The 461,373-nt window shown below is 55.7% G+C and carries 413 protein-coding genes and 6 tRNA genes (2 of these 419 cut by a window edge); 157 read left to right on the top strand and 262 right to left on the bottom strand.

From position 1 onward, the window contains the following. The 3 genes in view from BKP64_RS03470 to BKP64_RS03460 are tightly spaced (at most 24 nt apart) and all read right to left on the bottom strand, a layout consistent with a single transcriptional unit that may run on beyond the window. Positions 1–394, bottom strand: the beginning of a protein-coding gene (locus tag BKP64_RS03470; protein WP_070966077.1) for a hypothetical protein. 494 nt of this gene lie to the left of the window's left edge; 394 of the gene's 888 nt are visible here — the first part of the coding sequence; the start codon lies at positions 392–394; the stop codon falls past the left edge of the window. A 24-nt stretch (positions 395–418) separates the two neighbouring features. Continuing rightward, complete coding sequence (locus BKP64_RS03465; protein WP_198402639.1) at positions 419–1,627, bottom strand: ABC transporter permease; 1,209 nt, start codon at positions 1,625–1,627, stop codon at positions 419–421. After that, positions 1,624–2,376: an ABC transporter ATP-binding protein gene (locus BKP64_RS03460; protein ID WP_070966074.1), complete on the bottom strand. Its 753-nt coding sequence runs from the start codon at positions 2,374–2,376 to the stop codon at positions 1,624–1,626. Before BKP64_RS03460 ends, BKP64_RS03465 begins: the two co-directional genes overlap by 4 nt. A gap of 246 nt (positions 2,377–2,622) precedes the next feature. Here BKP64_RS03460 and BKP64_RS03455 point away from each other — a divergent pair, with 246 nt between their 5' ends. Further along, positions 2,623–5,616 (top strand): LVIVD repeat-containing protein, encoded by a 2,994-nt coding sequence (locus tag BKP64_RS03455; protein WP_070966072.1) that lies wholly within the window; start codon positions 2,623–2,625, stop codon positions 5,614–5,616. 82 nt (positions 5,617–5,698) lie between these two features. Here the strand turns inward: BKP64_RS03455 and BKP64_RS03450 are convergent, their stop codons facing one another. From BKP64_RS03450 to BKP64_RS03430, 5 genes are all read right to left on the bottom strand, one after another. Beyond that, complete coding sequence (locus BKP64_RS03450; RefSeq protein ID WP_070966070.1) at positions 5,699–6,361, bottom strand: OmpW/AlkL family protein; 663 nt, start codon at positions 6,359–6,361, stop codon at positions 5,699–5,701. A gap of 97 nt (positions 6,362–6,458) precedes the next feature. Then, complete coding sequence (locus tag BKP64_RS03445; RefSeq protein ID WP_070966067.1) at positions 6,459–7,700, bottom strand: efflux RND transporter periplasmic adaptor subunit; 1,242 nt, start codon at positions 7,698–7,700, stop codon at positions 6,459–6,461. Positions 7,701–7,807: 107 nt separating this feature from the next. Continuing rightward, on the bottom strand, positions 7,808–8,200 hold the full coding sequence (locus BKP64_RS03440) for an acyl-CoA thioesterase (protein WP_070966066.1): 393 nt from the start codon (positions 8,198–8,200) through the stop codon (positions 7,808–7,810). A 95-nt stretch (positions 8,201–8,295) separates the two neighbouring features. Then, on the bottom strand, positions 8,296–9,882 hold the full coding sequence (locus tag BKP64_RS03435) for a PQQ-dependent sugar dehydrogenase (protein WP_070966063.1): 1,587 nt from the start codon (positions 9,880–9,882) through the stop codon (positions 8,296–8,298). Positions 9,883–9,884: 2 nt separating this feature from the next. After that, positions 9,885–10,655: a ferredoxin--NADP reductase gene (locus BKP64_RS03430; RefSeq protein ID WP_070966060.1), complete on the bottom strand. Its 771-nt coding sequence runs from the start codon at positions 10,653–10,655 to the stop codon at positions 9,885–9,887. Positions 10,656–10,798: 143 nt separating this feature from the next. On the opposite strand from BKP64_RS03430, the gene BKP64_RS03425 reads away from it, so the two are divergent. Then, the gene (locus tag BKP64_RS03425; RefSeq protein WP_070966058.1) at positions 10,799–11,680 is read left to right on the top strand and encodes a LysR substrate-binding domain-containing protein; all 882 of its coding nucleotides are present in this window, start codon (positions 10,799–10,801) and stop codon (positions 11,678–11,680) included. A gap of 1 nt (position 11,681) precedes the next feature. Here the strand turns inward: BKP64_RS03425 and BKP64_RS03420 are convergent, their stop codons facing one another. After that, positions 11,682–12,287 carry a MiaE family protein gene (locus BKP64_RS03420; protein ID WP_070966055.1) on the bottom strand — a complete coding sequence of 202 codons (606 nt, stop codon included), beginning with the start codon at positions 12,285–12,287 and terminating at the stop codon, positions 11,682–11,684. A 200-nt stretch (positions 12,288–12,487) separates the two neighbouring features. Here BKP64_RS03420 and acnB point away from each other — a divergent pair, with 200 nt between their 5' ends. After that, on the top strand, positions 12,488–15,082 hold the full coding sequence (gene acnB / locus BKP64_RS03415) for a bifunctional aconitate hydratase 2/2-methylisocitrate dehydratase (protein ID WP_070973529.1): 2,595 nt from the start codon (positions 12,488–12,490) through the stop codon (positions 15,080–15,082). 74 nt (positions 15,083–15,156) lie between these two features. On the opposite strand, the gene BKP64_RS03410 is transcribed toward acnB, so the two are convergent. The 14 genes from BKP64_RS03410 to BKP64_RS03345 all read right to left on the bottom strand — a co-directional run bounded on the left by BKP64_RS03410 (position 15,157) and on the right by BKP64_RS03345 (position 29,933). After that, positions 15,157–15,903 (bottom strand): sulfite exporter TauE/SafE family protein, encoded by a 747-nt coding sequence (locus BKP64_RS03410; RefSeq protein WP_070966052.1) that lies wholly within the window; start codon positions 15,901–15,903, stop codon positions 15,157–15,159. A 190-nt stretch (positions 15,904–16,093) separates the two neighbouring features. Then, positions 16,094–17,587, bottom strand: a complete 1,494-nt coding sequence (putP, locus tag BKP64_RS03405; RefSeq protein WP_070966050.1) for a sodium/proline symporter PutP — start codon at positions 17,585–17,587, stop codon at positions 16,094–16,096. Between the two features lie 181 nt (positions 17,588–17,768). Beyond that, complete coding sequence (gene putA, locus BKP64_RS03400; RefSeq protein ID WP_070966047.1) at positions 17,769–20,948, bottom strand: bifunctional proline dehydrogenase/L-glutamate gamma-semialdehyde dehydrogenase PutA; 3,180 nt, start codon at positions 20,946–20,948, stop codon at positions 17,769–17,771. Between the two features lie 198 nt (positions 20,949–21,146). After that, the gene (locus tag BKP64_RS03395; protein ID WP_070966043.1) at positions 21,147–21,926 is read right to left on the bottom strand and encodes an AraC family transcriptional regulator; all 780 of its coding nucleotides are present in this window, start codon (positions 21,924–21,926) and stop codon (positions 21,147–21,149) included. A gap of 38 nt (positions 21,927–21,964) precedes the next feature. Further along, entirely contained in the window at positions 21,965–22,600 is a 636-nt protein-coding gene (gene tmk / locus BKP64_RS03390; protein WP_070966040.1) for a dTMP kinase, read from the bottom strand. Next, a complete protein-coding gene (gene mltG, locus BKP64_RS03385; RefSeq protein ID WP_070966038.1) occupies positions 22,600–23,667 on the bottom strand; it encodes an endolytic transglycosylase MltG in 1,068 nt (355 codons plus the stop codon). The genes tmk and mltG overlap by 1 nt, the downstream gene beginning before the upstream one ends. Before the next feature lie 5 nt (positions 23,668–23,672). Further along, on the bottom strand, positions 23,673–24,491 hold the full coding sequence (locus BKP64_RS03380) for an aminotransferase class IV (protein ID WP_070966035.1): 819 nt from the start codon (positions 24,489–24,491) through the stop codon (positions 23,673–23,675). 8 nt (positions 24,492–24,499) lie between these two features. Beyond that, the gene (gene fabF / locus BKP64_RS03375; protein WP_070966032.1) at positions 24,500–25,747 is read right to left on the bottom strand and encodes a beta-ketoacyl-ACP synthase II; all 1,248 of its coding nucleotides are present in this window, start codon (positions 25,745–25,747) and stop codon (positions 24,500–24,502) included. Positions 25,748–25,877: 130 nt separating this feature from the next. After that, positions 25,878–26,111, bottom strand: a complete 234-nt coding sequence (acpP, locus tag BKP64_RS03370) for an acyl carrier protein (RefSeq protein ID WP_012136033.1) — start codon at positions 26,109–26,111, stop codon at positions 25,878–25,880. A 134-nt stretch (positions 26,112–26,245) separates the two neighbouring features. Continuing rightward, positions 26,246–26,989, bottom strand: a complete 744-nt coding sequence (gene fabG / locus BKP64_RS03365; RefSeq protein ID WP_070966030.1) for a 3-oxoacyl-ACP reductase FabG — start codon at positions 26,987–26,989, stop codon at positions 26,246–26,248. 16 nt (positions 26,990–27,005) lie between these two features. After that, positions 27,006–27,944 (bottom strand): ACP S-malonyltransferase, encoded by a 939-nt coding sequence (gene fabD, locus BKP64_RS03360; RefSeq protein WP_070966027.1) that lies wholly within the window; start codon positions 27,942–27,944, stop codon positions 27,006–27,008. Positions 27,945–28,056: 112 nt separating this feature from the next. Then, the gene (gene plsX / locus BKP64_RS03355) at positions 28,057–29,058 is read right to left on the bottom strand and encodes a phosphate acyltransferase PlsX (protein WP_070973528.1); all 1,002 of its coding nucleotides are present in this window, start codon (positions 29,056–29,058) and stop codon (positions 28,057–28,059) included. A 43-nt stretch (positions 29,059–29,101) separates the two neighbouring features. After that, positions 29,102–29,281, bottom strand: coding sequence for a 50S ribosomal protein L32 (rpmF, locus tag BKP64_RS03350; protein WP_070966024.1), 180 nt, complete (start codon positions 29,279–29,281; stop codon positions 29,102–29,104). A gap of 97 nt (positions 29,282–29,378) precedes the next feature. Beyond that, complete coding sequence (locus BKP64_RS03345; protein ID WP_070966022.1) at positions 29,379–29,933, bottom strand: YceD family protein; 555 nt, start codon at positions 29,931–29,933, stop codon at positions 29,379–29,381. A gap of 138 nt (positions 29,934–30,071) precedes the next feature. Between BKP64_RS03345 and BKP64_RS03340 the strand changes: the two genes are divergently transcribed. Further along, positions 30,072–30,668: a Maf family protein gene (locus tag BKP64_RS03340; RefSeq protein ID WP_070966020.1), complete on the top strand. Its 597-nt coding sequence runs from the start codon at positions 30,072–30,074 to the stop codon at positions 30,666–30,668. A 17-nt stretch (positions 30,669–30,685) separates the two neighbouring features. On the opposite strand, the gene BKP64_RS03335 is transcribed toward BKP64_RS03340, so the two are convergent. Genes BKP64_RS03335 through rluC form a run of 3 tightly spaced genes read right to left on the bottom strand, consistent with a single transcriptional unit; the run spans position 30,686 to position 33,478 of the window. After that, entirely contained in the window at positions 30,686–31,729 is a 1,044-nt protein-coding gene (locus tag BKP64_RS03335; protein ID WP_070966017.1) for a S49 family peptidase, read from the bottom strand. Positions 31,730–31,768: 39 nt separating this feature from the next. Next, positions 31,769–32,416 carry an HAD family hydrolase gene (locus BKP64_RS03330; protein ID WP_070966015.1) on the bottom strand — a complete coding sequence of 216 codons (648 nt, stop codon included), beginning with the start codon at positions 32,414–32,416 and terminating at the stop codon, positions 31,769–31,771. Further along, a complete protein-coding gene (gene rluC / locus BKP64_RS03325) occupies positions 32,417–33,478 on the bottom strand; it encodes a 23S rRNA pseudouridine(955/2504/2580) synthase RluC (protein WP_070966012.1) in 1,062 nt (353 codons plus the stop codon). Between the two features lie 594 nt (positions 33,479–34,072). Here rluC and rne point away from each other — a divergent pair. Together rne and BKP64_RS03315 are read left to right on the top strand one after the other, a co-directional pair. Then, positions 34,073–37,159, top strand: a complete 3,087-nt coding sequence (rne, locus tag BKP64_RS03320) for a ribonuclease E (protein WP_070966009.1) — start codon at positions 34,073–34,075, stop codon at positions 37,157–37,159. A gap of 3 nt (positions 37,160–37,162) precedes the next feature. Next, complete coding sequence (locus BKP64_RS03315) at positions 37,163–37,705, top strand: YecA/YgfB family protein (protein WP_070966006.1); 543 nt, start codon at positions 37,163–37,165, stop codon at positions 37,703–37,705. Here BKP64_RS03315 and BKP64_RS03310 read toward each other — a convergent pair. Then, entirely contained in the window at positions 37,702–38,580 is an 879-nt protein-coding gene (locus BKP64_RS03310) for a PHP domain-containing protein (protein ID WP_070966003.1), read from the bottom strand. The two genes, BKP64_RS03315 and BKP64_RS03310, sit on opposite strands and share 4 nt — an antisense overlap. Before the next feature lie 127 nt (positions 38,581–38,707). Between BKP64_RS03310 and BKP64_RS03305 the strand changes: the two genes are divergently transcribed. From BKP64_RS03305 to BKP64_RS03295, 3 genes are all read left to right on the top strand, one after another. Further along, complete coding sequence (locus BKP64_RS03305) at positions 38,708–39,007, top strand: YciI family protein (RefSeq protein ID WP_070966001.1); 300 nt, start codon at positions 38,708–38,710, stop codon at positions 39,005–39,007. A gap of 125 nt (positions 39,008–39,132) precedes the next feature. Further along, complete coding sequence (locus tag BKP64_RS03300) at positions 39,133–39,804, top strand: TIGR04211 family SH3 domain-containing protein (protein ID WP_070965998.1); 672 nt, start codon at positions 39,133–39,135, stop codon at positions 39,802–39,804. Between the two features lie 4 nt (positions 39,805–39,808). Continuing rightward, positions 39,809–40,096 carry a PilZ domain-containing protein gene (locus BKP64_RS03295; RefSeq protein WP_070965995.1) on the top strand — a complete coding sequence of 96 codons (288 nt, stop codon included), beginning with the start codon at positions 39,809–39,811 and terminating at the stop codon, positions 40,094–40,096. Between the two features lie 65 nt (positions 40,097–40,161). Here the strand turns inward: BKP64_RS03295 and rraA are convergent, their stop codons facing one another. Together rraA and ppsA are read right to left on the bottom strand one after the other, a co-directional pair. After that, positions 40,162–40,641: a ribonuclease E activity regulator RraA gene (gene rraA / locus BKP64_RS03290; protein ID WP_070965992.1), complete on the bottom strand. Its 480-nt coding sequence runs from the start codon at positions 40,639–40,641 to the stop codon at positions 40,162–40,164. 27 nt (positions 40,642–40,668) lie between these two features. Beyond that, positions 40,669–43,077: a phosphoenolpyruvate synthase gene (ppsA, locus tag BKP64_RS03285; protein WP_418287585.1), complete on the bottom strand. Its 2,409-nt coding sequence runs from the start codon at positions 43,075–43,077 to the stop codon at positions 40,669–40,671. A gap of 143 nt (positions 43,078–43,220) precedes the next feature. Between ppsA and ppsR the strand changes: the two genes are divergently transcribed. Next, positions 43,221–44,036: a posphoenolpyruvate synthetase regulatory kinase/phosphorylase PpsR gene (ppsR, locus tag BKP64_RS03280; protein WP_070965986.1), complete on the top strand. Its 816-nt coding sequence runs from the start codon at positions 43,221–43,223 to the stop codon at positions 44,034–44,036. A gap of 78 nt (positions 44,037–44,114) precedes the next feature. On the opposite strand, the gene BKP64_RS03275 is transcribed toward ppsR, so the two are convergent. Further along, positions 44,115–47,039: an insulinase family protein gene (locus BKP64_RS03275; RefSeq protein WP_070965983.1), complete on the bottom strand. Its 2,925-nt coding sequence runs from the start codon at positions 47,037–47,039 to the stop codon at positions 44,115–44,117. Between the two features lie 98 nt (positions 47,040–47,137). On the opposite strand from BKP64_RS03275, the gene BKP64_RS03270 reads away from it, so the two are divergent. From BKP64_RS03270 to BKP64_RS03260, 3 genes are all read left to right on the top strand, one after another. Next, complete coding sequence (locus tag BKP64_RS03270; RefSeq protein ID WP_070965980.1) at positions 47,138–47,599, top strand: hypothetical protein; 462 nt, start codon at positions 47,138–47,140, stop codon at positions 47,597–47,599. A 114-nt stretch (positions 47,600–47,713) separates the two neighbouring features. Continuing rightward, positions 47,714–49,015, top strand: coding sequence for a PEGA domain-containing protein (locus tag BKP64_RS03265; protein ID WP_070965977.1), 1,302 nt, complete (start codon positions 47,714–47,716; stop codon positions 49,013–49,015). A gap of 53 nt (positions 49,016–49,068) precedes the next feature. Beyond that, entirely contained in the window at positions 49,069–50,166 is a 1,098-nt protein-coding gene (locus tag BKP64_RS03260) for a response regulator (protein WP_070965974.1), read from the top strand. On the opposite strand, the gene BKP64_RS03255 is transcribed toward BKP64_RS03260, so the two are convergent. Next, on the bottom strand, positions 50,126–50,860 hold the full coding sequence (locus BKP64_RS03255) for a nucleotidyltransferase family protein (RefSeq protein WP_227515488.1): 735 nt from the start codon (positions 50,858–50,860) through the stop codon (positions 50,126–50,128). The two genes, BKP64_RS03260 and BKP64_RS03255, sit on opposite strands and share 41 nt — an antisense overlap. A 21-nt stretch (positions 50,861–50,881) precedes the next feature. On the opposite strand from BKP64_RS03255, the gene BKP64_RS03250 reads away from it, so the two are divergent. Beyond that, positions 50,882–51,733 carry a 6-carboxytetrahydropterin synthase gene (locus BKP64_RS03250; protein WP_070965972.1) on the top strand — a complete coding sequence of 284 codons (852 nt, stop codon included), beginning with the start codon at positions 50,882–50,884 and terminating at the stop codon, positions 51,731–51,733. A gap of 118 nt (positions 51,734–51,851) precedes the next feature. Here the strand turns inward: BKP64_RS03250 and BKP64_RS03245 are convergent. The 3 genes from BKP64_RS03245 to gltX all read right to left on the bottom strand — a co-directional run bounded on the left by BKP64_RS03245 (position 51,852) and on the right by gltX (position 53,608). Continuing rightward, positions 51,852–51,927, bottom strand: a tRNA-Glu gene (locus BKP64_RS03245). 7 nt (positions 51,928–51,934) lie between these two features. Next, positions 51,935–52,010 (bottom strand) — tRNA-Ala (locus tag BKP64_RS03240). A gap of 116 nt (positions 52,011–52,126) precedes the next feature. Further along, positions 52,127–53,608, bottom strand: coding sequence for a glutamate--tRNA ligase (gene gltX, locus BKP64_RS03235; protein WP_070965969.1), 1,482 nt, complete (start codon positions 53,606–53,608; stop codon positions 52,127–52,129). A 185-nt stretch (positions 53,609–53,793) separates the two neighbouring features. Between gltX and BKP64_RS03230 the strand changes: the two genes are divergently transcribed. Continuing rightward, positions 53,794–54,726, top strand: a complete 933-nt coding sequence (locus BKP64_RS03230) for a zinc ABC transporter substrate-binding protein (protein WP_070965966.1) — start codon at positions 53,794–53,796, stop codon at positions 54,724–54,726. Here the strand turns inward: BKP64_RS03230 and BKP64_RS03225 are convergent. Then, on the bottom strand, positions 54,703–55,617 hold the full coding sequence (locus BKP64_RS03225; RefSeq protein ID WP_070965963.1) for an AEC family transporter: 915 nt from the start codon (positions 55,615–55,617) through the stop codon (positions 54,703–54,705). The genes BKP64_RS03230 and BKP64_RS03225 overlap by 24 nt on opposite strands. Before the next feature lie 140 nt (positions 55,618–55,757). Between BKP64_RS03225 and BKP64_RS03220 the strand changes: the two genes are divergently transcribed. The 6 genes from BKP64_RS03220 (at position 55,758) to BKP64_RS03195 (ending at position 63,612) form a co-directional block, all read left to right on the top strand. Continuing rightward, a complete protein-coding gene (locus BKP64_RS03220; RefSeq protein WP_157755397.1) occupies positions 55,758–58,937 on the top strand; it encodes a bifunctional diguanylate cyclase/phosphodiesterase in 3,180 nt (1,059 codons plus the stop codon). Positions 58,938–59,052: 115 nt separating this feature from the next. After that, positions 59,053–60,111, top strand: a complete 1,059-nt coding sequence (dusA, locus tag BKP64_RS03215; RefSeq protein WP_083329131.1) for a tRNA dihydrouridine(20/20a) synthase DusA — start codon at positions 59,053–59,055, stop codon at positions 60,109–60,111. Positions 60,112–60,228: 117 nt separating this feature from the next. Beyond that, positions 60,229–61,197: a transaldolase gene (gene tal, locus BKP64_RS03210; RefSeq protein WP_070965958.1), complete on the top strand. Its 969-nt coding sequence runs from the start codon at positions 60,229–60,231 to the stop codon at positions 61,195–61,197. Positions 61,198–61,229: 32 nt separating this feature from the next. Next, complete coding sequence (locus BKP64_RS03205) at positions 61,230–61,676, top strand: tellurite resistance TerB family protein (protein ID WP_070965954.1); 447 nt, start codon at positions 61,230–61,232, stop codon at positions 61,674–61,676. Between the two features lie 14 nt (positions 61,677–61,690). Beyond that, complete coding sequence (locus tag BKP64_RS03200; RefSeq protein ID WP_070965951.1) at positions 61,691–62,818, top strand: 3-deoxy-7-phosphoheptulonate synthase; 1,128 nt, start codon at positions 61,691–61,693, stop codon at positions 62,816–62,818. After that, positions 62,815–63,612 (top strand): glycerophosphodiester phosphodiesterase, encoded by a 798-nt coding sequence (locus BKP64_RS03195; protein ID WP_070965948.1) that lies wholly within the window; start codon positions 62,815–62,817, stop codon positions 63,610–63,612. Before BKP64_RS03200 ends, BKP64_RS03195 begins: the two co-directional genes overlap by 4 nt. A gap of 7 nt (positions 63,613–63,619) precedes the next feature. On the opposite strand, the gene sthA is transcribed toward BKP64_RS03195, so the two are convergent. The 10 genes from sthA to BKP64_RS03145 all read right to left on the bottom strand — a co-directional run bounded on the left by sthA (position 63,620) and on the right by BKP64_RS03145 (position 74,042). After that, positions 63,620–65,011, bottom strand: a complete 1,392-nt coding sequence (gene sthA / locus BKP64_RS03190; RefSeq protein WP_070965946.1) for a Si-specific NAD(P)(+) transhydrogenase — start codon at positions 65,009–65,011, stop codon at positions 63,620–63,622. A gap of 58 nt (positions 65,012–65,069) precedes the next feature. After that, a complete protein-coding gene (gene nqrM / locus BKP64_RS03185) occupies positions 65,070–65,318 on the bottom strand; it encodes a (Na+)-NQR maturation NqrM (protein WP_070965943.1) in 249 nt (82 codons plus the stop codon). Positions 65,319–65,330: 12 nt separating this feature from the next. Continuing rightward, positions 65,331–66,380, bottom strand: coding sequence for an FAD:protein FMN transferase (locus BKP64_RS03180; protein WP_070965941.1), 1,050 nt, complete (start codon positions 66,378–66,380; stop codon positions 65,331–65,333). A gap of 9 nt (positions 66,381–66,389) precedes the next feature. Beyond that, complete coding sequence (nqrF, locus tag BKP64_RS03175) at positions 66,390–67,616, bottom strand: NADH:ubiquinone reductase (Na(+)-transporting) subunit F (RefSeq protein ID WP_070965937.1); 1,227 nt, start codon at positions 67,614–67,616, stop codon at positions 66,390–66,392. 37 nt (positions 67,617–67,653) lie between these two features. Continuing rightward, positions 67,654–68,262, bottom strand: coding sequence for an NADH:ubiquinone reductase (Na(+)-transporting) subunit E (gene nqrE, locus BKP64_RS03170; RefSeq protein WP_070965935.1), 609 nt, complete (start codon positions 68,260–68,262; stop codon positions 67,654–67,656). After that, on the bottom strand, positions 68,262–68,927 hold the full coding sequence (locus BKP64_RS03165; protein ID WP_070965932.1) for an NADH:ubiquinone reductase (Na(+)-transporting) subunit D: 666 nt from the start codon (positions 68,925–68,927) through the stop codon (positions 68,262–68,264). Before BKP64_RS03165 ends, nqrE begins: the two co-directional genes overlap by 1 nt. Before the next feature lie 2 nt (positions 68,928–68,929). Beyond that, a complete protein-coding gene (locus tag BKP64_RS03160; RefSeq protein WP_070965929.1) occupies positions 68,930–69,733 on the bottom strand; it encodes a Na(+)-translocating NADH-quinone reductase subunit C in 804 nt (267 codons plus the stop codon). Further along, the gene (locus tag BKP64_RS03155) at positions 69,726–70,934 is read right to left on the bottom strand and encodes an NADH:ubiquinone reductase (Na(+)-transporting) subunit B (RefSeq protein ID WP_070965926.1); all 1,209 of its coding nucleotides are present in this window, start codon (positions 70,932–70,934) and stop codon (positions 69,726–69,728) included. The genes BKP64_RS03160 and BKP64_RS03155 overlap by 8 nt, the downstream gene beginning before the upstream one ends. 4 nt (positions 70,935–70,938) lie before the next feature. Beyond that, positions 70,939–72,285 (bottom strand): Na(+)-translocating NADH-quinone reductase subunit A, encoded by a 1,347-nt coding sequence (locus BKP64_RS03150; RefSeq protein WP_070965925.1) that lies wholly within the window; start codon positions 72,283–72,285, stop codon positions 70,939–70,941. A 353-nt stretch (positions 72,286–72,638) separates the two neighbouring features. Further along, positions 72,639–74,042: a glyceraldehyde-3-phosphate dehydrogenase gene (locus BKP64_RS03145; RefSeq protein WP_418287603.1), complete on the bottom strand. Its 1,404-nt coding sequence runs from the start codon at positions 74,040–74,042 to the stop codon at positions 72,639–72,641. A gap of 303 nt (positions 74,043–74,345) precedes the next feature. On the opposite strand from BKP64_RS03145, the gene mfd reads away from it, so the two are divergent. Together mfd and BKP64_RS03135 are read left to right on the top strand one after the other, a co-directional pair. After that, entirely contained in the window at positions 74,346–77,879 is a 3,534-nt protein-coding gene (gene mfd, locus BKP64_RS03140) for a transcription-repair coupling factor (RefSeq protein WP_070965919.1), read from the top strand. Positions 77,880–77,908: 29 nt separating this feature from the next. Further along, positions 77,909–78,715: a CsiV family protein gene (locus BKP64_RS03135; RefSeq protein ID WP_070965916.1), complete on the top strand. Its 807-nt coding sequence runs from the start codon at positions 77,909–77,911 to the stop codon at positions 78,713–78,715. Here BKP64_RS03135 and BKP64_RS03130 read toward each other — a convergent pair. The 5 genes from BKP64_RS03130 to BKP64_RS03110 form a co-directional block, all read right to left on the bottom strand. Continuing rightward, positions 78,690–79,478: an S-methyl-5'-thioinosine phosphorylase gene (locus BKP64_RS03130; RefSeq protein WP_070965914.1), complete on the bottom strand. Its 789-nt coding sequence runs from the start codon at positions 79,476–79,478 to the stop codon at positions 78,690–78,692. The two genes, BKP64_RS03135 and BKP64_RS03130, sit on opposite strands and share 26 nt — an antisense overlap. After that, entirely contained in the window at positions 79,475–80,674 is a 1,200-nt protein-coding gene (locus tag BKP64_RS03125) for a mechanosensitive ion channel family protein (protein WP_070965911.1), read from the bottom strand. Before BKP64_RS03125 ends, BKP64_RS03130 begins: the two co-directional genes overlap by 4 nt. 23 nt (positions 80,675–80,697) lie before the next feature. Further along, a complete protein-coding gene (locus BKP64_RS03120; protein ID WP_257785942.1) occupies positions 80,698–81,162 on the bottom strand; it encodes a L,D-transpeptidase in 465 nt (154 codons plus the stop codon). A 94-nt stretch (positions 81,163–81,256) separates the two neighbouring features. Then, positions 81,257–81,934 carry a TetR/AcrR family transcriptional regulator gene (locus BKP64_RS03115; protein ID WP_070965905.1) on the bottom strand — a complete coding sequence of 226 codons (678 nt, stop codon included), beginning with the start codon at positions 81,932–81,934 and terminating at the stop codon, positions 81,257–81,259. A gap of 60 nt (positions 81,935–81,994) precedes the next feature. After that, on the bottom strand, positions 81,995–82,834 hold the full coding sequence (locus BKP64_RS03110) for a hypothetical protein (RefSeq protein ID WP_070965904.1): 840 nt from the start codon (positions 82,832–82,834) through the stop codon (positions 81,995–81,997). Between the two features lie 201 nt (positions 82,835–83,035). Between BKP64_RS03110 and BKP64_RS03105 the strand changes: the two genes are divergently transcribed. Next, positions 83,036–83,656, top strand: a complete 621-nt coding sequence (locus tag BKP64_RS03105; RefSeq protein WP_070973525.1) for a riboflavin synthase — start codon at positions 83,036–83,038, stop codon at positions 83,654–83,656. Positions 83,657–83,666: 10 nt separating this feature from the next. Here BKP64_RS03105 and BKP64_RS03100 read toward each other — a convergent pair whose 3' ends face one another. The 4 genes from BKP64_RS03100 to BKP64_RS03085 all read right to left on the bottom strand — a co-directional run bounded on the left by BKP64_RS03100 (position 83,667) and on the right by BKP64_RS03085 (position 91,680). Next, entirely contained in the window at positions 83,667–84,803 is a 1,137-nt protein-coding gene (locus BKP64_RS03100) for a class I SAM-dependent methyltransferase (RefSeq protein WP_070965901.1), read from the bottom strand. Positions 84,804–84,988: 185 nt separating this feature from the next. Beyond that, positions 84,989–86,041, bottom strand: coding sequence for a class I SAM-dependent methyltransferase (locus tag BKP64_RS03095; protein ID WP_070965898.1), 1,053 nt, complete (start codon positions 86,039–86,041; stop codon positions 84,989–84,991). Further along, complete coding sequence (gene can, locus BKP64_RS03090) at positions 86,042–86,728, bottom strand: carbonate dehydratase (RefSeq protein WP_070965895.1); 687 nt, start codon at positions 86,726–86,728, stop codon at positions 86,042–86,044. It lies immediately after the preceding gene. 65 nt (positions 86,729–86,793) lie between these two features. Next, on the bottom strand, positions 86,794–91,680 hold the full coding sequence (locus tag BKP64_RS03085; RefSeq protein WP_070965892.1) for an NAD-glutamate dehydrogenase: 4,887 nt from the start codon (positions 91,678–91,680) through the stop codon (positions 86,794–86,796). A 162-nt stretch (positions 91,681–91,842) separates the two neighbouring features. Between BKP64_RS03085 and BKP64_RS03080 the strand changes: the two genes are divergently transcribed. Genes BKP64_RS03080 through BKP64_RS03055 form a run of 6 tightly spaced genes read left to right on the top strand, consistent with a single transcriptional unit; the run spans position 91,843 to position 98,788 of the window. Further along, entirely contained in the window at positions 91,843–92,805 is a 963-nt protein-coding gene (locus tag BKP64_RS03080; RefSeq protein ID WP_070965889.1) for an AAA family ATPase, read from the top strand. A gap of 36 nt (positions 92,806–92,841) precedes the next feature. Next, positions 92,842–93,786 (top strand): DUF58 domain-containing protein, encoded by a 945-nt coding sequence (locus tag BKP64_RS03075; RefSeq protein ID WP_070965886.1) that lies wholly within the window; start codon positions 92,842–92,844, stop codon positions 93,784–93,786. Further along, positions 93,783–94,253 (top strand): DUF4381 domain-containing protein, encoded by a 471-nt coding sequence (locus tag BKP64_RS03070; protein WP_070965883.1) that lies wholly within the window; start codon positions 93,783–93,785, stop codon positions 94,251–94,253. Before BKP64_RS03075 ends, BKP64_RS03070 begins: the two co-directional genes overlap by 4 nt. Beyond that, entirely contained in the window at positions 94,247–95,272 is a 1,026-nt protein-coding gene (locus tag BKP64_RS03065; RefSeq protein ID WP_070965880.1) for a vWA domain-containing protein, read from the top strand. The genes BKP64_RS03070 and BKP64_RS03065 overlap by 7 nt, the downstream gene beginning before the upstream one ends. After that, complete coding sequence (locus BKP64_RS03060) at positions 95,265–97,064, top strand: VWA domain-containing protein (RefSeq protein ID WP_070965878.1); 1,800 nt, start codon at positions 95,265–95,267, stop codon at positions 97,062–97,064. Before BKP64_RS03065 ends, BKP64_RS03060 begins: the two co-directional genes overlap by 8 nt. Then, on the top strand, positions 97,058–98,788 hold the full coding sequence (locus tag BKP64_RS03055; RefSeq protein WP_070965876.1) for a BatD family protein: 1,731 nt from the start codon (positions 97,058–97,060) through the stop codon (positions 98,786–98,788). The genes BKP64_RS03060 and BKP64_RS03055 overlap by 7 nt, the downstream gene beginning before the upstream one ends. A 33-nt stretch (positions 98,789–98,821) precedes the next feature. Here the strand turns inward: BKP64_RS03055 and ccmI are convergent, their stop codons facing one another. The 9 genes from ccmI to ccmA are packed head-to-tail and all read right to left on the bottom strand — an operon-like array spanning position 98,822 to position 106,035. After that, positions 98,822–100,087: a c-type cytochrome biogenesis protein CcmI gene (gene ccmI / locus BKP64_RS03050; protein WP_070965873.1), complete on the bottom strand. Its 1,266-nt coding sequence runs from the start codon at positions 100,085–100,087 to the stop codon at positions 98,822–98,824. A gap of 50 nt (positions 100,088–100,137) precedes the next feature. Next, positions 100,138–100,617, bottom strand: a complete 480-nt coding sequence (locus tag BKP64_RS03045) for a cytochrome c-type biogenesis protein (protein WP_070965870.1) — start codon at positions 100,615–100,617, stop codon at positions 100,138–100,140. Then, the gene (locus BKP64_RS03040) at positions 100,617–101,153 is read right to left on the bottom strand and encodes a DsbE family thiol:disulfide interchange protein (protein ID WP_070965867.1); all 537 of its coding nucleotides are present in this window, start codon (positions 101,151–101,153) and stop codon (positions 100,617–100,619) included. Before BKP64_RS03040 ends, BKP64_RS03045 begins: the two co-directional genes overlap by 1 nt. After that, positions 101,150–103,153, bottom strand: coding sequence for a heme lyase CcmF/NrfE family subunit (locus BKP64_RS03035; protein ID WP_070965864.1), 2,004 nt, complete (start codon positions 103,151–103,153; stop codon positions 101,150–101,152). Before BKP64_RS03035 ends, BKP64_RS03040 begins: the two co-directional genes overlap by 4 nt. Positions 103,154–103,188: 35 nt before the next feature. Next, positions 103,189–103,650: a cytochrome c maturation protein CcmE gene (gene ccmE, locus BKP64_RS03030; RefSeq protein ID WP_070965861.1), complete on the bottom strand. Its 462-nt coding sequence runs from the start codon at positions 103,648–103,650 to the stop codon at positions 103,189–103,191. A gap of 14 nt (positions 103,651–103,664) precedes the next feature. Next, entirely contained in the window at positions 103,665–103,901 is a 237-nt protein-coding gene (gene ccmD, locus BKP64_RS03025; protein ID WP_070965858.1) for a heme exporter protein CcmD, read from the bottom strand. Positions 103,902–103,904: 3 nt separating this feature from the next. Next, a complete protein-coding gene (ccmC, locus tag BKP64_RS03020; protein WP_070965855.1) occupies positions 103,905–104,648 on the bottom strand; it encodes a heme ABC transporter permease CcmC in 744 nt (247 codons plus the stop codon). A gap of 33 nt (positions 104,649–104,681) precedes the next feature. Then, positions 104,682–105,407 (bottom strand): heme exporter protein CcmB, encoded by a 726-nt coding sequence (gene ccmB / locus BKP64_RS03015; protein WP_070965853.1) that lies wholly within the window; start codon positions 105,405–105,407, stop codon positions 104,682–104,684. Next, a complete protein-coding gene (ccmA, locus tag BKP64_RS03010; protein ID WP_070965850.1) occupies positions 105,397–106,035 on the bottom strand; it encodes a cytochrome c biogenesis heme-transporting ATPase CcmA in 639 nt (212 codons plus the stop codon). Before ccmA ends, ccmB begins: the two co-directional genes overlap by 11 nt. A gap of 136 nt (positions 106,036–106,171) precedes the next feature. Here ccmA and fliK point away from each other — a divergent pair, with 136 nt between their 5' ends. Then, positions 106,172–107,548 carry a flagellar hook-length control protein FliK gene (gene fliK, locus BKP64_RS03005; RefSeq protein ID WP_227515487.1) on the top strand — a complete coding sequence of 459 codons (1,377 nt, stop codon included), beginning with the start codon at positions 106,172–106,174 and terminating at the stop codon, positions 107,546–107,548. Next, positions 107,545–107,868 (top strand): EscU/YscU/HrcU family type III secretion system export apparatus switch protein, encoded by a 324-nt coding sequence (locus BKP64_RS03000; RefSeq protein WP_070965844.1) that lies wholly within the window; start codon positions 107,545–107,547, stop codon positions 107,866–107,868. The genes fliK and BKP64_RS03000 overlap by 4 nt, the downstream gene beginning before the upstream one ends. Here the strand turns inward: BKP64_RS03000 and BKP64_RS02995 are convergent. The 16 genes from BKP64_RS02995 to flhA form a co-directional block, all read right to left on the bottom strand. Then, the gene (locus BKP64_RS02995) at positions 107,854–108,954 is read right to left on the bottom strand and encodes an ATP-binding protein (RefSeq protein ID WP_070965842.1); all 1,101 of its coding nucleotides are present in this window, start codon (positions 108,952–108,954) and stop codon (positions 107,854–107,856) included. The two genes, BKP64_RS03000 and BKP64_RS02995, sit on opposite strands and share 15 nt — an antisense overlap. Then, complete coding sequence (locus BKP64_RS02990) at positions 108,951–111,233, bottom strand: ATPase, T2SS/T4P/T4SS family (RefSeq protein ID WP_070965839.1); 2,283 nt, start codon at positions 111,231–111,233, stop codon at positions 108,951–108,953. The genes BKP64_RS02995 and BKP64_RS02990 overlap by 4 nt, the downstream gene beginning before the upstream one ends. A gap of 26 nt (positions 111,234–111,259) precedes the next feature. Further along, positions 111,260–111,652 carry a DUF2802 domain-containing protein gene (locus BKP64_RS02985; protein ID WP_070965837.1) on the bottom strand — a complete coding sequence of 131 codons (393 nt, stop codon included), beginning with the start codon at positions 111,650–111,652 and terminating at the stop codon, positions 111,260–111,262. 66 nt (positions 111,653–111,718) lie between these two features. After that, positions 111,719–112,207: a chemotaxis protein CheW gene (locus tag BKP64_RS02980; RefSeq protein WP_070965835.1), complete on the bottom strand. Its 489-nt coding sequence runs from the start codon at positions 112,205–112,207 to the stop codon at positions 111,719–111,721. 134 nt (positions 112,208–112,341) lie between these two features. Further along, the gene (locus tag BKP64_RS02975; protein WP_070965832.1) at positions 112,342–113,139 is read right to left on the bottom strand and encodes a chemotaxis protein CheW; all 798 of its coding nucleotides are present in this window, start codon (positions 113,137–113,139) and stop codon (positions 112,342–112,344) included. Then, entirely contained in the window at positions 113,132–113,929 is a 798-nt protein-coding gene (locus BKP64_RS02970; RefSeq protein ID WP_070965829.1) for a ParA family protein, read from the bottom strand. Before BKP64_RS02970 ends, BKP64_RS02975 begins: the two co-directional genes overlap by 8 nt. A gap of 205 nt (positions 113,930–114,134) precedes the next feature. Further along, the gene (motD, locus tag BKP64_RS02965) at positions 114,135–114,917 is read right to left on the bottom strand and encodes a flagellar motor protein MotD (protein WP_070965827.1); all 783 of its coding nucleotides are present in this window, start codon (positions 114,915–114,917) and stop codon (positions 114,135–114,137) included. 21 nt (positions 114,918–114,938) lie between these two features. Then, complete coding sequence (locus BKP64_RS02960; protein ID WP_070965825.1) at positions 114,939–115,679, bottom strand: flagellar motor protein; 741 nt, start codon at positions 115,677–115,679, stop codon at positions 114,939–114,941. Beyond that, positions 115,679–116,845, bottom strand: a complete 1,167-nt coding sequence (locus BKP64_RS02955; RefSeq protein WP_070965823.1) for a protein-glutamate methylesterase/protein-glutamine glutaminase — start codon at positions 116,843–116,845, stop codon at positions 115,679–115,681. Before BKP64_RS02955 ends, BKP64_RS02960 begins: the two co-directional genes overlap by 1 nt. A 47-nt stretch (positions 116,846–116,892) precedes the next feature. After that, complete coding sequence (locus BKP64_RS02950) at positions 116,893–119,010, bottom strand: chemotaxis protein CheA (RefSeq protein ID WP_070965820.1); 2,118 nt, start codon at positions 119,008–119,010, stop codon at positions 116,893–116,895. A 17-nt stretch (positions 119,011–119,027) separates the two neighbouring features. Then, entirely contained in the window at positions 119,028–119,813 is a 786-nt protein-coding gene (locus BKP64_RS02945) for a protein phosphatase CheZ (protein ID WP_070973524.1), read from the bottom strand. A gap of 20 nt (positions 119,814–119,833) precedes the next feature. Continuing rightward, positions 119,834–120,217 carry a chemotaxis response regulator CheY gene (gene cheY, locus BKP64_RS02940; protein WP_070965817.1) on the bottom strand — a complete coding sequence of 128 codons (384 nt, stop codon included), beginning with the start codon at positions 120,215–120,217 and terminating at the stop codon, positions 119,834–119,836. A 152-nt stretch (positions 120,218–120,369) separates the two neighbouring features. Beyond that, entirely contained in the window at positions 120,370–121,122 is a 753-nt protein-coding gene (locus BKP64_RS02935; protein WP_070965815.1) for an RNA polymerase sigma factor FliA, read from the bottom strand. A gap of 30 nt (positions 121,123–121,152) precedes the next feature. Then, positions 121,153–121,965 carry a MinD/ParA family protein gene (locus BKP64_RS02930; protein WP_070965812.1) on the bottom strand — a complete coding sequence of 271 codons (813 nt, stop codon included), beginning with the start codon at positions 121,963–121,965 and terminating at the stop codon, positions 121,153–121,155. Between the two features lie 104 nt (positions 121,966–122,069). Continuing rightward, positions 122,070–123,380: a flagellar biosynthesis protein FlhF gene (gene flhF, locus BKP64_RS02925; protein WP_070965809.1), complete on the bottom strand. Its 1,311-nt coding sequence runs from the start codon at positions 123,378–123,380 to the stop codon at positions 122,070–122,072. 59 nt (positions 123,381–123,439) lie between these two features. After that, on the bottom strand, positions 123,440–125,620 hold the full coding sequence (gene flhA, locus BKP64_RS02920) for a flagellar biosynthesis protein FlhA (protein WP_070965806.1): 2,181 nt from the start codon (positions 125,618–125,620) through the stop codon (positions 123,440–123,442). A gap of 229 nt (positions 125,621–125,849) precedes the next feature. On the opposite strand from flhA, the gene upp reads away from it, so the two are divergent. Genes upp through BKP64_RS02905 form a run of 3 tightly spaced genes read left to right on the top strand, consistent with a single transcriptional unit; the run spans position 125,850 to position 128,582 of the window. Then, entirely contained in the window at positions 125,850–126,488 is a 639-nt protein-coding gene (upp, locus tag BKP64_RS02915; protein WP_070965803.1) for a uracil phosphoribosyltransferase, read from the top strand. A 2-nt stretch (positions 126,489–126,490) separates the two neighbouring features. Next, positions 126,491–127,747: a uracil-xanthine permease family protein gene (locus tag BKP64_RS02910; RefSeq protein ID WP_070965801.1), complete on the top strand. Its 1,257-nt coding sequence runs from the start codon at positions 126,491–126,493 to the stop codon at positions 127,745–127,747. After that, positions 127,728–128,582: a class I SAM-dependent methyltransferase gene (locus BKP64_RS02905; RefSeq protein ID WP_070965798.1), complete on the top strand. Its 855-nt coding sequence runs from the start codon at positions 127,728–127,730 to the stop codon at positions 128,580–128,582. The genes BKP64_RS02910 and BKP64_RS02905 overlap by 20 nt, the downstream gene beginning before the upstream one ends. A gap of 27 nt (positions 128,583–128,609) precedes the next feature. Here BKP64_RS02905 and flhB read toward each other — a convergent pair whose 3' ends face one another. The 23 genes from flhB to BKP64_RS02790 all read right to left on the bottom strand — a co-directional run bounded on the left by flhB (position 128,610) and on the right by BKP64_RS02790 (position 150,749). Then, positions 128,610–129,746 carry a flagellar biosynthesis protein FlhB gene (gene flhB / locus BKP64_RS02900; protein ID WP_070965796.1) on the bottom strand — a complete coding sequence of 379 codons (1,137 nt, stop codon included), beginning with the start codon at positions 129,744–129,746 and terminating at the stop codon, positions 128,610–128,612. Positions 129,747–129,926: 180 nt separating this feature from the next. Then, entirely contained in the window at positions 129,927–130,712 is a 786-nt protein-coding gene (gene fliR, locus BKP64_RS02895) for a flagellar biosynthetic protein FliR (RefSeq protein ID WP_070965793.1), read from the bottom strand. Between the two features lie 3 nt (positions 130,713–130,715). Then, complete coding sequence (gene fliQ / locus BKP64_RS02890; protein ID WP_070965790.1) at positions 130,716–130,985, bottom strand: flagellar biosynthesis protein FliQ; 270 nt, start codon at positions 130,983–130,985, stop codon at positions 130,716–130,718. A gap of 11 nt (positions 130,986–130,996) precedes the next feature. Beyond that, a complete protein-coding gene (fliP, locus tag BKP64_RS02885) occupies positions 130,997–131,773 on the bottom strand; it encodes a flagellar type III secretion system pore protein FliP (protein ID WP_070965787.1) in 777 nt (258 codons plus the stop codon). A gap of 4 nt (positions 131,774–131,777) precedes the next feature. Continuing rightward, entirely contained in the window at positions 131,778–132,224 is a 447-nt protein-coding gene (gene fliO / locus BKP64_RS02880; protein ID WP_070965783.1) for a flagellar biosynthetic protein FliO, read from the bottom strand. A 1-nt stretch (position 132,225) separates the two neighbouring features. Continuing rightward, positions 132,226–132,729 (bottom strand): flagellar motor switch protein FliN, encoded by a 504-nt coding sequence (gene fliN, locus BKP64_RS02875; RefSeq protein ID WP_070965780.1) that lies wholly within the window; start codon positions 132,727–132,729, stop codon positions 132,226–132,228. Further along, positions 132,722–133,723, bottom strand: a complete 1,002-nt coding sequence (gene fliM / locus BKP64_RS02870; protein ID WP_070965772.1) for a flagellar motor switch protein FliM — start codon at positions 133,721–133,723, stop codon at positions 132,722–132,724. The genes fliN and fliM overlap by 8 nt, the downstream gene beginning before the upstream one ends. 40 nt (positions 133,724–133,763) lie before the next feature. Next, positions 133,764–134,273: a flagellar basal body-associated FliL family protein gene (locus tag BKP64_RS02865; RefSeq protein ID WP_070965769.1), complete on the bottom strand. Its 510-nt coding sequence runs from the start codon at positions 134,271–134,273 to the stop codon at positions 133,764–133,766. Positions 134,274–134,458: 185 nt separating this feature from the next. Then, complete coding sequence (locus BKP64_RS02860; RefSeq protein WP_070965766.1) at positions 134,459–135,661, bottom strand: flagellar hook-length control protein FliK; 1,203 nt, start codon at positions 135,659–135,661, stop codon at positions 134,459–134,461. A 113-nt stretch (positions 135,662–135,774) separates the two neighbouring features. Next, positions 135,775–136,122, bottom strand: a complete 348-nt coding sequence (locus tag BKP64_RS02855) for an Hpt domain-containing protein (protein ID WP_070965763.1) — start codon at positions 136,120–136,122, stop codon at positions 135,775–135,777. A gap of 23 nt (positions 136,123–136,145) precedes the next feature. Continuing rightward, positions 136,146–137,912, bottom strand: a complete 1,767-nt coding sequence (locus tag BKP64_RS02850) for a PP2C family protein-serine/threonine phosphatase (RefSeq protein ID WP_070965760.1) — start codon at positions 137,910–137,912, stop codon at positions 136,146–136,148. 25 nt (positions 137,913–137,937) lie between these two features. Next, complete coding sequence (locus tag BKP64_RS02845; RefSeq protein WP_070965756.1) at positions 137,938–138,243, bottom strand: STAS domain-containing protein; 306 nt, start codon at positions 138,241–138,243, stop codon at positions 137,938–137,940. A 124-nt stretch (positions 138,244–138,367) separates the two neighbouring features. Beyond that, entirely contained in the window at positions 138,368–138,811 is a 444-nt protein-coding gene (gene fliJ / locus BKP64_RS02840; protein WP_070965754.1) for a flagellar export protein FliJ, read from the bottom strand. Next, positions 138,811–140,208 carry a flagellar protein export ATPase FliI gene (gene fliI / locus BKP64_RS02835; protein ID WP_070965751.1) on the bottom strand — a complete coding sequence of 466 codons (1,398 nt, stop codon included), beginning with the start codon at positions 140,206–140,208 and terminating at the stop codon, positions 138,811–138,813. Before fliI ends, fliJ begins: the two co-directional genes overlap by 1 nt. Then, positions 140,189–141,088 (bottom strand): flagellar assembly protein FliH, encoded by a 900-nt coding sequence (locus BKP64_RS02830; RefSeq protein WP_070965748.1) that lies wholly within the window; start codon positions 141,086–141,088, stop codon positions 140,189–140,191. The genes fliI and BKP64_RS02830 overlap by 20 nt, the downstream gene beginning before the upstream one ends. Continuing rightward, a complete protein-coding gene (fliG, locus tag BKP64_RS02825) occupies positions 141,088–142,131 on the bottom strand; it encodes a flagellar motor switch protein FliG (protein WP_070965745.1) in 1,044 nt (347 codons plus the stop codon). The genes BKP64_RS02830 and fliG overlap by 1 nt, the downstream gene beginning before the upstream one ends. Further along, a complete protein-coding gene (gene fliF / locus BKP64_RS02820) occupies positions 142,124–143,836 on the bottom strand; it encodes a flagellar basal-body MS-ring/collar protein FliF (RefSeq protein ID WP_070965742.1) in 1,713 nt (570 codons plus the stop codon). The genes fliG and fliF overlap by 8 nt, the downstream gene beginning before the upstream one ends. Positions 143,837–143,851: 15 nt before the next feature. Further along, a complete protein-coding gene (gene fliE, locus BKP64_RS02815) occupies positions 143,852–144,220 on the bottom strand; it encodes a flagellar hook-basal body complex protein FliE (protein WP_070965740.1) in 369 nt (122 codons plus the stop codon). A 248-nt stretch (positions 144,221–144,468) separates the two neighbouring features. Next, entirely contained in the window at positions 144,469–145,929 is a 1,461-nt protein-coding gene (locus BKP64_RS02810; RefSeq protein ID WP_070965737.1) for a sigma-54-dependent transcriptional regulator, read from the bottom strand. 12 nt (positions 145,930–145,941) lie between these two features. Then, entirely contained in the window at positions 145,942–147,180 is a 1,239-nt protein-coding gene (locus BKP64_RS02805) for a sensor histidine kinase (RefSeq protein ID WP_070965734.1), read from the bottom strand. 266 nt (positions 147,181–147,446) lie between these two features. Continuing rightward, positions 147,447–148,898, bottom strand: a complete 1,452-nt coding sequence (locus BKP64_RS02800; RefSeq protein ID WP_070965731.1) for a sigma-54 dependent transcriptional regulator — start codon at positions 148,896–148,898, stop codon at positions 147,447–147,449. Positions 148,899–148,968: 70 nt separating this feature from the next. Then, positions 148,969–149,298, bottom strand: a complete 330-nt coding sequence (locus BKP64_RS02795) for an SOS cell division inhibitor (protein ID WP_070965729.1) — start codon at positions 149,296–149,298, stop codon at positions 148,969–148,971. 92 nt (positions 149,299–149,390) lie between these two features. Next, on the bottom strand, positions 149,391–150,749 hold the full coding sequence (locus tag BKP64_RS02790; RefSeq protein WP_070965726.1) for a DUF1329 domain-containing protein: 1,359 nt from the start codon (positions 150,747–150,749) through the stop codon (positions 149,391–149,393). 261 nt (positions 150,750–151,010) lie between these two features. Between BKP64_RS02790 and BKP64_RS02785 the strand changes: the two genes are divergently transcribed. Both BKP64_RS02785 and BKP64_RS02780 read left to right on the top strand, forming a co-directional pair. Continuing rightward, positions 151,011–151,526, top strand: a complete 516-nt coding sequence (locus BKP64_RS02785; RefSeq protein WP_070965723.1) for a DUF6586 family protein — start codon at positions 151,011–151,013, stop codon at positions 151,524–151,526. A 47-nt stretch (positions 151,527–151,573) separates the two neighbouring features. Then, the gene (locus tag BKP64_RS02780; protein WP_070965720.1) at positions 151,574–151,834 is read left to right on the top strand and encodes a hypothetical protein; all 261 of its coding nucleotides are present in this window, start codon (positions 151,574–151,576) and stop codon (positions 151,832–151,834) included. A 50-nt stretch (positions 151,835–151,884) separates the two neighbouring features. On the opposite strand, the gene BKP64_RS02775 is transcribed toward BKP64_RS02780, so the two are convergent. Further along, complete coding sequence (locus BKP64_RS02775) at positions 151,885–152,367, bottom strand: cell division inhibitor SulA (RefSeq protein ID WP_070965717.1); 483 nt, start codon at positions 152,365–152,367, stop codon at positions 151,885–151,887. 41 nt (positions 152,368–152,408) lie between these two features. Beyond that, on the bottom strand, positions 152,409–153,020 hold the full coding sequence (gene lexA / locus BKP64_RS02770) for a transcriptional repressor LexA (protein WP_070965715.1): 612 nt from the start codon (positions 153,018–153,020) through the stop codon (positions 152,409–152,411). Positions 153,021–153,229: 209 nt separating this feature from the next. On the opposite strand from lexA, the gene BKP64_RS02765 reads away from it, so the two are divergent. The 3 genes from BKP64_RS02765 to BKP64_RS02755 are packed head-to-tail and all read left to right on the top strand — an operon-like array spanning position 153,230 to position 155,674. Further along, positions 153,230–154,231 (top strand): amidoligase family protein, encoded by a 1,002-nt coding sequence (locus BKP64_RS02765; RefSeq protein ID WP_070965712.1) that lies wholly within the window; start codon positions 153,230–153,232, stop codon positions 154,229–154,231. After that, positions 154,224–154,943: a gamma-glutamyl-gamma-aminobutyrate hydrolase family protein gene (locus BKP64_RS02760; RefSeq protein ID WP_070965709.1), complete on the top strand. Its 720-nt coding sequence runs from the start codon at positions 154,224–154,226 to the stop codon at positions 154,941–154,943. The genes BKP64_RS02765 and BKP64_RS02760 overlap by 8 nt, the downstream gene beginning before the upstream one ends. Before the next feature lie 44 nt (positions 154,944–154,987). Beyond that, complete coding sequence (locus BKP64_RS02755; protein WP_070965707.1) at positions 154,988–155,674, top strand: SIMPL domain-containing protein; 687 nt, start codon at positions 154,988–154,990, stop codon at positions 155,672–155,674. A gap of 2 nt (positions 155,675–155,676) precedes the next feature. Here the strand turns inward: BKP64_RS02755 and BKP64_RS02750 are convergent, their stop codons facing one another. Both BKP64_RS02750 and BKP64_RS02745 read right to left on the bottom strand, forming a co-directional pair. After that, complete coding sequence (locus tag BKP64_RS02750; RefSeq protein WP_227515486.1) at positions 155,677–159,423, bottom strand: translocation/assembly module TamB domain-containing protein; 3,747 nt, start codon at positions 159,421–159,423, stop codon at positions 155,677–155,679. Next, positions 159,420–161,174 (bottom strand): autotransporter assembly complex protein TamA, encoded by a 1,755-nt coding sequence (locus BKP64_RS02745; RefSeq protein WP_070965704.1) that lies wholly within the window; start codon positions 161,172–161,174, stop codon positions 159,420–159,422. The genes BKP64_RS02750 and BKP64_RS02745 overlap by 4 nt, the downstream gene beginning before the upstream one ends. A gap of 161 nt (positions 161,175–161,335) precedes the next feature. Here BKP64_RS02745 and BKP64_RS02740 point away from each other — a divergent pair, with 161 nt between their 5' ends. The 3 genes from BKP64_RS02740 (at position 161,336) to BKP64_RS02730 (ending at position 165,124) form a co-directional block, all read left to right on the top strand. Beyond that, positions 161,336–162,343 (top strand): hypothetical protein, encoded by a 1,008-nt coding sequence (locus BKP64_RS02740; RefSeq protein ID WP_070965701.1) that lies wholly within the window; start codon positions 161,336–161,338, stop codon positions 162,341–162,343. Positions 162,344–162,394: 51 nt separating this feature from the next. Then, positions 162,395–163,870 carry an amidase family protein gene (locus BKP64_RS02735; protein WP_070965698.1) on the top strand — a complete coding sequence of 492 codons (1,476 nt, stop codon included), beginning with the start codon at positions 162,395–162,397 and terminating at the stop codon, positions 163,868–163,870. Positions 163,871–164,056: 186 nt separating this feature from the next. Next, positions 164,057–165,124 carry a helix-turn-helix domain-containing protein gene (locus tag BKP64_RS02730; protein ID WP_070965695.1) on the top strand — a complete coding sequence of 356 codons (1,068 nt, stop codon included), beginning with the start codon at positions 164,057–164,059 and terminating at the stop codon, positions 165,122–165,124. A 21-nt stretch (positions 165,125–165,145) separates the two neighbouring features. Here the strand turns inward: BKP64_RS02730 and BKP64_RS02725 are convergent, their stop codons facing one another. From BKP64_RS02725 to BKP64_RS02700, 6 genes are all read right to left on the bottom strand, one after another. Beyond that, the gene (locus BKP64_RS02725) at positions 165,146–166,399 is read right to left on the bottom strand and encodes a sensor domain-containing diguanylate cyclase (protein WP_070965692.1); all 1,254 of its coding nucleotides are present in this window, start codon (positions 166,397–166,399) and stop codon (positions 165,146–165,148) included. Beyond that, on the bottom strand, positions 166,396–167,481 hold the full coding sequence (locus BKP64_RS02720) for an HD-GYP domain-containing protein (RefSeq protein WP_070965689.1): 1,086 nt from the start codon (positions 167,479–167,481) through the stop codon (positions 166,396–166,398). The genes BKP64_RS02725 and BKP64_RS02720 overlap by 4 nt, the downstream gene beginning before the upstream one ends. Positions 167,482–167,488: 7 nt before the next feature. Further along, positions 167,489–171,064: a PAS domain-containing protein gene (locus BKP64_RS02715; RefSeq protein WP_198402638.1), complete on the bottom strand. Its 3,576-nt coding sequence runs from the start codon at positions 171,062–171,064 to the stop codon at positions 167,489–167,491. A gap of 115 nt (positions 171,065–171,179) precedes the next feature. Then, positions 171,180–172,778 carry a methyl-accepting chemotaxis protein gene (locus BKP64_RS02710; protein WP_070965684.1) on the bottom strand — a complete coding sequence of 533 codons (1,599 nt, stop codon included), beginning with the start codon at positions 172,776–172,778 and terminating at the stop codon, positions 171,180–171,182. Between the two features lie 412 nt (positions 172,779–173,190). Then, positions 173,191–173,267: transfer RNA gene (locus BKP64_RS02705), tRNA-Met, on the bottom strand. A gap of 98 nt (positions 173,268–173,365) precedes the next feature. Next, positions 173,366–174,685, bottom strand: coding sequence for an acetyl-CoA C-acetyltransferase (locus BKP64_RS02700; RefSeq protein ID WP_070965682.1), 1,320 nt, complete (start codon positions 174,683–174,685; stop codon positions 173,366–173,368). A 180-nt stretch (positions 174,686–174,865) separates the two neighbouring features. Between BKP64_RS02700 and BKP64_RS02695 the strand changes: the two genes are divergently transcribed. Then, positions 174,866–176,272 carry a 3-oxoacyl-ACP reductase gene (locus BKP64_RS02695; protein ID WP_070965680.1) on the top strand — a complete coding sequence of 469 codons (1,407 nt, stop codon included), beginning with the start codon at positions 174,866–174,868 and terminating at the stop codon, positions 176,270–176,272. 40 nt (positions 176,273–176,312) lie between these two features. On the opposite strand, the gene BKP64_RS02690 is transcribed toward BKP64_RS02695, so the two are convergent. From BKP64_RS02690 to BKP64_RS02665, 6 genes are all read right to left on the bottom strand, one after another. Further along, positions 176,313–176,388: transfer RNA gene (locus BKP64_RS02690), tRNA-Val, on the bottom strand. 8 nt (positions 176,389–176,396) lie between these two features. Then, positions 176,397–176,473 (bottom strand) — tRNA-Asp (locus BKP64_RS02685). Between the two features lie 69 nt (positions 176,474–176,542). Next, a tRNA-Val gene (locus tag BKP64_RS02680) sits at positions 176,543–176,618 on the bottom strand. 190 nt (positions 176,619–176,808) lie between these two features. Beyond that, positions 176,809–177,066, bottom strand: coding sequence for a hypothetical protein (locus BKP64_RS02675; RefSeq protein WP_070965678.1), 258 nt, complete (start codon positions 177,064–177,066; stop codon positions 176,809–176,811). A gap of 103 nt (positions 177,067–177,169) precedes the next feature. Further along, complete coding sequence (locus BKP64_RS02670; protein WP_070965675.1) at positions 177,170–178,063, bottom strand: DUF2846 domain-containing protein; 894 nt, start codon at positions 178,061–178,063, stop codon at positions 177,170–177,172. A gap of 144 nt (positions 178,064–178,207) precedes the next feature. Beyond that, positions 178,208–179,176, bottom strand: a complete 969-nt coding sequence (locus BKP64_RS02665) for a coiled-coil domain-containing protein (protein ID WP_070965672.1) — start codon at positions 179,174–179,176, stop codon at positions 178,208–178,210. A gap of 191 nt (positions 179,177–179,367) precedes the next feature. Between BKP64_RS02665 and purE the strand changes: the two genes are divergently transcribed. The 6 genes from purE (at position 179,368) to BKP64_RS02635 (ending at position 186,632) form a co-directional block, all read left to right on the top strand. Continuing rightward, positions 179,368–179,859 (top strand): 5-(carboxyamino)imidazole ribonucleotide mutase, encoded by a 492-nt coding sequence (purE, locus tag BKP64_RS02660; protein ID WP_070965669.1) that lies wholly within the window; start codon positions 179,368–179,370, stop codon positions 179,857–179,859. Positions 179,860–179,915: 56 nt separating this feature from the next. Next, positions 179,916–181,034: a 5-(carboxyamino)imidazole ribonucleotide synthase gene (locus tag BKP64_RS02655; RefSeq protein ID WP_070965666.1), complete on the top strand. Its 1,119-nt coding sequence runs from the start codon at positions 179,916–179,918 to the stop codon at positions 181,032–181,034. Between the two features lie 71 nt (positions 181,035–181,105). After that, positions 181,106–181,684: a superoxide dismutase [Fe] gene (gene sodB, locus BKP64_RS02650; RefSeq protein WP_070965663.1), complete on the top strand. Its 579-nt coding sequence runs from the start codon at positions 181,106–181,108 to the stop codon at positions 181,682–181,684. Between the two features lie 271 nt (positions 181,685–181,955). Then, complete coding sequence (locus BKP64_RS02645; protein ID WP_070965660.1) at positions 181,956–184,016, top strand: putative bifunctional diguanylate cyclase/phosphodiesterase; 2,061 nt, start codon at positions 181,956–181,958, stop codon at positions 184,014–184,016. A gap of 25 nt (positions 184,017–184,041) precedes the next feature. Continuing rightward, the gene (locus tag BKP64_RS02640) at positions 184,042–184,629 is read left to right on the top strand and encodes a LemA family protein (protein ID WP_070965657.1); all 588 of its coding nucleotides are present in this window, start codon (positions 184,042–184,044) and stop codon (positions 184,627–184,629) included. A gap of 11 nt (positions 184,630–184,640) precedes the next feature. Next, positions 184,641–186,632 carry a M48 family metallopeptidase gene (locus BKP64_RS02635; RefSeq protein ID WP_070965655.1) on the top strand — a complete coding sequence of 664 codons (1,992 nt, stop codon included), beginning with the start codon at positions 184,641–184,643 and terminating at the stop codon, positions 186,630–186,632. Between the two features lie 39 nt (positions 186,633–186,671). Here BKP64_RS02635 and gspD read toward each other — a convergent pair whose 3' ends face one another. The 9 genes from gspD to BKP64_RS02590 form a co-directional block, all read right to left on the bottom strand. Next, entirely contained in the window at positions 186,672–188,627 is a 1,956-nt protein-coding gene (gspD, locus tag BKP64_RS02630) for a type II secretion system secretin GspD (RefSeq protein ID WP_070965653.1), read from the bottom strand. A 32-nt stretch (positions 188,628–188,659) separates the two neighbouring features. Then, entirely contained in the window at positions 188,660–189,511 is an 852-nt protein-coding gene (locus BKP64_RS02625) for a type II secretion system protein N (protein ID WP_070965651.1), read from the bottom strand. Between the two features lies 1 nt (position 189,512). Next, positions 189,513–190,304 carry a type II secretion system protein N gene (gspN, locus tag BKP64_RS02620; protein ID WP_070965649.1) on the bottom strand — a complete coding sequence of 264 codons (792 nt, stop codon included), beginning with the start codon at positions 190,302–190,304 and terminating at the stop codon, positions 189,513–189,515. Between the two features lie 165 nt (positions 190,305–190,469). Then, the gene (gene groL, locus BKP64_RS02615) at positions 190,470–192,122 is read right to left on the bottom strand and encodes a chaperonin GroEL (RefSeq protein ID WP_070965645.1); all 1,653 of its coding nucleotides are present in this window, start codon (positions 192,120–192,122) and stop codon (positions 190,470–190,472) included. 78 nt (positions 192,123–192,200) lie between these two features. Further along, complete coding sequence (gene groES, locus BKP64_RS02610; RefSeq protein ID WP_070965642.1) at positions 192,201–192,488, bottom strand: co-chaperone GroES; 288 nt, start codon at positions 192,486–192,488, stop codon at positions 192,201–192,203. A 198-nt stretch (positions 192,489–192,686) separates the two neighbouring features. Next, complete coding sequence (locus BKP64_RS02605; RefSeq protein WP_070965639.1) at positions 192,687–193,229, bottom strand: FxsA family protein; 543 nt, start codon at positions 193,227–193,229, stop codon at positions 192,687–192,689. A 292-nt stretch (positions 193,230–193,521) separates the two neighbouring features. Beyond that, entirely contained in the window at positions 193,522–193,830 is a 309-nt protein-coding gene (locus BKP64_RS02600) for an MGMT family protein (RefSeq protein WP_070965637.1), read from the bottom strand. 5 nt (positions 193,831–193,835) lie between these two features. Then, positions 193,836–195,206 (bottom strand): AmpG family muropeptide MFS transporter, encoded by a 1,371-nt coding sequence (locus tag BKP64_RS02595; protein WP_418287602.1) that lies wholly within the window; start codon positions 195,204–195,206, stop codon positions 193,836–193,838. Positions 195,207–195,260: 54 nt separating this feature from the next. Continuing rightward, positions 195,261–195,743, bottom strand: a complete 483-nt coding sequence (locus BKP64_RS02590) for a YajQ family cyclic di-GMP-binding protein (RefSeq protein ID WP_070965631.1) — start codon at positions 195,741–195,743, stop codon at positions 195,261–195,263. A gap of 152 nt (positions 195,744–195,895) precedes the next feature. Here BKP64_RS02590 and BKP64_RS02585 point away from each other — a divergent pair, with 152 nt between their 5' ends. Continuing rightward, positions 195,896–196,867, top strand: a complete 972-nt coding sequence (locus BKP64_RS02585; protein WP_070965629.1) for a response regulator — start codon at positions 195,896–195,898, stop codon at positions 196,865–196,867. Positions 196,868–197,177: 310 nt separating this feature from the next. After that, positions 197,178–198,203, top strand: coding sequence for an AraC family transcriptional regulator (locus BKP64_RS02580; RefSeq protein ID WP_070965626.1), 1,026 nt, complete (start codon positions 197,178–197,180; stop codon positions 198,201–198,203). Here BKP64_RS02580 and BKP64_RS02575 read toward each other — a convergent pair. The 5 genes from BKP64_RS02575 to BKP64_RS02555 all read right to left on the bottom strand — a co-directional run bounded on the left by BKP64_RS02575 (position 198,200) and on the right by BKP64_RS02555 (position 204,143). Continuing rightward, the gene (locus BKP64_RS02575; protein WP_070965621.1) at positions 198,200–199,411 is read right to left on the bottom strand and encodes an argininosuccinate synthase; all 1,212 of its coding nucleotides are present in this window, start codon (positions 199,409–199,411) and stop codon (positions 198,200–198,202) included. The genes BKP64_RS02580 and BKP64_RS02575 overlap by 4 nt on opposite strands. Positions 199,412–199,489: 78 nt before the next feature. After that, complete coding sequence (fliS, locus tag BKP64_RS02570; protein WP_070965618.1) at positions 199,490–199,888, bottom strand: flagellar export chaperone FliS; 399 nt, start codon at positions 199,886–199,888, stop codon at positions 199,490–199,492. A 36-nt stretch (positions 199,889–199,924) separates the two neighbouring features. After that, complete coding sequence (gene fliD, locus BKP64_RS02565; RefSeq protein WP_070965615.1) at positions 199,925–201,916, bottom strand: flagellar filament capping protein FliD; 1,992 nt, start codon at positions 201,914–201,916, stop codon at positions 199,925–199,927. A gap of 202 nt (positions 201,917–202,118) precedes the next feature. Further along, complete coding sequence (locus tag BKP64_RS02560; protein ID WP_070965612.1) at positions 202,119–202,556, bottom strand: flagellar protein FlaG; 438 nt, start codon at positions 202,554–202,556, stop codon at positions 202,119–202,121. Positions 202,557–202,628: 72 nt separating this feature from the next. Beyond that, positions 202,629–204,143, bottom strand: coding sequence for a flagellin N-terminal helical domain-containing protein (locus BKP64_RS02555; RefSeq protein ID WP_070965609.1), 1,515 nt, complete (start codon positions 204,141–204,143; stop codon positions 202,629–202,631). 395 nt (positions 204,144–204,538) lie between these two features. Here BKP64_RS02555 and BKP64_RS02550 point away from each other — a divergent pair, with 395 nt between their 5' ends. Together BKP64_RS02550 and BKP64_RS02545 are read left to right on the top strand one after the other, a co-directional pair. Then, positions 204,539–206,050 carry a flagellin N-terminal helical domain-containing protein gene (locus tag BKP64_RS02550; RefSeq protein ID WP_070965606.1) on the top strand — a complete coding sequence of 504 codons (1,512 nt, stop codon included), beginning with the start codon at positions 204,539–204,541 and terminating at the stop codon, positions 206,048–206,050. 96 nt (positions 206,051–206,146) lie between these two features. After that, positions 206,147–208,147, top strand: coding sequence for a tetratricopeptide repeat protein (locus BKP64_RS02545; protein ID WP_070965604.1), 2,001 nt, complete (start codon positions 206,147–206,149; stop codon positions 208,145–208,147). A 47-nt stretch (positions 208,148–208,194) separates the two neighbouring features. Here BKP64_RS02545 and sbcB read toward each other — a convergent pair whose 3' ends face one another. Both sbcB and BKP64_RS02535 read right to left on the bottom strand, forming a co-directional pair. Beyond that, on the bottom strand, positions 208,195–209,640 hold the full coding sequence (gene sbcB / locus BKP64_RS02540) for an exodeoxyribonuclease I (RefSeq protein WP_070965601.1): 1,446 nt from the start codon (positions 209,638–209,640) through the stop codon (positions 208,195–208,197). A 47-nt stretch (positions 209,641–209,687) separates the two neighbouring features. Continuing rightward, positions 209,688–210,572 (bottom strand): hypothetical protein, encoded by an 885-nt coding sequence (locus tag BKP64_RS02535; RefSeq protein ID WP_070965599.1) that lies wholly within the window; start codon positions 210,570–210,572, stop codon positions 209,688–209,690. Between the two features lie 214 nt (positions 210,573–210,786). Here BKP64_RS02535 and BKP64_RS02530 point away from each other — a divergent pair, with 214 nt between their 5' ends. Together BKP64_RS02530 and BKP64_RS02525 are read left to right on the top strand one after the other, a co-directional pair. Continuing rightward, positions 210,787–211,821, top strand: a complete 1,035-nt coding sequence (locus BKP64_RS02530; RefSeq protein ID WP_070965596.1) for a response regulator — start codon at positions 210,787–210,789, stop codon at positions 211,819–211,821. A gap of 3 nt (positions 211,822–211,824) precedes the next feature. Next, positions 211,825–212,784, top strand: a complete 960-nt coding sequence (locus BKP64_RS02525) for a sensor domain-containing diguanylate cyclase (protein WP_070965594.1) — start codon at positions 211,825–211,827, stop codon at positions 212,782–212,784. 58 nt (positions 212,785–212,842) lie between these two features. On the opposite strand, the gene BKP64_RS02520 is transcribed toward BKP64_RS02525, so the two are convergent. The 25 genes from BKP64_RS02520 to cysQ all read right to left on the bottom strand — a co-directional run bounded on the left by BKP64_RS02520 (position 212,843) and on the right by cysQ (position 241,336). Then, positions 212,843–213,211, bottom strand: a complete 369-nt coding sequence (locus BKP64_RS02520) for a histone-like nucleoid-structuring protein, MvaT/MvaU family (RefSeq protein WP_070965586.1) — start codon at positions 213,209–213,211, stop codon at positions 212,843–212,845. Between the two features lie 145 nt (positions 213,212–213,356). After that, positions 213,357–214,760 (bottom strand): MBL fold metallo-hydrolase RNA specificity domain-containing protein, encoded by a 1,404-nt coding sequence (locus tag BKP64_RS02515; protein ID WP_070965583.1) that lies wholly within the window; start codon positions 214,758–214,760, stop codon positions 213,357–213,359. A 79-nt stretch (positions 214,761–214,839) separates the two neighbouring features. Continuing rightward, a complete protein-coding gene (locus BKP64_RS02510; RefSeq protein WP_070965581.1) occupies positions 214,840–216,783 on the bottom strand; it encodes a polysaccharide biosynthesis protein in 1,944 nt (647 codons plus the stop codon). 95 nt (positions 216,784–216,878) lie between these two features. Continuing rightward, positions 216,879–217,436, bottom strand: coding sequence for a sugar transferase (locus tag BKP64_RS02505; RefSeq protein ID WP_070973522.1), 558 nt, complete (start codon positions 217,434–217,436; stop codon positions 216,879–216,881). A 51-nt stretch (positions 217,437–217,487) separates the two neighbouring features. Next, positions 217,488–218,432: a UDP-glucose 4-epimerase family protein gene (locus tag BKP64_RS02500; RefSeq protein ID WP_070965578.1), complete on the bottom strand. Its 945-nt coding sequence runs from the start codon at positions 218,430–218,432 to the stop codon at positions 217,488–217,490. Between the two features lie 12 nt (positions 218,433–218,444). Further along, positions 218,445–219,218 carry a glycosyltransferase family 2 protein gene (locus tag BKP64_RS02495; protein WP_070973521.1) on the bottom strand — a complete coding sequence of 258 codons (774 nt, stop codon included), beginning with the start codon at positions 219,216–219,218 and terminating at the stop codon, positions 218,445–218,447. 7 nt (positions 219,219–219,225) lie between these two features. After that, complete coding sequence (locus tag BKP64_RS02490; protein WP_070965575.1) at positions 219,226–220,632, bottom strand: mannose-1-phosphate guanylyltransferase/mannose-6-phosphate isomerase; 1,407 nt, start codon at positions 220,630–220,632, stop codon at positions 219,226–219,228. A 47-nt stretch (positions 220,633–220,679) separates the two neighbouring features. After that, complete coding sequence (gene fcl / locus BKP64_RS02485; protein ID WP_070965573.1) at positions 220,680–221,651, bottom strand: GDP-L-fucose synthase; 972 nt, start codon at positions 221,649–221,651, stop codon at positions 220,680–220,682. Further along, positions 221,648–222,775 carry a GDP-mannose 4,6-dehydratase gene (gene gmd / locus BKP64_RS02480; RefSeq protein ID WP_070965571.1) on the bottom strand — a complete coding sequence of 376 codons (1,128 nt, stop codon included), beginning with the start codon at positions 222,773–222,775 and terminating at the stop codon, positions 221,648–221,650. Before gmd ends, fcl begins: the two co-directional genes overlap by 4 nt. 4 nt (positions 222,776–222,779) lie before the next feature. Further along, a complete protein-coding gene (locus tag BKP64_RS02475) occupies positions 222,780–224,054 on the bottom strand; it encodes a hypothetical protein (RefSeq protein WP_157755394.1) in 1,275 nt (424 codons plus the stop codon). Next, the gene (locus BKP64_RS02470; RefSeq protein ID WP_070965565.1) at positions 224,032–225,375 is read right to left on the bottom strand and encodes a capsular polysaccharide export protein, LipB/KpsS family; all 1,344 of its coding nucleotides are present in this window, start codon (positions 225,373–225,375) and stop codon (positions 224,032–224,034) included. Before BKP64_RS02470 ends, BKP64_RS02475 begins: the two co-directional genes overlap by 23 nt. A 95-nt stretch (positions 225,376–225,470) precedes the next feature. Then, positions 225,471–226,661: a hypothetical protein gene (locus BKP64_RS02465; protein WP_070965562.1), complete on the bottom strand. Its 1,191-nt coding sequence runs from the start codon at positions 226,659–226,661 to the stop codon at positions 225,471–225,473. A gap of 120 nt (positions 226,662–226,781) precedes the next feature. Continuing rightward, positions 226,782–227,837: a pseudaminic acid synthase gene (gene pseI, locus BKP64_RS02460; RefSeq protein WP_070965560.1), complete on the bottom strand. Its 1,056-nt coding sequence runs from the start codon at positions 227,835–227,837 to the stop codon at positions 226,782–226,784. A 10-nt stretch (positions 227,838–227,847) separates the two neighbouring features. Next, positions 227,848–228,354: a UDP-4-amino-4,6-dideoxy-N-acetyl-beta-L-altrosamine N-acetyltransferase gene (gene pseH / locus BKP64_RS02455; RefSeq protein WP_227515483.1), complete on the bottom strand. Its 507-nt coding sequence runs from the start codon at positions 228,352–228,354 to the stop codon at positions 227,848–227,850. Then, on the bottom strand, positions 228,351–229,460 hold the full coding sequence (gene pseG / locus BKP64_RS02450) for a UDP-2,4-diacetamido-2,4,6-trideoxy-beta-L-altropyranose hydrolase (protein WP_070965557.1): 1,110 nt from the start codon (positions 229,458–229,460) through the stop codon (positions 228,351–228,353). Before pseG ends, pseH begins: the two co-directional genes overlap by 4 nt. Beyond that, a complete protein-coding gene (locus BKP64_RS02445) occupies positions 229,451–230,245 on the bottom strand; it encodes an SDR family NAD(P)-dependent oxidoreductase (RefSeq protein WP_070965554.1) in 795 nt (264 codons plus the stop codon). Before BKP64_RS02445 ends, pseG begins: the two co-directional genes overlap by 10 nt. Next, complete coding sequence (locus BKP64_RS02440) at positions 230,238–231,869, bottom strand: aldo/keto reductase (protein ID WP_083329129.1); 1,632 nt, start codon at positions 231,867–231,869, stop codon at positions 230,238–230,240. Before BKP64_RS02440 ends, BKP64_RS02445 begins: the two co-directional genes overlap by 8 nt. Next, entirely contained in the window at positions 231,866–233,023 is a 1,158-nt protein-coding gene (gene pseC, locus BKP64_RS02435) for a UDP-4-amino-4,6-dideoxy-N-acetyl-beta-L-altrosamine transaminase (RefSeq protein WP_070965549.1), read from the bottom strand. Before pseC ends, BKP64_RS02440 begins: the two co-directional genes overlap by 4 nt. 2 nt (positions 233,024–233,025) lie before the next feature. Beyond that, on the bottom strand, positions 233,026–234,024 hold the full coding sequence (gene pseB / locus BKP64_RS02430; RefSeq protein WP_070965546.1) for a UDP-N-acetylglucosamine 4,6-dehydratase (inverting): 999 nt from the start codon (positions 234,022–234,024) through the stop codon (positions 233,026–233,028). Between the two features lie 28 nt (positions 234,025–234,052). Then, positions 234,053–235,015 carry a Wzz/FepE/Etk N-terminal domain-containing protein gene (locus BKP64_RS02425; protein ID WP_070965542.1) on the bottom strand — a complete coding sequence of 321 codons (963 nt, stop codon included), beginning with the start codon at positions 235,013–235,015 and terminating at the stop codon, positions 234,053–234,055. Further along, positions 235,015–237,507 (bottom strand): SLBB domain-containing protein, encoded by a 2,493-nt coding sequence (locus BKP64_RS02420; protein WP_070965539.1) that lies wholly within the window; start codon positions 237,505–237,507, stop codon positions 235,015–235,017. The genes BKP64_RS02425 and BKP64_RS02420 overlap by 1 nt, the downstream gene beginning before the upstream one ends. A gap of 34 nt (positions 237,508–237,541) precedes the next feature. Continuing rightward, positions 237,542–239,023, bottom strand: a complete 1,482-nt coding sequence (locus BKP64_RS02415; RefSeq protein WP_070965536.1) for a capsule assembly Wzi family protein — start codon at positions 239,021–239,023, stop codon at positions 237,542–237,544. Positions 239,024–239,244: 221 nt separating this feature from the next. Next, on the bottom strand, positions 239,245–240,003 hold the full coding sequence (locus BKP64_RS02410) for a Wzz/FepE/Etk N-terminal domain-containing protein (RefSeq protein ID WP_070965534.1): 759 nt from the start codon (positions 240,001–240,003) through the stop codon (positions 239,245–239,247). Between the two features lie 89 nt (positions 240,004–240,092). Continuing rightward, positions 240,093–240,572, bottom strand: coding sequence for a transcription/translation regulatory transformer protein RfaH (gene rfaH / locus BKP64_RS02405; RefSeq protein ID WP_070965531.1), 480 nt, complete (start codon positions 240,570–240,572; stop codon positions 240,093–240,095). After that, positions 240,569–241,336, bottom strand: coding sequence for a 3'(2'),5'-bisphosphate nucleotidase CysQ (gene cysQ, locus BKP64_RS02400; RefSeq protein WP_070965528.1), 768 nt, complete (start codon positions 241,334–241,336; stop codon positions 240,569–240,571). Before cysQ ends, rfaH begins: the two co-directional genes overlap by 4 nt. Before the next feature lie 90 nt (positions 241,337–241,426). Between cysQ and BKP64_RS02395 the strand changes: the two genes are divergently transcribed. Beyond that, on the top strand, positions 241,427–242,788 hold the full coding sequence (locus BKP64_RS02395) for an MBL fold metallo-hydrolase (RefSeq protein ID WP_070965525.1): 1,362 nt from the start codon (positions 241,427–241,429) through the stop codon (positions 242,786–242,788). A gap of 56 nt (positions 242,789–242,844) precedes the next feature. On the opposite strand, the gene BKP64_RS02390 is transcribed toward BKP64_RS02395, so the two are convergent. Together BKP64_RS02390 and BKP64_RS02385 are read right to left on the bottom strand one after the other, a co-directional pair. Continuing rightward, positions 242,845–243,288, bottom strand: coding sequence for a pilin (locus BKP64_RS02390; protein ID WP_070965522.1), 444 nt, complete (start codon positions 243,286–243,288; stop codon positions 242,845–242,847). A 326-nt stretch (positions 243,289–243,614) separates the two neighbouring features. Further along, positions 243,615–244,115, bottom strand: a complete 501-nt coding sequence (locus tag BKP64_RS02385) for a pilin (RefSeq protein WP_083329275.1) — start codon at positions 244,113–244,115, stop codon at positions 243,615–243,617. A gap of 396 nt (positions 244,116–244,511) precedes the next feature. On the opposite strand from BKP64_RS02385, the gene pilB reads away from it, so the two are divergent. The 12 genes from pilB (at position 244,512) to BKP64_RS02325 (ending at position 258,398) form a co-directional block, all read left to right on the top strand. Next, the gene (gene pilB, locus BKP64_RS02380; RefSeq protein WP_070965515.1) at positions 244,512–246,227 is read left to right on the top strand and encodes a type IV-A pilus assembly ATPase PilB; all 1,716 of its coding nucleotides are present in this window, start codon (positions 244,512–244,514) and stop codon (positions 246,225–246,227) included. 2 nt (positions 246,228–246,229) lie between these two features. Then, positions 246,230–247,450: a type II secretion system F family protein gene (locus BKP64_RS02375; RefSeq protein ID WP_070965513.1), complete on the top strand. Its 1,221-nt coding sequence runs from the start codon at positions 246,230–246,232 to the stop codon at positions 247,448–247,450. 76 nt (positions 247,451–247,526) lie between these two features. After that, a complete protein-coding gene (locus BKP64_RS02370; protein WP_070965509.1) occupies positions 247,527–248,402 on the top strand; it encodes a prepilin peptidase in 876 nt (291 codons plus the stop codon). 3 nt (positions 248,403–248,405) lie between these two features. Next, the gene (gene coaE / locus BKP64_RS02365) at positions 248,406–249,005 is read left to right on the top strand and encodes a dephospho-CoA kinase (RefSeq protein ID WP_070965506.1); all 600 of its coding nucleotides are present in this window, start codon (positions 248,406–248,408) and stop codon (positions 249,003–249,005) included. 43 nt (positions 249,006–249,048) lie between these two features. After that, the gene (locus tag BKP64_RS02360) at positions 249,049–250,089 is read left to right on the top strand and encodes a hypothetical protein (protein ID WP_099092572.1); all 1,041 of its coding nucleotides are present in this window, start codon (positions 249,049–249,051) and stop codon (positions 250,087–250,089) included. Between the two features lie 10 nt (positions 250,090–250,099). Further along, positions 250,100–250,843 (top strand): tRNA (N6-threonylcarbamoyladenosine(37)-N6)-methyltransferase TrmO, encoded by a 744-nt coding sequence (gene tsaA, locus BKP64_RS02355; RefSeq protein WP_070965503.1) that lies wholly within the window; start codon positions 250,100–250,102, stop codon positions 250,841–250,843. A 43-nt stretch (positions 250,844–250,886) separates the two neighbouring features. Further along, positions 250,887–253,238 (top strand): response regulator, encoded by a 2,352-nt coding sequence (locus tag BKP64_RS02350; protein ID WP_070965496.1) that lies wholly within the window; start codon positions 250,887–250,889, stop codon positions 253,236–253,238. A gap of 47 nt (positions 253,239–253,285) precedes the next feature. Then, entirely contained in the window at positions 253,286–253,474 is a 189-nt protein-coding gene (gene yacG, locus BKP64_RS02345; protein ID WP_070965493.1) for a DNA gyrase inhibitor YacG, read from the top strand. A gap of 112 nt (positions 253,475–253,586) precedes the next feature. Further along, positions 253,587–254,147 carry a YfaZ family outer membrane protein gene (locus tag BKP64_RS02340; protein ID WP_070965490.1) on the top strand — a complete coding sequence of 187 codons (561 nt, stop codon included), beginning with the start codon at positions 253,587–253,589 and terminating at the stop codon, positions 254,145–254,147. 122 nt (positions 254,148–254,269) lie between these two features. Continuing rightward, the gene (locus tag BKP64_RS02335) at positions 254,270–256,441 is read left to right on the top strand and encodes a hypothetical protein (RefSeq protein WP_070965487.1); all 2,172 of its coding nucleotides are present in this window, start codon (positions 254,270–254,272) and stop codon (positions 256,439–256,441) included. Positions 256,442–256,534: 93 nt separating this feature from the next. Then, the gene (locus tag BKP64_RS02330) at positions 256,535–257,467 is read left to right on the top strand and encodes a glucosaminidase domain-containing protein (RefSeq protein ID WP_070965484.1); all 933 of its coding nucleotides are present in this window, start codon (positions 256,535–256,537) and stop codon (positions 257,465–257,467) included. A 37-nt stretch (positions 257,468–257,504) separates the two neighbouring features. After that, positions 257,505–258,398, top strand: a complete 894-nt coding sequence (locus BKP64_RS02325) for an acyltransferase (protein WP_070965481.1) — start codon at positions 257,505–257,507, stop codon at positions 258,396–258,398. On the opposite strand, the gene BKP64_RS02320 is transcribed toward BKP64_RS02325, so the two are convergent. The 5 genes from BKP64_RS02320 to zapE form a co-directional block, all read right to left on the bottom strand. After that, complete coding sequence (locus BKP64_RS02320) at positions 258,395–261,085, bottom strand: LuxR C-terminal-related transcriptional regulator (protein ID WP_070965478.1); 2,691 nt, start codon at positions 261,083–261,085, stop codon at positions 258,395–258,397. The two genes, BKP64_RS02325 and BKP64_RS02320, sit on opposite strands and share 4 nt — an antisense overlap. Before the next feature lie 270 nt (positions 261,086–261,355). After that, entirely contained in the window at positions 261,356–262,717 is a 1,362-nt protein-coding gene (locus BKP64_RS02315; RefSeq protein WP_070965476.1) for a DUF1329 domain-containing protein, read from the bottom strand. 33 nt (positions 262,718–262,750) lie between these two features. Next, a complete protein-coding gene (locus tag BKP64_RS02310) occupies positions 262,751–264,649 on the bottom strand; it encodes a DUF1302 domain-containing protein (RefSeq protein ID WP_070965473.1) in 1,899 nt (632 codons plus the stop codon). A gap of 246 nt (positions 264,650–264,895) precedes the next feature. Further along, a complete protein-coding gene (locus tag BKP64_RS02305) occupies positions 264,896–266,080 on the bottom strand; it encodes a thiolase family protein (RefSeq protein WP_070965470.1) in 1,185 nt (394 codons plus the stop codon). A gap of 83 nt (positions 266,081–266,163) precedes the next feature. Beyond that, the gene (gene zapE, locus BKP64_RS02300; RefSeq protein ID WP_227515629.1) at positions 266,164–267,261 is read right to left on the bottom strand and encodes a cell division protein ZapE; all 1,098 of its coding nucleotides are present in this window, start codon (positions 267,259–267,261) and stop codon (positions 266,164–266,166) included. A 228-nt stretch (positions 267,262–267,489) separates the two neighbouring features. On the opposite strand from zapE, the gene BKP64_RS02295 reads away from it, so the two are divergent. Then, a complete protein-coding gene (locus tag BKP64_RS02295) occupies positions 267,490–267,930 on the top strand; it encodes a Z-ring associated ZapG family protein (RefSeq protein ID WP_070965465.1) in 441 nt (146 codons plus the stop codon). An 83-nt stretch (positions 267,931–268,013) separates the two neighbouring features. On the opposite strand, the gene BKP64_RS02290 is transcribed toward BKP64_RS02295, so the two are convergent. The 11 genes from BKP64_RS02290 to BKP64_RS02240 all read right to left on the bottom strand — a co-directional run bounded on the left by BKP64_RS02290 (position 268,014) and on the right by BKP64_RS02240 (position 276,647). Continuing rightward, positions 268,014–268,757 (bottom strand): Nif3-like dinuclear metal center hexameric protein, encoded by a 744-nt coding sequence (locus tag BKP64_RS02290; protein ID WP_070965461.1) that lies wholly within the window; start codon positions 268,755–268,757, stop codon positions 268,014–268,016. Positions 268,758–268,820: 63 nt separating this feature from the next. Next, entirely contained in the window at positions 268,821–269,873 is a 1,053-nt protein-coding gene (gene hisC, locus BKP64_RS02285) for a histidinol-phosphate transaminase (protein ID WP_070965458.1), read from the bottom strand. A 22-nt stretch (positions 269,874–269,895) separates the two neighbouring features. Continuing rightward, the gene (hisD, locus tag BKP64_RS02280) at positions 269,896–271,203 is read right to left on the bottom strand and encodes a histidinol dehydrogenase (protein WP_070965455.1); all 1,308 of its coding nucleotides are present in this window, start codon (positions 271,201–271,203) and stop codon (positions 269,896–269,898) included. A 28-nt stretch (positions 271,204–271,231) separates the two neighbouring features. Further along, positions 271,232–271,879, bottom strand: coding sequence for an ATP phosphoribosyltransferase (hisG, locus tag BKP64_RS02275; RefSeq protein ID WP_070965452.1), 648 nt, complete (start codon positions 271,877–271,879; stop codon positions 271,232–271,234). 29 nt (positions 271,880–271,908) lie between these two features. Then, positions 271,909–273,171 carry a UDP-N-acetylglucosamine 1-carboxyvinyltransferase gene (gene murA / locus BKP64_RS02270; protein WP_070965450.1) on the bottom strand — a complete coding sequence of 421 codons (1,263 nt, stop codon included), beginning with the start codon at positions 273,169–273,171 and terminating at the stop codon, positions 271,909–271,911. Between the two features lie 28 nt (positions 273,172–273,199). After that, positions 273,200–273,442: a BolA family protein gene (locus BKP64_RS02265; protein WP_070965447.1), complete on the bottom strand. Its 243-nt coding sequence runs from the start codon at positions 273,440–273,442 to the stop codon at positions 273,200–273,202. A 104-nt stretch (positions 273,443–273,546) separates the two neighbouring features. Further along, positions 273,547–273,879, bottom strand: a complete 333-nt coding sequence (locus BKP64_RS02260) for an STAS domain-containing protein (RefSeq protein ID WP_070965444.1) — start codon at positions 273,877–273,879, stop codon at positions 273,547–273,549. After that, complete coding sequence (locus BKP64_RS02255; RefSeq protein WP_070965440.1) at positions 273,876–274,529, bottom strand: MlaC/ttg2D family ABC transporter substrate-binding protein; 654 nt, start codon at positions 274,527–274,529, stop codon at positions 273,876–273,878. The genes BKP64_RS02260 and BKP64_RS02255 overlap by 4 nt, the downstream gene beginning before the upstream one ends. A gap of 40 nt (positions 274,530–274,569) precedes the next feature. After that, complete coding sequence (gene mlaD, locus BKP64_RS02250; protein WP_070965437.1) at positions 274,570–275,019, bottom strand: outer membrane lipid asymmetry maintenance protein MlaD; 450 nt, start codon at positions 275,017–275,019, stop codon at positions 274,570–274,572. Positions 275,020–275,055: 36 nt separating this feature from the next. Beyond that, positions 275,056–275,838 (bottom strand): lipid asymmetry maintenance ABC transporter permease subunit MlaE, encoded by a 783-nt coding sequence (mlaE, locus tag BKP64_RS02245; protein ID WP_070965434.1) that lies wholly within the window; start codon positions 275,836–275,838, stop codon positions 275,056–275,058. After that, positions 275,835–276,647, bottom strand: a complete 813-nt coding sequence (locus BKP64_RS02240; protein ID WP_070965432.1) for an ABC transporter ATP-binding protein — start codon at positions 276,645–276,647, stop codon at positions 275,835–275,837. Before BKP64_RS02240 ends, mlaE begins: the two co-directional genes overlap by 4 nt. Before the next feature lie 228 nt (positions 276,648–276,875). Here BKP64_RS02240 and BKP64_RS02235 point away from each other — a divergent pair, with 228 nt between their 5' ends. The 12 genes from BKP64_RS02235 to yjgA all read left to right on the top strand — a co-directional run bounded on the left by BKP64_RS02235 (position 276,876) and on the right by yjgA (position 286,177). Then, entirely contained in the window at positions 276,876–277,856 is a 981-nt protein-coding gene (locus BKP64_RS02235; protein ID WP_070965429.1) for a KpsF/GutQ family sugar-phosphate isomerase, read from the top strand. Then, positions 277,856–278,425: a 3-deoxy-manno-octulosonate-8-phosphatase KdsC gene (kdsC, locus tag BKP64_RS02230; protein ID WP_070965426.1), complete on the top strand. Its 570-nt coding sequence runs from the start codon at positions 277,856–277,858 to the stop codon at positions 278,423–278,425. The genes BKP64_RS02235 and kdsC overlap by 1 nt, the downstream gene beginning before the upstream one ends. Further along, on the top strand, positions 278,422–279,063 hold the full coding sequence (lptC, locus tag BKP64_RS02225) for an LPS export ABC transporter periplasmic protein LptC (protein WP_083329128.1): 642 nt from the start codon (positions 278,422–278,424) through the stop codon (positions 279,061–279,063). The genes kdsC and lptC overlap by 4 nt, the downstream gene beginning before the upstream one ends. After that, a complete protein-coding gene (gene lptA, locus BKP64_RS02220) occupies positions 279,047–279,595 on the top strand; it encodes a lipopolysaccharide transport periplasmic protein LptA (protein WP_070965423.1) in 549 nt (182 codons plus the stop codon). Before lptC ends, lptA begins: the two co-directional genes overlap by 17 nt. Then, complete coding sequence (gene lptB, locus BKP64_RS02215; protein WP_070965420.1) at positions 279,573–280,298, top strand: LPS export ABC transporter ATP-binding protein; 726 nt, start codon at positions 279,573–279,575, stop codon at positions 280,296–280,298. Before lptA ends, lptB begins: the two co-directional genes overlap by 23 nt. Before the next feature lie 160 nt (positions 280,299–280,458). Further along, positions 280,459–281,985: an RNA polymerase factor sigma-54 gene (locus BKP64_RS02210; RefSeq protein ID WP_070973517.1), complete on the top strand. Its 1,527-nt coding sequence runs from the start codon at positions 280,459–280,461 to the stop codon at positions 281,983–281,985. Between the two features lie 111 nt (positions 281,986–282,096). Then, the gene (gene hpf / locus BKP64_RS02205) at positions 282,097–282,405 is read left to right on the top strand and encodes a ribosome hibernation promoting factor (protein ID WP_070965417.1); all 309 of its coding nucleotides are present in this window, start codon (positions 282,097–282,099) and stop codon (positions 282,403–282,405) included. Between the two features lie 86 nt (positions 282,406–282,491). Further along, complete coding sequence (ptsN, locus tag BKP64_RS02200; RefSeq protein WP_070965414.1) at positions 282,492–282,962, top strand: PTS IIA-like nitrogen regulatory protein PtsN; 471 nt, start codon at positions 282,492–282,494, stop codon at positions 282,960–282,962. Positions 282,963–282,990: 28 nt separating this feature from the next. Further along, positions 282,991–283,875: an RNase adapter RapZ gene (gene rapZ / locus BKP64_RS02195; RefSeq protein WP_070965411.1), complete on the top strand. Its 885-nt coding sequence runs from the start codon at positions 282,991–282,993 to the stop codon at positions 283,873–283,875. Between the two features lie 6 nt (positions 283,876–283,881). Further along, the gene (locus tag BKP64_RS02190) at positions 283,882–284,151 is read left to right on the top strand and encodes an HPr family phosphocarrier protein (protein WP_070965409.1); all 270 of its coding nucleotides are present in this window, start codon (positions 283,882–283,884) and stop codon (positions 284,149–284,151) included. Between the two features lie 115 nt (positions 284,152–284,266). After that, entirely contained in the window at positions 284,267–285,628 is a 1,362-nt protein-coding gene (gene mgtE, locus BKP64_RS02185; RefSeq protein WP_070965406.1) for a magnesium transporter, read from the top strand. Between the two features lie 15 nt (positions 285,629–285,643). Then, positions 285,644–286,177, top strand: a complete 534-nt coding sequence (gene yjgA, locus BKP64_RS02180; RefSeq protein ID WP_070965403.1) for a ribosome biogenesis factor YjgA — start codon at positions 285,644–285,646, stop codon at positions 286,175–286,177. Between the two features lie 18 nt (positions 286,178–286,195). On the opposite strand, the gene BKP64_RS02175 is transcribed toward yjgA, so the two are convergent. The 7 genes from BKP64_RS02175 to BKP64_RS02145 all read right to left on the bottom strand — a co-directional run bounded on the left by BKP64_RS02175 (position 286,196) and on the right by BKP64_RS02145 (position 295,365). Beyond that, positions 286,196–287,035 (bottom strand): carbon-nitrogen hydrolase family protein, encoded by an 840-nt coding sequence (locus BKP64_RS02175; protein WP_070965400.1) that lies wholly within the window; start codon positions 287,033–287,035, stop codon positions 286,196–286,198. Between the two features lie 12 nt (positions 287,036–287,047). Further along, the gene (locus BKP64_RS02170; protein WP_070965399.1) at positions 287,048–290,806 is read right to left on the bottom strand and encodes a YhdP family phospholipid transporter; all 3,759 of its coding nucleotides are present in this window, start codon (positions 290,804–290,806) and stop codon (positions 287,048–287,050) included. Positions 290,807–290,846: 40 nt separating this feature from the next. Continuing rightward, on the bottom strand, positions 290,847–292,328 hold the full coding sequence (rng, locus tag BKP64_RS02165; protein ID WP_070965394.1) for a ribonuclease G: 1,482 nt from the start codon (positions 292,326–292,328) through the stop codon (positions 290,847–290,849). Then, the gene (locus tag BKP64_RS02160; protein ID WP_070965391.1) at positions 292,325–292,927 is read right to left on the bottom strand and encodes a Maf family protein; all 603 of its coding nucleotides are present in this window, start codon (positions 292,925–292,927) and stop codon (positions 292,325–292,327) included. The genes rng and BKP64_RS02160 overlap by 4 nt, the downstream gene beginning before the upstream one ends. A 2-nt stretch (positions 292,928–292,929) precedes the next feature. Next, the gene (gene mreD / locus BKP64_RS02155; protein WP_070965388.1) at positions 292,930–293,406 is read right to left on the bottom strand and encodes a rod shape-determining protein MreD; all 477 of its coding nucleotides are present in this window, start codon (positions 293,404–293,406) and stop codon (positions 292,930–292,932) included. 31 nt (positions 293,407–293,437) lie between these two features. After that, positions 293,438–294,259: a rod shape-determining protein MreC gene (gene mreC / locus BKP64_RS02150; RefSeq protein WP_099092546.1), complete on the bottom strand. Its 822-nt coding sequence runs from the start codon at positions 294,257–294,259 to the stop codon at positions 293,438–293,440. 65 nt (positions 294,260–294,324) lie between these two features. After that, entirely contained in the window at positions 294,325–295,365 is a 1,041-nt protein-coding gene (locus BKP64_RS02145) for a rod shape-determining protein (RefSeq protein ID WP_070973515.1), read from the bottom strand. Between the two features lie 374 nt (positions 295,366–295,739). Between BKP64_RS02145 and gatC the strand changes: the two genes are divergently transcribed. From gatC to gatB, 3 genes are read left to right on the top strand one after another with little or no spacing between them, the layout of a single operon-like run. Next, entirely contained in the window at positions 295,740–296,027 is a 288-nt protein-coding gene (gene gatC / locus BKP64_RS02140; protein WP_070965386.1) for an Asp-tRNA(Asn)/Glu-tRNA(Gln) amidotransferase subunit GatC, read from the top strand. A 32-nt stretch (positions 296,028–296,059) separates the two neighbouring features. Next, positions 296,060–297,517, top strand: coding sequence for an Asp-tRNA(Asn)/Glu-tRNA(Gln) amidotransferase subunit GatA (gene gatA, locus BKP64_RS02135; protein WP_070965383.1), 1,458 nt, complete (start codon positions 296,060–296,062; stop codon positions 297,515–297,517). Between the two features lie 22 nt (positions 297,518–297,539). Beyond that, positions 297,540–298,991, top strand: coding sequence for an Asp-tRNA(Asn)/Glu-tRNA(Gln) amidotransferase subunit GatB (gatB, locus tag BKP64_RS02130; RefSeq protein ID WP_070965380.1), 1,452 nt, complete (start codon positions 297,540–297,542; stop codon positions 298,989–298,991). Positions 298,992–299,204: 213 nt separating this feature from the next. On the opposite strand, the gene rimO is transcribed toward gatB, so the two are convergent. Then, complete coding sequence (gene rimO, locus BKP64_RS02125) at positions 299,205–300,548, bottom strand: 30S ribosomal protein S12 methylthiotransferase RimO (RefSeq protein WP_070965378.1); 1,344 nt, start codon at positions 300,546–300,548, stop codon at positions 299,205–299,207. A 308-nt stretch (positions 300,549–300,856) separates the two neighbouring features. On the opposite strand from rimO, the gene BKP64_RS02120 reads away from it, so the two are divergent. The 4 genes from BKP64_RS02120 to BKP64_RS02105 all read left to right on the top strand — a co-directional run bounded on the left by BKP64_RS02120 (position 300,857) and on the right by BKP64_RS02105 (position 305,135). After that, positions 300,857–301,267 (top strand): PilZ domain-containing protein, encoded by a 411-nt coding sequence (locus BKP64_RS02120; protein WP_070973514.1) that lies wholly within the window; start codon positions 300,857–300,859, stop codon positions 301,265–301,267. A 169-nt stretch (positions 301,268–301,436) separates the two neighbouring features. After that, the gene (cysD, locus tag BKP64_RS02115; RefSeq protein WP_070965375.1) at positions 301,437–302,345 is read left to right on the top strand and encodes a sulfate adenylyltransferase subunit CysD; all 909 of its coding nucleotides are present in this window, start codon (positions 301,437–301,439) and stop codon (positions 302,343–302,345) included. Between the two features lies 1 nt (position 302,346). Then, the gene (cysN, locus tag BKP64_RS02110; RefSeq protein WP_070965372.1) at positions 302,347–304,005 is read left to right on the top strand and encodes a sulfate adenylyltransferase subunit CysN; all 1,659 of its coding nucleotides are present in this window, start codon (positions 302,347–302,349) and stop codon (positions 304,003–304,005) included. A gap of 113 nt (positions 304,006–304,118) precedes the next feature. Beyond that, positions 304,119–305,135 carry a nucleoid-associated protein gene (locus tag BKP64_RS02105; RefSeq protein ID WP_070965369.1) on the top strand — a complete coding sequence of 339 codons (1,017 nt, stop codon included), beginning with the start codon at positions 304,119–304,121 and terminating at the stop codon, positions 305,133–305,135. A 3-nt stretch (positions 305,136–305,138) separates the two neighbouring features. Here BKP64_RS02105 and trmH read toward each other — a convergent pair whose 3' ends face one another. Next, positions 305,139–305,834, bottom strand: coding sequence for a tRNA (guanosine(18)-2'-O)-methyltransferase TrmH (gene trmH, locus BKP64_RS02100; RefSeq protein WP_070973513.1), 696 nt, complete (start codon positions 305,832–305,834; stop codon positions 305,139–305,141). A 185-nt stretch (positions 305,835–306,019) separates the two neighbouring features. Here trmH and miaB point away from each other — a divergent pair, with 185 nt between their 5' ends. The 5 genes from miaB to lnt all read left to right on the top strand — a co-directional run bounded on the left by miaB (position 306,020) and on the right by lnt (position 311,311). Continuing rightward, positions 306,020–307,366 carry a tRNA (N6-isopentenyl adenosine(37)-C2)-methylthiotransferase MiaB gene (gene miaB / locus BKP64_RS02095; protein WP_070965366.1) on the top strand — a complete coding sequence of 449 codons (1,347 nt, stop codon included), beginning with the start codon at positions 306,020–306,022 and terminating at the stop codon, positions 307,364–307,366. A 97-nt stretch (positions 307,367–307,463) separates the two neighbouring features. Then, positions 307,464–308,447: a PhoH family protein gene (locus tag BKP64_RS02090; protein ID WP_070965363.1), complete on the top strand. Its 984-nt coding sequence runs from the start codon at positions 307,464–307,466 to the stop codon at positions 308,445–308,447. Next, positions 308,444–308,917, top strand: a complete 474-nt coding sequence (gene ybeY / locus BKP64_RS02085) for an rRNA maturation RNase YbeY (RefSeq protein ID WP_070965360.1) — start codon at positions 308,444–308,446, stop codon at positions 308,915–308,917. The genes BKP64_RS02090 and ybeY overlap by 4 nt, the downstream gene beginning before the upstream one ends. Continuing rightward, complete coding sequence (locus BKP64_RS02080) at positions 308,914–309,759, top strand: HlyC/CorC family transporter (protein ID WP_070965358.1); 846 nt, start codon at positions 308,914–308,916, stop codon at positions 309,757–309,759. Before ybeY ends, BKP64_RS02080 begins: the two co-directional genes overlap by 4 nt. Continuing rightward, positions 309,749–311,311 (top strand): apolipoprotein N-acyltransferase, encoded by a 1,563-nt coding sequence (gene lnt, locus BKP64_RS02075; protein WP_070965355.1) that lies wholly within the window; start codon positions 309,749–309,751, stop codon positions 311,309–311,311. Before BKP64_RS02080 ends, lnt begins: the two co-directional genes overlap by 11 nt. Here the strand turns inward: lnt and BKP64_RS02070 are convergent. After that, the gene (locus BKP64_RS02070; RefSeq protein ID WP_070965352.1) at positions 311,280–311,828 is read right to left on the bottom strand and encodes a zinc ribbon-containing protein; all 549 of its coding nucleotides are present in this window, start codon (positions 311,826–311,828) and stop codon (positions 311,280–311,282) included. The genes lnt and BKP64_RS02070 overlap by 32 nt on opposite strands. Before the next feature lie 150 nt (positions 311,829–311,978). Here BKP64_RS02070 and leuS point away from each other — a divergent pair, with 150 nt between their 5' ends. The 5 genes from leuS to BKP64_RS02045 all read left to right on the top strand — a co-directional run bounded on the left by leuS (position 311,979) and on the right by BKP64_RS02045 (position 317,352). Next, positions 311,979–314,564, top strand: coding sequence for a leucine--tRNA ligase (leuS, locus tag BKP64_RS02065; protein WP_070973512.1), 2,586 nt, complete (start codon positions 311,979–311,981; stop codon positions 314,562–314,564). A 1-nt stretch (position 314,565) separates the two neighbouring features. Beyond that, positions 314,566–315,153 carry an LPS-assembly lipoprotein LptE gene (locus BKP64_RS02060; RefSeq protein ID WP_070965349.1) on the top strand — a complete coding sequence of 196 codons (588 nt, stop codon included), beginning with the start codon at positions 314,566–314,568 and terminating at the stop codon, positions 315,151–315,153. Beyond that, positions 315,150–316,157: a DNA polymerase III subunit delta gene (gene holA, locus BKP64_RS02055; protein ID WP_070965346.1), complete on the top strand. Its 1,008-nt coding sequence runs from the start codon at positions 315,150–315,152 to the stop codon at positions 316,155–316,157. Before BKP64_RS02060 ends, holA begins: the two co-directional genes overlap by 4 nt. Positions 316,158–316,267: 110 nt before the next feature. Further along, entirely contained in the window at positions 316,268–316,531 is a 264-nt protein-coding gene (locus BKP64_RS02050) for a hypothetical protein (protein WP_070965345.1), read from the top strand. A 185-nt stretch (positions 316,532–316,716) separates the two neighbouring features. Continuing rightward, positions 316,717–317,352 carry an endonuclease gene (locus BKP64_RS02045; RefSeq protein ID WP_070965342.1) on the top strand — a complete coding sequence of 212 codons (636 nt, stop codon included), beginning with the start codon at positions 316,717–316,719 and terminating at the stop codon, positions 317,350–317,352. A gap of 64 nt (positions 317,353–317,416) precedes the next feature. Here BKP64_RS02045 and BKP64_RS02040 read toward each other — a convergent pair whose 3' ends face one another. The 8 genes from BKP64_RS02040 to bioB form a co-directional block, all read right to left on the bottom strand. Further along, positions 317,417–319,213: an acyl-CoA dehydrogenase C-terminal domain-containing protein gene (locus BKP64_RS02040; RefSeq protein WP_070965339.1), complete on the bottom strand. Its 1,797-nt coding sequence runs from the start codon at positions 319,211–319,213 to the stop codon at positions 317,417–317,419. 210 nt (positions 319,214–319,423) lie between these two features. Continuing rightward, positions 319,424–321,223: an acyl-CoA dehydrogenase C-terminal domain-containing protein gene (locus BKP64_RS02035; protein WP_070973511.1), complete on the bottom strand. Its 1,800-nt coding sequence runs from the start codon at positions 321,221–321,223 to the stop codon at positions 319,424–319,426. Positions 321,224–321,497: 274 nt separating this feature from the next. Beyond that, the gene (locus BKP64_RS02030) at positions 321,498–322,187 is read right to left on the bottom strand and encodes a putative metalloprotease CJM1_0395 family protein (RefSeq protein WP_070965336.1); all 690 of its coding nucleotides are present in this window, start codon (positions 322,185–322,187) and stop codon (positions 321,498–321,500) included. Positions 322,188–322,196: 9 nt separating this feature from the next. Further along, on the bottom strand, positions 322,197–322,442 hold the full coding sequence (locus BKP64_RS02025; protein WP_070965333.1) for a flagellar basal body rod C-terminal domain-containing protein: 246 nt from the start codon (positions 322,440–322,442) through the stop codon (positions 322,197–322,199). Positions 322,443–322,493: 51 nt separating this feature from the next. Continuing rightward, complete coding sequence (gene bioD, locus BKP64_RS02020; protein WP_070965327.1) at positions 322,494–323,186, bottom strand: dethiobiotin synthase; 693 nt, start codon at positions 323,184–323,186, stop codon at positions 322,494–322,496. 36 nt (positions 323,187–323,222) lie between these two features. Next, positions 323,223–324,047 carry a malonyl-ACP O-methyltransferase BioC gene (gene bioC, locus BKP64_RS02015; RefSeq protein ID WP_227515480.1) on the bottom strand — a complete coding sequence of 275 codons (825 nt, stop codon included), beginning with the start codon at positions 324,045–324,047 and terminating at the stop codon, positions 323,223–323,225. A 100-nt stretch (positions 324,048–324,147) separates the two neighbouring features. Continuing rightward, positions 324,148–325,323, bottom strand: coding sequence for an 8-amino-7-oxononanoate synthase (bioF, locus tag BKP64_RS02010; protein ID WP_070965324.1), 1,176 nt, complete (start codon positions 325,321–325,323; stop codon positions 324,148–324,150). A gap of 64 nt (positions 325,324–325,387) precedes the next feature. Beyond that, the gene (gene bioB / locus BKP64_RS02005) at positions 325,388–326,458 is read right to left on the bottom strand and encodes a biotin synthase BioB (protein ID WP_070965321.1); all 1,071 of its coding nucleotides are present in this window, start codon (positions 326,456–326,458) and stop codon (positions 325,388–325,390) included. Between the two features lie 92 nt (positions 326,459–326,550). On the opposite strand from bioB, the gene BKP64_RS02000 reads away from it, so the two are divergent. Continuing rightward, positions 326,551–327,243: a ComF family protein gene (locus BKP64_RS02000; RefSeq protein WP_227515479.1), complete on the top strand. Its 693-nt coding sequence runs from the start codon at positions 326,551–326,553 to the stop codon at positions 327,241–327,243. A gap of 11 nt (positions 327,244–327,254) precedes the next feature. Here the strand turns inward: BKP64_RS02000 and BKP64_RS01995 are convergent, their stop codons facing one another. Further along, on the bottom strand, positions 327,255–328,364 hold the full coding sequence (locus tag BKP64_RS01995; protein ID WP_070965318.1) for an NAD(P)/FAD-dependent oxidoreductase: 1,110 nt from the start codon (positions 328,362–328,364) through the stop codon (positions 327,255–327,257). Positions 328,365–328,520: 156 nt separating this feature from the next. Between BKP64_RS01995 and BKP64_RS01990 the strand changes: the two genes are divergently transcribed. From BKP64_RS01990 to cmoB, 4 genes are read left to right on the top strand one after another with little or no spacing between them, the layout of a single operon-like run. Beyond that, positions 328,521–329,522 carry a serine/threonine protein kinase gene (locus BKP64_RS01990; RefSeq protein ID WP_070965316.1) on the top strand — a complete coding sequence of 334 codons (1,002 nt, stop codon included), beginning with the start codon at positions 328,521–328,523 and terminating at the stop codon, positions 329,520–329,522. Positions 329,523–329,555: 33 nt separating this feature from the next. Continuing rightward, a complete protein-coding gene (locus tag BKP64_RS01985) occupies positions 329,556–329,924 on the top strand; it encodes a kinase (protein WP_070965314.1) in 369 nt (122 codons plus the stop codon). Next, positions 329,917–330,681, top strand: a complete 765-nt coding sequence (cmoA, locus tag BKP64_RS01980) for a carboxy-S-adenosyl-L-methionine synthase CmoA (RefSeq protein ID WP_070965311.1) — start codon at positions 329,917–329,919, stop codon at positions 330,679–330,681. The genes BKP64_RS01985 and cmoA overlap by 8 nt, the downstream gene beginning before the upstream one ends. A 16-nt stretch (positions 330,682–330,697) precedes the next feature. Beyond that, positions 330,698–331,690 carry a tRNA 5-methoxyuridine(34)/uridine 5-oxyacetic acid(34) synthase CmoB gene (cmoB, locus tag BKP64_RS01975; protein WP_070965308.1) on the top strand — a complete coding sequence of 331 codons (993 nt, stop codon included), beginning with the start codon at positions 330,698–330,700 and terminating at the stop codon, positions 331,688–331,690. A 46-nt stretch (positions 331,691–331,736) separates the two neighbouring features. Here cmoB and BKP64_RS01970 read toward each other — a convergent pair whose 3' ends face one another. The 11 genes from BKP64_RS01970 to BKP64_RS01920 all read right to left on the bottom strand — a co-directional run bounded on the left by BKP64_RS01970 (position 331,737) and on the right by BKP64_RS01920 (position 344,757). Further along, entirely contained in the window at positions 331,737–333,032 is a 1,296-nt protein-coding gene (locus BKP64_RS01970) for an adenylosuccinate synthase (protein ID WP_070965306.1), read from the bottom strand. An 85-nt stretch (positions 333,033–333,117) separates the two neighbouring features. Beyond that, positions 333,118–334,299 (bottom strand): ATP phosphoribosyltransferase regulatory subunit, encoded by a 1,182-nt coding sequence (locus tag BKP64_RS01965; protein WP_070965303.1) that lies wholly within the window; start codon positions 334,297–334,299, stop codon positions 333,118–333,120. A 183-nt stretch (positions 334,300–334,482) separates the two neighbouring features. Then, positions 334,483–335,358 (bottom strand): protease modulator HflC, encoded by an 876-nt coding sequence (gene hflC, locus BKP64_RS01960; protein WP_070965300.1) that lies wholly within the window; start codon positions 335,356–335,358, stop codon positions 334,483–334,485. Between the two features lie 2 nt (positions 335,359–335,360). Then, on the bottom strand, positions 335,361–336,548 hold the full coding sequence (gene hflK / locus BKP64_RS01955; RefSeq protein ID WP_070965298.1) for an FtsH protease activity modulator HflK: 1,188 nt from the start codon (positions 336,546–336,548) through the stop codon (positions 335,361–335,363). 79 nt (positions 336,549–336,627) lie between these two features. After that, entirely contained in the window at positions 336,628–337,926 is a 1,299-nt protein-coding gene (gene hflX, locus BKP64_RS01950) for a ribosome rescue GTPase HflX (protein ID WP_070965296.1), read from the bottom strand. Positions 337,927–338,045: 119 nt separating this feature from the next. Then, positions 338,046–338,297, bottom strand: a complete 252-nt coding sequence (hfq, locus tag BKP64_RS01945; RefSeq protein WP_070965294.1) for an RNA chaperone Hfq — start codon at positions 338,295–338,297, stop codon at positions 338,046–338,048. Between the two features lie 33 nt (positions 338,298–338,330). After that, a complete protein-coding gene (gene miaA, locus BKP64_RS01940; protein ID WP_070965291.1) occupies positions 338,331–339,374 on the bottom strand; it encodes a tRNA (adenosine(37)-N6)-dimethylallyltransferase MiaA in 1,044 nt (347 codons plus the stop codon). A gap of 6 nt (positions 339,375–339,380) precedes the next feature. After that, on the bottom strand, positions 339,381–341,291 hold the full coding sequence (mutL, locus tag BKP64_RS01935; RefSeq protein WP_070965288.1) for a DNA mismatch repair endonuclease MutL: 1,911 nt from the start codon (positions 341,289–341,291) through the stop codon (positions 339,381–339,383). 20 nt (positions 341,292–341,311) lie between these two features. Further along, positions 341,312–342,664, bottom strand: a complete 1,353-nt coding sequence (locus BKP64_RS01930; RefSeq protein WP_070965285.1) for an N-acetylmuramoyl-L-alanine amidase — start codon at positions 342,662–342,664, stop codon at positions 341,312–341,314. Positions 342,665–342,703: 39 nt separating this feature from the next. Next, positions 342,704–343,201, bottom strand: a complete 498-nt coding sequence (gene tsaE / locus BKP64_RS01925) for a tRNA (adenosine(37)-N6)-threonylcarbamoyltransferase complex ATPase subunit type 1 TsaE (protein ID WP_070965283.1) — start codon at positions 343,199–343,201, stop codon at positions 342,704–342,706. Further along, entirely contained in the window at positions 343,198–344,757 is a 1,560-nt protein-coding gene (locus BKP64_RS01920) for a bifunctional ADP-dependent NAD(P)H-hydrate dehydratase/NAD(P)H-hydrate epimerase (protein ID WP_070965280.1), read from the bottom strand. Before BKP64_RS01920 ends, tsaE begins: the two co-directional genes overlap by 4 nt. 149 nt (positions 344,758–344,906) lie before the next feature. Here BKP64_RS01920 and queG point away from each other — a divergent pair, with 149 nt between their 5' ends. Continuing rightward, positions 344,907–345,986: a tRNA epoxyqueuosine(34) reductase QueG gene (queG, locus tag BKP64_RS01915; protein WP_070965277.1), complete on the top strand. Its 1,080-nt coding sequence runs from the start codon at positions 344,907–344,909 to the stop codon at positions 345,984–345,986. Here the strand turns inward: queG and orn are convergent. Next, entirely contained in the window at positions 345,981–346,523 is a 543-nt protein-coding gene (orn, locus tag BKP64_RS01910; protein ID WP_070965275.1) for an oligoribonuclease, read from the bottom strand. The genes queG and orn overlap by 6 nt on opposite strands. Positions 346,524–346,693: 170 nt before the next feature. Here orn and rsgA point away from each other — a divergent pair, with 170 nt between their 5' ends. Continuing rightward, the gene (gene rsgA / locus BKP64_RS01905) at positions 346,694–347,749 is read left to right on the top strand and encodes a small ribosomal subunit biogenesis GTPase RsgA (RefSeq protein ID WP_070965272.1); all 1,056 of its coding nucleotides are present in this window, start codon (positions 346,694–346,696) and stop codon (positions 347,747–347,749) included. 19 nt (positions 347,750–347,768) lie between these two features. On the opposite strand, the gene motB is transcribed toward rsgA, so the two are convergent. Further along, positions 347,769–348,728, bottom strand: a complete 960-nt coding sequence (gene motB, locus BKP64_RS01900) for a flagellar motor protein MotB (protein WP_070965269.1) — start codon at positions 348,726–348,728, stop codon at positions 347,769–347,771. Positions 348,729–348,759: 31 nt separating this feature from the next. Then, entirely contained in the window at positions 348,760–349,611 is an 852-nt protein-coding gene (gene motA, locus BKP64_RS01895; RefSeq protein WP_070965266.1) for a flagellar motor stator protein MotA, read from the bottom strand. 173 nt (positions 349,612–349,784) lie between these two features. Here motA and asd point away from each other — a divergent pair, with 173 nt between their 5' ends. Further along, on the top strand, positions 349,785–350,639 hold the full coding sequence (gene asd / locus BKP64_RS01890; protein ID WP_070965263.1) for an archaetidylserine decarboxylase: 855 nt from the start codon (positions 349,785–349,787) through the stop codon (positions 350,637–350,639). A gap of 3 nt (positions 350,640–350,642) precedes the next feature. Here asd and epmA read toward each other — a convergent pair whose 3' ends face one another. Both epmA and efp read right to left on the bottom strand, forming a co-directional pair. Then, a complete protein-coding gene (gene epmA / locus BKP64_RS01885; protein ID WP_070965260.1) occupies positions 350,643–351,611 on the bottom strand; it encodes an EF-P lysine aminoacylase EpmA in 969 nt (322 codons plus the stop codon). A gap of 7 nt (positions 351,612–351,618) precedes the next feature. Beyond that, positions 351,619–352,194, bottom strand: coding sequence for an elongation factor P (efp, locus tag BKP64_RS01880; protein WP_070965258.1), 576 nt, complete (start codon positions 352,192–352,194; stop codon positions 351,619–351,621). Between the two features lie 45 nt (positions 352,195–352,239). Here efp and epmB point away from each other — a divergent pair, with 45 nt between their 5' ends. From epmB to BKP64_RS01865, 3 genes are all read left to right on the top strand, one after another. Next, positions 352,240–353,277 (top strand): EF-P beta-lysylation protein EpmB, encoded by a 1,038-nt coding sequence (gene epmB / locus BKP64_RS01875; protein ID WP_070965255.1) that lies wholly within the window; start codon positions 352,240–352,242, stop codon positions 353,275–353,277. Positions 353,278–353,501: 224 nt separating this feature from the next. Next, positions 353,502–355,307, top strand: a complete 1,806-nt coding sequence (locus BKP64_RS01870; RefSeq protein WP_070965252.1) for a GTPase — start codon at positions 353,502–353,504, stop codon at positions 355,305–355,307. A 131-nt stretch (positions 355,308–355,438) separates the two neighbouring features. Then, positions 355,439–357,523, top strand: a complete 2,085-nt coding sequence (locus BKP64_RS01865; protein ID WP_070965250.1) for an EAL domain-containing response regulator — start codon at positions 355,439–355,441, stop codon at positions 357,521–357,523. 75 nt (positions 357,524–357,598) lie between these two features. Here the strand turns inward: BKP64_RS01865 and serB are convergent, their stop codons facing one another. Together serB and parC are read right to left on the bottom strand one after the other, a co-directional pair. After that, a complete protein-coding gene (gene serB / locus BKP64_RS01860) occupies positions 357,599–358,831 on the bottom strand; it encodes a phosphoserine phosphatase SerB (protein WP_070965248.1) in 1,233 nt (410 codons plus the stop codon). Beyond that, positions 358,824–361,115 carry a DNA topoisomerase IV subunit A gene (parC, locus tag BKP64_RS01855; protein ID WP_070965245.1) on the bottom strand — a complete coding sequence of 764 codons (2,292 nt, stop codon included), beginning with the start codon at positions 361,113–361,115 and terminating at the stop codon, positions 358,824–358,826. Before parC ends, serB begins: the two co-directional genes overlap by 8 nt. Positions 361,116–361,341: 226 nt before the next feature. Here parC and BKP64_RS01850 point away from each other — a divergent pair, with 226 nt between their 5' ends. Together BKP64_RS01850 and BKP64_RS01845 are read left to right on the top strand one after the other, a co-directional pair. Continuing rightward, the gene (locus BKP64_RS01850; protein WP_070965242.1) at positions 361,342–361,584 is read left to right on the top strand and encodes a PEP-CTERM sorting domain-containing protein; all 243 of its coding nucleotides are present in this window, start codon (positions 361,342–361,344) and stop codon (positions 361,582–361,584) included. Positions 361,585–361,715: 131 nt separating this feature from the next. Further along, positions 361,716–363,353, top strand: a complete 1,638-nt coding sequence (locus BKP64_RS01845; RefSeq protein WP_070965240.1) for a methyl-accepting chemotaxis protein — start codon at positions 361,716–361,718, stop codon at positions 363,351–363,353. A gap of 37 nt (positions 363,354–363,390) precedes the next feature. On the opposite strand, the gene BKP64_RS01840 is transcribed toward BKP64_RS01845, so the two are convergent. Then, the gene (locus BKP64_RS01840) at positions 363,391–363,972 is read right to left on the bottom strand and encodes a YceI family protein (RefSeq protein ID WP_070965237.1); all 582 of its coding nucleotides are present in this window, start codon (positions 363,970–363,972) and stop codon (positions 363,391–363,393) included. Between the two features lie 69 nt (positions 363,973–364,041). Then, positions 364,042–364,587 carry a cytochrome b gene (locus BKP64_RS01835; RefSeq protein ID WP_070965234.1) on the bottom strand — a complete coding sequence of 182 codons (546 nt, stop codon included), beginning with the start codon at positions 364,585–364,587 and terminating at the stop codon, positions 364,042–364,044. Positions 364,588–365,109: 522 nt separating this feature from the next. On the opposite strand from BKP64_RS01835, the gene BKP64_RS01825 reads away from it, so the two are divergent. After that, complete coding sequence (locus tag BKP64_RS01825) at positions 365,110–366,393, top strand: EAL domain-containing protein (protein ID WP_070973509.1); 1,284 nt, start codon at positions 365,110–365,112, stop codon at positions 366,391–366,393. 8 nt (positions 366,394–366,401) lie between these two features. Here BKP64_RS01825 and BKP64_RS01820 read toward each other — a convergent pair whose 3' ends face one another. The 5 genes from BKP64_RS01820 to BKP64_RS01800 all read right to left on the bottom strand — a co-directional run bounded on the left by BKP64_RS01820 (position 366,402) and on the right by BKP64_RS01800 (position 374,147). Continuing rightward, complete coding sequence (locus BKP64_RS01820; protein WP_070965228.1) at positions 366,402–368,177, bottom strand: SLC13 family permease; 1,776 nt, start codon at positions 368,175–368,177, stop codon at positions 366,402–366,404. 95 nt (positions 368,178–368,272) lie between these two features. Beyond that, positions 368,273–370,168: a DNA topoisomerase IV subunit B gene (gene parE, locus BKP64_RS01815; RefSeq protein ID WP_070965225.1), complete on the bottom strand. Its 1,896-nt coding sequence runs from the start codon at positions 370,166–370,168 to the stop codon at positions 368,273–368,275. Between the two features lie 67 nt (positions 370,169–370,235). Then, the gene (locus tag BKP64_RS01810; RefSeq protein WP_070965223.1) at positions 370,236–370,715 is read right to left on the bottom strand and encodes a protease complex subunit PrcB family protein; all 480 of its coding nucleotides are present in this window, start codon (positions 370,713–370,715) and stop codon (positions 370,236–370,238) included. Next, positions 370,712–373,381, bottom strand: coding sequence for a S8 family serine peptidase (locus BKP64_RS01805; RefSeq protein WP_070965220.1), 2,670 nt, complete (start codon positions 373,379–373,381; stop codon positions 370,712–370,714). Before BKP64_RS01805 ends, BKP64_RS01810 begins: the two co-directional genes overlap by 4 nt. 145 nt (positions 373,382–373,526) lie before the next feature. Beyond that, the gene (locus tag BKP64_RS01800; protein WP_198402637.1) at positions 373,527–374,147 is read right to left on the bottom strand and encodes a TetR/AcrR family transcriptional regulator; all 621 of its coding nucleotides are present in this window, start codon (positions 374,145–374,147) and stop codon (positions 373,527–373,529) included. Between the two features lie 153 nt (positions 374,148–374,300). Between BKP64_RS01800 and BKP64_RS01795 the strand changes: the two genes are divergently transcribed. From BKP64_RS01795 to BKP64_RS01765, 7 genes are all read left to right on the top strand, one after another. Then, the gene (locus BKP64_RS01795; protein WP_070965210.1) at positions 374,301–376,121 is read left to right on the top strand and encodes an acyclic terpene utilization AtuA family protein; all 1,821 of its coding nucleotides are present in this window, start codon (positions 374,301–374,303) and stop codon (positions 376,119–376,121) included. Then, complete coding sequence (locus BKP64_RS01790) at positions 376,118–376,984, top strand: SDR family oxidoreductase (protein ID WP_070965208.1); 867 nt, start codon at positions 376,118–376,120, stop codon at positions 376,982–376,984. Before BKP64_RS01795 ends, BKP64_RS01790 begins: the two co-directional genes overlap by 4 nt. Positions 376,985–376,994: 10 nt before the next feature. Further along, the gene (locus BKP64_RS01785) at positions 376,995–378,611 is read left to right on the top strand and encodes an acyl-CoA carboxylase subunit beta (protein ID WP_070965206.1); all 1,617 of its coding nucleotides are present in this window, start codon (positions 376,995–376,997) and stop codon (positions 378,609–378,611) included. Positions 378,612–378,677: 66 nt separating this feature from the next. After that, the gene (gene atuD, locus BKP64_RS01780; RefSeq protein WP_070965203.1) at positions 378,678–379,838 is read left to right on the top strand and encodes a citronellyl-CoA dehydrogenase; all 1,161 of its coding nucleotides are present in this window, start codon (positions 378,678–378,680) and stop codon (positions 379,836–379,838) included. A 39-nt stretch (positions 379,839–379,877) separates the two neighbouring features. Then, positions 379,878–380,699 (top strand): enoyl-CoA hydratase/isomerase family protein, encoded by an 822-nt coding sequence (locus BKP64_RS01775; RefSeq protein WP_070965201.1) that lies wholly within the window; start codon positions 379,878–379,880, stop codon positions 380,697–380,699. Positions 380,700–380,852: 153 nt separating this feature from the next. Next, positions 380,853–382,814: an acetyl-CoA carboxylase biotin carboxylase subunit gene (locus BKP64_RS01770; protein ID WP_070965199.1), complete on the top strand. Its 1,962-nt coding sequence runs from the start codon at positions 380,853–380,855 to the stop codon at positions 382,812–382,814. After that, positions 382,811–384,640: a long-chain-acyl-CoA synthetase gene (locus tag BKP64_RS01765; protein ID WP_070965196.1), complete on the top strand. Its 1,830-nt coding sequence runs from the start codon at positions 382,811–382,813 to the stop codon at positions 384,638–384,640. The genes BKP64_RS01770 and BKP64_RS01765 overlap by 4 nt, the downstream gene beginning before the upstream one ends. 69 nt (positions 384,641–384,709) lie before the next feature. Here the strand turns inward: BKP64_RS01765 and BKP64_RS01760 are convergent, their stop codons facing one another. Further along, a complete protein-coding gene (locus tag BKP64_RS01760) occupies positions 384,710–385,690 on the bottom strand; it encodes an NADPH:quinone oxidoreductase family protein (protein WP_070965193.1) in 981 nt (326 codons plus the stop codon). A gap of 153 nt (positions 385,691–385,843) precedes the next feature. Continuing rightward, positions 385,844–386,410: a BLUF domain-containing protein gene (locus BKP64_RS01755; protein ID WP_070965190.1), complete on the bottom strand. Its 567-nt coding sequence runs from the start codon at positions 386,408–386,410 to the stop codon at positions 385,844–385,846. Between the two features lie 199 nt (positions 386,411–386,609). On the opposite strand from BKP64_RS01755, the gene BKP64_RS01750 reads away from it, so the two are divergent. From BKP64_RS01750 to BKP64_RS01730, 5 genes are all read left to right on the top strand, one after another. Continuing rightward, the gene (locus tag BKP64_RS01750) at positions 386,610–387,227 is read left to right on the top strand and encodes a trimeric intracellular cation channel family protein (RefSeq protein WP_070965186.1); all 618 of its coding nucleotides are present in this window, start codon (positions 386,610–386,612) and stop codon (positions 387,225–387,227) included. A gap of 154 nt (positions 387,228–387,381) precedes the next feature. Next, on the top strand, positions 387,382–388,680 hold the full coding sequence (locus tag BKP64_RS01745) for an NCS2 family permease (RefSeq protein WP_070965183.1): 1,299 nt from the start codon (positions 387,382–387,384) through the stop codon (positions 388,678–388,680). Positions 388,681–388,710: 30 nt separating this feature from the next. Further along, the gene (locus BKP64_RS01740; protein WP_070965180.1) at positions 388,711–389,253 is read left to right on the top strand and encodes an adenine phosphoribosyltransferase; all 543 of its coding nucleotides are present in this window, start codon (positions 388,711–388,713) and stop codon (positions 389,251–389,253) included. 24 nt (positions 389,254–389,277) lie between these two features. Continuing rightward, a complete protein-coding gene (locus BKP64_RS01735) occupies positions 389,278–389,940 on the top strand; it encodes a fumarylacetoacetate hydrolase family protein (RefSeq protein ID WP_070965175.1) in 663 nt (220 codons plus the stop codon). A gap of 47 nt (positions 389,941–389,987) precedes the next feature. Next, positions 389,988–391,298: an ABC1 kinase family protein gene (locus BKP64_RS01730; protein WP_070965172.1), complete on the top strand. Its 1,311-nt coding sequence runs from the start codon at positions 389,988–389,990 to the stop codon at positions 391,296–391,298. 7 nt (positions 391,299–391,305) lie between these two features. Here the strand turns inward: BKP64_RS01730 and BKP64_RS01725 are convergent, their stop codons facing one another. The 8 genes from BKP64_RS01725 to BKP64_RS01690 all read right to left on the bottom strand — a co-directional run bounded on the left by BKP64_RS01725 (position 391,306) and on the right by BKP64_RS01690 (position 399,177). Then, entirely contained in the window at positions 391,306–391,983 is a 678-nt protein-coding gene (locus BKP64_RS01725) for an SIR2 family NAD-dependent protein deacylase (RefSeq protein ID WP_070965169.1), read from the bottom strand. 42 nt (positions 391,984–392,025) lie between these two features. Continuing rightward, positions 392,026–392,781 (bottom strand): IclR family transcriptional regulator, encoded by a 756-nt coding sequence (locus BKP64_RS01720; RefSeq protein ID WP_083329126.1) that lies wholly within the window; start codon positions 392,779–392,781, stop codon positions 392,026–392,028. A 15-nt stretch (positions 392,782–392,796) separates the two neighbouring features. After that, positions 392,797–393,570, bottom strand: coding sequence for a sulfite exporter TauE/SafE family protein (locus tag BKP64_RS01715; protein WP_070965160.1), 774 nt, complete (start codon positions 393,568–393,570; stop codon positions 392,797–392,799). Then, positions 393,567–394,844 carry an amidase gene (locus BKP64_RS01710; protein ID WP_070965157.1) on the bottom strand — a complete coding sequence of 426 codons (1,278 nt, stop codon included), beginning with the start codon at positions 394,842–394,844 and terminating at the stop codon, positions 393,567–393,569. The genes BKP64_RS01715 and BKP64_RS01710 overlap by 4 nt, the downstream gene beginning before the upstream one ends. A gap of 1 nt (position 394,845) precedes the next feature. After that, a complete protein-coding gene (locus BKP64_RS01705; RefSeq protein ID WP_070965154.1) occupies positions 394,846–395,673 on the bottom strand; it encodes an ABC transporter ATP-binding protein in 828 nt (275 codons plus the stop codon). Next, positions 395,673–396,440: an ABC transporter permease gene (locus tag BKP64_RS01700; RefSeq protein WP_070965152.1), complete on the bottom strand. Its 768-nt coding sequence runs from the start codon at positions 396,438–396,440 to the stop codon at positions 395,673–395,675. The genes BKP64_RS01705 and BKP64_RS01700 overlap by 1 nt, the downstream gene beginning before the upstream one ends. Before the next feature lie 97 nt (positions 396,441–396,537). Beyond that, positions 396,538–397,512: an ABC transporter substrate-binding protein gene (locus BKP64_RS01695; protein WP_070965149.1), complete on the bottom strand. Its 975-nt coding sequence runs from the start codon at positions 397,510–397,512 to the stop codon at positions 396,538–396,540. Positions 397,513–397,773: 261 nt separating this feature from the next. Further along, positions 397,774–399,177: an FAD-binding oxidoreductase gene (locus BKP64_RS01690; RefSeq protein WP_070965146.1), complete on the bottom strand. Its 1,404-nt coding sequence runs from the start codon at positions 399,175–399,177 to the stop codon at positions 397,774–397,776. 192 nt (positions 399,178–399,369) lie between these two features. Here BKP64_RS01690 and serA point away from each other — a divergent pair, with 192 nt between their 5' ends. Further along, a complete protein-coding gene (gene serA, locus BKP64_RS01685; protein ID WP_070965143.1) occupies positions 399,370–400,599 on the top strand; it encodes a phosphoglycerate dehydrogenase in 1,230 nt (409 codons plus the stop codon). Positions 400,600–400,658: 59 nt separating this feature from the next. Here the strand turns inward: serA and BKP64_RS01680 are convergent, their stop codons facing one another. Both BKP64_RS01680 and BKP64_RS01675 read right to left on the bottom strand, forming a co-directional pair. Then, a complete protein-coding gene (locus BKP64_RS01680) occupies positions 400,659–401,315 on the bottom strand; it encodes a YiaD family glycine zipper/OmpA-like lipoprotein (protein WP_070965141.1) in 657 nt (218 codons plus the stop codon). Positions 401,316–401,334: 19 nt separating this feature from the next. Then, entirely contained in the window at positions 401,335–402,366 is a 1,032-nt protein-coding gene (locus BKP64_RS01675) for an alpha/beta hydrolase (protein WP_070965139.1), read from the bottom strand. A 78-nt stretch (positions 402,367–402,444) separates the two neighbouring features. Between BKP64_RS01675 and BKP64_RS01670 the strand changes: the two genes are divergently transcribed. Continuing rightward, positions 402,445–403,338, top strand: coding sequence for an alpha/beta hydrolase (locus tag BKP64_RS01670; protein ID WP_070965136.1), 894 nt, complete (start codon positions 402,445–402,447; stop codon positions 403,336–403,338). On the opposite strand, the gene BKP64_RS01665 is transcribed toward BKP64_RS01670, so the two are convergent. After that, positions 403,316–403,570, bottom strand: coding sequence for a GIY-YIG nuclease family protein (locus tag BKP64_RS01665; RefSeq protein WP_070973508.1), 255 nt, complete (start codon positions 403,568–403,570; stop codon positions 403,316–403,318). The two genes, BKP64_RS01670 and BKP64_RS01665, sit on opposite strands and share 23 nt — an antisense overlap. Before the next feature lie 13 nt (positions 403,571–403,583). Further along, the gene (locus tag BKP64_RS01660) at positions 403,584–404,492 is read right to left on the bottom strand and encodes a DMT family transporter (RefSeq protein ID WP_070965133.1); all 909 of its coding nucleotides are present in this window, start codon (positions 404,490–404,492) and stop codon (positions 403,584–403,586) included. Positions 404,493–404,586: 94 nt separating this feature from the next. Between BKP64_RS01660 and BKP64_RS01655 the strand changes: the two genes are divergently transcribed. Continuing rightward, positions 404,587–405,684: a TRAP transporter substrate-binding protein gene (locus tag BKP64_RS01655; RefSeq protein ID WP_070965131.1), complete on the top strand. Its 1,098-nt coding sequence runs from the start codon at positions 404,587–404,589 to the stop codon at positions 405,682–405,684. On the opposite strand, the gene BKP64_RS01650 is transcribed toward BKP64_RS01655, so the two are convergent. From BKP64_RS01650 to BKP64_RS01640, 3 genes are read right to left on the bottom strand one after another with little or no spacing between them, the layout of a single operon-like run. Further along, positions 405,661–406,461, bottom strand: a complete 801-nt coding sequence (locus BKP64_RS01650) for a mechanosensitive ion channel family protein (protein WP_070965129.1) — start codon at positions 406,459–406,461, stop codon at positions 405,661–405,663. The two genes, BKP64_RS01655 and BKP64_RS01650, sit on opposite strands and share 24 nt — an antisense overlap. Before the next feature lie 11 nt (positions 406,462–406,472). Further along, positions 406,473–407,744, bottom strand: a complete 1,272-nt coding sequence (locus tag BKP64_RS01645; RefSeq protein ID WP_227515476.1) for a MarR family transcriptional regulator — start codon at positions 407,742–407,744, stop codon at positions 406,473–406,475. Positions 407,745–407,778: 34 nt separating this feature from the next. Further along, entirely contained in the window at positions 407,779–408,618 is an 840-nt protein-coding gene (locus BKP64_RS01640) for a 23S rRNA (adenine(2030)-N(6))-methyltransferase RlmJ (protein ID WP_070965125.1), read from the bottom strand. A gap of 225 nt (positions 408,619–408,843) precedes the next feature. Between BKP64_RS01640 and BKP64_RS01635 the strand changes: the two genes are divergently transcribed. The 5 genes from BKP64_RS01635 to BKP64_RS01615 all read left to right on the top strand — a co-directional run bounded on the left by BKP64_RS01635 (position 408,844) and on the right by BKP64_RS01615 (position 415,097). Beyond that, positions 408,844–410,139 (top strand): imelysin family protein, encoded by a 1,296-nt coding sequence (locus BKP64_RS01635; protein ID WP_070965122.1) that lies wholly within the window; start codon positions 408,844–408,846, stop codon positions 410,137–410,139. A gap of 2 nt (positions 410,140–410,141) precedes the next feature. Continuing rightward, on the top strand, positions 410,142–411,548 hold the full coding sequence (locus tag BKP64_RS01630) for a di-heme oxidoreductase family protein (protein WP_070965120.1): 1,407 nt from the start codon (positions 410,142–410,144) through the stop codon (positions 411,546–411,548). Positions 411,549–411,557: 9 nt separating this feature from the next. Then, entirely contained in the window at positions 411,558–412,592 is a 1,035-nt protein-coding gene (locus BKP64_RS01625) for an imelysin family protein (RefSeq protein WP_070965118.1), read from the top strand. A 13-nt stretch (positions 412,593–412,605) separates the two neighbouring features. Beyond that, on the top strand, positions 412,606–413,700 hold the full coding sequence (locus BKP64_RS01620; RefSeq protein ID WP_070973506.1) for a DUF1513 domain-containing protein: 1,095 nt from the start codon (positions 412,606–412,608) through the stop codon (positions 413,698–413,700). A gap of 83 nt (positions 413,701–413,783) precedes the next feature. Then, positions 413,784–415,097 (top strand): MFS transporter, encoded by a 1,314-nt coding sequence (locus tag BKP64_RS01615; RefSeq protein WP_070965115.1) that lies wholly within the window; start codon positions 413,784–413,786, stop codon positions 415,095–415,097. 25 nt (positions 415,098–415,122) lie between these two features. On the opposite strand, the gene BKP64_RS01610 is transcribed toward BKP64_RS01615, so the two are convergent. From BKP64_RS01610 to BKP64_RS01580, 7 genes are all read right to left on the bottom strand, one after another. Further along, positions 415,123–415,488 (bottom strand): DUF4870 family protein, encoded by a 366-nt coding sequence (locus BKP64_RS01610; protein WP_070965112.1) that lies wholly within the window; start codon positions 415,486–415,488, stop codon positions 415,123–415,125. A 67-nt stretch (positions 415,489–415,555) separates the two neighbouring features. Then, entirely contained in the window at positions 415,556–417,196 is a 1,641-nt protein-coding gene (locus BKP64_RS01605) for a methyl-accepting chemotaxis protein (protein ID WP_070965109.1), read from the bottom strand. Between the two features lie 223 nt (positions 417,197–417,419). Then, positions 417,420–419,054 carry a hypothetical protein gene (locus BKP64_RS01600; RefSeq protein ID WP_070965106.1) on the bottom strand — a complete coding sequence of 545 codons (1,635 nt, stop codon included), beginning with the start codon at positions 419,052–419,054 and terminating at the stop codon, positions 417,420–417,422. Positions 419,055–419,128: 74 nt separating this feature from the next. Further along, on the bottom strand, positions 419,129–420,868 hold the full coding sequence (locus tag BKP64_RS01595) for an alkaline phosphatase PhoX (RefSeq protein WP_070965103.1): 1,740 nt from the start codon (positions 420,866–420,868) through the stop codon (positions 419,129–419,131). Between the two features lie 306 nt (positions 420,869–421,174). After that, on the bottom strand, positions 421,175–421,468 hold the full coding sequence (locus tag BKP64_RS01590) for a hypothetical protein (protein ID WP_070965100.1): 294 nt from the start codon (positions 421,466–421,468) through the stop codon (positions 421,175–421,177). A gap of 91 nt (positions 421,469–421,559) precedes the next feature. Further along, the gene (locus BKP64_RS01585; protein ID WP_070965097.1) at positions 421,560–421,817 is read right to left on the bottom strand and encodes a hypothetical protein; all 258 of its coding nucleotides are present in this window, start codon (positions 421,815–421,817) and stop codon (positions 421,560–421,562) included. A gap of 168 nt (positions 421,818–421,985) precedes the next feature. Beyond that, on the bottom strand, positions 421,986–423,788 hold the full coding sequence (locus tag BKP64_RS01580) for an acyl-CoA dehydrogenase (RefSeq protein ID WP_070965094.1): 1,803 nt from the start codon (positions 423,786–423,788) through the stop codon (positions 421,986–421,988). Between the two features lie 335 nt (positions 423,789–424,123). Between BKP64_RS01580 and BKP64_RS19370 the strand changes: the two genes are divergently transcribed. Next, complete coding sequence (locus tag BKP64_RS19370) at positions 424,124–424,291, top strand: hypothetical protein (RefSeq protein ID WP_198402636.1); 168 nt, start codon at positions 424,124–424,126, stop codon at positions 424,289–424,291. A gap of 46 nt (positions 424,292–424,337) precedes the next feature. Here the strand turns inward: BKP64_RS19370 and BKP64_RS01575 are convergent, their stop codons facing one another. Next, positions 424,338–426,392, bottom strand: coding sequence for an NADPH-dependent 2,4-dienoyl-CoA reductase (locus BKP64_RS01575; RefSeq protein ID WP_070965091.1), 2,055 nt, complete (start codon positions 426,390–426,392; stop codon positions 424,338–424,340). A 361-nt stretch (positions 426,393–426,753) separates the two neighbouring features. Here BKP64_RS01575 and BKP64_RS01570 point away from each other — a divergent pair, with 361 nt between their 5' ends. The 15 genes from BKP64_RS01570 to BKP64_RS01500 all read left to right on the top strand — a co-directional run bounded on the left by BKP64_RS01570 (position 426,754) and on the right by BKP64_RS01500 (position 440,608). Beyond that, a complete protein-coding gene (locus tag BKP64_RS01570) occupies positions 426,754–429,555 on the top strand; it encodes a monovalent cation/H+ antiporter subunit A (RefSeq protein WP_070965089.1) in 2,802 nt (933 codons plus the stop codon). Beyond that, positions 429,555–429,923, top strand: a complete 369-nt coding sequence (locus BKP64_RS01565) for a Na+/H+ antiporter subunit C (protein ID WP_070965086.1) — start codon at positions 429,555–429,557, stop codon at positions 429,921–429,923. The genes BKP64_RS01570 and BKP64_RS01565 overlap by 1 nt, the downstream gene beginning before the upstream one ends. Continuing rightward, positions 429,920–431,437: a monovalent cation/H+ antiporter subunit D gene (locus BKP64_RS01560; protein ID WP_070965084.1), complete on the top strand. Its 1,518-nt coding sequence runs from the start codon at positions 429,920–429,922 to the stop codon at positions 431,435–431,437. The genes BKP64_RS01565 and BKP64_RS01560 overlap by 4 nt, the downstream gene beginning before the upstream one ends. Further along, positions 431,437–431,925 (top strand): Na+/H+ antiporter subunit E, encoded by a 489-nt coding sequence (locus BKP64_RS01555; RefSeq protein ID WP_070965081.1) that lies wholly within the window; start codon positions 431,437–431,439, stop codon positions 431,923–431,925. Before BKP64_RS01560 ends, BKP64_RS01555 begins: the two co-directional genes overlap by 1 nt. Further along, positions 431,922–432,191, top strand: a complete 270-nt coding sequence (locus BKP64_RS01550; RefSeq protein WP_070965078.1) for a K+/H+ antiporter subunit F — start codon at positions 431,922–431,924, stop codon at positions 432,189–432,191. Before BKP64_RS01555 ends, BKP64_RS01550 begins: the two co-directional genes overlap by 4 nt. Before the next feature lie 42 nt (positions 432,192–432,233). Then, entirely contained in the window at positions 432,234–432,566 is a 333-nt protein-coding gene (locus BKP64_RS01545) for a Na+/H+ antiporter subunit G (protein WP_070965075.1), read from the top strand. A gap of 115 nt (positions 432,567–432,681) precedes the next feature. Then, entirely contained in the window at positions 432,682–434,991 is a 2,310-nt protein-coding gene (locus BKP64_RS01540) for a putative monovalent cation/H+ antiporter subunit A (RefSeq protein WP_083329125.1), read from the top strand. Continuing rightward, positions 434,988–435,413 (top strand): Na+/H+ antiporter subunit B, encoded by a 426-nt coding sequence (locus tag BKP64_RS01535; RefSeq protein ID WP_070965073.1) that lies wholly within the window; start codon positions 434,988–434,990, stop codon positions 435,411–435,413. Before BKP64_RS01540 ends, BKP64_RS01535 begins: the two co-directional genes overlap by 4 nt. A gap of 34 nt (positions 435,414–435,447) precedes the next feature. Next, complete coding sequence (locus tag BKP64_RS01530; protein ID WP_070965071.1) at positions 435,448–435,795, top strand: Na+/H+ antiporter subunit C; 348 nt, start codon at positions 435,448–435,450, stop codon at positions 435,793–435,795. Continuing rightward, complete coding sequence (locus BKP64_RS01525) at positions 435,792–437,306, top strand: Na+/H+ antiporter subunit D (protein WP_070965068.1); 1,515 nt, start codon at positions 435,792–435,794, stop codon at positions 437,304–437,306. The genes BKP64_RS01530 and BKP64_RS01525 overlap by 4 nt, the downstream gene beginning before the upstream one ends. After that, a complete protein-coding gene (locus BKP64_RS01520) occupies positions 437,303–437,776 on the top strand; it encodes a Na+/H+ antiporter subunit E (RefSeq protein ID WP_070965066.1) in 474 nt (157 codons plus the stop codon). The genes BKP64_RS01525 and BKP64_RS01520 overlap by 4 nt, the downstream gene beginning before the upstream one ends. An 8-nt stretch (positions 437,777–437,784) precedes the next feature. After that, the gene (locus BKP64_RS01515; RefSeq protein ID WP_070965064.1) at positions 437,785–438,057 is read left to right on the top strand and encodes an MrpF/PhaF family protein; all 273 of its coding nucleotides are present in this window, start codon (positions 437,785–437,787) and stop codon (positions 438,055–438,057) included. Next, the gene (mnhG, locus tag BKP64_RS01510; protein ID WP_070965061.1) at positions 438,050–438,460 is read left to right on the top strand and encodes a monovalent cation/H(+) antiporter subunit G; all 411 of its coding nucleotides are present in this window, start codon (positions 438,050–438,052) and stop codon (positions 438,458–438,460) included. The genes BKP64_RS01515 and mnhG overlap by 8 nt, the downstream gene beginning before the upstream one ends. Before the next feature lie 67 nt (positions 438,461–438,527). Continuing rightward, positions 438,528–438,809, top strand: a complete 282-nt coding sequence (ppnP, locus tag BKP64_RS01505) for a pyrimidine/purine nucleoside phosphorylase (RefSeq protein WP_070965058.1) — start codon at positions 438,528–438,530, stop codon at positions 438,807–438,809. Between the two features lie 155 nt (positions 438,810–438,964). After that, positions 438,965–440,608, top strand: coding sequence for a fatty acid--CoA ligase (locus BKP64_RS01500; RefSeq protein ID WP_070965055.1), 1,644 nt, complete (start codon positions 438,965–438,967; stop codon positions 440,606–440,608). 72 nt (positions 440,609–440,680) lie between these two features. On the opposite strand, the gene BKP64_RS01495 is transcribed toward BKP64_RS01500, so the two are convergent. The 6 genes from BKP64_RS01495 to BKP64_RS01470 all read right to left on the bottom strand — a co-directional run bounded on the left by BKP64_RS01495 (position 440,681) and on the right by BKP64_RS01470 (position 445,608). Next, on the bottom strand, positions 440,681–441,934 hold the full coding sequence (locus BKP64_RS01495) for a D-amino acid dehydrogenase (protein WP_070965052.1): 1,254 nt from the start codon (positions 441,932–441,934) through the stop codon (positions 440,681–440,683). Positions 441,935–441,949: 15 nt separating this feature from the next. Continuing rightward, positions 441,950–442,306 carry a translation initiation factor Sui1 gene (locus BKP64_RS01490; protein WP_070965049.1) on the bottom strand — a complete coding sequence of 119 codons (357 nt, stop codon included), beginning with the start codon at positions 442,304–442,306 and terminating at the stop codon, positions 441,950–441,952. A 37-nt stretch (positions 442,307–442,343) separates the two neighbouring features. Continuing rightward, the gene (locus tag BKP64_RS01485) at positions 442,344–442,871 is read right to left on the bottom strand and encodes a DUF4136 domain-containing protein (protein ID WP_070973504.1); all 528 of its coding nucleotides are present in this window, start codon (positions 442,869–442,871) and stop codon (positions 442,344–442,346) included. Positions 442,872–442,949: 78 nt separating this feature from the next. Next, complete coding sequence (locus tag BKP64_RS01480; protein ID WP_070965046.1) at positions 442,950–443,555, bottom strand: IMPACT family protein; 606 nt, start codon at positions 443,553–443,555, stop codon at positions 442,950–442,952. Positions 443,556–443,605: 50 nt separating this feature from the next. Continuing rightward, positions 443,606–444,925, bottom strand: coding sequence for a sensor histidine kinase (locus BKP64_RS01475; protein ID WP_070965043.1), 1,320 nt, complete (start codon positions 444,923–444,925; stop codon positions 443,606–443,608). Continuing rightward, positions 444,922–445,608 (bottom strand): response regulator transcription factor, encoded by a 687-nt coding sequence (locus tag BKP64_RS01470; protein ID WP_070965041.1) that lies wholly within the window; start codon positions 445,606–445,608, stop codon positions 444,922–444,924. Before BKP64_RS01470 ends, BKP64_RS01475 begins: the two co-directional genes overlap by 4 nt. Positions 445,609–445,783: 175 nt before the next feature. Here BKP64_RS01470 and BKP64_RS01465 point away from each other — a divergent pair, with 175 nt between their 5' ends. From BKP64_RS01465 to BKP64_RS01455, 3 genes are read left to right on the top strand one after another with little or no spacing between them, the layout of a single operon-like run. Further along, the gene (locus BKP64_RS01465) at positions 445,784–446,143 is read left to right on the top strand and encodes a hypothetical protein (protein WP_070973503.1); all 360 of its coding nucleotides are present in this window, start codon (positions 445,784–445,786) and stop codon (positions 446,141–446,143) included. A gap of 57 nt (positions 446,144–446,200) precedes the next feature. After that, positions 446,201–447,367 carry a GNAT family N-acetyltransferase gene (locus BKP64_RS01460; RefSeq protein WP_070965038.1) on the top strand — a complete coding sequence of 389 codons (1,167 nt, stop codon included), beginning with the start codon at positions 446,201–446,203 and terminating at the stop codon, positions 447,365–447,367. Positions 447,368–447,415: 48 nt separating this feature from the next. Beyond that, positions 447,416–448,087, top strand: a complete 672-nt coding sequence (locus BKP64_RS01455) for a hypothetical protein (RefSeq protein WP_070965035.1) — start codon at positions 447,416–447,418, stop codon at positions 448,085–448,087. On the opposite strand, the gene BKP64_RS01450 is transcribed toward BKP64_RS01455, so the two are convergent. After that, the gene (locus tag BKP64_RS01450; protein ID WP_070965033.1) at positions 448,074–448,289 is read right to left on the bottom strand and encodes a dodecin; all 216 of its coding nucleotides are present in this window, start codon (positions 448,287–448,289) and stop codon (positions 448,074–448,076) included. The two genes, BKP64_RS01455 and BKP64_RS01450, sit on opposite strands and share 14 nt — an antisense overlap. A gap of 196 nt (positions 448,290–448,485) precedes the next feature. Between BKP64_RS01450 and BKP64_RS01445 the strand changes: the two genes are divergently transcribed. After that, positions 448,486–449,256: a DUF3750 domain-containing protein gene (locus BKP64_RS01445; protein WP_070965030.1), complete on the top strand. Its 771-nt coding sequence runs from the start codon at positions 448,486–448,488 to the stop codon at positions 449,254–449,256. Between the two features lie 132 nt (positions 449,257–449,388). Here BKP64_RS01445 and BKP64_RS01440 read toward each other — a convergent pair whose 3' ends face one another. The 4 genes from BKP64_RS01440 to BKP64_RS01425 all read right to left on the bottom strand — a co-directional run bounded on the left by BKP64_RS01440 (position 449,389) and on the right by BKP64_RS01425 (position 452,198). Then, the gene (locus tag BKP64_RS01440) at positions 449,389–450,705 is read right to left on the bottom strand and encodes a hypothetical protein (protein ID WP_070965023.1); all 1,317 of its coding nucleotides are present in this window, start codon (positions 450,703–450,705) and stop codon (positions 449,389–449,391) included. An 87-nt stretch (positions 450,706–450,792) separates the two neighbouring features. Then, entirely contained in the window at positions 450,793–451,104 is a 312-nt protein-coding gene (locus BKP64_RS01435; RefSeq protein WP_070965020.1) for an AzlD family protein, read from the bottom strand. Beyond that, a complete protein-coding gene (locus BKP64_RS01430) occupies positions 451,101–451,838 on the bottom strand; it encodes an AzlC family ABC transporter permease (RefSeq protein WP_070965018.1) in 738 nt (245 codons plus the stop codon). Before BKP64_RS01430 ends, BKP64_RS01435 begins: the two co-directional genes overlap by 4 nt. Before the next feature lie 42 nt (positions 451,839–451,880). After that, positions 451,881–452,198 carry a hypothetical protein gene (locus BKP64_RS01425; protein ID WP_070965015.1) on the bottom strand — a complete coding sequence of 106 codons (318 nt, stop codon included), beginning with the start codon at positions 452,196–452,198 and terminating at the stop codon, positions 451,881–451,883. Positions 452,199–452,835: 637 nt separating this feature from the next. On the opposite strand from BKP64_RS01425, the gene BKP64_RS01420 reads away from it, so the two are divergent. Continuing rightward, positions 452,836–453,936 carry a Glu/Leu/Phe/Val family dehydrogenase gene (locus tag BKP64_RS01420; RefSeq protein WP_070965012.1) on the top strand — a complete coding sequence of 367 codons (1,101 nt, stop codon included), beginning with the start codon at positions 452,836–452,838 and terminating at the stop codon, positions 453,934–453,936. An 85-nt stretch (positions 453,937–454,021) separates the two neighbouring features. Continuing rightward, entirely contained in the window at positions 454,022–455,434 is a 1,413-nt protein-coding gene (locus BKP64_RS01415; protein WP_070965010.1) for a sodium-dependent transporter, read from the top strand. Between the two features lie 11 nt (positions 455,435–455,445). On the opposite strand, the gene BKP64_RS01410 is transcribed toward BKP64_RS01415, so the two are convergent. The 4 genes from BKP64_RS01410 to BKP64_RS01395 all read right to left on the bottom strand — a co-directional run bounded on the left by BKP64_RS01410 (position 455,446) and on the right by BKP64_RS01395 (position 459,446). After that, entirely contained in the window at positions 455,446–456,345 is a 900-nt protein-coding gene (locus BKP64_RS01410) for an NAD-dependent protein deacetylase (RefSeq protein WP_070965008.1), read from the bottom strand. A 16-nt stretch (positions 456,346–456,361) separates the two neighbouring features. Then, on the bottom strand, positions 456,362–457,093 hold the full coding sequence (locus BKP64_RS01405) for a polyamine aminopropyltransferase (protein WP_070965005.1): 732 nt from the start codon (positions 457,091–457,093) through the stop codon (positions 456,362–456,364). Between the two features lie 50 nt (positions 457,094–457,143). Then, entirely contained in the window at positions 457,144–457,686 is a 543-nt protein-coding gene (locus BKP64_RS01400; RefSeq protein WP_070964999.1) for a DUF1415 domain-containing protein, read from the bottom strand. Between the two features lie 173 nt (positions 457,687–457,859). Continuing rightward, positions 457,860–459,446, bottom strand: coding sequence for an ABC-F family ATPase (locus tag BKP64_RS01395; RefSeq protein ID WP_070964996.1), 1,587 nt, complete (start codon positions 459,444–459,446; stop codon positions 457,860–457,862). 182 nt (positions 459,447–459,628) lie between these two features. Between BKP64_RS01395 and BKP64_RS01390 the strand changes: the two genes are divergently transcribed. Further along, a complete protein-coding gene (locus tag BKP64_RS01390) occupies positions 459,629–459,907 on the top strand; it encodes a peptidylprolyl isomerase (RefSeq protein WP_070964993.1) in 279 nt (92 codons plus the stop codon). 11 nt (positions 459,908–459,918) lie between these two features. Here BKP64_RS01390 and BKP64_RS01385 read toward each other — a convergent pair whose 3' ends face one another. Continuing rightward, positions 459,919–461,100, bottom strand: a complete 1,182-nt coding sequence (locus tag BKP64_RS01385) for a M24 family metallopeptidase (protein ID WP_070964989.1) — start codon at positions 461,098–461,100, stop codon at positions 459,919–459,921. 107 nt (positions 461,101–461,207) lie between these two features. On the opposite strand from BKP64_RS01385, the gene BKP64_RS01380 reads away from it, so the two are divergent. Beyond that, positions 461,208–461,373, top strand: partial view of an MBL fold metallo-hydrolase gene (locus tag BKP64_RS01380; RefSeq protein ID WP_070973502.1) — the start only. It continues 959 nt past the right edge of the window; 166 of the gene's 1,125 nt are visible here — the first part of the coding sequence; its start codon is at positions 461,208–461,210; the stop codon falls past the right edge of the window.

The raw sequence follows: 461,373 nt of genomic DNA, 5'->3' as shown, positions 1-461,373 counted from the left end.
CGTCGAACGGATCCAACTCCTGGAGCCACTGGGGGACAGAGACTTGCTGCTCGCTCATGTACTGGATCAGTGGCGGAAAACTCTCAATGAAACGACCGTCGACATCCCGCGGATACCAGATGAAATGCCCTATCCCGAGGGACGGGAATGCCTCGCCGTCATTCCAGTGCACGAGGCATCGGTACTTTCCAGCGCATTCATTACGAAAAATCCGACGCCCAACCCACTCCAGCTCATCAGCGCTCAGGGACAGTGAAACCGACTCTTTGTGATCCTGAGCCGCAGCGCCTTCTGTTGTTCCGGTGTCCCGTTCCACCGTTTCGCCCCCGGAATCACAGCCCGCAGTCAGACATACGCAAGACAACAGAATCGGAACAAGCAATCCTCTCAGCAAGTGCCCACCTCATTACGTTGACAATCATTCATGGCGAAGCGCATCTATCGGGTTAAGCCGCGCGGCTTTCCGGGCCGGGAAGAAGCCGAAAATGATGCCTACAGCCACGGAAAACGAGAATCCGAGCATCATGACGCCCGGAGATAAAACAAAGGGCATGCCCAGTTGTGATGTCACCAGCCGGGTGCCTCCGATACCCAGCAAGAGGCCAACCAGTCCGCCCAGCGTTGAGAGCGCGATGGACTCAACCAGGAACTGGGTCATCACGTCCCTCGCTCGTGCCCCAATCGCAAGACGGATGCCTATTTCCCGGGTTCGTTCAGTGACCGATACCAGCATGATATTCATGATTCCAATACCGCCAACCAGGAGGCTGACAGCAGCAATAGCTCCGAGGAGAATCGTCATGGTATTCGTGGTACTCGCCAGGGCTTGCGCGATGTCCTGGGTATCCCTGACGTAGAAGTCATCGGCTTCACCTGGTTGAATACCACGGCGCTGGCGCAGCAGGGTTTCAATGTCAGTCTGCACCCGGCCAGTGGTGCCATCGGTCAGCGCGGAGACGTAAATAGCCTGAACGTCCAGCTCACCAACGAGGCGACGTTGAACGGCTTTAAGCGGCATGACAATGACCTTGTCCCGGTCTTGCCCCATGGACTCACCTTTTTCTTCGAGTACGCCAATGACCCGACAGGCTGTGCGCCCCACACGAAGCATCGTCCCCAGAGGCTCCTCGCCAAGGTACATCTCGTCGACCAGGGTCTGCCCAATGACACAAACTGCCGCCCCGGCTTTTAGCTCGCTGTCCTCAAAGCCCCTGCCGTAGTCAACTGAGTGGTTGCGAACCGAGAAATAGGCATTATTGGTGCCCACGACGGTTATGACTTCATTGGCATTACCAATTATGACCGTTACATTGGTTGTAAGCGCCGGGGCAACCAGAATATCGGGCACGTCAAGTGCAATGGCTTCCGCATCCGCAAGATCAAATGGTTCTGCGCTTGTGCGCAATCCCCCCGGTCCCCGACGAGCCGAGCCGGGCATGACAAAAAGCAGATTCGACCCGATGCTTGAGATCTCTTGGGTGACGCTTCTGGTGGCAGACTGCCCCAGGTGTACCATCGCTACGACACTTCCAACGCCGATAATGATGCCGAGCGTGGTCAGGAATGAACGCAACTTGTTGCGCGCAATCGCCTGCAAAGCCATTAGCAGGATATCCAGCACCCTCACCCCAGAACCTCCTGCGGTGTACCGTCCTTCACCAGACTGCCATCCTTGAAGTAAAGCACCCGATCTGCATATCGGGCTATCTCCGGCTCATGGGTCACCATAATGATCGTGATGCCCCGCTCTGCGCGGATTTTGACCAACTGAGCCATGACGTCGTTGGCCATAACGGTATCCAGATTGCCGGTTGGTTCATCCGCCAGTAATACCGGTGGCCGGGTCACCAAGGCCCTGGCAATCGCGACGCGTTGCTGCTGACCTCCGGACAGCTGAGCCGGTGTCGCCGATGCGCGATCAGCCAGCCCCACGACGCTCAGAGCTTCGAGCGCGAGCGCGCGGCGCCTGGCGCGCTTCATGCCCTCGTAAATCAAAGGCAGCTCAACATTCGCCAACGCACCGACCCGAGGCAGCAGATTGAAGCTCTGGAAAATAAAGCCCATGAAGTGGCGGCGGAGCAGTGCCAGCTCGTCCCTGTCGAGCTGGCCCACATTAACGCCGCGAAACAGGTACTCCCCGGATGAGGGAACATCAAGACAGCCCATAAGGTTCATGCAGGTGGACTTTCCCGAGCCACTGGGGCCCATAACAGCCACAAACTCACCATCGCGTATGGCCAGATCGACACCATTTAACGCCCTGACTTCGGCGGACCCCGAACCGTAAATCCTGAATATACGGTTCATCTGGATAATCGCCGGGCGCCCCCGCCCCCGCGGATTCTCGATATTTTCAGACTCACAGCCGATTGTCATTCCTTCCTTCCTGTCAGTGTTCTAACCCGCTTTAGTCGACTTTCCAGAAAGCCGGAATAACCTAACGCCACAATCGGGGCAGGCACTGGGCCAACTGTTATAACCGAAAAAACTCTGCTTAGAGTGAACATACTTTGATACGTATCAAATTCAAAAGACGATAGGAGTGAATAATTAATGATCAGCGTTGTGGCAGTACGCGATTTGATTAATCAAGGCTCGAAACGCGCCCAGGAGTATACAACTATGAGTCTCAGGCCCGGAACGTTATCAAAAGCAAACATCGGCATTGGTGTTTTTATTGGATTGTTATTAAGTGGTTGTGATGGCGGAAGTTCGTTAAGCGGAACTCCCACGGGGCAGGTAATTGAAGAAGCCTTCCTTTCAGAGAAGGCGGTTCAGATCGGTGGCGCGACGACGGCAGCGGCGCGCGCCGACATGGGAGATACCGTTTGGGCGGTCTACAACATGGCCAACCGCCTGGCCATGACACCGATTCAGACTACCGCAGGCGCGGTGCATGAAATCGAGTTGGAAAGCTTTATCCAGGATATTCTGGTGGTTCCCTACGAAGGCCGCACTTACGCTTTGGCGGCCGTTCGGGAGTCAGGCATTGCGGTGGTGGACATCACCAACCCTGCTGCGATGCAGGTCCTGCACACCACCCCAATCAATTACTATCAAGACGGCATCACTTACGCCGAAGGCGGCGGAGATCTCGTGCCCGACGTCATTATCGAGGGCCACGGCTTTATCAAGTCCCTGGAAACCGACGGAACAGATCTCTGGATTGCAGACGAAAGCTTTGGCATTCACCGCACCGCTCTTTCCAATCTTCTGACAGCGACACCCGTGACAGAGGATGATGGAACCCTCAAAATCGACGCTGAGACTTATACCCTCCAGTATTCGGGAGAGCATCCCTGGGGCGCTCCCGCCGATCTGCAATTGCACAGCGATGGGCGTCTTTATGCCGCAATAGGCTTCCTTGGTCTGGGCATCTATGACCCCGACACGCTCGAACGAGTGGGCTACTACAACCTCTATACTGACGATTCCGTGACAGAGGACTGGTTCCTCGGAATGGATGTCGATAGTGAGGTACAGCCAGGGTTTATTGACCCCGATACCGGCATGCCCGATTACAACCAGGCCTCCTTCGAAATCCAGTCAGTCTGGCATGACGGTGTTGATGCCCCCACGCCGTGGGCGGACTTCGACCGTTACGGCAAGTACTACTACAAGGCCAATGCTCTGGACGTAGAAACCTACGGGCCGGAGGGCAGTGAGCGCACCACTGTTTATATGGCCTACGGCCTGGCCGGCATTGTCGCCATTGACGTAAACCCGACTGACGCAGCCACCAGCTATCTGGGATACGCTCCAGCGGTGCCCGCCCATGGTCCGGACGAGCCAACAGGGCAGCAGTCCCAAAGCCTGTTCCCCTACTTCGGGGTGGGCATGCTGAAGGAGGCAGGCGTCATTGACGTTGAGGCCGACCTGGCCAACAACCGGGTGTTTTACGCCGACCATTTTGCCGGCCTGGTTGCGCTTGATGGCGCTGATTCGCCGGAGGCCAACTGGCAGCAGGGGGGAGGCAACTTTGATAACGATGATAACCCCTTACTCCACTGGCCAGACTATGAGTTCGTGACTTCCTACGACATGGGCGCCTGGAACCCGGACGATAACGAGTCCCTGCCCATCTGGATGTACGAGGCCCCGAGCCTGTTGGTGTCCGGCGAAGTCAGCGGCCACGGCAACGCTCTATTCCTGATGCCCACGCTCAGCGCTGCTACCGATGGCGTGGACGTCGTCCAGGCGACGGGCGCAGGTGGTCTTAACTTCATGGACCTTGGCGATCTGACCACCGGCAGCACGGACATGGCCTCCAAGTTCACTGTGCCAGCCTATTTTGCCAGTACCACAGAAACCTTCGCAGACGCTGGAGGGTCGCCCACCTCGCCCCTGGCGATTGGCCACACCCAGGGCGTCGCAACCACTGGACACTACCTGTATCTGGCGGATGGGCCCCACGGCATGAGCGTTTGGAAAATTGCCGATGCCAACGGCAATGCAATGGATGAGCCCCATGTGGTCGCCAACACCGTGGTGGATGAATACGAGGTCGACAATCCCGATGGCTCGACCGTGTTCCCGACGCCCCATGCCTACAATGTTATCCTGAGTGAAGATGACAGCGTAGCCAACGTCATGTCACAGAGCCTCGGCCTTCGCCGTGTAGACATCAGCTCCGCGGAAGCCGGTCAGGGCGTGCCAGGGGCACCCATGCTGCTGACCCCACAACCGTCGGACTTTTATGAGCACAATCTCGATTCCGGCTCATACGGCGGCATCAAGCGACAGGATCACGCCTACGACGTTGATTTCCATGGCGACTATGCCGTTGTCGCAGATGGCAGCAACGGTTTGACCGTTTATGATATGACCATGAATCCGGCGGATGGCTCCGGCAATCATGTGGTCGCCAACCTGGGTGCCGCGAGCGGTAATCCGCTCCTTGGTCGCGCGTCCGGCGTCGAACTCTGGACCAACCCTGCCGATGGAAAAATCTACGCCTTCGTCGCCTCGGGGCACTCTGGTATTGCAGTCGTCGATATGACCGAGCTACTGGTTGACGGCATAGCGCCGGGAATGGAACTGGTCAAGATCTTCCAGCCGATCAAGATTGAGGAAGAACTGGACGGATCCGTCCATATAGGCAAGGCGGACAGCCGCAGCGTTGATGTGGATGTCATCGGGAACCATGCGTACTTCAGTTACGGTGGGTTTGGCCTGCTGGCATACAGCATCGACGACCTTCTGGAGCCGCTGCCTGCTGGCGTCGATCCGACCAAGATCTGGACCATGGGTGGCTCAGGCGGCGGCGGTGGTGGCTATGACTACCGCCCTGAGGCCGTCGCCCAGTACCGGCTCCAGACAGAGCCCGGGCTGGAGGATTCCGATCCGGAAGCGCTGTACATGACGCCCCAGTACTTCCCGGCCAACAAGCTGCTGATCGACGGCGAAGGTCGTTGGTTTACCCTCGACGAACCCAAGCTGCTGTTCTATGTTGCCTATGGCGAAGCAGGGGTAGCCAAACTGGATTGGAGTGATCCCGCCAACCCCATACTGATGGAACATCAGCAAACCGTCGGTGAGGCGACAGGAACTGCCATCGCTCATGGGCGGGTCTATGTAGCCGACGGCGGCGGTGGCCTGGTTATATTCCGACCTTAACCACTCTGCACTGTATAAAAAAAGGCCGGGAATATCCCGGCCTTTTCTTTGCATCCCTCAGGACTTCAAAACAACGTTTTTTTCAGAACCTGTAGCCCGCACTGAGTGTAAATATCACCGGATCAACGTCCAGTTCGATATCTTCATCGACCGCACCGTCGAAATCCGCAGTGGGGTTCAGGTCGATGTAACGCAGATCAAAACTCACCATCAGATTGCTCGGAAACGCCATTTCAACACCGGCAACCGCGGTGAGGTCCACTGAATCCTCAAAATCCACCGCGAGCCCGGTTACCTTCATGTCTTCATCATAGAACCGGGTGTAAGCCACACCAGCACCAACGTAGGGAGTCACCGCGGAGTAATCATTCAGGTAAAAGTTGATCGTCAGTGACGTGGGAATTTCCTTAACCTCGGCAAGCGTACCCAGGCCAAGGGCTTTCAATCGGCTGTTGCCCTCCAGGTCATGCTGATATGGGAAAGAACTTGTCAGTTCTATGGCCGAATAGTCACTTAGATAGTAAGCGGCGGATGCACTCAAAGTGACAGCATCATCCAACTGGACGCCACTTCTGGAAATGGAACTGAAGCTGTCACTGCCAGAATCCGTATCCATTGCGCTGATACCGGCGCGAACGACTAGATCCCCGGCCCCGGCCATTACCGGCTGACTGATAGCCCCCACACCCATAGCTGCGATTAAAACCTTGCACTGCAGGCTGCTGCCCAACGATCTCTTCTTCATGGTTCCTCTCCTATGGAGCTTCCTGAATCCGAAAAAACACCTCCTCCAGTGTAAGTATTCACGAACAGCATCCTTTGACGAGCATCAAACAAACTGATCAATCCTCGATCCTTCCGGTCACCACTTCCTGACCCTGCTTGAGTTCATCACTCAACACTTCTGTGTAGCGACCATCGGTGTATCCCGTGCGCAACAACACTCTTTGGGGCTCGCCCTCATTCAGTACCCACACTGTGTTGGACGAGCCCGAAGCACTCCCGTTACTGCCGCCGCGAGGACGACTGAACAACCCGCCCCCCTCCTCTCTCGCAGAAGGAGGCGTATAACGAAAGGCAATATTGGGTACCCGTAACGCCTGTTGCCGCACACCAGTGGTAATTGTAGCCGTTGCTGTCATGCCAGGCTGCAGGAGATGATCCCGGTTATCGACCGCCAACTCAGTGGTATAGGTAACCACGTTGTTCTCAACAGTCGCGTAGAGGTGCACTTTGGTCACCGCAGCCTCAAACTCTCTTCCTGGCCAAGCATCCACGGTAAAGGTAGCCGGCTGTCCTGCCTTGACCAAACCCACGTCGGCCTCATCCATGGAAACATGCAATTCCATTTGCCCGAGGTCTTCAGCCAGCAAAAAAAGCACGGGGGTCTGGAAGTTTGCGGCTACCGTGTTGCCCGGTTCGACACTGCGCTGAAGAACCACACCATCAATCGGCGACGTGATTACCGCCTTTTCAAGGCGTGTGCGAGCCTGGGACACTGCCGCCTCTGCCTGGTCCACCGTTGCCCGGGAATAGGCGATCCGCGCTTCGGCGCGCTTCCGGGTGGCCTCCGCCTTGTCAAGATCAGCCTGAGGCGCAGTCCCCCTGACAACCAGCGACTGAGTCCGAAGCTCATCTGTCCGGGCTTCGTCCAACGTTGCTTCGGCTTCCGCCAGGGATGCCCTGGCCAGCGCCAACCCGGCTTCCGCCTGTTGCAGGCCAACCTCAAGCTCCTCAGTGTCAAACAATGCAAGAACCTGCCCCTTCAGGACTTCGTCGTTCTCTTCAACCAGGACATCTGCAATAAGCCCGGAAATTTCGGCACCGACTGAGACTTCACTTTTGGGCTGGAGGTTGCCCGTCGCTGTGGCCGTAAGCACCATATCCGCGCGGTCCAAGGCCTGTGTCTGCCATCGGACCTCGGCCTCCGAAGGCCATAGCCACCACACCAGCGCCCCTAACAGGGTCAGGCCAACAGCAACCCATACCCCCCGGCTTAGCCGGCCACGGGTGCGTTCGGAACGAATCACGGCGTTCACCTCTTCTGCCATTTTCTGCAGAGCAGGATCGTTTTCATCTTCCATTAATCCGATTCCTCAAAACCGGTAAACCCAAAACCAATTTAGCGTTCTTCGGGCGGTTGGCAGAGCTTCAGACCGCAAAGCGCAGGTAGCTCAATCTGCAGAATACATCACGAAACCAGGTGTTCAGTGAGCTTGGCCCGAATGTCATCCGGAATGGGCAAAGCCTTCTCAGTGTCATAATCGAAATGAATCAATACAGCAACACCACGGGCAATCTGTTTTCCGTTTTGCCAGGCTTCCTGAATAACGTGAAATGACGAATTCCCAATCTTACCGACACCGGTCCGAACGGTAACCGGCATCTGCCAGTAACTCTGGGCCATGAGATCAATCTCCAGCCGGGCAATGATCAGTGGCCAGGTGTTCACATCAAGACTAGGGTGGAAAATCTGGAAAATGGGTGTGCGCCCCTGTTCAAACCATACGGGCAGTGTAGTGTTGCTGATGTGACCGAGTGCATCGGTATCACTGAAGCGGGGTTCAATTTCAAGCTCAAACATCGCGACTCTCCTGTTTTCGAAAGCGCGATACTATACACCCTCCCACGCGCCGCACCCACTGAGAAACCGGCGTGCCAGACTTGCTAAAGTAGCTCTCAGGGCTTGGGCGACACTCTCAGAATTCGCCCAGCCAGATTATCCGTCAACAGATAGAGAGCACCATCCGGGCCTGTAACCACATCCCGGATCCGCTCATCCAGGTCAGCAAACAGGGTTTCGATGTCTCGGGCCTGCCCGCCATCAAGTTCAATTCGGTGCACACTTCGATCCGCCAGCGCCCCCACCAGCAGGTTTCCCTGCCACTCGGGAAACAGATTGCCCCGGTAACGGGTCATTCCGGAAGGTGCAATGGACGGTGTCCATTGCAATACAGGTTGTTCCATCCCCTCGCTCTCAGTAAATGGCGATACCAAGGCGCCAGTGTAATCCCGCCCGAAGGTAATAACCGGCCACCCGTAGTTTTTACCCGGCTCAATAATATTGATCTCATCACCTCCCCGGGGACCATGCTCATGGGCAATCAGCAGATCCTCGACAGGATCGTATATCAGGCCTTGCACATTACGATGCCCATAACTGAAGATTTCCGGGCGGGCTTCCTCCCGATCAAGGAATGGGTTGGTTTGTGGCACCGAACCATCAGGCCGGAGACGCACAATGCTGCCGAGATGATTGGAAAGGACCTGAGCCTGTTCCCGGTAATCAAAACCGTCCCCCAGAGTGATCACCAGTGACCCATCCGGAAGAAATGCCATTCGCCCACCATAGTGTGCATTGCCCCGCTTGGCAGGTTGGGCCCTGAAAATCTCGGTCACACCAACGAGTTCCCGTTCATTCAATTTGCCACGCGCCACGCACAGATGATTGGCTGTAGCCGATCCGCAAGCATAGGAAAGAAAGACCAGGGAATCAGCGGCAAACTGCGGGGAAAGCATTACGTCAAATAAACCTGCCTGCCCCGAACTGAAAACCGTCGGCACCCCCTGTATAGCCTGAGGTTCAAGGCGACCTTCCGGCGACATGAGGCGTAAACGCCCGGAGCGCTCGGTAACCAGAGCGCCACCATCAGGCAGAAAGGCCAGGGACCAGGGGTGCTCAAGTCCCTCGGCAAGCACCTTTACCTGATAGCTCCCCGGCGACTCAGCCCGGGCTTGAGCAACGGGCCAGATCACCCCGGCGCTCAAAAGGAGAACAAGCGCCGGACCCATGGCATAGCCTCCCACTGAACGCCTGTTGCTCGCGGTCAGCCAGGCAAACAGCCAGCCTGAAAGTGCTGCGGTAAACAACATGGCGATCAATCCATCCGGGGTGCGAGTTGCGGCAATCAGTGTAGGCATGGGCGCCAACGCATTAACGGACGTGAATGTCACCCACAAACCCACCGCTGCTGCGAGCGCATAGAAAGGTGCCCTCACCCCCAGCCTCAGCAATCGGAGCAGCGCCGCCGCGACCAACACGGAAAAAAGGAAACTGACGCCAAACATCACCGCATAAAGTGGCGCAAAATGAAGCAGGTCCTGAAATGTCGCAGACAACCGGACGCCAATGCCGATACTCACACCAAGCTCTTGCAACGCAAGCAGGTTAAACTGGGTCTGCACCACGCTGCCCAGAATCACACCTGTTATAACGGCCACAACAAAGCCTGCGGCTATGCGTTTCCTTCGGCGCCCGTCGGTCATAATCACTGCTCGACAAAAGCTCGCTCAATGACAAAGTGACCCATGTCGCCACCCCGGGCTTCTTTGAAACCCATGTTATTGAGAATAGCGCAGGTATCCTTGAGCATGCTCGGGCTGCCGCAAATCATGAAACGGTCATTTTCGAGATCGAAATCCGGCAAGCCGAGATCTTTGGTGATCTTGCCACTTTCCATCGCATCCGTCAGGCGGCCCTGATTACGAAATTCTTCGCGGGTCACCGTCGGATAGTATTCCAGCTTGCCTTTAACCATCTCACCGAAGAACTCATTCTCTGGCAGGTCTTCAATTTCCTGCTGGTACGCAAGTTCAGACACATATCGCACGCCATGAGTCAGGATGACTCTATCAAAGGCCTCGTATACTTCCGGATCCTTGATGATACTCATAAACGGCGCCAGGCCAGTACCGGTGCTAATCAGCCAAAGGTTCTTGCCGGGCAGCAGGTTATCAAGAATAAGCGTTCCCGTCGGCTTTCGGCTGACAAGTATTTCGTCGCCAACCTGGATTCTCTGAAGCCGTGAAGTCAGAGGCCCGTCCTGAACCTTGATAGAGAAGAACTCAAGCTCTTCTTCGTAGTTGGCGCTGGCGATGCTATAGGCGCGCATCAGGGGCTTACCCTCGGTCTCGAGACCAATCATCACAAAATGACCGTTTTTAAAACGGAATCCCGGATCCCGACTTGTCTTGAAGCTGAACAGGGTATCGTTCCAGTGATGGACGCTGGTGACCGTTTCTTTAATCAGGTTGCTCATGTAAACCTCGTGCCCGTTCAAATCGCTTTTTACTGCGACTGTTTCGATTTGGATTGCGTTAAGTCTAACCCAGGACTAATCTATCGGGAAAATGGGATATTCTCATAACCTTATTCGGATTAATCGATTAAGAGCATTTTCAGATGAAATACAGTTTTCGCCAGCTTGAAGTTTTTCTCGCCGCAGCACATTTCCAGAACATTACTCGCGCGGCAGATTCACTTGCGATGTCCCAGTCGGCTGCCAGCAGCGCCCTGAAAGAGCTGGAAAACCAGTTTGATATCCAACTGTTCGACCGCGTGGGCAAGCGCCTTCAGCTTAACGAGCTCGGCAGGCTTTACCGGCCGAAGGTCGAGGCCGTTCTGGCTCAAGCCAACGAACTGGAACAGGCGCTGAGCGAACACACAGAAGTTGGTGCGTTAAAGGTCGGAGCCACGCTCACCATTGGGAACTATTTGGCTGTGGGCGTTATGGCCCAATACATGAATACCCCTACTCATCCGCGAGTATCTCTTGAAGTTGCCAATACGAGCACGATTGCGCGCCGGGTCAAAGATTTCGAACTCGACATCGGACTGATTGAGGGCGAACTGCAGTCCTCCGAACTGGAGGTACTGCCATGGAGAGGCGATGAACTGGTTGTCTTCTGCTCCCCTACCCATCCACTGGCCCGGAAAAAGTCATTGACCGATGAGGACCTGCGCGCAGCAACCTGGGTCATGCGGGAGCAGGGCTCCGGCACCCGGCAAAGCTTTGAGCGAGGTATGCACGGGCTGCTGCCGGATCTCAATGTACTGCTTGAGCTTGAACATACCGAAGCGATCAAACGGGCAGTGGAAGCCGACCTCGGCATCGGCTGCCTGTCTGAAGTGGTACTGGCCGATGCGTTCAAACGAGGAAGCCTTGTCCCTCTGTCTGTCCCGGAATACCGGCATTTCGACCGGCAGTTCTATTTTATCCTGCACAAGCAGAAATATCGCAGCGCGGGCATTGATGCCTGGATGCAGCTTTGCCGGCAGCTATAGATTATTGGACGGGGCCGCTGTGAAAGCGGAATTCAGTATCGGGTTCCAGAATCAAACACTGCTCAATGTCGAGGAACTGCTGAACCCGTTCGTCGACGGAGCCTCCATTCGCCTGCTCGGCCAGTTTCAGGTAATCCTGATAATGGCGGGCCTCGGATTTCAGCAGGCTGCTGTAGAAGTCTGCCAGCTTGTCATCCAGGAACGGAGCCAGAGCCGCAAACCGTTCGCAGGAACGGGCCTCGATAATAGCTCCGACAATGAGCACATCAATCAAACGACCCGGATCCTCAAGACGCACTTCCCGCCTCAAACCTGCGGCATAACGCGCGGGCGTCAGGTGGCCATATTCCACGCCGCGCTGGTTCATGATCGCCAGAACCTGCTCGAAATGGCGCAACTCTTCACGAGCCAGACGGGACATTTTGTTCAGCAGGTTGTTGTTGTCCACATAGCGGTACATCAGACTCAGTGCCGTTGACGCCGCCTTTTTCTCGCAATGGGCATGGTCGATAAGCATCAGGTCCTGATTGGCCAGGGCGTTGTCAATCCATTGCTGTGGGGTACGACAAGGCAGGAAGTCGTGAATCTCTTGGAGGGCTTCGATCATGTTGGCATCTGGGTCGTTCAAAAGTGAGACGCGATTATATCGCACTTAACAGATCTCTCCGACCTCTGTCCAACTTAACTTTGTAAGGGGTTTCCTATAGAATGCAGCGCCAGTTTAAGGCCTTTCCGCCGTAAAACTCCCGCTGGGCATTGGAGCCCTTAAAACGCGGGACATTCCAACTGAAGATGAGGGTCCATATCGTGTTAGAAGCCTATCGTGAACACGTAGCCGAACGTGAAGCTCTGGGTATTCCTCCCAAGCCTCTGAACGCCGAGCAGACTGCGGCTCTGGTTGAGCTGCTCAAGAACCCGCCTGCTGGCGAAGAAGAAACTCTCGTTTATCTTCTGGAAAACCGTATTCCGCCGGGTGTGGACGAAGCCGCCTACGTCAAGGCCGCTTTCCTGACTGCGATCGTAAAGGGTGAAGCCAGTTCTCCCCTGCTGACCAAGCAGAAAGCGGTTGAGTTGCTGGGCATGATGCAGGGCGGTTACAACATCGCCACCCTGGTAGACCTCCTGGACGATGCTGAGCTGGCAGAACTGGCCGGTGAAAAGCTCAAGCGTACTCTGCTGATGTTCGATGCCTTCAACGACGTGAAGGAAAAGATGGACGCTGGCAACGCCGTTGCCAAGGCCGTTGTTGAGTCCTGGGCCAACGCAGAATGGTTCACCAACAAGAAAAAAGTTCCGGAAAGCACCAAAATGGTGGTGTTCAAGGTTACTGGCGAAACCAACACTGACGACCTGTCTCCCGCTCCCGATGCCTGGTCCCGTCCGGACATCCCGCTGCACGCCCGCGCTGCCTATAAAATGGAACGCGACGGCCTGAAGCCGGAAGAGCCCGGTGTCACTGGCCCGATGAGCCAGATCGACGAAATCAAATCCAAGGGCCTGCCCGTTGCCTTCGTTGGTGACGTGGTCGGTACCGGCTCCTCACGTAAGTCGGCCACCAACTCCGTACTGTGGTTCTTCGGTGACGACGTTCCGGGCGTACCGAACAAGCGTGCCGGCGGCGTGTGCATCGGTAACAAGGTTGCTCCGATCTTCTTCAACACCATGGAAGACGCTGGCGCCCTGGTATTCGAAGCACCGGTTGACGATCTGAACATGGGCGACGTGATCGACATCCGCCCGTACGAAGGCAAGATCCTGAACGAAGCTGGTGAAACCATCTCCGAGTTCGGCTTCAAGTCCGACGTGATTCTGGACGAAGTTCAGGCCGGCGGCCGAATCCCGCTGATCATCGGCCGTGGTCTGACCGCCAAAGCCCGTGCCGCACTGGGCCTCGGCGCCACCGACATCTTCCGTCTGCCGAAAGACCCGGAAGCCGGAACCAAGGGCTTCACCCTGGGCCAGAAGATGGTCGGCAAGGCTTGTGGCCTGGAAGAAGGCCAAGGCGTTCGCCCTGGCACCTACTGCGAGCCGCACATGACCACCGTGGGTTCCCAGGACACAACCGGCCCGATGACCCGTGACGAGCTGAAAGACCTGGCATGTCTGGGCTTCCAGGCAGACTTGGTCATGCAGTCGTTCTGCCACACCGCGGCCTACCCGAAACCGGTCGACGTGGAAATGCAGCACACCATGCCAGACTTCATCCAGACCCGTGGCGGTGTCGCCCTGCGTCCGGGTGACGGCATCATCCACTCCTGGCTGAACCGCATGCTGCTGCCGGACACGGTCGGTACTGGTGGCGATTCTCACACCCGTTTCCCGATGGGCATCTCCTTCCCGGCCGGTTCTGGCCTGGTTGCCTTTGCCGCAGCCACTGGCGTTATGCCGCTGGACATGCCTGAATCCGTCCTGGTGCGTTTCAAGGGCGAAATGCAGCCCGGTATCACCCTGCGTGACTTGGTCCATGCCATCCCCCTTTACGGCATCAAGCAGGGCCTGCTAACCGTTGAGAAGAAAGGCAAGATCAACGAATTCTCTGGCCGCATCCTGGAAATCGAAGGCCTTGAGCACCTGACCGTTGAGCAGGCGTTCGAGCTGTCCGACGCTTCCGCTGAGCGTTCCGCTGCCGGTTGTACCATCAACCTGTCAGAAGAGTCCGTTGCCGAGTACCTGCGCTCCAACATCACCATGCTGCGCTGGATGATTGCCGAAGGTTACGGCGATCCGCGTACCCTCGAGCGTCGCGCCAAGCAGATGGAAGAGTGGATTGCTGATCCGAAGCTGATGCGTGCCGACAAGGATGCCGAGTACGCCCACGTGGTGGAAATCGACCTGGCCGAAATCAAGGAGCCGATCGTGTGCTGCCCGAACGACCCGGATGATGCCCGTACACTGTCAGAAGTGGCCGGCGACAAGGTGGACGAAGTCTTCATCGGCTCTTGCATGACCAACATTGGTCACTTCCGAGCTGCTGGCAAGCTGCTGGCGCAGAACAAAGAGCCCCTGAAAACCCGCCTGTGGATGTCTCCGCCCACCAAGATGGACCAGGCCCAGCTGATGGAAGAGGGCTACTTCAACATCTACGGCACGGCTGGTGTCCGCACCGAAATGCCAGGCTGCTCCCTGTGCATGGGCAACCAGGCGCGGGTGGCCGCCAAGAGCACCGTGCTGTCCACCTCCACCCGTAACTTCCCCAACCGCCTGGGTGACGGTGCCAACGTGTACCTGACCTCCGCGGAACTGGCGGCGGTTGGTGCGGTGCTTGGCAAACTCCCCTCCGCCGAGGAATACATGGAGTACGCCAAGGACCTGAACAGCATGTCGAAAGAGATCTACAAGTATCTCAACTTCGACCAGATGGAGAACTACACCAAGAAGGCCTCTGAAGCGAACGTTGCGTAAACTTCAAACCTTTCTGGTATAGCTTCATCAGAAACGCCAGCCCTCCGGGCTGGCTTTTTTTTTGCTATTTTTTGCTAATAGAGCACAAGCCTTATCAGAATTGCAGCTACCATCACCAGCGTAATCCACTTCACCCATTGAGCACCCTGTGCGCTCATGTTCACCCGCGCCGCAATAAAGGCTCCGGTGATGTTCCCGGCTGCCAGGGTCAACCCTACGCCCCAGCGTACATGGCCGCTGAACGCAAAAACGAGAAGCGCAGCAAAGGTGAATAGCAGGACAATGGAAACCTTGAGGACGTTCACCTGGCGTAAATCGATTTTCAGCATGTGGTACAGAACCACAATGAAGAGCACGCCCACGCCCACCTGAATGAAACCGCCATACACGCCAATGATGAACATCGCCACATAGATGGCGGGCCCGAGACGATCCGTCGTTAATGGCCTGGTATCCAGCCTCGGCTGGGGCAACAGCATAAATACGGAGGCGCCGATCATGGCTGCCACGAGCACAAACCGGAACACCGCATCCGGCACCTGGGTTGCTACCCATGCCCCCAGCAGGGAACCAAAAACCGCCGGGATCGCGAGATGCAGGCTGACCATAAGATTACCATGGCCCATACGATGGAAGCTGCTGACCGCCGTCACGCTCTGCAGTGTGATAGCAACCCGGTTTGTGCCATTGGCTACTTGCGGCGGCAGGCCGAGGAACATCAGTAAGGGCAGCGTGAGCATGGAGCCGCCGGCGGAAAGGACGTTGATAAATCCGGCGATACCGCCAATCGACAACAGTGCCAGGACCTCGGGAACTGTCATTCAACCTGCTCCCTAGCAATGGAGTACTCTCTGCTCATTCTGATCACCATGGTCTCTCGAGTCTCTGGTTTACTACTCATCCGGTTAATGCCCACGCCGCACCAATCGGGCGGATGTGCAAAAAAAAGGCTCCCCGAAGGGAGCCTTTTTCAACATGGAACCGGCGGAATACACCGCCGGCTAGCACATGTTACGGCAGGTTATGATAGCGGGCCTTAATTGCCTTATCAAAGCCTTCCAGGATCTTCGCGTGTGGCGCGTCACCAAACTTGGAGACGAGCACGATCGCAATCGTGGCAAAGATGAAGCCCGGGATAATCTCATACAGGTCGAGAAGACCACCAGACATATTGCCCCAGACTACAACCGTCACACCACCAACGATGATACCGGCGATAGCACCGTTACGGGTCATTTCACGCCAGAACAGTGACAGTATCAGAGCGGGACCAAAGGCCGCGCCGAAGCCTGCCCAGGCATAGGACACCAGTTCCAATACCTTGCTGTCTGGGTTCAAACCCAGGATACAGGCAATAACCGCGATACCAACAACCGCAAACCGACCAACCCAGACGAGTTCTTCCTGGGACGCTTCCTTGCGGAAGAGCGCCTTGTAGAAGTCTTCGGCCAGCGCAGAGGAAGACACGAGCAGCTGTGAATCGGCGGTACTCATGATGGCAGCAAGAATGGCCGCGAGCAGGATACCAGCAATAACCGGATGGAACAGTGCATCAACCAGGAGCATGAAGGCACGCTCGCCATCATCCAGAGGCGTATCAAAGTAACCGATCGCTGCAAAGCCACACAGAAGGGCGCCAAGCAGACCCAGGCCGCTCCAGATCACCGCGATGCGGCGGGCCGCCGGAACGTCGTCTTCGCTGCGAATGGCCTTGAAACGTGCCAGGATATGCGGCTGACCGAAGTAACCCAGACCCCAGCCAAGAAGGGAGAGAATGGACAGGATACCCAGAGCTTTGCCGTCGGTACCGGTGAAAGCATCAAGGAACTCAGGGTTCTTTGCCTCCATTGCGACTGTGGTCGCAGACCAGCCTCCGTCCGCATTGATAGCCATGATCGGAACCAGCAGCAATGCGGCGAACATCAGCAGACCCTGAATAACATCCGTCCAGGTTACCGTCAGGAAGCCACCGAAGAAGGTGTAAGAAACAACGGCGATGGTACCTACGATCACCGCGACGGTGTAATCAAGGCCAAACACGGTTTCAAACAGTTTTCCACCGGCAACCAGACCTGAGCTGGTGTAGAACAGGAAGAACATCAGGATAAAGAACGCACTCACCACGCGCAGGATACGACTGGTATCATGAAAGCGGTTCTCGAAGTAAGATGGCAGCGTCAGCGAGTCGCCTGCAGCCAGTGAGTATGTCCGAAGACGGCTCGCCACAAATAGCCAGTTAAGCCAGGTACCTGCCAACAGGCCAACGGCGATCCAGATGGCCTCGTAACCGGCTGCATAGGCATAACCGGGAAGCCCCAGAAGGAGCCAACCACTCATGTCGGACGCACCGGCACTGATCGCAGATGGCAGGGGGCCAAGACTACGGCCGCCCAGGATGTAATCGGAAAGGTTTGAAGTACGCTTCCAGGCAACATAGCCGATGCCAAGCATCAACAGTATGTAGGCCAGGAAAGTAATACTTATCCCTACACTGTTTCCTATCATTTTCGTTTTCTCCCCGTGCGCTATCTGGGTTGGTTGTTATTGGCTTTGGAACGGCTCTCCTTCTCCACCCTGCAAACAGGATGAGAGGGACAACCCCGGCTCAGGTGAAGGTCGCTCAAAGGTCACTTGCACCAGCATTTATGGCAACGTCCATGTCGCTTCTGTCGTTTTTTGTTAACTCCTAAACTCTTTCAATGCCCAGCGACAGAAGTGAGGCGTTGCCGCCCACTGCAGTCGTGTTGATTGTGCGTGTACGCTCTATTGCAAAACGCTGCAAGTAATGGGGTCCACCCGCTTTGGGACCGGTCCCCGACAGACCACAACCCCCGAAGGGCTGCACGCCGACAACTGCCCCGATCTGGTTCCGGTTGATATAACAGTTGCCCACCCTAACTCTCTGCTCAATGTAGGCGGCCGTAGACTCGCTACGACTGTGAATCCCGAGTGTCAGGCCAAAACCTGCCCCGTTAATATCGTCGATCACGTCGTCCAGTTCCTCGGCCTCGTATCGAATGACATGAAGAACAGGGCCAAAGTGCTCGGATTCCAGCTCCCGGATACTGTTAATCCCGTACGCTGAGGGAGCAACAAAATGGCCGACACAGCATTCTGGTGGCACCTGAGCCCGTGCAATAAATCGGGCGTTCCGCTCCAGCCCGTTAAGGTGCTCCTGAAGAGCTTGCTGCGCTTCACCATCAATCACCGGCCCGATGTCGGTACTGTGAAGCTCCGGATTACCCACTGACAGTTCCTGCATGGCACCCGCCAAAAGGGTCTCTATACGGTCTGCCACTTCTTTCTGAACATACAACACCCTGAGAGCCGAGCAGCGCTGGCCGGCGCTGGCAAATGCCGATTGCAGGACATCACGGACAACCTGTTCCGGCAGTGCGCTACTGTCCACGATCATGGCATTCTGCCCACCTGTCTCCGCAATCAGGGGCACAATGGCTCCCTCACGCTGAGCCAGGGCACGATTCAGAAGCAGGGCGACGTGAGTAGATCCGGTGAAGGCGATGCCGGCAATCCTGGGGTCCGGGGTCAGTTTGCCGCCTAATGTCGCGCCATCACCGGGTAACAGTTGAATGACATCCGGCGGGAAGCCGGCTTCCATCATCAGCTCGACACTGCGATGAGCGACGAGGCTGGTTTGTTCGGCCGGCTTGGCGATGACGGTGTTGCCAGACACCAATGCAGCCATTATCTGACCGGTGAAGATGGCCAGTGGAAAATTCCATGGACTGATGCAAAGAAAAACGCCTCTGCCTTCCATATACAATTCGTTGCTTTCTCCGGTAGGACCCGGAAGGGCAATGGCGTCACCGAAACGGGCGCGCGCCTGAATAGCGTAGTAGCGGCAGAAATCGACCGCTTCCCGCACTTCATCGATGCCATCCTGTATGGTTTTCCCGGCTTCACGGCAACACATGGAGATAAATTCTTCCATGTTCTGCTCAAGCAGGTCCGCATACAGCTCGAGAGGCCGGGCACGTTCCACCACCGGAAGCTCGTTCCATGATCTAAACCCGGCATGGGCAGCTTTCAGGGCTTCCTCGGCATGCTGTACGTTTGCCCGGATGACCGATCCGACCGCTTTAGTCGTGTCATAAGGGGAAAACACCGGAACCCGCTCGCCATCCTGGCGCCGGCTACCGGTTATGATCGGGCCGGCAGCCCAACTGTGCCTTTCCCACTCACCAAGACGACTCAGCAACGGTTCGAGGTGTGACGCCACGTGAATGTTCACGCCTCTGGAGTTAATGCGCTCTCCACCATAGATTGCCGTCGGCGGCGGAATGCGGTCGTTCGGGAGCGACTCGTGCTTCTGAAGCTCCTCCACGGGGCTCTGAACCAGTGCTTCAACAGGCGTTGCCGCATCAACCAGTCGATGCACAAAGGAGGAGTTCGCGCCATTCTCCAGCAAGCGCCGAACCAGATAGGGCAGGAGGTCCTTGTGCGCCCCTACCGGCGCATAAATGCGCACCGGTATATCATCCTCCTGAAGGATACCGTTGTAGAGCGCATTGCCCATCCCATGCAACCGCTGAACCTCGATCTTGCGCCCCTTGGTCTTTGCCATTGCCATCACGGATGCCACCGTGTGGGCATTGTGGCTCGCCAGCTGCGGATAAAGAGCGCCTTCAGTGTAGTCGCTGAGGAGATAACGCAGACACGCAAGGTAGGAAGTATCAGTCGCCTCCTTTCGGGTAAAAACCGGATAGTTATCCAGACCCAGTTGTTGACATACTTTGATCTCGGTATCCCAATAGGCCCCCTTAACCAAGCGAACCGGAATTTCGTCGCCCTGCTCTTTCGACAACTTGGTCAACCAGCAGAGTACTGGCAAGGCTCGCTTGGAATAAGCCTGGATGACCAGGCCAAAGCCGCCCCAACCTAGCGTCGCGTCAGACTTGAACACTTTCTCGAACAGCTTGAGGGACAGCTCCAGACGGTCCATTTCCTCTGCGTCGATCGTGATTGACACGTTTTTTTCCCGCGCGAATGCAACCAGATCCCGAACCGTCCGGTAGAGTTCTTTGAGAACACGGTCTTCCTGCGTGGCTTCATAGCGGGGATGGAGGGCGGATAGCTTGATGGAAATAGAAGAGCGTGACGCCCGGCTTTCAGCAAAGGCCTCGGTACCCACTGACTCAATGGCCCGCATGTAATCCTTGAGGTAACGGGCTGCATCGTCACCCGTCATGGCAGCCTCCCCCAGCATGTCGAAGGAATAGGTGTACCCCATCTCCCGATAGTCCCGGGCATTAGTCAGGGCTTCATCGATATCCCGGCCCAATACAAACTGCTTTCCCATGATGGCCATGGCTTTGTACATTGCGCTGCGGATGACCGGTTCACCGCTACGCTTGACCAGTCGCTTCCAGATACTCGAAGGGGAGCCATCCAGCCGCCGGTCCATTTTTACGACGCGGCCGGTCAGCAACAAACCCCAGGTTGAAGCATTAACCAGCGTGGATTCGCTCCGTCCTACATGCTTCTGCCAGTCAGCAACCGACATTTTGTCCTGAATAAGCGCATCGGCGGTGTATTTGTCGGGAATGCGCATTAAAGCCTCAGCAAGACACATCAGCAAGATGCCTTCCTGAGTATCGAGGCTGTATTCCTGAAGCAGCGCATCAATCATGTGAACAGAGTCGTCCTGCTCACGTACCTTTTCAATGAGTTTGGTTGCCGTTTCGGTAACCATCCGATGTTCAGCAGCATCGCTCTGGGCGAGCGGAATCAGCTCTTCCAGGAACCGGCTTTCATCCACGGCGTAACACGCAGTGATGCCCTGCCAGAAAAATGATCTTGGCTGTTCCTGAAACGCAGGTTCGAGAACCCTGCTTGCATGAAACATCGGGTTGCCTCTTGCGAATGCCTGTTCAGCTTTGGGCATTCATTGAGTGTTTACCCAGGGCCGATACCACTCTTTATTTCGGAATCACGCCCTGACAAATATCAGTAACGTGTAAGTTAGTATTACTACGGATCCCGGGCTTACAAAATCCTACGATTCTTTTTTAAATTCGTCCGAAATGACTCATTTTTTCGCAAGTCAGGCTACTTTTTCACCAAACCGTAACTTCGACGGCGTAGTACCCTTGTGTTTTCTGAGGGCATTTGTCAGGGCGCTCTGGGATGAAAAGCCTGTGCGATAGCTGACTTCCGAGATGGAAAGTGAGGTGGAGAGGAGAAGTTGCGCCGCCTGATCCAAGCGGGTCTGAAGAAGAAACCGGTGAGGTGTCACTCCGGTGATGTCACGAAAAAGATCATGAAAACGGCTCACACTCAGACAGGCCACGCCTGCCAGATCCTGAACTGTAATCTTTCTGTGCAGGTTTTCCATGATGTAACGGCGAATGGTATCCGGACTCACAGCATGACGGTTAGTGATGACTTTTCGGCTGTCATTCAGTCGTTCAGCCATGCAGTGGAGGATGCTCGCGGCAAGATGACGCTTAATGCCGTCGTTTTTTGGCGCACGGTCAAATTCCGCGGCCGCAAACTGGACCAGGCCTTGCAGCCGATTATCCATATCCAGGGTTCTCGCCCGTTCGAAGAGCGGCGCAAGACGCTCATATTCACCGTGCTCAGGAGTATTGATAGCGGGAGTGTAAGGGTCGAGGTTAATCACCAGCACGTGGTTCTGATTGTCGCCACGGTAATCATGGCGAGCCTCGGTGGGCACCAGACACGCTTTCCATGTGTCGAGGTGGGATCCGGTTCCGTCCACGCTCAAATCGGCTTCACCTTGAACGCCGACCACGATCTGATGATGCTCATGACGATGCTGATGAGACGCAATCGGAAGCTTCAGTAGTCGTGCATCCAGCATAGACGCAACCAGAACCTTTAACTGAGAATATTACTCAATTAAAGCAGATCTGAATAAAACTTGCACATAAGTTCGCTGATCCGGGCGCTTACTTGCTCCAACGGAGCAGCTGCGTCCACCACAGTATATCGAGCGGGTGCGGTTGCCGCGCGAGCCAGATAAGTGTCACGAATGCGCTGGAAAAAGGACACAGCTTCCTGCTCGAAACGATCCAGATCTCCTCGGTGCCTTGCCCGGGTCATCCCGGTTTCTACCGGGGCATCAAGCAAAATGACGTGATCAGGACGCACTTCACCCTGTACAAGATTCTCCAGTAACGCAATTCGTTCCTGCGGAACCCCACGCCCCCCACCCTGGTAGGCAAAAGTGGCATCGGTAAAGCGGTCGCACAGAACCCACTGGCCTTGCTCAAGCGCCGGGAGAATCCGTGTGTGCAGATGTTGTGCACGAGCCGCAAACATGAGCAGCAGCTCTGTCGTATCGTTGACCGGTTCTTCCCGGGGAGCCAGCAACAGCTCCCGGATGGCTTCGGCCATAGGCGTTCCGCCGGGCTCCCGGGTCACGATGAAATCGACACCCAGTGTCTCCAGTGTTTTCGCTGCATTCCCAAGTTGGGTGGACTTGCCGACGCCTTCTGTACCTTCAAAGGTAATAAACTGGCCACGCCGGCTCATCACGAATCCCCGCTGTCAGTGTTGTCATCACTCTGCGATGCCGGCGATGACCGGTAGTCATCGCGCCGGTTAAGCTGGAACTCCCGCACTGCTTTCTGATGCTCCGCCAGCGTTTGGGAAAACTTGTGCGACCCGTCACCGCGGGCAACAAAATAAAGCGCCTTACCATCGTCAGGATGTAATGACGCATGAATCGCTTCGCGACCAGGCAAAGCGATCGGTGTAGGCGGCAGCCCATTGATGCGGTAGGTATTATACGGCGTGTATGTGCGCAAATCCCGGCTGCCAATTCGTCCCTTGTACTTGTCCCCCATGCCGTAAATGACCGTTGGGTCCGTCTGCAACCTCATACCTTTTTGCAGACGACGCACGAAGACACCCGCTACCTGATCCCGCTCGTGAGGCACACCCGTTTCCCGCTCTACGATCGACGCCATGATCAGCGCTTCGTAGGCCGAATCGTAAGGCAGTCCTTCCTCTCGGCCGACCCACTCCTCTTGCAGGACAGCACTCATTTTATCGAATGCCCGCTTGAGAAGGTCGAGGTCCGATTCGCTGCTGGTAAACAGATAGGTATCCGGGAAAAACCGTCCTTCAGGGTGCTCACCCTCAGCCCCCATGGCCGCCATGATCTCGGCGTCGGTCCAGTCGGTCGTGACCTTCTCGATGCGATCTGCCTGGGCCAGTGCGGCCCGCATGTCACCAAAGGTCCAGCCTTCGATAAACTGCACCGACCAGTGCTTGGTATCACCGGACACCATCGCGCTGACCATATCCGAGGGTGTCATTCCGCTCGTGAATTCATATTCTCCGGCCTTGATTCGAGCCTGTTCCGGATAGATACGCCCATGGATGCGCAGCCAGAGGCTCTTTTCAACCAACCCCTGACGCTCGAGCTTCCGGGCTACCTGGCTGAAGGCTGTCCCACCGGGCACATTGAACAGGATAGGTTCGTCAAGTACGACGGGTGTCGCCAGAGTCTGCAGCCCTTGCCAGACCCAGAGTCCGGTCCCGGCAACAACCAGTACCACAGCACTTACAGAGGCAATCAGTAACTTCTTGAGCAAGCGAATTATTCCAGTGTTTCGAGAAGATTGCAGATTGTCGCAAGTCCGCCATCCACAGGCAAATCGTGGCCAGCCAAACTGCGAACCGGAACAACGCCAAGCACGCTGTTCAGTAGGTAAAGCCCGAGGCATTCTTGCCCGATAATATCCTCTGGCATTAGCGGCCGTTCAACAACCTGTTCACCGCGCCCCCTCAGACACTCCAGCACCCAATCCCTCATGACTCCGGAAACAGCCAATGAACTTGCGGGCGGTGTCGACCAACCCTGTGAGGTCTTAAGCAGAAGATTGGTTCGAGTGCCCTCAAGCAAATACCCCTCGCTGTTGGACATAATGACCTCAAAAAGGGAGTCATTAAGCTCCCGGGCGGCCATGACCTGTTCGAGGCGATTTAACGACTTGATTCCTGCCAAAAGGGGATTAACTGTCAGGGGAACCCGTGAAAAATCCACATCAACACCAGCCTCTGGGGCCATCTGCGGCATGGGTGCGCTAGCCACCAGGAGACTTGGCTTCATCCGCGGGTCCGGGCGGTAACCGCGACCTCCGGCGCCCCGGGTTACTGTCAGTTTCAGCACCCAGCTGTGACTGTCAAAACGCCCGGAAAATCGCGCTGACGCATCGCCAAATACAGAGTACAAGTCACTGCGAGACAAGGTAATACCAAGACGACCGGCATCTCGCACCAACCGTTCAAGATGGCGGGATAGAAGCGCCCCACGATCACCTTCCATCCGGATCGTCTCAAACAGACCATCGCCATAGGCGAGCCCCCTGTCATTGGCAGGAAGACCACCCTCGTCTGCCCAAAACAGATTGAACATCGCTCAGATCAGCCCTCGTAACGACGGAAAATCAGTGTACCGTTGGTGCCACCAAAGCCGAAGGAGTTGGATAGCGCAACACGCACATCCGCCTTTCGGCTCTTGTTTGCCACGAAATCGAGATCGCAACCTTCATCCGGATTATCCAGATTGATAGTCGGCGGCAACACACCATCACGAATGGCCAGAACCGAGAAAATACCCTCAACAGCTCCCGCCGCACCGAGTAGATGACCGGTCATGGATTTGGTACTGCTCATGGCCAGCTTCCCGGCATGGCTGCCGAAGACACTCTTGGCAGCGGACACTTCGGCAACATCCCCGACCTGCGTAGAGGTACCATGGGCGTTGATATAATCGATCTCATCCGGCTTCAGGCCGGCATCACGGAGCGCATTCTTCATTGAGCGCGCCGCGCCCTCGCCGTTCGCCGGAGGAGCCGTTATGTGATGAGCATCGTCGCTCATGCCAAAGCCAATGACCTCTCCGTAGATCGTGGCGCCGCGTTTCTTCGCATGTTCCAGGTCTTCAAGCACCATTACTCCCGCGCCGTCACTCAACACAAACCCATCGCGGTCCCTGTCCCAGGGCCGACTGGCCTTCGCTGGTTCATCGTTACGGGTCGACAGCGCGCGGGCAGCCGAAAACGCCGCTACGCCAGTGCGCGTCGTGGCCATTTCAGAACCGCCGGCCAGCATGACGTCCGCATCACCGTACGCGATCGTGCGGGCGGCATACCCAATATTGTGAGTGCCGGTGGTACAGGCGGTAACAATGGCGATGTTGGGACCACGATACCCGAACCGGATGGCTGCATTCCCGGAAATCATATTGATAACCGAGGCTGGCACAAAAAACGGCGACACCTTGCGGGGACCTGATTTGTCCATGGTAAGAACACTTTTTTCAATGTATTCAAGACCACCAATGCCCGAACCGATCGCAATGCCAACCCGCTCCCTGTCCAGAGCTGCGTAATGTTCCAGCCCGCTGTCGTCCACGGCTTGCTGCGCTGCTATCAGCCCATAATGGATAAATGCATCCAGTTTTCTGGCTTCTTTGGTTGATAGCCAGGGCTCAAGGTTCAAATCCTTGATGGCGCCACCGATACGGGTGTTATATTCAGACGCATCAAAGCGCTCAATCATACCTATCCCGCTACGCCCCTCCTGAATACCCGCCCAGGAAGTCTGAACATCGTTGCCCAAAGGAGAAAGCATCCCAATGCCCGTAATGACAACCCGACGTTTACTCATAATCCCCTACACCCGATCTTTTGCATGTAACTCTTCAGACCAATCCAACCTGATTTCCAGCCAATAAAAAAGCCGTCCCGCGTTTAATCACAAGGACGGCCTTTCGCCTGGCTTTCTAAAATGCAGAGTATCAGGTATGCGCGACGATGTAGTCGATCGCGTCCTGAACACTAGCCAGCTTTTCGGCTTCTTCGTCAGGAATTTCAGTTTCAAATTCCTCTTCCAGTGCCATGACCAGCTCAACGGTGTCCAGTGAGTCAGCGCCAAGATCCTCTACAAAAGAAGATGAGTTCTGAACCTCGGACTCTTTAACGCCCAACTGTTCACAAACGATCTTCTTAACGCGCTCTTCAACTGTACTCATAATGTCCTCACTTTATGTGTCAACCAAGCAACTCAAGTGCTGCCAGTTTAGATTAAACCCCACCTGCAGACAAGCAGGGATTCGGTCAAACATGTTGTGCTACAAGGAGTTGCGTACCCGCATCTCCCGGTCGCTTATCCCATGTACATTCCGCCGTTCACGTTAATGGTTTCACCACTCACGTATCCGGCCGCATCTGAAGCCAGGAAGGCAACCACGGCTGCAACCTCTTCCGGCTCACCCAGACGACCCGCGGGTATGATTTCCAGCATAGCCTCACGCTGCTTGTCGTCCAGTTTTTTTGTCATATCTGTGTCAATAAACCCGGGCGCAACGCAATTCGCAGTGATGCCCCGATTCGACATTTCCTTGGCCAAACTGCGCGTAAAGCCCTCCACACCGGCCTTAGCCGCACAATAGTTGCCCTGCCCCGGATTGCCCATGCCGGCCACCACAGAGCTTATATTAATTATCCTGCCCCACTTCGCTTTTGCCATTGCACGCAAAACGGCCTTGCTGGTGCGATAAACGCTGGAGAGATTCGTCTCAAGAACAGACGTCCAGTCATCGTCTTTAAGGCGCATCAACAGGTTATCCCGGGTGATGCCAGCATTATTGACCAAAATAAGGGGCGCACCGGATTTCTCGGTCAAGTCCTTAAGGCCAATCCCAATACTTTCAGGATCCGCCACATTCATGACGATACCGTATCCCTTGAGCCCGGCTGTTTTGAAATCATTGCTGATAGACTCGGCACCTTCGGCACTGGTCGCGGTACCCACAACTTCTGCACCCTGCTCCGCCAATGCCCGTGCGATAGCTCTACCAATTCCGCGCGTTGCACCGGTCACCAGTGCGGTTTTGCCTTCCAGAGACATGAATGACTCCCTTTCGTTATGACTGACCGAAAGCGTTAAGCGCTTTCGCCAGTGAATCCGGATCTTCGATGCTGTGCACAGCCAGGCTCCGGTCGATGCGCTTAATCAGGCCCGCAAGCACCTTGCCGGTGCCGCATTCAACGGCAACACTGACCCCGCTGTCCACCAGAGTCCTGACAGAGTCAGTCCACAGTACCGGTGAATAAAGCTGCTTCAGGAGATTCGCCTTGAGTGTAGCGGAATCAGTCTCTGCAGCAGCGTTAACATTTTGTATGACGGGGATGACAGCATCATTAAAACGCACGTCTTCCAAGGCCTTCCCCAGCTCCTCGGCGGCACCTTTCATCAAGGCACAATGGGAAGGCACACTGACAGGGAGGGGCATTGCCTTTCGCGCACCCTTCTCTTTACACGCCTCAATAGCGCGTTCAACAGCGGCAGCTGCCCCGGCAATAACCACTTGGCCCGGTGCATTGAAATTGACAGCAGAAACGACATCACCTTGGGCTGCACTCTCGCAAGCTGCCACAACATCCTGATCTTCCAAGCCCAGTATAGCGGCCATTTTGCCCTCACCGGCCGGCACAGCGTCCTGCATTAGCTCGCCACGCAGGCGAACAAGCTTGACGGCATCGACAAAATCCAGGCACTCGGCCGCCACCAGGGCACTGTATTCGCCCAAGCTGTGACCTGCTACAAAATCAGGAGAAGCACCTCCCGAGACAAACCACTGACGCCACAGGGCAACGCTTGCCGTCAGCAACGCCGGCTGGGTAACCGCCGTCTGATTGAGCTCTTCGGCCGGGCCTTTCTGGCAAAGATGCCACAGGTCGTACCCCAGCGCATTGGACGCTTCAGAGAAGGTTCTGTTGATGATGGGCCAAGCTTCGGCGGCTGCTGAGAGCATACCTACTGACTGAGCCCCCTGACCGGGGAAAATAAAGGCTGATTTCATAGTGCGAATCTTATCGTCATTGAAGGGGTTCCGGAGATTAGCCAATAGTACAAGTTATGCCAATTATCCGCGAATACATGACAAAAAAGGGACAGACTTTAGTCTCAGGCCCTTAAAGCATGAGGTCGTCAAGGCGCTCATTGATTCGGCGCGGAACCTCAAGCTCGACTTCCCGCACCGATTGACGAATGGCCGCAAGCATGGCTCGTTCATTTGCGTTACCGTGACTCTTGATCACGACACCCTGCAGCCCCAGCAGGCTGGCACCGTTGTGGCGGGAAGGATCCATCAACCGCAAGAGACGGCCGACAATTGGCCGCGCGAGCATACCGACGAGGCGGCCGTACAGGTTGCGCGTAAATGCCTGTTCCATCAACTCTATCAGCAGACCGGCCACGCCTTCGCCCGTCTTCAGTGCGATGTTTCCAACAAAACCATCGCAGACAACTACATCAGCCACATCACGAAAAAGATCGCTGCCTTCCACGTAACCGATGTAATTTATGGTGTCACACTGAGCAAGCATATGGGAGGCAAGGCGCACCTGCTCATTGCCCTTGATCTCTTCCTCGCCCACATTCAGAAGAGCAACACGGGGTTCTGGCTGGCGGGAGACAGCCGACGCCATCAGCGAGCCCATCAGGGCATACTGGTAAAGATTTTCCGCGGTGGAGTCGACATTCGCCCCGAGATCCAGGACATGGCAGCGGCCACGGAGTGAGGGAATCAGTTTTGAAATGGCCGGCCGTTCAATGCCCGGATACATCCGTATGATGCTGCGGCCAAACGCCATCAGCGCCCCCGTATTGCCAGCGCTGACACATCCCTGGGCCTCGCCGTCACGAACCAGACCAAGGGCAACTGCCATAGAGGAGTTTTTCTTGTGGCGAAGGGCATGAGATGGTCGCTCATTCATGCGCACAACATCTGCCGCTTCAACCACACGAATTCTGGCATGACCATCACGCAAAAAAGCCTCAAGCTCGCTCCGGATTCCCACCAGAACAATGCTCAAGGCTTCATTTTCACGCACTGCATCCAATGCCGCAGGCACCACAACAGAAGGCCCGCGATCACCGCTCATGGCGTCTATCGCGATGGTGACTTCTTTCACCGTTTCTCCATCTGACACTGGGTGGCGCCTGGTAGCACCAAAATTACTCGTCGCGCGCTTCAATTACCTGCTTGCCACGGTAGAAGCCGTCCGGCGAAACGTGGTGACGAAGATGAACTTCACCTGTCGTTGCATCGGTGCTCAAAGCGGCAGTGCTCAGAGCATCGTGTGAGCGGCGCATGCCACGCTTGGAACGGGTCTTACGGTTTTTCTGTACAGCCATGATTATGCTCCTGACTTGTTAACGTAAACTTGAATGACTTCAAAAGTAACGTGTGTTCGTAAAATCGCGCTGGCTTCCGAAAGGATACCGCGCCCGGCTAATGTTTTGTCTTCTTGAGATCCGCCAGCACGCTGAAGGGATTCTCTTTCTTTGGCTCGTCTGGTTCAACTCGGGAACCATCGGGCTCGTATGCTTCCAGATCTTCTCGGGCCGGACACTCATTCCGATCGTGAGTCGGAAATGGAGGCAGAACCAGCAATAACTCGTCCTCAACCATTGACCAGAGATCTGCACTGAAATCGTCTGTCAGGAACGGCTCAAGCTCTTTCGGCAACTGCTGCGCCTGCTCATCGCTGGTCACCAGCCCCAGAGTGAACCGGGACACAAGTGTCGTCCGCATGGCACCCAAACACCGCTGGCATTCCAGGCTCACTGGCGCCTCCAGTTCACCCGAGACAATACGTCGGCGCTCGCCATCCATGTAAAAGGACAACTTGACGCTACACTCAGCGCCCTCATCAATTCCCAGAACCGCTTCCCGGAAACGAGACAACTTGCCCAGAGGAATCACTCCCTCAAGCGTGCTGTTCTGCTCTGCCAACCGGTAAGGATCGACAGTTTTAGGTAACCCGGCGTGTGACGCATTTGACATAGGCGCGCAATTTTAGGGGCCCACCTCTCTACTGTCAAAGACTTCGTTGTCTTTTGAACAAAGCTTCCGACTCGAGTACGTGTATTCTACGATAAATACACGTGCCTGATACCGACAACACCCAAAAGGAAACCATCCATGACAGCTCCCCCCCTCGTACTGGCCTCATCCTCCCCATACCGTCGGGAGCTTCTGGAAAGACTGGGGATGCCCTTCAGCTCTGTCAGCCCTAATATCGATGAAACTCCCACCCCCGGCGAAACCGCTGACCAGCTGGCCACAAGACTGGCACAAAGCAAGGCCCTGAGCCTGAAGGACCGATATCGGGAACACTGGATCATCGGGTCGGACCAGGTGGCCTGCCTTCCTGATGGTTCACTTCTGAACAAACCGGAGAATCATGAACAGGCAGTCAATCAACTGAGAAGAAGCAGCGGCCACCGGGTCCTGTTTCTGACCGGCCTGACCGTGCTGGACTCCTGCTCCGGCAGAATACAGAACCACTGCGAGCCATTTTCAGTCCATTTCAGAACGCTAACGCTCGCCGAGATAGAGGCCTACCTTCACAAGGAGCGCCCCTATGACTGCGCCGGCAGCTTTCGGATGGAAGGACTGGGAATAACCCTGTTCAGCCGACTGGAAGGCCGCGACCCGAACAGCCTGATCGGTCTCCCCCTGATCGCACTGAACGACATGTTCAGAAACTGGGGCAGAAATCCGCTGCTTGAGCCCTGAACGCCCAATAATCCTGGTTACCGGAGCTCCAACCTGGACTCCAGCACCTGGCCCGCAAAGCCTTCACCAAAAGCGACCCCCAGCTGGTCGACAATATCCTGGAGCGGCGACTTGTGACGACTGTAATCAACCAGGTCTTCCTGGCCAATTATCTGGCGAGCAACATGGGAAGCACTGCCAAGCCCATCAATCAGACCGAGCTCCAACGCCTGCTCGCCGCTCCAGACCAAGCCACTGAAAAGCCTTTCATCGTCCGCGAGCCGCTCTCCGCGCCCTTCCTTTACTGCGGAAATAAACTGACTGTGAGTGTTCTCCAGCACGCCCTGCCAAAAGGCCACCTCTTCGGCCTGCTCGGGAGAAAACGGGTCGAGAAACGCCTTGTTTTCCCCTGAGGTATAAAGGCGACGCTCAACCCCGACTTTATCCATGATACCAGTGAACCCGAAACCACCGGCTACAACGCCAATGGAGCCAACCAGGCTCGCCCTGTTGGCATAGATTTCATCTGCAGCGGAGGCAATATAATAGGCACCGGAAGCCCCGATATCCGAGATGACCGCGTAGACCTTCTTCTCGGGATACTTCTCCCGAAGGCGTCCTATTTCATCATAGATATACCCTGACTGAACGGGACTGCCACCGGGGGTGTTGATCCTCAACAACACCGCCTTTGCGCTGACCTCCTCAAACGCAGACCTCAGGGAACCGACAATATTATCTGCGCTTGCCAGTTCATCAGCAGCAATCGGACCATTTATCTCGATCAGTGCCGTATGCTCGCCACCAGCCGAACCAACTGTGTCTCCAAACGGGAATTTGAACATAAACAGCAGCAGGAACAGGTACCCGAACGTCAGGAATTTAAAAAAGATCCCCCAGCGACGGCTCCGCCGCTGTTCTGACTGAAGAGACATCACCAGCTTTTCGATCAACTTCCAGTCTCGACCGGTTTCCGGCGGAAGGTTGGGTGATTTACGCCCGCCACGCGGCTTGCCTACACCTTCACTTTCCACAGGCTTATCGTTCCAGTCGGGTTGTTTTTCAGATTCCCAGTCAGTCATGCATACGTCCTGTCAGCAGTAATCATGTAATTGCCCAATTCAAATACCCAGAGCACGGCGAAGGTCCGGCACAGTGTCGACAATGGCAAAAGGCGAGTAATCTCCGAGCACATCACGTTTATGTACCCCCCACTCCACGCCGATTGATGGCATTCCGATTCGCTGCGCCATTTCCAGGTCATATCGCGTATCCCCCACCATAATGGCGTCGGATGGCTCAATCCCGTAGAACCGGACAATTTCCTCAAGCATTGTCGGATCCGGCTTGGAGCGGGTCTCATCTGCACAACGAGTGGTATCGAAATGCGCCCCCAGGCCACTCGATGACAGCGCGACCTCCAAACCCCGTCGACTCTTACCCGTAGCCACAGAGCACCCACGCCCGGAACCTCTGATATCGGCAACAACGTCTGCCATCCCATCGAACACATTCTGGGGCGTAGTAACTTTGGCAAAGAAATACCGTGCGTAACCCTCGCGAATAGTACTCATTTCATCGCGACTGATGCCCGGATAGAGCTTCTCGAGCGCCTCAACCATTCCCAGCCCGATGATATCCCGGTAGGCCTCACGCTGAAGTGCCGGAAAACCCAGCTCCGTCGCCGCCTGATGCAGGCTTTCAGCAATATGCTCGACAGAATCCACCAGGGTCCCGTCCCAATCAAAAATAACAACCTTAACCTTCATCTATCGATTCCTGTTGCGCGCTTCCAGCTTTTTAAGCACGTCATTAAATGCATCGTCATAGGGCGCCTCCAGACGCATGGACTCGCCAGTGACCGGCAACGCAAACTCCAGAGCCCAGGCATGAAGCATGAGCCGCTGACCACCAATGGCACGGAAGGCTTTAAGGCTCCCATCATCCATATACTTGTCATCGCCGGCAATCGGATGACCTTCCCAGGCGCTGTGAACGCGAATCTGATGGGTTCTGCCAGTGACGGGTGAGGCCTCTACGAGGCTGTAGCCCTCATAGTTCTTCAGACAACGAAACAAAGTCAGCGAGGCCTTGCCGGCCTCATCTACCTTTACCCGGCGCTCACCATTAGGCATCTCATAGCGCAGGAGAGGCACATCGACCCGGCCAACCGCCTCTGGCCAGTGCCCGGACACCAGAGCATGATAATGCTTTCGAATTCGCTTCTGACGCAGTTCTTCCTGAAGAAAACGCAGTGCGGATCGCTTCTTGGCGACCATCACCAGCCCTGACGTATCCCGGTCAAGCCGATGCACCAGCTCCAGGAAGCGGGCATCGGGCCGCGCCGAGCGCAACACTTCAATAAGCCCGAAACTGAGCCCACTGCCACCATGAACAGCGATACCGGACGGTTTGTTGACCACCAGCATCTGGTCATTCTCAAACAGGACTGCGTCCTCCATGACTCCTTGAACGCGACTCCCGGGTGCTACCTGAGCCGGCCTCTCTTTCCGCGTGATGGGCGGAATGCGGACCTGATCACCCACTCTGAGCCTGGTATCAGGTTTCACTCGACCTTTATTGACTCGAACTTCCCCCTTTCGCACCACCCGGTAGATGATACTCCTCGGCACACCGCGAAGCTGTGCAAGGAGAAAGTTGTCGACCCTCTGCCCCTCGTTATCTTCGTCAACGACAACCAACTGCACCCCCTGCCGAACCTCTTTCGGCCCATTGGTCTGCGCCCGGGGCCGGGCATTCTGAGCGGGAGGCGAGACCGCTTTCCGCAGGCGATTTCCGGCGGGTTTTCTGGGCGCGGACTTGCGGGACATGGAATTCCTCAATAACGAATAAGTGCAGGATTGAACGGCCAACCGAATACTGTTATATTCCGGCGTGCTCTGCCGTTTGTCTACGGCCTGACAGATTGGAGTCAGAAGCCGGAGCGGCAGAAGTATACCGACACTATTCGAGAGTTTGAACGCCGTATACCCAATCACTATCGGGATCGGCGCAGGAAGTGCTCCCGGAAAGCCAGGACAGACCAATGACGGCTGTGAACCTGCCTTCGGGAGAAGAAGAAAACCGTGCGGAAAACCGACGGGCGACATCGCGAAGAATCATTGCCACGCAGGGCCGGGCCGTCCAGCTTACGAATACGACGTGAGACCCAGGCACCTGAGTGAACCTGAAAACGGATAACATGCGTCAACAGACACGAACCTTACACGACCTCTTGCTGCCTGAAGGCAGCGTGACCGTCGGTGGTCTCAGACCAACAGAATCACGCCCGCCAAGGGTCTGATTCGTCTGGCTGTCGGCCTGCTCTTGATGTAGAAGAGCCCCACAGCACGCACATCCTGCTTCGCTGATGCGATCCTCCTAGGTTTTCTGTCAAAATTAAACGACAGGAACTCTTTCTTTCCATGAAAAGAATGCTTATCAATGCAACTCATCCTGAAGAGTTGCGCGTCGCTTTGGTCGACGGCCAGCGTCTGTTCGACCTTGATATCGAATCCAGCTCACGCGAGCAGAAAAAAGCCAATATTTACAAAGGCCGCATCACTCGAGTCGAGCCCAGCCTTGAGGCAGCTTTTGTCGATTTCGGTGCCGAGCGCCACGGCTTCCTGCCCCTGAAGGAAATCTCAAAGGAATACTTCAAGAAATCACCCGGCCAGATCGACGGCAAGGTCAACATCAAGGATGTGGTCTCCGAAGGCCAGGAAGTCATTATCCAGGTCGATAAAGAAGAGCGTGGCAACAAGGGCGCAGCCTTGACCACGTTTATCTCCCTTGCCGGGCGCTATTTGGTGCTGATGCCCAACAACCCCCGGGCGGGCGGAATTTCACGCCGTATTGAGGGCGATGAGCGAGCCCAGCTTAAAGAAGCCATGAACGACGTCCAGGTGCCCAAGTCTATGGGCATCATCGTACGAACCGCCGGCATCGGGCGCACCACGGAAGAGCTCCAGTGGGACCTCGACTATCTGGTGCAATTCTGGGAAGCCATTACCCAGGCTGCCGGCGAACGCAAAGCGCCGTTTCTGATTCACCAGGAAAGCAACGTCATCATTCGGGCGGTACGGGATTACCTCCGCCAGGACATTGGCGAGGTGTTGATCGACGCTAACGGCGTATACGAGGACGTGCTGAACTTTGTGCGGGCCGTAATGCCGACCTTCGAGAACAAGATCAAGCTGTACCGGGATGAAATCCCCCTGTTCAGCCGCTACCAGATTGAAGGCCAGATCGAGACCGCATTCCAGCGGGAAGTGAAGCTGCCGTCGGGCGGCTCGATCGTCATTGACCCGACCGAAGCCCTGGTATCTATCGACATCAACTCTTCTCGTGCCACCAAAGGTCACGATATTGAAGAAACAGCGCTTCAGACCAACCTGGAAGCAGCCGAAGAAATAGCGCGCCAACTGCGTCTGCGCGACATGGGCGGCCTGATCGTAATCGACTTCATCGATATGACCCCGGCCAAACACCAGCGCGAAGTCGAGCAGAAAATGCGCGAAGCTCTGGAAATCGATCGCGCCAGGGTTCAGGTAGGCAAAATCTCCCGTTTCGGACTGCTGGAAATGTCACGCCAGCGTCTGCGCCCCTCTCTTGGGGAAACGCGCAGTGAAGTATGCCCCCGTTGCGAGGGCCAGGGTACGATTCGGGGTATCGAATCGCTGGCACTGAGCATCATGCGCCTGATCTATGAGGAGTCCTCAAAGGACAAGACTGGCGAGGTCCGTGCCGTGGTTCCGGTATCAGTAGCCACCTTCCTGCTAAACGAAAAACGCAAGCAGCTGGCCGATATTGAAGCTCGCCAGGAAGTCAGCGTTGTTGTGGTCCCGGTTCCGCACATGGAGACGCCGCACTTCGAAATCCTGCGCATGCGCGAAGACGAGACCACGCCGGAGCACATTTCCAGCCATCAGGTGGCCCAGGAATACAGCGAACGCGAAGAAGAAGTTCTTGAAACACCAACGGCTGAGCGCCCTGCCCGCGAACAGGCTGCCGTAAAAGCAATTCGCCCGAGCGCACCAGCCCCGACACCTGCGGCAAAACCGGCTCAGGAATCCGAGCAGGAAGAAGGGCTCTTCCGACGCCTGGGCCGGAAGATTTCCGACTTTTTCGGCGGTGATGAAGAGCAGCCTTCAGAAGCGCGAGACAAAAGCAAAGCCGCGCGTGAAGACCGCCGCACCCAAGACCGCCAGGACCGCCGCAAGTCCCGTGTAGCGCGTGATGACCAGCGTTCCGGCACCGGCAACCGGAGTGGCAATGATCGTCGCAGGGGTAGCCAACAGAGCCGCGGCGACGACAATCGCGGACGTAACCGTACCGACGACCAGAACCGCAGCAGCCAGAACCGCCCGACTACCGATAAGAGTGCCGAGAACAAAGGCGGTGACAGTAAAGGTGGCGACAGCAAGGGTGGCCAGGGCCGCAGTCGGGGTCAAGGTCGCAGTAAACCTCAGCGCGAACAAAAAGAGGTTCGCGAGCAGAAAGATCAGCAGGATACTGCGAAAAAGCCAGCCAGCAGTGAAAAGAGTGCGGGCGCGGGTGCGGTTGAAGAAAAACGCCGCAAGCCACGCCGCCAGCGTGGCCGGGACGGCTCTCCGACGGAAGCACCCTCTTCCACTCCGGCAGACCGCAAGGCTGCGCGCAGCGACATACACCAGAAAGATACCCAGCCAGAGCAACCGCTGGACGCTGGCACACCAGAGGTTAAGGCGGCAGACGAGCAGCAGAACAGCCGTGGCAAACAGGCTTCGCCTGAGAAGCCTCAAAATGGCAAGCAGCCACAAACGTCAGAGGCCCCAGTAGCTCCGAAAACAGAAAAACCGGAACAGCCCAAGGCGCCGCAGGAAACTCCCCCCCAGGAGGAGCCGAAGCAGGCCAAGCCGACCGCAAAATCGGAGAGCCCCAAGGCCTCGCCCAAGGCGGACGAATCGCCAGAGCCGAAGGGTGCCGAAAAGGCGGAGGCGAAGGCAGAAGCCAAAGTCGACAAAGCGACGACTGCGGAAGTATCAGAGAATAAGCCTAAGCCGGCGAAACCCGAAGCCAAAGCGGAAGCCAAAGCCGACCGGAAACCGGCTGCCAAGGCAGAGCGCCCCAGCGAGCCTGCCAAGGACCAGGAGCAGGAAACTACCCAGCCAGCCGAGAAGGTTGCAGAAACCACGGCTGAAGCGGAAAAGGTGGAAACCAACGCCGGAAACGAGGCGAGGCCGGAGGCCAAAGCATCCCAACCTGAGGCTCAGGAGCAAAAGGCACCAGAACAGGAAAAGCCCAAAGCCGAGACTCCGGAACCGAAACCTGCCGCCGCACCGGCAACCGACACCCATCTCGAAAGCGAGAGGGCGGCAAAACCGGTCAGCATGGATTCGGATCAGGCCAAGCCTGAAGAGCAGCCAGGAGTCGACGTCCCGGTAACACCCGGCCGCGCCTACAACGATCCCAGAGAAGTCCGTAAGCGCCAACGCGCTGCGGAAGCGGCCAAGAAAGCCGGGAGTAACTGAAGAATGCTATCGAACTCCGACATTGAAGCACTGGAAGACATCCTTTTTGCCGAACCCTGGGGGGAGGATGCTCTCGACTTTTTCGGCCTGCACGGGGTCGTTTGCGCCAGTGTAGTCGGTCCGAGTGAGCTGCAGGCGGAAGAAATCTTTCGCCTCGCCACCGGCACTGATGCAGTGCCTGGTGGCGAGATTCCCGAAATCTTTAGCCGGTGCATCAGACAGCTGGCCGCCGATATGGCCTACTCTCTCGACATGGGGCAGGCCCTGGAATTACCCGAGCCGGAAGATGATGATCCGATGAATGCCCTGGAAAACTGGTGCGCGGGGTTCGTGGACACCTTCCTTGAACATGAGGAGGAATGGCTCGACGCCGCCAGTGAGGAAGAAACCGCAGACTTGATGGTGCCTATGCTGACCTTGTCTGGACTGTTCGACGACGAAGACTTCCAGAAAGTTCGCAACAGCGACAAGCTGTCACGGCAAATGGCCGATGCCATTCCAGACTCACTGACTGACCTCTACCTCTTGTTCCACGCACCGGATTAAACCGGCGCAGGCTCTCCAAGAGGTGTTCTGAAATGATGCCAGACCGGCTCCAGCCCGTCTGGCATTTTCATGATGCGGCCGAGTTCACACCAGGGTGCACCTGGAAAGTGGAAATCACTGCCCTGGGACGCCAGCAATTTCTCCTTACGGCAGAGTTCCGCCACAAATCCAAGATCCCCACTGGACTGACCTGAGGTGCAAACCTCAATACTCCGCCCTCCAGCGCGACGAAAATCCGCAGTCAGCTCCCTTAGCTTGGTGGCTGTCAGCTGGTACTTGCGAGGATGGGCCAGAACGGCTATCCCACCCGCTTCGTTGATCCAGCTAACCACCTCGGGCAACTCTGGCCAGTAGGCCTTTACATCTCCGGGTTTTCCGTTGCCCAGATAACGCTTGAAGGCTTGCGCCCCATTACGGACAACACCCGCCTGCACCAGCACCTCTGCAAAATGTGGACGGCCCGGCACGTCACCGCCAGATGCACCGGTAGCGCGCTGCAACAAATCGGGAACATTGAGCTTACTCAAACGCTCAGCGATCATTCGGGCCCTCGCCCACCGATTCTCGTTCTGCCGTTCCAGCGCATTAAGAAACCGCTCGTCCTGCCCGTTAAAATCCAGACCGACAATATGAATGGTTCGACTCTTCCAAAGACAGGACAACTCAATCCCCGGAATGAGGGCAAGGCCCTGCTCCCGGGCGGAAGCTTGCGCCTCTACCAGACCCGAGATTGTGTCATGGTCAGTCAGTGCCAGGTGGGTTACCCCCCGCTCAGCAGCCCGGGCAACCAACGCAGACGGCGCCAGTGCGCCGTCGGAAGCGGTACTGTGGCAGTGCAGATCGATGCACAAACCGGGGTCTTGCGGTATAGTCACGAAAAATCCTGAATCAGGTGATTGGCAATGGTGTCAGCTCAGCAGCCAGTGTACCAGTCATGCCTCGAACCTGTATTACATCCGGCTACCAGATTTTCTGGCAATCAAACGAATAACGGAGAGCAGTATGCACTATGCCATTATCAGTGAGGATGTCGCGAACAGCCTTCCTCAACGCCAAGCCGCCCGTCCCGCTCATCTTGAGCGCCTGCAGGCACTGAAAGCCGAAGGTAGATTGCTCGTTGCAGGACCACACCCTGCCATAGATACTCCCGATCCCGGAGAAGCGGGTTTCACCGGGAGCCTCGTCGTAGCAGAATTCGATTCACTGGAGGCAGCGCAGGCATGGGCGGACGCAGACCCCTATATTGAAGCCGGGGTTTATGAGAAAGTCATCGTCAAGCCTTTTAAGGCCGTGCTGCCCTGACCTGATTGTCCGGCAGCATGAGCTTATTGTAATGGTGGTCCGTTTGAACGGTCGACCAGCTGTGACAAAATTGCGCTCTAAATGACCGACAGCTTTTTACTTGTCCAACTCAGGGAACATAACCAGTGACGCCTTTTCGTCTCCTTATCAGTGTGCTCTTCGCTCTGTCCTCGGTAGCTGCAGCCCAGGCCAAGACCGCTTGGGTTGATGATCAGCTATACCTACCTGTGCGTGCCGGTGCCGGCACTCAATACCGGATTATCGAGAATGCTGTCCCCAGTGGGACGCCGCTGGAGGTGCTGGAGACCACGGACTCAGGATACACCCGCGTGCGAACGCCCAAGGGAACCGAAGGCTGGGTTTCAAGCCAATACCTGAGCGATACGCCTATCGCTGCCGATCGGCTCCAACAGGCTAACCGCCAACTGGAACAGACCCGTAATGAGTTGACTCAATTGAAAGAGCAGCTTGCCGAGGTCACAAAAGAAAGAAATTCTCTGGAAAGCTCCGAGTCATCGTTGTCTAATCGGTCAGAGGCACTGCAGGAGGAGTTGCAACGGATCAAAAGTATCGCCGCGGACTCAATTAACCTGGAACGCCGGAACCGCGAGCTTCGCGAGGAAAATCAGAAGATCCGTAACGACCTGGAAGTGCTGACTGCAGAGAATGAACGCCTGGAAGCCAGCAAAGAATCCGATTTCATGTTGCTGGGAGCTGGCCTGGTCTTGGGCGGAGTATTATTGGCACTGATCATTCCGATGCTCAAACCCACAAGAAAAACCGACAACTGGGCGTAATCTCATGAAAGATTATTCGGAAAAGAGAGACTTTCACCGAATGCAGGTGAACTCGGAAATTGAGATCACTGACAGTTCGGGCGAAACCTTCAGAGGCACCTGCCGGGACCTTAGCGCGACTGGTATGCAGCTCTTCGTGAAACGCCCAGTCTCAATAGGAGAGGAACTGACAACGGTTCTTCACTCCAACGGTGATCAGATTCCACCACTGGAAACGGTATGTGAAGTAGTGCGTTGCGACGAAGAGGGCGACGGCTACCTCCTCGGCACAACCATCAACGAGGTGACCTGACCGGTCACCCCGCAAGAGACGCCGCCGGAACGCACTCTTAACCGCGTTCCGTGGCTCCGGAGGTCTCAGACCAGAGGCTTCTCGGACACAATGATGCCATTGTTATCGGCATAAACGTAGTGCCCGGGGTGAAACGTTACCCCGTGAAACGTTACAGGAACATTCAGGTCGCCAATACCACGCTTCTCGGTTTTCCTTGGCACCGTGCCCAAGGCCTGAACACCCAGGCTGGTCTGGCCAATCTCGTCAACGTCCCGAATGCAGCCATAGATAACCAGCCCCGCCCATCCGTTTTCCGCTGCTTTTTCTGCCAGCATGTCACCCAGAAGCGCATTTCGCTTTGAGGCACCTCCATCAACAACCATGACCCGGCCGTTACCCGGCTGTCCTACCTGCTCCTTGACCACAGAATTGTCCTCAAAGCACTTCACGGTTACTATTTCGCCACCGAATGCCTTGTGACCACCATAATTGTTGAAGCCCGGCTCGACCACCTGAACGGCCGGAAATTCATCACACAGATCTGGTGTAATAATACTTGCCACGTTGTCTCTCCTTTTCCGGGGAATATCTCAGTCGATCTTTTCGTCAGCCAGGAAGAACCAGGTGTCCAGCACGGAGTCCGGGTTCAGTGACACAGAATCGATGCCCTGGTCCATCAGCCACTTCGCGAGATCCGGGTGGTCCGAAGGCCCCTGCCCGCATATACCAATGTACTTACCCGCTTTCTTGCACGCCTGTATAGCACTGGCAAGCAGAGCTTTCACGGCGTCGTTACGTTCGTCAAAGAGGTGCGCAATGATGCCGGAATCCCGGTCCAGACCCAGAGTAAGCTGGGTCAGGTCATTAGAGCCAATGGAGAAGCCGTCAAAGTGCTCCAGAAACTGATCCGCCAACAAGGCATTGGCCGGCAACTCACACATCATGATCACACGAAGACCATTCTCACCGCGCTTGAGACCATTTTCTGCCAGCAGGTTTACAACTTGCTCAGCCTCACCAACAGTCCGCACAAAGGGCACCATGACTTCCACATTTGTCAGGCCCATCTCATTGCGTACCTTTTTCAGAGCACGGCATTCCAGCTCAAAACAGTCGCGGAAGGTCTCGGAGATGTAACGGGACGCACCACGGAAACCGAGCATGGGGTTTTCTTCATCCGGCTCGTACAGGGTACCGCCGATGAGATTGGCATATTCGTTGGACTTGAAATCCGATAGCCGAACAATCACTTTCTTCGGTGCAAACGCGGCGGCCAGCGTAGATATGCCTTCCACCAGCTTATCAACATAAAAATCCACGGGTGAGCTGTAGCCGGAGATCCGCTTCTCGACCGTCTGCTTGATATCTCGGGGCAGACCGTCAAAGTTCAACAAGGCCTTGGGATGCACACCAATCATCCGGTTAATGATGAACTCCAGACGGGCCAGACCAACGCCTTCGTTTGGCAGCGCCTGGAAATCAAAGGCACGATCCGGATTGCCGACGTTCATCATGATCTTGAAGGGTATGTTGGGCATCGAATCAACAGTGTTTTCACGCAACTCAAAGTCCAGTGCGCCCTCGTAAATCAGCCCGGTATCACCCTCAGCACAGGACACTGTCACTTCCTGGCCATCCTTAAGCAGCTCCGTGGCATCGCCACAACCAACCACCGCCGGAATGCCCAGCTCCCGGGCAATAATCGCGGCATGGCAAGTCCGGCCACCGCGGTCAGTCACGATAGCGGACGCCCGCTTCATCACCGGTTCCCAGTCCGGGTCGGTCATGTCGGTAACCAGCACATCGCCAGCCTGAACACGATCCATTTCCTTGATGCTGGTGATGATCTTCACCGGACCACTGCCAATTTTGTGACCAATGCTGCGGCCTTCCACCAGAACCTTACCGGTTTCATTCAGCAGATAGCGTTCCATCACATTTGCGGAGGCACGGCTTTTGACTGTTTCCGGCCGAGCCTGAACGATATAGATCTTGCCGTCATCGCCATCCTTCGCCCACTCGATATCCATCGGGCGCTGGTAATGCTTTTCGATGATCATTGCCTGTTTGGCCAGCTCCTCCACTTCCGCATCAGTAATACAGAAACGGTTCCGCTCTTCCTGCTCGACCTTGACGGTTTCAACAAACTCGCCCTCGCCCGGGCTGGTGTGATAAACCATCTTGATCGCTTTGCTTCCGAGGTTGCGGCGCAGTACAGACGGGCGCCCCGCTTCAAGAGTGGGCTTGTGAACATAAAACTCATCCGGGTTTACCGCACCCTGTACCACCGTTTCACCGAGCCCGTATGAGGCGGTGACGAAAACCACGTCACGGAAACCGGACTCGGTATCGAGGGTAAACAACACGCCACTGGACGCTGTTTCGCTTCGCACCATTTTCTGGATACCTGCAGACAGCGCAACCAGCTTATGATCAAAGCCATGGTGAACCCGGTAAGAAATAGCCCGGTCATTGAACAACGATGCGAAAACCTCTTTCACCGACGTTCGTACCTGCTGCAGGCCGACTACGTTCAGAAAAGTCTCCTGCTGCCCTGCAAAAGAGGCATCCGGCAAATCTTCAGCAGTAGCAGACGAGCGAACGGCCACTGCCATATGCTCGTTGCCGGCCTGGAGCTTCGCATAGGACTCCTTCAAGGCGTTTTCAAGAACGTCCGGGAAGTCGGTATCGATGATCCACTGACGAATCTTGGCGCCAACCCGGGCCAGTTCGTTGACATCGTTTATATCCAGCGCATCCAGTGCATTGTCGATCTTGTCTTTCAGTCCGTCGGTGGCCAGGAATTCGCGATATGCGTGGGCTGTTGTCGCAAAACCACCGGGAACCGTAACACCTGCGTTGGCGAGATTACTGATCATTTCACCGAGAGAGGCGTTCTTGCCGCCCACCCGGTCAACATCGGACATTCCCAGGTGATCAAACCAGATAATGTAATCTTCCAAAGCACGTCTCCCTTGAGTCTGTGAAGCAAAGAGCATAACCGGGCCAGCGATATCTAGCGGTAAAAGCGGGCAATATCCACTGCGGAGTCTCGAACTTGGCGTGTATGATACTGTAACCTGCGGGAATTACCTAGGGACCTTGCCATGTCCCGGCAAAAAACGGAACCGGATAAAACACCATGAAACGTACTGCCTTCTTTATCTCCGATGGTACTGGCCTGACCGCCGAGGCACTTGGCCACAGCCTTCTGGCTCAATTTGAAAAAATAGAATTTGAACGGGTGACCGTACCCTATATCGATGATGAGGAGAAAGCCCGGGATATGGTTAAGCGGATCAACAAAGCCGCTGAAACCGACGGTGCCCGGCCATTGGTTTTCGATACGATTGTCAATGGCGATATCCGTGAGATCATCGCTGACGCGGAAGGCTTCATGGTGGATATTTTCGGAACCTTCCTCAATCCGCTGGAGCAGGAGCTGCAATCATCGTCCTCCTACACCGTTGGAAAATCCCATTCCATCAACAATGAGGGCAGTTATGAGCGGCGGATCAAAGCCGTGAATTTTGCGCTCGATAATGATGATGGCGCACGCACCCGGCACTACGACGAAGCGGACCTGATTCTGGTCGGTGCATCTCGCAGTGGCAAGACGCCTACCTGCCTCTATCTGGCACTGCAATATGGCGTGAAGGCGGCCAACTACCCGATTACAGAGGAAGATCTAGCGGACCAGCAGATACCCGGCGCGCTGAAACCCCACAAGGAGAAGATCTTCGGCCTGACAATAGACCCCGAGCGTCTGGCGACTATCCGCAACGAACGCCGTCCGAATTCGCGTTACTCCTCCATCAAACAATGCATGCATGAGATTGAAGAAATCGAACTGATGTATCGCCGCGAACGTATCCCGTACCTGAATACTACCGCCTACTCGGTGGAAGAAATCTCCACGCGAATCATGGTAACCACCGGTCTCAAACGAAATCGCTGACTCTGCCACTCCCCCCAGAGAACATAAAAAAAGAGGACCAGCAGGTCCTCTTTTTTGTGACTGACAACAAAGGAGCGATTACATCTCCTCTATCGCCAGCCCCAGCTCTTCTGCCACTTTCCGGTTGTCCGGGCTGGTTACCACTGCGGTACTCGCCTTTTCCGGGATCAACCAGGTACTGGCCACTCTTTTCAGGTCGTCCAGAGTCACGGATAGCACTCGCTCGCGGAAACGTGCCCGCTGTTCAGGGCTGCGGCCGAACAACCGGTTATGGAACGCATGACGCGCCGCTCCGGCGGGCGAGCGGGGCCGGTCCAGTTGCCCGATAACACCCAGGATCGATTCTTCCAGTTCCTGATACTCGTGATCGGTTTCCTGCAACCATACCAAGGCATTATCAAAATCATCCAGTGTCTCGGCAAGTCGGGGATCCCGGTACGAAAAGAACCGGAACGTTCCGTTCACACTATCCTGTCCGGCACCCCCGCCATAGGCACCTCCTTTCTCACGGATTGTCCGGTGCAGGTAACCATTGCGCAGGAACCCCCCAAGGACCGTCAATGCTGGCGCATCCGGATGGTCCACCGGCACGGTGCTGTAGGCCTTGGCACAGAAATTAACCTGCGTGGACGTCAGCCAGGCCTCCCGGGTGGTGTAGCTTACCGGTTCCATCTGCCAGCCTGACCGGTCTGCACCTGCCTCACCCTGCCAGCAGGATTTGAGATCATCGACCATGGCCGGAAGCTGGTCATCTTCACCAATTACAAGGAACTGACGACTCTGACTACAGATTTTTTCGTGTAACGCAGACAGTTTCTGGCAAAGTGCGTCCAGCTCTTCCGGATCTTTCAGGGCCTGATCCAGCTGTTTGGTTCCGCGGATGCCCGCCAGGCCGCCCAGGCGGAAAGACAACCAACCACCTGGACTCATACCTTGTGCTGCGGCACCCATGGCCAGGGCATGACCACTGCCTGTCACCGCCTGCTCACGACGGGTTCGGATCTGGGCAATAATTTCCCGAATGCGGTCCTTTTCGTCAAAACGAGCGCCGGTGCAAAGGTCTTTCAGAAGACGCGTGAGTGATCCTCGGTTCCTTGCCAGAGCCTTTCCATTAAAGATGATATAACCGGACAAATCCTGCACATCATCAATCCGGCCTTTGGCACTGAAAGCAGCACCAATACCACCAGACTCGGCTGAAATCCGGTCCTGCATCTGGAGGTAGTCCAGGTCGCCACAACCAACTTCTGATATCAGCGTTGTGTAGTAGGGAATCAGGAGCAGTTCTTCGTCCGACATGTCAGGTACTGGCAGCACCACCTGCTCGTAGACCAGCCCATTGGTTCCACGGGCATAAACGGTGGCAGAGATGTCCCCATAAAACCGGCCTTCCGGTTCCGGCATCTGCAACGGCACATCGGAGAGGTCCACCTTGGGAAGTATGGAGTCGTCATCCTTGCGCATCTGGCGCTCTTCAAGGGCCTTTGCCCTCTCAACAATCTGTTGCACCTCGCCGTCAGTCAATGCTGCCTTCCGGCGGGCCAGCGCTTCACGGATCGCTTCCTGGCGACGATTTTCCAGTTTCTCATCCGGACGCAGTGTCAGAGTAACCCGGTGCGGGTTATCCAGCAGCTTCTTGCGGATCAGATTCGGCACATACTGAGGATCCCTGATCTTCTCGCGGAGCGTTGCCAGCACAGGTTCAAGATCAAGGAGCTCCACGGGATCACCGCCATGCACCATAGGCGCAATTGCACTCATAATCAGTTGCAGCCCATAGGGGAACTGATCACCGGCAATCTCTCGCTGGTGCAACTCAAGCTGGTGCAGGATGGCCTCCAGGCGTTCCTCGCTGACACCGGTTTCGACCACTTTCAGCAAGGTCTCCTCAATCAGCGACTCAAACTCTTTCTGCCTTTCCGGTTCACTGCCTTCGATACCGCAGACAAAGGTCATTTCCCGGTTGGAATCCTCCAGACCGCACATAGGTGACGGCGCATGACCAAGGTCTGTGGTTTCCAGCGCGCGCATTAACGGAGAGGCGCTGTTCTCCAGCAAGACGGCAGAGAGCAGTTGGCTTTCCAGATTCTCCTGCAGCTCGAAACTGTGGCCCAGCAGCCAACCCATAACGATATGAGTCTTGTGATCCGTACCCTCACCTTCATTCACCGCGTAAGCCTGGTCCACCCGCTCCGGTGCAAACATGCGCTTTTCGTCGCGCACCGGCAACTCAATTTCAAGGCGATCAAAGCGCTTGAGCGCCAGCTCCTCGAACCGCTCGTGGTGTTCAAAGGCCGGGATGTTGCCGTACGTTGCAAAAATGGCATTGCTGGGGTGGTAATGATGGCGATAGAAGTTCACCAGGTCGTCATAACTGAGATCGACAATATGATCCGGCTCACCGCCACTGTTAAAGTGATAAGTCGTGGTCGGGAACAGATGACTACTCAGATTCTGCCACAATTGAGAGGTCGGCGAGCTCATGGCCCCCTTCATTTCGTTATAAACGACGCCTCTATATACAAGATCGGTTTTCGGATCTTCCGGCTTCTCGAATTCAAGGCGATGCCCTTCCTGAGCGAAATCCAGCGGATCCAGCTTGGAAAAGAACACAGAGTCCAGGTAGACCGACAGAAGGTTATCGAAATCCTTCCGGTTCATACTGGCGAAGGGGTACGCGGTCCAGTCGCTGCTGGTAAAGGCATTCATGAAGGTGTTCAGGGAACGGTGGATCATCATGAAGAATGGATCCCGAACAGGGTAGCGTTCGCTGCCGCACAACGCCGTATGCTCGAGAATATGAGCGACGCCCGTCGAATCCATGGGGAATGTCCGAAGCGCAACGAAAAAAACATTCTCGTCGTTGTCTGCTGCCAGGTGCAGGTGGCGGGCACCGGTCTTCTTGTGGCGATATTCCTCAACATCAAGATTGAGGGTGCTAATCCGGTGACTTCGAAGCTTCTCGAAGGCGGGATGGATTGCGTTGTCGATCACTGCAGCCATTCAAACTTTCCTGTCTTTAACGATTAGAGACTTGTAGGGTAACACGTAGTTTCGATTATCATGCACAGTCCAGCAGCGATAAGGTAGCCCTGCGATTCATGACCACCAACTCACCGCACACCAAGGTCGTTGACGCCCCGGAAGTCGCCGCTTACTGGGCAGAACGACGCAAGTACCTTGAGCGTATCCAAAAGGTACCGGAAATCAGACAGCGCTTCTGGCGCCAAGTTGCAATCTACCTTCTGCGCCGGATTCTCTGGTCTTTCGGATTCTTCCCGATCTTTATTGCCTTCTGGATTCCCTTTGTCCTGTCCAGCTTTAACCCTGTAGTCATGGCCTCCGACCTCATCCCCCTGCTGCAGGAGTTTGTGAACTCCAACCCGGAAGTTCAGGCAACTACCCTCAGCACTCTGACCATTGCGTGGGCATCCATCGGGTTTATCTTCCTGGTGTTTGACTTCGTCCTTACCCCCTTCCATTCACCCTATGAATACGAAGCCGATGTGTACATGAGATCATGGGAACAGCTCAACCATGATCAGCTTCCGGACAAAATGTGATTTGGCCTGCATTCTACGTAACTTAAGACACTTTCTGTTACATAACGTTGCAGGCACTGGTTAAGATGAGGAGATAGACAGGAATTCAGGAATGTAGAATTAAGAGGTTTTATCATGGTCGATTTCAGACCACTTCTTTTCCTCAACGCACTGGCACTGATGCTGCTCGTAACGGCCGGGTTCGCATCTGTCCGCGAAGACCAGAAGATAGCGTCTGCGGCATCCGCCCCCCTGTCCGGGCCGCAGAAGCCTGAACCTGAAACCGCTGTCACAAGAGCTGGGACTGACCCGAAACCTGAAAACGATATGCCATTGATTACCCGGGAAGCGATGCCAGTTCCCGCGCCGCAAGCCGAGCGATTTACCATTCCTCCGATGCCGGATGAACCCACAGTGCTCGCCGTTGCGGAACCGCCAGCCGCTATGCCGGCCCTCGGCAACGAGCCCTCCACTCCGGCAGCCGAAACCACCCGAGAGCCCGCACAAACGGGGTTACTCGTTCTACGCTCCAACGTGGTTGGGGATACCGTCACCGTTAACGGTGAACCTTATGGTGCAACCCGACTGGACCTGCCACTCAAACCCGGAGAGTACGAGGTCACCATCAGTAAGGAGGGCTTCAAACCCTGGAACGAGACGGTAGCACTGGAAGCCGGCAGCGAACTGACCCTTGTGGCCAGGCTTGACGCCTACACCACCGTCAATTATCAGACGGGCACGTGGGTTGGGGGCATAAAGACCGGTGACGGAACCTATGAAAATAAAGAAGGGCTGCGCTATGAAGGCCATTTCACCAATGGTGATTTTCACGGCAAAGGCACTGCCTGGTATCCGGACGGTAGTCGCTATGAAGGCGACTGGTCACAAGGGCAGCGGGAAGGCGAAGGCAGCTGGCGCGGCGCAGATGGTTCACGGTATTCGGGTGAATTCCGCGCTGATCAGTTCAACGGCAAGGGAACGCTTACCGAGGCCAACGGTGACATTCTGACCGGACAATGGAAAGACGGCCACCTCAATGGCCATGGCTCGCTGACGACAGCGGATGGCATGCTTTACGTAGGCGGTTTTCGCGATGATGAGTTTCATGGTCGAGGCTCCCTGACCTACCCGGATGGCCGACACTATGAGGGCGAGTTCTCCAACGGCGCCTTCCATGGCACCGGATCGGAAATCTTCGCAGACGGCAAAAAATACGAAGGCGAATACATCGAAGGAAAGTTCCACGGTCAGGGCCTGCTTCGCAACCCGAATGGCAGCTCCATTCAGGCAACGTTTCGACACGGCGAACCCTATGGGCAGGTTCGCCTGACCACTGCGGCTGGTGAAGTATTCACTGCCCGCACCACAGAACCCGGTGTTTGTTATCGGGACAAGAGCTACCGGGCCACCCAATGCCCGAGACTGGAAGGCTGGTAACACGGATCAGCCCGATAACACATGCGTTTGCAGTAACCGATTGAGGTAGTGACATGGCGATCAAGAACGCTCTGCTGGTGGACGACTCAAAAGTGGCACGATTTGCCCTGAGCAAGCTGCTGGAAAATCGCGACATGGAAGTAAACATGGCCAGTTCTGCAGAGGAAGCCCTGGACTTCCTGAACAGTAATGGGCGCCCGGACGTTATCTTTATGGATCACCTGATGCCGGGCATGAATGGTGTCGAAGCAACAAAGGCGATCAAAGGCAACCCCGATACTGCCGCTATCCCAATCATCATGTGCACTTCCAAGAAATCATCTTCGTTTATGCAAGAAGCGAGAAATTTCGGGGTCTATAACATCCTCACCAAGCCGCCCCACACTGACAGATTGAGCCTGGTACTGGAGCAGCTGGACAAGGATGTTATTGACGGGACACTTCCGGAAGCTCCAGCCGCCGGGATTGAGAACGACAGTGAAGCCGACCAGCCTGCAAGCCTTCCTGAAAATGCCTCAGTTGAAATGTCACTGAAATCGGATAGAGAGCCCTCAGACAATGGCAGCACCGCCGCAAATGTAGTGCCTCTGACCAGTGACCTGATTGAGCAGATTGCCCGCTCAGCGGTTAAAACCCACGTCAATAACCGCCTGCATGAGCTGCTCAGTTCCCTGTTCGACGAGCAATTTGACCACCTGAAACGAGCGCTGGATGAATCCCGCAACAAGCAGGAATCAACCATCGATGAAAAACTGACGGCCATGACCGGGCTCGTTGAAGAACGCACAGCGAATTTGCGCGATGAGGTGGCAGCCGAAGTAAACCTCAACCTGGGTCGGGAGCTGGCAGATCTGAAAAAAGAACTGAAGCGCAATTCCGGTTTCACCAGTGAGCATATGGCGGAATTGAAAGATCACATTACCAGCGTGCAGACCATCGATACCGAGTTCTGGCAAACGCTGCAATCCGAAGCAATCCAGCAGGCGCACGAAATTTCCCGGGAGACCGCTGAGGATATCGCGCAACGCACGATCGACCTATTTGTCACACAACAACGTTCGTCGGCCTCCAGGGTTTATACGATGGGGCTCGCCGTCAGCCTTGGTATTTTCAGCGTCGGGATTGCCTGGTTGGCTGGCCTGTTTGGCTAAGCCGGTACTTTATCCGATACCAGTCTTCCGGTGTGTCCACATCGTCGTGGACCCCCGGAATATCAACCCGGGTTGCCGCCACTTCAGCAAGTACACCCCCAGCGCCGCGATCGCCGGTCAGGGTCAACAGCTCCGGCCACAGCCATCGTGGCAGATAAGCAGGTACGCCCGGTCTACCGTTATAATCCGCTGCCAGTGGCTGTCCTGGCAAGAAGCGAGCAGCTTCTCCAAACGCCCTGAGTGAGGCGATGTCCAGCATCGGCTGGTCTGCCAGCAAAATAAACACGCCCTTTGCCTTGGGCCCGACACTGGCGATGCCAGCTACCAATGAAGCCGCGAGTCCTTCTTGCCAGTCCGGCGCTTTAATCCAGGCCGATGGCTGCGCGCTGCAACGAAAGCGGATGAGCGGGTAACCTGCGCCACAAACCACACGCACATCCCGACTCAGGCTACGCCCCAGGTCTATCGCCCTGTCGAGCAGTATGCCCTGCTGAAACGCAAGAGGCAGAAGTGCTTTTGATCGACCCATGCGACTGGAAGCGCCAGCGGCAAGGATGATTGTCGGAAACTCCTGATCGTCTGCAAAAGGTGAGAAGTTGATAATGAAAGTACCGATAGCAAGAAGTAATGGAGCCTGAAGCGATGCCAGACTGCTGCACTCACTGATTTTTGCTAGAATTCGCCAATCATTCAACCATACCCGCCCGGATCTTTGATGAATCACCTCTTTGTAGACAACCTGACCGTTATTGATTTCGCCTACCTGGACCCGACCAGAGGGCTGGTAGGCGAAAGCTGGATCGCGGACGTGGTACTCGGAGGAGAGCTCGACGACCAGGGCATGGTGTTCGATTTCAGCAATGTAAAACGCACCATCAAACGGGTGATCGACGAACGGGTGGATCACCGGCTTGTCATCCCCCGTGGCTATGCAGGCCTGTCCTGGAACGAGGATGAACCAGATACTTTCCACTGGGCCCTGACCGACGGCAGCAAGATAATTCATCGCTCCCCGGATGAAGCGGTGGTGTGGCTGTCTGCCGAGCGCGTGGTTCCGTCCGCGGTTGCCACCTTGCTCGAACATGAGCTCAAAGCGGTGCTTCCTTCGAATGTTATCTCGGTGGACATCCATTTGCGGGAAGAAGTCATTGAGGGCGCCTACTACCACTACGTGCACGGCCTGAAGAAGCATCTGGGCAACTGCCAGCGTATCGCCCACGGTCACCGCTCTCCTATTCGCATCGATCGTAACGGGCACCGGGATTACGACCTTGAGCGCCAGTGGGCCAGGCTGTGGCGGGACATCTATGTGGGCTCAGAGGAAGACGTGGTCAGGCGCCATGTGGGTAACGACGGAGTGCGGTATGTCACGTTCGAGTATGAAGCGAATCAGGGGGAGTTCGCCTTGACCCTCCCCGAGGAACGCGTCTATATGTTGGACACAGACACTACCGTAGAATTGATTGCCGCCCATATTGCCGAAAAACTCAAGGTGGAGTTCCCGACTGACACGATCCGGGTAAAAGCTTACGAAGGCGTTGGCAAGGGAGCTATCGCCTCCCGCTAGGGTCAGGCGAGCCCTCAGAGCTCTGAGGGCTATGCCGATGATTTCTGCAGGCACAAAAAAACCGCTCGAAGGCGGTTTTTTTGATGGCTTTCCGGTGGACTAAACCGTAAAGCCGTATTGGCGTCCCCTAGGGGGTTCGAACCCCTGTTGCCGCCGTGAAAGGGCGGAGTCCTAGGCCACTAGACGAAGGGGACTAGAAATTGGTGGAGCCAGGCGGGATCGAACCGCCGACCTCAACACTGCCAGTGTTGCGCTCTCCCAGCTGAGCTATGGCCCCTCAACGGCTGCGTATATTAAGGATCCGCCCTATGGGCGTCAACCTTTAACCCACACTTTTTTTCAGTTTTCTGAACATCCCTGCCCATGCCGTTCATTTCTTCACCAAAGCGGTTATTAAGCACCCAGAGCCACGTACTCTTTCTCCACTTTTTTGGTTTCTTTCTTGGAGAAACCACCCAATATTTCCAGAGCATGACGCAGACGGGAACGGGTCATGTCCGGCCCCAGAAGGTCCATGGAGTCCATGACCGACCAGGAATTCGGCGTACCGGCGATGGCCACGAAAATGGAAAACATAAAGTCGCCCATTTTCAGCTCCATGGCCTTGGCCAGAAATTTCACATCTGCAAAAATGTTCTCCTTGGTCCAGTGGCGTTGCGCCTCAAGCTTCCAGAGCGTGAACTGGAGCACGCGTTTAATCTGGGCCTCATCCAGTTTATTGTGCGCAAAGTCTTCCGGAGTCAACTTCAACAGGCCGGAGAACATGAACTGCGCCATGGGGGCGACGTCCGAAAACACCTCCGCCCGGCCCTTGATATGTGGCACCAGGGCCTTCAGAGCATCCTCATTGAACCACCACTGACGCATACGCTCCATGAACTGCTCTTCAGTCAGTTCATCCCGCAGCCATTGGCCGTTGAGCCAGCGAAGCTTCTCCACATCAAAGACAGGACCACCCAGAGAAACACGCTGGATGTCGAAGTTCTCAATCATCTCATCAAGCGTGAACTTCTCGCGCTCATCCGGCATAGACCAGCCCATTCGGCCCAGATAATTGGTAACCGCCTCCGGCAGGAAGCCCATCCGCTCATAGAAGTTGATGCTGGTAGGGTTCTTACGCTTTGATAACTTGCTCTTGTCCGGATTGCGCAACAGTGGCAAATGACACAATTCAGGCATATCCCAGCCGAAGTACTGGTACAGCAACTTGTGCTTGGGCGCGGAGTTAATCCACTCTTCCCCACGCAGGACGTGAGTAATAGCCATTCTATGGTCATCGACCACATTGGCCAGGTGATAGGTGGGCATGCCATCTGACTTAAGCAGTATCTGACAATCCACCTGGGCCCAGTCGATTTCAATAGTGCCTCGAAGCATATCCTGGATTTCGCAAATGCCTTCATCCGGCACTTTCATGCGAATAACGTGGGCTTCGCCGGCGTCCAGGCGACGCTTCACCTCCTCTTCCGAGAGCTCCAGATCACCCTTGATGCCCGGATTCAGGCCGTTGGCCTTTCGCTCTTCCCGGATGGCCTCCAGCTCTTCCGGCGTCCGGAAGCAATAGAACGCGTGACCGGCCGTAACCAGATCCTCGGCATACTGTTTGTAGGAATCCTTGCGTTCGGACTGCCGGTACGGCCCATGAGGGCCACCGACATCGGGACCCTCATCCCAGTTCAGGCCCAGCCAGCGCAGCGCCTGAAGGATGTCACGCTCGGACTCTGCGGTGCTGCGAGCCTGATCGGTGTCTTCAATTCGCAGAATAAACTGACCGCCATGCTGGCGGGCAAAGCAGAGATTGAAGAGGGCCACGTAGGCGGTACCAACGTGAGGGTCACCAGTGGGTGACGGAGCAATTCGGGTACGTACAGTCATGAAACCTTCCTGAAAAATCGGTGGCCGTTTGATAAAGCGGGCATTATACCGGCCATCGTCAGGTTTCGCATGATCAGGAAGTTAATGAGGGCACCACAAAACACCAGCGAAAGTTTCTTTTGTCGACACCCGACCAATTTGTTATATTATAACATTACACATTGCATCGCAGGATCTCATTTATCATGCGCGTTCCCGGAAAAGTACTTTCTTTGGCACTCGGTGCCAGCACTCTTTTGATCAGCGGCGCTCTGCAAGCCGAAACCCGCATTGTCACCTCCATCAAACCGGTTGAGCTGATTGTCAGTGCGATCGCCACGGAAGACATGCAGACAACGAGTCTGGTCCCGCCCGGCTCCAGCCCACACAACTACTCCATGAAACCGTCCCAGCGTCAGGCATTGGAAAATGCCGACGTAATTTTCTGGGTGGGGCCCGATATGGAGAGTTTTCTGAACCGTCTTCTCTCCGGCCACGAATTCAGTGGTCGAACGGTTGCCCTGATGGACACCGAGCAAGACCACAGGGAAGACGTCAATGAAGAGCAGTACCACGATGGGGGGCACGGCCACGGTCATGACCATAGTGACGGCGAAGACCCTCACATCTGGGTGGACCCGGAACTGGCCATCGAAATGGCCGAAACCATACGCGATGCCCTCGCGGCACTGGAGGGCGTTGACGCCGCCGCGCTGAACGAGAACCTTGAGCAGTTCAAAGTCAGCGTTCGAGAGACAGATGGCAACATTCGCGAACGTCTCATGCCAGCGCGCGACATCAGTCTGTTCTCCTATCATGAGGCCTTTACGCGGTTCGCAGAACACTATGAATTGAAGCTGGAAGGTGTTCTCACACTGAATCCCGAGCTGTCACCGGGGGCACGCCACATCGCTGAGATTCAGGCAAAACTGCGCAATGCCAACCACCCCTGCCTGCTCACCGAACCCCAGTTTAACCGCCAATGGTGGCGCTCGATCACTGAGGACCTGGACGTCACTTTCAGCACCTGGGATCCGCTGGCTACGGACATCGAAGTAACGCCGGACGGCTACAACAACTTTCAGCAAAGCATTGTCGACGCCGTGCTCGAGTGCCTACCAGAGAATACCGAGCACTAAAGGAATAGAGACGATGGCCAGCAAGGTCTGGCCACTGATGATGCCGGCCATCAAGGGGGCATCGCCTCCCAACTGGCGAGCAAGAATGTAAGCGGAGGTGGCCGTGGGAAGTGCAGCCAGCAGAACCGCAACCTGCACCATCATCCCCTCAAGCCCCAGCATCAATGCCAACCCTGCGGTCATCATCGGAAACCCCACCAGCTTCAGCACGGATGAAACGATGAAAGGTAAGGAAGCTCCTCTAAGGGCTTTGAGCTGCAGACCCGCACCAACCGTCATCAAACCCATCGGCAATGCCAGGTTGCTGAGAGGCTCGAGAATGCCGCCAATCAGTGGGTGAAACCCGATCTCGAAGAAACTCCAGACTACCCCGATCACCGAGCCCACGATCAACGGGTTGGTTACAATCGCCTTGAATACCGGCACCAACTTTACTGGTCCGTCGGTGGCTACCAGCGAAAACATCAGTATGCAAAGCAGATTGAGCAGCGGAACCATGATGGCGACCGCAATTGCGGTCAAAGACAGGCCCTCATCCCCCAACAGCATACCGCCGGCTGCCAGCCCCACGTAGGAATTGAAACGGATGGCACCCTGATAAACCGAAGAGAACACCGGGCCGGGCCAATGCCAGAACCACTGCGCCAGCACCAGGGCCAGCGTCATTGCGATCAGCATGGCGCAGATCAACATGGCAATGTCGCCGTAGGCAGAAGCTGGCAGCCGGGCCTGCCCCAGTTTGAACACCAGCATGGCGGGGAATAGCACGTAATAGGTAAACCGTTCTGCTCGTGGCCAGAAATCCCCCCCCGGGAAATCCCAACGACGGAAAAGATGCCCCAGCACAATCAACACAAAAACAGGCAGCAGCGCCTGAATCATAACCGGCATAGAATTACTCCAGAACAACGACTTTAATGCTTAACGACAGGCAGAGTCATAACCCGGCTGCAATCCGGTATTCTGCTTGAAGTTCCGGCCAAAAGCATGAACACTCAGACGAAAGTCCTCCAGCCAGAGTGAGCAGTGCCTTGACTACCAGTCCTGAGAACGAGGCCGAAGAAGAAAGAACAAACCGGGGCATTCCGGTCGATACGGGGACGACATCACCCGATGCACGTATTCACCGATTGACCCAGATGTACCGCGCACTCAGTGAGATCAACCAGGCCATTATTCGCATGGATGACGAGGACGCACTGTTTCCTCTTGTCTGTCGGGTTGCTGTAGATCTGGGCGGTGTCAGCATGGCCTGGATCGGCGTGCCTGACACAGCATCCGAGCAAATTGTTCCGGTAGAAAGCTTTGGCACCGGCATGGATTATCTGAAAGATATTCAGATCTCGATCCGGGAAGACATGCCGGAGGGCCGAGGACCATCGGCAACGGCTTACCGCAGTAATCGTTTGGTGATCACAAATGACTGGGCAAATAACCCGGCAACAGCACCATGGCATGAACACGCGGGCCGTTTTGGCTGGGCTAGCAGCGGATGCTTCCCCATACAGCGAGGCGGGCAACCCTATGCTGTGATGTCCGTATATCACCAGGTCGGTGACTTTTTCGACGATGAAACAACCCGGCTTCTGGACGAGATGGCCCGAGATATCACATTTGCTCTCGACAACTTCGATCGCGAACGGGAACATCGAAAAGCAGTAGCGGCGCTCAAAGCCAATGAGCAGCATTTCCGGGCGTATTTCGAGCGCTCCATGTTCGGGATGGCAGCAACTCGTCCCAATCGAACGTGGATGGAGGTAAACCAGGCGCTTTGTGACATGCTCGGCTATACAGCCGAGGAGTTTTCAGCCACAACCTGGGAAGAGCTGACTCATCCCGATGACCTGGAAGCCAATAACATTCTCTTCCAGCAATTGCTCGAAGGCTCCATTGATGAGTTTGTGATTGAAAAACGGTTTGTCCGCAAAACTCATGATTTGATCGATGCACACCTGGCAGTGAGGGCCGTTCGAAATAGTGATGGCAGCCTCGCGTATGCGGTTTCGCTGATTGAGGACATCTCACTGCGTAAACTGGCAGAACGGCGCGAGCATATGCGGCAACAGGCACTGGAAAAAGTTGCCAGAGGCACCCCTCTGAACGAGATCATGTCAGAGGTCATCCAATCGTCCGAATCGATTTACCCCGGGTCCATGTGCTCAATTCTCCTCATGGATGACGAAGGAAAGCACCTATTGAAGGGCGCAGCGCCCAGTCTGCCGGACTTTTTCAACGACGCGATTAATGGCGTCGAGATTGGGGTGGGCGTCGGGTCCTGCGGAACTGCGGCCTTTTCAGGAGAGCGCACTCTGGTCGAAGACATCGCGTCTCACCCTTACTGGAAAGACTTTAAAGAGCTAGCCGCCGAGGCCGGGCTTGCGTCCTGCTGGTCAGAGCCCATCCGCGCGGCGTCAGGCAGGATACTGGGAACCTTTGCGATTTATCGCCGGGAAGCCAGCTTGCCTGACGAACAGGAAATCGCCTTGATCGAGAGCGCGGCCAACCTGATCGGCATAGCCATTGAGAGAATCCATGCAGAAGCCGAGCTGCACCTGGCATCATCCATCTACAGCAACAGTTCGGAAGCCGTGCTGGTAACCGATGCCGATAACAGGATCGTTGCGCTCAACCCTGCCTTTACCAGAATAACCGGCTACACCCTTGAAGATATCCGCGGCAAGGATCCGGCGCTTCTCCGTTCGGGCCGCCACGATGACGATTTCTTTCAATCCATGTGGCAAGGCATAACTCACCGGGGCTTCTGGCAGGGCGAGATCTGGAACCGCCGTAAGAACGGCGAGACGTTTCCGGAATGGCTGACAATCAATGCCATTTTGAGTGATAAGGGCGACATCCAGCGTTATGTGGCCATGGGCTCGGACCTCACCAACAAAGTCCGTTCAGACGAACTGATCTGGCGCCAGGCAAACTACGATTTCCTGACTGATCTGCCGAACCGTTACATGTTTCAGGACCGCCTGGAGCAGGAACTCCGGAAATCGCACCGCCAGAACTCCCTGCTAGCATTGCTATTTATCGACCTCGATCACTTCAAGGACGTTAACGATACCCTCGGACACCCCGTTGGTGACCAACTGCTGGTAGAGGCCGCAGCCCGAATATCCAGCTGCACCAGGGGGTCTGATACCGTGGCGCGGATGGGCGGTGACGAATTCACCGTTATTCTGCCCGAACTGACGAATACCATCGATGGCGAGAAGGTCGCCGAACACATCATCACAGTGCTCGCAAAACCCTACTTCATCCAAGATGAAACCATTTATGCCTCAGCCAGTATCGGCATTACTTTCTCCCCGGAAGACGCACTGGAGGTAGATCAGTTAATCAGCAATGCGGATCAGGCCATGTATGCCTCAAAGACTGCTGGCCGGAACCGCCTCAGCTATTTCACCCGATCCCTGCATGACTCGGCCCAGCGTCGCCTTAAGCTGATAAACGATTTGCGTGTGGCGGTTCAGCACCAACAGTTCGAGCTTTATTTCCAGCCTGTCATCAATCTTGCAACCCGGCAGATCACCAAGGCGGAAGCACTGATACGCTGGAATCATCCTGAGCGCGGAATGGTTAGCCCGGCGGAATTCATACCCCTTGCCGAAGAAACCGGTTTGATTGTCGAGATTGGAGACTGGGTGTTCCGGGAAGCTGCCGCCAAGGCAAAACAATGGTGTGATTTGTTCAATACCGGATTTCAGATATCGGTAAACATATCGCCGGTTCAGTTCCAGAGCGATGCACTGGATATCACAGAGTGGTTAGCTTACCTGAAAGACCTTGGAGTAGAGGAACAACACCTCAGTATCGAAATCACAGAGGGCCTGCTACTGAACGCCAGCACTGACGTGACAGATAAATTGCTTCGGTTCCGTGATGCAGGAATCCAGGTCGCAATTGATGATTTTGGCGTCGGTTATTCCGCCCTGTCCTACCTCAAGCGCTTCGACATTGACTACCTCAAGATTGATCAGTCGTTTATTCGAAACCTGGAAACCGACCAGAACGACCTGGCGCTTTCAGAAGCCATTGTCATTATGGCCCACAAACTTGGCCTGAAAGTCATCGCAGAAGGTGTAGAAACGGAAGAACAACTCCGCCTGCTGCTGGAAATTGGCTGTGACAATGGCCAGGGGTATCTGTTCTCCCGCCCCCTGCCCGCCGCCAAATTCGAAGACTTTCTTCGCAAGCACGATTAAGAGCGCCCGGGAACTCTGCGTCAGAACGACTTCGAGAACCCCCTACGGCCAGAAAACATCGGATGGGGTACACTATGTGCAAATTAACCGTTTCCCAGATTTTATCAGGCAGTCCATGTCCCAAGACGTAAACAAACAGCCCGGTATCCGCGGCACCTCTCCCCATCCTGCATCGCCAAAAGAACCCTCCAGGCGTTTCTGCGTGGCCCCGATGATGGATTGGACCACCAGCCATTACCGCTTCCTGGCCCGACTGCTGAGCCGCAATGCGCTCCTTTATACGGAGATGGTGACAACCGGCGCCCTGATTCATGGTGATACCGAGCGCTTCCTGAGGCACGATTCGACGGAATATCCACTGGCACTACAACTCGGCGGCGGCGACCCGCAAGAGCTGGCCCATTGCTCGAAACTGGCTGAGCAGTTTGGTTTCGATGAAGTAAACCTTAACGTCGGCTGCCCCAGCGACCGGGTCCAGAACAATATGATCGGCGCCTGCCTGATGGGCCATCCGGACAAAGTGGCAGATAGCGTGCGCGCCATGATTGAGGCAACCGACCTGCCGGTTACCGTAAAACACCGGATCGGCATCGACGGTCGGGAGTCCTGGGACGATCTGTGCGAGTTCGTAGAAAAGGTATCCGAAGCGGGCTGCCGGACGTTTATTGTGCACGCCCGGATTGCAATTCTGGAGGGTCTCAGCCCCAAGGAAAACCGGGACATTCCGCCACTCAAATACGACTGGGTGTACCGGCTAAAAACGAAATATCCGCACCTCGAAATCATCATCAACGGTGGAATCAAGACCTTCGAGGAGTGTGATGAGCATCTTCGGCACACCGACGGCGTAATGCTTGGCCGGGAGGCGTATCACAATCCCTGGCTGCTGGCAGGCGTTGATCCGGCGTTTTTCGGACAGTCGGCACCGGTTGAAACTCGCCACCAGACACTTCGCGCAATGTTCCCCTTCATCCAGAGCGAGCTTGAGCGTGGCGTTTTCCTCACCCACATCTCGAGACATCTTCTGGGCCTGTTCCACGGCCAGCCGGGCGGTCGCCAGTTCCGCCGTTATATCAGCGAAAATGCCCATAAAACCGGAGCAGGGCTGGAGGTCATCCAGACAGCACTGGAAAAAGTCAGGGAACCGGAAAACCGCGCCATTGCCGAAGCTTAATCCCCGCCAGACCTTTTGTTGTCTTGTTCCTGTCAGGTCAGGCCGTTATTGTAGAGGTAAAGCCCACACCCGGGAGTCGGGTGCACCAATAACAGATCAAACGGGACGGCAGGACGAATGACCAACAAGCTTGACCAACTGAAAACCATGACCACCGTGGTTGCAGATACCGGCGATATTGACGCCATTGCAAAATGGCGGCCGGAGGATGCGACCACTAACCCTTCCCTGCTGCTCAAAGCGGCCGCATCGGAGGCCTATCGCCCCATGCTGGACAAAGCAGTGGCAGAGGCCCGGCGCCATGGTGGTTCAGACGCCGAACAGCTGACCATTGCAACGGATATGCTGGCAGTGCTTGCGGGTCGCGAAATTCTCGGATTAATTCCCGGCGTGGTCTCTACCGAAGTGGATGCCAGGCTTTCTTTCGACACTGAGAGAACCCTGGATCGCGCTCGCAGGTTGGTTGAGCTCTATGACAAACAGGGAATCGACACCAGCCGGGTGCTGATCAAGATTGCTTCTACCTGGGAAGGCATCCGTGCCGCTGAGCAACTTGAGAAGGAAGGTATCCGGTGCAACCTGACTCTCCTGTTCTCATTCATCCAGGCCGCAGCGTGCGCTCAGGCTGGCGCATTCCTGATTTCACCCTTTGTCGGTCGTATTCTGGACTGGCATATTGCTAACAGTGTCCAGGACAGCTTCCCTGCAACCGAAGACCCGGGCGTTATTTCTGTGTCCCGGATCTATAATTACTACAAGGCTAACGGCTATGACACAGTTGTTATGGGAGCCAGCTTCCGTAACACCGGTGAGATAGAAATGCTGGCGGGGTGTGATCGCCTGACCATCAGCCCGGCGCTGCTTCAGGAGCTTCAGGATGATGAAGGTAACCTGACACGCAGGCTGTCCGCTGATCGCGCCAACTCACCGGACCGTTTCGGCGACATCGACGAGAAACTGTTCCGCTGGGAATCCAACGAAGATGCCATGGCTACTGAAAAACTGGCTGACGGTATTCGCAGGTTCACCGCTGACCAGATTGAGCTGGAACACAGGGTACGGCAGCTGGCCACCAGAGCCGCCTGAATTCATCGTTAACGGAGCAAGGTTGTCCGATCATGATTGAACGCCTGAAAAAACTGTTTGCTGCTCCGGAGCCGGGAAAGACAGAACCCGATGCCCACCAGTTGGCCATTGCCGCCACGGCACTTATGGTGCAACTGTCCCGGGTCGACCACAATGAGGACGAGCGCGAGCTTCAGACCATTGTGGATTTTGCCGTCGAGTCCCATCAGGTAACCCGAGAAGAGGCTGAGGCTATCCTTAAGGATGCACTGGACCATGCAGACGACGCCACCTCGCTCTACGAGTTCACCGGACAGATCAACGAACAGCTTGATCAGAGTTCCAAGCAGGCGTTACTGGAGAGCATCTGGCGCGTAGCCTTCGCGGACGGACGCATAGACAAGTACGAAGAGCACCTTATTCGCCGCATGGCGGACCTGCTGCACCTCAATCACCGGGAATATATGCAGGCGCGGCACCGGGCGGAAAAAACCGGTTAACACAAGGAGACACCATGCTAGCCATTCTTCACCCTAATACACCGCTGGAAAGCGATGCCTACCGCCAGACTATGCACTACCTGGAAAATCTGCCGGGCGTATCGCTCCGGGTCCACGAGGTCCAGGGTACCAGCCAGCGGTTAACCGAGATCTATCTGCTCGGGGATACCAAGCCCCTCGATAAGGAAGAAATCGAAGCCTTGCCCGCGGTGGAGCGGGCCATACGCATATCCGATGACTACCGCATTCTTGGCCGCCACCGGGACGACCACCGACAGAGTGGCTTTACCTACAACGGTGTTGAATTCAGTCAGTCGAATCTGAATATATTTGCAGGCCTGTGCGCGGTTGACGTTCCCGAGCACGTGGAACTGATGATGCAAGCGCTGGAAGATAACGGCGAGGTCTGCACCCGGATGGGCGCCTATAAACCAAGGACAAATCCCTATTCCTTTCAAGGACATGGCAAGGGCTGTCTGCCTTGGGTATTTGAAAAGGCCGGCAGGCATGGCATCAAGGTAATCGCCATGGAGATTACCCACGAGAGTCACATTGAGGAAATCGATACCTGCCTGGAAAAGCTCGGTCGTCCCACCGGCGTTATGTTGCAGGTAGGTACCCGAAATACACAGAACTTTGAATTGTTGAAAGCCATAGGGCGCCAGAAAACCTACCCGGTGTTGTTGAAACGCGGTTTCGGAATCACGCTGAATGAGTCTCTCAATGCCGCCGAGTACCTGGCGAGCGAAGGCAACGCCAACGTTATTTTCTGCCTCCGGGGTATGAAAACCGAGGCCGGGCAGCCCCACCGGAATATGGTCGATTTTGCCCATGTCCCTGCGGTGAAGCGCCTGACCCGCATGCCAGTCTGTGTTGATCCTTCCCATTCCGTGGGTAGTCGCGACCGGGCCCCGGATGGCATCCTGGATGTCATGCACGCCACATCGCAAGGCGTTATTGCCGGCGCCAACATGGTACTGGTGGACTTTCACCCCAAACCGGAAAAAGCACTGGTGGACGGACCACAAGCACTACTGATGGATGAGTTACCGGCTTACCTTGAAGATATCCGGCTCTGCCATGACACCTGGAAAAAGCGCCAGGCCATTTATCAACGCCTGAAAGGTGAAGCAGCGGAATGATTGTCTATGGACACAGAGGGGCAAAGGGAGAAGCTCCTGAAAACACCCTCCCCGGTTTTATTCATGCCTATCGACATGGCGTCCGTCACTTTGAACTCGACCTGGTATTGTCGAAGGATGGAAAGCCGGTCATGGTGCACGATCTGACTGTGGACCGTACCACAGGCCAAAAAGGCAACATCTGCGACTACACGGCTGCCGAGCTGGCTCAGATGGACGCCCGTCGCAACACCAGCTCCTGGCCCAGAAAGATCGGCATCCCCAGCCTGGAAGACCTCCTCGACCAGTTTGACGACCTTGAGCACCTCCAGCTTGAGGTCAAAAAAGACAGCCGCCAACGCCTGAATATCCTGTGCAACCGGCTGACTGAGATCATTCAACGCCGCGATCTCTACCAGACGGCTGCCATTACCTCCTCGGACATTTGGTTTCTCAAGCAGATTCGTCGCAGGAACAGGCGCATTCGCATCGGATTTGTGGCCGAACGGAAATTTCCCCGGCCATTGACCCAGGCAACCCGGCTCGGGTGTGACTATCTCTGCATAAACTGGAAACTTTGCTCGAAAGGGATGGTGGAACAAGCCCACCGACGCGGTCTGCATGTCTCGACCTGGACGGTCAACCGGATCCACGACATGCTGCAACTGGAGAACGCGGGCGTGGACAGCATCATCACGGACTACCCGACCAGCACCCGCATGTTCTTCGACAACCGGGCAACAGCCCTGTTGTCGCTGCCCAATACCCAGAGGAATGCGATACCGGACAACGAAGCACTGCCCACCACTGGCTGATACCGGATCAGAAGATCCGGTTCAGGCCATTAAGTGCGGCAACCCGGTAGGCTTCCGCCATGGTCGGGTAGTTGAAGGTTGTATTGATGAAATAATTCAGAGAGTTGGCTTCACCCTCCTGATTCATGATGGCCTGACCGATGTGCACAATTTCCGCCGCCTGGTCACCGAAACAGTGAATCCCCAGAATCTGGCGGCTCTCCCGGTGAAATAGAATTTTCAGCATACCCACGGCCTCCCCGGTGATCTGGGCCCGCGCCAGATCCTTGAAGAACGCCTGGCCAACTTCATAGGGAACCTTGGCCTCAGTCAGTTCACGCTCCGTTTTGCCAACGGAACTGATTTCGGGAATCGTGTAGATTCCGGTCGGCACATCGGATACAAAGCGGAAGTATTCATCGTTCACAATGTCGGAAGAGGCAGACCGCCCTTGGTCGTATGCAGCACTGGCAAGGCTTGGCCAGCCGATGACATCCCCCGCTGCGTAAATATTCTCCACTTCAGTACGGTAATGCTCGTCAACCGCCAGCTGCCCCCGGCCATTGGGTACCAGGCCAACATTTTCCAGACCCAGACTTTCGGTATTACCGCTACGGCCGTTACACCACAAAAAGGCATCCGCACGAATCTTCTTGCCTGACTGCAAGGACAGCACGACCCCATGGTCATCACCGTCTACCGACTCATACTGCTCGTTGTGACGCACCAGTACGCCGTTGTTCCGCAGGTGGTAGCTCAGGGCATCCGAAATCTCGTCATCCAGGAAAGAAAGCAGGCGGCTGCCAGGGTTGATCAAATCCACCTTTACGCCCAATCCTGCAAAGATAGAGGCATACTCTGACCCGATGACACCGGCTCCATAGATAATCAGTGTGCGGGGAGTGTGCGACAGGTTCAGAATGGTATCCGAGTTATAGATCCGGTGATGACGGAAATCCACATCAGGCGGCAGGTACGGACGGGAACCAGTGGCAATAATCGCCTGCTTGAAGTGCAGGGTTTCTACAGATTTGTTGCCCCGGACTTCAAGGCGGTTTTTGTCGAGGAATGACGCACGGCCATTGATCAGGTCTACACGGTTACGGGAGTAAAACTGAGTCCTCAGCTTAACCTGTTTGCCAATCACCTTCTGCGCGTTCTGGAGCACCCGGGGAAATGAAAACCAACGCGGCTCACCGATATCACGAAACATCTGGTTGGTGTTGAAGGTGATGATCTGTTTGACCGAGTGACGCAGGGCCTTGGAAGGAATGGTGCCCCAATGCGTGCAGTTACCCCCAACGGTGGGCTTGTCTTCGATGATCGCGACACGTTTACCGTGTTTCGTCGCATTCATCGCCGCACCTTCACCGGAAGGCCCAGCGCCGATAACGACGACGTCGTAATGATGCTCTGCCATGCGCGCAGTAACTCCTTATCTACGTCGTGAAAATGTGATTGTAATTATCAAGTCTGTGTCAGTGCTTCTCGACATTGCTGGCATCGTAGGCAAGCGCGCCTGACTGCTTTCCAGCCTCAGCCGTGCGTTGATTCTCCTCTTCGCACTTCTGGGTGTTGCCACCACAGATATCGCAGGAGGAGTTGATACCCAAGGCACCAATACCGCCACAAGTACCGCTGATCGGCTTACGGCCAAAGATCACACCAATGGACATGCCCGCAACGAGCAGAACCACAATAAATAGAACCAAAAGAAAGGTACCCATATTGCCCTCCCCTTACTGAGTAACGTAGGACGAAAACGCGGGGGTCTGGTGCGTCTCAAACCCGTTTTCTGTCCGTATAATAAAATAGGCCGGGATGTTCTCCCTGGTAGCGAGTACATCCGCCTGCTCATAACCCATAACATTGAAACCAGTGGCCAGAGCATCCGCCGTTTTGCAATCGTCGGCAATGACCGTCACCGATGCCAGATTGTGTGAAATCGGCTTTCCGGTTGCAGGATCAATTGTATGGGAATAACGGTGTCCTTCCGATTCGTAATAGTTACGATAGTCTCCCGATGTCGCCATGGCGCGATCCTCAAGAACAACCACCCGGTTGACCTGTCTCGCTGCCGAAACAGGTTGTTCGATCGCCAGCCGCCATGCATCTCCGTCAGGTTTGTGACCACTCACACGGACTTCACCACCTATTTCAACCAGATAAGCATCCACGCCTTCACTCTCGAGGTAACGGGAAACCACGTCAACCCCGTAACCCTTTGCTATAGCCGACAGATCAACGTACTGAGGCGTATCGCTACGGACTGCAGGTGGATCTGCACGCAACTCCAGCCTGTCGTGGCCGGTTTGCTCAAGAACCCGGGCTAGCAGGTCATCAGAGGGCACCTGCTCGGGGCGCGCCTCAGGCCCGAACCCCCAAAGATTCACCACTGGCCCAATGGTCACGTCAAACGCGCCACCAGTCAGCTCCGAAATCTCCTCCGCCGTTTTCAAAACCTCATACAAGGGCTCGGAAAGAGGAAACCACTCAGACTGATCTGCTTTTGAGTTCAGCTCAGACAGCTCGGAATCCGAGCGCCAGGTAGACATTGCCGCATCCACCGTCTCAAGCTCGCCCTTAATGCCTGAGGCGAGGCTCTCCAGCCTGGACTGGTCATCCGTCAACACAACGTTGATGTGGTATGTGGTACCAAACACTGGCCCGGAAATTTCCCACACCTTTTCTTCGGGCTGAAACGAACAACCCGCCAGGGCAGCGATGATCAGCGCCCAACAGACGCTGACCAGAGCCCCCCTGACGGGTCGTGGAATGCTGGATGTCATCTGAGCGAATTACCCCCCGAAATCATCCAGCATGATGTTTTCATCTTCAACGCCGAGATCCTTGAGCATCTTGATGACAGAGGCATTCATGATTGGGGGTCCACACATATAGAACTCACAATCTTCCGGTGCCGGGTGATCCTTCAGATACTGCTCATACAGGACGTTATGGATAAATCCGGTAGGACCTTCCCAGTTGTCCTCAGGCAAAGCGTCAGAAAGAGCAACGTGCCATTCAAAGTTCTCGTTTTCTTCCTGCAGCATATCGAAGTCTTCCACGTAGAACATCTCGCGGACACTTCGGGCACCGTACCAGAAGCTGATCTTGCGCTTGGAGTTCAGGCGTTTCAGCTGGTCGAAGATGTGGGAGCGCATCGGCGCCATACCAGCACCGCCGCCAATAAACACCATTTCTGCGTCAGTCTTCTTTGCGAAGAACTCACCGAATGGCCCCATCACGGTCACCTTATCCCCCGGCTTCATGTTGAAAACGTATGTCGACATGATACCCGGCGGGTGATCCGTACCAGGAGGAGGCGTAGCTATACGGATATTGAACTTGAGAACGCCCTTCTCTTCAGGGTAGTTCGCCATGGAGTAAGCCCGTATGGTTTCCTCCTTGTTTACGCCCCGGTAACGCCAGATATCGTGCTTATCCCAGTCTTCGTGGAACTCCTTCTCAATATCAAAATCCTTGAAGCTGATATCGTATGGAGGGCATTCCAGCTGCACATAACCGCCGGCGCGGAAATCGACTTCCTCGCCTTCCGGAAGTTTTAATACCAGCTCTTTGATGAAGGTGGCCACGTTATGGTTGGAAACCACTTCGCACTCCCACTTCTTGACACCGAAGAATTCCTCCGGCACTTCCACCTTCATGTCCTGCTTTACAGGGACCTGACAGGAAAGACGCCAGCCTTCCTTCTCTTCACGGTTGGTGAAGTGAGTCTTTTCTGTCGGCAGCATGGCGCCACCGCCCTCGAACACCTTGCATTTGCACTGGGCGCAGGTACCGCCGCCGCCACAGGCTGACGACAGGAAAATCCCGTTGTTTGCCAGCGTGCCAAGCAACTTGCCACCGGCTTCAGTTTTTACCGTGTGCTCAGGATCGTCATTGATCTCAATGGTCACATCACCGGTGCTTACCAGCCTGGAGCGGGCCGCGAGAATGATCGCAACCAGCGCCAGAACGATAACGGTGAACATGACCACGCCGAGAATAATTTCTGTATTCATGGTCTCGCCTTTTCGTTAAACCGAATCACCGGATGTATTACAGAGAGATGCCGGAGAAGGACATGAAACCCAGGGACATCAGACCTACGGTAATGAAGGTAATGCCCAGGCCACGCAGACCTTCCGGAACGTCACTGTACTTGAGCTTTTCGCGGATACCGGCAAGTGCAATGATTGCCAGTGCCCAGCCAACGCCAGCACCGAAGCCATACACTACGCTTTCACCAAAGGTGTAATCCCGCTCAACCATAAACAATGAAGCACCCAGGATGGCACAGTTCACGGTAATCAACGGAAGGAACACCCCAAGGGCCGCATAAAGCGATGGGATATACTTGTCCAGAACCATTTCCATGATCTGAACAATTGCCGCGATTACACCAATGTACGTAATCAAGCCGAGAAAGCTCAGATCAACGTTGGACAAACCCGCCCATTCGAGGGCGCCTTCACGGAGGATGCTGTTGTACAGCAGGTTATTGACCGGAACGGTGACAGTGAGCACCACGACAACCGCAATACCCAGACCAGTAGCGGCCTCAATCTTCTTGGAAATAGCCAAGAAGGTGCACATACCGAGAAAGAAGGCCAACGCCATGTTTTCAACGAAAACTGCCTTCAGAATCAGACTGAGATAATGCTCCATCAGAAGGCCTCCTTGGCTGTGTGGCGAGACATCTTGTAATCCGCTTCCTCAACTTGCTCCGGCTTCCACACCCGCAGTCCCCATATTGCAAGACCAATGATGAAAAACGCGCTAGGTGGCAACAGCAGCAGGCCATTGGGAATATACCAACCGCCCTCATTCACGGTCGGCATAAGGGTCACACCAAACAGTGAGCCTGCACCCAAAAGCTCGCGGAAGAACGCGACGAACAACAACAGCACCGAGTAGCCGAGGCCGTTGCCAATGCCATCAAGGAAACTCAAATAGGGGCCGTTCTTCATCGCGAACCCCTCCGCGCGGCCCATGACGATGCAGTTGGTGATAATCAAGCCAACGAATACGGACAGCTGTTTGCTGATTTCGTATGCGTAGGCTTTAAGGACTTGGTCAACCACGATTACCAGGGAAGCAATAATGGTCATCTGTACGATGATCCTTATGCTGCCAGGAATCTGGGTGCGAACCAGCGAAACCGCCAGGTTAGAGAACGCGGTCACAGCAGTCACCGCCAGACACATCACGATAGTCACGTTCATGCTGGTAGTTACCGCAAGCGCCGAGCAGATACCAAGAATCTGCAAGGCAATCGGGTTATTACTGAAGATTGGTTCGAAGAGAACCTGTTTGGCCGTTGCATTTGCCATGATCAGACCTCCCCTTCACGGAGTTTTTTCAGGAATGGCGCATAGCCACGATCGCTCATCCAGTAATTTACCAACTGCTGAACACCGCGACTGGTCAGTGTTGCACCAGAGAGCGCGTCGACCTTGTGCTCTTTGTTAGCCGCATCAGCGCCAACGCCTCCTTTAACCAACTGGATCTGAGGGTCTGCAAGCTGGCCGCCGTATACTTCTTTTCCTACCCACTGCTTTTTCCAGCGCGGGTTGTCCACCTCGCCTCCGAGGCCCGGCGTCTCTGCATGCGCATAGAAACCCAGTCCTTCGATCGTATTCAGATCGCCTTCAAGTGATATGAAGCCGTAGAGCGTAGACCACAGACCATAGCCGTGAATCGGAAGCACCACACGGGTAACCGTACCATTCTCACTCATGGTAAATACCTTGGCGATATTTGGACGGCGCTTGATGCCAGCCTTGTCTTCCGACGCCGGGATGTTGGTGGACAGCTGCGGGTCGGACGCGGCCTTGTACATATCGTACTTCATCGGGTCTTGAACACCCACGGAGGCCGGCTCGACAAATTCACCTGAATCGAGGTTAACGAGACGAACATCAAATTGACCAAACTGCTCCTCAATCTGTTCAGCGCTGGCGCCCTGCTCCAGCAAACCGGCAGCAGACAGGATGTTGGTCTTGATATCCAGGTTCTGATTTTTGATCTGAGCTGGACGGAGCATAACCGCCGCCGTAGAAACCACGACAGAGAAGGCAATACTCAGGACCAATGCAACAATCAGAGTTCTGGAGACAGTTTCTTTAGCTTTAGCCACGAGCAAGCCTCCGTTTGATGTTGGCCTGGACCACATAGTGATCCATCAGCGGCGCGAACAGGTTGGCGAACAGAATGGCCAGCATAATGCCCTCCGGGAAGGCCGGATTGATCACACGGATCAGAATGGTCATCACGCCCACCAGGATACCGAAACACCAGCGACCGGTGTTGGTCATTGCTGCAGACACCGGATCCGTTGCCATAAACATCATGCCGAAGGCAAAACCACCCATGACCAGATGCCAATGGGCCGGAATGGCAAACATCGGGTTAGTTTCAGAACCGACGATATTGAGCAACAGAGACATACCGATCATGCCGATCAGTACGCCGCCAACAATCCGGTAACTGGCAATCTTCATAACCAGCAAGATGATGCCACCAATGAGAACCGCCAATGTAGAGGTTTCACCCATGGAACCCTGAATGGTACCCATGAACGCATTCATCCAGCCGATCTGTTCTTTGAGCGCGTCAAGGCCACCGCTAGCAGCCCAGCTCAGTGCTGTTGCGCCGCTGAAACCGTCAACTGCAGTCCAAACCGTGTCGCCGGAAATCTGTGCCGGGTACGCGAAATACAGGAACGCACGGCCGGTCAGCGCAGGATTCAGGAAGTTCTTGCCGGTACCGCCGAACACTTCCTTGCCAATAACCACACCGAAGGTAATACCCAAAGCCACCTGCCAAAGAGGAATGGTGGGGGGGCAAATCAGCGCAAACAGTACAGACGTCACGAAGAAACCTTCGTTGACCTCGTGACGACGTACGGTCGCGAACAGTACTTCCCAGAAACCACCCACGACGAAAGTGATGAAGTAGATGGGCGCGAAGTACGCCAAGCCGTAAACGAAATTATCCCATACACCCACTCCGGCCCCTGTGACCGCAAGAGCCTGGATGAAGGCAGTACGCAGACCACCATCGGCGATCATGGCATCGGGGTTTGCCGCCAGGAAACTGTTGGCCTGAAAGCCGATGTTCCACATACCGAAAAACATCGCCGGAAACGTACACATCCAGACTGTGATCATGATGCGCTTGAGATCAACGCCGTCACGCACATGAGCCGTTGTGGAAGTCACGCTGGCAGGGGTGTAGAAAATGGTATCTACGGCTTCATAGAGCGCATACCACCGCTCGTACTTGCCGCCCTTTTCAAAATGATGCTCGATTCCATCGAGAAACTGTCTGATAGCCATCGCGTTAGCCCTCGATCTCGATTCGGGTCAGGTTCTCACGGAGAATCGGACCGTATTCATATTTACCCGGGCACACAAAGGTGCACAGCGCCAGATCTTCTTCGTCCAGCTCCAGAGCACCTAGCTTCTGCGCCATTTCGGTATCGCCAACAATCAGCGAACGCAGCAGCTGGGTCGGCAGGATATCCAGGGGCATTATCTGCTCATAGGCACCCACCGGGACCATGGCGCGCTCACTGCCGTTGGTCGTTGTGGTGAAGTTGAACAGTTTGCCACCCGACAGCTTGGACAGATAAATGTTCAGGATGGAGAACTTGTTGGGCCCCGGAGAGAGCCAGCCCATGAATTCACGTTTGTTGCCTTCTTCCAGCACCGACACCTGATTGGCAAACCGGCCAAGATAGGCACAAGGGCCATCGCCACGGCGACCACCGAAGACCGAACCTGAAATCTTGCGAACCTCACAATCGGTATCAACTTCGTCTTCCAGAAGTTCGGACAGGCTTGCGCCCAGGCGCGTACGAACCAGACGAGGGTTCTTTGCCTTGGGCCCACCAATTGCGACGACACGGTCAGAGGGAACTTCGCCAGTCTCGAACAGCCTGGCAATATCGATCACATCCTGATAGTTGACAGACCATACAACCTTGCTGCCGGACACGGGATCAAGATGATGTATATGGGTACCAACATTACCTGCCGGGTGCACACCTTCAAACTGGTGAACTTCAATGTTGTCTGACGCGGGCACTGCAACATTAGAGCCTGGTTTACCCGTCACAAACACCTTGCCGGAAGTCAGCGCGGAAAGAATCGTCAGACCTTTCTCGAAAGCCTTGCTGTTCTCGCCAATGATGACAGTGGGATCCGCTGCCAACGGGTTGGTATCCATAACGGAAACAAAAATGGAGCTCGGAGCGGTGTCGATAGCGGGAACTTTGCTGTATGGGCGAGTCTTGAACGCCGTCCACAGACCGGATTCTACCAGGTTGTCCACTACCTGCTGGCGTTCCAGGCCGGCAAGATCCTCGTCGTTGTATCGTGCAAAGGTCTCAGCTTCATCGCCATCGATTTCGATAACGATCGACTGAAATACGCGACGCTCACCACGGTTTATTTCTTTCACCACGCCAGCGGCGGGTGAGGTATAACGAACGCCTTCGGTCTTCTTGTCCGTGAACAGCAGCGTGCCGCGCTTGACACGGTCCCCTTCTTTCACAGCCATCGTCGGCTTCATGCCGTTGTAGTCAAAACCGATCAACGCCACGTGGCGAACGGGTTTGCCATCAGTAATGGTCTGTTCGGGAGCGCCGCTGATGGGAAGATCCAGGCCTTTTTTGATCTTGATCATTAGCCTCATCCAATCATCAGAAACTAGTCTATGGATTTGTAACGTCCGGCCCCTGCGGCCCAGGTTTCCTCTCCGGTTTGCACCACAAGGTAGCCCAAAGTTTGCGAAAGCGGTCGCGCTGCCAGAGCACAACCCATCGTTCGACGCAGGAAAAGATGAGAAACCGGGTGCCAGACGTACCCAAAATCGCGCCAATTATAGAGTTTAAGGGATCCTATTTCCACCAGAAACCGGAACGGGTTTGTGCCCGGGCGTGAACCCTTGAGGTCATAGCTGCCCGCAACAAAAAACCCCGGCAACTCTCGTTACCGGGGTTTTCGGAGACGTTACATGCCAACTAGAGCACGTTTCAATCAGCCTCTTACACGTTCAGGGAAGATCGGGTATGTAACACCCGCCATCTGGTTCACAACACGAACGACCTGGGCACTGTAGCCAAATTCGTTGTCGTACCAGACGTACAGAATCAGACGCTTGCCGGCGGCTATGGTTGCCTGGGCATCAACCACACCTGCATGACGTGATCCCACGAAATCCGTTGAAACTACTTCCGGAGAATTCACGAAGTCTATTTGCTTCTGAAGCTCTGAGTGCAAAGCCATGTCCCGCAGATACTCGTTCACGCCTTCAACGTCCACATCCTTTTTCAGATTGAGGTTGAGGATCGCCATGGACACATTCGGAGTCGGAACGCGGATGGCATTGCCGGTCAGCTTACCTTTCAGAACTGGCAGCGCCTTGGAAACAGCCTTGGCGGCGCCGGTCTCAGTGATAACCATGTTCAGGGGGGCACTGCGGCCGCGACGGCTACCCTTGTGGTAATTATCGATCAGGTTCTGGTCGTTGGTATAAGAGTGGACCGTCTCGACATGTCCGTCTTCGATACCGTATTCATCCTCAATCGCTTTCAGCACCGGCGTGATGGCGTTGGTCGTACATGACGCCGCTGACAGTATCTTGTCATCATCCGTGATCCAGTCGTTGTTGATGCCATAGACAATATTCTTGATATCACCTTTGCCCGGCGCAGTCAGGATCACACGGCTGACACCGCGGGACTTCAGGTGCAACCCGAGGCCAGCCTCATCACGCCACTTGCCAGTGTTATCGACCACGATAGCGTTGTTAATGCCGTACTCGGTGTAGTCCACCTTGTCGGGACCGTCAGAGTAGATCACCTTGATGTAGTTGCCGTTGGCGATCAGGGCCGACTCTTCCTCGTTTACGGTGATGGTGCCATCAAAGGGACCATGGACTGAGTCACGACGCAGCAGGCTCGCACGCTTCTCCAGATCGTTTTCGGCACCGCCATTGCGAACCACAATAGCCCTTAAGCGCAAGTTGTTGCCGCCACCGGCCTTTTCGATCAGGATCCTGGCAAGCAGACGACCGATACGACCAAAGCCATAAAGCACCACGTCTTTGGTATCGTTATTGGCATCCTCTTCGGATTGAGCAGGATACTGGCCGACTATCGGGCCGATTTCGCGCTTGAGGAACTCGACCAGATCACCGCCCTCATCCTTGAACTTGACCGCCAGCTTGCCGATATCGACATGGGCACGACCCAGCTCCAGAGAATCCATGGCCTGCAGAATCGGCAGAGTGTCATGAACAGACAGCTCACTGTCTTCCACCTGGCGAACAAAGCGATGGGCACGAATGATGTCGATCACCGACTGATTAATTATGGCGCGACCATAGACAGATGTAACCACGTTATTCTTGCGATAGAGACGACCGATCAGCGGAATCATGGCTTCCGCTGTGGACTCTCTCTCCGTCCAGTTAGACAGGTGCTGATTGATCTGTTCGTGACTCACGATTGGAACCTCTGTTTAGCACTGATAATAATTTCGGGCGCACATTATCCAACTTAAACAGGCCAACAGCAAATACGGACTGCCCCTACCTTCGTAGACAGTTCGCTTCCGACAATCCCCGTAAAAGCGGCCAAGAGACACTGGTCACAGCAGGCGCCATGACACCGACTCCTTCGAGCGTTAGAATACGCGCCTCGCCGTCTCCCGGTCACCCATAGCAGGAGAGCATGACTGCCCATGAGCCAAGGTGCATCCACACCCCCGTTTTCCCACACGCTGATCGCTCCGGAGTTTCCGGAAAAGCCGGCAGACCACCGCACGTGGGGCCAACTGCATGGCAGCAGCGACGCTCTGGCCATTTGCGAGAGTGCGCGCGCTCACCAGGGGCTGACTCTGGTGATCACTCGCAGCACCAGTGATGCAATTCGCCTGGAACAGGCGATGCGATTTTTCCTGGGGCTGCCGCCGGAAGAGGACGGTGCAGCGATCACCAGCGATGGCCTCGAATTGCTGTCACTGCCGGATTGGGAAACTCTGCCCTACGACCTTTTCTCGCCGCACCAGGACATCACCTCCCGGCGCATTCGCACTCTGCACCGACTGCCTGCCACCAGTCACGGCGTGCTTGTTGTGCCGGCAAGAACCCTGATGCACCGCCTTCCGCCGGTCAATTACCTTCAGGGCAACACCCTTCTGCTTGAAATTGGCCAGTCGCTGGACATAAATTCCTGGCGCATGCAGCTTGAGTCGGCTGGTTACCGGCATTCAGAGAACGTCTATGAACACGGCGAATACGCAGTCCGCGGTGCAATCCTCGACATATTTCCAATGGGCTCCAACCTGCCCTACCGCATTGACCTGTTCGACAATGAAATTGAAACCTTGCGTACTTTTGACCCGGAGACACAGCGTTCGATCGACCGGATCGAGCGCATCGAACTGTTGCCGGCCTATGAATTCCCGTGGCACAAGGAGGCTCGCTCCGGGTTTCGCAGTCGATGGTTTGAACAGTTCCCGAATGCTGACAAGGATATCCCCATCTACCAGGATGTTACCCACAGCATCACACCGCCGGGGATCGAATATTATCTGCCGTTGTTCTTCGATGAAACGGCAACCCTTTTTGACTACCTGCCCGGGGCCACTCATGTATTCACAGCCGCAGGTCTCAACGATGCTGTCAGCCTCTTCGATACTGAAACGCGAACCCGCTATGAAGACAGGCGCCATGATCGCCTGCGGCCCATCCTGCCTCCCACCAGGCTATTTCTTCAGCAGGATGAACTGTTCCGACACCTGAAAGCCTTTCCCAGGGTAACCATCACAAACGAGACGGCGAGTGGAGCAGGTGCGGAAAACTGCCCGACTGACAGCCTTCCGGACATCGCCATGGATGGCCGGGCAGCAGACCCGGCCACCCGGCTGAAGCGTTTTCTTGACGAATTCAGTGGCCGGGTGCTGATCTGCGCAGAGTCCTCAGGCCGCAGAGAAGCCCTGATCGAAAACCTTGGCAATCATCAGCTCAAACCACAGCCCCGCGAGAACTGGCAGGTGTTCCTTGAGGACAAACAGTGCCCACTCGGTATTACCATCGCACCGATGGAGCAAGGGTTAGTGCTCAGAGATCGGCAGGTGGCGCTGATCACCGAAACAGCTCTGTTTGGCCAGCGCGTGCTGCAGCGCCGACGCAGGGAAAAGCCAACTGAAACGGACGATGCTGGCTACCGGGACTTGTCTGAGCTTCGGATTGGTGCGCCTGTGGTGCACATCGATCACGGCGTAGGCCGTTACCGGGGGCTGGAAACCATTACCCTCGATGGCGAGTCCAACGAGTTCCTCATGCTTGAGTATGCCGGGGGGTCAAAGCTCTACGTTCCGGTTTCCAGCCTGCACCTGATTTCCCGGTATGCAGGAAACGATGCCGAACACGCGCCGCTGCACAAGCTAGGCACTGAGCGCTGGAGCAACGCGAAACAAAAAGCACTGGAAAAGATTCGCGACACTGCTGCCGAGCTTCTTGATGTCTATGCGAGGCGGGAAGCCCGAAAAGGTTACAGTTTTGATGATCCGAAAGAGGCCTATCGTGCCTTTGCCGCTGGATTTCCATTCGAAGAAACGCCGGACCAGGAAGTGGCAATTCAGTCGGTTATTGAGGACATGACCAGTGAGCGCCCAATGGACCGACTGGTATGCGGCGACGTGGGCTTCGGTAAAACCGAGGTCGCCATGCGCGCAGCTTTCATAGCGACATACTCCGGTAAACAGGTGGCCGTGCTGGTACCCACAACTCTGCTTGCCCAGCAACACTATGAATCCTTCCGGGACCGGTTCTCCGATACCGCCGTCAATGTCGAGTTGCTCAGCCGTTTCCGCAGCACCGCCCAGACCCGTAAGGCAATGGAAGCGATCGAAGACGGCAGGGCCGATATTGTGATCGGAACTCACAAACTTCTTCAGGGCGATATCAGATTCAAGAACCTGGGCCTTGTCATCATCGATGAGGAACACCGCTTCGGTGTCCAGCAGAAGGAGAAGCTGAAAGCCTTGCGGGCGGAAGTGGACATGCTGACCCTGACGGCGACCCCGATTCCACGAACCCTGAACATGGCTATGGGCCACCTGCGGGATCTCTCCATCATTGCGACACCGCCGGCTCGCCGGCTATCGGTAAAGACGTTCGTCCGCCAGCGGGATGATGCCATGGTTAAAGAAGCCATCCTCCGGGAAATTCTGCGAGGTGGCCAGGTGTACTTCCTGCACAATGATGTCGCCACCATCGAAAAAACCGCTGAAGACCTGCGTCGCCTTATCCCTGAGGCCCGTGTTGGCGTCGCTCACGGGCAGATGCGCGAGCGGGAACTGGAACAGATAATGTCGGACTTTTACCACAAGCGCTTCAACGTGCTGGTGTGTTCGACCATCATCGAAACCGGGATCGACATCCCCAGCGCCAACACCATCATCATTGAGCGCGCAGACAAGTTTGGGTTGGCCCAACTTCATCAACTCCGCGGCCGGGTCGGGCGTTCGCATCACCAGGCGTACGCCTACCTGCTGACCCCTCCCCCAAAATCCATCACCACGGATGCGAAAAAGCGGCTGGATGCGATCTCCGAGTCACAGGACTTGGGAGCAGGCTTTATGCTCGCCTCCCACGACCTGGAAATCCGCGGCGCAGGTGAACTGCTCGGCGAAGAGCAGAGTGGTCAAATCGAGAGCATTGGCTTCACGCTTTATATGCAACTCCTCGACGAAGCGGTGAAAGCCATTCGCGAGGGGCGGACTCCGAACGCAGACCTGCCCCTGAGCCACGGCACCGAAATGAACCTGCGAATCCCGGCCCTTATTCCGGAGGATTACCTGCCCGATGTCCATAATCGCCTCATGCTTTACAAACGCATCGCCAGCGTACAGAGCAAAGAAGCGTTAAAAGAACTTCAGGTTGAGATGATTGATCGCTTCGGTTTATTGCCTGAACCGGCAAAAAATCTGGTCCACCAAACCGAGCTTCGCCTGCAAGCAGAGGCGCTGGGCATTGTAAAGGTAGATGCTGGCAAGGAATGGGCACGACTGGAGTTTGGCAGCTCGACTCCCGTTGACCCACTGGTCCTGGTTAAGAAAGTGCAATCCGCGCCAGACCAATACCGCCTTGAGGGCGCGAGCACCTTTCGTTTTCGGCTGAAGGACACGTCTACCAGTGGTAAACTCAACGGCGTTTCCGGAATGCTTGGCGAACTGGCACCTGCGCAAACGGCTGCGACCGCCTCATGAAAGCCCGAACCACACGTGGAGTAATACCCTTGCAGATTTATGGTAATCGTTGGTGCCGGCATACGGCACGCCTACTGGTATCAGCCCTGCTGCTGGCATTGTCACTGGCGGGCCACGCACAACAAGCGGACATGTCCGCCAAAGACGTTCCCGATGATTACTACCGGGCGGAGTTCATCATTCTGGAACGGATCATCAGCCCTGAATCGGTCAACGAGCAGATGTCGGACCGCACCGTTGAGCCAACACCGGCAGCCGAAAAGGTACTGTGGTCGGTCGGGCAAGACGGCGCAACGGAAAGCACACTGGAGCTGGTGCCGGATAATGAGATGCATCTTGATTCTGCGGCCCAGAGACTGGAACGCAGCGGTCGCTATCGGGTGTTGGTAAGCGCTGGCTGGTACGAAGCGTTTCCTCCCGACTACAAAGGGGAACCACTCAAGGTCGCCGTCGGAGACTGGCTTGACGATGCAGGAACACGCGAAATCGAGGGAACCATCACCATCGACCGCCAGCGGTATCTGCACGTGGGCGTTCACCTGAACCACTGGCGACCTTCAGACAACACTGAAATCCCGGAGCCATCAGCGCGGCCAGCGAATCAGGCCGTGGACATTCAACCAGCCGACACGGATGCCGTTGCCACACCGGAAGCCATTGACATGGGCGACATGGCCACTGGCATGGAAATGACCGAGGCAGTGCCAGCAGCCCCCCTGCAACTCCTCACCTGGATTCGCGAGACTCGGCGGATGCGAAGCGAGGAGATTCACTTCCTCGACTCCCCGACGATCGGCGTGCTTATTTTCTTCAAGAAGATTGAGGCAGCGGAGTAAGCTTCCCAAGCCCGGCCATCGAAACTGTTAGTATGCCTCTAACCCCGGACATACCCTTTTCGATGGCCTCTTCAATTTCCGCCATGGTAATGATGTGCTCGGATTTCCCGGCCGCCCAATTCACTACCAATCCCAGGCAGACATAGCGCATTCCCAGCTCGGCAGCCAGGACAGCTTCCGGCATCCCCGTCATTCCGACCAGATCACAGCCATCCCGCTCCATGCGGCGGATTTCCGCCGCAGTCTCAAGCCGCGGTCCCTGGGTTGCGCCGTAAACTCCGAAATCCGAGAAAGGTGCTCCCACATCCCGCGCGGCCTCCGCAAGAATCTGACGGGCACCGGCATCATAGGGCCAGGTAAAATCGATATGCGTGACCTCGTTCAGATCGTCTTCAAAAAAGGTGCTGGGGCGCCCCCAGGTATAATCGATAAGCTGATCCGGAATAACAACGTGAGCGGGCCCCATATCATGATGTATGCCCCCGACGGCATTCACTCCAACCACAGTTCGCACGCCGGCATCGTAGAGCGCCCGGATATTGGCCCGATAGTTCACCTGATGGGGAGGAATGCGATGAGGGTTCCCGTGGCGGGAGAGGAAGATAACGCTCTGGTCGCCAAGCCGCCCTTCAACCAACGCCGACGAAGGCACACCCCAGGAGGTTTCCACCAGTTGTTCGCCAATGATTTCCAGACCAGGCAGGGTCGTAAGTCCGGTGCCGCCGATAATACCGACGGGGTGTGTCTCCGAGGGAATGGTCACTCTGCGTCTCCGGCCCGGGTTGTTTGTTCAGATACCGGCAACCGACTGGCCCCGGCCTGAGAACTGTAGCCTTGCCGCTCCCCGGTTTGATCCGGCGCCCGCAAGCCGTCGGCCAGATGCAAAGTGCGGGTCGGGAACGCCACTTCAGCACCATGCCCTTCAATGATCTCGCTGATTTTCAAGAGCACATCCTGCTTCACCTCATGGAAGCGGACCCACTGGGTCGTTCTGGTGAAGGTGTAGACCATAATGTCCAATGACGACGAATTGAACGCGAGGAAGTTCACGATCAGCGTTTCATCACTGTCAATTTCCTCGTGACTCTCCAGCATGGCCCGGATATCCGAGACAATCGTAGCCATCTGGCTGACATCGGCATACCGTATTCCTATGGTCTCGGAAATACGCCGGTTGGTCATGCGGGACGGGTTCTCTACGGCAATTGTCGTGAACGCCGCATTCGGCACATAGAGCGGCCGTTTATCAAAGGTCCTGAGCGTGGTCAGGCGCCAGCCAATATGCTCAACGGTTCCTTCGATGTTCCTGTCCGGAGACCGGACCCAGTCTCCGACCTTGAACGGCCGGTCCAGATGGATAATAAAGCCACCAAAGAAGTTTGCCAGCAGATCCTTGGCCGCGAAACCAACAGCAATACCGCCGACACCACCAAAGGCCAGAACCCCGGAAATACTATAACCGAGTGACTGCATGGCGATCAGCACAGCGGTAATAATCACCACAGCACGGGAGAGCTTGCTCACCGCATTGACCGTGGTGTAATCCATCGGCTTTTCCATCTTCAGCGGCGAGACGAGGATTTTCTCACCTTCTTTGATGGCTCGCAGCACCGTCCACACAAAGATCCAGATAAAGCCGATCTGCAAGACGGTGTCGTTGGCCTTGAAAACCTCGGCTTTCGAGAAGTGGTGGGCCACCTCAGCGGCCCAATAAACCCCCTGCAACCAAACGAAAGCCACCAAGGGTTTGCGCGCCGCGTGGAGGACTGCGTCGTCCCAGAGATTTTGGGTGTTGCTGAATTTCCGCTCAAGGGTCCCGATAATATGGCTGGCGATATAGGCGACTGTTGCCGTCCCAAATACCAGCGCAAACACAACGATACCAGCACGCCAGCCCTGGGACAGCAGGCCAAAACCTTCAATCCAGCCGTTCAGCATGGAAACCGCGTCTCCGATCATCGAATCCCTCTGAGCACTCTCGTTTAATGAATAAAAACCGCAGTTCCGGGGTCAACCCGTTCAAACAGGTCAATAACATCGGCATTGCGCATACGGACACAGCCATGGGATTTGGGGATGCCCATGGGTTCGGTGTCCGGCGTGCCGTGAATGTATATGAAGCGACGGAAAGTATCGACCCCGGGGCCACGGTTTTTGCCGGACTCAAGACCACAAAGCCAAAGGATACGGCTAAGAATCCAGTCCCTGCCGGGATTCTGCTCACCGAGGTCGCGGCTGTAGATTTCACCGGTCGGTCGCCGGCCCCTGAGGACCGTACAGGACGGCAGCCCTTTACCGATCATGGCCCGGATATAATGCTCTCCGCGAGGTGTACAGCCGCTGCTGTCCTTCTCTCCAGCTCCGTTGAGGGCCGTGGAAACAGAATAGCGAGCGATGACTTCGCCGGACGCGCCAAGGAGGGTTAGCGTCTGTCGATGCAGGTTTATGTCAATTCGTGGGACAGAAATGGGTTCGTGACTCAAACCGGTCAAACTCCCTTCGGGCAAGTGCCAGAGGGAAGCCTAACCGAGACCGCTGAACTCAGGCAACCGAGGTTTTGCCGCCAGCGGAGGGAACCAGCATGGTGTCTTCGGCCTGCATGCCTGCAGCCAGGAAGGGGACGAGTCGAGCGGCAATTTCCTGGACTGTTGTCTCGACGCCCAATTTGTTCTGGAGAATATCTCTCAGAGCATCGCTGCTGGACATGGTGAACGCAGTTGCACCGAGCATAAACTGGATGCGCCAGTACCTGTCCACCGCCGATAACTGGGGCGTCGCCTCTTTCAGCAAGCGCATGAACCGGCTGAAAGGCTGACCATACTCCTGCTCCAGAAACTTTCTGAGGTGACCCTGTGACTGGGTGTAGGCCAACCCAAGAAGGCGCATAAAGATGGATATGCCCTGCTCATTGCGCTGCGGCATCCGGACAGCGCTCTCAGTCAGGGCCCATAGCGTCTGATTCAGCGTGGCAGGCTCGCCGTTGCACTGCTCCTCCAGCTCATCAAACGCTTTTTCGAGCGTGGCGGAAAACGGTGTGAGAAAGCGCGCGAACACAGCATGAATGAGCGCGTTCTTTGAACCAAAATGATAATTGACAGCGGCCAGATTTACTTTAGCCTTACTGGTGATCATTCTGAGTGAAGTTTCGGAAAACCCCCGGTCAGCAAACAACTCTTCAGCTGCATCAAGAATCCGGTCAACGGTATCAGACTGTGCCATTTTATTATCAGTGCCTCTAGCAAACGTCTGTTTGAAACATACGTTTGAAGCGCCATCTTGTCAAGCTCTGGCCTCAGGCTCCGCTACAGCTTCTTGCCAGCCCCGGTCAATCGCCTCCTGGTTTCCCTCAAAAAAGGCTCTCTGCACCCGGCCATAAGCCTTCTCGGCCTCAAGAAGGTAGATCAGATACAGACGTACATGTTCGCGACGGGCCAAACGACGAGGCAACACGCGGTGTTCAGACAACCTGAGCAGATCGCTGAAACGAGGGTGTTTCAGGATCGGGTTGAACTCCGCCATGCGCGCACACTGCCAGACCAGCCCATCGTCACCCTCAAGGTGCGCCGCATGGCGGCGCGCATCGCGCATCATACCGTGACGTTTGATGATGACCTCAAAGTACGAGGGTTTTGAACTGTATATGCGCCTTATAGACGGCACACCAAGCAGCAGAATAACAACGAACGCACCGAACCCCGCTCCCGCAATCCAGGCCGGTACGAACCCGCTCAGTCCACTCAGAAAAACCACAGCGGCAATCAGTGCGCTGAATACCCAGAGATCCCGGCTACGTCGCGCCAGGGCAAGGGTATAGTTATCCGGCCAGTCATTCATTGCCAGTAACTCGAAGTCCATCAACAGTACCCGGTCACACTGGCGCAGCATCAATCTCAACTTGTGCTGTCTCGACCTGGCGAGCGCCTGTTCAATCGCTGTTTCGGGCAGTTCACTGGCCCTGGATTCCCCGGAGTCTGCTTCGCCGTCTTCCTCCTCTCGAGCCAGCTCAGGCAATGCCTGCGGGGTTTCCGTTGGCACAGGATCTGCTGCCCGGCCCGGTCGTAAGACGGCTCCCTCGGCGGTTTCTGAGGCGGACTGGAGAGTCCTCTGATTTTCAGCCATGCTCAATTGTCCAGTAAAAGCATTATCTTGGCGCTTAGGGTGCGTACCTTAAAGGGTATCGACCGTTTAACCCTGTTCTTGAGTTATCCTCCGGCAACTGGCCTGCCCGCCATCAGCAACCTTGGCAATGACGCAGCTGCTCGTTATCCTTTGCCCTCCTGCCGGCCCGGCAAACGCGCATTCACCCAAAGAGGTCTGGTTATGTTCACAGGTATAGTTCAAGGCATTGCATCGGTCGATGACGTCAGCGCGTCCCCCGGGCTGAGCACCCTGGTAATCCGCTTTCCGAACGATAAGGTGGAGGGCATCACTATCGGCGCATCGGTAGCCATCAACGGGGCCTGCCTCACCGTCACCCGTCAGGAAAACAATGCTCTATATTTTGACGCCATGCAGGAAACCTTGCGGCTAACCACTCTGGGCAACCTGAAACCAGGGGATGAGGTCAACTTTGAGCGGGCTGCAAGAATCGGCGATGAAATTGGTGGGCACCTCCTCTCCGGCCATATTCACACTGCCGCCAGGATTGTTGATATCCAACGCCCGGAGAATAACGTAACCCTCTGGTTTGAAGTGCCGAAGGAGTGGACGCGGTATATTTTCCCGAAGGGCTACATTGCCATCAATGGCGCAAGCCTGACTATCGGAGAAGTAACGGGCAACAGGTTCAACGTACACCTTATACCGGAGACCCTGCGGGCAACCATTTTTGGCAAGGCCAGAGAAGGAGACCTGGTCAACATCGAAATCGACAGCCAGACGCAGACCATAGTCGATACCCTCGCGCGGCTTGGCTACGACCGGCCAACTCCGGCACTGTAATCGAACCAGGCTAGTTCAAGCCGGCCTCAAAAATGACAAACTTGGGGCTGGCATCCAGCTGACGGACCTGAGGAAAAAACCTGTGCAGGCTACGGTGATACCCCAGGTGACGGTTGCCGACCACCAGTAACCGGCCCAACGGCGCCAGGTGCCTTGAGGCCTGATCAAATAGTCGGAGGGCGATGTGATCCCCGACCGCACCACCTTCATGGAATGGCGGATTCAGGAAAATCCGCTCAAATCGAGATGATGTCCCGGGAATCCCGTCGACATGTTCAAAGACCGGCCGGACATTGGGGAGCGCCACGGAGACATTGTGTCGCGCGCTCGCGACTGCCTGGCTGGAGACGTCACTGAAAGTCAGGGCCAGGTCCGATCGCAGAAGAAGCGCACTCAGTCCAACCACACCGTTACCACAAGCCAGGTCAAGAACATTCGCTTCCGGGGCTAGCCCGGAAACGGCTTCCCGAATGTGGGGAAGCAGTAAACGGGTACCTATATCCAGTTTCTCACGGGCAAAGACAGCGGGCAGGCCCTCGACACTGAGCCCCGTCCCCTCAAGGACATAACCTTTCCACGCTCCCTGCCAAGCCGTCAGGCCAACCTCACCACGCCGGCAGATTATCACCCTCGCCTTTTTCTTGGCCGGGCATACGTCTTCGGTATGCACTGACTGGGCGAAGATGTCCACGCTTCGGTCAGGGAGGTGCTTGATCATACCTCCGGCGATAACCACCCCATCGTTAACAAGAACATCGTTGATCCAGTGCAACAGCCAGGCGAGATAATCACTCTGCCTCGGGATTCTAAGGACAACGGCATCAAAAGGGCCTTCTGGAGGGTTCAGCCAACTGTGGACGAATGAACAAACAGACGCGCGCGGATTGGTGCGAGCATTGTAAGCCAGAGCATCCCGGAACACCGCGCTGTCAGCCACGACCAACGGATCCAATGCCTGCAAGCCCAGGGTGAGTGCCCCGAATTGGTCGTCAACCACCAAGACCCGGGGGTTTTCAATTCCGTCCAGGCGCCGAAAGGCGGCATCCACCAACAGTTCATCCGCCGCATCCCAGGCCCTCAGGGATGTGGCGCCGGGCCGGGACAAGGTCAGCTGGCCATCGGGAACATCAAACACGGCAGTTGTCATTTCAGGTATCCAGCAGGAAATACTTTACGAAACCGCCATTTTAGGCTGATTACTCTAGAAATTAACCCTAAATTAGGAGTTGTTCACATCAAATCCCTTTTCCGGTTGGCTCCGTTTTTTTGGACGCGAACCTTTTGCCCCTCACCCCAGGGGCTTTTTTCGTTGAGGGGGCCGGAAAAGCCCATCTAACGCCGTACCGCCCGATAGACGCAAAACCGACGGTCTTCGTACAATCGTTCGACAGGCCCGATAAAGCGCTTAATCAAAGTTTCGTAGGGCAGAAAACTGTTAGCAACGAGGCGTAGCTCGCCCCGCGATTCAAGGTGACGGGAGACATCCCTCAGGAAATTCTCGGTCATGGAGATATCGGTTTTAACGCCACTGTGAAAGGGCGGATTGGTAACGATAGCCGGCCAGCTCCCTTCAATTTCGGCCAGGCCATCCGAGGCGATTATCGTTCCAGCGGCTGCCGCTCGCTCGTAAGTCGCACGGGCACAGATCACGGCCTGCGACTGCACGTCCACACCGTCGACAGTGGCATGCCCACCTTCTCGCTCACGCTGCCAGGATTGAAGCCAGGCACCAATCACCCCGGCTCCGCAGGCAAAATCCAGCACGCGGTCGGCCTTGAGCGGCGTCTGAACGAAAGTTTCCAGCAAGGCCTCCGTACCGCCATCAAGCTCGCCCTGACTGAAAATTCCAGGCAATCCGGCCACATCCACGGACACCCCGGCGCACTCAATCCTGTGCCACCCCATCCACGCCTCAAGATCAAACGAAGTGAGGGGCTCGATTCCGGTTGCCCTCCAAACCTGACAATGGCGGGCGCTGTCGATTTTGGTGGCCTCCGGCGCGATCGCCTTAAACTGCTTCACCGCACCGGCAATGCCTTCCTTTTTCTCGCCCAAGAGAATCAGAGTCGCTTCGGGAGCGGATAGCCAGCGGGCGAGTGCAAGCCTCAAATCCAGTTCCGCCCGGGCTTTCGGCAGAAATACCACCACCGTGTCAAACCCGGCAGGTTTCAGGCCGGGGTCGTCGTAGCCAAAGCACACCTGCCAGCTGGCATAATCCGACATTGCGTGAGCATGACCGGCATGCTCGCTCATAACCATGCCGCCCGACGGCAGTTCCGCAAGCAGGGATGAAGAACTTGCCCCCAGAAGAGCAAGCCTCCCAGTCAGTAGATGACTATTTCGGAGCAGGGCTTCATGGGAGTTGGGTAATACGTAACGCTGCATTTAACACTGCAGCTTCTTTTGGCGCCCCGAACGAACCGGGCGCAGAACCAGCTCATCCACACTGTTCTGCTTGACCAGTTCGCGCTCCTCCTCGGTGGATATGGACAACCCCATATCCCGCAAAATGCCATCGCCAAGGTCATAAACGAAACCATGTACGGTCAGTGGCTGACCACGTTTCCAGGCTTCCTGAACAATGCTGTTCTGACACACATGACCAACCTGCTCCACAACGTTCAGTTCGCAAAGACGGTCGATTCGGTCCTGCTCATTCGGGATCTCGTCCAGTACAGACTTGTGCCTGTCACGAACATCCTGAACGTGGCGCAACCAGTTACTGATCAGACCGAAACCTTCATTCAGTAATGCCGCGCGGACGCCGCCACAGCCGTAATGGCCAACCACAAGAACGTGCTTGACCTTGAGCACCTCGACCGCAAACTGCAGCACCGACAGGCAGTTGAAGTCTGTATGCACCACAACATTTGCCACGTTCCGGTGGACGAACAGCTCACCGGGCAGCAGATCCACTATCTGGTTTGCCGGTACACGGCTATCGGCACAGCCGATCCAGAGATATTCCGGAGCCTGCTGGTTCGATAACCGGTCGAAAAACTTCGGGTCCGCAGCCTTGATGCCATTGGCCCAAGCCCGATTTTTTTCCAGAAGACGGTCTAGCTGACCCATGAAAACACTCCCATCAATAATTCCGAGCCACGAATTGAACGGTAATCATTGTGATAAAGCAATACTCAGTTTGTCTGAACGTCTGCTTCAGCCTGTGGTGAGTGCATGGTGCTCTGTGCCAGATCCAACAACTCCCGGAGGGCAACCGAAAACATCGCATACTCGGGCTCACGCACACCTTTGAGCTCCGCGAGCATCGACTTCCAGCGGCCAATCATGGGCCCGTAATGCTGAAGCCATTTTTCCACACATACCGGCACATCTTCCGGCTTCTCAGCCAGCTTTAGCACACCCGTGGTCAATGCTCGCTGCTGCCAATCCAGATCCTCACGGAAGCTTTCGCGGGCCAGGGCCTGCCAATGGGAAACCGGAGTCAGCGACGCTATGGCGGCGGCGAACCAGTTCAGATCAAGTTTGTCCCCCAGCTCATAATACAGATTAGCCACGGTCTTCAGCGGCATTCCGGAGGCCTCCTGCGCTTCAATGATGCCAAGCGATGAATAGAGGTAATCGGTACCAGACAGCACCGAGGCCAACTCTTTCGGGAGCCCTGCCTCTTCCAGCGCTACGTGGCGACGCTCCCAGGACAGGCGCGCCTGCTCACCCAGATAGTCCGGCAGACCAGCGGTTATGGCCCAGACGCTATCCGCGAATCGCTCCATATGATTCTGAATACTGAGTTCCGCACGACGGTTACGCAGGAGCCAACGAACCGCGCGGCGCATCAGGCGCATGAGATCCTGCATCAGCTCCATCTGGAGTTTTGCCGGAATATGAAAATCCAGGCTTTCGATCTTGTCCCACCAGTTATCAATCCTGAATACGTCCCGGGCAATGATCCATGCCAGGGCGATGGAAGCCGCATCCGCACCTGTAGACTGACTCAGCCGCTCCACAAAGGTAATCCCCATGTGATTGACCATGTCATTGGCAATCTGGGTCGCAATGATTTCCCGCCGCAACTGGTGCTCGCCCAATTCGCCGGAAAACTTCAGCGTCAGTTCCCTCGGGAAGACCTTGTACATTTCACCCGCCAGCAACGGCTCATCCGGAAGTGTGCTGGCAATCAGGGTTTGTTTGAGATCACCCTTCACGTAGGAGATCAATACGGACAGCTCCGGCCGTGTCAGGCCTTTTTTGTTCAGCTTGCGCTCGGTCAGGGTTTCATCATCCGGCAGAAACTCCAGCGTGCGATTGAGCTTACCCTCGCTCTCCATGGTGTTCATCAGCCGCCGGTACTCCTCCAGCCGGGTTGCCGCATCGGCGCTGGCAATACTAATGGCCTGGGTCTGGCGATAATTATTTTTCAACACCAGAGCCGCCACATCGTCCGTCATCTCCTCCAGCATGACGTTTCGCTGCTTCCCGGTCAGGTCACCCAGGGCAACTGCCCGGTTGAGAAGAATTTTCATGTTCACTTCGTGGTCCGAGCAGTCGACGCCCCCGGAGTTGTCAATAAAGTCAGTATTCAGGCGACCGCCCTTGAGGGCAAACTCAATCCGGCCCAGTTGGGTAAGACCGAGATTGCCGCCCTCACCGACTACCTTGCACCTCATCTCGGATCCGTTGATCCGGAGACCATCGTTGGCCTTGTCACCGACATCGGCGTGCGACTCACTGGCGGATTTCACATAGGTGCCGATTCCACCAACCCAGAGCAGGTCAACCTCGGCCCTGAGAATGTGAGAAATCAGCATGTTGGGAGGAACCCTGTCGGACTTGATGCCGAGCAGTTTCTTCATTTCCGGACTGACCGGAATGGATTTGGCATTACGACTGAACACGCCACCGCCCTTTGAGATGAGCTTGGTGTCGTAATCGGTCCAGGCAGAACGCGGCAACTGGAAAAGGCGGTGGCGTTCCTTGAAGCTCCTCTCGGGGTCCGGAGCCGGATCCACAAAAATGTGAATGTGGTTGAACGCCGCAACAAGCCTGGTTTTTTCTGAGCACAGCATGCCATTTCCGAAGACATCGCCGCCCATATCGCCTATGCCAATGGCGGTAAACTCGTCAAGTGCGGGATTAATACTCATTTCGCGGAAGTGGCGCTCGACAGAAACCCAGGCTCCCCTGGCAGTGATCCCCATTTTTTTGTGATCGTAGCCGTTACTGCCACCAGACGCGAAGGCATCTCCCATCCAGAAACCGTATTCAGCGGCGAGGCCGTTCGCGATATCCGAGAAAGTTGCGGTGCCCTTATCCGCAGCCACAACCAGGTAATGGTCATCTGCATCGTGACGTATCACACGCTCCGGAGGCTGGATGCCCCCGTCCACGAGATTGTCCGTGATGTCCAGCAGCCCCCTGATAAACGTCTTATAGGCTGCGATACCCTCTGCCTGGAACGCCTCCCGGTCTGACGGGTCGGGCAAACGCTTGGCCACAAAGCCACCCTTGGCGCCGACGGGCACAATGACCGCGTTCTTGACCTGTTGCGCCTTCACCAGCCCCAGTATCTCTGTCCGGTAATCCTCGAACCGGTCCGACCAACGCAGGCCACCACGGGCCACCTTGCCTCCCCGCAGATGCACACCCTCGACGCGTGGCGAGTAGACAAAGATTTCAAACATGGGCAACGGCAAAGGCATGTCGGAAATCCTGGCCGGATCAAATTTGACGCTGATGTATGGCTTGTTGCCACCCTGATCATCCGGCTGGTAGTAGTTGGTCCGCAAGGTCGCCTGCATAAGTTCAAGGAAAAGTCGCAGGACCCTGTCCTCACTGAGGTTTTCCACTTCATCCAGGCCGGCATTAAACTCGATCTCAAGTTTTTGCTGGGCGGCCTTGCTCTTGCCCTCGCTCTGGTACCGCTCAGGATTGAACCGCACTTCAAAGTAATCAAGTAACACCCGGGTCAGCTCAACATGATTAACCAGTGTGTTTGAAATAAACGTCTGACTGTTTGAAAACCGTATCTGACGCATGTACCTGGCAAACGTGCGCAGCAGGGCAATCTCACGCCAGCTCATGTAGGAGGACAGCAGCAGCCGGTTAAACGCGTCATTTTCCGCATCACCGTGCCAGACCCGCCGGAACAAATCTTCAAAGATCGGGCGAATGCGATGGATATCCACAATCTGACCAGCGTGCGCCTGCAGCGTAAAATCGTGAATCCAGACCGTTTTGCTATGCCGGTCAAGCACTTCAAACGGATGTTCGCCAATTACCCGAAAGCCAAGGTTATCGAAAATCGGCATCACATCGGACAAGGGCAAAGGCTGATCAGGGTAGAACAACTTGAAATGAAGCGTATTCTCATCTTCCTCAAGCGCCCGGTAAAAGCTCATTGCCAGATCATCTTGGTTGGCAGCGGCGGCAATATGTTCGAGGTCTATAGCCGCGCGGCGGGGGGAAAACATGTCCGTGTAACTGGGGGGAAAACCGCCGGCCCAAAGCCGGTAAAGTTCATTCCCCTGCTCCTCGCCATAAGCCTCACTGAGGGAATCATAAAGTCCGTCACGCCATGACTGAGCCAGTTCAATAACCTTGTCCCGAATTTCTGCAATGGGCAACTGACGGTTTTCAACCTGCGCCAACCGAATGGTGAACTGGACCCGAGCCAGCACCGACTCGGAAAAATGTGTTACAAATTCAATGTCTTCCGCATCCAGAGCATCCAGAAGGACCTGCTCGGTCTTCAGGCGCAACTCCGTGTTATAGATATCCCTCGGAAAGAAAGCGAGGCAGGTTACAAATTGTCCGTAAACATCCTCTCGTATAAACAGCTCGATCCGTCGACGCTCCTGGATATAGAGAATGCTCTTGGCAACCTTGAGCAATTCGCCGGACTCAATCTGGAACAGCTCGTCGCGGGGGTATAGTGTCAGGATCTGCTCCAGCTCTTTCCCTGCGTAATCATCCCTGAGAAATCCGGACCGCTTCATAACGGTCTGGAACTTGCGGCGGAGCATGGGGATTTCGTCAGGGCGCTCGTTATAAACCCTTGCGGTGTAGAGCCCGAGGAACCGGCGCTCGCCCACAACCTCACCCTTGCTGTCGAACTTCTTGACCGCTATGTAATCGGGGTAAGCTGGACGGTGCACACGGGAGCGCTGAGCCGATTTGGCGAAAATGAAGATATCGTCGGTTCGGGTCATCTCATGACGGGTGCGCTGGGGTAACTCATTGAGTCGGACCCGGTCCGAACGCTCATTGTTAACGCGCAGGATTCCCAGTTCCGAGTTTTCTACCCGACGTACCACCATGCCACTCTTGTCAGTGGCGAAATCGTATTCGTCGTAGCCAAGGAAGGTAAAATGGTCGTCCACCAGCCAATGCAGGAAAGCCCTCGCCTCTTCTTTCTCGTCAGCCGTAATACCTGCTGTGGTCGTATCCAGTTCAGCCAGAGCTTCCTTGACTTTTTCCTTCACGACCGGAAAGTCGGAAACAGCAATGCGCACTTCGTGCAATACTGTCTGAAGGGCTTCTTCCAGCTCCTTGAGGTCTTCCGGAGAGCTATGACGGTCGATCTCCAGCACAATAAAAGCTTCATGGGAGGCTGCAGCGCTGGCTTTCTTGGTTGAGTGCAGTTTCTTGAGCTTGCCATCCTTGTCGCGCTCGACACGAAGGATGGAATGCTGGATGGAGTGGGTGCCGATCTCCCGCTGATTGATCGCGATACGAAGAGAGTCAATCAGAAAGGGGATATTCGGGTGCAGGATAAAAATAACCGTATGCGTAGACTGCCAGCCATCACTTTCCAGATCCGGATTGAATACCGACACGGGGGTCTCGTCCGCACTGCGCTTCTGCAGGAACTGCCAAGCAGCGAGCACCGCTCCGTAGGTATCCGAGAATCGTCGACTTACAAGCTCTTCAAGAGGAATGTGGGCATAATGTTGTTTGGCAAATTCGCTGATTTTCTTTGCTTCGGTCTTTGCGATTTTCTGTTCAAAAGCGTCAGCCAACTGCTCAAAAAACTGATCCTTGCTGGCCACTGTCAGCGCATTCATGGTCGACCTCGGTTAGTGTGAAATAAACGTAATCGTCGTATCGTCACATAAGCATAGTCAAACCCTTGATTTTTGCCGGTCAGACGCCAAAACTTCGGCAACTACTTAGTCGCGATACACGTACTTCTGATGAACCCAAGAGAATGGGAGCAGTCACTTTCAATGTCGTTACAGCATACGTTCGGTGAACTCAGATCACAGTTGGCAAAAAGGATAATCGGGCAAGAGAAGTTGGTAGACCGACTACTCATTGCTTTGCTGGCAGATGGCCACCTTCTTGTCGAGGGGGCTCCGGGCCTCGCCAAAACAACCGCAATCAAAGCCCTCGCTGATCATCTTGAAGGCGACTTCCATCGCATTCAGTTCACTCCCGACCTACTGCCGTCCGATGTCACTGGCAGCGAAATCTACCGCGCCGAAACCGGCAGTTTCGAGTTTCAACGTGGTCCCATCTTTCATAACCTGGTGCTGGCGGATGAAATTAACCGGGCACCGGCCAAAGTCCAGTCCGCCTTGCTGGAAGCTATGGGCGAGCGACAGGTCAGTGTTGGCATGCGGACATTCCCGCTGGACCAGCTATTCATGGTCATGGCTACCCAGAACCCGATCGAACAGGAAGGCACCTACCCTCTGCCCGAAGCGCAGCTTGATCGCTTCCTGATGCACGTGGTTATTGACTACCCTTCCGCGGACGCCGAAAAAGCCATATTGCACCTTGCCCGCAATGACTATCGCCAGGGGCAGCCAACGGCCACTGCGCGCCTGACAGCCGATCAGGTGTTCGAGGCGCGCGGTGAAGTCGCCGACATCTATATGGCCGAGCCGGTTGAGCACTATATGCTGGCACTGGTGCTGGCAACCCGGGACGCTGCCAGTCTCGACCCGGAGCTGGCTCGCTGGACCGCCTTTGGCGCAAGTCCGCGAGGCACCATTGCCCTCGACCGCTGTGCGAGGGCAATGGCATGGCTGAACGGGCAGGACTATGTCACGCCGGATGACGTGAGAGCCATGGCCTTTGATGTGCTCCGTCACCGCATTCTGCTGACCTTCGAAGCTGAAGCTGAGGGAGTCACCGCAGACAAGGTTATTCAACGCCTGATCGACCGGGTGCCGGTCACCGCCTGATACTGTTAACCAAGTCAGGAAACCGAAAAAGCCTCTATGGCAATCAACGAAGCTCTCACACATATTCGTCTTCCGGGCCTGATTCGCCTGCAGGCGGACGCCCGCGCCCTGAAACTGCCATCCGCCCGACCGGTCAAGACCCGGCAGGCCGGACTACAACGTTCGCCGCAAAGGGGTCGTGGAATGGCGTTCGCGGAAGTTCGCCAATACCAGCCCGGGGATGACATCCGGAGCATCGACTGGCGCGTAACCGCCCGGCGCCAGGGGCCCCATACCAAGATTTACGAGGAAGAACGGGAGCGCCCGGTCTTGCTGCTCTGCGACCTCGGCCCGACGCTGTTCTTTGCGAGTACCGGTGCCTACAAACAGGTTCGCTGTGCACAAGTGGCAGCATTGCTTGCCTGGCTGGCTCTATGGGCCGGGGACCAGGTCGGTGGCATTGTCTTCAATGGCAGAGAGCTGAGCGTTCAGCGCCCGGCACGGCGCAAGAAATCAGTACTTCGTTTACTGGATACCCTGGCGGAATATCAGCAACAACCCGGAATGGAACCTGCGGCAGCGGACTCCGCCATGGCCGGCATCCCTCTGGACAAAGCCCTCGCTGAGGCCCGGCGGGTTGCCCATACCGGCAGTCGGATTTTTGTGATCAGCGATTTCCTGAATATCTCGGACGAAACCCGGACTCTCCTGGGCGCACTCGCCCGACATAACTCGGTGAGCGCGCTAAGAATTGTTGACCCCTTGGAACTGGAGCTGCCGCACAATGGCCGATATGCAATTGCTGGCCCTGACGGTCCCGTGTGGTTTGACGCCTCCAACACCCGGTTCCAGGAAGCCTGGCACAGAAAGGTTGAGATCCATGAAGCTCGGCTTGAGGAATGCTTTCGAACCTCCGGAGTAGCGGCGGCAACCATTGCCACCGGCGATGACCCTGCCCTGGTACTGAAAGCCTTGCTGGGCCCCGGAGGGCGTATCGGATGAATCCACAGGATCCGCTCAGCCAACTCAGAGACATCCACCTGCCGCAGTCCGGGGGTTTCTGGCCGCCCGCACCCGGCTGGTGGGTTCTGGCCCTCGTGCTGCTCCTCCTGCTAGCCGTGACCGCCTGGCTGGTCCGGCGCCAACGCCGAAAGAGTCTCTGGAAACGCCTGGCAAAAGCGGAGCTGGTCAACCTGGAACGCCGTGCAGAGCGGACCGGCCAATGGTTCTCACAGCTCAACACCCTGCTCAAACGCGCTGCGCGGGAAGGCTATCCAGACCTTCATCCGGAAACCCTGTCGGGAGAGGCCTGGATCGAGTTCCTTCTGAACTACACGCCCAGTGACCGCGAGGCGTCCCGCCCGGTCGTTGAAGCCATCGTGTACAGCGCCTGGCAGCCAACTGTGACGGCAGATCCAAAGCAGGCTCTGGAGTTTGCCCATCGATGGCTGGGAGGTCAGAAATGCTGAGTCTGGCCTATCCCTGGCTGTTGTTACTTGTGCTCGTGCCGCTGCTACTGCAGTGGCGGCGCCCTACGGGGCAATCGGTCGATGCCCCGGTTCTTCCAGTCGGCCACTGGCTATCCGATTTACCGGGAGTCAGCCGTCGGGGAAACGCTGCGCCCTTGTGGCAGAAACTCGTATTGTTCGTTATCTGGGCTCTGCTGGTTGTTGCCCTTGCCCGCCCCCAGCATGTAGGCGAACAGGTTCAGCTTCCTGTCTCTGGCCGCGACCTGATGCTGCTGGTGGACATTTCACCCAGTATGGATGAGCAGGACATGATCATTCAGGGCCGCAGTATCAACCGGCTTCAGGCGGTCAAGGTGGTGCTGGACGAATTCATTAACCGCCGCAAGGGAGATCGTCTTGGTCTGATTCTGTTCGGTACCCAGCCGTATGTTCAGGCACCGCTGACCTTCGACCTGAAAACCGTACAAACCCTGTTGCAGGAATCGGGTCTGGGCATGGCCGGTCGGGCGACCGCCATCGGCGACGCGGTTGGCTTATCCGTCAAGCGCCTGCGAGACCGCCCACAGGAACAACGGGTTGTCATACTGCTGACGGATGGGGCCAACACGGCGGGAGAAATTACGCCGGATAAGGCGGCCGAGATTGCGAAGGCGGCTGGCGTGCGAATTTACACCATCGGCATTGGCGCAGAATCCATCGTACAAAACGGATTTCTGGGCTCACGCCGGATAAACCCCTCCCGGGATTTGGATGAAGGTCTGCTGACCAGAATCGCCCAACAGACAGGTGGTCGATACTTCAGAGCCCGCAGCTTGCCTGAGCTGGAGATAATCTATGAGAGTATTAACCAACTGGAGCCAATTGAAATCGAAGGCAAATTTTATCGCCCCGTGACCGAACTCTATGCCTGGCCCACCGGAGTGGCTGCATTTCTGTGGCTGATGCTTCTACTGATCCGACAGTTGAAGACCCGGCAGATTGCCCACACCTCAAGCGAAGGGAGCGGCGCGCATGACTGATTTCCATTTCCTTCGCCCGTTTTGGCTTTTGCTGATCCTGGCCTTGCCCGTCGTTTATTTAACGTTGCGACATCTCCGCCATGGCGACAGCGGGTGGTCACGCTTGATACCGGACAGCCTGCTTGAACCCGTTATCCGGCGCCATGGCCAGGCCGGCCAGAAACGGGGTTCACCGGTTTGGCCCGTGTCGGTCGCCATTGTATTGTTGACCATCGCTCTTGCCGGACCGGCCTGGCGGGAAGCTCCGACACCACTGGAGCAGCCGGCCGACAGCCTGGTGATTGCCCTGGACCTTTCCCTGTCCATGCTCGCGACGGATATGGATCCAGACCGGCTAACCCTCGCCAAACGCAAGATCCGAGACATTCTCAAGCTCCGCGAAGGCAGCCTCAATGGTCTGATTGCCTACGCCGCGGATGCCCATGTCGTCACTCCTCTTACCGACGACCGAAAAACCATCGAGGGCATGCTTGGCGTACTGGACCCGGTCATCATGCCCGCACCAGGCAATCGCGCCGATCTGGCCGTCGCCAGCGCCAAGGCCTTGCTCGAGCAGGGCGCACCGGGAACAGGAAAAATCCTGCTCATGACCGACGAGGTGTCCGAACGCTATCGCGCCGCCATTCAGGACACGCTCGAAGGAACGGGCATCACCCTCAGCACGCTGGTGGTGGGAACCCGCGAGGGTGGCCCCATACCCCTGGCCAAACGGGGATTTATCCGCGAAAACGGAGACATTGTGATTGCCCGGGCCGATCCCGAAAGTCTCGACACCATCGCCAGACAAAATGGCGGAGAAAGTCACTCCCTAACACTGGATAACGCCGACATCCAGTCTCTGGACCTCGCGCCTTCCGACAGCGATGAATGGCAGGAAACCGAGGGCGGACTCACCATCAACCGCTGGCAGGATGACGGTTACTGGCTTCTCTGGCTGGCATTACCGCTCCTGCTTGTAGGCTGGAGACGGGGCGCGTTTGCCGTTATGGCCCTGACCTTCCTGCCCCTGTTTCCGCAACCTGCCGTGGCGTTGGACTGGGGCGCTCTATGGCAAAGAGAGGATCAGCGCGGACCGGAACTCATTAAGCAGAACCCGGATCTTGCGGCGGAGCTCCTGAAACAGCCCGAATGGAGAGGATCCGCACTTTACAAGTCGGGCGAGTTTCAGGATGCGGCTGAAGCCTATGCAAAAATGGAAGGGGCGCAGGCCGATTACAACCGGGGCAACGCCCTGGCCAGGGCCGGTAAACTGCAAGAAGCAATCCAGGCCTACGACGATGCTCTGGAGCAATCGCCCACTCTGGAAGACGCGCAATATAACCGGAGCCTGGTGGAGCAACTGCTCAAACAGCAACAAAAGCAGGATTCGTCACAACAACAAAACTCCGACAATCAACAGAACAGCGAGCAGCGAAACGAGTCGGACCAGTCGTCCGATAACCAGAATCAACAGCAAGGACAGAACAGCCCGTCGGAATCGGGCGAAAACAAAGACTCAGGACAGCAGTCCCAGCCCTCGTCCAATGGCGAGCAGGACCAGGACGACAGCGCCCGGAATCAGCAGGCAGATCAGCAGCGGGACTCCGCCAAAGACGATGAGGCATCAGCCAAGACTGCGCCGGAAAGCGTGACCGAGTCACCTGCCCGGATCTCTGAGACGCCTCTTACCCAGGGTCAGGAACAATGGCTGCGCCGAATCCCGGACGACCCCGGCGGCCTGCTTAAACGCAAATTCCTGCAGCAATACCAGCAACGTCAGACACCATCCGATGAGGGCGATACACCATGGTAAAACAGCTCCTTTCCCCTTTGGTCCTGCTGCTGATGCTGATGAGCTTTGCAAACATGGCTCTGGCTGAAGAGCTCAAAGTCGAGCCGGACCGGACACAACTCTATGAAGGTGAAGTTCTGACTCTCACAGTAACCGGCACCATGAAGCTGGACATCAATTTGAGCAACCTGTTCAATTTTGATCTCTCAAATCTGCCAGCTCCGGACATTGAAAACGTGGAACCGGATTTTGAGATCCTGGCGCGAAATCAGCGGTACAGCATTCGCACCGTTGACAGCGAAATGATGGGCGAGATCACATGGACCTATCAGCTGGCACCGAAAAAGACCGGCAAACTGACCATTCCCCCGCTCACCTTCCGGGACGCCACATCCAAACCCGTTACCATTGAGGTGGTAAGGGGAAACCCACCAGGCCTCGGCAAGGCAACCCGGGACAGTTTTATTGAGCTGGCTGCAGACAAAGCCGAGGTCTATGTACAGGAACAACTGATACTCACGGTTCGCCTGTTCTTTAGTGGCAACCTTATTCGCGGCGAGCTTTCCGAACCACAGCACCCGAACGCGATCATTGAGCCTCTGGGCAAACAGCAGGAGTTTTCACGATACCGGGACGGTGTCCGTTATCGAGTGGTTGAGCGTCGATATGCCGTGTTTCCGCAAAAGCCCGGCAACCTCGCGCTACCGGCGATCCGCTTTGAGGGGCAAGCCCGTGACGCGAACGGCAAACTGATATTCCTCAGAGACAGCGAGCAGCTCTTCGACGTTCCAGTCAACGATGTGCCTGCTGAGTTCACCGGAAACACCTGGCTACCCGCCACCAGATTGTCAATCGATGAGAGTGGCCTACCTCCGAGCATGCAGGTTGAAACCGGCGAGAACCTGTCCCGAAAACTGATCCTCAGCGCCGCTGGCCTGCCCTCGGAAGCTTTGCCTCCCCTGCCCGACGACACACCCAAGGGGTTGCGCAGTTATCCGGAACAGCCCGAGCGCTCTACGCAGGTCACATCCGATGGCCTGAACTCAACGCTTAGCCAGACCACCGCGCTGGTCCCGGTTAAGCCGGGCGATATGACCCTACCGGAAATACGCATCCCCTGGTGGAATACGAAGACCGACAGCCAAGAGATTGCGGTCATTCCGGCGAGGTCTTTGCAGGTCAGTGGCCTGACAACACCCGATACGGAAGAGACTGCCCAGGCCAGCGCACCCCTCGCTCGCCCCGAAACCAATACCCGCGAACCCGATTCACCCATCGTCGAGAGCAGCAGCGCCACGTGGCAATGGCTGGCTCTGGCTGTAACAGCATTGTGGCTGTTTACCCTGGCAGGATGGTGGTGGACACGAAGAAAACCGGGCAGAGCCACACCGACTGATGACCTCTCTGGAAACGCCCGGGAAAAGGACGTATTCGAAAAGCTGATTTACGCGGCACGGGAAGGTTCGCCCTCAACGTCGGGTCTGCTGACGCAATGGATGAACCAACGGTTTCCCGGGCATCAGTTCCTCAGTGCCAACGATGCTCTGGATTTTTGCGGGGATCCGGAGCTGGAGGCCGAACTCGGAAAACTTCAGCAACGCCTGTTTTCATCTTCGGCGGGCCGAGATCAGGCCTGGGATGGCCGGGCGCTTGCAAAGGCGCTTCAGAGAATCCGGCGCCAGGAAACGGCAAAGCCCTCTGAACCGGGGCTTCCTCCGCTTTATCCGGGCAACCTTTCAGCGTGAACAACCGCGGGGCTTGCAGACCTTACTGCAGGCCTAGTCGGTGAGTTGCTGATCAATCACCAGTTCTACCGGGTCGCCGGGGTCGGCAGAGACAGCAAGAGGTGTGTCGAGACTGCCCTGCCAGTCGCCCGCCTGAGCCATGGCGCTGCCGGATCGACTAAGCCGGGCAGTAACCACCACCTCTTTCGCAGCGGAAATCTTTGCTTGCGGCGACATGGATTTACTGTCATCCAGACGCACGTCCACAGGCAGGTCTCCGGCCGTCATCCGTGCAATCGCCAAGGGTGGCCCACCAGCACCGCCGACCTGCCTTGCGAAAACAAACAATATCGTATCAGCCGGCACCTGACTGGCGAATGCGTCCGCCAACGTCACCCGGACCATGACACCCGGCCCGGAAGCCGCTGCAACGGCCTTCTCGGGAGGCTCTTCACCCAAACGACGATAGGCCTCTTCAACCCCCCCACGGATAGAGGCAATTTGAGGGTGATCCGGCGCAACCTCCCCTATTCGTTCCCAATAACGAATGGCCTCGCGATAGTCCTGCTGACTAAAGGCGTGAATACCGAGAAGGCCAAGCGCATTTACTTCATCCGGGTTCAGTGACCGGGCAGCCTCTATTGCAGCAGTCACTTCCTCGGTCATGACACCCTGACTGCGGAAAAACAGCGCCTGGGCGGCCAGCCCCAGTGCTACCGCGCGGGCACCGGTGTCCTCCGACACGCTATCCGCAAGACGCTGAAAAGCCAGAGCGGCGTCTTGATAACGCTCAAGGCGCATGTAGGTCTGGCCGAGCATGGCCCAGCCATCCGGATTATCGGGACTGGATTCAAGCTTCTCCCGAAGTTGAGCCGTAAGCTCGTTCATCTGGGCGATACGGGCAGTGTCCGTATCGCCCATCTTTTGCATGGTGATGAACTGTTCCACTTTGTCCATCGCCCCCCATTCCTGATAAAGGAAGTAAGTGGAGGCTGGCAGCAACAGGATCGATAAGAGCCCGATAACCAGTGCACTCCTCCGCCCGGCGCTGGTCCGTTCTGGCTGTGCCTGTTCCGGCACATCGTCCAGCATGGAGCCGGCAAGTTCTTCCTTTAACTGGCGGTAGTTTTCTTCATCAAGAATGCCCGCCTCATACTCCCGGTCTAGTTCCTCCATTCGGCCCCGGTAAGCCATCAGGTTCTGGTTTCTCAGGTTGGCACGCCCCCTTCCCGAAGACTGTTGAAAGAATAACGGGTACAGGACAAAAGCCAGGGCAATAATGATAAGTACCGTTGCGGCAATCCAGAATGTTTCTGTCATGAAGATATCGTCACTGGTTCAGTAATGGGTGCAGCAGAAAACAGGCTGGTTCAGGCGCTTTTGTCCTGATCGTTTTCTGCGAGAATCTTTTCGACTCGGGCTTTCTCTTCGGCCGTGAGCGCCGGCGCCTGACTGCTGCCTCGACGCGAACGGACCACCACGCCAGCAACTACCAGGAGACCGCCAATAACAGCGATGGCCGGTGTCGCCCAAAGCAGAATGGTCCGTTTCTCCACCTTCGGCTTGTATCGAATGAACTCACCGAAGCGAGCCTCAAGAGCACTCACAATCTCCTCATTGCTGGCTCCGCCCCGCATCATACGATAGACCTCAGCCCGCATGTCCTTGGAAATCGGAGCCGCGGAATCAGCGATGTTCTGGTTCTGACACTTCGGGCAACGCAACTCTTCAGCCAGATTCTGAAACCGCATCTCCTCGTCCACGGAATCAAATTCATAGACGTCCGCCACTTCAGCCATTGCTGCGCCAGAAAACAAGACGAATAACAGAGCCGGTAAGAACCTGAACATCAACCATTCTCCCGAGCGTCGTTGATAACAGGAAGCAGAGTTTCCTCCCAGACTTTCTCATTGACCACACCAACGTGGCGGTATCGAACAACGCCACTGGCATCAATCACAAAGGTCTCCGGTGCGCCATAAACGCCCATATCGAAACCGAGAGTGCCTTTCGGATCATAGATCGTCGTCTGATACGGATCACCAAGGCGGTCCAGCCAAACCAGTGCATCTGCACGATCGTCCTTATAGTTAAGGCCGATAATTGACACGCCCTTTTCACGGGCGAGCCACATCAGATCCCCATGCTCATCCCGGCAGGAGGGGCACCAGGTTCCCCAGACATTCAGCAACTGGACCTTACCCTTAAGCAGGCCCTGATCCAGTTTCACATCCGGATCGTGCAGATCCGCAAGATTAAACGCGGGCACCGGCTTGCCGATGAGCGCCGATTCCAGTTTCGTGGGATCTTTGCCGATACCGGCGAACAGTACAACGCCCAGTATCAAAGCCACCAGGAGCGGCAGAAACAGGAGGAACCGCTTCATGGCGCGGCTCCTGCGGGATCTTCAGGACCCCGCACCGGCTGTAAGCTGGCTGGTCGCCGCTCGTCGGCGCGCTCACGAATCCGGTAACGCCGATCGGCGATAGCGAGGAAGCCACCTGCGGCCATGAACAATGCCCCGAGCCAGAGCCAGCGAACCAGTGGTTTGTATTGCAGACGAATGGCCCAGGCGTCTTCAGAAATCTGCTCACCGATAGCCACGAAAATGTCACGGAAAAGTCCGGCATCAATATCCGCCTCGGTCATGACGCTCATCCCGACTGCGTACCGGCGCTTTTCCGGATGCAGCTCAGCAACTTGCTCACCGTCGAGAAGGACATCAAAACTGCCGTATTGGGCAGTAAAGTTCGGTCCACGACGGTCGCCAATATCCCGGAACACGAACTGGTAGTCCCCCACGGTGGCTACATCACCGGGAATCATGCGCACATCCCGCTCAATGCCATAGTTGGATACAACAGTCGCACCCGCCATGGTAATGGCCAGCCCAAGGTGCCCCAGAACCATGCCGTAATAACTCCGGGACTGACGCCTTAGACCATGAATACGCCCTTTGCGCGAAGAAGACTTATCCCAGAGATCCCAAATAGTCGCCAGGACCACCCAACTGGATGAGAAAACGCCGGCGAATGCCCAGGGTTTGAAACCACCATACCCTATGACAACAGCGGTGCTGACGATCAGACTGACTGCCAGTGGCCAGAGCAATTTACGCGCAAGCCAGCCACCATCGGTTTTTTTCCAGCGGGAAAAAATCCCGACACCCATCAAAAGACCGGTAGCTACCGCCAGCGGACTGAAGGTGAGGTTGAAGAACGGCTCACCAATGGAGAGCTTGCCCATATCGAGATAGTCGAGGACCAGTGGATACAGTGTACCCACACCCACCAGCAACGTCGCTGATACCAGCAGGACGTTGTTCAGCAGCAGGAAGATCTCGCGGGAAAGGGAGCCGTAACTGGACCGGACATGAACAACGGGAGCGCGAAATGCGTAGAGGGTCAGGCTGGCCAGAACGGTAACCGCCAGCAACGCCAGCAGAAAGACACCTCGCTCCGGATCGGACGCAAATGCATGCACGGAAGTCAGCACACCGGAACGTACCAGGAATGTACCCAGCAGACTCAAAGCGAAAGTCACAATAGCGAGCAACACCGTCCAGCTTTTGAAAACGCCCCGCTTCTCCGTCACCGCCAGTGAGTGCATCAATGCCGTGCCGGCGAGCCAGGGCAAAAGGGACGCATTCTCGACCGGATCCCAGAACCACCAGCCGCCCCAGCCAAGTTCGTAATAAGCCCACCAACTGCCAAGGGCAATACCAACCGACAGGAATGACCATGCTACCGTCGTCCAGGGCCTGGACCAGCGTGCCCACGCAGCATCGAGCCGACCATTGATCAGTGCGGCGATGGCAAAAGCAAAGGCGACAGAGAAACCTACATACCCCATGTAGAGCATCGGGGGATGAACGATCAGGCCAAAGTCCTGGAGCAGAGGATTCAGATCCGCACCGTCAGCAGGAACATTGGGTAGCAGGCGATCAAACGGGTTGGAGGTAATGACAATAAACAGCAGAAAACCTACCGCAACCATTCCCAGAACGGAAAGCACCTGGGAAACCATAACCGACGGAAGGCGACGGCTGAAAATGGCGACCGCCAGTGTCCAGCCCGAGAGCATCAGGATCCACAGCAACAGTGACCCTTCATGCCCGCCCCATACGGCACTGAACTTGAAGTACCATGGCAGCAGGCTGTTACTGTTATTGGCAACATAAGAAACTGAAAAATCATCAGTCAGAAAGGCATGGGTCAAAACCGCAAACGCCAGACAGATAAAGACGAACAGGCCCGAAGCAAGTGGACGCGCGAACGCCTGAAGGTTATCCCTGCCGGTAATGGATCCGGCAAGGGGCACAACGGAGAGGAGCACTGCCAGCAACAGCGCGATAATCAGTGCGAGCTGTCCGAGTTCCGGATACATCAAAGCCCTCCAGCCATCTGGCCGTTAATGTGTTTTCAGTAAACTTCGGATTCACCGGCCTTGCCCTGGCCACCCGAAGCTTTCTTCAGGGCATCCGCGACTTCCGGTGGCATATAATTCTCATCGTGCTTAGCCAGCACCTGGTCCGCAACAAAATAGCCACGGCTGTCCAGGCGACCCATCGCTACCACGCCCTGGCCCTCAGCAAACAAATCAGGAAGGATTCCCGTATATTCCACCGGAACCGAAGCGTTGAAGTCCGTTACCCGGAATTCCACTTTCAGGCTATCCGGATCCCGGAGCACGGACCCTTCTTCCACCATGCCGCCGGCACGAATCCTGACATCCGCAGGAGCCTCGCCAGCAGAAATCTGCGTTGGGTCGTAGAACAGGTTGATGTTCTGTCGCAACGCATAGGTAGTCAGACCGACCGCAATAGCGATCCCTGCCACCAGAAACAGAACGATGGTCAGCCGTTTTTTACGGGTTGGGTGCATTCGATACCTGCCATTCAGTCATGAGAAACGTTTACTCGGGTAAATGTCGCCGACGTGCGGGAAGTCAAAGCGTCACTCGTGCCCTCATCGGATTCGAAAGCACGGCGACAGGATTCAATCACGGCATTACGACGCTGAAGCGACCAGACCATCATACCGGCCATCAGGATAAAAAATACGCCATAACAAGCCCATACGTAAGGGCCGTGGCCTTCCATCGCAAGAAATGCTGCAAAGGATTCAAACGCCATCTATCAGTTCCTCCCTGCCATAACCAGATCCCTCACCCAGCGGGTGCGCTGCTCCCGCAGCATGATTTCCGTCTGCATCCGCAGGCACGCCAGCCAGCCGAACAGCAGGTAGAGCCCGAGGATGGAAAGCAACAAGGGCACCCACATTTCTGCGGGCATAGTCGGCTTCTCGGTTAGCTTGAAGGTGGCCGGCTGGTGCAGGGTGTTCCACCATTCTACGGAGTATTTGATAATCGGGATGTTCACTACACCCACAAGCACCAGAACCGCAACGGCGCGGGCTGCCGATTTTTCATCATTGATGGCTCTGTCCAGGGCAATCACGCCACCGTAGAGAAACAGTAGGATCAGCATGGACGTCAGGCGGGCATCCCAGATCCACCAGGTTCCCCAGGTTGGCTTGCCCCAGACCGCGCCGGTAAAGAGTGCTAAGAACGTGAGGACCAGCCCAACCGGCGCCACAGCCTTAACAAAAACATCAGCCAGCTTCATTCGCCAAACCAGCGTCACCACGCCGGCGACCGCCATCATGACATACGCTGACTGGGCCAGAAACGCCGTCGGGACGTGGATAAAAATAATGCGGTAACTGTTGCCCTGGAGGTAATCCTTGGGCGCAAACGCCAGCCCCCATATAACTCCGGCCATCAGCAGGGCAATACCGCCAACCAGAAGCCAGGGCATCAACCTGGTGGCAATCCCGAAGAACCATTTGGGCGACCCCAGTTTATGAAAGAACTGCCACATCAGATGGATACCCTGTAAATCATCACGTTATTCCTATGCGTTGGACAGGCTGATTCTCAAGGCCGCAGCCGAGGCGAAGGGAGCCAGTGTCGTTGCCAGCACCAGAAACGCCGCCATCAAAGCCAGATAGCCACCCACCGGAGCGCTATCAGCCGCCGCCGCTACCGTTCCCGTTCCAAAAATCAGGACTGGAATGTACAGCGGAATGATCAGCAGGGACAAGAGCACACCGGCCGATCGCAATCCCAGAGTCAACGCTGCGCCAATGGAGCCAATCAGGCTCAGCACCGGCGTGCCAATCAGCAGCGTTAGACACAAAACAGCAATAGAGTTCCCCTCCAAATGCACCATGACACCGAGAACCGGGGTCAACAGGACCAGTGGCAACCCGGTGAGCATCCAGTGTGCAAGCGTTTTTGCCAATACCAGCAGGAATAGCGGCTGGGACTGGAGCACCAGCTGTTCCAGGGTGCCGTCATCGAAGTCATGCCGAAACAGGTGGTCAAGGGACAGCAACACGGACAACAGGGCAGCCACCCACAGGATACCCGCACCGGCTTCTCGCAGGAATGACACTTCCGGACTAACCCCAAGCGGAAACAAGGTGACGACCATGACAAAAAAGAGCAAGGGGTTAAGCAAATCCTGCCGTTGCCGGAAGGCTACTTTCATATCCCGGGTGAAGACGGCCTTCATTGCATCAAGAGAGCCAACGCTGCTATCGAGGGGCTTCATTACCGGACGGGCATCAGCATTCATCGTTCTGCCCTCCCCCAAGTTCGATACTCTTCATGCCCGGGAGCCTGAGGTCGTGGTGGGTGGTTACTACCACAGCACCGCCTTCTGCTGCGCGCTGCTGCAGCAGAGCTTCAATAGCGGCGACACCGTTGGCATCTATGGCGGTGAACACTTCATCCAGCAGCCACAAGGGCTCATCAGCGATCAGTAACCGCGCCAGAGCAACCCGTCTCTGCTGCCCCGCGGACAGGTTTCGACAGGGTACATCCTGAAAGCCGGCCAACCCGGTGCCGTCAAGGGCCTCGCGAAGAACGCGATCCGGCACCGGTTGCCTTCCCGCCATCAGAGCGCGCAGATTCTCGACCGGTGTCAGCAGTGACTTGATGCCCGGCCTATGCCCCAGGTAAAGCATGTTCCGGAGGAAGTCTTCACGCTGGGTAGACCTTGAGTCGCCACACCACAGCAGGTCACCTGACCAGGCATCATTCAGACCGGCCAGGATACGTAAAAGAGTGGTTTTACCAGAGCCATTGGGGCCCTCGACACGGGTAACCGTCCCGGGCAATATGGAGAACGAAAGGTCACGGAATAAAATCCGTTTATCCCTCTCACACTGCAGATTGACAGCCTGTAGTAACGGCTCAGACATCAGGGCCCCGTAACCAGGACGATGCGCGCCTTGGCGGCATCGGGTGTATTCACGACTGACACAGCGGGTGCAGACATTATTCACGGCAGGAGTCGCCGGCGCGGCGTATTATAACGAAAGCGCTCCCGGAATACTCTTGTCTAACATCAAATCGGTAAAGATGAAATTACCCAGCAGCCAACAGCCTCCTGTGCCTCAGGGGCAAAAAACGGTATCACCCGCCCCGCCAACCGAAACAATGACGCAGGGCCGGGACCCTGTCGCCCTGTCAGCGCGGCAGCAGCTGGAACAGTTACAGCTGGCCAATCGCGAAACCACCCTGGCAAGGGTCGCAGAAGTTATTAGCCGCCAGGGTGCGGCCGGTTCGGACATATTGCTGGACGTTCGCGGTAAATCGTTACTGGTACAGGCCGCAATAGGTCGTACTGAACTTGAAACCGGGGACTGGGTCAAGGTTTTGCGCGCTGGCAATGAACTGCAACTGATGGGAAAGCTGGCGCCCGCACCGGAAGCCGGAATTGCCAGGGCTCTGGCTCAGCGGATGCCCTGGCAACAGGATCTCCAAGGTGGGCTGACCAGGCTTTTGACCAGCCTGACCCAGGGCTTGAAGCCCGACGCCCTGCCCGGCCAGCCGCCCTCCGAACGCACAGCCCGGCCAATGCCCGAAGCCGCCCGCCAGGCTTTACAGCAGGTTCTGTCCAGGCTTCCGCCGGGGACAACGATTCAACCGGGCACCGGAGCCCAGGACCAGACCCTGCAACAGATGAAACAGTGGATTTCAGAGAGCGGCCTGTTTGCCGAATCCCGGCTGGCACAGACGCCCTCAGCATCTCTGCCAGACCTCAAACTGGCCATAGGTAGGGTGATCACAGCATTGCTCGCACAACAAGGCGAGGGCCCGGAAGGATTCAACCGGCTGACGCCCCTTGCCTCTCCGGAACTGGTGCAGGCCCCGCTCCAGTTTCCCCAGGCCATGGCACTGACCCCGCCGGCGAGCGCCGATGGAGAGCCTACAACGGTCGGCCAGATGCTTCGCCTGCTGGCAGGAATGCTGAACCGGATTACGGTCAATCAGCTCCACAGTCAGGTACTGACGGCCCGTGCCGGGGGTGAGGCACCGGCGCCAGTATCCACCTTGCTGCTGGAGCTACCCTGGCTAACGCCACAGAACGAACCACGAATTGCCCAGGTTCGCATTGAACAGCACTCAGAGGAACAGCGTGGACAGAGCAGCCAGCACAAAGCGGCCAGCGAATGGAGGCTTGCGCTGGCCATGGATCTGGACGAGGCTGGCCTGATGCATTTTGACGTCTCTTTGCGCCATCAAAGCGTCAGCGCTCGCGTCTGGGCCGAAAAGCAAACGACCTTGCGCCAGATCCACGAGGAACTGCCTCTGCTCAGACAGAGCCTGACAGACCTCGGGCTGGAAGTAACGGATCTGGAGTGCCGCCGGGGCAGCCCGGAACACCCGGCAACCCGGTTAGAGCACAGACTGGTGGATACCCGCGTATGACGGACAAGCAATCGAACCCCACGCCCAATGCCGCTGTCGCGTTGAAATACGACGGAGAAAGAGCCCCCACTATCACGGCCACGGGCACCCATGAACTGGCGGACGAAATAATCCGCATTGCGCGGGACCACAATGTGCCCCTGTATGAGAATGCGGAACTGGCGAGCATTCTTGCCCGCTTATCCCTGAACGAAGAGATTCCCGAGAGCCTCTACCGGGTCATTGCCGAAATTCTGGCGTTCGCTTTCCATATCCGGGGCCGAACGCCCGACGATGCCCGAGGCGAAAACTCATCCGGGACCGAATCACTGGATCAGTGAGCGTAAATCCCAGGCCTGCCGCCAGTTCTCGCCCTTCCTCGGCGCCACGGTGGTCTCGAAGTAATGGCGCAAACGCCGGCGATCCTCCGGCTGATCCTTGAGGGCTGAGCCGATGATGTGGTGCATCAGTTGTTCCACCGACAGGCAGCCACCACCGTAATACCAGGCACTGAGACTGGCGGCGTGCGCGACAGAGACCGCTTCAGCTGTGGAGAGAGCCGACCCGGCGAGGCGGTCGGTACTGCGGCCATCGAGTGTCTGACCATTCCGCAACTCATGGAACATCGTGACCAGGATTTCGATGACCGATTCGTCCAGGTCGACGTCGATGCCGGCATATGTGTTGGCCTTTCGGACTTCCCGGAGCACAACGCCCATTTCATCCGGGAGGCTGCGGATTGGCCTGATCTCCTCAAAATCCATCCGCCGTTTCAACGCCGCGCTCATCTCGTGCACCCCGGCATCAACGCTGTTAGATGTGGCGACCACATTGAAGCCCTCACGAGCAAGAACCACGCCGTCATCCCCTGCGAGCTCGGGAATAACGACAACCCTGTCTGACAAGACCGACAACAAAGCATCCTGAAGTGCTTGCGGGCAACGGGCAATTTCTTCGAACCGGACAATTTGGCCTTCGATCATGCCGCGAAGCAACGGGCTTGGAACCAGAGCCTCCCGGCAAGGCCCCTTCGAGTGCAGGACTGACTCATTCCAGCTGTAGAGAAGCTGGCCAACATGACTCACGGCACCACCTTGAAGTGTCAGTGTGGACTTGCCGGAAATCGCCGCCGCCAGAAGTTCGGACAACCACGACTTGGCCGTGCCGGGCTCGCCCACCAGGAGACAGCCACGGCTGGTGCACAGGGAAATAATAATACGAACAACCATGGCTCGGTCGGCAACAAACTTGCGCTCGATGCCCAGGCTGTCGTCACCCATGACAAACTTTTCGACGGCACGGGGCGACAAACGCCAGCCTGGCGGCACCGGCCCTTTATCCAGCTCCACCAGTTTTGCCAGTTCGGCGGCATAAGTGATCTCCACCGGCTCACGCTGCGCTGCTTTCTGCTGTTTCTTACTGCTCATGAATGACTCCTGCGGCCACCGCGAACTTCTGGCGCCATGCGCTCCCTCGGCAGGATACGTGGCAGTTCAGACAGGGGAATAACGCCCTCGATCACGTGATCCAGTGCGCTATCGCGCATGGTCACCAAGCCTGCATCCAGGGCGCGCCAGCGCAACTCTCCGATAGGGGGCTGACTGGAAATGACATTGCGAATATCCGAGTCGACTTCCATGTACTCTACAATCGCAACCCGTCCCCGGGTGCCCCGACCATTGCACTTGTCACACCCCTCACCCTCGAAGCTGCGAAAATTGGCCGGCGGGCCGTCAGGGAACAGCTCCGCCAGAGTCACGCGGTCCGGCTTTGCCGGCTTCCGACAATGCTCGCAAATCCGCTTGGCCAGTCGCTGTGCAATCACTGCCAGCAACTCCCCGGCGATAGAGTTAGGATGAATGCCGAGATCATACAACCGCTGCAAGGAGTCCACGGCATCGTTACAGTGCAGCGTGGAGAGCACAACGTGACCAGTCTGGGAAGCTCGAATGGCCTCCAGTGCGGTTTCCTGGTCGCGAATTTCGCCCACCAGGATCACGTCCGGGTCTTCCCGAACAAAGGCCCGCATCGCATAGGCAAATCCAAAACCAATATCCGAGCGCACACGCGTCTGCTGGACATTGTCGATGGAAAACTCAATGGGGTCTTCTACGGTAATCACTTTGCGCCGGCCATCATCCGCGAGCGTCTGCAAGCCTGCGTAAAGTGTTGTGGACTTGCCTGAACCGGTCGGCCCGACGACCAGAACCAGACCCGCCGGGTTATCCAGCAGCCGCTGGTAACGAGCGCCAATCAGCCCGGACATACCCAATTCGGAAATGGTCATAGCCCGGCCGGTCTGGGGCAGCAGCCGGATAACCGCATGCTCACCATGCAAAGAAGGCTGGGTCTGGATGCGCAGGTCGTAAGCGGTGTCCCCCAGCTGTAGCCGTGAACGTCCGCCCTGGGGTAACCGATGCTCGGCAATATTCAGCTCTGCACGAAGCTTTATAACGTTGATAACGCCTTTGATTTCGCGTGGTGAGAGCTGATATTGGGGAAGGTCATGGAGGTCACCATCCACCCTCAGACGAATCCGGACCCGGTCGCCATACTGCTCAATATGAATATCGCTGGCCTTTTCGCTAACCGCATCAAGCAGGATGGCTTCATACACAGAGACAAGGTACGGGCTGACGTGCTTGTGCCCCGGCTCGCTCCCCAGGAGCTCACTGTTCTGGCCATTGATAAGCGGCTTCTCTTCAGCCCCTCCCGAGTGATCCGCCACGAAACGACTGCCTTTGACGGTAAGGTCCAGCGCCGACCAGAGCCGGCGGAAGTCCGTTGGCGTAACAAGCCGGCATTCAATAGTGTGGTTGGGGCTCAGGCGCTCCAGCTGATCCGTTCGCGCATCCGGGTCATCGGTAACAACGATGATTTTGCTGTCGTCCTCGGCCACCGGAATAACCCGGGAAAGGTCGAGAAACGTTCTCGAAAACCTTCGGAACAGCTTTGTATGGAGCTCAGGGAGCAAAGTTTCAGCATCGGTAAACCCCATACCCCGTTGCTGCGCCAGGGATCGATACAGACCGATTTCTTCGAGGTTGAGGTTGTGCCGGAGCACCTCCAATACAGGACAATTTTTCCCGGCAGCTTCAGCCTTGGCATCGGCCAGGACCTTTTCATCGACAATGCCCAGATCAATCAGGATCTGTTCGGAATTTCTGTTGAAGTCTACCCAGCCAAGGGTCCGGACACGTTCGAGCTTGCTGCCGTGTTTAACAAACATTGCCAGACTGGGCACTGGCCCTGCCTTACCCTCAAGACAAACCAGATGCCCCCCTTCCCTAAGGTGCGGTGCCACAACATTCCGTTCGCCGAGGAAGGTGGTACAAAGAATGGTGTCGCAGGGCTGGTCCAGCTCGAAGCCATCCTCAACAGCAACGGCCAGCACATCGACATTGTGCATGCCCAGATAAAAAAACCGCTTTCGGGCTGCCTCGGCTACCGCGGGGTTCTTATCAACATAGATCACCCGGTGAGCCAGCTCGGACAGAACTGCGGCAAGGTAGCCGGACCCGCCGCCCACATGCATAACGACCTGATCCGGTTCAATTTCCGGTAGCAGGTCGAGAATGTGGCTGACGGTTTCTTGGCGAGGTATGGAATGGCCGGTAATAGAGGAAACCAGGTCGGAACCGGCTACAAAATCGTGGCGGGATACAGCAAGGAGAGCCTCATGGGCCCTCGGATACACTCTTTTCATTCGGTAGCGTCCGTAACAACATGAAGTCAGGCCGCCTGGCGCTTTCTCAATGCTGACACCAGCTCGGCCTCGGGACGGGAAATTCCGCAGGTATTCATAAGATCGTCGATATCCGCGCCCAGATCAACCAGCCGGGACGCCTCATCGTAGGAAATGCGCAGTGGATCATTCTGGCGCATTTCATCAAGAGTGGTCCGAAGTTCATGGAGCTGTCGCTCGCAGGCCACAAGCCGCTGCCCTACTCCCATGCTGCCACTGGCCGTCGCATGCAACTCTCTGCCAAGAGTATCGCATCGGTCTTTAAGCGACGCTTTAAGGCGTCGGACCTGGCGAGCCTGGATCATGCCCTGAATAAAAACCAGGGATAATGCCGAAACAGTGAGTAGCCATGGAAGCCAGGAAGAAATTTCTGAAAACATGACGGACGTCTCCCGTTGTTAATGTCGACAGGCGTCCATCCCGGGTACTGTGGCCTATGCAGGCACTTACAGTGCTGAGATCTCAGCCCATTCGTTCTCTGACAGCATCTTGTCGAACTCGACCAGTATGATCAGTTCGCCATCCTTATTGCACACACCCTGGATAAACTTGGCACTTTCTTCGTTACCCACATTCGGTGCTGTTTCAATCTCACTGGACTTCAGGTAGACCACCTCAGCCACCGAGTCGACCAGAATACCCATGACCTGATTCGCCGACTCCATCACCACGATCCGGGTAGCATCTGTGACCTCTGCTTCCGCCAGTCCGAACCGGCGGCGGGTATCGATCACCGTAACCACATTGCCCCGAAGGTTGATAATGCCAAGTACATAGTCGGGAGCACCCGGCACTGGGGCGATTTCCGTGTACCTCAGCACTTCCTGAATCTGCATGACATTCAGACCGTAGGTCTCGTCATCCAGACGAAAAGTCACGTACTGCATTACCTGATCGTCGTGGGCCTGACTTTGCTGTCCGCTCGGGGATGCCATAGCGTTGTGTCTCCTCTGTGGCTGCCCGGCGGGCAACCTGATCGTCAAAAAAACATCATCAGTGCCCAATACTATAGTTAAGGGCACAAACCGTGCCAGCACGGCATGGTTTCAATCGGTAACCAACTTTATTCTCAACTCAGGTCAAGGTGGTGCTCCCGCTCTGCCCGCACCAGCAGATCGGCCATCGTGCGCACATCGATGAGTGCGCACATCTGATCAATCACCGTACCGGCCAGCCAGGGCCGCTTGCTGCGCGCAGTTCGCCAGCGCACCTCATCCGGTTTGAGCGTGAAGGACTGGGCCACGTCATCGCAGGCGAGCCCCCAGTCACTGTTATCGAGCCGAATAACAAATCGATAGTTGTCCCGGGCGTTATCCGGCACCCGTCCAGCCATGATCCACTCCGCCGTATCCACAACCCGAAGGTTCTGGTCACGGTCCGGACGGATACCCATATACCACCTGGGGCTGCCGGGAATGGGCCGAATCTCTTCTTCAACCCGGTGTATGGCTCCCAAAAGAATAAGAGGCACTGCAAGCTGAAGCCCGGCTACGGTAAAAATCAGGCACTCAAACGGCTTCTCCGACCACTCCGGCCGTGAGGGTGGCGCCACCGGCTCCCGCCCGACATCGGGCTCGCTGCTCGATTCCACCGAAGGAGTTTTGGCAACTGCCGGGGGCTCCACTGCCGGCACCGGGGATACTACCTTACGCTCCGCTGGCCTCGGTGTCGTTTTTTCGGCAACTTTCTCCGCCTCTACCCCAACCGCCGCTCTGACCTCGGACCGTAGCTTTACTTCCGGCTCAGGCGTTTCGGCAACCGATTTTTCCTGCAGCGCCTGATCCGTCGCCGTATGCAGCAGCTCGTCCAGATAACTGGCGATGGCATTTGCCGGATCCGCCAGGCTTGTCAATTTTCCGTCAGCCATGCTGACGCTCCTTCACTGACCCGGTGCGAACCAACAAGTCGTCCAGCAAATGACGGTAGGCCCGAACGCCATGGGTCTCGGCATCCAATCCTGACGGGGTGGTGCCGGCCTGGCTCGCATCGCGGAACTTGGTATCCACCGGAACGGCGAAGCGCCACAAGCTGTCTGAATACGTCTTGCGCAGAAGATTCAGACTCTTCACGGAGGCCTGGGTCCGGCGATCAAAGAGCGTCGGAACAATTGTGTATGGTAGCTCGTTCTTTTGGGACCGCATGATCATCTGAAGTGTATGAAGCATCCGCTCGAGCCCCTTGATCGCCAGAAACTCCGTCTGTACCGGGATCACGAGGTGCTGGGCTGCGGCCAGTGCGTTCACCATCAACACCCCGAGCGACGGTGTGTTATCCAGAATCACATAGTCAAAATCATCCCACAACTGAGCCAGACTGCGGGAAATAATCAGCCCCATCCCTTCCACGCCAACCATGCGGCGCTCCAGGGTGGCCAGCGCAGTACTGGCAGGCAACAGGGACAAGCCCTTGCAGCCGGTTTCCGTAATCAGCTGCGCTGGCAGTCCCTCAGGTACTTTGCCCTGATGCTGGAACAGATCAAACACACTGTGAGCAAGGGTGTCGGGATCGTACCCGAACCAGCTGGTCAGCGAGCCGTGAGGGTCAAGATCCACAACCAGTACGCGCTGACCACGCTCAGCCAGCAAGCCGCCCAACGCGACCACAGATGTGGTCTTCCCCACACCACCTTTCTGATTGGCTACTGCCCAGATTCGCACGCTTGTTTCTCCAGAGAATACGTCATAACCGAAAGTCACTATCGGCTGCATTCCAGTGTATCGGCAAATTCGCCCCCAACTTGAAGGGAAAAAGTTCCAAAGTCCATCAGGGAGCGGCAACCGATTGCCGTAACAGATTCATTACCATGGAGTAATACAGGAACCATGCCAAGGGGGATATACGCATGTGCCGAGCAAGCTTCGATTACCGCATGGCACCGCGTATGCTGGCATCCCGGGATACCAGCAGGACTACCCTGCGATTACGGCGACGGCCCTCTTCCGTATCATTGCGGGCGATCGGCTGGAACTGGCCATAACCCACAGCTGCCAGTCGCTCAGGTTCAACGCCCTCCATTGCCAACATTCGAACAACCGCCGCTGCACGAGCGGCGGATAATTCCCAGTTGGAGGGAAAGCGCTGGGTATTAATCCTCTGGTTGTCAGTAAAACCTTCTATTTTTACGGCATTATCCCTGTCCCGTAAAACCCCGGCGATCTTATCTATCACATCAAAGGCATCATAATGGGGTTCGGCATCGCCACTGCTAAACAGGAGACTGTTGGGCAGGTTAAGCTCCAGCCAGCGGTCACTGGTTTCGAGCGTGATAACACCCTGATTGATCAGTTCGTCAAACTCCATGGCCAGCTGGTCTGCCATAGCTTTCAATGCCTCGGTCCGGGCCTGAGCATCCATTTCGGGGTTACGGGGAGCTTCGGTGACTGCCGGCGGTATAACGCCTTCCGACGGCGTATTCAGCGACCGCTGGGGCCGATCGCCCACCTCAATGGGTTGAAATGATCTCTGGGGGGAATTGAATACACCTGTCAGCGTCTCGGATAACACCTTGTATTTGCCTTCATTTACAGACGAGACCGAATACATGACGACAAAAAAAGCAAAGAGTAAGGTGATGAAGTCCGCATAGGAGATCAACCAGCGCTCTTTATTATGAAGCTCTACCTGGGGTCGCCTACGACGTCGCATAATAGAATGACCTGCCTACGCTTACTGCAGGAAGCCCCGCAGCCGCAACTCGATGGATTTCGGGTTTTCACCCTCAGCGATCGCGATAATGCCGTCGATCATCATGTCTTCGTAGCGGGTGCGATCACGGACAATACCCCGCATCTTGTTGGCGATCGGGAAAAACAAAAGGTTCGCAAGGGCTACGCCATAAATCGTGGCAACAAAGGCGGTGGCAATGCCACCACCCAGGGACTGGGGGTCTTCGAGGTTGGTCATCACCTGAATCAGACCCATCACCGCACCGATGATACCAATGGTGGGTGAGTACCCCCCCATGGCCTCAAACACTCGGGCAGATTCCTGGTCACGCTGCTCCCGGGATTCAAGATCCACTTCCATAATGCTGCGAATAGTCTCGGTCTCCGCACCATCCACCAGAAGCTGCAACCCTTTACGGGCAAACAGTTCCGGCTCCCGATCGGCCAGGCCTTCCAGACCTAAAAGCCCCTGTTTCCTGGCTTTCACACTCCAGTCAATTACCTTGCCAATGCCATCTTCCAGGCTGATAAACGGGGGAATGAAGACCCAACGTACCTGGGTAAAGGCCCGCTTGAGCGTCGGCCAGGAAGTTTGCAGGATGGTCGCTGCAAAGGTTCCGCCAACCACGATAAGCGCCGCCGGGCCGTTAAACAGGGAACTTAACGCACCGCCTTCGAGCAGATTGCCGCCAAGAATAGCGGCAAACGCCAATACGATTCCCAGCAGGCTAAGAATATCCATCAACAGACACCTTCTGCCAGTCGCGGACCGATCTCTTCCAGTGACAACACCTCATCACTGAGGCCTGCCTTTGCTACGGCCATAGGCATTCCGTATATCACCGACGACTTTTCATCCTGGGACCAGATATCCGAGCCGCTCTGTTTCATCATGCGGCAGCCTTCCTTACCGTCAGACCCCATGCCCGTCAGGATGACGCCGAGAGTTTTACCTGGAAAACTGCGGGCGAGCGAGCCAAAGGTAACATCCACACAGGGCTTGTAATTCAGCCGCTCATCACCGGGAAGGATGCGTATCCTAGCCTGTCCACCCCGGCTTTCGATCATCATCTGCTTGCCACCAGGCGCCAACAGGGCGAGTCCCGGCTTCAGCACATCGCCATCCTCAGCCTGACGGACTTCAATTCTGCACAGTTTGTTCAGCCGCTCGGCAAATGCAGGGGTGAAGCTGGCAGGCATATGCTGCACCAGTACCAGCGGTGCGGGAAAGGACTGAGGCAGCGCTGTCAGCACCCGCTGCAACGCAACCGGACCGCCGGTGGAGGTTCCAATTCCGACCACGCTGTAGCGCTTGGCGGGCCCTCGTCGGGCGGCTCTTCTGGGATGCTCGGTTTCGGACGTGTGCTCCAGAGGCTTTGCGACGGGAGCCCGTCGCGAACCGGAGGAAGAGTCTGCACGCTGGCGTGATGGTGCAATGTCCTGATGCGTACGCGCGGCAGGCGCAGGCGCCACGGGCCGGGACGGAGCTGGCGTGACTCGGCCACCCGGCCTACTGCCGGCGACATCCAGAATTCGATCTATGAGTATCTTCTGGAGCTGGCTGCTATCCCGGGCAATCTCCTCGAAGTTTTTGGGCAGGAAGTCGACGGCCCCGGCTTCAAGGGCGTCCAACGTGACCCGGGCGCCCTCGTAGGTCAGTGAGGAGAACATCAGCACAGGCACAGGGTGCTTTCTCATGATTTCACGCACCGCCGAGATGCCATCCATAACCGGCATCTCGTAATCCATGGTGATAACGTCCGGCCTTAACTTCTCGGCCAGCTCAACACCCTCACGACCATTGGTTGCAGCACCCACAACCTTAATCTGACCGGAGCCGGTCAGAATTTCCGTCAGCCGTTTACGAAAAAAACCTGAATCATCAACGACCAGGACAGAAACTGTCATCCATTTCTCCTACCGAATCCTGATGTTCAATTATTTCCTGTACCGACTCAGCTGTATTGCTGTAGCAAGCTGGGAACATCAATAATGAGTGCAATACGACCGTCACCGGTAATGGTCGCGCCCGCCATGCCCGGTGTCCCCTGAAGCGCCCGGCCAAGCGGTTTGATGACCACTTCTTCCTGGCCGACAAGCTGATCCACCACAAAGCCAACCTGACGGGTACCCATGGCAACAATAACGACGTGGGCGTTGTCCGGCTCCTTCTGACCGGCAGGACTATTGACCAGCCAGCGTTTGATATGGAAAAGCGGAAAGACTTTGTCCCTGACGACGATGCACTCACGGCCATCAACAACGTTGGTTTTGGTGAGATCCAGATGAAAGATCTCAACTACATTGACCAGAGGCAACGCAAAAGACTGATCATCGAGTTTGATCATCAGCGTCGGCATGATTGCCAGGGTCAGGGGCACTTTAATAATGATGCTCGAACCCTTGCCCAGCTCGGATACGATGCTGATCTGGCCATTGAGCTGCCCGATCTTGGTCTTCACCACATCCATTCCTACGCCACGACCGGACACGTCCGAGATTTGCTCCTTGGTCGAGAAACCTGCGGCGAAGATCAGGTTGAAGCACTCATTATCGGTGAGACGATCCGCAGCATCCTGATCATAGACGCCCTTTTCGACGGCCTTACGGCGCAGTACCTCCGGGTCCATCCCCGCGCCATCATCCTGAATAGACAACAGAATGTGATCACCTTCCTGCTCCGCAGACAGTGTCACCGTACCCTGACGCGGCTTCCCTGCTTTCTCACGGACATCGGGTGCTTCAATCCCATGATCCACCGAATTGCGAACGAGGTGGACGAGGGGGTCGGACAAGGCCTCAACGAGATTCTTGTCCAGATCGGTTTCTTCCCCGTGCATGACCAGGTTCACTTCTTTTTTCAGGTTCCGCGCGAGGTCACGTACGACCCTGGGGAATCGACCAAAGACTTTCTTGATCGGCTGCATGCGGGTTTGCATAACCGCAGCCTGGAGATCAGTGGTGACCACGTCCAGGTTGGATACCGCCTTGTGCATGTGCTCGTCTTCACTTTCAGAACCCAGTCGCTGCAGGCGGTTTCGCACCAACACCAGCTCACCCACCATGTTCATGATATCGTCCAGGCGCTTGGTATCGACACGAACCGTGGTGTCGGCTGCGGGTGCTGTGTCTCTCGCAGGTGCCGCCGCTTTCTGGGCAGGCTTTGCTTCCGGCTTCGGCTTGGGCTCCTCGGCCTTGCCCTTTGAGCCAGCAGCCGCAGAGGGTTGTGGGGTTGGACGGACGGCCCCTCCTTGCTTTGACGCCTTGGCATCCGCCACGGTCGGGCTTCCGCCCTGGCCATGCAACTCATCCAGTAGTTTTTCAAACTCATCATCGGTGATCAGGTCATCACCCGGTTTGCCAGAGGCGGCCGGTTTTTCGTCTTGATCGGGCCTGGCTTCGTCGGCCGCCGGCGCACCCGCAAACTGGCCTTTACCGTGGAGCTCATCAAGCAGCTTTTCGAATTCGTCATCAGTAATTTCATCGTCACCGGACGTGGCTTTCGCGTCGCCTGAATCACTGACAGCTTTTCCCGAGGTCTCAGCAGATGATTTGCCGGGGGAACTATCGCCGTGCAGGGCATCCAGTAACTGCTCAAATTCGTCATCGGTGATATCACCGCCGTCTTGCGGCTCGCCAGAATCACTCACTGGCTCTTCGACAACAGGCTCAGGGGCACTGCCTTCAGGCTGTGCAAGGGCATCGAGTGCAGCTATCAGGCTGTTCGGCGCCGGCGTCATCTCTTCGTGATTCCGCACCTGCTCGAACATGGCATTAACGTTATCCAGAGCCTCCAGAACCACGTCCATCAACTCCGAGTCAACCTTGCGCTTATGATTACGCAGGATGTCGAACACGTTCTCGGCGGAGTGGCAGCAATTTACGAGGGCATCAAGCTGCAGGAAACCCGCGCCACCCTTTACGGTGTGAAAGCCACGGAATATGGCGTTAAGCAGGTCACTGTCGTCCGGGTGCTGCTCAAGGTCGACCAACTGCTCAGACAGCTTTTCGAGTATCTCGCCGGCCTCAACCAGGAAGTCCTGCAGGATTTCTTCATCGGCATCAAACGCCATGCGTTACCCTCATTAATTCAGAAACCGAGACTGGACAGCAGGTCATCTACCCCGTCCTGTCCCGAAACTACATCTTCGCGCTCATTGGCCTTGATCTGAGGCCCTACACCTTGCTCGGCCGACACTTCGGTCTCAGAGATCTGATGCACGGTGCCGGTCAGCTGGTCCACATGGCTTGCCATCACGACAAGGCTCAGCATCTGCTCTTCCACTTCCTTCACCAGCGTGGTGACTTTCTGAATCACCTGCCCCGTGAGGTCCTGGAAATCCTGCGCCAGCAGAATTTCGGAGAGATTGCTGTAAATGGTGTCCGCATCAGTTGTCAGGCTGGCGAAAAAGCGATCAATACGGCCATACAGTTCACGAAACTCGGAGGGCTGCATTTCCCGGCGCCGCAAGCGCTGCCATTCTTCCCGCAACGCCGATGCCTCGTCACGCACGGCATGGGCCACTGGCATGGTCTCTTCGACGAGATCCATGGTCCGGTTAGCGGCTTGCCCTGTCATCTGGACTACGTATTCCAGACGATCAGAGGCGTCGGTCATTTTCGACAGCGCTTCTTGTTGCTCCGCGTTACGGGGATCTATCTGAAAATTACGGATTGCCTCGTGAAGACTGCGGGTCAGTCTGCCAACTTCGCGGTACAGACTCTGATCCCTTACCTCACTCAGTTCATTGATCAGCGTCATGGCCTTGGCATAATCACCAGCCTCAACGCTTTCAGCCAGTTCCGCAGCCTGATGCTTGAGCTTTTCCGTCACCTCCGGTTCCAGCCCGCGGTGGTTATTGTTGCTATCGCTCATGAGAGCCATCCGACCTCTGGTTACTGAATGCGTTCAAAGATTTTTTCAATCTTTTCCTTGAGAACGGCAGCAGTAAACGGCTTAACAACGTAACCATTTACCCCTGCCTGGGCAGCCGCCACAATCTGATCCCGTTTAGCCTCTGCCGTCACCATCAGGACCGGCAGGGTCTTCAGATCTTCATCGGCGCGAACAGCCTTCAGCAGATCGAAACCAGACATGCCCGGCATGTTCCAGTCCGTCACCAGGAAGTCATACTTGCCGCTTTTCAACATCGGCAGAGCGGAATTTCCATCATCTGCCTCATCGGTATTGCTGAAGCCGAGATCGCGCAGCAAATTCTTGATGATCCGTCGCATCGTGGAAAAGTCGTCCACGATGAGGATTTTCATGTTCTTGTCCAATGGGACCTCCAGTTAGTAACACCCGGAATTCGTTTGACCTTTTTGCTCAACGTCTATCAGGCCGCTGTTTTGACCGCTTATTGTCTGATGTTTGTTCCGGTTGTAAAGCATCGGTTACCAAAAACTACAGACCGCTATGATCCGGACACATCTCATAGAAGCTGGGCATCTGACTCCTGGCGCCAGTCGGACAAGCGTCCGCGCAGCCGCAGTGCGGCCTGGCTGTGAATCTGGCTCACCCTGCTTTCACTCACTCCAAGTACAGCGCCAATTTCTTTCAGGTTCAGTTCTTCCTGGTAGTACAGGCTAAGCACCAGCTTTTCGCGCTCAGGCAAATCTTCAATGGCTTCGGCCAGGTTGCGCCGAAAAGCATCCGAGGCCAGACCATCCAGCGGATTATCACTGCTCTCTGTTTCTTCTATCGGCAGCTCTCCGGATTCATTGAGCTCATCCAGGCTAAAAAGTCGTCCGCTGTTGGCATCAGAGAGTGAGGAATGGTATTCGGAGAGGCTTACACCCAGCTCCTCCGCCACTTCGAGATCCTGGGCTTCCCGACCGAAACGGTCTTCGACAACTTTGATGGCTTGGGAAATACGGCGGGCGTTTCGATGAACCGACCGGGGCACCCAGTCACCCTTACGAATCTCGTCCACCATGGCACCACGGATTCGGATACCGGCATAGGTCTCAAAGGTGGCGCCCTTGGCGGAGCTGTAACGTTGGGCAGCCTCCAGCAGACCAATCATGCCGGCCTGCATCAGGTCCTCCAGTTGCACGGACGCTGGCAGCCTGGCCAACAGGTGCAAGGCAATTTTCTTGACCAGTGGAGCCTGCTCCTCAACGAGTTGAGAAGCACCTTTCGCCCCAGACTGCTGGTAAATACCCAGGTTTTTCGCCAATGTCATGTATCCGGTTTTTGTTGGACTGGATCAAAATCAGACTTCGACGAGCCGCTCCACAAAGAATTCGAGATGCCCGCGGGGAGAGGAAGGCAGTGGCCAGCTATCGACTTTATCAGCGAGGGCCTTGATTGCCAGTGATGCTTTTGCTCGCGGATAAGCATCCAGCACTGCACGCTGGCGCTGAACTGCTTTTTTGACAGCCTCGTCAAAAGGAACCATACCCACGTATTGTAACGCCACGTCGAGAAATCGCTCAGTGACCCGGGTCAGTTTTTCAAAAAGATGACGCCCTTCTTCCTCGTTCCGGACCTGGTTGGCCAGAATGCGGAATCGGTTGGTGCCGTAGTCACGATTCATGAGCTTGATCAGGGCATAGGCGTCAGTGATTGACGTCGGTTCGTCGCAAACCACCAGCAACAGCTCCTGGGACGCTCGGAGAAAGCTGACGACCGATTCGGAAATGCCTGCGGCCGTATCCACAATCAGAACGTCAATCTGGTCACCCAGTTCACTGAACGCATTGATCAGCCCGGCATGTTCCATCGGGCTGAGCTGGGTCATACGCTGGGTGCCCGAGGAGGCAGGCACGATTTTGATACCGCCTGGACCATTCACCAGAACATCCTTGAGATCGCACTTTCCAGCCAGTACATCCGAAATGTTCCTGCCCGCGGTTATACCCAACAGCACATCAATATTTGCAAGACCCAGATCGGCATCCAACAACACTACACGACGGCCTTTCTGGGCCAGGGCGATACCGAGGTTGACCGACACGTTGCTCTTGCCGACCCCACCCTTTCCGCCGGAAACTGCTATCACCTGAACCGGACGTGCTCTGCTCATACTGAATCGTTTCTCTTACCAGTTTTACCGGACGCTCGTTTTATCAGAATGGCGCCAGATGCAAGTGCCGAACATCCCACCATCCGATAACAGCCTTCACCACGTCAGGCGCCTTCTGCGACGGCCTGTTGTTGCTGGAGTTTTTTCAGCCGCTCCACGGCCAGGCGCACCAGCGGAATCGCTTCTGCATGGTGCAGGTCCTCAGGAATCTTCTGACCATCGGTGTAATAAGCCACCGGCAAACCGGTCTCCATAACAAACCCGAGCGATTCCCCAAGAGTAAGGGCTTCGTCAATTTTCGTCATAACGCAGCCCGCAAGATTAGCCATCTTATAGCAATGCCAGACGGATTTCATGATGCGCGGCTGACTGGTAGCCGAAACCACCAGATGCGTACGTATATTGTGATGGCTACGGGCCAGTTCGGCCAGTTGTTCCTGATACCCCTTATCGGTACTCGTCAGGCCAGCGGTGTCAATTAACACCAGATGCCGATCGGACAGTTCATCCAGAATGTCGTCCAGGGAATGACTTTCATCCACAACCCGGACAGGGACATTCAGAATACGGCCGAATACAAACAGCTGCTCGTGTGCAGCAACCCGGTATCTGTCTGTGGTCACCAAGACCAGCGAATCAGAACCATGGCGCAGAACGTGACGAGCTGCCAGCTTGCCGATGGTCGTAGTCTTGCCTGAACCAGTCGGCCCGACCAACGCATAAACACCACCCTCATCCAACCATTCATGCCGGGATGTCCGAACACCCGTCGCCAGCATCTTCAGGGACTGCTTCCAGCCCTCATCCAGACGACCACCCTTGTGGCGACGGGACAAAGACCCGGCAAGGTTGCTACTGAGGCCAAATTCCAGAAGCCGTTCAGCCAGACGCTGCTGGACCGCGTTGCTAACAGGCTTTGCCGGCTCGGCCGTGCGCCCGCTCACCATGTCACGCAGGGAACTGATCTCGGCGCGCATCTGGGCCAGTTCATCAGAATAGCCCGTGGCCCCGGAAAAGCTTTCAGGCATTGCCGGGCCTCCGACCTCGGCACCTGAAAAACCGACAGAGGCCGCCTCATTCAGGTCAGCAAAAGATGCTCCGCCATAGGATGCGCCGACCTTCGCCCGCTTCTCCCTGACGTCGCGAATGCGATCTCTGGAACGGCCCAGTTCGTCTTCGAGCCTGCGGTGCTGGTCCGCCTGCATCTCGGCCAGACGGGATCCGTTGGTCGCATCCTGGGCTTTGTCCCCCAGACTCTGCCGCGCCATATTTTCGTCGTAGTCCAGCGCCGTCACGATTTCGACGCCGCCATCTACCCGCCGGTTGGAGAGAATCACAGCGTCCGGCCCCATTTGCTCGCTGACCTGCTTCAGTGCCTCTGCCATGCTCTGAGCGAAAAACCGTTTTACTTTCATTCTGTTTCATCCTCCACCGGCAGCGCCGTGTTGCGCTGTCCGCTTTGTCGCCCGTCCGGTTACTGGCCGACGGACGCCACGATAGTGATCTGTTTGTTATCCGGTATTTCCTGGTAGGAGAGAACGTGCAAACGCTCAATTCCATAACTGGCAAATTTTGCCAGCACCGGTCGCAACGGGCCGGAAACCAGCAGGATCGCGGGTTTACCGAGCATTTCCTGACGCTGAACACTTTCCTGCAGGGACCGCTGCAACTTTTCCACCATGTTCGGCTCCAGAACCAGCCCTATGTCTTCCTGACCGCCGGATTGTTGACTCTGTTGAACAGACTTTAGCAATAACTGTTCCAGATCCGGATCCAGGGTAATAACAGGGATTTCTGATTCGTTCCCGCAGATGCTCTGGACAATCATTCGTCTCAGCGACTGGCGGGCGACAGTCGTCAGCAGTTTCGGATCCTGACTCTTGGGATGGACATTAACAACGGCCTCGGCAATGGAGCGCATATCACGGATCGGCACTTCTTCTCTCAGAAGACTCTGCAACACCTTGAGCAGCAAGCTGATGGAAATAGTGGTCGGGACGAGCTCCTCCGCCAGTCTGGGAGAGATCTTTTCCAGTTGATCGAGCCACTTCTGGACTTCTTCATGGCCAAGCAGTTCATGGGCATGCTTCTGGAGAACCTGGTTAAGATGCGTTGCCACGACCGTGCTGGCATCCACCACGGTATACCCGAGAGTCTGGGCCTGATCCTTCTTTTCTGGCTCTATCCAGCATGCATCAAGGCCAAACGCGGGGTCCTTGCCTTCGATACCTTCTACTTTGCCAAAGACCTGACCGGGATCAATCGCCAGCTCCCGATCCGGATGAATCTCCGCTTCGGCGATGGTCACCCCCATCAGAGTTATCCTGTACACATTGGGCATCAGGTCCAGATTGTCCCGGATATGCACCGAGGGCATCAGAAAGCCCAGATCCTGGGACAGCTTTTTACGTACACCCTTGATCCGGCTCAGCAACTGGCCACCCTGCGATTTATCGACCAGAGGAATCAGCCGATAACCCACTTCAAGCCCGACAACATCCACCGTCGCCACATCATCCCAACCGAGTTCTTTGGACTCGCCCGGTGCTGGCAGCTGCCGACCCTGGTCGCTCCCGGAATCGCCGCCCGGGGGCAGGTCCCGACCAGCCGGACGAGCTGCTCCGCCAGCGCCGCTGCGCCCGGGGAACACGGCGTCTTCTTCCACAGTCTGACGGTCGTGCTTCCAGATATACCAGGCCGCCGCCGCCGACAGACCGCCCAGTCCAAGAAACGCCACGTGAGGCATACCCGGTATCAGCCCCAGTATAATCAGGATGGCGGCCGCAATAGCCAGAGCCTTCGGCGCGCTGAACATCTGCTGTAGAATCTGTCCACCCATATCCTGGCTGGAGGTAACCCGGGTCACCATGATCGCGGCAGAGGTGGAGAGCAACAACGACGGAATCTGGGCCACAAGACCATCACCAATGGTCAGCAGCGCATATCGCTCCATGGCGAGCCCGAAATCGAGATCGTGCTGCAGCATTCCGATGGCCACGCCGCCAATAATATTGATCGCCAGAATCAGCAAACCGGCAACAGCATCCCCTTTCACGAACTTCGAAGCACCGTCCATGGAACCGTAGAAGTCGGCTTCCTGGGCGATTTCAGCCCGCCGATGCTTGGCCTCTTCCTGATTGATCAGTCCGGCGTTCAGGTCCGCATCAATGGCCATCTGTTTGCCGGGCATGGCATCCAGGGTAAAGCGGGCGCTGACTTCAGAAACCCGGCCGGCCCCTTTCGTGACCACAAGGAAGTTGATGATCATCAGAATGGCGAAGACCACCAGGCCGACGGCGTAGTTACCCCCAATCAATACGGCACCAAACGACTCAATCACCTTACCCGCGGCATCACCCCCCTCGTGTCCTTCCAGCAACACGATACGGGTTGAAGCCACGTTCAAGGCCAGGCGCAGCAGTGTCGCTACCAGCAGAACCGTCGGGAAAGAAGCGAACTCCATAGGCCGTAGGGCGTACACGCACACCAGCAAGATAACTATCGACAGTGTGATGTTGAAGGTAAAGAAGACGTCCAGCAGAAACGCGGGCATGGGCAGAATCATCATGCCCAACAGCCCCATCAGCATGACCGGGACACCCAGATTTCCCCGCGTCAGGGATTTGACGTTGTTAAGGACTAAAGCTCTGTCCATGCCGGAAACTTCTCCGATTGGCTGTGCCTGCAGGCGTTATCAGGGTCGAAAATCTGACGCCGGGGCGCCATCTCAGGGTGGTGTCGCAAGATCCGTACCACTCCTTACCGGATTTCCTCCGGCTTTCTCCCCGGGGCTGCCTGACTCAACCTGTTAGATACGGTATCCTTGCGCCATTTAATCGCGTTCCCAAAACCAACACTGATAATCCAGACACACAGGTGACCCCATGCCAATCCACGAGGTTAAGCACCCCCTGATCCGACACAAACTCGGCCTGATGCGCCGGGCGGACATCAGCACCAAGAATTTTCGTGAGCTGGCACAGGAAGTCGGCGCGCTGCTGACTTACGAAGCCACCAAGGATTTCAACCTGCAGGAAAAGACCATTGAAGGCTGGGCCGGTCCGGTTAATGTCGAGCAGATCCATGGCAAGAAAATAACCATTGTTCCCATTCTTCGTGCCGGGCTGGGCATGCTGGACGGCGTCCTCAGCCTGATACCGGTTGCCCGGGTCAGCGTAGTTGGCCAGATTCGAAATGAAGAGACCCTGGAGGCAAGCACCTATCTGGAGAAACTCGTGGGTGAGCTCGACCAGCGCATGGCGCTGATTGTGGACCCGATGCTTGCGACCGGCGGCTCCATGATTTCCACGATCGATCTTCTGAAAAAGGCTGGCAGCACGGAAATCCGCGCTCTGGTTCTGGTTGCAGCACCCGAGGGTATCGAGAAGGTACTGGAAAAGCACCCGGACGTATCTATATATACCGCGTCGGTTGATGACCACCTGAATGACAAGGGTTACATCCTGCCGGGTCTCGGCGATGCCGGAGACAAGATCTTCGGCACCAAGCAGAAGGACGTTTAATAATGCAGGATCATACCAACGACCCGGTCTGGAAACAGGTCATCGCCGGCTCCCAAATGCTGCTTGTTGCTTTTGGCGCTCTGGTGCTGATGCCCCTTATCACAGGGATGGACCCGAACGTCGCCCTGTTCACTGCCGGCCTCGGCACCCTTATTTTCCATATCGTTACCGGTGGCCAGATCCCGATTTTTCTGGCCTCGTCGTTCGCGTTTATCGCGCCCGTGATTGCCTCCAAAGGCAAGTTCGGTATGGAAGAGACCCTTGGCGGACTGATGGCTGCCGGTATTCTCTACATTATCCTGAGCGGACTGGTTCGCCTTCGCGGAACCGGCTTTGTACGCGGCCTCCTGCCCCCGGTCGTTATTGGCCCGGTCATCATGACCATCGGTCTCGGCCTGGCCCCGGTCGCCGTGCACATGGCCTCCGGTCGCACCGGTGACGGTGCCACCCAGCTTATCCCTTATGACACCGCCATCTGGATCGCCATGACTTCCCTGGCCGTGACTATCATCATGTCGGTGTGGGCCAAAGGCATCTTCCGCCTGATCCCGATCATGTTCGGGGTTATCACCGGTTACGTGCTCTCGGCGTTTGCCGGCATCGTGGATACCACACCTATCCAGGAAGCCGCCTGGCTGGCCATGCCCAAATTCGTAGCACCCGAGTTCAGCTGGGGTGCCATTATGTTCATGATCCCCGTCGCCATTGCGCCGGCCATTGAGCATATCGGTGACGTTCTGGCTATTGGCAACGTAACCCGCAAGAACTTCATTGAAAAGCCCGGCCTGCACCGTACATTGTTGGGCGATGGCCTCGCAACCAGCGCAGCGGCCGCGCTCGGCGGACCACCTAACACCACCTACTCGGAAGTGACCGGTGCGGTCATGCTGACCAAGAATTTCAACCCGCGCGTCATGTGGTGGGCCGCTGTGGTTGCGATTGTACTGGCATTCGTGGGCAAGTTCGGCGCTGCCCTGCAAACCATTCCGGTTCCGGTCATGGGTGGCATTCTTTGCCTGCTGTTTGGCTCTATCGCCGTGGTCGGCCTGAACACACTGATCCGCCACCAGGTAGATCTGGCAGAGTCCCGCAATCTGGTTATCGTGGGTGTAACCCTGGTATTCGGAATTGGTGGTATGGTGCTCGGGCACCTGGAAGGCATCGCTCTGTGTGCGGTGGCTGCCATCATCCTGAACCTGATCCTGCCGGGCAGTCGCGAGGCATGGGGCAAAGCCATTTATGAGCAACAAACCGACTGACAGCTCGGGAATCAGCTTTACTGCCCTCTACACCGGTGCCGTCTGGCACCGGTATGGGCTCTCCGACGATATTCTTGCTACCCGTCAGGGCCGCTGGCTCTATCACCTGATGACTCCCTTCGAGGCCGCGAGCAAGGTCGCCATCGGCGGGAATATCCGAACCTTCCTGCTGCAACGCCATCTCATCATTGATCACCTGATAGACAAAGCCATCAACGAACAGGGCATCACCCAGGTTCTTGAAATCGCCTGTGGCATGTCCCCTCGCGGCATCCGGCTAAGGGCGCGGCACCCGTTGATCCAGATGGTCGAAGCCGACCTCCCGAACATGGCGGGCCGAAAAGCAATGCGGTTATTGGCGGCGGGCAGACTTGGCGAACATCACCAGGTGACACCCATCGATATTCTGGCTGATCATGGTGAGTACCAGGTGGAAACGGTCATCGACCGGGTCTTCGATAACACCAACCCCGTTATTATCATTACCGAAGGCCTGACGAGCTACTTCACCCTGGACGTCATCAGCAATTTCTGGCGGCGTTTGTCGGCGGTCATGGCAAAACGTCCCGGCTCTGTCTACCTTTCCGAAAGCTACTATCGCCCGAAGCAACCATTACTGAAAGGCACTCTCAATACCCTCGGCCACGTTCTGGGCGCCGTCACCCGAAGCCAGGTGTCGTTCCACTTCCTTACCGATGAAGAAGCGCGGGCGCACTTCCTGTCCTGCGGGTTCACATCAGCGACGGTTCACGATCCACGGTCGTGGTATGGAAAGCTGCCGATTCCGGAGAGTCGCGGGGAGCCGATGGTTCGGGTTATTGAGGCTTGCTGCTAACGCCCGGCGGGGACCTGGGATCCCGGCCTAAATATCACGTCGAAGGTCAGAAGGGATCGGGAAATCAGGCATGCCAGGCCTGGGTCCGCGTCCTTTGCGGAATTGCCGAAGCTGGAAAACGTAAGCCAGAACCTGAGCTATCGCCATATAGAGGCCATCGGGAATCTCATCGCCAATGTCAGAGTTGTGATAGACCGCCCGGGTGAGCGGCGGCGTGCGGAGAATTTCGACTTTGTGCTCGCGGGCGATTTCCATAATCTTGAAGGCGATTTCATCGGAACCCTTGGCGACGACCACAGGCGCTGCCATTGCTTTCTGATCATATTTCAGGGCCACGGCATAATGGGTCGGGTTGGTAATGACCACATCGGCAGTCGGCACATCCTGCATCATGCGGCGCTGCGCCATTTCACGCTGGAGCTGGCGAATTTTACCTTTGACTTCCGGTTTACCCTCGGTGTCCTTGTACTCGTCCTTGACCTCTTGCTTGGTCATTTTCAGCTTTTTCTGGTGATCGTATATCTGGAACGGCACATCAATAAGAGCAATGATGATGGTGGCGCAGGAAAGCGCAAAGAAACTCCAGCCCAATGTCCAGAGAACGTGCTCCATGGCTGGTACCGCAGGCTCTTCTGCGATGCTCAGCAGATCCTCGGTGCGCAGGTTGAGGATTAGTATGGCAACCGCCAGCACCAGACCAACTTTGGCGATGGCTTTGACCAGTTCGATCAGGGAGCGCGCCGAGAACATGCGACCCAGGCCCTTGATGGGGTCCATCCGGTTAAGTTTTGGCGCAATGGCCTTGCCGCTGAACAAAAGCCCACCGATGCCGATTGAACCGAAGATGGCTGCGATCAACAACAGGATAAGTATCGGCGACAGGGCCCAGGCGGCCTCTTTGGCTGAGGCAATCAGCTGGACGCTCATGTGGCGGGTATCAAAGATCGCGGAACGTTCGAGCACAAAGCTGTCACGCATGATGGCTTCGAGCGAGGCGCCAAGGCTGGCCCCAAACATCAGCAGGCCGCCAGCACCCGCCAGAAGCACGGCCATGGTGGCGAGCTCACGGGAACGCGCGGTCTGGCCCTCCTCTTTGGCTTTCTCAAGCCTTCGGGGCGTGGCCTCTTCCGTTTTTTCCTGACTGTTGTCGTTTTCTTCGGCCATTAATGAGCTTCCGTTTTTTCGGAAGGCGGAAAGGCCTTTTCAAAACCCGCTCAAGCCCGTCCGTGGGGCTCTTGAGCTCCGCCATCCATGGCTCCGCACAGTTTTGAAAAGGCCTTACCACCTTCCTCTGCCAGCAATTATTCCGGCGTATTCAAAGCACTCAACGAGGTCACAGCGCGCCTAAGGCTGCCCCTGCAGCTGCCTCATAAAATCAAACGTTTCTCTGGTGTACTGATCAAAGTGCGGCAGAAAATTGGCGTGCAGTACCCATATGGCAAACAATCCAAAAATCAGGCCAATGGGGAAGCCCAGAGCAAAGATGTTCATCTGGGGCGCTGCACGGGTCATCACGCCAAAGGAGATGTTGACGATCAATACGGCCGTTACCGCGGGCAATGCCAGCAGCATTGCAGAGGCAAACATCCAGCTTATGCGATGAGCCAGTTCCCATAGGCCGTTCTGCCCTAACCCCTCCATGCCGATTGGCAGCGTTCTGAAGCTTTCGATGAAGACTTCAAACACGGCCAGATGACCGTTCATGGCAAGGAATAACAGGGTAATGGTGATGGTGTATATCTGGGCAAGTACCGGTACGTTAACACCGTTGGCAGGGTCAACCATGGAGGCGAAACCCAGACCCATTTGCATGGCGATCATCTGGCCGGCGACGACGAATAACTGCCAGAGAGCCGTGAGGGCAAAGCCCAGCCCGACACCGATCAGTATCTGCTGCAACGTTATGACCACGGCATCGGCACTGAGCGCTTCTACCTGTGGAACCGGCGGGATCATGGGCGCTATGAGAACCGTCATCAAGAGTGCCAGGCCCAGGCGAACCCGAGCCGGGACCAGCTGGGTACCGAAGATGGGGATCACCATCAGGAAACTTGCAAGCCTGAACAGGGGCCAGAGGTGCTGCCCCACCCACTGGCCCAGGATATCCGCGCTCAACTCCGCCGGTATCATCCGTCAGCCGATCAGGTAGGGAATACTGGAGATCAGCCGGTTGGCGTGATCCAGCAGCTGGGTTAGCATCCAGGGGCCCATCACGATAATGACAATGAGGGTCACCAGCAAACGCGGCAGGAAGCTCAGGGTCTGTTCGTTAATCTGGGTCGCGGCCTGGAAGGTACTAACGACAAGACCGATGACGAGGCCAGGCCCGATAATAACGGACGATAACAGAACGATCATCCACAGGGCTTCGCGAAGGATATCGATGACGGTTTCCGGAGTCATGACATCGTCCCCTATATTCCGTAACTGGCCGCCAGAGTCCCCATGATCAGGGCCCAGCCGTCCACCAGTACAAATAACATGATCTTGAATGGCAGCGATATGATGATCGGTGACAGCATCATCATACCCATCGCCATCAGTACGCTTGCCACCACCATGTCGATAATCAGAAACGGGATAAACAGAATAAACCCGATCTGGAATGCCGTTTTGAGCTCGCTGGTGACGAACGCCGGCATCAGCACCCAGAAAGAGACATCCTCGGGCGTCTGGTACTGTTCGTCAGCCATTCGCATGAACAGGGCAAGATCGCTTTCCCGGGTTTGTTCCATCATGAATTTCTTGAATGGCTGGCTGGCCAGCGCCACGGCTTCTAACGAGGTCACTTCTTCCTGAAGGTAGGGCTGAAGCCCGACCCTGTTGGCCTCTTCCAGTACCGGTTTCATGATAAAAATACTGAGAAACAGCGCGAGGCCCAGCAGGATCTGATTGGATGGCGTTGCCTGCAGCCCCAGCGCCTGTCGCAATATGGCAAATACCACGATGATGCGGGTAAAGGAAGTCATCATCATCAGCATGGCGGGCAGGAACGTAAGCGCTGTCATCAGCGCAAGGATCTGCAGGGTTACCGAGTATTCCTGGACGCCGTCGCCCTCACCCGGCGTTACCGTGAACGCCGGAATGCCGGGAATCCCTGTCGCATCCTGGGCCAGTGCCAGTTGGCTGAAGAGAATGCCCAGCAACAGAACCACAAGCGGGCTGAAACGTTTGAACAGTCTGGCAATCATGGGGTCATTCGTTCCTTGTCGGCGAAGTCCAGGATTTGCCAATCATGCTTTGAAGCCGGCGAGCAAAGTCGCCCGTGGCGGGGTTGCCGGCATCGACCACCGGCTCGTCAAAAACATGGAGAGTGCGTATGGCCGAGGGAGTAATGCCCAGCAGGATCTGTTGCCCGCCGACCTCAATCAGCGCGATTCGCTCCCTGGCGCCCAAAGCCATTACCGAGACGACCTTGATAGCATTGTTGTTCATGCCGGTCATTCCATTCATTCGGCGAATAATCCAGGCACAACCGTAAATGAGTGCAATGACAGCCACCAGACCAATACCGAGGCTGACAATGGTCCCAACAGTATCAGGCGTCCTTATCGGCGCTGTCTGGGCAGAGCCCGCCGTTTCTTGAGCGAGCACGGGTGCAGCCAGAGCCAGACAGGTCAGCACCGCAAGCGTCGATCTCATATTATTTCTGCAACCGCTTGATGCGCTCACCCGGGCTGATCACGTCGGTCAGGCGGATACCAAATTTTTCATTCACCATAACAACCTCGCCATGGGCGATCAGAGTGCCGTTGACAAGCACGTCCAGTGGTTCACCGGCCAATCGGTCAAGTTCGATGACGGAGCCCTGGTTGAGCTGCAGGAGGTTGCGGATCGCGATCTGCGTGTTGCCCACTTCCATGGAAATGGTTACCGGAATATCCAGAATCACATCCATATCCGGTGCCGGACCAGTACCCTGTGTTGGCTGGCTGATCTGGTCAAACTCTTCCATGGGCGCCGCCTGCACATCGTCTTTTTCGTCAGATTCACCGGCTTCTGCCATGGCAGCCGCCCATTCATCTTCTGTTGAGCCAGCGCCCTCGTCCTCTGCATCGCCTGACTCTTCCATGGCCGCTTCCCACTCGGCCGCCAGCTTTTCGTCCTCGCTGAGCTCCTGCTTGTCTTTCTTGTCGTCGTCAGCCATTGCTTCGCCCTATTTTCAGTTGTTTCTTGACCTTGGGCGCCGTTGCCCTTTCATGGATTCTCAGCGCCAGTTTTCCGTCGCGGGTGCCCATCGTGGCCTTATATACAGGAATGCCGTTTGCAGTTACCGTCAGGTGCTCCGGAATCTCAACCGGAATAATATCGCCGGCCTTCAGCCTGGCGATCTCGCGCAGGGAAATCCGGCGACGGCATACCGTCGTGTTAATCGGCACGTTCACATCCTTTACGTCCTCCTGCAGCGCATTCACCCAGCGCTCGTCCACATCGTCGATATCGCTCTGAACACCCGCATCCAGAACATCCCGGATAGGCTCAATCATGGAGTACGGCAGGGCAAAATGCAGTTCGCCACCACCGCCGTCAAGTTCGATATGGAACGTGCTGACAACCACAACCTCACTGGGGCTGACGATATTGGCCATGGCCGGATTGACCTCGGAACTGAGGTACTCGAAATCCACTTTGAGCACGGCGTGCCAGGCTTCCGCCATATCATGAAACACCTGGTCCAGCACCATCTGGACAATGCGGGTTTCGGTGGGGGTAAATTCCCTGCCTTCAATCTTGGCGTGACGGCCCTCACCACCGAAGAAGTTATCCACCAGCTTGAACACCAGCTTCGCATCCAGGACAAACAGGGAGGTGCCCCGCAGTGGTCGCACTTTGCAGAGATTCAGGCTGGTTGGAACATATAGCGTGTGGACGTATTCCCCGAACTTCATGATCTGCACGCCCCCGGTGGAAACATCGGCGTTGCGGCGCATCAGGTTGAAAAGACTGATGCGCGTGTAGCGGGCAAAGCGCTCATTGATCATCTCCAGCGTCGGCATCCGGCCGCGTACAATGCGGTCCTGGCTGGAGAGGTCGTAGGACTTTACGCCGGTATCGTCGGATTCTTCATAGGTATCGATGTCACCGTCGTCCACCCCGTGAAGGAGGGCATCGATTTCATCCTGTGACAACAAGTCCTGCATACGTAGTCCTGCCTCTGAAATGCCTTACCCGTCTCGGGTCCTATTGCACGACAAAGTTTCTGAACAAAACCCGCTTGATCGCGGGCTCGCCTTCCTCTTCCAGTACCTGGTTGACAGTCGCCAACATCCTTTCAGCCAGTCCCTGGCGCCCTTCCGGTGTTTGTAGTTCGTTAAAATCGCTGCTACCCAAAAGCAAGACCAACTGACTGCGGATCAATGGCATATGTAACTGTGCGGCCTTCAGCGCCTGTGGGTCAGTCGCTTCCAGCGACATGTATACCTGGGCATACCTCTGGCGGCCTTGTGCCTGGACAGTCGTGACCAGCGCTTTTTCGAGCCTGGCATAGGAGCTGGGCATGAAGGTCTCTTCGACAATCTCCTCTGAGCCCTCTTCCTCGCTCCCCATTCCCGGCAGGCCATCACCAAGGAACCAAAGTGTCCCGACTACAGAAAGCAAAATTGCCAGGACAACGACAATGACCAGCAGGATAATCAGCTTCAGTTTGCTTTTCTTGACCGGTGCCTCTTCAGGCGCATCATTTTCAGCCATAATGTTCGCTTTGCCAGAAATCCGTCAGACGGAGCGCTTTTCCGCGACTTTGATAGATTAAATGCAAAGGGCGGGCCAGATCGCCCGCCCTTCCAGTTCAGACCCGCAGTTTAGCGTTGCCGAAGGGGATGGGCAAAACAGTTTGGAGAGAAATACCCGAGGCCATACGGACTGGCGAGAGGCGATCAGGCGAAAATATCGACCTCACCTTTCCAACTGAGGTCCAGATTACCTGAACGAAGATCCCCTTCATCCACATCCGTGCCGGCCAGCCCGCCCGTGTTCTGGCGACTGTTACTCCCATCACCATCGCCTGCGGCCTGCTCACCGCCTTGCTGTTGCGGAGAGTCAGACACGTCAAACTGGGCAAGGGAAAGCCCCTGCTCCCCCAGCATGTCACGCAGTCGGTGGGAGTTCAGTTCGAGCTGATCCCGAACCACCGGATTGGCGGCATGCACAGTAATGTTGGCCTGGTCATGGTGAACGCGCACCTTAACCTCCATCGGCCCCATGTCCGGCGGAGTAAGATGAATTTCAGCGACCGACATGTTCCGGGCCGTCAACCAGCTCAGCTTGCCGACCATCTTGTCACCCCATTCAGCATGACCAACCGGTACATCAATGGACGTGGCGTACCCCCTGAGTGGCAGCGCGGCCTCTGAAGAGAGTTTTGTCGCGGTGTTATTGGCAACCTGTTGCGAAGCCATATCCATAGCCGACTGGAAACGTGCTGAAGTCGCAAGACTGGTAGGGTCGGATGCCCGGCTATTGTCAGCCGAAAGTGTTGCCGTCAGTGCATCGGTCAGTTGCAGGCCGGAGCTCACACCCGGTGCAACCTGCCCTTGCAGCCCCGGTTTTCCGTTGATCACTCCGCTAACCGGACCGGCATCCGGCGTCACCTGGGCAATCACACCTTGGCCAATCACGCTCTGCGCGCCCGCCTTACCGGAGGGCGCGCCCCCGGCATCGGTCCCTGACTGCCCATTTGCCGGAACCAGCAGTGCCTGCAACTCGGCAAATGTCAAAGGTGTGGTGATTGATTCCATATCCCCGGAGAGCTCCGAAGACACCGTGTCTTGCTCGGCCTTGCCTGCACCTGTTCCGGTTGCAGCGGCATCCTGCTTGCCTGAAGCACCTGGCGCAGCGTCCGCGCTTTCGTCCGAACCCTGAGCTTTTCGGTTGTTTTCAGGAGCCTGGGCGTTTTCGACAGCTTGATCTTCATTGCTGCGATCGGCTTTCTGGCGGTCAAGGCGCTTCTGTTCAGCACGTGATACGGATTCATACCGGCTTTCAGAATCACCGGTTTCCCGGCTGGCACCTGTCTTTCCGGCACCGGCATCCTTCTGCATCCCTGGAGCGGGGGTCTGGGGAAGAACCATCTGGGGCATGGCAACCTCTTGCCGCTTTTGTCGAGTTATCACCCGTTCATTGCCGGCTTTCAGCAGTTTAACGGACGGTTTCCTCTAACTTTGCAAAAGCGATGCCAGCCGGACTCCAGGGCTTAACGGACCACCAGCCCTTCCAGCATTCGGGTGACTGTCCGAAATTCGGTCTCAATGTTATCAACCATGGCGGAGGCATCCTCCAACCGGTTCTCCTTGCCAGCCACCTCAGCCATCATGCAAAGCTCCCCCAGATGCGGGGCTCCGATGTTGATACAGCTACCTTTGAAGCTGTGTGCCATCTTGGCAAATGCATCTGCGTCTTCGAGCTCTATCGCTTTTCTCAGACCGGCAATGCGCTCACGGGAGTCACCGAGGTAGGTCTGAATCAGAACCTCAAACTCATCATCCATGACGTCCTGAAGCTCGGCCAATGCTTCCTCGTCAAGGTGTGGCTTATTATTCATACCGCCCCCTGTCTCTGGTCGGATTATGACTGGACCGTTGCTCCCTGTTCTGAAGCTATACCTGAAAAATCCCAATCATAAATAATTTCAACATGATTACCCTGCCTATGGAACGTGACGGATTCCGACAATCGTTTCAATAGCAAAAGCCCTCTGCCCGCGTACCTTGCAGCCGCCCCCGGCTCTTTATCAGATACCAGAACCGGATGGTTACGGAAATCAAACCCTGGCCCACTGTCTTCACAAGTAACACGAAGGCGTCCCCCGGATGGTTTCATGGAGTGATGCAGGCTGAAACGAATAAAGTGGCCCTCGGTCCTGCCAAGCCTTCGGCGCCTCTCCTCATAATAGCGATCAAATCCGTCCGACGTGTGTTTCCATTCCGAAGGTAACTCCAATACCCCGTGCTCCAGAGCGTTGTTGTATAGCTCCGCCAGCAATGTGTATATTTCGCCGCTTTTGCGCCTTAGGCCGGGCACCTCCATACAAATATGGAGTAACAATGGCAATGGGCTGAAATCTCCCAGGGTCTGTTCACGAATCTCGTAAACACATCGCCATTCCGTGGGGCCAGCCAGTGCCGAGGGCATCGCCCGGTCCGGTACCGCTGAAAAACCCGCTTCATCCACCATTTCCAGGCTCAGAAGCGTGACATCATCACCATCTTTCTGGCTACCGGTAAAACGGTGCACAGCGTCAATTACCGCATCAAACTGATGCTGGCCCGGGTGAACCGAATCAAGAGCATGGATAACGCCAGCCTCGCCAAACACTTCACCGGCCGCATTGCCTGATTCAAGTACGCCATCTGTCATCATCAACAGGCGATTACCAGGCATCGCTCCAATCGTATCCATTCCGGCATCGAACTGGTCGGGAGGTAGTATGCCAAGCGGCAGGTGCCGGGATGGCAGCACCAGACGCTCGCCATTGGAACGAATCAGCCATCCATCCGGCAGCCCTCCACTCCAGATCTGCAGTTGATTGAGTTTGAAGTCCGCTTCAATCATCGCGCCGCAACAAAACATGCCTGTCGGCAGAATCCGTTTGAGCTTCTGGTTGATCTCTCTCAGTATATCGGCACCATCGAAGCCCTTGCTGGCCATACCATAAAAGATCTCGGCAACAGGCATGGCGCCAATCGCTGCCGGCAAACCATGCCCGGTAAAGTCACCAATAAAGACCAGCATTCCTCCAGCCGGCCGTGGTGAGGCAAACAGCACGTCGCCATTGAAAACTGATAATGGAGAGGCGTGGTACCGAATGTTGGCCGCATCAAGACACCCCGGATGAGCGACGTTATCGAACACCCGCTTGGCAACCTCCTGTTCTTCCAGCAGCTGTTGGTTACGGGCACCGATCATATCCCTCTGGTCAGAGAGCGCCTGGTGCATCAACCGCATCCGGTTGAATGCATTAATCTTGGCTTCGATAATCACACGGTTATAGGGCTTGCTGAGGAAATCATCACCGCCCGCCTCCAGGCAACGGGCAAGCGCATCGGCCTCGGAAAGGGACGTCAGAAAAATCAGCGGTACCATCCGCTGTCCGGCCCGCGTCTTGATCTGCCGGGCCGCCTCCATGCCGTCCATTCTCGGCATAAGGGCGTCCAACAACACGATATCCGGGGCGGTATCCCTGAAAAGGGCAACCGCCTCCAGACCATTAGCGGCGTCAAACACCTCGTGCCCCAGCCGTTTCAGCATGGTTTTAAGAATCAGACGATCGCTATCGCTGTCATCGGCTATGAGGATTCGGAGCAAACGGTTTTCTGCAACAGGCTCTTCCATGATGGGCCCCGGCAGCTCGCAAGGATCACCGAATGGCGAACAGTTGCTCGAAATTGGATATGGATAGAATACGGCGAACGTCGTTATTGCAGTTTTCTATAGAAATTCGGGCACTGTCTCCGCCGGCGTAGTCCCGCAACAACAACAGCATTCCCAGAGCAGAACTGTCCAGATAAGTGGTCTCGGACAGATCCACAATGTAATACCGGATACCCTGGTCACCATGTTCATAGGCGTCACGAAAAGCCTGATGGGTGCTGAAATCAAAGCGACCTTCAATGCTGATAATCAGGGTCTGACTATCTTCTCCGCGGCGCGTCTGAATCGGCATTCCAAATCCTCCGAGGGTATTCAACGAAGCAGTAAACCGTCCTGAAAATGAGCGATTTGTCCTCGGTTAAGGATAGCCCAACGCGTCGAAATTGCATCCACCCAGAATTGATGCACGGCAAGAATCAGCGATGACGCCGGCTGAATGCCCGGCCAGCGGCATCATCCGAGAGTTTCTGATCACGTAGGTCCTGGTCTTTCTGTTCCTGTTGCCGGCAGGTTTCGATGTACTTTTGCATCCCCCGCCGGCGTTCCCATGCCTTGAGCCATTCCTGTCGCCGAGCCTCAAACACCTCTTCGACCTGTCGCAACTGTGTTTGCTGCTGCTGAATGACCTGATCCAGCTGCGCAATAAACGCCTGCCAGGCCTGGAGACGACTGACCTGAACCACACCTTGCTGGCTGTTGCGAATCTGGTCACGGTATTCCTGCTGATAGCGGTTCAGGCTTTCCACCTGCTCGCGCTGCTGGTCCGCCACATTGCGAGCCTCACCCATCCGCTCCAGTGCTTCCTGCTCTTTCCTCTCTTCCAGGGAAAGAACCACTTCAAGGCGCCGGGACCTCAACATCAACCGTTACTCCCCGCATTTCCGGCCGGAGGATTGTGCACCGCCGATTTTCGACGATCAGGAGATCTGCGCTCGGGCACCACGGCCAAAAGCTGTTCAATGCTCTCGCCAAGCGGTGCGCTCTCGTTCAGGCCTTGCTGCAGAAACTGTCGCATGTTGCTGATATGGGCCATGGCAAAATCGGTCTCCGGATCGGAACCCTTGACGTAGGCACCGACACTGATGAGATCACGCGCCTGCTGATACCGGGAATAAACCTGCTTGAAACGCTGGGCCCTTGAAAAATGCTCGGTTTCGGTAACCTGAGGCATGACGCGGCTTATAGATGCCTCCACATCGATAGCCGGGTAGTGACCTTCTTCTGCCAGCCTGCGGGAAAGCACGATGTGACCATCCAGTATGGCTCTTGCTGCATCCGCAATCGGGTCCTGTTGATCATCACCTTCGGTCAGTACGGTATAAAAAGCAGTTATGGAGCCACCCCCGGGACGGCCATTACCGGTTCTCTCCACCAGTTGCGGCAGCTTGGCAAAAACCGATGGCGGATAGCCTTTGGTCGCTGGCGGCTCACCAACCGCCAGCGCTATTTCACGCTGGGCCTGGGCGTAGCGGGTCAGCGAATCCATCAGCAGCAGTACCCGCTTGCCCTGGTCACGGTAGTACTCTGCGATTCTTGTAGTCAGCATAGCGGCGCGCAGGCGCATCAGTGGCGAATCGTCTGCCGGCGAGGCCACGACCACGGAACGGGAGAGACCTTCCTCACCGAGAATGTCCTCAATAAATTCCTTGACCTCACGACCCCGCTCTCCAATCAGTCCCACAACCGTTATGTCGGCATCCGTGAAGCGGGTCATCATGCCCAACAGCATACTCTTGCCGACACCACTGCCGGCAAAGAGACCCAGGCGCTGACCCTGCCCAACGGTCAGCAGCGAGTTAATGGCCCGAATACCTACATCCATGGACTGACGAACAGGCGCGCGATTCAACGGGTTGATGATGTCTCCGGTCAGGGCAACCCGGGCTTCCGCCTGCAACGGCCCTTTGCCATCCAGTGGTTCGCCGCTGCCATCCACCACCCGGCCCAGCAGCTGCGGTCCGACCGGGACGCGGCTAGCCGCCGCAAGCGGCACCACACGGGCACCGGGCTTCAGACCTTCAATGGCGGTCAATGGCATCAGGTAGACCTTATCGTCCTCGAAGCCAACAACTTCGGCTTCGACACTGCCATTCCCCTGGCTCTGAATCACACAACGGTCACCCACAACCATTGGACAACCGACGCATTCGAGTGTCAGCCCGACCATGCGGGTCAGTCGCCCGGAAAGCTCGGGCTCCGGCTCGCCGCCCAGAAAGTCCTGAAAGCGGCTGAGTCGTTCAGCCAGGCGGGACGTCATCACTTTCACCTGCTCCGGAGTTATCGCGGGAATGGTTTTCGTTTTCGTCTTCTTCCTCGCCTGGGGAATCCAGAATCTCCCGGTGAAAATCGGTCAGGTCGTCCATCAGGGACTCCAGTTCCTCAGTTTCGCCAGCCTCGCTCTCACCCATCTGCTTATCCAGCATACTCTGGACCGCCCGCTGGAAACGCTTCTCGACGGTAAAATCCACCAGACTGTGGCGGGTTTCTATCTTGCAACCACCCGGAAGCACGTCGTCATCCTCAATCACCGAGGCGGGAGTCTCCATGCGCGCGGTCACTTCCCTCACCAGCTCGCAATCGTCCGGATGAATATGAATACGGATATTGTCGGCACTTGAGGGCAATGCCTCCAGAGCCCGCCGGACCACTTTGTGAATCTGGGAAGAGTCGATGGTAAGTTCACGAAACACCACGGCGCGGGCCAACACTGTGGTGAGATTCACCAGCGCCGTTTCAAGTTCATCCTCATGGCGACTGATCGGCAACAGCAACTCACCCAAAAGGTGTTCGAGACGATCCAGCTTGATGTCGACTTCCTTGCGGGTATCCTCGTAACCCTGTTTTTCGCCCTGTTTCAGGCCTTCAGAAAGTCCGGTCTGGCGCCCTTCCTCATGTCCCTGATCGCGCCCTTCGGAAAGTCCGGCCTGATAGCCGGCATCACGGCCCTCGTTATATCCGTCTTCACGCGCTGCCTGGCGAATTTCGTCAATATCGGCGGCCGTCAGAGGTTTGACATTGCGTTCCTCCTCCCTGGCCACTTCGTTACCCCTCGCATCCAGCAAAGGCAACTCCCAGCGCTCGTAGGCTGTCAGCTGTTCCTTGGGTATTCGATGGAGGTCTTTGGAGGAGTCTTTCATCACATCATTTCTTCGCCGGCGCCGCCGAGTGATATTTCACCCGCCTCTGCCATGCGACGCGCAACGGTAATAATATCCTTCTGGGCCGCTTCCACCTCGCTGACCTTGACCGGCCCCTTGGCCTCCAGATCGTCCTGAAGCAACTCTGCCGCCCGCTTGGACATATTCTTGAAGATCTTGTCCTGAACCGCCTCATCCGCCCCCTTCAGGGCAACAACCAGCACTTCAGAGGAGACTTCCCGCAGCAGCGCCTGGATGCCCCTGTCGTCAATGTCCTTGAGGTTGTCGAACACAAACATCAGGTCTTCGATGGTGGACGCCAGATCCGGATCCATATCCTTGATGGAGTCCATCAGGTTACCTTCGATACTGCGGTCCATGAAGTTCATGATATCCGCCGCGCGCTTGATACCACCAATGCGGCTGGTCTGGGCAGCCGAACCGCCGGAGAACTGCTTCTCAAGGATATCATTCAGCTCCTGCAGAGCCTGGGGCTGGACACTTTCCAGGGAAGCTACACGCATCATCACGTCGAGCCGGACCTTCTCATCAAGGGTTCCAAGAATTTCCGCGGCCTGATCGGGGTCGAGATAGGAAATAACGATCGCCTGAATCTGTGGGTGCTCGTAGCGGATAATATCGCCCACGGCCCGAGGCTCCATCCATTTCAGAGTATCAAGGCCGGTGGTATTGCCGCCGATCAGGATACGGTCAATCAAGCTGGCGGCCTTGTCGTCACCGAGGGCCTGGGTGAGCATGGCCCGGATGTAGTCGTCGTTACCCACACCAAGTCCAGTCTGACCGCCAACGGCGTCCACAAACTGGTTAAGCACATGGGTCACGTCGTCTTTGCTGACGTCTTTCATCTGGGCCATAGCTACGCCCACACGCTGGACCTCTTTCGGCCCCATGTGTTTCAGCACTTCAGCGGCGTCGGCCTCTCCCAATGTCATCAGGAGAATTGCGGCCTGTTCCACACGCGGAATCTTCCGCTGGGGTTTCTGAGGCGCATTAGCGCCCTGCTGGCTGGCTTGATCAGTCATCGACATTCACCCACTGGCGCATGACCTGGGCAACCCGGGCGGGGTCTTCTGCTATCAGGCCTTTCAGTGCATTCAACTGCCTATCATAACTGTCAGTAGCGCCCGGCAAAAGCAGTTCATCCTGGGACGACATGGCCGCACGCAACTCGTTAGCGCCTTCGATGTTGTCGAGCCCGCCATAGCCGCCCTCACCGAAGTCCCCGCCGCGCTCGCGTTTACCACTGCCGGACAGGCTCTTGAGGGTGGGGCGCAGAAGTCCGAGAACCAGTACCAGAATTACCAGACCAGCCAACACCTGCTTCATGAGATCCCAGAACCATGGCTGTTCCCAGAAACCCGGCGCTTCAAATTCAATACTTTCCTCCGGGGCGAAAGCCGTGTTCATAACGGTTACGCTGTCACCCCGGGCCGCGGAATAACCAACAGCATCCCGAACAAGCATGCTCAGGCGCTGAAGCTCCTGCTCGGGCCAGGGCTGATAACTGACTTCACCGGTCTGGGGATCAACGACCTTCATGTCGTCAACCGCCAGGGCAACCGTCACTCGCTTTACTCTGCCAAGTTCGTGGCGAATATAGCTGACGGTCCGATCCATTTCATAGTTTCTCGTCGATTCCTTCCGCACATCCATCGGCTCGGACTGGCCTGCCTGGGCGCCCTCAGCATTACCCCTGCTGGCCTGCTCCGGTACGGTAGCATTAGCCGGGGGCTGATTTGAGAGCGCGCCCGGAATACCCACGGGCCCGCTGCCCGCCACTCTCTGCTCGGTCAGCTCTCGCTCGCTTCGCACGGCCTGTTGTTCCGGGTTGAACAACTCCTCCGCCTGCTCAACCGATGAAAAGTCCAGATCCGCAGAAACCTCCGTGCGGTAGCGGCCCTCGCCGACTATCGGCCCAATCAGTGACGACACGCGCCGGGAAAGCCTTTCCTCAACCTTGGACGTGTATTCGTACTGGTCCTGCATGCGATCGGTTTCACCCTGCCCCTGCTTGCCTGTCAGCAGGTTACCGTTCTGATCCACCACGGTAACATTCTGCTTCTTCATCATGGGGATACTGCCAGCCACCAGGTTAACCACAGCGTTGATCTGTTCCTGTTCAGGACGGCGCCCGGCAAAGACTTCCAGGAATACCGAGGCAGACGGCTCGCGGGCATCACGGACAAACACCGAGCGTTCGGGAATCGCGAGATGAACCCGTGCTCCACGCACCCCCCTCATGGCGCCAATGGTGCGGGCCAGCTCGCCTTCCAGTCCACGGCGATAGCTGATGGTTTCCATGAACTGGGAGGTGCCCAGGCCCCGCTCCTGATCCAGCAGTTCGAAACCCATGGTTTTCTGATCGGTTACACCCTCGGCTGCCAGCTTAAGACGGGCGCTGTAGACCTGATCGGACGGGACCAGCAAGGCACCGCTGCGCGGATCCATTTTGTAATCGATGCCATTACTGTCGAGGATCGTGGTCACGTCCTGGGGATTGTAGGAAGAGAGATCACCAACCACTGGCTGGTAATTGGGCTCCTGCGCCCACAACACGACTGCGACGCCAAGCGCAACACTTGCGGCGAGGCCTATCATCAGTCCAATCTGGCGCAACAGGTTCAGGCGATTGAACCCCAGGAACATATCGCTCCCGCTCTCCGGAGCGTCTGACTCCCGGGCAACCGGAACGTTTGAGGGTGTAGTTTCTGCAGGAACGCTGGCCATGTATCTGCTCCGCTATCAGATCGGCATGTTCATAATGTCTTCGTAAGCCCGGACCACCCGATTGCGTACCTGGGTAAGTGCTTCGAAGGAGACTGAGGATTTCTGTGCGGCAATCATTACCCGGGTAATGTCGACATTGGGGTCACCCATATCGTAGGCCGTACGGAGATCACCGGCGTTTTGCTGGAGCTCATTAACGTTATTCACAGCCTTGCCCAGCATATCGCTGAAGCTCGGCGTTTCCTGTGTTTCCTGAACCTGGCGCGGGCCGTCAATACGACCACGCACCGACTGGTCCTGCTCAACGCGCTGATTCTGCATCATTTGTGAACGCAGTGAGCGGATGTCAGACAAGACGCTGTTGATGTCGGCACGCTGGACCATAACTCTCTCCCAATTCCTCAGTGAGCACTGACGGACTTACTCGTGGAACTCTCTATTACCGATACGTTAGCAACGAACAGGCCAATTAGTATTTTTATATTATTATCAGCAACTTGAAAATTTGGAGCAGAAACGAAAGGGATCATGCGACAGAGTTTTGACGGAGCGGGTATTATGCCCGGATCGGACAGGATACAAAAAGACACCCCTGAGGGTGCCTTATTCTGACCGTGTCTTATTCTTGGAAATCAGGCTGTTGCCAGTTCCGAGTCAAGATCGATACCGGCGTCGCGCATCTGGGCCAGCTTGTAACGAAGCGTCCGGGGGCTGATGCCAAGTTGTTCGGCGGCGCGGTTACGACGCCCGCGCTCTTTCTTGAGCGTCTGTATAATAATCCGGAACTCCTGTTGTCTCAGGTCATCTCCCAGTGAGCCTGCCGCAAAGGCTTCCGGATCTTCGGTGTGCTGGGTACTTTCCGGCTGCGGCTCGTATCCGATGACATCCTTGGGCTCTGAATCACGGGCCTCGTGAAACTCAGGTCCGAAAAGACGATCAGTCCGGGTATCTGGCGTGCCAGTAATACCGAGCTCCAGACATAAGTCACCGGCGTGTATGACATTGCCCTGATGCAACACCAAGGCACGCTGAATGGCATTATCCAGCTCCCGGACATTGCCGGGCCAACGGTGGTTTATCAGCGCGTGCTTTGCATCCGGTGCAAAGGCGGTGCCGGTCAACTTCATCTTTCGACAATGCTTTTTCAGCAAAGACGTTGCCAGCGGCATGATGTCCAGGGGACGCTCGCGAAGAGGCTGCCAGCGCATGGGAAACACCGTGAGCCGGTAATAAAGGTCTTCCCGGAATTTGCCCTCACGTACATACTCCGCCAAGTCCCGGTTAGTGGTCGCAATGACACGAACGTCCAGGGAGATCGTCTTGCGACCACCAACCCGCTCTACTTCTCGTTCCTGCAGAACCCGAAGCAGCTTGGACTGCAACCCCAGGTCCATCTCGGAAATCTCATCCAGCAGAATGGTTCCGCCATTAGCCTGCTCGAATTTACCCGGCGAGGAAGCCACTGCGCCCGTAAACGCGCCCTTCTCATGGCCAAACAAAATGGCTTCCAGCATATTCTCAGGGATCGCCGCGCAGTTAATCGCAATAAACGGCTGCTCTGACCGGGGCGACTGCTGGTGAATAAAGCGCGCCAACACTTCCTTGCCCGTTCCACTTTCACCTGAGACCATCACTGTGGAATCACTGCCGGCGACCTTGGTCGCAAGCTGGAACATGCGTTTACTCACCGGGTCTTCCGCAACCGGTGCATCCGACGATTTCTGGCGCGCACCGCCGACCACCTTACTGACGGCCTCCACCAGAACCTGAGGCTCAAACGGCTTCACCAGGTAATCAATTGCGCCGGCCTGCATCGCCGAAACCGCATGACTTATCTGACCGTAGGCAGTGATCAGCATCATCGGCAGGCCGGGATACAGGCTCTGCACCTCCGAGAGCAACTCATGCCCGGACATTCCCGGCATATTAACGTCGCTGACAACCATATCCACCGGAGCTTCTGCCAGACGAGCCAGTGCTTCACGGGCATTGGCCGCCTCTCTTACCCTGAACTTCGCCAGTTCCAGAGTGGTCACCAGCGCTTCCCGCAGATCGTGGTCATCCTCAACAATCAAAATCTGGGCTTTGGCCATGGTTGTCTCCGATTAATGGTTATTCTTCAGTTGCGGCAAACGCAGCGTGGCAACAGCGCCGCCCTGCTCCGGCGATTCGATGGAAAACTGCCCCTGGTGAGCCTTCACCACCGCCTGCACCACGGCAAGGCCAAGACCCGTGCCATGGGACTTCGTGGTATAGAAAGCTTCCATCAACCGAGGCGTTTCAGAGCGATCAAACCCCGGACCGTTATCGACGATCCGAATCACCAGCTCACCGCTTTCCGACGCCACCTGCACTCCAACGGAGGTTGCGCCAGCCTCAAGGCTGTTATTGACCAGGTTGGTACAGGCGCCAACCAGAGCATCCCGGTTACACATCAGCCGACACCCGTCAGACACCTCATCCCGAATCGAAACCTCCGTACCCGCTCCAAGCTTTAGTCCGTCCAGCGCAGACCCCAGAGCGGAGAGCAGCCTTGCCCCCGAAAGCTCCTCCGCGAGGCGGGTCTCGCCTCGCGCAAAAATCAACATATCCCGCACCTGCTGCTCCAGGTGCGTCAGACGGGACATAAGGCGAGAGGCGCAACGCTGGCGCATCTCCTCATCCAGGTCTGCTTCACTCAAATGCCCACCATAAAGAATTGCAGCGGAAAGCGGGGTCCGAATCTGATGGGCCAGGGAAGCCACCATCTTGCCCATGGCAGAAAGGCGCTGGGCATGGGATAACTGGGACTGCAACTGACGGGTTTCCGTCAGATCGGTCAGCAGAATCAACTGGCCGGGCTGGTTTTCCATGGTTCGGATTTCAATACTCACCCGACGACCATCTTTGAGGGACACTTCGTGGCCATCATCACGGCGTGGGGCAAAGCAACGGCGAATCACGTCTATCCAGCGCTCACCGTCGAGGGGCTCACCGAGCAACGCGATTGCAGCCGGATTGGTCTGCGTCACAACACCCTGACTGTCCAGAACAACGACACCGGCGGGGAGTGCGTTCAACAAAGTCGACAACCTGTCAGCCAGCTGCTCCTTCTCCTCAAGCTCCTGCTGACGTTGCAGCGACTCCTGAGTCAACTCACCGGACAACTGATTCACCCGGGACTCCAACGTACGGTAGGAGTCAGTAATCTGCCGAGACATCCGGTTGAACATTTCCAGGGCGGAATCCACCGCCTCGTCGTCCTGTTCCGGAAACAGCGCCGTCACCTTATCGTTAACGTCCGCAGCCGCATTAGCCTGCACCTGACCTGCCTCAGACTGAGCAACAAAGTGTACCTGACTCATAACCTCGCCCCCTGACCGGCCCAACCACCGGGCCGCACCATTCGGATGATTCGTTTAAGAGTCTTAAAGCCAGCATCGTGCCAACTCACTTTTTTTCAATGAATTCAAATAGAAAGGAAATCGAAACAAACAGAGGTGACGGTTTTACGTCGGTCAGAAATGACAACGGCGCCAAAGGTTACAAACCTTTGACGCCGTTTTGCACCATAGCTTTCGGAAGCCGGGATCACAGTTATCCACCCCAACCCCGTGACTACTCCTTGCTTTCAAGAATCTTCGGGCTCCTCCTCACGAAGCCCATACTTGCGAACCTTCTCCACAAGTGTCGTCCTACGGATCCGCAATTTCTCCGCAGCCCGGGCAACTACCCCACTGGCCTCATCCAGCGCCTGCTGAATCAATTGCTTCTCCAGGTTGGCGAGGTAATCCTTCAGATCAATCCCGTTCACCGGCAACAATGCCGGCGCATCCAGGCCGATCAAACCAGGCACCCCCGACGGCATACCGGTGTCCTCCACCGGCCGGTTCTCGTCGTAGTCATCCACGTACCGGAACTTCTTGGGTAGCTCCTGAACACCGATCACACCAAAAGGATGCATGATCGCAAGACGCTCAACCAGATTCGCCAGCTCACGAACATTTCCCGGCCACTCGTGGCGACACAGGCTCATGATCGCCGCCGAGTTCATCCGCAGGGACCCCCGTTTCTCCTTTTCCATGCGGGAGATCAGCTCATTGATCAACAGGGGTATATCTTCGACCCGCTCACGAAGAGCCGGCATCTCAATGGGAAACACGTTCAGGCGGTAATACAAATCCTCACGGAAATGTCCGTTCTCAATCATGTCCTCAAGATTCTTGTGAGTCGCCGCAATCACCCGTACATCCGCAGACTGGGTACGATTACCGCCCACACGCTCGAATGTCCGCTCCTGCAGAACACGCAGAATTTTCACCTGCATATTGAGCGGCATATCCCCGATCTCGTCAAGAAACAGGGTGCCACCCTCCGCCATCTCAAATCGACCAACTCGGGCGGTAATAGCACCAGTGAACGCGCCCTTTTCGTGACCAAAGAGTTCGCTTTCCAGCAGCTCAGCCGGAATGGCACCGCAATTTACCGGAACAAAAGGCTTGGATCGGCGGGAGGAATGGTAATGAAGGTTACGGGCCACCACTTCCTTGCCAGTCCCCGACTCCCCGGTAATCAAAACACTAACGTCTTTGTCTGCCACCTGCTCCATCAATTGGCGAACCTGCTGAACCTTACGGCTTGTCCCAACCAGGCTCCGGAACAACTGAAGACCACGTTGCTGGCCACGCTCACGGGAGCGAGTGAATTGGTCCCGGTATATCTGCGCCCGGTATAGCGAGTCCACAAACTTGGTGTAATTCAATGGCCATTCCATCCGGGCAATAATGCGGGTGGCATCACTTTCCGCAAGCCCCTTTAGCAAGGGGTCGCCGACCATCAGTATTGGAACACCTTCAATGGCTTTGCAGACGGAGTTGACCGTTTCAAGCACTCCGTCATCCTCGCCGTTTACGACGACCACTGAAACGTTTCCGAGACTTTCAGCGTCTCCCGAGTTCAACAACGCAACCGCTTCTCCTCCGGCAACAATCTGCTCTTCGCCAATGAAATCAAGAATCGTGACCACGTCACGCCGCCTCGTCTCATCCTTGCTCAGAACCAGCACGCTGTTATTTTCGGACATTCACAGAAATCTCTTGAGGGATTTGTGCGGTATTTAAGACTGTAAGGGCTTCAGAGTCAATTTTATGACGCTACTTCGGCGGATTTGATGAGACGTTCTGATAAGCCTTTGCAGCGCTTCGGTTTTGATTGACGCCTTTCAGTGCATCCTGTGCTTCCCTGCGAGCCCGCGCGGCGCCATCATTTGCCGCATCAATAAACTGCTGTAATTCCGTGAGTCGAAGACGAAGCGGTTCAGCGTCCAGCTCGCCAGCCGACAAGGCGGCCATCAGGGGTTCGATCGCCGGCTTAACTTCCCCGTTAAGACGCGTGAGTTTCTCCCAGTCCTGATCTGCCAGGGCTAGCCCCAAATCCGCCATCAGGCGGTCCAGGTTGTCAAGATCAGCCTGCATGTCGGCCATGCCATGCTCTCCTTCAGAATATTGACGTAAAACAAGCGAGACCCGAGACGGAAAAATGCCGACCAAGACCGGCCATTGGTGCTCTGCTACGATCAGCGCCGGGCAGCACGACGGGCCGCAGACGCAGTAAATTCACTGCCCCGGAATCCGGGGTTAAAGTCGTATGGCGGAAAACCGTCATCCAGACCATCAATGTAATACCGCTTTGCCCTCAGGTCATAGGTCATTTCCATGGTAGTCCAGAACACCGGTTCACTGTAATAGCTAATGTTATGGGCCTCGGAAAACCGCCATAGGTTATCGTGTTCATCGTACTCTTCAGACGCCAGAATCTGCCAGCTGTCTTCGTCCAGATAAAACACACGCCGATTGTATATGTGATTGATGCCGGTACGGCGTTTCGCCTCCACAACCCAGACCCGGTGAAGCTCATAACGGGAAAGAGCCTGGTTGATGTGTCCGGGACGAATCACATCCTCCGCCTTAACGTCCGCTCCGTGCAGCAGGTAGGCATTATAGGGAACGAACAGCTCGCGTTTACCCTTCAGCGTCCAGTCATATTGGTTTGGCGCCCCGTTATACATGTCTTTCTGATCAACTGACCTCAGTGACGACGAGTTGGGCAAGTCGGTCTCATAGGCGAGATTGGGCGAACGGCGAAGCCGACGGGAACCGGCATCGTAACGCCACGCCAGGCGCGGCGAGCGGATCTGATCCAGGGTTTCATGCACCAGTGTGATTGTGCCTGCCAGAGAAGACGGTGAAATGGTATCCGTCTTGAGATAGAAAATCTTGTTGTCGATTTCCTCAAGCTTCGCGCCTTTCTTGCTGTAGGCAAAGAAATACTCGTAATCGTTAACCACCGGGTTATAGCCACCGTCGGTTTGTGGCGTAGCCGATGCACTCCGGAAGGTAATTTCCTCACCCCGATAACGCAGAATATGGTTCCAGATTACCTCCAGGCCATTTTTCGGAACCGGGAAAGGACTTGTCATGATCGTGTCACGGACGCCGTTGCCGTTATCAAGAAGCTCTGCGGTCAGCGCGTTTTCCCGAAACTTGTTATAGACGTGCTCTGGAAACGCGGCTGTCCTGCGCGTCTGATAGACCGGCATGAAGAAATCCGGACCGTACTGTTCAAACATCCGGACGTGGCCGTCAGACAGCTTGTCGCGATAGAGGTCAAGATTGTCCGCGGTGATCACGAACAGGGCTTGATCATCCGGGAAGGGATTCACCTCCACCGTGCCCTTGCGCCAGGATTCCGGGGGTGACGTCAAACCCCCGGTCCAGGCGGGGATGCTTCCCGCCGTATTGCCTTTCCTTTCTGCGCCAACCGGGGTCAGCTTGCCATCGAGCTGTGCGGCCTCTGCTGCTGTGACCGCAGACAGCGCCTGCCCGGAAAATCCAAACAAGACAGCTGCAACAAAGGCAGCAACGTGGTTCCGCATCCCCAAGACCTCCAGACATTCATACATGTTTGGCTGGCAACCACCTCATCCGGTAAGAGCCAACGCCCGGCTGCACTGATTACTGCTCGCACAACCGAGCGCCTTTTTGCCAAATTCAAACGGTCGTTTCAAGTGAATGTTTGTATTTTCTTGTGAAGCAGATCGCCCCAGAGACAGGTAAAGAAATCATTTGCTGGAAATGTTATAATGGGCGATTAAGTTTCCGGGGCGGTGCAGCTGTCTCGTGATTAAAGGTATCCTATGGCGTCACAATGGCACTCGCTGGTTTCTCAAAAGCTATTCCTGGCTCGCGTTCTTCTGGAGCAGATTGGCTCGCTGGCCAAGACCGAAGACGACGGGCGGCCTGTTCCTGAGGGGGAGCGGACATTGAGACGGGAAGCGGCAACCCAAGGCGCCATTGAGCTGCTTTTAAGATCACGAAAGTTACTGTTGATCATGATTGTCCGTCTCTATCAGGACCGGACAGGAGAGCCGGCTTCACTGAACGAGCTTGCATCCTTGGTCGGAGAAGACCCAAACGAGGTTGTTCGCTTGCGTGAACTGGAAAACCGCGCCAATAGCTGGTGGAACCATCTGGACCAGTTAGAGATGTCACAGAGCCGGCCGGCAGCAACCCGGAAAACCGTCAGCACCGAGAATATTATTGCAGTCTCTGCCGACACCGGACCAGACCGGTCCGCAGCTGCCCTGAAAGATACTCTGGGTGCACTGAAAAATTTTACCGATGATCTGGAAGAGCAACACAGTGAGTGGTAATGAACCACTCGAGCCAACCGGGTCTCACTAACTGAAAGGTTAACCGAATGTCACCATCGTTTTTTGAAATTGTACAGCTGAGTAACGGCGACTATGCATTGCGCCGCATTGATGATGACAGCGCGCCACTGGTGAAAGTTTCGTTTTCAGAAGAAGCCCGTGAAATGATGGAAGATCGGGATATGGCCGTTGCCAAGGCCATGATTGCAGCCGGCATAGAAGCGGTGGGCAATGTTTCCCACGACATTGACTGGGAAGACGACGAACTGGAAGCTGCCGACGCCCAGCCTTCCTATACTCTTCACTGACTTCCTCGGCCGCGATCCTTGGCGCCGCAGCTCGGCGGCGCCTCTTCGGCTTATCGCTGCCGAAGAATAACACCGTGGCTATTGCCTTTGGCAGACGCAAGCTGGAGCGCCTCAAAGGATGCACGCCGGAGCTTACGGGTCCACAGGACCACGGCATGACAGGTACCGGCACTCAACGCTCTTTCAGCGAGCTCCTGAGCGGGAAAATCGGCGGTAGACCGAAGCACCAGTAACTCGCCCGCAATAATACCGTGCATTTTCTGCCACTTGCTGACCAACGCCTGGGGTGGGTCAATCCACGCAAGCCAACGCTTCTCCTGATTCAACTGGGTGAGCATGGGGAGCAACAACTGAAAGTTTTCCACTTGCCCCTCTGGCAAGATTATTTCCGTAACGTTGCCGGTAACAGCCCCATCATCGGCCTTGCCCCTGCGCCGGGCACGGATGGCAGAACGCCGCTCCGGGACAGGCACCGAATATGCCAAAGCACCTTGCTGATACGCCAGATTATGATTGAGACTCAGTTGTTCCATGATTCACCCGCTTTCCAACTTGCCGTAGCGACCCGATGTGATCAGTGAAGATCAGACCGACGGATCACACCCACGCCTAAACCTTCGATAAACAATTGCTGCTCCGTGAGATCGACCTCAATAGGGTCAAATTCCTCATTCTCGGCTATCAGGAAGACCTTCGAGCCCTCCTTGCGGAAGCGTTTCACCGTGACTTCCTCTTCCCCGACTCTCGCAACAACGACCTGACCGTTATGAACGTCCTGAGTGCGATGAACAGCAAGCAAATCCCCGTCCAGAATGCCGATATCCTTCATACTCATACCGCGCACGCGGAGTAGATAATCGGCGGACGGCGAGAAAAAGTCTGGCTGTAAGGAGACATGGTCTTCAATGTGTTCCTGGGCGAGAATGGGGCTACCTGCCGCCACCTGACCAATCACCGGCAATCCCGGGTCTTGCTCAGCCTCCGGCAGACGAATTCCACGACTGGCACCGGGTACCATCTCAATAGCGCCTTTGCGTGCCAGTGCACGAAGGTGCTCTTCGGCCGCGTTGGCTGAACGAAACCCGAGCTCTGCGGCAATTTCCGCACGCGTGGGTGGATAGCCTGTCTCATCCAAATACCGCCGGATTATTTCAAGCACCTGGGATTGTCTTGCTGTCAGCTTCATCGAGCTACTCCATTACCTGGATAATCGGGCGTTCGGACAGATTTTACTGGCGTTCCGGCCCCTGTTTTTTTATACAGTGAATTTACTATATACAGTGTTTTATCCAGTGTAAAGCCGATGCTCGTTCTTTCTGAAGACTCAGTAACAATGGCGCTCAAAACGAATGTGTTATGGTGAAAACACTTTTACTCGATGTTTCAGGGAGTTCCATGACGCAAGCCAGCAGCTGCAAAATGCCGGATGTTCTGAAAACCCAACAGGGCCAGGATCGCCGTGTCGGTGTGGAGATTGAGTTATCCGGGATGAGTTATGACGCCCTGGTGAGTCGAGTCTCCGGTTTTTTTGGCGCAAAGCCAAGACTGGTTTCCCGTTACGTCACTGAGATAGACACCGCCTTTGGCACCTTTACCATTGAGCTCGATTCAGATCCGATCAAGGAACTCGACCTGGCCGATGATCGCCTGCCGGATTCGATCCGGGATATTGGGGGGCAGGCGATGGAAGTTATTGATGCGGCGGCCGAGCGCATCGTTCCATTGGAGATCATCAGCCCACCATTAGCATTCTCCCAGGTCCATGAAATGGAACGGCTGGTGGAAGAGCTGCGGTTGGGGGGTGCGCTGGGTAGTCGTGAGGCCATCTACTATGCCTTCGGGCTCCAGCTTAATCCCGAACTGCCAGACTTGGCGCCATCAACAGTGGTTCGTTACCTTCAAGCCTTTGCCGCGCTTTATGAGTGGCTTAAGGCACGCCATCAGTTGGACATCAGCCGCAAGTTCACTACTTATATCGAGCCGTGGCACACGCGATATACAGACCGGCTGATGGAGGACGACTATGCACCGGACCAAACGCAGCTGATGCGGGATTATCTGGAGTTCAATCCCACCCGCAACCGGGCTCTTGATCTTCTGCCGCTGTTTGCCTACCTCAATGCGTCATTGCTAGGCGACTACGTTCAAGACCCCCGGATCAAGAGCCGCCCTACCCTGCATTACCGTTTGCCGGACTGCGATATTGATAACGCATCCTGGCGCTTTTCCAGTGTCTGGAACGACTGGGTGGTGCTCGAACAAATAGCCTCCAACGCCCCCGAGCTGGAAGAGCTTCGCGCCCTATACCGGGAACGGCGTAAACTCAGTATTCACAACCTGACACACAGCTGGCAGGAAACCGTCAGCCAATGGCTGCATAGTAAAGGGTATGTCTGACCAGAACCGCCCCCGGGAGGAGTTGCCCGGGCTGACGATCGGCATCAGCGGACCGGTAAGAAAAGGCACGGCGCATCGGTTAATCAGCCTCGGGCTGCGGCTGCATGGTGCTCGCACCCATTACATCCGGCCCGGTTCCCGGACCGACGTGTCGCTGCTGGACGGCCTTGTACTGTCCGGGGGAACTCACGTGCACCCTGAACGTTACGGACAACAACCTCAGGTTACCGCCCGCTATGACCGACAAAGGGATGCCACGGACTACCGGCTTCTTGAGCAGGCTGAGCAAATTGGCATACCAGTGCTTGGCATCTGCCGTGGGGCACAGCTGATTAACATATTCCACGGAGGGTCATTGTGCCAGAACGTTACACCACTGAGAGTGAATACCCGCCACCGACCGCTGCTCTTGCCCATGCAAACAGTCAGGCTGGTAACCACCAGCAGACTTGGCCAGCTGATGCAGTCACCCTCAATCGGCGCCAACCGGATTCACAGCCAGGCGATAAAACGCCTCGGGCGCGATCTCAGGGTTGTTGCGGTGGACAACGACCTGTTCGTGCAGGGCATCGAGAACACTCATGGGCAATGGCTGTTGGGTGTTCAGTGGCACCCGGAATACCTGCTATATCATGGAGGGCACCGGAGAATCTTCAGAGAGTTCGTTCAGGCGGCGATGGCATTCAAACTGTCCCGTCTTGAACCGGCTTAAGCGATAACTGATACCAACACCAGCTATTAGGGAGGACACTATTTATGAAGGGAAGGAATCGCGCGACCAGACTGTTTTTAGCTTGCGCCCTGTTGATGCCCGGGGTCGCGCTCTCCGGAGAAGTCAGCCTGAGCGGACAGGGCAGTGTCAGCTTCACGCCGGACAGTGCCCGCCTGCAGTTCACCGCCAATGCGGAGCATGATCTGCCCCAGTCGGCAACTGAAGAGGTAACATCGTTGATGAGTCAGTGGCGCGACGCCATTGAGAATTACCAGGGCGAACTGAAAGACTACACGGATGCCAACGTCAATCTATACAGCCGCGTGCTTCCTGGACATGAGCGTGGCGAGGAACCCCGAAAGCGGGCTGTGGCATCACAGACAGTCAGCTTCCGGATCACCGATCTGTCCCTGTTGAATCCGTTACTTGAAGAAGCACAGACCCTGGGCCTGGATTATCATCTTGGCCCCAATCAGTTTTTTCACTCTGACGAGCCCCGCCTTGAACGGGAAGCACTGGCGAAAGCGATCGCTGACGCGAAAGCAAAGTGTGAGTTTGTTGCCAGCCAGCTTGAGCAAACCTGCGGCGAGGTGATTAGCATCAACGTGAATGGCGGCTTCCGGCCTGCACCAATGATGAGGGCGGAAGCAAAAGGCGCAGACGATACCGTTTCAAGCATTGGCGAACGGCAGATTCAGGCGACGGTCAATGCGACTTTCGAGCTCGACTGACGTCAGAAATCCCGGGTATAAAAGATATCCAGCGAAGCGGCCAGGCCACTGGCCGCTTCCAGATAAAAATACCGTCCCAGATCATAACGCAAAGCCACAGTCGTAATCGGCTCAAAAATACCTACCCCATAACGCACGCTCAGCTCGTCCGTCAGATAGCCACTGGCAACAACCGACGTTTGCTCGCCAGATCCCTCCGCTTCAAGAGTCAGATTACGAATCCCGAACTCCTCACCGATCTGGCCGGTCACCTTATTGGCCTGTGTCAGACCCAACGACAGGGCCGCCCGCCCCATCTGCCCCTCTTCTCCCCGACTCTGCGCAGGCCGCCCCAGAATCACATAGGACAGTGCATCCGTCTGGGACATGTCCGGATTCGCAAAGACTTCTGTGGTCGGAGATTGCACCGGTCCACTCAGACGGATACCAGCCACCACCGAACCAACGGTCCGGATGGCCTCAATGTCCAGATAGGGCTGAGTCAAATTGCCCACGAACAGAATTCGCGCCCGACGCAGCTCCAGCTCCTGCCCATAGGCATCGTACTGGCCATTGACCAGCTGGAGCGTGCCTCGGGTGTCCATGTCGTTGCCGATCCTCAGTGTGCCTTCCAGATCGCCCTGCACGCCAAACGCAGAAAAAGTGACCTGATCTTCGCCTACAACCACGGTCACATCCATCGTCAGCGACCGAATCGCCGGCTCTTCCTTCTCGACACCGACGATGACCTCATCTTCAGAAACTGATACGGCCTGATCTGGCAGACCCTTGATTTCGATACTGCCCCGGGGCACGGCAACCTGCCCCGTAACACTCAGATCACCCTGCCCGAAGGCGAGAGTTATATCAGGTTCCACTTCGAGACGCGCATAAGGCTCCAGACTGAAAGGTACCCGCTTACCTCTGATCGTTAACTCACCTTCCGGCGCGCCCGTCCAGTCTACTGTGCCATCCACCGTCGTTTCACTTCGGGCATTACTCCTGACCCTGCCACTGATATCGGCAGAATAACCGTTAAGCTTCAGGCTGAGCATCACTTCATCCAGTGGCACAGGAATCCGTTGATCAACCACGCGACCGTTGACCAACGTTAGCTCACCACTGACAGCCGGCTTCATCAGAGGCCCCGAGAGCCTCCCCTGGCCATTAACCTTGCCGGACACCTGCTCAATGCCGGTAAAAATGCCAAGCAAGGCAATATCCAGACCCTGAAGATCGAATTGACCTTTGACCGCTCTCTCCGGAGAAGCCGGATCCACGGTCATATCCACTGACAGGTCCCCCAGCTCCGGCCCTGAAAAGCGAAGGCCCAGCTCAGCGTTTTCTGGCTGCAAATTCAGTGCGGTGGTGAAGGTTTCGTAGTGCAAGGACTCCCACTCGTCATCCAGAAGAACCCGGAACTCGCCCTTGCCCGCGTCCATCCGGATCTGTCCTTTGGGACCGTCAGCAGCCATGGCAATGTCAATACTTCCGTTTAGCTGAGCCCGCCAGCGCAATGCCTCCGGCATCAGCGGATCAAGGGCTGCTGCCGGAAAATTATTGAGGCGATACGCAAGCCTGGGGGTTGGCAACAGAACCTGATCTCCGGCACAAAGCGAACTTTCCTGCCAGCCCCAGCAATGGGAACCAAAGGTCAGCTCTCCGTCAGCCCCGTAAACCAGTCGTGCGGGCGCCTGAAGCTGCCAGCTCTGCTCCTGCCCCGGTATTTCGACCAGGCCACTGGTCAGGGCGCCTTCCCAGGCTGTCCATGATTCGCCAAAACCACCGTCAAGCACGAGCTTCAGGTCCGCATCCGAGTGGTTCGCCGTCAGCGTAAGCCGGTGATCAGCCCGGGTTCCGGTCGTATCCACAACAACGGTTTCCAGGCGCTGACCAGCGGCCTCTATGCCAGTAGCCTCAATGTTACTTTCGAGCCTGAAGCCTTGCTGCAAAACCGCGTTCAGATTCAGATTGCCAATCGTTACCGTGTCCTGCCAGGCAAGTTCCTGCGCACTGAGGGCAAGATCTCCCTGAGGTTCATCGCGTGTACCGGAAACATTGAGCGTTACATTCACTTGGCCGCCCAAGCCTGTCAGCAACTCATCCGGAGCCGGCAACGCCAGCATGAGGTTTCCCTCAATCATTTCTCCCCAGGTGCCGCTACCTTTGAGGACATTCTGCCCAACCTCTATGGCAAGCCCTGACAATTCCCAGGCTCCGGATGCCGTGTCCAGAGCCCCACTGGCGCTGGCTGGCTTGGACTGCCACTGGCCGGCAAGTTCCCACCGGGCCTTCATGTCCGGTATGTCCCCCGCGCGCAAGGCGCCCTGCGTCTCTACGTCACCGCTCAGACTGGCCTCCAGCATTGGCAGCCAATAGCCGGGATTGAAGTTATCGAGAGCTAAAGCCGCCTGCCATGACAGAGGCCCGGAGAACTCCAGTGACGCATCACCCGTCAGCGAACCCGCCCCCGTGGTCACCCGCAAATCTTTCAGGGTAGCCGCGCTCAGATCGCCGTCGACCACCGAAGACAATGTGGCGTCGCCCTTTGGCCCTTCAACGTCTGCCTGAAGACGGCCATTATACAGCCCGTCATCCCAACTCACGGTGCCATCCAGACGGTTCAGCTCAACCGGCGGTTCCGAGACATCGGGCAGCAACGAGAACCAGGGAAACTTCCTCAGTGCGACATCAGCATCCGCTTTCAGGCCGCCCAGCCAGCTCACCTTGCCGGCGACACTGGCTACACCTGCCTGCCCCGGCTTTTGCGTTGACAGCTCAAGCTCAATATCCCGCGCCGCTTCCGTACTCACAAGCCCGCGAAGTGACAAGCTCACCGGCCCCTCTGTACCCGGCAGGGTTGCGCGAGCGCGGGTATCAAAACCCGATTCGAGGCTGCCATTGGCTTCCAGGAACCAGTCTTGCAGAACCAAGGTCTCAGGCAGTGTTTCCATTGCCAGGAAACGCTCAGAGTTTACTCTGAGCTTCGCTGGCCATGACGGATCCAGCGGAGCAACACTGCCCGCCAGCCCGGCATCCAGATATCCGGCACTGCGCCCGGAAAGCTTAAGATCACGCACACTGCCCGACAGTTTCACATCCAGCGACCATGCATCACCGTAGGGTGGCGGCAAGGACGCCTGGACGCTGAGGTTCAATGGCCAGTCCCGGCGGGTTTCCACTCTCCCGGAGACCGTGACCCTATAGGCATCAAGCTCATAAAGCCCCCGCTCAAGCGTCCAGTCTGCCCCTGAGCCACCGGCCGCGAGTTCCAGCCGGTCCCAAACCTGACTGCCGTTCAACACGAAAGGACCCAAAGACACATCGCGGATACGCACACCCAGCGGCAAATCTATGGCCGGCAACGTGAGACCTTGGCCATTCTTCTGATCGCCTGAGGATGGCTGGACATTCACGACCAGGCGTGTGGCCTGAAGAGTATCGAGGCAGAGCTGTTTGTTGAACAGGCATGAGGGGGACCAGTCGATCTGTGGTGAATGCACCTCAACATCAACGCCATACCCACGCCACGCCGCCGTCTCCGCCTGCCAGCGACCAAAGAGTGAGCCTTGACCGCCAGTCACGTTCAGCCCGGGAACCTGGTCAATAACCCAGGCCGTGCCGGTTTCGGAACGAAGGGCAAGCAATACAACGGCAATCAATATGACTGGCAAAAAAACGAGAACAGCAAGCACCAGCAGCAGCCAGAACCGCCGGGACCTGCGTTCCGGTGCTTTATCCTGAGTGTGATTCTGGCGCTGATCGGTCACAATTCGGGCCCCATGGAAAAGTGAATTCGCCACTCGCCACCAAACTCGGGGTTCACTCCCTTGGCGATATCGAGGCGTAGCGATCCAACCGGGCTGATCCACCGAAGCCCGATACCGGCTCCGGTTGCCAAAGGGTCGAAAAGATCATTAACCGCGTTACCATGATCCACAAATAACGCCACCCGCCATTTGTCGGCAAACTGATACTGGTACTCACCGCTTCCGACGAGCAAGTACCGCCCGCCGACTGGCACACCGTCATCATTGTCCGGGGACAGGGTTTCGTATCCGTAACCCCGAACGCTTTGGTCACCGCCGGCAAAGAAACGCAGGGAGGGGGGCACATCCTCAAAATCGTTGGTGGCAACGCCTCCGAACTGCACCCGCCCCAGAAAGCGGTGTCTTCCGAAAACAGTAAACAAACCCTTGGCCAGGGCATTGACGTGCAGGATGTCCACGTCGGACAGCGCGGCCCGATGGGAACCGGTAACATCAAACTGCAGGCGATAGCCTTGTGACGGATCCAGCGCGTGGTCGACGTGCAGCTTGGAGTAGCCGGCCCCGGGTAATAGCAGGGTACTGGTCCCTTCTTCGACATTGCCAATATTGTAGCTCTCGTTCTCCAGACGGAGGGAAAGTACCTGCAACCAGCCTGTGTCAAGCTGATGCTGCCACTGTTGGCCTAGCGTGAAGCGCTCAGACTCCACATTCTCAATGTCTTCTCTCTGGTAGCCTGCAGTCAGCCGTATCAAGTCCGTCATGGGCGGATCCAGCGGCAATTCATACCAGGTCGTCAGGTTTTGCCTGGGGATAGACAGTTCCGTTTCCGCACCCCGCTTGTGGCCCATCGGGTTTATCCAGTGCTCCCGCCACGTGCCCCTCAATCGTGGCCCCACATCTGTTGAAAAACCGACACCCGCCGAAACAGAACGACGATCCCTACGGCTTACCGCGACTTGCACGGGAATAACGCCATCAACGGCGCTGGAGGGCCTGGCGTCAATGTCCACTACCGAGAAATAACCGCTATTGGATAAGTCGCGGTTTAGTTTGGCAATTTCGTCAGTATGATAGGGTGTGCCCGGCTCAAAGGTGACAAAGTCCCTGAGGAGCCCGGTTTCGAAGTAGTGCCCTTCCTCGAACGTTACCTCGCCAAGACGGTAACGATCACCGCTCTCAAACACCAGTCTTACCTCTGCGGTCCTGGCTTCCGGGTCTACCTCCAGCGTTCGGGTGATGAACGTCCCATCAAAATAGCCGCGGCGGCGCGCACGAGTCTGGATCGTATCCCGGAGGGTCGAGTACTCACCGTGATTCAGAATATTTCCCTCTGCCGGATGCGCTGGCAGATCATCGACGAAACTCGGGTCTGACGCAGCAGCGCCATGAATCTCAACTGTTCGTGATACCACCCGAACCGGCTCGCCCGGCGTAATAACCAGGATCAGGCGCGCAAGATCATCGGCATCGCCTTCCTCCACCCGCCAGTTGATCACCGGGCTGTAATACCCCAGTGCCCGCAAGGCTTTTTCAGCCTGACCAACGGCCGTTGGTGCGTATCGCCGCAGGCTGAAGGCACTTCGACCTTCAACCTCGCCGACAAAAGCCTCCGCATTGGTCTGCAGGTCCGGATACTCACCCTCAACGCGAACCTCCACCTGCTGGGCAACGCTCACCAGTGGACACCATGCGAAAAACAGTGCCAGCAGCCGGACTCGGCCTGATGTAACAACGTGGTTTATAGATAGCATCCGGCTATTTCAGCATCAGGAATTGAGACAGAACCCTCAGTTCAAGCGTGAGAGTTTAGCTGTGGGTGGTCAAGTTAATCCACGACAAGTCGTCGCAGGCGCTCAAATACGCTAACCTGCCAGCTACTTATACAGCTCTGACAGGTAACCGGAAACCCTGAATGCTCCACATTAACCGCGAAAACCTGAAGTCCAGCCATCAGCTGATCTGGTTCATCATTGATTTCCTGATGCTGGGCCTGCTGATCATCAACCTGGCCTTCATCATCTGGGACTCCATCTACAATTTTGTGGCCATACAGGAACTCCTTAAAGACCACACCCCTGCGCTGCAGGCTCTGTATCACCCGATACACGAGCGGTTCATTTTCTACGACATGATCTTCGTCAGCATTTTCCTCGGAGAGTTCTTTCTGCGTTGGGGATACTCCGTAAAAGCCAGTATCTATGACCGCTGGTATTTCTATCCATTTATTCACTGGTACGACCTGGTCGGCTGTATTCCTGTTGGCAGTCTGCGTTTCCTGCGAGTGTTGCGGGTTATATCCATCGTCTATCGCCTGCACCAGTACAAAATCATTGATGTCACCAACACCAAAACTTACCGCTTCGTCAATTTCTACTACGAAGCGTTTATGGAAGAGCTGTCCGACCGGATCGTGCTGAAGGTGCTCAGCGGGGTGCAACAGGAAGTGAAGCGTGGGTCACCACTGTTTGACAAGATCCAGCAGGACATTCTCTACCCTCGCCGGGCCATGCTGTCTGACTGGATCTCCATGCGCGTCGCAGAAGCGGCGCAGGAAGGCTATGTACCCAACCGGGGGGCCTTGCGAAGCTACCTGGAAGACCGCGTCGACAACGCGCTCAAACAGAACCTTGAACTATCCCGCCTTAAATATCTGCCGGTGGTGGGGCCTACCATTCAGGAGACTCTTGAAGAAGCAGTCGGTGACATCGTTGCACACGTCATACACCAGATCCTTGAGGATCTGGCGTCGGCTTCCAATCACGCCTTTATTGAAGACATTGTCAACGTGTTCCTGCCCACGCCCGGGGAAGTAGAGGCAGATGAAGCCCAGAACGAAGCTCTCATCAATCTCATTATCGAGATACTCGATGCGGTTAAAGAACAGGTTCGCGTAAAATACTGGCGGGAAGAGCTGCCGTGAAAATCCATCCTTTACGTACTCCCTGATTCAAAAACAACAAGAGTCGACACCATGGATTCATTGCACTACCGACCGGCATATCAGTTACTCGCCGACCTCAAAGCCGGCAAGATTTCGAGCGAAACCGTTACCCGGGCTTTCCTGGAGCGTATCCGGGAATATAACGCTGACATAAACGCCGTCATTACGCTGGATGAAAACAAGGCTCTGGAACAGGCCATCGCTGCCGACAAAAAGCTGGCCTCGGGCGAAACGCCGGGCGCCCTGCACGGTCTGCCACTCACCTTGAAGGATACGTGGGAAGTTGCTGGCATGACGACCACGGCCGGTGCTCCCCCACTGCGTCACCATATCCCCCGGGTTCACGCAGACGTGGTCCAGCGACTGACAGATGCCGGCGCCATCATCCTTGGCAAAACCAACGTGCCCATTTACGCCACCGATCTTCAGAGCTACAACAAGCTCTTCGGCATTACCAACAACCCCTACAACGAGGACTATACGCCCGGTGGTTCTTCGGGGGGTGCGGCGGCTGCCCTGGCCAGTGGCATGACACCGCTTGAGGTGGGAAGCGATCTGGCAGGATCTATTCGGACTCCAGCCCACTTCTGCGGTGTTTTCGGACATAAACCCACCCGTTCACTGGTCTCTTTCCGGGGCCATATTCCCGGACCTCCCGGTACCCAATCCCGGCCGGACCTGGTGGAAGGTGGTCCGATGGCCCGGAACAGCAAGGATCTGGAGCTGTTACTTGGCGTCATCGCCGGCCCACGCCCGGCAGACGCCCGGAGCTGGTCACTCACCATGGAGCCCTCAACGCTAGAGACTCTGGACCAGGCCCGCGTTGGCCTCTGGCTGGACGACCCCCTCTGCCCCATTGATGCCGAACTGACCACCGGTTATCAAAACCTTGCGGCGAAGCTCGGTGACAAAGGGGCTCTGGTGACGGAAGCCCGTCACGGCCTGCTGAATATGGAACACATCCTGCCCGCCTATTTTAATTTGCTGGGCAGTCTTCTGAGCACCTCCCTAAAACCGGCACAGCGCCGGCAAATGAGGTGGATTGCCCGACTCGAAAAATGGCTCAGATTCTTCGGCCCGGTCACGCCCTTTATTGGCGAGTACGGCCGCGGGGTAAATCAGACCGTCTATCAATGGGCGGCCTGGAACGAAGTGCGAGAGAAAATGCGGGTCGAGATCGAAGAGCTTTTCGGTGGACTGGATGTACTTCTGACACCGGTTTCCCCAACCACCGCCATAAAACATGACCACAGCCAGCCGGTCTTCAAACGCCGAATCATAGTGGCTGGCCAGCCCCGAGCTTATATGGACCAGTTCTGCTGGATAGCACTGGCCACCTTACTGGGGTTGCCAGCAACGTCGGTACCTGTTGGTCGCACAAAAGCGGGTTTGCCGTACAATATTCAGGTGATCGGAGCGTCCGGGAAGGACTTGACCACCATCCGCTTTGCTCAATTGCTTGAGGATTCCGGCCTGGCAGGTTTTGAGCCACCTACCGGATTCTGAGCGCAAAAAAAGCTGACTAAATAGTCGGCTAAAGTTTTCCGACCCGAAAATCCCGTTTTTTTCGCAGCCCGGGGTCGGAAGTGAAAACAAACAATTGCAGTAATTGGATACCTGAAGCATTTAACGTCATGTAGGCTCCCTCTTCCATGTAGCGATTAGCATAGGCCTTGAAAGGGGACCTTTAGCGTGCCGACCAGCACTAACCAATTCTTTTTTCTTGAGCACTACCTCCGCCTGGTGACGCGAAAACCAGAGAGCTGGTTATCTGCATTGCAGGTTTTGACAGGCAGTCCACGATTGGCTCAGGAAGTGTCAACTGATTCAGGACAAGGTGACTTCAACGCACGCCTCGCTTTTTTTTCCACCCGCAACATCAGCCTTTGTGGTGTCTACCTCGATTCAGCATCAAAATTAGTTGGGGTGAACGCCGACACTACGGCCATTTTTATGCCCCTGCAGGGAACGGCCGAGTTTGTAGTGAATGGCCAACCTTTTTTCTGCTCCCCGGGCGTTCCGTTTGTTCTGGAGCCGAATGTTGAATTTCGTGCAGATCTATCGCCTATTGCCCACCTTTTTATTATTCAAATCGCCTGTCCCGAATCCTCAGAATCCGGCGTAGCTTTTCAAAATGGTGACCGAGAGCTGGCAAAAATAGTCGAACGTTATCTGGCTGCGACGCCATTCTTTCGAGATTACGAACATGCTGTTCGGCGCGCACTCTCCCTTGAACGAGCCTTGGTTTCACACAGGAAAGGGGGAGATTCGAACGCCCCAGGCCTTGGACCTAAGCCGCTTGTTGGTGATGATGATCGCCGACTGTGCCGGGCGCTCCATATGATTAACGATGGGCTCGAGGTGGATATTGACCTCGCTTCCATTGCTCGCGATTCAGGGTTGAGTCTGAGAAACCTCTATTACCTCATGAAAAAATACACCCGCATGACGCCACATGGTTTTTGTCGGTCGCGTCGACTGATAAAGGTTCGAGAGTCGATGATCTGCAATTACGCTGAGGATCCCGTCGTGGCCAACCACGCACTCAAGTGGGGGTTTAACCATCTTGGGCGCTTTTCATCCTACTATCAGCAACACTTCGGCGAATATCCGAGCGAAACTATCAAGCACCTGAAAGATTTAATAAAATCCTCAGACGATGTGCTTTCCGTGAAACCCCATCCAATGTTACCGCAAGCGGCTTGGTATACTTCACAATATCAGCCCCCTGAAATGAAATCCTGTGCCAGTCCACAGTAAGTCCGTGTCGCACCCTGCCAGTCATTCGAGAATGCTGATTGTGTTTCGAGAATTAGCCTTGCTTTGGTATAGGGCCTCATCGGCACGCCTCAAAGAGTCCTCGTAGTTACTGTCCGAGTCCCGGAATCTGGCTATCCCAACACTGACCGTTACGCTCGCTCGGGTGTCACCAAGTTTAAAACGGACAGCCTCTATAGCCCGACGGATTCTGTCGGCGAGAGTCCAGGCATCGTCGGTACTGAACCCCCTGAGCAGAATTGCAAACTCTTCACCACCTAGCCGATAAGCACGATCGGATGGCCTTAACTGATCGCGAACCAGAGTTGCGACTTGGCTGAGCACTCGATCCCCCATGGCATGTCCGTATGAATCGTTTATGTTCTTGAAGTGATCGAAGTCGTACATGATGATTGCAGAGTTGAATCTTGATCGAACAAATTCCGAATAGTTGCTCTTGAGGTCGTGATTGAATTGCTTTCTGTTGAAGAGCCCCGTCAGTTCATCGGTAACCGATTCCGTCCGCAATTTCTCTTCGAGCACTTTCTGCCCGGTTACATCCCTCATTACACCCAGAACGGTTCCCCCGGTTTCCACGTGAACTGATTCTTCAAGCCATCGAATGTGCCCATGGCAGTTGCGGAGCCTGAAGGTTACCTTTTTACCGGAATTGCTTCTCATGTCCCGATGGAGGGAGTCGAAATGGTCTCTGTCTTCCGGAACACATAAGTCCCGGACAGCTTCAAGAGATGGAGGAGTATGGCCATTGATCCCGAGAATCCGAGGCATCGTGGTAGACCATATCATTCGGTTTGTTGTTAGATCCACCTCCCACCAAGCCAACCCTCCCGCGTCCTGAGCCTTCGCAAGTCGAACGTTGGCTGCCTCGAGTTGCTTTTTCATCACCTCCATAGCCAGCCTTTCGGAGTCATCCCGAATGACGGCAATGACATATGTTGAGGATTCCACAATGAGCCGATTCAACATGATATCGACAGGCAGGTTAGAGCCATCCGCCCTCCTGCCATGAAATCGCAATCCAGTTCCCATTGATCGACGAGCAGGCCGACTAAAAAAGTGTGCAACATGCTCCCTGTGCGCTGCGACACTCAGCTCAGGTATTAAAATATCCAGAGATGCCCCTTCAAGGTTACTTGCGTCAGTGCGAAATAGATCCGCTGCCCTGTGATTCACTGCGACGATTGTTTGGTCCGGATCAACCAGAACAGCGGCATCGGGCATTACAGTGAGCATCCCCCTGGCATTCTTCAGTTTCATTGGTTTTCTTTTTCCGGGCAGTCAAGGTAAGCGTTTTTGATTGCAACGAAGCTGTCAACATCATCCAGGAAGAGCTCGACGAGCTCCGGGTCGAAGTGAATCCCACGGTTTTCCCGTATCAACTGAATGGCGTCCGCCAGAGGCCAGGCTTTTTTATAGGGTCGCGCGGAAGTCAAGGCGTCAAACACATCCGCCAGAGCCGCAATTCTCCCGGAAATGGGGATAGTGGTGCCTTTCAATCCCTTCGGGTAGCCAGAGCCATCCCATTTTTCGTGGTGATTCAAGGCAATTTCACGGGCCATGACAAGAAGATCGCTGTCATTACCCTCAAGAAGCCTTGCGCCAATTTCCGCGTGAGCTTTCATGGTTTGCCATTCTCTATTATCCAGTTTGCCGGGTTTCAGGAGAATGGCGTCCGGAATACCAATTTTTCCGATGTCATGCATTGGGCTTGCATTCAGAATCAACTCACACTGTTGTTGAGACCAGCCCAGTTTTCTCGCCAGCAAGGCGCACATTTTGCTCATTCTTATAATGTGATTACCCGTTTCCTCGTCGCGATACTCTGCCGCGTGGCCTAGCCGGCGAATTATTTCAAGCCTGGTATCCTGAAGTTCCTGGGTGCGCTCTTGTACCAGCATTTCCAGATGGTCTTTTTGATTGTGCACCAACCGGTGTGACACATGAGCATCAAGGAAATTCTGGACGCGCATCAGCAGTTCCCGACGGTCAAACGGCTTGCTGATAAAGTCGCGGGCTCCGGCTTCCAAGGCTTTCAGCAGATATTCCTGTTGGTGCTGGGCGGTCAGAATAATAATGGGTGGCAAAAGAGAGTCTCCCAACCGTCCCAACTCTTCCATCACCTGATAGCCGTCAATCCCCGGCATATTCAGGTCCAAGAGAATCAGAGAGGGGCGATATTCCCGATAGAGAGAGAGAACCTCGCGCGGGTCACGGATCAAGACCAGATTGGTGTAACCCGCAGAGGTGAGTATTTTGTCCAACAATTTAAGATTGGCCTGTTCGTCATCTACGATAAATATCGTCTGTTCATGAAGTTTTTTGTCTGAAAAAGCGCTCATATGTTGGCTATCCGAGATATCTCTCTAATGTATTCATCAGTTCGTCGATATTAATTGGCTTGGTCAAATAATCGTCGAAACCGGCACTTCTGCCCATTTGCATATCGTTGCGCATGGCATTTGCTGTTAGCGCCAGCATTGGCCTCTCGCTTAGCTTTTCAACCGACTTCAGTTGATCAAGAAGCGCATAGCCGTCCATGTCCGGCAGGTTTATGTCTACCAGAATAAGATCCGGCGAATAATTTTTGGCCAGTCTCAGTCCGTCAGAAGCGCTGATTGCGGAAACCAGAGCAAATCGGGGCTGTCGTTTGATGATTCGCTCGACCAGCTTCAGGTTTGCTGGATTGTCCTCGATGTAGAGTATCGTCCTCTTGTTTTCTTGAAGTTTGTCCGGAATGCCATCTGATGAGGAACTTAAACAAAGCGTGGGCGAGGCGCTGGTATATGTGTCACGGCATTCAGCGGGCAAGCGTATCCAGAAGGTGGAGCCTTTTCCGACCTTGCTGGAGACACCAATACTCCCCCCCATAAGCTCGACCATTTGTTTCGTAAGAGACAGACCAATCCCGGTGCCTTCAATATGGCTAAGCTCCGCCCCCAGCCTGTTGAATGGCTGGAACAGATCGGGGATCCGGGATTCCGGAATGCCATGCCCGGTGTCTGAGACTTGAATATCTATCCAGGACTCCTGATAGAGCCTGGCCTCAATCAAAATACTTCCATCCAACCGGTTATACTTCACTGCATTTGAAAGGAGGTTCAGCAGGGCCTGCTTGAGACGCGTCCAGTCAGCAGTTACATGAAGATGTTCAATCCCGCGAGTTGTGACAGTAAGGCCTCGTTTTTCGGCAGAATGTTTAATCAATATCAAGGCATTATGAACAACTAAGCTGACCGGCACGTTTTCAAGGGATAACTCCAGCTTGCCGGATTCGATTTTGGCAAGATCAAGCACCTCATTGATCAGTGCAAGCAGATGCGTACTGGCGGAGAGAATCTCACTGATGCTGTCTTGCTGATCTTCATTTAATTTCAGGTCGCTTTGCAGCAATTGTCCAAAACCCTGAATGGCGTTCAGAGGCGTGCGCAGCTCATGGCTCATGTTGGACAGGAATTCCGATTTAGCGCGGTTAGCCTGGTCTGCCCGCAGCTTTGCCCGGACAAGGCTCTTCCGATTGACCTCCTCCATGTCCAGCATTCTCTGGGAATTGATTATGACCCCGTAAGTTGCCATGAATGGCCCTAAAAACTCGATGATTGAGGAGTCATAACCAGAAGGTCGGTTCGCAAGAGCAAAGGTTCCAACCAGCTCCGAACCGATAAAAATAGGAACACTGAGGAGCGTCCGGATCTTCGGGTGCCCGTCAGGAAGACCGGTAAAAAGTCCCTCGGACTGCGATTCATCAATGGTGATGATTTCTCGTTCGCGAATACACGCACCAAGGGCGTTGTCGAGGTCATGAAACTCGAATTTATCCGTGCCGACACGACTGTACATTTCCGCGGATTCTGGCCCCCACGAAATATCCGTAATTGACTGTATTCTGAGGAAAGGCGAATTCTCAGCCGAGAAAAGAACCTCTGCAAGGAAACCAAACTCACTGCCGGTAAGCTCAAGCAGGCTCTTTAGCATGGAGTCAAGGGTTGCACTGAACTTGCCTTCAAGAACAAATGCGGTAAGAGAGTCATGGAGCATATTCAAGAGCATGGTTTGGCGTGACAACTGCTGCTTGGTTTCGCGCATCGCGGTAATATCTTCCACCACGCCCAACATCTGCTTTGCAGTGCCATCCGTTCCACGAACGATCGCTCCGGTTTCCAGCAACCATCGCACCGTGCGATCAGGCCAGATAACCCTGTGCTCTATCTGATAAGGAGCGTCATGATCGATGGATGCCTGTATCGCAAGCTGTACCTTGGCCCTGTCGTCCGGATGTATCGCCGCAACGAAGTTCTCAAAAGAGGTTTCGAGCTCACCCTCGGGATACCCGAACAGCATAGGGACTCTCTCGGTCCAGAACAGTTCGTCGTTTTCCAGATTCCACTCCCAGGTCCCGATGTTTGCAAAAGACTGCGCCCTGCGCAGACGCTCCCGGCTGCGTTCCTGGTGGAACTCCGATATCCAGCGAACAAGGGAATGGGATATGACATTGCCAAGCACGTTAATCAGGCCCTGTTCAGAAAAAATTTCCGCGAGTCTGCCGCCTTTGGTGCAAAGGGTGAGGGAGCCCAGTTCCGTTTCATGTGCCCAGAGGGTTGTCTCAAGGCTTTGGTGATCGACTTGCAGAGGCACTGCAGCACACTCAGTTACACCTGAGATTGATATGGTCGGAGATTGACAGACATCGGATGCGACATTTTCCCACGGCGCCAGAACCTGGTCAGTTCTGTGAATTCGAATGGAGATATGGCTGATACCCAGAAACTCGCTTAGCGGTTTAAGAGCGGTCGAGAGGGTCTCATGAACATCGGCCCAGTGCCCAGAAAGAATCCCGGCGCTGACCTCGCTGACCAGGCTTGCCAGCTTGCTTTGCAGCGCTATATCCTGTTCAACTTTCTTCACATGTGTAATGTCTTTGCGAATGGCGATGTATTGATATGGGCGTTTATTGTTACCCAGGAACGGCACAATAGTTGACGACACCCAGTACAACGAACCGTCTTTTGCACGATTGCATATCTCGCCCCGCCAGACGTCGCCAGACGATATGGTTTCCCAGAGTTCCTGGTAAAACTCAGGGGAATGATGGTGAGACTTGAGTATCCGGTGGTTGTTGCCGAGTAGCTCCTGTTCCGAGTACTGACTGATATCGCAAAATCGCTGGTTTACTTCGGTTATTTGTCCCTTGTCGTTAGTCTTGCTGACAATGGCATGATGGTTTAGTGCAAGGTGTTCCTGTTCCCGTTCATGAAGGATATCGTAGATCCGGCCGCCCGGTGCTTTTCGCGACGCTTGTTGACTCCAAAGCTCCAACAGGAAACGGCTCAAATTCGGGTAGTCCACACAATATATATGTGCTTGCCCCTGGACCAGGCAACTCTTCAGCTCCGAATCGGGCACTTCTCCCGCAATGAAGATAATCGGCCGGACCGAGCCTCCCGGGAAAAACCTCAATAGGGCAGAGATATCGGTGAAATTTGTTTCACATGGGCAATGGCTTAGTAAGACCGCATCAGTATCGTGATTGATAAGCAGATCGAGGAGGGACCTGGTGTCCGTTGCACGTATTGCCTGTATTGGCTGCTCTGAAAGATCCCTTCTGAGTGTTTCATAAACGGTATCGCGATCCTCCAGAACCAGGAGGCTTCTGGTCAAGCTGGCGTTGAAAATACCCAGCTCCCTGCACGTGTCAGCCAGTATCCGTGAGGTAGCAGGTTTGGTCAGGAAGCGGCGTACCCCTGCGTCAATGGCATCCTCAGCCGCTTCCAGAGAAATCGATTTCCCCATTGCCACGACCGGGACGGCTGCATCGGACTGGGCACCCAGCAGTTCCTTTAGCGTCTCTCTCAGGGATTTCTTCTCAAAGCTATCGGCATCAACAAGCCACATGTCAGGTGCGCTGTTGCCCCTTACAGCATTCATAGCCGGCATTAACCGGCAATTCAATCCGTAAGATGAAAGAGCTCTTCCCTGTCGCTCCAACCATCGGCTTGTGTTTCCGTTGCCCAATACGTTTATAGTTATCATTTCAAAGATGTCAGGTGCTGTTTCGCTCTCGTAATCTATAAACGAGACCTGCGACCTCGCCAATCTGTCTTTTGAGTTCGTGCATGGACTCCTGGGCTTCCTTGACCACCCCCATAGCGGTGTCACCCAGGTCATTTATACTGACGATCTTCCCGGATATTTCAGAGGACGCATTATGCTGCTGCTCTGCGGCTGCTGAAGTTCCATCGCACGCCTCGGAAATCCGCTCGATAAACGTCACCAGTTCTGCGAGGGTATCTTCTGAACTGATGGCGTTTTCAACGGTTTTTTGCGCATAGTTGTCGCAACGCTGCATGGACTCGGTCGCGTTTGAAACGGTCTCGTGAAAACGTCCAAGCGTTGTGTTGATCTGTTCAGTTGTCGTTTTTGTTCTCAGTGCAAGGCTGCGAACTTCATCCGCAACTACTGCAAAGCCACGACCCGCATCGCCAGCCCTTGCTGCTTCAATGGACGCATTCAGTGCAAGCAGGTTTGTCTGTTCTGTGATATCTCCAATTACGCTAAGCGCCTCCGCGACCCCCTTACTGGCTTCCGTTAACTGGCCGACCGCTCTTGACGCCTCAGAAAGCTCCTTTGAGAGCGCATCCATACTATGCCGTGTTTCCTGAGTCAGGGCCTGACCGCTGGAAACCCGTTCATTTGCCAAGCGAACCTGGTCAAGCATCCCTGACGCGTTGCTGGCCACCTCGCGCGACGTGGCCGACATCTCTTCACTGGCAGCGGCAATGGTATCTGTAGCAGTGGACTGTTCCTGAACGGCAGAATGCGCATCGTTGCTTCTGGCAATCGTATGCTCCGCGCCGTCGTGCAGCTTGCAGATGACGTCGTCCATCCGTTTGACGATGGCGTCAAGTTCGGCGCTCTGCTGGGTAATGACCAGTTCCAGGCTACCGATGTCATCGACCCTTCCGGTAAAAATCTTTTCAGCAACACTGTCATCAATGACGTCCCGCGCTCTTCGGACGCACTTCCTCAGCGGACTGGTCAGACCGGTAATGGCTGCGGCCATAACGAGGAAGGTGACTGCCCAGATTGACGCAGCTATAACGGGAGAGTCCGTGGAATACTGGGCAACCAGGGCGATAGCAAGGATGACACCGAGAGTGAGGATTAGCTTTGTATGCAGACCAGGCCCTCTGCGAAGACTCGCGGGTTTTACGGGTCCTTTGGTGGGCTGGGTTTCACGCAGTTTGGCATACAGCTTCTCTGCCCGCGATTCAGCTTCCGGAGACAGCTCCGATCGAATGGACTGCAGTTCAACGAGTTCGCCACTTTTTCCGGTAACCGGGATGGCATAGGCTCGAACCCAGTAATGATCCCCGTTCTTGCAACGGTTTTTAACCGCGCCAAGCCAGGTCTCACCTGCTCTAAGCCGGCGCCACATCTCTTCATATGCCGCCCTGGGCATGTCCGGATGGCGAATGATGTTGTGCGGTTGCCCGATCAGCTCTTCTTTCGTGAATCCGCTGATTTCAATGAATTCATCATTGATATGGGTAATGTGGCCTTTCGGATTGGTGGTCGAGAGGATGTTTGCGCCCGAACGGACAGGCACATTTCGATTGGTAACTGGGTGGTTCGCTCGCACGGCTCGATTCTCTTTAAAGGCTTAAAGGCCAAATTACGGTTTGATGCATATACGCAAGCCAGTATGGATCAGATTTCGATGCTTTATTTGGAGAGCAGCTATTTAAATACACCTAAATATGATCCTTAAATTTACGTAAGCCCTTGTTATTACAAGAAAGTTATTTTTACGAGTCTGTATTTAACCGCTATTTCTGACTTTTATTGTGCAAAAAACGGATAGATCAGAGCCGCTTTTTGCAATATTCGGATAGGCATTTTCAATACAGGATTTTTTAAATCGGGAGAGGGCGAGGTCGAATGAAACTGGATAAGATCAATAATGCTGCTTTGGTAAATCTCTGGAGAGAGGTTTGTTGGCCCAAACGCAAAAAAGGCAGACCAGTAGTTAACTGATCTGCCTTTCTCTTATATGGTAGCGGGGGCAGGATTCGAACCTACGACCTTCGGGTTATGAGCCCGACGAGCTACCAGACTGCTCCACCCCGCATCAAACTGGTTGTTTTCTCGGGGAATCCCCGATCAACGTGGCGCGCATAATAAGGGCTGAAACCGTGTCTGTCAAAGTTAAATTCGTTTTTCTCGATACTATCGCTCAAGAATCGCAGTGACGCCCTGTCCGCCGGCGGCACAGATGGAAATCAGTCCGCGCCCGCCGCCTTTTTCTTCCAGCAGTTTTGCCAGCGTTGCCACAATGCGGCCGCCGGTGGCTGCAAACGGGTGACCTGTTGCAAGGCTACTGCCCTTGACGTTGAGTTTGCCCCTATCAAGGGACCCCAGCGGTTTGTCGAGCCCCAGGCGCTGCTCACAGAACACAGGGTCCTCCCAGGCTTTCAAAGTGGACAGAACCTGTGCAGCAAAGGCCTCATGGATTTCATAGAAATCGAAATCCTGCAGCCCCAGGCCGGCCTTTTCCAGCATCCGGGGTACAGCATAGGCAGGAGCCATAAGCAGCCCCTCTTTCTTGTCCACAAAATCCACGGCTGCCACTTCGGAGAACGTCAACCAGGCCTTTATTTCGTAGTTGTGAGCCTTGGCCCAATCTTCACTGGCCAGAAGCACGCAAGAGGCACCGTCTGTCAGAGCCGTGCTGTTTGCGGCAGTCATAGTGCCATTTTCTTTATCAAAACAGGGCTTCAGCGTAGCGAGCTTTTCCAGGGTCGTGTCGGGGCGCAGAATATTATCTTTCTCCAGTCCGGCCAGAGGTGTCATCAGGTCCGTGAAGAATCCCTCGTCGTAGGCCCTGGCCAGTTTCTGATGGCTCTCCCAGGCCAACTGGTCCTGGTCTTCCCGTGCAATGCCCCATTCATGGGCGGTTACCTGAGCATGATCCCCCATGGACATGCCGGTTCGGGGCTCACCATTTTCCGGAATTTCCGGCACCAGATGGCCAGGCCGGAACCGCCCCAGAATTTTCAGTCGCTCTTTGAGCGATCTGGCCCGATTCATGTCCAGTAAAATCTCACGCAATCCTTCACCGACACCGATCGGAGCATCTGAGGTCGTGTCGGTGCCCCCTGCAATGCCACATTCGATCTGCCCCAGTGCAATCTTGTTAGCCACAAGTATGGCGGCCTCCAGGCCGGTTCCGCAGGCCTGCTGAATGTCGTAGGCCGGCGTTTCGAGTGCCAGACCACAACTCATCACGGACTCCCGGGTCAGGTTGAAATCCCGGGAGTGCTTTATAACCGCACCGGCTGCCACCTCACCCATGCGCTGCCCCTGAAGGCCGTACCGGTCGACCAGTCCCCGGAGGGCGGATGTCAGCAACTCCTGATTACTGATTTTGCTGTAGGCAGTATTCGATTTGGCGAAGGGAATACGGTTGCCGCCAATAATCCCAACACGGCGGATACCCCGGGCGGGCGCCGCTGCTTTCTTTTGGGTGGTTTTCGGTGCCTGTGCCATCATGAAGTCCTGTTTTGAGAAAATGTCCCTATCGGGCAAGTCTAACCTTAAAGGCTAGTCGCTCATTGGCATCCCTGACAACGTGCCCCTGGTATTGAGTCAATCCAAAAACTGCCCGATTCTTTACCCTGTGGGTCATGGGCACCCAAGGCGCCACTTATCAACCACAAGGAAGAACCCATGTCTGACCTCTACCTGAAAATCGTTAACACCCCGGTCGGCAAAACCGCCGCACAATCTCTGGGCCTGCCGGCACCTGTCCCGCTGAAACGGCTGAAGCGCGTCGACCAGCCCTTCCTTGAAGGCGACGTGCTGATCGGCGCCGCAGCCGGCGGCAAAGCCATAGCCACACTGGGAGGCATTGTCGGCGCCAGTGCAGCCACATTGCATCATGCCAGCGGCGTGGACTCCCTGAAGGACTCGTCAAGGGCAGGCAATAAGGCCAAGGCCCTGGAATTGAATCAGGATCTCAGCCTTCGGCTCTCGGCGCTGGTTTTTGACGCCACCGGTATCAAGAGCCCCGATGATCTCCGGGCGCTCTACGACTTTTTCCATCCGACCATTAAAAAACTGGGGGGCAACGCCCGAGTGCTGGTCATCGGCCAGGATCCGGCAACCTGCCGGAAAGCCCCCCAGGCAGCAGCACAACGGGCACTGGAAGGTTTCGTACGGAGTGTCGGCAAGGAAATCGGGAAAAAAGGCTCTACTGCCAACCTGTTATGGATGGCTCCGGGGGCAGAGAAACAACTGAACTCGAGCGTTCGCTTTTTCCTGTCCGTCCGCTCGGCTTACGTTTCCGGCCAGGTTGTGCGCATTGCCAAGGGCACAGAGGCGCCGACCAGCAACCCGGTTGCTCCACTCACCGGCAAAGTCGCTCTGGTTACCGGCGCCTCCCGCGGGATCGGTGCCTCCATTGCCCGGACACTGGCTCGGGATGGCGCAACGGTTGTCGGACTCGACATTCCACCCGCTATGGAAGAACTGCGGAAGGTCACCGATGGAATAAAGGGAAAAGCGCTGGCCTGTGATATTACCGACAAAGCAGCACCAAAACTCATCGCCGACTATCTGGAAGAGCATTTTAAAGGTGTAGATCTGGTCATTCACAATGCCGGTATCACCCGTGATAAAACACTGGGCAATATGCCCGAACACTTCTGGGATATGACCATTGCGGTCAATCTGAGCGCCGAGGAATTGATTGACGAAGAGCTTATGAACCGCGAACTGTTACATGGGAATGGCCGCATCGTCTGCATTTCTTCCATCAGCGGCATTGCCGGTAACTTCGGACAAACCAACTACTCAACCGCCAAAAGTGGCGTGATCGGCTACGTGGAAGCGATGGCCCGGCACGCAAAGAATGGCATTACCATCAATGCCGTTGCCCCGGGTTTCATCGAAACCCAGATGACTGCAGCCATGCCCATTACCATCCGCGAAGCCGGAAGGCGGATGAACAGCCTCTCCCAGGGTGGCCAGCCGATTGATGTGGCAGAAACCATCGCCTGGTACTGCAACCCGGCGTCCAACGGCGTTAACGGAAACATCGTGCGTGTCTGTGGTCAATCATTGATCGGAAGGTAATAAAAAAGGCAGGCCCGAAGGCCTGCCTTTTTAAGAATCTTGGTGGGTGGTACTGGGATCGAACCAGTGACCCTCGCCTTGTAAGGGCGATGCTCTCCCAGCTGAGCTAACCACCCAGGAAAAATGGCGGAGCGGACGGGACTCGAACCCGCGACCCCCGGCGTGACAGGCCGGTATTCTAACCAGCTGAACTACCGCTCCGCATCAATTCTGGCCCTGAGGGCCGGAACCTGAAACCGGATAGGGTGATCCGGTGATGCACTTTGAAAGTGGTGGGTGGTACTGGGATCGAACCAGTGACCCTCGCCTTGTAAGGGCGATGCTCTCCCAGCTGAGCTAACCACCCACTTTCCAAACCGCAAAGCCTTGGAAAGGCTTCCACTTGCAACGCCTAGCGTTGATTACTGAGGCAGTCTGTCTGTCTCAATCAAGTGAGACGCGCATTTTAAGCATTTCCCTGACGGTGTCAAATATTTTCCAGTCATTTTCGGAAAAAACCTTTAACCCTTTAAAAATAGAGCATTTTCTAAACAAATTCACTTGATAGAACCCGACTTCCGGTTCCGCCTTAACGGCCGCACCTCGGCCTTTCCCTGCCCTGCCTGCTCGGCTTTGTGCTTCAGCGCCAGCTCACTGACATTTGGGCGCCTGCGCTCTGGAACTGCCCGGTGTGCCAGCGAGCAGTTCAGGTCATCCAGGCGCTTTTGAACGTCGTGCCAAGTGTCCAGCAACTGGGGCACCATCTCTTCTGCAAGCTTCTCCAACCTGCCCTGCAAAGAATCTTTCAGTGACATTGTCCAGCTTCCCGACTGCTCTCAACTGATCTCAGTGTAGTAACCCGATCACACATCGACAATTGCGAAGCTGATCTTATTTCCCCTCGTTCCGGCTATCCGTTCAGAAAATCCACCAACTGTCCCCGGACTCTGCCTCTTCGCGTCTCTCGCGTTCCAGTTCGAGCCTGGCATAATCTTTTTCGAGTTCTTCGATTTTTCGATCGGCTTCAAGCGGAACGGACGGGCCTCCACCAAAGGGCCAGAACCAGGACGCCGACTCATATTTTCCCTCTTCCTTTAATCGCTCGATTTCCAGTTCCCGCTCCTCCTCAAGCATGACCATCCGGCGCTCAAAGTCCTTGTCCTCATTGGTTTCAACAATCGACGTGGCAGCATGGTTGGGCGCCAGGAGGTCGCTGCTCAAAAAGCGTGTGGTGAGGATTTCATCAGCCTGCATGGCATAGTCACGCGTTACCAGCTGCAAGTCACCCTGCGCGAGCGGGTGCTCGGGATCCAGATCGGGGTGAGCCTGGCCGGGCTCGGTCAGCTCGTTGTATCGCAGATAATAGATGCCGCCAGCCTCAACCCGGAGCTTTGCATCAGCAATGAGGCTCAGGCTGAAGGAGTTCATGCCCTCAAGCCCCAGTAACGGCCGCCGCATGGCAATATGCCGCTCGCCCGGGCTGACTTCCAGCCAGGTATAGCTGTCGTTCCGGATATTGAAATAATGCTTGTCGTCTATGTAGACGCTCGGAGCCTCGATCTCATCTGCCGCCCACTGGGAATGGGTTCGGTAGAAATAGATGAGGGCGTTCTTGCGGTTCCACTGATCGTTGGGAATGTGGACGAAATCATGCCCGGAAACCGGATGCAGAAACGCTCCCGTGCTCTTGCCTATAGACTGGTAAACCGTGCAACCGGACCCAAGAATCAGAGCAAACAGGGCCAGCGCCCGGAACGACAAAACAAACGGGCGCTGCGCGCCCGGCACGGTATGGGGCATTCGGGTTTTCATTGTTATTCACTCTTCATCCTTTCGCGAGTTGCCTGATCATAGCAACTGCCAAACGGCAGAAATGAGAGCTACCGCAAGGGATGAATACAAACCGTTACAAACTGCTACGAGCCGCCCGCATACCCACGCCTGAAACTACCCCGCCTATTTCGCTGACAGCTGTGACCGCAGTGTATTCACTTCTTCCGACAAACGAACCAGTCGGGATGTCAGCTGCGCCCGGGAAGAATCAATCGCCTGAACCGTCTTTTTCACACTCGCCAGTTCGTTTTGCAGAGCACGCAAACGACCATCACCGGCAAGAGAATCGGTTTCTTTCTCGAGGGCGGTAATCCGTCCCTCCATACCGCTGATCCCAAGTTTTTGCTCCTGTTCAAACCGACGGATTCTGCTCTCTACAATCTGGTCCACGCCAGCAATTTCCTGGCTCAGGGCTGTCAACTGCTCTGTTGCCTGCCGGTTCGCGTCCTGCAACGACACAATCGATGTTTGCGTTTGATCTTTCAGAGCCGCCAGATCATCCGTGAAAGAGGACCTCATTTGATTCATGGAAGTTTCCATCGCGGCCAATGCCTTGCTGTCTTCCGCGAGCCCCTTTTCAACCGCGGTCAGGCGCTCCTGGTGGTCATTCAGCCGGGCCTTGTTCCGCTCGTTGGAAACAACCCACAATTTGCCGATCTCACTGTTGACGGTTTCCAGCTGCTTTGTGTTGGCGGCAATCTGGTCTGACAACGAGGCTCCCCGCTCTTGCAGACTCTCGCCGGTCTCAGACAACTCTCCCTGGAACCTGGCCAGGGCCAGCTTGCTTTGGCGCGCCCAGTAGTCTGCCTCTTCAAGCTGGCTTTCCAGTGCCTGAATCCGTTGATTCTGCGAGTACCAGCCGGCAACCGCCGCACAGGCAAGCCCGATCAGCAGCAGCCACAACAGGGAGAGGCTCCCCCGACCGCTCCCTTTGCCTCCGTCACCCTTGGCCCGCTTTGTAGGCTTCGGCGGCTTTTCCTGCCCTCCACCAGATGAAGGTTGTGGCCTGGGCTCTGCAGGCCTCTTTCGTTCCGCACTACCGATCGGCGCCTCGGCTCTCAATTCATCGTCGTCTGGACGGATGGGTTCCATTACAGCTCCTGGATATGGACGGGATTAACCTCAGGAGCTGATAATACATGCACTTATAAACTGAGTGAAATGACGGGCCGGTCAAGAACCCCTTCTTCAGACCCAAAGCCCGCCAGAAGTGGCCTTTGTTGCATGGCGAGTAGCCAAAACATACAATGGCCGGCTTTCCAATTATCACAGGACAGTTGCTTATGCAGCCGCTTGTAGGACTCATCATGGGCTCCAAATCCGACTGGCCCACCATGGAACACGCCGCTCATATGCTCGAAAAGCTCGGCGTGCCCTATGAAACCAAAGTCGTCTCTGCCCATCGCACTCCGGATCTGCTATTTGACTACGCAAAGACCGCCTCTGCCCGCGGCCTGAAGGTCATCATCGCCGGTGCCGGCGGAGCTGCTCACCTGCCAGGCATGGTTGCATCACAGACCTCCCTGCCAGTGCTGGGCGTTCCGGTGCAGTCCAAAGCGCTCAACGGTCTCGATTCCCTGCTTTCGATTGTCCAGATGCCCGGCGGTATTGCGGTAGGCACGCTGGCAATTGGCAAAGCCGGCGCGACTAACGCGGGTCTGCTGGCAGCCCAGATTATCGGCACATCCGATGATAATGTGCGCAAAGCGGTTGATGAATTCCGCGAAACACAGACGCAAACGATCCTGGACAACCCGGATCCCAGCGATCAGTGAACTCAATCCGCTCACACTGACAGTTTCGGATGCCGAACGACTGCAGGAGAACACACATGAGAATTGGTGTACTAGGCGCCGGTCAACTCGGGCGCATGCTAGCCCTCTCGGGCTATCCACTGGCCAAGACCTTCGTTTTCTATGACATGTCAGGCAGCCCAAGCGCCGGCCTGGGAGAAGTCATTATCGATCGGGAAGGCCAGTACCTGGATGACTTTCTCTCACGGGTAGACCGCGTCACCTACGAGTTCGAACACCTGCCGGTCGAAGTTGCCGAGAAGCTCGCAAAAGAAAAGCCGGTTCATCCCTGCCCCCGCGCCTTGAAGGTTTGCCAGAACCGGGAAGCAGAGAAAACCCTGTTTGGCCAACTGGGCATACCCACGCCCGACTGGAGAATTGCGGACAGCGCGGAAGCCCTGAAGAACGCAGCCGAGGAACTCGGCTGCCCGGTGGTCGCAAAATCCAACACCGAAGGCTACGACGGCAAGGGCCAGGCAGTTCTGAAAACTCCCGAAGAGGCAAAAGCCGCCTGGGATTCCATTGGTCACCCGAGACTCATTGTCGAAAAGTTCGTTGAGTTCCGGCGCGAAGTGTCCATGATCGCCGTCCGGTCGGAAGACGGGGACCTGGCGTTCTACCCAATGGCGGAGAATACGCATCACGAAGGCATTCTGCGATACTCGATCGCGCCTGCACCCGGCCTTGAGAGGCACATTCAGGACGATGCGGAACGCTACATCAGGGCACTATTGAACGAATTGGATTATGTTGGCGTATTAACTCTCGAGCTATTCGAAACTGCCGACGGGCTTGTTGCCAACGAGATGGCGCCTCGAGTTCACAACTCAGGGCACTGGACCATCGAAGGCGCAATGACCAGCCAGTTCGAGAATCACATCCGGGCGGTCAGCGGCCATCATCTTGGCAACGTTGAGCCCCGTGGGGTGAGCTGCATGATCAACATTATCGGGGAGCATGGCGACATTGAACGCATCCTTGAACTGCCCTACGCTCATCTCCACCTTTACAATAAAGGGGAGCGCCCGGGCCGCAAACTCGGCCACGTAAACATACTGGCGGACAGCTACGAGGAACTGGTATGGCGGGTCCGGAACTGTGCCCAGTTCCTGCCCGGCAGCCCCGAGTTTAAAAGCTCTTTGACAGCAAAGGGTTGATATAGCTCAAATCGCCCTTATATTGGCCAAGTGTACATCCACATAAACAGAGAGACAGGGAGAACGACCTCATGGCATTTGAACTTCCCGCACTGCCTTACGAAAAGAACGCTCTGGAACCGCACATTTCCCAGGAAACCCTTGAGTATCATTACGGCAAGCATCACAACACCTATGTAACCAAGCTGAATGGCCTGGTTGAAGGTACTGACAACGCCAGCAAGTCTCTCGAAGACATCATCAAAAGCGCCAGCGGCCCGCTGTTCAACAACGCGGCTCAGGTATGGAACCATACCTTCTACTGGCACTGCCTGAGCCCGAACGGCGGTGGCGAGCCGACAGGTGCCGCCAAAGACGCCATCGAGAAGGCGTTTGGTTCGTTTGAAGACTTCAAGAAGGAGTTCAACGACAAGGCCGCCAACAACTTCGGCTCAGGCTGGACCTGGCTTGTGAAGAAGGCGGACGGCAGTGTCGCCATTGCCAACACCAGCAACGCAGAAACCCCGCTCACCGGCGCGGACAAGCCTGTACTGACCGTCGACGTATGGGAGCACGCGTACTACATCGATTACCGCAATTCCCGTCCGAACTATCTGGAAGCGTTCTGGAACCTGGTCAACTGGGATTTCGTGAATGAGAACCTGGCCTGATCAAACAAGTTGTTTGACGGTCATACTGTAGCTGGTAACAGCTGCAGCAAAAACGCCCGCCCAATGCGGGCGTTTTTGTATCTCTGGCACACGAAATCCTTACAAATTGAAACACTCAGGCCCTGCATTACCTGAAAAAATTGCCGATACTAAATACAGTTACGTAATCCCTGAACCATAATCACAAGAAAACGCCGGGCCAACTCCATAAGCAACACTGAATATGCGAGACTATCGGCTTCCTGACAAACCGGATGACACTAAGGCCTGAATGCAAAACTCTTTCGAGGTTGAACATCGCCTAGCCTATCGTATTTTACGGTGGATCCTTGCGGTAGCGCTGATCAGCGGCGTAATCGTAAGCACCATTCAGGTCATTCTGGACGCCCGACATGTCTCCCGGGACATTGATGATCAGGCAGCACAGACCATTGCCATGGTGAGGGATGCAGCCACCCAGGCTGTTTTCAGCATCGACGGAGAGCTGGCCCAGCAGGTGGTGGACGGCCTATTTGCGCGCGAAGCCGTCAATGTGGCCCGTATCGCGCACCCCGATGGCGAACCACTGGGAAACCGCTCCCGCCCCTTGCAACAGACCGTTTTCCGCCCACTGACAGACCGGATTTTCAACGCTACGCGCATTTATCGGACACCGTTGGCTCGTCCGGGAGACCAGAATATGGTCTTCGGGTATCTCGAAGTTCACTATGACACCGCACCGATAGCCAAGACCTGGCTCGACCGGGCCACCCTCACGTTCGCTTCCGTGGTTGCAACCGCCCTCATTCTGGGACTGGTGATCTATTTTATCTTTCACCTGCTGCTTACCCGGCCGCTGCTGCGGATTGTCCATTCCGTGAAACAGGTAAATCCGGTCTACCCCGACGACCGGCTAGTGGCAATCCCGGCAGGCCATCAACGAGATGAACTGGGCCTGTGGGTCAACGCAACCAACAACCTTCTCGTGGCGATTGGCGACAGTCAGAAGCGTCACCGTGAAGCAGAAGATCGGGTCAGCCGGCTTTCCCGTTATGATCAGCTGACAGGCTTACCCAGTCGCGACACGTTCATGGAGTTGCTCGAACGGGACATTGAGGAGGCGAAAAACAGAAACAATGTTCTCTCACTCACCGTTCTGGGTATCGACGACTTCAAGTCCATTAACGAGCAGTGCGGCTTCCGCACCGGGGACCTGATTCTCCAAACTGTCGCCGACCGGTTAACCTCGAAGCTGGGCAGTACCCGATTCACCCTCGCCAGACTTGGCAGCGACCAGTTTGTGATTGTGGAAAAGGGACTCAGGGATGGCTTCCAGGCGGCAGACACCGCAGAGAGAATACTCGGTTACATCAGCACCCCGATGAAAGTGGAAGACCAGACAATCGCCATGACCGCCACCATGGGGGTTGCGTTATTTCCCTCTGACACCGGAAAAGCTGACCGCCTGCTGCAAAGCGCCGAACAAACCATGACACTGGCAAAGCAGGGTGGCCAGAATCACTTACAGTTCTATGTCGCCAGCATTGACCAGGAGATCCGGAACCGTAAACAATTGGAGCGCGATCTATCCCAGGCGCTGACCAATCATCAGTTCCACCTGGTTTACCAACCCCAGATAAACCTGGAGAGTAAACGTGTAATCGGCGCGGAGGCACTGCTTCGATGGGAACACCCGACCCGTGGGCTGGTACCACCGGATGATTTCATTCCTGTCGCGGAATCGAACGGCTCGATTGTCGAAATCGGCCAATGGGTTCTGGAGCAGGCGTGTTGGCAGGCCGCTCGCTGGGCATCGGTGGGGACACCACTGCGCATTGCGGTTAACCTTTCTGCTGTGCAGCTCCGCCAGGAAACCATCGTAGACGACATCCTGGAGACTCTCGAACGTCACAACATTCCGGCAGGCCGGCTTGAACTGGAAGTGACCGAAACCAGTTTTATGACCAACCTTGCGGAGGCCGTGGAGAAGCTTCACCAGCTGCACAGGGCGGGGATAAGTATCGCCGTGGATGATTTTGGCACCGGCTATTCCTCCCTCACGTACCTGAAGCAGATGCCGGTTCAACACCTCAAGATCGACAAGCAGTTCATCCGTGACCTGCTGGTTAACGAAGAAGACACCCGTATTGCCAACACCATCATTGATCTCGGTCGGAGTCTTAACCTATCGGTTGTCGCGGAAGGGGTCGAAACAGCAGAACAGGAATACTATCTGAGCCAACGGGGCTGCCAGTTGGCGCAGGGATATTATTTCAGCAAACCCCTTCCCCCAAGGGAATTTGAAGCTTTTATCACACACTTCCACGAGAAAATCGTCGAAAATAACGCCTGACCTACTACCCCCAAGAGGAGTTGCCATGGGAACCACCCTAATCGGCCTGATCGTGATTGCCGTCGCTGTCATTTATCTGGTGGTCATATACAACCGCCTTGTATCCCTGAGAAACCAGTTTAAAAACGGTTTCGCACAGATCGATGTTCAGCTTCAGCGCCGGCATGACCTGATCCCCAATCTCGTGGAGGCTGCCAAGGCCTACCTCAGCCATGAAAAAAGCACGCTCACCCAGGTTATGGAAGCGCGCAACAATGCGGTCAGCGCCCAGAAAGATGCCGCGAAGGATCCCGGGGACGGAACCAAAATTCAGCGCCTTGGCGGTGCCGAAAATCTCCTGACCAAGGCCTTGGCCAATTTCTATGCGGTGGCAGAAAACTACCCCGAACTGAAGGCCAACGAGACTATCCAGCAATTGATGGAAGAGCTTTCCAGCACCGAGAATCGGGTCGCCTTCGCTCGCCAGGCATACAACGACGGCGTGATGACCTACAACACCTTCCGCGAGCAGTTCCCCAACAACATTCTTGCAGGTATGTTTTCCTTCAAGGAAACCGCTCAGCTGGAACTGGAGTCTCCCGAGGCTCGTCAGGCTCCCAAAGTCGCCTTTTGAGGTCCTGAGGCATGGCGCACCCCGGTTTTTTTCAGCGCCAGGCCTCGGCCAGGCGCAACACCAGCCTGCTGGTATGTTTATTCCTGACAGCGGTGGCGCTGATCACCCTCGCCGTCTGCCTGGTGGGCTACTTTGTCACCCGCAGCGAATCATCCGCATTGGCCTTTCACCACTGGCTACTCTCCAGGCATGGCCTTTGGACCGCCGGTGCGGTGGTCGCCCTGATTGTTGCCGGCTCCCTGATTCGCTGGATTGACCTGGCTGGCGGCGGTGCGAGGGTTGCCAACATGGTGGGCGCACGCGCCATCGATCCGGATACCCGGGACAATGATGAGCGAAAGCTCCGGAACATCGTTGAAGAAATGGCCATTGCCAGCGGCGTCCCGGTGCCGGAACTCTACGTTATGGACAACGAAACCGGCATCAATGCCTTTGTCGCGGGTTATACCTCCGGCGAAGCCGTTCTTGTCGTCACCCACGGCGCTATTACCCAGCTCAGCCGGGACGAGCTCCAGGGTGTGGTCGGCCATGAGTTCAGCCATATCTTCAACGGCGACATGCGTCTGAACGTGCGCCTCATCGCTCTTCTGGCCGGCATCCTGATGATTGGCCAGATCGGCACCTTCCTGCTCCGCGCATCCTTTTTCAGCAGCCACCGGTCATTGCGCTCCTCACGGGACAGCCGGGGTCAGGCTGCAATCGGTGTAATCGGCATCGCGCTCCTCGTGATCGGCTACCTCGGCGTGTTCTTCGGACGGCTGATCCAGGCGGCGGTCTCCCGCCAGCGGGAAATGCTGGCCGATGCCTCATCGGTCCAGTTCACCCGCAATCCGGAGGGCATAGCGGGCGCACTGTTCAAAATCGGGCTCAAAGGCGGCTACCTGGACACGACCAGTCACGCCAGTGACATGAACCACATGTGCTTTGGCGAAAGCGCCCGGATGAAGTTTACCGCTCTACTTGCCTCCCATCCCCCGATTGAGGAACGCATTAACCGCATTCAGCCCGGGATGCTGGTGAGATTACGCAGTCGGCTCAGGGACACCGAACCACGGGCGAACCTCCGTGCCGCCACAGTCTCAGCCCGACCTGGCATGGCAGCTGGCTTTTCCGGGATCTCGGATGACATCTACAGCCCGGTCAGCCGGAAAAGAACCTCACCGCTGGTCTCTTCCGCATCGACGCCTCCGGCCGGTACCAAGCTGTCTGAGCGCGTAGGAACGGTGAATAGCGAGGGTGAGGATTTCGCTGTTCGTTTGCTGGCAAGGTTGCCCGCGACTTTCCGGGGCCTGCTATACACCCGTGCCGGTGCAGTCCAGCTCTGCTATGCACTGCTGATCAGCGAACTTTCACGGGAGCAGCAGCGTGAGCGGATGGAGCTGATTCCCTCCCACCCCATCCTTGGCGGTGAACCGGGGCTTCTGGAAAAGCTCGTTCCCGCCTTGAAGAGCATTGGCGAGGGCGTACGCTTTCCTGCACTGGAACTGGCTATGCCAGCTTTGCGCAAGCTGGATCCTGAGGAGCGCGAGGGGCTGATGAGCAATGTTCAGAAACTGGTTGCGGCAGATCACCGGGTGAGTCTGTTCGAGCTGGCACTGACAAGCTTTCTGTCACGGCACCTCGGCCCGGACGCCAGTCGCGCCATGCCGGTCAAATACCGGAGCTATCGGCCTGTCATGCCTGCACTCCAGCGACTCCTGAGCCTGCTTGCCCGCGCCGGGACATCATCTTCTGGCGATGCCGAGCAGCTCTACACGGAAGCCATGGCAGGTTTTAACGACACACGTAAGGGAGAGCAGCCAGTACTGGAAAAAGTCACCATGCGTCAGCTGAGGGAAGCTCTGACAGCACTTAACGGGCTCTCACCGCTGCTTAAACCGGCAATCATTGATGCCTGCGGCCATTGCATTACCCACGACGGGCGCATTGATGTGCGGGAGTATGAACTCATGAGACTGGTGGCGGACCAGATGGATTGTCCGATGCCGCCCCTGACGGCCTGAATCTCGCGGGCAACGATTGCCCGCGCATGCACCCCGAAGCTACTTGATCGATTGCCCACTGCCCGGACTGAACAGCACCTCGGTACCCGGGCGGTGCTCTGAGTCAGGCAGGCCCAGCTTTTTCCGAACATCCAGCTTTACATCCCAGAGCTTGTTAAACTTGTCGGTCGTCACCGCAACCGCCTCTTCCTTGCCCAGCATGATTTTGGGGCGCAGGAAAACCAACAGGTTCCGCTTTACCCGGCGCTCGGATTCGGAGGAAAACAGCCGGCCCAGTACCGGGATATCCCCCAGCACCGGCACCTTGCTCTTGTTGACCTGGTAATCGTCACGGGTCAAACCACCGAGCACGATGGTTTCGCCATCGTCCGCCAGCACAGTGGTCTTGATCTCGCGCTTGTTGGTCACAATGTCCGACGCATTTTCAATGCTGTCCGCCACATTTTCGGTTGTCTGCTCAACCACCAGACGCACCAGGCCATCCGCACTGATAGTCGGGGTCACCTTCAGGGTCAGGCCAATGTCGCGGCGTTCAATGGTGGTAAACGGGTTAGTGGTGCCATCCCCGGTAACGGTGGATTGTCCGGTCCGGAAAGGAACGTTCTGACCAACGATGATTTCCGACTCCTGGTTATCCAGAGTAATAATGCTGGGCGTCGACAACAGGTTCGCGGCCGCAGAAGTTGAAAGCGCCTGCAGCAACACGCCCCAGGTAATGCCGTCTTCATTCCGCTGACCCGCGCCAATGGTGATGCCCCCCGTTGTAGGTGTAATAACCGAACCGGAAAGAATGGCGGTCAGTACCTCTCCAAGACTGCGCCCGACGTTTCCGAAATTGGTTCCGGCAACCGGTGTGGACTGACCCGATTCGTCACCTACCGCCAACTGAACACCAAGATCCTCTCCCAATTCATCACTGATTTCCACAATCGCCGCTTCAATCAGGACCTGCGCCCGGCGGACATCCAGCTGGGCAACGATTTCTTCCGCTTCCTGCATCAGTGAAGGTTCGCCACGCACAACCAGGGCATTCAGCCCCTCATCCGCAAACACCGCGAAATTACTGTTCGGTTTGGCACCGCCGCCGGCCGCGCCCGACCCGCCGCCACTTTCCTTCACCAGCTCACCCATGACGCCCTTGAGAATCTCAGTCAGATTTTTGGCATCCGCGTGCTTGAGCCGGATTACTTTTGTGGCGCCACCCGTTGCCGAGGGCTGGTCCAGTTGGCGAATCAGACCTCGCATCTTGTCCCGAAAGGTCTTATCACCCCTGAGAATCAGACGATTGGAACGCTCGTCGGCGGTGACACTGTATTTCCGCGCTGCGTTTTCGCCACCGGTCCGGCCGAGTTCGTCCGGTGCCAGTTCCTGTAACAAGGTAACCATATCGCCCACCCAGGCCTCCTTAAGCTGGAGAACTTCCACTTCATATTTGGAGGGGCTGTCGAGCTCACGGACAATCTGCTCGATGCGCTGAATGTTGGACGAATGATCACTGATTATAAGCGCGTTCGCTGCTGCCACACCGGCCAAATGGCCGTATTTCGCAACCAGCGGGCGCAGGATCGGAACCAGCTCAAGAGCATTGGCGTTGTCGATCTGGATCACCCGGGTAATAAGCTGCTCGGACGGCGTTGTCGCAAACCGCGTGAGGGATTCCGCCGACTGCTTGGCATCAACCTGCTGCACGATCTTGATGACTTCCTCCCCGGGGATGGCCGTAAAGCCATGCACATTGAGGACCGCCAGAAACAAATCGTAAATCTCGTCCCTGTTCATCGGTGCGCTCGAAAGCACAGTCACCTTACCCTTCACTCTCGGGTCCACCACAAAGCTGTAACCGGTAATGTCCGCAACCTGGGTAACGAAAGCACGGATATCTGCATCTTTGAGGTTCAGTCGCCAGGTTTCATCCTGCCCGTATGCCATGGACATAAGGGGAAGCAGGATAAGCAGAGCAATTGCCCGAAACATATTGGTCTTGTGGTTATACATCTGGCGATTTCGTCCTGTATCGATGAACCCGATCAGCGCCACTGCTCGGGTATGGCATAACTTATGGTGAGGATCGATCCGTCACGTTCTATTTCAATATCCAGCTGCGGCTGGCCACGCCAGCTTTCCAGCAGGGATCTGTCCTGTTCGATGTCACCCAGCCGCTGGCCGTTGATGGCGGTAATCACGTCCCCGGCCTGAAGGTTTACGGCATTGAGCATGGCACTGGAGCCATCATAAACGTAACCGGACTGCCCGCTTGCATCCACCGGGTTCAGCCCGTAGGCATTAAGAGCGGCCACCCCTTGACTGTCCAGCTCAGCCCGGGCATTTTCCAAAAACGCCTCGGGGGAGGATTCTGCCGGTGCCTGGGGCACCTCTGCAACCAGTGCGGAGGAATCGGCCTCCTCGAACGTCAGCGATTCATATCGCCCGCCCCGGCGGATCAATATGCGTGTTGACTCCACTTCGGCCAGCTCCGCATTACCTGGCAACAGGTCTCCAACACGGTAATACGCCGTTTCCCCATTACTCCCAGCAACTATAGCACCGGAGTCCTCCGGGCGCTGTCCCACCAGAACGCCTTCAAGCCGCAAACGCAAGCCTGTTTCCGGCGCCGAACGTTTGACCACATCAGCGACACCGGCCTGTTTCGCAGGGCGTCCAAAAAAGTCATAACTGGCCATGGGGTAAGCAAGCCCTCGCTCCGAAAGCCCATTGCCAACAGCAGATACCGGCGCTTTCGGCGCTGGTTTGTCATCCCACGCAACCAGCCAGGTTACCTTCGCTGCGGCCAGTCCTAAATGCACCACCAATCCAAGCAACAGGAGGTTTGCCACGATCCGGGAAACCCTGCCTTGTGCATCGGCATTCAGGAGCGCCATATCAACCTGCTCCCGGCAGCAACGGCTGCCTGACACGGAAGACAACATCGCCGGGGCTGGCGGAATCCGACCAGGGCTGGCCAGCCAGGTCCACCATCCGTTTATATACCCGCAACTCCATCATGCCGTTCCAGAGCACAGATGCATCTGCGGCCGGCCCGTCACCACCCTGCTCCGAAACAGTAAGAGCAACCCCGCCCTGGGTAGTATCCAGATTTGCCTGCATCGGCGGGAACTGCGCCTGACCGGTCTGGCCACCCATAGGCCAGGAAACCTGCCCGCCGGCCCAGCGGCCGATACCTTCGGCCCGGGAGACACGGTTGTCCGCCCAAACAAGATGCAAACGATCAACGGTAACATCACCTTCGATCATGGCACCGCCGCTGCGACGAATCAGATCCTCAAACTCTGCAACGGCCAGCCTGCCCCGGGCGTTCACCTCGGCTCGGGCAGGCCAGCCGATCGTAACATTACCCTCTACCAGAGACTCCGAGGACGCCAACGATACGGCGATGGGCAGGGAGAGCCCAGACAGCGAAGGCCAACCCAAACGCCAGTCAAGGCGCGCCGGATAGCCGGCTACAACCAGGCCCGCCGCCCCGTCCCATAGGCGCCCGGATACCTGCTGCACCTGAACTTGTTTTGGCAGTGCCACGCGCGCAGACGCTTGCTGCCAGAGCCAGCCGGCGGGCACCCAAATAACCAATGCGGCCAGATAAACCAGTGCCGCCAGCAAAACAAGGGTAATGATCTTGCCGGGGCGGAGAAAAGATTTGGTTTCAGTGTCACTCATTCAACTTCACATAGACAATTGGCCGGAAGCCGAGTCTAGCAAAGCCATTAGGCAAGTTCATGACAAAAAAACAAAAACCCCGCGTCAGTGTGAACCGACGCGGGGTTTTCAGGGCAGATCAGGCCACATCCGGGAACAGGCGATGTGGCCGGGATCAGGCCGGCATTACATCATGCCGCCCATGCCTCCCATTCCACCCATACCGCCCATATCAGGCATACCGCCGCCAGCTTGCTCGTCTTCCGGCTCGTCAGCAATCATCGCCTCGGTGGTGATGATCAGGGACGCAACGGAAGCTGCAGCCTGCAGTGCAGAGCGGGTTACCTTGGCAGGATCCAGGATACCCATTTCCAGCATGTCGCCGTATTCTTCGGTGGAAGCGTTGTAGCCATAGCTACCTTCGCCACCGCGAATGTTGTTAACGACAACAGACGGCTCGCCGCCGGCGTTCTGAACGATCTGGCGCAGAGGCGCTTCCATCGCACGGCGCAGGATGTTCACGCCTGCCTTCTGCTCTTCGTTGATCGCGTCTACAGCGTCCAGAGCGGCAATCGCGCGAATCAGAGTGACGCCACCACCGGCAACCACACCTTCTTCAACCGCAGCGCGGGTTGAGTGCAGCGCATCTTCAACACGGGCCTTCTTCTCTTTCATTTCAACTTCGGAGCCGGCACCGATCTTGATCACAGCAACACCGCCAGCCAACTTGGCCACACGCTCCTGCAGCTTCTCCTTGTCGTAGTCCGAAGAGCTGTCTTCGATCTGCTTACGGATCTGCTCAACACGGGCTTCAATATCCGCCTGTGCACCAGCGCCATTGATCACCGTGGTGTTTTCCTTGGTGATGTTGATGCGCTTGGCAGTGCCCAGGTCGTCCAGAGTGGTGTTTTCCAGAGTCAGGCCGACTTCTTCGGAAATAACAGTACCGCCGGTCAGAATGGCGATGTCCTGCAGCATTTCCTTACGACGGTCACCGAAACCTGGTGCCTTGACAGCAGCCACTTTCACGATGCCACGCATGTTGTTCACAACCAGAGTCGCCAGCGCTTCGCCTTCGATGTCTTCAGCGATGATCATCAGCGGCTTGCCGGCCTTCGCAACAGCTTCCAGTACTGGCAGCAGTTCGCGAATGTTGGACACTTTCTTGTCTACCAGCAGGATGAACGGGTCATCAAGCTCGACGGACATGTTGTCCTGGTTGTTGATGAAGTACGGAGACAGGTAGCCGCGATCGAACTGCATACCTTCAACCACGTCCAGCTCGTCTTCCAGGCCACGGCCTTCCTCAACGGTAATAACGCCTTCTTTGCCTACGCGCTCCATCGCATCCGCGATGATCTTACCGATGCTCTCGTCGCCGTTGGCGGAGATGGTGCCAACCTGGGCGATGTTGCGATTGTCGTCGCAGGGCTTGGCCAGATCACGAATAGCCTGAACAGCAGCGATGGTCGCCTTGTCGATACCACGCTTCAGGTCCATCGGGTTCATGCCCGCTGAAACCGCCTTGATACCTTCGCGAACAATCGCCTGAGCCAGAACGGTCGCGGTGGTGGTGCCGTCACCAGCACTGTCGTTGGTCTGGGAAGCAACTTCCTTGACCATCTGAGCGCCCATGTTCTCGAACTTGTCTTTCAGCTCGATTTCCTTGGCGACAGAAACACCGTCTTTGGTGACGGTCGGCGCACCGAAGGATTTCTCCAGAACCACGTTCCGGCCTTTCGGGCCCAGGGTTACCTTAACCGCGTCCGCCAGGATGTTGACACCTGCGACCATGCGCTTGCGGGCGCTATCACCGAATTTGACTTCTTTTGCTGCCATGTCTTCTATTCCTGTTCGTTAAACCGAATTCATTGAACCAAACGGATTAATGAGAGTTCGTGCCAGTCGCCTCAGCGATCACTCAAGCACGCCATAGATGTCGTTCTCGCTCATGATGAGCAGCTCTTCACCGTCAACCTTTACGGTGTTTCCGGCGTACTGACCAAAGACAACGGTGTCACCCGCTTTGACCGCAAGAGCGCGGGTTTCGCCGTTTTCCAGGATGCGGCCGTTGCCCACAGCAACCACTTCACCCTGTGAAGGCTTCTCTTTAGCGTTGCCCGGCAGCACGATGCCACCTGCAGTTTTCTCTTCTTCTTCCTTACGGCGCACGACAACACGATCGTGGAGCGGACGAATTTTCATTGCTCGGTTTCTCCAATTGTCAGATTTAATGTGGCAATGACATTTGCTGTTTAAAAAGGACGGACTAGCAAAGCGTCATCCGACCAAATTGCCCGGCTGCTAACCTGCTGTTTTCCAGCCGTTATCAGCCTGCAGCGAACTTGTGCAACTTATGTGGGGCTGGCGTAGGGGTTTTCAACACCCCGAGCCAAAATTTTTTCACTTTTTTTCGATGCGATCGCGGTCTGATTCGGTCTCATCCCGATACTCACCTTCGATAATGTCGCCGTTTTTATTGCGATCAAAAGGACGCTGCTGCCCGAAAGGATTTTCGCGGTCACCAAACGGATCCTGACCAAACGGATTTTGGCCGCCTCCGGCACGGAAATAAAAGCCCCGGCTTTGGCCGGAAACCACCATCCGCTTCAGCGCCTGAGCTGCCAGCCAGTGCCGGGTGCCGGGTATCAGACACAGAAAGCCGATGGTATCCGTGATGAACCCGGGCGTCAGCAACAGCGCTCCACCCACAGCCAGTATCAGACCCTCAGCCACTTCTTTGGCCGGCAACTCACCACTGTTCAGGCGTTGGTTGGCTTTCAGCAATGTGGCAAGCCCTTGCTGGCGAAGCAGCCAGGCACCAACCACCGCTGTCAGCAGAACCAACCCGATGGTGTTCAACACACCGATAATGCCACCCACCTTGATGAGCACTGCCATCTCGGCGACCGGCATGACAATGAAAAGAAACAGAAATACAGACATCAGGCCCTCACGGTCTGAACAGGAATGTCAGAAGGTCTGGTATACTCGCAGCCCTCCGGTTTTTAACAAGAAGCCAGGCACATGGCTCGTCGCACCAGTGGTGCTGGTGCATGCACCCCCGTCGGAAGGCAGAGGTCAAAAAGACACACGGCAACCGTAAACCACCTGATAATAGTAGTTAGGGCAAAACATGAAACTTCAAGATTCCGTAATTGCAATTACCGGCGGCGTTTATCTTCGAAAATGACTATGTTTCAGGACGCATGATCGAGGTTGATGGTGCCCTGAAGCTTTAGGGTTGCCAGCGGAACTGGCGCATTTGTACCTTTCCGCTGATGACTTCAACCCCTTCCTGTTCCAGCAATTCTTTTTGTTTCAGGAACGTCGGTGAGCCTTCCGGGAAGGCAATCTGACCATTGCTTCTCAGCACCCGATACCAGGGCACGGAGTGCCCTGGGGGCAGCTTTCCGAGAGCGCGACCTATATATCGGGCCTGGCGACCCAGGCCCGCCATGTCGGCAACCTGGCCGTAGCTTGCCACCTTTCCGGCTGGAATCAACAACACTACCTGCCAGATCTTCTGATCCTTGGTTGGCTCCATCACTGCTACCCCTTGGCGGGCTCTCCTGCTGGCTCCTCGCGGTTACCGGAATGATCAGGCGCGAGCGCATCGAGCCTCACGCCATGACGCATCATGAACAGGGCCAGCAAGATGGCGGGCACCCCCATGATACCGGCAATCAGGAAGAACTCGGCGTAACCGTAATCCGAAACCACAATACCGGAGAAACCGCCTATAAACTTACCGGGCAGGGTCATCAGAGAGCTGAACAGGGCGTACTGGGTGGCGGTGAAGGAAGCACTGGTCATACTCGATAGCCAGGCAATAAGCGCCACGTTGGCGATGCCGCCACTCAGGTTGTCAGCACTCACTACTGCCGCCAGGGTCGCCAGATTGGGCGGGTACTGGGCGAGCACTACGAACAAAAGGTTCGTTGCCGCCGTCATCACGGCCCCCAGCAGCAGAATTCGGCGAACGCCGTAACGCACCACCATCACCCCGCCAACCAGCGAGCCGGCAATGGTCATAAAGAACCCGAACACTTTGGTCACATCGGCGACCTGGGTTTTGCTGAAGCCCATAAAGTCCAGGTAAAACGGGTTGGCCATCACACCCATGGCAATGTCTGAAATCCGGTACACCGCCACCATCAGCAAAATGGCAATGGAGAGCTCTTTGTACCGGTGGAAGAAGTCCAGGAAAGGGCCGGCAACCGCAGCGTAAAACCACCCGACGAGGCGGGCCACTCGCGGGTTGAGGTGGGTCCGTTTGGCCGCTTCCTGCTCAATTTTGTGGGCAATGTCCTGAGCCGCTGCGAAGTGGTTTATCCTGGGCTCGCGCGCCACCAGTACCGTGAGCACACCCACCCCGACGAGGCAGGCCATCACCTCATACGACACCTGCCACGACCAGAACTCGGCCAGATACAGGGCGCCCGCACCGGCAACAAGCAGAGCCAGGCGGTAACCAAAGATATAGGTTGCCGCGAGGGCCGCCTGCAGCCGCTCTTCGGCAATTTCGATCCGGTACGCGTCAATGGCCACATCCTGTGTGGCTGAGGAGAATGCCACCAGCAACCCGCACAGCGCCATCATTTCCGGTGCCGCTGTGGCGTCCACGTGGGCCATGAGGTAAAGCCCGGCGGCAATCCCCGCCTGGGCAAGAATAATCCAGCTACGGCGCTTGCCGAGGAGTCTGTCGAGCAATGGCAGCTTCAACCTGTCGACAACCGGCGCCCAGAACACCTTGATAGAATAGGTGATCCCCAGCCAGCTGAAAAAACCGATGGTCGCCGTTTCCACACCCACATCCGCAAGCCGGGCATTGAGCGTGGAAAACACCAGCAGGAATGGCAGCCCTGCCGAGAACCCCAGAAACAGCAGCGCAATAACCTGCCAACGGGTGTAGGTGTACAGCGCCTCCCGGATCAGGGCGCGGCGGTCGCTGGATATGATGGCTCGACCTCCGGATCAGTCGCGAAAGTTATTGAATTGCAGAGGAATATCCATCTCAGCCTCTTTCAGCAGGGCGATGGCCGTTTGCAGGTCATCACGCTTCTTGCCAGTGACCCGGACCTTGTCTCCCTGAATGCTGGCCTGCACTTTCAGCTTGGCATCCTTGATCATCTTCACGATCTTTTTCGCCATATCCGTTTCAATACCCTGCTTCAGCAAGAGGTGCTGTTTTACCAGCTTGCCGGCCTTGCTCTCACCATCCTCAGTCAGGGCGCGGCTGTCGATGTTCCGCTTGGCAAAAGCCATACGCAGCATGTCCATCAACTGCTCCAGCTGAAACTCTTCCTGGGCACTGATGGTGATGCCCTTGTCGTCGAGTTCGATGTCCGCTTCTACGTTCTTGAAGTCCCAGCGATTACCGAGCTCCCGCTTGGCCTGGTCCACCGCATTGGTGACTTCGTGCATCTCAATTTCAGAAACAATGTCAAAAGAAGGCATGGTCGTTATTCTCCAGCGGCCACCAGGGGGTATACTGTGGCCTCGATTAATTCCCCGATGTTCAAGGTGCCAAAGCATACCAAGACCCACGCCGGTCCGCATCCGGCAAAGGGCACCGCATCTGACAATGGACTGGTAAGAAGTAGATAACAATGCCGAACCTGGACCTACCTATTCTCGTCGTCGATGACGCCAAATTCAGCAGTATGGTGGTTGGACGCACGCTGCGAAATGCCGGCTATCGCGACGTACGTATCGTCAATAACGCCCCGGAGGCTCTCGAACTCATCGAACAGCGCCCCGTCAGCGTCCTGATCGCAGACTGGCTGATGCCAGAGATGGACGGCCTTGAGCTGACAGATCAGGTGAGACAACAGGACGAGCAGAACAACCACTACACCTATGTGATCCTGCTCACCGCGCGGGAAAGCGTGGCTGCCCTCTCGGAGGCGTTTGACCGGGGTGTGGATGACTTCATCTATAAATCGGACATGACCAAGCAGCTGATCCCCCGCATCTTCGCGGCCAACCGGATGGCTGACCGGCAGAACACTTTGTTGCGAGCCAACGCCCTGCTCATTGAAAACAACCGGGACCTCGAAGCCACCAACATCATCGATCTGGAAACCGGCCTATGCAATAACAAGTACGGTCGGGAGCGGCTCGGCAAGATGCTTCGCCACGCGGAATCCCGGGGCGGCTCATCAGCGTACGTGTTGTGCGGCATCCGCAACTGGCAGGAACTGAAACGCAAACACCCGCCCACGGTGATGAGCGAACTGGCGATCGGCATTGCCCGGCGACTGAGCACCCTGATTCGCCCTATCGATTCCCTGTGCCGGATTGGCGATAACCAGTACGCAATCATGGCCTATTTCCCGAACAGCGACCACTGCTCCACGACCGCATTCCGACGCGTATTTGATGGCATCAATCACAAGGCCCTCAAAACCACTGCGGGCTATATCTCGGTGGAGGCCGGCATGGTGTTGTGCCGGGCCGACGCCCAGAACGGCACACCCTCCCTGCGGAACATGGAGCAGGCTGCAGTTCAGGGACTGGTCGATGCCTATGAGACCAGACGCTTTACCGAAACGTCCCCCGACATCGGCGAAAAGGCCTGACCCACAACTGATCGTTTAACGAACAATTTGTAACAGTGCGACACACATCACACACAGACACGGCAGAGAGAAAGCCCTATTCTGACATTGTGGATTCAAGCAGTATCCCCCCATGGTGGAGGAGCCGAGTAGTACCTCCGCCGCCATATGGGGAAACGATCCACCGGATTAACGAATTTTTCAGGCACTTTCGTTCTTTCCTTATTTTGGGCCAGCTTTTTAGCTGGCCTTTTTATTTTCCCCTCCAGACTCTCCCGCATCAGTTCCGTTATACTTCACCGATAACGATTCCAAAAACAGTACATTAACCATGAAGACCCTCGGATCCGCATCCGTCTCTGCCCTGCGCCAATACGTTCGCGCTGCCGAATCTGAAGGGGTAGATACCCACAACCTGTTCAGCAAGGCCGGCCTGCCCCCCAACCTGCTGGACACCGACGACGGCCGCATAAACGGCGAGCAGTTTCAGCACTTTATCCGCCTGTTATGCGAACAAACCGGCAATCCGATCCTCGGGCTGGAAACGGGAGATTTCGTGCAGCCTGGCTCTTACAGTGTTCTGGGCTATATCACCATGAGCTGTGCCACGCTCGGAGAGGCTGTAGCGCGGATCGCGCCGTTTGAGAGGTTGGTTGGGGACATGGGAACAACCAGCCTCGCCATGAAAGGTAATGACATCAAGCTCTCCTGGAACTGCAATTACACAGATCCCGTTGTCCGGCCACAGCTGGTGGATAACGTATTTGCGTCCTGGGTGAACTATGCCCGCTGGCTGGCGGATGATCAGAGCGCCTCGCCCAGTTTCGTGAAACTAAGCCGCATCTCCCCCGGCCCGGAACTTGAACGTGCATACCAGAAGCGCTGGCAATGCCCTGTCACTTTCTCTGCCAACGAGGACAGCGTTACGCTGAGGAAGACCCTGCTGGAAACCCGTCTGAGGCAACCCGACCCCCTGCTCCGAAAAACTCTGGAAGCTCACGCCCTTAGCCAACTGGCGTCCCTGGACACCGACAGCGACCTGAACTCAAGGGTCCGCCACAGCATTCGGCAGCAACTGATGCACGGCATTACCCGACAGGACATGGTGGCAGAAGATCTTGGGATGACCAGCCGTACCCTGCAGCGAAAACTGAGCCAGGAAGGCGTGTCTTACCAGCGACTGCTGGATGAAGTGCGGCAAAAAATGGCCGAGAATTACCTCCGCAATAGCGAACTCGCGATTCCGGATATAGCCTTAAGGCTGGGGTACAGTGAAACCACATCGTTTCACAGGAAGTTCAAAGCGGTAACAGGGAAGACGCCCGGAGAATTCCGGGCGTCTGGAGAGCAGGCTTAAAGCTTGCGACCCTTACCAGCTGCAATCCGCAGCCGCAGAGCATTCAACTTGATAAAGCCTTCCGCATCCTTCTGATCGTAAGCACCCTGATCTTCTTCAAAGGTAGCGATCTTCTCGTCAAACAAAGAGTCGTCAGACTTACGGCCAACCACATCCACATTGCCCTTATAGAGCTTCAGACGAACAGTGCCATTCACGTAGGCCTGGGTCTGGTCGATCAGCGCCTGCAGCGCTTCACGCTCCGGGGACCACCAGTAGCCGTTGTAAATCACCTCGGCATAACGGGGCATGATGCTATCTTTCAGATGCGCCACTTCGCGGTCCAGAGTGATGGACTCAATGGCACGGTGCGCGCGCAGCATGACGGTGCCGCCCGGCGTTTCGTAACAGCCGCGGGACTTCATGCCCACATAGCGGTTCTCAACGATATCCAGACGACCGATACCGTTGGCGCCCGCCATCTTGTTCAGGGTTTCAAGAACCACATGCGGCTTCATCTCCTGACCATCGATGGCAACAATGTCGCCGCTCTTATAGGTCAGCTCAACGTAGGTCGGCTTTTCCGGCGCGGCTTCGGGAGACACACTCCAACGCCACATTTCTTCCTCGGCTTCCGCCCAGGGATCTTCCAGGTTCATGCCTTCATAGGAGATGTGCAGCAAATTCGCGTCCATGGAGTAGGGCGACTTGCCCTTCTTCATTTCCACCGGAATGTTGCGCTCTTCACAGTAAGTCAGCAGCTTCTCACGGGAGTTCAGGTCCCACTCACGCCAGGGCGCAATCACCTTCACGCCCGGCTTGAGCGCGTAGGCACCCAACTCGAAACGAACCTGATCGTTGCCTTTACCTGTCGCACCGTGAGAAATGGCATCGGCACCCGTCTCATTGGCAATATCGATCAGGCGCTTTGCAATCAGAGGACGGGCAATGGACGTACCCAGCAGGTACTCACCCTCGTAGATGGTGTTCGCACGGAACATCGGGAACACGTAATCGCGCACAAACTCCTCGCGCAGGTCCTCAATGTAGATTTCCTTAACGCCCAACGCCTCGGCTTTCGCCCGCGCCGGCTCAACTTCCTCGCCCTGGCCGATATCGGCGGTGAACGTCACCACCTCACAGTTATAGGTATCCTGTAACCACCGAACAATGACGGAAGTATCCAGGCCACCGGAATAGGCCAGCACCACCTTATTAATATCAGACATGCCCTTGCTCCAGACTGAACAGAATGGATGTATCGAAAATAAGGCGCATATTGTACGGGAGAGCGGGGGGAATGGCTATTAGCCAGCAGCCTGCTGCCCCATCGCCTCTTCCCGAATTCCATCCCAGCCTTCCTTAATGGAGCGAAGCAGGTCAGCGACTTCCTCAAGCTTGGCCACATCATTCCTGGAATTGGCCTCGAACAGCGCGCGCTCCATATAGTCATAGAGCCCTTCCAGACGCACCGCCAGATCACCGCCCTGCTCAAAATCCAGGAAACTGCGCAGGCCACCGATAATCTCGATGGCTTTGGTGATCAGCTTGCCCTTGCCTTCGTAATCTTTGGCCTGCATGCGGGCCTTCGCCATGTTGACGCGTTCAAGGGCTCCGTTATAGAGGAGCTGGATCAGCTTGTGTGGATCCGCATCGGTAATGCTGGTCTGGGTGTTTACGCGCTGGTATGCCTGTAAACCGTTCATAGAAGACCTCTTCGTTCGCTAACCGGGCCGAGCCGATCAGTTATTGTTCCGATTGTTTTGGGGCGCGAGCGCCGCGAGTTGCTGGCTAACGTAGTCCTGAGTGCTGTTGAGCTGAGAGATCAGGGAGTCTGCCGCCGTAAACTGGCGGACCAACCGTTCGCGGTATGCCGTGATTCGCTCTTCGAGACGGACCTGATTTTGCTGAATCTGCTGCAGTTCTTTGTTCAGACTCTCGGTGCGGGAATCAATGGCACCGTCCGCACCGACAAAACTGGTTACCAGATCCACCGTGCGCTCGGCCACACCTTCAATAAAGGTAATGGAACCACGACTACCCGTCTGATCGCCAAGAATACGAACCTGCAGACCTGAGGCACCACTGGTACCGCTGTCAAGAAACAGCACCTGACCGTCACCTGTGGCCGTCTGACCACCAATTGTGCCCGCAACATCCAGACCTGTGGAAGCAGTGACGGCATCCAGGCCAAACGTGGCGGCATTTTCCGCAGAGGTTAAGGCGACTGCGGACTCGCTGCCATATTTGGCCGACGTGAAACTCAGATTGCCGCTGGCGTCGAGTTCAGCTTTGACCGAAGAGCCCGAGACATTCAGCGCATTATTGCTATTGAGCTGTGATTGAATCTCGTCCACCAGGTCCTGGGCGGATGCGTAGGTTTGCTGGGTCAACTGGAGGTTTATTGAGGTTTCACCGTTCAGCTGGAGCGTCAGCTCGTCGTTACTGGCATCAATGGTGACGCCTCCAGCGAGCGCACTACCTGCCAGAAGATTACCCTGAGTCGCAGCCTGCGTAATATCGATGTCGTACGTGCCCGGTTCCGTATTAATACCGCTACGAACAAACTCCACCTGGCTGTCCGTGGCCCTACCTTGCTCGGCGAACAAGGCGGTCACATCATCGGGGTTGTTCTTGAGCTGTTCCTCGAACTTCGCCCGGTCAAACTCAAGACCACCGGTTTCGAAATTGGTGGTGATGCCCACATCGGCGAGACTGCGAACACTCGAGTTCTCAAGACCAGGCACAACACGTGTCAGCACCTGGCGCAACTGGTCCTGAATAGCCCGAACCGTTCTATCACCGGTCAGCAAGCTACCCACGCCGGCTTCAGCATTGAAGCCGGCCAGACCGTCAAGGGTAGACTGCAAGCTGTTGAACTTGTCGACAAACGCCTGCACCCGACCCGCAACCGCACCGAAGTCCTGCTTCACTTTGATCATCGAGGTGCCGGTAGCTGACACATCAAACGTCAGACCGTCGATCACATTCTCAAAATTATTGGTTGAGCGGGTGACTTCTACACCATTAATCTTCATCACTGCATCAGAAGCTGCGATCGTCTCCTGAAGACCTGAGCCCACATCCATACCACTATTGAAAGCGAAACGGGACAGACCCTGATTATCGGTATCAGTGCCGCCGGTATCCCCGGATACGGAAATGCTGACCGCGTTGGCAGTGCCCGTTTCATCCGCAGACAGAACCAGTTGGAAACCGTTACCGGTATCGATGACGCCAGCTGAAACACCGGCGTCTGAATCGTTGATCGCATTCGCCAACCCCTGAAGAGTGTCGTTGCTGCTATCAACGGTTATGTTCGTGGTCTTGTCACCCACAGAGAGGGTGAGCGTTCCCTGGCCTACACTTGTCGCATCACGATCTGCAAACACATCCCGGGAAGCCAGTGCCTGAGCACCTGCGAGACTGGTCACTTCAACGCTGTAGGTACCTCGGCTGGCCTTGGTGCTATCTACAGAGACTCCAACGTCCTCATTGGAAGAGCTCGCCGAGAATGCCTTAAGGTTGTCTGGGGCGCTCAGCTGCCGCATCGGCAAGCGCAACTCGGTGATGGCACTACGCAGCTTCCCATAGGCGGATAACAGCGCCTGGGTCTGTTCGGTTTTCCGGGCAAGCCGGTTTTCCGTGGGCGCACGCTCCGCGTTGACCAACTGATCGACCAGATCAGACGTTAAGACTCCCGAGCCAATACCCAACGATGATATATTTGCCATAACCGTGCCTCCTCAAGGGGGCAAATCGCTTCATTGTTCAAGTTATCGGCAAAATGCGGCAAAACTTTGCCTTTTTCCTTCACCGATTTGTAACAACTTGTAAAAACAGAGCTTAACCCATAACGCAGAGCACCGCCGGCCCCTCTCGGGTGCGGCGGTGCTGAAATACCGTCGTTTTCATCAGCGCAAAAGCGGCAAGCCCTTACACTTTGATGCTAAACAACGTCAGCGGCTCATCCTGCTGCAAGTTCTCTGCCAACCTCAATGCCACTTCATCCGGAATCTGGCGAATCACTTCCTGGGTTTGCTGGTCGACCACCCGGACAACCGTTGCTCCCAAATCGTTATTCACCTCAAACTGAAGATCCCGCTGGACATTCTGAACATAATCGTTCAGCTGCGAAACCGCACCCTCCAGATCTTCTCTACGGGCCTCATTGCGCTCCTGAAGCTGCTCAGCTTTAGAAACCTTCTGAGCCTGAGAGACCTGTTGATTCGGCGTAGCGCGCCCTGCTGATGAAGCAACAAGGTCGGAGGCATTCCTGCCTTCGGCCTGAGATGACGAAATTGCCCGAGTCGGTACCTGCTCGCTGGCGCGAACAAGCTTCAGATCCGAGCTGTTCAGGTTAACGTCATTCATAGCTTACCTCGTTATCCTTAAACGGCGTTAAGCCGGAACCCACGGGTTCCGGCTATTACCGCTAGCCCCTGTTTACTGCAGGAGGGACAGAACCTGCTGGGGACGAGCATTTGCCTGCGCCAGTACCGAGATGCCCGCCTGCTGCAGCACCTGTGACTTGGCTAGGTTCGCGGTTTCTGCCGCGAAGTCTGCATCCAGAATCCGGCTATTCGCGGCGGAAAGGTTTTCGGCCGTGGTTGCCAGGTTAGAAATCGTGGACTCAAACCGGTTCTGAGCGGCACCCAGATCGGCACGAATGCTACTGATCTGTTCCAGAGCGGCGTCTGCGATTGCAATTGCGCTGCTGGAGCCCGCGACAGTTCCGATATCGATGGACGACACGGAGTCAAGGTTAGAGCCTACTACAGCATTCGCCGCACCTTCGAGAATGCTACCGGCAGTCTCTGCGATATTGGAACTCACTGAGAAGGTGCCAGAAGAACTGAAGCTCACCTCACCGGATGCAATGGCGCTGTCAGCAGCACCAACGCCAGCGGTCGGGCCGGTCAGTGTTACCGCTGAGGGATCGCCATTACCTTGGAAGTTAATAGTCTCACCCGCGTCGCCGCTGCTGGCGAAATCCTCGATGCGAATGTCCTTGCCATCGGACTGGGTCAGCGTGATTTCACCGCCGTTGACCTTTGCCGAGACACCACTGGTGCCAGTGGTATCGTTAATGGCCTTGGCCAGTGCACTCAGGTCACCCGTGGTCACAGAAGCGGAGATGGTTGCCGCTTCGCTGCCACTGCCCAACTTGAAGGAAACGTTGCCATCAGCGGACAGACCAGAAAGGGTCGCAGTTGTAGAAGCTTCGGCAGTGACTCCGGTGCCGCCTGTTTGCTCATTAATAGACGCAGCAATAGCTTCAGCGGTATCTCCGCCAGTAATGGACACGGTTTCCGAACCTTCCGTACCGGAAATGGTCAAAGTCTGCGTGGCGATGGTGTTGGTCTCGCCTGTCAAACTGGCCGCGACGACAGAGACGGAACCAGTACCCTGGCTGACAGTGGTAGTGCTCAAGCCAGCCACTGTGTTGTTACCCAAGTCAGCACCACGAGCGCCAGTTACGGACACAGAAATGGTCTGGCCGGCGTTGGCGCCAACCTGAAAGTCCTGAGCTGTGAAGCTGCCGTCAAGCAGGTTAAGGCCGTTGAACTGAGTGCTTGACGCAATCCGGTCAACTTCCTGCTTGAGCTGGTTGACTTCGTTTTGCAGAGCAGAACGGTCGGAAGCAGAGTTGGTTGAGTTAGCAGACTGTACACTCAAGTCACGAATCCGCTGGAGGATATTGGTGGTTTCCTCAAGGGCACCCTCAGCCGTTTGCGCCAGGGAAATGCCGTCATTCGCGTTGCGCTGGGCAATATTAAGACCGGAAATCTGCGAGCTGAAGCGAGTAGAAATAGCCAGGCCGGCCGCGTCGTCTTTGGCTGAGTTGATGCGCAAACCGGAGGACAGACGCTCAAGCGCCTGATCATTAATTTTCTGACTGCTGCTCAGTTGGTTCTGAGCGGACAGTGAGGCAACGTTCGTATTGATACCGAGAGCCATTGTGCTTCTCCTTCGACTGGTGTCGTTTTTTCATGGAAAAGGTCTGGCGCCCGTTTTTTTGGTATGGAGCGCCGGCCTGTTATTCCACTTAACGGCTCAAGCCGACCATCCTTTAGAAAAAAAGTCATTTGATTTGTAAAGGAATGTAAAACCTGCTCGAAAGCGGCAAAGCTCTGCCAAAAAGTCACCCTCCCCCTTTTCCAACAGTCAACCACAATCGTTTTCCAGGAAAACTTATAGCCTTTATTTTCATTAGGTTACCGATTTTTTTAAGGAAGTGGCACAGCCTTCGCTTAGAGACTTTAAAAACGGCAATTTAACGAATACCTGCCGGTGATGCGTTGCCAGACGAAAAGGCAGCTAACATCCGGCACCTCTGAGCAGGGAGAAAAGAAATGCCTCAGATCATCAACACCAACATTGCGTCACTGAACGCACAGAGAAACCTGAATACCTCACAGCAAGACTCAAACGTTGCGTTACAAAGACTGTCTTCAGGCCTGAGAATTAATTCCGCCAAAGACGACGCAGCCGGCCTTGCTATCTCTGAGCGCTTCACGTCCCAGATCAGAGGCCTCAACCAGGCGATCCGAAATGCCAACGATGGTATTTCTCTGGCTCAGACCGCCGAGGGAGCTCTTGGCGAATCTGGCAACATTCTGCAGCGGATTCGTGAGCTGGCTGTTCAGTCTGCGAACGCGACCAACTCTGCTTCTGACAGAAAGGCCCTTCAATCAGAAGTAAACCAGCTCAAAGGTGAACTTGAGCGGATCGCCACTACCACTGAGTTCAACGGCCTCAAACTCCTTGACGGCACTTTCCAGGCACAGAAATTTCAAGCGGGTGCCAACGAAAACCAGAGCATCGCTGTTTCCATCGAAGGTGCGCGTACTGCAGACCTCGCCAACAACACGCTGACGGCGAGCAATGCGACCTTAAACCAAGGCACGGGCTCTACAACAGCGGCGAACGCTGCGTTGCCAGCGCAAAACACGATAGCGACCCAGAACCTGACAATTTCCAGCTCGCTGGATAGCCAGGTCGTTCCAATCACTGCTGGTGACACCGCAGAAGACATTGCAGCTGCAATCAATGACATCGGGGCAACCACCGGTGTCAATGCCACAGCTCGAACTTCAGCCACTTTGAGCAATACTGCAACAACACCTATTGCCGTCCCTCAAACTGTGTCTCTGACCATTTCCAACGGGAGCAGCTCAGCAACTATTTCGGCACAAATCACCGATGCCACTGACTTGTCGGCTATTGCCCGTGAAGTCAACGCCGCCTCAGGCAAGACCGGTATAACGGCTGAAGTTGAGAATGACGGCAGTATCACGCTGATCCAGGAACAAGGCAAAGACATTACCATCGAAAACTTTACCGCCTCCGGGGCTCAGCAGCTTGCAGTGCAGGGCAGTGGTGATCCGAGCGCCATCGAGCTGACAAGCGGCGCCGCCAACAACACGAGGATTGCGGGAGAACTGACACTCGATTCTTCGGTCAGTTTTGCCGCATCATCTGATGCCACCATTGCTGCTGGCAGTGTCCTGAACAGCGCCCAGAATATAGCAGCCGGCTCATCGCCTGAAGCAGTCGACGGGATCGACATCAGCAGCGTTGATGGAGCCACCAGCGCCCTTGCAGTCGTTGACGCCGCGCTCGAAACAATCAGTGGCATTCGGGCTGACTTGGGTGCTGCCCAGAATCGACTCGAATCAACTATCGCCAACCTCAGCACCACCTCCGAAAACCTGTCGGCAGCTCGCTCGCGCATCCGCGACGCCGACTTCGCCGCCGAATCTGCCGAGCTGGCCCGCACCCAGGTGCTCCAGCAGGCCGGGCTGTCGGTTCTGGCTCAGGCCAATGCGCGGCCGCAGCAGGTTCTGCAGTTGCTGCAGGGTTAACGAGGCAGATAGCTTGATGTCGGATTACGCCCTTGGCTAATCCGGCCTACTTTCAAGACCAGAACAACTGCCGCGGCAGGCTTTACGAGGTGTCCCATGCAAGCACAGCATCACATTCAGGAGTCCGGTTCCCAACAGGCCCAGGCGGCCCGCCTGCTTCTGCAGGCCAACCTGGCTTATGGCGAGTCCAATAGCAACGGGCTCAGCCATATCCAGCGGCTGAAAGCTCGCCAGGAGTCCCGAGGGTATCTGGAACAAGCGCTGGCGCTTGAGCCAGAGAATGCAGGTGCGCTGGGTTTGCTGGGACGGGTTGAAATGGATGATGGGCAGCTTGAGAAAGCCCATACCCTGTTTAACGCCAGCCTGAATGCGCAACCGGAGCAGGCGCAACAATACGCCAACCTCGGCTACTGGGCTTTGAAAACGGAGCGCCCGGCCCTGGCAGAGCAGTACTTCCTGCAGGCCCTGGACTGCGACCGGCAATCCGCCGCCGCTTTTTGCGGTGTCGCCCATGCCAAGCGCCTTCAGGGTCAGTTTGATGTTGCCTACCTGCATTACCGCAAATTGCTGGAGACCGGTGCCGAGTGGGATTCGGTTTATAGCGGCATGCTGAGCTGTGCCCAGCACCTTGAAGTCAACAAGGCAGACAGCGCGCTGGCTATTGATGCCATTGCTCTGCTTCAGCGCGAGGGATTACCCCATCAGGAACTGGGTCGTTTTGTCGGTGCGATCATCCACCAACAATACGACCTCGACAACCCGAATTCAGAGATCTTCCTCGATGCCGCCAGTGAAGACGAACTCCTGATTCGGGCTTTGCAGAAAACCCTGATGCCGAGCCCCGAAGTTGAAGAGCTGGTGGTGATGCTGCGCCGCGCGATTATTGCCGAAGTGGCTCAGACAGTGGAGTTGCGAGACGAATTGCAGCGGCTCGCCCTGGCCATTGGCCAGTATGCAGACCGCACCGGCTATGCCCTCTCGGCGGAAGACGACGAAGAGCGCCTGATCAGCACAATCAACGACAGCCTTCAGGCCCAGCTGGTTATGGGCGAACCTCAGGATGCACTCATCGGCTCCCTGATCATCAGCGCTATGTATGGCGCCCTCTTCCATCAGTCCTTTGCGGTTCAACTGGGGCAGTGGAATCTGACCGACTGGCCTCTGGCCATGCAACCCGTTCTGGCGGCCAGCTACTACGACCGCGCCATGGAAGAAGCCATCAAGCAGAACTTCGACGAGAAAACCGAAGAACTTTGCCTGGAGAAAACAGACGTACCCCAGGCCTGGCCAACCTGGTCACAGCTGTCCTACCGCACCGAAACCAGTCTGAAAAGCGTGATGGCCAGTGAGCTTAAGCTTCCCACGGACAATCTGCCGGACATTCTTCGCATTCTGGTGTGTGGTGCCCAGTCCGGGCAGCGTGCCATGGAGCTGGCCCGATACCTGGACGATGTGGAAGTGATCGCCGTGGACGAGTCTCTGGCCAATATTGCCAAAGCCACACGCATGGCGAGTGACATGAGCCTGGACAACATCGTGTTCTGGCCCTGGTCGATTGCCCAGCGCTTTGTGGCCGATGGCCATCAGGTACACTGGATTGAAGTGGGTCGCCTGCCCTCACCGGCCATGACGGAGCTTTCCCTTGCTGCACTGGTCAGTGACGCCACATCCGGGGGTGCGGTCGTTCACCTTCATACCGCCATTGACGAGCAAACCGCCGGAGACAAACAGATCCACAAACTGGTTGCAGAGCACAAACTCCAGCCAACTCGAACCGCTCTCCGGCAGCTTCGCCGCATGGTTCTGGCCAACCGCCAGGATGAGCTTTGGCAGGAGCTGGTAAACGACGACAGTTTCTTCAGCCTTGGCGGCTGCCGGGACCGTTGGTTCCGCCCTCAGGATGCCACACAGCTCAAGGAGCTGATGGGCATGGTGAGCAACGAGGTGGACTGGAAACTGGTCAAGGCCCGGGACGCAGACGGGCACAGCCTTGCCACCCAGCCGGTACAGAAACAGATTCAGGCAGAGGCCCTCGGCAGTGAGGTTCAAAGCCTGATGGGCCAGAATCTGAGTGTCTATTTCTTGAAGCGTCGGTAATGGAGCGTCGGATTACGGCTTTCGCCTGATCCGACGCCGCTTCTGGCTCAGATATACGGAATTAAAGATTCTCCGTACAAATGCAGATCCTCCAGAATGTGCTGCTTCTCCGGCGTCAGCTCGGGATCGGCCGCCAATCGCTGCAACTCATTGGCATAGGCCTCCAGAGACCGCCAGCCCTTCTTCGGGTGCATCAGTCTTTGCGAACGGAATTCCTCCCAACGCTCCATATCCTCGCCCGTGAGCGTGTCGGGATAATTCCGTGCGCGATACCGGAACAGCAGCACCTGTAGCCGGTCGTCGTCAAACTGAACCTCCTGCTCACCCAAAGTTTCCACCGGCTGCTGTAGCACCCAGTTCAGCTTCTCCCGGTCCGCCTTACTGATAAAGCCGCCAGCATAAAGCTGCTCATCCGGGTCGGTCAGGTCGCCCTCATGGGGATGGTCAAAGGCTTCGGCGATCCTGGCTGGCAGGTCAGGTGCTTTTCTCAGAAGCGCAAGGTTGGCTCGCAAGGTGTCACCGTCCAGCTCCAGCTCTGCCAGTCGCTCCGGCGACAGGGTTGAAAGCATAGTGGCCGGGGCCAGTACCGGGCACTTATTCAGCTGCACACCTTTCAACGGAAACCGGGTTACCCCCTCACCCAACTGCGCCTGGGAAGTAAACACCCGCTCACGAATCTGGTCAGGCGTGGCCGCGAGCAGTTCACTGGGGTCCTCACGCAAGTCATACACGATTACCAGGTTTTTGTTCGTCGGGTGATCAGCCACCGGAGCCACCAGCGCGCAGCAGCCCCGGATGGCCGGGTATTTTGCCGAAATATGAAAAACCGGCTTCATGGCCCCGGTGTCCAGCATTGCCCGGGCGGAGTGCTTGTCTTTGTTCTGCAGCACAAAATCAAATAACTTGGGCTGCTTCTCCTTGATCAGCTTAGCCACCGAAAGCGTGGCCTCGACATCCGACATGGCATCGTGAGCGCTTTCATGGGCGATGCCATTCGCCACCGTCAGCTCTTCCAACCGGAAACTCGGGCTGCCATCCTCTTTTTTCGGCCAGTTAATCCCCTCCGGTCGAAGCGCGTAGGTAAGGCGCACCATATCAATGATGTCCCATCGGGAATTACCGTTCTGCCATTCCCGCGCATAAGGATCACGCAAATTGCGATAGAGGGTATGGCGGGTCACTTCATCATCAAAACGCAGGCTGTTATAGCCCACCACACAGGTACCCGGCTGACTGAAGGCCTCATTAATCTGAGCGATAAACTCGGCCTCGGGATAGCCCTCCTCCAGCGCTTTCTGTGGAGTAATACCGGTAATCAGACAGGCTTCGGGGGACGGCAGATAGTCGTCGGCCGGTTTGCAGTAGATAACAAGGGGATCTTCGATAATATTCAGGTCCGCATCGGTTCTTACACCGGCAAACTGGGAGGGGCGGTCATGAACCGGATCGACACCGAAGGTTTCGTAGTCATGCCAGTAGAACGAGCGGATCAAGGGATAACTCCTGCCTGTTGAGTTTTGATATCGCAGGAGTTTAACACTTAAAACAACTTCTCCCCCATATCCGCCTGGTGTGTCCGCAACCGTGGCAGCCCATTAGGGCCAGCTAACTGGCTCATATCCACGGTCATACTGGTGGGCAGATTAATGAACACCCCTTTGCCGGCATGAATCACATTGGCACCATCCGGGCTCTGCCATTGCACGCCGTTTTCGTCCCGCTGGAATCCGATAAAGAAGTCGTCGGTGAACTCGGTGATGGAGCCGGTCGCCGGAGCCTCCCCTACAATCAGGGACTGCGCCTTTTCCAACGCCACACATTCGCCGCAGGTTGCAGGATCTGTTGTGGTATCTGCGATGCCGATTTGGGTCGCCCGATAGTTCGTCGCCTGGCCACTGGCATCGAACAACGTGGCATCGTGCACAGTGCCCGACGTATCCCTGAGTTTCAGCCCGATATTCCCGCTAAAACTGGTGGTATGTGAAGAAACCGAACCACGGGCCTGCTCGAAGCCCATGCGAAACCCCGCAAGCCCCTGGGCATCTTCTGCTAACTCTATGTAGGGTTTTGCAGCTTCGAATGGCACCGCCTCACCAGCGGCGTAGGTCTGCCCATTGTACTGCGCGCCTTCGCCCTCCCGGGCAATGTGACCAAGAGCTACATGGGAAGCGGCAAAGTCTGTTCCGCCATTGATTTCACCTACCCTGGCGTCATCAATATTGACACGGGTCTCCAAATCAATGCCCAGCGTCATGCGGGTAAATTGGTGGTCAGGCCCGGGAATATTCTCAACCTGCATAAAAGCCTGCCCAGTTACCTCACCCATTGTATCGTCGGAAATGGGCTTCAGTTCAGCTTGGGCAACGGGCGCCATACCCAGGCAAAACATGGCAAGGGCAGCGTATCCATACGCTTGCTGTTTCATAGGTTGTGTCTCTTTTTTATTTACCACGCTCGCACTATATCCGAGGCGCTTCGGCCAATAGAGTGAGCATCGTCACATTCACCAGCCGCGGACCGGGGTTACTGCTTCAACCATGAACAGGTTCACAAAAGATTACAAAGATGTAGCGCATGTGTATACATAGCGGCGTCCTGTTATACTTGGCCCACTTACCACACTGCCCACGGCGATTTTCATGACCACCCGCATTCTGATTTGCGACGATTCCGCTCTTGCCCGGAAACAAATGGCAAGAGCCCTTCCGGAAGGTCTGAACACCCACATCGTCTACGCCGCAAACGGGAAGGAAGCTCTGGAAATGCTTCGTGGCCATGAAGCGGAGTTGCTGTTTCTCGACCTGAACATGCCAGAGATGGACGGCTACCAGGTTCTGGAGGCCGTTCGCAAAGAAGACCTGCCCGTTCTCACCATCGTTGTCTCCGGCGACATCCAGCCTGAAGCAAGGGAGCGCGTCCGAAAGCTGGGCGCCATCGACTTCATAAAGAAACCCACTGAGCCGGGCATTGTGGTGGACCTGCTCAACGAATACGGCTTCTACCGTCCCGGAGATGTCGAAGTTGCAGCACTTAACGACAGTTCCCTGAAGAAAAACACCGCCACACAAGCAGAACCCGAAATTTCGGTATCCCTGAGTGACTATCTGCAGGAAATCGCCAATATAGCCATGGGCCGCTCTTCAGACCTCCTGGCCCGCCTGCTTCGGGCCTTCGTGAAGCAGCCGGTCCCGAAAGTGGCTTTCATCGCCAACTCGGAACTGCACATGGCCATTTCTGCGGCCCAGCATGACGACACCTACTCCGCGGTATGCCAGGGATTTACCGGCGCTGGCATCGCGGGCGAAGCACTGCTTTTGTTTGCCGATGCCAGTTTCCGGGAAATGGCGGAAATGCTGCATTACGAAACACTGGAAGGCGAGTCGGTAAACATTGAAGTACTGATGGATATGTCCAGCATCTTGTTTGGCGCCTTCCTCAAGGGCATTGGCGACCAGCTGGACCTGAAGCTTGGCCTTGGCCACCCCACGGTGCTCGGGCAGCATCGGCAAATCAACGAACTGCTTGAACATCATAGATCTAAAGAAGAGCAGCTCCTGTGCATCGAGATCAGCTACGCATTGGAAGACCGGGATATCCAGTGCGATATGCTGGTCCTGCTGACCGAAGACTCTGTACCTTTCCTGGAACAACGCCTCGAATTTCTGGTGGACTGACTTATGGCCTTTAATGATGTAGAAGCCAACTCGTTCCACTGGCTGGCAGACATGCTGGAATCCATCGAAGTGGGGCTCGTGGTCCTGGATCTGGATTTTCGTGTCCAGGCCTGGAACGGTTTTATGGAAAACCACAGCGGCATCACCGCCAGCAAAGTGCGCGATCAGGTACTCTTCGACGTTTTCCCCGACATCCCCAAAGCCTGGCTGACCCGAAAGGTAGATGCCGTGGCGCTTCTGAACACCCGGGCCTTTACATCCTGGGAGCAGCGCCCGTACCTGTTCAAATTCAGAAACACGCGCCCCATTACCGGCACCGAAGAGTACATGTTTCAGAACCTCACCATCAGCCCGCTTTCCGGAACAACCGGAGAGGTCGAGAAAGTGTGTTTGATGGTGTACGACGTAACCGACATCGCCAGTGGCAAGCGGGCGCTGGAACGGGCCAACGAACAGCTCGCCAAACTCAGTATGACCGACCGGCTTACAGGCCTGCTTAACCGGGGCACCTGGGAAAACCTGGTGGACGCCGAGTATGAACGGTACCGCCGCTATGGCCACGCAACCTCACTGGTGATGTTTGATATTGACCATTTCAAAAAAGTGAACGATACCTGCGGGCATCTGGCCGGTGATGAAGTCATCAAACACGCTGCATTGATCACCAGAAGTAACCTGCGCCAATCAGACACCCTAGGTCGATATGGCGGGGAAGAATTCGGAATTATATTGCCGGAAACCGATGCGGAAGGTGCGCGCATAATCTGTGAGCGCATACGGGAAAGCATTGAGCAGAGCCTGGTCGATACCAGTGTCGCGCCAATTCAATACACCATAAGTATGGGTATTGCTCAGTTAACCGACGCGCCTGAAAACTATATGCAATGGATGCAACAGGCGGATGAAACGTTGTATGCAGCAAAAGCCGGTGGCAGAAACAAAGTAAAGGTGTTCACAACATAAAACAAAAAGCCCGGACTGAGCCGGGCTTTTTATTTAATCAATCCTGGCAGTTCGAAAATCAGTCCTGCTGCCAGCTTTGTACTGCTTCCTTACCGTACTTCTGACGCCACTCATTCAGCGTCTTGTGATTGCCACCACGGGTTTTAACCACTTCACCGGTGTGAGGATTCTTATAAGTCTTCAGGGGACGCTTTGCGCGGCTACCGGTGCCAGACTCGGATTTTCCACCCGCCACTGACGGATCAATCGCCGACAAAATCTGCAGCACATCCTTTGGCGACTTGTCATATTCCTTCATCAAATTACGAACTTTGTTTTCAAACTCCAGTTCACCTTTCAGAGCCTGGTCCTTTTCAAGCTGTTCCAGCTCTGCAGCAAGCTTTTCCATAAGCTGTTTTTTCTGGTAGTAATCGTTAATCTTTGCCATGGCAATTAAAACCTTATTCAAAACGAGGGTTTTAAAAAACTATTCGGAGTTGACGCACTGTCGACGCTTATAATAATTAAATAACTCCGAATAGGCAAAACTAATATTTAAACTCGCAGGATAAAAAAGAAAACAACCCGACATATCATGTGGGAATATTTATATTATAGTCACCATGTGACGAAAGGCATTTCTTCAGCGCCATCTTTGCATCTGGATCACCATGAACAATCCGGATTTCGCGGGGTGCTCCAGGTATACCTGTTACAAATCGAACGAGGTCCGACTGCCCTGCATGGGCAGAATAACCGCCCACCTGATGAACCCTTGCCCGAATGTCGTATTTTTCGCCATCCAGAGCCACCCAACCACCACGGGGACCATAGAGCAAAATATCCCGCCCCGGTGTTCCCGCCGCCTGATAGCCCACAAACAACACGTCGTTGCGGGAATCACCCAGCATGGCCTTCAGATAATTAACGACGCGGCCGCCAGCACACATACCGGAGCCGGCCAGAACCACACAAGGACGATGAGACTTCGTCAGATATTCCACCGCGTTCAGGTGGTCTTCATGGGAATCGATAACGGTCAACTGTTCAAAGGACAGAGGATGTCTCCCCTCCTTAACCAATTCCGTGGCTTCTGCATCCCAGAACGGCTTAAGATCCCTGTAAATCCGGGTAAACTCAGCCGCCAGCGGCGAGTCCACAACAATCTCAAGATCCTGCCAGGCCATTCCAGGCGCGGCCGATTGACCACCAAACTCATGGATCAGACTCTCAATCTCATACAGCAACTCCTGAGTCCGCCCAATACTGAAAGCCGGAATCAAAACCGTACCACCATCCGCCAGCGCCCTCTCCAGAATGGCCTTAAGCCGAAACCGCCGAGTGGCTCTGTCCTCATGGTCTTTATCACCATAAGTGCTCTCAATCACCAGCCGGTCCGCCCGGTCAGGAGACTCAGGTGGCGGAAGCAGCGGTGCATGGGGCGCCCCAAGATCGCCACTGAAGACAATGCGCTCTTCGGAATCCCCCTCGCGGGCATCGCATTCCACATAAGCAGAACCGAGGATATGGCCAGCCGGCTGAAGCCGGATCGCAAGAGACTGATCATCTTGGTCGAACATCGGATGCCAACAGCCATAACGCACCGGCACGATACGGGCGCGGATCACATCCAGCACCCTTTCAATCAGCTCCCGGTTCCGGGTAAAGCCAATCTTCAGCGCGTCTTCCAGAATTTCCGGGAGCATGATCGCGGAAGGCTCGGAACACAGGATCGGCCCCTCAAACCCGGCGGCCAACAGATAGGGAATGCGACCCACGTGGTCAATGTGCACATGGGTAACCACCAGTGCGCGGATGTGAGAAAGGGGGAAATCGATAGACAGATCGGAAGCATTGGCCCCCCGACCTTCTTCCTGGCCCTGGAACAGGCCGCAATCAATCAGGATTCCGGAGGAATTTGAGCCGGAACCGAGGGTAAGTTCGTGGCAGGAGCCGGTGACGCCGGTTGTGGCGCCGTGGTGGGATATTTCTATCATTCTCAACATTCCTTGTTGAATAACGAAAAACGGGGGCTTATAAGCCCCCGTCGCCTAATAACTCGCGCAATAGTATAATCTAGGCCAACGGCAACCGCCGGACCTTGTCCGCATTCTTTGCCTGATTTACCCGCTCACCATTGCCATTGAGCCAGACGAGATCCTCAACACCCCCATTGGGCGCAAACCCGGTGGGCGCCTTCTTCAGGGTTTCCACCACCTCCTGGCAGTCGAAGTCGTGACTGGCCTTCATCAACCGGTTCAAGGTCTGTTCCACCTCTTCCCAGGGCATGAAGACTTCCCGTGCCATCATGATGCGTGGGTGAGCCGTGCCTTGGGGATTATCACCTATCAACAATTCCTCAAAGAGTTTTTCACCCGGCCTCAGCCCGGAGAAGACTATTTCGATATCACCATCAGGCCGCTCGTCCGTTTTCTCCATCAGCCCCATCAGATGAACCATCTTGCGGGCCAGGTCGGCAATTTTCACAGGCTCGCCCATATCCAGAACGAACACTTCACCACCCTGCCCCATACTTCCGGCCTGGAGTACAAGCTGACTGGCCTCGGGAATGGTCATAAAATAACGGATAATGTCCGGATGGGTTACCGTTACCGGCCCGCCATCGCGGATCTGATCCCGGAACAGCGGAACAACGGACCCTGAAGAACCCAGCACATTACCAAACCGAACCATAGAGAAAATGGTACCGGTCTGCCGCTGGGCGAGCCCCTGTAACACGAGCTCTGCCATGCGCTTGCTCGCCCCCATCACGTTCGTGGGGCGCACAGCCTTATCGGTAGAAATCAGAACAAAACGTTTTACACCACAGGCAATTGCAGCTTCTGCCACATGGAAGGTACCAAAGACGTTGTTTTGAACGCCTTCAATAATATTTTGCTCAACCAGAGGCACATGCTTATAAGCCGCAGCATGATAAACAGTTTCAATGTCAAAGCTGCGCATTGCAGCCTCGCAGCGCCGGCGATGAGTGACACTGCCCAACAGCGGGTGTATCTCAACCCCCAACCCTTCCATCCGGTTCAGAGCCTGAAGTTCCCGTTCAATGGCATACAGGGAGAATTCCGACTGCTCGAACAGCACCAGCCGGCTGGGCCGGTGCCGAATAATCTGGCGACATAATTCGGAGCCAATAGAGCCGCCTGCGCCGGTTACCAACACCGCCTTATCGAACAAACTCGCGGCGACTTGGGCATTATCTGGCTGAACCGGATCCCGGCCAAGCAGCTCTTCGAGCTCCAGGTCCCGAATGTCGTTTATCCGTGCCTGACCCGCCACCAGCTCTGACATAGCTGGCACCGTCTGGACAGGAATCGCCAGGGGCTCAAGCTTTTTAAGGAGGCGCTTGCGATCAATTCCGGAATCGGCATCCAGTGCCAGCAATAGCCGTTTTATCCGGTGCTCTTTCACAGCACGTTCAATATGGCTGATGTCGTAAACCGGAATGCCGTTGATCAATGCCCGGTGATTGGCTTTGCGGAGAGTAATGAACGCCGAAGGGTGGTATTCGGTGCCCTGATCCAGAGCATTGGCAAGTTGCAGGCCCGTTTCACCAGCACCCACAATGGCGACAAACTGCTTGTTACGGTGCTTGGGGCGATGAACCAGCATGCGAACGGTCATTCTTGTCCCGCTCACAAAAATAAACGCAAGTGCGCCGTAGATAATTGGGACCGAACGCGGAACCAGCACTTCGAGCCAGTAGCCCAGCAGAATGAGGGTTACCGACGAAATGAAAACGCCAGAAATGATCGTGATAAATGCCCGGTCGCTCAGGTAACGCACGACCGCCCTATATAGACCCAGCCTTATGAAAACTCCGATTGTAAAAAACACGGTCAGCCCGGAGATAACGATATGTTCCTGGCTAGGCACCCAGAGCTGCTGATCCAAGCGCAGAGAAAATGCAGCGTAGAGAGCGAAGAACAGCGCCAGGCAATCCGCAGCAACCGAAACCAGCCGCTTTTGAAATCGAGAAAGGTTCAGAAATCGTTCAAACATAGCATCCCTTCACAACAACTGCTCCTGTAATTAGCTACGATTATGTCTTCTAACCACAGACCAGTCACTATTGAAAAATAGAACTTAAAGTCATTTTAATCTCTACCCGGCACCCGATCTCCTGCCCCCTTACCAGCCACCGTCATCAAAATATACTTGAAGTAAGCGCCAACATTGAGATTTTTCAGCATTTTCTGATCTGTTTCCGCCAGCAACCTCGGCGTAGACATATCAATCTCGTTAACTTGGGCCAAACCGGTAATGCCTGGCCGGGCGCTTAATACTCCGCGGCTTTCCCGCTCCTCAATCAACTCTTCCTGATTAAACAGGCACGGCCTTGGGCCTACCAAGCTCATTTCGCCCTTCAACACATTCCACAGTTGGGGCAACTCGTCCAGCTTGGTGCGGCGCAGAAAGTGCCCAAACCGGGTGATGGACGCAGTATTTGCCAAATGGCTGGCGACGGAGGCTGTGTCTACTTTCATGGTCCGAAACTTCACCAAAGTGAACGGCTTCTTATTACGGCCTACCCGCTTCTGACTAAAAATTGGCGAACCTGTATCGAATAGACCTATCACCGTCAGTACCAACAACACCGGAAAACCAACAATCAGGCCTAACAGGGAAAAAATAAAATCAAAAAAGCGAATCACAAGCACCATCCCATAATAAATTTTGATTCTGGTTTTGCGCAGATATTTCAACTAATCAACCTGACTTCCCACCGCCTTGGCCAACCCTTCCTCCACAGATAATGGAGGCTGCCAACCCAACAGATCACGAGCTTTGGAAATATCCACCTGCAAAGAGCCCAGCAGACGCTGCGCAATCGCCTTCTTGCCCAACAAAGATGCACCGACCAGTAACAATCCTGGAGGCACTGGAACCAAGCACGGCCGCTTACCCATGGCCCGAGCAACACCGCGCAACAACTGAGTAGTGGATAGATCCTCCCCGTCGCCCGCCAGAAAAATCTGATTGGCAGCAGCGGGGTGATCGATGCAGGTAACTATCAGGTCAATCAGGTTATCCAGTGCAACCAGCGAACGCTTGTTACCAACGGCACCAAGGGGTAACGGCAACCCCTTCTCTATAAGTTTCATCATGCTGGCAAAGTTACCTTTCACACCGGGCCCGTAAACCAAAGGCGGCCGAACAATGACCACTTCCATCCCATACTCGGCCGCCAGTCGTTTCAGGCATTCCTCCGCTTCCATCTTGGAAATACCGTAAGGATCCTGGGGTGCTGGCAAATCGTCTGCATTAAAGGGCACGCCCTCAATTGTTCCTTCACCATTTACCTTGATGGAACTGATATAAACAAAGCGCTTAACGCCCGCGTCAACTGCCTGGCGGGCAAGATTCAAGGTACCGTCTACGTTAACTTTGCGATATTCCGCGAGAAGGTCAGCTGCCTCCTCTTTCATAACATGGGCACGCGCCGCCGCGTGAACCACCACTTCCTGATCCTTGAGGGCCGCAGACCAGTCAGTCTCGGAATTGAGGCCTTCAACCAAAACTTCATGACCGTAGGAGGAACTCCCTGCCCGCCTGACAGCGCAGGTCAAACCATAAACTCCTTGCCGGCCTATACGATCAACAAGGCGGCTTCCGACAAAACCTGTCGCACCAGTGACAATTATGTTCACACCCTATACACCTTACTCTACACCCCTAATCGGACGTCTCATAAGTTCTAAAAGCTTGAACGGAATCTTGGTAAGCACAAAGATTAAATTGGTGTACAAACCGTTCTCTTTGCACGCGCGAACTATTTCCTTATTCAAAATCAGGCTGCTTTTCAAACCGCCGGTACTTACCCCTCCTGCCCGCATTCTTACAATCACTCGATTCATCCAACGATAATTGAGTCGGGCATTGATCAGCCAACGAACAAACATCTCGTAATCCGCCGAAATTTTCATATCAAGCCGATACTGTCCATGCTTTTCATATACAGCTTTCTTTACAAACGTGGCCGGATGGGGCGGCATCCAGCCAAAGCGGAGCTTCCAGGGCCGGAAGTGTCCGGCGCGATAATATCGGGAAACCGTCTCAAGGTCAGGCGGCTGAACGAAGACAACATCACCAAAAACCAGATCCAGTGACGAATCGCTTCGAAAAGCTGCCGACACCGCTTCGATTACGTCATTACGTTCGTAAAAGTCATCAGAATTGAGAATTCCGATTATCTCTCCACTTGCCAGCCCGATGCCCTTGTTCATCGCATCATACAGCCCTTTATCAGGCTCACTGATCACAGGTCCAAGCGACTCACGGTACTCAGCAATAATATCCATAGTGCGATCTTTCGAACCGCCATCCACAATGATGTGTTCTATATTCCGATAACTCTGTGAAAGCACAGACTCAAGGGTGTCACGGATTGTGGACTCACTGTTAAAACACACTGTGACAACAGAAACCTTGGGCATCTCAGAATTATTTACGCCCATACTGATCCTTCAATCTAACGATATCGTCTTCGCCAAGATAAGAGCCGGACTGAACTTCAATCAATTCCAGTGGGATAACTCCCGGGTTTTCCAGACAATGCACCTGCCCAACCGGAATATAGGTAGACTGATTCTCAGTCACCAGGTAATTCTCTTCACCATTGGTGACCTTTGCTGTTCCACTCACTACAATCCAGTGTTCTGCACGGTGATGATGCATTTGAACCGAAAGCTTGGCACCGGGCTTAACCGTAATCCGTTTCACCTGATAGCGCTGCCCATTATCTACTGAATCATAGACACCCCAGGGGCGATAGACTTCCCGGTGGTTCATATGCTCATGTCGCCCATCTGACTTGATCGCCTCAACCACTTTCTTGACGTCTTGTACGCTATCCTTATGGGCCACCAACACAGCGTCCTTGGTTTCTACGACCACAAGGTCGTCTACACCAACCAAGGCAACGAGCCGATGATCCGCGCGTGCCAATGTGTTTTTGGCATCCTGCAGAATAACGTCTCCCTTCACTGCATTGCCTTGACTATCCTTGCACTCGTTTTCCCATAGTGCTGACCACGAGCCGATATCGCTCCAACCCGCATTCATTTCGACCACCACAGCGGAATCTGTTTTCTCCATCACGGCATAATCCACAGACTCCTCGGGGCATCCGCGAAAAGCAGACGCACCTATTCGGAGAAACGTGAGATCATCAGACGCTTGCTCCATAGCCGTGTTACATGCCCGAAGGATGTCAGGCCGCCACCGTTCCAGTTCTTGCAAGTAACGGTCAGCACGGAAAAGAAACATTCCGCTATTCCAGGTATAACCACCAGCATCAATATAGGCCTGCGCCATATCCACCGAGGGCTTCTCAACGAACTCTTCCAGTTCCGCAACACCTTCACCAAGATAAGAGCCAGCCCGAATATAACCGTAACCAGTCTCTGGCCCCGTAGGGGTTACACCGAACGTCACCAACTTGCCTTGTTCTGCAAACGTAACAGCAGTTGTTACCGAGGCCCGAAAGGCCGGCTCATCCTTTACAACGTGATCTGCGGCCAACACTAACAAAACGGCGTCCGGATTGGTTTTTGCCACTGACGTTGCGGCTAATGCTATTGCGGGCGCGGTGTTGCGGCCGACTGGCTCAAGAAGGATCTGGGCGCCTTCGACACCACAAGCTCTTAACTGCTCGGCAACCAGGAAACGATGTTCGTCGTTACACACCACAACTGGAGGTTCTACATCCAACCCGTTCAGGCGTGCCACAGTCCCCTGTAACATCGTACTTTCACCTGTCAGAGGAAGAAACTGCTTCGGGTTAAGCTGGCGGGACAATGGCCACAATCGTGAACCTGCCCCGCCGGCCAAAATAACGGGAAAAATCATAAATTAACTCTATGCAGCCAGAAAACATTAAAGGGACTGAAAACTACCTACGCACGCACATTGTCGGCATTGCTCTTGAACCATTCATAGGCAGATGCAAGCCCGTCCTCCAGGGAAATCGATGCCTCCCACCCCAACGCGCGCAAGCGACTTACATCCATCAGCTTACGAGGAGTTCCATCCGGCTTGGAGCTATCAAATATCAGGCGCCCCTCATAACCGGTTACACGGGCTATAGTCTCTGCAAGTTCTCGGATAGTGCAATCCACCCCCGTACCAACATTAATATGGGACAGCATGGGCTGGGTATTCGCCTGATAAGAATCGGTGTCAAGATTCATCACATGAAAACTGGCCGCAGCCATGTCATCTACATGAAGAAATTCCCTCATCGGGTTGCCGCTCCCCCAGATAACCACCTCCGAGTCACCTGCATTCACTGCGGCATGAAACCGTCGGATAAGTGCCGGGATCACATGGGAATTTTCAGGATGGAAGTTGTCATTTGGGCCGTATAAGTTGGTCGGCATTACGCTCCGATAGTCGCGCCCGTACTGCCGATTATAACTCTCGCATAGTTTAATCCCGGCAATCTTCGCAATGGCATAGGGTTCATTCGTCGGTTCAAGAACTCCCGTCAACAACGCATCTTCGCTCATGGGTTGCTCCGCGAACTTTGGATAAATGCACGAAGACCCAAGGAACAACAACTTCTGCACACCGGCCTGATGGGCTGCGTTGATGAGGTTGCATTCGATTATCAGATTTTCGTAGATAAACTCGGCAGGAAAAGTATTGTTTGCGTGAATCCCGCCAACCTTTGCCGCAGCCAGATAAACCTCATCTACCTGTTCTGACCGCATAAAAGCCTGAACTGCCTCTTGATCAAGCAGGTCCAGCTCTTTCCGGGAACGGGTAATGATCTCGTAAGCACCTTCACTTTCAAGGCGCCGAACAATAGCAGACCCGACCATTCCTTTATGGCCTGCAACGAACACCTTACGCCGACTGTCGTTCATGCGCCGTTCTCCAACGTAACCGGAACTTCCAACCCATGCTTTTTAAGCAATGCATAGCGACGAGCTGTTTTCAGGTCCTCCGCGACCATCTCCGCACACATTTCCTGCGCGGTTATTTCGGTTACCCAACCAAGTTTCTCTTTCGCCTTGGTTGGGTCACCCAAAAGCGTTTCTACTTCCGCGGGGCGAAAATACCGCGGATCAACTCTAGCAATCACATCGCCAACTTTAACTTCGGGCGCTTTGTCTCCAGCCACGGCTGAGACAATCCCACGCTCATCAACGCCCTCGCCTTGAAATTCAAGCTCAATACCAAGTTCTCTTGCCGACCACACAATAAACTCACGAACCGAATACTGAACACCCGTCGCGATCACAAAATCCTCTGGCTCATCCTGCTGAAGCATCAACCATTGCATACGAACGTAATCTTTGGCATGCCCCCAATCTCGGAGGGCGTCCATATTCCCCATGTAAAGACAGGACTCAAGACCCTGAGCGATATTCGCAAGGCCACGCGTAATCTTTCGGGTTACAAACGTCTCTCCACGCCGGGGAGATTCGTGATTGAAGAGGATCCCGTTACAGGCGTACATACCATATGCTTCACGGTAATTCACAGCAATCCAATAGGCATAGAGCTTGGCAACCGCATAAGGTGAGCGAGGATGGAAAGGCGTTGTCTCCTTCTGCGGTACTTCCTGAACAAGGCCATAAAGCTCTGAGGTAGACGCCTGATAGAACCTGGTTTTCTTCTCCAGTCCAAGCAGCCGGATTGCCTCCAGAAGTCGCAAGGTTCCCATGGCGTCGACATCAGCGGTATACTCCGGAGACTCGAAACTGACAGCAACATGGGATTGAGCCCCCAGGTTATAAACCTCATCCGGCTGGACTTCCTGGAGAATCCTCGTCAGGTTCGATGAATCGGTCAGATCACCATAGTGGAGTATGAAATTCTGATGTTCTACGTGTGGGTCCTGATAGATGTGATCAACCCGCTGTGTGTTAAACAAAGAGGCTCGCCGCTTAATCCCATGCACCTCATAACCCTTTTCGAGGAGAAATTCAGCAAGATAGGAGCCGTCTTGACCCGTAACTCCCGTAATTAATGCAACTTTTCTCATAACGCTATTCCTGACCTACGCTGTTATCAACATTTACTCGGAAATCTTTTCTTCGCCTGAGCACCCTGTACCTAGCTAGTAATAAACCTGTAGCCAAGCCCCAAACTGGATCCCAAGGAGTAAATGAAGTAAGGGAAACCAGAAAATTGAAGGCAAGCAGATTAACAAAAAATGCAAATATAACGTCGCTTTTATAGTACGACGTAAAAAACAAATAGAAAATCCAAAACGACACAAGAGCGGAAAGAATAGTTCCCAAGACGACACCATGGAGAAGCCAGAAATGGCCAAAAATTACATCGACTCCACTAGTAAGCCATTCAGCAGAGCGTCCTTCCAAAAAACCGTAGGCATCAAAAATAACACCGAACCCGGAGCCAAAAATAAATTTATACACCCCCGACAATTCATTAAATACCGCAATCATTATAGATACTCTACCGCTCGAGACGGCATCAACCGAGGAACCCGATTCCAGCGATCGAGAAATATTCGACTCAATCAATTTAGAAAAAAAAGCATCTGGGAATTGCTGATAGATCCCATATGCCAATAAGAGAACCACGAGCAAAAAAAACAATGCAAAAAATAGATTTTTAATTTTAAATTTCACTGTAAATAACCAGTGCATCATCGTCGCGAGCAACAAGCCCCGTTTTAGACTGAATATAGAAACCAAGAAAACAGTCAATATACCTGCACCATGATTTTTCCGAGACGAGATAAAGTAACTCAGAGAGAAACCAACCGAATACAAAGATGCCGATATATACAAGCCAACATCAACAAAAACAAAAAGTCCAAAAACGAATACAATATTGACAGACAATATTATGTAAGAAAACCAACGGAGGACAGCAATGATAAAATCATCATTCTGGAGGCCAATTAATGAATATCCGAAAACCAGTAAAAAAAACTGAATATAAACGCTGAGGTGTGCAACGAAAACGCCGAGATCATCATGCGCATTGAAAATAAAACCGGATATTCCAGCGGCTGTGTAGACTAAAGCAACAGCCAAGATACGTATACGAGCGACTGGTGCTTTCCGTTTATAAAAGGCCAAGGAGCAGAATAAAGCGATAGAAAGAAAAACAAGCCTGGATACGAGGACTAAACCTTCAATTAAAAATCTAGAAGAATACGGCGAGAGAACATTCTCAAGATAGAATGCAAACGCAAAGAACAGATATCCCAAAAACAGCATAAATAATACTGCAGAATCTGTTCGACTCGATACCTTACGAGAAGAATCAAGCCTCATTTTCGCAATCACTCAGGATTCCGGTTATCGAATGTGAAACTAACTTGTTAAATCGAGCATCCGAATGTGCATTATTGTTCCAGGATCCATCATTAATAAAAACACCCGGAGAAAAACCGGAAAGCAGGTACTCAACTAATCGACGGGGGTCGTTCTCTGGGGACTGGATTAGATCATCATCCAGATCCAGAAATTCTTCGATCGGCGCATAAAACGGTTCCGATGTGGACATTACCGGTTTACCCCGCAGCAACGCCTCAAAACCTACAGTACCAGTGCAAACCAAGACGGAGTCACAAATTTCAAGTAATCCGTTTGACGAAACCTCTGGATTAACCAAAATGACATTCTTATTTTCAAGCAATCTACCATAAAAATCAGGAGCTCTGAACCCGTAAACATTCGGATGCTCCTTCACAATGAATATATATCGATCCGAATATTCTTTAACAACGGAGATTATCTTATTTTCATAATCGATCCATGATTTATCGCTTGACCAATAATCAATAGTCGCTTCAGGAGACATCTGAAGCGGCAAAAATATCGACCGCCTACTATCTTCAGATATTACACTAAATACCGAATCTATATTGTCGAACTCGTTATAGAGCTTCGGAAAAAGACTTAGGTATTTTCGTGAGACAATATCAGTAGTCATATAATGAGCATTAAGAGGATCACGTTTCAACCTGGAATAAAAGAAAAACCAAGCCGGCTTAATAAGATTCCTGGCCCAAAGTCGAATGGCTTTCTTCTTGATTACCTTCCTATTGGCCGCTAACCACTGAGGTTTATATTCTTGTTTCGTGAGCATTGAGACTACTGCTTCAACTTCTTGGGGATCAACTTTTCTGTTAATGGCTTTTTCGCCACGCTCTGTGATGCGGAAGTAACCATCCACAAACGTTGGCACAAGCCCGATAAATTTTATCGCTCTTTTTTTTGCGAGCCTTGCAAGTAAATCAATAATGTAAGAATCAACTGTAACAGAAAGTATATATTTCGGTTGCACATTCTCTAAAACTCGCTCAATTGCTTGGATTGCAGAATGCACGAGCCTCTTTGCAAACTCAAAATCAAGAGCTCGCAAAAGCCTGCAACGTATGATGATGTCATCAATCTCTACATCCTTAAATGGTGCAGAACGTTCGAAATCGCAAGTTCGATCAATCCTATCGATATTTTCATAGTACTCTTTTATGTAACCGACATCATCGAAGCCTTTATGCTCACTAATTCGAAGTATATTGTAGTTTGGCCAAGTAAGTTGCGCCAAATCAAGAAGTTGATTAGAGTTCCAAGGCCGGACATAAACTAAAATATTTCCCATAAGATCCGCTATTTAAGCTTCCAGTACATGAATTTAAAACAATATTTAATGATTTAAATAATTAAAATATGGCATACAACTCACAATGAAAATTCTTACCTTTTAAACTTTCTATAGAAAATGCAGCTCACTGTAATGGAAAAAATAGCTGGCAGGAGAACCGACAATTCCAAATAAAATGCACTTCTTTGTAGATAAAAAAACAATGCGGACATCATAGAAACCAACAACAAGGAAACCAGAATATAATTTCTATTTACACTTCTTGCGGACAAATAGAAAACCATAACTTGATTTACTAGCTGAATAAAAACAAACACTCCAAATATAAGAACAATTAAAACTAACTCAAATAAAGAAATATCAAAAAAGCCTGACAATGCGTATCCTAAGAGCAATGCCATCGCCATCAAAAGAGCAACAAAAACCCATGCATAAACTATATAATTTTTTTCGACGCCAGATCCTATATAATATTTCACTCTACTATTAAAAAATAAAACCCTGAAAACCATTATAACAAAGCTGCACAGGGAGAATCCAATCACATAATATTTGGAAACCTCGTTGGAAGGTTCTGCAAAGGAAATTAAGGTTGGAGTTGAAATAAAGAAAACTAAGGATATTATTTCTACGCTAGCTTTCCTAAGTTGCCCAAGATAACTAAATATATTATTTTTTTTTCGAATATAACGAAACAATGCTTTAAAATCGTAATCCTTATACCCAGACCTGAGATGAACCAGTGAAACAAACACAAGCACTATCCAAAAATAACTGGCGGAAAAAAATAGAAAATCTTTTAAGAAGTAGAAAGTCAGTGATAAAGATGCAACCTGAAAAATTCTTGAACAAACAAGGTAGATTGCGGAACGCAACGTATCACCTGACAACAAATATCTTATCTCGCTAAACATCAAGTACGAATCAGTGATACAGAACAGAGATATCGCAGCCCAGATTTTCAAGGTTTCAGTTGCTATTGAAAATGGAAAAATAATTATTATTGCAAAAATAATTCTAGATATAACCACCGAGAAATAACGATGTGATATTCGCTGAAAAGATGCAGGAGATTTTATTAATCTTCGATATTGGACTAAGTCCGACAAGCTACACAGTTTAAAGAGCAGGGGAGACAAATAGACCATTGCAAAATAGGCTTTAGTTACTCCCGGCATATACACTATGGCTACCGAAATAGCTAGTGGCCGCGTACTTGCGCCAAAAAATCGTAAAATTAGCTCAAACAGTTTTTTCTTTCCCACCGGCAACGTTTCTTGCATTTAAAATTCATCTGTCATCGAAAGTAAGAGAAGACTGATTGACCAAGCGGCGAATTAATTGAAAATTGAAGTTTGAATTTTATTATTTTCGGCCTTTATTATGTTTTCCATCAGTTGGTTTCAATCTGTAATGTCTTCGAATCGGACCGGCGTATTCCTACATGCAGGTCTGCTCAGTCGTTTACCTATGATTTCATCAAGGTGTTTCGGTTGTAACCCGTATCCGGGCCGAACACTACGGATCGCATCGCCGGTTATCACTTCACCTTCCTGAAGGTCTTTTACGAAATAAAGTGATCTCCTGAACTGAACATTGCCTTGTTCACTAGACTTACGGCCATAATCAACGCAACCGAGGGCTTTCCAGGCAGTTTTACTGTCCCGGCATAACGCCGCCAAAGCATCGGGCTCCAGCGAGAAGCTGTCATCCGGTCCGCCTCCCTCGCGGTCGAGTGTGAAATGTTTTTCTATAATTGACGCACCTAAAACAACGCTGGCAATGGCAGTGGTATTGTCCAGAGTATGATCAGACAAGCCCGTTACCAGCCCAAAGCGCTCAATCATGTCGCTGATGGTCCGGAGGTTGTAATCCTCTGCCGGTGCAGGATAACCGCTCACGCATTGGAGGATAGCTAGTTCCCTACAGCCACCCTCCCTCGCAGCTGCAATAGCTTCCTCGATCTCTTCTTCATTGGCCATACCGGTGGAGATGATCATCGGCTTGCCTGTGCTCGCCACATAGCGGATCAGTGGCAGGTCCACGGCTTCAAAAGAGGCAATCTTGTAGGCCGGAGCGTCCAGGTCTTCCAGCAGATCGACTGCTGTTGGGTCGAAAGGGGAACTGAAGATGGTGATACCGACTTTTCTGGCATGCTCGAACAAGGGTCTGTGCCATTCCCAGGGCATGTGAGCTTCTTCGTACAATTCGTAGAGCGTACGCCCGTCCCAGAGCCCGCCCTTTATTTTAAAATCCTCAGTATTGGAATCCAGGGTAATGGTATCCGGGCGATAGGTCTGCAGCTTTACCGCATCAGCACCCGCTTTGGCGGCTTCATCTATGATCTTCAGTGCCGTTTCGAGCTTACCATTATGGTTGGCCGAAAGTTCGGCAATAATGTACGGCGGCTGGTCTCGTGAGATTTCGCGGCCGGCAATTACAATTTTTGGTTCTGTCATTACTCGATCCCTAATCTTTTGTTTGCCACTCATGCTCTAGGAGGCCAAAACACACAACATCATGAAACTCATGGCCATCAAAATGCTGGTCTCGCAGACAGCCCTCTTCGGTGAATCCAAGCGCCTTATGAAAAGCAATGGACCGCTCGTTAAAGCCAAGCGCTTGGCCACAAAGCTTGTGGAGGCCGAGTTCTTCAAATGCGTATGTTAAAGCCTGCATACCCAGAGACCGACCAGTACCTTTCGGAGCATCCGGAGCCAGGTAAAACCCCCAGTCTGCAACCTCCGGACACCTTGTTCGGGTTATATTCACAAACCCTCTGGCCTGTCCGTGGAGTTCATAAATCATAAGATCGACGGCTGGGTTACATGTGGCACTGGAAAACCACTTACTATGCTCTTCCAGCGCGATCTCATGAGTGGTGTACATAAAGCGGCGTACCCTGGGGTGATTGCGCCAATACAATACCTGCTCAAGATCGGCTTCCGTCATGGGACGAAGACTGTCCGCTGTCATGGCGTTCTCCTGCCAACAACCACCATGGATTCCACAACGATGGCGGTACCTTTTCCATCGGTTATCGCTGCGGCAGCACGACTCATGCGCTGAAGGCAGCCGGGCTCACCAATTTTGGCCAAGGCGGAAGGCAGAGCAGCCTGGACTGCTTCGGGACCAGTGACCGTTAACGCAGCGCCGGCCACTTCCAGGGCCCTGGCTCCGGGTACCTGGTTATCAGCCAAAATCACCAGCACCGCAGGGAGCCCCAAGCAACAACGCTCCCAGGATGTACCTCCCGCGGCTCCGATAGAGAGATCAGCCAGGCACATCCGCTCGGCCATATCACCAACGTTCACATTCACCGTTGCCATGGGGGACAACTGCGCAGCCTGTTGCCGAACTTCATCCAGATAAGGCGCTGAAGCGCCCATAATGATATCCAGTTGAGTCTCCCCAGGCAGCGCCGTTTCGGCTAAAGCTTCCAGAACCTGACCGGTCATATTGGTTCGATCGACACCACCAAGGGAGATCAGAATTCGTTTCAACTCCGGTTGCTCGCGCCGTTTTAAGCTGAATTCGCGACGTGGCGCGAACTCCGGTCGTAGCAGCGCGTATTCGGGACCAATCAATCTCAGGCAGTCTTCCGGCACGAGTCCATCGTAATCCGAGGCACCTCGCCCCAGATTCTGATCCAACAGAAGCGCGCATTCATGCTGTCTGTCGGCCAGATCATCAATCACCATAACCCGGCCTGCCTTCCTGGCAACTTGCTGTTCCCAGAGGGCATCCAGGGCATAGTGATCCACTACCAGCCAATCTGCTTCTATTGGCGCCAGCGCTTCGAGGGTCTCTTTTGCATCTTGTTGCCAGGGCACGCCAAGCCAATCGGCGTAAGTATTGTTCCAATTGTCTGACGATTCCACCTCAACGGCGTCAGGAGCGGGCAGCATTGTGAGCTCGTACCCTTTGCTGGCAATCAAGTCACCGAGGTGGCCTTGGTGTTTTCGGCAGATAAACTTGCATCGATGTTCCTGCCGGGTTAGCTCATCGGCCAGTGTCAGGCAACGCATGACGTGGCCCGTGCCTATATGGTCAGAAGCGTCGGCGCGGAACGCTACCAGCACGTCCAGCCCCCATCAACAACCAGATTGGAACCATTCACGAAACTGGACGCGTCCGAAATCAGGAATGACAAAGGGCCTTGAATTTCCTCTGCCTGGCCAATTCTTCCCAACGGAACTTTGCTAGCTAAAGTGGCTACAAAATCGGCGCTGGACGTCTGTACGGATCTTGAAGGAAATGGCCCGGGCGAAACTGCATTTACCCGTATCCCTTCAATTCCGAACTCACAGGCTGCATAACGTGTCCACTGCAACAACGCAGCCTTTGCAGCTCCGTAGAAAGGTGGGTTTGCGACACTCTTGCCTGCGTAAACCCTCTGATCCGGGCTCACCATTCCGTACATGGATCCGATATTCACCACTGAAGCCCCGCCACTGTCGTTGACGGCCGAGCGCAAATTAGGTAGCGCCTCACGTAGCAACCTGTTCGCAGAGACCAACGATACTTCGTAGCTGTTTTGAAAATCTGCATCCGAAGCTGTTTCTATGGAACCCGCACCACCGGAATAGGCATTGTTCACTAAGCCATGTAATGAACCCAGCTTGCTAAACCATTTACGAACAGCGTGCTCATCATTGATATCAAAAACGGCCGACTCAGCAGCAAACTGGGCTTCACGCAATTCTTCGACGAACTCTTCAACTCGAGGCCGATTGCGGCCATTTACCAGGACTCGGGCCCCTAACTCTGCAAGACCATAAACCATCGCACGGCCCAGGTACCCGGTTGCCCCAGTGACCAGCACGCTCTTGCTCTCAAGTGAAAATCTCTGCTGCAGATTACGCATCGGCTTTTATCCAGGTGGCGGGGTCAAGCGTTTTTCTGGGGACTCGAGGGCGACTTTTTTCAAGCTCAATTAATTGACCCTGAGTCAAGGGTTTCATGCCCATTATCTTGAGGTTGTCCAACAACTGTTCTTTCGTATCCAGGCCTAACACGATGCCATCAATCCAATTCTGCGAGAGCGCAAAACGCACACAAAGTTCAACGATATCCCCCCTGCAGTGGTAGTTCGCCTGTTCTCTAAGCCAGTCCAGTACTTGCTCTGCATTCGTGCACCTGGCCCTTTCCCACAACTCCCGCTGCTCTGTGGTTAACAATCCCTGCAACAGAGCGCTACGGGCATGAACAACGAGGCGGCGACGCATTCGCACGTCCGAAATTTTCGCAATGACTGATTCCCAGCGATAATCGAGTATGTTAAAGGGCAGCTGGACGACCGAAACCGCATCAAATTCCAAGGCAGTCAGGGCTTCCTCCGGCGACTGAACCGAAACCCCAAGCTCCCCAATAACATCCTTTTCTTTAAGCTGGCACACCGTAGCCCATGCAGCACCGCCCCAGGAGGTTAGGTGAGCGGCTCGGTGTAGCATCAAAACACCAAGCCGGGAAACGCCCAGCTTATGGCAGGATTGATACACACTGCGCTCTACAAATGCCCTCACTACGTCAGGGTTAGCCTCAGGAGGGCAATCATCCAATGGGGATAGCTTTGTGATTACCGTTGTTCTGGAGGACCAGCCTTCAGTCAGTGCTCTGCCCAAAACCTGTTCGCTGTCGCCATAGGCCCTTGCGGTATCCAAATACTGCACACCGTTTTTAATGGCCGTATGAACCAGATCATTCACTAACTTCTGCTGTGGGCGCCCGGTCCTGTTTGCAATTCCGTAGTTCAGACCAAACTGAGCAGTTCCCAAGACCATACGGCTTGCTGGTGTTTCCGTCACCACGTCCGTGGATTCAGTCTTCAAGGTTTTAAGTAAAACTCTCAATGACTGATTTTCCGGTTCATCCAAGCAAGCGAACAACCGGGCCACTTTTAAATAATCATCCAGCGTGTCGACAGTGCACCGGTATTGTGTCATGCCTAATGAATGGTACCGCTCGAAGTTGCTTCGGCCGTATTTGGCGATAACCCAAGGCGTGACATGTTCACGATCAAACAAAGAGTCCGTTTCCTGGTGGGCTTCTCTGAGATGACGCGCACGTATAATCTCGGCACTGACACCATAAGGCAACCCAGACGCGTCCCCGCCGCAACCGAGATAGGCCAGTTTTTTTTGCTCAAAGTCTTCGAGCATCTCATCAATAAATTCACCGTCCGGAAGAACATTGTCACCAGTTAGCCGAACAATTACATGTTGGTCGGAGAGACCCTCAAGAGCATCCACAAAACGTTTGAGGGTGTTTTCCAGCTCCCCTCTGAAATAGTTGATGCCCCACTTCGACAAGACATCGCACAAGACATCATCAGAGGGCTCACGCGAGGTTACAACCATTACTGGATGACCAGTATTTCCAGCGCGACGTGCAGCGAGGACGACCAAAGGCACCCCACCTACGGGTAGTAAAACCTTTGCCGGTAGGCGGGATGAATTGGTTCTTGCTTGCAACAAGAGCGTGGCTTTCATGTCAGCGCAAGCTCCAACGCCCTCAAAACCTGGTCCTGCTGCTCATCGGTCATCCCCTGAAACATGGGCAGGCTGATCGCTTCACGATAGTAAGCCATAGCCTCAGGAAAATCATGGGATCTAAAACCCATAGCCTCATAATAAGGCTGGGTATGAACGGGAATATAGTGCAGATTCACGCCAATACCCTGATCACGAAGAGATTCAAATACGTCTCTATGGGATTTATTTATTTTGTCCAGACGTAAACGAACAACATAGAGATGCAAGCCTGAATAGCTGTCCGGGTGTTGCCATGGCGTTGTTACCGGCAAGTTGGCTAGCAATTCATCATAGCGCCTGGCCAACTCGTGGCGGCGAGCCACAAAAACATTTAGGCGCTCCATCTGACTCACGCCCAGGGCCGCCTGCAACTCCGTCATCCGGTAATTAAAGCCCAGATCGATTTGCTGGTAATACCAGGGGCCGTCAGACTTGCGAGTCATCAGATTGGGATCCCGGGTGATTCCGTGGCTGCGAAGAAGGTCCATTCGGCTCGCAAGATCGTCGTCATTGGTGAGCGCCATGCCCCCTTCAGCGGTGGTCACAATCTTGACTGGATGAAAGCTGAAGACCGTGATATCGCTGAAGCGGCCACTGCCGATGAACTCGCCTTTATATTTGCCGCCGATGGCGTGGGAGGCATCCTCAATAATTCGAAAACCATAGCGTTGGCTTAGCTTATGTAGCTGCGACATATCGCAGGGCTGGCCACAAAGGTGAACCGCGACAACGATCTTTGGTAAACGGTCTTCCGCCTCAGCTTCTTCCAGTTTGGCAGCTAGTGCCACTGGACAGAGATTGTAGGTCTTTGGGTCGATATCAACAAAATCGACCTTGGCACCACAGTAAAGACCGCAGTTGGCGGAGGCCACAAACGTAACGGGCGATGTCCAAAGCCAGTCACCAGGCCCCAACCCTAGCGCCAGGCAAGCAATGTGTAATGCAGAGGTAGCACTGTTCACTGCCAGAGCATGCCTGGAACCCACATGGCCCGCTACCTTCGCCTCAAACTCTGGAACTTTTGGTCCCTGTGTCAGGAAGTCTGACCGCAGTACATCAAGCACCGCATCAATATCCGCTTGGCTGATGTCTTGCTTGCCGTAGGGAATCATACTCAGATTTTCCCGATTTCATTGTTGTGGCGGTCAATCCAGGCCTGAAGGTCCTCGTCTGTCATCCACTCAGTATTGTTGTCGCTCGCGTAAATAAACCCTTCTGACACCTTCTTGCCATCTTTGATCCGGCTTTCACAGCTTCCCCAATTATTGATGTTGGGCAAAATCTTGAAGTGTTCTGGATACTCATAAGTGAAATGGGAATCTTCTGCGCCAATCATCTGCTCGTGGAGCTTTTCACCGGGGCGAATACCGACGACTTCCTGTTTTGCCTCCGGTGCAACCACACGGGCCAAATCCGTCATTTTCATGGACGGAATCTTCTTCACGTATATCTCACCACCTACCATGTCCTCAAAGGCATGCCATACCAGTTCCACACCCTGCTCGAGGCTGATCATAAAACGGGTCATACGTGGGTCGGTTATTGGAAGAACACCTTTTTCTTTAATCGACATGAAAAATGGAATTACTGAGCCTCGGGACCCCATCACGTTGCCGTATCGGACCACAGAAAACTTGGTTTCATGCCCCCCGGAATAGGAATTGCCAGCCACGAACAGCTTGTCGGAGGCCAGCTTGGTGGCACCATACAAGTTTATAGGGCTACTGGCTTTATCTGTTGAAAGAGCAACCACACCTTTCACGCCCTTATCGATAGCAGCATCAATCAGATTCATGGCGCCGTGAATGTTCGTTTTCACGCATTCAAAAGGATTGTATTCAGCCGTGGGTACGATCTTTGTAGCTGCAGCATGTACCACATAGTCCACGCCATCGAGCGCCCGGTACAAGCGATCTCTGTCGCGCACGTCTCCGATAAAGAAACGAAGACGATCATCCCCTTGAAACAGTTTGGCCATTTCCCACTGCTTCATTTCGTCCCGGGAAAAAACAATTATTTTCTTGGGATTATATTTTTCCAGAGTCATGGGTATGAATTTATGACCGAAAGAGCCGGTGCCACCGGTTACGAGAATAGTAGAGTTTTTTAACATGGGATATTCGCCATATATTTTCTATAGTTTACTGAGTAGCCTTGCCTGTATTCAGAACAAGACGAATGAAAAGTATCAACGTCGCAAACATGAGACCAAGGGTAGTTGCTAAAGCAACTATCAATGCTCTCTTAGGTCCGACTTTCTCTTGAGGAACGAAAGCCGGATCTACGGTTCTAAAGATGTATTCATCTTGAGCGTTGGCAAGCATGACCGTGCGGGTTTCACTCTCTATAAGCTGATAGAACACTTGCTGCATGCCGGAGATGTTAGTTTCGCTCAGTTTGTCTTCCAGATACGTGATGCGGGCTTCTGCTTCTTGTACGTCTTGCTCACGCATGTATTCGTTGATGTCATGCACCATTTTCCCAGCCCAATATGCGGCGGCGGGGGGCGACTGGCTTTTGATGCTGAGAGTGACCATTCCGGTTTCTTTGTTACTGGACAGGCTCAGGTGACTTTCTCTGAACTTTTTCACCATGTCCCAATCGGTAGGAATTAGGCTTTCACCTTTCTCATTGGTGAGCCATTCGCGCGTCTCCGGGTTGAAGACTTGACGGTTGACCACCCACCTCTCGCTTTCCATGTCCCAGGCTTCGGTAGCCATAAGGGGGAAGGCGAGCTCGTGGCGATCAATGAAGTCTCTGAGGAAGGCGTAAGATTGCAGTACTTCTTTCGCCATAACCGTTTGGTTGTCGCCGCCATTGCCGAGGCTGATGCCCGCCAAGCTGGCCAAGCCTCCGAGTTGGCCGCTGATGCCGCGCCCCCCTCCTTCGTCTTGGGCAGGCGCAAGAAGCACACTGGCCTGGTAAATATTGGGCTTGCTGAGGGCATAGAACACGCCCGCTACAGCAAACAGGATCGTAGTAGCTATCACAACCCATTTGCCTCGCCATAAGGTGGCCAAAAGCTCGCGCAGGTCTATCTCGTCGTCTGGATATTGGGGCAGTTCCTTTGATGGCTGAGCTGAGAAGGCTTCGTATTTAGTCATCAGAGATTTCCTACTGCCGCTGCACCCAGAGCAATCTGGTAAACGATCTGGCTCACGTTGGTCCAAAGTTCAAGCTGGTTCAGGCGGTCAACATCGATTGGCATAATGATGGTATCACCTGGCTCCAACTGCTGGCTTCGGCTGCCGAACCAACGGCTTTTCTCCGGCAGCATTACGGAACCGTCTGCCTTTACAACATACACTCTGCTTTCGTCTGCCTGGCGCGTGGGCCCGCCGGAGCGTTCAAGGTAGTCATCCACGGTTAAGCCGGCCTGGTGCAGGTGGCTGGTGGGGAACTGAACTTCGCCAAATACGGTAACGGCCTGCGGAATCGCTGGAACGGTTAGCGCGTCACCATCCTGAAGGCGAATCGCCTGGTAGCCTTCGTTGTTTACCACAGCTGCCAGGTCGACGACCAAGCGGCCGATCGGTCTGCTACTCTGCACATCTTCCAGCAAACTCTGAACCTGCTGAGCTCGGTCAGCACTTTCTCCGCCCAGTCCATCACCCTCAAGTTGAACGCCAAGGAGGTCGCCCTGGAGCCGATCCTCTGCTTCCTGCAACCGCCGGGCTTCCAACTGTCGTAGTTTGGCCCGGGTAAATACGGCGCCTTTCGGAAAAGCGTTATCAGTCAGGCCGCCGGCCCTTTCAATAACTTGCCTGAGGGTTTCACCGTCCCGAAAGGTGTATTCGCCGGGGTAACGCACCTCACCTTTAAGTTCTATGGTGCTGGTCTTGGCGAAGTCCGGGATGGACTTAATCAGAATTCTGTCTCGGCTTTGGAGGGTAAGGTTGCCGTTACCAGCCATGGCATCGGCCAGGTTCACATTGAGGATATTCGTTTTGCCAATGCCGTCTTCATCGGTGGTGTAGCGCGCTACTTCGGCATTATAAAATGATGCCGAGTCCTTCAGGCCGCCCGCTACGAATATCGCATCTGCCAGCTGACGTGACTCAGGCAGGGGATATTCACCGGGGTACCGAACAGGCCCGGAGATACGAATGGTTTTTTGGGGCGATGATGGCGAGGCCTGGATTCTGAGGCGGTGGAGTACAGGCTCGAACAGGCTTTCACGGGTAAATTCACGCCCTTCTTCACCGCCCTTAACCTTACCAGCATCAGAGAAGATCAGTAGCTGGTCTTTCTCCTGCAGGGGTATGTCGAATCCGCTGCCAGGATTTTGTATCGCTTTTCTCAGCCGCAGATTCAGAACGGAAATGGTGTCCGTCACTTTATCAGTGCGAACGATAACCGCGTAACGTTTGTCGGCGACTGAGGCTAGGTCTGCGCTCAGGTTTTTGATCACCGAACTTACCCGCATACCCGGTATCCACGCAAAACGGCCGGGGCGAGTCGCAGCGCCTCTGATCTCGACGTACTGGCCAGTGATGTCCGAGATAGACGGAATGTTCACCGTATCGCCCGCCTGGACCCGCGCATTTTTCCCTTTGGCTGCAGTGTAATCCGCTTCGACAATGATGCGCAGGAAGTCTTCATTGGTCCGTTCAATGTTGATGCGCTGCGGATAGGCTTGGGAAGTAAGGCCGCCCGCCATACGAACCAGGTCCGACAGGGTGTTTTCTTTTTTCAATTCGTACAGTGCGGGTCGATATACTTCGCCCTCGATTCCGGCGCGCTTGCCGACCGGCGGAATGAAGATGACGTCGCCGGGTTGCATGCGGCTGTCGCTTGAGCTATCGCCCTTGAGTAGCAGGTCATAGAGATCCAGGGTGCCAACCAGTTTACCGTTGCGTTTAAGCTGTACGTTTCGCAGAGAGCCGGTTTGGTTGATCCCACCGGATACATAAAGGGCATTGGTGATGGTTGACAGAGAGCTTACTGAGTACGAACCGGGATTGCGGGCCTCCCCAAGCACAAACACCCGCATGCTGCGCAGCTCGCCTAGGGATACGCTGGCCTGAACGCCAATGTATTGCTCGGATACCTGCTTGCGGATCTGTTGCCTGGCTTCATCAAAGCTCAGCCCTGCAACGTTCATGGGGCCGGACTGGGGAAAGCTGACGGTCCCATCCCGGCTGATGGGCAATTCCAGGTTCTGGTTTTCCTTGCCCCAGAGTTGGATACGCAATACATCGCCCGGGCCTAGGGTGTACTCGGAAGGAATCGGGATTTCGGTTACCGGCGCGAAGGTCGTCGGGCTACCCTTGAAAAGGTTGTAGCCGAAAGGCTTGAGACCTCCGTTCTTGGCCGCGGCTTGCTGACCTTCCTCCTTCTCATCGCGCGTCTTCTCCCGTTCGTCTTCCGTAATATTCGAAACGGGTTCTACGACCTGAACATCCCGGGGACGCTGAGTTTGTTGCCCAGAAGACTGCAGACTTTCCAGATCCACCCCATACTGATTGGCCAATGCTTCCTGCTGGGACCTAGGCAGGTTTTGGAACTGTGCGATCTGTGACGGACTGATAGACTGGGCTGTGGCTGCCAAGGGGAGCAGCAGAGCTAGGGGGAGTATAAAGTTTTTCAGCTTCACAACAAATAAGTCCGGCGTCTATATTTCGATCAATTTAAAAACGGTAAGTCCAGGCAACGCCTAGAGACCAACGGTCTTTCTTACCACCCAGGTACTGAACTTTCTTGTCCGTGGCCTCGAGATTCAGGTCCAACCAGCCATTAAGCATGCGCGCTCCATACCCTACATCTAGGATGGCGACGTCCTGACCCACTTCGGGAACGGTATAAAAAATATCGGCGTTAGGAACAACGGTGCGGAAGCCGCCTGCTTTGTTAAGCCGGGCATAGGTAAACTTAGTAATTAGGCTTGAGCCATTGTCGAAAAAGTTGAAGGCACCAAGGGTAATGGCCTCGGCGTCGCCATCAAAACTGGCAGCCATGCTGCGACCGTAATAACGATAGCCGGAACGGTAACGGGAGTGATCATAGGTAATATTTGGCATGGCATCGCCCAGGAAGTCATCAGCCAGGGTATTGGTGTATTCCATAAACCACTGTTGGTCTGCCTCGAATAGCTGCGTGGTCCAGTCTGTACCTAGTAGCCAGGACTTACGGGCTGGGAAAGCGCCGGCTTCGTCTTCGCCCATCATTTGGGCGTAGATGCCCATGGATTGTTGGCCAACTGCAAAACCATAACGGACGTCGATGCTGGCAAGCTGATTGCCAGGGTCGTTTTCTTCAAGCTGGCCATTGTCGCGACCAATAAGCGCGTTCCAGAGCGTGGAAGCATTTTCCGGGCGGCCCTCACCACCAAGCATGATCGCCCTGGATAGGCCAATATCCAATCCGCTGACCGGACGAAATGTGAAGCGCATGCCGATAAGCTTGGCATCCGGCACCGCTCTGTCGCTTTCGTATTGCCCGGCGAAGGCCGTGAACTGCCAGGGACCGATCCACTGCAGCCAATCCGTTTCCGGTGGATAACTGTTATTACGATTCAGCCAGAGTGCCGGCAAGGGGCGGGCGTTATTAGAGAGGATCAGGCTAGATTGCCAGCCCGGCCCCCACCAGCGGTCAATCGCACCGGCACCAAATACCCAGTTGCCCGCCGCGGCGGCCAGATAGGAGCCATCCAGGCGCAGCTCTTCATCATCATCGAGTTTATGGGCATAAGCCGGGTTAAGCCCCAAGGCCCAGACTTCGCCTTGCCACTGTAGGTTGATCGCCGTTCCGGCTTTCGCCAGCGGATTCTGCTCAAACCCACGAATGGCGGGAATCTCGCTGCTGCCGTAAACGCTATATTCACCCCGGAAGCCCTGCTCTGCCTGCTGCTCCTTCTCAAAACGAAGATAGGCGGCGGCTGAGCCTACGGATGGTTGGTCCCTACTGACACTGGGCTGCAAACCACTAAATACGGTACTCCACATCAGGGGCCACGTACTGACTGTCCGATCAAGGTGCCCGCGATCCGACAGCTTTTGTGCGGCAAAGCGAGCCCTTGCGTCACCTGGCTCAATCCAGGGGGCTGCGGATAGCGAAAGGCTGGCCAGGCACGCTACCGCCCCACCGACCAGGGCCCAGTGTTTTGAGGTCATCAATAATCGAACGCTTTGTATGCGACGGGAGAAAACAATAATTGGGGAATAGGACAAACCCCAACGTGATCCCTGTCGGTGCATGAGTCATCTGTGTCCAGAGCGCGGAGATTCTACGGCATCCTCTATGGCACGCAAGTGACAAAAACCCTCACATCGGTGATATCAGTAGCTTGACCGAGTAAAAAATTGTTAAAGCTTCGGGAATGCAAGGAAAGTGATCACATTTCGGACATCTGGTTTTTGACCGCACCGGCGAATTCAGCAAAAAACGCCAGAAAAACACCCCCCATCAGCCCCAGAAGGCCAGCCAACATAACAATCAGGCTTCGCGCTGGCCCTTGCCTCTCTGGGCTTTGCCGGCTCACCGCGAGAACCTGCATGGGCTGGAGGGACTCCAGGATCGCTTCAAGCGACAGACGTTTTTCAATCGCTGCTGCAATCGCAGCTCCAGAGTCCTCTCTCCCTTCAAGAATATCAACGGTCGATGACAGAGAGTCAATTTGCTTCTCCATATTCTGCCTGAGACGTGACACTGTCGACGCTTGAGTCTGCTTTAGCTGATCAATCAACTGGGTATGAAGTTGCTCAACGTCACTCTTATTTGATGGAGAAGCCTCGGACATTATTCGAACCAACCCAGTGCTCTCGGGGTTCTCGAAGGTGACTTCAAATGGCAAGTTACGGCCGTGCTGCGCATGGTAGACCGACTGGTATTCTGACACCCAGCGGTTTTCGAGGATCGCAATGATTGATGCCGGATTTTCGGCGTAGCTACTCTCCCCTTTCTGGGCCAGCTTCACCAGACTCACATAATCGTATTTTTCCGGAATGAACACCGCGTAGGCGGTGCCTGCCAAGAGAACAGCCAGAAACACACCATAAAACACTCGCCGTCGTCTCAGGAATGTCGTCGCCAAATCCACAAGGCCAATTTCGTCATCGTATCGAGGCTGTGTTTGCCGCGGTCTATCTTCCATATAATAATCCGTCTTCTTTTAATTGAAACGTGCTCACAATCACCAGAGACGCCAGGAACGAAATCCAGGTTCCGCCCATAAAGCGCCATTTACTCCTTTATAGCGGACACCGGCACTTTGACGAGCTGTTGTTTTTGCATAAATTGAATAAGCACGATGGCTCGCTCTTCACCTTCATAGGCCTGAAATATTGCCTCTATACCTTCAAACGCACCTTCACTCAGATGTACCGCCTGGCCAGGCTTGATCCCACCCTGCTGGGCTACGGAGTCCAGACTATTCTTGATGTGCTGAATAATGTCGTCCGAAATTGCGGCCGGCGTATTGGAGAACGCCACAACTCTAACCACGCCACGGGTGGAGCGTAGCTTGGCCCACATGGGGTCTGTTTGATCAAGGTTTACAAAGAGGTAGCCGGGGAATAACGGCTCAAGCTTGCGGACACGCTTGCCAGCCTTCACTTTTTCGACGTTGATCTTGGGGTAAAAACAGACAATGTCCTGATTCTGCAGGTGAGCCGCCGCGCGATCACCTTGAGCAGGTTTGTGCTGAAGTGCATACCAGGTCATACGTACCAGTTACCCGCTGCTATAAAGTGAGGGTTCAGGACATTTTCCTTGCCATACCGAAGTGGCTTGCCCTCCAGGGTTTCAACCTTGCCGCCGGCCGCTGTCAATACGGCTTGAGCGGCTGCGGTATCCCATTCACTGGTTGGCCCAAGGCGCGGGTATATATCGGCATGGCCTTCGGCGATGCGGCAGAATTTCAGGGAACTGCCAGCCTGCAACAACTCGTGCTCGCCAAGCGTTTCGATAAAGGCCCTGGTTTCGTCATTGAGATGGCTCTTGCTCGCCAATACCCGCTTCGACGCTTTCGGTTCAGCCACCTGAATGCGATGAATTTTTCCAGTACGATCGCGCTTGTGAGCGCCCTCACCCACAACACCCCAAAAAGCTTCTTTCAACGCCGGCGCAATCACCACGCCCATAACCGGCTCACCGTCTTCAATCATGGCAATATTGACCGTAAATTCGCCATTTCTCTGGGTGAACTCGCGGGTTCCGTCTACCGGATCCACCAGCCAGAACCGCCGCCAATGCTTGCGCTCCTCCCAGGGAATGTCTTTGCCTTCCTCGGAAAGGACGGGAATATCCCGGGCGATGCTGCGCAGGCCTCTCAGGATAATATCGTGACTGGCCATGTCCGCAGCGGTGACCGGAGACTGGTCTTCTTTATAGTTGACCTTGAAGTCCGACTGGTAGATGTGAAGAACCTTTTCACTGGCCTCATCAGCCACCTTGATAACATCCGGAAGGATGGAGCTGTAATGCATGCGGTTCGCTTCCTGCTTCAGGTCAATTCGTTATGAGCTAAGATGGGACATAGTAACACTCCCGAAACAAAGATTCAGAAGGACGCATCTATGAAACTTCGCTTCCTCGGTGGCACAGGAACGGTCACAGGCTCTCGTTATCTGCTTTCAGATGACAAACATAGAATGCTCGTGGACTGTGGCATGTACCAGGGCGTCAAGACCCTACGCCGGCGCAACTGGGCGCAGTTTCCTGTGGAGCCCTCTACCATCAATGCTGTCGTGCTGACCCACGGCCACATTGACCACTCGGGTTACCTGCCCGCATTGGTCAAAAACGGCTTCAAGGGCAAGATCTACTGCACCAAAGCCACCCATGAGCTGTGCAAGGTTCTTCTGCCGGACGCGGGCTTCCTGCAGGAGGAGGATGCGAAGTATGCCTTCCGGAAAAAGTTCTCAAAACACGAGAAACCCGAACCTCTTTTTACGGAAAAGGACGCGTGGGAGGCGCTGAAACATTTCGAATCGCTTCACTACCATGAAAGCTTTGAGCCGGTGAAAGGCATGGAAGTCACCTTCACACCGGCCGGACACATCCTTGGCTCCTCCTGTGTGCATGTCCATCACAAGGAAACTGACCGCACTGTCGTCTTCAGTGGCGATGTAGGCCGGCAGAACGACATAATCATGCGGCCGCCGGAACCCATCCAGAAAGCCGATGTTCTGGTGTGCGAGTCCACCTATGGCGACCGGGCGCACGCAGAGACGGACCCGGAAACCGAGCTGGCCGAGATTATTACCCGCACCGCTGGCCGCGGCGGCATTGTGCTGATCCCCGCCTTTGCTGTCGGCCGGTCCCAGATGCTGCTTTATGCGATACACAAAATCATGCGGGAAGGGCGCATCCCGAAATTGCCGGTGTTCCTGAACAGCCCCATGGCCATCAAGGCCACGGAGATCTTCTGCAAGCACCACAAAGAGCACAAACTCACTGCCGCCCAGTGTGAGCTGATTGATAACAGCACAACGTTTGTTCGCAAGGTTGAGGAATCCATTGAGCTGGACGCAGTGCGCTACCCCTGCGTAATAATTTCCGCCAGCGGCATGGCTAGCGGCGGGCGGGTACTGCACCACCTGAAAACTCTGCTGCCAAATGAGCGCAACAGCATTGTGTTTGCGGGTTTCCAGGCGCCGGGTACCAGGGGGGATGCGCTGGTTAATGGCGTAGAGTCAGTGAAAATTCATGGGGAGTACTGGCCAGTGAGGGCAGATGTTTTTAATCTGGACTCGTTGTCCGCCCATGGGGATTACAAGGAGATTCTGGAGTGGCTGGAGCAGGGCTCACTTAAGCCGGAGAAAGTGTACGTCACCCATGGGGAGATGCTGGCCAGTGACGTTATGCGTAAGCGGATTTGTGAGAAGTTTGGCTGGGATGCTGAAGTGCCGGAGTTGTTTGAGGAGGTGGAGGTTTGACCTGCAAACTTCCTCACTTTAGATAGAGCCCGAAACGCCAAACTCTGGTCAGCGCACTAAACTTGGCAGCCCAAAGGCAAGTATTCCATCTTCCAACTTGCGCTGACAGCGGACTTATCAATCACACAGCTCCAAGCTCCGTCTACCGTACGCTCAAAGCGAACCAAAACACCAACCAAGTTCGGATGAGCATTGCCGCCCAAGGTCACCTGAAGGTGACCAGATCCGTCAGCATTAATATTGGCAATATCGTTACCAGGGTTGACGGTGGTGAGGCTTGAGGGTACGTATCCAACATCAGCATTAGTGACAGATGCGGAACTAAAAATGCGCTCTTCAACTGAGGCTCTGTATACTGATAATTCGCCAACAGCTCGATTTAGTTGGCTTTTTATAACGTAGCCCTGATAAGAAGGTATGGCGACCGCAGCCAATATGGCTATGATCGCCACAACAATCATCAACTCGATTAGGGTAAAGCCTCGATTTGTAGAAACCATACTACTATTTCCGTTAGCAAGTTCACTTTACTAAAAGCAAATAGAAGACCAACTTAAACTCATTTGAGGGGGTTATTCGTGATTCTATATTTTCATCCGACGACATAAGCTCTTAAGACCCGGCAGGCACCTCCATGACCGCAGGACAGTTAAGCCGCCCCTCTAGCTAGCAGCTCATTAGATATGATCTAGCGTTGCCTACCAAAAATCATGAAGAAAAGGGGATTATCAGCAGAACCATGCGCACGCATTCTTTCGCTAAAAAATTAAAAAACCCCGATTCCTCGGGGTTTTTTAATCATCCTAACAATCTGGTGTGCCTATACTTAAACTGCAGCACCTGCCAGCGTACAACTGGACGGAACATAAGAGTTCTTAAATGCAGCCGGCACAGTAGTAAGGTCGCAAGTCCAAACTCCGTCAGCAGCCCGGCTGAGCGTAATTGTCGTGTTAGCTACGGGCGCGCTGGCGTCCCCACCAAGAATAACCACCAGAGTTCCCACCCCACCATTTGCAGCGGTAAAAGTCGGCGCAAAAGTGTCTGCACCTGCACCATCTTCAGTGATATTCGATGCAGTACGACCAAGAGTAGCAGCCGTCATCGGCCCGGTAGCACTGTCTGTAAACTTACCACGAGAAAGATGCTCTTCCACTGCCGTTTTAAGAGAAGACACCTCTCCATAGGCGCGGTTAACCTGAGTCCGCGCAATATAGTCTTGGTACTGCGGAATGGCGATTGCCGCCAAAATACCGATGATCGCAACAACGATCATCAATTCAATGAGGGTGAAACCCTTCTGTGCGTGGTTGATTTTTACATTCTTCATTTTCGACCTCTGCATTTGTCGTTGATCATCTTTGTTTCGGCCCGGACCAAGGCCAGGTGGAGCTTCGCCCCGCAGCCAGCATTTTGAGCCTGAAGACCCCAATGCACAGCCCATGCCAACCGAAAAAAAACATATTTTTATCTTATTTTTCAGTAATATAAATAATTAAAATAGCGGCGTCACAACAGGTTAATTAACCATGCTTATGCCCTCTTGCGTCAATGGGTGACGAATTTTGTCACAATCTTTGCTTCCAAGGACTCGCCTTTAAATCGACCTGCCTAATCGTATACTTCTGCGCAAGACACCTTTCCAAACTCTGGCCAGCCATCTAAACTCACTGCAATTGACAAAACACCGGTTTCAGCAACTTAGGCTGCGTTTCTTATTTAAATTATGTCTACCAATAAAAGCAATATCACGCTCACAGGCCTGGCACGGCGCTTTGTGGATGACGGACTTCTGGACGAAGCAACCGCCAAGGATGCTTTCCTTCAAGCCTCCCAGAACCGAATTCCCCTGATCACTTATCTTACCCAGAACAATCTGGCAAACAGCTCCAAGCTGGCGTTTTCTGCAGCTATGGAGTTTGGCGTCTCAGTGCTTGATTTATCATCATTTATGCCCGAGATGATGCCTGAGAAGGCGGTGGACGAAAAGCTGGTTCGCAAGCACAACGCGCTTCCTCTATATAAAAGAGGCAACCGTCTGTTCATTGCAGTATCGGACCCCACCAACATCCAGGCGTTGGACGAGATCAAGTTCAACACAGGCCTGAGCACCGACGCCATTCTGGTCGACGACGCCAAGCTGCGGGAGGCTATCGATAAGTACCTTGAGTCCCAGGATACGTCCATGGGGGACCTGGACGATGCGGATCTGGAAGGTGTAGAAACGGAAGGTGGCGAACAGGAAGACGATGCTGCCATATCGGCAAGTGAAGTTGACGATGCACCTATCGTCAAATACGTGAATAAAATGTTGCTAGATGCCATTCGCGGCGGCGCATCGGATGTCCACTTTGAGCCTTATGAAAAGGTCTACCGGGTTCGTTATCGCACCGACGGCATTCTGAAAGAGGTTTCCCGCCCTTCCATAAAGCTGGCTCCCAAAATCTCAGCTCGTGTAAAAATCATGGCGCAGCTGGACATTTCCGAACGCCGGGTTCCCCAGGACGGCCGGATCAAGATGAAACTGTCCAAGACCAAAGCCATCGATTTCCGGGTCAACACCCTGCCCACGCTGTGGGGTGAGAAAATCGTTTTACGGATATTGGACCCAAGTCAGGCCAAGCTGGGCATTGATGTGCTGGGCTATGAGGAAGATCAGAAGAAATTGTATATGGATGCCCTGGAACAGCCACAAGGCATGATTCTGGTGACGGGGCCCACCGGTTCCGGTAAAACCGTTTCTCTCTATACCGGTTTGAACATTCTCAATACCCCAGGTATCAACATATCCACGGCGGAAGACCCTGCAGAAATAAACCTGGAAGGTATCAACCAGGTAAACGTGAATACGCGGGTGGGACTAGGCTTTGCCGAAGCGCTTCGTGCATTCCTACGCCAGGACCCGGATGTGATCATGGTGGGTGAGATCCGGGACCTTGAAACCGCAAACATTGCCATCAAGGCCGCCCAAACAGGCCACTTGGTTCTTTCCACCCTGCACACCAACAGCGCTGCAGAGACGCTTACCCGGATGATGAACATGGGCGTTCCCTCGTTCAACATTGCTACATCCGTAAGCCTGATTATTGCCCAGCGACTTGGTCGGCGCCTGTGCAGCAGCTGCAAACAACCGGCAGAGATTCCAAAAGACGTACTTTTGGAGGAAGGGTTCACACAGGAACAAATTGATACAGGGTTCACGTTGTTCCGCCCCAAGGGCTGTGATAAATGCAATGGAGGATATAAGGGCCGCGTCGGTATTTACGAGGTGGTCAAGATTACCGACGAGCTGGCGAATATGATTATGGAAGAAGCCAGTTCCATTAAAATTGCAAAGCAGGCTCAGGCAGAAGGCTTCCGTAATTTGCGTCAGGCAGCACTGTTAAAAGTGATGGAGGGCGTGACGAGCCTTGAGGAAGCCAACCGCGTGACGAAGGATTAAGCATGGCAGAGAAAGCGCAAAAGCTGGAATCGTACGTTTGGGAAGGAAAGGACCGGAAAGGCAATAAGTCCAAGGGCGAGCTCACAGGCTCAAACCTGGCATTGGTCAAAGCACAGCTTCGCAAGCAGGGGATTATTCCCGATAAGGTCAAGAAAAAGCCCAAGCCATTGTTCGGGGGCAGCAAGAAAATTACGCCCTTCGACATTGCGATGCTGACACGTCAGCTGGCCACCATGATGAAAGCGGGTGTTCCGCTAGTTCAGAGCTTTGACATTGTTGCGGACGGTTTAGAAAACAAAGGGCTTCAAGAGCTTGTAATGGCAATACGGAACGATATTTCTTCAGGCACCAGCTTCGCCGGGGCTCTAAGAAAACATCCGAAGCACTTCGACAATCTGTATTGCAACCTTGTCGATTCGGGTGAAAAGGCAGGTGCACTGGAAAAAATGCTCGATCGTATAGCGACTTATCTTGAAAAAACTGAATTGCTCAAGAAGAAAGTCAAAAAAGCAATGACCTACCCAATTGCCGTTGTAGTCGTAGCAATCATCGTAACCGCCATTCTTCTGGTGAAAGTCGTACCTCAGTTTGAGCAACTTTTCCAAGGATTTGGCGCGGAACTTCCAGTATTCACTCAAATGGTTGTACATCTCTCAGAATGGATGCAGACATGGTGGTTTGTTGTTCTTCTTGGAATTGTGGGAACGATTTTTCTTTTCAAGGAAGCCGTCAGACGGTCTCAAAAGTTCTCGGACATAGTAGATAAATACGTTCTTAAACTACCTGTAATCGGCGAAATTCTCGACAAATCTGCTGTTGCCAAGTTCGGTCGCGTTCTCTCCACGACCTTCGCAGCAGGCGTTCCTTTGGTAGACGCTCTCGACTCTGTTGCGGGCGCCACCGGCAATGCCGTATACCGCGATGCCATTGACCGCATCAAGAACGACGTTTCCAGCGGCACACAATTGCAGGCCTCCATGCGCGAGCAAGACGTCTTCCCTGTTATGGCAGTTCAGCTCACTGCCATCGGGGAAGAATCCGGCAACCTGGATGAAATGTTGGAGAAGGTCGCGGAACACTATGAGGCGGTTGTTGACGATATGGTCGACAACCTCACGGCCCTCATGGAACCCATGATCATGGCGGTTCTGGGTGTTCTGGTCGGTGGCTTGATCATCGCGATGTACCTGCCAATCTTCCAGATGGGTCAGGTCGTCGGCTAACGACTGGCAACGGAATCAGAAGGCTGCTGCCTTCTGATTCCAGCTCTACTTTACATTCCTGTTTTCCGGATTTCTGATGCCTACTCTTGATGTGTTTCTGGCCACGCCCTGGCTTCTGTACCTCTCCGTAATTCTTGTTTCTCTCTGCATCGGCAGTTTCCTCAACGTCGTCATCCTTCGCCTGCCAAAAATGATGCACCAGGACTGGCGTTGCCAGTGTGAGGAGTTTCTGGAGCTTCCGGAACAACAACGGAAACAGGAGGCCATCGTTACCCTTTCAAAACCCGCTTCAACCTGCCCTTCCTGTGGTCACAGCATTCGGGCCTGGGAAAATATTCCTGTAATCAGCTACCTGGTTCTTGGCGGTAAATGCTCATCCTGCAAAACCCGGATTTCGCCCCGGTACCCGATTATTGAAGCGGTAACGGCGCTCTTTTCCGTTATCACGGTTCTGCTGCTGGGCCCCACCGAAGCGGCGCTTTGGGCATTGCTGCTGGTTTGGTCGCTGGTTGCTTTAACAGTTATTGATTTCGACACCCAACTGCTGCCGGACAACATCACCCTGCCCCTGCTCTGGCTGGGCCTGGTGCTGAACTATTTCGGCGTGTTGACGGATTTCACCAGTGCCTTCTGGGGCGCCGTTGCCGGCTATCTTTCCCTCTGGTCTGTCTACTGGCTGTTCAAACTGGTGACCGGCAAGGAGGGCATGGGGCACGGCGACTTCAAGTTGCTGGCAGCTCTGGGCGCCTGGTTGGGCTGGCAGCTTTTGCCGGCGGTGATTCTCCTTTCGTCCGTGGTTGGCGCTATCGTTGGCATCAGTCTCATGATCTTCAAAAAGCACGGCCGTGAAGTTCCAATTCCTTTCGGGCCCTACCTGGCCGCAGCTGGCCTGCTGTGCTTGTGGTTTGGTCCTGAAATTCAGCGTTTCTGGTTTGGCTTTCTGGGTGTTTGAATCATGACAATCGTTGGTTTGACGGGCGGCATTGGCTCAGGCAAGTCAACAGTGGCCCGCATGTTCGGTAATCTTGGGGTGCACTGGGTGGATGCCGACGACGTTGCCCGGGAAGTAGTTGAACCCGGTACACCGGCGCTTGCCAACATAGCCGGGCATTTCGGTCAGGATATTCTGACTGCAGAGGGCGCACTTGACCGGGCTCGACTTCGCCAGATTGTTTTCGAAAACCCACAGGAACGAAGCTGGCTTGAGGCGCTTCTGCATCCGGTTATTCGTGAAGAGCTGATCCGACAGCTGAATCCGGAGCATAACCGCCACCCTTATGTGATACTGGTGTCTCCTCTGTTGCTGGAAACCGACCAGCACGAGTTGGTTGACCGGGTTCTGGTGGTGGATGTGCCTGTCGACACCCAGCTCGAGCGAACCATGAGCAGAGACACCAACTCCCGGGAACAGGTGGAACGCATCATTGCTGCCCAGATGCCCAGGGCACAGCGGCTTGCCAAAGCGGACATCGTCATCGACAACAATCGGCCGTCAGAGGAAGTGGAGCGTCAGGTTCGTGAACTGCACAACAAGTTCCTGGTGGACTTTGCCTAACCGTCCCTGCAATACCCCAAATGCCGGACTGGCAACCCTCTTTATCTGCCTCATCGCCATCAACGCCCAGGGGGCCGAGCCGGTCTTTGAGTTTGAGGAGCGATCCGTGGCTGACGTACTGGCACCGGATCAGCTTCCACCCTCTTTTTATGCCTTTGAACCGGATGAGTACTGGGCCGAGCCCCGGGATAGCTACTGGGTGAATTTCAGTAACTGGGTCCTCCGGCAGGAACGGACTCAAGGGCCAAGAATTCAGTGGCTGGGGCAATGGGCGGACCGAACCTTATCCGGCAGTGAGCAGGGCCTGCCCAACAACGCCAGTTATCTGCGGATCGGTTTTGCCACGGAGTCGGAATACGGTGATCCAGCCCAATTTGAGCCGGAAGCCCGGTTTCGTCTGGACATCCCCACCACCAAACGAAAACTCCGCCTGGTGATTGAGAGCGAGAGTGAGGAACTGATTCCTCTTGAAGAGCGACAGCGCGATCGCCAGTTAACCGAACCAGATCGCAGCGACACCCAGGCCACCGGTGCACTGCGTTATCTGACCCAGTTTGGAGACGCCATTAACTTCTCGAACGATATTGGTGTCCGGCTGCGGATTCCTGCGGATGCCTTCTGGCGTGCAACCGCGCGTAAGCAGTGGCGCCCGGATGGCAACTGGACCCTGAGCGCCCAGCAACGCATCTACTACTATCACAACGATGGCTGGGGTGAACGCAGCTGGTTCGGCGCGGGCCGGCCGGCGGGCAATGGATGGTACTTCCGTTCGTCAACGGAACTGGAGTGGGTTCACAGCAACCGTAAATTCGTGGCGGCGCAAATTCTGAGCCTCCGGAAACACCTGAGCAACCGGTCGACCGTGACGCCCCGCCTTGGTGTTTTGGGTGAAAGTCAGCCAGACTGGCGCACATCGTCCGCGTTCGCCGATCTCACGTGGCGCTACCGGCTGCACAGCGACTGGGTATTCGCGGAACTCATTCCGGCGCTGACTTTCCCCCGGGAGAAGAACTTCACCGATCAGGCCTCCGTGCTTTTCAGGATCGAACTGTACTTTTCCGGCAGCATTCAAAACCCCTATTGACCGTTTAACTATGCCCAGACACCCATCACGCCCCGCAACTGAAGCGCTTACGTTAACGCCCATTGCCTATACGCGCTCCTGTTTCCATGACAAGTTCGGCGTACCGCGCCAGCCTGGCCTCACCCGCCACGCCCGGGCGGACTTGGTGATAGAGCCGCCGTTTGATCGGGAGGATGCGTTTCGGGGGCTGGAGACCGCCAGCCACCTGTGGCTGACGTTTCAGTTCCATGAGGCGATTCGCGCCGAGTGGCGACCAGTGGTTCGACCTCCCCGCCTCGGCGGCAATAAGAAGATCGGTGTCTTCGCCAGTCGCTCGCCATTCCGTCCCAACAGCCTCGGTTTGTCTGTGGTTCGCAACGAGGGCGTGGTGCGCAAAGACGGCAGACTGGTACTGCAAATCAGCGACCATGACCTGATCGACGGCACGCCTATTCTGGATATCAAACCATACCTGCCCTTCGCCGATTCGGTGCCCGAGGCAACGCTTGGCTGGGCAGATTCGCCTCCGACAGAGCGGCTACCGGTCGTATTTCTCCCGGAAGCGGACGCGCAACTCCACAATCTTCCACCCTCGGATTACCCCGACCTGCGTTTGTTGATCGAGGATGTGGTTGGGTACGATCCGCGCCCCTCTTTCCGGCGTGGGCGGGACGAAGACCGGATCTACGGGGCGCACCTCTACGATATCAATGTGCGATTCCGGTTCGTGAACGATCATTCTCAAAAACGTGTCGAAGTGCTAACGGTCTGTTAAACTCCGATTGGTGATTTTGTAGTCGACACAGGGAAATAGTGCCTTGCCTTCACACCGTCTTTTTGAGCACTTGGGGATACGGCCACTGGCAGGCAGATTGCTGGCGTACGTGCTGTTGTTCAGTCTTGTGCTGTCCCTGGTCGCCACCGGCGTCCAGATGATCGGCGAGTTCGACCGCCGTAAAAGTGATCTCGAAAGCACCCAGTCAAAAGCCGCCGAACTCGTCTCCGGCAGCATGAGCAACAACATCTGGCTGATGAATTTCAGCGAAGTGGCCAACAGCCTGGATGACATGAAGGCTGTGCCCTCGATTCAGTATGCCCGGGTCATCACATCCACGGGAAACGAATTCACCACCGGCACCTACCCCGACGGCCGGGTTATTTCCCAGAGCTTTCCACTGGTGTTTGATCGCACCGGCATTCGCAACTCGGAAAAAGTAGGTACGCTCACCCTGACCTCCTCTGTCGAGCAGGTACACGACGAACTCAGAAATCGTGCCCTGCTCAACCTCCTGTTCCAGTCCATCGTCGTGATGCTGGGTACCTTCGGGCTCCTGATCATTGTGCGCCTGACCCTGTCAAGGCACTTGGAGGCGATGGCGGATTACGCCGCCCGGCTGAACCTGGACGCGCTGGTGGACCCCTTGAAACTCAAGCGAAAGCCAAGGAAGGCGCCGGATGAGTTGACAGAGCTCGAACAGGCCCTGAACAAAATGCGACTGCAAATTCTGGAAGACACCCAGTCTCTCCGGCAGACCACCATTCAGTCCCAGGGCGAGCGCGACGAGGCCGTTCGTGCCAACCACGCCAAGAACCAGTTTCTCGCCAACGTCAGCCACGAACTCCGGATTCCCCTGCAGTCTGTCCTGGGCTATGCCAACCTGTTAACCGATACGCCCCTGGACCAGGAACAACGCGAGTACGTTCAGACGCTCCTCAGCGCCTCGGAAAGTCTGTCCTCCATCATTAACGACTTGCTGGATATTTCCAGTATGGAGGCGGGCAAACTGGTGCTTGAGGACATTCCGTTCGATCTCCGGGAGACCCTGAATGACCTGGTCCACATGCTCGGCGCCCGTGCCCGCGAAAAGAACCTGGCACTGGAACTCCGCATCGATGAAAACCTGCCCTGGGCACTGAAGGGTGACCCTGTGCGGATTCGCCAGATTCTGCTGAACCTGACCTCAAACGCCATCAAGTTCACCGATTCCGGCCACGTTCTGATCAGCATCGAAGTTCTTGGTCGTCGTGATGACAAGGCGCGACTCCGGATTGCGGTTGAAGATACCGGTGTCGGCATAAGCCCGGAGGATATTCCGCTGGTTTACGAGCCCTACGTCCAGCTCGGGCAAAGGTTCCAGCGCCAACTCCCCGGCGCGGGGCTAGGTCTGACCATTTGCCGGCAACTGGTCAATCTGATGGATGGCTCCCTGGAGCTGGAAAGTCGCCCGGGTGAAGGGTCCACGTTCTGGATAGAGCTGACTCTGCCGGTGGCACCCGAAAGTTCGCCCCAGATTCGGCCGGATACCCGGATGGTCAAAAACAGACGTATTCTGGTGGTGGACTCCTACGAGCTGTCACGCAAGATCACCCTGGAGATGCTGTCCCGGCACGACGTCTACATTGAGGCCGTCAAGTCTGCCGGGGAAGCCCTGACCACGCTCCGCCAGGCGTTCGACAGTCAGCAACCGTTCGATGCGATCATCCTCGACGGCTTTGTGCCGGACATGGACAGCGACCTTCTCTGCCGCCAGATCCGCGGTAATCCCTCATGGGCAAGCCTGCGCCTGCTGATTCTGTCTTCCAACCCGCAGCGCGGCGACGCCGAGCATTTCCGGCAGGCGGGTGCCGATGCATTTCTCAGCAAATCACTCCGGGAATCCTGCCTGACGCCGATTCTCAATCAGTTGTTTGCCGATGCCGCCAAAGAAGAGCGACGCTTTCTCACCCGCTTTTCTTTGCAGGCGGTCAGCGATACCTCCAAGCGGCGGGAGTTGCCCTGTGGCCGCATGAAGGTTCTGCTGGTTGAAGACAACCCCGTTAACCGGACGCTCACCCGACGCCTGCTGGAAAAACTGGGCTGTGATGTAATGACGGCGAACGACGGCGAAGCCGCGGCCAGTCTCTGGCAGTGGCATCCGTTTGACCTTATCTTCATGGATTGTGTCATGCCCCGGGTGGACGGGTTTGAAGCGACCCGACGTCTCCGGGAATGGGAGAAATCCGGCAACCGGGCGCGGATTCCGGTTGTGGCCCTGACAGCCAGTGCCATGGAGGAAGACGAGGAAAAATGCCGCCACGCCGGGATGGATTCTTTCGTTGCCAAGCCTGTCAATATTGAAATGCTGCGTGCAGTACTGGAACAATACTGTAAAGCGTCCGCCCCCTCCTGAGCAGGCGGCGGATTTCCGGTACCGTAACATTACTCTCTAAGGCAGCTATGAACGTCGAATGCCCAACCTGTAAAAAGTCCGTGGAATGGACAGAAGCCAACCCTTACCGCCCATTCTGTTCCGAGCGATGCAAACTGATCGACCTTGGCGCCTGGGCCAACGAGGAGTACCGTGTACCGGCTGAAAATGCGTCACCGGAAGATCTTGACCAGGGCGGCGAAACAACGCAGCACTGAACACGTACCTGTAACCGGGTTAACCGCGGCTTACGGCCTTTTAAGTTGAGCCGTGCCAGACTGCTCGTTACCATACTGCCAATCATTTTAATTACTTATAAAAGGTGCACGAATGAAAGCGTCCCGCATTTCCCTGATGATTTTCTCTTTGGCCGCCGCGCCGGCGTTTGCCGGTGATGTGGATCTGAGCCTCACCAACGATTCCGTAAAGGGTCAGGTGAACTTCTTTGGCACCAACAATGATATCCAGCTGGGCACCGGCTATACCTACCGCGAAGGTGGCCTGGACATCCTCAATGCCGACTTTCATGCTCAGGGCCGCACCGCCATTGGCAACCTGCCCACCACTGCCGGCATTGGCATGCGCGGCATTGCCTGGGATGCAGACCGCCTTGATGGTGGCGCCATTGCCCTGGGGGGATTTGCGACAGTGAACATTCCGAAGGTTCCCGGGCTCTCCTTCACCGGCGGCCTCCACTACGCGCCCAGCATTTTGTCATTCGGCGATTCCGATGACCTGACCAGTGTTGAACTCCGTGGCAGCTATCGGGTTATCCGAAACGCGGAAGTGTTCGCCGGCTACCGTTACCTGAACACGGATCTGGATCGCCCGTACCGTGGCGACGTGGACCTTGATGAGGGCGTTATGGCAGGTATGAAGATCTTCTTCTGAACGACCGCTCTGCGTAAGGGTGCCTGCGCTCAGCAGGCACCCGTTTCGTGCCTTTCCTCACGCTTTGCCTTAACGCCCGCTGGTAGACTGACCGCCTGAACCCTCAGCAAGGACGGCCAGGCATGCGACTCACCTTCGGTTTGCTTCTCTCCACAACGATTCTGCTGACCGCAGGATGTGGCTCCGGAGACGACGCTCTCAGCGGCGCCCGTAACGACCCCAACGATTTCGCTAGCGCAAAAAACCCGGTGGATGACTTCAGTTCCGGCAGCACCGGTGATTCAAGCAATGCCAGTGGCCTGAAGGCCAATGAAGTCCGGATCACCATGGAAGTGCCTGCAAGCGCCGCACCGGATGCCGAACCGACCCGGCGAAACCTGAGGATCGTCCAGCCCGACCGACTCGACGTCTACACCACCAACACGGCCCTACAGAATCTCGGCTCTGTTTCGGTATCCACCCGCACCGACAGTCAAGGGTTCACTATTATCACCTTTGACGAGGGCCAGCCCGTCGGGCCGGATGTGGTCATCGATGCGAGTTACGGCAATACCCGCATGAGGGCATTGGCAGCAGATGCCGACCGGGACGTGAAGATCAATCCGTTCTCTGAATACCTGTTGCGCAATACAGTGGCCAGCTATACCGCCGGTGAATTTCAGGCCATTCTGGACTGCGTTGCGGATGCCAGCGGCGAGCTTTGCCTCAACAAATATGTCTGGGCGACGCTGTCGGATCAGGTCCATGACTTCGAAATTGACATACCTTCTGGCGCTACGCTGACCGATGCCCTGACCCTGCTTTCCAGCCGTGGTGACTTTACCCGCTATGTCGCCGCAATGGCTGATTACGCGGTACTCAATGAGGCGTCATCCGGGAAGATCAGCGCCAGCTCGGCAGATTATAATTCCGTGTTTTTCGGGGTTGAACTCGGCCAGACCTTTCTTGAGAGCTCGCTCCAGGGGTCCGGACAGTGGGGCGTTCGCACCGCCCAGGAAGAGGTACTGACGGACGACATTGGCACCGGGTACGTCTACCCGGCTTTAACCCTGACCAGTTTCGATGCCTTCAACATCCGCGTGACATCCCTGGCCAACGATATCCCCTATGATCGCGAGGCGCTGATCCACCAGGCCGGTAACCAGTTTTACCAGCGCGGTTCCGAGCTCTGGGAACGTAATACCCACTCCTCTTCTCCTGGTGCCGCGACGTTGCTTGATGACAGCCGCCTGTTGGCTGGGCGCGCACTGTACCAGAGCATTACCGGTCGCGGCAGCTCCAGGATCATTGGCTGGACACGAAACCCCTATTATCTGAACGCCTACACCACAGCGCCGGAATCGGAAACCACGGGGCCGGACCGTGTGATCAGCGGCTATTTCAGTGCCGGCAAGGCCATTGAGCTGGAAGCCTCTGGTGAAGAGCTGAAGCGTAAGGCGGACCTGGAAGACCATTACCTGTCAGTCATTGAAATTGACCTGCTGCGCACCCCCGGATTCAGTCTGGACACGCTGGACGGCCGCCGCTATAACATGCTCTATCTGTCTACCCGGTTCAGCGACACGGCCACTCCCGTTGTGATCGAATCCGGCCTTGGCGAATGGCAGGTCAACGGAAACACCATCAGTCAGTCCCAGGCGTTCACGACTGTTGCACGGGGAACCTCGGGCACGGTAACAACCAACACTGCCGGAACCCGTTCAGAATCCTGGACCCTGAGCCTCCGAACCTCAAGACTGAGCTCCGGAGAGGTCGAGATTGGCCGACTAAACCTCGACATCAGTACCCCATCCGGTTCCTTTGAACCACCAGATCTCGGCATTGGCGCGAGCACCCCGGATGGCAGCCTGATGGCCTTCAATCTGGATGACAGCCCTCTGGGTGACGGCGTGCTTGTCGCCGCCGAGCAAACGCCCGATGCACCGCCCGAGAGCGGCCGGTATCGGCTGCAGGGGCTTGCCATGGGGCTGGACTCCGATGCCAATCATCTCAGGCATTTTGATAATGCGGTGCTGACCATCGATTCCACCAGCCTGGCGACACTGAGCACCCGCACCCTCGAAATCACCCATACCGTAAGCGAGGAGACCGTGTCTGCCCCGTCACTTCAGGAGGGCACAAACATCAATCTCTCCTACAACCAGGCGGGCAACGGCCGTGTTTCGTTTACCAGCGGCAACTTCAACCTCAATGGCTTTTTCACCGCCGGACAGGACCAGTTCTACCTGCAACTTCGAAACACTCAGGGCAGCGAAGAACTGGCCGGACTGGTGATGGCAACGCGGATTCCCTGAGCAGCCACGGCACCGGTCCCGGTAAGCCATCTGGCAGACGGGGTCGTATAACCTGTTATAATCACTGTCATATCGATTCTGGCGAGAGGTTTTATGTCTGCAGGTAAACGGGCACTGGCGCTGTTTATTCCGTTAATCGCATTTGCTGTGAGCGGTGGCTTTTACGTTCCGCCAACCGGCATGGAGAATGGTCGCGCTGGTGACTCAGGTTCTGAACTGGCCCTCGCCTCCCTGCCTTCTTTGCCGGGCTGGGCCAACGACGACCTGCCGGATTTTTCGCAGTTCCGGGACACCACCGAGAAAAAGGCGGCGTTTTTCTCGTTCCTGTACCCGCGCATTGTTCTGGCTAACTCCCGCATCCTGATTGAGCGGGATTACCTCGACAGTCTGGCAAAGAAATCCAGCCTCACGGCTAAAGAGAAAAAATGGCTTTCCGCCCAGGCTGAACGCCTCAGGGTTGATGTACCAACCGGCAGCCCGGAGCAATTCGCTCTACTTCACAAACGCCTGGATGTCATCCCGCCGTCCCTGATTCTGTCGCAGGCGGCCAATGAATCCGCCTGGGGGACGTCCCGCTTTGCCATCAAGGGCAACAACCTTTTCGGTCAGTGGTGCTTCTCCAAGGGCTGCGGCCTTGTTCCCCGAAGCCGGGTGGAAGGTGCCGATCATGAGGTCGCTAAATTCTCTTCGCCTTATCGCTCGGTGAGAGCATACATTCAGAACCTGAACCGGCACCCAACCTACCAGGCTCTTCGTGACGTTCGCCTGAAGGACCGGCGCACAGACCAGCCGTTATCAGGACTGGATATGGCACAGGGCCTACTGGGCTATTCCGAGCGGGGTGAGGAATACGTGGAAGAAATACGGTCCATGATTCACTACAACAACCTGGAATTTTACGACGACGATTTCAGGAAGGTGATTAAGGATTCCAACCCGGCCCTGCTTGAACAGCTGGCATCTGCCGCGCCGGAATCCATACTCTTGCCGGGACAATGGGCCACTGCCTCCCCTAACGAAGGCTAACGCCCACAGACGTTCAGATACTCCGAGACATTCTCACATGTTGCACTTTCTGCCAGCGCCGCTGAAGGGAACCCTTGCGGCGGCGTTTATTCTTCTGAACACCCTGATTCTGTTCCCCATTCTGCTGGTGTTTGCGGTCATAAAACTGCTTCTTCCGATAGCTCTGATCCGCAAAGGCTGTACCATTTTGCTTAACAGAATCGCGTGGATCTGGATCGGCTTTAACAATCTGCTGGTAGATGCCCTGCACAAGGTCGAGTGGGATCTCCGTGGTGTGGAAGGCCTGGACCGGAAGCACTGGTACTTCGTGACCTGTAATCACCAGAGCTGGGCTGATATCCCAGCCATCCAGTACGCCCTGAATAGCCGCATACCGCTGCTGAAATTCTTCCTGAAAAAGGAATTGATCTGGGTGCCGTTGCTGGGCACCGCCTGGTGGGCTCTGGATTTTCCATTCATGCACCGGCACACCAAAGCCCAGATTGCCCGCCGCCCTGAACTGAAGGGCAAAGACATAGCTGCAACCCAGGCCGCCTGTGAAAAATTCCGGTACACCCCGGTGACTATATTCAATTTCATGGAGGGCACCCGGTTTACGCCTGAGAAACACGACGCCCAGAACTCCCCCTACCAGCACCTGCTGAAGCCGCGCGCAGGAGGAACCGCCTTCGTGTTTGGCGCAATGGGCGACATGATTCACACCATGCTGGATGTAACCATTGTCTACCCGAAAGGTCGCGGAGGATTCTGGAACTATCTGTGTGGGCGAATCAACCGCATTATCGTTGATATTCGGGTACGGGACATTCCGGCACAATTTTCAGGAATGGATTACGAAAACAACCGGGAAACCCGAGCGCACTTCCAGCGTTGGATCAGCGAAATCTGGGCCGAAAAGGATGCAAGGATCGAAGAGCTGAAACAGGCCTAAAGCAACCCCAGCTCACGCGCCCGGACAATTGCCTGGGTACGGGACCTCACTTCCAGCTTGGCATTGATGCGGCGGGCGTGGGTTTTTACTGTATGCAGCGAGATATGCAGTTTGTCGGCAATTTCCTGATTGGAAAGCCCTTTGGCAATGAGTTCCAGCACAGCCTGCTCACGGTCACTGATTGGCTCCGCCAGAGAGTCCGCTTTCTCAGTGGCCGGCTGCACGTCATACAAGCGGCCGAGCGCCTCTTTAAACGCACTCTCGGGGAGTTGATCAAAACCCTTTTCAACCAGACTCTGCAATTCATTCCGGAGCTCAGCAAAGGGGCTGATGAAATGCTCTCTGGATGCGTCCACGACCACTGAAGCCAGAGTTTTCTGGGCGACAGCAGGTCCTTTCTCCTCCTGAGCCAGCACGGCTTCCAGCAGTCGCATGTGCAGCTCCACGCCCCAGGGTATGGCGTCATCGTACCGTTGGCGGCTTTCCTGCAATGTTTCACGGGCCCGGATGTATTCACCCCGGGCCAGATCCACCCGAACCTGCAGGCAATCGAGCAGGCCAGGCATCATCGGAAAGAGCTCCGGAACACAGCCTGCCTCGCGGTAGGGTTCGAGCTTGGCAACCGCCTGAGAAGCGCTGTCCACCTGATTCTGCGACAACCAGCAACTTGCTTTAAGCGCTTCCAGTACCGGGACAAACAGGGACTCATCCACCTGCCAGGCGTGCATGGTCCGCTCGGCCCGGCCGATCCAGACAAACGCGTCCTCAATTCGACCCGATGAACGACACATCAGCACACGAACCGCCATGGCCAGCAACAGGCCAAGATCGCGAGTTTGTTCGGCATGGCGCCCGCAGGTCACCAGCAGCCTGTCTGCCTCGGCATTCCGCCCTTGATGCCAGAGCACCAGCACGAGGTTGAGCTGAAGGCGGGTTTCCCCGATCCGGGCCGGCCTGGCAAGCTCCTGCATGGCGGTATCCAGGCCAGTACGAAGAAGCTGTTCCGCGTGTTTCAAGGCACCCTTACCAAGTTCAATCCGAGCGTGGGCGTAGACCGCCAGCGCCTCCGACCCCGAATCCCCGGCTTCCCTCGCAAGGCGTGCTGTCGCCCGATTGGCCTCGCGGGCTTCATAAAACTGGCCGGCGGCGCACAGGGCACTGGAGCGGACCATCTGGGTAACCAGCTGTCCTTGAGTAGAAAGGCGCCCTCCAGACAGGGCCTCGTCAGCCATAGCCAGCGCAGAGGCGACGCTGCCCTCACCTCTGAGGATAAACGCTTTCAACGCTTGTATCCGCGCAGCATGCTCCTGCTGGTCCGAATCATCCAGGTCGTCGATCAGAGCCTGGGCCTGGCGGAACTGTCCGCCAATCGCATGTACCCAGCTATACACGATTCTCAGTCGGGCACTGCGCTCAAGCAGCTGAACCGGCAGGCTTTTACGCAACCGAAGCAGCGACGCCGTATCCTGCCCCAATAGCAGGGCCTCGGAACCCTCCGAGGCAATACGAACAATTTCCTCAGCGTCACCCGACAACAGAGCGTACTTCAACGCCTCCGGGAACTGATTCCGAGCACCGAACCAGCGACTTGCCCGGGACATTCGATCGGCATAACCGGTCATCACCGGCGTCTTTAACCACTGCTGCAGCAGCGGATTGAAACGAAACCAGCGGCCTCTGCCCGGCAAGGCTTTAAGGGGCAAGCCACTGTCCATTGCCTGCGAGGGCGTATAGCCACCTTCGGGAGCTGACCGCTGCAGGTCGATAAACAATTCATCGGAAAACAGTTCCAGTTCAGCCATAGCGCGAAGCGATTGCTTCTGGGCCGGGAGCAGGTTGCCCAGCACGGATTCTTTCAGAAAGCGCTCGACGCTAGCTGTTTCCTGCACCGGCTTGCGTTCGTTCTGCCCGAGAATCTCCCGACGATAAAGTGCCAATGGCGTCGCCCAGCCCTCCGTCAGGTCGTAAAGGTTGTCGACCGCGACACTGGTTAACTGGTTGCTTTCAAGGGCCTGCCTGAAATAATCGAAGGTCTCGGAGCGGCTGAACTCCAGCACATCACTGCCAAGATGGCTGAACCGGTTTTCCAGCTCCAATCCGTGGGTTTCAAAGGGCAGAACCTTGCGGGAGATCAACACCACAGACATATCCGCAGGAACATCGGTCACCAGCTGCTGCAGAAGATCAACAACGGCAGGATTGCTAAGGTTCTGCAGGTTGTCGAGGGTCAGAACGCGGCATGGCGGGTGCTGCTGGCGGCCGAGCGCAACCAGCATCATTGCCAGCGCATCGGAGAAGGTTGCCCCACCCTGCAGGCTGCTCTCCGAAGCATCGGGAAGGTCGAGAGCAATGGCGATCAGTGTAAGGAAGCGAGAAGGCGAATTATCCTGAGCATTGAGTGAGACCCAACGAAGACTCTCCGGGCTGAGTTCCTCCGCCTGAAACCCCGCGATGACCGCGTGGGACTTCCCGAAGCCGCCTGGCGCCTCGACAAACAAGACACCCTGGGGAACCAGGGCGCCGGCGACACTTTGGTTCAGCTGAGGGCGCTCAAGGGAATGAGCAGGTATGCGGGGCACCTGGACTCGCTGCCTTAGCAGGTCCCTGACCAATTCACCCCGTTGAAGACCACTGTTCGCTGACTGGAACTCATCGTTGGCTGCACAGCCATCATTGAATGGTTTCACGCACTGCCCCGTCTGAAACCGGCGGAATTTTATTCTATTGCCGGAAAAATGGTTCTCTGCTCTGACTACTGAGTAGCGACCTGCGTTGGGTACGCCTTTAGTATGAGATGAAGGTTAAACTAATATAGGGGCAGGCTGCAAAAATATGACGTAAAAGGATTTTATGGGGTGGCGGTTTTTTAACAGCAGAGGGCAATCAGCCTGACATTTTCGGACAGATACAAAAACGGCGGGCCCGGGGCCCGCCGTTTTTATCCTGCATACTGCCGCTTAGCGAGTACCGGCACGGCGAAGTGCTGCCGGAGTGTAGTCCCGGGACTGACGCTCAACACCAAACTCGTAAGGGTTGGTTTCTTCGTTGGTCAGACCCAGCGCCAGGTAGCGGCCGGACAGAAGATCGTACAATGTCTCAATAGCGTACCAGGGCACCACCTGATCGTAGAACTGCAGTGCATGGGCTTCTGCCACGCGCCAGAGCTCACCACGGCCATCATAATGATCGATGACAGACGCCTGCCAGGTGTCTTCGTCAATGTAGAAGTCGCGCTGAGCATATATGTGACGCTCGCCTTCCTTCAGGGTTGCACGCACGTGCCAGACACGGTGCAGTTCATAGCGGGTCAAGTCCTGATTGATGTGACCGGCCTTGATGATCTGGTCGTAGGACAGGCTCGGGTCCACCAGTTTGTAGGAGTTGTACGGAATGTACATTTCCTTCTTGCCCACAAGCTCCCAGTTGTAACGGTCCGGAGCACCGTTAAACATGTCGAAGTTGTCGGAGGTACGCATACCGTCAGACGCAGTACCCGGGCCGTCGTAGGCTACCTGGGGGGCGCGACGAACGCGACGCTGGCCGGCGTTGTATACCCAGGCGCGGCGGGGCTCGGCAACCTGGTCAATGGTTTCGTGAACCAGAAGTACGTTACCTGCGAGACGTGCTGGGCCAGTGATCGCCTGCTTGAAGTAAAACAGGACGTTGGGATCTTCGCCTGGCTCGTAGTCTTCAAGGTAGGTTCTCCAGGTCAGTTCGTCCTGAAACTTAACCACCGAGAAATCACCATTCGCCGTCGGAGTTACCTGCCCGACGTTGCGCTGAACCGAACCACCGCGGTAGCGGGTAATGTGGTTCCAGATTGCCTCAAGACCGTTCTGGGGAATCGGGAATGGCGTAGCCGTCTGGTAATCACCCAGTCCGTTACCATCCTTGATCAACTCGACCTTCGTGGCGTTGCCCACGGTGTCGTCCATTACGTCCTTTGGATAGGCTGCGGTACGATGGGTCTCATAGACCGGCATGAAGTAATCATCATACTGCTTGATCATCGCAACCTGGCCCGGGGACAGCTTGTCCTCATACTGCGCAACGTTGCTTTGATTAATGGTGAACTTCGGCTTTTCATCCGGGAACGGGTTCACGTAGATACCGTCACCCTTGTAATTGGCAGGCGGTGTTGTCAGCCCACCTGTCCATGCCGGAATTTCACCACCATTGCCAGCCTTCTCCGCACCCATCGGGGTCAGCGAATCGCCCAGCTTGGCTGCTTCCGCAGCAGAAACCGCACCATAAGCCTGGCCTGCAAAAAGACTTGCAGCCAGAACACCGGTGGCCAATAGTTTCTTGTTTAGTTTCATCTAAATTCCCTCGTTAAACGAATTCTTTCCGGTTCAGAATGAGTAGGAAACACTGGCACTCACAAAATCACGGTCAGTCAACTCGTTGTACGGTTTGCCGCCGAAAAAGTTTGTATAACCGATATTACCGGTAATCCTGTTCTGGTAAACCGCCTGCAGGGAAAGGCCAAGAGCCTTGCTGCCTTCGTTGAAGGCACCACCCGGCTGCGGGCTATAACCTTCAACATCATGACTCCAGGCCAACTGCGGCGAGAGGTTTACGCCAGCCAGGGCGTTCGGGTAATCCCAAACGAAGCGAGCACGGTAGCCCCAGGAGAAGTCGGTGGTAAAGCCGTCATTATTGCAGTAGTTGACGTTGATGTTTGCGCCATTGGCACAAATATCGGCGCCACCCAGGCTGTCCAGCGGAATTGTACCGATACCGAAGGTGCCGGAACGTCCGTAACGCGCCTCATCGTATGATGGAAGGTCGTGGATGTAGGTTGCACCAAACTCAGTAATAAACGACAGACGGCTGGCACCCATCACCTGGTCAAAGAATTTGATCAGGGTGAACTGGGCCTGGGACACATTGAAACGGTCGTAACCAGCAACCGGCTTGCCAGCCAGGTTTGCTCCGCCGGTTTCTTCAAGACGCTGTGCTTCAAGTTTGCTCAGGATATCGCCAGCAGGGCTACGCTGCTGGAGACCACCATAAATCAGCTCAAAGGCGTTCCACTGCAATGGCACGTTATCGCGGAAACTGTATTCAGCCCCCAGCGACCAGCCACCGGGAGTGGTGGTGTTAATGCTGATGCCATAAAGGTTGATGTTTTCCGGGTACTCAATAAAGTAACTCGGGAACGACGAGAACGGCAGTGAAGGATCGTTCACCTGCGTTGCAGTGGGGCTTGACGGGTTATTCACCAGGCCACTGACGTAAGGCAGGCGGCTGTTGTACTTGATGTAATAAAAGCCAAGCTCGGAATCGTTGAGTTCGGGAACATACCAACGTACCGCTACACCGAACTGATCCTTGGAGTCAGCCTCTTTGTCACCCAGTCTCGGGGCAATAAATCCCTGCGCATAGGCCTGGGAATCCGGAAGCTGACCCGCGAGCAAAACCGGCCCACATCCATCGGCAGCAAAGTCGTTTGTCGAGAAGAATGTTCCACAATCGTCAGGACGAACTGGCTGCCAGTCTGCCTGCACAAACGTTTCCACCGTTACATTTTCGGTGATACCGGCGGACATATAGAACATTTCGACGGGCAGCAACGCATCTTTCAGCTCTGACCCGGGAGCGCGGAATGCCGGAACGTCGACCGGGTTAATCACGTTGATGCCACCTTGGATAAAGGTGCTTTCACCCCAGCTCAATACCTGCTTGCCGTAACGGACGCTGAGCGGAACATTGCCCAGATACCAGTCAGTAAACACGTAGGCATCCAGGATCTCACCACCGGACGCATTGCCCTTGGCTTCGTCGTTCAGCTCGCGCTGTTGCCCAACGTAGTCCACTGCGCGGCTTTCATCTTTAAGCTCAAAATCGTACCAGTAACGACCGCGGAGCAGGCCACCGACGCGAGTGAGGTACTCACTGTCGACGTTGTAGTTCAGGAAGAGCTCACTGTTACCTTTAACGATCTTTGAATAGGTGTCGCCCTTTTCAAAGTTCAGGTTGCCGTCATCGTAATTGTTCGTGGAGGCACCAATGTTTTCCAGCGTACCGCCCGGTGCGTATTCCGGGCCGAGGTTGCCCTGCGCGATCAGCCGCTTGTCACGATCCTCAACACGCCAACCGACGCCCGCTGACAGTGTGGTGTTAAATTGTGCTTCCACATCCCCCATATAAAATGAATAAGCCGCTGCCTGACCCGACATTCCGGCGGCAACTGCCACGGCCAGCGGTAATTTGGTCCAACGCTGCCATTGATGTGTTTTTCTTGTCATTGGAAGGCTACTCCATTGTTGTTCTGAGTCGCTGCTCTGATTATTGGTGTTCACGATGTATTGGAGGCTTCGTGCACAGTGCTCGTGATGTTCGCACTATAGCTAACGCTGTCGAGCGCTTTGATCAGTCAAAAGTATGATTTTGCCCTCACACCCTGTCTACCGCCGGGTTTCCTCGCACTGAACTCACTATAGACAACAAAATTCGATGCAACCACCTTGGTTTTGGTGGTTTTTCTTACTCAGTCAGAGCATCTCAACAGCCATAGCCGTGGCTTCGCCCCCACCTATGCAAAGGGCCGCGATACCTTTCTTTTTGCCATACCGCTGAAGCGCATACATCAGGGTAACCAGGAGCCGGGAACCGGTAGAGCCAACAGGGTGACCTTGGGCACAGGCACCGCCGTGAACATTGACCTTTTCCGGATCCAGACCAAGCTCGCGAATTGGCATCATGGCAACCATGGCGAAGGCTTCGTTAATTTCGAACAGGTCAACGTCTTCCTTGCTCCAGCCCGTTTTGCCGAACAGTGTTTCAATCGCGCCAACGGGGGCACAGGTAAACTCCGAGGGGTGCTGGGAGTGAGTGCTGTGGCCGACAATCCGCGCCAGGGGCTTCAGGCCCCGTTTCTCGGCTTCGGATTCGCGCATCAGAACCAGCGCGGAGGCGCCGTCTGAAATTGAGGACGCATTGGCGGCGGTTACGGTGCCATCTTTGGCGAACGCCGGGCGCAGGCTCGGAATTTTTTCGATGTTGGCGTTGTGGGGTTGCTCATCATCTTCGACCACCACATCACCCTTACGGGTTTTAACGGTAACCGGGACGATTTCGCCCTTCAGGAGCCCCTCGTCTATGGCTTTTTTGGCACGAGTAAGGGATGTAATGGCGTATTCATCCATTTCCTCGCGGGTGTAGCCTTTCTTGTCCGCCATTTCCTGAGCGAAGGCACCCATCAGCCGGCCAGTTTCAGCGTCTTCGAGTCCGTCCAGGAACATGTGGTCCTGGGGCGCCTGGCCCGGGCCCATGCGGTATCCGCTACGCACACCCTGAAGAATGTAGGGCGCGTTGGACATGCTTTCCATGCCGCCGGCGACCATGATGTCGTTGCTGCCGGCTTTGATCAGGTCGTGGGCGAACATGGCAGCCTTCATACCGGAGCCGCAGAGTTTATTGATCGTGGTTGCACCCGTGTTATCCGGTAAACCGGCCTTTCGCATGGCCTGGCGGGCGGGGCCCTGCTTCAGCCCGGCAGGCAGAACGTTGCCCATGATGACTTCCTGCACGTCTGCCGGTTGCAGCCCGGCGCGTTTTACCGCCTCGGCGATGGTGGTGGCACCCAGATCAGTGGCGCTGACACCGGCCAGACTACCCTGGAATCCGCCCATGGGGGTACGGACACCGCTTACGATGACTACGCTGTCTGTGCTCATATCTGAATCTCTCTGTTGGTTGTCTGGCAGGTTTTTCGGATTACGTTTCACTCATCCGACCTACTCTGGGTGATTTTGGTAATTTATGGCTTATGGGCCGCCTCGAGGTATTCCTGGGACTGCATTTCCAGCAGGCGGGACTCGGTGCGCTCGAATTCGAAACTCAGGCGGCCGCCGGAATACAGTTCGGTAATCGGCGCCGCTGCCGAAATAATCACTTTGACATTTCGATCGTAGAATTCGTCGATCATGTTGATAAAGCGACGGGCCTGATCCTGCTTGTCACCGCCCAGGACCGGCACGTTACTGATTATGATGGCGTGAAACTGACGGGCCAGTTCGATGTAATCGTTCTGGCTCCGGGGGCCGTCGCAAACGTCTTTGAAGTCGAACCAGACAACGTCATCCGCATGCGCCTGGGCGGGAATTTTTCGGCCGTTGATTTCCATGGACTGGCTGTGTTTCGCCGCTTCCACGGCCAGGGCATCAAAACTCTTCCGAAGGCTGACATCCGCGTCTTCATCCAGCGGCGAGTGGAAGAGCTCTGCCTGCTCGAGGGTTCTAAGCCGGTAATCGACACCACCGTCGACATTGACGACATCGGTGTGCTTTTTCACAAGGGCGATCGCAGGCAGGAAGCGTGCGCGCTGGAGACCGTCTTTGTAGAGGCCATCCGGAACAATATTCGAGGTACAGACGAGCGTGACACCGCGCCCGAAAAGGCCATCCATCAGAGTTGCGAGGATCATGGCGTCACCGATGTCGGAGACAAAGAACTCGTCGAAGCAGATAACCCGCGCTTCGTCCGCAAACTTTTTGGAAACCAGCTCGAGTGGGTTTTTCTCGCCCTTAAGCAACTTGAGTTCGTTGTGCACGCGCTGCATGAAGCGATGGAAGTGGACACGCATTTTCCGTTCGAACGGCAGTGACTCATAAAAGGTGTCCATGAGGTAGGTTTTCCCCCGGCCAACGCCACCCCAGAAATAGAGGCCCTTGACGGGTTGTTCCTTACCTTTCTTCAGCTTGCGACGCAGCTTGGTAATTGCCTTGTCACGATCGCTTTCCGCCTCCACCAGTTTGTCGTACAGTGACTGCAGGCGCCGGACGGCATCTTCCTGGGCCGGGTCTCTCTGGAAGTCCGGGCGTTCAAGATCCTTCTGGTAACGTTCCAAGGGGGTCAGGCGCGCACTGGTTTCTGAGGACATGGCAACAGTCATTGAGGTATTCCCGGAAGTTGGTAAAAAATTGGGCGCAACATTGTCGCGCATTTTGCAGTTTTTCGCCACGCTGGCTGTTTGTGAAGCAATACGACGATTGGCTCAGCACACAGGCATGGGCTGATGGCGCTTCGGGCGTTATACTCGCTTTAAGGGCTTGGCTCATTTCAAGGTAAAAGGACGACACAGCATATGACAAACCTGATTCTGGCAGCGATTGCCGCATTGATTGTTGGCATTGTCATCGGGGTACTTGTTGGCCGCTCCGGGCAAGGATCCACGCTGAGACAGCGTCGGACGGAGCAGCAGATCGACGAACTGAAAAGCGAATATACCCGCTACCAGGCCCAGGTGAATGAGCATTTCATGGAATCCGCCCATTTGCTTCGCCGTTTCAACGACGCTTATCGCGATGTGAACCAGCACATGGCCAGGGGTGCCAATCGGCTCTGCAATGATGAAGAGTGGATGGAAGAGCTGGCGCAGGAAACATCCAGGAAGCGTCTGGAGGAAGTCAGCGACGACGGTGTGGAACCACCGCGGGACTATGCACCCAAGACGGACCCGAAGGATGCCGGAACGCTGGCGGAAGACTTCGGGCTCAAAAAGGGTGACAAGCCCCAACAGGCCTGATACGGCGCATTCAAGACTTCATATTTGGTGCAGGAGTGGGGTTGGATTCATCCCCACTCCGGCGGAATCCGCAGTATTCGCCGCTACACCGGGTTATCACAATCAATGAATTTTTGATTCACCCCGAACTCTTCAGCTAACGCCTTACCCAGAGCCTGTACGCCATAACGCTCAGTCGCGTGATGGCCAGCCGCGTAATAATGGATACCGCATTCTCTGGCTGTATGCGTCGTCGGCTCGGATATTTCACCGCTGATGTAGGCATCCAGGCCCGCTTCGATCGCCTTGTCGATAAACCCCTGAGCAGCGCCGGTACACCAGCCTACCCGTCTGATTTCACTCACGCCCTCTCCGACCCGAAGCGGCTCGCGGTGGAGTTTTCTGGCAATGTGCAGGCTGAACTTCTCCGGGGTCAAAGCCTCCTGAAGCTCCCCTTCCCAGACCAGCCCGCCCAACGGCCGGGGATTAAGGATTCCCAGCACGTCGGCAAGCTGGCGATTGTTGCCATACTCCGGATGATCATCCAGCGGAAGATGATAGGCCACAAGGTTGATGTCGTGGTCCAGCAGCTGCTTGAGGCGGTCGCGTTTCATGCCCTTGATTCGCTGGTCCTCGCCTTTCCAGAAATAACCGTGGTGGACCAGGATCATATCGGCGTTGGCTTCAATGGCCGCTTCAATCAGAGCTTTCGAGGCGGTTACGCCAGAAATAACGGTATTGATCTCAGACTTGCCTTCAACCTGCAGTCCGTTAGGGCAATAATCCTGAAAATCACTTGGCTGAAGCCATTCGTTGATTTTCGTCAGGACTTCGTTTCGATCTGCCATAAATTCTCCTGAGGATTATCTTTGAAGCCAGAACCCCGCCCTGCTCCTCCCCGAACTAAAAAACTAAAGAGAGCGGAGACCTGAAATCAACGCGTCGTTCTGCTCAGGCGTGCCAATGGTGATCCGCAGGAAGTCACTGATACGGGGCTTGTTGAAATGCCGGACAATGATTCCCTGCTCCCGAAGCCTCTTGGCCAAAACCTCCCCGGCGGTTTCTTTGTGGCGGGCAAAGATAAAGTTTGCCTTTGATGGCAGCACTTCAAAACCCAGCCCTTCGAGGGCCACGGTTACTCGCTTCCGCTCGCTGATCACGCCCTCGCAACACTTCCGGAACCAGGCATCGTCTTCGTAGGCCGCTTTCGCGCCGGCCAAAGCCAGCCTGTCGAGCGGGTAGCTGTTGAAGCTGTTCTTGACCCGATTAAGAGCCTCAATCAAATCCGCGTGGCCAACCGCAAACCCAACCCGCAGGCCCGCCAGTGAACGCGCCTTCGACAAGGTTTGGGACACCAGCAGATTCGGGTATCTGTCCACCAGAGTAATGGCGCTTTCGCCACCAAAATCGACATAGGCTTCATCCACAACAACAACGCGATCCGGATTCGCCTGCAGGATTTCCTCAACATGCTCTAATCCCAGATAGCGCCCGGTGGGTGCATTGGGATTCGGGAAGATGACACCGCCGTTGGGTTGCTTATAGTCTTCCGGATTGATTTCAAAGCCATCTGTCAAAGGGACTTTCTGGCCTTCAATGCGGTAGAGGCCGCAGTACACCGGATAAAAGCTGTAGGTGATGTCCGGAAACAGAATAGGCTCTCCGTGCTGGAACAGGCCATAAAATATATGGGCCAGCACTTCGTCGGAGCCATTTCCCAGAAAAACCTGTTCGGGCTTGAGGTTGTGGTAATCGGCGATGGCCTGGCACAGGCTTTCACCTTCCGGATCGGGATAAAGGCGCAGATTGTCGTTCAGCTCGGCCTGAATAGCCTCGATGACCTTCGGGGACGGGCCAAACGGGTTTTCGTTGGTGTTCAGTTTAACCAGGTTGGCCATTTTTGGCTGCTCGCCTGGCACATAGGGGACCAGGTCGTTTACCAGTGGGCTCCAAAACTTGCTCATTTTCTTGCTCCCAGCTTACCCATTAATCTTTGATTCGGTATTCAGCCGAGCGCGCATGGGCGGTGAGCCCTTCCCCCCTTGCCAGAACGGATGCCACGCGGCCCATTCGGTCTGCACCGGCCGCACTGAAACCGATGATTGAAGACCGCTTCTGGAAATCGTAAACACCAAGTGGAGAGGAGAACCGCGCTGTGCCACTGGTGGGCAAAACGTGGTTCGGGCCAGCGCAGTAATCGCCCAGTGCCTCTGCGGTGAAGCGACCCATGAAAATGGCACCGGCGTGGCGAATCTCTTCAACCAGTACTTCCGGGTTTTCGACCGACAGCTCCAGGTGCTCTGGCGCAATGCGATTGGAGACCCTGGCGGCCTCACTGAGATCTGCCACCTGAATCAGAGCCGCGCGGCTGCCCATGGACTCGGCGATGATCCCGGAGCGTTCCATTGTCGGAAGCAGTTTGTGAATACTTGCTTCGACTGCATCCAGAAACTCCGCATCCGGACTGACCAGGATGGACTGGGCCTGTTCGTCATGCTCAGCCTGGGAAAACAGGTCCATGGCGATCCAGTCAGGGTCGGTTTTACCGTCGCAGATCACCAGAATTTCGGACGGACCGGCGATCATATCGATGCCGACGGTACCAAACACTTCCCTCTTGGCGGTCGCCACGAAGATGTTGCCCGGCCCGACAATCTTGTCGACGGCCGGAATCGTTTCCGTGCCATAAGCCAATGCGCCAACAGCCTGCGCGCCGCCCACGGTAAACACCCGGTCGACGCCGGCAATGGCCGCAGATGCCAGAACCATGTCATTAACCACGCCATCGGGCGTGGGCACAACCATCACCACTTCACCCACGCCCGCAACTTTTGCTGGAATGGCATTCATCAGCACAGACGAGGGATATGCAGCCTTGCCCCCGGGGACATAAAGGCCCGCCCGGTCCAAAGGTGTCACTTTTTGCCCGAGCACCGTACCGTCTTCATCCTCGTACTGCCAGGATGCCTGGTTCTGGCGCTCATGGTAGTCCCGGATCCGTTCAGCGGCTTTTTCAAGCGCTGCGCGCTGATCCTGAGGAATAGTATCCAGAGCCGTTTGCAGGCGAGCCTGATCCATCTCCAGCTCAGCAACACTGCCAACCTTCAGACGATCGAACTTCTCGGTGAACTCAAGCACCGCCGCGTCGCCACGGGCCTTTACCTGCTGCAGGATATGACGAACCGACTCATTCACCTGATGATCAACGCTGTCATCCCAGGCAATCAGCCTGGCCAGTGCACTGTCAAAGTCACTCTGGGAAGCATTCAATCGTGTGATTTTGAAATCGGTCATCTATAAAATCCTGTCTGGGATTGTTTACTTACTCCGCTACTCGGCGCTTTTCCACCGCAGCAGACATTTTCTCGATTATGGGGTTAATCTTCTCGTGCTTCATCTTCATGGACGCACGATTCACCACCAACCGGCTACTGATATGCTCAATGAGCTCGCGAGCCTCAAGGCCATTCGCCTTCAGCGTATTTCCGGTATCCACGATGTCGACAATTTCATCCGCAAGACCAAGAATCGGCGCCAGCTCCATCGCGCCATACAGCTTGATGATATCTGCCTGTCGCCCCTGGGCCGAATAATAGCGGCGAGCCAGATTCACAAACTTGGTCGCTACCTTGATGCGGCCGGCAGGCGGCACATGCCCCTTCGGCCCCGCGGTCATCAGACGACACCGGGAAATATTGAGATCCAGAGGCTCATACAGCCCTTCCCCACCGTGCTCCATCAACACGTCCTTGCCGGTAACCCCCATATCCGCACCGCCATACTGAACATACGTCGGCACGTCCGTCGCGCGGATAATAAGCACCCGAACATCAGGATCCGTCGTGGGAAACACCAGTTTCCGGGACTTCTTGATATCGTCGACCAGTTCAATCCCGGCCTCCGCCAGCAGCGGTAATGTTTCTTCGAGGATTCGTCCCTTCGACAATGCGATGGTGATGGAATCTGTCATGCGTCCTTCCGGTTTCCCGATTGTCTCTGTCACGCTGGCAAGCGGCGGATACTTGCGCCCAGCAATTGCAGCTTCTCTTCAATACACTCATAGCCGCGATCGATGTGATAAATACGATCAACGATGGTATCCCCGTCGGCCATCAGGCCCGCAATCACCAGGCTGGCGGAGGCCCTCAGGTCGGTCGCCATCACAGGCGCACCTGTCAGGTGGTCGACGCCCTTGATGATCGCAGCATTGCCCTCGAGCGTGATGTCGGCGCCCATGCGGATCAGTTCCTGCAGGTGCATGAAGCGGTTTTCAAACACCGTTTCCACAATCGTTCCGGACCCTTCTGCAACGGCATTCATCGCAGCAAACTGGGCCTGCATATCGGTCGGAAACGCCGGGTAAGGTGCAGTACGAATACTGACGGCCTTCGGACGATTGCCTTTCATATCCAGCTCGATCCAGTCCGGGCCAGTGCTGATATGGGCGCCCGCCTCTTCAAGCTTCAGCAGCACGGCTTCCAGCAAGTCCTCTCGGGTGTCCTTGAGCTTTACCCGACCACCGGTGGCCGCCGCCGCAACCAGATAGGTTCCTGTTTCTACGCGGTCCGGCAATACGTTGTAATGGCAACCGTGCAAGCGCTCGACACCATTGATTTCAATGGTCGCTGTCCCGTGGCCCTTGATATCTGCGCCCATCGCAATCAGGCACTCGGCCAGATCCACAACTTCCGGCTCGCGCGCAGCGTTCTCCAGGATGGTCTTTCCATCGGCGAGGGCCGCCGCCATCATCAGGTTTTCAGTACCAGTGACCGTGACGGTATCAAGGAAAATGTGAGCACCCTTGAGACGACCGTTGGTCTTGGCCTTGATGTAGCCATTCTCAACCGAGATATCCGCGCCCATCATTTCCAGGCCGTGAATGTGCAGATTCACCGGCCGGCTACCAATGGCACAACCACCGGGCAGAGACACTTCCGCTTCACCAAAATGCGCCACCAGCGGACCAAGCACGAGAATGGACGCCCGCATGGTTTTCACCAGTTCATAGGGGGCATGAAAGTGCTTGATGGTATTGGCGTGAATTTCCACGCTCATCTTTTCATCAATGATCACCTCAACACCCATGCGGCCCAGCAGCTCGATCATGGTCGTTACGTCGTGCAGATGCGGCAGGTTGCCCACGGTAACCGGCTCGTCGGCCAGCAAGGTGGCAGCCAGGATCGGCAGCGCAGCATTCTTGGCACCGGAAATCCGGATTTCACCATCCAGGGGCTTTCGGCCCCTGATCAGAAGTTTATCCACAATAAGTATCCTGTCGTATGAGGGCGAATCAGCCCTGGCGCGCAGCCCATTCAGCCGGCGTGAAGGCTTTCGGATGAAGAGCGTGGATGGTGCCATCCATAACCTGCTGGAACAGCGCCTTGTTGATCAGCTGCTGCCGCTTGATGGTCGGCAGTCCTTCAAAAACATCACCCACCACAACGACCATATAATGAGTCCCATCGACCTGTACCTGGACCTCACAGCCGGGCAATGCCTCTTTGACCAGCGCGGTGACTTCGGTGGCGTCCATAGAAAATCCTCGGGTGTTTTGAAATCAGGGGCGAGATTGTAACTAATTCCGGAGCCCGGGTCAGCTTTACCATCCGGTAACAAGCTGGCCCGGAGAAGTTTTTTTCAGTGGGAGGGGTGCTGCGAGTCCGGACCAAAACCGACCAGCTGGTCGTCGAGATTGCTCAGGGCCGCAAGTGACGCCAAGCGGTCACTCACACCACGATAGGATAGCGCGATACCACGCTGGCCAGCCAGGCGCTGCCAGCAAAGCAACAGGGACAGAACAATGCTATGGGCCTCAGCGAGATTCTCAAGATCAACCACCAGATCGGCGGCCACTGTACCAATCAGTTTTTCGCCCTCTTTGCGCAGTCCCACAACGGTGTCCGCAGTCACCTCGCCGGTCACGACGAGCGCATGATCACGAAGCTGCACCTGTGAAGCCGGGGATGTCATGTGTTATTCACTTCCTTATCAAGATTGAGGGAATCCACGGCGTCTCCCCAACCATCGATGACCGCCTGAACCTGGCCTCGGTTCGCTTCCATTTCCTGGCTAAATCGGTCCCGGAACGCCAGGCCGATATTTACTCCTTCCACAATGACGTTTTCCATCATCCAGCGCCCCCCATCCGTCTTATACATGGAGTAGGTGACAGGGTAACGATTGCCGGAGGCGCTGATGACCTCCATACGAACAGACGCCCTGCCATCATCCTGCGGATTTATGACAGCCTCGCTGACCACAATTTTGAAATCATCGGCATTCACCAGCGCCTGGGCGTAACTGTCAAACAGGCTCCGCTTGAATTTCACCACAAAATCGTCACGCTGCTCCGGCGTAGTCTGACGGGCATACCGCCCCATCACCCGGGCCGCGATACGACGGAAATCGACAAAGTCGGTGAGTGCCTCATTCATGCTGGCGTAAAACGCCTCGGGGTCACTCTCATACAGACCCTTTTCCTTGTTGAGCTTCTCGACCAGGCGCTGGGTGTTTTCGTCCACATAGTCACGGAGCTCTTCTGCCGCATCCGCGCGGGCGGCTCCCACAAGCAACAAAGCCAGCGCAAGGATCAGCAAAAGGCGTTCTTTCATGACAAGCATCAGTATCTCCTGTTGAATATCTTTTACCGGTGCCCCCGGATCAGCGGCCGGACGCAAAGTTGCTGATCAGCCTCTCAAGATTCATGGCCGACTGGGTGGAGTAAAAGGTGTCACCAGCCTTGAGCGACTCCATATCCCCGCCGATCGATATATCAATGTACTGCTCTCCGAGCAGTCCGGATGTACGTATTACTGCGGAACTGTCAGCCGGAATATTGTCAACATCCGACTGGATGGCCATTTCAACTCTTGCCTGGAAGGTATCCTTGTTCAGGCTGATGGACTCAATGCTGCCCACAGTCACACCGGCCATAGAAATGCGCCCCCTTGGCGTCAAACCACCGGTATCGTTAAAGTTGGCGTAGACCGTATAGGTACTCTCGGCTGCCTTGGGAGACAGGCCACTGACTTGCAGCGCAAGAAAGAGTAGCGCGGCAAGTCCCGCAATCATGAACAGTCCGACAATGATTTCCGTTGTTCTCTGTGCCATTCCCGGCTCCCGTTTCTAATCGGTTAATCGTTTTTTTCAGAAGTCGCCGAACATGACGGCGGTCAGCACAAAATCCAGGCCCAGCACCGCCAGCGACGAGTAGACAACCGTTTTGGTGGTGGCTGAACTAATCCCTGCCGAGGTTGGCACACAATCATAGCCCTGAAACACTGCAATCCAGGCGCAGACAAAACCGAAAACCACAGTCTTGATGACACCGTTCATTACGTCGTCAACAAAATCGACAGAGGACTGCATGTTGCCCCAGAAGGAACCTTCGAACACACCAAGCCAGTCCACGCCCACCAGCATGCCGCCCCAGATACCAACCATCGAGAAGATGACCGCCAGTACCGGCATAGCAATGAATCCGGCCCACAACCTGGGCGCAATGACCCGGCGCAATGGATCCACACCCATCATTTCCATGCTGGACAACTGCTCGGTGGCCTTCATCAGGCCGATTTCCGCGGTCAGGGCCGAACCGGCCCGGCCAGCAAAAAGCAGCGCTGTTACCACCGGCCCCAGCTCTCGCACCAGAGTCAGGGCAATCATCTGACCAATGGCGGCCTCCGAGCCATAATCACTGAGGATTGTGTAGCCCTGAAGTCCGAGCACCATACCGATGAAAAGACCGGAAACCACGACGATCGCCAGCGACAAAACGCCGACAAAATAGAGCTGCTTGACCATCAGCGGAAACCCGGTCGAGGGCCTCGGCACGCCGACCAGAACACCCATCAGGAAACGTCCGGAACGCCCCAGGGAGGAGACGGTGTCGAGCCCCGCCCGACCCAGCGATGCAATCCTGTCGATCAAGAAGCACCTCCCGCAAGCCCGTAATCCTTTGCGGCCTCGGCGGCCGGATAATGAAACGGCACCGGGCCATCCGGTTGACCCAGCAAAAACTGCTGGACCTGCTCAGAAGGATGCTGGCGGAGCTCATCCGGTGTTCCTTCGCCGATTACCTTGCCATCGGCAATGATGCAGGCGTAATGACAAATACTCAGAGACTCGGGCACATCATGGGACACCAACACGCTGGTCAGGCCCATGGAACTGTTCAGATCCCGTATCAGTTTGACCAGCACACCCATGGCAATGGGATCCTGGCCGGCAAAAGGTTCGTCGTACATGATCAGCTCCGGGTCCAGAGCGATGCTGCGGGCAAGCGCCACGCGCCGTGTCATACCCCCGGACAACTCCGATGGCATCAGCGCCCTGGCGCCACGCAATCCGACGGCTTCCAGTTTCATCAGGACAATATCGTGGATCATGTCTTCCGGCAGAGACGTATGCACTCTTAGGGGAAAAGCCACGTTCTCGAACACACTCAAGTCAGTGAACAGCGCACCGCTCTGAAACAGCATGCCCATTTTTTCCCGCAAGGCATACAAAGCCTTGCGTTTCAGCTTCGGCACCTGATGTCCGTCCACCAGGATGCTGCCCGAGTCCGGCCGAAGTTGTCCGCCGATCAGACGCAGCAGAGTGGTTTTTCCGGTACCACTGGGGCCCATAATGGCCGTTATTTTGCCACGGGGAATATCCAGGGAGACACCGTCGAAGATACGGCGCCCGGAACGGGAGAACACGACGTCCTGCAATGATATGTATGCGGGTGAACCCATAAACCTTACCTTTCAGAGAGGGGCTACATTATGCCAAGGACGCTCCAAGCTCAATCCATCATGGGCAAAATGTATTGATTACTATGCTCAGTTTCACTGAAGTTTCTGTAACCGGACGGCGATTCGTGCTGAAAATGATATACTCTCGGCACTTTTCGGCGAGACTTTGCAGGACCGTTTCGCCAACAAACTTTCAGCGTTATAACAGCGAGCCAGGCCCCAAGCCCGATGACTGATCAGAATTTACAGGATTTCCGCACCCCCGCACTCCGGGCCATTCGTATCGAGCGCGATGCCATCGATGCACTGGAAGCCCGCATTGACGAACAGTTCACCAGGGCCTGTGAAGTGATCATGGCCTGCAAGGGCCGGGTAGTAGTGACCGGCATGGGCAAGTCCGGTCATATTGGCAACAAGATTGCAGCCACACTTGCCAGCACCGGTACACCGTCATTCTTCGTTCACCCGGGTGAAGCGAGCCATGGTGACCTGGGCATGATAACAAGTCAGGACGTGGTAATTGCCATCTCAAACAGTGGCAACACCAGCGAAGTGATCACCATTCTACCGCTGATCAAGCGCATGGGCGCACCGCTTATCAGCATGACGGGCAACCCACAATCCACACTGGCAAGGGAGGCTGTGGCCAATCTGGACGTCAGCGTGGAAACCGAGGCTTGCCCGCTCGGCCTGGCACCAACATCCAGCACCACAGTTACTCTGGTGATGGGCGATGCACTGGCAGTTGCACTGCTGGAAGCCCGCGGGTTCAGTACTGAGGATTTCGCGCTGTCTCACCCCGGAGGCAGCCTGGGGCGTCGGCTTCTGCTGCGCGTGTCCGACATCATGCATACCGGCGACCGGATTCCGCGCGTTGCCGAGGGCACCACTCTAAGCGGAGCCCTACTGGAGATTTCGCGCAAAGGGCTGGGCATGACAACCATCGTCGATGCGAACGGCAGGCTCACGGGCGTCTTTACCGATGGTGACCTGCGCCGCACGCTGGACAAGAACCTCGATGTGCACACCACACCGATCCAGGACGTGATGACCCACAACGGCAAAACCATTCAGGCCGACCACTTGGCCGCGGAGGCACTGAATATCATGGAAGAAATGAAGATCAATGCCTTGCCGGTAACCGATGAGTCCGGTTCCCTGGTGGGCGCTATCAACATGCACGACCTGCTGCGGGCCGGTGTCATCTGATGGCCGTCAACAGCAGTCCCCTGGCACCTCATTGGCCGGAGGCGTTGCTGGCCAGGGCCAAACGCATTCGTCTCATCGCCCTGGACGTAGACGGCATTATGAGTGATGGCCGGCTCTACTTCAGCGCCTCCGGTGATGAACTCAAGGCGTTCAATATTCTCGACGGACTCGGCCTGAAACAACTCATGGCAGCTGGCATCACTGTGGCCGTGATAACCGGCAGGCAGTCGCCCCTCACCGAAAAGCGGATGGGTGACCTGGGCATCCCCCACCTGATGCAGGGACGTGAAGACAAGAAGGTCGCACTGGAGGAACTCATCAGCAAGATGGACATCTCCCCCGAGGTCATCGCCTATATGGGAGATGATTTACCTGATTTACCAGCCATCCGCTTCGCCGGTCTCGGGATTACTGTGCCAAACGCATACTGGCTGGTTCAGGAACACGCTGACTACTGCACCCAGGCGGCAGGAGGGCATGGCGCTGTCCGTGAAGCCTGCGACCTGCTACTGACGGCCCAGGGCAAGTTGGAGGAAGCTTTGACCAGGTATCTGGAGCCGGATGCATGAACCAGGAAACACCCAGCGCCATCAAGAGCGACACCAGAGACAACCTGGTTTCGCTGATCAAACTGGAAAATCGCCCCTGGATCCGCAGCCTTGCGCTCATCGGCACCATTCTGGCCACGATATTCCTGCTCTGGCGCAGTGACGAGCCGGCCGTGGTTTCAAACGAGGCGGCAGAGCTTCGGGGCAAAGGTGAGCCTGACGGCTTTGTCGTGAATGGTAGCTACACCTCCTATGACGAGGCTGGCAACCTTAAGATACACTTCACGAGCCCGCGTATTGAGCAGTTCGAGGAAGGCAATCTCGCGACCATGGAATCGCCCCGCGCAAAGCTTTATGGCGAGCCGGGAACAGATCCCTGGGTAGTTGAAGCCGAGAACGGAAGCCTGCTGCAAAATGAAAATCTGCTATATCTCACGGGCAATGTCCGCGTCGTCCGGACGATCGGCGACCGCGAAGCAACACTGAAAACATCCAGCCTGACGCTCGATAATGACATGGGCACCGCCTACACCGATGCACCCGTCGAGATTATCGATCAGGTGGGCGTGACTCGTGCCACGGGTATGAAGGCATGGATTGATCAACGTGTTCTGGAACTAAACTCCCAGGTGGAAGGACGTTATGAAACCGTTAAATAATCACCTCCGGGCGCTGCTGACAGCCGTAATCGGCCTGGCTCTGGTAACCCCCGCAACGGCTTTTGATCTGGATTCAGACCAGCCCATCAAGGTGAGCGCCAATAACGCGCGCCTGGACGACAGCAAGGGTATCGCGACCTACACGGGCGCTGTCGAACTGATTCAGGGTAAAACCCGCCTTTCCGCAGAGCGTGTTGTGCTGTTTCGAAACGAGGCAGGTCTGAGCCGCATCGAGGCATCAGGGAATCCAGCCCATTACCGGCAGCCGTCCCGGGAGGGTAACGGTGAGACCGACGCAAGAGCCCGCAACATCACCTGGTCTGCCTCTGACAAGGAGCTGACGTTTGAGCGTGAAGCCGTCATTGAGCAAAATGGCAACCTGTTCCGTGGTGACGTCATTCATTATGATACGGTCCGCCGGGTCGTTACCGCGGAGGGCGGACAAGACACCGGCTCCGGCACCGGTCGCGTTGAAATGGTAATCCAGCCACGCAACACACAGGGATCCGATGGCAGTTCTCAGAGCCAGTAATCTGGCAAAAAGCTATAAACAGAAGAAAGTGGTGATCGACGTTTCCCTGGAAATCCGAAGCGGTGAAATTGTCGGTCTGCTTGGTCCGAATGGCGCCGGGAAGACAACGTGTTTCTACATGATTGTCGGGCTGGTGCCGGCTGACAAGGGTCGGGTCACCATCGACAGCCAAGACATTACGCCCCTACCGATGCACGGCCGCGCCCGCAAGGGAATCGGCTATCTGCCACAGGAAGCGTCGGTTTTCCGGAAACTCTCCGTGCGCGACAACATCATGGCCATTCTGGAAACCCGCAAAGGGCTCAGTCGCACCGACCGCGATGCCAAACTGCAAGAACTTCTGGAAGAGTTCCATATCACCCACATTCGCGACAGTGTCGGCATGGCGTTGTCAGGGGGGGAGCGCCGGCGGGTAGAAATCGCCAGGGCCCTCGCAATGGAGCCCGCATTTATCCTGCTGGACGAGCCTTTCGCCGGCGTGGACCCGATTTCCGTCAGCGATATCAAACATATTATCCGCCACCTTCGGGACAAAGGCATCGGTGTTCTGATTACCGATCACAATGTGCGGGAAACCCTCGATATTTGTGAAAAGGCCTACATAGTTTCCGGCGGGCACATCATTGCGTCCGGCAACTCAGAGGCGATACTGGCCAACGAACAGGTCAAGGAAGTGTATCTCGGCGATGAATTCAGGCTGTGACGTCCCTCGGCCGATTGTGTTGATGACCGCTAGCAAGTAAACTCGGCAAAGAACTTGCTTGGGCTTCTGCCTGACATGGCAAGTAACCGGCATACAACGATTTTTTATTTTACTGCCTCGATGCAGAGCGCTGATTAGCAACGGATCCTGAACCATGGTGATGAAAGCCTCCTTACAGTTAAAGCTGGGTCAAAGCCTGACCATGACGCCCCAGCTGCAACAGGCGATCCGGCTACTGCAGCTCTCCACCCTCGACCTTCAACAGGAAATCCAGCAGGCACTGGAATCCAACCCCATGCTGGAGAACTCCGAGGAGGATGACGAGCCGGAAGCCAGCTCAAACGAAGACAGCGGAAATCGTGACGAGAGCAGCACCGAAGCCAGTGCCGAGCCAGCCTCGGAGTCTGCCTCTGACTGGGATGAAACAGAAAATGGTCCGGACTGGACTTCAGAAAATGAGATTCCGGACAATATTCCCGATGATCTGCCCGTCGATACTGCCTGGGATGATATCTACCAGTCTGCCCCGGCATCGACCGCCCGGAACGATGACGAAAACGATCACGACTTCGAAACCCGCAACTCCCCCACCGAAACCCTTCAAGATCACCTTGAGTGGCAACTGAACCTGACGCCGTTAAACGAACGGGACCGGGCCATTGCCCACGCGCTGATGGATGCGGTGAATGAGCGGGGCTACCTGACCAGCCCTCTGGAAGAAATCCACGCGGGCCTGCTTGATGAGAATGAGGAAGATCCGCTGGAACTGGACGAGGTGGAGGCGGTCCTGCACCGGTTGCAGCACTTCGATCCTCCCGGCGTGTTTGCCCGGGACCTCCAGGAATGCCTGCTCATCCAACTGAATCAGTTGCCTCCAGACACACCATGGCTGGCCCAGGCCCGGTTAGTGATTACCCACTATATCAATCTCCTGGGTAATCGTGACTACGCTCAGTTACTGCGCCGAAGCCGCTTGAAAGAAGATCAGCTCCGAGAGGTTCTGGCGCTCATTACCGGCCTAAACCCTCGCCCGGGTGATGTCCTCGACCGCGCCGAACCCGACTACGTCATACCCGACGTTATTGTCCGCAAACATAATGGTCGCTGGCGCGTCGAGCTGAATCCTGAAATTGCCCCCCGCATTCGTGTCAATGCAAGCTATGCTTCTCTTATACGGCGGGCCGATAGCAGCGCGGACAACACCTACCTGCGGGATCAGCTTCAAGAGGCAAAGTGGTTTATCAAAAGCCTGCAAAGCCGAAACGAAACCCTGCTGAAGGTGGCGACACGTATCGTGGAACACCAACAGGGATTTCTGGATGAAGGTGAAGAGGCCATGAAGCCCCTGATCCTCTCGGACATTGCCCAGGCGGTAGAGATGCATGAATCGACGATCTCCCGTGTGACCACACAGAAGTACATGCATACTCCCCGGGGGATTTTTGAGCTTAAATATTTCTTCTCCAGCCATGTCAGCACCAACGAGGGGGGGGAATGCTCCTCAACAGCAATCCGCGCAATGATCAAAAAGCTGATTGCGGCAGAAACTCCCAAAAAGCCGTTGAGTGACAGTAAAATTGCAGCCATGCTAGGGGAACAGGGTATCAAGGTGGCGAGACGCACCGTGGCCAAGTATCGGGAAGCGATGCATATTCCGCCCTCGAATGAGCGGAAGCGACTGGTTTAGGCAAGCGCTGCCCGGAACAGGATTTGCCAAGGAATACTATTCGCCGGCGCGCGATGCGCCAGCACCCAGCCCGGCCCTTCGAGGCCGGCATGATGACAACAGGAGAAGCCTATGCAACTCAACATTTCAGGCCATCACGTAGAACTGACTCCCGCTTTGAAAGATTATGTTTCAGAGAAATTTGAGAAACTGGAACGCCACTTTGACCACATCAGTAATTGTCAGGTGACCCTGGAAGTGGAAAAAGTGCGTCAGATGGCGGAAGCAACCCTTCACGTGGTTGGTGGTGAGATTCACGCAAAGGCTGAGAATGAGGACATGTATGCAGCGATTGACTCGCTCATTGACAAACTGGACCGCCAGATCCTCAAGCACAAGGAAAAAAATGTAGACCGGATGCACGGAAACGGCTCTCGTTAACTACCCGTTTTCATGCGTGTCATCTCATCGCGCTGCGGCATGGCTATCCTGCCGCAGCCTTTTTTTTACGGAAATGCAGTCGATTCATGAGCGACACATCCCTGACCATTGACAACATACTTGCTCCAGAGCTGACCCTTTGCCGGGTTCAGGCCTCCAGCAAGAAACGGGTTCTGGAATTCATTGCCGAGCAGATCAACCAGCATGACGGTTCGCTCAGTGAGACCCAGATTTTCAACAACCTGGTCGCCCGCGAGCGCTTGGGCAGCACTGGCATCGGGCAAGGCATCGCCATACCCCATTGCCGCCTCGAAGGATTGGATCACGTCGTTGGTGTACTGATGACGCTGGAAGAAAGCATTGAGTTCGACGCTATCGATAACCAGCCGGTCGACCTGGTGTTTGCCCTCGTTGTTCCCAAGGAGGCCACCAGCGAGCACCTGGAGCTGCTAAGCCAACTGGCGGAGAAGTTTAATGAACGCGCATTCTGCGATCGCCTGCGCCAGTCTGACGACGCCAAAACACTGTATGAGCGTATGACTGCAGCAAACGGCTGACACTGATTTTTGTGGAGAAGGGGTAACCATGAAACTGATCATCGTCAGTGGCAGGTCCGGTTCAGGCAAGAGTACGGCACTCCATGTTCTTGAAGACCTGGGGTTTTATTGCATTGACAACCTCCCCATTGGACTGCTTTTCCCGCTCACACGGGAAGCCACTAACCAGGCAACACCCGGCCGGCTAGGCAAAATGGCCGTCAGTATTGATGCACGCAACCTGTCCGGCGAACTCGCCAATTTTGAAGAGATATACCGGCAGCTCCAGGAAACCGGAGTCACCGTCGAAGTCATATTTCTCGATGCCGACGAACAATCCCTGCTCCAGAGATTCCACGCCACTCGCCGCAAGCACCCCCTAAGCGATGATAAAACATCTCTCAGGGAAGCCATCAGTTATGAAAAGGAGTGCCTGGAACCGCTCTCCAAGCTGTCAGATCTTTATGTGAATACCACTGGCATGTCCATGTACGAACTGCGCGACATGATCAAACAGCGCGTCGTGGGCCGGAAAGACCAGGAGCTCGCCCTGTTGTTCCAGTCCTTTGGTTTCAAACACGGTGTTCCGCTGGACTCCGACTATGTGTTCGACGTGCGCTGTCTTCCAAACCCATACTGGGACAACAGTCTGCGCAAGTTCGTCGGCACCGATCAGCCAGTCATCGACTTCCTGGAGAAAGAACCTGCCAGCCGCAAGATGATTGATGATCTGACCGCTTTTCTGGACACCTGGCTACCTTCATTTGCCGACAGCAACCGCAGCTATATGACCATTTCCATTGGTTGCACCGGCGGCCAGCATCGCTCGGTCTACGTGTCGGAACAGCTCTGCGAACATTTCCGCCAGCAGTACAGCAACGTTCAGGTCCGCCATACCGAATTACCGCATCTGCAATCCCGGGAAGAGATCTGAACCAGCATGATCCGCAAGCCCATCACCATCATCAACAAACTGGGACTGCATGCCCGGGCGACTGCCAAGCTGGTCGCCACGGCATCGGAATTCGAAAGCAGTGTAAGGATCAGCGGCAAGGGTCGGGAAGTGGATGCCAAAAACATTATGCAGGTCATGATGCTGGCCGCCAGCCAGGGGACCAACGTAGAATTGATTGCGGATGGCCACGATGAGCGGGAAGCCATTGACGCCCTGGTCAAACTGATAAATGACTATTTTGGGGAAGGCGGGTAACACCAGGCTTGCCGTGGCCCGAACGGAAGCTTCTGCGGCATTCACCTACAACTCTTTCTCACCTGTGCAACCTAACTCCACTATAATAAAGGCGTTTTCTGACTGTGGGTAATTCATGACCGATATTCTGGAAAAAAGCCAGGCCCGTCAACGCCTTCGATCCCTGAGCGAAGCTCTGGACAGTGGCGCCCTGAAACAGGTTGCCCGCATCCTTAACGGCGGCCTGAGCCCCAGTGATATTGCCCACCTTCTTGAGTCCTCTCCTCCCCGCCAGCGGGCCCTGTTATGGAACCTGGTGGACAAACAGCTGGAAGGGGAAGTTCTCCAGTATCTGAGCGACGACATCCGGGGTTACTTCCTCAGCCAGCTGAATGCCCAGGAACTGGCGGATATCATCGAGGATTTCGAGTCGGACGACCTGGCCGACTTGCTGCAGCAGTTGCCGGACACGGTGATCCAGGAAGTTCTGGACACCATGGACGAACAGGACCGCCAACGGGTCGAGGAAGTACTCTCCTACCCGGAGGACACCGCTGGCGGCCTGATGAACACGGATACCATCACGGTACGTCCGGACATCAGCATCGATGTTGTACTCCGTTACCTGCGAAGACACCGCAACCTGCCCCCGATGACCGACAACCTGATTGTCGTCAGCCGGCGGGACGAGTTCATTGGTATGTTGCCGATCACCAAGATGCTGGTATCAAATCCCGCTTCCACGGTTCGGGAAGTCATGGACACGGACATAGAGCCTATTCCAGTCACACTCTCAGACACCAAGGTTGCGACCCTGTTCGAGCGTTACGATCTGATTTCGGCGCCCGTAGTGAATGAAGACGGTCGGCTGTTGGGGCGCATCACCATCGATGACGTGGTCGACGTTATCCGGGAAGATGCCGATCACTCGCTGATGAGCATGGCCGGTCTGGACGAAGATGAAGACACTTTTGCACCAGTCTGGAAAACAACACGTCGCCGTGCGGTCTGGCTGGGCATTAACCTGATTACCGCGTTTATCGCCTCTGCCGTTATCGGCCTGTTCGAGGAGACCATTACCAAGGTGGTCGCGCTTGCCGTGCTTATGCCTATTGTTGCCAGTATGGGAGGCATTGCCGGCAGCCAGACCCTGACCCTGGTCATTCGCGGTATGGCGGTTGGGCAGATAAGCGGCGCCAATGTGCGCTGGCTGTTGAACCGGGAATTCCTGTCCGGCGCCATGAACGGTATATTCTGGGCGCTGGTGGTTGCCAGCGCCGCAGCCACCTGGTTCCAGGATCTGATGATCGGTGGCATTATTGCCGCCGCACTGATCATAAACCTGGTCGCAGCCGCTCTGGCGGGCACGGTACTGCCCCTGTTCCTGAAGTCGCGCAATATTGATCCGGCTCTCGCGGGCAGCGTGATCCTGACCACTGTTACCGATGTAGTAGGCTTTATGGCCTTCCTTGGCCTGGCCACGATTTTTTACGCTTAACCGGATGTCGGATTTATGAAAGATCATCAAGACAACAACGACGCGCCGGAATACGACGGCCCCAGCAAGTCCCAGCTGAAGCGGGAAATGCACGCCCTGCAGGACATCGGCAAACGAATGCTCGAACTGAGCAACGATCAGCTCGATACCCTCTCGATCAGCGATACCCTGCGCTCTGCCATTGAGGAGTCGCGACGGATTCGCCAAAACGAAGCGAAACGCCGCCATCTCCAGTTCATCGGCAAGGTAATCAGGCAGGAAGACGATCCGGACGCCCTGAAGCGAGCCATTGATGCGTTTGATGCCGGCAGTGAAGAGCACACCCGGCGCCACCACCTGGCCGAACGTTGGCGCGACCGCATGATTGCCGAGGGCGATACCGTGGTGGGCGAATTCTTCAGCTACTGCCCGGGCGCCGACCTTCAACACCTGCGCAATCTGGCCCGTAACGCACGCAAGGATGTGGAAAAGCAAAAAAATACAGGCCAGGCCCGGAAACTGTTTCGCTATCTCCGGGAATGCATCGACGACGCTGAAGCAGCAAACTGATGGTGGTACGCCGGCAAATTACAGCCGGCGGTGCTCCCACACCGGCATCCGCTTCCGCAGCTGTATTAGCTGTTCCGCGTCCAGCTCCGCGGTCACCACTCCGGAGCCCACGGCAAGCTCCTTCACCACCTTGCCCCAGGGGTCGCAAATCAGGCTGTGGCCATAGGTTCGGCGATGCTCGCTGTTTTGCCCCCCCTGTCCAGGAGCAACAACCCAGACCTGATTTTCGATCGCCCGTGCGCGTATGAGAGCATGCCAGTGGGCATTTCCGGTCTGCCAGGTAAAGGCACTGGGTAAACACACCCAATCAACAGCCTGTTCCCGCAACGCCCGAAACAACTCCGGAAAGCGCAGATCGTAACAGATGGCAAGACCGAGTTTTCCCGCTGGTGTATCCAGTGTCACCAACTGTTCACCGGGCTCGAAGGTGTCTGACTCCCGGTATTGGCCCTGGGCATCTTCAACCATCGCATCGAACAGGTGTATCTTGTCATAGCGAGCGACTTCCCGACCCTGGTCATCAAACACCAGGCAAGAGGCTCTGACCTTCCCTTCAATGTCCGAGCCATCGGGCCTGTGTGCTAATGGCAGTGATCCGCCGACAATCCACAACCCGAGTTTTTTCGCCTGCTCTGCCAGGAATGCCCGGATGACCGGCTTCTCCGAGGACTCTACCTGTCCGCACGCGACCATCTGACTGGTTGCCAATACAGCAAAGTTTTCTGGCAAGACTGCCACGCGGGCCCCTTCACTGGCGGCTTTCTCCAGTAACTTCCGGGCCTCATCCAGGTTCGCTCGGATGTCATGGGTGCTTACCATCTGGATGGCGGCAACGCGATTGGAAATTGATGTGGTCATGAGCAGCTCCTGCTATTTGCCGTTATCAAATACCTGCTTCAGGTCTACCAGCGGATCGCTCCAGGTGCCGGTCACACTATAGCTGGCACTGGTCAGCTTGCTGAGAGGATCTCCCAGAATCTTGTCCAGAACAAATAATGCCCCACCTATGGGGGCACTGGCACCCATTAACAACGCGGCCAACGGCAGATTCTGGGTCAGCGGCAGAACGACCACCAGGCGCATATCCAGCGTTTCACCGGGGATGTCTGTCGTGCCACTGAGCTTGAACGCGCCCGATGGGCCCACGATCTGGAGTTCCGGGGCCAGTGTTACCAACCCTTCAACAATCTGTGCTTTGCCGGAAATGGCATCAAACGCAACTCCCCGCTCATAAAGGTCCGAAAAATCGAGCTTCAGGCGCCGCCACAGGGTATCGGCGTTCAACAGATTGAAAAAACGAAACAATTGAGCGGTGTTGTTCTGCTCCAGGATAATACCGTCATCCAGCCGGAGACTGACCGAACCACTGAGGTCCCGCAGCGAAAATTCATCAGGTCGGCCGGGCCAATCCAGATCCAGCTCAATATTGGTGGCTTTATTGGTCAGGGGGATCTGAGTTCCAAACAGTTTACTGAGGTCTGCCAGAGCGCCACCGGTGACCGAGCCGGCAAACCGGCTTACCTCCCGGTTATCCACAATACTCCAGGTCATATCACCAAGCAGCGTCAGGGAGCTGAGCCGGCCCTCAATACTGCTTACCTTTAACATGTATGGCTCAGGGCGCAACGTAAACGTCCATCTTCCCAGGGTTTCGTCGTTCAATTGAAGTTCGTTGATGCTTACGTCAACATCAGGCCAGCCCCCCATATCCAGAGACCTGAATGCTTCAAGCTGCTCTTCCAGGGTCAGCAATTCTGGTGCCTCGCTTCGCGCTTCGTCATTACGGACAAGTCTGACAACCTCGAAATCCGCGGCAACCCTGCCACCATCGACGGGTACGGCCATCCGCCCAACGGCACGCTCGGACCGGGTTTCAACCACCCAACGGTCACCCAGATCAAGGGCGTTGATCTGGATATCATTCAGGGTGTGACTGCCCAGGTATAGATGGCCAACCGTCAGGTCGAAGCCGGTTTCCTTCCAGAGCAGGTCAAAGGCCATGCGATTTTCCCAGTCTCCCCGAATGGAAATGCCGCCCTCCGCGCCGGGATCAACCAGGGCCTCCAACGGTGCTGACTCGGTCGCCGTCTTTGCAAGCGTCTGAGGCCAGTCAAGAACGACCCCTTTCAGGTCGGATCGCACCCTTATTCCAGAGGTACTCTCGGCACCCACATCCAGACCGGCGGTGTAGGAAAGGGATCCGCTCATGCCGAAGCTCCGGTCGGAAGCCAGACCCGCCTTTGCCAGTATCTCCGGAATAGCCAGCTGTCCGGATTGGCGAATGGCGAGCGCGTCACCCGCTTTACTGCGACTCAGGCTGATGCTCACAGGCTCGCCAAAGAACCGCGCCTGCATTGGCCCTCCGGAGAAGCCGTCAACGGTGTGATAAGTCAGATCCCCGGTGATATTACTCCAGCTCAGGTCAGCCGGCGGATAGCTGACAGTGCCGCCGGAAGCCGTGACATGGGCCTCTACCACCGGTGCTTGGTCCGAACCTAATGGCAGTTCTATCCCAAGACCCAGTTGATACTGACCATCATACTCGAGCGTCCTGGCTTCTGATCCCGCCAACTCCCCCAGGGGACTGTTGTTCATCCAGAACCCAACGGCCTCTCCCGGAACCTCGGCAGCAGCGTCTACCAACACCACCGCTCCAGCGCTGCCAGGAACAACCCGCACGGTACTGGGTGCGAGTGTAACCCCACCTGTTTCGGCTTTGTCCAGCGTCACTCGAGTATCGCCGTTGTTTACGACCACCCGTCCACTCGCGCCTGACACTTCCGGCCAGCGCTCGTCGTAGGCAACAGTGGCATTCTCGAACTCGTACCACATAGAGGACACAAAGGACCCTCTGGGTGCCCCGAAACCAACCTGACCATGGCCGTAATACATGCCTGAGGTAATTGAGGCCTCTTTGATTGCCGTTGTCAGCCAGTTATAGAGCACGGGGCTGACGGCCTTGTTCGGAACGAAATCTGCCAGCATATTGGCGCTTGCGTTCTCAAGACCGACCCGCAGCCCCAGGTTATCCTCTCCGTTTTTGTCCAGCTTCAGATCGAAACCGCCGTCAAGAATGGTGTCGCTGTTGTACACCATGCGAATATCGTCGGAATAGACTCGGGTGACAGGACCATCCAGCTGCCAGGCAACCAGAGCATCAACCTCGGAGAATGACCAGCCTGCCCGGAAGAGTTGAGGGAAACCAAGGCCCACCGGCTGCTCCCCGGCCTTCACCCGGACATAACCGGAGTCCTGATTGAGATACACCGAGCCGAACAGCCCAGACACACTTGGCGCTCCCCTGTGAGCCATCACACCCACATCGCGGAGACGCCCCGTGAACTCAAAGCCTTTAGCGGATGAATCCGGGATACTCAGTTCCATGCGGTCCAGAAATCCTCCTGGACGATAGTTTTCAAGAGCAGCTCTGGCCCGCTCGGGAAGAAGTGGCAGCAGAGAAGCAAGCCTGCGCAGTGGGCTGAGAGGCAAGGCATCTGCAATAACGGTAAGCCCCGGGCCCTCGGGTTTGAGGCGCAGACTGAATGGCGGCACATCATCGCCGTTCCATGTCCACTGAAGTTGTTGGAGGTGCCACTCACCCGGGCCGCCTGGGCGGCCCAGTGCCGACGGACCGACCTCCGACAGGGCGTCCGGGTGCCGGCGCCAGCCAAACCGCGCGCGAATGTTTTCAAGGGGTGCCAGGGATTCATTGCCGACTCCCAACTGCAGGTAGGGTGTCTTTACCGTGCCACTGACCTGTTGCAGCATGCCGTCCCGGAAGGTCAGCCAGCCCTCGCCCCCGAGGTCGAACCCCTCAACACGAATGTCCCGCCACTGATACTCGTCTATAAGGCCATCAAAAAGCCGGCCCGAGTCCACGCCCAGATAAAGCTGACCGGTAAAATCGCCCCGGAAGAAATGCTGGCCAACCAGGCTGAAGTTGGCCAGTTGCTGGGTCGTTCCGGATTGCATGGCCCGACCGGAAGCGCGAAACAGTCCCTGCCGGTACACCAGATCCAGCTGAGGGATATCCAGGTGACGCAGGTGTCCCTTGTTATCCCTTATCCCCAGGCTGAAGCGCGTGATTTTGACATAAGGTTCCGACAGAACTGTCCCCGCCAGCTCCAGCCACTCCTTCAGACGGTTGTTAACCGGCTCCGGAAGTTCAGCGCCCCGGACTTTGACCTTCCCCGCCTCGGACTGGTTGAGCGTCAGCTCAAGCCCATCCGCTTCGAAATCCTCAAACACGACCCGCTGTCGCATCAGTGACGACAGGAAATCAAACCGGATGCGCAAGTGCTCAAGGCGGGCGATTTCCATGCCTGAATCCCGGTTGGAGACGGCAATCTCGCGTGCGGTGAAAGAAGGATCCAGCCAGATCCACCGGGAGGACAGACTGCCAATGGAAACGTCATGGCCAATACGTGCTGACAGTTCCCGGGCCAGATCATCGGTGAACGCATCCACGTTACGGGTGAGCTGACGCCCTAAACCCGCGTATAACGCGAACAACAGAAGAATAACGAGAAGCATCCACCAGACGAGACTGGAGACCCGGGCTGCCAGTCTTACCGGCGAGCTCTCGGGGTAGTTATCCGGCAGGGGCGGCTCGCGATCGGCGGAAGACATCAGGCTGGCTTACTCCCATCGCCGGCAGTCAGTCCCCTCATCAGAGAAGAACGACATCATACTGCTCCTGGCTGTAGAACGGCTCCACCTGAAAGCGGATGGTCTTGCTGATGAAGGTTTCCAGGTCGGCCACGTTGTCAGACTCTTCATCCAGCAGGCGGTCGACCACGCTTTGCGACGCCATCACCAGATAGTTTTCAGCGTCATAGGCACGGTTCACCCGGAGAATTTCCCGGAAGATCTCATAACACACGGTTTCACTGGTTTTCAGGAAGCCACGCCCATCACAGATCGGACAGGGCTCACAGAGCACCTGACCGAGGCTCTCGGTGGTGCGTTTTCGGGTCATTTCGACCAGACCAAGCTCGGAAACTCCGGTGATTTTGGTTTTCGCGTGGTCCCGTTCCAGCATCTTCTCCAGCATTCGGTGCACCTGTCGCTGATGCTCCGGATCTTCCATGTCGATGAAGTCGATAATAATGATGCCGCCAAGGTTCCGCAGGCGCAGCTGACGACTGATAGCCCGGGCGGCCTCAAGGTTGGTCTTGAAAATAGTTTCTTCCAGGTTCCGGTGCCCGACAAAACCACCGGTATTGATATCGATGGTTGTCATTGCCTCGGTCTGGTCAATGATGACATACCCACCGGACTTCAACTGGACCTTGCGACTGAGCGCTTTCTGGATCTCATCTTCTACCGAGTATAGGTCGAAGATCGGCCGCTCGCCCGGGTAATATTCCACCTTGTCGGCAAACTCCGTAACGAACTCTTCAACAAACTCCATGACCCGCTGATGACTCTCACGGCTGTCAATCCTGACCTTTTCCGTCTGGGGGCGAATCAGGTCACGGATGGTCCGGATGAACAGCGGCAGATCCTGATAGATAACGGAAGGCGCCTGAACCCGGGAAATGCGCTCATGAATCGACTGGCTCAGACGGTGCAGGTAGGTCATGTCCCCGATCAGCTCCTCCGGCGACGCGGCTTCTGCAGCTGTCCGGATAATATACCCGCCCTGCACGTCGGTTTCTTTCGCCGCCGCCTCCTCAACCAGACCCTTCAAACGAGCCCGCTCGGTATCATCCTCGATTCGCTGGGATATTCCGACGTGACTGACGCCGGGCATAAAAACAAGGTAACGGGAAGGTATCGAAAGCTGGGTAGTCAACCGGGCACCCTTTGTGCCGATCGGATCCTTGGTTACCTGGACCACAAGAGACTGGCCTTCCCGCAGCAGGGTCCGGATATCCGGCACGGTTTTCGGCGCCTCGTTGACGTCATCGCCATTGGACTGACTCGGGACCACATCCGATGCATGAATGAAGGCTGCCCGCTCCAGACCGATATCGACAAACGCCGCTTCCATGCCTGGAAGCACCCGGACTACTTTCCCTTTGTAGATGTTTCCAACTATCCCCTTGCGACTGGTACGTTCAATGTAGGCTTCCTGCAGCATACCGTTTTCAACCAGCGCAACGCGGGTTTCAACCGGCGTCACATTGATCAGGATTTCTTCGCTCATGTTCCGCTCTCCAGACTGCTCGGCCAGTTTCTCCAGACCGGATACCCGGCATCTGCCAACAGGGCTGACGTTTCCTGAAGTGGCAGCCCTACGACAGCACTGTAACTGCCCCTTAGTTCCCTGACAAAAATACCACCAAGGCCCTGAATTCCATAACTTCCGGCCTTGTCCATAGGCTCACCGCTGGCCACATAGGCTGCGATCTCGTCATTCGATAACTCCCGAAAGCTGACATCGCTGATAGCCAGCCGGGATTCACATCGGGAGCCCCTGGCCATGGCGACCGCCGTCATTACCTGGTGGGTGGCGCCCGACAGTTCCCGGAGTGTCGCAATTGCGTCGTCTGCACAGGCTGGCTTGCCCAGAATGACTCCGTTGAGCACGACCGAAGTATCAGAGCCGAGAACCAGAGCCTCCGGTGCCACTGCAGCCACCGCTAGCGCCTTCTCACGGGCGAGACGCTCCACATAGTGCTCTGGCGTTTCTCCGGTTTCAGGCGTTTCGTCTACGTCTGCAGGCTGCACCCTGAAGGATACGCCGATTTGCTGCAACAATTCGGATCGCCGGGGAGAAGCCGAAGCGAGAATAATGAGTGCCATGACTAGCCCAGCTTACGGTTTATATTATCCAGCAGGATGCAGAACACCGGCCAGGCTGCCGCGCTGGTCAGGGCTGGCCACAGATAGCTGAATCCAGCGTCCTCGCCACCCAGCATCTGTTTGATGAAGTGAACAAGCATTTGATTGATACCGAGCAGCAGAAACACCATCAAGCATTGCTGCGGCATGGGGTACATGCGCAAACGCTGATGAATCGTCAGCACAAGGAAGGCGATCAATCCCATCGCCAGCGCATTCACACCGAGGGGAGTGGCTTCCAGAACGTCCAGCAGCAGGCCGAGGCACCAGGCCAGGATAATGCCGAACTGGGCGGGCGCACGGAAAGTCCAGTAAAAAACCACCAGCCCCAGCCACTCGGGACGAAACTCAAACCAGCCGACAGGGAACAGGGAAATGCTTAATACAAGGGAGACAATCACCGAAAACACAAACACCGGGTAGCTGATAACGGATAACATCAGTCAGCACCTCCCCGGTCCGGATCTGTATCTACTGCAGGAGTCTCCTCTCCCACACTGCTTTGCGGTGACGCTGCGCCTTCGGGGGGAATACCACCAGAACCAGTCGGCTCTGGTTCAACTCGGCCTTTGGAGCTGCCTGAATCGACACGAAGGGCTCGCCGGGCTCCTTACTGATACGACTGACCTCCGCCACCGGGTAACCACGGGGAAAACGCTCGCCAAGCCCCGAGCTCACCAACAGATCGCCTTCGCGAATATCAGCGGTATCAGGAACGTGAACAAGATCCAGAGTGTTGGTATCGCCTGTTCCCAGGAGTATCGCCCGTAGACCATTCCGCACTACCTCGACCGGTACTGCATGGCTGCTGTCCGAGACCAGGAGTATCCGGGAGGTAATCTGACTGGTCTGCACCACCTGCCCCATCAAACCATGGGCATCAAGGACGGCCTGTCCATTGAAAAGGCCGTCACGCTGGCCTTTATTGATGATAATTTCGTGGGAGAAAGGATCGGGCGAGACCCCGACCACTTCACCAACGATAACGCGGTCATCCAGCACTTCCGAGGAATTCATCAGCCGGCGCAGTTCGTTGTTCTCTGATGCAAGGGCCGCATATTTGAGTGCACGCCGCTCCAGAATCAGGAGCCGGGCCTTGAGGTCCTCATTTTCCTGCTGGAGGTCTTCTTTGTTGACGAACAGCCCTGCAACCCAGTCGCTGAACTGATAGGGCGCGTTACCCAGCCAGTACACAGGCGCCAGGCCGGTCGCAATAGCGCTCCGAACCTGATATAGCCTATCGAAACGCGCATCGGCAACCACCAGGGCTGCCGATACGAGAACAATAAGCATTAGTCTGAAGCCGGGAACCGGCCCCTCGACAAAGATGGTCTTAATAGCGAACCCTCCCCACAGGACTATCCCTCCTGGGAGAACATTCCAATACCACCCCGATCAATCACTTCCAGCGCCTTGCCACCGCCGCGAGCAACACAGGTCAGCGGGTCTTCCGCGATGATAACCGGAAGGCCGGTTTCTTCACTGATCAGCTTGTCCAGGCCGCGCAGCAGCGCACCGCCTCCGGTCAGCACGATACCGCGCTCGGCAATGTCAGAGGCCAGTTCAGGCGGGGACTGTTCCAGGGCACTTTTCACAGTCTGAACGATCTGCGCCAGGGACTCCTGCAATGCATCAAGGATTTCTTCACTGTTCAGGGTAAAGGCCCGGGGAACACCTTCAGCCAGGTTGCGGCCGCGCACGTCGATTTCACGAATTTCGAGACCTTCGTAGGCACAGCCGATTTCATGCTTGATACGTTCTGCGGTGGAATCACCGATCAGGCTTCCGTAGTTACGGCGCACGTAGGTCACAATGGCTTCATCGAATTTGTCGCCGCCCACTCTGACCGACTCCGCATAAACGATGCCGTTCAGGGAAATGATCGCGATTTCGGTAGTACCACCGCCGATATCCACGATCATGGAGCCGCTGGCTTCTTCCACCGGCAGGCCGGCACCAATGGCCGCTGCCATGGGCTCTTCAATCAGGAAAACTTCCCGTGCGCCGGCGCCCAGAGCGGATTCGCGAATGGCCTTACGCTCAACCTGGGTCGATTTGCTCGGCACGCAGACCAATACCCGGGGGCTCGGGGTAATGAAGCTGTTTTCGTGCACCTTATGGATAAAATGCTGAAGCATTTTTTCGGTGACGACGAAGTCTGCAATCACACCATCCTTCATGGGGCGGATGGCGGTGATGTTGCCAGGGGTACGGCCCAGCATACGTTTGGCTTCTGCGCCGACGGCGGCAACCATTTTTTGGGAACCGCTGGTGCGGATGGCCACAACGGAAGGCTCGTTCAGAACAATGCCGCGTTCACGCACATATATAAGGGTGTTTGCGGTGCCCAGGTCGATGGACAGGTCGCTGGAGAATAAGCCTCGGAGTCTTTTTATCAACATTCGTGTAGTTTCAACCTGAGAGTTGCAGTCGCAAAGAAAAGATGCGGCAACTTTAGCAGTGAGCACCCCTGCAGGCAAGGCGCGAACGGGCCTCGCGCCTTACCGTTCACACATTTACCTTATGGGCTGGGGCCTCCCGCGATTGTTCGAATCTGTTACCATACACACTTTATTTTTTGGCTTGGGTGAAGGGCCGTTCGGAGAGTTCTTTTCAAAACACGCTACGAGCACGTCCCTGTGCGCTTGTTTCGGGCCGTCCATGGCCCTCAACAGTTTTGAAAAGAACTCTCCGAACGCCCCCGTAGCTCAGAATAGCCGTCATTTATTCCTACACTTTATTAACGACATTTCATTTATCTGGGAGGCAATGCGTGACCATTTCCCGTGAGGACATTGAGAAAGTCGCTGTGCTCGCCCGCATTCGTGTGGACGATGAGCAAGTTTCGGCTCTGGAAAGCGACCTGGGCAACATTCTGGATCTGGTAGACCAGCTCAGCGCCGCCGACACCGACAACGTCGAGCCCATGGCCCATCCGCTGAATGCGGTTCAGCGCCTGCGCCCGGACGAGATAACCGAGACCAATCAACGGGAAGCTTTCCAGGCCATCGCTCCGGCCACTGAGAATGGACTCTATCTCGTACCCCGCGTTATCGAGTGATCTGACGACCAGCGACGTAAACAGGAAGTATCATGCATAACAAATCCGTAGCAGAGCTTTCCCGGGAACTGGAAAGCGGCAAGATTTCGAGCGTGGAGCTGGCGCAACAGTTCCTCGACCGCATCAAGCGCGAAGACAGCAAATACAACAGTTTTATCACGGTGACCGAAGAGCAGGCCCTGGCCGACGCCAAATCGGCCGACGAGCTTCGCGCCGCGGGCAACGCCACACCCTGGACCGGCATTCCATTCGCTCACAAGGATATTTTCTGTACCAACGGCGTCAAAACCACCTGCGGTTCGAAGATGCTTGAGAACTTTGTGCCGCCATACAACGCCACTGTCACGGAAAATTTCCGAAAGGCCGGCGCCGTCTGTCTCGGCAAGACCAACATGGATGAGTTCGCCATGGGCTCTTCTAATGAGTCCAGCCATTTCGGCCCCGTCACCAACCCGTGGGGGCTGGGTAAGGGCGAGAAACGCGTGCCCGGCGGTTCGTCCGGCGGTTCCGCGACGGCCGTTGCGGCACGGCTGGTGCCCGCGGCTACAGCAACAGATACCGGCGGCTCCATTCGCCAGCCGGCTGCGCTATGCGGCGTTACTGGTCTCAAGCCAACCTATGGTCGTGTTTCCCGCTACGGCATGATCGCCTTTGCGTCCAGCCTGGATCAGGGCGGTACCATGGCGCGCACAGCCGAAGACAACGCCCTGATGCTCAATGTAATGGCGGGCTTTGACCCAAAAGACTCAACGTCTCTGGATCGCGAAGTCCCGGACTATACCGCCACGCTGAATGAGCCATTGAAAGGCCTGCGCATCGGCTTACCAAAGGAATATTTCTCGGATGAGCTCAGCCCCGCGATGGAAGAACAGGTCCGCGCGGCGGTGAAAGAATACGAGAAGCTGGGCGCGACAGTGAAAGAAGTCTCACTGCCCAACGCCAGGCTCGCCATTGCTGCCTATTACGTGATTGCCCCGGCCGAAGCTTCCGCCAACCTGTCGCGCTTCGACGGCGTTCGTTATGGCTACCGCTGCGAGGATCCAAAAGACCTGATGGATCTTTACACCCGGACACGGGCCGAAGGCTTTGGCACTGAAGTAAAACGGCGCATTCTCGTGGGAACCTATGCCCTTTCGGCCGGCTATTTCGACGCCTACTACCTCAAGGCCCAGAAAGTCCGCCGCCTGATCCAGCAGGACTTCATCAATGCATTCAGAGACGTCGATGTTCTGATGAGCCCGACCACGCCCTCTCCGGCGTTTATCCAGGGCGAAAAGACCAGCGACCCGGTCACCATGTATCTGGAAGACGTTTTTACCATTGCCATTAATCTGGCCGGCATTCCGGCGATGTCGGTGCCGGCCGGCTTTGTGGACGGCCTGCCCGTTGGCCTGCAAATCATCGGGGATTATTTCTCCGAAGCACGCCTGCTCAATGCCGCACACCAATTCCAGCAGGTGACCGACTGGCACCAGCGTGAACCGCAATAAGCCCGATAGAGGAGAGTTACACATGCAATGGGATATTGTGATCGGGCTGGAAATTCACGTTCAGCTCGCTACCCGAACCAAGATTTTTTCAGGCTCCAGTACCGCTTACGGTGCCGAGCCCAACACCCAGGCCAATGCGGTTGACCTGGCCATGCCGGGCACCCTGCCGGTCCCCAATGAGCAAGCATTCCGTTACGCGGTGATGTTCGGCTTGGCGGTAAACGCCGAGATTGAGCGCCGCTCCGTATTCGAGCGGAAAAACTACTTCTACCCTGACCTGCCAAAAGGCTATCAGACCACCCAGCTTGAGCGCCCGATTGTTGGCCCGGGTTACGTGGACATTGACCTGGCAAAGGGCGAGACCAAACGCGTTCGCATCCACCATGCCCACCTGGAAGAGGACGCAGGCAAGTCCCTGCACGAAGACTTCCACGGCATGACCGGTGTCGACCTGAACCGGGCTGGCACTCCGCTGATCGAAGTCGTCACCGAGCCGGACATGACCAACGCCGAAGAGGCTGTCGCCTTCGCCAAGAAGCTGCACAGCCTTGTCATTTCATTGGGCATTTGTGACGGCGACATGTCTCAGGGCTCAATGCGCTTTGACGTAAACATCTCCCTCAAACCGAAAGGCTCTGACACTCTCGGCACCCGCACCGAAACCAAGAACCTGAACTCCTTCCGCTTCATGGAGCAGGCTATCGCCCATGAAGTTGAGCGGCAGATGGACATTCTGGAAGACGGCGGCACCATCACCCAGGAAACCCGCCTGTACAACGGGGACCGTGATGAATCCCGCTCCATGCGGACCAAGGAAGAAGCCAACGATTACCGTTACTTCCCCTGCCCTGACCTGCTTCCGGTGGAAATCGATGACACTTTCATCGAGGACGCCCGCAGTCGCCTCCCGGAATTGCCGGACGCTCGGAAAGCCAGGTTCACGGAGCAGTACGGCCTGAATGATTACGATGCCAGCCTGTTGAGCAGCGACGCCAGGCTGTCCGCCTTCTTTGAGGAGGCCGTAAGCCACGGCAAAGATGCCAAACTGACCGCCAACTGGATCCAGGGCGAGTTCTCTGCGCGCCTGAATGCGGAAGAGAAGTCCGTTTCCGAATCACCGATCACCGGTGCTCAACTCGGCGACCTGGTCGTTCGCATCGCGGACAATACGATTTCATCCGCGGGCGCCAAGAAAGTGTTCGAAGCGCTTTGGTCCGGCGAAAACGACAAGGTCGACGCCATCATCGATGCCAAGGGTCTGAAGCAGGTGTCTGACACCGGCGCTCTGGAAGCAATGGTGGATGAGGTTCTGGCGGGCATGCCGGATCAGGTCGCCCAATACCAGAATGAGGAAGACCCCAAGAAACGCAAGAAGATGCTTGGCGGCTTTATGGGGCCACTGATGAAGGCCTCCAAGGGCCAGGGCAATCCGAAGCTGTTTAACGAGATTCTGGTTAAAAAGCTCGGGGGTTAACCCGCGGACTTTGGGACGTGGCTTCTGGCTGCGGCCCTAGGCTTGGTTGTTGGGGGAGGCCTTGACAGGAAGGCTTCTCCCAAAAACCGCTACGAGCACGTCCATGTGCGCTTGTTTCCGGCCATCCTTGGCCTCCAACATTTTTGGGAGAAGCCTTCCTGCCAAGGCCCCCAGCTGTGCGTTAACTCCAGACCTAAAAGATCAAGAGGCCATTTACACCAAACTGGCCCAAAGATCATGCTCATCAGCATGCTCAACGACAGCCTGAACAATCTGGCCGGGCACGAGGTCAGTTTCTTCGTTCAGATAAACCATGCCGTCAATTTCCGGTGCGTCTGCCTTGGAGCGGCCGATTGCGCCTTCCTCATCGACTTCGTCAATCAAGACGTCAATAGTTGTGCCGATCTTAGCCTGCAAGCGGGCAGCTGAAATCTCAGCCTGCCTGGCCATGAAGCGCGCCAGGCGCTCTTCTTTCACGTCCTCCGGCACGGCCCCTTCGATTTCGTTGGCTTTGGCACCTTCCACCGCACTGTAGGTGAACGCCCCGACGCGGTCGAGTTGTGCCTCATCCAGCCAGTCCAGCAGGTATTGAAAGTCTTCCTCGGTTTCGCCCGGGAAACCCACAATAAATGTGGAGCGAATGGTCAGCTCGGGGCAGATCTCCCGCCACTTCCGGATGCGCTCCAGCGTTTTGCTATCGTGGGCCGGGCGCTTCATGGCCTTGAGAACTTTCGGGCTGGCGTGCTGGAACGGGATGTCCAGGTAGGGGAGGATCTTGCCTTCCGCCATCAACGGGATGATGTCGTCTACATGGGGATAAGGATACACATAGTGCAGGCGTACCCAGACGCCCATTTCACCCAAAGCCTCACACAGGGACTGCATTTTGGTCTTCAGCGGCCGGCCCTGCCAGAAGCCAGTACGGTACTTGATATCCACGCCGTACGCGGACGTGTCCTGGGAGATTACCAACAGCTCTTTTACGCCCGCATCCACCAGCCGCCTGGCCTCGTCCATGACATCGCCAATTGGCCGACTGACCAGATCCCCGCGCATGGAGGGGATGATGCAGAAAGTGCAGCGGTGGTTGCAGCCTTCCGAGATCTTCAGATAGGCATAATGCCGGGGGGTAAGCTTCACGCCCTGTGGTGGAACCAGGTCGGTAAACGGATCGTGTTGCCTTTTCGGTGGCACGAACTGATGCACGGCACCTACAACGTCTTCATAGGCATGAGGCCCGGAAACCGCAAGAACCCCCGGGTGGGTATCACGGATCTTTTCTGCTTCAACACCCATGCAGCCGGTCACGATGACTTTGCCGTTTTCACTGATTGCCTCGCCGATGGCGTCGAGAGACTCCTGCTTGGCCGCATCTATAAAGCCACAGGTATTAACAACAACAATGTCGGCGTCCTCGTACGTGGGCACGACATCGTAGCCGTCCTGGCGGAGCTGGGTGAGAATTCGCTCGGAGTCCACGAGAGCCTTGGGGCAGCCAAGGCTGATAAATCCGACTTTGCCGTTGGAGGCACTGGCGTTCTGGTTTTTTTCTGTCATAGAAACGGCACTGGCTGTCCGGAGCTCGTATTGACGCCCGCGAGTGAATGAGGCGAATGATTTTACACCAGTCGCCTGCCCACCTGCAGCAAATGCTACCCGTTCGTTGCAGGTCACAAATACTGATCCATGTCAGAAATTGTGACTCTTTGTTCAGAAAGAGCCCTAAGTACCTGACACAATGGACGACAGGCTTCTTGCTGATTAGAAAGCAACCAACTACACTTTTCGCGTTTAAGTGTTTTTTCTGGAAGGGATTTATGGGAAAGGCAGCCGCGTTTGAAACCAGCCGGGCCAGAAGAGTCAAAATGAAACCAGTTGCGATAAAGTCAAACCTACGTAACCAGCAGCGCGTTGATGTATCCACCAACATTACCATCGAGAAACCGGATGGTTGCTGCCTGACCTGTTCGGTCTCCAACATCTCCCGAACCGGAGTGATGGTCTCCTGCAATCAGGAAGCCGTCAAAACACTCATTCCAGATCTCAAAGCACCGGCTCCCGGCAACTGGATTTCGGTCAAGACCAGCTTTTCCGTACCGGTGGTCGCCACTCAGCCTGTTTCCATAATCGCCGACGGCAACATTGTCCATATGCGCCGAATTGCTCGCGATGAATTCCAGCTCGGCATCCAGTTTGCGGAATTCGAAGGCAACGGCTTTGATTATGTTGACCGCTATGTCGGGAAACTGCTTGCCGACGCCCGGAACCGGCTCTGACGACAGGAACACTACTCCTGCAACAGGGCTACCCAGGGGACAATCTGACGCTATATTATTATAACCTCAAACTCTAGCGCTGAAGCTTCTTATACCATTATCACCTCTGTTATAGTGGGTAATCCAATTCGCACAGCCATCAAGGCCCGCACGGCGGCAACGGATTACCATGACCTCATACAATCTCACGCACCTGAAACAGCTGGAAGCGGAAAGCATCCACATCATCCGGGAAGTGGCAGCCGAGTTCGATAACCCGGTCATGCTCTACTCTATTGGCAAGGACTCAGCCGTCATGCTGCACCTTGCCAGAAAGGCTTTCTATCCCGGTAAACCGCCGTTTCCGCTCATGCATGTGGATACCACCTGGAAGTTCAGGGAAATGATCGATTTCCGGGACCGCAAGGTGAAGGAATACGGTCTTGACCTTATCGTTCACAAGAATGAGGACGGGATCAGGCAGGGTATCGGGCCTTTTACCCACGGCAGTGCCAAGCACACAGACGTGATGAAAACCCAGGCACTGAAACAGGCTCTGGACAAATACAAGTTTGACGCCGCTTTCGGTGGTGCCCGCCGTGACGAAGAAAAATCCAGAGCCAAGGAACGCGTCTACTCGTTCCGGGATGAGTACCATCGCTGGGACCCCAAGAATCAGCGCCCGGAACTCTGGAACATCTATAACGGCAAAATAAACAAGGGCGAGAGCATCCGCGTGTTCCCGCTGTCCAACTGGACCGAACTGGACATCTGGCAGTACATCTACCTGGAAAACATCGAGATTGTTCCCCTGTACTACTCGGCGGTACGCCCAGTCGTTGAGCGCGACGGCACTCTGATCATGGTGGACGATGACCGCATGCCCCTCAAAGAGGGCGAGAAACCGATGATGAAGTCTATCCGCTTCCGCACCCTCGGCTGTTACCCACTGACCGGTGCCATTGAATCCGAGGCCGATACGCTGCCTGAGATTATTCAGGAAATGCTGCTGGCAACCAGCTCCGAACGCCAGGGCCGCGTGATCGATCATGACTCCGCAGGCTCCATGGAACAGAAAAAGCGCGAAGGGTACTTCTAAGATGTCACACCAGTCCGATCTGATTGCTGAAGATATTCAGGCCTACCTGAAGCAACATGAAAACAAAGAGCTGCTGCGCCTGCTCACCTGCGGCAGTGTCGATGACGGCAAGAGTACCCTTATCGGCCGCCTGCTGCACGACACCAAAATGATCTACGAAGATCACATGGCAAGCCTGAAAACCGATAGCGCCAAGGTAGGCACAACCGGTGAAAAACTGGACCTCGCACTGCTCGTGGACGGCCTGCAGGCAGAGCGGGAGCAGGGCATCACCATTGACGTAGCCTATCGCTACTTCTCTACCGACAAGCGTAAGTTCATCATTGCCGATACGCCGGGGCACGAGCAATATACACGGAATATGGCCACGGGCGCCTCAACCGCTCAGGTCGCCATCCTGATGATCGATGCCCGTCACGGCGTTCTGACACAGACTCGCCGTCACTCCTTCATTGCCTCACTGCTTGGCATTCGCCACATTGTTGTTGCCATCAACAAGATGGACCTGGTGGATTTTAGCGAAGTGCGCTTTAACGAGATCAAGGACGAATACCTTGCGTTTGCGGCCAAACTTGGCCTGAAAGACATTCGCTTCGTGCCGATTTCGGCCCTGGAAGGCGACAACGTCGTTAACAAGAGCGAGAGCACACCCTGGTTTACCGGCCAGCCGCTGATGGACATCCTGGAAACCGTCGAAGTATCCCGGGACAAGAACCTCGAACACTTCCGTTTCCCGGTCCAGTATGTCACCCGCCCCGACCTGAACTTCCGGGGTTTTTGTGGCACCATCGCTTCCGGCACGATCCGCCCCGGCGAGCAGGTGATGGCTCTGCCCTCACGTCGTACAAGTACGGTTAAAGAAGTCGTTACATTTGACGGTAACCTTGAAGAAGCCTACATCGATCAGGCTGTCACCCTGACCCTGACGGACGAGATCGATATCAGCCGCGGTGACATGCTGGTCAAGGTTGAAGACGAACCGGAAGTGGGCAACCGCTTCAATGCAAACATTGTATGGATGACCGATGCGCCCCTGGAAACCGGGCGGCTCTACGACATCAAGCTTGGCCCCACCTTTACGTCCGGCACGGTAAAAACCATCCACCACCAGACTGACGTCAACACACTGGAGCAGCAGGCAAACCCGGAAACATTGCAACTCAATGAGATCGGCCTGTGTGAACTCACCCTGAGCCAGCCAATCGCTTTTGACGCCTACCAGCGCAACCACGCGACCGGCAGCTTCATCGTGATTGACAGGCTCACGAACGTAACTATTGGTGCAGGCATGGTATCCGGCCTCGCGGATAGTGGAGAGTCTCTTGATCCGGTCTCTGTCGAAGAGCGCGAGCGCCGACTGGCCCAAAAGCCGGCAATTATTGCCTGTAACGGGCGGCAGGCACCGGCCCTCGCTCTGGCCCTGGAGCGGGCTCTGTTTGACCAGGGCAAGACCTCCGTGGTGCTCAGCGAAGAGACCGCCGGTGATGCCGATGAGCGTCGTCGCGCTGCCCAGCTGCTGTCGGCCCACGGGCTGATCGCGATTGCGGTAAACCTGGGGACGGACGTGGCGAATGCCGGGGTAACTGCAGACAATGAACAGGACATACCGTCTGCGGTGAGTGAACTGATGCAATCACTGGGTCGCACCAAGCGGGTTTAAAGTTCACGAAATCTCGCTTTGTCCGTGAATGTCTTGGTTGTCCGTGGCAAAATCTCCAGCCCTGAAGTTAACCTTCAGGGCTTTTTCGTTCTGTAACCTGGGATTTTCTGATTATGGCCATCAAACACCTACGCACAGCCTTTGCCAGCCAGTACCAGCCGGGCCAGCCTGCCCGCCTCGTCAGCGGCGAAGCCCTGCAGGAACCCGGTGGCGATTACGAAGCACTGCACAAGCAGATGAAGCGACTTTTCAACAGCAAACCCGGCAAGAAATACGGTCGGTTTTCGGAAGATATCGGCGAGTCGCCCCTCAGTAGCTGGCTCAAGGATTACCTGGAAGACAAACAGAGCTTCGACTCGATGACTGATCGTTTGTTCGGCCAGTGGCAGGAACTGCTGACCGGCTGCCAGGAAGAGTTTCAGGGACACCTCATGATGGTCCACGAAGCTCTTGCGGATGCCGACGTGGTCTACCTGCTGATTCTGGAAAGCGACAATGCATTGCGCTTTGATGGCAACCAGGCTCTGGATGCCACAGATGTGCTGAGCCTCTCCCGGCTGAACCTGGCCGTGCGCATTGAACTGGATGACTGGCGTAGTGGTAACACCGCCGAAAACTACCTGACGCTCGTTCACGGGCGAGGCACCGGTGAACCCGGCGAATTGTTCATTCGGTTGAGCGGTTTTACCAATCAGGTGGATGTCGAAAAGGAAACGACGACCTTTCTGGACGCCGTGGAAGCGTTTGCCAAGTCGTCGGAACCGGAAAAGGCCGGTGAAGTGCGCAGCAAGGCCTATGAGTTTTGCAAGGAGCAGCATGCTCTGGGTGAGCCGGTAGAAATCGAGGCGCTTTCCGGTTATCTGGACGAGAGCGAACCCCAGCGGTTCAAGGATTTCGCATCGAAAACCACAGAAATGCCGGAGAGCGGCGTGCTCCACCCGGATCACCGCAAGGTGAAGAAACTCGTCCGCATTGCCGGTTCGGGAGGCGGCATGAGTGTTTCTTTTTCCTCGGATCTGGTAAATCAGGCGGTGTATTACGACCGCGATAAAGACGCTTTGACCATCACACGACTGCCCAAGGCCTTGCGGGAGCAGTTGCAGCGGTATCTCGAGGCTCGTGAGGATTAAAACTTAGGGGTTGGCTCTGAGCTTTCGGACTTCCTGCATCCACCCCACCCCGTCGATTAACTCGCCGGTTTCCGGATCAATCGGCGGGTACGGCAGTTTACGGTCGTCGCAGTAGCGCTTTACTGTCGGCTGGCACCAGCAGAACAGCAGTCGGTTGTATTCGTCGTCTGACAGCCTGCGCTGGTCAAACATGCCAGCCAGCTGCCTCTGACGCTGGGCTTCCGTCAGGATAATCGCACAGGCAGCGGAGACGTTGAGTGACTCAACCATCCCCATCATCGGGATTACAATGTGTTCATCGGCCTGATCGGCGGCGTCGGCACTGACCCCATCCACCTCGTTGCCCAGGATCACTGTGCACGGCACCGTGAAATCCGCTTCCCGGAAATCAATCGCACGGTCAGAGAGCTGGGCAGCATAGAGCTTATGGCCCTGCTTTCTCAGGGTGTCGATGGCATCGTCCATGGTTCGATGGGTGTGTGTCGTGACCCAATTGTAACTGCCACCCGCGGTTTTCCTGAAGGCCCGGAAGCCTTCTTTTGGCCAGACGACGTGCATGTTTGCCAGCCCAAAGGCATCGCAGGAGCGGATGATGGCGGAGAGGTTCCGGGGTTTGTGGACCTGGTCGGTGAGGACGCTGAGATCGGGTTGCCTGGTGTTGAGGGTTTGTTTGATTCGGGCGAGGCGTTCGGGGGTCATGGTGTCTGAGGTTTCGTTCAAAAGTTCGGAAAGCCGGGAATAATAACATAGTCCGACTAGCAACAAGCCGAGACAAAGGTGGTTGAAGAATGAGCACCCCGTTATAATACGCAGTTCCTTTTTGCTGGCGCCCCTTTGCAACCATCCTGTTCCCGGCGCGACATCCACCAGATTACGTGAGACCCATGGCTAAAAAGCTGTACATCAAAACCCACGGCTGTCAGATGAACGAGTATGACTCCGCACGCATGGCGGACCTGCTCAAGAGCGGTGAAACCGTCGAAATGACCGATTCGCCCGATGATGCCGACATTCTGCTACTGAACACCTGCTCCATAAGGGAAAAAGCCCAGGATAAGGTGTTTCACCAGCTCGGCCGCTGGAAAAAACTGAAAAACAGCAAACCCGACCTGATCATTGGTGTCGGCGGTTGCGTTGCCTCTCAGGAAGGCCAGGCCATCATTGATCGGGCGCCCTACGTGGATATGGTGTTCGGTCCGCAGACCCTGCATCGCCTGCCGGACATGATTACCGAAGTCCGGGCCAAGGGGGACGGCGTTGGCGTTGTCGATGTCAGCTTTCCGGAAATCGAGAAGTTCGACAATCTGCCGGAGCCGGGGGCGGACGGCCCGTCGGCATTTGTATCGATCATGGAAGGATGCAGCAAATACTGCACATTCTGTGTGGTTCCGTATACCCGTGGCGAAGAAGTCAGCCGCCCGGCGGACGATGTCATTGCCGAAGTTGCCCACCTGGCCAGCCAGGGTGTGCGTGAAGTTAACCTCCTGGGCCAGAATGTAAACGCCTACCGGGGCGAAACCCACGACGGCGACACGATGGACCTGGCCGAGCTCATTACCCTGATCGCGGCCGTCGATGGCATCGACCGGATTCGTTACACCACCTCTCATCCCGTCGAGTTTACCAACGCCATGATTGAGGTGTATGAGCAGGTTCCTGAGCTGGTCAGCCACCTGCATTTGCCGGTACAAAGCGGCTCGGACCGCATTCTGGCCGCCATGAAACGCGGCCATACCGCTCTGGAATATAAGTCCAAGCTTCGCCGGTTACGCAAGATACGTCCGGAAATCAGCTTTTCGTCGGACTTCATAATCGGATTCCCGGGCGAAACCGAGAAAGATTTCGAAGACACGATGAAGCTGATCAACGACATCGGATTCGATATGTCTTTCAGCTTCGTTTACAGCGCCCGTCCCGGCACGCCAGCATCGGATTTGCCAGACGAAACGCCCATGGAAGTGAAAAAACAGCGCCTGAGCATCCTGCAGGACCGCCTCAACCAGAACGTCATGGATATCAGCCGAAAAATGGTTGGCAGCACCCAGCGGATTCTGGTCACGGGTCTCTCCAAAAAGGATCCAGGGGAATACGCGGGGCGCACCGAGAACAACCGCATTGTTAATTTCCGGCACGAGAACCCGGACGTGGTCGGGCGCTTTATCGACGTCGAAATAGTTGAGGCTTACGCCAATTCTCTTCGCGGAATGCCGGTGGATTCGGAACTGTACTAGAAGGGCGGTGCCCTCGCCGACTGCACCACCCTTCATCGCACCACACATAGAAACAGGTACTCCCGGAAATCCGGTGAGTAAACAAAACGGAGCACTTTTGAACGCCAACGATCACAGACAATTTGACCTGCACCCCGTAGACCAGCGCCGCCTGACGACGCTTTGCGGCCAGTTCGATGAAAACCTGAAAATGATTGAAAGACGCTTGCAGGTCAAAATCGGCCGGCGCGGTCATCACTTCCGCGTGGAAGGTGAAACCGAGCATGTGGCAGCGGCCGTTGAGGTGATCCGTCACCTCTACCGGGAAACCGAAGCCACTGACGATATCCCACCGGATACCGTTCACCTGTTTATCCGGGAAACCGGTTTCGAACGACTGCCTGAAGACGTGCCGTTTGACGGGGTGGTGACTGTTATCAAAACACCAAAACTGCAGGCCAAACCCCGAGGCGCAAACCAGCAGAAATATGTGCACAACATCCGTACCCACGATATCAACTTCGGGATCGGGCCGGCGGGAACCGGCAAGACCTGGCTGGCGGTGGCCTGCGCGGTGGAGGCCCTGAAAGACGAGCAGGTGAAGCGTATTCTTCTGGTCCGGCCCGCCGTGGAAGCCGGAGAGAAGCTGGGGTTCCTGCCGGGCGATCTGGCCCAGAAAGTGGACCCGTATCTGCGCCCGCTGTACGACGCGCTTTATGAAATGCTGGGATTCGATCACGTAACAAGATTGATTGAAAAAAGTGTGATCGAAATTGCACCTCTGGCGTTCATGCGAGGCCGGACACTCAACAACTCGTTCATCATTCTGGATGAAAGCCAGAACACCACACGGGAGCAGATGAAAATGTTCCTGACCCGTATTGGCTTTGGCTCCACTGCAGTGATTACCGGCGACACGACTCAGGTCGACCTGCCACGGGGGCAAAACTCCGGCCTTATTCACGCGGCCGGCGTGCTGAGCAAGGTTCCGGGAATCGGCTTTACCCGCTTTGAAGCGAAAGACGTCGTACGTCACCCTCTTGTACAACGTATTGTTGAAGCCTACGATTCCTTTGATGACGGGAGCGTATCCGGCCGATGAGCAAACTGACGGTGGATTTCCAGAATGTGTATGAGGGCGAAGGTGTGCCCGAAGAGACTCTCTTCGGGACCTGGGCACAGACCGCCTGGCAGGGCGAAAACCCTTCCGAGGTGACAATCCGTATCGTGGGAGCCCTTGAAAGCCAGACGCTGAATCATGAGTATCGGGGCAAGGACAACCCCACCAACGTGTTGTCCTTCCCATTTGAGGCGCCAGCCGGTATAACGGTTCCATTGGCAGGAGATCTCGTTATTTGCGCGCCAGTGGTTGAATGTGAGGCCCGGGAGCAGCATAAAGATACCATGGCTCACTGGGCCCATATGGTGGTGCATGGCATGTTGCATCTCCAGGGTTATGACCATATCGAAGACAGCGATGCAGAGGTCATGGAAGCCCTCGAAGTCCGGTTGCTGGCGCAACTCGGATTTGGCAATCCTTACGAAGCAGAGGAAACGGAACAAGACTCATGAGCGACGATCAGTCGAGTCGCAGTCAGGGCGGAAAGTCCTGGCTGGAACGTATATCACAGGCCTTTTCCAGCGGGCCTGAGTCCGTAGAGGACGTGCTGGAAATCCTTCGGGACGCTGAGTCCCAAGATATCATCGATACCGACGCCATGAGCCTCATTGAGGGAGCCATGCAGGTGATCGATATGCGGGTGGAAGAAATCATGATCCCGCGCTCCCAGATGGTGACCGTCAAGGCATCTCAGGAACCAAAAGAGTTCCTCGGAGAAATCATTTCCTCCGCCCACAGCCGCTTCCCTGTCATTGGCGACAACCCGGATGACGTGATCGGCGTCCTTCTCGCCAAGGATCTTCTGCCTCTGGCCCTGAACAATGACCTCAGCTGGTCAAATATCCGCGAGATTCTTCGGCCACCGACCTTCGTGCCCGAGAGCAAACGCCTCAATCAGTTGCTCAAGGAATTCAAGGAAAACCGCAACCATATGGCCATTGTGGTGGACGAATACGGCGGTACTGCTGGCTTGATCACCATTGAAGACGTGCTGGAACAGATTGTTGGTGAGATTGAGGACGAGCACGATTTCGACGAAGAGACCCACATCAAGGCGCGTGGAGACGGAACATACGCCGTCAAGGCGGTCACGCCGGTTGATGATTTTAACGAGTTCTTCAAGACAGACCTGGATGAGGAAGAGTTCGATACCATTGGCGGCCTTGTACTCAAGGAGTTCGGTCACCTGCCCAGAAGGGGTGAAACGGTTGCATTCGCTGGCTTGCGATTTACTATTGCCAACGCCGATAACCGTGTCATCCGTCTGTTGCAGGTAACCCGAAGTGACCAGTGACCCCTCTGAAATTCGGGGACTGAAGTCCCCACTGTCCACCAACCGTTGGTTGGGCTCGGCCACGCTTCTGGTAGCCGGGGCCCTGCAAACGCTGACGTTTTCTCCCTTCAATCTCTGGTGGCTGGGCCCGGTTTCAATTCTGCTTATTTTGCTGGTGACGGTTCCGCTGCATCCGGGTAAGCTTTTCAAAGCGGGCTGGCTGATCGGGCTGGGGCTGTTCGGCAGCGGTGCAAGCTGGGTTTACATCAGTATCAGCGAACACGGCAATACTTCCATTCCAGTATCGATTCTGCTGACTGTGCTGTTTGTGTCCGGCCTTGCCATCTTCCACGGCCTGGCCTTCTGGTTCTGGGGTAAGCTCGCAAAAAAGAGTCCGGTCCGCAGGCTGATCCTGTTCCCGGCTATCTGGATTCTTGGTGACTGGCTCCGTGGCTGGCTGCTCACCGGTTTCCCCTGGCTCTACCTGGGAACCGCGCATACCGACGGGCCTCTTGCAGGGCTGGCCCCACTGGTCGGGGTGCATGGCATCACGCTCTGGATCACGGTGACGGGCGCCGCCCTGTATGCCACCTGGTGGCTGGTCAGCCACCTTCACCACGCCGCTGCGGCAATCACAGCTTTGGTGGCGCTTGCCCCCTGGCTGGCGGCCCCGGCCATGAATCGCCTGGAATGGACTGAAATAAACAAGGAGCCCACCAGTTTTGCCGCCATGCAAGGCAACATTCCCCAGCAAATCAAGTGGGATCCCGACTTCCTGAAAGACCAGATTGTGACTTATCTGGGCATGACCGAAGAGTACTGGAACACCGAGCTGATTCTCTGGCCCGAGACGGCCATTCCGATTCCACAGGATCAGGCGGGAAAAATCATCGAGCACATTGATGAGCAACTGGGTGAAAACAGTACCCTGATCACAGGCATACCCTGGTACGGGTTTAGTGATCGTATCGAAGACTTCACCTTTCACAACAGCATCATGGCTATCGGTAATGGGGACGGCATCTACCACAAGCAGAAACTGGTACCTTTTGGCGAGTATGTCCCTTTGCAGGACCTGTTACGTGGACTGATCGGTTTCTTCGACCTGCCTATGAGCAGCTTCAGCCGGGGACCGGAATACCAGGCACCACTGGAAGCGAATGGCCTGAAAATCATGCCCTTCATCTGCTACGAGGTGGCCTACCCGGACTTTGTGGCATTCAACAGCCGCAACGCAGATCTTCTGCTGACGATCAGCAATGACGGCTGGTTCGGCGATTCCATCGGCCCCCTGCAGCATCTTCAGATTGCCCGTATGCGCGCCCTGGAAACAGGGCGCTACATGCTTCGGGGCACCAACAACGGCGTCACAGCGATTATCAACAACAAAGGCGCGATAACCGAAACCATCCCTCACTTTGAGCGTGCCACCTTGTCCGGCGACGTATTCACGGCGAAAGGCCGCACTCCCTACATGCAGACAGGCTCATGGCCTGTACTTACCCTGGCCATCATCCTGGTTGTTTTTGTCCGGGAACGGATTATTCCTCCTTCCTCGGCCACCGGCTCGTAACCCGCTCGTAGTAGTGCGAACCACAGGCTTCGCAGGGTTCGAGGTGGCTGGTGGCGGTCAGGCAGCGCATGTGGCTACAGTTCAGGCAGCGAAACATACCTGCCGTAGCCACTTCACCCGAGATGTAATGGCCGGCATCTTTGTTCTCCAGTTTCTGCCGCAGCTCCAGAGCATCTACCAGGGTTTTGTCGGCCACAGAGAACAGACTGTCTGCTAACTGGTGTTCCAGCAACGAGATATCCAGCTGCAACCACTCTTTCAGGCCCTCGCCCGTTTCCTCTACAAAGTGCAGCAGATGCTCGAGGTCCCGCTGAAGATAGGCTCCGAGCAAGTCCGCCTCATCCCGGGTCATCTCCTCAAACTCATACTCGAACTCAATGGCTTTTTCCACTTCCGCTTCCAATGTTTCCAGAGAAGCTTCCTGCAACTCGTTAAGACGACTTTGGACTCTCTCCAGCATACGGTCATAGGCCTCAAGGGCTTTACCGGACAAATGGTTTCGTTCTGGCTCTGACATGACGGCTCCTCGTTCAGCCTTCCTTGTTTAGCCTATAGTCTGGCACAGGATCAGAAAATTGGCAGACTACCTGTTACGCCTTCTGTGCGTTAGAATGTTCGGCCGCTCCGAACATCATTTTGATACAGGGTAACTTTGGTAATGGCAGGAATGGACGAGCAATATAATCCAGGTAACGTAGAACAGAATGCCCGCGACTTCTGGGAAGAGAACAATACCTTTACCGTCAAGGAAGAGCCGGGCAAGCCAAAATACTACTGCCTCTCCATGTTCCCCTACCCCAGCGGCAAGCTTCATATGGGGCATGTCCGAAACTATACGATCGGCGATGTCATTTCCCGGTACCAGCGCATGCAGGGCAAGAACGTCATGCAGCCCATGGGCTGGGATGCCTTTGGCCTGCCAGCAGAGAATGCTGCTATCGCCAACAAGACTGCGCCCGCGAAGTGGACCTACTCCAACATCGACTACATGAAAAACCAGCTCAAGCAACTGGGCTTCGGTTACGACTGGAATCGCGAGCTCGCCACCTGCAAACCGGATTACTACCGCTGGGAGCAATGGTTCTTTGCCCGTCTTTATGAGAAAGGCCTGGTCTACAAAAAGATGTCTACCGTTAACTGGGATCCGGTGGATCAGACGGTTCTCGCCAACGAGCAAGTCGTCGATGGCCGGGGCTGGCGCTCGGGCGCCGTCGTTGAGCAGAAAAAAATCCCCCAGTGGTTTATCCGCATTACAGACTATGCCGAAGAACTTCTGAACGATCTGGATGAGCTGGAAGACTGGCCCGAGCAGGTCAAGACCATGCAGCGCAACTGGATCGGAAAATCCGTCGGGACCGAGCTGACCTTCCCTCTTAAAGACAGCGATGACGGGCTGACAGTCTATACGACGCGCCCGGACACCCTGATGGGTGTCAGCTATATGGCGGTGGCCGCTGAACACCCGCTGGCGAAGGCTGCGGCAGAGCGCCATCGCGACGTCGCTGAATTCGTGGATGAGTGTCGCAACAGCAAGGTGGCAGAGGCCGAGCTTGCCACCATGGAAAAGAGGGGCATCGACACCGGTTTCAAGGCCATTCATCCGTTAACCCAGGAAGAGATCCCGGTCTGGATCGCCAACTTTGTTCTTACTGACTACGGCACCGGCGCCCTCATGGCCGTTCCGGGTCACGATGAACGGGATCATGAATTTGCGCTCAAATACCGCCTGCCCATCAAGCAGGTCATTGCGGCGCGGGATGGCCGGGAAATTGACGTTCAGGAAACCGCATTCACCGAGAAAGGCACGCTGGTCTCATCCGGTAAGTACAATGGCATGAGCAGTGAAGAGGCCTTCGACGAAATCGCCGAATACCTGGAAGACAACGGCATTGGCAAGCGCACGGTGAACTACCGCCTCCGCGATTGGGGCGTATCCCGCCAGCGTTACTGGGGCGCGCCGATTCCGATGATGACCCTTGAGGACGGCACCGAGATGCCGGTTCCCGATGACAGGCTACCGGTACGCCTGCCTGAAGATGTTGAAATGGACGGTGTTCAGTCGCCTATCAAGGCCGATCCGGAGTGGGCGAAAACCGAGTTTGGGGGCCAGCCTGCCACGCTGGAGACGGACACCTTCGACACGTTCATGGAATCCTCCTGGTATTACGCGCGGTTCTGCAGCCCCAATTACGACAAGGGCATGCTGGATCCCGCGGCCGCCAACTACTGGCTCCCGGTTGATCAGTACATCGGCGGCATTGAGCACGCTATTTTGCACCTCCTGTACGCCCGCTTCTTCCATAAGCTCCTGCGGGACGTAGGACTGGTAAACAGTTCCGAACCGTTCAATCGCCTGCTTTGTCAGGGAATGGTACTGGCAGAAACCTACTTCCGTACCGATGCTTCCGGAAAGACAACCTGGATTGCTCCGGCTGATGTAACGGTTGAGCGAGACAGCAAAGGCCAGGTTATCCGGGCTATCCACAAAGAAGATGGCGAGCCGGTGGAAATCGGTGGCGTCACCAAAATGTCCAAATCCAAGAACAATGGCATCGACCCCCAGGCGATTATCGATCAGCACGGCGCCGATACCGTCCGCCTGTTCATGATGTTCGCAGCGCCCCCCGAGCAATCGCTGGAGTGGTCGGACAGCGGCGTGGAGGGCGCGCACCGCTTCCTCAAGCGCCTGTGGCGCCTGGTGAGTGAGCACAGTACAGCTGGCCCGGCCCCAACCCTGAATGCGGCAGAACTCAATGACGCCCAGAAGGACCTGCGCAGGAAAACTCATGAGACCATTACCAAGGTCAGCGACGATGTCAGTCGCCGGCTGACGTTCAATACGGCGATTGCCGCCGTCATGGAACTGCTCAACGAGGTTGCCAAACTGGGAGACGACGCCCCCCAGAGCAGGGCCGTACGCCAGGAGGCCCTGAACACAGCCGTGCTGGTGCTGTCCCCCATTGTCCCCCACGTTTGCCACACTCTCTGGCAGGCACTGGGCCACGAGGGTCCCGTGGTTGATGCCCGATGGCCGGAGGCCGACAAGGCCGCCATGGTGCGCAGTCAGATTCAGGTGGTGTTGCAGGTAAATGGCAAGGTCCGCGCGAAAGAGGATGTTCCCGCCGACATCAGCAAGGCCGATCTGGAAAAGCTGGCACTGGAAAACGAGAACGTCATGCGCTTTACCGAAGGTGCCACTGTTCGAAAGGTTATCGTTGTTCCCGGCAAGCTGGTGAATGTGGTGGCTAACTGATATGAACTGTCGCTCTGGCCTGAAAGCCGCTCGCTACCCCGCACTGGGTACGGCGCTGGCAGTTCTGCTGGCCGGGTGCGGCTTTCAGCTCCGGGGTGCACCCCCGGTATCATCCGCTTTGCAGCCTCTGGCAGTGATGTGCTCGGCCCAAGTGCCCACCTCGCTCTGCCAGTCGCTACGCAACCAGCTTGATCTTGGTGGTGTTGACCTCCGGCCGCCCAGTGATGCCGCCTTTGTTCTGCGCCTGAGCGGCTTTAAGCAAGACCGGAGAGCTACTGCGATCACAGTGCAAGCCGCCGCCGCGGAATACACCTTGCTCCACACTGTCGGCATGGAGCTTGTCAGCAGCAATGGCATTCCAATGATCGCCGACACCCGTCTCACTGCCAGTGAAAGCTACCGTTACGACGAGACCAACGTGCTCGCGAAACAGCGTGAAGAGGAAGAGCTCCGGATTCAGCTGGGTGATCGCCTCGCCCAACAGATTATTTTCCGCCTCGCGCCTCTGACAGAGGCACGAATTCAGGTAATTCGCGATCAATATGAAGAAGCAAAAAACCAGGCTGAAGAACAGCCCGCTACACCATGAAGACCCAGCCGGCCCAGCTACCCCAGCTCCTGAAAAAAGGCCTTTCGCCGGTCTACCTGATTTCAGGTGATGAACCATTGCTGGTCCAGGAATGCTGCGACCAGGTGCGGAAGTCGGCCCGAGATGCGGGTTTTCATGACCGCCTGACCTTCCATGCCGACCACCAACTGGACTGGAACGCTGTCGCTGAGGAGTTCAGCGCTTTGTCCCTGTTTGCAGAGCGCCGTCGTATTGAGATCCACCTCCCCACCGGCAAACTTGGCGATGGCCGGGCGGTTCTCGAACGCGTGCTTCAGGATCCCCCTGAAGACATCATCCTCCTGCTGATCAGCGCTCGCCTTGACGCCGCGGAAACCCGTCGCAAATGGTATAAGGAACTGCAGAACAAAGGCGTGCATGTGCCCGTCTGGCCAGTTGATGCTGACAAGTTCCAGGGCTGGCTGCAGCAACGCGCCTCCAGTCGGGGCCTGAGCCTCACTCGTGGCGCCCTGGCGCTGCTGGGCGAGCGCCTGGAAGGAAACTTGCTGGCGGCCAGCCAGGAGCTTGATCGCCTTTCCCTGCTCACCAATGGAAACACCATTGACGAGGAAACGGTGGAGCAGGCCGTTCAGGACAGTTCCCGCTTCAATGGGTTCGAGCTGGTGACAGAACTGCTGGCCGGCAGGGCCTCACATGCAAGCAAAGTGATAGGCGTGCTGCAACAGGAAGGCGAAAACCCTCTGGGCTTGCTTGCAGTACTCACCCGGGACCTGAACCTGATACTGGAGCTCAAGGCAGCTGCAGGCCAGGGCGATAACACGTCAGGCTTCCTCAAGAAACGAGGCGTGTTCCAGCCGCAACGTGCCCGGGTACTGGAGCAGGCAGCACGGCGCCTGAACCGGACACAACTGTACGATGCAATTACCCTTTGCAGCACGATAGACCGATCCGCCAAAGGCTTTGACACCCTCTCCCCATGGCACCACCTGCGGGACTTGTCCACGCTCCTCGCAACCCGTTCCTGACCTGGATCAAGCGGGTCTCAGGTTGTATGGCGCAGCCCCCACGCACACTTGACAGGTTTTTGCGTTACAGCGCATTGTAAGCACACCATCAAACCAAGGAGGTGCTTGATATGAGTCTTCAAGAAGAACTCAAGAAGTTGTCAGAGAAGGTTAAACAGTATCGTGATGAGGCCCGCGTGCAACTTCACCTTGCCGGGGAAGACGTCAAAGACGAATGGGACGATCTGGAGCAGAACTGGGACCGCTTCCGCAACAAACTTGATCAGGTGCTTCACGATGCAGAAAACGCCTCTCAGGAAGCGAAGCAAACAACCCAGAAGCTGGGTGAAGACCTCAAAACCGGGTATCAGAACATTCGCAAAAAGCTCAAATAAAGTGTTAACCGGTTAACACAACACTACAAATTTCCACCCCGGAGGCGCTCTCGTGGAGCGCCTCTGTGCCATACTTCACAGCATGAGTGAACAAAGCGTCATATTTTTGACCAGGCAGTCGTGAATTCTCAAGCGAGGCCCGGTCCGATAAGGCGCTCACTGACGCGGCGAGGTATAACAGGCAAATGAAAAAACTCTTTCTGACGCTCACCACCCTGTCGTTCTTATGCACCGCAAGCATTGTTATTGGTCAGAACACCCGGTTCAGCGACCCTGACACGGTGATCAAAGAGCAATTCTGGGGCAATCTCTACGCCGAAGGCGGCAAATCATTCTTCTGCAGTACTCCGTTTACCCGCAAAGGCTTCATTTTGACAGATGGCTATGTTTATCCACTGGCGGATATCAGGAGCGCCCTAGACTGCGGAACCTCACGGCAATGCGAACGGGATAATCGTTACCGGCAGATCGCATCGGATCTGCACAACATGATTCCGGTACGAAGCAGGACAGAAATGCAGCGCCGCAGCGTCCGGTATGAAAACCTGGGGGAAACCATCAACAGGGATGACTGCGGAATTCGCGAGAGTGCCGGTTTTTTCGAGCCTCCGGAGCTGGTGAAAGGCGATATTGCACGTACTGTCGCCTATATGGTGGATACTTACGACCTGCCCTGGTTGGGATCCACGCCCGTATTCCAGGGCTGGAGCCGCCTGGATCCGCCAGACGATACAGAACTGACCAGACACCGCCGGATCGCGGAAATTCAGGGTAATGAAAATCCCTTCGTAACCAATCCCAGCCGAATGGAACAGCTCTGACAGTACCTGAAAACGAAAAAAGCAGGCCGAAGCCTGCTTTTTTCAACCTGCGTTTAACGGCGGATCAGAATTCGTCCGCAGTGAGCGCCATCATCGACTCGCTGCCACTGCGAATTCCCTCGGCGAGGGAAACCGTCTTGGGCAACAGACGATCATAATAGAAACGTGCTGTTTTAAGCTTGCCGCTGTAGAAACCTGAGCTGTCGCCTTCGGCTTGTGGCGCTGCCGCCTTAACAATTCGAGCCCACATGTAGCCGAGCGCCGTCAAACCAAACAAATCCAGATAGTCTACCGATGCCGCACCCACGGCATCAGGATTGTCAGCGGCTTGATTGACTACGTGTTCGGTGACATCAGACAGGCGCTCCAGGGCGGCTGCAAGGGGCTCCAGGAAGGGCCGCAGACTCACATCAGAAGCATTTTCCTCAATGAACGCAGCAACATCCTCGGCAAACAGCTCATAGAGTTTGCCCTGGCTACCAACAACCTTACGGCCCATCAGGTCCAGCGCCTGGATGCCGTTGGTGCCCTCATAAATCTGGGTAATACGGCAGTCGCGGACCAGCTGTTCCTGGCCCCACTCCCGTATGAATCCGTGCCCGCCAAAAACCTGCTGCCCCATAATACAGGCATCCAGCCCACGGTCAGTCAGGAATGCTTTGGCAACTGGCGTCAGCAACGCCACCATGCCTTCGGCATGCTTGCGCCGATCCTGCTCGCTGGCGTCCGCGTATTTGGAAATGTCCAGCCACTGCGCCACATAGGTAGAGAAGGCACGGCCGCCTTCGACATAGCCTTTCATGGTCAGCAGCATGCGACGCACGTCCGGATGAACCAGAATCGGGTCTGCCGCCTTTTCTGGCTGCTGGGCGCCGGTTGGCGCCCGGCTCTGAATACGGTCCAGAGCATACTCGCGAGCACTCTGCAGTGAGGCTTCGGCGGCGCCAATGCCCTGGATACCCACACCCAGTCGTTCATAGTTCATCATGGTAAACATCGCGGCGAGGCCTTTGTTCTCCTCACCAACAAGCCAACCTTTGGCGCCATCGAAGTTCATCACGCAGGTGGCGGAACCTTTGATACCCATCTTCTTTTCGATAGAGCCGCAGCTAAAGCTGTTACGCTCACCGAGAGAACCGTCGTCGTTCACCAGGAATTTGGGCACCAGCAGCAGGGAAATGCCCTTAGGACCCTTAGGCGCGTCCGGCAATTTGGCAAGAACCAGGTGAATAATGTTCTCAGCCATATCGTGCTCGCCCCAAGTGATAAAGATCTTGGTGCCGGTGACGTTGAAAGAGCCATCATCGTTCGGCTGAGCCTTGGTGCGAATGATACCCAGATCCGTCCCGGCATGAGGCTCGGTCAGGTCCATGGCACCGGACCAAACGCCCGAGTACATATTGGGCAGATACTTTTCTTTCAGTTCCTGGCTACCGTGAGCATCCAGCGCCAGACAGGCGCCGGCAGTCAGCATTGGCGCCAGACCAAACGCCATGTTGGCTCCCTGCATCATCTCTTCGAACTGGGCGACTAACGTCTTGGGCATCCCCATACCACCAAACTCAGGGTTGCCGCCAAGGCCATTCCAGCCCCCTTCAACGATAGTCTGGTAGGCTTCCCTGAAACCTTCCGGCGCGGTCACTTCGCCTTCATTCCACTTGCTGCCCTGCTCGTCACCTTCACGATTGAGCGGTGCCAGCACGCCACTACTGATTTTGCCGGCTTCCTCCAGAATTGCGTCGGCCGTTTCCGGATCTACATTCTCGGCAACTTTGGGCAGGGACGCCCACAGCGCGGGGGCATCAAAAACCTCATTCAACACGAAGCGCATGTCACGTAGGGGTGCCTGGTAATCAGCCATTTATAACTCTCCAAAATTTCAGTCAATCTATTCAGGCGGCAAAACGGCCTTGTCTCTGGCCAGGCCCACCTGCTCGGGCTATGTGTCCGCTCAAGTTTATTTTTATAGGGCTTTATTCTACCTCAAAAGCGGAACTCAACTCATGGAAAAAGCCCGCCTCCGATGAGAGCGGGCTCTGTATCCTCTGAACGTTCCTTCGGTGCCCGCGCCTTAGATCGCGAAGGCTTCCTCTGGCATGTCCATCAGACTGTCCGCACCCGCCAGCATGCTCTCAGCATGGCCCCTGGCACGAGGCAGCATACGCTTGAAGTAGAAACGTGCGGTCTGGACCTTGGCGTTGTAGAACATTTCCTCGGAAGTGCCATCTGCCATCTTGTCCAAGGCCACCTTGGCCATACGGGCCCAAAGATAGGCGAACACCGCGTAGCCGGAATACATCAGATAGTCCACAGACGCGGCACCGACTTCTTCGCGGTTCTTCATGGCGGTCATGCCGATCTTCATTGTCAGATCGCCCCACTCCTTGTTCAGCGCTGCCAATGGCTCCAGGAATTCCTTCAGCTGTTCGTTATCCGCATTTTCCTTGCAGAACACGTGCACCTGCCTGGTGAACCCCTTCAGCGACTCGCCCTGGGTCATCAGAACCTTGCGGCCCAGAAGGTCCAGCGCCTGGATGCCGGTGGTACCTTCATAGATCATACCGATCCGGGCGTCACGAACGTTCTGTTCCATGCCCCACTCGGAGATGAAACCGTGGCCACCGAATACCTGCATGCCCAGGTTGGCTGCTTCGTAGCCGATTTCCGTCAAGAACGCTTTGGCAATCGGGGTCAGGAAGCCCAGCGCCTCGTCAGCGGCCTTGCGCTCTTCTTCAGTCTTGCCACTGTGCACAATATCCGCCTGCTGCGCGGTCAGATAAATGAGGGCGCGAGCACCTTCAGCCACGGCCTTCTGGGTAAGTAGCATGCGGCGCACGTCTGGATGAACGATGATCGGATCCGCGATACCTTCCGGGTTCTTGGGTCCGCTCAGTGAACGCATGGCCAGACGCTCTTTGGCGTAGGCAAGGGAGCCCTGGAAGCCAAGCTCGGCAGCACCCAGGCCCTGGATAGCTGTGCCGATACGTGCGGTGTTCATGAACGTGAACATGCAGTTCAGGCCCCTGTTTTCCGGACCGATCAACCAGCCTTTGGCGCCGTCGAAGTTCATGACACAGGTCGCATTGCCGTGAATCCCCATCTTGTGCTCGATAGAACCGCAGGAAACAGCATTGCGCTCACCCGAGGAGCCCTCGTCGTTCGGCAGATTCTTGGGCACGATAAACAGCGAAATGCCCTTGGTACCTTCCGGCGCGCCTGGCAGGCGCGCAAGAACGATGTGCACGATGTTCTCGGCCATGTCGTGCTCACCGGCAGAGATAAAGATCTTGGTTCCGGTAATCGCATAGGTGCCATCGGCATTCGGCTCGGCCTTGGTACGCAGGGTGCCCAGGTCAGAACCGCAGTGAGGCTCGGTCAGACACATTGTGCCGGTCCACTCACCGCTAATCAGCTTGGTCAGATAGGTCTGCTTCTGCTCTTCAGTACCATGCTCCTCGATGGTATTTGTCGCACCGTGACTCAGCCCGGGGTACATACCAAAGGACCAGTTTGCTGTGCCGACCATTTCACTCATGACCAAGCCAAGAGAGTGAGGCAGCCCCTGACCACCGTAATTGGGATCGGCAGTCATGGACGGCCAGCCGCCTTCCACGTACTGCTGGTATGCTTCCTTGAAGCCTGTCGGCGTTTTCACACCGTCTTCGCTCCAGGTACAACCTTCTTTGTCACCCACCTGGTTCAGCGGAGACAAAACCTGCTCACAGAACTTCGCACCTTCCCCGATAATGGCATCCACCATATCCGGAGTGGCGTCTTCCGCTCCTTCCAGGTTGGCGTAGTGCTGCTCGCTGTCCAGCAGCTCGGTCATTACGAACTTGATGTCGCGCAGGGGCGCTTTGTAGTCAGGCATGGAATCCACCTCGGTTTTCGGTCTTGGCTGAATCAGATTTGACAGCTTCTGGCCTTGGGTTTGCTCAGACACCGCAACGCTCTGCGCTGCAGCCTTAGTTAAACACTTGTTTGAAACATACGTTTAGAGGTACAGAATTGTCAATAGGCGGGTGCAAATTTTGTGCTTCAGAAAGTCGCCGGAATGCCCGTAGCAGTGGAAATACAAGCGCTTGAGTATGAGAGAGAGATATGAGAGAAAAACGAGGGACATGCTTGCCCGGGAAGCGACCGGATCAGGCAGAAACCGAACCAAAGCCTGGTTGAGACCGACCGGATTCGGCCGTCATCGAGGAAACCGACTGATAGGTGTTGCTAGCCTGCTGACCAGAGCGAGACACCCGGAAATTATCGGGTTCAACCTGAGCTTTTGATGGAGCATCGGCTCCCCGATCCTTTTCCGCCGCCAGCTCACCCTGTGCTTGAAGAATCGCCTGCATTGCCTGAGCCGCGACCGCACGATCCTGCCCGGAGGGTTCTGCCGGGGCCATGGCAGCGGCACGAACCACCCGCATTTTTTCAATGGTCGCCTGGGGGTTCCCTTCAACGGGAGCGATATCGATGGACACCTCTCCTCCCACGGCATACTGGGCGCCATCGGGACCACGCTCATAGGTCAGCGACATAGCGCCGGCATATTGCCCACCCACAGCCTGGTGCGCGGCTTCATGAGCACGCACCTCGCGGTCCCGGGCCTTGAGCTCGGTCAGCTGTTTGAGTTCTTCGGGAACAAGGCTCTGGGCAGATTGGGCTGATCGCTGCGCTACGGGATCATCGCCAGCCGGTTTAGTCCCGCCCTGTTTAGGCGAGTGGGTTTCGGGCTGCGTGTTGCCGGATTTTACATTGCCTTGGGCACGATCATTGATCGAGCCAGCTGGGAAGCCCGGAGAAAGGGAACGCGGGGAGATTGAAGAGAGTGCGTTCAAGGCCGGGCCTCAGGCCATTATGTCCAACAGTGTACCCAATGTTTCGTCTGCAGCTTTGACCACTTGGGCCGAGGCTTCGACACTGCGCTCGTAGAGCTTGAGATCAACGATTGGCTCAACCAGACTACCGGCACCTTCAGATGATCCCTGGGGGCCATCAACGCCACCACGGGCTATCTTCCGGGCAGCGTTCTCCATGCCCATCATGCCGTCCTGGATGCCCTGAATGCCAATTCCAAGCGTGTTGTTGATCATAACTGCGACTTCCGATGACCGATTATTGGCACCAGTAAGCCACACTTTTGGTCAATTTTCAAACAAGGAATCAATATTAAGGTGAACCGCCAACGTCTCAGCGTTCACACCCTCAAGCCAGGGCAATACACCCAGACACGGAGCTCCCAGATGCGTCAGGAGATAGTTGAGAGTCTCCTGCTCACAGCTCATGACTTCTGGTTCAGGCCGGTTTGCTACCCAGCCGGCAACCACCAATCCATCGGCCCGAATTGCCTCGGCCGTCAGTAGGGCGTGATTTATGCAGCCAAGCTTCAGAGAAACGATCATGATGACCGGCAGGCCAAGCTCACGCGGCAGGGCCGCGAAAGTTTCCCGGTCATTGAGTGGGACCCGCCAGCCCCCGGCGCCCTCCACAAGCAAAAGGTCGGCCGGACGGATCTGTAGTCCCCGGCAAAAGCCAATCAGGCGTTGAGCGGAGACCGCTCTGCCTGCCAGTTGCGCCGCAACATGGGGAGCAATGGCCGGTTCAAGCGCAACGGGATTGATCACGTCGTACGCCAGGGGTTCGGTAATAGCGCGCTGCAATATCAACGCATCTTCGTTTCTAAGACCATCCGGAGTGGACTCACATCCGGAGGCAATGGGCTTCATTGCCAGGGTACGCTTGCCGCTCATCCTGGCTGCCTCAAGGATGGCAGCGGAAACCATGGTTTTTCCGACGCCGGTATCAGTGCCGGTCACAAAATAGGTTTTTTTGGCCATGAAAAATGTTCCGTGGGTGAACAGGTTACAACGCGATTATTGGGCACGTTGCCAGTAGATCCAGCCAGCCTCGTAACTGGCGGCTATCCTGCCATCTGGCCGTGTCGGGTAGTGACGGCACATAGCGCGAACGCGCCCGGGGGCTGTCATGGTCCTGCGGCGCTCCCGCCCCTTGAAGCCGGCACCCAGCTGCTTCAATTCGCCGGCCAGGGCCATGGGAGATGGATACGGCAGTTCTATGGTACGAGTCTCCACTGTTACGCCCGGCAACTCCGCACCTGCCCCGCCCCGCAACACCGAATAGGGTTGAAACCGGTTTACATGCTCCTGGCCCGGATCCGCCTCGGCCCATGCTTGCCGGAGCTCTCGCAAAGTGCCGTCCAGAAGCGTCGACATCATAAGGCGGCCGGCCGGTCTCAAAAGCCGCCGGCATTCCCGAAGCACCTGTCCCGGATCATCACACCACTGAATCATAAGATTACTGAATATGAGGTCAAAGCTGTGCTCGGGGAGAGGCAGGTTCTCGGCATCCGCAACCAGCCAGTGAATATCCGGAACACTGGCTACCTTCGCTTGCTGAATCATGCCGTGAGAAAGATCAGCCCCTGTTACCAGGCTTGTCGGATAGCATGCCTGCAGCTTTCTGGTGAACCATCCAGTGCCAGAGCCGAGATCCAGAATTCGCATTGGCGATTCGGACACCGGCAGGAGCTCAAGCCTCTGCAACAGGGTATTACCCATAAACCGCTGTAACCGGGACGCACTCTCATAGGTCGCCCTGGCCCGCCCAAATCCGCGTGCAATGTCGGATTTTTCGGCAATCACTGTATCGGCCGCTCCAGGCGCAGTCACCGCCTCCACGCAGAAAGCCTCCTCTGGCCATAACGACGACCCACCAGCCCTGATGAATAAAAAGCGTCGGTGACATCACCAGAGGTCACTGAACGACAACACTGCTTTGTCATACCGCCACATCCGTCTGTGCCACCAGATGACGGCACTGTGACAAGGCTTCCAGAAGCTGGTCAAGGTCCGCCCGACTGTGGCTGGCGCTCAGCGTTACCCGCAACCGGGCTTGCCCCTCTGGCACAGTCGGCGGCCGGATTGCAGTCACCAGCATGCCCCGCTCCTCCAGCGCCCGGCTCAGCTCAAGCGCAGCCCAGTTATCACCAATCATGATGGGCTGAATTGGCGTCCGGGAAGGCATCAGTTCATACCCCATGGAAGACGCCTCTTCGCGAAACACAGCCACAAGCTCCCGAAGATGCCGGCGGCGCTCATCATCCTGCTCAATCAGATCAATACTGGCACAGGTGGCCACGGCAATAGCGGGGGGCATAGCAGTCGTGTAAATATAGGTCCGTGCCTTCTGGATCAGGTAATCCATCAATACCGGTGAGCCCGCCACAAAGGCACCGCTGGTGCCTACCGCTTTGCCCAGGGTACCAATCAGCACGGGCACGTCTTCCTCTGACAACCCCTGCTCAACAATACTGCCACGCCCCTGGGGGCCCAACACGCCAATACCATGGGCGTCATCGACAACCAGCAACGCATCATGGGCTCTGCAAACCCGGGCCAACTCTTTTAGCGGTGCAACATCGCCATCCATGCTGAACACACCGTCCGTAACCACCAGCTTGTGACCGGAAGCCTTTGCCAGCATTGCCTCAAGCTCCGCCACATTCCCGTGAGCGTAGCGACGGATCTTGGCCCGGCTGAGAATACAGCCATCGATAATCGACGCGTGATTGAGTCGATCTGAAAAAATCGTATCCCCCCGCCCCGCCAGGGCCGAAATCACTCCCATATTGGCCATATAGCCAGTGGAAAAGAACAATGCAGAGCTGCGACCGGTAAATTCAGCGAGACGCTGCTCCAGCTGATGATGGGCATCGTGATGACCACAGATCAGGTGTGATGCGGCACCACCCAGCCCGGTTTCAGGCAGGGCGTCGCGGAGTGCCTTGATATTGGCAGGATGGCTGGCCAAACCAAGATAATCGTTACTGCAAAACGACAACAGTGGCCGGCCATCAGAAGTTAGTGCCGGCTGCTGTGGGCCTGAAATCTGGCGGCGGGTCCGATAGAGCCCGGCCTGTTTTCTCTGTTCAAGTTCTAAAGTGAAGTCCCGCACGGCAACACCTGAAGTTTGACTCGACTGTCTGGTCGATGGGTGCCCCATCACACCGCCTGTCTGCTCAGGCGGATTCCCGCGTGGCGTCATAGAACATGTGACGCGTCGCCTCATGCTGCACGGCTTCGGTAATCGCTTCTTCCTCCTGATCCTCCGACGCGCATTGCTCCCGTTGTTCCGGACGAATGCCGAGACGACGGAACAGCTCCATATCGGCATCCGCCTCCGGATTCGCCGTGGTCAATAGCTTCTCGCCATAGAAAATGGAGTTGGCCCCGGCCATGAAGCAGAGCGCCTGCATCTGTTCATTCATGTTCTCCCGACCGGCGGAGAGACGAACATGGGATGTTGGCATCATAATCCGCGCCACGGCGATGATGCGGACAAAATCAAATGGATCCAGGTCTTCCACGTTTTCCATTGGCGTGCCCTTGACCTTCACCAACATATTCACCGGCACACTCTCGGGGTGGTGTGGCAGGTTTGCCAGCTGGACCAGCAGCCCGACCCGGTCATCTTCGTCTTCGCCCATCCCCATGATGCCGCCGCAACACACCTTCATGCCGACCTTACGCACATTATCCAGCGTATCCAGGCGATCCTGATAGGTGCGGGTGGTGATGATGTGGCTGTAGTATTTCTCAGAGGTATCCAGATTATGGTTGTAATAATCCAGCCCGGCGTCTGCGAGCTCCTTTGCCTGATGCTCCTCCAGCATGCCCAGCGTCATGCAGGTTTCCAGCCCGAGGGATTTAACCTGCTGCACCATATCGAGCACATAAGGCATGTCTTTTTTCGACGGACTGCGCCACGCGGCCCCCATGCAGAAGCGGGATGCGCCTTTATCTTTAGCGGCCCGCGCTTCGGCCACAACCTTTTCAATTTCGAGCAGCTTCTCCTTCTCCAGCCCGGTATTGTAATGACCGCTCTGGGGGCAGTACTTGCAGTCTTCCGGACAGGCACCCGTCTTGATCGACAGCAGGGTGCTTACCTGGACTTCATTTGGATCGAAATGTTCACGATGCACGCTCTGTGCCCGGAACAGGAGGTCATTGAAAGGCAACTCGAAGAGTGCGCGTGCTTCCTGCAGCGTCCAGTCGTGACGGGTCGCATTGGTAAGTTCTGTGGCGGTCATGTGGAAGTCCTGTTAACCTTTTCCGGTATCTGGGTTTACGGATGAAACAGATGATAAAGGGACTGAACTTCCTGTCAACCTTAACGGAGCTTATGGTTAACAGAGAAAGCGCGGGCGGCCTGTGCGTTGCCTGCCTTTCAACAAATGCTTTCAATGGCTTATGCCTGCCTTGCCACGCCGACTTGCCCACTAACCGCTGGCATTGCCAGTCCTGTGCGTTACCGCTCCCGTACGCAGCCACCGGCCTTGTGTGTGGGGACTGCCTGGCATCACCACCACCATTTTCCCGCACTTTGATACCCTGGCGTTACCAGTTTCCGGTCGATGGCATGATTACCCGCTACAAATACAACGGGCAGCGAAAATTTGCCCGCCCTCTGGTCGCCGGCCTTGGTCAGTACCTGAGCAAAAACCTGGAGCAAAAGGACGCCATCGTTCCGGACCTACTGATTCCCGCGCCCATGCACCATCAACGTCGCAGGAAACGCGGGTTCAATCAGGCGCAGGACATTGCCGAGCAGCTTGGCAGGCAGCTCGGCATACCGGTAGCCAGCGGACTGGTTCGGAGAAAGCGCAAGGTACGGGCCCAGCGGGAACTGAACCGGGAAGAACGTCTGACCAACCTTAACGGGGTTTTCCGGATAATCGGTACGGTGCCGGAACGGGTCGCCATCGTGGATGATGTGGTGACCACCGGCGCAACTGCCCGGGTATTGGGTAAAGCACTGCGGGAGGCCGGTGCCCTGGACATCCAGGTTTGGGCTCTTGCCAGGACCCCGGGTTAGGTTAGGTCAAGTCAGGCCAGTCGGGTTTTGACAAGGTCGGCAATGGCCAAACAGGACGTCAGGCCCGGAGACTCTATCCCGAACAGGTTAACCATACCTTCAATGCCATGGTCTCCGGGGCCCTCTATTCGAAAATCAGAGAACCCGCCACCGGGACCACTCAGTTTCGGCCGGATACCCGCATAGGCAGGCTTAAGCCGGTGCGCTTCAAGTTCCGGCCACCATGCCCGGATACCTCTCGCAAAAGCCTGAACCCGATCCGGGTCAACCGAGTAGTCCTCATGGTCAATCCACTCGACATCAGGCCCAAACCTTGCCTGCCCGGCAAGATCGAGCGTGAGGTGAACACCAAGCCCCCCCGGCTCCGGAACCGGGTAAACGAGCGAGCTAAACGGGTGGCGGCCGCTGTAGCTGAAGTAAACACCCCGCGCGTACCATTGATCGGGCTTCTGATCATCCGGGAGACCGTGCCACTTCCGGGCCAGCGGAATGGCACCGAGACCCGCCGCATTTATCACGTTCTCAGCCTCCAGAATGCAGGGCATGCTGCCGCCAACCGAAAGGCGATGATGCCCACCGCTCACCTCCGCTCCGGTCACGGGAGCCCTGAGCACAAGCTGGCCGCCAGCATCTTCCATTTCCCCGAGCAGGGAGAGCATCAGACCATGACTGTCGATGATCCCGGTTTCAGGAGACCACAGCCCTGACACACTCCGGACGCCCGGGGTCGCTCCAGCCAGAGAAATGGCGTCAAACAGCTCCAGCGCCACGCCGTTTCGCGCCGCCCCAACTTTGATATTTTCAAGTTTTTCTGACTGTTCATGATTGGTGGCAACGATCCATTTTCCGCATTTTCGATGCGCCACCTTGTGACTTTTGCAGTATTCATAAAGGCGTTGACGTCCGTCGACACACAAACGGGCCTTGAGGCTGGCTTCGGGGTAATAGATTCCGGCATGAATCACTTCGCTGTTGCGGGACGATATCCCCTCACCAAAGCGGTTCCCTGCTTCAAGAACCAGAACCTCATGCCCCTCCAGCGTCAACGCCCGAGCCACTGCAAGGCCAACGACGCCAGCACCGATGACGACCGTCCGGACTCTCAGTATTTCGCTGGACATTGACTCGAACCCCGTTCCTGTTGCACATGCCGGCCTCCACACAAGATACCTCAACAACCTCTGTTGCTGCACCTCTGCAGCCTCCCCATATCGACATTACGGGGAGCAAGCTAAGCAGGTATACTTGGCCCACACTTTTGCACCGGTCTCTAAGCTATGCCCGAAGTATCAACCCACCCTTACGATTCCCTGAAGCCCGATACCATTCTGGATGCCATGGAAGACGCCGGTTTTGCGGTCAGCGGGCGCCTGTTCGCGCTGAACAGTTACGAGAACAGGGTGTACCAGGTGGGGCTGGATGAAGGTGCACCGGTCATTGCCAAGTTTTATCGCCCCGGGCGGTGGACCGAAACGCAAATCCGGGAAGAGCACGAATTCACCCTGGAATTACTGAAAGCAGACATTCCCGTGGTGGCACCACTGGCAATGCCTTCAGGAGATACCCTGGGACAGCACGGCGACTTTTTCTTTGCCGCTTTTCCCCAGCGCGGCGGACAGGCGCCGGACGTCAGTGTTCCAGACACACTCTACCGGCTTGGGCAATGGCTGGGGCAGCTGCACAACATCGGCGCGAAAAAGCCCTTTGAACACCGGCCCCGGATGTCACTACTGGAAGGCATTGAAGCCAACAATCGTCTGCTGATCGAAGATAACTGGATTCCCCGGGACTTACGCCCCGCCTGGGACAGTCTGATACCGGATCTTGTCAGCTACTGTGCTGCGCGCATTGACGATGCCGGCTCGGTTGACAGCCTGCGGCTTCACGGCGATTGCCACGCGGGAAACATTCTCTGCCGGGAGGAACAGATGCTGTTCGTGGATCTTGATGACTGCCGCTCGGGCCCTGTCATCCAGGACATGTGGCTACTCCTGAACGGTGAGGATTCGGAGCGTGGTGCCCAGCTGGGAGAGCTCCTGGAAGGCTATGAGATGTTCCGTGATTTCAACCGGCGGGAACGTCACCTGATCGAACCCTTACGCTGCTACCGGCAGATTTCGCATTGTGCGTGGCTGGCAAAACGCTGGGAAGACCCTGCATTCCCCCGCTTTTTCCCATGGTTTGCCCAACCAAGATTCTGGTCGGATCAGGTCCTGTCGCTCAGGGAACAACTCGCCGCCCTGCAGGCGCCTTCCATCTCGCTTCCAGGCCAGTACTGACCCTTTCACTGAACACTCCAACATGAGGTAGGCATGAGCCAGAATGAACGCCATTACACCGTCCGCAGTTTGATTGTCACCGCCGTGGTTGCCGTTGTCGGCACGGTAATGGCCCTGGAAATCGGCGGCAAGATTGATCATTCCGACAACAAGGATCACATGCCGGTTGGCGATTTCCAGGCGATTCATGTTACCCCGGATGAACCGTTCCGGATGTCACCAAAAGCATCCGAGCTTCACGCAGCTTGCGAGAATGGGTATCTCGCAATTGCCGCGGACGTGGACCCGTCTTTCCGGGGCATTATTGTGGACTACAAGAATCGTGGGGTACGCTGTTCCAGGCCTTCGCCCACAGCTCCTGCCGTTCCGGAGACCGCCGGGGAGCCGGGGGACAATGAGTAAGCCACGACGCCCTTCCGGGCCTCCGGCACAGCTGACGGACCGGCTCTTTGCGACTGAACGCCGGCCAGAGGACTTCCGCTTTGACGCGTCGGTCGCCCGGGTGTTTCCCGATATGATTCGCCGTTCGGTTCCCGGCTATACCACGATCATTCCGATGATTGAGGTCATTACCGAGCAATACGCTCAGGCCGCTTCGAACTGTTACGATCTGGGCTGCTCACTGGGAGCCTCGACGCTCGCTATGCGCCATGGAATTCCCTACGGAGATTGCACGCTGACTGGGGTAGATAACTCCAGCGCCATGATCGAACGTTGCGAACACTACATCGCTCTGGACGACAACCCCCTGCCGGTATCACTCCGCTGCGAAGACATTCTGGAAACAGAACTGAACAACGCCTCAGTAACAACGCTGAACTTCACGCTGCAGTTTGTTCCACCGGAAAAACGAACTGAACTACTGACGCGCATCGCCGGTGCAACGCGGCCGGGTGGCGCACTGATCCTGTCTGAAAAAATTCGCTTTGAATCGGTTGAGGAGCAGGAGGTCCAGACCCGCCTGCACCATGAATTCAAACGCGCGAATGGCTATTCCGACCTGGAAATAAGCCAGAAACGCTCAGCGATTGAACAAGTGCTGATTCCGGAAACCCTGGCTGCCCACAAGCAACGCCTGCTCTCAGCCGGGTTTGATCAGGTTCTGGTCTGGTACCAGTGCTTCAACTTTGTCTCCATGCTGGCCATCAGGGCCGACTGAAAACACTCTGGGAACCATGGCTAACTTTGACTGGCAAACACATTTTGGGCCGCTGCTGACGGAGCTTGCACAAACCGGGCAGGAAGCGTGGTCCGAACAGCTGCGCGCGCAACTCACCCATCGCTTCGATGACAGCCCCCATGGCGACATGGATCGCTGGTTGAGCGCCCTTCACAGACTCCCCGAGTTTCCTGATATTGAGGCGGACCTGAACAATTCAGCGATCGCCTTGAGGACCACGGAAAATCCGATAGAGTCCAGGCAAGCGCAGTTGGAAACCGCGCTTCGGGGCCTGATGCCCTGGCGCAAGGGGCCTTATGACTTCTTCGGCACCTACATCGACACCGAGTGGCGCTCCGACTGGAAGTGGGACCGTGTTTCTCCCTACCTTTCCGACCTGTCTGGTCGTCGTATACTGGATGTGGGCTGTGGCTCTGGCTACCACTGCTGGCGAATGCTGGGTGAAGGCGCCGGACGGGTCATTGGCATTGATCCGGGCCTGCTGTTCATGTTCCAGTTCCTGAGCGTCAAGCACTACCTCAACGACGCTCCAGCGGACCTGTTGCCCGTAAGAATGGAAGACTTGCCGGAGAACCTGGCATTTTTCGATACCACTTTCTCCATGGGTGTTCTCTACCACCGGCGTTCCCCGCTTGATCACTTGCTGGAGCTTAAAGGAACCCTGCGACGCGGTGGCCAACTGGTACTGGAGACCCTGGTGGTAGACGGTCCCGAAGGCTACAGCCTCATGCCGGAAGACAGGTACGGGCAAATGCGCAATGTCTGGTTTCTGCCCAGCTGTGACACTTTACTGCGCTGGCTGGACCGCACCGGGTTCCGCGATGCACGGGTGGTAGACGTCACCGAGACCACCATATCCGAGCAACGCAGCACCGACTGGATGCGGTTCAATTCGCTACAGGATTTCCTCGATCCGACCGATCCGGCACGAACCATCGAAGGCTACCCCGGCCCCATACGGGCAACGATTATTGCCGAGAAACCCTGAGCACAAAAAAACCGCCCTGCAGGGCGGTTTTTTTGTGCCGTACCGGTTAGTCGCCGAACGGATGACGTAATGTAATGGTCTCGATCCGGTCGGGGCCGGTGGAAATGATGTCAATCGGAGCTTCGATCTGCTCCTCAAGGAAGCGGATATAGGCCTTGGCGTTTTCCGGCAGCTGCTCAATGCTGGTGAGCCCTACCGTACTTTCACTCCAGCCAGGCAATTCGGCGTAAACCGGCTCAATATCCTTGTAAGTGTCACAGCCGATCGGCGGACGTGTAATCTCGCCATTCGGCGTTTTGTAGCCCACGCAGACTTTCACCGTGTCCATGCCGTCCAGAACATCGAGCTTGGTCAGGCAGATACCCGATACGCTGTTGATCTGGATCGCGTGGCGCAATGCAACCGCATCAAACCAGCCACAACGCCGGGAACGACCAGTCGTAGTCCCAATCTCGTTGCCTTTGACCGCGAGGTGATGCCCCATCTCATCGAACAGCTCGGTCGGGAACGGACCGGAACCCACGCGAGTGGTATAGGCTTTGGTGATACCCAGAACGTAGTCCAGGAACAGTGGACCAAAACCAGACCCTGTCGCAGTCCCGCCCGCAGTGGTGTTGGAGGAGGTGACATACGGATAGGTTCCCAGGTCAATATCAAGCAGGGAACCCTGGGCCCCTTCAAACAGAATGTTTTCGCCACGCTTGCGGAAATCATGCAGCATATCGGTAACGTCGGCTGCCATGGGGAGAATTTCCTCACCCATTTGCTTGAGTTCTTCCAGAGCCGCATCAATGTCTTCCGGCTCCTCCTTGAAGTACTCGGTCAGCACAAAGTTATGGTAGGACATAATTTCCCGCAACTTGGGCTCAAAGTCCCCGGGATTACAGAGATCCCCAAGACGAAGACCACGGCGAGACACCTTGTCTTCGTAGGCCGGACCAATCCCGCGGCCAGTGGTGCCGATCTTGTCGTTGCCACGGGCGCGTTCACGAGCCTGGTCAATGCGAACGTGGGTGCGCAGGATAAGCGGGCAAGCCAGACTGATCCGCAAACGGTCTCGGACCGCCACGCCATTACCTTCCAGTTCGCGTACTTCCTTCAACAGCGCCTCGGGAGAAAGGACAACACCGTTACCAATCAGGCAGTAGACGTGCTGACGAAGAATACCCGATGGAATCAGGTGCAGGGCCGTTTTCTTGCCATCAATTACCAGTGTGTGTCCGGCATTGTGACCACCCTGAAAACGGACAACGGCGGTCACCTTGTCGGTCAGCAGGTCAACAATTTTACCCTTGCCTTCATCACCCCATTGGGTGCCCAGCACAACAACGTTTTTACCCATGATTCTCTCTCAATGCGGCTGCCCCGGGGAGGATCAGCGCTTCGCAAGTTTACCTGTAAATGAGTTCACTGAGGCCTGGCAGGCGTCAGTCCAGCTTCTCAACGACCCACTGGCCGCCCTGTTTAACCAGTTTCCGGTCACAGCCTCGTGCTGCCGGATCAACACCGCTATCCTCTGGCAAAGCCCGGATAACCGTCTCGGTCATTCTTAGACCGGAGATTACGCCCTCCAGAGCGGGGTCAGGATCAGCCGGGGCCCATACTGCCCCTGAGAATTTCTGAGTCCGCTCACCAAGAGACACCAGCGCACGGATATCCAGGCTGAAACCTGTTGCCGGGCGAGCCCGGCCAAAATCACTGCCAATGGCGTCATAGCGGCCACCTTTGGCAACCGAATCACCATGTCCCGGCACATAGGCAGCGAACACCAGACCGGTATGGTAGTTGTAACCCCTGAGCTCGCAGAAATCGAAACCGAAACTCACTTCCGGGAAATCCCGGGCCAGCATGTCTGAAACCCGACCCAGTTTGTCCAGGGCGGCATCAAGACTTTCGGAAGCACCCTCAAGAATTCGCCGGGCCGAAACCAGAGCTTCCGGACCACCACTAACCCTTGCCAGCTCCCTTAATCGGGCACCGGCGGAGTTTTCGGGGCAGTCGCCCAGCAATTCATCCAGTTCGGGGACAGATTTACGGGCCATGGCGTCGAAAATCGAGGCTTCGGTCTCCCGGTCAAAGTTGCCGTCACCGATCAGGCTCTCATATATCGAAACATGAGCAAGGTCCAAATGGACGTGCGGCAAACCGGCGACGCGAAGTGCTTCCAGCATCAGGCTGATCACTTCCATATCTGCAGACTCGGACTCGCTGCCAAACAACTCACAACCGGCCTGAATGGGAGTCCGTCCGGTCAGCATATGGCGGGGTCGGGTATGCAGAACGTGGCCCGCATAGCACAGCCGGGTAATACCTTCCTGCCCGAGCGTGTGCGCATCAATGCGGGCTGCCTGGGGCGTCATATCGGCCCGAACCCCCATCATCCGGCCAGTCAGCTGATCGGTCAGCTTGAATGTCTGCAGCTCGAGGTCATTTCCGGTACCGGTAAACAATGACTCGAGATATTCAATCAGCGGCGGGATTACAAGCTGGTAGCCCCAGCGCTGGCAGGTATCCATTACATCCCGGCGCAGGGATTCGATCCGTCCGGCCAGAGGCGGCAGAATGTCCTCTACCCCGTCAGGCAGTAACCAGCGATCAGATACTGTCATGAGATTTCGTTGTCCGTCAGACCCGTTCCGGCAACATGTGCCGATGGGATTACACAGGATTTAGGGCGAATTCCGGAGAAGGAAAAAACCCGGAACAAAACCGCCAGAATTTTACACGGTTGGCCGGCACAAAAAAACCGGAATACCGAGGTATTCCGGTTTTTCGACTCACAGTTCCCGGTCTCAGCGAGGGCCCTGGGGATCCTTAAGGAACTTCATGAAGTCACTTTCGGAGTCAATGACCATGATGTCGTCCTTGCTGGAGAAGGTATTCCGATAAGCTTCAAGACTACGGTAGAAGCTGTAGAACTCGGCGTTCGAACCGTAGGCGTTGGCATAAATCTCCGCCGCCTGGCCGTCCCCTTCACCCCGGGTTTCCTCGGATTCCGCAAACGCCTCCGCGAGAATGACCGTGCGCTGACGATCGGCGTCAGCACGAATACCCTCAGCCAGCTCCTTGCCGCGTGAGCGGAATTCCTGGGCGAGCTTTTCACGCTCAGTAGCCATACGGCGATAAACGTTTTCACTCACCTGGCCAGGAAACTCTATCGCTTTAACCCGCACGTCCAGCACTTCGATGCCAAACTCTTTCACGGACGTTTCGTTCACCCGATCCCGCAAGGTATGCATCAACTCATCGCGCTGGCCGGAAACCACCTCGTGCATGGTACGGATACCGAACTCATCCCGCAGACCGTTATCCACGCGGGACAAGAGCAGCGACTGGGCACGGAACTCGTCACCACCGGTCGCCCGGTAGAACTGATCCACATTGAGAATCTTCCAGGCAATGTAGGAATCCACGTCCAGGGGTTTCTTCTCAACCGTCAGGTACTGGCGGGAAGGAAGATCCATGGTCAGTACCCGGATATCGAACTCCCGGACCTGATCAATCACCGGGACCTTGAAATGAATACCCGCCTGAATATCCGTTTCCACCAGCTCACCGAACCGGAGCATCACGCCCCGATGGGTTTCCGGAATGATATACACACTGGAAAGAACCAGCAGGACGACAATGAGGGCGCCTGCAAGGCCCACGACACCTTTAGGTCCCATAATTATCTGCTCCTCCGTACATTAGTGTCCTGCCTGGAGCGAAGCTCCTGGATTACCCGGTCAGTCAATGCCTGGACATCAGTCTGATCATTACCGCCGCCTGATGACTGGCCTGAAGACCGGGACACGGACCCCTGGGTCAGGCGATCCAATGGCAGGTACATCATGTTGCCGCTGCTCTCGGTATCCACGAGGATCTTGGTGCTGCTCGAGAGCACAGTCTCAAGGGTCTGTAGGTACATGCGTTCACGGGTGACCGTGGGTGCATTCTGGTAGACCGCCAGCAACTGCAGGAAACGTGATGTTTCACCGCGAGCACGTTCGATGACTTCCTGCTTGTAGGCGCTGGCTTCCTCGATCATGCGTTGGGCTTGACCGCGAGCCTCCGGAACCACCTTGTTACGGTAAGTTTCGGCTTCCTCTTTCACCTGCTGCTCATCCTCACGGGCGCGCTGGACCTCACGGAATGCGTCCTGAACGGCAGGAGGTGGCTGGGTGCTTTCCACGTTAACCCGGACAATTTCCAGGCCGGTGCCATATTCAACCAGAAAACTCTGGAGACGCTGTTCTACACGGACCGCCAGCTCTGCACGCCCCTCGGTCAACACATCGTCCAGGGACGAACTGCCGACTTCGTGCCGCAGGGCACTGTCGGTTGCAAAAGCCAGCGCCTGATTCGAATCACGAACATTCAGGACGTAAGCCTGGGCGTCGGATACACGGTACTGAACCTGCAGATCCACGGTTACCAGGTTTTCATCCTGGGTCAGCATCTGGCCACTGGACTCAGCAGTTCGGACGCTGGTGACACGCACCTTGGTGACATCATCAATCAACGGCACCTTGAAGCGCAGACCCGGGCTTTCTGTCCGGTTGTACTCACCGAAGCGAAGAACAACCGCGCGTTCCTGCTCGTTCACGGTGTAGAACGACTGAAAAATCACATAGCCGACGACAAGAATTGCGGCAATGGCAAGCACAGCGCCAAAGCTTCCGGCACTTCCGCCGGAGCTGCCCCCGCTCCCGCCAGACTTACCGCCTTTTCCGCCAAGCATCTTATTCAGCTTGTCGAGACCCTTTTTCAGCGCCTCGTCGAGGTCTGGCGGCCCCTGATCATTGCCGCGACGACCACCACCGGTTCCCCAGGGATCATTGTCGTTACGGTTTCCACCCGGTTCGTTCCAGGCCATAGTGCTCTCCGTTCCTGACTTGTAGAATGGCTGCAAATACTAGGGATTTATCAGCGCCCCGGCAATAGCCTGCCCTATTTCAGGCAGTCCGGTCATCGAGACGAACTGAATCTTCTTTCACTCCGGCACGGCTGAGCAGTTGCAGCCAATCCCGATTCTGCAATCGGACTTCCAGCACGGTATCACCGGTCTGGCGGTGCTCTTCACTCAACACCGACCCTGCCTCATGGAGCAGTGCCCGCAACTTGCCGTCTTCCGGACCAAGCAAGACAAAATGGTGTATCACATCCTCCGCGAGACGTTCAACGATGGCGTCGAACAGCCCATCCAGCCCTTCTCCGGTGACTGCGGATACCCAGGCCCTGACCGGCACACCGTCTTCATTCCGTTCAACCCGGGGCGTGAAATCTTCCAGCAGGTCAATTTTGTTAAACACCTGCAGCATCGGAACCTCGTTGGCTCCGATCTCTGCCAGCACCTCTTCCACCTGCTCAATATTTTCATCGCGACGGCTGTCATGGCAGTCAACAATATGCAGGAGCAACGTGGCTTCTGTGGTTTCCTCCAGCGTCGCCCTGAACGCCTCAACCAGTTTGTGGGGCAAATGACGAATGAAACCCACAGTGTCCGCCACTACGACTGCACCTACGTCTGGAAGTTCCAGGCGTCGCAACGTCGGATCCAGCGTTGCGAACAACTGATTCGCAGCATATACGTTGGAAGTGGTCATTCGGTTGAACAACGTCGATTTTCCGGCGTTGGTGTAACCAACAAGAGATACCGTCGGAATATCCGCACGCTTCCGGGCACGCCGTCCCTGATTACGCTGCCTTCGAACTTTCTCAAGCCGCTTATGAATGGACTTGATCCGCTCTCGCAAAAGCCGGCGGTCCGTTTCGAGCTGTGTTTCACCGGGCCCCCGGAGCCCAATACCGCCCTTTTGGCGTTCCAGGTGAGTCCAACCCCGGACCAGACGGGTAGACATATGCTCCAACTGAGCAAGCTCCACCTGAAGCTTACCTTCGTGGGTCCGTGCTCTCTGGGCAAAGATGTCCAGGATGACCCCCGTGCGATCCAGGACACGACAGCGAAGGTCACGCTCGACGTTGCGTTCCTGGCTTGGGCTCAGTGCGTGATTAAAGAGAACCACGTCCGCTTCATTGGCGGTAATGGCATCCCGGATTTCCTCAAGCTTGCCCTCGCCAACAAACAGACGGGGACTGGGTTGCTTGCGCGAACCGGTGACCACCGCCACGGGCTCAACACCTGCAGAGGTTACCAGTTCCCGGAACTCATCCGGATCTTCAGTATCATCATGGGAGGTGAAATCGATGTGGACGAGAATCGCCCTTTCACCGACATCGGGACGTTCAAACAAGTGGTATCAACTCCGAAACAGTCAGACTGTTAACCTCGTAAAAAAACAAACACCCGCGTCCTTCCGAACCTTCAGGTTCTTCAGAAGCGCGGGTGGCAATACCGGGAAAACCGGAAAGATCAGTCTTCAGACTCGCCTTCTCCTCCCGGTGCCTGCTGCGGAATGCGAACATTACGAGCTGGGACCACGGTGGAAATAGCATGCTTGTAGACCATTTGGCTGACAGTATTTTTCAGCAAAATCACGAACTGGTCAAAAGATTCAACCTGGCCCTGAAGCTTGATACCATTGACCAGAAAGATAGAAACCGGAATGCGTTCCTTGCGCAGGGCATTGAGGTAAGGGTCTTGTAACGAGTGCCCTTTTGACATGTGTGTTCTCCTGTTTTTAGTAAGTGCAGATCGTCAAATTTCAGATTTAAATGTGGTGTGTAGTCTGATTTTTTTCAAGGCCGCCTCAGCGATAAATTCATCCTCGCTATCAAGCCAGCCCACATCGGACCATTTCCGCAACCAGGTCAACTGCCGTTTGGCCAACTGGCGCGTGGCAGCGACGCCTTTGCTTACAAATGTGTCATAGTCGTATTCGCCGGCAAGATAACCCCACGCCTGGCGATAACCGACACACCGCATGGATGGGAGATCAGGGTGTAAGTCTTCCCTGATCATCAGCGCCCGTACTTCATCGAGAAAGCCTGCTTCCAGCATTTTCAGAAAGCGGAGACGTATTCTCTCGTGAAGCACTTGCCGCTCGGGCGGCGCCATAGCAAGCTGCGTTACAGTATACGGGAGCGCGGTGGCTTCGTCTGCCTGCCATTGGGTGAAATAGGTGTAATCCTCAATCCCAACCCCTTGCTGTTGCCCCAAACCTGTACTTTCCGCCTGCCAGAACGAGGAAATTGGCTTTCCCGTCAGGCGTATAACCTCAAGGGCCCTAAGCAGTCGCTGGCGGTTATTCGGATGAATCAGACGGGCAGCAACCGGATCTTTCGCCTCAAGCTCCTGATGCAAGACCTCCCAGCCCTTCTCCTTTGCTTCCCGCTCCAGTGACTCACGCAGCTCATGATTGGCACCCGGCAACCCAGACATTCCGTGCAAGAGCGCTTTAAAGTACATCATGGTCCCACCGACGAGCAGAGGGATTCGCCCTGCCCGGGTGATACTCGCCATTTCAGCAAGTGCATCGCGCCTGAAATCCGCGGCAGAATAGGTGTCGGCAGGGTTGCAGATATCAATCAGGCGGTGAGGCGCCTCTGCCAGCTCTTCTACATCAGGCTTGGCGGTACCGATATCCATATCGCGATAGATCATGGCCGAGTCGACGCTGATAATATCGCAGGGCAGCCGCCGGCATAGCTCAATCGCCAGATCAGTTTTGCCAGACGCCGTTGGCCCCATCAGGAAGATGACAGGCGGCTTGTCAGCAGGGCGGCGTTCTTGCTCGGGCATGGCAGATCAGCGCCCCCGCAGGAACAACTTGTCCAGTTCGGACAGGGTAACGAGGGTCCAGGTGGGCCGGCCATGATTGCACTGCCCGCTGCGCTCCGTAGCCTCCATGTCCCGCAACAGTGAGTTCATCTCCGGGATTGTCAGTTGGCGGTTGGCCCTGACCGATCCGTGACAAGCCATAGTGCCCAGCAATTCATGGGTGACTGCCTCAACACGATCACTCTGACCATGCTCAATGAGATCGGCCAGAACATCGCGAACCAGTTGCTCCGCATCAGCGCCGCGCAACAATGCTGGAACCTGACGCACCGCCAGAGTTTCCGGCCCTATTCGCTCAATCTGCAATCCCAACTGCTGCAATTCCTCGCCGTGACTTTCCGTCAGCGCAGCCTCTTTCTGGCTCACCGCCAGCGATAACGGCACGAGCAGGGGCTGACTCTTCAGATCCTGCTCGGCCAATGCCCGCTTCATCCGCTCATAGGTTATCCGCTCATGGGCCGCATGCATATCGACAACGATCAGCCCGGCGCGGCTCTGGGCGAGAATGTAAATGCCATGCAACTGAGCAATGGCATAGCCCAGTGGCGGTTCCTCATCGCTACCCACTGGCGGCGTCGGCAAAGCTTCACCCGGGCCACGGGTTGTATTGGGTGAGCTTTCGTCGACACCCCCTCCCGCATTCAGAGAGCTGTAAAAGGCCATCTGGTCACTGGCGCGCCACTCCTGCTGAGGCTGAGCGTACGCCTGCCCGCCATAACCCGCATTCTGGGCGGACGGATGGCCATGGATTCCGGCGGCGGGCTGCCCAGGCCAGGCGTTGACTTCCGCAGACTCACCAACAGCTGCCGGCCCCGGTGACGCAGCGTTTTCACGTCCAAATGACTGGGCCACCGCGCCCCGTAAATGATCGTCCGGTCGCACATCAGCCAAGGCCTTGTGCAAAGTTCGGAAAATGAAATCATGAACCAGCCGGCCGTCACGAAAACGCACTTCGTGCTTGGTGGGATGAACGTTGACGTCCACCGTTGCCGGATCAACCTCCAGATAGAGCACAAAGGCAGGATGGCGATTGTTATAAAGCACATCCCGGTACGCCTGCCGCACGGCATGGGCCACAAGCCGATCCCGGATAACACGACCATTCACAAAGAAGTATTGCAGATCGGCCTGACTCCGGGAAAACGTTGGCAAGGCGACCCAGCCCCACAACCGCAGACCGGTAGCCTCGGCGTCGATGATCACCGCATTGTCGATAAACTGCTGCCCGCACAGGGCGCCAATGCGACGCTCCTTGTCAATCGCTGACTCGGCCGGACGAAGACTCTGGACCACGCGCTGGTTATGACGCAGGGTAAACCCGGCATCAAAGCGACTGAGGGCCTGACGGCGCACACATTCTTCAACATGATTAAACTCGGTCTTCTCGGTGCGAAGAAACTTGCGGCGCGCCGGAGTGTTGAAGAAAAGATCCCGGACCTCAAGGGTCGTTCCGACCGGGTGAGCTGCGGGCGATATCCGGGCATCCATTTCACGGCCTTCGACTTCCACCCTGGAGGCAGCTTCCTGATCCGCGGTCCGGGAAGTCAGAGTCAGGCGGGAAACAGAACTGATACTGGCCAGCGCTTCACCCCGAAAACCGAGAGAAGCAACGGCTTCCAGATCATCGAGACTGGCTATCTTGCTGGTGGCATGGCGACTGAGAGCCAACGGCAAATCACTTTCCGTGATACCACTGCCATCATCCCGGACCCGGATAAGCTTGACACCGCCCTGTTCAACCTCTACGTCTACCCGGCTGGCGCCGGCATCCAGTGCGTTTTCAACAAGCTCTTTTACAACAGATGCGGGACGTTCCACCACTTCGCCGGCGGCAATCTGGTTCGCAAGCCGTGGCGAGAGCAATCGAATGGAGGGCATGTTTCGGAAAAACCTCTTGATCAGGATGCAGGAATACGAATGGTTTGTCCTACCATAACACGGTCATCCCTCAAGCCGTTATACTGCATCAGCTCGCTGACAGTTGTCTGATTTTCCCTTGCCACAGCGGAGAGCGTGTCGCCACGCCGGATCCGATAGTGGCTGACAACATTACCCCCCTGGCGCTGCTGCTTCTGCCAGGCAAGCAAGGTGCCCGGCGGAGGCGTTTTCCGGAAATGCTGATCAACCCCCTGCATGATCGCTTTCGCGATCTTGTTGCGATACCACTCGGTTGAGAGGTTTTTCTCTTCCTGGGGGTTCGAGATGAACCCCGCCTCGACCAGGATGGATGGAATGTCCGGCGATTTCAAAACGACAAACGCCGCCTGCTCCACGCCCGATTTGTGCAGCTCTGTCACACGCCCCAACTTGCCGAGCACCGAACCACCTACGCCGAGACTGGCGTTGATGCTTGCCGTCATGGACAGATCAAGGAGCACACCGGCCAGCATGTCGTCACGACCGTCCAGCGAAACGCCACCGGTCAGATCAGAGCGATTTTCGCTTTGGGCCAACCAACGCGCGGTCTCACTGGTTGCTCCGCGCTGGGACAGGGCGAAAACCGAGGCCCCTTTGGGCTGCGGCGTGCGGAAGGCATCAGCATGCACCGAGATAAACAAATCAGCATTGTACTTGCGCGCCAGCAAGGTCCGGTTACGTAGCCCGATGTAGTAATCCCCGGTTCGAGTCAGCTTGGCAGAATATCCGGACTGGTCGTTGATGAGCTTCGCCAGAGTTTTTGCCATCCTGAGAACCACGTCCTTCTCGCGGGTGCCTCTCGGACCGGTTGCACCCGGATCTTCACCACCATGGCCGGCGTCAATCACCACAACCACATCGCGCTTGCCCGCCGAATCCTGGGTTACGGTGGGCTTGCCGGCCTTTTCCAGGCGACTGCCACTCTCGTCGATCAGGTCCACCACGAGGCGATGACCATACTGGTCATTGGGTTCCAACTGAAAGCTGCGGGGTTTGATATCGTTCTTCAGGTCCAGAACAACCCGCAAATCATTGCCATTCCTGGGTGCGCTCCGGATACGGCGAATCGGGCTCCCGGAAAGATCCAGGTTCTCGAAATCCGCTTTCAGCTTCGTATTTTTCAGGTCGATAACCAGACGGGCTGGCCCCTCAAGAGCAAAGATGTTGTGATCAACTTTGCCCTCCGTATCCAGTACGAGACGGGTATGGTCTGGCGCAGGCCAGACTCGCACGCCTTCCACTCGGGTGCCTGCATCAACAACCAATGACAGGGACAGCAGCAGCGCTGCGGCAATACCCGCCAGATGATTAAAGCTAAATTTGACTGTTGTCATACAGCATTCCTGCTCGTTCAAACATCGGACTCAAGAAACTCAATGGTCCGGCCAACAGAGTTCCAGCTCATTCAACAAGGCGGCTCCCTGCTCCGAGCCTGCCCGGAGCGTGGCAGAGCGCCCCTCTCCCTCAGCTTCAAGATGTATTTCCAGATCGGCTTCCGGTAATACTCCCTTTCCTCGCTCTGGCCACTCAATCAGGCACAGGCTGGAGCCGGAGAAGTAGTCACGGATGCCCATATACTCCAGCTCTTCCGGGTCACCCAGTCGATAAAGGTCAAAGTGGTAAGCCGGCGGATGCAAGTGCTCATACGGCTCTACCAGAGTGTAGGTCGGGCTCTTCACTGCACCTTCATGGCCGAGGCCACGCATTACACCACGGCTGAGGGTCGTCTTGCCCATACCCAGGTCACCGTCAAGAAAGACCGTCAGCCCATGCCCTGACTGGGCCACGACCCTTGCCAGCTCCCGGCCAAGATGTTCAGTCTCGGCTTCGTTATCCAGAAACAGACGGCGCTCGTTGCCGAATATAGTCATTTACCCTCCCAGCTCCGGGCCCGCTTCTTTTCAGACTCGCAGAACAGCAGTGGCAGTGCATCAATCACATCATTCGGAATCAGGCCGACGAACCCCCGGGTTTCCGAAGCAAGATTCGCGGCAGCAAGATGCACGGACGCACCAAGACCGGCCGCACGCCCCGAGTCGCCCAGCTGGGCATAAAGAGCCCCAATAATTCCGGACAGAACATCCCCCATCCCGCCAGTGGCCATACCAGGATTGCTGCCGCTTACAATGTCCACGCCACCGCTTTCAGACGCAATAACAGTGCCCGCGCCTTTCAGGAGAACGGTGCCGCCGAATATGCTCTGGAGCTTTGCCGCCGCCGCCATTCTGTCAGCTTCCACCTCGGGTACCAGACAATTTAAAAGCCTGGCCGCTTCTCCAGGGTGCGGCGTCAGGATATGGTTGTTTGCCGGCACGGCAACCCGGTTTGCCAGAAGATTAAGGGCATCCGCATCAAGCACCCGCGGCTTGCCACTGGCCACCACCTTTTCAAGCATCTGCTGCCCCCAGGCGCTGCGCCCGATGCCCGGGCCGCATACAATAACCGTTGCCGCTTCCAGCAACGGTGGCAGCTCCGAACCATGGATCAGCCCATGAACCATCACCGACGGGCAGCGCCCAAGGGCTGCGGTAACGTGTTCGGGCCGTGTCGCCAAAGACACAAGGCCAGCACCGGACCGCATCGCGGCTTCCGCTGCCAGCAGGCCTGCACCGCCGAATCCACGATCTCCGGCCACCACCAGCACATGACCAAACCGGCCTTTATGCGCATTCGCAGGGCGCTCGGGCAACCATGACATCGTTGAAGACCAGTCCAGTCTTGTCGCAATACTTTGCTGACCGCTCCCGGCAACGCCCTGCCCGGCATCCAGCGATTCAAACACAACCTTTCCACATACCGCAGCGCCCTGGCCGGTGAACAACCCGGCCTTGAGGCCGATAAACGTTACCGTCACCGCGGCTCTGACCACTTCCCCTTCAGCCGCACCGGTGGTGGCATTCAGCCCCGACGGCAAATCAACAGCCAGCACCGGAACGCCCGCCCCGTTGCACCGACCGATCATTTCGGCAAATGGTTCTCTCGGGGCACCGGATACGCCGGTCCCGAGCATGGCATCCACAAGAAGACCAGCCTGGCCGAACATCCTGTCCAGCTCCACCTCGTCCAGCGACTTGAGCTCCCGCACACCGACACCGTCAGCCACTGCTTTTTGCCAGGCTTTCCTGGCATCCCCTGCAAGTTTTCTGGTCGGCGCAACCGCAATACAATCGACATTCAAACCATGACGCCTGGCATTGGCAGCCACCAGATAGCCATCACCGCCATTGTTACCCGCCCCGCACAGAACCAGAATGCGGTCACGATCGTGCCAGTCACGCACCAGTCGCCGGAAAGCCGCGTGAGCTGCCCTCTGCATCAAATCAAAACCATCAACGCCTTGTTGCTCAATGACATAACGATCGATTTCACGCACGGCATCGGCGGAAAACAGCGCATCTGGTAAACTGCTCGCAGCGGATGGCGGCATGAGCCTGTGCTCCCGTTACAGAAACCGGTTTAAGAAAAATGGCCAGTTACCTGTAAAGCATAGCAAAACGGGGAAAAAGGTCATAACTTAATCAGATTAAAATTTAGCATCACACTATTCGGTGATCAGCTCACACAACAGCAGGCCAAATGAGCATAGCGACCAATAACCCGGACACAGCCCAGGCACTCGCCGAGCTGACAGAGAGCATCCGACGCTGGGCCGAAGAACTGGGCTTTTCCGACCTGGGCATTACACTTCCGGAAACCGGTGAGCATGGCCAACACTTGCAGGATTGGTTGGAGCAAGGTTATCAAGGTGAAATGGCCTACATGGGGCACCACGGCGACAAGCGCTTCACACCCCGGTCGCTGGTACCCGGCACCGACCGAATCATCTCGGTTCGCATGGATTACCTGCCCGCACCGGACAGCCCGAAAGAAGCACTTACTAACCGCACAAAGGCGTACATTACGCGCTACGCTCTTGGCCGCGACTACCACAAGCTGATTCGTAAGCGGCTGGCCACATTGGCAAAACGAATTGATGACGCTGTCAGCGGGTACGACTATCGCGCCTTCGTAGACAGCGCGCCGGTCCTTGAGAGGGCTCTCGCCCAGCGAGCCGGCCTGGGCTGGATTGGCAAAAACAACATGCTGATCCATCCGAAAGCTGGCTCATTCTTCTTTTTAGGCGAAATCTTTACCAGTGCACCGCTACCGCTGAGCGAACCCTTCGACACGGATCACTGCGGCAGTTGCACCTCATGCCTGGACCTGTGCCCCACCGATGCCTTTGTCGGGCCTCACAAACTGGATGCCAGGCGCTGCATCAGTTATCTGACCATTGAGCTGAACGGGAGCATTCCGGAAGAACTGCGGCCGCTGATGGGAAACCGGGTGTTTGGCTGCGACGATTGCCAACTGGTATGTCCGTGGCAGAAATTCAGCAAACCGACCATCGAAAACGACTTCCAGCCCCGGCATGGCCTGGACAACAGTTCTTTAGCCGAACTTTTTCTCTGGACGGAAGAGCAGTTCCTGAAGCGGACGGAGGGCTCGGCGATTCGACGCACGGGCTATGAGGGCTGGCTCCGCAACCTGGCGGTCGGACTCGGCAATGCGCCCTCAACCATTCCTGTCATTGAGGCCCTGAAGAAGCGCACGGACCACCCTGGTGATATGGTCCGCGAACACGTGCAGTGGGCCCTGAGGCAACACGGTTTATAGCTTGAAGAAGGTATCCCGGTAGTGGCGCAGTTCGTTAATGGAGTCGCGGATATCGTCAAGCGCCAGATGACTGCCCTGCTTCTTAACACCCGCCAACACGTCCGGACGCCAGCGCCGGGCAAGCTCTTTGATGGTAGAGACGTCCAGATTCCGGTAATGGAAGAAGCCCTCAAGTTTGGGCATGTACTTCACCAGGAAACGACGATCCTGGCCAATGCTGTTGCCGCACAGAGGTGATTTGCCCGGTTCCAGGTGCTTCTGGAGGAATTCGAGGGTTTGCTGCTCAGCCCCGGCCTCATCAACGGTACTTTCTTTTACCCGCTTCGTCAGGCCGCTTGCACCGTGTGTGTTTGTGCACCACTCATCCATTGCATCCAGCAGACTATTGGACTGGTGCACGGCAATGACCGGCCCTTCAGCCACCACATTCAGCTCCGAATCAGTGATGATCGTGGCCATCTCAATGATCCGCTCCTTTTCCGGGTCCAGGCCGGTCATTTCCAGATCTATCCAAACAAGGCGATCGCCTTCTGCCATTTTGTCTTCCCCAGCCTTCTGATTTTGATAGTGGTGAAGCTGACTCCAGCCTCACTCGGACATTCAGTGATCTATATTAAACGATTTCAGTTCCGGTCGAGCCGAGCTGAAACTATTCCAGTATGATGGCACAGCAACGACGATACTTTCACCCGGCAATCTGAGACCTCATGGCAAAACGGCGACTGAACAAACAGCAGCAATTCCGCATCAAGAAAGTCCAGGAAGAGCGGGCTGCCCGCGCTGCCCGAAAGGAAAAAGTCGTTCAGCAACAGGCCGACGCCGGCGAGCTTGGCCCCGAGCAGGAAGGTCTGGTGATTGCTCACTACGGCCAACAGCTGGATGTGGAAGCCCTTGAAGGTGAGCATACCGGAGACGTCGTACGCTGCTTTGTACGCGCCAACATCGACAGCCTCGTGACCGGTGACAAGGTCATCTGGCGCCCTGGCAAGAATGAAACCGGCGTGATCGTTGCACGTTGCGACCGGCGGAACCTGCTCCAGAGGCCGGATAATTTTGGAGCCCTGAAGCCGGTTGCCGCCAACATTGACCACATTATTCTGGTGATTGCCCCCGAGCCCGAGCCTCATGACAACCTGATCGACCGGTACCTGGTGGCCTCGGAAATCACTGACATTCCAGCCGTCATTCTATTGAACAAGACCGACCTGATCACAGACAGGAACCGGGACTACATTGATGCTCTGCTTGGGCGCTACGAAGCATTGGGCTATGAAGTTGTCCGAACATCGGCAGCGGAGTCCGGCAAAAATCCCTCACCGGAAGTGGAAGCCCTGGTCAAAGATCAGACAAGTGTCTTTGTCGGGCAGTCAGGTGTGGGCAAGTCGTCAATCATTCAGACCCTGATGCCGGATGAGGCCATTCGGGTCGGCGCTGTGTCGGAGAGCACTGGCAAAGGGATACACACCACCACAACCGCAAAACTGTTTCATCTACCCATGGGCGGTGATCTGATTGATTCACCGGGCATCCGGGAATTTGGCCTTTGGCATATGACGCCCCGGGAACTTGAGTACGGTTTCCGGGAAATCCGGGACGAAATCGGCCACTGCAAGTTCCGTAATTGCCGACACTTGGGGGACCCTGGGTGCGCCATTGACACGGCGGCGGATGAAGGGCGAATAAGCCCGGAGCGACTGAAGAGCTTCCACCGAATTCTTCAAGACATGACGGAGCAGCAAGCTCGGGGACTCAAGCCGGAATAACCCGCAATTCGCAGGCGGCCTACCAGTTCAGTTCTCCGGATGCCGGTTCCGGCTTTTCCTGTAGCCACTCGCCGCTTTCCAGTTTTTCTTTCGCTGCGTTCTGCTCGGCCTCGGAAGGACGGGTAAGATCGATCAACGGCTCGTCGCTCTGCCCCGCACTGCTCTGTATACCTTCAGCGGTTTTCTTGTTCAGGACAATAATGGATATCCGCCGGTTGACCGGAGCCGTCGGGTCTTCTTTGTCAAACAGGACGGAATCACTCAGGCCGACAACCCTTGCGATCTGTCCGGACCGTACGCCGCCAGCAACAAGGGCTCTGCGAGCGGTATTTGCACGATCCGCAGACAACTCCCAGTTGGTATAGCCTGGCCGGCCGCCGAACGGAGTGGCATCGGTATGGCCGGTAATGCTGAGTTTGTTGTCCACCGAGCCGAGGGTCTTCGCGAGTTCGAACAAAATATTCTGGGAGTAGTATTTGAGCTCGGCCCGACCACTGTCGAACATCGGGCGACCGGAGCGATCGACAATCTGAATGCGCAGCCCTTCGTCAGTGATATCAATCAGTAACTGATCCTTGAACTCCTGCAGTGTCTGGTTTTGTTCAATCCGGTCCTTCAGCTCCTGGAACAGTTCTTCCATACGACGTTGTTCCAGCGTTTCCGACAACTGATCAACCACCTGATCCTCAATCTGGATCTGACTGGATTCAATATCCGGGCTAGCTTCGTTGACAACTGAGGCACTGCCTTCCAGGTCAACCGGGTTGGGCGAGCCTCCCTCGGTAAAGCCTACCGGATCCCGGAAATACCCTTCTACGGCCAACTTCTGCTCCGGAGAAGCGGTCGCGGTCAGCCAGAGCACAAGGAAGAACGCCATCATCGCGGTCGCAAAATCGGCAAAAGCGACTTTCCAGGAGCCCCCGTGATGGCCGCCTGCAATGACCTTTTTTCTCTTGATTATAATCGGCCGTTCTTCCACGCATCAGCTCCGGTTCAGAATTCAGTCAGTATTATTTGGAGCGAACGTGGTCGTTCAGTTCCTGGAAGCCGGGCCGCTTGTCGGTAGGCAATGATTTACGACCAAACTCGATCGCCATCTGTGGCGCCTGCCCCGAGACGGTGGCAACGATTGCCGACTTCACACAGTCATAGGCTTTCAATTCGTACTTCGCGGAATGCTCCATGGCAATGGAGACCGGGCCAACAAAACCATAGCCCATGAAAATACCCAGAAAGGTACCAACCAGCGCTGCCGCCACACTCAGGCCAATTTTCTCAGGTCCTTCTGAAAGAAAGTTCATGGTAATGACGATACCCAGAACCGCGGCCACAATGCCGAGGCCCGGCAATGCATCGGCGATTTTATTCACCGCGTGCGATGGTTCCTCCAGCTCATGCTGACGACTGTCAATTTCACTCTCCATCATGCCTTCGAGCTCATGAGTCGCCATGTTCCCGGAGCTGATGATCCGCAGATAGTCGGTGATAAATGCCAGCAATTCCTTTGACTTCATAATTGCCGGATAACGACTGAAGATCTGACTGGACTCGGGGTTATCAATATCTTCCTCTATCGCCATTACGCCTTGCTTACGGGATTTATCAAAAATCTCGTAAAGCAGACTCAGTAAATCCATGTAGAAGGATTTATTGAACGGGGATCCGGTCAACTGGCGCAAAATGCCGTGAATGACCTCCTTGACTGTGTGCATGGGGTTGGCAATAACAAAGGAGCCGATTGCGGCGCCAAAAATGATCAGAACTTCTGTGGGCTGCCAGAGAACCATCAGGTTGCCGCCGTGCAGCGTGTACCCGCCGAGCACACTCGCAATGACAACCACTGCTCCAATAATAAGTAACATGGGTAAGATGCACGCCTTGTTTTTGGTTATCGGCCAACGCCTGAAGCGTTCGCGTTTTGTGAGCCCTGATCATAGCAAGGCTCCACGATATCCGCGAAGCCGTGAAACAATTTCTATACAGGGACCGGTCTTTGGTAAACTTCGCGCCTTTGAGCGCAAAGGATCACTTTTAAATGTTTAACAAGTTGTTTGTTCTGAGTCAGTACGTCACCCCGCAACTAGGGGTTTCCCGCCTGGCGGGCCGCCTGGCAGACAGTGACCTCACACCTGCGCTCAAGAACCGCCTTATCAGATGGTTTATCGGCCGCTATGGCGTAAACATGAGTGAGGCCGCCGAATCCGATCCAACAGCCTATCCCACCTTCAATGCCTTTTTTACCCGCGCGCTGAAGCCCGGACTCCGGCCACTCGCCGGCGACGAGAAAACCATGGTCAGCCCGGTTGATGGCACCATTAGCCAGATTGGCCAGGTCAGCGGCGACCGCGTATTCCAGGCCAAGGGCCAATCCTTCAGCCTGACCGAACTGCTCGGCGGCAACAAGGAAAAGACTGGAGTCTTTGCCGAGGGAGAGTTCTCGACCATCTACCTGTCACCCAAGGATTATCATCGCATTCACATGCCAATGGCAGGCACGCTGCGCGAAATGATCCATATTCCGGGAAAACTGTTTTCAGTCAACCCGGTAACCGCGGAAAATGTCCCTAACCTCTTTGCCCGAAACGAACGAGTTGTCTGCATTTTTGACACGGAAGCTGGCCCAATGGCCCTCGTTCTGGTGGGGGCAATGATCGTCGGCAGCGTGGAAACCGTCTGGTCCGGCGTTGTAGTTCCCGGAAGTGACCAGGTCACAGCGACCCGTTATGAGGGAGAGCAGGCCCGGGAGTTTGCCAAGGGCGAGGAAATGGGGCGATTCCGGCTGGGCTCCACAGTCATCATGGTCATGCCAAAAGGCACCGTCAGCTGGAATGAACATCAGGTGGCCGGCAGGACCGTGCGCATGGGCGAGGCATTCGGAACCCTCGCCTGATTCTCAGGCTCGCTCTACAGGGAAGGCGAGAACGTCTGAAATATCCCGGGCGCCGGTTTTGAGCATCAGCAAGCGGTCGAGGCCAAGCGCAACACCCGCGCACTCTGGCAACCCCGCTTCTATAGCGGCCAAAAAGGCTTCATCCAGGTCGCTTTCGGGCTTTCCGGATTGCCGGCGGAGCCTGTTGTCCTCCTGGAAACGGTGACGCTGCTCCTCAGGATCTGTCAGCTCCCAATAACCGTTGCACAGTTCCAATCCATCAATATAAAGCTCAAATCGATGGGCCACCGGATGACCGTCAACTTGCGAGACCCGGGCCAGAGATGCCTGGGAGGCAGGATAGCCGGTAATGAAATCAGGAGCTTCCCGCCCCAGGTTTGGCTCCACCGCAAAGCTCATCAATAAGTCCAGGCAACCGTCTCTGCCCAGGCTCGCAAGCTGCTCCGGCTCCAGCCACTCCTCGCATCGCCGCATCAAGTCACGATCAGTGGCTTCAAACGGGTCTACATGCCCCCAACGGATCATCGCCTCCCGGTAACTCAGAATCCTGGGGGCCGGGCAGTCCAACCAGCCACACACAAGCTCCGTCACTTCAGCCATCAGATCCTCATCGCTGAACCCGACCCGATACCATTCCAGCATGGAAAACTCGGGATTGTGCCGCCGGCCACGCTCTCCATTCCGGAACACTTTCGAGACCTGATAGACCGATCCCGAACCTGCGGCAAGCAAGCGCTTCATGTGATACTCGGGCGACGTCTGCAACCAGCCCCCCTTGTGGTCTGGGGCTGCCACATCCGCAAAAACACCCTCGAGATTCGGATCCGTTACGCCGCATCGCCCGAGGACGGGCGTTTCAACCTCCATGACCTCTCGCGCAGCAAAAAAGCCGCGCACATAGGCCAGTTGTTGTGCGCGGCTTTTCAGAACTGCCTGCGAGGCAGAAGGCTGCCAGACAGGTTGCTCAGTCATGTGAAGATCAGCTGCTCTTTACACGGCTGACATATTCACCAGAGCGGGTATCAACCTTGAGAACTTCCCCAATGGTGATAAACAGCGGTACGTTGACGACCGCACCGGTCGAGAGGGTCGCGGGCTTTGAACCGCCCTGGGCAGTATCACCTTTCATTCCCGGATCAGTATCAACAACTTCCAGCTCGACAAAGTTAGGCGGAGTGACGGACAGCGGCGCACCGTTATACAAAGTGACCGTGTAAACGTCCTGCTCCTTCAGCCATTTGATGGTATCCCCGACGGCCTTGGCGTCCGCAGGGTACTGCTCAAAGGAACCGTCTGTCAGCATGAAATGCCAGAACTCACCATCGGTGTACAAGTATTCCATGTCCTGATCCATGACGTCTGCCGCTTCAAGGCTTTCACCGGATTTGAAGGTCCGCTCCCAGACGCGGTTGGTCATCAGGTTGCGTAGCTTTACACGGTTAAAAGCCTGGCCCTTGCCAGGTTTGACGAACTCGTTCTCGAGAATGATGCAGGGGTCGCCATCAAGCAAAACTTTAAGACCGCTGCGAAATTCGTTGGTAGAATATGAAGCCATGAAATGTCCACCTGACAAAATGCTGTTTAGAATTCAAAGGTCGCTATGATACAGCGAACCCCCGCCCGTATAGAAGCCCACCTTGCAGACGAGGACCGAAGCTGGCAACAGCTGTTGGCTGAATCCATCACCTCACCGGTAGAGTTGCTGAGGCGGTTGGAGCTGCAACCGGAGCATTGGCTTCCTGGTGCCATCGCTGGCCACGAACTGTTTCCTGTCAGGGTTCCGGAACCTTTTCTGGCCCGGATGAAAAAGGGAGACCCTGGGGACCCTCTGCTCAGACAGGTGCTGCCACTCCAGGCAGAAACGCTGGAGGTGGCAGGCTTTGTCCGCGATCCACTGGAAGAAAATGGCGCCATTCAGACCACGGGGTTGATTCGCAAATACCACAGCCGGGCACTCCTGATGATCACAGGGCAGTGTGCGATCAACTGCCGTTACTGTTTCCGGCGCCACTTTCCCTACGCAGAGCAGCGGATGAGCCCTGAGGACCGGCAGCAGGTGATTGACACTCTCGCCGCCAGCCCTGAGGTCAACGAGGTGATCTTCAGTGGTGGCGACCCGCTCGCCGCCAGTGACCGACTGCTGTCGCAGTGGGCATCCGCCATTAGCGGAGTCCCACATATCAGGCGATTACGCCTTCACACACGCCTACCCGTAGTGATTCCCCAGCGTGTATGCGATGCCCTGCTTGAATGGCTTTCGAGAATACCGGTTCAGGTCGTTATGGTCTTGCACATCAACCATCCTGCCGAGATTGATGTTGCAACACGCAAAGCCCTGAGCTTCCTTCGCGCGGCGGGCGTTACCCTGCTAAACCAGAGCGTTATCCTACGGGGCGTCAACGACGATGCTGACGTACTCGAGGAACTGAGCGAGTCGTTGTTCGATGCCGGAGTTCTGCCGTATTATCTGCACTCATTTGATCCGGTAGAGGGGGCCCACCATTACGATGTCGCAGACGGCGAAGCACGGGCACTTGTGCGAGAACTGCTGGTGCGACTACCCGGATTCCTGGTCCCGAAACTGGTAAGGGAGATCCCCGGGAGGGAAAGCAAGACCCCAGTCGACCTTTTCCCATGACGAAGTTCTCAAAATCGACTTGAAATCACATGTCAAACATTGTCAACTCGTGATTTTCTCGCTTTTAGTCACTGGTTTGCTATTTTAAAGTCGAGTAGTGTTCAACGATAGAAACATGTATTTTCGGCGTTTTCCTGACAAGCCGGCAGAGTGCAGAGCCTCCTGCCTCGCTGTACAAGGCTAACCCTTGATACCAACCGTGGTCCTGATAGTGGCATGAACTCATGGAAGGCATGAACCTGAAACCGGATCTCCGGGTCCCCGAGCAGAAAACGTCAAGTCTGTCTTTCTGCGACACCACGCCCAGGGCATTCAAGGCCTGGGTGGACCAGCTGCCTATGGCCAACATCGGGGAAGTCTCTCGCCAACTTTACCACGCGGTCATTGAACTCAATCATCTTTTCATTGCCCCACAGACACGCATGCAGCTCCTTGAGCTGATTCGGCAAAAGATCCACTTCGTCTGTGACGAACTGTCCCGGCACTACCTCGGGCTTGCCGTTGCTTTACCCGAGAAACAGCGCAAAATTGCCAACCTGTCTCAGGCACTGCAGCTACACCTGGCGTCAGGCTACAAACTGTGCGTACTCGAATTTCTTGATGGCAACGGTGTCGATAAAAACCGAAGGCAGGTTGCCATGGCCACCCATCGTGCGATCTCGGAGCTGGCAGCCACAATTGTCCGGTCTCACCAACTATACTGCCCAAGCCCGGCGCAAAGCTGGCTGGAATGCCATCGCCTGTTCCGGTTTGCATACCACAACAAACTGTCGGTAACACAGGTCGAAGACGGCACCTTGCAGCACCGGCACTCAAGCTCGGTGGCGGACAGCTACAAGCGGATTTTGCTGCTGGGATGCTCTCGGCCCAATCAGCTTCGCCAGGCAGAACTGCTTCAGGTCTATGAGCTGTCTGAAGCCTGGAGCGAATACACTTCCTGCGGGCCGGACATCGAGGACGATAGTCTTTTTGTGGTCAACATGGAGCGGGATAACCCACCCATTTACCGAAGCCTGCTCGACCATAAGCCCGAAGAGGAGAGTTTCGGATTCGACACCCGGGATCTGTCCGCCATGGTGTCAGACACCGTCCATGCCCGGCGGAATAACGCCTCCGCAGAAAACGATCTTCACATCCCGGCCAAGATCAGTGACACCCTGCTGCTCCACCTGAGCCAGGCATTGGGAATCATTGCCAAGCGCAATTTTAACCGTATCGACAGCCAAGGCACGCTTGAGGTATGTGTTGGCCTGACCGCCGCGCACTATTTTGTCGCTGGCGAAAAAACCTTTACAGAGTTCGTAAACGGTAACGACAACGCCCACCATGATGACGAAAACCTGTTTGTCCGCTCTGCCCGTAAAAACGGCGATGCCTGGTCCGGAGCCCATGACGCAGGCCCCAGCGATGAAGCCTTGCACTCCGCCGATACCCCAATCACTTTCCGGGGCAATTACGGCACGTCGCCCACAACCGTCGCAGACAAGAACAGGCCGAGATCCCATCATGCCCTGCTGATCAACACGAGCCCTGGAGGATACTGCGTGGTTTGGGAAAGCAACATCCCACCGTCACTGCAGGCGGGCGAAGTGCTCGGCGTGCGTGAGCAGAGGACCCACCCCTGGAGTGTGGCAGTTGTGCGCTGGATCCGGCAGATCAAGAACCAGGGCACCCAGGTCGGGATTGAGCTGCTAGCTCCCAGCGCCTCGCCCTGCGGCGTCCGGCTGATTCAAAAAATTGGCAATAGCAGTGAATACCTGCGGGGCTTGCTTCTTCCGGAAATCAGTGTGGTGAACCAGTCAGCCACCCTGATTACGCCAAGACTCCCCTTCCAGTCCGGAAGCCGCATTTCACTGCTGCATGATGGCCGCGAGGACCAGGGCCACCTGTCAAAGAAGGTATCGTCTACCGGCAGTATCAGCCAGTTCGAACTGAAACTGCAGAATGCATCTGCCCTGAATTCCGGCCCGGCAACAGCAGCATCCGGTGCCAGCGAGGATGAGTTCGATTCTCTCTGGCCATCACTGTAAAAACGGTATTACGAGAATCGCAAGCCAGCGCCAGGGTTGTTATTGGAGCGCAACCCCTGCATCATTCAGCGTAAGTGACAGCCCGCCCCGGGGGCGGCTCAGCCAAATCTGTTTCACGAGACGTCTTACGAATGCAGAAAAAGAACGCAACCGTACATTTGCTGATTCTTGATCCATCTCAGAATGATGCCGAATCATTGGTCAGCCTGCTCAGAAATTCCGGTAAAGCCACACGCGCCCACCGCATCACTTCAGAGGAAGATCTTGAGGAAACCCTGAAGTCTGGCAACTGGGATTTGTTGCTGGCTCGGGATCTCGGGCAGGAATTCAGCGCCGATGATGCTCTGGCAATGGTCCGGCGTATGGACAAGGACATCCCGTTTATCCTGCTGACTGAAGAAGAAAGCCGCGAGCGAACGGTGGCTATGATGAAGGCCGGAGCCCAGGACACTGTGCTCTTCAATCATACGGACCTGCTCGTGCTCGTAGTTAACCGGGAACTGGCAGCTCTTGACGAACGTCGCCGCCGGCGAGTCCTCGACTCCCACCTGCGTGAAGCGGAGCAGCGCTGCCAATTGTTGCTGGAAAGCTCCAAGGATGCTATCGCCTACATCAATGATGGCATGCACATCTATGCCAACCAGTCCTACATGGAATTTCTCGGCTACGATGATATCGACGAGCTGATCTGCATTCCGGTACTGGACACGCTGACACCGGAAAGCCAGGACAAATACAGGGAGTTCATGAAAGCCTTTGCCGAGAAAGGCGAAGACGGCATGACCCTGAACTGCACCGCCCGGCGCAGCGACGACCACGAACTGAATGTAACCATGTCAGTCTCTGGCGCGACATACGATGGTGAAGCCTGCACACAGATTGTCCTGCAACCGGAACACAGTGATGCGGAGCTGGAGGAGAAACTGCGCCAGATCAGCAGCCAGGATCTGCTGACGGGGCTCTATAATCGCCAGTATCTGATGGATGCTCTGGCCAACAACATCGCTGCTGCAGGCAAGAATAACGAGTCCGGTGCGCTGGCTTACATTGCGCTGGATGACTTCATGAGCATGAAAGGCCAGGTCGGCATCGCCGGAGCAGACCTTCTGCTTGGCGATCTCGCGAATTTGCTCACGGAGCAGGCGGGCGACGATCTGATACTGGCTCGTCTCAGCGATGATGCCTTCTGCCTGATGTCCCAGCCAGGTGATGAAAAGACGATGGCCGGGCATGCGGAGCGGATTCGCAAAGCGGTAGAGGACCACCTGTTTGATATAAATGGCCGCACGGTACCTCTGACTGTCAGCATCGGCGTTGCCGCGATTACCGAGAATTCACCCAAGGCCGAAGAGCTGATGGCAAGGGCGCATACGGCATCCGCCGAAGTCCGCAAACAGGAAGGCCATGACCGGGGCAACGGCGTTCTTGTCTACAACCCGGCCGAGTATGAATCGCTGGACGAGAGCAATTCGATAGAAGCCATTCAGAAAGCGCTGGACGAAAACAGGTTCAAACTGCTTTTCCAGCCGATTATCAACCTTCGGGGCGAAGGTGAGGAGCACTACGAAGCCTTTGTCCGTATGCTTGACAAGGACAGTGAGGAAGTCTCTCCCTATGACTTCCTGCCCCCAATGGGCCCCTCAGATACCGCGATCAAGATTGATCGCTGGGTCATCCTTCAAACCATCAAACAGCTTTCGAGCCACCGCTCCAGAGGGCACGATACCCGGCTGTTTCTGAACATCACTGCGGAAACCCTTCAAGATAAAACATTTACACCCTGGCTCAGCGTTGCTCTCAAAGCCGCTCGTCTGCCGGGCGACTCCCTGATCTTCCAGATCCGGGAGGGGGACGCAAACAATTACATGAAACAGGCGAAAGAGTTCAGCAAGGCGGTGCATGAGCTGCACAGCAAGGTATCGATCTCACAATTTGGTTGCGCCCTTAACCCCTTTAACACCCTCAAACATATCGATACCGATTATGTGAAGATTGATGGGTCATTTACAGAAGAGATCCAGAAGAAAGACGAAGCCAAGGAGCAGGTCAAGGAGATGGTAAAAACCCTTCAGAGCTCGGGAAAACTTACCATCATCCCGCTGGTCGAGAATGCTGGCGTGCTGGCAACTCTCTGGCAGGCAGGGGTAAATTACATCCAGGGCTACTATCTGCAGGCGCCGGTTCCGGAAATGAATTACGACTTTGGCGACAGCTGATCCGGCAACCGGTCAGCCCACAAAAAAACCGGGGTTAACGTACCCCGGTTTTTTTGTAATTCTCCACTACAGCAGTCAGAACCCAGCTCTCTCCAACCCCTGATTCGTGTCGCTTTCCCGAAAGCCAATAAGGTACAGGATCGCATCGAGCCCCAGAGTCGAGATGGAATGGCGTGCAGATTCCTTGACCAGCGGTTTGGCACGAAATGCCACACCAAGGCCTGCCTGGCTGAGCATGAGCAAGTCATTCGCCCCATCCCCCACCGCGATAACCTGTTCCCGGGAAATATGTTCCTTCTCGGCAATTTCCTGCAGTAACTCTGCCTTGCGCTTGCCATCAACGATCTGGCCCGAAACGCGCCCGGTCACTTTACCGTTTTCAATTTGCAGTTCATTGGCATAAACGTAGTCAATGCCAAGTTTGCTCTGTAAATGACGGGCGAAATAGGTAAAGCCGCCAGAAAGAATCGCCGTACGGTAGCCCAGCGCCTTGAGACTTTTGATCAGATGTTCTGCCCCTTCTGTCATACGAAGGCGAGCCGCAATCCCCTCCAGCACCGATTCGTCCAGGCCCTTCAGCAAGGCGAGGCGTTCGGCAAAACTTTGGCTGAAATCCAGCTCTCCCTGCATGGCCCGCTCAGTGATTTCCGCCACCTGTTCGCCAACGCCGGCTTCGAGCGCCAGCTCATCAATGACCTCCGCGTCAATCAGGGTAGAGTCCATGTCGAACACCACCAGGCGCCGGTTGCGTCGGAAAATGGAGTCTTCCTGGAAAGCAATATCCACGTTCATCTCGCCGGCGATATGCAGAAAATCGGCGCGAAGTGTCTCAAGGTCCGACGGCGTCCCACGTACTGAAAACTCGACGCAGGCAATCCGGTTCTCAGAGGGTTTAAGAGAAGGCCTTGCTGACAAGCGGCTGATATTATCGATATTGAGGCCGTGGCGGGCGGTTATGGCTGACACCCTGGCAATCTGTTCCGCTTTGATGTCCCGCGACAGCAGCGTGACGATGTAACAGGCCCGGTTCCGACCTTCCGCCCAGGACTGGTACTCCTCGACCGTAATCGGGGCGAACCTGACCTGCAAATCCAGAGCATGCAGACGAAACAGAAGGTCCCGAATCACCGGAGAGGATTTGGACTCATCGGGAATTTCAATGAGTATCCCCCAGGTCAGGTGGTCGTGAATTACCGCCTGACCAATGTCGAGAATCCGGACCGCGTATTGCCCCATGATGCCGGTAATCTCCGAAGTCAGCCCCGGTTTATCCCGACCGGATACATTAATCAGCACCAGTTCACTCACTTTCGGAGTTCTCCTCTTCTGTTCTGGCCACAGAGGGAATTACGTCAATGGCATCAACCCGCTGAAGTCCGCGTGGCAGCTTGTGTCCCCGGCGTCCACGCTCGCCCAGATAATGCTCAAGGTCGCTAAACTGTAGCCCCATTTTGCGTTTACCAGCCCGGATTTCCAGTTGATCGTCCTCGGCAAACACGGTTACGGCAACCACGAACTCTTCCCTGCTCTGGACGCGGGCAGAAGGAATGCTGATGATCTTGTTGCCTTTGCCCTTGGCCAGTTCCGGCAGCTCGCTGAGCGGGAACACCAGCATTCGCCCTTCATTTGAGACGGCCCCGATATACAAGGTCTTTTCAGTTGAAGGGATAGTGATCGGCGCCATGATCTTCGCCCCCTTGGGCACGCTGACTACCGCCTTGCCATTCTTGTTCTTGCTGATCATGTCGTTTAGCGAGGCGACAAACCCATAGCCTCCGTCCGTGACTAGAAGAGTCTTGCGGGCCGGGTCCCCCATCATCAGTCCGGCAAACGTGGCCCCCGAGGGCGGATTGATCCGTCCTGTCAGGGGTTCGCCCTGTCCTCTTGCCGAAGGCAGGCTGTGCGCCATCAGAGAGTATGCCCGGCCAGTTGAGTCGAGAAAAATTGCCTGCTGGTTGTTACGACCGTGCGCCGCGAGGGCAAACCGGTCACCGGCCTTGTAATTCAAGCCCTCGGGCTCGATATCGTGACCTTTGGCGGCTCGCACCCAGCCCTTCTCGGAGAGGACAACGGTAACCGGATCGTTGGAGACCAGATCGATCTCGCTGAAGGCCCGAGCCTCTTCACGCTCGACAATTGGCGAACGACGGTCATCACCAAAAGCTTCGGCGTCCGCTTGCAGCTCGCTCTTGATGAGTTCCCGAAACCTTTCTTCGGAGCCCAGAATGGTTTGAAGTTCATCACGCTCGGCGGCCAGCTCATCCTGCTCGCCCCGGATTTTCATTTCCTCAAGCTTCGCAAGGTGACGCAGCTTAAGCTCGAGGATAGCTTCGGCCTGCTCCGGAGATAAGCCAAACCGGGACATCAATTCGGCCTTGGGCTTGTCTTCAGTCCTGATAATCTCGATTACCTCGTCAATATTGAGGTAGGCAATCAGCAGACCTTCAAGGAGATGCAGCCGCGCCAGCACCTTGTCCAACCGGTACTGCAGACGACGTGTAACGGTGGTGCGTCGGAACGCCAGCCACTCGGTCAGCATCTGTCGTAGACCTTTAACGCCGGGGCGTCCGTCATTGCCGATCACGTTAATATTGACGCGATACGTTTTTTCCAGATCCGTACTGGCAAACAGATGGGCCATCAGGCCATCCAGATCTACTCGATTGGAACGAGGCACAACAACCAGTCGAGTTGGATTTTCGTGATCAGATTCATCCCGAAGATCCGCCACCATGGGCAACTTCTTCGTTTGCATCTGATGGGCAATCTGCTCCAGAACCCGGGCACCGGAAACCTGATGAGGCAGGTCAGTTACGACAATTTCGCCGCTTTCGCGAATCCAGCGAGCGCGCATTCGCAGGGACCCGCGCCCGGTTTCGTACATTTGCCGGATGTCTTTGCGTGGCGTGATAATCTCGGCATAGGTCGGAAAATCCGGCCCCTTGATGTGCTCACACAGCTCGTCAACGGTTGCGTCCGCGTTGTCCAGCAGACGAATACACGCTGCCGTCACTTCCCTTACGTTATGGGGCGGGATGTCCGTTGCCATACCAACGGCAATCCCGGTCGTACCATTGAGCAGGACGTGAGGCAGCCGTGCCGGCAAGACTGAAGGCTCGTCCATGGTGCCGTCGAAGTTCGGCACCCAGTCGACAGTACCCTGCCCCAGCTCACTCAGCAGAACCTCGGCAAAAGGAGCCAGCCGCGATTCCGTATAACGCATTGCAGCAAAGGACTTGGGGTCATCCGGAGACCCCCAGTTTCCCTGGCCATCAACCAACGGATAGCGATAGGAGAACGGCTGTGCCATGAGCACCATGGCTTCGTAACAGGCGCTGTCGCCATGGGGGTGAAACTTACCCAGAACGTCACCAACGGTACGTGCGGACTTTTTATACTTGGAGGTGGATTTGAGTCCCAGCTCCGACATGGCATAAACAATTCGCCGCTGTACCGGTTTCAGTCCATCTCCCACATTGGGCAAGGCCCTGTCGAGAATGACGTACATGGAGTAGTCGAGATAAGCCTTTTCCGTGTAGTCCCTGAGTGAAACTCGTTCAAAGCCCTCATCCGTAGTCTGAAACTCTGGCATGGATGCCTCTTTTGCCTGTATTGCCTGTTTTGAGTTGCGCCGGTGATGCTACCCTCTGCGTCCGAAATAATCACGGACCGCGACGGGAGGCCACATTATATGGACGCCGGCCCGGATACACCAATTTCCAATAGCGGAATTCCCGCATGGAGAGTCTGTAATACCAGCCGTATGCTTCTTCCCAGTGAATAGAAGACCGTTTTACTCTCCAAACAAGCGGAACACTATGAAACCCAACCTAAAAGCCTGCGGGCAAGCCATGGTCACAGCCATGGTCAATGCGGTACTTGCCGTCGCCCTGATGCTCCTTGTGGAGTTTGCGATCAGCGGGACTTTCCAGGTTCCCGAGCCCTACATTTGGGCGGGCCTGCTGATTGGACTGGTCATTTTTGCGGGCCAGTTCTGGAGGCAGCGGCACATCTGCAATGGATGCAGATCGCCTTCTGAGCCCAACGAGCCCTCACACTGAAACCATTCTGCCGCCCTGAAAATGCCACTTTCGTGATCAGGGGCAAAAGCCCCTGATTTAGTGCAAGACAAAAACGCCCCCCGTGCTACTCTTCGATAATTGAAGACTCACAAAAAAAGAAAGGGGGTTTAATGAATTTCCTCGCGCGTCTCGGGCTGAGAACCAAAATAGCCCTACCCTTTATCATTACCTCCATTGCGCTGATCTTTATAGGTCTTTACAGCGTCAATACCGCCCGAAACCTCGTAGACGACACGGACAATATCGCAGACACGTATCTGCCATCAGTCAGCGAAATCCTCAATGCCGACAGAGACCTCTATCAAGCCCTCGTCGCGCAGATGGCTTATGTGGAGGCAATGTTCAATAACGAGGATGGCGATGCGTTCCTGGACAGTTTTGACGAAAACTCGAAACAGGCACTGGACAGGTTCGAGCAGACAGTCGAAAGGCTTCAGGGCACCGGTGTGTCCGAGGTTTCCGACGGATTCGCGGGCGCGTATGACAGTTGGTTAAGCTCTGCTCGCAAGGTACTGCAACTGGCAAAATCCGGTGCTCCGGAAGAGGCACGGGCATTGGCCAACACCGAAACAAATCAATTATTTGATTCGCTCCGAGATTACTATGACAGGGTGGGTGCCCATGCAGACGAGCGAGCAACTATCCGCGCCAGCGAAGCATCCTCCGAGGGCGAGACCGCTTACTCCACCATTCTGATCATCACTGTGGCTGCGGTGGTTATCAGCATTCTTTTGTTTACCCTGTTCCTGAAAGTAATCATCAGTTCGATCGCGGCTCTGAAAGCACAACTGGACAACATCGCGCAGGGTGAAGGCGATCTGACCCAGCGCATTCCGGTGGAAACGAACGACGATCTTGGAGAACTGGCAAAAAGCTTCAATCTGGTACTGGAGAATCTCCAGAACATGATTCGCTCTATCCAGCAACTGAGCCAGGAACTTGGCCAGGGAGCAACCGACCTGGCCGCAACCGCCAGGGATAATAATGACGGCGTTACTCGCCAGACCGATTCTATCTCAATGGTCGCCACAGCCATAAACGAGATGCAAAGCGCTATAGAAGAAGTGGCCGGCAACGCCTCTCGCGCTGCTGAGATCACCCAGCAGGCGGAAGCGAGTGGCCGGAGCAGTGCCAAGATCATTCACAATTCGTCGAACCAGGTCCACCGGCTGGCAGCCCAGATTTCGAAAGCCGTTGAGGTCATCCGCAAGCTTTCCGATGATTCCGACAAAATTACATCGGTACTGGATGTCATACGCGGAATAGCAGAGCAGACCAACCTGCTGGCACTGAATGCCGCCATTGAAGCCGCCAGGGCCGGAGAACAGGGACGGGGGTTTGCCGTTGTTGCGGATGAGGTGAGAACTCTGGCTCAGCGGACTCAACAGTCCACCGAGGACATTCAGACAATGATTACCACACTTCAGACAGGTGTTGCGGATATTGTTTCGGTTATGGAGACCGGAAGTACAGAAGCCGCTGAGACGGAGAAACTGGCCGGGGAGGCCGAAAGCCAACTCCAGGCTATTCTTGAGGCGATGACGAACATCAGCGACGTTAACACCAGTGTCGCATCAGCGACAGAGGAACAGACTCAGGTTGTGGACGAGATAAATCGCAGTATTACTGAAATCAATGACCTGGCCGCCAGCAGCGCGGAACGCTCTGAGCGCATTGACGGCATCAGCAAGACTCTTGAGGGGCACGCCGGCGAATTGCAGAAGCAGACGGGACGGTTCCGGGTCTGACCCCGGAACCTCTTTTACGACACGTTGATCGTCAGGCTTACTGTCGGATACCTTCCACGGAAATAATGATTTCCACGGTTTCAGAGGCTTTCCCGAGATCCATGGGGATGCCAAAGTCCTTGAGTCGCAGCTCAGTCTCTGCCTCAAAGCCCATGCGGTATCCACCCCAAGGGTCCGCACCATGGCCGATCATCTCGGCGTCCAGAGTCACTTCCCGGGTGACACCGCGTAGTGTCAGCTCACCAACGATATCGGCTTCACCGTCTTCGTCAACAATCACACTCGTGCTTTTGAAAGTGGCTTCGGGATACTCATCGGTAAAAAGAAAGTCTTCGCTTCGCAAATGCTTATCACGCTCGGCATGATTCGAATCAACGCTTGAGGTATCGATGGTGACGTTAACGGAGCTGTTTTCCTGGTTTTCCGCATCGTACGCAAACTGGCCGTCAAAATCGTTGAAACGGCCGTACAGCCAACTGTACCCGAGATGCGAAATTTTGAAGGTAACGAACTGGTGTGTGCCCTTGTTATCAAAGGCATAGGTGCCACTGTGCTCATCAGCATGAACGGCGCCCACCAATGCCACTGAAACCGCAGATGCAAGCAATAATTTTTTCATCAATATCTCCCTTAGTTAACTTCAGCTCCTCAACCGGAGCGTTTCAGAATCCGTGCCGCCAGATTTTGGTCATCTACCAAGCATACGGCGTAGCGTGTCATCGCGATCAATCAGGTGATGCTTAAGAGCGCCGGCAGCGTGAATGGCGGCAAGCACCACCACTGCCAATGTGGACCAGTAGTGAATGTCACCTGCAGTATCTTCCAGGCCCTTGATCTGCCCCGTAACTGAAGGGACATCGAACCAGCCGAATACACTGATTGCGGAACCGTCAGCAGTGGAGATGAGGTAGCCGCTGACCATAGCGGCGAATAACAACACATAGAGCACGACGTGTGCTGCGCGGGCACCGATTACTTCCCAGCGTTCATGGCCGGGCACGGGATCCGGCCCTTTGTTGGCACCGCGCCACAAGACCCGGAATACCATCAGGCCCAAAAGCAGGATACCAACGCTGCGGTGAATGTCCGGTCCCTTCTTGTACCAGTCGTGGTAGTACGTCAAATCTACCATCCAGAAACCGAGGGCGAACAAACCAATCACAACCGCCGCTGCAATCCAGTGCACGGCAATGGCCACCAGCCCATAGCGGGAAGAAGAATCTCGGATATTCATAGCGTGAAATGACCTCATTCCCTGACGTTCGACAACTGAGGATTCTAGAAACCTCGCTCCCTGAAACAAATCAAAATGTTTTGCTGGCCAACATCAGAATTTCTGAACGTCAGACAGTACTATGCCTTTGGTCGCATACGGGTTTTACGGATTGTTCAAAATCATAGCAGCGATAGACTTTGTCCATATCTTGCAGCCCTGTCAAAGGGCCTCATTGAACGAGAGGAGAAAGACATGGAACTCGAATTTGACGAAAGCGTTGTTGTCCCCAGCAACAATTGATTTTCAGGCGGCCATCCATGGCCGCCGGCCTTACACATCCCGTCCCTTGGACCCAAAAAGATACAGGCAGAATACTGTTTTGACATGAAACAGTGGTAATAATTCCATTTTTTTGGCACTCTTCCCAAAGAAATCAGCAGGATCGGTTCTTCCAAGCGCCACACCTGTACTGATTGCAGACAGTTCGGCCGTCCCTTCTGAGGCGTTCCGATGCATTCGTTCAACCGATCAGAATTATTTATGTCAAAAACCCTCCCTGAAAAGCTGTCTGCCCCTGAGCTCGACTTGCTTTCTCCCATGCTAAACAAGGAGGGTGATTCGTGGACGGCCGATTTTCGGGGGCTCACCCTACGGACAGCACTGCAACCGATTTACAGCATTTCCCACAAGCGAATTGTCGGTTACGAAGCTTTGATCCGGGCGTTCGACAATGACAATTCAGCAGTACTGCCGCTTCACCTTTTCGAACTGCCCTCCTCCGATGCGGAGAATCTTCTGCTCGATCGATTGTGCCGATACCTACATATTCAAAACTACAGCGGCATCAAAGATCAACTGAACTGGTTATTCCTGAACGTTTCGCCGCGGGTTGTAACCAGCGGCAGCCAGGCAGATTCGTTTTTTGCACAATTACTGGAAAAGACCAGCCTGCCTCCACACCGGATCGTGATGGAAATCGTTGAACAGCCCACAGACGATGCAGAGAGACTGAAAGAGACCGTCGCCTACTATAAAAAGCTGGGCTGTCTGACAGCGATTGACGATTTCGGTGCAGGCCACTCCAATTTCGAACGCATCTGGAATCTGTCCCCGGATATCGTCAAGCTGGACCGCACCCTCCTGACCAGGGCCACAGAAGATCACAAGGCGCGGCAGATACTTAACGGTATCGTTTCCCTGTTGCACCAGTCAGGCTGCCTGGTGTTGCTGGAAGGCGTGGAAACCCGTGACCAGGCCATGACTGCCATTGATGCGGGCGTTGACTTCGTTCAGGGCTTTTTCTTCAGAAAGCCGACTATTAACCTGAGCCAACTGAGCCATACGCCAGCAGATCTGGATAAGCTCCTGCAGGAATACAAAACCCGAAATCAGGTCACACAGGACCCAACCCGGCAACTTGTGGACTTCTTTCGCGGCATATTCCAGGAAGCAACAAGCAGACTGGGCGGCGGGTCCACCATGAGTCAGGCGTGTCAGGAACTCCTGAATCATCCAGCCGTATCACGTTGCTATATGGTCGACAGCAAAGGCATTCAGATCGACGACACCCTGGTTTCAGATACCGGGGTCCGCAGCCTTGATCCACGTTTCAGGCCGCTGGAGAGCACGACAAGCGCTGACTGGTTCCGCCAGCAATATCTGAGACAGGCTCTGGCTCAGCCGGAAAGCCTGCATGTGACTGCCCCTTATCTCTGCGTAACCGGCGCTTATATGTGCGTCACCCTGTCCCGGGGCTACTACCAAAACGGCGAGCTCAGGGTGCTGTGCTGCGATATCCTTGCAAACCCCTCACAATCACAATAGCGCCTTGTTCAACCAGGGCTGATACCGTAAACCATTGAAATGACCAGTACGGTCGTGGCGCCGATGAAGATATTCATCGGCAGGCCAACGCGCACAAAATCCCCGAATCGATAACCGCCCGGACCGAACACCATCATATTGGTCTGATAGCCTAACGGCGTCGCGAAACTCGCGGATGCCGCCATCATGACAGCAATCACAAAGGGTTCTGAAGCCACTCCCATGCTGCTGGTCATCGATAACACAACCGGTATAACAAGTACCGCCGCCGCATTGTTGGTGATGACTTCCGTCAGCACAGATACTGCAAAGTAAACCAGCAGGATCGCCAGCAGCACGTGCCCGTGACTGAGCCCCAGAATACCTTCAGCCATATAGTGTGCGGCACCGGTTTCCTGCAGGGCGGCCCCCAGGGCGAAGGAGGCGGCGATGGTCAGAATCACCGGAACATCCACCGCTTTTTGCGCCTGCCCCACCGAGCAACAACCCGAAATGATCATCAGGCCGGCGCCCAACAACGCCGCATTCAGCATACTCAGAACGCCACAGGCCGCCAGGCCGACCAGGACAAACAGGATACCCCACGAAAGCCACGCCCGGTCATGGCGGGGCGTTTCCGTTTCCAGATCGTTAATAAGAAGGAAATCCTTGTTGTAGCGCTGGCGGCTGACAAAAGCCGGCCGCGCCTCCAGCAACAACACATCGCCGGGTTTCAGCCGGATATTCCCCAGATTGCCAGATACCCGCTCACCCCCGCGCGCCACAGCCAGCACGACGGCTCCATAACGATCGCGGAACCTGGCATCTCGGATCGTCAACCCAAGCACATCCGACTGGGGCGACAATGCGGCTTCAACCAGGCGCCGCTCCGCCCTGTCCTTGCTGAGGCTGGGTTCGTCTTCGTGAACAGAGGGCACGATGCCGTTAATTCGCAGCAAGTCTGAAATGGCCTGGGTATCGCCAGCGAATACCAGCCGATCCCCGCCTCTCAGGCGCTCTTCCGACGGAACCGCAGTGACAACGCTTCCATCCCGTTCAATTTCAACCAGATAAAGTCTTTCCAGCTCCCGCAGCCCGGCCTCGCCGACAGTCTTGCCCACCAGCGGGCCATCGAAAGACACGGCCACTTCAAGCGTAAACTCCCTCATGGAACCAAACTTCTGCTGGTCTTTCCGGTCTGGCAAAAACCTCGGCATGACCAGCAACATCACCGCAAGGCCAACCACTGCAACAGGTAAGCCGACGGACGTAATGGAAAAAATCGAGAAGCCCTGTTCTCCGGTTAACTGCTGATACTGACCATTCACGACCAGATTGGTACTGGTGCCGATCAGTGTCAGGCTTCCGCCGAGGATGGCGGAGTAACTCAGAGGTATCATTAACTTGGAGGGCGCGATACCAATTTTCCGGGACCAGGCATGCACCGCCGGAATCATCGTCGCGACCACCGGAGTGTTGTTCAGAAAACCACTGAGCAGTGAAACTGGCAGCGCGATCCGGGCCTGGGCACTGCGAACGGTTTTGGGGTTTCGAAGGAGATGGTGAACAAGCAGGTCAACGCCGCCGGAATGATTAATACCGGCAGCAACCACAAACATGGCAACAACCGTTATCAGGCCGCTGTTGCTGAAACCTGCCAGAGCCTGATCGGCCGAGATTATGCCACTTGCGCTGAGAACCACAAGCACGCCCATCATTACCATATGGGGTGCATATCGCCCAACGCTCATCAGTATCAGCGAGGTGCCCGCCAGGCCCAGCGCAAACCAGCCATGCCAGTCCATCTACGGTTCTTCCCGATCAGAAAACTGGCAGGATAACGAGTTTGAGCAAGACTTAGAAAGAATAAAGGATGCTTTTTATAGCATCGTAGAGAATATCAAACCGCCACATCCGCAATGTTGCCATAGGTTTCAAGCCACGCCCGGCGATCAGACGCCCGCTTCTTGCCCAGCAACATATCCATGCGACTGTCAGTGTCGTCACCGTCCTCAATGGTGAGCATCACCAGACGACGGGTATCGGGCGCCATGGTGGTTTCACGCAGTTGCAGCGGGTTCATTTCACCCAGCCCCTTGAAACGGGTCACCGAGATCTTGCCTTTGCGCTTTTCCGCAGCAATACGGTCAAGGATGCCCTGCTTCTCATGCTCATCCAGCGCATAAAACGTTTCTTTACCCAGATCCACCCGGTACAGGGGTGGCATGGCAACGAAAATGTGACCGGCGGAAACCACCGGACGGAAATGCTTTACGAACAGGGCGCAGAGGAGCGTCGCAATGTGCAGGCCATCGGAGTCCGCATCGGCGAGAATACAAACCTTGTTGTAACGCAGGCCGTCGAGTTGATCTGAGCCGGGGTCCACACCAATCGCGACAGCAATGTCATGGACCTCCTGAGAGGCCAGCACTTCGCCGGGGTCTACTTCCCAGGTATTCAGGATCTTGCCCCTTAACGGCATAACGGCCTGAAACTCCCGGTCACGGGCCTGTTTGGCTGATCCTCCGGCAGAGTCACCCTCCACCAGAAACAGTTCCGAGCGAGCAGTGTCACCGCCTGAGCAGTCTGCCAGCTTACCCGGCAGGGCCGGACCGGAGGTGACCTTTTTCCGGGCAACTTTTTTGCTGGCGCGCAAACGGCGCTGGGCATTACTGATGAACAGCTCCGCGAGCGCTTCAGCCACCCCTGTGTGCTGATTCAGCCAAAGGCTGAACGCGTCCTTGACCACACCGGAGATAAAAGCGGCGGCTTCCCGGGAGGAAAGACGCTCTTTGGTTTGCCCGGAGAACTGGGGCTCCTGCATCTTGAACGAAAGCACGTACGCCGCGCGCTCCCAAATGTCTTCCGGGGAAAGCTTGATCCCTCGGGGAAGCAGGTTTCGGAATTCACAGAACTCTCGCATGGCTTCCAGCAGGCCAGTTCGCAAACCATTAACATGGGTGCCGCCCTGGGCTGTCGGAATCAGGTTTACGTAGCTTTCCATAACAGCTTCGCCGCCTTCGGGCAGCCACTGTATGGCCCAATCAACGGCCTCGGTATTTCCGGAGAAGCTTCCAATAAAGGGATCCAGAGGTATGGCTTCGATGTCCGCCAATGCCGTGCGGAGGTAGTCACGGAGACCATCCTCATAACACCACTCGTCTTTGTCTCCGGTTTTTTCCTGAAGAAAGGTAACGGTCAGGCCCGGACAAAGCACCGCTTTGGCGCGCAGATTGTGCCGCAAACGGCTCACTGAGAAATTCGGGCTGTCGAAGTAACTGGTATCCGGGGTGAATTTTATACAGGTACCAGTATTGCGTTTGCCGACCGTATCAATAACTTCCAGTTCGGACGCCTTCTCGCCGCTGGCAAAGGTCATCCTGTGCAGCTGCCCGTCCCGCTTGATGGTAACTTCCAGGTGGGTCGAGAGGGCGTTCACGACCGACACACCGACCCCGTGCAAACCACCGGAAAAATTGTAGTTACCCTGGGAGAATTTCCCGCCGGCATGGAGGCGGGTCAATATCAGCTCAACGCCGGGCAGCCCTTCTTCTTTATGAAGGTCGACCGGCATACCCCGGCCATCGTCTTCAACACTCAGGGACCCGTCGCTGTAGAGAACCACGTCGATCCGCCGGGCATGACCCGCCAGTGCTTCATCCACACTGTTATCGATGACTTCCTGAGCCAGGTGATTAGGACGGCTGGTATCGGTATACATCCCCGGCCGCTTGCGGACCGGATCCAGTCCGCTCAGTACTTCAATGGCATCGGCGTTGTATTGTTGCTGGCTCATAGACAGGAAGTCACTCCGCAATTGGAATAGAAAGCTGAGCCATAGCTTAGGGATTCGTCGGCAAAGATCAACGGTTGTTTTCCACCCGCGTGATGCGAATGCCATTCCAACCTGTTGCTGTTACAGCGATGACAGCGCAGGGCGTGGTCAGTGCCTGGGTTACCATCGTCCCGGGTTGCGGCTCCCGAATACGCACGGCCAGCTCCAACTGCCCGTCCACTATCTTTGATCCGGCAAGAGTGACACTGAATCCGCCGGTCGGCTTCTGGCCCAGCGCGGCCAGAACGATATGCTCGCTGGCAAAATCAACCGCCATGAGTGGTTGCAGTGACAGGTTCCGGGCAGGCAGTGACTTCAGGCGCTCCACGTCCGCCCTGCTCTTCAGATGCACATGCCCCGGCGCCATCAGACCACAGTGCGCCGACTGGGCAATCTGTCGGGCCAGAGGCGCTCCGTCACTGGTCTCGGTCTGGCTGACGGCACAACCGGCACTCAGGGCGGCGGACGCCAGCACAGCGCAGGCAAGAACGCGACGAAAACGGATCATGGTTGGGCAATAGCCTTCTGGTTAGTGGTGCCAGGCTCCGCAGAAAGTAACCGGTATCCCCTGAAATCAGGCCTGGGCAACTGGTCCGGGGATGTCGCGGAAATGGACGGGCGGGCATAGCTGGTCGTCATACGAATACCCTGAACAGACTGCCCGGCCTCGATCAGAATTTCTTCCCGAAGGCCCGCTACCGGATATTCCGCACATGCCTCGCCAGCGTGACAGATCAGCCCGTCGTTATCCAGGTCGGTTCCAGCGACGAGAATGTACTTTCCCGGTGGCACTTCATTGAGTGACCTGGGCTCCACACCATCATCGGGCACGAAAGCGAAAGAATACTGGCCGCCTTCTGCCACAACGCTCACCTGGGCTACGGTATCGTAAAAGTCGCCCTCCGGATCAGGTTCGACCAGAAGAACAAAATGCCGGCCAGCATTCCGGGCCTGCTCATCGGTGACTTGCTGGCCAACGACCGGAATCTCCAGGGTGCGCGGCTGATCACTTGTGTACTCCACCGTAAGAGTGGCGCGTTCGGAAACGCCCGGCTCCAGGGCATCCGGATCAAGGGTCATGGCAATCTCAAAATCCGTGCCTGTATCGCCAGCCATCGGCACCGCATCGAAGCTCAGCCAGTCCGGAGGAGCGGACACCGAATCGATAGTGACGCTACTGGCCGAGCCATAGACTTCCAGAGTAACGGTTGCAGAGAGAGCGCTTTCCGATGACAGGGTCACGATGGCCGGCGTTGCTGTAAGAATGTCCGGAACAACGCCGCTGGATGCAGCCAGGACCGATTTCCCTGCATCCATCAGCCCCCAGCCAAGCCGGGTCGTTTTCGGGCAAGGCTCTGAGGCGCAGGTCGCCACTGTCAGATCCCCCGCCATGAGAGAGGCATTGATCGCAGCATAATTGAGCGAAGGATCCAGGTTTTTCATTAATGCCACCACGGCCGAGACATGCGGTGCCGCCATGGACGTCCCCTGCAGACCGATGTAGGTTTCCCGAAGGACTCCGTCAATGATGCTGGCGCTGGTGCTGACAACAAGGTCCCCACGACCGTCTCCGTTGCCATCCCGGCTGGCATCGCCCCCCGGAGCAGCTACATCGATCCACGCGCCGAAGTTGGAATAGGAAGACAACTCACCGGCACCATCGACGGCACTGACGGCAAAGACATTACTGAACGCGGCCGGATAGGAAGGAACGTCTGTCGCGGAGTTGCCTGCGGCGGCGACAAAGATTACTCCGCGGCTTGTTGCCACATTAATAGCATCCTGCAAGGACTGGATATAAGGCAAACCACCCAGACTCAGATTGACGACATCCGCCAGGGGGGCACCGTTTTCAGGCCCGGCCACCCACTGGAGGGCCTGGAGAAGATCAGACGAGGAGCCAGAACCACCCTCCCCCAAGACCCTTACGGGAAGCAGGGTGGACTGATAGGCGACGCCGGCGCCACCACTGTCGTTCACCACCGCTGAAACGGTACCGGAAACATGGGTACCGTGATAGACGCTGCTCCCGACCGCATTTCCGGGATCGGTCGGGTCATCATCCGGCCCGGGAACACCATCATTGTCGAACGCGGCGGAGACAAAGTCGGCACCTGCGGGCAATGGCGCGGGGACATTCGCCAAGATATCGCCATGCCACCCATCCGGACCGGAAAACAGACCGGTATCCATCACCGCAACCGTCACACCCGCACCACCGTCGGTGGCGAACTGCCACGCGGTCGGAGCATTCAGCAAGCCATAGTGCCACTGCTGTTCCGGATAAAACGGTTCGTCGATCGGCGTAGCCATCGCCTGCACCCGGTAGTTTGGCGTCGCGGAGAGGACATCCGGCTCTCGTTTCAGCTCCTGAATCCAATCCAGGGTTGCAGGGCCCCCTGGCTGCTGCTCGAGCGCGGATTGAACGGTCGACTTTACCCGCCAGAGGCCCGGCGCCACTTCCTGTTTTAATTCAGCATTGTTGAGGGCGTTCAGAGACTGCGCCGATGGCCCCCGTGAGCCCTTCCGAAATGCGACGATGGCTTCGCCTTCGACAAAGTCGTAGTCAGGCCAGCGGAACGACAGACCATTGACAGAACCGGCTACCGACGTGGAAAGAACATAGAGCATGGGCGTAATCCCGACCGCCTCAACCCGAACCGAGTAGGTGCCGTCAGCGGCAGTATCAGGCAGGGAAACGCTAACCTGGCTGGACTGGCTGGTGGTGGAAGCCGAGGCAATAACGCCGTTGCCATCAAGCAATGACAACTTCAACGACGAAATGCCTGCCCGGGTAGCAAAGGTCTGCAGATAAACCGCCTGACCTGAGAGCAGGCGCATGGAAAACTCATCGTCCGGGTCGGCAAAATAACGGGCATCCGCCAATCCGCTTATCGCCGGATAGGTCCCCGCCGACTGGCTGACATAGCCGGCCAGGATGTACTCCTGGGGCAAAAGCTGGGCAGAATCACGCGGCACACCGGTTAACGCCAGCGCGTCAGCACTGTCACTGTCGACCCGGGTTCCGCTTTCGATATCAATAATACCCGACAACGCAAAGTCGACAGAGCCTGCATCACCGCCAGAGCTCCCACCGCACCCCGCCAGAGTCATCACCAAACCGGCTGTGACTGCCCTCCCAAGGAATTTTTGTGTGTCCGATTCTGCCCGCATCCCCACTGCTCCCCATGCTTTTAGTAAGCATACACCAACCGTTGACTGGCATTGTTTACAGAGCATCAAGATACGCCGCCAGCTACGGGTGCAAAAAAGACTGCAGATACCGATACCTGGTACCAAAACAAACGGGGTTGATTAATCAATCATTCTTCAGGGCCATCATGGCCATAACCTCATCGGTCAGCCCGTCCAGAGTCAGGCCGCCACGCTCAGGTTTGTACCAGGTTACTGTCCAGCTCAGGGCTCCCGTGAGCATCCTGCGCACCACAAACGGATCTGCCGCCAGAGCCCCCTCGTCCTGCAATGACTTAAGCACGTTTATCCAGAGCCCCTCGTATATCTCCCGCAGCTCCAGCACTTCGGCCTGGGAGGTATCAGACAGACTGCGCCATTCGAAAACCAATACTGCCATTGCTTCACCGGTCTGGCCATTAATGGATTCCAGTTCGGCACGCACCAGGGCCCGCAACTTTTGCCGGGCGGAATGGGCCGCATCAGCAGCAGCCTGCATAAGGGCGGTATTCAGACGAATGGTCTCCACCATAACGGCCTTCAGTATTTCCTCCTTGGTGCGGAAATGGTGGAACAGGCTGCCAGACTGAATACCAACGGCCGCTGCAAGGTCCCTGACCGTGGTCCGCTCATAGCCCTTGTCCCGGAAAAGGCGGGCAGCTTCTTTCAACAACCGCCCACGAGCGCCATTCGGATCAGAGACAAGGTTTTTGGCAATCAGTGCTTGCAGGATATCGGTTTGATTCACAGGGCTTTCCACCAGTCGAAAGAGGCCAATAATTCTACCTCACATTCCATTGTTTACAAACCAAGCGCTTGCTTGGTATTGTAATTTTCACTACAGCCATGCCTGCCGATCACTCAACCTCAGGCTGGCGAGAGAACAACAAGGCAGACAATGATGGCAGATTCCGACAAACACTCCCTTGCCCCGGTTCGTATCGGCTGTTCAGCCGCTTTTTGGGGTGACACTGAAACCGCAGCGGCGCAACTGGTCCGAAAGGGCAACATCGACTATCTGGTGGCGGATTACCTCGCCGAGATCACCATGTCCATTCTGGCCGGGCAGAAAATGAAAGACCCGTCTCAAGGTTATGCCCGGGACTTTGTTGAGACCGTCATGGGACCTCTGCTCAAAGAGATTAAAGACAAGGGGATCCGGGTTCTGGCGAACGCCGGCGGCGTTAACCCGACCGCCTGCCGGGATGCGCTTCAGGCACTGTGTGAAGAGGCGGGCGTTGAGATGAAAATCGCCCTGGTCCTGGGTGACGATCTACTGATGAAAAAGAAAAAACTCGGTGATTTGGGCATTGCTGAAATGTCCACGGGCAAACCCATGCCTCCGATGATGGTAAGCCTGAACGCCTATCTGGGCGCTCCTGGGCTGGTCGCCGCACTGGAACAGGGAGCAGACATCGTAATCACCGGTCGTGTTGCTGACAGTGCGCTGGTTCTGGCTCCGCTTGTCCATGAATTCGGCTGGAGCTGGTCCGACTACGACAAATTGGCCCAGGGCAGCCTCGCCGGCCACCTGCTTGAATGCGGCGCGCAGTCTACCGGCGGCAACTTTACAGATTGGGAAGAGGTTGCCGATGGCTATGCTGACATGGGGTTCCCCATTGCCGAGGTAAGTGCCAGTGGTCATTTTATTCTGACCAAGCCGGAAAACACCGGCGGCCAGGTAACCCGAGGCACGGTGGCGGAGCAGCTGGTCTATGAGATTGGCGATCCGCGGGCGTATCTGTTGCCGGACGTCACCTGCGACTTCACCGGCGTGTCACTGGAGGAGACTGAACTCAACCAGGTTTCTGTGCGCGGCGCAAAGGGCCTTCCGCCCACCGACAGTTACAAGGTCTCTGGCACCTGGCCCGATGGCTTCAAGTGCACGGTAACCTTCCTCCTGGCCGGCATCAACGCCCGTGTCAAGGCACAAAAAGTTGCCGACGCCATTTTGGCGAAAACGTCCCGGATGTTTGGTGAGCGAGGCCTGCCCGGTTACTCCGAAACCAGCGTCGAGCTGCTGGGCACCGAAGCGACTTACGGTTCCCACAGCAGAGTGCAGGATTGTCGGGAAGTAGTGGTCAAAATCAGTACCGCGCACCCGAAGAAGGAAGCACTGGTACTGTTTTCCCGTGAAATCGCTCAGGCCGCTACGGGCATGGCGCCCGGCATAACGGGCATCGTTGGTGGCCGACCGACCGTATGGCCGAAGATACGATTGTATTCCTGCCTGGTGCCCAAGTCCGAGGTCACCGTGTCGGTGGATCTGGCAGGCGAAAAACGACCAGTGACAATCGCACTCGACGGTGGTTTTGACCCGACCCTTCTTGCTGAGCAGCCTAACGCTTCGGAAATACCTGTGACCGATTCCATGGTTCCACTGATTGAGCTGGCCTGGGCCCGAAGCGGGGACAAGGGCGACCACAGCAACATTGGTGTCATAGCCCGCCATCCAGACTTTGTCCCCTTTCTGGACGCGGCCCTGACCGAAACTGCTGTCGCTGAGTGGATGGCCCACACCCTCAACCCGGAGACCGGCAAGGTTACACGCTGGGCCATGCCGGGGCTTCATGCTTTCAACTACCTTCTGGAACACAGCCTCGGCGGAGGTGGCGTCGCCAGCCTGCGTATTGACCCCCAGGGCAAGGCCTTTGCCCAACAACTTCTGGAATTCCCTGTGCCCATCAGCCGGGCCGTTTTGGAGAAAGGACACCGCTCATGAGCTACCAATCCATCTTTCATCCTGACCTGTTCAAGGATCAGATCTTCATCGTGACCGGCGGCGGCTCAGGCATTGGCCGCTGTGCCGCCCATGAGCTTGCTGCACTCGGTGCTCGAGTTGCGCTCGTTGGCCGAAAAGCGGAAAAGGTAGACAGCGTAAAAGCAGAAATTACGGAAGACGGTGGGGTTGCGACTGCCCACGTGTGTGATATCCGGGAGGAGGAATCAGTAAAAGCCACAGTGGCGGCAATCATCTCGGAACATGGTGGCCTGAATGGCGTCGTCAACAATGCCGGGGGTCAGTTCCCTTCGCCCCTGGCCGGCATTAACCAGAAAGGCTGGGAAACGGTGGTCCGCACCAACCTGACCGGCGGCTTTTTGATGGCCCGGGAAGCCTACACCCAGGCCCTGTCCAAAACCGGCGGTGCCATTGTCAACATCGTGGCGGACATGTGGGGCGGCATGCCCGGCATGGGCCACTCTGGTGCCGCCCGCGCTGGCATGGTGAATTTCACCCAGACCGCGGCTGTGGAATGGGGCGCCTCCGGTGTACGCGTAAACGCTGTGGCGCCCGGCTGGATTGCCTCCAGTGGCATGGATAACTACCCGGAACACATGAAACAGTGGATTCGCAGCCTGGGCGATAACGTGCCGATCAAACGCATGGGTACCGAGTCAGAAGTCAGTGCGGCCATCTGTTTTCTGCTCAGCCCGGGCGCCGCTTTCGTCAGCGGCGACTGCCTGCGCGTTGATGGCGCGGCCTCCCAGGGCGGGCGCGTGTGGCCTTTCCCGAAAGCGAAGAATAACGAGCCCTTCAACGGCTTCCATCGGGCGGTAACACCCAGAGTGCTCAGCGAGGATTGAGGAAACCACCATGCAAACACTGGAAACCCGTGTGAACCCGCAATCTGACGAATTTCGGGCCAACACTGATGCCATGGAAGCCCATATTCTCACCTTCCGGGAAGTCGAACAGAAGGTTCTGGACCTGGCTGAAGCCGCCCGAGAAAAATTCACCAAGCGGGGCAAACTGCTCCCGAGAGATCGCGTCAACCGCCTGCTCGACCGTGGGACGTCTTTTCTCGAACTCTGTTCACTGGCCGGCTACAAAATGCACGATGACAAAGACGGCAGCCTGGCCGGGGGCAACATCATTGCCGGTATTGGCACCGTCAGCGGCATTCGTTGCCTGGTGGTCGCCAGCAACAGCGCCATAAAGGGGGGCACCATTACTCCGGCCGGCCTCGACAAAACCCTTCGGCTGCAACAGATAGCCGCGGAAAACAAACTGCCGGTGGTCTCACTGTCTGAAAGCGGCGGAGCCAACCTTAATTACGCCACCGACATTTTCGTGCAGGGTGCCCGTGGCTTTGCCAACCAGGCCCGTATGTCCGCAGCCGGCATCCCCCAGGTAACAGTGGTTCATGGCAACGCCACCGCCGGTGGTGCATACCAGCCCGGCCTCTCGGATTATGTCATCGCCATACGTGGCCAGGCCAAGATGTTCCTGGCTGGCCCTCCTCTGTTGAAAGCTGCAACCGGGGAAGTGGCCACAGACGAAGAGCTCGGGGGCGCGGAAATGCACGCCCAGATTGCTGGCACCTCCGAATACCTGGCGGAAGATGACGCAGATGGCATCCGCCAGGCGCGCAATATCATGGAAGCGCTGTCCTGGAACGAGCAGCTGCCTCCCCGGCGGGAGCTGCAGTGGGAGGAACCGCTCTATCCGGCGGACGAGTTACTGGGCGTTATTCCCTCCGACGCCAAAAAGCCCTACGACGTCCGGGAGATTCTCGCCCGCATTGCCGATGGTTCGAAGTTCATGGACTTCAAGAACGAATTCGACGACCAGACCGTGTGCGGCACCATACGAATCGAAGGGCATTCTGTGGGCATCATCGGCAACAACGGCCCAATCACCCCGGCCGGCTCAGCAAAAGCTGCGCAGTTTATCCAGCTCTGCGACCAGGCCGGCACCCCACTTTTGTTTCTGCACAATACCACCGGCTTCATGGTGGGCACCCACTCCGAACAGAACGGAATCATCAAGCACGGCTCTAAAATGATCCAGGCGGTGGCCAATTGCCGGGTGCCAAAGGTCGCAATTGTGATCGGCGGTTCCTATGGTGCAGGTAACTATGCCATGTGCGGGCGCGGACTGGACCCGCGATTCATCTTCGCCTGGCCCAATAGCCGAACCGCCGTTATGGGGCCGGCCCAGGCCGGCAAGGTGATGCGGATCGTGGCTGAGGACAAACAGCGAAAAAGCGGCATTGAGCCTGATCCGAAGACGCTGGATTTTCTGGAACAGGCGACGGCCAAAAAACTGGAAGACGGCTCTACGGCCTTATTCGGCACGGCGAGATTGTGGGATGACGGGCTGATTGATCCTCGTGATACCCGGCGCATTGTGGCACTGGTGCTGGATGTTTGCCGGGAAGCGGAGGTTCGGCCATTACGGCCCAATACGTTTGGTGTCGCCCGCCTTTGAGGCCCCAAGTTCAAAACGTGCACCGAGTTAAAGAAAGCACGAACTAACAATCAGGAGAACAAGAACGTGAAATTCACAGCCGAACATGAAGCCCTTCGAAAAACCGTCCGCGATTTCGTCGAGAAGGAGATCAACCCCCATTGCGACGAATGGGAGGCAGCCGGCGGGTTTCCGATTCATGAGGTGTTCAAGAAGCTCGGCAACCTCGGGCTTCTGGGCATCCAGAAGCCCGAAGAATATGGCGGTATGGGCCTCGATTACAGTTATAACCTGGTGGCCGCCGAAGAGTTGGGTATGGCCCATTGTGGTGGGGTTCCGCTGGCCATTGGCGTACAAACCGACATGTGCACTCCGGCGATTTCACGCTTTGGGTCGGACGAGCTCAAGCGGGACTTCCTGGCACCGGCCATCGCCGGCGATATGGTCGGCTGTATTGGTGTCAGTGAGGTCGGCGCCGGTTCCGACGTAGCGGGAATGAAAACGACCGCGAAGCAAGACGGCGATGATTACATCATCAACGGCTCCAAGATGTGGATTACTAACAGCCCCAAATCCGATTTCATCTGCCTGCTGGCCAACACGTCGGACGACAAGCCCCACAAGAACAAATCCCTGATCGTGGTACCTACGAACACTCCGGGCATTTCCTTCAGTCCGAACCTGAACAAGCTGGGCATGCGCTCTTCGGAAACGGCCCAGATCTTCTTCGATGACGTTCGCGTGCCCCAGCGCAACCGCATCGGCGCCGAAGGTACCGGTTTCATGATGCAGATGCTGCAGTTTCAGGAAGAGCGGCTCTGGGGTGCTGCCAACGTGATCAAGGCCCTGGAAAACTGCATCAACCAGACCATTGATTATTGCCGCGAGCGCAAAACCTTCGGTCAGCCACTGATCGACAACCAGGTGATTCATTTCCGTCTGGCCGAACTGCAAACCGAAGTGGAAGCCTTGCGGGCCCTGACCTATCAGGCTTGCGAACTCCACATCGAAGGCAAGGACGTGACCAGGCTCGCGTCCATGGCCAAACTCAAGGCAGGGCGCCTGGGGCGGGAGGTCACGGATAGCTGCCTACAATACTGGGGCGGCATGGGCTATATGTGGGACAACCCGATCTCCCGCGCTCAAAGGGATGTTCGCCTGGTGTCCATCGGCGGCGGGGCCGATGAAATCATGTTGGGGATTATCTGCAAGCTTATGGGGACACTGCCCGGCAAACGGAAAGACTGAACCATGGTGCAACACCGGCATCACTCGTGGAGTCGTTTTATGGAATCTTTACCTCATTGCGAAACCCTACTTCTGGAAAAACAGGGTCCAACCCTGTTCGTCACCATTAATCGCCCGGACGTCCGGAATGCCATGAGCCTGCAGATGGTGGCGGAGCTGTCGACGGTGTTTTCAGAAATTGAATCAGACCTGCAGATCCGCGCTGTCGTCGTTCGCGGATCCGGTGGGCATTTCTGCGCAGGTGGCGACATCAAAGACATGGCCGGCGCCCGGAGTCAGAAATCGGCAGAGGGCGAAGCCGACCCATTTTACCGACTCAACCGTGCCTTTGGTCAGATGATCCAGCAGGTGAACGAATCCTCCAAGGTCGTCATAGCCATCACCGAAGGCGCTGTCATGGGCGGTGGTTTCGGCCTGGCGTGCGTTTCCGACGTCGCCCTTGCAGGCCCAACATCCAAGTTTGGTATGCCCGAAACCTCCCTCGGCGTCATTCCTGCACAGATAGCCCCGTTTGTAGTCGAACGAATCGGGCTTACCCAGGCACGACGTCTGGCTCTTCTTGGATTGCGGATCAACGCGGACGAAGCATGCCGATTGGGCATTGTTCACCAGGCGGCTGAGTCGGAAAACGAACTGGAAGAAATGCTCACACAAGTGCTGGATCGAATTCGCCATTGCGCTCCGGTTGCCACGGCAGAAACCAAAGCCCTGCTCCATCGGGTGGGTCACGAAGCCATGAGCGGTTTGCTCGACAGTGCCGCAGAAAAATTTGCAGAAGCTATCCGTGGCAGTGAAGGCGCCGAGGGAACTATGGCTTTCATGCAAAAGCGTCCGCCAGCCTGGGCGGAATCAAACGAATGACGGAGGGAGCGAGTGGGTGCGGGGCGGTTTTCAGGAAATGTCGGAGGCCTTGGATGGCCGGAGATCAAGCGCACATGGATGTGCTTGTAGCGTTTTCCTGAAAACCGCCCCGCACACGATCGCGGACTGCCACCCATTGATGAGAACTGCACCATGCTCAGAAAACTGTTAATAGCCAACCGCGGTGAAATAGCTGTCAGAGTCATCCGGACCGCCAGTGCTCTTGGGTACCGAACCGTGGCCGTCTACTCCGAAGCAGACGTCAAATCCCTTCACGTCGAACTGGCCGACGAAGCCGTCTGCATTGGTCCCGCACAGGTTTCCGCTTCCTACCTGAACGCAGGCGCCGTTATTAATGCGGCCCTTAAAACCGGGGCAGACTGCATCCACCCGGGCTATGGCTTCCTGTCCGAGAACGCTGGGTTTGCGAATGCCTGCAAAGACGCTGGCCTGGTCTTTATCGGGCCGCCTTCCGAAGCCATCGAACTGATGGGCAGCAAGCGCCGCTCCAAGATTGCCATGCAGGAAGCTGGCGTGCCGGTGGTTCCCGGCTACGAGGGCGACAACGCCAGTGATGAGGAACTTGTCGCAGCAGCAGCTGATATCGGCTACCCGCTGATGATCAAGGCCTCGGCCGGGGGCGGTGGTCGCGGCATGCGACTGGTGGAACAGGAATCAGAACTGAAAGAGAGCATCAAACGGGCACGCTCCGAGGCCCGGCAGGCCTTCGGCGACGACGAACTGATTCTGGAAAAAGCCGTTATCGAACCCCGCCATATCGAGATCCAGGTATTCGCAGACCGCCAAGGCAATGCGGTCTATCTAGGTGAGCGGGACTGTTCCGTGCAGCGCCGGCATCAGAAAGTAGTTGAAGAGGCCCCCTCTCCGTTTGTAACCCCGGAGCTTCGTGCAGCCATGGGTGAGGCTGCGGTCACAGCGGCCCTTGCATGCGGATATGAAGGCGCGGGCACGGTCGAGTTTCTGGTCGACAAGGAGCGTAATTTTTACTTTCTGGAAATGAACACCCGCCTGCAGGTGGAACATCCGGTGACCGAACTTGTTACCGGTCAGGATCTGGTTGCGTGGCAGCTGGCCGTTGCCGAGGGCCGTCCCCTGCCCCTTGCGCAGGACGATATTGAACTTAACGGCCACGCCATTGAAGTGCGGCTTTACGCCGAAGACCCCGGCAATGGATTTACCCCTCAGACCGGCCTGCTCCATGCCTTTCAGCCCTCCGAGGGCGAGGGCTTGCGCTTCGATACCGGCGTGCGCTCGGGCGATACCATTAGCCCCCATTACGACCCCATGCTCGCCAAGGTTATCGCCTGGGGCGAAAACCGGGACCAGGCACGTCGCCGCCTGATTCGTGCTCTGGAAGACACTACCGTGTTCGGAATCAGCACCAACCGGTATTTTCTCAGTCGTATCATCGCCAACGAAACCTTCGGTGCCGGGGACGCCACCACTGCGTTTCTGCAGCAGGCGTTCAGCCAGGACCCCTCGCTCAAGCCCCGGGCGCTGACTATTCGTGAGCTGGCCCTGGCGGCCTGCATTCTTGACCATGGCACTTCAGGCCAGGCCGCCTGGAGCAACGCACCCGCAACCAAGACACCCATGAAGCTTGAGAGTGACGATACTGTGGTTGAACTCCTGGTCAGCCGGACCGGCGAACAACTTACCTTCACCATGGGCGACACCCGGCATGAGCTCATTCCCGAAAGCCTGCAGGAGGGGCTGTTGTGCTTTATCGACAACGGTGTTCGTCAGCATTGCCAATATCATCGCCAGGGCGACTCCCTATATTGTCAGGCCTTCGGCCAATCCTGGTCGGTTAAAGATGTAACCCATCAGCCGACGGCCGGAGTAACCGGTGCCGGCAGTGGCCGCGTGCAAGCATCCATGGACGGCGCCATTATTGAGGTACTGGTGGAAACTGGCCACCGTGTCCGACAGGGTGAAACACTGGTCATTCTTGAAGCAATGAAAATGGAACACCCGGTCAGGGCAGACCGCGACGGCGTTATTGGTCAGGTCCTTGCCAGCAAAGGTGATCAGGTTAAGCGGAGCCAGTTGCTGATCGAAATCTCCGCCGAGGAACCCATGGAAACCGTATGAGTCAAGACAACGTAACCGCACTCGACATTGCCCGACGCCTGCCAGGGGTCTTTCGGCGGCTTCCCTCGATAGCACGTGGCTTGTATTACTATGCGGTGCCGAATGAACACAGCGAGCTCACCCTGGGCACACTGATAGAACGCAATGCTGAGAAATTTGGCAACCGGCCAGCGGTATTATTCGAGGATCGCAGCATTACCTGGAGCGAATTCAATGGATGGGCCAATCGCATTGCCCATTTCCTCCAGGGTCAGGGACTGACCAAAGGGGATGCCATTGCCGTCTTCCTGGAAAACCGGCCGGAGCTCCTGGCTGTTGTTGCCGGTGCTGCGAAGCTCGGCGTAGCGTGTGCCATGCTCAACACCTCCCAGAAGGGAAAGGTACTGAAACACAGCATCAATCTCGTCAAACCCAAAATGGTGGTTGTTGGTGAGGAGCTGCTGGAGTCCTTTGACAATATCAAGACGGACCTGAACACCAGCCACGCCACGCCTTTCCTGTTTCTTGCGGATATCAACACAACAAACGCGTTCGGCGATGCACCCGGCGGCTATGTGAACATGGCCGAAGAGGTTAGTGCTTTCCGGAGTGACAACCCCATGCTCAGTAACCCCCCGAGAATGGGTGATACCGCCATTTACCTGTTCACCTCCGGCACGACCGGCCTACCGAAAGCGGCGCCCGGCTCTCATCGAAAGTTCGTCATGGCCTACGGTGGCTTTGGCCTGATGTCTCTGGCCATGGAACCCGAGGACGTTCTCTACTGCCCTCTCCCCCTCTACCATGGCACCGCGCTGTTGGTATGCTGGGGCTCTGTTCTGGCCGGAGGCTCCGCCATGGCCCTGCGCCGGAAGTTCTCCGCCCGCGCGTTCTGGGACGACGTACGCCGCTATCACGCCACGACATTCGGCTACGTGGGCGAACTCTGCCGTTACCTTTTGAACCAGCCCGCCAGCGACCAGGACCGCAACCACAGCCTGACCAAAATGATCGGGAACGGACTGCGCCCCTCAATCTGGCAGGAATTCAAGGAGCGCTTTGGCATTGAAACAGTCGCCGAGCTCTACGCATCAAGCGAGGGCAATATCGGTTTCAGCAACTTCTTCAATATGGATAACACGGTCGGTTTCTCCACAGCACCTTACAAGCTGGTGAAATTCCACGAGGGCACCCGCGACCCCATCCGGAATAAAAAAGGTTTTCTGGAAGAGGTTGCCAAAGGGGAGCCCGGGTTATTGATCGGGGAGATCACCAGGAAGTGGTCTTTCGAGGGCTATACCCAGAAAGACGCCACCGAACAATCCATCCTCCGGAATGCCTTCAAAAACGGTGACGCCTGGTTCAACACGGGCGATGTACTGAAAGAAATCGGCTGCCGTCATCTTCAGTTCGTGGACCGGATGGGCGACACCTTCCGCTGGAAAGGCGAAAACGTTTCCACCAACGAAGTCGAGAATATCATCGACGGCTCCGGCATGGTCGAAGAAGCCATCGTCTATGGCGTGTCGATCCCGAAAACCAACGGCAAGGCCGGAATGGTGACGCTGGTGCCCCATAACGATCCCCGGGAGTTTGACGTTAACAAGCTGCTTGCCTACCTCCAGGCTAACCTGCCGCCCTATGCCATTCCGGTGTTCGTGCGGGTAACCCATGCCATCGAGAAAACGGGAACCTTCAAGTACCGCAAGGTGGATATCCAGAAGGCCGGTTATTCACTGGGGCATGAGTTTGAAGAGGTGTTTGCCCGGCTGCCCGGGAAGGATGGCTATAGGCGGCTGACGCCGGGAATGGTTGCCGATATCGATGCCGGAAGAATGAATTTTTGAGCTCGTAGGAAGGCCACCTGCCAGTCGGAGCAAACCGCTCCAACGAACAGGCGCGCCATTGAACAAAACTCAGGAACCGACTTTAAGCACTACCTTACCGGTAGCACGGCGCTCCGAAAGAGCCCCCAACGCCTTGGCGTAATCCTCGAACTCGAAAACCTCACTGATCTTCGGATCAATCTTGCCTTCGGCATAAAGCTTCATCAGCTCCATCATATTCTGAGCGCTGGCGTCCGGCTCGCGCTGGGTGAAGCTGCCCCAGAACACACCAACCACAGAACAGCCTTTCAGTAGCGTCAGGTTCGCAGGAATCTTTGGAATTTCGCCCGCCGCGAAACCGATAATCAGGTGACGGCCATTCCAACCCATGGCACGCAGCGCCTGCTCGGTGAAATCACCACCAACCGGGTCATAAACAACATCCACACCCTTGCCCTTGGTCAGATTCTTGACCGCTTCTTTCAAAGGCTCCTCGGTGTAATTGATCAGTTCGTCAGCACCCGCCTCTTTTGCAATGGCGAGCTTTTCCGCTGAACTCGCTGCTGCGATTACACGGGCTCCCATAGCCTTGCCCAGCTCCACAGTGGCCAGACCTACGCCTCCACTGGCACCCAGAACCAGCAGGCTCTCCCCGGGTTGCAGATTCGCACGCTGCTTGAGCGCATAGTAGGAGGTGCCATAGACCATCGTGAAAGCGGCGGCTTTCTCATCGGACATGCCATCCGGTATCGGCAGCAGATTCTGTTCCGGAACAATTACCTCCTCGGCGAAGGAGCCATACCCGGTCAAACCCGCAACACGATCACCGGGTTTGAACCGGGTCACTTTCTCGCCGACCTCGATGACCTCACCGGCCATCTCGCCACCCGGTGAGAACGGCATGGTTGGCTTGAGCTGGTATTTACCTTCGATAATCAGAGTATCCGGAAAGTTCAGGCCGGCGGCTTTAACACGAACCTTGACGCCTCGCCCACTGACTTCAGGGCTGGGCACATCTTCGATCACCAGCTGTTCAGCCGGTCCGTATTCTTTGCAGAGGATGGCTTTCATGGGGACTCCTTTGACGACATTGTTGTTTGAATCCGGCCAGATCAAAACCCGGCGCTTTTTTGATTCCCAACAAGCTAAACAGAGTCGACCCATGAAGCAAATAAAGTTCTTTTATTCAACTTTATAAGCCGTATTTATCAACCACTTTCCGGCCTAGAGCAATGAGCCGGCATAAACCAAAGCGCCCAACAGACATGCTGCCGCAACCAGCAAGCCGGCTCTCAAGCCCGGCGAAAACGCCTGCGCTTTCTTTCCCTTTACTGGGGTTGCGTCATGATTAACCAACTTCTGATCTCCACTGGAGCGCCGGATCAGTTCGATCATTTCTTCACACTGCTGAGATGTGAACAGTGCAGGATTAAAACTTTCGAGGCCATGACCACTGAGAAAACGACGAACGTCGGTGGAAAGCGGAACATACTTCATGGACCAGTTGCTGAAGGTGCGCTTATCGAGCTGCTCTTCAATCAACGTGGTGATATTGCGGTGCCGGCTGTCGCCCTGGATTCTCTCGAAGGTTTCCCGAACGTCCCTTTCTTCACCCTCCAGGTACTGAAAGAAACGATTATCGCCATAATAAAGACCACCGACGAGATTACATTTGCCGTTATTTCGACGGGACGTCATTAGAATCCGGGCCACATGGGGCTCAACGCCTTGTTCCGCCGGTTTGGCTTCAAATGTGGCTTCACTGGCGTAGGCCAGGCGCATAAGGGACATATGAGAAACTCCAGGTACCGGGATTAAAGTAAGTTGAATGCAACATACGCGCAGACCTGTCGTTGTGGATCACAGGTACAGGGCCACCTCGACCCGCCGCACCTCGCCCCGGATGAATCGCACCGCGTTTTCCGCTATCCTTCGAGCACCCCTTTTTAAGCGCTTGAACCGCCCTCTATGTCCCTCCCAGGGTTCTAAAATGTCAGACACTGTTTACCTGCTTGAAATGATCGGAATCGTAGCCTTTGCCATTTCCGGCATGATTGTCGCGCGCTCCAAAAATATGGACCCGGTGGGTGTCTTCACCATCGGATTCATCACCGCTCTGGGGGGTGGCACCTTGCGGGACCTGATCATGGACAACCATCCGGTATACTGGATCAGGCATGAGGAACAGCCCATCCTGATCCTCGCCATGGCGATTGTGTTCAGCTACTGGAATCGTGCTGGACGAATGCGGGAATCCCGGATCGTACTCCCGGATGCAATCGGACTGGGCGTTTTCTCAATCCTGGGTGCCCAGCTGGCACTGGACCTCGGCCATTCCTGGTTCATCGCTTCGCTTCTGGGCGTTATGACCGGAACTTTCGGCGGTGCCCTCCGTGATACGCTCTGCAACGAAGTCCCTTACATCTTCCGCAAAGACCAGATTTATGCATCCATCTCGTTCGCCGGCTGCTGGATCTACTTCGTTTGTCAGTGGTACTTCCACAACGAAACGATCTCTCTCACCGTCGGGCTTCTCTTTATAACGGTGGTCCGGATGTTGGCGGTGCGGTTTGACATCCGCCTGCAGCGGGATTCCATGCAACCTTAATTGGACAGCTCATTAATAGGGAGCTGTCAATCATCCCTTGGCCTGAGAGCCCTCAACCGGTAACATTGCCGTTTTTTCACGCAGTCCACATTGTTCCATTCGACACCGATTTCCAACTTCCCACTTTTGGCATCCTGAGAGGCAGACTCCCGTCATGCTTGAACGACTGTTCCAACTACAGGCCCATGGCACCACTGTTCGAAAAGAACTGGTAGCGGGCATCACAACCTTCCTGACCATGGCGTACATCATCGTGGTCAACCCCAGCATCCTGTCCTCCACCGGCATGGATTTCGGGGCTGTATTTGTTGCCACCTGTCTGGCGGCCACCATCGGCACCCTGATCATGGGTCTCTGGGCCAACTACCCCATCGCCCTGGCACCGGGCATGGGCCTCAATGCCTTCTTTTCTTTTACTGTCGTCGGCAGCATGGGCTACAGCTGGCAGGTCGCCCTGGGGGCGGTATTCCTCTCGGGCCTGATCTTCTTCCTCCTGAGTATCTTCAAAGTCCGTGAGTGGATCATCAACAGTATCCCCATGTCCCTGCGGTTCGGTATTTCTGCGGGTATCGGTTTTTTCCTGGCGCTGATCGCCCTGAAAAATGCCGGAATTGTTGTCGATCATCCCGCCACACTGGTTGGTCTGGGCGAAATCAAAACCGCTGAGGCCTTGCTGTTCTTTGGTGGTTTCGTACTGATTTGTGCCCTGTCTTTCCGGCGGATAACCGGCGCCGTCATGATCGGCATTATCGCCGTCACCGTCATTGCCATGATGTTCGGCATGGTCGAGTACCAAGGCTTTGTATCGGCGCCCCCCAGCATTGCGCCAACTTTCATGCAGCTGGACATAGCAGGCGCCCTGAACGTGGGCATGATCAGTATTGTCTTTGCATTCCTGTTTGTGGATCTGTTTGACACTTCCGGCACGCTGATCGGCGCGGCCCAGCGTGGCGGTCTGCTGGACAAGCAGGGTAAGCTGCCTCGCCTGGGGCGGGCCCTGATGTCGGACTCCGTGGCCACCATGTCCGGCGCTACGCTGGGCACCTCCACAACCACGAGTTACATTGAATCCACCGCCGGCATTTCCGCAGGTGGCCGCACAGGTCTCACCGCCGTGGTGGTTGCCGTTTTATTCCTTGCATGCCTGTTGCTGTCTCCGATCGCCAGTATCATTCCGGCCTACGCCACGGCACCCGCCTTGCTGTATGTGGCCGTGCTTATGACCAGCGGTCTGAAGCTGGTCGACTGGGACGACATTACCGATGCGGCGCCAGCTGTGGTAACGGCATTGATGATGCCTTTGACCTTCTCCATCGCCAATGGCATTGCCCTGGGCTTCATCACCTATGCGATTATTAAAGCACTGAGCGGCCGATGGTCTGACCTGAATGCGAGCGTCGTTACCATCGCGGTTGTATTCGTTCTGAAATTCATCTTCCTGGATGCGGCCTGAGCCGCATCCAGAATGATCACCGGATCTGTCATGGATTATTTTTCTCAAAGCATCAAAAAAGCGATTCGCACCGTACCGGATTGGCCAAAGCCCGGCGTAGCCTTCCGGGATATTACGACGGTCCTTCAGGACAAAACGGCGTTCCGAAAGCTGATCGATGCCTTTGTTCACCGCTATCACGGCCATGAGATCGATGCCGTTGCAGCGGTCGATGCCCGCGGCTTCATTATCGGGTCCGCCCTGGCCTACGAGCTCAACGCCTCTCTTGTCCTGGTTCGGAAAAAGGGCAAGCTGCCCTTCGATACGCTGGTCGAAGACTATGAGCTTGAGTACGGCACCGCCTCCGTTGAACTGCACAAAGATGCGTTTAAACCAGGCGACAAGGTGGTTCTGGTAGATGATCTGATTGCCACCGGCGGCACCATGCTGGCTGCGGCCCGACTGATCCGACGCATCGGCGCTGAGATAGTGGAGGTTGCGGCAATGATTGATCTTCCCGATCTGGGTGGCTCCCGGAAGCTGCAGGACGAAGGGCTTCAGGTTTATACTGTCTGCTCGTTCAAAGGGGAGTAATCCCACCGCAAACAGGAGGCGGCTATGCAAGACTACCAACACCACTGGAAAGATGGCACTCCGGTGCACCTTCCGCTCGGCAAGATTGTCTGCATTGGCCGGAACTACGCAGAACACGCGCTCGAACTCAACAACCCGGTTCCGGATGAGCCGCTGCTGTTCATCAAGCCTGCAACAGCAGCGGTGCACATTACCCGCCCCATTGACCTGCCCCGCGACCAGGGCAGCGTACACTTTGAAACCGAGCTGGCCGTTCTGATTGGCCGACCACTGACCCACGCCTCTGCCAGCGAAGCAGAAGCCGCGATTCTTGGTTATGGCCTGGCACTCGATCTCACCCTGCGGGACGTCCAGAGCGAACTGAAAAAGAAAGGCCAGCCCTGGGAGCGGGCGAAGGCTTTTGACGGTGCCTGCCCGTTATCACCTTTTGTCGCCGCGGAGAAGCTTGGCAGGGACAACATCCATTTCAACCTGGATATTGATGGCCATCGTCAACAAACCGGCAATACCAGAGACATGCTTAACCCCATCGTTCCGTTGATCGCCCACATCAGCAGCCATTTCACGCTGTTACCGGGCGATGTGATTCTGACCGGAACGCCCAAGGGCGTTGGCCCGCTCCAGCCCGGCCAAACACTCTCACTGGAACTGGAAGACCTGCTGGTCGTCGGAACCAAAGTAGTTTAACGTTCAGCACCAGCAAACCCATCTCCGGTTGAGGACGTACATCTGGCATGGCAAAAAAACCGGTTACTTCCCGCAGTGGACGATTCCTCAAACTCGCTGGCATGACGGCTTCTGTGGCCGGGCAATACGCCGGCCAGCGGGCGCGTCGCATTTTCCGCACCGAAAACGATGAAGGTGCCCAGAGTGAAAGTTACACGCGTATGGCTGGCCAGATAGCAGACACCCTTGGCGAGCTGAAGGGTGCGGTCATGAAGGTGGGGCAGATTGCGTCACAAACCCAGGACTTTTTGCCGAAAGAGTTCTCTGATGCCCTTCAAAAGCTTCAGAAAGAAGCACCACCCATGCCTTTTGAGGTCATTGTCCGCCAGATCGAATCGGAACTGGGCAAACCTGTTTCCGAGCTTTTTGAATACCTGCAGGAAACGCCTTACGCAGCAGCCTCCATCGGTCAGGTACACCGGGCCAGGCTCTTTGACGGCACCGATGTGATCGTCAAAGTGCAATACCCCGGCGTCGACGAGTCCTGCGATTCGGACCTGAAGCAGCTCAGAATGGCCTTGAAGCTCGGCGGATTGCTGAAAATGCCCAAGGAAACGGTTGACCAGCTGTTCGGCGAGATTCGGATGCGTCTCAAGGAAGAGCTCGATTACGAGAACGAAGCCGAGAATCTCAGGCTGTTCAGGAAGTTTCACGAGAATGACAACTGGGTGATAATCCCCGAGGTCATCCAGAGCCACTCAACCCGCCGGGTTCTTACGCTGGAACTGGTGGAGGGTGACCATGTCAGCGACGTCACACCAGAGCAATACGACCAGAAAACCATCAACCTGATCGGCCACAGGATTTTCACTACCATGGCAGATCAGCTGTTTCGCTTTCAATGCATCCATGGCGACCCCCACGCTGGCAACTTTGCCTACCGCCCCGACGGCTCGATCATCATGTACGACTTCGGCTGCGTGAAAAAACTGAAACCAGAGATCGTCGACGCCTACCGGAAGGCGCTCATTGCAGCCCTGGAGGAAGATTACGAGGCCCTTGACCGTCACCTGATTGACCTGGGCGCGCGGGTAGAAAGTCAACCGGCCGTGGACGAGGCCTACTATGCGATGTGGCGGGACATTCTGATCTTGCCCTTCAATCAGGAGGAACCCTACGATTTCGCGGAGTCGGACATCCACAAGCATGTGGCGGCCAAGACAAGCACAGTGTTCAAGTACCTGGAGTACTTCAAGCCGCCGGTAGAAAGCATCTTCATTGACCGGATGATTGCCGGGCATTACTGGATGCTGAAACGGTTGGGGGTTCAGGCGGCGTTTCGGGATGAACTGGAGAAATATCTCGGGCTTGGGGAGTAGTTAGTATTCACACCAGGCTTTGAACCCACTCCAGAACACCTTCACCAGCACCTTTTCGGATTACGCGGGCCCTCGGCACAGGGGCTGACTGAGCTGGATCGACGACAGTAATTGGAACGCCCGGCTCCACTTCATAGACAAGACCCGCAGCCGGGTATACCTGAAGCGAGGTTCCAACGATCAGTAGGTGGTCTGCAGTGCGCACCATGTCTGCTGCGGCATCCAGCATCGGCACCTCCTCACCGAACCAGACGATATGGGGACGGAGCTGAGCTCCCCGTTCACAGGTCTCACCGGGCTGGATATCCCGGTAACCAATGTCATAGACCAGTTCCGCGTGCCGGGAGCTGCGAGCTTTGGTGAGTTCGCCATGGAGGTGAATCACATTGCTGGATCCACCCCGTTCATGCAGGTCGTCGACATTCTGGGTCACAATGGTCACACGGTAGCGGGCTTCCAGTTCCGCCAGAAGACGATGCGCCTGGTTGGGCTGCGCCGATTCGAGCTGGCGCCGGCGATCATTGTAGAACCGCAGCACCAGCTCCTGGTTACGGGCAAAGGCTTCTGGCGTGGCCACATCGTAAACACTGTGTTCCTCCCACAGACCGCCGTTGTCACGGAAGGTGGAGAGGCCGCTTTCAGCGCTGATGCCAGCGCCCGTCAGTATTACTATGTGATCTTTCATAGTACTGAGTTAACCTCCAAAAATGATGACGCCGCATAACCATCAAGAATTTCCAGCAGTAAGTGCAGCCCCCAATCTCGCGGCCGCATCGGTCAGTGCACCCAGGTGGAAGTGCATTGTTTTTAGGCTCGTCCGCGCCTCTGGCGCATGGACAGCAATCCCGGCGATGACCTTTCCACCCTCACCATAAACTGGCACAGCCAGTGCCACCAGCCCTTGCAGGTCTTCCCCTATATTTTCGGAGTAGCCCTGTGCCCGGATCTTTTTACATTCCGCCTCCAGTGCTACCACATCGACGATGGTGTTCTGCGTATACTTCTCTAAGGTCAAATTGCGAAGAGTGACTGCAAACTGAGGCTCAGGAAGATGTGCCAGCAATAACTTGCCGATTGCAGTGCAGTGCACCTTCACCTTGCTGCCCGGACTAAGTTGAACACGCAACGGCCAATGGCACTCAACACGATCGATGTAGAGAACTTCACCATTGTCTAACACACCGACGTTAACGGTCTCTTCAAAACGATTCTTCAGATCTTCAAGAATGGCTCGTGTAAATGCGGTTTGATTTTGCGAAACAATAGATGCGATACCCAAGGTACGCATGCGAGTCCCAAGCCTGAATTTTTCCGGTTGGATATCTCGCTCCAGCAAGTCCATGCCCTCTAGCTGTTTGATGAGCCGGTGCACCGTCTGTTTAGGCAAGCCTAGATCATCAACTACATCTGCAAGACGAAGTGGCTTCTGGTTTTTTCCGAAACACTCGAGAATAGTAAACGCGCGTTCAATAGCAGAGCTCAATGCCAGCTTCTCCCGTTATTCGATCAATATGCCAGTCAAATGGCCCAGATCGCGAATCAATGGATAGCACGCCAGGCCGAGTGAGACGACAAGCAACACAACCGTCGCCCGATGGAAGTGATTCGCATCCATTCGGGAGAACAACTGTTGACCTGCCGCAATTCCAATAAGCATTGCGAGAAACAACGCGCCCAAGAACTTCCACTCAAGCAACTCTTCCGGGAAGTTGAGCATTATCGGTGGTATTGCGAGCAAACCTGCAAATACAAAGAATAGAGCCATTATGCGTCGCTTTGATGCAATACCAATGGAGACATCCGCATGCAAAGCCGCCAAGATTGGTGGCCCCGAGGCCCCGGCAACGCCTTGCATGAAGCCTGCGCACAAGCCGATGCCAGCCCACTGAGAGAACGATAGCTTGGCCTTGAAGGCCACTCGCCGCGCAATGAAGATCAGGGCCAGTAATACTGACGCCACTAGCATAGCTCGCGCAAACACTGGCGGTAAGACCAGCAAAACAATGAGCCCCGGGAATAGGCCGATTAGCGCTACGCCAACCAGCTTCAGGGCATAATACCACTCGTCACGGGAGAGCCCCTGAACAGCAATGGGAACGCCACTAACAATCTGGAAAATAACGCTGATTCCGACAGCGCTAGTCGGCTCCAGCACCAGCCCCATCATGGGCACAGCCAGTAATGCAAAGCCAAACCCCGTGGCCGTACGCACGAGCGAAGCGAAGAATACTGTTGCCGCCAGAAACAGCATCAATAGGTCTGGCGCTATCATGTGGTGAAGGCAGCTGGAGTCGTTTGTCCAACAAGACAACTGACCACCCGTGCAGCTGCCAGCAATTGTCGGTCTTCACCGCGACGTGCTATCAGCTGGAGGTTGAGTGGAAAGCCCTTATCCCAACCGACAGGAAGGTTTAGCGCTGGCATCCCCAGCAAGGTCCAAAGCCGTTGCGGGTCCCTTGAGCCAGTGCCCTGCCCTAATTTTGGAGGCAACCCTAGAACCGAGGGAAAAACGATAATATCACCTTCGTCCAATTGCCCTTCGATAAGCTCAATCATTTCCAGGCGTGACTTCAGGCACGCCTCATACTCAGCGGGTGTAATCTCCTCACCTAGCCGGAGGAAGCTTTTCAGCTCATCGCTGACGTCTGGATGATTCAGTAACGGGTAGCCCCAGTTCTTGAACATCTCAAAACACAGAATGGTATTCACCACCATGGCATCGTGCGTGATCAGATCGAGATCCAAGGACTTTTCCACCCAATCCAAACCCGACTTGGCGCAGGCAGCTTCGAGGCAACGCTGTTTAGCAAAAAGAGGTTCAAGCCCAGCACATTCAAACCACGGCTCGATAAATACGAACCGAGGACTCACCCCTAGCGATGGCGGCATGCTCGGAAACATAAGCGACATGATCTCCGTCATGCGCTCCAGCGAGTCCGAAAAAAATCCGACGTGGTCCAGGGTAGGGCTCAGAGAGAGAATTCCGGAGAGAGAGCCGGTCCCAATCGAAGGTTTAAAACCTATCACTCCACAATAGGCAGCTGGACGAATGACCGAACCAATCGTTTGGGTTCCCAGAGCAAAAGGAACCAATCCGGCCCCCACAGCGGCAGCGGACCCGCTGGAAGAGGCCCCGGGACTGTGATGGGGAGACCAAGGATTACGGGTTGTGGTTTCCCTGGCAATGGCCATTTCAGTTGATCGAGTTATACCTATGACCTGCGCACCCAAGACTTCTAATTTTGTGACGACCTCCGCGTTTGAAACCGCAACTCGCCCTGCAAAGGCATCGCATCCGTAGCTAATCGGCGCACCGGCAACATCAATCACTTCCTTTACGGCAATCGGCAGCCCGACTAAAGGACGCTCGAGCAATTGATCAGCCATATCATCGCCCTGAAGAGCAGGCGGTGTTTGCTGAATCCAGGAGAAGGCATCTAACTCTGATCCCTCGATCTGCCGAACAACCTTCTGGGTCTGCTTCCTGAGTTCAATCTGAGTAGAGGCTGCGGTAAGAGGCCTGTAAAACTTGTTCAGTATTGTCATATCAATCCGCCATTAACACCTGGGATTGACCACCGTAAGACTTGGCGATTTCGTCAGTCAGCTGATCCAAAATATCGGACTCGAGCTCGCGGAATGCCATTGACTTGGGATCTCGGGGATAGGGTAGGTCTACTTTGATATTGAGTTTTACCCGTCCAGGACGGCTTGTAATCACAACGACCCGGTTGGCCAGCACCAAGGCTTCCTGAACCGAGTGTGTAATCAGCATGACCGTCTTTTCGTACTCCTGCCAGATCGATAAAAGCTCTTTCTGCAGCATGCTTCGGGTTAGCGCATCCAGTGCTCCAAAAGGCTCATCCATGAGAATAATCGAAGGGTTCGTGCAAAAGACCCGCGCCAGCGCCACTCTCTGCTTCATTCCCCCGGACAATGAATCGATACGGGCATTGGCAAAATCCTGCAAACCCACCAACTTCAGGAAAGATGTGACGATTTCAGCCCGTTCATTGACGGGGACATTCAGCTGCTTAAGCCCAAACTCCACATTTTCCTGAACGTTCAACCAGGGGAACAGTGCGTATTGCTGAAAGACCATGCCACGGTCGATATCGGGTTTATTCACTTTCTCGCCATCCACCAACACACTGCCCGCTGTGGCCTGTTCAAAACCCGCGACGATGTTGAGCAAGGTACTTTTCCCGCAGCCTGAGGGACCGATAACCGCCACAAATTCCCCCGGATGGATATCAAGATTGACGGGTTTCAGCGCTTCGACAGGCTCATCATTTTCGGGGAAAAAGATCTTACTTACATTCTTGATCCGAATCCCTTTTGCTTTGCTGTTCGTTTTATCAAATATCGTTGTCATCACTGTGCTCCCCAGTTCACTTTGCGACCAATCAGACGGAAAACCGAGTCAATCATCACACCTAAGATCCCGATCACCACCATCCCTGCCAAAACCAGGTCAGAACGCAGTATTTCCATTCCGTCGGAAATGAGAAACCCAAGCCCCTCCTGTGCCGCAACCAGCTCGGCGGCAATAATTGCAGCCCAACCAGTACCAAAAGCAATCCGCAACCCCACCAAAATAGTTGGCATCGCTGCGGGCAGAATGACCTTGAGGAATAATTTCAGGGAAGTATCACAGCCGAGTATCCGGCCCGCCCGGATCATCACCGGATCGACAGCCTTAACCCCCGACACGGTATTGAGCAAAATCGGAAAAAACGTCGCAATAAAAATGATGAAAATCTTGCCTGATTCGCCTATGCCGAACCATAGAATCGCCAGGGGAATCCAGGCCAAAGGGGAAATCGGACGAAAGAGCTCAACGACAGGGTCAAAAACACTTTCGAAGCGGCGATTAGAGCCCTGAATCAGTCCCAATGGAATTGCAATAATTGCGGCCAGCGCCCACGCAGACAATACTCGTGACAAACTGGCGAACACATGGGTAAAAAGTTCACCTGTCGCGATCAGTGTCCAAAGCGTGCTCGCCGTAGCGCCGGGCGTAGGTAAAATAGCGGCGCTAGGATTCAGAATTTCGATAGCGCCCTGCCAAACGACGATAATCGCAAGGCCCGCCAAGAAATAGGGGACAATACCCTGCATCTGGTTTCGTAAATTGACCATTTAGGGTCATCCTGTTTCAGAGTTAAAACAACAAGGAAAGCCGATTGCCGCCGGTGATGCCGGTCCAGAGGGCACCACCGGCGATAAGGATTGAGATTTAGTCCGCCAAAGCCTTGATTGCGAACGTAGAATTGACCTTCGGCGTGTCATCCTCCATCAGGATTTTCGCGTCCTTCAGAAAACGGGTGTAGGTCGTAATCGTATCGTTACCTGGCACCACATCGGGATCATAGACCGAGATCTTTTCGTTCAAGGAAAACGAGATAACCTCTGCGGGAAAACCAATTTCCTCGCTCCACATGGCAATGGCAGTTTCCGGCTCGCTCTGGATGAGCTGAATCGCTTTGACCAGTGCAATCATGACGTCTTGAACCAGAGGACCATTATTTTCGATAAACTCATTACGACCATAGAAGCCATTGCCAATATAATGCCCTGATTTAAGGGGCAAGATGGACTCAGCTTTTAGCAATACTTTTGCATCGCCCGAAGCTAGTGCTTTTGAAACATGGGGGTCCCAGGTAATGCCTGCATCGACGTCGTTCTGGGTTACCAATTGTGTTACGTCCGACCCTTTCGTCTTGAAAAGTTGTACGTCCTGAATGGTCATACCTGCATCCGCTAAAGCTTTAACGAGCAGAGGATATTGCTGGGAGCCTTTCCCCGGATAGGCAACCTTCTTGCCTCTCAGGTCTGAAACAGAGGCAATTGCAGAATCTGCAGGGACGATTATGGCTGTCTGTTCAAGAATTGTGATGCCCAATAGCTGGGCTGGAAGTCGCGCTGCAGCGACAATTGCCGGGCCCATACCTGCCGATGCCAAATCCAGAGCGCCGGTCGCTAGTGCCTGATTTTCTGGCGCGCCGTACGAAAAGCTGTGGAGGACAAAGGAAACATCATGTTTTTCTTCAATTGGCGCGAGATAGCCAGCAGCTTTCGCGATGTATATAGGCTGAGTGGCAGGCTGTACGCCGATATTGATCTCGGTTGCTGCCTGCGAAAGGGCGGGCAGGACAAGGGCGACAGCACTGAATAACCATCGACGGAATTGGTGTGCGGTAATAAGTCTCATAATGCTTCTCCAAAAAATGGGACGAGATGTCTCAATTTTAAATGCATTTATGGGGCCAATCCTGACCGACTGACAATATTTGCGATAGGTGTCAGTTTGTTAAAGATTCGAAGGGAGATATCTGGAAGCGGAGTGCAAGTGGCAGCCTAAAGGAAGTGCACCAATAGCTGGCACAGAAATGGCTCGACGCACCAAAGAGGAGGAGAGGCAAGGAATAGAGCTTCGGGCCGGTGCGATGACCCGAAGCCTGCTTTGAGGCAATCAGTCGAAGATTTTACCTGGGTTTATAATGCCGTTGGGGTCAAACACCTGCTTGATCGCCTTCATGTAGGCAATTTCCGCCTCGCTACGGGTGTATTGCAGATATGGCTTCTTGGTCATGCCAACACCGTGCTCCGCAGAGACACTGCCCTGGTAGCGCTCGACAATCTCGAACACCCACTTGTTGACCTGCTGACACTTTTCGAAGAAATCTTCTTTCGCCATGTCTTCGGGCTTGAGAATGTTCAGGTGCAGGTTGCCGTCGCCGATGTGGCCGAACCAGATGATCTCAAAGTCCGGATAGTGCTCGGTTACGACTGCATCAATTTCCTGCAGAAATCCGGGCACCTTGGAAACCACCACGGAAATATCGTTCTTGTAAGGCGTGCGCGGAGCTATTGACTCTGAAATACGTTCTCTCAGTTGCCAAAGGTTCTGAGCCTGAGTCTCACTTTGACTGATGACGCCATCAAGCACCCAACCGTTTTCGACACATTGCTCGAAAAGGTTCATTGCGTCTTCCATCACCTGATCGGACACCGCCTCGAATTCCAGCAACGCATAATACGGCGCCTCAGTGTCGAACGGCGCCTGCACCTGGCCGTGGGCGAGCACATGACCCATGGCCTGATGCGAAAAGAATTCGTAAGCAGTCAAGTCGATTTGTTTCTGGAATGCCTGCAACACATCCATAGTGTTGGTGAGGTCGTTCAGGCCAAGCACCAGAACGGTCAGATCATCCGGCTTTCGGGACAATTTCATGGTCGCTTCGGTGATGAAACCCAGGGTTCCCTCTGCGCCGACAAACAGGTGCCGCAGATCATAACCGGTGTTATTTTTGGCGAGATCCTTGTTGAGATCCAGAATATCGCCTTTGCCAGTCACTACCTTTAGACCGGCCACCCAATCACGGCTCATGCCGTATCGAATCACCTTGATGCCACCCGCGTTGGTGGACAGATTACCGCCGAGCTGACTGGAACCCGCTGAGGCAAAGTCCACCGGGTAGTAAAGGCCATTCTCTTCGGCAAAGTTCTGTAGCTGCTCGGTAACGACCCCTGCCTGGCAGCGCACTATCCGGTCGCTGGCATTAAAATCCAGAATCCGGTTCATGTTGTCGAAGGCAACCACGACCTCACCGTTGGCAGCAACTGCGCCGGCGCTCAGGCCGGTCCGGCCACCGGAGGGGACCAGTGCAACCCGGTTTTCATTGGCAAACTGGACCAGTGCCTGCACCTGCTCTGTGGTTTTCGGCAAAACAATCGCCAGGGGCTTGGGTGGGTAGATCCTGGTCCAGTCCTTGCCATAGTTCTCAAGATCAGCAGGATCGGTCAGCACCTTACCAGCGGCTTCGCCGGTGGCCATCAGCTCTTTCAGGGAAGAGATAATCTGTTCGGGATTCATGAATGCGTCAGTCTCGTCAGGGTTGGGCCGGCGGCCTGTGAACTGGCGGTTGCCCAGACAATTGATTAAGGCAATCCGGCGCGCTGTGAAATTCTCCGTTTATGGTATCATACCGCCCCTGTTCTGTGAGCCAGCCCTGACGATCACTGGCCACAGGTCATTTCACGTGACGAAAGGTTCGGAAGCAATCCCATGTCAAATACGTCTCTCGAAAAGAGCAAAATCCGGATACTGCTGCTGGAAGGCGTGCATCAATCTGCCATTGATACCCTGAACGCTGCGGGCTATACCAACATCGAGTATCTGACTCACTCGCTGGCCGAGGAAGACCTGATTGAGAAGGTCGCCGATGCGCACTTCGTCGGTCTCCGCTCGCGTACCCAGCTGACCGAGAAAGTATTTGCAGCTGCTAAAAAACTGGTGGCGGTGGGGTGCTTCTGCATAGGCACGAACCAGGTAGACCTGAAGGCTGCCACGCGCCGCGGCATTGCCGTTTTCAACGCGCCATTTTCCAACACCCGGAGTGTGGCCGAACTGGTGCTGGCACAGGCCATCCTGTTACTGCGCGGCGTTCCCGAGAAAAATGCCAAGGCGCACCGTGGTGAGTGGCTGAAATCCGCCAAAGACAGCTATGAAATCCGTGGCAAGAAACTGGGCATTATCGGCTATGGCAACATTGGCACCCAGTTCAGCGTGCTGGCCGAAGGTCTGGGCATGGATGTTTATTTCTACGATGTGGTTTCCAAACTGCCTATCGGTAATGCTACCCAGGTAGGTACCCTGCAGGAACTGCTCAACATTGCCGATGTGGTCAGTCTGCATGTTCCGGAAACCCCGGCCACCAAATATATGTTCAAGGCCGAGCAGCTGGCGCAAATGAAGCCAGGCTCCATCCTGATGAACGCTTCCCGCGGCACCGTGGTTGACATCGACGCCCTGGCAGACGCACTCGGAAGCGGAAAAATCCTGGGCGCCGCCATCGATGTGTTCCCGGTCGAACCCAAGTCCAACAATGAGGAATTCGTCTCTCCGCTGCGAGAGTTCGACAACGTCATCCTGACTCCTCATGTGGGCGGCTCTACCATCGAAGCGCAGGAAAACATCGGCCGTGAAGTCGCAGAAAAGCTGGCCATGTACAGTGACAATGGTACCTCAGTCTCTTCTGTGAACTTCCCCGAAGTGGCCCTCCCCTCTCATCCGAACCAGCATCGTCTGCTGCACATCCACGAGAACGTACCGGGCGTCATGTCCGAGATTAACCAGGTGTTCTCGGAGAATGGCATCAACGTCTGTGGCCAGTACCTCCAGACCAAGGAAGACATTGGTTATGTTGTGGTTGACGTGGACAAGGCCTATGGGGAGCTGGCGCTTGAAAAGCTGCTCCAGGTGAAAGGCACGATCCGCTGCCGCGTTCTGTTCTGACAGAAACCTGCATAAAAAAACCGGGGCCATGGCCCCGGTTTTTTTATGCCAGCCCTGTTTTACTGCATAGGGACGAGCGTTAACTCAACCCGACGGTTTTGCTCACGCCCTGCCGGAGTATCGTTGGAAGCGAGAGGGTAACGCTCGCCATAACCGACGGCGCGTGTCCGTTTTGGCTCAATCCCCTGGTTCAGCATAAAATCCCGAACCGAACTGGCGCGTTGCTCACTCAGCAACTGGTTGTAGCTCTGGGAGCCTGAGCTGTCGGTATGACCTTCAATCTGAATAATGGTCTTGTCATACTCTTTCAGCACCAATGACACAGATTCGAGCGTGCCAGTGAAAGAAGGCTTGATAGACGACTGGTTCAGGTCAAAGGTGATATTGCCTGGCATCACCAGCTCGATCTGATCGCCGTTGCGTATCACGCGCACACCGGTGCCTTCCAGCTTGTGACGGAGTTCTGCCTCCTGCTTGTCCATGTAATAACCGATACCACCACCAATAGCTGCGCCGCCAGCGGCACCGATCAGGGCACCTTTGGCACGGTCGCTTTTGCTGGAGGTGGCCGCACCAATTGCCGCACCGCCAATGGCACCGATAATACTACCCTTGGTAGCGCTCGATGTTTTTTCCTCACCGGTGTACGGATCGTAGGTCATACACCCACTCAAAGTGACTGTTGCCATTGCAAACGCAATAATTGTCTTTTTCAAAGGATTCTCCTGTGCCTGGTTATTCCCGGCATGCCTCCGCTTTCTCAAGAGGCTGTGCCGACTCATTCATGAATGTATCAATGATGGTATTGAATACCGTTGCCTGCAAATCCTGGGCTTCGTTCACCAGATGGTGACGACCGTCCGGAATTCTGACCTCCTCCACCGAGGAAAATTTGTTCCGGATTATCCGCAGATTGTGCTCCCAATCCACCGTCAGGTCCTTCTCGCCCTGAATAACCGTAATCGGGAAGTCCACCGGGCGCGCGGATTCGATATGGGGCACCCATTTGCGCAATGCACTGACCCAGTCAACATGCACTGCTCGCGCCTGCAAAGGGTCATGATCCCGGAGAAACTGCAAAAAGCGGGTGTTTCCACTGTTCTCCCCAAATACCCGACGCCAGCGAGTAAAAAATGGTTTCACCAGACTGTGTAAAATCTTGGCACCCAAGAAGCCCATGGGCCGGACAAGAGGCGCAAGAAGAACCACTTCCCGGAAATCGGACGTACCCCTGGAGTGATGATTCGACAACAGGTAATCAATCAGTATTGCCCCGCCGGTACTCTGACCGACCCCGAACCACGGTTTCCTGGTCTTGCCCTTCAACTGCACCATCACATCCGCGAGTACGCTCTGGTACTCGAGAAAGCTCCCAATTGACGCCGGCGTTCCACTGGAAAGCCCGTGCCCGGGCTGATCATAGGCCAGCACATCAAAACCGGCACCCAGGCAACGGTCAATCAACTGGCTGTAAAGCCCAACGTGATCGAAATATCCATGGAAAATGAACACTGTGCCACGCTCACCACGGGTATCCGGCAACCGGTAGTAGTGGACCATGACCTGGTGCCCCGCGGCCTCAACATAACCCTGATGGTATGTCACCTCGGGATGCTCTACCCATAGATCCAGACCATAAAAGCGGCAGTACGCAACCATCTCCTCGCTCAACTCCCGCTCACGGGCATGATCAAAGGCTTCGAGCCGCTCCAGCAATGAATGCCTGTCCCAATCCGGAATTTCTATGGTATCTGTTTTCCAGTACACGTAGAGTTAAACGCCTGTCACGATTGATGAATAAGCTTTTGAACTGCAATCCTAACCCATAGCGAGGGTAGAACACAGATGTTGCAACGAGTTCTTGAGGCCACACTCCGTCAAACGATGATGCGTCTGGTGCGCCCGATTCTTGGCCCGGCGGTTCCGGTGCCCCTCCAGCGGACCCTGATTGCCCAGGCTTACCGCAGTTCTACCCCACCCCGACACTGCCGGTTCGAGAATATCTCCGTAGCGGGCATCCCGGCAACTCGAACCACCGCAGGAGACAAGCCAACCGGGGTCGTACTCTATTTGCATGGCGGTGGCTATGTCATCGGCTCCTCACGCACCCATCGCGGACTCACCGGCCATCTCGCCAGGGCCAGTGGCTGTCAGGTGGTCACACCGGACTACCGCCTCGCCCCCGAACATCCGTTTCCCGCAGCCCTGGATGATGCAGAAGCCACTTATATGGCACTGCTGGATCAGGGCTTCAGCAACTCTCAGATTGCGGTCGCTGGCGACTCTGCCGGTGGCGGACTCAGTGTGGCACTGGCCATGCGCCTTAAAAACAAAGGGCTACCGCTTCCTTCATCGCTCACCGTATTCTCACCCTGGATCGACCTGACGCAACAGGCACTTTATTCGCCGGAACGCGAGCCGGTGCTCCAGGCTCGCTGGACCGAAAAAGCTGCAAAACTCTATGCTGGCGCCGAAGCGCTGACCAACCCGCTCATCTCTCCGATTTTTGGGAATTTCGGCGGCCTGCCGCCGCTTCTGATCCAGGTCGGCAGTGAAGAAATGCTGTTGAACGACGCCGAGCGGCTTGCCAGCGCCGCCCAACGGGACGACGTTCAGACAACGATCCAGATCTTCAACAGCCTTTGGCACGTGTTTCAGGTCCATAGCGGCCAGCTTGACCGGGCCACCCAGGCCCTGGCCGCGGCCGGAGACCATATCAAAGATCATCTGGCAGCTTGAGCTCTCCGCGGACCAGAGCCTCTTTGCGCGAACTGGGCCACTGTTTGATATGCCACTCAATGCGCGAAGCCCGGCTACGGCTGCCCGCTGGTGCGCTGAACACAAGCTCAAGAGGTCCTTTGCCCCGGAGGCTCCGGGCCCCTTTGGGTGCGCCCGCCTGGTGTTCAGCGAAGCGCCGCGCCACATCCGTTGAAATGCCGGTGTAAAGGGTGCCTCTGGCGGTGCGCACCATATAGACAAACCATTCAGACGTCACCGATGAGAGCCTCTTCCCGCTCACGCACTTTCTTCTGTTGCAGCCAGAGGCCAGCCATAATCAGCACCAGCCCGATATAGGTCGACGATAAAATCTGCTCACCCAGAATGAAGTGGATAAAAACCAGGGAGAGGAATGGCGAGATAAAAATCAGATTGCTTACTTTTGAGGTATTCTCCGCTTTTTTCATGGCATATGACCAAAGTACGAAAGCGATCCCCATCTCGAACACACCCACGTAAACCGCAGCGGCCAGCGACGTACCAGAGGCAAAACCAAAGCCCTCTGTCATGCCGCATATCAGAACGATAACCGGCAAGCCAAATAAAAAATTGAGGAACAGCCCCACAACCGGATCTCGTTGATCCCGCGTTGCGATAATCCAGTAAGATGCCCAGATCACCGTGCTGCCAATTGCCAGGAACACGCCAAAAGGATCGGACAGACTCAAGGATGTGACCGCACCGCGGGTAGCAATAACAACCACTCCGGCGTAGCAGACCAGCCCGGCAACGATATCGAGTTTACGGAGACGCTGCCCGAGAAAGGGCACGGATAGGTAGGCCAGGACCAGCGCCCAGGTATAATTCAGGGGCTGGGCCTCCTGGGCTGGCAGGCGATCAAACGCCCCGAACAGCACGAAGTAGTACAGGCAGGGATTTATCAGGCCCATGCCGAAGGACTGGGCATACTGGCGGCCACTGAGCGAAAACACCAGGTGCCATCGGCGCTGGAGTACCAGAATCAGCCCCATCACCAATACCGAGGAAGCGCAGGCAACCACCAGCATCTGAACCGGGGCCAGTTCCTGCAGCGACAGTTTGAATGCAGTCGCCACGGTCGACCAAAGCAGAACGGTCGCAAGCCCGTAAAGCATTGCCTGCTTCTGGTTTGCCATGGTTAAACTCCCTCAACTGAAGACAGGAAGGTTCCTGCCCAAGTGTGTTATTTTACGGCAACTGTCATTCACACCCGGCTCTGGAGAACGGGACATGCGCATCACCAGCCTCTGGCTTCCCTTCCTGGCAACCCTTATGTTTACGCTGGCAGGCTGCTCCGAGAGCGAACCCACACAAGAAAGCAGCGCAACGCCAGAAGTGGCTCCATCAGATTATCCCGTAACCTGGCGTTTTGCCCTGGAAGAAATCGAGGGCAGTGTACAACACGCCTACGCAGAAGCCCTAAAAGAACGCATTGAAGAGCATTCCGACGGCAGAATCGAACTCGACATTTTCCCCTATGGCTCTCTTGGCACCTCGGAACAATTGACGGAGCTGGCCCGGAACGGTTCGGTCAACCTCGCCTTTGCCTCTCCCGGCCACCTGGCTGACGAAATTCCGGAAGCGGGGGTATTCACCCTGCACTATCTACTGTCGGACAGTGAAGAAGTGAACCGGCAGTTGCTCGCCAGCCCAAAGCTCCGGGCTCTGTTTGACGATGCCTACGCAGGCCAGAAACTCAAATTGCTGGCCTTTGTCCCTGAAGGCTGGATGGCCTGGACTGCCAACAAACCTCTTCGAAGCCCTGATGATTTCAACGGTCTTCGTATCCGCACCATGACCTCTGATATGGCGACCGAGTCTTATCGGGCCTATGGCGCAGAACCCAGCCAGACACCCTATTCTCAGGTTTATACCGACCTTCAATTGAATAACATCGATGCTCAGAGCAACCCGATCTTCGCGATTGAGGAAATGGATTTTTACGAAGTCCAGAGTACCTTGACCCTGGCCCGCCCGACTCAGTTCATCTCCTCAGTTGTCTCGAATCAGAGCTGGTACAACGAGTTACCGGACAAACAAAAACAGTGGCTTGCTGATGCCCTTGAAGACGTTGGCCAGGTAGCCTGGGCAACCCAGAAAGAGCTGAACCAGACACGCCTTGATAGCATGCTGGAAGAAGGTGAGCTTCGGGTGGTCAGTCTCAGTGAGGAAGAGCGCGAGACATTCAGGCAAGCCAGCCTGGCCGTCAGGCACAGCTTTATCAAGAACACCGGCCCGAAGGGCAAGGACATTCTGGATCGCCTCCTTTCGATGGTCGACGCACTGGAAGCCCGGCAAGCGGATTCAGCGACCGGTGACGGGAACTGAAACGAAGTTGACACCTTCACGGGCCAAAACTTCCGCGCCCCGGGCCGTCAGGTCGGTCGAAAAGCGAAACTGTTCCCTCGGCTCCAACGGATAAGCTTTCAGGCGATAGTGCAACCCCCACGCCTCGTTGGCCACCACGACTACGATGGGTTGCCAGGTTTTCGTCAATGGGCAGGTAAATGCCACGTCCCGCAACAGATCCAGCATCCGGCGAACGTCATGACCGGGTTCAAGATGAAATTCGGCGACACACATCAGGTTATCCGTACCGTCGTTGCCATTGGAAACGAGTGCGGTCCAGAGCTGACCGTTGGGGATGATGACAACAGAATCGTCGGGCGTGACGATTTCCACTGCGCGGGTTCCGATAGAGCGCACCTCCCCGTAATGCCCCTCAATTTCAATCCAGTCGCCCGGACGGTAGGGCATCTCATACAGCGTAACGATTCCTGCCACCAGGCTACTGGCGTAATCCTTTAACGCAAACCCCAGTGCGAGACCCACCGCACCAAAAATCGCAACCATATTCTCGAACGATGGCTCTATCAGTATCGGCACAACCACAAAAATGGTACCAATAATGATCAGCAACCGAAGCAGGGGTACCATCGCCAGTAGATAGAGCCGCGACTTGCCGCCCAGTTTCGACGCCAACCGCGGTAGCAGCTTCTGGATGAGAAAGATAATGACGGACGCCAGGACGATAACCAGGATCGCATTGAGCAACGCCTGGGACGTTATCGAAGAGAAAGCTTCTTTCAATCCAAAATCACCCATGGTGACGCTCCTCAGAAGTTATCAACCGGAAAGCCCCAGCTTTTCAGGTGTCGCCTGACTGTCGGGTATCCCAGTGCCGTGACATGCCAACGATCGCCTGACTCTCCACGCCTGATGATTTCCGCGCGCTCCAAACGCGACAGCCCATGACTCAATGCATCGGCTGACAGCCCGGTCACCGCAGACAGGGCGGTCTCCCTCAGGCCATCATGGAGCAACAAGGCATGGAGAATAAAACCCAGAACCCGGTTGTCACTGTGGGGCATCGCCGGGAAGCTCAACTGATCCAATGGCACGACCCAACAGTGCGGTGAATAGCCATCCCCTTGCTGGCCGGCCTGGAGTTCCTCAGCTTCCGTTTCATCATCCGGCCGGGCCCTCAGCGCCCGCTGCCAGATCGCGAGCGCAACACCATGAATACCCCGGGAGGCGGCGGCAAGATCCCGCAGGAACACGCTGTGCCTGAGTTTCATGTCGCCGCTCACCTCCTGCAGTGGCAACACATACAAGCCATCATTGGTCATCCTGGCAGTTACAGCAGACTTGCCATTGCGCTGCGACAGGTACTCCAGCCAGGTACCGAGGTAATTGGCATTCAGGGGTGCGGGAATTCTGGGCGACATGTGGGCCTCCGGCAAATAGCTCTCCCAGAACTGCCAACACCAACTGGAACACCCGACTATTCCCGGGCCCGTTTCATGGGCGGAAATCCGCCGAAACAACTCCCGTACTAATGACAAACCGGATACATGACGCAGCCAGAAATCAGCGAGTTCAGGGATCACCCAGGGTTCTGACAGATCCTGCTTATCCCACCAACTCCGGGCTTGGCCCTCATCCAGAACAAGGTCTTCCGGCGGCGCTATGATCGACCAGTCGGCAGTCGCCGTGGAGTCTATACCAGAGTGCAGCCATGGGAAGCGAACAAGCGCCTCCCGGATGCCGGAAAAAGGCGGAGCGACCAGAAACGACACGTCGCGGACGGTTGCCCGCTCAGTATTCATCTGCTCCAGATAATGAGCCAAGGCAGCGGCCTGGACCGAAAAATCGGGATCAGGAGCGAATCGCCGGCGCTGGGATTCCGAAAGCGCCGGCAAGTCATCCAGACTCTGAAAGGGCTCCTCATCCGGGGACATACCCGCCCGAAGCTGCGCCAGGATATGACGAAGCGCACCTTTGACCGAGCGTCGCACCGAGGTTTCAGGCAGCTTCCACTGGTCCATCTGGATCAGGCCACCGGGAAGGCAAGGAATTTCTGATGGTGAACTCTGTTTTTCCGTCAAGCAATTTGCTCCTGCAAAGTCCAGCGAGACAAGACTATTCCGGCACCAGCCAGTCAAGGCGATGCAATACATCCAGACCATCACTACCGGCAATGTCTTCCATCATGGCGGATAGCCGCTCATCAAGCCCCCAGGGAGGATTAACCACCAGCATTCCAGAGCCGGTCATCCCACGTTCAGGCAGATTATTCAGGTGCACTTCACTGCACAGCACCTTGCGCACAGGACTGCTACGGACAGCCTCTTTCAAACCTTGATGCAGGCCACTGGTTAGTATCGGGTACCAGATAAGATAGACGCCATGGCGGCACTTTTGCCATGCTTTTTGAAGAGTTGAGGCAACATCGGCGTACTCGGTTTTGACCTCGTAAGAGGGATCAATCAGCACCAGCAACCGTGGCTGCCTCGGCGGCAGCTGTTTCAGCAACCCGTTGAGGCCGTCCTCCCTGATAACCCTTATCTTCTGTCCTGCAGCCCATCCTGCAAGTTGGTCGCTTTCGGCGGGGTGCAACTCGAAGGTTGTCAGTGAATCATCGGCTCTTAGGAAATTGCGAAACCATACCGGCGACCCCGGATAGACCGTCAGATCGCCTTTTCCAGCATTAAGCCCCTCCAACACCCGCAGCAACGGTTGCCAGTCACCAGAGCGAAGCCTGTCGCGAGTGCGCCAGAGCTTCTGGATACCGGTATCCGCCTCACCTGTTTTCCTTGCCCGCTCGCTGTTCAGGTCATAGATTGCGCTACCCGCATGAGTATCAATGCAGGCGATGCCGGAAGACTTGGCCTGCATCATGGAAAGCGCAAGGGTGAGAGCCGCGTGTTTCTGGACATCGGCAAAATTGCCGGCATGGAAGGCGTGTAAATAGCTAAGCATATAATAGGGCTCCGTGGTTACGGAGCCATTAAGCCCGAGTGTTACCGGTCAGCGCAAGGTCTCCAAACCGAGTGATCGACGTCATTAGAACTGCACTCCCGCCCTGCAAGTGATGTTGATGATCAATATTACCATTGTTGCAAATCATTCTCATTGTGATTTAATATTCGACGGCCTTGGCAATTCTCACAAGCATAAAGCGTTTTACAAACCATGGAGATCACAATGAAAAACACGTTTCGCCCGGCCCCGCTGGCGTTGACTCTCGCGGCAACGCTGACCGCAGGCTGTGCCAATACGTCCTGGACGGCTGATAAGGCAGGACCGGCCACAAAGGCATCCGTTGTGGCGCACTATGCCGACCTGGCGCTCGCCAACTACAGTGATGCTCTGGCCACCGCGCGGGCACTGGACTCAGCCGCTGATCGCCTGGTCACAAACCCGACCGAAGCTAATCTCAAAACCGCCAGAGAGGCATGGCTCGCTGCACGCGTGCCGTATCAGCAAACCGAGGTGTTTCGCTTTGGCAACGCCGTTGTGGATGACTGGGAAGGCCAGCTGAACGCCTGGCCCCTGGACGAAGGTCTGATCGATTACGTTAAAGCCGATGATTACCAGCACGAGCTGGGTAACGCGGGCGCCACTGCCAACATTATCGCCAGCAACAGCGTCAACGTAGGTGGTGAAACACTCAATGTATCGACCCTGACACCGGAACTGCTGGCCAACCTCAACGAAGTAGGCGGATCAGAAGCTAACGTTGCAACCGGCTATCACGCCGTTGAATTCCTGCTCTGGGGCCAGGACCTGCACGGTTTTGAAAGCGGCGCTGGCGAGCGCCCTGCCACCGATTACGCCGAAGGCGCCAATTGCACTAATGGCAACTGCGAGCGTCGTGGGGAATACCTGGACGCGGTAACCGACCTGCTGATATCCGATCTGGAGTGGATGGTGGCCCAGTGGGCCCCAGGCAACAGCGACAACTATCGCGCCCGACTGACAGCCGCCGACGCCAACGAAGGCGTTCAGAAGATGCTGTTTGGCATGGGCTCCCTGTCGCTGGGTGAACTGGCCGGTGAGCGAATGAAAGTTGCTCTGGAGGCAAATTCCTATGAGGACGAGCATGATTGTTTCAGCGACAACACCCACAACTCCCACTACTACAATGGCCAGGGCATTCAGAATGTCTACACCGGCACTTATCGTCGTGTAGACGGCAGCCTGGTGACTGGTCCTTCTCTCTCCGACCTGGTCGAGCAGACAAACCCTGACCTGGACGCCCGCCTGACCGCGCAACTGGATACCTCAATGAAAGCCTTGGGCGTGCTAAAGAGCAAAGCCGAGAGTAGCCAGAGCCCTATGCGCTTCGACATGATGATCGCACCGGGTAACACGGCAGGTGCCAGCGTCATCAATGACGCTATCATGGCGCTGGTTGCTCAAACCGGATCTATCGAGCAGGGGGCTCGTGAACTGGGCATAGAAGCGCTCTCCCCGGATGACGCCGGCCACGCGTTCTGAGCATGAGGAATCAACTTATTATTCTGGGGGCGCTGGCGATAGCCAGCACCTCTGTCTCCGCTCAGACTCACGCGGGCTACCCCGTTCAGACAACCCCGGCTACCGGTGGTGATGGTACGGTGCAACAGTCAGACACCAACGCGTACTCCCTGCCCCAGGGCAATTTGTCCATGACCAAGCGCCTGGATTTCAGTGTCGGCAACAGTTTCTTCCGGAACCCCTGGGTGGAGGCCCCCGCAAGCACAGCCGCCCGGGACGGACTCGGCCCCCTGTTCAACACCAACTCCTGCCAGGGGTGCCATATCAAGGATGGTCGCGGACACCCCCCCGGCGTGAATGAGCCACCCGTGTCGCTGTTCCTGCGGCTGGCGGTGCCGGCGGACCCGAAACGCGACGCAGAGATTTTGCGCAAGCATGGCTTCAAACCGGCACCGGTCTATGGAAGCCAGTTGCAGACCGCTGCACTGCCCGCCGCCAAACCGGAGGCAGACCTGATCACCGAATGGCGGCCATTAGAAAAAGCCTTCCCCGACGGTACGGTGGTGGAGCTGCGCATGCCGGTCTACCGCATAGAGAACCCGAACTATGGCCCACTTCCGGACAATCTCTTGGTGTCTCCCCGCGTGGCGCCCCAGATGATTGGCATGGGGCTGCTCGAAGCAATTCCCATTGAAGACCTCAAGGCCCTCGATGATCCTGATGATAATGACAACAACGGCATTTCCGGAAAACTTAACCAGGTATGGGATCTGGCAACAGAGCAGACGCTGCCCGGCCGGTTCGGCTGGAAAGCCGCGGAACCGGATGTACACCAGCAAAGCATGGGCGCCTTCGCGGGAGACATGGGGCTGACCTCCTCCCTTAAACCCGCCACCGACTGCATGCCCGAACAGCAGTGCGAGCGCTTTGCCAATGGTGGCGAGCCGGAAGTCAGTGACAAGGTCGCCAATTTCGTGACCTTCTACGCCAGGAGTCTGGCCGTACCCGCTCGTCGCAACCTTCAGTCGGAATCGGTGCAACAGGGCGCGAAGCTGTTCAACGAAAGCGGCTGCGCCGGCTGCCACACCCCGAGGCATCAGACCGGGAAGGTTGCCGGCCGCCCGGACCTCAGCAACCAGACAATCTGGCCGTACACCGACCTGTTGTTACACGATATGGGACCCGCCCTCGCCGACGGCCGCCACGAGTTCCTGGCCAACGGCAGTGAATGGCGGACACCACCGCTGTGGGGTATTGGTCTCGCCCAGGTGGTTAACCCTCAAGCCGGGTTTCTCCACGATGGCCGGGCCCGAACTCTGGAAGAGGCCATTCTCTGGCACGATGGCGAAGCCCGGCCAGCCGCAAGCCGGTACCGCCAGATGACGCCGGCAGACCGCAATGCATTGATTGATTTCCTGAATTCACTCTGAGGGTCCGCCATGCAATCCATTACCAGGCTTTTCTTCGCCTCCGCGCTTGCCGTTACCTCATCCCTGGCCCTCGCCGATGACATGGACCAGCAGGTTCGCCAACAGTGGCACCAGGCGATTCAGGCCGGATACCAGTCGTTATCGGATGAAACCAGGGAATTGTCAGAGGCCGCCCGGCAATTTTGCATCTCTCCGGCCGATGAGAGCCGGGAACGCTTGGAGGGAAAATGGTTGGACTCGTTTCTGACGTGGCAACAGATTCGTTTCGTTGATTTCGGCCCGGTAGAGAACAACAACCTGTCCTGGCAGTTCCAGTTCTGGCCGGACCCGAAAAACCTGATCGCCCGAAAAGCGAAATACCTCCTCAGCGCTGATGGCACCATTTCCCCGGAAACTGTCAGGCAGTCTGGAGTCGCCGTGCAGGGCTTTCCGATGATGGAATACCTGTTGTTCGACCAGCAACTGAACACGGGGGAGCAGGCCCTGCCCTCGCCTCGAACCTGTGAGTTGCTGACGAGCGTAGCCAGGCACATCGCAACCAACAGCCAGAAATTGGCGGGCAATTGGCAGGCATTCTGGCCTCATTATCTCGAAACCGAACCATACCGTGATGCCACCATTCGTGCCGGTATGACAGCACTGGAGATCCTGGAGGAACGTCGCCTGGCGCAACCGATGGGCCTGCGAGGTAATGGCAACAGAAACCCCTACCAGGCCGACGCCTGGCGCAGTGGTAAAAGCCTCATGACGATTGAAGCGACAGCGGCAGGGCTGGAGCAATATTTTCTCCCGGGGCTTGTCAGCCTGCTGGAAGCCAATGGCCAAACAAGGCTGGCTGACCGAATCCGAAACCAGTTTGCCGAAGTTCTCGCGAACTTTCCCGGAGCCCACCTGCCCATGGTGGCCGCATTGGGTAACGACGACTCCTATCGGGTTCTCCAAAGCCTGTATGTAGATGTTTCCCAACTGGCCACTTTGGTAAATAACGAGGCTGCAGTCGCCATCGGCGTGGTTCGCGGTTTCAACTCAAGCGATGGCGATTGAGGAAAACACCATTATGCACCTGAACCGCAGAAACCTTCTGAAAGCCTCCATTGCCGGAAGCATGACGGCAAGCCTCGCCGGCTGCTCAATTCTTCCACGCAAGACCGGCCATCAGCCGGAGCGTTATTCCGGGGCCATCGGTTTGCCTGATGGCGACTTTGGTATCAGCGCTTTCAATCGCAAAGGTGAAACATTGTGGCAGGCACCGGCAGAGGCCCGATGCCACAGTGGCTGTAACCGGCCAGGACAGAAGGAAATACTGTTCTTCGAACGTCGTCCTGGCTGGTCGTTCTACGTGCTGGATGCCAGCACGGGCCATCGCCTGCGCCAGGTGCCAGCCGAATCCGGCGAACATTTTGTTGGCCACGGCGTGTTCTCACCCGATGGCCTTTGGCTGTACGCCACCGCAAACCGTTATGAAGAGGGGGAAGGCATCGTCGCGGTCTACGACGCCGGGCAAGGCTACCGGCGGGTCAATACCTTCGAGCTGGCAGGTATCGGGCCGCACCAGATCACCCTGCATCCGGACGGAAAGACCCTGGTGATCGGTCTCGGTGGGATCCTCACTCATCCGGACTACGACCGAATCAAGCTCAACCTCAATACCATGAAGCCGGCATTGATCCTGATGGACCGGTATTCCGGGCAGATTGTCGGTCGTTTTGCCCCCGCTCACCATCAACAGAGCAGCCGCCACGTTGATGTCAGCTCCTCTGGCCGGATATATCTCGCCTACCAGTATCAGGGACCCATGTATGAAACTCCTGCACTATTGGCACGTCTGGAAAATGGCTCCCTGAGGGAATACCGGTTCGATGAGGAAACCCAGTCTTCCCTAGCCAATTACATTGCAAGCGTGATTGCCCACCCGGAAAATGACCTTGTGGCTGCTGCCTCGCCGGTAGGTGGAACCGCCATTATATTCAACGGAGCCACCGGCCATCTCGTAGCCAGGGCATCCATTGCCGATTGTGCCGGTGTACAGGCACTGGCTGACGGGGATTTCCTGATCTCATCCGGCCGCGGCAAACTGGTGCGCCTCGGCCGGGATAACAAACCCCGAGAAATCGCCAGCCTGCCACTTTACTGGGACCATCATCTGGTCTGATCTGCGAGAACGGCCATACTCCGGCCTTAAGGATAGCCAGGGTAACTGCTATCCTTTTGGCACATTTTCCGGAGGACGGTACCTTGCCTGCAAGAAATCAGGACACCATAGACCAGCTTTACAGCCTGATAGCCAATGAGGAAGATGCCCGGGTCTGCAAGGACATTCCTGCTGAGGCCTGTCGTGAGGTGCCCAGGAATTTCTTTCTGATCCTCGCCAGCAACGTGTTAACGAAGCTGGGCGATTTACTGATCAGCCCGAAAACCGTACTCGCCTGGTTGATGAGTGCCGTTGGGGCACCGGCTCTGGTGGCCTGGCTCGTTCCCATTCGCGAGTCCGGATCCATGGTGCCACAAATGGTTATTGCGGCCTGGGTCAGGCGCAAGGCCGTTCGAAAATGGTTCTGGACACTTGGCAGTTTTGGTCAGGCCGTCAGCGTGGTCGCCATGGCCGCCGGCGTCTGGTTCCTTGAGGGTTACGCCGCCGGTGGCGGCATTGTCGCGGCACTGGTTGTGTTTTCACTGGCAAGAGGCTTTTGCTCGGTCTCCATGAAGGATGTCCAGGGCAAATGCATTCCCAAGACCCGCCGGGGGCGACTGTCCGGCCTTGCCACCACCCTCGGCGGCACCGCCACTGTGATCATGACAGCCCTCCTGTTCTGGGACAGAGGTGATCCCACCCTGGGCTTCTATACTGCGCTGCTCCTGCTGGCAGGGGGCCTTTGGGTCATTGCAGGTCTTTTGTTCGCCGCTGTGCAAGAGTATGAAGGGGAGACCGGTGGTGGCAGCAACGCCCTGACCGAGGCTCTGACCAGCCTTTCCCTGCTAAGAGATGATGCGCCCTTCCGGCATTTTGTCATTACCCGGGCGTTACTGCTTTGCTCTGCGCTGGCATCCCCTTACTTTGTGGTGCTCGCCCAACAGGCGTCGGATGTTGGCTGGATGTTGGGCGTTTTCCTGTTAGCCAGCAGCCTGGCAAGCTCCGTCAGCGCCAGTTTCTGGGGCTGGATGGCGGACACTTCCAGCCGACGGGTGATGATTCGCGGCGCCGCCATGGCAAGTGGCATATGCATCGCCGTCGGGGTCACCGCGTTTTTTGCAGGCACAGATATCGGTAGTGTCTGGTTCTACCCCGTCGCCTTCTTCGCACTAAGCATCGCCCATGCCGGCGTCCGGCTCGGACGCAAAACCTACCTGGTGGATATGGCCGGAGGCAACAAACGGACAGACTACACGGCGGTCAGCAATACTGTGATCGGCATTTTGCTGCTGATCACCGGCGCACTGACAGCCGTAATATCCACTTTTTCGAACGTGGCCGTGATACTGACTCTGGGCGTGATGGGATTGGCGGGGATGATCAGTGCCATGCGCCTCGAGGAGGTTACGGAAGACTGATGCCCCGGTTTCTCAGGCCGGCTTCTCAGGAAGGAGCCTTGCCTTCGTTCAAGGCCAGCGCCCCTTTGACAATCCGGTAAATAATCCAGATCGATATCCCCAGAAGGATAAACCAGCCAATGATCAGAGGCGCGGTTACGATGCCGATCACCGTCCAGAGAAGACCGATCCAGAAGGTACGGATCTGCCACTGGAAATGCCGCTCTATCCAGGTATTCCGAACATCGTCCAGTTTGACGTAGTTAATGATCACACCGACGAGACCAGTAATGCCACCGACAAAAAACGAGAGTGCCTGGAGGATATAGACAACCACTGCAAGATTGCGAGCAGGATCCGAACGACGGGCCATTGGATCGGAATCTGCGGGGATGTATTCGGGATCGGCCAAGAGACTACCTCCTTTTGACTGTAACCCCGATTCTAGCACAGCCCCACTTTCCCGAACGCCGTAAATGTCAGTGACTATCCGGACGATAACCGAGGCGGAAACCACCCCAGTGCTTGCCATTCACATAGATTGGCACCGAGAGATCGTGCATGATTTCACCGGTATCCCGGCGATAGGTTTGCAAAAGCATATCCTGGGTGTGGCTACCACAGCGGATGCCCGTACGATCGTTAAACAGACGCTTGCTCCGGCTCTTTACCAGATCCACCTTCGGATCGCCGGTCGGAGCATGGGCAAAGTCCCGGTTGTGTGTGGGTATATAGCCGTCCGGAGCACAGGCGGCAGCGAAAACCATCGCTTCGTGGGCATTTTTGACCTGTTCCTGAACAGCCGGGAGATGCTGGTCGGTGAACCTGTCAAAGGCGCTGGAATATTTAGGCGGGTGGGTGTTCGGGATCGGTTCACGCTTCTTGTCAAATAATGCCGACTCGGAAAGTTTACCATCCTGAATCGCCTGCTCGAACAACGCACCGATTTGCTCTGCCCCTGACTTGGCCTGATCGAAGAAGGCGCGGTGGTAGCTGGCTTCGCTGTTCAGCGCAAAAGAGGCGTTGGCTTTTTCTGCCAGCTCCATAAGTGTCGCGGCCTGCTCAGCCAGGGAAGCGACACTGGAATCGCTCTCGGAAATCTGGTCCCGCACCGTTTCGATTGCTGAAAATACCTGTTCCAGGCTCTGCTCATTGTTCTGGTCAATCTCTGCGATCCTTGCCACCTGCTGCTGAACGCGGTCGGACTGGTCCCGGATCTGATCCAGGCGCTCACCCACACTTTCCACGGAGGTCAGTCCTTCCTCCACACTCCGGGCCAGGTCTTCAATCCGGGAGACAATCAGCGTAGTATCGGAACGGATTTCCTGAAGGGTTTCAGCGACTTCGCCAGTGGCATGGGCGGTCCTGCCCGCGAGCTGACGCACTTCGTCAGCGACTACGGCAAACCCACGGCCCTGATCACCGGCTCGTGCTGCCTCAATCGCAGCATTAAGGGCCAGCAGGTTGGTCTGTTCCGCTATGCTCTGAATGGTCGTGGTTACGCCCTGGATCTTGTTGGATTTCTCGCTCAACTCCTGAATCAGTCTCAGGTTTTCCCCGGATTGCTGGTGCACCTGACGTACGCTTTCGATCGCCTCGATAAGAGCCTGGCGGCCTTCGCCACTGGTCTCGCTGGCCTGATGCGCCATGGCTGAAGCTTCCTTAGCCTGCTCGGAAGACTCCCGAACCGTCTCGGTAATCTGGCCGGCATAGTCCGCCATCTGGGCCGTTTCTTCCACCTGACGATCAAGGCGCAACTTCAGCTGATCTGCTGCGAAGGATACCTGAGCTGCGGAAATTGCATTCTGGTCAGCACTGCCGGCCAGCGTCTGAACCAGCGCACGGCCAGCACGGGCATCCGAGAGCAGACCCGCACACTGTTTCTGCAACGGATGATCATCCGGCAGTGAACCGTCGTTCAGGCCCTTGATGCCCCGTTCGACAGGCTCCAACACCCGGACTATCAGGTAGCCCCCGGCCAGCGCGAGCCCCACTATCAGACCGATGAGTAATGACGCTGGCTCAAGCCCTAGCAATGGCGCCACCAAAAAGCCGGCAACAGCAACAATGACCGCAATTGCCACCCCCAAAAGAATCGCTGCCCGATCGAGTAACGCCATAGCAACCTCATCGTTTTTGTTTTCTCAATACTCATTTTGTTATTAAAGGCCAGTATGGAGCGTAAAGAATTGACGTAATTAATTAACTCATACTTTAGTTCATTCTATGTACATAACGGCGGGATTCGGAGTTCCTGAAATAAAAAACCGCAAAACAGGTTCATTCTGTAACAGAATCAACCCGGTTTGCGGCAGACATTTGCCGATAATCAGTGCCTGGTGGTTACCAGTCCAGCCGGAGGTCCCAATGACTTATCCGACTGTCAGCCTCAAGTGGCGCAGCCTCTTCCGGATCAACTTCGCGGTATACATTCCTGGCTGGCACAATCGTCGCGTCGCGCCCGTACACGTAGCTCTGCTCACCAACAATCACCTTGTAGGCCTTATTCAGTGCAACCGCTCTCTCCCGACTCGGAGTAATAAGGGTGTAAACGTCGGCAGCGATTACCTCGGCCACCCTCACAGAGTCATCATCATTAAACCACCGTTCCCTCATTTCAGGGTTATCTCTGAACTCATTACCGCCGCCTGCGCGCTCAAGGTACTGCAGAATCTCGCCCTTTTGCTCACCCAGGTTCGGCACATCGGGCATGCCTTTCAGGTCGATGTAACCCCAGCCTCTTGCGCCAGTGACCTTTCTCGGAAACGCAAAGGTCTGATCAATCGTTGTTCCAATGGTGCCGTGGCATCCCATACAAAACATCTGTTCCTGATACGTCTGCTTACGCAGCTCCCCGTCAGCATCTTCAATAAAACCAAGAACTTCCCAACCCATACCATTATTCAGCCCTTTGTCACCATGGTCTGAATAAACGGGCAGGTTGCCATCAATTTTTTCCTGTCGCTCATTGCCGTACAGGGAGGCCAGCTCTGCCACTGAGTAGTTTTTCACCTTTTTCATGTACCGCACTTCCTTCATTCGTTTTGACGGAACAATGTCACCACCGTCAAATCCCAGGTACCGCACGGTATGGATGAACTGGGTACCCTCCGGATAAGCCATCCTCTCCAGTTCCTGGCCAGCAGCACCGCCAACGTAGGAAGCCCTTGCCTGAATACCAACTACTTCGCCGAGCATCCCGTCATTATTCAGATCTGCACAGACGCTGTTTTCATCAATAGGCGGCGTGGTTATCTCCCGCAAGTCCTTCATCGCCATTTCAAGCAATGCCAGATTGGTGAAATAGACGTCCCGCGAGAACCGGTTCGCGTTATCTCCACAGGAAGCGGTCCGAAATTTCTCGGGGAGACGGATGATCACGTCATCTGTGGACCCATTGGTCGGCCAGAACGTGCTTGGTAGCGGCTTATAGTTGAACGCGACCCAACCGCTCCCATCCCTGGCAAGTCCATATTCATCAAAAGCATCCGCACCGTGTTCCAGGTCTTCAATTGCCGGAACCGGACCCGTCCAGTTTTCATCCCCTTCCAGCCGCTCCACAAAGTCACTGTAGTTGTCTGTGTCCACGTAATCCTCGATATCGCTGTCACTGATATCGGAAATGGCATCACGCCGGTCCACGAACAGGTTGGCCCAGTGGTTGTGAACACCAAGCTCCGAGAAGTTGTAGTCCCCCTGCAGAAAGCCATCGGCCATGCTGTTGGGGCGATCAGAATCTGAATAGGTCTGGTGGCAGGTGTAGCAGGGATTATTCACAGCCTCGGTTTTGGTATAGCACTGTGGCGGGATAACGGCCTCGCGGTTGTAGAGGGTGTCAGCCGAGATAGCCGGACGGACGGGATCATCCGACACCAATTCAAAATCTTCCGGAACGACAACCGAAGGCAGTTCATCGTCGCCGCAACCGGATAAAGATACCGTCACTCCAAGAACTGTAAACAGAAATAGACGCTTCATGGATTGCACCACTTTTCAACGAAAACGGGGAGGCCTGACGGCCTCCCCAATGCTTGTCAACAACAATGAATCGATCAGGCTTCCGGATCGAACAGCCAGAGCATATTGTTCTCGTGCTCGCCGGTATCCTCGCCAATCAATACCCGCCCGTCCCGGAGAACCAGAACGTTATCGGGCTCAGAGATGTTGTCGGCACTGCAATTATTCACAGTTGCGTTTTCGTCATAGGGCCCGCCCACGATAGCCGGCACCATTCGCGTGATGTCAAAGGTTGGGGAAAGCGGCATCTGATAAACCACGCCGCAGTCTCCATTGGTAGCATCCAGCAGGATGTCGCCCTGATCATCGCCCATGGTGGCGTTGAAGTTGGCCATCGCCATGTAGGCGAAGGGAACAGAGCCGTCAGCGGCGCCTTCCAGGTTAATGTTCACACCTTCCATTTTACGGAACTCGGCAGTCGCACCGAGAGCCGCAGCTGCTTTCCGGGACTCGAGGAATGCAACCCTGTCATCACCGAAGGTGTCATCCTCAACGGTGCCGTCTCCGTCCAGGTCCTGATTCAACTTACCCTCAGCCCAGTTATTAATCTCGGCGTCAGAGATGTAGCTGGTGCTGCCATCGACAAAGTCAGTCTGATCAATGCCGTCGTACTCGGCTACCCAGCTTTCAATTGTGGCGTTGTCGCCCGACGCCAGTTCAACCCACTCAAGGTCGAACCCGGCGACAGCTGGATCGTTCGAACCGTCCTGGGTCGCTTTCGCCGCATAAAGGGTACCGCTGGTAAGATCACCTGCGGTATCAGCAATAAACTTGAAGAAAACCGTACCAGTCCCGTCATCACTCAGGTAGACGGTTTTCTCATCCGGCATAACGACGGCGTTTTCATGGGAAAAACGGCCCAGTGCACGCATTTTCACCGGAACGGGAGTGGCTGCCGTAGGTTCTGTGATTTCAACGATATAGCCATAGTTGTACGGGTTAGGGTACTCGCCCAGATAGGTTTCCAGAGCTTCAACGTCAGAGATATAGTTGTAGTTTGAGTTATTCCAGTCTGCCGTAGCATCAAAATAAAGTTCTTCGGAAGTCAGGGGGTTACCCCAGGGAGAGAGGGTGCCAAAACAGTTCACCCAAGTACCTGCTACCGTGCCGAAATCGATCATCATGACGTCGTTATCAACGACGTTCCAATTGCCATTGTCATCCTTGCGGATCTTCATCCGGCTCATACCACCCGGGCGGTCTTCCCAGTTGGTAAACAGATAACCCTCGCCGGCACCGGTACTGATGAAGGCATTGAAATCCGGGTCATTAGAGACTTTGATGGTCGCTGTACCATCCAGGGTGTTAATCGCACCCATACCGCCAGTCGGAGCACCAGCCCAAGCATCACCGTTCTGTGCAAGCACATCGTAGGAACCAATAGCCGTGCGGACCAGTTCCTTTTCCTCGGCAGTTGCCGGCATGGAAAGCTCGTTGAAACCAAGGTCAGATGCTGCGAAGTCTGCGCTCCGAATCACGCCAACCGCAGCCGCGGAGAAAACGTTGCCATCTGCATCTTCAGTCATATTGCTATCCGACGGATGCTGTACGTTGAAGAACAGATCCCCTTCCTCGGACAGGAACAGACCGGTGACTTCCGAGCCAAGCGGAACGGTCGCCAATCGAGTCAGCTTTTGATTGTCGGAATCGAAAGCACTTGCCTGGGTGGATGAGTCGTTATCGTCGTCCGAGCAGCCGGCAACAAACGCCGTACCTGCGATAGCAAGCGCCAGCGCAGAAAGCTTGAACAGGGACTTTCCGTTCTTTTGATACATAATCGTTACCCTATTTGGTCTCTATCAGGTGTTATTGCTGTGAGACTTAAAGGGTGAACGGGCAATGTTTCACCTACATTTACGTGCCATTACCGAAACATGACGATTTTGAGACAGCCCCGCACCCCGATAGCGACCAACCCTATGGTCACGAACGGTTTGAGACACTGGGAACAGTATTGATGGGATACCTGCTGGTGACTGTGGCAAAGGAAACCGGAACAGAGGTACAGGAGGCTTTCCCCGAAATCCGGGACATCGTTTAAGGGTAGAGGCCTCTACCTCTACCCAATAAACCTGTGGAAATTACTGGGTCATTTCCTCATAGCCCTCTTTCATGGAGTCGCCGGCTTCTTCGGCTGCGTCACCCATTTCATCGGCAGCGTTTTCCGCGCCCTCCTGAAGCTCACCCAAAGCGCCTTCATCCTGCCCGGTTGCTTCCTCAAGGGTTTCTTCGGTGGCGTCACCGGCGTCTTCCATCATGTCTCCGGCGTTATCCGCAGCCTGCTCGACATCCATGCCGCCTTCGTCTTCCGAGCTGCACGCAGCAAGGCCAAGACTCATAACCACCGCGAATGTGCCTACTGTAAACCTGTTCATAACCATATCCCTCTGTTGGTCGGTCTTTACAACGCAGGACAGGGTAAGGCCATGACCCGAGACATACAATTACGGCCCTATTACCCTTTGGTTAATACTGACTTACCGGGAGGCGCTCGCCATCTATGGTGACTACATGATCAATGCCGATCATATTTCCCCTGCCGAGCAGTACAAATTCCTGGCCAGCCCGGCTGAACTGGTCCCGGATAACATCGTGAACCGTGCAAATCTGGCCGGCGCTATCCCGGTAAACAATCTCGAGCAGCCTGCCCGAGCTGAGGAACTGGCGAAGCCTGTCGTGAACCGAGACGTTTGCGATTACGAATGGAGAACTGGACGCTGTCATGGCCGATCTTTCCTTGTGGTCGAGTTTTTTTATTGTTTATTTACCCAACTTGCCGAGACAAAGCCGCCCGCGGGGCGGCCTTGAAAGTCTGGCTCACAAATCCGTATTTCGCCAACCCCAGGCCATGTTCAGTTCACACATAACCCGGTGTCCGTTACCGGAGCAACCCTAGAACCATTCAGCCTTCATGTTCAGGCAGGTGTCATCCTGATTTCTCAGCAATACCAGATCCTGCGCTACGGTGGGCAGCTCCCAGTGGAAGAAGTACTGGGCGGCCTGGAGCTTGCCCTGATAGAAGTTTTGCTCTTCATCGCTGTTTGCGGAGGCCAACGCTTTTTCTGCGGCATTGGCCTGGCGAAGCCACATCCAGGACACAATGATATGGCCGAACAGATGCAGATAGCAGGAAGCATTGGCCAGCACCTTGTCCGGATTTTCGCTCATCAGGGATTTGCCCAGACTCTGGGTTACTTTTACCGCTTGCTGGAGGGTCTCGCTCAGGGACAGAGCCCACTGCTGGCATCGGTCAGACGTGGCAGCTTCAAGATCAATCTGCATTTGCTGCATGAGCAGCTGCAAGCCATGGCTCTGATCCTGCCAGATTTTGCGACCGAGCAAATCCAGCGCCTGGATGCCATTGGTGCCCTCGTGAATCGGGTTTAGTCGATTGTCACGCCAGCATTGTTCCGCTGGATATTCACGGGTGTACCCGGCGCCGCCATAAACCTGGATAGCGAGGTCGTTGGCTTTTGGTCCATATTCGGACGGCCATGCTTTGATCACCGGAGTCAACAGATCCAGCAGCTTTCCGGCCTCCAGGCGCTTCTGTTCATCGGGGTGAGTGTGCTGGTCGTCCATCAGGCGCGCGCCATACAGGCAAAGAGCCAGACCACCTTCGCTGTAGGCCTTTTGGGCCAGCAACATCCGGCGTACGTCGGCGTGTTCTATGATGGGCACCTGGGGTGCTTCAGGGTTCTTTTCAGAGGGCTTGCGGCCCTGCAGCCGGTCCTTGGCGTATTCGAGGCTGTGCATGTAGCCACGGTAACCGATCACAGCCGCGCCGAAGCCCACACCTACACGGGCCTCGTTCATCATCTGAAACATGTACTTCAAGCCCTGGTGTGGCTCGCCCACCAGATACCCATGGCACGGCGCATCGTCGCCGAAACTGAGCGCCGTGGAGGTGGTACCACGATAGCCCAGTTTGTGGATCAGGCCCGCCAGGTTCACGCCGTTACGCTCCGTGGGATTACCTTCCTCGTTAACCAGGAACTTGGGCACAATGAACAGGGAAATTCCCTTTACACCGGCCGGAGCCCCCTTGATCTTGGCCAGCACCATGTGAACGATGTTTTCGGTAATCGACTGTTCGCCGCCAGAGATATAGATTTTGGCACCTTTGATCAGGTAATGACCTTCCTCGGTTGGGGTCGCCGAGGTTCGGATATCAGCAAGTGAGGAGCCCGCATGGGGTTCAGTCAGTGCCATGGTCCCGGAGAAGCGGCCCGAGAGCATATGCGGCAAAAAGGTGGCCTGTTGCTTGTCATTGCCGAACACGCGAATGAGATTCGCAGCTGCTGTGGTCAGAAACGCATAGCCCGCGGTGCCGGCATTGGCTGCAGTGAAGAAGCCGTTGCAGGCAGCCATCACGGACTCAGGCAACTGCATCCCACCCAGATCATAGTCGTATCGGCCGGCGATGAATCCAGCTTCCGAGTAGGCGTCAAAAGCCTCCTTCACTTCCGGCAGCATTTCCACCGCGCCATTGACGAACTTCGGCTCGTCTTTGTCTGCCGCACTGTTGTGGGTTGCGAACTTGTCGCGAGCCATACGGTCTGCGGTTTCAATAACAGCGTCAAAAGTATCCCGACTGTGCTCATTAAAGCGCTCACGTTCGGCCAGAGCTTCTGTATCGAGGACTTCATAGAGCTGGAACGCCAGGTCACGGCGGTCGATGAGAGTGTCAGTCATGCTTGGTTCTCCTGTTTATGGCACACAGGGTGTCACAGGAACCGGGGATAAAAAACCGGCATTTATGACATAATTATGGCTGATATCACTGTCGTACCAACCATTGGCGCTCGATTAACGAAAGCATCAACTCTATCGGTTATGAAGACGTGTGCCCGTTCAGTCGACTGTTCCGCAAATATACAGGTGTGGCTCCCGGAGCCTACCGATCCCGATTCGGCCGCTAACCCGGAGGTGACATGGCCCGGGTTATGCATCATTGGCTGATGAAAACCCAAAATCCGATGGCAAACGTAAATATTGTCGACACAGGTGTAAAAGTGGGGAGGTAAACCATGAACGCACCGATTAAACAGAGCCAGTCCCATATTCTCAGCCGGCTCTATGATATGAAACAGAAACAGCTCGCCCGGGCCCTTCTGCAGGGTAACAGTCTGCGATGCCAGGTACTTGAAGCAGAGGCTGAAGCCATTTCCGCTGCCCTGAAATCTGTTATCCGGTAACGAGTGACGCAGAATGTCATAAACCGGTCATTTCAGGCCATATCTGTTAAATATTCGCGGCAACTTCGGTTCCCTGGCGAATTGCCCGCTTCGCATCCAACTCCTCGGCTACATCCGCGCCACCGATCAGATGCGCTTTAACGCCACCTGCTTCGATCTGGTCAAAAAGGTCCCGATACGACTCCTGGCCAGCGCAGATAACAACATTGTCTACCGCAAGTACGCGACGCTCCTGAACCTGGCCGTCCTGGTCCGAAATCGTGATATGCAGCCCGGCATCATCAATTCGCTCGTAGCTGCAGCCCCGAAGCATTTCAACATCCCGATGCTTCAGGCTACTCCGATGAACCCAGCCCGAGGTTTTCCCGAGCCCACCGCCAACCTTGCCGGTCTTTCGCTGCATCAGATAGATCTTGCGCGGTGATCCTGTGGGTTTGGGCTCGGCAAGCCCGCCCGGCCCGTCGAATTCCGGATCAACACCCCACTCGGCCTGCCAGTCTGCCACGCTGACCTGTTCGCCCTCGGGGTGATGACTGAAATCGTGAGTCAGAAATTCACTGACGTCGAAGCCGATGCCTCCGGCACCGATTACAGCGACGGTTTCGCCAACGGGCTTGTTATCACGCAACACATCCAGATACCCCAGTACTTTCGGATGGTCAATCCCTTCGATATCAGGGGTTCGCGGCTTCACACCCGTTGCGACAATCACATCGTCAAAGTCACCACTGCCGAGCAATCCAGCGTCGACTCGGGTATTGAGCCGGAGGTCGATGTCAAGCAACTCGATCTGGCGCCGGAAGTAGCGAAGGGTCTCGTAGAATTCCTCTTTGCCGGGAATCCGTTTGGCGTAATTGAACTGCCCCCCAATCTGCCCATCCGCATCAAACAGCGTGACCTGGTGTCCGCGTTTCGCAGCCGTTGTCGCCGCGGCGAGACCGGCTGGGCCGGCACCCACTACCGCAACACGTCTGGCAACGGCCGCCACAGTCAGAATCAGTTCGGTTTCATGGCAGGCCCGTGGATTAACGAGACAGGAGGCCCGTTTGGCCTGAAACGCGTGATCAAGACATGCCTGATTACAGGCAATGCAGGTATTGATTTCGTCGGCACGACCTTGCTCGGCCTTGCGAACAAATTCGCTGTCGGCCAGCAATGGACGGGCCATAGACACCATATCGGCCTTGCCCGCTGCCAGGATTTCCTCGCCCTTTTCGGGGGTATTGATCCGGTTCGTCGTACAAACCGGAATCGCCACCTCACCGTAGAACTTGGCTGTCACATCGGCGAATCCGCCCCTGGGCACGGATGTCACAATGGTTGGCACTCTCGCCTCGTGCCAGCCAATACCCGTATTGATAATAGTCGCGCCCGCTTGCTCGATAGCCTTCCCGAGCGTCACGATCTGATCCCACGTCTGGCCGCCTTCCACGAGATCCAGCATCGACAACCGGTAAATGATGATAAATTCCGGCCCCACGGACTCCCGAATGCGGCGCACAATTTCGATCGGCAGACGCATTCGGTTTTCGTAAGACCCGCCCCACTTGTCAGACCGTTTATTGGTGCGTTCGCAGAGGAACTGGTTAATAAAATAGCCCTCGGAACCCATGACCTCGACGCCGTCATAGCCTGCGAATTTCGCCAGCTTCGCCGCTTTGACAAAATCACCTATCTGCTTGTCGACGCCCTTCGTCGAGAGAGCCCTTGCCTTGAATGGACTGATTGGAGCTTTGGTGGCGGAAGCCGAAACAATCAGAGGCTGGTAGCCATAGCGGCCTGCGTGCAACAACTGCAGACAAATCTTGCCCCCGGCCTCGTGAACCGAGCCTGTGACATGCCGATGCAGTAATGCGGTACCCCTGTTATTCATAGTGGAAGCCAGTGGCGCGAGCTGGCCTGCGAAGTTTGGTGAATAACCACCGGTCACCATCAGGCCAACACCACCCTCCGCCCGCTCTGCGAAATAGCGGGCAAACTTGTGAATATTCCAGAACCTGTCTTCCAGGCCGGTATGCATGGACCCCATCAGTACACGGTTCCGGAGTTCGGTGAAGCCCAGGTCCAGCGGCTTCAGCAGGTTCGGGTAACTCGCTTTCATGATGTCACCTCATAAAATTTTATATCGATTATACCCTTGATCAATGACAAGTTGACTTGACCTTCGGGACGGGCCACGTATGATCGTCGTTCAAGTTTGACTGACGGAGCAACCATGACCGCAAGGTCCTTCGGCTGCATGCACTTCAATCGCCCTCCCGTTATCGCTGACATCGCGCGGCACCGGGGTCGTCTTCCGTACTTTCCGGACCCGCCCGCCCATTACTGATTTATCTCACCGCGCTTTCGAGCCTCGTAACGACTGTATGCGATTGCGTCGTGCACCAGAGCTCGCCGGAGACTAAACTCAGGCAAACACCCGTCTCCATTCATTTAAAAGAAAAACCGATAAAGAGGTTGCGATGTCGCTACCGCTGGTTGTTTTACTGCCTTTTCTGGGTGCAATATTCGCACCCCTATTCGCCCAGGGCGGCAGAACGGCGATTGCCGTCGCATCTTCTGTACCCGCGCTGATTGCACTCGCAGCCCTTTTCCCCCATTGGGAAACGCTTGCCGGCGGCGGCGTGGTATTACACAGTTATGAATGGCTGCCGGCACTTGGCCTCTCCTTCAGTTTCAGACTGGACGGGCTGTCTTTGTTGTTCGCCCTGCTGATCCTGATCATCGGGCTGCTGATTATTCTCTATGCCCGTTATTACCTCAAAACTCACGAGAATGTGGCCAAGTTCTACGCCCTGCTGCTGTGCTTCAAAGGCTCAATGCTGGGTATCGTCCTTTCCAGCAACCTGCTGTTAATGATGATTTTCTGGGAACTGACCAGCCTCACCTCTTTCCTGCTGATCAGTTTCTGGACCCACAAGCAGGATGCCCGACGTGGTGCGCGGATGGCCCTGGCAGTGACTGGCGGTGGCGGACTTGCGCTGCTTGCCGGCATACTAATGATTGGCAACATTGTTGGCAGTTTTGAACTCGATGACGTTCTGGCAGCCGGTGAGCAGATCAAGGCCCATGCGCTTTATCCGATAGCCCTCACCCTGGTATTGCTCGGCGCATTCACCAAATCTGCCCAGTTCCCGTTCCATTTCTGGCTGCCCCACGCCATGCAGGCGCCAACACCAGTTTCGGCATACCTGCACTCGGCAACCATGGTCAAAGCCGGCATATTTCTCATGGCCCGGCTTTATCCGGCACTGGCGGGAACGGAACAATGGTTCTATATGGTCAGCTTCACCGGCATGGCCACTCTGCTGCTTGGTGCCTACGTCGCCATGTTCAAGCACGATTTGAAAGGCCTCCTGGCCTACTCAACAGTAAGCCACCTGGGCCTGATCACCCTGCTTTTCGGCATGGGTACCCAACTTGCGGCCGTTGCGGCGGTCTTCCACGTGATTAACCATGCAATCTTCAAAGCCTCGCTGTTTATGGCCGCCGGTATCATCGACCACGAAACCGGCACCCGGGATATGCGTCGCATCAACGGTTTGTGGCGCTACATGCCTCACACCGCAACTCTGGCCATGGTGGCCGCTTCATCCATGGCCGGTATTCCTCTGCTGAACGGGTTCCTGAGCAAAGAAATGTTCTTCGCCGAGTCACTGGAGCTGAACCTCCCGGGACTCTGGGCGTGGCTGCCACCGATCGTCGCAACCCTCGCCGGGATATTCGCAGTGGCCTACTCGGCCCGCTTTATTCACGATGTTTTCTTTAACGGTAAGCCAGTAGATCTTCCGATCTACCCGCCTCACGAGCCGCCGCGCTACATGAAGTTTCCGGTGGAAATCCTGGTGTTCGCCTGCGTCATGGTCGGCCTGTTCCCTGCTGTTTCTGTCGGGCCGCTGCTGTATATGGCAGCCTCAGCAACGCTTGGCGGTGATGTGCCGGAATACACCCTTGCGATTTACCATGGTTTCAACCTGCCATTGTTCATGAGCTTTTTGGCGCTTTTCGGTGGCTTGCTCATGTATAGTCAACGTCAGCGCTTTTTCGACTTCCACGCGCGGTTCAAGGAAATTGATGAAAAAGCCGTATTCGAAGCTGTCGTGTCGCGACTAGTCGATCTGGCAAGCAGATTTACTACGCGCATGGAGAATGGCTCACTCCAGCGATACGCCATGCTGCTTTTCGTTAGTGCCATTGCGGTCGCCGCCATGCCGCTTCTTGGTCTGGGGATCTTTGTTGGCGAAAACGGGCTCAGTCCAGTGGATATGCCAACCGCTATCGCCGCAGGTGTGCTGATCCTTTGCGCCCTGGCAACTGCGGCGCTGCACCGGCAGCGGTTCTACGCGCTGGTTCTGCTGAGCGTGGTAGGCCTGATAGTGGCCTTGACGTTCGCCCGTTTCTCGGCGCCGGACCTCGCAATGACCCAGCTTTCCGTAGAAGTTGTGACCATTGTTCTGCTCATGCTGGCGATCTTCTACATGCCTAGCTGGACGCCGATTGAAACACCGCTTGGTCGACGGATCCGGGATATTGCCATTGCTGCGGTCGCCGGCATTGGCATGACACTGGTCAGCCTGGCCATGCTAACCCAACCCTTCAGTTCAATTTCTGATTTCTTCCTGGAAAACAGCAAGTCTGGCGGTGGCGGCACTAATGTGGTCAACGTGATTCTGGTGGACTTCCGGGGCTTCGATACCCTGGGCGAGATCACCGTTCTCGCCATTGCAGCCCTGGGCATTTACGCCATGCTCAAGAACACGCCCTTGACGCCGCCGCCAAGCGATGGCGAGGGCCATGCCTGGACACGGGATGCCCATCCGCTAATGCTGAAGTTGATTGCCAGGCCTATGTTGCCGCTGGCCCTAATGGTGTCCGCGTTCATTTTCCTGCGGGGCCACAATCTGCCTGGCGGCGGCTTCATCGCCGGCCTGGTCACCTCGGTTGCGCTGATCCTCCAGTACATTGCCAGCGGCATGAACTGGACCGAGGACAGAATTTCTTTCCGCTATCACAACGTAATCGGTCTGGGCCTGCTGTTCGCGACCGTCGCCGGCGCCGGGAGCTTCGCCTTCGGCTATCCGTTCCTGACATCCACGTTTGATTACATAACCTGGCCGGTGGTGGGCAAGTTCGAGGTTGCCTCTGCCCTGGTATTTGATCTGGGCGTCTATCTGACGGTTGTAGGAGCCACCTTGCTTTCACTGGTAAGTATCGGCCGGCTGTCTCCCCACTCCGCCATCAAGAGTAAAAAGGAGGGTGCGTAATGGAGCTTGTTGTCGCACTGGTTATTGGCGCCCTGACGGCATCTGGCGTCTATCTTATTCTGAGGGCTCGCACCTTCCCCGTGGTGGTCGGCCTGACCCTGTTGTCTTACGGCGTGAACCTGTTTCTATTCTCCAGCGGACGCCTGGCAACGGGCCAGCAGCCGGTCATCGGCACTGCAGTTAGCTATTCGGATCCGCTGCCACAAGCGCTGGTACTGACCGCCATCGTGATTGGCTTTGCAATGACTGCGTTCGTTGTCGTGCTGTCTCTGCGTAACCTGGCAGACAACGAGGGCGACCACGTGGATGGAAAACAACCCTACAAATCGCCCGCCCCGGAGAAAGAAGAGGAGGTAACCGGTAAATGAACCACTGGCTTACCGCACCTATTCTGATTCCTCTTCTGGGCGGCATTCTTCAGGTCTTTATGGGCTATGCGCCTATCAGCCTGCGGCGGACGCTGGCGCTGGCTACGACAGTCCTGATACTGGTTTCTGCCATAGTGCTTCTGGCACTTGCGGACGACGGCAGCTACCGGATCTATGCGTTTGGCAATTGGCAGCCACCGTTCGGGATTGTCCTTGTGCTGGACCGCCTTGCGGCCCTGATGCTGATCGTGACAGCCGTTCTGGCCCTGTTCTGTCACATCTACTCTATCGGCGGTGCCGACGAGGGCAATCGCCAGTTCCACGCGCTGTTCCTGTTCCAGCTAATGGGCCTGAACATTGCCTTCCTTACCGGTGACCTTTTCAACCTGTTTGTTGCTTTCGAGGTGCTCCTTATTGCCTCGTACGGTTTGTTGATGCACGGAGGCGGCACGGTAAGAACCGTTCCTGGCCTGCACTATGTTGTACTGAATCTGGTTGGCTCCGCGGTGTTCCTGATCAGTGTCGGGATGATCTACAGTGTCACCGGGACCCTGAACATGGCAGACCTGGCGGTCAAGATACCCCAGGTTTCAGGCGAAGGCCTGAGCATCGTCAAGGCCGGTGGCATGATGTTGCTGGTGGTATTCGGTCTGAAGGCCGCCATCCTGCCCCTCTGCTTCTGGCTTCCCCGGGCCTACTCAAAAGCCACCGCACCGGTCGCTGCCCTGTTTGCAGTAATGACCAAGGTTGGCATTTACGCCATTTTGCGGGTGTATCTGCTGATTTTCGGCGACGATGCCGGTGAGCTCGCCAACCTCGGCATGGACTGGTTGTTCCCCATTGCCCTGGTTACCCTCGCCATGGGGATTATCGGCGCGCTGGGATCCGGCAGTCTGAAAACACTGGTCGCCTGGCAGGTCATCATTTCTGTAGGCACATTGCTGGCTCCGATTGCACTTGGCTCCGAAGCCGGCCTGTCTGCCGCCCTTTTCTACCTGCTTAGCACCACCTGGACGGTTGGTGGTCTGTTCCTTGTCTCGGAGCTGGTATCTAACCAGCGCGGCTCGGCCAAAGACCGTATTGTTACCGCGCCCAAAATGCAGAACCGCACCTTCCTCAGTGTCCTGTTCCTGGTTGGGGCCGTTGCTGCCGCCGGCCTGCCACCTCTGAGCGGCTTCTTCGGCAAGGTACTGATCCTGAAATCCGTTGAGCCGGGAACCGAGATGGCCTGGCTCTGGTCAGTACTTCTGATCGGCAGCTTCCTGACGGTTATCGCCTATAGCCGCGCTGGCAGCATTGTTTTTTGGCGCACGGTAGATGGCCACCTGGAAAAACCGGACCCGCTCAACGGCCGGGTTTCTGTTGCAGCCGGCGCACTTACCGCACTGGCGGTGGTGATGGTTGTGCTCGCCGGACCCATTACACGTTACACCGATGCAACGGCGGCTCAGCTGCACAATAACGATGCCTATATCGAAATCTTGCAAACCCCCATGATCAGGGAGGATAGCTAATGCTTGATCGCCTCAGTTTTCCCCAGCCCTGGCTAAGCTTGACCCTTTTTATCACCTGGCAGTTTCTGAGTGACGGCATCACCGGCGGCAGTGTCGTACTGGGCATAATCCTGGCGTGGGGTATACCACAGATGACCCAGGGTTTTTGGCCTGATCCGCCAGCATTCATCAAGGCCTGGCGAATGCCCGCGTACCTGTTGCGAGTAGTCTGGGATATTGTCGTGGCCAGTGTCGAAGTTGCAAAGCTCATACTCAGCCCGCGCCAGGCGCGCCCGGCGTTCATCTGTTACCCCCTGGAGCTGGAGCACCCCCTTGCCATAACCATTTTGGCCAGCACCATTTCCCTGACGCCAGGCACCGTGAGCGCTGATGTCAGCGATGACAACAAGCTGCTGCTGATTCACGCCCTGGACGCGGAAGATGACCAGGAGGTCATCGACACGATCCGGGCCCGTTATGAGAAGCCTCTGCTGGAGATGTTCCAATGATGGTTACCGCTCTGTACATCACCATTGCCATGGTCACGCTGGCGGTGCTTTTAAATGTTTACCGCCTGATCAAAGGCCCGGACGCGCCGGACAGAGTGCTGGCACTCGATACGCTCTATATCAATGCCATTGCTCTGATCATTCTGCTTGGTATCACGCTTGGGACACGCATGTACCTTGAGGCGGCCCTGCTGATTGCCGTTATGGGATTTGTCGGAACCGTTGCGATGGCCAAATACCTGAAACGGGGCAGCGTCATTGAATAAGCCCATACCAGGCAAAAACCCTGCTTTTGGAGGACACATCAGATGAACCCATACGCTGAATACGCCATATGCCTGCTGCTACTGATCGGCGGTGCATTTACCCTGATAGGCGCCATTGGCCTCGCCCGCCTCCCGGACTTTTTTACACGCCTGCATGGACCGACCAAAGCCACCACCGTTGGAGTAGGCGCCATCGTGATCAGCTCTGTGATTTACTTCAGTACTCTTGGACAAGGCATTGGCATTGAAGAAATCCTGATTACGGCCTTTCTGATTATGACTGCCCCCATAAGCGCCAACTTCCTTGCAAAATCAGCCATGCATCTGAAGGTTAAAACCACAGAAAATACTCGGGGCCAACCCTGGGACCAATGAGCCTCCCATAATTTTTAAGAACTTTTTGTACCAAGGGATCGTATTAGATACTGGTTATAAAAATCGCCGTTAACCGCAGGGCGTTTTAACTTGGATCTTAAAGGAGCACCCTTGCATGATGCTACTGGCTGTGCTTTCGGGCTTTTTGCTGGCAGTCGCAGTACCAGCGCTCTATCGTGTAACAGGCAACTACATCGGCTGGGTGCTGTCGCTGCTACCCGCAGTGCTCACTGCCTATTTTGCCAGTCTGATCCCGACGATCAGCGGCGGTGAAAGCCTTCTGATTCAAAACCGGTGGATGCCGGGCCTCGGCGTAACCCTTGATTTCATGGTTGATGGCCTGTCACTGGTCTTTGCTCTTCTCATCAGTGGTATCGGTACGTTTATCCTGATCTATGCCGGTTCCTACCTGAAAGGTCATAAGGATCTCTCCAGGTTCTACGTCACCATGTTGTCGTTCATGGCCTCGATGCTCGGGTTGGTGTTTTCCGATAATCTCATTACTTTTTTCGTATTCTGGGAACTAACCAGCATCACCTCCTACATTTTGATCGGCTTCAACCATGAAGATGCCGAGGCGAGAAAGTGTGCCCTCCAGGGCCTGTTCGTCACAGCGGGCGGCGGCTTGGCATTAATGGCTGGCTTGATCCTGCTGATTTTCATCACCGGCAGCTATTCGTTTTCTGAAATTCTTGCGTCCGACCTACCAATTCAAGAACACGGTTACTACATCGCAGCTGTCATCTGCATACTGATAGGTGCGTTTACCAAGTCAGCCCAAGTGCCTTTCCATTTCTGGCTACCGAACGCCATGGCCGCGCCGACTCCGGTTTCGGCATATTTGCATTCTGCAACCATGGTCAAGGCCGGCATCTATTTGCTGGCACGCCTGAACCCTTCCATGGGCGAGGGCGTGCCATGGAGCTATGCCTTGGTGATTTTTGGTGCAGCAACCATGCTCACCGGCGCATACCTGGCATTCAGCAGTACCGGCATCAAAAAGGTTCTGGCCTATTCCACGGTGATGGCTCTGGGCACCCTTACCATGCTGATAGGGGTTGGAACGGAACTGGCCATCACCGCTTTTATCTGTGTCCTGGTCGCCCACTCTCTGTACAAGGGTGCGTTGTTCATGCTCGCAGGTGCACTGGACCATGAAACCGGCACCAAAGACATCACGAAAATGGGTGGCCTTTGGCGCAGCATGCCCAAGACCGCAATGATTACCTGTCTGGCTGCACTGTCGCTGGCGGGGCTTCCACCACTCTTTGGATTCGTTGCCAAGGAATTAATGTTTGAGTCGCTGATCAATTCGCCCTTATGGTCCTGGGGACTATTGGCGGCAGCTGTCGCCTCTTCGATTCTGGTCGTTGCGGTGGCTGGCCTGGTGTTTATAAAGCCCTTTTTCGGTCCAACCCGTACCACCCCGAAACAGCCCCATGATGCGCCTTTCGCCATGCTTGTTGGCCCCGCCGTATTGTCGCTGATTGCACTGATTTTTGGCATGGCGCCGTTTCTGCCAGCAACTTCCGTGCTGGATGCGGCGATTTCCTCAATCTATGGCAGCGGAGTGCAGACCTCTCTCGCCCTGTGGCATGGAGTAAATATCCCGTTGATACTGTCTGGCGCCAGCCTGCTGGCCGGGTCGCTACTGCTTTACGCCTGGCAGCGGCTGCAACCGACGCTCTACGCCATTAACACCGCTGGCAGCCGCGTTGGCCCGGAGGCGGGATATTTCCGCTTCATGCTCGGTATCACCCAGATAGCAAGCTGGCAAACACGGCTGCTGCAGAACGGCGTTCTCGGTATCTATCTGCTGATCCTTGTCCTTGTGACATTCGGCCTGACTGGCTACACCCTGCTTACCCGTCACGGTTTACATCTGGATTTTGACTTCAGCGACGGCTATTTCTACGAGTGGGGAATCGCACTCCTGATCGTCGCCGCGACCGTCTTTGCCAGTGTCACCAAATCCCGGCTGGGCTCCGTTGCTTCTGTCGGTGTGCTTGGCTTCGGGGTGGCTTTGATCTTCATCCATTTCAGCGCCCCAGACCTGGGAATCACCCAATTGCTGGTTGAGACTCTCACCGTCATATTACTGGTTCTGGTGCTCTTCAAACTGCCGCCATTCGTCAATCTCTCATCTTCGTGGGAACGTTGCCGGGACCTGACGGTCGCAATATTTGCCGGCGCGGTCATGACCCTGCTCATGCTTGCTGTACTGGACATCCAGTACTTTGACAGCATTTCCAGTTATTACATTGAAAACAGCTATGGCCTGGCGTTTGGCAAGAACATTGTCAATGTAATTCTGGTGGACTTCCGGCAACTGGATACTTTGGGAGAGATTTTTGTTCTGGCCCTTGCCGCTATGGGGGTCTACTCCATGATCAAACTCAGGGCGGAGGACCAGCATAAGCCATGAAGTCCAACACGCTTATTCTGCACACGGCAGCCCTCGCCATCATGCCGCTGCAACTGATGTTTTCGGTTTTTCTGCTCTTGCGCGGGCACGACGAACCCGGCGGTGGTTTCATTGGCGGGCTGGTCGCCGCAAGCGCTTTCGTGCTTTATGCCTTCGCCTTCGGGGCTGAATCAACCCGCAAGATACTGCGTGTCAGTCCACGAGATCTTCTGGCGACTGGATTGCTGTTCGGACTGGCCTCGACCATCCCCGCGCTATGGTCTGGCCAGGCCATGCTCACAGCTCACTGGTGGGAAGTGCCGCTGCCCGGCGAGGGCTATCTGAAGCTATCGACCGTACTGGTCTTCGACATTGGCGTCTACCTGGCCGTCCTGGGCACGCTAATGACCTTTGTGATCAGTCTGATGGAGTCCGACGAATGACGCGAGCATTCATTTGCACGAAGGGGGCGCAGTAATGGAAACCATGATGGCCTACGTCATTGGTGTTCTTTTTGCCGCCAGCATTTATATGATGCTGAGAAGATCTCTCGTAAAACTTGTCATCGGTCTGATCATTCTGAGCAATGCAGCGAATCTGCTGATTTTCGTAGTCTCGGGTTTGACGCGAGGCGCACCGCCGCTCATTCCTGACGGCGCAAACGAAGTCGTTGGGGCAATGGCTGACCCTCTACCCCAGGCACTCATCCTCACGGCTATCGTGATTGCATTCAGCGTACTGGCTTTCGCAGTTGTTCTGATCCGGCGTGCCTACGAGGTGGTTGGAACCGATGACCTGGACAAGATGAAGGATACGGACACTTGAACCCGGAACTCGTTCTCCCGATCCTGATACCACTGACCGCCGGCGCCCTGTCCCTGGCGTTTTGGCGCTCCGTCCGCTTACAGCGCATGCTTGCAGTCATTGCCACCGGGCTTTTGCTCGGATCCGGAGTGTGGTTGATGCGCTCGACCATCGAGCAAGGTTTTCTGGTGGCGGAAATGGGCAGCTGGCCTGCTCCATTCAGCATCGTACTTGTATCCGACATGCTTGGCGCCATCATGATCGTGCTCACCGGCATTATCGGCCTCGCCATCGCGATCTATTCACTGGCCTCAACGCCGAGAGGCCACGAAAAATTCGGCTATTACCCACTGATGCATCTGTTACTTGCCGGGGTAGCCGGAGCCTTCCTTACCGGTGATATATTCAACCTGTTCGTCTGGTTTGAGGTGATGCTGCTCGCTTCGTTTGCATTGCTAACCCTCGGCGGGGAGCGCGCTCAGATGGAGGGTGCCATCAAGTATGTGACCCTGAACCTGTTTTCATCGGCCATTTTCCTGTCTGCCGTGGGTTTGCTCTATGGCATGGTCGGTACCCTGAACATGGCGGATATAGCTCAAAAATTAAACAGCGTTGAAGATCCCGGGATGGTTACGGTGGTCTCCCTGATGTTTATGATGTCGTTCGGCATCAAGGCGGCGGCGTTCCCTCTGTTTTTCTGGCTCCCTGCCTCTTACCACACCCCTCAGGTCGCGGTTTCGGCACTGTTTGCGGGCTTGCTTACCAAGGTCGGGGTGTACGCGCTTTATCGGGTATTCACGCTAATTTTCACACAGGATGTCGCGTACACCCACACCATACTGCTTTGGGCCGCCGCCCTCACGATGCTGACGGGCGTGCTCGGGGCCGCGGCACAGTTTGAGTTCCGCCGAATTCTGTCTTTCCATATCGTCAGTCAGATCGGCTACATGCTTCTGGGCCTTGCCCTTTTCACGCCACTGGCTCTGATTGGTGGGGTGTTTTACATCATGCACCACATCATCGTGAAGACGAACCTGTTCCTGGTGAGCGGTATCACCTATCGCCTGTTGGGCAGCTATGAACTGAAAGATCTGGGTGGCGTTTACCGTCAGCGCCCTTACCTGGCCCTGTTGTTTTTGATTCCGGCGTTGTCGCTCGCCGGTATTCCGCCTTTGTCCGGCTTTTTCGCCAAGTTCATTGTTGTGCGTGCAAGTCTTGAAGCCAGCGAATATGCCATAACAGCCATCGCCTTGCTGGTGGGGTTGCTGACACTGTACTCAATGATCAAGATCTGGGCGGAAGTGTTCTGGAAAAAGGTCCCGGAACATGTGGCGGATGTAAGCAGGCTCAATGGCGAAGTCAAAGACAAACACAACTGGGCCTATTATGTGCCTGTCGTGGGTCTCGCCATGTGTACACTGATTATTGGTCTTTATGGTCAGCCAATTTACGTGCTCGCCGAAACGGCCGCCAGCCAGTTGATGAATCCGCAACTGTATATTGAAGCAGTTCTTGGAGGGCAGTCGAAGTGATCGGTCTCTTCTGGAATTTGCTGTTGGCTCTGGCCTGGGTGGCTCTCAGTGGCAGCGTCACTGCCATGAATCTGCTGGCAGGTTTTTGCTTTGGCTACATCGCACTCATGGTACTGCAGAAGCAGGTACCCACGTTAAATGGATACTCCCGCAGGATTCCGCGGGTTTTGGCTTTTTTGTTCTTTTTTCTGAAAGAGCTGGTGAAATCAAACTTACGGGTTGCTTACGATGTCGCAACACCGGTTTGGCATATGAAGCCCGGTGTGATCGCGTTTCCTCTCAATGCAAAGACCGACATGGAGATTATGTTTGTCAGCAGTGTTATCTCCCTGACTCCGGGTACGCTAAGCCTGGATGTTTCCGATGATCGGCAGGTGCTGTTCATCCACGCCATGTTTCTTCAGGACGAAGAGCAACTCAGAAATGACCTGAGGGAACTGGAACACCGAATCCTGAAGGTAATGCGATAGGGGCCGCCATGCTTGACGTTGCAATCAATGCTGTCTATTTCATGCTGTCTCTGGCGCTGCTTTTTGCGTTCATCCGGCTGACCCGCGGCCCTTCCCTGGCTGACCGGGTCGTCGCGCTGGAGCTGATAGCATCCGTCGTGGTTGGCTACGTCGGGGTACACGCCATTGATACCGGCGTTTCCAGTTTTCTTGATGTCGCAATCGTCATCGCCCTGACAGCCTTTCTTGCGGCGATTGGGTTCGCCAGATTCTTGGAACGTGGAGGTCTCAAGAATGAGTGAAATCTTCGTCTCTATTCTGCTGCTGGCAGGGGCTTCGTTCATGGTTCTTGCGGCCATCGGAATTGTTCGATTGCCTGATCTGCCTACCCGCATGCACGCTTCCACCAAAGCAGGTGCTTTGGGTGCTATGCTCATTATGGCTGCTGTTGCGCTCCATTTTGCAGATAGTGCTGTCGTCGCAAGGGCGGTCGCTTTTATCGTATTTATTCTTTTGACTGCACCGATTGCCGCCCATGTCATAGGCAGGGCAGGTTATTTCACCGGCATAGTGCTATGGGGAGGGACCACCAAAGATGAGCTGCGTGAGCGCTATGATCCCGACAACCACAAGCTTTACAGCGGACTAGAAGAAAGAGCGGCGAGGTCGACTGTGCCTGGAGTACACGACGGCTCTAACCAATAAATTGTCATTGGAAGTGTATAAAATTGCCGTATAGTAGGCTCCCAAACTCTTCTGAGGAACCCAGCGTATGCTGCAAGTAAATGAATATTTCGACGGCCAGGCCAAGTCCATTTCCTTCCAGACCTCGACCCTGCCAGCCACCGTTGGCGTGATTAGCCCGGGCGAGTATGAGTTCGGCACCAGCAAAAAAGAAACCATGACGGTGATCAGCGGAGCCCTGACGGTGCTTTTGCCGGGCGTTGAAGAATGGATGACCTATGGCGCAGGCGAAAGTTTCGACGTCGCAGGTCAATCCAGCTTCAAGGCAAAAACAGATATTGATACCGCCTACCTTTGCACCTACGAATAACATAAGTGTTCGCAGAGGGTACCCGGTGTTTCATTTAAACGCCGGGTAATTCTGCGTTTTTTTCGCTTTTCACGGTTCCCGTTTCAAGCAATCTGTGTCAGATTTACCTCTGTTTCTCGAGACAAAATCAACAACTGAGAAAGAGGAAACAAGTGATGGCACAGACCCGAATTCTCCCCCCGGCGGACAATGCCTACCAGTATCCACTGCTTATCAAGCAACTCCTGCTTTCCGGTCCGCGTTATTCGCCAGATCAGGAAATCGTGTATGCCAATCGCAGCAAGTACACCTACACAGATCTGGTAGAACGAATTCATCGCCTCGCCAATGCCCTGACAGATGCTGGCGTAAAGCCGGGCGACACTGTCGCTGTCATGGACTGGGATACACCGCGCTATCTGGAATGCTTTTTCGCCGTGCCAATGATTGGTGCCGTACTGCACACCATTAACGTGCGCCTGTCACCGGACCAGATCGTTTACACCATGAACCATGCCGAAGACGATGTGGTCCTGGTGCATGACGACTTCCTGCCGATTCTGGAATCGGTCAAAGGCGAAATCAAAACCGTCAAAACGTATATCCAGCTCACCGATGAGGCATCTGCGAAGCCTGCACAGCTGGCAACTGCCGGTGAATACGAAGCCATGCTGGCCAGCGCCAAAACAGAGTTCGACTTCCCCGACTTTGACGAGAACAGCATCGCCACCACTTTCTATACCACCGGCACCACTGGCAATCCGAAAGGCGTTTACTTCAGCCATCGTCAACTGGTTCTCCACACAATGGCGATGACCGGCTCGCTTTCTGTCCATGATGAAATGCCGCTCCTGCGTTCCAGCTCTGTTTACATGCCAGTGACTCCCATGTTCCACGTTCATGCCTGGGGCGTTCCTTACGCCGCCACCATGATGGGTATCAAGCAGGTCTATCCTGGCCGGTATGAACCCGAACTGCTGGTAGACTTGCTGAAGGAGCACAAGGTTACCTTCTCCCACTGCGTACCGACCATCATGCAGATGATGATGGGGACAGAATCCATCAAGACCGCAGACCTGAGCAACTGGCACGTCCTGATTGGAGGCAGTGCCCTGACCAAGGGTCTGTGTGACGCAGGCGCCAAGCTCGGCATTCACATGTACACAGCGTATGGCATGTCCGAAACCTGTCCACTGCTCAGCGCCACCCATCTGACTCCCGAAGACATGGAGCTGCCACTTGAGCAGCAGACCGCAAAACGCGTCAAAACCGGTATCGCGGCACCCATGGTGGAGCTCGAGATCGTTGACCCGGACGGGAAGCCGGTCCCCCATGATGGCGAAGCCAAAGGCGAAGTCGTTGCCCGTGCGCCCTGGCTGACCCAGAGCTACTTCAAGGAAAAAGAGAAGGGTGAAGAGTTGTGGCAAGGTGGCTGGCTACACACCGGTGACGTCGCCTCCATGGAGCCTGACCACACACTGGTCATCAAAGACCGCATCAAGGACGTGATCAAGACCGGCGGTGAATGGCTGTCCTCACTGGATCTGGAAAACCTGATCAGCCAGCACCCGGCCGTCGCCGGTGCCGCCGTGGTAGGTGTGCCCGACGAGAAGTGGGGCGAGCGCCCACACGCGCTGGTCACTCTCAAACCGGGGGAAGAGGCAAGCCTGGAAGATATCCAGAATCATCTGAAGCAGTTTGTAGACTCAGGTGAAATCAACAAATGGGCCATCCCCGAGCAGATGGATTTTGTTGAGGACATTCCAAAGACCAGTGTTGGCAAGATCAACAAGAAACTGATTCGGGACCAGCTGAAGTAAACTTCGGGCGGGTTCGTTCAGCCACGAAAAAGCCAGCTTCCACGAGCTGGCTTTTTCGATTCTGTCGCAGGATCATATGCCCGAGAACGTAAAATCCACCTCCGGCTTGCGGCCATCGACAATATCCGCCAGTGCCGCCGCAGAACCGCAGGAATGGGTCCAGCCCAGAGTGCCGTGACCGGTATTCAGGTAGAGGTTGGGGAAATGGCTTTTACCAATATATGGCACATTAGACGGGGTAGCCGGGCGAAGACCGGTCCAGAATTCTGCCTGATCCCAGTGCCCCGCCTCGGGCATTATTTCAGCCGTGCGGCGCACAATGGCACGACAGCGGGTAAGATTAAGTTCCCGGCCATACCCGTTCAATTCGGCGGTACCGGCCACACGCAGGCGATCACCCAGGCGCGAAAACACCAGTTTGTATTCGTCGTCAGTCAGACTGACGTTAAACGCTGCCTGTTCATCCTTCACAGGAACCGTAATCGAGTACCCCTTGGCCGGGTAGATGTTCAGGAGCAGCCCGATCTTCCGGGCGAGAATTGCGCTATAGCTGCCTAAACTTAAAACATAGGAATCACCACGCAGGGTTTCATGGTGACCGCCCCTGATGGTTTGCACCCCCAGGATCCGGTCGCCGGCATACTCGAACCCGAGAATCTCGGTGCCGTACCGGAACTCCACACCCGCTTCGGCACAGCGCTTTGCCAGGTTCTGGGTGAACATACGGGCATCACCGGACTCATCTTCCGAGGTGTAGGTGGCCCCGGCAATGCGGTCCTTGATCGGCTTCAGCGCGGGCTCCAGCTCAATCGCACGATCGGCATCTATGATCTGCCGGTCACAGCCCAGATCCTGCATGATTCTGGTCGGCTCCATAGCCCCGTCAAACTCAGCCGGGTCTGTGTAGAAATGGATAATGCCTTTCTCAAGGTGGTCGTATTCCACCCCCACATCTTTGCGCAAAGCCTGAAGCTGCCCCCGGCTGTAGGTACCAAGATTGACCATTTGACGGATATTATGTGCCGCCTTTGCGGACGTGCACTGGGTCAGAAACGAGACAGCCCAGCGCCATTGGGCCGGGTCAAAACGGGGGCGGAAAAGCAGTGGGGCGTCCGGCCGGGTAAGCCACTTCAGAACCTTCATGGGAGCGGAGGGGTTTGCCCAGGGTTCTGCGTGTGAGACGGAAATCTGCCCGCCATTTGCGTAACTGGTTTCAACTCCGGCGTAATTCTGTCGGTCGATCACCGTTACCTGGTGGCCCTGCTTCTGCAGAAACCAGGCGGTGGTCGTACCCACGACACCCGCGCCCAAAACCAGTATATGCATGCTTGCCTCCCTTGATCAGCCACCGGCCCGCTTTACGGTCCAGCCTTTCGTTTGCAATAGCGGCACAAGAATATCGCGCTGGTCGCCCTGAATTTCCACAACTCCGTCTTTGACTGTGCCGCCTGTACCACATTTTGCCTTTAACACCTTGGCAAATGCTTTGAGTTCTTTTTCATCCATCGGAATGCCAGTAATCAGGGTCACGCCTTTGCCTTTGCGGCCCTTGGTTTCGCGGCTGACCCGCACCACTCCGTCACCGACTGGTGGAGAAGGTTGACCACAGGTGCACTCCGATACCGGATTCCGACAGTCCGGGCACATCCGGCCCTGTTCCGTAGAAAAGACCAGACCGCCCCCAGATCGTTTTTTCATTACCTCTCCACAGTTTATTTTGCTGGTTCAACTGATATCACTGGATGCCTGGAGGGTACTTGGAAAACATTTCGGAAACTACCTCGTCAATCAGTTCCCGACGGGTTTCAGGAGACTGGTTTTCATTAAGGTAACGCCGGCTGGCCGCACGCCAGACCACCTGGTCACTACCGGTATCCACCAGTTCAACAACCAGCTTCCCCTCGGTGATTTCACGCACAGGTGGCGGAGCTGCCAGTGCCCAACCAAAACGGCCTGTACCAAAGCCAAAACCAAGCCCTACTCCGGACTGCTCCAGCCGGTCTTCCTCAACAATCTGCCAATTCACCAACAGGTCGGCCTCATTTTCAGGCACCTTGCGCAATGCCTTGCGATTCAGCTCTCTTTCAAGCGCACTTTGCACACGACTGCCATCCAGAGAAACGAACGCGGAGCTGCCTGCATTTTCAGCGAATGACCAAGATGAGAAATTGCCAAAGACCACCGAGGAGTTGTAGTCCGTCACGACATTGCCCGCACACCCCGTTAATGCCAGTACCAGCATCGACATCATCAAAACTCGCATCATTACTTCTCCCTGTTTTGGAGGATCAATCTTTTCAGTATACGCTCACGACACGAGCCAGGACGCCCCTTTGACCTCTCACCTTTCAAAACTGTAATCCATTTTCAGGGCTTCACAGAACGCCGCGAAGTCTTCCAGCAGCGCCTCGGGAACAGACACTCCGGCGATAACAGAGGGGCCGTAATCGACGGACTCGACAACACCGCCATTAACCTCACACCAGTGTCTTAGAGGCTGTTCATCCGCAAAGCTCATGGTCACCCGGGCCAAAGTGACCGGTTGCTGGACCACACGATCCACCGCCGAAAGAACGCTTTCCGCAGCGCCGGCGTAGGCACGAACCAGTCCGCCAGCACCGAGCTTGGTGCCTCCGAAGTACCGGATAACCATGACCAGCACATCTCCCATATCTTTGTGTTGGATCACATTCAGTATGGGCTTTCCGGCAGTTCCGGAGGGCTCTCCGTCATCGTTCATCGCCGCTTCAGCCGCGGAGCCCGGCCGGCCTATCTGATAAGCCCAGCAGATGTGGCGGGCATCGGGGTGGTCACGGTGCGCCTGCGCCAACCAGGCTTTGACCTCTTCACGCGAGCTGACCGGCGCAATGCGGGCGATGAAACGGCTCTTCTTCACTTCCGTCTCCCGCTCAAGGTATTCTGCCGGGACGGGGTAATCTTTACTCATAGTTGAAGTACCTCGGGTCAACAGACGGACAACATCAGGATGAGCTGACATCAGGAAACGGTAAACACCGGCAGCCGGATCGTCACCCGTAGCCCACCAACCTCGCCGTTGGCCGCTGAAATTTCGCCGTCATGGGCACTGATAATGTCACGGGCAATAGCGAGCCCAAGCCCCCAGCCCTTGCCACCCCGGGACTTGTCCGCCCGGAAGAATGGCTCAAACAGTTTCGTCAGAAGTGCGGCCTCAACCCCCGGCCCTTCATCCTCAATACTGACGCTCACCCAGCCCTCAGACAATGACGCTATAACCTGAACCCGCTTACCCGGTGGTGTATGGTCCAGTGCATTCTGCAGAATATTATCGAATGCCCGCTGCAACAGACCCGCGTCGCCAAGCACCGAGACATTCACAAGCTCCGCCTTGGCCAACAGCCTGCAATCCACGCCCCGGTGCTCTGCGTAGTCCGCCGCGTCCTGTAGAACATGGTTGAGCAGGTTGACCGGTTTGACCGCCTCCCGTTCGAAGTCGCCACCCTTATCGGCAACCCGATACAAGGTCAGAATCTGGGAAATCATGGCTTCCAACCGTTCATTCTGGCGCAGGATGCTCCCCATTAGCTGCTCATCGGCGCCACTATCGCTCGCCAGCTCGATTGCGATGCGTTGCCTGGTGAGCGGCGTACGCAAATCATGGGAGATATCCCGCAGAAGGTGTTTCTGTCGCTCCAGCAGACTGCACAGCTGTTCGGTCATGGCATTGAAGGCGGTGGCCAGTTGACCTACTTCGTCGCGGCGCCCGGCGATTTTCTCACTGACCCGCAACGCCGTATTGCCGCCAGCAATCCTCTGCGCGGTACTTTCCATGTGTTTCAGGGGTCTGGAAACCACGCGGGCGATCCACCAGCAGGCCAGCGTAATCAGAACAAATGCCAGGCCCAGCTCAATAAACCGGAAAAACTTTGGATCCAGCCAGCCCTCTCCGCTCACCCGCGGCCAGGCAATCAGCCGATAGCCGTCCGCGACATCAATAACCGCGGGCTTCTGTGGGTACCAGCCGGATTTCATCCGGTCGCGAATGGAAGACGGCAGACGTTTGTCGTCTCCTTCCTGCTCTATCAGAATGAGGTGGAGCCCAAGCCGCTCCCCCTGGGCCCGCAAAAAACGCCAGGCATCCCCACGGCCATCGTTTTCACGAACCTGAATCGCTTGCTGCGCGAGATCTCTCAGCCCTACCTGGCGCTCAATGGCCTGTCGCTCCCGGTCAAGCAGTGTTCTGCTGGCCAGATTACTGGCCACCACGGTGATTGCCATTGCCAGCCAGATCGACAGGAAAATCCGCCAGAACAGCGGGAACATCATAGGTTGCTTCACACCGGCACCCGATAGCTGTAGCCGAGGCCCCGAATGGTCTCGATTCGGGGCGGGTCTTCATTACCAAGCTTTTTCCGAAGGTTGCTGATATGCATGTCCAGCGTGCGGTCGTAGGCTTCGAGCCGACGGCCCAACGCCCACTGCATCAGATCGGTCTTGCGAACCACGCTGCCGGCGTGAGCCAGCAATACCTGCAGAACCTCGTACTCGGTTGCAGTCAGATCCAGCGGATCATCGTTGTGGAGAATGCGGCGGTGACCAGGTTCCACTCTCAGGTCGCCATAGACTCGGGCAGCGTTCATTTCGGTTTTCTGATCCCAGGCAATACGCCGCAGAAGAGCCTGCAGCCGGGCAACCAGCTCTCTCGGATTGCACGGTTTGGGAATGTAATCATCAGCGCCCACCTCAAACCCCACGATACGGTCGGTTTCATCCCCACGGGCAGTGAGCAGCACAACCGGCAAGTGGGTTTGGGCCCGCAACTCACGCAAAACCTCCAGGCCGCTGATATCGGGAAGCATGATATCAAGAACTACGATGTCCGAGTCCTGGCCCAGCGCCAGGGATAAGCCATCCCGGCCGTTGGCCGCTTCACGCACTGTAAATCCCTGATTGGTCAGATAACGGGCCAGCAGTTCCCGCAATTCATCATCATCTTCTACGATCAGCACCCTGTTTTGCATATCAAGCCTCCGTCATCACTGCGTGAAGTCTAACACGCCTCCCAACGTGCTGATTCGGTGAAAATTCCTTTGCAGAACCTTTACACATCGCTGACGCCCGTTGACGGAACCCGGCGTTACTATGATCACGAATAATCATCCGCCGAAGATACGGCCAACAGAACAGGGAAACACCATGAACAAACGCAAGAACTCAATCATTGCCGCCAGCATCCTGGCCTCTGCACTGGTTACCGCTACGCCGTTCGCGCTGGCCAATCACCATGGCGAGGAGTACCGCGGCAACCATCATGACAGGCACGATATGGAGCAAATGTGCGAAGATTTCCGAGAGGGCAAAGGTCGTTTTGACCAGGAAGAACGCCGCGCCAAAATGGAAGCGCGACGGACTGAAATGGCTGAACGCCTGAAACTGAACGATGAACAGCGTGAGATCTGGAATCAGATCCATGAGGAGCGGCGCGAAAAGTACCAAAATCGCATGGACGAGTGGAAAGAGAAACTCAAAAAACGCTGCGAGACTCTGAAGCAGTGATCAAAGACCGGGTTCTGGCGTATGGTATCGGGAGCACACCAAGGAGTTTCCCGAGTCATGCCCGAATCCGGATTACAATCCCTGACCGTTGAAACCTGTCAGTCCATTGAAGATATTTCCCCGGCTGACTGGGAGAAACTGGCGGGCAGGGATAACCCCTTTCTCCGCTATGAGTTTTTTCAGGCCCTGGAGCAGTCTGGCTGCACCCGGGCTGAAACCGGGTGGCAGCCCTGCCACCTGATCTTCCGGATTGGAGGCCAACTGTCCGGCCTTGCTCCCGCGTACCTGAAATCCCACTCCATGGGAGAGTATGTATTCGACTGGGCCTGGGCCGACGCCTACCAGCGCTATGGTCTGGAGTATTACCCAAAGCTTCTGATCGCCGTGCCGTTCACCCCGTCCCAGGGACCGCGATTGCTCCTGGATGAGGTCCTGCGCAGTCAACTCGAACCACAACAGCTTCACGAGCTCCTCGATACGTTGATTTCTCGGCTGGGCGCTCACTCGTGGCACCTCCTGTTTCCGGAAGCAACGGACCGGGCGCTGTTGCAGAGTGATGACCAGCTGCACAGGATCGGCTGCCAGTTTCACTGGCACAACCGCAGCTATAACGGCTTTGAGGATTTCCTCGGAGCTCTCACGTCCCGCAAACGCAAGTCGATCCGCAAAGAGCGTCGGCAGGTGGCAGAACAGGGAATTACCTTTGCCCGTTTTCAGGGACGGGATACTCCGGATCATGTGCTCGCCGCCTTTTACGTATTTTACCAGGCAACCTACCTGAAGCGGGGACAGCGCCCTTATCTCAACAAACGTTTCTTCGAGCTGGTACGCAACAACCTGCCAGAGCACCTGCACCTGATTATGGCCATTCGCGACGGCGAGATGATTGCCGGCGCCCTTTTCCTTGCCGGCCGGGAAACCCTCTATGGCCGCTACTGGGGCTGTCTCGACGAATACAACCACCTACATTTTGAAACCTGTTACTACCAGGGGATAGAGCTTGCCATCGAGCTGGGGCTCCAGTATTTCGACGCTGGCGCCCAGGGCGAGCACAAGCTGGTTCGGGGATTTGAGCCGGTCATCACCCATTCATGGCATGGCATTGCCCATCCCGGCTTCCGTGATGCAATTGAGGCGTTCACTGAGGAGGAAGCGGAACGGGTCCGAGCCTATTTTGAAGAGGCCAGTTCACTTTTGCCATTTCGGAAACAGAACAGCGATTAGCTTCTATACTGAAAGTCCAAAGCGAGCTTTTGACGGGGGCCAGATACCATGGAAACGGACCCACTTTTCAGTGTTCTCGCCGGAGATAACTTGCCACTTTTGCTGTCAGCCGGCGCCTTGCTGATCGCTCTAATCGCCCTGTGGCTTGCTTCCGGAGCCGGGAGGGAGACCCGGCGGGATGTTGAAACCCTGCGACAGAAAACCGGTGTACTTGGCCGGGAGATGGATGACCTCCGGGTGAGTCATTTCCATGGCCAGGACCTTGCCAACCGGGCTGTCGCGCCGGCAGAAAACGATACCGCCCGTTATCTTGCCGAGAAGGAAGCCTACGATCGGCTCTGGCCCCAGGTCTGGCACCTCCATGACCGGTTGGGGATGTTTCTTCGTGCTGTCGAAGGTGGGGAAGCCCCCGGGGAGCTCCGGCTTGAAGCCCGAAATGCGGCACTGGAAGCCCGAAACCTGCTAAACCGGAACCGGCCCTTCTGTAACGCAACCGTGGAAGAACTGGTTACGCGACTCATAGATACAGAAATCCGGGCGCACCTGGCGGCATGCCAATATCTTGACCTTCTCAAGGAAGTGTCGACCACTCCTTCGGATCATGACCGGAGAGTATTGCAGGACAAGTGCCACTCTTTGCATGAAGGCGAATCCCGGGAGCTGATGAATCGTCTTGCCGACGCCATTAGGGCCCGGGTAATCAACGTCAGCTGTCCTTGATCCGGAAGCCGACTTTCATCACCACCTGATAGTGACCAACCTTGCCGTCGACAATATGGCCACGGGTTTCCATCACCTCAAACCACTCCATGTTGCGGACACTCTTGCCACACTCCTCAAGGGCGTTTTCAATCGCGTCTTCGATGCTCTTTTTGGACGAGCCGACTATTTCCACTTTCTTGTAAACATGGTGATCGGACATATCTTGACTCCTGATTCAGGATGACTGCTCTTTTGATCGTAGAAGACAACCCGGTAGCCGGCAAACGAGGCGGGCATCAATCTGCCACTACCAAAAAATCGTATGATAAGTTTTAAATAGACATCAGGACTCTGGAACTTATCTCCTGCGAAAGAGTCATCTGGCGTCAGCTTTTACTTCAATCCGGAATGCCGATATGAAACAAACCTTCAAGTACGCCGCCTGGTCACTCGGCGGCCTCCTCCTGCTGCTGGCTGGCCCTTTACTGCTAGCTACCAGCGGCAGTCTTCAGGGAGCAGAGAGCTGGCAAACCGCAAGCCGTGACAGCGCCGGGATTGCACCCCGTCCGGAGCAGTTCGATGAAGCGGTTGTGCAGGTCTATGGCGCCCGAGCCTGGCGCTGGCGGGGTTACTTTTCGGTTCATACGTGGATCGCAACGAAAGAAAAAGGCGCCAATACCTACCGGGTTCACGAAGTGACCGGCTGGCGACATTATGTGGTCAATTCACACCCGGGCGAGCCGGACAGACGATGGTATGGCGCTGAACCCGAGCTCTATGCAGACATCCGCGGCGAAGAAGCCCAGGACCTGATTCCGGCGATCTATGAGGCGGTGCAAGCCTATCCCTACCCCACCGAATACGAGGCCTGGCCGGGCCCAAACAGCAATACATTTATCGCCTGGGTGATACGGGAAGTGCCGGGGCTGAATGTGGCATTGCCCAGCAATGCCATTGGCAAGGATTACCTTGGCAGCGACGTGTTCGCTGAAGCCCCGGGCGGCGCGGGCTACCAGTTTTCACTGGGTGGCTATTTCGGATTACTGGCGGGCGTTCGGGAAGGCCTGGAGCTGAACGTTCTGGGTTTATCGTTTGGGGTAAATCCCCTGGGCCTCGGTATCAAACTACCGGGTATTGGGGAGCTGGCGCTGCGTAACACAAACCCTATGCCAGATGCCTCCCGGTGATTCGTGGCCAGTGCGGGTGCCCCTTTCCAAAAATGTGCGGAGCCAGGGATGGCGGAGCCAAGCGTACAGGGACGTATTAACAGCGTTTTTTGGAAAGGGGCACCTGTACTGGCCCGACGCCGAAACACATCCTCAAAGATTAGCGAATTCCAGGTATCGACTGGCAGCCTGCTTCTTTTCATCCTGACTGTTAAGCATTTCCAGTCGCAGCTTGTCGATGACCTTCAAATAATCATCCAACGGGGATTTCGGTTTACCCGTTTCTTTGGATCCCTCAATGAACGCCTTTTGCTTCTCTCTGATTTCGTTGAGCTTTTCCAGAGCAGAGCGCATAGCATCGATCCTGGCTTCAACCAAACCACTATCCCCAGGAGCCCGGCCATTACCTTCAGTTGAAAGAGACTCTTGTGCAGAGGACGCCTGCCCGGTTTTCTGCTCTGCCAGATCAATCTCCTCCAGCGTTCGTACCTCTCCATCTGTTGTCAGATATACCCCTGAGGCTTTTACCTGCCCGAGCGGGATACCCTGCCCATTCGCCAGAGTAAAGCGGCCTTCAGCGCTATCAACGTAAAGTGCCTGAACACCAACCTCGTCCAACGATTTCAGGGTTTGCGAGCCATCTTCCGCTTGAACCCAGACAGACAACGACTGAAAAATCTCGTCATTGGCATCAACCCACCGATTGCCATCGTCGTCGAACTTCGCCAATTCACCAAAACCTGAGCCGCTTTGAGGGCCAAAAAGCTCAGAACCATCGTCAACTTTGCCGTTACCATTGCGGTCAAGCACCAGGTAGCCACTCCCGCTGCCGAGGGTGGCAAACTGACCGGACTCGCCGTTGCCGCTGATATCGAACTCAAACAAAGTGTCAGTGAGCCTGGCAGAAGCCGAGCCAAAGTTGATGACCAGCGGATCAGTGAGCGGACGCTCCTGGATCTTTACAAGCTCGGAGTATTCATAGGATCGGGATTGTGACTGTCTCAGTGACAGCGTGAAATCAATCGTTTCACCACTCTCAAGAGCTATGCTGCCGCTGGAGGCAAAACTCCTGGTTTCGGTTTCCGAATAGAACATGTAGCGCCCGGCAGTCACTGACAGACTACCCTGCGCCTCAACACCGGCCTCACCTCCCAGTGCTGCCCGGCTCACGTTAATGGCCTGTTGCCCCATCAACAGGAGGTCAGTGCTTTTCTCAGCTAACTGGGCACTGGTAAACACAGAGCTGCGGTTATCATCGCTAACGGTGGCAGAGTTTCGAAAAGCAAGCTGCTCCTGGCTGCTATACCGATAGGCTGCCTCGCGCAGCAAAGTCAGTTCGGATCCGCGGGCCTTTTCATTGGCCTGGGGCGACGCAGCAACCTGGCGGTTTATTCTCAGCTGGGCGCTTTCGAAAGCCGATACCTGACGGGAGCTCTCCTGAAAAAGTGAAATCTGGCTTGAAGAGATCATAAGCGGGGCACCTGAATGCGAGATACCCGGTTATCGGCCTAAAGAGTCAAAACTTGAGCAGTTTCTGATCAGGCATAACAGCGCCGATTAAAACACATACCTCACCATGGAAGCCGCTGCAATTCCGGCGGCGATTGCGGGCAGCGGCTTCCTGAGGGCCAACATGGTGACAGTGGTGACCGACAGTGCGGCGATCGCGCCCGCATCACCGGCGAATGCCATAGGCACCACGATGGCAATCAGTACGGAACTGGCCATGGTATTGATAAAGCTCTCGATGCGGGGGTTGATCCGCACAAAGGACATGATGAATACGCCGCCGAAACGGGTGGCCAGAGTGACGACTGTCATGATGGCGATCAGCACCAGAACGCCAGTGGTGGTGGTCTCGATTGTCACGCGGTTTCCCCATCGTCGGAAGCCACGACCGGCTTCTTATCCAGCCAGAAGTATCCGATCACGCCCCCGGCGAGAGCGCCCACCACCACATGGGTATTCGGCGGCAGCCATTTCCAGGCGGCGAGAGACGCCAGCGCCGCCACCGCCCAGGCGACCAGAACCCTGGGGGATTTTTTGCCCCCCAGGGCCATCGCCAGCAAGAAGCAGCCAAGCACCATATCAAGGCCAAGGCTCTTGGGGTTCTGCAGCAGGCCACCGAAATAAACACCCAGCCATGTGCCGACGAGCCACGCCAGCCAGAGCACCAGCCCGCCACCCAGAATCACTTCAAGGTTGCGGTTGCCATTCTGGTAGTCCTGAGCCGATACCGCCCAGTTCGCATCCGTCAGCAACAACAGCAGACCGTATCGTTTGCCCGGGGAAACATCTTTCAGCATCGGGTACAAGGACGCGCCCATGAGCAGGTGCCGGGAATTGATAGCAAACACAACGGCAATCAATGGCAGGACCGAGACTTCGCTGCCCCACATGTCGGTCGCGGCAAACTGCGAGGCGCCGGCAAACACAGCGGTGCTCATCAGCAACGCTTCCAGAGGGAGCAACCCTTTCTGGGTAGCAGCGAGTCCGAAGGCAGCACCGAACGCCACCACGAAAAGAGAGATGGGAAAAAGCCGCACAAACTCCTGGCGGACTTTATGCGACTGTATCTGGTAAGAATAGGAAGCGAAGGACATCGGACGAAGCTAAGGGAGATGCCGCCAAACGCGTATAGGCAATTACCGAGATCCGGCCAGAACCAGGAATACAGCCATGGCTACAAAGGCAGACGCCGGCCACTCCAGGCCACCCCAAAGCGCCAATGGCAGGACAAAACAAAGAGCAAGCAATCCACCGATCAACATGCCGCGTTCCACGAACCTCGCCAGATCCGTCTGGTCCAGAACACTGGCAGAGTGGAGGCGATGAGTATAAAGGCCTGCTTCGTCCTTACTGACAATGTGAAACCGCCAATTGGTAATACCCTCCTTGTGCAGGTCGTCAGAAATGCTCTCAACGCTGTCGATGGAACCAACCAGATAAAAAAGACGTTTCATGATTCCCTCCTTTTCTCTTCCCGAGAACGGGCACTCACCTTAAAGCCAATTATAATCCAACCCTTCCCGGAGAGCGGCGAAGCCGTGAAACCAATTCGTACTAACCAGCTCAGGAATATGTCCAATCCCTATAAATTTCTCCCCTGCGCACAAAGCGTTGCAGAGCTTTGATCCAGCTCACCGGTATTGACCAGCCCTTGCATGTTGACGTTAACGTCAAAAGAAACTAATTTAATTGCGGTCCAGCCCCGAAAAGGCAATCCCTGATCGGAGACGCGGACCCATGAAATCAACTCGACGGCCACAAGCCTGACGACAAAAACAACAGAGCCACTGATGCCGAGATCCGGCCCGGTGGAGAGGATTTCAATATGCCGTATTCAGTATGCCCCTTGGGCAGACTGCGCCATGCGCAATCATGCCCACAGCCCTCGATCAGTTTCTTCCGTTTCCAGAGGCCGTTTCGGCCCCGACTCCCAGTTTCGTAATCCCCGGCCCAGGCCATTTACTGCGCCCTGTCAGACTGATGGTGCCCGGGAGGGCAAAGCAATCACGAGTGCCGCGGTCTAACGATAAAACACCGGCTGCTCCAGACCCCACAAGGGTAGTGACAGCCACGGAAGAAAGGTGAAACGCCATGAACGTGTTCAGCCACCCAGAGTTCGACAACCACGAACATCTGTCCTTTTTCTGCGATCCGGAAACCGGACTGAAAGCCATCGTAGCGATCCACAACACCTCCCGCGGTCCAGCTCTCGGGGGTTGCCGGATGTTCCCCTACGCCACCGACGAAGAGGCTCTGCGCGACGTCCTTCGACTATCCCGGGGCATGACCTACAAATCCGCCCTGGCCAATCTGGATTTGGGAGGCGGTAAATCCGTGATCATCGGTGATCCCCGCAAACACAAGACCGAAGCCTTGCTGGAAGCCATGGGCAAACACCTGGAAAGCCTGGGTGGCCACTACATTGCCGCCGAAGATTCCGGCACCAGCGTACCGGACCTGAAGGTTATGGGTCGGCAAACCCGGCACGTCGCCGGCATCGCCGAACGCGCCGGCTTTGACGGCAAGCCCAGCAGTGGCGACCCGTCACCTGCCACCGCCTATGGCACCTTCATCGGCCTTAAGGCTGCGGTTCGCCATAAACTGGGACGGGATGACCTGAAGGGGCTGAAGGTCGCCATTCAAGGCATTGGCAATGTCGGCTTCCGCCTGGCGCGGCACCTGAAAGAAGCCGGTGCCGAGCTCTGGGTCTACGATATTTTCGCTGACAACATGCAGCGTGCCGTGGATGAGCTGGGCGCCACACCCGCCTCCACCGAGGACATCCTGTTCCTCCCTGTGGACGTAATCGCGCCCTGCGCCATGGGTGCAGTCCTGAACGACGACAGCATTCCACAGTTGAAGGCCACCGTGGTGGCCGGTGCGGCAAACAACCTGCTCGAACACCCGGAGCACGACCAGGCTCTGAAGGATCGCGGCATTCTCTATGCGCCGGACTTTGCCATCAATGCCGGCGGCATCATCGATGTGTTCTACGAGCGCACCGGGGCATCGCCCGGGGCGGTTCGCGCCCACGTGGACACCATCGGTGACACCCTCACGGAAATCTTCACCCGCTCGGATCACAGCGGCCGGCCGACCGGTGCCATTGCCAACGAGCTGGCGGAAGAGCGATTCCGTAAACACGTCACCCCGGTGAATGCCATGCGCGAGCGCGTCGCCCGGGTCGGATAACCCCGGTCGCTGGCGTCTTTGAGGCCGGGCCCCGGCTCGGCCTCTGCTTTCCCCAACAAAAACAAGTATCAAGCAGGAGACAGTTATGTCTGTATCACAATCAGGTAGTGCCACTTATTCAGAGGCACTGGAAGGCTCCAATGCCAAGCGGGGGCTCTGGTCGTCCCGTCTCGCTTTTGTTCTTGCAGCCACCGGCTCAGCCGTGGGCCTGGGCAATATCTGGAAATTCCCCTATATCACCGGTGAGAATGGCGGTGGTGCTTTTGTCCTCGTCTACCTCTTATGCATCGCCGCCGTGGGCTTGCCGATCATGATGGCGGAAGTACTTATTGGTCGCCGTGGTGGTCACAGCCCGGTCAACAGCCTGAGGCTGATTGCCGAGCGCGACCGCCTGAAACCGGCCTGGCGCATGGTGGGCGCGGTTGGCGTTCTCGCCGGTTTCCTGATTCTCTCGTTTTACTCCGTGATCGGTGGCTGGGCGGTGTCCTACGTTGGCACGGCGGCCAGCGGCCAGCTGGTCGGCCAGTCTGCCGAGGCAATCGGTGCTATCTTTTCGGGGCTGCTAAGTGATCCGTTGACCCTGCTGATGTGGCATACCGTGTTTATGGCACTGGTGATGGTGGTCGTTGCCAAGGGTGTCCGCTCGGGGCTTGAGCGTGCGGTCAGTATCCTTATGCCCGGTCTGTTCATCCTGCTCCTGATTGTCGTGGGCTATGCCATGACCACCGGTGAATTCGGCCGCGCCGCGAGCTTCCTGTTCCAGCCGGACTTTTCCAAGCTCACAACATCCGGCATCCTGGTGGCACTGGGGCATGCCTTTTTCACTCTGAGTCTCGGCATGGCCGTGATGATGGCTTACGGCTCTTATCTGCCTAAAAACATCTCGATTGCCAAGACGTCGATTGTGGTGTCGGTCATTGATACCGGTGTCGCCCTGCTTGCCGGCCTCGCCATTTTCCCCATCGTCTTTGCCAATGGACTTGAGCCCGGCGCCGGCCCAGGGCTGATCTTCCAGACCCTGCCTCTGGCCTTTGGCCAGATGCCCATGGGCAGCCTGTTCGGTACCCTGTTCTTCATCCTGCTGATCTTCGCAGCCTGGACGTCGGGCATTTCACTGCTGGAGCCAATCGTGGAGTGGCTGGAAGAACAAAAAGGCATGAACCGCACGGTCAGTACGCTGGGCGCCGGTCTTGTTTGCTGGGCACTGGGGATTGCCTCGATCCTGTCTCTGAACCTGTGGTCGGATTTCACACCGCTCGGAAGTATCGCGATGTTTGAAGGCAAGACGGTCTTTGATCTGCTGGACTTCTTTACCGCTAACATCCTGCTACCGCTGGGCGGTCTGATGGTTGCCGTATTCGCGGGCTGGGTCATGTCGCGGCAGGCCGTCGAGAAGGAACTGGCCCTCTCTGCGCCTATGTTCAAGCTCTGGTACACCACCGTGCGTTACTTTACGCCGGTCGCTGTCGCCGCTGTCTTTATCTACAACCTGCTCTGATAAATATCTCGCTATAGCCGATTGAGGGAGGCCCTGAGGGTCTCCCCGATTCTGGCATTAAGCTTCAGGTCCACCATGGGCTCTGCCCGGGTACGGCCCAGATTAAGGGTAGCCATCGGCTTACCCCACTCTTTTGCGTATCGGCAGAACCGGAACCCCGAATACACCATCAGCGACGAGCCAATCACCAACAGGCCATCACTGGCTTTGAGCACGTCCAGCGCTGAATAAACCCGCTCTTTGGGAACATAGTCGCCGAAGAAAACCACATCCGGCTTCAGAATACCCTCGCACTTCGGGCAGTCTGCCGGTCGGAAATCAGAGAAATCCACCTCCAGATCCGCGTCCCCATCAGGCGCCGTATCCGCCCGGTAATGACCGAAGCCCGGGTTGAGATCGGCACAGCGGTCATGCACATCATCCCGCGGGCAGCGGTAACCGCAGCTCATACAGACTACTTCATCCGCCCGTCCATGCAGATCTGTGACCGCCCGGGTACCTGCTTTCTGATGCAGCCGGTCAACATTCTGGGTCACCACCAGGTTGCTATGGTTGAGCAATTCAAGATCGGAGATGTAATGGTGGGAAGGGTTGGGACTGGCATTACGCATCACCGGCCAGCCGATCAGACTTCGGCCCCAGTAGCGCTGTCGGGTTTCGTAGCTTTCCATGAAGGCCTGATGCTGGACCGGTTGTTTGCGCTTCCAGGCGCCATCGCCGTCCCGGTAATCGGGAATACCGGAATCGGTGCTCACGCCAGCGCCGGTCAGGATCAACAGCTTCGGGTGTTGATGAATAAACTCGGCCAACAGGGCACCGGCCTGCTCTGGTTCATGGAGCACTGTTGGCTCACCAGCGTCCGGTAAACGCTCACTGGAACTGAAAGGGCGTGTACGATGGCTAACAGGCATACATTCTCCGGATAGTTCAGCCCGGCTTTCGGGCCACGTAAACGGTGTTGAACGATTCCCTGTTCTGAAACGGATTAAAAAAGCTTACAACATGGCAGGCGACATCGGTGAACACGTCCCTGAGAACGGTCATGAATTCTGCATCTTCCCCTTCATTTGACCACATGGCAAAGATGCCTCGCGGTTTCAGCTGTCTTGCCATTTTCCGGATGTTTTCCGGGGTGTAGAAACTGGCATTGGAGTCGTGCAGCAAGGCACGGGGCGAGTGATCAATATCGAGGAGGATGGCGTCAAAGGTCTTCCCCGGAGATTCCGGATCAAACCCACCAGCGTCTGGCTCGGCGATGGCCAGATCAAAGAAGCTGCCATGGACATACCGGCTTCTGGCGTCGGCATTGATGTCGGCACCCAGCGGTACCCGTTCCTGTTGGTGCCAGCCGATGACCGGCTCCAGGTATTCAACAATCAGCAACTCCCCTACGCGCTCGTGCCTGAGTGCGGCCACGGCGGTATAGCCAAGCCCGAGTCCGCCTACAACGACACTGAGATTGTCGCCTTCGGTTTCGTTCAGGCCCAGGTCCGACAAGGCGATCTCGGCATCCACGAACATGCTGGACATCAGGAATTCTTCGCCGAGCTTCACCTCGAAGATATCCCGGTCACCGATCGCCGGAATCCGACGTCGCCGGAGGGTGATCTCGCCGATTTCGGATGGCTGGCTGTCGATCTGCTCGAAGAGAAGTCCCAAGGGGTGTGCCTCTTTATCTGGGTTGGTGGCTGGCCTGAGCCAACTCCGTGCTATTGCAGGCAATTGGCGAGAATTTCCCGCATTTTGTCTGTGCCGAGGTTTTCCATCAGCTCGATGTTTCTCTGAGGGATGCCCTCTACATCCGGATAACTTCCAATCGCCGCTTCCAGACTGGCTTCACGTAACAGGTGCAGCATCGGGTACGGGGAACGGTTGGTGTAGTTCTCGGCCGAATCCTGCTCTGTCCCTTCGAACTGATAGTCCGGATGGAAGCTCGCAATCTGGTATACGCCCTCCATCTCGAGATAGGCCAACAAACCATCAGCCGCATCCAGAAACTCATTGTAGGCGCCAAACTCCTGCAAAACACCGGGATGAATCAGCACGGTGGTTTCAACGCCCGGCTCATCGTCCAGACGCTGAAGTTCGGAATGCAGCGCCTGAAGGAGTTCGTCTTCGGTCTCTGCCTCCGACACCACGAACCGGACGCGATTCCGCAGAAGCTCTCTCTTGGCAAACGGGCAAAGGTTGTAACCAACGACTACGTCTTCAACCCATTTCCGGGATGCGTTTATTACCTCTATCTCGTCCATGCTGTTCTCTCCTGGAAATTTGTAGGCCACGCAAAGGCTTGTTCAGGCAGCCGGGAAGGGCTGTCCAAAACTGTGCGCAGCCATGGATGGCGGAGCTCAAGCGTCACATGGACGTGCCGAAGGAGCGGGTTTTGGACAGCCCTTCCCGGCTGCCCAGCCCAATGGTTTATTGATTAAAGGTACCCCTGACTCCGAAGATAATCATCATAAGACCCACTGAAGTCAGTCACACCATCCGCTTTCAGCTCGATAATGCGCGTCGCCAGCGAGGAAACAAACTCCCGGTCGTGGCTGACGAAAACCAGCGTACCGGGGTAGTTCTCGAGCGCCAGGTTCAGGGCTTCGATGGACTCCATATCCAGGTGGTTAGTGGGCTCGTCCATCAACATCACGTTGGGCTTCTGCAGGATCAGCTTGCCGAACAGCATCCGGCCCTGCTCACCACCGGAAATCACCTTTACCGATTTTCCGATGTCGTCACCTGAAAACAGCATGCGGCCCAGAGTGCCGCGAATCAGTTGCTCACCGCCGGTGGTCCACTGGGCCATCCAGTCGGTCAGAGTTTCGTCGTCGGCGAAATCGGCGGTGTGGTCCTGGGCGAAATAGCCAACCTCGGCACTGTCCGTCCATTTTACCTCACCGCTGTCTGGCTCGTAGGCACCGCTCATGCACTGCAACAGCGTAGTTTTACCAATGCCGTTGGGTCCGATGATCGCCACCCGCTCGCCGGCTTCAACCTGAAGGTTGAGCTTGTTGAACAGGGTTTCACCGTCAAAGCCCTTAGTCAGGTTTTTGAGAGTAACCGCCTGACGATGCAGCTTCTTGCCCTGCTCAAAGCGGATAAACGGACTCACACGGCTGGACGGCTTCACCTCTTCGAGCTGGATCTTGTCGATCTGGCGGGCGCGGGAAGTGGCCTGCTTGGCCTTGGAGGCGTTGGCCGAGAAGCGGCTGACAAACTGCTGCAACTCGGCAATCTGGGCCTTCTTCTTGGCGTTGTCGGATTGCATGCGCTCGCGGGCCTGGGTGGCGGCTGTCATGTACTCGTCGTAATTGCCCGGGAACAGGCGCAGCTCACCGTAGTCCAGATCCGCCATGTGCGTGCACACACTGTTCAGGAAGTGGCGGTCGTGGGAGATGATGATCATGGTGCTGTTGCGGGCAACCAGAATATTCTCCAGCCAGCGTATGGTGTTGATATCCAGGTGGTTGGTGGGCTCGTCTAGCAATAGCACGTCCGGATCGGAGAACAGGGCCTGGGCCAGCAACACCCGCAGCTTCCATCCCGGTGCCAGGGCACTCATGGGACCATTGTGCTCATCCAGCGGAATTTCCAGGCCCAGCAACAACTCCCCGGCGCGGGCTTCGGCAGTGTAACCATCCATTTCGGCAAACTGAACTTCCAGGTCCGCCACGGCCATGCCGTCTTCCTCGCTCATCTCGGCCTGGGAATAGATCCGGTCCCTCTCTTTCTTTACCTGCCAGAGCTCTTCGTGGCCCATGATCACGGTATCCATAACCGTGCACTCCTCATAGGCAAACTGGTCCTGGCGCAACTTGCCCAAGCGAACGTTCGGGTCCAGCATGACCTGGCCGCCAGAAGGTTCGAGATCGCCACCGAGAATTTTCATCAGCGTGGATTTCCCGCAACCATTGGCGCCGATCAGGCCGTACCGGTTGCCATTGCCAAACTTGGCGGAAACATTTTCAAACAGGGGCTTGGCCCCGAACTGCATGGTGATATTGGCGGTAGAGATCAAGAAACAAACCTATAAATGTAGGGCCGGCCGGAGGCCGGCGAAATAAAGCCGGCATTGTACAGGTTTGCGGATGGTAACGTGAGGACGCAGAAACACGGATAAAAACAGCTTGCCTCTGACCAGCGGTAAGGGCAGCATTCCCCCTCTGAAGACACCATTCACTCTGTAAAAGGATACTGACCATGGCACAGGCAACCGCGCGCCACATTCTGGTAGACAGCGAAGCGAAGTGTGAAGAACTGAAGAAAGCCATTGAAGGTGGCCAGGATTTCGCCGAAGTCGCAAAACAGCACTCCTCCTGCCCCTCCGGCCGTAACGGCGGTGATCTGGGCTCTTTCGGCCCGGGGCAGATGGTGCCGGAATTCGACAAAGCCGTGTTCAACAGCGAGCTGAACACAGTGCTGGGCCCAATCAAAACACAGTTTGGCTATCACCTGCTTGAAGTAACCAGCCGCAGCTGACATACCCTGAATTACGAACCAAGCGTCCAGGGATTGGACGTTATCGGTTCGGCCCCCCGTGCAGTGACAAGAATCGTCTCGCTGCAGCCTATACCCCATTGACCGGGAACCCGAAGGCAGATCGGCAGGTGAAACACCATGCCCGGTTTAAACTCGGCATTACCACCCCGGGCGATAAACCCCGAACCTTCTACCCAGGAGGGCGGAAACTGGGCGCCAACGGTATATCCAAACACCCCGGAAAAGAACACCTTGCTGGCCAGGGGGGCCAAGGCCCTTTCCGCTACCAGTGCCGCCGAGTCAAAGGTTGCGCCGGGTTTCACTGCCTCGAGCAACGCATCAACAATGCGGCGACAGCCTTCAAATACCTGCTGCATCTCAGCAGAAGGTGATCCGGCCACAACGGTTTGCATCATCGGTGCTGTGTAACGCTGCCACGCGGCCCCAAACTCCAGAAAGACCGGTTCGCCCTGCTCAATCGTGCAACGTTTGTGGTTGGTATGAATAACACTGCTTCGCCGGCCAGTGGTCACAATGGGCTGCATGCTCATGAACTCACTGCCTGCCTCCAGCAGCGCCCTGGCCCCGGCTGCTGCTATATCATTGTCTGTTGCCCCGGGACGCACCTCAGCGACAGCGGCCCGCAATCCCTCGCCCGTCACCCGCGCACTGTGTCGAAGATACTCGATTTCAGCCGGAGACTTGATGATGCGGACCTTTTTCACGAGCCCGCCGCTGTCGATAAAGCGAACACTGGACAATCGGGCCTTCAGCCCTTCAAGGACACCCTGGCGAAGTGATCCATGCCAGGCATCAATACCCACAATATCCGCCGAACCATTGAGAGCCTCAATTAACGGAGACAGAACTTCGCCAATACCTTCCCACCGATACCCTGTCACCTCGGCAACGCGGGTTGTCACCATGGCTGGCCCCATCTCAATGGACGGAACCTGAAGGAAAAGGGACGAACCGGTCACCAACAAAGCCACATGAACCGACACTTCGAAGGTACTGTAGCCGGTGAGATAGAAAATATCGGACGGATCAGTCAGCAACAGGGCATCCATATCCTCGGCGGCCATGCGTTCGCGTACGCTGGCAAGCCGCTGGTCAAACTCCGCCGCAGGGAAAGGACACTCCGAGCCCCGTAACTCCTGTGGCAACGCTCTCTGATAAGCATTGAAGTCCATGGGCGTAACTCCTCAGTGGCCTATAATAAGGAGAGTGGACCCAAATTCGCTGTTGTACAACTTTCAGGTATAACAAATGACTCCCGCCCGTAATGGACGCTTTTGGTATGCCCCATAACCGGTATGGAAGTGGTGCTTTTGAAATCAGTGTCGAACTGGGGGCGCTGACCAGCGTAGCCCGTGATCCCCAGGTAGCTCTTCGGGTTGGCCCCGTGGTTGCGTCTCTGGTAAACGGCGTTGGCGGCGACCCGCTATTGCAACTTCGCTTACTTC

Origin of the sequence: Marinobacter salinus (assembly GCF_001854125.1) — a bacterium.
In the GTDB taxonomy this organism is placed as follows: domain Bacteria; phylum Pseudomonadota; class Gammaproteobacteria; order Pseudomonadales; family Oleiphilaceae; genus Marinobacter; species Marinobacter salinus.
Note: the sequence above shows the minus strand (reverse complement) of the source record. Positions and strands in the feature narration are given on the sequence as shown.

Bases quoted from the DNA above. Each gene is read 5' to 3' on its own strand.
- rapZ (WP_070965411.1), top strand. From the start codon at position 282,991: ATGAAACTGATCATCGTCAGTGGCAGGTCCGGTTCAGGCAAGAGTACG.
- BKP64_RS01555 (WP_070965081.1), top strand. From the start codon at position 431,437: ATGCTTGATCGCCTCAGTTTTCCCCAGCCCTGGCTAAGCTTGACCCTT.
- BKP64_RS02425 (WP_070965542.1), bottom strand. From the start codon at position 235,015: ATGACTAAATACGAAGCCTTCTCAGCTCAGCCATCAAAGGAACTGCCC.
- BKP64_RS02315 (WP_070965476.1), bottom strand. From the start codon at position 262,717: ATGAAACTAAACAAGAAACTATTGGCCACCGGTGTTCTGGCTGCAAGT.
- BKP64_RS03250 (WP_070965972.1), top strand. From the start codon at position 50,882: ATGAATCACCTCTTTGTAGACAACCTGACCGTTATTGATTTCGCCTAC.
- BKP64_RS02395 (WP_070965525.1), top strand. From the start codon at position 241,427: ATGAAACTTCGCTTCCTCGGTGGCACAGGAACGGTCACAGGCTCTCGT.
- mfd (WP_070965919.1), top strand. From the start codon at position 74,346: ATGAGCCAAGGTGCATCCACACCCCCGTTTTCCCACACGCTGATCGCT.
- orn (WP_070965275.1), bottom strand. From the start codon at position 346,523: ATGGCAGAAGGCGATCGCCTTGTTTGGATAGATCTGGAAATGACCGGC.
- fliG (WP_070965745.1), bottom strand. From the start codon at position 142,131: ATGACTGATCAAGCCAGCCAGCAGGGCGCTAATGCGCCTCAGAAACCC.
- BKP64_RS02340 (WP_070965490.1), top strand. From the start codon at position 253,587: ATGAAAGCGTCCCGCATTTCCCTGATGATTTTCTCTTTGGCCGCCGCG.
- flhA (WP_070965806.1), bottom strand. From the start codon at position 125,620: ATGGACAGAGCTTTAGTCCTTAACAACGTCAAATCCCTGACGCGGGGA.
- flhF (WP_070965809.1), bottom strand. From the start codon at position 123,380: ATGAAAGTAAAACGGTTTTTCGCTCAGAGCATGGCAGAGGCACTGAAG.
- BKP64_RS03060 (WP_070965878.1), top strand. From the start codon at position 95,265: ATGACTGATTTCCATTTCCTTCGCCCGTTTTGGCTTTTGCTGATCCTG.
- BKP64_RS01600 (WP_070965106.1), bottom strand. From the start codon at position 419,054: ATGAAGCGTCTATTTCTGTTTACAGTTCTTGGAGTGACGGTATCTTTA.
- BKP64_RS02830 (WP_070965748.1), bottom strand. From the start codon at position 141,088: ATGAAAGACTCCTCCAAAGACCTCCATCGAATACCCAAGGAACAGCTG.
- BKP64_RS02295 (WP_070965465.1), top strand. From the start codon at position 267,490: ATGACAAACCTGATTCTGGCAGCGATTGCCGCATTGATTGTTGGCATT.
- miaA (WP_070965291.1), bottom strand. From the start codon at position 339,374: ATGCCCGAGCAAGAACGCCGCCCTGCTGACAAGCCGCCTGTCATCTTC.
- BKP64_RS02720 (WP_070965689.1), bottom strand. From the start codon at position 167,481: ATGAGCGCTTTTTCAGACAAAAAACTTCATGAACAGACGATATTTATC.
- BKP64_RS02935 (WP_070965815.1), bottom strand. From the start codon at position 121,122: ATGACATTGGCGAAAAACCTGGGTATTTACCAGCAGTCTGGGGCGAAA.
- lptC (WP_083329128.1), top strand. From the start codon at position 278,422: ATGAACCAGGAAACACCCAGCGCCATCAAGAGCGACACCAGAGACAAC.
- gspD (WP_070965653.1), bottom strand. From the start codon at position 188,627: ATGTATAACCACAAGACCAATATGTTTCGGGCAATTGCTCTGCTTATC.
- pseB (WP_070965546.1), bottom strand. From the start codon at position 234,024: ATGTTAAAAAACTCTACTATTCTCGTAACCGGTGGCACCGGCTCTTTC.
- BKP64_RS01865 (WP_070965250.1), top strand. From the start codon at position 355,439: ATGCAGAAAAAGAACGCAACCGTACATTTGCTGATTCTTGATCCATCT.
- BKP64_RS01690 (WP_070965146.1), bottom strand. From the start codon at position 399,177: ATGAATCCCGAACAGATTATCTCTTCCCTGAAAGAGCTGATGGCCACC.
- BKP64_RS02580 (WP_070965626.1), top strand. From the start codon at position 197,178: ATGAAGACCCTCGGATCCGCATCCGTCTCTGCCCTGCGCCAATACGTT.
- hisC (WP_070965458.1), bottom strand. From the start codon at position 269,873: ATGAGCAAGTTTTGGAGCCCACTGGTAAACGACCTGGTCCCCTATGTG.
- BKP64_RS01595 (WP_070965103.1), bottom strand. From the start codon at position 420,868: ATGTATCAAAAGAACGGAAAGTCCCTGTTCAAGCTTTCTGCGCTGGCG.
- BKP64_RS01790 (WP_070965208.1), top strand. From the start codon at position 376,118: ATGAGCTACCAATCCATCTTTCATCCTGACCTGTTCAAGGATCAGATC.
- BKP64_RS02040 (WP_070965339.1), bottom strand. From the start codon at position 319,213: ATGGCTGATTACCAGGCACCCCTACGTGACATGCGCTTCGTGTTGAAT.
- BKP64_RS02675 (WP_070965678.1), bottom strand. From the start codon at position 177,066: ATGTCACTGAAAGATTCTTTGCAGGGCAGGTTGGAGAAGCTTGCAGAA.
- BKP64_RS01550 (WP_070965078.1), top strand. From the start codon at position 431,922: ATGATGGTTACCGCTCTGTACATCACCATTGCCATGGTCACGCTGGCG.
- BKP64_RS01460 (WP_070965038.1), top strand. From the start codon at position 446,201: ATGCCCGAATCCGGATTACAATCCCTGACCGTTGAAACCTGTCAGTCC.
- BKP64_RS02790 (WP_070965726.1), bottom strand. From the start codon at position 150,749: ATGCGGAACCACGTTGCTGCCTTTGTTGCAGCTGTCTTGTTTGGATTT.
- yjgA (WP_070965403.1), top strand. From the start codon at position 285,644: ATGAAAGATCATCAAGACAACAACGACGCGCCGGAATACGACGGCCCC.
- asd (WP_070965263.1), top strand. From the start codon at position 349,785: ATGTTTAACAAGTTGTTTGTTCTGAGTCAGTACGTCACCCCGCAACTA.
- BKP64_RS02385 (WP_083329275.1), bottom strand. From the start codon at position 244,115: ATGAAGAATGTAAAAATCAACCACGCACAGAAGGGTTTCACCCTCATT.
- BKP64_RS02000 (WP_227515479.1), top strand. From the start codon at position 326,551: ATGGTTAACAGAGAAAGCGCGGGCGGCCTGTGCGTTGCCTGCCTTTCA.
- BKP64_RS01400 (WP_070964999.1), bottom strand. From the start codon at position 457,686: ATGGACGAGATAGAGGTAATAAACGCATCCCGGAAATGGGTTGAAGAC.
- BKP64_RS01725 (WP_070965169.1), bottom strand. From the start codon at position 391,983: ATGAAAGATCACATAGTAATACTGACGGGCGCTGGCATCAGCGCTGAA.
- fliQ (WP_070965790.1), bottom strand. From the start codon at position 130,985: ATGACTCCGGAAACCGTCATCGATATCCTTCGCGAAGCCCTGTGGATG.
- BKP64_RS01870 (WP_070965252.1), top strand. From the start codon at position 353,502: ATGGAAGGCATGAACCTGAAACCGGATCTCCGGGTCCCCGAGCAGAAA.
- BKP64_RS02495 (WP_070973521.1), bottom strand. From the start codon at position 219,218: ATGCCCAAGGTTTCTGTTGTCACAGTGTGTTTTAACAGTGAGTCCACA.
- lptA (WP_070965423.1), top strand. From the start codon at position 279,047: ATGAAACCGTTAAATAATCACCTCCGGGCGCTGCTGACAGCCGTAATC.
- BKP64_RS01735 (WP_070965175.1), top strand. From the start codon at position 389,278: ATGCAAGACTACCAACACCACTGGAAAGATGGCACTCCGGTGCACCTT.
- BKP64_RS02560 (WP_070965612.1), bottom strand. From the start codon at position 202,556: ATGAATGACGTTAACCTGAACAGCTCGGATCTGAAGCTTGTTCGCGCC.
- BKP64_RS03410 (WP_070966052.1), bottom strand. From the start codon at position 15,903: ATGACAGTTCCCGAGGTCCTGGCACTGTTGTCGATTGGCGGTATCGCC.
- rsgA (WP_070965272.1), top strand. From the start codon at position 346,694: ATGGCAAAACGGCGACTGAACAAACAGCAGCAATTCCGCATCAAGAAA.
- BKP64_RS02665 (WP_070965672.1), bottom strand. From the start codon at position 179,176: ATGGAACCCATCCGTCCAGACGACGATGAATTGAGAGCCGAGGCGCCG.
- purE (WP_070965669.1), top strand. From the start codon at position 179,368: ATGCAGCCGCTTGTAGGACTCATCATGGGCTCCAAATCCGACTGGCCC.
- BKP64_RS01630 (WP_070965120.1), top strand. From the start codon at position 410,142: ATGAGGAATCAACTTATTATTCTGGGGGCGCTGGCGATAGCCAGCACC.
- BKP64_RS03150 (WP_070965925.1), bottom strand. From the start codon at position 72,285: ATGATCAAGATCAAAAAAGGCCTGGATCTTCCCATCAGCGGCGCTCCC.
- tsaE (WP_070965283.1), bottom strand. From the start codon at position 343,201: ATGACTATATTCGGCAACGAGCGCCGTCTGTTTCTGGATAACGAAGCC.
- BKP64_RS02070 (WP_070965352.1), bottom strand. From the start codon at position 311,828: ATGTCAGAGCCAGAACGAAACCATTTGTCCGGTAAAGCCCTTGAGGCC.
- BKP64_RS03100 (WP_070965901.1), bottom strand. From the start codon at position 84,803: ATGACAACTGCCGTGTTTGATGTTCCCGATGGCCAGCTGACCTTGTCC.
- BKP64_RS02655 (WP_070965666.1), top strand. From the start codon at position 179,916: ATGAGAATTGGTGTACTAGGCGCCGGTCAACTCGGGCGCATGCTAGCC.
- serA (WP_070965143.1), top strand. From the start codon at position 399,370: ATGTCAAATACGTCTCTCGAAAAGAGCAAAATCCGGATACTGCTGCTG.
- kdsC (WP_070965426.1), top strand. From the start codon at position 277,856: ATGGCCGTCAACAGCAGTCCCCTGGCACCTCATTGGCCGGAGGCGTTG.
- BKP64_RS01660 (WP_070965133.1), bottom strand. From the start codon at position 404,492: ATGGCAAACCAGAAGCAGGCAATGCTTTACGGGCTTGCGACCGTTCTG.
- BKP64_RS03345 (WP_070966022.1), bottom strand. From the start codon at position 29,933: ATGTCAAATGCGTCACACGCCGGGTTACCTAAAACTGTCGATCCTTAC.
- fabG (WP_070966030.1), bottom strand. From the start codon at position 26,989: ATGTCTCTGGAAGGCAAAACCGCACTGGTGACCGGTGCAACGCGCGGA.
- BKP64_RS01760 (WP_070965193.1), bottom strand. From the start codon at position 385,690: ATGAAAGCCATCCTCTGCAAAGAATACGGACCGGCTGAACAGCTGGTG.
- BKP64_RS03035 (WP_070965864.1), bottom strand. From the start codon at position 103,153: ATGTATCCGGAACTCGGACAGCTCGCACTGATTATCGCGCTGTTGCTG.
- BKP64_RS01700 (WP_070965152.1), bottom strand. From the start codon at position 396,440: ATGGTCAATTTACGAAACCAGATGCAGGGTATTGTCCCCTATTTCTTG.
- BKP64_RS03145 (WP_418287603.1), bottom strand. From the start codon at position 74,042: ATGATTCCGCTGATCGGTCGTCTCTATCGCAAGAATAACGTGGTTACA.
- BKP64_RS02375 (WP_070965513.1), top strand. From the start codon at position 246,230: ATGGCAGAGAAAGCGCAAAAGCTGGAATCGTACGTTTGGGAAGGAAAG.
- BKP64_RS01810 (WP_070965223.1), bottom strand. From the start codon at position 370,715: ATGATCCGTTTTCGTCGCGTTCTTGCCTGCGCTGTGCTGGCGTCCGCC.
- BKP64_RS03435 (WP_070966063.1), bottom strand. From the start codon at position 9,882: ATGACCGACGGGCGCCGAAGGAAACGCATAGCCGCAGGCTTTGTTGTG.
- BKP64_RS03380 (WP_070966035.1), bottom strand. From the start codon at position 24,491: ATGTTCAATCTGTTTTGGGCAGACGAGGGTGGTCTTCCTGCCAATGAC.
- hfq (WP_070965294.1), bottom strand. From the start codon at position 338,297: ATGTCAAAAGGGCACTCGTTACAAGACCCTTACCTCAATGCCCTGCGC.
- BKP64_RS03460 (WP_070966074.1), bottom strand. From the start codon at position 2,376: ATGACAATCGGCTGTGAGTCTGAAAATATCGAGAATCCGCGGGGGCGG.
- BKP64_RS02800 (WP_070965731.1), bottom strand. From the start codon at position 148,898: ATGTCCGAAAATAACAGCGTGCTGGTTCTGAGCAAGGATGAGACGAGG.
- BKP64_RS03065 (WP_070965880.1), top strand. From the start codon at position 94,247: ATGCTGAGTCTGGCCTATCCCTGGCTGTTGTTACTTGTGCTCGTGCCG.
- BKP64_RS01445 (WP_070965030.1), top strand. From the start codon at position 448,486: ATGAAACAAACCTTCAAGTACGCCGCCTGGTCACTCGGCGGCCTCCTC.
- ccmI (WP_070965873.1), bottom strand. From the start codon at position 100,087: ATGACAGAAACATTCTGGATTGCCGCAACGGTACTTATCATTATTGCC.
- BKP64_RS01535 (WP_070965073.1), top strand. From the start codon at position 434,988: ATGAAGTCCAACACGCTTATTCTGCACACGGCAGCCCTCGCCATCATG.
- BKP64_RS01920 (WP_070965280.1), bottom strand. From the start codon at position 344,757: ATGCCGCCATCCGCTGCGAGCAGTTTACCAGATGCGCTGTTTTCCGCC.
- bioB (WP_070965321.1), bottom strand. From the start codon at position 326,458: ATGACCGCCACAGAACTTACCAATGCGACCCGTCACGACTGGACGCTG.
- BKP64_RS03420 (WP_070966055.1), bottom strand. From the start codon at position 12,287: ATGATCGAAGCCCTCCAAGAGATTCACGACTTCCTGCCTTGTCGTACC.
- BKP64_RS03075 (WP_070965886.1), top strand. From the start codon at position 92,842: ATGGCAATCAACGAAGCTCTCACACATATTCGTCTTCCGGGCCTGATT.
- BKP64_RS01540 (WP_083329125.1), top strand. From the start codon at position 432,682: ATGATGCTACTGGCTGTGCTTTCGGGCTTTTTGCTGGCAGTCGCAGTA.
- ccmC (WP_070965855.1), bottom strand. From the start codon at position 104,648: ATGTGGCAGTTCTTTCATAAACTGGGGTCGCCCAAATGGTTCTTCGGG.
- BKP64_RS01385 (WP_070964989.1), bottom strand. From the start codon at position 461,100: ATGGACTTCAATGCTTATCAGAGAGCGTTGCCACAGGAGTTACGGGGC.
- motD (WP_070965827.1), bottom strand. From the start codon at position 114,917: ATGCGACGTCGTAGGCGACCCCAGGTAGAGCTTCATAATAAAGAGCGC.
- gltX (WP_070965969.1), bottom strand. From the start codon at position 53,608: ATGACTGTACGTACCCGAATTGCTCCGTCACCCACTGGTGACCCTCAC.
- sthA (WP_070965946.1), bottom strand. From the start codon at position 65,011: ATGGCAGAGCATCATTACGACGTCGTCGTTATCGGCGCTGGGCCTTCC.
- BKP64_RS03330 (WP_070966015.1), bottom strand. From the start codon at position 32,416: ATGAAGGTTAAGGTTGTTATTTTTGATTGGGACGGGACCCTGGTGGAT.
- BKP64_RS01545 (WP_070965075.1), top strand. From the start codon at position 432,234: ATGAACCCATACGCTGAATACGCCATATGCCTGCTGCTACTGATCGGC.
- nqrM (WP_070965943.1), bottom strand. From the start codon at position 65,318: ATGGGTACCTTTCTTTTGGTTCTATTTATTGTGGTTCTGCTCGTTGCG.
- efp (WP_070965258.1), bottom strand. From the start codon at position 352,194: ATGGCTTCATATTCTACCAACGAATTTCGCAGCGGTCTTAAAGTTTTG.
- flhB (WP_070965796.1), bottom strand. From the start codon at position 129,746: ATGGCCGAAGAAAACGACAACAGTCAGGAAAAAACGGAAGAGGCCACG.
- BKP64_RS01625 (WP_070965118.1), top strand. From the start codon at position 411,558: ATGCAATCCATTACCAGGCTTTTCTTCGCCTCCGCGCTTGCCGTTACC.
- BKP64_RS03155 (WP_070965926.1), bottom strand. From the start codon at position 70,934: ATGGCTATCAGACAGTTTCTCGATGGAATCGAGCATCATTTTGAAAAG.
- nqrF (WP_070965937.1), bottom strand. From the start codon at position 67,616: ATGAATACAGAAATTATTCTCGGCGTGGTCATGTTCACCGTTATCGTT.
- gatB (WP_070965380.1), top strand. From the start codon at position 297,540: ATGCAATGGGATATTGTGATCGGGCTGGAAATTCACGTTCAGCTCGCT.
- BKP64_RS02700 (WP_070965682.1), bottom strand. From the start codon at position 174,685: ATGGCACAGGCACCGAAAACCACCCAAAAGAAAGCAGCGGCGCCCGCC.
- BKP64_RS02765 (WP_070965712.1), top strand. From the start codon at position 153,230: ATGACGCAAGCCAGCAGCTGCAAAATGCCGGATGTTCTGAAAACCCAA.
- BKP64_RS01710 (WP_070965157.1), bottom strand. From the start codon at position 394,844: ATGACAATACTGAACAAGTTTTACAGGCCTCTTACCGCAGCCTCTACT.
- pseI (WP_070965560.1), bottom strand. From the start codon at position 227,837: ATGACAGAACCAAAAATTGTAATTGCCGGCCGCGAAATCTCACGAGAC.
- BKP64_RS02305 (WP_070965470.1), bottom strand. From the start codon at position 266,080: ATGAGCACAGACAGCGTAGTCATCGTAAGCGGTGTCCGTACCCCCATG.
- BKP64_RS03165 (WP_070965932.1), bottom strand. From the start codon at position 68,927: ATGGCAAATGCAACGGCCAAACAGGTTCTCTTCGAACCAATCTTCAGT.
- miaB (WP_070965366.1), top strand. From the start codon at position 306,020: ATGGCTAAAAAGCTGTACATCAAAACCCACGGCTGTCAGATGAACGAG.
- BKP64_RS02905 (WP_070965798.1), top strand. From the start codon at position 127,728: ATGAGCAACAAACCGACTGACAGCTCGGGAATCAGCTTTACTGCCCTC.
- BKP64_RS19370 (WP_198402636.1), top strand. From the start codon at position 424,124: ATGAACGCACCGATTAAACAGAGCCAGTCCCATATTCTCAGCCGGCTC.
- BKP64_RS03440 (WP_070966066.1), bottom strand. From the start codon at position 8,200: ATGTTTGAGCTTGAAATTGAACCCCGCTTCAGTGATACCGATGCACTC.
- fabF (WP_070966032.1), bottom strand. From the start codon at position 25,747: ATGAGTAAACGTCGGGTTGTCATTACGGGCATTGGGATGCTTTCTCCT.
- ptsN (WP_070965414.1), top strand. From the start codon at position 282,492: ATGAGCGACACATCCCTGACCATTGACAACATACTTGCTCCAGAGCTG.
- BKP64_RS02845 (WP_070965756.1), bottom strand. From the start codon at position 138,243: ATGCCGATTCAGACGCGCCGCGGAGAAGATAGTCAGACCCTGATTATC.
- BKP64_RS01570 (WP_070965089.1), top strand. From the start codon at position 426,754: ATGTCGCTACCGCTGGTTGTTTTACTGCCTTTTCTGGGTGCAATATTC.
- BKP64_RS02120 (WP_070973514.1), top strand. From the start codon at position 300,857: ATGAAACCAGTTGCGATAAAGTCAAACCTACGTAACCAGCAGCGCGTT.
- BKP64_RS02785 (WP_070965723.1), top strand. From the start codon at position 151,011: ATGGCGTCACAATGGCACTCGCTGGTTTCTCAAAAGCTATTCCTGGCT.
- BKP64_RS02600 (WP_070965637.1), bottom strand. From the start codon at position 193,830: ATGGAGCCAACCAAGGATCAGAAGATCTGGCAGGTAGTGTTGTTGATT.
- BKP64_RS01490 (WP_070965049.1), bottom strand. From the start codon at position 442,306: ATGAAAAAACGATCTGGGGGCGGTCTGGTCTTTTCTACGGAACAGGGC.
- BKP64_RS02290 (WP_070965461.1), bottom strand. From the start codon at position 268,757: ATGGCAGATCGAAACGAAGTCCTGACGAAAATCAACGAATGGCTTCAG.
- BKP64_RS01840 (WP_070965237.1), bottom strand. From the start codon at position 363,972: ATGAAAAAATTATTGCTTGCATCTGCGGTTTCAGTGGCATTGGTGGGC.
- BKP64_RS02975 (WP_070965832.1), bottom strand. From the start codon at position 113,139: ATGGCTGACGGAAAATTGACAAGCCTGGCGGATCCGGCAAATGCCATC.
- BKP64_RS02590 (WP_070965631.1), bottom strand. From the start codon at position 195,743: ATGCCTTCTTTTGACATTGTTTCTGAAATTGAGATGCACGAAGTCACC.
- BKP64_RS01575 (WP_070965091.1), bottom strand. From the start codon at position 426,392: ATGAAAGCGAGTTACCCGAACCTGCTGAAGCCGCTGGACCTGGGCTTC.
- BKP64_RS02025 (WP_070965333.1), bottom strand. From the start codon at position 322,442: ATGATCAACAACACGCTTGGAATTGGCATTCAGGGCATCCAGGACGGC.
- BKP64_RS02045 (WP_070965342.1), top strand. From the start codon at position 316,717: ATGAAAAAACTCTTTCTGACGCTCACCACCCTGTCGTTCTTATGCACC.
- BKP64_RS03180 (WP_070965941.1), bottom strand. From the start codon at position 66,380: ATGACATCCAGCATTCCACGACCCGTCAGGGGGGCTCTGGTCAGCGTC.
- BKP64_RS01430 (WP_070965018.1), bottom strand. From the start codon at position 451,838: ATGTCCTTCGCTTCCTATTCTTACCAGATACAGTCGCATAAAGTCCGC.
- BKP64_RS01745 (WP_070965183.1), top strand. From the start codon at position 387,382: ATGCTTGAACGACTGTTCCAACTACAGGCCCATGGCACCACTGTTCGA.
- bioD (WP_070965327.1), bottom strand. From the start codon at position 323,186: ATGGCCAAAAAAACCTATTTTGTGACCGGCACTGATACCGGCGTCGGA.
- BKP64_RS02725 (WP_070965692.1), bottom strand. From the start codon at position 166,399: ATGAAACTGAAGAATGCCAGGGGGATGCTCACTGTAATGCCCGATGCC.
- BKP64_RS01765 (WP_070965196.1), top strand. From the start codon at position 382,811: ATGAGTCAAGACAACGTAACCGCACTCGACATTGCCCGACGCCTGCCA.
- BKP64_RS02535 (WP_070965599.1), bottom strand. From the start codon at position 210,572: ATGAAACAGCAAGCGTATGGATACGCTGCCCTTGCCATGTTTTGCCTG.
- BKP64_RS03340 (WP_070966020.1), top strand. From the start codon at position 30,072: ATGACAGCTCCCCCCCTCGTACTGGCCTCATCCTCCCCATACCGTCGG.
- BKP64_RS01665 (WP_070973508.1), bottom strand. From the start codon at position 403,570: ATGGTGCGCACCGCCAGAGGCACCCTTTACACCGGCATTTCAACGGAT.
- BKP64_RS02955 (WP_070965823.1), bottom strand. From the start codon at position 116,845: ATGACAGTTTCTGTCCTGGTCGTTGATGATTCAGGTTTTTTTCGTAAA.
- ppsR (WP_070965986.1), top strand. From the start codon at position 43,221: ATGAAACGTACTGCCTTCTTTATCTCCGATGGTACTGGCCTGACCGCC.
- upp (WP_070965803.1), top strand. From the start codon at position 125,850: ATGCCAATCCACGAGGTTAAGCACCCCCTGATCCGACACAAACTCGGC.
- BKP64_RS02490 (WP_070965575.1), bottom strand. From the start codon at position 220,632: ATGATTTTTCCCGTTATTTTGGCCGGCGGGGCAGGTTCACGATTGTGG.
- BKP64_RS02445 (WP_070965554.1), bottom strand. From the start codon at position 230,245: ATGCGTAATCTGCAGCAGAGATTTTCACTTGAGAGCAAGAGCGTGCTG.
- tsaA (WP_070965503.1), top strand. From the start codon at position 250,100: ATGCCCAGACACCCATCACGCCCCGCAACTGAAGCGCTTACGTTAACG.
- BKP64_RS02670 (WP_070965675.1), bottom strand. From the start codon at position 178,063: ATGAAAACCCGAATGCCCCATACCGTGCCGGGCGCGCAGCGCCCGTTT.
- fliM (WP_070965772.1), bottom strand. From the start codon at position 133,723: ATGCAGGACTTGTTGTCACAGGATGAAATCGATGCCCTCCTTCACGGG.
- fliR (WP_070965793.1), bottom strand. From the start codon at position 130,712: ATGATACCGGCGGAGTTGAGCGCGGATATCCTGGGCCAGTGGGTGGGG.
- BKP64_RS02035 (WP_070973511.1), bottom strand. From the start codon at position 321,223: ATGCCTGACTACAAAGCGCCCCTGCGCGACATCAAGTTCGTAATGACC.
- gatA (WP_070965383.1), top strand. From the start codon at position 296,060: ATGCATAACAAATCCGTAGCAGAGCTTTCCCGGGAACTGGAAAGCGGC.
- ccmD (WP_070965858.1), bottom strand. From the start codon at position 103,901: ATGGCGTTTGAATCCTTTGCAGCATTTCTTGCGATGGAAGGCCACGGC.
- BKP64_RS02520 (WP_070965586.1), bottom strand. From the start codon at position 213,211: ATGGCAAAGATTAACGATTACTACCAGAAAAAACAGCTTATGGAAAAG.
- hisD (WP_070965455.1), bottom strand. From the start codon at position 271,203: ATGACCGATTTCAAAATCACACGATTGAATGCTTCCCAGAGTGACTTT.
- BKP64_RS01990 (WP_070965316.1), top strand. From the start codon at position 328,521: ATGCCCGAAGTATCAACCCACCCTTACGATTCCCTGAAGCCCGATACC.
- BKP64_RS01605 (WP_070965109.1), bottom strand. From the start codon at position 417,196: ATGGCGTTACTCGATCGGGCAGCGATTCTTTTGGGGGTGGCAATTGCG.
- BKP64_RS01835 (WP_070965234.1), bottom strand. From the start codon at position 364,587: ATGAATATCCGAGATTCTTCTTCCCGCTATGGGCTGGTGGCCATTGCC.
- fabD (WP_070966027.1), bottom strand. From the start codon at position 27,944: ATGAAATCAGCCTTTATTTTCCCCGGTCAGGGGGCTCAGTCAGTAGGT.
- rimO (WP_070965378.1), bottom strand. From the start codon at position 300,548: ATGACAGAAAAAAACCAGAACGCCAGTGCCTCCAACGGCAAAGTCGGA.
- BKP64_RS02585 (WP_070965629.1), top strand. From the start codon at position 195,896: ATGCCGAACCTGGACCTACCTATTCTCGTCGTCGATGACGCCAAATTC.
- BKP64_RS02260 (WP_070965444.1), bottom strand. From the start codon at position 273,879: ATGACATCCCCGGCTTCACAGGTGCAGCTTCGTGATCATGCGCTCGTC.
- BKP64_RS02325 (WP_070965481.1), top strand. From the start codon at position 257,505: ATGTTGCACTTTCTGCCAGCGCCGCTGAAGGGAACCCTTGCGGCGGCG.
- BKP64_RS01620 (WP_070973506.1), top strand. From the start codon at position 412,606: ATGCACCTGAACCGCAGAAACCTTCTGAAAGCCTCCATTGCCGGAAGC.
- BKP64_RS01770 (WP_070965199.1), top strand. From the start codon at position 380,853: ATGCTCAGAAAACTGTTAATAGCCAACCGCGGTGAAATAGCTGTCAGA.
- BKP64_RS01715 (WP_070965160.1), bottom strand. From the start codon at position 393,570: ATGATAGCGCCAGACCTATTGATGCTGTTTCTGGCGGCAACAGTATTC.
- BKP64_RS01585 (WP_070965097.1), bottom strand. From the start codon at position 421,817: ATGACAGCGTCCAGTTCTCCATTCGTAATCGCAAACGTCTCGGTTCAC.
- BKP64_RS02745 (WP_070965704.1), bottom strand. From the start codon at position 161,174: ATGCTATCTATAAACCACGTTGTTACATCAGGCCGAGTCCGGCTGCTG.
- BKP64_RS01455 (WP_070965035.1), top strand. From the start codon at position 447,416: ATGGAAACGGACCCACTTTTCAGTGTTCTCGCCGGAGATAACTTGCCA.
- BKP64_RS01730 (WP_070965172.1), top strand. From the start codon at position 389,988: ATGGCAAAAAAACCGGTTACTTCCCGCAGTGGACGATTCCTCAAACTC.
- BKP64_RS02950 (WP_070965820.1), bottom strand. From the start codon at position 119,010: ATGGCGTTTGATGCCGATGAAGAAATCCTGCAGGACTTCCTGGTTGAG.
- BKP64_RS01650 (WP_070965129.1), bottom strand. From the start codon at position 406,461: ATGGGTGATTTTGGATTGAAAGAAGCTTTCTCTTCGATAACGTCCCAG.
- mreD (WP_070965388.1), bottom strand. From the start codon at position 293,406: ATGTTATCCGTTATCAGCTACCCGGTGTTTGTGTTTTCGGTGATTGTC.
- BKP64_RS02105 (WP_070965369.1), top strand. From the start codon at position 304,119: ATGGCCATCAAACACCTACGCACAGCCTTTGCCAGCCAGTACCAGCCG.
- BKP64_RS02795 (WP_070965729.1), bottom strand. From the start codon at position 149,298: ATGGCCGACATGCAGGCTGATCTTGACAACCTGGACCGCCTGATGGCG.
- BKP64_RS01655 (WP_070965131.1), top strand. From the start codon at position 404,587: ATGCGCATCACCAGCCTCTGGCTTCCCTTCCTGGCAACCCTTATGTTT.
- BKP64_RS01930 (WP_070965285.1), bottom strand. From the start codon at position 342,664: ATGACAACAGTCAAATTTAGCTTTAATCATCTGGCGGGTATTGCCGCA.
- BKP64_RS02235 (WP_070965429.1), top strand. From the start codon at position 276,876: ATGACTGATCAGAATTTACAGGATTTCCGCACCCCCGCACTCCGGGCC.
- coaE (WP_070965506.1), top strand. From the start codon at position 248,406: ATGACAATCGTTGGTTTGACGGGCGGCATTGGCTCAGGCAAGTCAACA.
- BKP64_RS02555 (WP_070965609.1), bottom strand. From the start codon at position 204,143: ATGGCTCTCGGTATCAATACGAACGTTGCCTCACTGTCCGCTCAGAAC.
- BKP64_RS01560 (WP_070965084.1), top strand. From the start codon at position 429,920: ATGAACCACTGGCTTACCGCACCTATTCTGATTCCTCTTCTGGGCGGC.
- BKP64_RS02640 (WP_070965657.1), top strand. From the start codon at position 184,042: ATGGGAACCACCCTAATCGGCCTGATCGTGATTGCCGTCGCTGTCATT.
- BKP64_RS02440 (WP_083329129.1), bottom strand. From the start codon at position 231,869: ATGAAAGCCACGCTCTTGTTGCAAGCAAGAACCAATTCATCCCGCCTA.
- BKP64_RS01695 (WP_070965149.1), bottom strand. From the start codon at position 397,512: ATGAGACTTATTACCGCACACCAATTCCGTCGATGGTTATTCAGTGCT.
- ccmA (WP_070965850.1), bottom strand. From the start codon at position 106,035: ATGTCTGAGCCGTTACTACAGGCTGTCAATCTGCAGTGTGAGAGGGAT.
- gmd (WP_070965571.1), bottom strand. From the start codon at position 222,775: ATGAGAAAAGTTGCATTAATTACGGGAGTTACGGGTCAAGACGGCTCC.
- rfaH (WP_070965531.1), bottom strand. From the start codon at position 240,572: ATGACCTGGTATGCACTTCAGCACAAACCTGCTCAAGGTGATCGCGCG.
- tal (WP_070965958.1), top strand. From the start codon at position 60,229: ATGACCAACAAGCTTGACCAACTGAAAACCATGACCACCGTGGTTGCA.
- BKP64_RS02525 (WP_070965594.1), top strand. From the start codon at position 211,825: ATGGCCTTTAATGATGTAGAAGCCAACTCGTTCCACTGGCTGGCAGAC.
- BKP64_RS03070 (WP_070965883.1), top strand. From the start codon at position 93,783: ATGAATCCACAGGATCCGCTCAGCCAACTCAGAGACATCCACCTGCCG.
- parE (WP_070965225.1), bottom strand. From the start codon at position 370,168: ATGAGCCAGCAACAATACAACGCCGATGCCATTGAAGTACTGAGCGGA.
- BKP64_RS02855 (WP_070965763.1), bottom strand. From the start codon at position 136,122: ATGAATAATAAGCCACACCTTGACGAGGAAGCATTGGCCGAGCTTCAG.
- pilB (WP_070965515.1), top strand. From the start codon at position 244,512: ATGTCTACCAATAAAAGCAATATCACGCTCACAGGCCTGGCACGGCGC.
- BKP64_RS02550 (WP_070965606.1), top strand. From the start codon at position 204,539: ATGCCTCAGATCATCAACACCAACATTGCGTCACTGAACGCACAGAGA.
- BKP64_RS01705 (WP_070965154.1), bottom strand. From the start codon at position 395,673: ATGACAACGATATTTGATAAAACGAACAGCAAAGCAAAAGGGATTCGG.
- BKP64_RS01805 (WP_070965220.1), bottom strand. From the start codon at position 373,381: ATGCGGGCAGAATCGGACACACAAAAATTCCTTGGGAGGGCAGTCACA.
- BKP64_RS03305 (WP_070966001.1), top strand. From the start codon at position 38,708: ATGCACTATGCCATTATCAGTGAGGATGTCGCGAACAGCCTTCCTCAA.
- BKP64_RS02330 (WP_070965484.1), top strand. From the start codon at position 256,535: ATGTCTGCAGGTAAACGGGCACTGGCGCTGTTTATTCCGTTAATCGCA.
- BKP64_RS01670 (WP_070965136.1), top strand. From the start codon at position 402,445: ATGTTGCAACGAGTTCTTGAGGCCACACTCCGTCAAACGATGATGCGT.
- BKP64_RS02545 (WP_070965604.1), top strand. From the start codon at position 206,147: ATGCAAGCACAGCATCACATTCAGGAGTCCGGTTCCCAACAGGCCCAG.
- BKP64_RS02080 (WP_070965358.1), top strand. From the start codon at position 308,914: ATGAGCGACGATCAGTCGAGTCGCAGTCAGGGCGGAAAGTCCTGGCTG.
- BKP64_RS02575 (WP_070965621.1), bottom strand. From the start codon at position 199,411: ATGTCTGATATTAATAAGGTGGTGCTGGCCTATTCCGGTGGCCTGGAT.
- BKP64_RS02470 (WP_070965565.1), bottom strand. From the start codon at position 225,375: ATGGGAAATATTTTAGTTTATGTCCGGCCTTGGAACTCTAATCAACTT.
- mnhG (WP_070965061.1), top strand. From the start codon at position 438,050: ATGAGTGAAATCTTCGTCTCTATTCTGCTGCTGGCAGGGGCTTCGTTC.
- BKP64_RS03270 (WP_070965980.1), top strand. From the start codon at position 47,138: ATGACCACCAACTCACCGCACACCAAGGTCGTTGACGCCCCGGAAGTC.
- BKP64_RS02160 (WP_070965391.1), bottom strand. From the start codon at position 292,927: ATGGCACTCATTATTCTCGCTTCGGCTTCTCCCCGGCGATCCGAATTG.
- BKP64_RS03430 (WP_070966060.1), bottom strand. From the start codon at position 10,655: ATGAGCAACCTGATTAAAGAAACGGTCACCAGCGTCCATCACTGGAAC.
- BKP64_RS01440 (WP_070965023.1), bottom strand. From the start codon at position 450,705: ATGATCTCTTCAAGCCAGATTTCACTTTTTCAGGAGAGCTCCCGTCAG.
- BKP64_RS03455 (WP_070966072.1), top strand. From the start codon at position 2,623: ATGAGTCTCAGGCCCGGAACGTTATCAAAAGCAAACATCGGCATTGGT.
- BKP64_RS03000 (WP_070965844.1), top strand. From the start codon at position 107,545: ATGACGGACAAGCAATCGAACCCCACGCCCAATGCCGCTGTCGCGTTG.
- BKP64_RS02370 (WP_070965509.1), top strand. From the start codon at position 247,527: ATGCCTACTCTTGATGTGTTTCTGGCCACGCCCTGGCTTCTGTACCTC.
- BKP64_RS02695 (WP_070965680.1), top strand. From the start codon at position 174,866: ATGTCTGACCTCTACCTGAAAATCGTTAACACCCCGGTCGGCAAAACC.
- rne (WP_070966009.1), top strand. From the start codon at position 34,073: ATGAAAAGAATGCTTATCAATGCAACTCATCCTGAAGAGTTGCGCGTC.
- BKP64_RS02860 (WP_070965766.1), bottom strand. From the start codon at position 135,661: ATGCCCCAGATGGTTCTTCCCCAGACCCCCGCTCCAGGGATGCAGAAG.
- BKP64_RS01795 (WP_070965210.1), top strand. From the start codon at position 374,301: ATGGCAGATTCCGACAAACACTCCCTTGCCCCGGTTCGTATCGGCTGT.
- BKP64_RS02240 (WP_070965432.1), bottom strand. From the start codon at position 276,647: ATGGGTTCACCCGCATACATATCATTGCAGGACGTCGTGTTCTCCCGT.
- BKP64_RS01450 (WP_070965033.1), bottom strand. From the start codon at position 448,289: ATGTCCGATCACCATGTTTACAAGAAAGTGGAAATAGTCGGCTCGTCC.
- lexA (WP_070965715.1), bottom strand. From the start codon at position 153,020: ATGAAGCTGACAGCAAGACAATCCCAGGTGCTTGAAATAATCCGGCGG.
- BKP64_RS01590 (WP_070965100.1), bottom strand. From the start codon at position 421,468: ATGAACAGGTTTACAGTAGGCACATTCGCGGTGGTTATGAGTCTTGGC.
- mreC (WP_099092546.1), bottom strand. From the start codon at position 294,259: ATGCTTATTGTTCTCGTATCGGCAGCCCTGGTGGTTGCCGATGCGCGT.
- rpmF (WP_070966024.1), bottom strand. From the start codon at position 29,281: ATGGCTGTACAGAAAAACCGTAAGACCCGTTCCAAGCGTGGCATGCGC.
- BKP64_RS02865 (WP_070965769.1), bottom strand. From the start codon at position 134,273: ATGGCTGAAAATGATGCGCCTGAAGAGGCACCGGTCAAGAAAAGCAAA.
- BKP64_RS02985 (WP_070965837.1), bottom strand. From the start codon at position 111,652: ATGTTTTCAGAAATTTCTTCCTGGCTTCCATGGCTACTCACTGTTTCG.
- cysQ (WP_070965528.1), bottom strand. From the start codon at position 241,336: ATGCATTACAGCTCCATCCTTCCGGATGTTATCAAGGTGGCTGATGAG.
- BKP64_RS02390 (WP_070965522.1), bottom strand. From the start codon at position 243,288: ATGGTTTCTACAAATCGAGGCTTTACCCTAATCGAGTTGATGATTGTT.
- BKP64_RS03045 (WP_070965870.1), bottom strand. From the start codon at position 100,617: ATGTTCAGGTTCTTACCGGCTCTGTTATTCGTCTTGTTTTCTGGCGCA.
- BKP64_RS01485 (WP_070973504.1), bottom strand. From the start codon at position 442,871: ATGCGAGTTTTGATGATGTCGATGCTGGTACTGGCATTAACGGGGTGT.
- BKP64_RS02910 (WP_070965801.1), top strand. From the start codon at position 126,491: ATGCAGGATCATACCAACGACCCGGTCTGGAAACAGGTCATCGCCGGC.
- BKP64_RS02415 (WP_070965536.1), bottom strand. From the start codon at position 239,023: ATGACCTCAAAACACTGGGCCCTGGTCGGTGGGGCGGTAGCGTGCCTG.
- parC (WP_070965245.1), bottom strand. From the start codon at position 361,115: ATGCCAGAGTTTCAGACTACGGATGAGGGCTTTGAACGAGTTTCACTC.
- mlaD (WP_070965437.1), bottom strand. From the start codon at position 275,019: ATGGCACAGAGAACAACGGAAATCATTGTCGGACTGTTCATGATTGCG.
- BKP64_RS01985 (WP_070965314.1), top strand. From the start codon at position 329,556: ATGAGCCAGAATGAACGCCATTACACCGTCCGCAGTTTGATTGTCACC.
- BKP64_RS02050 (WP_070965345.1), top strand. From the start codon at position 316,268: ATGAGTCTTCAAGAAGAACTCAAGAAGTTGTCAGAGAAGGTTAAACAG.
- BKP64_RS01750 (WP_070965186.1), top strand. From the start codon at position 386,610: ATGTCAGACACTGTTTACCTGCTTGAAATGATCGGAATCGTAGCCTTT.
- groES (WP_070965642.1), bottom strand. From the start codon at position 192,488: ATGAAAATTCGTCCGCTCCACGATCGTGTTGTCGTGCGCCGTAAGGAA.
- sodB (WP_070965663.1), top strand. From the start codon at position 181,106: ATGGCATTTGAACTTCCCGCACTGCCTTACGAAAAGAACGCTCTGGAA.
- BKP64_RS02510 (WP_070965581.1), bottom strand. From the start codon at position 216,783: ATGTTTGAACGATTTCTGAACCTTTCTCGATTTCAAAAGCGGCTGGTT.
- BKP64_RS03425 (WP_070966058.1), top strand. From the start codon at position 10,799: ATGAAATACAGTTTTCGCCAGCTTGAAGTTTTTCTCGCCGCAGCACAT.
- gspN (WP_070965649.1), bottom strand. From the start codon at position 190,304: ATGAGTGACACTGAAACCAAATCTTTTCTCCGCCCCGGCAAGATCATT.
- putP (WP_070966050.1), bottom strand. From the start codon at position 17,587: ATGATAGGAAACAGTGTAGGGATAAGTATTACTTTCCTGGCCTACATA.
- dusA (WP_083329131.1), top strand. From the start codon at position 59,053: ATGTCCCAAGACGTAAACAAACAGCCCGGTATCCGCGGCACCTCTCCC.
- BKP64_RS03095 (WP_070965898.1), bottom strand. From the start codon at position 86,041: ATGCAGCGTTACGTATTACCCAACTCCCATGAAGCCCTGCTCCGAAAT.
- BKP64_RS02945 (WP_070973524.1), bottom strand. From the start codon at position 119,813: ATGAGCGATAGCAACAATAACCACCGCGGGCTGGAACCGGAGGTGACG.
- BKP64_RS01850 (WP_070965242.1), top strand. From the start codon at position 361,342: ATGAAACCCAACCTAAAAGCCTGCGGGCAAGCCATGGTCACAGCCATG.
- BKP64_RS03055 (WP_070965876.1), top strand. From the start codon at position 97,058: ATGGTAAAACAGCTCCTTTCCCCTTTGGTCCTGCTGCTGATGCTGATG.
- BKP64_RS02175 (WP_070965400.1), bottom strand. From the start codon at position 287,035: ATGACCACATCAATTTCCAATCGCGTTGCCGCCATCCAGATGGTAAGC.
- BKP64_RS02190 (WP_070965409.1), top strand. From the start codon at position 283,882: ATGATCCGCAAGCCCATCACCATCATCAACAAACTGGGACTGCATGCC.
- BKP64_RS02960 (WP_070965825.1), bottom strand. From the start codon at position 115,679: ATGGATATTCTTAGCCTGCTGGGAATCGTATTGGCGTTTGCCGCTATT.
- BKP64_RS01995 (WP_070965318.1), bottom strand. From the start codon at position 328,364: ATGTCCAGCGAAATACTGAGAGTCCGGACGGTCGTCATCGGTGCTGGC.
- pseH (WP_227515483.1), bottom strand. From the start codon at position 228,354: ATGACAGCGGACAGTCTTCGTCCCATGACGGAAGCCGATCTTGAGCAG.
- yacG (WP_070965493.1), top strand. From the start codon at position 253,286: ATGAACGTCGAATGCCCAACCTGTAAAAAGTCCGTGGAATGGACAGAA.
- fliF (WP_070965742.1), bottom strand. From the start codon at position 143,836: ATGGCCAGCGTTCCTGCAGAAACTACACCCTCAAACGTTCCGGTTGCC.
- BKP64_RS01775 (WP_070965201.1), top strand. From the start codon at position 379,878: ATGGAATCTTTACCTCATTGCGAAACCCTACTTCTGGAAAAACAGGGT.
- BKP64_RS02310 (WP_070965473.1), bottom strand. From the start codon at position 264,649: ATGACAAGAAAAACACATCAATGGCAGCGTTGGACCAAATTACCGCTG.
- BKP64_RS02780 (WP_070965720.1), top strand. From the start codon at position 151,574: ATGTCACCATCGTTTTTTGAAATTGTACAGCTGAGTAACGGCGACTAT.
- BKP64_RS01480 (WP_070965046.1), bottom strand. From the start codon at position 443,555: ATGAGTAAAGATTACCCCGTCCCGGCAGAATACCTTGAGCGGGAGACG.
- epmA (WP_070965260.1), bottom strand. From the start codon at position 351,611: ATGACTGAGCAACCTGTCTGGCAGCCTTCTGCCTCGCAGGCAGTTCTG.
- BKP64_RS01635 (WP_070965122.1), top strand. From the start codon at position 408,844: ATGAAAAACACGTTTCGCCCGGCCCCGCTGGCGTTGACTCTCGCGGCA.
- fliI (WP_070965751.1), bottom strand. From the start codon at position 140,208: ATGACGTCCCGCCTGGCTGAACGACTCAGCCGCTTTCAGGACTTTCTG.
- BKP64_RS02170 (WP_070965399.1), bottom strand. From the start codon at position 290,806: ATGTCTTCCGCCGATCGCGAGCCGCCCCTGCCGGATAACTACCCCGAG.
- BKP64_RS03040 (WP_070965867.1), bottom strand. From the start codon at position 101,153: ATGAAGCGGTTCCTCCTGTTTCTGCCGCTCCTGGTGGCTTTGATACTG.
- BKP64_RS01420 (WP_070965012.1), top strand. From the start codon at position 452,836: ATGAACGTGTTCAGCCACCCAGAGTTCGACAACCACGAACATCTGTCC.
- pseC (WP_070965549.1), bottom strand. From the start codon at position 233,023: ATGATTCCCTACGGCAAGCAAGACATCAGCCAAGCGGATATTGATGCG.
- fliN (WP_070965780.1), bottom strand. From the start codon at position 132,729: ATGGCTGACGACGACAAGAAAGACAAGCAGGAGCTCAGCGAGGACGAA.
- BKP64_RS02930 (WP_070965812.1), bottom strand. From the start codon at position 121,965: ATGAGCAGAGCACGTCCGGTTCAGGTGATAGCAGTTTCCGGCGGAAAG.
- BKP64_RS01515 (WP_070965064.1), top strand. From the start codon at position 437,785: ATGCTTGACGTTGCAATCAATGCTGTCTATTTCATGCTGTCTCTGGCG.
- fliS (WP_070965618.1), bottom strand. From the start codon at position 199,888: ATGAACGGTTTACAGGCATACCAGCGCGTAAACACCCAGACCAGCATT.
- fliD (WP_070965615.1), bottom strand. From the start codon at position 201,916: ATGGCAAATATATCATCGTTGGGTATTGGCTCGGGAGTCTTAACGTCT.
- hflK (WP_070965298.1), bottom strand. From the start codon at position 336,548: ATGGCCTGGAACGAACCGGGTGGAAACCGTAACGACAATGATCCCTGG.
- BKP64_RS02995 (WP_070965842.1), bottom strand. From the start codon at position 108,954: ATGAGCAGTAAGAAACAGCAGAAAGCAGCGCAGCGTGAGCCGGTGGAG.
- BKP64_RS01470 (WP_070965041.1), bottom strand. From the start codon at position 445,608: ATGCAAAACAGGGTGCTGATCGTAGAAGATGATGATGAATTGCGGGAA.
- BKP64_RS02635 (WP_070965655.1), top strand. From the start codon at position 184,641: ATGGCGCACCCCGGTTTTTTTCAGCGCCAGGCCTCGGCCAGGCGCAAC.
- BKP64_RS03205 (WP_070965954.1), top strand. From the start codon at position 61,230: ATGATTGAACGCCTGAAAAAACTGTTTGCTGCTCCGGAGCCGGGAAAG.
- BKP64_RS02715 (WP_198402638.1), bottom strand. From the start codon at position 171,064: ATGAATGCTGTAAGGGGCAACAGCGCACCTGACATGTGGCTTGTTGAT.
- BKP64_RS01465 (WP_070973503.1), top strand. From the start codon at position 445,784: ATGAACAAACGCAAGAACTCAATCATTGCCGCCAGCATCCTGGCCTCT.
- BKP64_RS03110 (WP_070965904.1), bottom strand. From the start codon at position 82,834: ATGGCTGAAAATCAGAGGACTCTCCAGTCCGCCTCAGAAACCGCCGAG.
- BKP64_RS01410 (WP_070965008.1), bottom strand. From the start codon at position 456,345: ATGCCTGTTAGCCATCGTACACGCCCTTTCAGTTCCAGTGAGCGTTTA.
- BKP64_RS02775 (WP_070965717.1), bottom strand. From the start codon at position 152,367: ATGGAACAACTGAGTCTCAATCATAATCTGGCGTATCAGCAAGGTGCT.
- BKP64_RS03395 (WP_070966043.1), bottom strand. From the start codon at position 21,926: ATGCTGGATGCACGACTACTGAAGCTTCCGATTGCGTCTCATCAGCAT.
- queG (WP_070965277.1), top strand. From the start codon at position 344,907: ATGAGCATAGCGACCAATAACCCGGACACAGCCCAGGCACTCGCCGAG.
- hisG (WP_070965452.1), bottom strand. From the start codon at position 271,879: ATGACAGATTCCATCACCATCGCATTGTCGAAGGGACGAATCCTCGAA.
- ccmE (WP_070965861.1), bottom strand. From the start codon at position 103,650: ATGCACCCAACCCGTAAAAAACGGCTGACCATCGTTCTGTTTCTGGTG.
- BKP64_RS02810 (WP_070965737.1), bottom strand. From the start codon at position 145,929: ATGGCCAAAGCCCAGATTTTGATTGTTGAGGATGACCACGATCTGCGG.
- cysN (WP_070965372.1), top strand. From the start codon at position 302,347: ATGTCACACCAGTCCGATCTGATTGCTGAAGATATTCAGGCCTACCTG.
- BKP64_RS03275 (WP_070965983.1), bottom strand. From the start codon at position 47,039: ATGGCTGCAGTGATCGACAACGCAATCCATCCCGCCTTCGAGAAGCTT.
- BKP64_RS02605 (WP_070965639.1), bottom strand. From the start codon at position 193,229: ATGTCTGTATTTCTGTTTCTTTTCATTGTCATGCCGGTCGCCGAGATG.
- BKP64_RS02530 (WP_070965596.1), top strand. From the start codon at position 210,787: ATGACCACCCGCATTCTGATTTGCGACGATTCCGCTCTTGCCCGGAAA.
- BKP64_RS03200 (WP_070965951.1), top strand. From the start codon at position 61,691: ATGCTAGCCATTCTTCACCCTAATACACCGCTGGAAAGCGATGCCTAC.
- BKP64_RS01970 (WP_070965306.1), bottom strand. From the start codon at position 333,032: ATGGGTAAAAACGTTGTTGTGCTGGGCACCCAATGGGGTGATGAAGGC.
- BKP64_RS03105 (WP_070973525.1), top strand. From the start codon at position 83,036: ATGTTCACAGGTATAGTTCAAGGCATTGCATCGGTCGATGACGTCAGC.
- mutL (WP_070965288.1), bottom strand. From the start codon at position 341,291: ATGCCCTCCATTCGATTGCTCTCGCCACGGCTTGCGAACCAGATTGCC.
- BKP64_RS01565 (WP_070965086.1), top strand. From the start codon at position 429,555: ATGGAGCTTGTTGTCGCACTGGTTATTGGCGCCCTGACGGCATCTGGC.
- trmH (WP_070973513.1), bottom strand. From the start codon at position 305,834: ATGACCCCCGAACGCCTCGCCCGAATCAAACAAACCCTCAACACCAGG.
- BKP64_RS03195 (WP_070965948.1), top strand. From the start codon at position 62,815: ATGATTGTCTATGGACACAGAGGGGCAAAGGGAGAAGCTCCTGAAAAC.
- BKP64_RS02465 (WP_070965562.1), bottom strand. From the start codon at position 226,661: ATGCAAGAAACGTTGCCGGTGGGAAAGAAAAAACTGTTTGAGCTAATT.
- BKP64_RS01825 (WP_070973509.1), top strand. From the start codon at position 365,110: ATGTCAAAAACCCTCCCTGAAAAGCTGTCTGCCCCTGAGCTCGACTTG.
- BKP64_RS01495 (WP_070965052.1), bottom strand. From the start codon at position 441,934: ATGCATATACTGGTTTTGGGCGCGGGTGTCGTGGGTACGACCACCGCC.
- BKP64_RS01755 (WP_070965190.1), bottom strand. From the start codon at position 386,410: ATGTCCCTTATGCGCCTGGCCTACGCCAGTGAAGCCACATTTGAAGCC.
- BKP64_RS03225 (WP_070965963.1), bottom strand. From the start codon at position 55,617: ATGCCGGTTATGATTCAGGCGCTGCTGCCTGTTTTTGTGTTGATTGTG.
- leuS (WP_070973512.1), top strand. From the start codon at position 311,979: ATGGACGAGCAATATAATCCAGGTAACGTAGAACAGAATGCCCGCGAC.
- epmB (WP_070965255.1), top strand. From the start codon at position 352,240: ATGATACAGCGAACCCCCGCCCGTATAGAAGCCCACCTTGCAGACGAG.
- BKP64_RS01425 (WP_070965015.1), bottom strand. From the start codon at position 452,198: ATGAAACGTCTTTTTTATCTGGTTGGTTCCATCGACAGCGTTGAGAGC.
- rluC (WP_070966012.1), bottom strand. From the start codon at position 33,478: ATGTCCCGCAAGTCCGCGCCCAGAAAACCCGCCGGAAATCGCCTGCGG.
- BKP64_RS02625 (WP_070965651.1), bottom strand. From the start codon at position 189,511: ATGGCGCTCCTGAATGCCGATGCACAAGGCAGGGTTTCCCGGATCGTG.
- groL (WP_070965645.1), bottom strand. From the start codon at position 192,122: ATGGCAGCAAAAGAAGTCAAATTCGGTGATAGCGCCCGCAAGCGCATG.
- fliP (WP_070965787.1), bottom strand. From the start codon at position 131,773: ATGATTGCCAGACTGTTCAAACGTTTCAGCCCGCTTGTGGTTCTGTTG.
- fliJ (WP_070965754.1), bottom strand. From the start codon at position 138,811: ATGTTGAGGTCCCGGCGCCTTGAAGTGGTTCTTTCCCTGGAAGAGAGG.
- putA (WP_070966047.1), bottom strand. From the start codon at position 20,948: ATGTTTCATGCAAGCAGGGTTCTCGAACCTGCGTTTCAGGAACAGCCA.
- BKP64_RS02210 (WP_070973517.1), top strand. From the start codon at position 280,459: ATGAAAGCCTCCTTACAGTTAAAGCTGGGTCAAAGCCTGACCATGACG.
- BKP64_RS02980 (WP_070965835.1), bottom strand. From the start codon at position 112,207: ATGGCATCCCCGAGCGGACAGCAAAGTCAGGCCCACGACGATCAGGTA.
- BKP64_RS02990 (WP_070965839.1), bottom strand. From the start codon at position 111,233: ATGAAAAGAGTGTATCCGAGGGCCCATGAGGCTCTCCTTGCTGTATCC.
- BKP64_RS03115 (WP_070965905.1), bottom strand. From the start codon at position 81,934: ATGGCACAGTCTGATACCGTTGACCGGATTCTTGATGCAGCTGAAGAG.
- hflC (WP_070965300.1), bottom strand. From the start codon at position 335,358: ATGGGACCTAAAGGTGTCGTGGGCCTTGCAGGCGCCCTCATTGTCGTC.
- BKP64_RS03265 (WP_070965977.1), top strand. From the start codon at position 47,714: ATGGTCGATTTCAGACCACTTCTTTTCCTCAACGCACTGGCACTGATG.
- BKP64_RS01390 (WP_070964993.1), top strand. From the start codon at position 459,629: ATGGCACAGGCAACCGCGCGCCACATTCTGGTAGACAGCGAAGCGAAG.
- ppnP (WP_070965058.1), top strand. From the start codon at position 438,528: ATGCTGCAAGTAAATGAATATTTCGACGGCCAGGCCAAGTCCATTTCC.
- BKP64_RS03085 (WP_070965892.1), bottom strand. From the start codon at position 91,680: ATGAATGCGCTGACAGTGGCCAGCAAGGATCAGTTTTTTGAGCAGTTG.
- BKP64_RS01820 (WP_070965228.1), bottom strand. From the start codon at position 368,177: ATGGACTGGCATGGCTGGTTTGCGCTGGGCCTGGCGGGCACCTCGCTG.
- BKP64_RS02335 (WP_070965487.1), top strand. From the start codon at position 254,270: ATGCGACTCACCTTCGGTTTGCTTCTCTCCACAACGATTCTGCTGACC.
- motA (WP_070965266.1), bottom strand. From the start codon at position 349,611: ATGTTACTTATTATTGGAGCAGTGGTTGTCATTGCGAGTGTGCTCGGC.
- cmoA (WP_070965311.1), top strand. From the start codon at position 329,917: ATGAGTAAGCCACGACGCCCTTCCGGGCCTCCGGCACAGCTGACGGAC.
- BKP64_RS01580 (WP_070965094.1), bottom strand. From the start codon at position 423,788: ATGACTGACACTCTCATCGACCGCCGTGACCTGGCGTTCCAGCTCTAT.
- lptB (WP_070965420.1), top strand. From the start codon at position 279,573: ATGGCAGTTCTCAGAGCCAGTAATCTGGCAAAAAGCTATAAACAGAAG.
- BKP64_RS03295 (WP_070965995.1), top strand. From the start codon at position 39,809: ATGAAAGATTATTCGGAAAAGAGAGACTTTCACCGAATGCAGGTGAAC.
- BKP64_RS02850 (WP_070965760.1), bottom strand. From the start codon at position 137,912: ATGGAAGAGCCTGTTGCAGAAAACCGTTTGCTCCGAATCCTCATAGCC.
- hpf (WP_070965417.1), top strand. From the start codon at position 282,097: ATGCAACTCAACATTTCAGGCCATCACGTAGAACTGACTCCCGCTTTG.
- BKP64_RS02515 (WP_070965583.1), bottom strand. From the start codon at position 214,760: ATGATAGAAATATCCCACCACGGCGCCACAACCGGCGTCACCGGCTCC.
- cmoB (WP_070965308.1), top strand. From the start codon at position 330,698: ATGGCTAACTTTGACTGGCAAACACATTTTGGGCCGCTGCTGACGGAG.
- holA (WP_070965346.1), top strand. From the start codon at position 315,150: ATGAAGACCCAGCCGGCCCAGCTACCCCAGCTCCTGAAAAAAGGCCTT.
- nqrE (WP_070965935.1), bottom strand. From the start codon at position 68,262: ATGGAGCATTATCTCAGTCTGATTCTGAAGGCAGTTTTCGTTGAAAAC.
- BKP64_RS01530 (WP_070965071.1), top strand. From the start codon at position 435,448: ATGGAAACCATGATGGCCTACGTCATTGGTGTTCTTTTTGCCGCCAGC.
- BKP64_RS01740 (WP_070965180.1), top strand. From the start codon at position 388,711: ATGGATTATTTTTCTCAAAGCATCAAAAAAGCGATTCGCACCGTACCG.
- can (WP_070965895.1), bottom strand. From the start codon at position 86,728: ATGGGTCAGCTAGACCGTCTTCTGGAAAAAAATCGGGCTTGGGCCAAT.
- fliE (WP_070965740.1), bottom strand. From the start codon at position 144,220: ATGGTCCAGCGTGCCGACATCAACAGCGTCTTGTCTGACATCCGCTCA.
- mgtE (WP_070965406.1), top strand. From the start codon at position 284,267: ATGACCGATATTCTGGAAAAAAGCCAGGCCCGTCAACGCCTTCGATCC.
- BKP64_RS03080 (WP_070965889.1), top strand. From the start codon at position 91,843: ATGTCGTTACAGCATACGTTCGGTGAACTCAGATCACAGTTGGCAAAA.
- BKP64_RS03450 (WP_070966070.1), bottom strand. From the start codon at position 6,361: ATGAAGAAGAGATCGTTGGGCAGCAGCCTGCAGTGCAAGGTTTTAATC.
- BKP64_RS03260 (WP_070965974.1), top strand. From the start codon at position 49,069: ATGGCGATCAAGAACGCTCTGCTGGTGGACGACTCAAAAGTGGCACGA.
- BKP64_RS01785 (WP_070965206.1), top strand. From the start codon at position 376,995: ATGCAAACACTGGAAACCCGTGTGAACCCGCAATCTGACGAATTTCGG.
- BKP64_RS02735 (WP_070965698.1), top strand. From the start codon at position 162,395: ATGGATTCATTGCACTACCGACCGGCATATCAGTTACTCGCCGACCTC.
- BKP64_RS02755 (WP_070965707.1), top strand. From the start codon at position 154,988: ATGAAGGGAAGGAATCGCGCGACCAGACTGTTTTTAGCTTGCGCCCTG.
- BKP64_RS01845 (WP_070965240.1), top strand. From the start codon at position 361,716: ATGAATTTCCTCGCGCGTCTCGGGCTGAGAACCAAAATAGCCCTACCC.
- ybeY (WP_070965360.1), top strand. From the start codon at position 308,444: ATGAGCAAACTGACGGTGGATTTCCAGAATGTGTATGAGGGCGAAGGT.
- BKP64_RS02255 (WP_070965440.1), bottom strand. From the start codon at position 274,529: ATGCTTGTCATGAAAGAACGCCTTTTGCTGATCCTTGCGCTGGCTTTG.
- fliO (WP_070965783.1), bottom strand. From the start codon at position 132,224: ATGAGATCGACGCTTGCGGTGCTGACCTGTCTGGCTCTGGCTGCACCC.
- BKP64_RS01415 (WP_070965010.1), top strand. From the start codon at position 454,022: ATGTCTGTATCACAATCAGGTAGTGCCACTTATTCAGAGGCACTGGAA.
- BKP64_RS02060 (WP_070965349.1), top strand. From the start codon at position 314,566: ATGAACTGTCGCTCTGGCCTGAAAGCCGCTCGCTACCCCGCACTGGGT.
- BKP64_RS03315 (WP_070966006.1), top strand. From the start codon at position 37,163: ATGCTATCGAACTCCGACATTGAAGCACTGGAAGACATCCTTTTTGCC.
- BKP64_RS01640 (WP_070965125.1), bottom strand. From the start codon at position 408,618: ATGCTTAGCTATTTACACGCCTTCCATGCCGGCAATTTTGCCGATGTC.
- ppsA (WP_418287585.1), bottom strand. From the start codon at position 43,077: ATGCTCTTTGCTTCACAGACTCAAGGGAGACGTGCTTTGGAAGATTAC.
- acpP (WP_012136033.1), bottom strand. From the start codon at position 26,111: ATGAGTACAGTTGAAGAGCGCGTTAAGAAGATCGTTTGTGAACAGTTG.
- BKP64_RS03230 (WP_070965966.1), top strand. From the start codon at position 53,794: ATGCGCGTTCCCGGAAAAGTACTTTCTTTGGCACTCGGTGCCAGCACT.
- BKP64_RS02805 (WP_070965734.1), bottom strand. From the start codon at position 147,180: ATGAGTCAGGTACACTTTGTTGCTCAGTCTGAGGCAGGTCAGGTGCAG.
- ccmB (WP_070965853.1), bottom strand. From the start codon at position 105,407: ATGAATGCTGATGCCCGTCCGGTAATGAAGCCCCTCGATAGCAGCGTT.
- BKP64_RS02410 (WP_070965534.1), bottom strand. From the start codon at position 240,003: ATGGAAGATAGACCGCGGCAAACACAGCCTCGATACGATGACGAAATT.
- BKP64_RS01500 (WP_070965055.1), top strand. From the start codon at position 438,965: ATGGCACAGACCCGAATTCTCCCCCCGGCGGACAATGCCTACCAGTAT.
- cysD (WP_070965375.1), top strand. From the start codon at position 301,437: ATGACCTCATACAATCTCACGCACCTGAAACAGCTGGAAGCGGAAAGC.
- BKP64_RS03445 (WP_070966067.1), bottom strand. From the start codon at position 7,700: ATGGAAGATGAAAACGATCCTGCTCTGCAGAAAATGGCAGAAGAGGTG.
- BKP64_RS02645 (WP_070965660.1), top strand. From the start codon at position 181,956: ATGCAAAACTCTTTCGAGGTTGAACATCGCCTAGCCTATCGTATTTTA.
- BKP64_RS03125 (WP_070965911.1), bottom strand. From the start codon at position 80,674: ATGATCGGAGACGCGGTTTCCATGCTGAACGGCTGGATTGAAGGTTTT.
- tmk (WP_070966040.1), bottom strand. From the start codon at position 22,600: ATGAGCCGGCGTGGCCAGTTTATTACCTTTGAAGGTACAGAAGGCGTC.
- BKP64_RS02740 (WP_070965701.1), top strand. From the start codon at position 161,336: ATGCTCCACATTAACCGCGAAAACCTGAAGTCCAGCCATCAGCTGATC.
- BKP64_RS03335 (WP_070966017.1), bottom strand. From the start codon at position 31,729: ATGACTGACTGGGAATCTGAAAAACAACCCGACTGGAACGATAAGCCT.
- fcl (WP_070965573.1), bottom strand. From the start codon at position 221,651: ATGAACGACAGTCGGCGTAAGGTGTTCGTTGCAGGCCATAAAGGAATG.
- BKP64_RS01965 (WP_070965303.1), bottom strand. From the start codon at position 334,299: ATGACAGTATCTGATCGCTGGTTACTGCCTGACGGGGTAGAGGACATT.
- rng (WP_070965394.1), bottom strand. From the start codon at position 292,328: ATGAGCGAAGAAATCCTGATCAATGTGACGCCGGTTGAAACCCGCGTT.
- BKP64_RS02760 (WP_070965709.1), top strand. From the start codon at position 154,224: ATGTCTGACCAGAACCGCCCCCGGGAGGAGTTGCCCGGGCTGACGATC.
- BKP64_RS02265 (WP_070965447.1), bottom strand. From the start codon at position 273,442: ATGGACGCCACCGAAGTCACCGCGCTGGTCAAAGAGGCATTGCCCGGC.